The following is a 461,373-nucleotide window of genomic DNA, read 5'->3' as shown; positions in this document are numbered from 1 at the left end:
ACGGTCACCCTCGACGCCCGAAAGGCGAAGGAGATAACCGTCAAGACCCCGAAGCCGACCTCGGCCAACGGGCTCCGGTTGAGCTACTACCGCCAGATCGGCGAGGTCCACTTCGACAGCTCGTTCCTCCTGTCGGAGCCCTTCGGCGAGGCGTACGCCGCGCCGACCGAGGCGGTGACCGAGGGCATGTTCGAGTTCGCCAGCAAGTGGAGCCTGATCGCCCCACCGATCACGATGAGCGTCGTCGCACCGGAACGGATCCCGCTCGACCCGCTGTTCATGATCGCCTCGCCACGGGTGGACGGCAGATACCGGGTGCCGGTGGTCAACGCCGGTTTCGGGTCACCGGATGAGTACAGCGGGCTCGACGCGCGCGGCAAGCTCGCCCTCGTCCAGCGCGGCAACGGCATCAGCTTCGTCGACAAGGTCCGCAACGCGGCGAACGCCGGGGCGGCGGCGGTGATCGTGTTCAACAACGTGCCGGGGCTGCTCTACGCCTCGGCCGGCGAGCCGGGGCAGGTGGCGATCCCGGCGTTCACCCTCGACCAGGAGCCTGGTCTCGATCTGGTCGAGCGGCTCGCCGCCGGCTCGGTGACCATCGAGTACTCCGGCACCGCGCTCAGCGACTACGTCTACGACCTGATGCTGCCGAACAAGCAGCGGATCACGAGCAACCAGACCTACGTCATCAACGACCGGAACACGGCACGGATCGACGCGGAGTACCGGGCCAACGGTGACCCCGTTCTCGGCGCCGACCTCCAGCACGCGCTGCGCCCGTACAACAACTTCCTGATGGGCTTCATCCGTGAGCTGCCGCGCCCGCTGAAGCGGACCGAGTGGGTCAGTGCCGACCCGGACACCCGGTGGCAGCACCAAGCCTTCGCCAGCTCCCCGTTCGACGGGGAGTTCACCAGCATCCCGACCGCGTACCGGCCGGGCAGCCGGTCCAGCCAGACCTGGTTCGGGCAGGTGCTCCGGCCGGGCTTCCCGGCCGGGCTGACCGGGTGGGAGAACTTCGGTGCGCCCGCCTACCGGGAGGGCGACACGTTCAACATCCGGGTCTTCCCGTACGTCGATTCGGACCAGCACTACGCGTCGGCGTGGGCGGGTGACACCGTCAGCACCAAGCTCTACCGGGGCGACGAGTTGGTGGCCGAGAGCAGCCGCTACCCGGCGGGCACCTTCCCGGCCGCGCCGGGGTCGGCCACCTACCGGCTGACCCTGGAGCAGCAACGCTCCGCCGCGTGGTGGCAGTACTCCACCAACATCAACACCACGTGGACGTTCCGGTCGGCGACTCCCGCCTCGGGCCGGCAGTTACTCCCCCTGCTCCAGGTCGACTACGACGTGGATCTCGACCGTCGGAACCGGACGGCCAAACGGCAGCACAACTTCACCCTCACGGTCGGGCACCAGCCCGGCGTCGACGGCCCGAAGATCAAGACTGTGCAGGGTTGGGCGTCCTTCGACGACGGCGCCACCTGGCAGGCGGTCGACCTCGTCCAGCTCGGCAACGGCAAGCACCTGGCCAAGCTGCGGCACCCGGCGCCGGAGAACGCGGAAGCGGTCTCCCTGCGGATCAAGGCCAGCGACACCGCGGGCAACGGCATCGACCAGACGATCATCCGCGCCTACGGTCTCTGACCTGGGCTGACGCACGGAGGGAAAGGGTGGGCCCGGGTTGTCGACCCGGGCCCACCCTTGTCCTCGACAACAGCCTGCCTGCCACGGTGACGTTGTATGCGCGGTCGGCGGTCAGTTGAGTAACCGGGTGGGCGCCCTGGAGCAGGCGCGGAGTCTTTGAAGCCGCCAGGAAATGTCTCGGTGGGATGTCGAGAACGCGCGCGCGGCTCCGTCCCCGGTGCGAACTCGGCCAGAATGGGCCGCACCGCACCAGGGAGAACATGATGGCCAAGTACCTGCTGCTCAAGCACTACCGGGGCGCGCCGGCGTCGGTCAACGACGTGCCGATGGACCAGTGGACGCCGGAGGAGGTTTCGGCCCACGTGCAGTACATGCGTGACTTCGCCGCGCGGCTGGAGGGCACCGGAGAGTTCGTCGACGGTCAGGCGCTCTCCCCGGAGGGCACGTTCGTCCGCTATGACGGCGAGGGGCGGCCGCCGGTCACCGATGGTCCGTTCGCGGAGACCAAGGACCTGATCGCCGGCTGGATGGTGATCGACGTCGAGACCTACGAGCGCGCGCTCGAGCTGGCCGGCGAGCTGTCCGCGGCTCCGGGTGCGGGTGGGAAGCCGATCCACGAGTGGCTCGAGGTGCGCCCGTTCTACGCCGAGCGGCCCACGGCCACCGAGTGAACGAGTCGCTGCTCCGGGAGCTGGTGCCCGCGGTGATCGGTGTTCTCGTCCGTCGCGGAGCCGACTTCGCGGCGGCCGAGGACGCCGTGCAGGACGCCCTGGTCGAGGCCGTGCGCGGGCGGCCGGACGACTCGCCGCGGGACCCCAAGGGCTGGCTGGTCACGGTGGCCTGGCGCAAGTTCCTCGACGCCGTCCACGCCGATACCTCCCGGCGGCGGCGAGAGGAGCTGGTCGAGGCCGAGCCCATGCCCGACCCGGGCGAGGCGGTGGACGACACGCTTCAGCTGTACTTTCTGTGCGCGCACCCGTCCCTGACACCGGCCTCGGCCGTCGCGCTCACGCTGCGCGCGGTCGGCGGTCTGACCACGCGGCAGATCGCGCAGGCCTACCTTGTGCCGGAGGCGACCATGGCCCAGCGGATCAGCAGGGCCAAGCGGACCGTCTCCGGCGTCCGGTTCGACCAGCCCGGTGACGTCGCCACGGTGCTGCGCGTGCTCTACCTGGTCTTCAACGAAGGCTACTCCGGCGACGTCGACCTCGCCGCCGAGGCGATCCGGCTCACTCGCCAACTGGCGGCCAAGACCAACCATGAGGAGGTCGCGGGCCTGCTGGCGCTCATGCTGCTCCACCACGCACGGCGCCCGGCACGGACCGGCCCCGACAGCAGGCTCGTGCCGCTTGCCGAGCAGGACCGCAGCCTGTGGAACGCCCAACTGATCACCGAGGGCGTCGACATGCTCCAGACCGCCCTCGCCCGCGACCGCCTGGGCGAATTCCAGGCCCAGGCGGCCATCGCCGCGCTCCACGCCGACGCCCGGACGGCCGAGGAGACCGACTGGGTGCAGATCGTCGAGTGGTACGACGAACTGGTGCGCCTCACCGACAGCCCGGTGGCCCGCCTCAACCGGGCCGTCGCGGTAGGCGAGGCCGACGGCCCGCGGGCCGGCCTGGCCGCCCTGGCGGGGCTCGGCCCCTCCCTGCCACGGCACGCCGCCGTCGCGGCATACCTGCACGAGCGTGATGGTGATCCAGTGACCGCAGCACGGCTCTACGCCCAAGCCGCCCGATCAGCGCCCAACATCCCCGAACGCGACCACCTCACGCGACAGGCCGCCCGGCTCAACGCGCAGCTGCGCAGTTGAGCGGCGAACCCGCGCCGAGGAATAGCGCAGGGTTCGAATATCGACTCTGTTTCCGCCGCGGCGCAGGCCGACGGCGTCTTCGATCCACCCGTTCAGGTGGCCGACCAGCGGAGGGCCCGGATGCTCGGCGCGTCGGGCGATCAGCGTCTGGATGCGCCCGGCGTATCCAGACGGCATCCTTGACCCTGCCACGTGCTTCGACGGCAAGAGGATGGCCGGCTTGGCGGCACTCCGCCGGAAGGAGAGTTCGAGCCAGTCGGTCCGACGGGCAGACAAGAAGCGATACTGGAGCGGTGGACGCACAGGCACGCCGTACCGCCCGGCTCATGGTGGCTCTGGCCGAGCGGGGCGTTCCCGCCGTCCCCGTGATCGGACCGCACGCGTGAAAGTTCTCGTGCTCGGCGGGACGGGGGAGGCCCGCGCGCTGGCGGCCGCGCTCGTCGAGGACGGTGCCGAAGTGGTGACCTCGCTCGCGGGACGTGTCGCGCGTCCGCGGCTGCCGGTCGGACAGGTGCGTGTCGGTGGCTTCGGTGGGATCGAGGGGCTGACGACGTACCTGGCGGGGGCCGGGGTGGATGCCGTCGTCGACGCGACACACCCGTTCGCGGAACGGATCAGCGCCAACGCGGCTGCGGCGTGCCCGGCGGTCGGCGTTCCGCTGCTCCGCCTGGAACGGCCCGGCTGGGCTGGACGGCCTGAGGCGTCCGGCTGGCACTGGGTCGGCGACCACGATGAGGCCGCCCGCGTGGCGGCAGGGCTGGGGGAACGGCCGTTCCTCACCGTCGGCCGGCAGTCGCTCGGACGTTTCGTCGAGCCGCTGCGCCGCCACGCGTGCCTCGTGCGCGTGGTGGACGAGCCGGACATCCGTCTTCCGGCCTCCTGGATGCTGCTGCGCAGCCGTGGACCGTACACGATCGAACACGAGCGGCAGGTGATGGCAGACGCGGACGTCCTGGTGACGAAGGACTCCGGCGGTGACCACACCGTCGCGAAGCTCGAGGTCGCCGCCGAGCGGGCGATGCCGGTGGTCGTCGTCCGCCGAGCCGGCCCGCCGGGCGGTGTGCGGGTCGTCCGCGACGGCGACGCCGCGCTGGCCTGGGTGCAGGCGCTGCCGGCGCGCTGACCGCAGCCGCGCCGCGGGTGGTGCACGGCGGGTCCGTCACGGGCGGGCCGCCCCGTCCCCCGTCTCGGGCCCGGTGCCCGCCCCGGCCGGCGTCGTCCTCGTAGCAGCCAGGGCGACACCGGCCGGGCCCGCGAACGCGGCCTCTCAACCCCGTGGCCGACCCGAGCGCGCGGGGCGGCTCACAGCGTGGCGGCCAGCTCCTGGCGGCGCAGCCGCTCGGCGGCCCGGTCCGCGTCACGTCCGACCAGGCCGGTCAGCACGAAGCCGAGGACGGCCCACGTCGCGGCCAGGGTCATGACCGACGAGCGGCGGAAGTACCAGAGCGTGTCGGCCGGGAAGTCGCCAACTTCGTTGACCGTCGGCAGGACGGCGCCGGCGACCACGACCACCACGAGGTATGCGGCGGCACCGACCAGCACCGCGGCGTACGCGCCCAACTGGGGCAGGACCCGCCGGGCCAGGAGCACGGCGCCGATCGCCGCGACGAGGCTCAGCGCCCAGAAGCCGAAGTACAGGGCGGTCCGCTCGCCGATCGTGTCGCCCGAGCCCACCGCCGGCGGCGTGGCGGGATACTTGAAGAACGGCACCAGCGCCGTGGCGACGAAGCCGACGCCGACCACCACCGCGGTGGAGGCTCGTGCTGAGAGCGTGCCCAGGCGCCCGACGGCGAACGCGGCAGCGAGCGCCGTGGCGCCGCCGAGGACGGCGCCCAGCAGGATGGTGCCGGTTGCCAGGCCCCAGGTCGACTGCGTGTCGCGGGAGACCACGGCCTCCTCACCGTGGCTGTGGGATTGCTCGGCGGTCGCGTCGTCGTGCGGGTGTCCACTTTCGGCCGAGCCCGCCTCCTCCAGAGCGATGGCGGTGTTGACCTGGGGTTCAGCGACGACGTAGGCGACGAGGAAGGCCGCGAAGCCGGCGATCAGGCCGGCCAGTAGGCCGTGCACGAGGAAGGTACGAGGGGCCATCGAGGGTCCGTTCGAGAGCCGGCCACGGGCAGCACGAGCCGCCGGCAGGGCCGGGAGCGAGAGGAAGAAGAATCGGGCCGACCGGACGCGCGAGCGTCAGTGGCAGGGGTAGCCCAAGACGTGCCGTGCGTCGTGCACCAACTCGTGGACGACGGTGCCCTCGAAGACGGAGAATGCTCCCTGCTCGGCGCCCACGAAGTACAGGACGACGGCGGTGAGCAGCGCGAAGAACAGCGCCCAGGGGGCGAGCTCGCGCACGGGAATGGTGGGAACAGCGGCCGGAACGGCCGTGGTTGCCTGAGACATGACACTCCTTGGGAATTCTGCGTCCCATCGATGAATGTTCGCCTGGCTGGAGGGTCTGGCTTCGCCGCAAGCGGCGTCACAGTAGCGCGACTGCGCCGGGATCGCACCGGCTTCCTTCAGCAAGGTGGGACGACCATATCAGGTATTCAAGCGGGAAACGGTGCGGCGGCTGTCACGATCGCCTGCGCAGGACGCGGCTCTGTGGCCCGGTGAAGGCGCTGAAGGTGCTGCTCCCCTAGCGCGGCCACGTGACCGATGACCGCGACGGCCGGGGCACCGATGCCGGCCGCGGCGATGTCGTCGACGACGTGGGCGAGGGTGCTGCGGACGAACTGCTGGCTGGCCAGACTGGCGTCCGCCACGACCGCGCACGGCGTGCCCTTGTCCATACCGGCCGCGATGAGCGCTTCGACGATGGCAGGAAGGGTACGCACGCCCATGAGCACCACGATCGTGGTGCCGCAGCGTGCGAGGGCCGGGTAGTCGATCGACGAATCGGGGTGGCCCGGCGGGACGTGGCCGGAGACGACGGTGAAGCCCTGAACGAGTCCGCGGTGGGTGACCGGAATGCCGGCGAGCTCGGGGCCCGCGACGCTGGACGTCACGCCGGGCACGACGGTGGTGGCGACCCCGGCGTCGGCGCAGGCGGCAACCTCCTCGAAGCCGCGGCCGAACACATAGGAGTCGCCGCCCTTGAGCCGCACGACGTGACGCCCCGCACGTGCGTGACTCACGAGGAGCCGGTTGATCTCCTCCTGGCTCGTGCTTCGCCCGTAGGGGATCTTCGCGACGTCGACGACCTCGGCCTCCGGGCGGGCCCACGCCAGCGCCTCCCACGGCGCGAGCCGGTCGGCGACGATCACGTCGGCCTGCTCGATGGCTGCGCGTCCGGCGACGGTGACGAGACCGGGGTCCCCGGGGCCGGCACCGACCAGCGTGACGTGACCGGCCCGGTCCGTCCGGGCGGGTGCGTCAGTCGTCGGGGGCGCGACGGCCCGCAGCACGACATCGAAAACGGTCTCGTCCACCGGTGCCGTGACCCAGGTCAGGCGCCGACGGAGGGCGAGGTCCTCCAGCCCGGCGCACACGGTCGGCGCTGCGACAGTGACAGCTGCACCCTCACGCAGCAGCGCGGCGACCGTGGCAATGGCGCGCGGGCTCCCGTCGAGGACGAGCACGCTGCGACCGGTGACGTTCAGCTCCATGCGACGGTGAGTCCCAACGTGGTGAGCAGATGGCGGGTGGCGGCCGGCTCGCGGACGGCGATGCGCGCCCACGAGCCGTCGAGGCCGGGAAAGGTGTCGGTCCGGCGCACGGCCACGCCCGCATCCCGGAGGCGCGCGTGCGCCCCGGAACCCAGACGGGCGAGGACGAACGGGGCGCTGGACTCCGCGACCATGAGGCCGAGCTCGCTCAGCCCGTCCACGAGCGTCCGCCGCTGCTGCACGCACAGCGCGGCCCGGCGCCCCGCCTCGGCCTCGGCCTGCGGCCCGGTGGTCGCGACGACGGCATGCAGCGCCGGGGTGCCGACCGACCAGGGCGGTTGCTGGGTGCGGAGGTCGGCGACCACGGCGGCGTCGCCCACGACGTACCCGGCGCGGATGCCGGGAATCGACCACAGCTCGGTCAGGCTTCGCACCACGACCAGCCCGGGTAGCCGGTGCGAGGTGAGCGTCTGCGGCTCGCCCGGCACGAAGTCCATGAACGTCTCGTCCACGACGACGACGCGCCCGGGGCGGCACAGGGTGCGCAGGGTCGCGGCGGCGTGCAGGCGCCCGGTCGGGTCGGCGGGGTTGCCCACCACGACGAGGTCGGCGTCGTCGGGGACGGCGCCGGGGTCGAGGGCGAAGCCGTCCTCGGTCCGGCACAGGACATGGGTGATGGTGTGGCCAGCGGCGCGTAGCGCGACGTCGGGCTCGGTGAACTGAGGGTGCACGACGACCGGGCGCCGCCAAGGACGTGCTCGGGCGAGCAGGAAGAACGCCTCGGCGGCGCCGGCCGTGACGAGGACCTCCGACTCGTCACGACCGTGGCGACGGGCCACAGCGACGTGAGCGGCGGCGGCTTCGGGGTAGGTGTCGGAGGCCGCGATCCCGTCGCGCAGCGCCCGCTCGAGCCACTCCGGGCGGGGCAGCCGGCTGACGTCGGCCGCCAGGTCCAGCAGGCCGCCGGACAGCTCCACGTCGCCGTGGTGGCGCAACGGGGCCGCGGGCGGTTCGGGGACCGGTGGCGCGGCGACGGCATGCGTCCGTGGCGCACCAGGTGCCGCGATTGCGTCCGCCCGGTGCACAGCGTCCGCGAACGACTGGGCCAGGCGCGGGTGCCCGGCCCAGTGCACGTGCAGGTAGGACGCGCTGAGCGTCAGGCCCGCGAACCCGACGTCGCCGCCCTCCAGCGTCCACGCGGGACGCTCGCCGTGCACGGGAGTGACCGTGGTGCGGTGGAATTCGTGCGCCGTGGCACCGGTCCCGCGTGCGCCGAGGAGCTGGTCCGAGCCGAGTTCGGCCCGGCGGTACGCGAGGGTGAGCCGGGGCGTCATGACCGCGTCGGCGTCGAGTGCCCCGACCATGGGGTGCCCGTCGACGGAGCGGCACAGGTACAGCAGTCCGGCGCATTCGGCCACCGTCGGGACGCCGTCGAGGACGGCCTGACGCAGCTCGTCGCGCAGGGCCGTGTTGGTGCTCAGCGCGGCCGCGTGCACCTCGGGGAAACCTCCGCCCAGATACAGACCGCGCGTCCCGGCGGGAAGCCGCTCGTCCCGGGCCGGGTCGAACGGCACGACGGTGCAGCCCGCCGCCCGCAGCAGTTCGGTCGTCTCGGCGTACCGGAAGGTGAACGCCCGCCCGGCCGCGACCGCGATGATCGGGGACCCGGTGCCGGAGTGTCGGACGTGCGCGGCCGGGTCCCACGGCTCGGAGTCGAGGTCGGGCGCGGTCTGCGCCACCTTCAACACAGCGTCGAGGTCGATGTGGCGGGCGACCTGCTCGGCCAGCCTGTCCAGCGAGGCGGCGGCCTCGTCGCGCTCGGCTGCGGGGACGAGCCCGAGGTGGCGTGAAGGGGCGCTGACACCGTGGTCGCGCTGCAGGATCCCCAGCACGGGGACGCCGGCGGACTCCACCGCGCGGGCCGCCTCGGAAGCGTGGCGGGGGGAGCCGGCTTTGTTGAGCACGACACCCGCGATCGTGACGCCGGGCTGGAACGTCGCCATCCCGTGCACGACCGCCCCCACGCTGCGCGAGGCGTGCGAGATGTCCACGACCAGGACGACCGGCGTCCGGGTGAGCGTCGCGACGTGGGCGGTGGAGGCGAACCCGTCGCCGCCGATGCGGCCGTCGAACAGACCCATGACCCCCTCGACGACCGCGACGTCCGCGTCCCGGGCGCCGTGAAGCAGCAGCGGGACCACGAGCGAGGGGTCGGTCAGGTGCGGGTCGAGGTTGCGGCCCGGGCGTCCGGTGGCCAGCGCGTGGTAGCCGGGGTCGATGTAGTCGGGCCCGACCTTGTGCCCCGAGACGGCATGCCCGCGGGCGGCCAGCGCGGCCATGAGCCCGGTCGCGACCGTGGTCTTGCCGTGGCCGGAGGCCGGTGCCGCGAGCAGCACGCGCGGCAGCCTCACCACTCGATGCCTCGCTGACCCTTCTGGCCGACGTCCATCGGGTGCTTGACGTGCAGCATCTCGGTCACCAGGTCGGCCGCCGCGACGAGGCGGGGGTCGGCGCGGCGTCCGGTGACGACGACGTGCTGGCGGCCAGGACGGTTGGCGAGCGTCTCCACGACGTCGTCGACATCGACCCAGCCCCACTGCATCGGGTAGGTGAACTCGTCCAGGACGTACAGCTGGTGCCGCTCGGCCTGGATGCGCCGCTTCACCTCCGCCCAGCCCTCGGCGGCGTCAGCGGCATGGTCCGCCTCGGTGCCGCTCTTGCGGCTCCAGGACCACCCCGAGCCCATCTTGTGCCACTCGACGGGCCCGCCCTCGCCGGTCTCCTCGTGCAGGCGGCCGAGCCGTTCGAGCACCGTCTGCTCCCCGATGCGCCACTTGGCCGACTTGACGAACTGGAAAACCCCGATGTCCCAGCCCTGGTTCCAGGCGCGTATGGCCAGGCCGAAGGCGGCGGTCGACTTGCCCTTGCCGTTGCCGGTGTGGACCATCAGCAGCGGCCGGTTGCGCCGTGCACGGGTGCTGATGCCGTCGTCCGGGACGACCAGCGGCTTGCCCTGCGGCATCAGGCCACCCCCTCGCGCGGCGCGGTCGCCGCGTGGACGACGTTGGTGAGCCCGTCGGCGGTCACCTCACCGAGCGGCACGTGCTCGGCCTGCAGGTTTGCGGCCAGCTGCGCGGCAAGGCCGAGCCGGAACCGTCCGGTCTCGCAGTCGACCACGACGCTCTGCACGCCGGAAGCGGCCAGGTGCGCCGCGGCGCGGTGGGCACGACCGAGCGCGTCCGGCCCGAAGGTCGCACGGCCGTCGGTCACCACGACCAGCAGCGGCCGGCGGGACGGGTCGCGCAGCGCCTCGCGGCGCAGCACCTCCGCAGACCGTTCCAGGCCCTCGGCGAGTGGCGTCCGCCCGCCGGCCGGCAGGTCGGCCAGGCGCCGGGAGGCGACATCGACGGACCCGGTCGGCGGCAGGGCGACGTGGGCGGCGCGCTGGCGGAACGTCACCAGCGCGACCTTGTCACGACGTCGGTAGGCGTCCAGCAGCAGCGCGAGCACGGCGGTCTTGACCTGCTCCATGCGGCGTCGCGCGGCCATCGAGCCGGACGCGTCGACGCACAGCAGGACGAGGTTCGACTCCCGCCCGACGGTTTCTGCGCGACGCAGGTCGCCCGGGGCGAAGACGAGACCGCGGCCCTCGGCCAATCCGCCACGGGAACGCTGGTGCGGTGCCGCCGCGGTGATGGTGCCCGGCAGGTGCAGGCGGCTGGCAACGGGGGCTCCGCGCTGCTGCCCGACGACCCGGCCCTGAGGCGTGCGGGCCCGGGACCGGCGGCCGGCCTGGCCCTCGCCGGTGCCCCGTACGACGAGCAGGCGGGCGCGTGCCGGCTCGCCGGCGGACGCGACCGATCCGGCAACGGCAGGCTGCGGCGCGTTGTCCGGCGCGGGCGATCCTCCGGGGTGGGAGTCGTGGGCGTCCCGGGACTGGCCGTCCTGCGGGGCGTCGTCCGGCGGCCCGCCGCCGGGACCACCGGGGCCGTCGTCGGGCCCGTCCGGTCCAGGGTCGAGGTCGTCGTTGCCCAGCAGGTCGTCGAGCCGGTCCTCGTCCAGGCCGGGCTCGTCGAACGGGTTGCGACGCCGGCGGTGCGGCAACGCGAGACGGGCGGCGACGCGGACGTCCTCGCGGGTCACGTGCGTGCGTCCCTGCCAGGCGGCGTGCGCCGCGGCGGTGCGGGCGGTGACGAGGTCCGCGCGTAGGCCGTCGACGTCGAACGCGGCGCACACCTCGGCGATGGTCGTGAGCGTCTCGTCGTCGAGCACGACGTCCGGCACGAGCCGCCGCGCCGCGGCCAGCCGCGTACGCAGGGCGTCCTGTTCGCCGGCCCAGCGTGCGGCGAAGCCCTCCGGGTCGGCGTCGAACGCCAGCCGGCGACGCACGACCTCCACCCGCAGGGCGGGGTCGCGCGGTGCGGCGACCTCGACGGTCAAACCGAACCGGTCGAGCAGCTGCGGGCGCAGCTCGCCCTCCTCGGGGTTCATCGTGCCGATCAGCACGAACCGGGAGGCGTGCTCGACCGAGACGCCGTCGCGCTCCACGCTGACCCGGCCGGTCGCCGCCGCGTCGAGCAGCAGATCGACGAGGTGGTCGTGCAGCAGGTTGACCTCGTCGACGTAGAGCAGGCCGCGATGGGCTCGGGCGAGCAGGCCCGGCTCGAACGCCACTACGCCGTCGCGCAGCGCCGCGTCGAGCTTGAGGGAGCCCGTCACTCGGTCGTCGCTCGCACCGACGGGCAGCTCGACGAGCCGCACCGGCCGCTCGACGACGGGCGTGGACGCGTCGATGGGCCCGTCGGGGCAGACTGCCAGGGAATCGTCCGGGTCGACCGAGAACCGGTCGCCCGCATACGTCCGCACCAGCGGCAGCACCTCGGCGAGGCCGCGCACGGTGGTGGTCTTGGCGGTGCCCTTCTCCCCGCGGACCAGGACGCCGCCGATGAGCGGGTCGATCGCGACCAGGGTGAGGGCGAGAGTCATGTCGTCGGAGCCGACGACGGCACAAAAGGGGTACTGCGCTGGCATGTAGGGCTCCCGCTCGATCTGCCATGACCGTCCACGACGCGGACGCGTCGCGGCTCGGATCGAGGCCGGTCTTCGGACTTCCCAGGTCTGTGCCTGAGTCACCGCAGCGGGCCCTGTGCCGGATTCTCACCGGCTTCCCAGATTCTCCCCGTGGCCATATCGGCCGTGGGGCACCTCGAACCTTCGCATCACCCTAGACGCCGTCCTGACGGCCCCGGCAGCGGTCCGGCGGCCGGGCCGGGCCGGGCCGGGCAGGGCGGGGCGGGCTAGGGTGCACTGCCATGGAGGCGCACGTGACCGTTGTCGGGCTCGGGGCCGACGGCTGGGCGGGCTTGCCGGAGCCGTCTCGGACGCTGGTGCACGGGGCTGCGACGCTGCTCGGCGGGGCCCGGCACCTCGATGCGGTGCCGCCGGTCGATGGCCAGGAGCGCGTGGCGTGGCCGTCGCCGCTGCGTGAGAATCTGCCGGGCCTGCTGGGCGCCGCACGCAGGCCCGTTGTCGTGCTGGCGTCGGGCGACCCGCTCCTGTCGGGCGTCGGCACGACACTGCTGGACGTCCTGGGCCCGGAACGGGTGACGATCGTGCCCGCGGTCTCCTCCGTGGCGCTCGCCCGGGCACGTCTCGGGTGGCCGGCGGAGTCCGTCACAACGGTGAGCCTGGTCGGCCGCGACGTGCACCTCGTCGTCCCCGCGCTCGCACCCGGGCGGCGGCTGCTCGTGCTCTCCAGCGACGAGACGACGCCGGCCGCCGTCGCTGCGCTGCTCACCGGACTCGGCTGGGGAGAGTCCAGGCTGGTCGTGCTCGGCGACCTCGGCGCCGCGGGTGAGTCGCGTGCCGAGTCGACCGCGGCTTCGTGGAACGTCGTGGACGTGCCCCGGCTGAACGTCCTGGCCGTCGTAATCCGCGGCACCGGACCGGGCTGGGCCGCGGGCGGGGTGCTTCCCGACGACGCGTTCGAGCACGCCGGGCAGATCACCAAGCGCGACCTGCGTGCCAGCGCCCTGGCCCGGCTCGCGCCCGCTCCCGGTCAGCTGCTGTGGGACGTCGGCGCCGGCAGCGGCTCGATCGGCGTGGAGTGGATGCGCGCCTGGCCGACGGCGCGGACGATCGCGATCGAGTCCCGCGCCGACCGCGCCGCGCTCGTGCGCCGCAACGCCGCCTCGCTCGGCGTCCCCGGCCTGCGGCTCGTCGAGGGCTCGGCGCCCGACGCCCTGGCCGGTCTCGAGCGCCCTGACGCGGTGTTCGTCGGCGGGGGAGCGACCGTCCCCGGCGTGCTCGAAGCGTGCTGGGACGCGCTCGGCACCGGTGGCCGGCTCGTCGTCCACGGCGTCACGGCCGAGACCGAGGCCGTGCTGCTCGCGCAGTACCGTCGCCATGGCGGCGAGCTCGTCCGCCTGCACGTCGAGCGCGCCGAGCCGCTCGGCGGCTTCACCGGCTGGACGCCCGCGCGGGCCGTCAGCCAGTGGACCGTCACCAAGGGAGAGTCATGACCGTCCATTTCGTCGGGGCCGGACCCGGTGCCGCCGACCTGCTCACGCTGCGCGCGGTGCGCCTGCTCGAGGCCGCGGACGTGTGCCTGTACGCGGGCACCTACCTCGACGCCGACGTGCTCGGCCACTGCCGTGACGACGCCCGGCTGGTCGACACCCAGCACCTCGACCTGGACGAGATCACCGTCCACCTGGTGCAGGCGCACGCCGACGGGCTGGAGGTCGTGCGGCTGTGCTCGGGCGACCCGTCGCTGTACTCCGCAGTCCATGAGCAGGCACGCCGGCTCGACGCGGCGCAGGTCCCGTGGGACATCACGCCCGGTGTGCCGGCCTACGCGGCTGCCGCGGCGATCGTCGGCGCCGAGCTGACCGTCCCCGAGCTCGCCCAGTCGGTCGTGCTCACCCGCGCTCAGGCCCGTTCCACGGCCATGCCGCCGGGGGAGAAGCTCGCCGCGTTCGCCGCGACCGGCGCGACCCTGGCCCTGCACCTGGCCATCACTCGCAGCCGCGAGTTGGCCGCCGAGCTGGCCGAGCACTACGGCGACGGGTGCCCGGTCGTCGTCGTGTCCAAGGCGACGCAGCCGGATCAGCTCGTCCTGCGCGGCACGCTGGCCGACATCGGCGACCAGGTCGAGGCCGCGGGCCTGCGCCAGGCCGCGGTCATCCTGGTCGGCCCCGCGCTGGCTCCCGACGTCCGCGGCGGCGAGTCGTTCCTGTACGCCGCCAGCCGCGAACGTCGCTCCCGCGGCTGACTAGGCGACGAAGCGCGGGCTCCAGACACGTCCGGCCGCGGTGACGCGCGTTGACGAGGCGCCGACGAGCAGCAGGCACTTCATGTCGATGGTCTCGGGGTCGAGTTCGCCCAGCGTCGTCACGGTGAGGCTCTCCCCGGCGCGGCCGACGTCGCGACCCACGACTACGACGGTCTCGGGCGACTTGTGCTCCAGCAGCACTGCTCGGGCCTGCGCGACCTGCTCGGTGCGCGAGCGAGACCGCGGGTTGTAGAGGGCGAGCACGAGGTCCGCCTCGGCGACGGCGCGTAGCCGCTTCACCACGACGTCCCAGGGCTTGAGCCGGTCCGACAGACTCATCACCGCGAAGTCAGCGCCGATGGGGGCGCCGGCCCGCGCCGCGACCGCTTGGACGGCAGAGATTCCGGGCACGACACGCACGGCGACGTCCGCGTAGCGCGGGTCCTCCGCAGCCTCGAACACCGCCGACGCCATGCCGAAGATGCCCGCGTCGCCGCCGGAGACGACCGCGACGCGCTCACCGGCGAGCGCCAGCTCGAGCGCCTCGCGGGCTCGGTCCACCTCAACCGTGTTGCCGGACGCGTGACGCACCAGGCCCGGGCGCTGCGGGACGCGCTGGACATATGGTCCGTAGCCGATGACGTGGCCGACCTCGGCGAGCACCTGCGACGCCTCGGGGGAGAGCCACTGGTCGGGACCGGGACCGAGGCCCACGACGACGACTTCGGCACCGGCGATGGGCTCGGCGACCTCGCTCGCCGAGCGGTCGTAGCGCGCCACACCGGGACGGGTGTCGCCGGGGACCAGGACGATCGAGAAGTACGGCACCGTCTCGGGGTCCACGTCGACGACCGGGAGCACCCGCTCGGTGTCCATCGACGCCCGCTCGACGTACCAGGACCCCTCGACGCGTCCGGCCTGCTCGAGTGCCGAGCGGACCTTGGCGAACGTGCGGCCGAGCTTCATGATCACGGCGCCGTCGGTGTCGGCGAGGCGCCGGGCCAACTCCGGCTCGGGAAGCGTGCCGGGCAGCACGGTCAGCACGTCGGTCTGCCGGACCAGGGGCAGGGCGGTCGTGGCCGTGGCGGCCGCAAAAGCGGGCACACCTGCGACGACCTGCGTCTCGAACTCGTCCGCGAGCCGGTCGTGCAGGTACATGAACGAGCCGTAGAGCATCGGGTCGCCCTCGGCCAGTACGACGACGTCGCGGCCCGCCCTCAGGTGTGCGCGGAGCCGCTCGCCACACTCGGCGTAGAAGTCCGCCATCGCGCCGGCGTACCCGCCCGGGTGGTCGGTGGTCTCCGTCGTCACCGGGTAGACGAGCGCCTCCTCGATCACGTCGTCCGGGAGCAGACCGGCGGCGATGCGGCGCGCGTTGGACTGCTTGCCGACGCCCTGGTGGTAGGCGACGACGTCCGCCGCGCCGATCAGCCGGGCGGCCTTCAGCGTGACGAGCTCGGGATCCCCCGGGCCGACCCCGACGCCGAACAGCCGCCCGCTCACTCCGCCTCCTGCGCCAGGGCGTTGAGCGCCGAGGCGGCCATCGCCGAGCCGCCGCGACGCCCGGTCACCACGAGGTACGGCACGTCGAGCCCGGGTGCGTCGGCGGCGAGGTCGATGAGCGCCTGCTTGGACTCGGCCGCACCGATGAAACCCACCGGCGTGCCGATGATCGCGGCCGGACGCGGGGCACCGTCACGCAGCATCTCCAGCAGGTGGAACAGGGCCGTGGGGGCGTTGCCGAACGCGACGACGGCACCCTCGATGTGCTCGGCCCACAGAGACACCGCCACCGCGGACCGGGTCGTGCCCCACTCGCGGGCGAGCGCCGGGACCTCGGGCTCGCGCAGGAAGCAGCGGACCTCGTTGTCGCGGGGCAGCCGGGCGCGGGTGACGCCGGCGGCGACCATGTGCGCGTCCGTCAGGATCGGCGCCCCCGCATCGAGCGCCGCCCGGGCTGCCGTCACGAGACCGGGGTGGATCACCAGGTCCCGCGTCAGGTCGGTCTGCCCGCACGCGTGGATCATCCGCACCGCGACCTTCTCGGCGTCGGCCGGGACGCGCGACAGGTCGGCCTCGGCGCGGATGGTGGCGAACGAGTCGGCGTAGATCGCCGTGCCGTCGGTGACGTAGTCGTAGCGGCGTGTCGGTGGGGCGAGAGTCATGCATTCTCCAGATCGGGGACGAGCAGGGTGCGCCGTGGCGTGACGACGAGGTCGCCGGCACCGAGGGCGCGGACCTCGTCCATGAGGCGAGCATCCACCCGGCCGTCGGGCACCGCGAGGTGCAGTGCGACCCGGCCGTCGTCCTGCGCGATCCTGCCAAGCGGGGGCGGTGGCGTGCTCACCCGGGTCCCCGCAGCACGCTCGAGCACGGTGCCCAGCACTGCTGCGCCGGAGCCGGGCAGTTCGTCGACGTGCCAGGGGGAGCTCGGTTCGCTACCGGCGAGCTCGGCGAACCGCACGGCGAGTGTCGTCAGCGCCGCAGCGGCTTCGCCCAGCGGGACCACCGGACCCCACGCCGACGTCCCGGCGCGCAGCTGCGCGGTGCTCGCGTCGAGCGCCACGAGACCGAGGTCCAGGTCGCGCTCGACCAGGTCGCCGCGGCCGTCGTCGAGCACGAACAGGAACCGGCCGGCCAGCGCGGCGAGCAGGGGCTCCGCGCACAGCCGGGTGTCGAGGTCAGCGACGACCGGGCGCAGGTCGGCGCGGCCACCGCTGCGCCCGGTGAGCGGTGAGGCCAAGATGTTGCGCACCCGCTCGTGCGACGTCGACGGCACGAGCCCGGTCGCCATGATCACGTCCACGACCGCGTCCGGCAGGCACCCGTCGTCGTGTTCGATGCCGCGCACCTGGAGGTTGGCGCGGCTGGTCAGGTGGACCGTGCCGTCGCCGTGCCCACCCGCCACCTGGACGAGTGCGCCGAGCGCCTCGGTCGTCACGGCGCCACCGGGGACGCGCACCCGGACGAGCGCGCCGTCGTCGGCGATCCAGGGACGCAGCAGACCGGGACACAGGTCGCGGCGGGTCCTCTCGGTCACGGCGCCATCGTGCCAGAGCCCGTCTCGGGCACCGTCGGTCGGCGGTGCTACGTTCGTCCTGCCAGCCAAACTCAGCAATGAGCCAGGGAACCCGGTGAGAGTCCGGGACTGACGCGCAGCGGTGAGGGTGACGGGCGGAGCACGATGCCACTGGACCAACGGTCTGGGAAGGCGCTCCGTCCGGCTGAACCCGAGTCCGAAGACCTGCTGGCCGCAGACCCCGTCTGCGACACCTGCCCATCCAGGCCTCGCGCACAGGCCTCCGGACGAAGGAAGACCGTCGTGTCTCGTCATCCTCGCTCGCACCAGATCGGTTCCTCCCAGCACGTCCTGCCCACCTGGCTCGTCCGCTCCTGACGTCGTGAGCGTCCTCATCCACGTCGCGACCGCGCTGCCGGACGCCGCCCGACCAGCGGTGCTGCTCCGGGAGGCCGAGGCCGCCGGCGCCCGTCTGGCATTCCTGCAGGGCGGGGAGCCGACGCTCACCCACGTGCTCGACCTGCTGCACGCCGACGGCGTCCGAGAGGTTCGCCTCGAGCCGGTGAGCACCGACGACCTGACCTACGCCCGCTCGTGGGTGGGACGCGTCGCCGGCCACTGGCACCGCCAGCAGATCGACCCGCCGGTCATCCGGTTCGGAGAGCGGACCATCACCGGTCGCGAGGCACCGTTGTCGTCACCGGCTTGGGACGCGCCCCCGCCGCACCGGCACCATCTGCTGCTGTGCCGCGGCCCGCGCTGCAGCGCCCGAGGCGCGGACGAGACCTACCGCGCGATCGTCGGCGCGCTCGTCGAGCACCGGCTCACCGACTCCGACGTCCTCATGGCGCAGACCGGGTGTTTGTTCCCGTGCAATCACGGCCCTGTGGCCGTCGTCCACCCCGACGGCGCCTGGTACGGGCCGGTGCGATCCGGCGACGCGGCACGGCTGGTCCGCGAGCACCTCTGCGCCGGTCGCCCGGTCGACGACCTGCGCCTCGGCTCCCGGACCATCTCCACCGAAGGAGAAGCATGACCCGCATCGCCCTCATGTCCACGTCGGACACCGACCTGTTGTCGGCGCGTGCCAGCGGCTCGGGCTACACCTGGGCCAACCCTGCCCGGGTCACCGACGAGCGCCGCCATGCCCTGACCGCAGAGGCGGACCTGGTCGTGCTGCGCGTGCTCGGTTCGCCCGAGGACGTGCGGGATGTCGCCGCCCTTGTGCGGAACGCCGGACGTCCCCTGGTCGTCCTCGGCGGGGAGCGGACGCCGAACGCCGCACTCATGGAGCTGTCAACCGTGCCGATCGGCGTCTGCGCCGAGGCGCACCGCTACCTCGCCGAGGGCGGCGCGGAGAACCTGCGTCAGCTGCACGCCTTCCTCTCCGACACGGTGCTGCTGACCGGCGAGGGCTTCGAGCCGCCGGCCATCCTGCCCGAGTGGGGCGTGAGCCGGCAGGCAGCCGGGAGCGAGCTGCCCCGGATCGGCGTCCTGTACTACCGGGCACACGAGATGAGCGGCAACAACGCGTTTGCGCACGAGCTCGCCGACGCGATCGACGCGACCGGCAAGGCCGTCGGCGTGCCGATCTTCGTCTCCTCGCTGCGGGCGGCGCCCGACGAGCTGTTCACCGAGCTCGCCACGCTCGGCGCGATCGTCGTCACCGTACTCGCCGCCGGCGGCTCCAAGCCCGCCACCGCCAGCGCCGGCGGCGACGACGAGTCCTGGGACGTCGAGCGGCTGCGCGCCTTGGACATCCCCATGCTGCAGGCGCTGGCGCTCACGTCCAGCAAGGCCGAGTGGGAGGCATCCGACGACGGCGTCACCCCGCTCGACTCCGCGACCCAGATCGCCATCCCCGAGTTCGACGGCCGGCTCATCACCGTCCCGTTCTCGTTCAAGGAGGTCGACGCCGACGGTCTGCCGCGCTACGCGACCGACGCCGAGCGGTGCGCCCGCGTCGCGGGCATCGCAGTGAACCACGCGCGGCTCCGACACGTCCCACCGGCCGAGCGCAAGGTGGCCCTCGTCCTGTCGGCCTACCCGACCAAGCACAGCCGCATCGGCAACGCCGTCGGCCTCGACACGCCCGTGTCGGCGATCCGGTTGTTGCGCGCGATGCGCGACGCCGGCTACGACCTCGGCGCGCCCGGCGAGATCCCCGGGCTCGACCCGCTCCCGCCGGTCGAGGGGGAGGACCTCGACACGACGGCCGGCAACGCGCTCATCCACGCGCTGATCGAGGCCGGTGGCCAGGACGAGGAGTGGCTCACGCAGGCCCAGCTCAGCGAGTCGCACGTGCGCATCGGCCGCGACGACTACCTGCGCTGGACCGCCCACCTGCCGGACGAGCTTCGTGACGCCATGGTCGAGACCTGGGGCGAGGCCCCCGGCTCACTGTTCGTCGACGACGCCGGCGACATCGTGCTGGCCACGCTGCGCGCGGGCAACGTCGTCATCCTCATCCAGCCGCCACGCGGCTTCGGCGAGAAGCCGGTCGCTATCTACCACGACCCCGACCTGCCACCGTCGCACCACTACCTGGCGGCGTACCGCTGGCTCGAGCACGGCTTCGGCGCCGACGCGGTCGTGCACCTGGGCAAGCACGGCTCGATGGAGTGGCTGCCGGGCAAGAACGCCGCGCTCTCGGCCGCGTGCGCCACGGACGCGGCCATCGGCAGCATGCCGCTGATCTACCCGTTCCTCGTCAACGACCCAGGCGAGGGCGCCCAGGCCAAGCGCCGCGCGCACGCCACGATCGTCGACCACCTCGTGCCGCCGATGGCGCGCGCCGAGAGCTACGGCGACATCGCCGCGCTCGAGCAGCTGCTCGACGAGCACGCCAACGTCGCGGCCATGGATCCGGCGAAGCTGCCCGCGATCCGCCAGCAGATCTGGACACTCATGCAGTCCGCCCAGATGCACCGCGACCTCGGGCTGGAGGAGCGACCCGACGACGAGGAGTTCGACGACTTCCTGCTGCACGTCGACGGCTGGCTGTGCGAGATCAAGGACGTCCAGATCCGCGACGGGCTGCACGTGCTGGGCCAGGCGCCGACGGGGGAGGCACGGGTCAACCTCGTACTCGCCGTGCTCCGGGCCACGCAGGTGTGGGGCGGCCAGAACCGCGCGCTGCCCGGCCTGCGCGCCGCCCTGGGCCTAGCGGAGGACGCCCCTCTCCCCGCCGTCGACGCCGTGGAGAGACAGGCCCGTGCCTTGGTCGAGGCGATGGAGAAGGCCGGCTGGGTCGTCGATGCGATCGGCACGCTGCACGACGACCCGGTCGTGTGCGACGTCCTGCGGTTCGCCGCCGAGCAGGTGGTCCCGCGCCTGGCCGCCACCACCAACGAACTGACCAACGTCCTGCACGCGCTCGCCGGCGGCTTCGTCGAGGCCGGGCCGTCCGGCTCCCCACTGCGCGGACTGGTCAACGTCCTGCCGACCGGTCGCAACTTCTACACCGTCGACCCGCGTGCCGTCCCGTCGCGCCTCGCGTGGGAGACGGGACAGGCGATGGCCGAGTCGCTCGTCGCCCGGCACCTCGCCGAGACCGGCGAGCACCCGCGCTCGGTCGGCCTGTCCGTGTGGGGGACGTCCGCCATGCGCACGTCCGGTGACGACATCGCCGAGGTGCTCGCGCTGCTGGGCGTGCGCCCGACCTGGGATCCGGCCTCGCGACGCGTCAATGGCCTGGAGGTGATCGACCTCGACGAGCTGGGTCGTCCGCGCATCGACGTGACCGTGCGCATCTCGGGCTTCTTCCGCGACGCCTTCCCACACGTCATCGAAATCCTCGACGACGCCGTGCAGATCGTCGCCGGGCTGGACGAGCCCGACGAGCTCAACTTCGTCCGGGCGCACACCCGCGAGGACCTCGCCGAGCACCGTGACCTGCGGCGGGCCACCACCCGGATCTTCGGCTCGAAGCCGGGCTCGTACGGTGCCGGCATCCTCCAGGTCGTCGAGTCCGGCACGTGGCGCGACGACGCCGACCTGGCCGCGGTCTACACCGCGTGGGGCGGCTTCGCGTACGGCCGCGGCCTCGACGGTGTCGCGGCCACCGACGACATGCGCGCCAGCTACAAGCGCATCGCCGTCGCGGCGAAGAACATCGACTCGCGCGAGCACGACATCGCCGACTCCGACGACTACTTCCAGTACCACGGCGGCATGATCGCCACGGTCCGCGCGCTGACCGGCGCCGAGCCGAAGGCGTACGTCGGGGACTCGACCGCGCCGGACGCCGTACGCACCCGCACGCTGCAGGAGGAGACCAACCGCGTCTTTCGCTCACGCGTCGTCAACCCGCGCTGGATCGCGGCGATGCAGCGCCATGGGTACAAGGGCGCGTTCGAGCTCGCCGCGACTGTGGACTACCTGTTCGGCTTCGACGCGACCGCCGGTGTCGTCCACGACTGGATGTACGAGTCGCTGGCCCGCGAGTACGTCCTCGACGAGACGAACCAGGAGTTCATGCGCCGCGCGAACCCCTGGGCGCTGCGTGGCATCGTGGAACGGCTGAACGAGGCCGCTGACCGCGGGCTGTGGTCCGAGCCGGACACCGAGATCATGGCGGAGATGGCGCGGGTGTACCTGGAGGTCGAGGGCGACCTGGAGGACGACGCGTGACCCGACGCCTCGCGCTCGTCGGGCTGGGCCCGGGCGACCCCGAGCTGGTGACGGCCCAGGCCGCCCGGGTGCTCAACGAGGTCGCCTACTTCCTCGTCGCCGACAAGACCGGGCAGCACCCGGGCACGGCCGACCTGATCGCGATGCGCGAGGCGATTTGCGGGCGGCACGTCACAGGGGAGTGGCGGCTCGTGCACGTCCCCGACCCCGAGCGGGACCGTGCCGACCCGGTCGACTACGCCACCGCGGTGCGCGACTGGCACGAGGCGCGGGCGCAGGTCTACGAGCAGGCGCTGCTGGACAACCCGGGAGACGCGGCGGTGCTCGTGTGGGGCGACCCAGCCCTGTACGACTCGGCGATCCGGTTGGCGGACCGCATCGTCGAGCGTGGACGCGTCGATGTCGCGGTGGAGGTGGTGCCCGGTGTCAGCAGTGTCCAGCTGCTCGCGGCCCGCCACCGACTCGTGCTCAACGCGATCGGTGGCCCGATCACGGTCACGACCGGCCGGCGCCTGCTCGAGGACGCGGCAGACGGTGACAACCTCGTCGTCATGCTCGACGGGGCGTTGACCTGCCGTCGGCTGCCCGAGCCCTGGACCTGGCGGATCTGGTGGGGCGCGAACCTCGGCTCGTCCGACGAGCAGCTGGTGGCCGGCCGCCTGGACGAGGTCGCCGACGCGATCTGGTCACGACGAGCGGAGGTGAAGCAGGGTCGAGGCTGGGTGATGGACACCTACTTGTTGCGTCGACACTGAGCAGCGGGGAATTCGACCAACGCGACGCGGTACGCCGGCCCCGCACCCGTTACGCACCCGCGCGTTGATCCGGGCGCCCCGGGCCCGCCCTCGGCGGCCGTGTCGGTCCCTTGTCAGGGCCGTGTCAGGCGGCTCGCGCACGCTGTGTGACATGACAGCTGACCTGATGATCGAGGCCGAATGCCTCGTCAAGACCTTCGGGAAGACGAGGGCGTTGCAGGGCGTGGACCTCGCGGTGCCCCGGGGCACGGTGCTCGGGGTGCTCGGACCCAACGGCGCCGGCAAGACCACCGCCGTACGCATCCTCTCCACGCTCCTGACCCCGGACGGCGGCACCGCCCGGATCAGCGGGTTCGACGTCGTCCGCGACGCCGAGCGGGTCCGACAGAGCATCGGCCTCACCGGCCAGTACGCCTCGGTCGACGAGGACCTGACCGGGCGGCAGAACCTGGAGCTGTTCGGCACCCTGCTGGAACTGGGCCGCCAGGGCTCCCGGCGGCGGGCCGCCGAACTGCTCGAATGGTTCGACCTGACCACCGCCGCCGACCGGCAGGCCAAGACCTACTCCGGCGGGATGCGGCGACGGCTGGACCTGGCCGCCAGCCTCGTCGGCTCACCCAGCGTGATCTTCCTGGACGAGCCGACGACCGGGCTCGACCCGGCCAAACGCGAGGACATGTGGGACGTTGTCCGCTCGCTGGTCGCCAACGGCTCGACCGTCCTGCTCACCACGCAGTACCTGGAGGAGGCCGACGCGCTCGCGGACGCGATCACGGTGATCGACCACGGGCGGGTCATCGCGTACGACACACCCGAGGGTCTCAAGCGGGTGGTCGGCGGCCAGACTCTCGAGGTCCGGCCCGCCGACCCCGCGCAACTGCCCGGCACCGCGGCGATCCTGACCGAGGTCGGCTCCGGCGCCCAGGCAGACGAGATCCGCAAGGGTGTGCTCGCGGTGCCGGTCGCCGGCGACGCGGCCCTGACCGAGAGCGTCGCGCGGTTCGCCGCCGCCGGCATCGCGGTCACCGAACTCTCCCTGCACCTGCCGAGCCTGGATGAGGTGTTCTTCACCCTCACCGGGCGTACGGCAGCCGACGACGACACCACCAACCGCACGGAGGTCGCGGCATGAGCACCCTGGTCGAGGCACCGCCCGCGACGAACAGCCCGCTCTCGACGGTCACGGCGAGACCACGACCGTTCCGGCTCGTCCGACATTCGTTGGCGCTCGCCAAGCGCAGCCTCATCAAGACCTGGCGTACGCCCGAGGCGCTCATCGACGTCACGCTGCAACCGGTGCTCTTCCTCGTCATCTTCGTCTACATCTTCGGCGGCGCGGTCGCCGGGTCCACCCACGACTACCTGCAGTTCCTGTTGCCCGGAATCCTGGCGCAGACCATCGCCACCGGCGCCATCGCGATCGGTGTCAACCTCAACACCGACATCGCCAAGGGCATCTTCGACCGCTTCCGGTCGTTACCCGTCCCCCGCTCCGCGCCGCTGGTCGGCGCGGTCCTCGGTGACGTCGTACGGTATGTGATCGTCACGATCTCCACCCTCGCGATCGGCTATGTGCTCGGTTTCCGAATCGACTCCGACCCGCTGCGGGCGATCGCCGGTTGCCTGCTCGCGGTGCTGTTCGCCCTCTGCCTGAGCTGGCTGCCGGTCCTCGTGGCGATGAAGGTGCGTACCCCGGGCGCGGTGCAGGGCCTGATGTTCGCGCTGATCATGCCGCTGAGCTTCGCGTCCAACGTGTTCGTCAGCGCCGACACCCTGCCGGGCTGGATGCAGGCCTTCGTGGACGTCAACCCGATGACCCACCTCGTGGCGGCGGTGCGCGGGCTGTTCCTCGGCACCCCGGTCGGCTCGCACGTGTGGTGGACGCTCGCCTGGTGTGCCGGCTTCGTCGCGCTGTTCATGCCGCTGGCGCTGCGCGCGTACCGCAAGAAGATCTGATTCAGGCGAGCAGGTCTTCCATCAGTTCGCGGATCCGGGCGGTGGCCGCGGCGATCGGCCGCTCACGCCACGCGGCCAGCGACGGCTCACGCTGCTCCTCGTCACCGAGGGCGGCGTTGAGCCGCTCGCCGCCTTCGGGTGGGAAGAAGGTCCGGTCGTTGGCGCCGAGCCGGGTCCCGAGCGCGGCCAGTTCGCGGGCGGCCGCGACGTCGCCCCGGTGCGCCGCGAGTTCGGCACCGCCCACCACCAACGCCCCGATCACCGGCAGGTCCCTCGATGACAGCGCCTCGTCCCGGGCGAGCCTCAGCAACGCGACGGCGTGGGCGTGGGCGTGGGCGTCGGCGTCGCCTCCCGGCACCCGCCGGGCCTCGGCCACCCGCAGGTGAAGGACCGCCACCGCGACCCGGAGGAGGACGCGCGGCTGCGGCGGCGGCCCGGTCCACCCGGCGAGGCACCGGATCACCTCGTCGGCGTGGGCGAGTACCTCGTCGTACCGCTCGCGCTGCCAGGCGAGGTGGGCCAACCCGAGGCGCGCCTGCGCGATCTCCGACTCCTCGGCCTGACCCGCCGTCGCCCTCTCGCTCAGCCGCCGCTCCGCCTCCGGGTCACCGGCCAGTGCACGTTGCATGTCCAGCCGCACCCGGATCGAGCGGGCGTCCTGCGTGGCGCCGACCAGATCCATGTGGCGGACGCTGCGCGTCAGCCACTCGGCCGAACGCGCGTCCCCGCCGGGCCCGGAGAACTGCCCGATAGCGCCCGCCGCAATCGCCATGCCCCAGTGGTCACCGACGATCTCGAAGTGGCGGTACGCCTGCTCGGCGTCGGCGATCGACGCCTCGGGCGTGCCGCTGTTCTCCCGGATGGCGGCGCGGGCGAACAGGCCGAGCCCCCGCACGTACGGGTCCGGGTGCGCGATCATCTCGGCGGTGCCATTCGTGGTCTCGTCCAGGGCGGACGCGTCGAACGCGGGCGACGCCGACGCGAGCACGGTGCACCGGGGCGACACCTCGGCGGGCCGCTCGGCGATAAGCGCCCGTAGCGCCCGCCGGGCGAGCGCTGCGATCCGGAGTTCGCCGCTGATGCCGGCGTTGACGCCGATCACCAGGCACAACCAGGCGAGCCGGTCGGCGTCGGGCAGGGGCCGCCCGGCGGCCCGCCCGTGCAGGATCGCCGACACCCGCCGCCGGTGCGGGTCCTCGACGTGCAGCAGGCCCCGCGCCCAACCGGTGACCTCAAGGTGCAGGCCGCGCACCGTCCAGAGGTACACCAACGCGGTGGCGATGTCGACCGTGGCCGGCTCGTCGTCCTGCCCGAGCGCCCAGCGCAGTCCCGCGATCAGGTTGTCCTGCTCGGCGGCGCAGCGGGTGAGCGCCTCGATCTGGTCGGGGCCGATGAACCGGCCGGCGAGCGCGACGGCCTGCTCGCGGGCCCAACCGACCAGGCCGGCCATGGCCAGATCCCGGTGGCCGGCGGCGCCGAGGCGCGCTTCGCCGTACTCCCGGACGGTTTCGAGCATCCGGTAGCGGGGCGGGCCGTCCCCCTCGACCAGGGTCAGCAGGGACTGTTCGACGAGCGTCGCCAGGCCGCGTCGTACGTCGGGGGTCTGCGCCACCGCGGCGGCGAGGTCCGCGGTGAACGGCGCGGGGATGACCGCGACCCGCTGGAGCAACTCCTGATCGTCGGGCGCGAGCAGTTCCCGGCTCCAGTCGACCATCGCCCACAGGCTCGCGTGCCGGTCCGGCAGGCCGCGCAGCGCGTCGTCGAGCAACGCGAACCGGTCCGTCAGCCCGGCGAGCACGTCGTCGATCGGCATGTGCCGCAGTCGCGCGGCGGCCAGTTCGAGCGCCAGCGGCAGGCTGTCGAGCCGGTGACAGAGCGCGAGCGCGCGTACGGTGTCCCAGGTCGGCACCGCGCCGCCGGCCCGCGCCCGGGATTCGAGCAGCGCGAGCGCGTCGGCATCCGGCAACATGGTCAGCCGGTGGACCTGCTCGCCGGCCAGGCCCAGCGGGGCCCGGCTCGTGGCGAGCACGGTGACCTCCGGCGAGGCCACCGCGACCAGGTCCGCGACGACGGTGGCCACCGCGTCGAGAACGTGCTCGCAGTTGTCCAGCACGAGCAGCCCGTCGAGGTCGGGCGCCACGGCGCGTAACCGCTCCGCGGGGCTGAGGACCCGCCGTTCGAGGCCCAGGTTGCCGCCGGTGGCCGAGGTGTCCGCTCCGCCGAGCGCCCCGAGCACCGTGGGCAGCACCTCGTCGGGTGAGCGCAGGCCGGCGAGTTCGATCACGCGTACGGTCTGCCCGGCCGCCGCCGCGCGGCGGGCCACCTCGGCGGCGAGTCGGGTCTTGCCCGCGCCGCCGGTCGCCACGATCGTCACCACTGCCGCCTCGGCGAGCGCCTCGCCCACGCCCTCGACGTCCTGTTCCCGGCCGACGAGGGCGGTCATCGGTCGGTGCCATGCGGCGGGCAGGGCGATCCGCGTCGGCCGGCGGGGCTGCGTCACCACAGCCGGGGTGGTGAGCTCGCCGCGCAGCAGGGCCAGATGGGCCTGGGTGATCACGGATGACGGGTCGGTGCCGTACCGGTCGGCCAGTTCGGCGCGAAGTCCCTCGATCACCTCCAGTGCCTCGGCGTCCCGGCCCTGGGCGGCGAGCACGCGAACGAGCAGGGCGGCCGACGGCTCGTCCGGGGGCGTACGCGCGACGAGCCGGCGCAGGTCGGCCTCGTTGAACGGCCCCGCGCCGGTGAGGGCCGCCTCTGCGCGCAGCGCGGTGACGTCCGCGAACAGGCGCGCCTCCTCGGCGTCGACCACCTCGGGGACCTCGGGAAACAGGGCCCGTGCTTGGTCGGCCGTGCTGCGCGCGGCCGGGATGTCACCGGCGCGGAGTTCGACACGTGCCCGCTCGGCGAGCGCGCGTGCCTCGACCGCGTCGACGGTGACCTCCTCGGCGGGCAGGCGGTAGCCCCCCGGGCCGGCGACCACCGGCAGCCCGAGCCGGCGTACCCGGGACACGAGCGCCTGGACGGCCCCGGTCGCGTCGTCGGGCGGCGTGCCACCCCACACGGCCTCCACGAGCAACGGGGTGGAGACCGCCCGCCCGCGCGCGTCGACGAGGACGCGGATCACCGTCGCGAGCCGGTCGCCCCGGACCGGCCGGCCGTCGACGGCGAGCGGGCCGAGGATCGTGATCTGCACGGACCCAGCATCCCGCACCGCCGCACCGGGCCGCAGGTCGCCCACTCGATCACCGGAAGCCGGCGGTCCAGGAAGCGTTCCGTCGACCGGACGGGTTGGCCTCGCCCGCCGGGCGGGCGGGTCGCGAGCGGCGGATCACCGGCGGGTGCGGTACCTCCGAACGCAGGTGCGCGTGATCAGCCTCCATGTCGGAGTGCCGGGTGCTGCCGGATTCTTTGGTATTCGGAGCCGCGCGAGCGCACGCGCTGGTCACCAGGCGCAGGGCGCGTAGTCCTTCAGGAAGCAGTCGTACAGGTCTTCGCCCTGTTCGCCGCGGACGATCGGGTCGTAGACCCGCGCCGCGCCGTCGACCAGGTCCAGCGGGGCGTGGAAGCCTTCGTCCGCCAGCCGCATCTTCGTCGGGTGGGGCCGTTCGTCGGTGATCCAGCCGGTGTCGACGCTGGTCATCAGGATGCCGTCGGTCAGCATTTCCTGGGCGCTGGTCCGGGTCAGCATGTTCAGCGCGGCCTTGGCCATGTTGGTGTGGGGGTGCCCCGGCCCCTTGTAGCCGCGGCCGAACTGCCCCTCCATCGCCGACACGTTCACCACATACTTGCGGCGGGCCTTCGCTGCGGCCATCGCCGGTCGTAGCCGGCTGACCAGCATGAACGGCGCGGTCACGTTGCACAGCTGCACTTCGAGCAGCTCCACCGGGTCCACCTCGTGCACTCGCTGCACCCAGCTGTTGACCGGGTCGAGGTCCGGCACCAGACCGCCGGCGTCGATGGCGGTGGCTGCGGCGATCCGTTCCGGCGAGGCCGAGCCGCCGGTCAGCGCCAGCGCGGTGAGCGCCTGCGGGGTGATCGCGGCCGACTGCGGCGCGGCGGTCAGGCTGCCCGCCGGACCGCCCCGGCCGGCCGGTTTGGCAAAGGTGATGATCTCCGGCAGCGGACCGTCCGGCAGGGCCGCCGCCTCCGCAGCGACGAGCTGGGCGTACGCCCCGGCCGTGCGGCGGACCGTCTGCGCCGCGTTGTTGATCAGGATGTCGAGTGGTCCCTGGGCGCTGACCGAGTCGGCGAGCGCGATCACCTGGGCCGGGTCGCGCAGGTCGATCCCGACGATCCGCAGGCGGTGCAGCCAGTCCCCGCTGTCCGGCATCGCGGCGAACCGGCGGACCGCGTCGTGCGGAAACCGCGTGGTCACCGTGGTGTGCGCCCCGTCGCGCAGCAGCCGCAGCGCGATGTACATGCCGATCTTCGCCCGGCCGCCGGTGAGCAGCGCGCGCCGGTCGGTCAGGTCGGTGCGGGCGTTGCGGCGCTCCCGGTTGAGCGCGGCGCAGGACGGGCAGAGCTGGTGGTAGAACGCGTCCACCTCGCGGTAGCGCTGTTTGCAGACGTAGCAGCCGCGCGGATTTTGCAGGAAACCGGCCGTGCCGCCCTCGGTGGGGGAGGCGAGCGGGATGCCCTGGGTCTCGTCGTCGATCCGGCCCGGGGCGCCGGTGGCGGTGGCCGCCGTCACCAAGCGGTCGGCCGCCGCGATGGCGTCCCGCCGCTCCTCACGCCGCCGCTGCTTGATCACCTTGTAGAGCTTCGCGGTGGCCCGCTGCACCCGCACCACATCGGGATGATCGGGAGGCAGGTCCTCCAACGCCTCAAAGACGCTGAGACAGGTCTCCAGCTGGCCGCGGTCGATGCCGCTTTGACCGGTTTCTGTAATGTTGTCCGCTGTCATGCCGTCGCTGTCTCATCCCGTTGCCTGCACCGGATCTATCCGGCCCACCTCAAGTCCGACCCGAAACTGTACGCACCGCACGGCCTCCGACGCATCTCGCGTCAGTTCATCTGATTCCGTCCATCCCACCGCTCAGCTACCTGGGAATCGTCGCGGTGGCCGCGCTGCTCGGCTGGGCCGCCATCATGACCTCGACCTGGATCGCCATCCGGTCGCCGCCGGTCGACGCGATTGGCGTTCGCGAGTGACGCCGGCGGCGCTGCAGCCAGCCGTACCACGTATCCGGTGGTACGGGGTGTCGGTCCGCGTCGACGCGGAACCTGACGTCAGCGGCATGAGATCGAACAGCAGAGACCTGTCGAGGCGGCGGGACTCGTGGCCCTCAGCTGCCGAGTACGGCGGTGTCCCCGGCCGTCAGTCGGCCGGGGACACCTTCGTAGCTGAAGCTGCGCCGCGATCAGCAGATCGGATTCGACCTCACGGGCAGTCGAACCAGCGGGTTGCTGTTGCGCTCGAAGTTGTCGGCCGAGTTGTCGAGGTTGACGTAGCCGGGAGACTCGGCGAGCGTGCCGTACACCTTCATCCGCACGGTGGCGTCGGTGCCGGCCCCGTCGATGTTCGCGGTGTGTACGAAGATCGTGTACTTCTGAACAGCGTTGATGCCGATGCCGGCGGTCTTGGCGGCCGGGGCCGCGCTGGCGGCGGTACCGCCACCCAGCGCCATCGTCATCATGACGAGCGCGCCGCCGACCGCGATGGGGATCCGGAATCTCATGGTTACTTCCTCCTGCCGAAAAGCGTGGATGATTGCTGCTGTAGCAGTGAATGAACTCTGACAGCGGCCGCTGTCGCGGGGCTGACGTGGCGCTGAAATGCCGGCACCGTCCGGTGTCCGACTGTGCGGTCCAGGGCGCTTGTCGCAGGGCGATTGCGACGTCGGGTGGGAGCGCTTCGATCAGGAGGTCTGGGGGTTCCTGGTGTTGGGCGCCGCTCCACGGCAGGTGTGCCTCCCGGCGCCTTTGGAGCTGAGTCGGATACGACATCACCCGCGCTCGCCGTGCTCGGCGACCGTTGGCGACGACCCGACGGCGGTTGGGTAACGCGACGGCGGTGGCCCGACCGGCGTTGATGACGTAAACGACTCAGCTCCAAAGGCACCGCCCAACGGCATCGACCGCCCCGCCCACAGCTCCGCCCCGGGCCACGGTCCCCCGGGCCGACCAGGGACCGCACCCGCGACAACGCAATGACCCTGGGCCGGTGCGGTCTCCGGAATCCGGCGCAAAGGCGTACTCGCGGTTCGGCGTCGGCCAGCGCCGCGTACCCCTGGTGCGGGAGTGCGCAGACCCTCCAGCCTTGGTCACCCCGCGTTAGTGAGGTCGATCAGACGACCAGTAGGGGATTGACGTCCGGAGGCTGGCAGCCACTGGGCGCATAGCGGACGCATAGAAGGCGCAGATTGCCGTCGGCAATGCTTAGCCGCCATCGATGTAGTGCGGTTCGGGTGAGACCCCGACCGCACACATTCACTGTCACGGACCTGAGAGGTGAATATGACCAACAACATCAAGGCCGGTGCCCCGATGGTGGACCACGCGGAGAACTTCGTCGACCTCGACGACCTCGATCTCGCCGGGATCGACATCGAGGCCGGCGACGAGGTCGCCGGTGGTATCAACTGGACCTCGATCATCCCGACCACCGGCTGCACCAGCACCACCAACCGGTGCGGCGGCGGCGGGACGTACTGATCGTCCCGTAGCCAGGTAACGATCGATGCGACAGTTCGCCGCTACGCTGCTGTGGCTGCGCGACGGTCCGAACGAGGTCCAGAGCCTGGTGGCAGGCCTGGATCTCGTTCGCCGCGCCGCAGCCGAGGACGCCAGTGAGGCGTGGCTCTGCATGATTGCCAACGGCACCGCGCACTACCTTTCGACGTACGCGGCCGGTGACCTGCTGTCCCGGGCATACTCCGGAACCAACGAGGTTTACGGCGTGGTCGCCCAGGTCGGTCGGCTGGACAGGGGCCCGGACGGTGAGCTGGTGGTCGACGGGTGCTGGCGGTTCGGCTCCGGCGCGGACCGGGCCGCCTTCATGGCCATGGGGTGCGAGCCGGTTCAGGGCAACCGCACCACCGTGCTGATCAACCGCGCCCGACTGCACGTCGAGCACCCGTGGGAGGGCCCGGGCCTGCTCGGCACGACGAGTCACACCCTGAGTGCCCGGTGCCTGGGGGTGCGACCTGAGGACGTGGTCGAGATGTCGGCCATCCCGACGGATCGCCCGCTGGGGATCTACGCCGATGCGGAGCTGTTCCTGGCGAACATGCCCGGAGTGGCGATCGGGCTCGCCGAGCGGCTGCTGGAGCTGCTGGGTCCCAGCTTGTCGCCGGGATCGCCCTGGCAGGCCGTCTACTCCGAGGCCGAAAACCGCACCATCCTGGCCCGACGCGGTCTGACCGGGATGCTGCACGGCTTCGACGCGCTGGCCCGGGACGGGCGGCTGCGGCCGTTCGCGCCGGCCCTGCGGGCCGAGTACCGCGCGGTCCTCTCCGCCGCCTACCACGTCTGCCTCGACGCGGTTCTCGCCCTGGCCGAGGCTTGCGACTCGGCGGACCCCGGTGTGGAGCAGCGGCTGGCCGAGGCGCGTCTGGACGTCGCCACCATGAAGCCGCACGCGGCTATGCGGCCGCACAGATGACCGGAGCTGCTGGAATGACGCCATCCGCACGGACGCTGTCCACGCCGGGCTGGTGCCTGGTCCGGGTGCCGGTGCTGCCGGCCGTGCCCTGCGACGACTCGCCGTCCCGGGGCGGCGAGCTGTCGCGGCGGCTGCTGGAACTGGCCGTGGAGTACGCGACCACCTTCCAACGCTCCGGGGATGACGACCGCGACTGGCAGGACCAGCCGACACGAATGGCGATCTACGGCAACCGGGCCAGATTTCGGCCTACCCCGTTCGGAGTGTTCGGCTTCAGCATGCTCGCCGACCTTGTCGACGGTGATTCCACGACGCGCATCGACCTCGCGACCGAGATCCGGCTGGCGCGTCTCGACCTGCCCCGGCCGACCGGGAACTGGTTCGTCAATCCCACCCTCGTCGCCGATGCCGGCCGCTGGTCGTATGTGCGTCCGGACCGGGGCGGGACGACGTCGTTGTCGGACGATCCGGCGATCTGCCGGCTCGCCGAGCTGCTCGGTGAACTGCGTGCCGCCGCACCGCGCTCCGCTGCCGACTGGGCTGCCGACCTCGGCGATGACGGCACGGCACGGTTCGACCTCTGCGTACGCCGGCACCTGCTGTTGCCGGAGCACGCGCCGGAGATGCTGGTGGGGACCGCCGTGGCGGCCTCGCCCGCGGATCCGCTGAAGGCGGTGCTCGCCGAGGAGCGGCCCTTCCGCCCCGACCAGTTCGTGGACGCGTTCAGCGAGGTTCGGCCCCGCCTCGACCGCGGCCCGGTGGAGGCGCTGGTCGACGGCGTCGCCCAGGTCATGCGGGTGCCGTGGCCGTCCGACCGGCTCGAACGGGTCAGGGAGTACGTGGGCGGCATGTTCTCCGGTGGCGCGGTGCCGCTGACCTGGCTGCTGACCGCACCGGTGGACCACTCGCTCGGCAGTTGGCGGCGACCGCCGACGGCTTCGGAGACCCCCGACCTCCCGGATGCGCCGCGGCGGCTGTTCGTGCCCCCTGGCCGCCGCGACGGCAGCGCGGTGGAGTGGTGGAACGACGCGGTCACGCTGGACCAGTGGCGGGCGGGGCAACCCGAGCGGGCCGGTGCCGGGATGCCCGATCCCGGGGGCTCGACCCGACCCCGGTTCGGCATGGCCTGCGGGGCGCTCCTGGCCGAGCCGTGCTCCGGTGCCGATGCCTGGCTGAAGATGATCATGCCGGGGTTCTGGGGCGGGCCGGGGGCCAGGTTCGGCGAGCATCTGCACGTTCCGGATCTCTGCGACACGGCGGAGGACCCCGGCCGGCTCGCCGTCGAGCTCGGCTGGAGTCCGCTGGATCGACGGGCGCCGCTGGCCCGACGTCGGGTCGGCGATCTACCCCGACTCAACCTCAACCTGCCGCACCGTCCCGGCGACCTCCTCCTCACCGACCTGGCGGTCGTCGTCGTGGACGGGCGGCTCCAGCTGATCAACCGCGCCGACGGGCGCCTCGTGGAACTACGCTGGGACAGCCCACTGTCGTTGAGTCACGATCTCAACCCCTGGGCGGTCAGGTTGCTCGGGCTGCTCATGGACGAGGCCGCCGACACGATACCGGCCGCCGACCCGAGCCAGTGGCGGTCGCCGGGTGGGATGAATCCGCGCATAACCGCCGGTCGTTGCCTGCTTGCCCGCCGTGGCCTGGTGCTGAACGCCCAGCACCGGGCCGACCTGCTCGAGTTGGTGGCCGATCCCGTCGGGCTCTGCGACGTGCTGACCGAAGTCGGGCTGGGCTCCACGGTGGAGCTGACCGAGGGCGCGGACCTCACCATGCGGATCGACCTCACCGACGCTGTGCAACGGCGGTGGTTCACCCAGCGGCTGCGCCGCGAGGGCAGGCTCCAGCTGCACGAGGCGCTGCCGGTGAGAACGCCGGTGTGGTCCGATCTCGGCGGCCACGTGCACGACCTCTGGGTGCCCTGGTCGCACCGGGAGCCGACGGTGAGCCGGCCGCTGTCGCGGACCCGGCTCGTGGACCGGCTGCCTGCGGCGGACCCGGACTGGACCAGCTGGTACGTGTACGCCCCGGACCGGGCGGTGGAGACGTGGCTGGCCGGGGCTGACGTCATGGCGCTCATGCGCCGGGCCGAGCTGTTCTACATCCGGTACCGGGACGAACGGCCTCACCTGCGGGTACGCGTGCGTTCCTCGGCCGCGACCGAGATGCTGCTCGCCGACCTGCGCACCCATCTGGCCAGACTGGTGCCGCAGCAACCGTGGGAGGTCGACGTCCGTGCCTGGGTGCCGGAGGACTACCGGTACGGCGGCCCGGCATTCCGGGCGGATACCCTGCGTCATTTCTGCGGCGACTCGGCCTGGTGGGTGGGCCGGCTCACCGCCGGTCCGGACCAGGCGGGCCGGTACGCGCTGGCGGTGTCCCGGATCGCGGCCTGGTGCCGGCAACTCGGCGGGGACGACGGAGCCCTCGACCTGCTGTGCGAACTGCGTGGGCTGGATCCCCGGCTGCCCAGCTCCCTGGCCCAGCGGGACTGGATGGCGGCCTTCCGTTCGGCCCGGCCCGGTCTGGAGCGGGCCTTGGACTCCGCACTCGCCGAGCCTGATCCGACGCTCGACCATCTCGTGGGCATGAACGAGGACACCCGTTCTCTGGCGCTCAGCAGCATGATCCACATGACCATCAACCGAGGGCTTCCGCTCGGGCAGGCGGTGAGCCGCGAGCCGGAGATCGTGATGGCGGCGGCGCGGCTGCTGAAGGGCCGGATGGCCCGGGTGCCACGGGGCGGGACCGGGCATGCCTGAGGTCGACGCCGCGCGTCGGCTGCTCCGCCGGCTGATGGGGCATCTCCGTGAACGTGGCAACGCGACCGTGGATGCGCTGGCCACCCTGGCTCTGCTCGCGTCGCGGCTCGACCACCGGCCGTTGGCCGTGTCGCTGACCCAGCTCGCGTTGCGCGGCGAGCCTGTTTCCGACCACCGGGTCACCTGGCTGCTGCATCGTCTGGTGGACGACTGCCTCGCTTCGGCCGCCGGCCACCTGGATGTGCCGGCGTCGACCGGCCCGGCGGCTGCCGAGGTGCTGACCGCCCAGTACCGGCGCTTCGTCGATGCCGGCGAGCTGGATCCGATCAACGGCGCCGGGGGCATCGGGATCACGCTGTGGGACGTGGCCGGCCCGGCGGCGCGTGCCGAACTCGCTCCCGCGCTCACCCGGACCGCCCTCGGCATCCTGCGGGCGCCGTCGAACGGGCTCTACCACGGCCGCAGCGGGGGCATCCTGTTGCTACGAATGCTCGGTCGCCGGTATGGCCGGGACGGGGTGCTGACCGGCCCGGTCGACGCCCTGGTCCGCGACATCGAGCGGCTGGAGCCGGCGGTGCTCGACACCGGTGGCCTGGGTGTCGGCGGGGTCACCCTGTGCTCCGGCCTGCCAGGCATGCTGGCCGCGCTGGGCCCGGACGCCGACCCGGCCGCGCTGGAGCGGATAGTCCGAGCGCCGATCACCCAGGCGTCCCTGCGTCGGCTCGACGAGTTGCTCGTCGACGAGACCGCCGACGTCACCTTCTGCCACGGCCTCGCCGGGCTGAGCCTCGCCATCCGGCTCTCGCCGTGCTGGGCGGGGCTCGTCGGCGCCGATCGGGCGAGCGCGCTGGCGGCCCGGCTCTCGGCCCACCTCGACCGGGTCGACGGGCAGGCGGTGGCCGACGCGTTCGACACGCCGTACGTTCTCTCCGTGCTGAGCGGACCGGTCGGGGTGGCGCTGGCGCTGGCGGAGACCGTGACCAGCACCCCGCCGTGGTGGGGGAGCGGGGTGAGCCTGGGCGACGGCACGTCTGCCGTGGCCGGAACACGAGTGATCGGAGTCCCCGTATGACAGTCAGCCTGCAGACGCAGGACAACGACTGCGGGGTGCAGGCCCTGGTCGCCAGCCTGAAGCTGCTGGGCCACGACTTCCCTGAGCCGGCGTTGCGGGACGCGTTGGCCGTACGCGGAGCGCTCTCCATGCGGGACCTGCGGGACACCTCGGCCGAGGTGTGCGGCGTTCGCTATCGCGCCCGGCGGGACTGCCCTTTCGACGCGCTGACCCCCGGTGCCATCGTTCACCTGCGGGCTGACCACTTCGTCACCGTCGAGCGTCGGCGGCGACGCCAGGTGCGGATCTTCGATCCGTCGTTCGGCCGCGCGTGGCTCGACGAGCGCGGCTACCGCGAGCGGTCCTCCGGCTGGGTGCTGCTGCCGGGTTCCCGGCCGGTCACGCCAGGTGCCGGCGACCAGCCTGCGGCGCGGGTCACGTCGGCCGGGCGCGCCCGCCGGTCGGCCCGGGCCCCGTGGCTGTGGCCGTTGGTGCGTTCCGGAGAGCTCAGCTTCCGTCAGGTCGTGCCGCTGCTCGTGATGAGCCTCGTGCTCTACACCGGCTTGACCATGCTCAACCTGGTCCTGCTGCCGTACCTGAACCAGGTCGCGGCCGGTGGCCGGGTGGCCGCCGGCCCCCTGGCTGCCGCCCTCATCACCTTCTTCGTCGCGCTGAGCGTGCTGTTCTGGCTGCGGCACCGGCAGCTCACAGCGGTCGGGCTGGCGTTCGACCGGGCGATGCTCGGTAACCTCGTCGACCGGCTGACCCGCACGTCGGCGACGACCGAGATGACCTCGGGTGCGGTCCTGCACCGGGTGCAGAGCGCCCGGGAGGTGCGGGAGGCCGGCACCACCCTGGCCCTGTCGATGTTCACCGATGCCATCGCCGTGCTGATCCTGCTGGCATTCATGGCGTCGATGTCGCTGCCGCTCACCGGCGTGGTGGCGGCCCTCGGCGCCCTGCACATCGGGGTGACGCTGCTCGCCCGACGGCCGATCAGCCGGCACTACGACGAGCAACTGCGCCTGGACGGTGAGGTCCAGGATGTCCTGATCACCACGACCCGAGGACTGACCACCTTCCGTGGTCTCGGGGCCGTTTCGCACCTGAGGGCCGAACACGCCCGGCGGCTTGATCTGCTACACGGGTCGGTACGAGCGTTGCAGTACCGGCTCTCCTGGGTGTACGGGCCGAGTGAGGCCCTGCGCTTCTCCGGCCTGTACGTGATCCTCATCGTGGGGTCGGTGCTGGCCGCGGCGGGGCTGGTCAGCACGGGCGAGCTGTTCGGGTTTCTCACCCTCGGCGGGACGGTGCTGTTCTCGGTCATCTCCATCGCGCAGACCCTGCCGGCCGCCGCCCAACTGGAGCGGCAACTGCGTTACGTGGCGACGCTGCTGACGCTGCCGGTGATGCCGGCCGGCACGCGCACCCGGCCGGTGCCGGACGCGCCGGCGGTGGCGCTGGACGGTGTGCGTGTCTGCCGCCCCAGGGACGGCTTCGACCTGCGGCTCGACCTGCGTGTCGAGCGGGGTGAGACGGTCACCGTCGGCGGGGTGAGCGGCGTCGGCAAGTCCACGATGGCGCACATCGTCAGCGGGCTTGACCCGGCGCCGGCTGGCCGGGCCGTCATCTACGGCGTGCCGGCCGGGGACTGGGACCCGGACGCGTTGCGGCCGTTGGTCTGTTACGTACCGCCCCGCTCCGACTTCATGCACACCACGATTCGCGACAGCCTCTGCGCCGGCGCGAGCGAGGTGGACGACCGGGAAATCCGAAACATGCTCACGTTGATGGAGCTGGACGAGGTGGTGCGCCCGCTGCGGCTGGGGCTGCGCACGACGCTGCGGATCAACGGCGCCACCTTCAGCGCGGGCGAGGTGCAGCGGTTCGCGTTGGCCCGGGCGCTGCTGCGCCGACCATCGCTGTTGATCCTCGACGAGGCGACCAACTCCCTCGACCGCGAGATGGAACTGCGGCTGCTGAACGCCGTCCGGCAGCGGGTGGAAACGCTGATCGTGGTCAGCCACCGTCCGGTCGGCGAGCACCTGGGCAGCCGGCACCTGACCGTCGTACGCGATCAGGACGGTGTCTCCCGGGTGGTGGCCGGTGGCTGAGCCGTTGCGCGGGGTGCACGCCTATTGGCGGATTCCCAGCGGGCATCCGCGCCCCTACCGGCAGTTGTCCTGCGCCACCTGGCTGCTGAGCATCCTGTCCTGGCAGCGGCACGCCGGCCCGATCGACCTGTATGCGGACCCGCCGACGATCGACTGGCTCGATCAACTCGGCTGGCTCGGCTACTACGACCGGACGGAGGTCCTCGACGACGCCGGGCTGGACCGACACTACGAACGGGTCGCCTGCTTCGCGTTGCCGAAGCTGCTCGCCCTCGATCGCTTTCCCGAGGCGGTGCTCGTCGACACCGATGCCTACCTGCGCGTCGGCCTGCGCCCGCGAGGGCCCGGTTCGCTCTTCGCCCACCTGGAACGCGGCGACGTCGACTTCTACACCCGGCTGCGCGAACTCGCCAACCCAGCCGGTGTGGATCTGCCCGACTCGCTGGCGCTGGTCGGCAACACCTCGCTGTTTCGGGCCGCCGACCCCGACCTGGCCCGTCGGATCAGCCGCACCGGGCTGTCCTTCCTGGCCGACAACCCGTCCACCCCGGGACGCGACATCCACCTGCACATGACCGTCGCCGAACAGGTGCTCGCCACGCACCTCACGATCACCGCCGGGCATCTGGTGGTGAACGTCTTCGGCGCGATCTGGTCGCCGCAGACGCTCACCTGGATGACCGACCCCCCGAACTTCGGCCACCTGTGGAGCATCAAGCGCGGGCCACAGGTGGCGACGCTGGTCGCCGCGTACGCGTCGGTCACCCGCATTCTGCGCGACGAGTACGGGGTCGCACCGAGTCGGGTACGCACGGCGCTGGAGCGGGTGTGAGCCAGGCGGGCCTGTTCGACCGACTGGCGAACGCGGGCGCCGTTGTGACGTCGGCGGCATCGGCGGCGTCGACCGTGCCCGGTGGACATCCGCCGAAATGGGTGGTGGAGCCCACGTCGCTGACCCAGCTCGGCGCGGTGGTCCGGATCCTCAACGACAGCGCGGTCCCGTGGCGGGTCGACAGTCGCGGGCGCAACTGGGGTTACGACGATTCCCGCGTACGCACGCCCGGCGTGATCGTCCGGCTGGCCCGACTGGACCGGCTCAGCCTGGATGTCGAGATCGGTCTCGCCACGGTGCAGCCCGGGGTGACCTTCGCCAGGTTGAAGGCGGCACTGGCCGACGCCGGAGCGCGGTTCCACCTGCCGCCGCCGGGTTCCGGGCCGCACACCTCCGTCCTCGGCAACGCCCTCGACCGGGGGCTGCTCTCCGGGCTCGGCGAACGGGAGCGGCACTGCCGGGACTTCCTGGTGATGGAGCGCGACGGTTCGGTGCACCGGCTGGGCTGGACCGGTGCGGAGGACGCGCGGGTCCGGGGCGCCCTGCCCTACCCGCCCGGGCCACATGGCCAGGGGGCGCTGTTCCAGACCGCCGGGTACGGCCCGATCGTGGTGGAGCTGACCCATGTCCTCCAGGCGGCACCGGCGCAGTTGATGCGGCTGGTGGTGCTCTCCGGGCCGGCCCTGACCGAGGAACTGGTGCGTTGTTGGCGTGAGCTGCTCATGGAAGGGCTGGTGAGTAGTTCCATCCTGGCACCGCAGGCGCGTCGGCGGGCGCAGGGGATCGCCACCGCCCACGACGGGCTCGTCCTCGACCTGTCCGTCACCGCCGGCTCCGTGCCGACCCTGCGGGCCAAGTCCGCGGATGTCCAGCGGCTGGTCCGCGAGCACGGGCAGCGGCTGGCGCTGCGGGTCTCGGAGCACCCCGACGACCTGCGCATCGTCGGCGGTGATGGCGAGCAGCCGGAGGAGGTCGCCCAACTCGCCGAAGGGCTGGAGTGGCACACGGCGGCGCTGCCGTTCGCACCGTCGATGGTCGCCGCCTTCGCGCACGCCGTGCAGGCAGAGGCGGTACTGGCGGACACGCCGTGGTCCCTGCGCCCGCTCGACGACCGGGCAGTGGTCTGGCTGTCCCCGTTCGTCTACCGCAAGGACGATCCGGCCGGCGTCGAGCTGCTTCGCCGCCGGGCTGCCGCCTTCGACCGCATCCGTGGCGAATTCGGCCTGCCCTCGTACCGGTCCGGCGGGGTGCGTGGCGGGCGATGAAACACCTTCTCGTCGTCAGCGTGCACCGCATCTCCACCGGGCAGTCGGGCGAGGCGGTCCACCTCCGGCAGCTTGCCGGGGCACTGCGGACCGCCGGTGAGCGGGTGACGGTGCTGGACGGACCGATGGACCCGGGCGCGGCGGGCGGCGGGCATGGCGCGGCGCTGCGGTCCATGGCGCGATCGCTCGACCGGCTGCTCTGCCAGGACCGTCCGGATGCGGCCCTGCTCTGGGGGCATCTCGGTGAGGAGACCATGTTGGCGCAGCGGCTGCGGGCGGCGGGCGTGCCGACCGTGTTGGAGCATCCCGCGGCCGACCTTCGGCCCGTCGCGCAGACGCTTCGCCTCGTCGACGATGTCGTGGTCCCGTCCCGATTCGCCCGAGATCTCTTCTCCGGGCAGACCGGTCGGGATGCCCGGCCGATCGAGCCGCTGTTGCGCCCATGCTCCTGTTCACCCGGCGCGGGCCCCGGTGGCGCCGCCCGGTCCGGCCCGTACCGGCTCACCTTCGTCAACCCGGAGCCGGCCAAGGGTCTCGGTGTGGTGATGCACCTGGTCGTAGCCGCCATCCGGGCGAACCTGCCGTTCCGCTTCCGCTTCGTGGAGGGTCGTTGGACCGCCGCCGACCTGGCCGGTCAGGGCATCGTCGCGGCGGAACTGCCGTGCGTCGAGGTCGTCGGCTACCGCGCCGACGTCTGTTCGCTGTACGCCGAGACGGACCTGCTGCTGGCACCGAGCCTGTGGCGGGAGAGTTTCGGGATGATCGCCCGCGAGGCCGTGGTGCACGGTGTGCCCGTCGTCGCCACCCGGACCGGTGGGTTGCCCGAGGCCGTCGGCCACGGCGGGATCTGCCTCGATCCGCCGGAGTGCGGCGATGACTACCTGGTGCGGATGACCGGGGACGAGGTCCGGGCGTGGCTGTCCGCTGTCGTGGACGGGCTGCGCCGTGGGCGCCGGCCTCAGCCGGAGTTGCTGTCCCGGGCCACCGCCGAGAGCGTCGAGGCGTACCGCGAAGTGCTGTCGGGCCACGCGGCGGCGTGAGGACGCCGCTCGGCACGCCACCCCGGCGACGCCGTGCCCGCGACAGCGGCGACGGCGTCCGGCGCGGCCCCCTCGTCAAGATCGAGCTTGGGATCCTGCCGCAGGATGGCCACCTCCAGGTCGCGGAGCAGCGGGCCGGGGTCGAGCCCGTGCTGGTCGGCGAGCATATGGCAGCCCTGCCGGGCCACCCGCAGCGCCTCAAGCTGCCGGCCACAGCGATACAGCGCAACCATGAGCTGGGTGCGCAGGCGTTCGCGCAGCGGATACTCGGCAACGTACCGGGTCAGTTCGGCGATGAGCGCATGGTGTCTTCCGAGGGCCAGCTCGAGGCCGAAGAGCCATTCCAGGTCGGCGAGGCGTCTCTCCTCCAGATGCAACCGGCCGGGTTCGACGAAGTCGGCGGCCGCACCGGAGAGCGTCGTTCCCCGCCAGAGCGCCAATGCCTCGCGCATGAGCTTGGAGGCTCTCTCCAGGAGGCCCCGCTCGCCCTCGACCCGAGCCGTCGCGGTCAGGGTCGTGTACCTCGCCAGGTCGAGCTGGTTGGTCGCCAGCGCCAGCAGATATCCGCCGGGCTGGGTGACGATCGGCTCGGAGGCGTTGTCGGCCTGCTGGATGCTCCGGCGAAGCGCCCAGATCTCAGACTGGATCTGGGCTCTCGCCGTCGACGGCGGGCTGCCTCCCCAGATCGCCGCGGCCAGCTGGTCGACCGACACCACCTGGTTGGCGTGCAGCAGCAGGTAGGCCAGCACCGCCCGCCGGCGGGGCCGATCCACGTTGACCGGGGCGCCTTGAGCCGTGACACCCACCGGGCCCAGCAGTGTGAAGCTCAGGCTCATGATGCTCTCCCCGGGGACAGCGGCGCCGGGCTGCCGTCCTCGAAGCCGGTGATCGGATCGATCCTCTTCTTGAGTCGATGACAGTCCAACGGTCCGCTCATTGTGGACGTTCTCCCTCGCGAGGCTGGATGAGCCGTTCGGGAGCATCCTGGTGGGCAGGCGTCCACCTGCACCCCAGATCGATAACTACTCCCATCGCATGGAAGCTAACGACGGGCTGGTACGCGGGACCGACGGCCGGCTTCCCGTAGCTGTCCCGTACCGCCCCGCCTGGTCAAAATCGGGTGGCCGGTGGCCGAGCCACCGTCGGGTGAGGGCGTAGATAGAGGGCAGGCCTTGCGCCGTTCGGCTGCACGGCGCGTTCTCAGTCTGCGGACGCCGGTTCGGCGGGCCGGGCCGTGAAGAAGCGGACGATGCCTTCCGCCGCGGTTGGGGACAGCATCATCGCCTGGACTCGTGCGGACATTTCGGCGATCGGGTGGGTCCTGGTGAACATCGCCTCCTCGTACGTCCGGATTGCCGAGTCCGGGTCGGCGGGGTTGGCGGCGAGTCGGCCGGCGAGTTCGGCGGCGTCGAGCATGGCCTGGTTGGCGCCCTCGCCGACCGGCGGCATGAGGTGCGCGGCGTCGCCGATGAGGGTGACGCCCGGCTGGCTGGCCCAGCGCGTACCGGTGGGCATCGCTTCGATCCTGCGCAGCGTCGGCGCGCTGTCGCCCGCCTCGATGAGTGCGGTGAGGCGTGGGTCCCAGCCACCGAAGATGTCCAGCAGGGCGCGCTTACTACGGTATGTGTCGATGGGGTGATCGTCAGCGCGCAGCGAGATCCCGACGCGTAGGCTGCCGTCGCCGATGCGTTGCGCTGCCAGGATCTGATTCACGCCGACGCACCACAGGTTCCCGGGGCCGACGAGCTCGGCGAGATCCGGGTGGCGCCGGTCGACGTCGTTGATGTTCAGCTCTACAAAAGTGGCCACATAGGACAGTTCCGCGTCGGTCAGCAGCGACCGGACGACCGAGCGGGCGCCGTCCGCGCCGATGAGGATGTCGCAGTCGGTTCGGTGGCCGCCGTCGAACGTCAGTTCCCAGCCTCCGCCGGGTCGCGGGGTCGCCGCGACAAGCCGGTGCCGCCAGACAACCGCGTCGCCGGGAAGTGAATCGAGCAGAAGATCACGCAGTGCGCTCCGGTCGATCTCGGGACGTCCGGAGAATGAGCCGGGTTGTGGTTTGTGGTGCACGAGGGTGCGTCCGGTCGGGTCGAGGATGCGATGTTCCTCGCCCTCGGGCCGCGCCTTCGACCGGAACCGGCCGGCGAGACCCGCCTCGGCCAGGGCCTGTTGCCCGGACTCCGGGTGCAGGTCGAGCGTGCCGCCCTGCGATCGCGCGGATCGGCTTGCCTCGCGCTCGTACACCACCGCATCGATGCCGTGCCGATGCAGGATCCGTGCCAGGGTCAGCCCGCCAAGGCCGCCACCAGCGATCGCAATTCGCATTCCCACTCCGTTACCGTACACTGTATTCGTGGATACACCGTACGGTAGCGAAGCGTTGCCCGTTTGGGAACGGCCCGAGCCCCAGCCGCGGGCGGCGCCGGTGCCGTTGAGTCGCGAGAAGATCGCCGCTACGGCGATCCGGCTTGCCGACGCGCACGGCCTGGACGGCCTGTCGGTTCGCAGGATCGCCAAAGAGCTCGGTGTCGGTCCGATGCGGCTCTACGACTATGTGCTCAACAGATCCGAACTGCTCGATCTGATGGTCGACGTCGTCTATGCCCGGATCGCCGAGGTCGGCCTGCACTCCGAGTGGCGTGCCACGGTGCTGGCCGTCGCCCACGCGACCCGTGACGCCGCCCTTGATCATGAGTGGTTTTCCGACCTGCTCGGCGGAAGGCCGCACTTGGGACCTCACGCGCTCGCCGTGGGCGAAGCGACCGCGGCGGCGCTGAGCCAGGCCCCCGGCGTGCGCGGCATCGACGATCTCCAGCGGGCCCTGGGCGCCCTCAACGCCTTCATCATCGGAGCGGTCCGCAGGGAGGTCACCGAGCGACGCACCGCCCGTTCCACCGGCACCGATGAAGCCGCCTGGCAGGCCAGCCTCGGCCCCTACCTCACACGCATGTTGAAAACCGGCAGGTACCCCACCGTCGCCCGGCTCGTCATCGACGGTGCCCACCTCAATGCCGAGGAAACCTTCAACCACAACCTGATCACCGTCTTGGACGGCATCACCAGCCGTCCCCGCACGTGACCTACTGCTCTGAGGCCAGCGGCCGGCTGGAGGCGACGCCTCGTATGCACGCCGAACTGCTCGGCCAGCCGCCGGAGTCCGCGTCGACCGGCAGCAGGTGGGCCCCCTCTGCTGTGGCGGGCGCGGTCCCGGGAGGGTGTTCCAGCACCCTCCCAAGAGTCCGTCCAACTCCGGCGGCGCCTACTCGCAGAAGACCCGCACCTTGGCATCGGGCTGGTCCACCTCCACGGTCATCTCGTCGAGGTGCTCCACGAGCGCCTCGAGCTGTTCGGGCTTGAGCTGCGTCAGGTCGAACGGCACGCCCGACTTGTTCAGTTCGGTGTTGGCCTGGCCCAGTGCCTGCGGCGGGATCAGGGCCGCCAGCCGTACGCCGGCCCGCAGCAGTTGCAGCGGCACCCGCACGTTGACCCGTCCCGGCTCGCCGTTCTCGACGGTGTCCACCAACACCCGCAGGTACTTCGCCTTGCCCTTCGGCCGGGCGTCGAGGCTCGACGTCGCCTCCGGCTGGTCCCGTTCGAGCGCGGCGATGAGCTGCTCCGCCTCCTCTGCGGTGATCTTGCCCTCGGCCAGCATGTCGAGGATGTCCTTGCGCTGTTCGTTCATCGGAACCTCTCCTATCGGATGGTTACGAGCACGGCCGAACGGCCCTGCTCGATGTCGACCCGGGTGCCGGGTAACGCGGAGATGACGCGCCAACCGGTGCCGAGCGCACGCACCACACTGATGCGGTACACGAGGCAGGCCACGGCCGCCACGAGCACGACCAGGACCACGACCGGCGAGAACACGAGCACTACGGGAAGCACCGGCACCCAGATCCGGATGGGACGACCGTCCGGGCGTTTGACCCGTACGGTCAGCAACTGCGGCATCACCTGCGACCTTCCAATTCGGACAATGCCTGCTGTGTGGTGATCTCGCCGCGGCGCAACCGGTCGATGATGTCGGCCCGCGACGGCGCCGGATCGGTCTCGACGAAGTCGAGCATCTGCGTGATCCGGTTCAGTCGTGATTTGATCGTCGGGTAGCTCACCCCGAAGATCCGCTCCATCTCCTTGATGGAACCGTGGCACCGCACGAACGCCGTGACGAAGACCTGATCCTCGACGTTGAGCTGAGCCAGTTGCGGCAGCTCGAACTCGCCCTCGATTGCGACCCCGCTGCCTACCAGGCGCGCCCGTTCGACGACGAACGGCTGGCCCCGGGTCAGGTTCGTGAGTTCCTGCCAGTCCATCGCCTGCTCAGTCATATCTAAAGATATACCCGGACCAACCTCAACTTTCAAGAAGTCGACCTTAATTTTCTTAAGTTGGGGCTTCCTTCGGGCTTCGTGCCGGTCCGCCCGGCACCGGGAGCAGCAAGAGCCGTGGCTGCCTACACCGAAATGCGGCGTACGTGCCGGTGTGCTCCGCCCGGTCGATGCGGCTGGATGGATCTCGGGTCGGCCGTGTCGCCGGCCGATGAGGAATATGGGGGCGTTTCCCGTACCGGTCGCCGGGGCTGCGGTGACATTCTCCTTGCCGTCTGTCGGCGACGAGTTTCCTGGAGCGGTGTGCATGGACGAGCAGATACGTGTGCGAGTCATCGCCGTCGACCCCGCGGTACGGGTGGGCGTCGACGACATGGTGCGGGCATGCCCGGAACTGACCGTGGTGGTCGACCGTCCGGACGTGGTCGAGGCCGTGGAGGCGGGTGCCGGCGGGCTGCTGCGCCGTTCTGAGGTTCGCCCGGACCGGCTGCGCCCGGCGATCCGGGCGACGGCTGACGGCAGCTTCACCGTGCCGTCGGCCCTGCTGGGGGATCACGGCGCGCAGCGCGTCGACGTCGACCGGTCCGCGTAGCCGGTAGGACTCGGCCATCGTTTAGGTGGTCGACCCCGGATCGAGCTGATCGGCGAACCAGATCCGGTGCTGGGCGGTGCTGAGCGACCCGCCGTCTGGCCGGTCGGCGCCGACGTCCGGTGCACCCGGCGGCAGGGTCCCGCCGACTGCGGCATCCTCGCCGGTCGCCGGGCCACCCCCGATGCCCCACGCGATGAGTTCGGCCACGGTGGCGGTGAGCACGTCGGCGGGGGAGAGCGACCAGCCCCACAGGTGGCGGACGCGGGAGCAGACCTGGGTGGCCGCCAGCGAGTCGCCGCCCAGCTCGACGAAGGTGTCGTGCACCCCGACCGGCCCGGTGCCGAGCAACTCGGCCCAGATGCCGGCGAGCCGGCGCTCATCGTCGGTACGCGGGTCGACCCGCTCTCCGCCGGCGAGCCGGTGCCCGTCGGGAGCGGGCAGGGCCGCCCGGTCCAGTTTGCCGCTCGGGCTGACCGGCAACGCCGGTACGGCCATGAACACCGACGGGACCAGGTACCCGGGCAGTCGTTCGGCGAGGTGGGCCCGGAGTGCCCGGGCGCCGGGGACGGCGCTGACCACCACGTACCCGACGAGCTGCTCGGCGTGCACGGCCGTGGCAGCGGCCTGTATCCCCGGCACGGTACGCAGCGCGGCGTCGATCTCACCGAGCTCGACCCGGTGTCCCCGGATCTTGACCTGGTGGTCGATCCGGCCCAGGTAGTCCACCGCCCCGTCGGGCAGCGGAAGGCGCTGCGCGACAGCGTGGACGATCTGTTGCGGCACCGGCCGCACCCGTAGTCCGGCGACTTCGCGCGGTCCCGCACCCGCGCCTCGAAGAGCGCACCACACCGGCAGCGCCATGGGCACAGCCCGATCATCGGTCACGGCCGAGCGGCGTGTCGACGGATGTGCGGTGCCCGTCAGTCGGAGATCTGCCGATCTGCGCTCGGTGTGCCGTTGACGGCGGTGCCCAGCAGGTCGCGTGCTTCGACGGAACCGTCGAGCTGGCGGTTGATCCGGTGGGTGGCCTTCCAGCCTTCGGCGGTACGGATGAACTCCCAGCGGTTGACGCCGGTGCGCCAGATCCGGTAGCTGTCGCTGTCGCGGTTGCGCAGGACGAGCTGCGAGTACGCGGTGACGACGGCGGTGTCTCCGGTCACCTGGATGTGTGGGATGCCCTGGAGATGGGCGGACCCGTCCTCGATCAGTTGATGGTGCCGATCGCTGGTGACCATGTCGGCGATGGCCGTACGGCCTGCCATCGTCACCAGGTCGGTGTCGTAGGTGCCGTCCTCGGTCCACAGTTCGGCGGTGGCGGTGGCGGCTCCGCTGTCCACGCCCGGACCGTAGCTGGCGAGGATCTGTAGCAGGGCCAGCCGGTCCTCCAGCTCTCGAACCCGGCGTTCCAGAGCGGCAATCGGGTCGTTCTCGGTCATGGCTGCTCCTCGCTGACTCACAGGGGGGCCGGTCGGGTCCAGCCGGCGTCGGGAAACAGTTCGGTGAGTGCCGCCAGCTGTTCGATCAGGTGGTCGGCACTGTGATGGGCGAACTTGGTGTTGATGACGGTCGCGCCGGCCTCGATGACGCGTTCGATGTTCGACCGGGTGCCGGCGGGGTCGCCCAGCGGGTCGAGGTTGCGGGGTTGCAGGATCACCTCGAACCCGGCGGGCCGGTCAACGGCACGGAGCAGGGCGGCGATCTCGGTGAAGGTCAGTCCGAACGGCTTCCAACCGTCACCGAGTTCGCAGGCGCGCCGAAGCGATCGGCGGGTCCGGCCACCGACCCAGATCGGCAGGTGTGGCTGGCAACCGTGCGGATCGACCACCAGGTCACGGAAGCTGTAGTGGGTTCCGGCGTACTCGGGAACGGCCTTCGCCCACGCGGCCCGCAACGCCCGGATGGCGTCGTCGGCTCTCGGCCCCCGGTCGGCGAATGGCGCGCCCAGCAGGTTGAACTCCTCTTCGAGGCTGCCCACGCCGACGCCGAGTACGACCCGTCCGTCGCTGAGTTGGTCCAGCGTTCCGTAGGACTTCGCGATCGCTAGCGGGTGGTGGTAGCCGAGTACCAGGACGTTGGTGGCCAGTCGGATCTGCCGGGTGCGCCCGGCGAGATAACCCAGCGTGGCCAACGGATCCCAGTAGGTGCTGCCCCGGCTCTCGGCCCCTGCCGCGGGGATGGCGACATGCTCGCTACAGGTCAGATGGTGGTAGCCCAGTTGGTCCGCCGCCTGCGCGATTCGGGACAGCTCGGCAACGCCGGCCGTGGCCTCCCAGGGTGCGGCTTCCGTCGGCTGCCGTATGACGATAGGGGTGAGGATCCCGAAGCGCATCCGCTGTTTCCTCCGTGTCCAGGGCTCGTGCCGCCGCGTTGCGGGGGCTCGTGGCGCGATCTGCCGGAAAGACTCGCACGACTCCGATAACCTAGCAAGCATTTGCTTGTTTGTGCGGCTGGCGCTGCTGGTGGGGTCCGGTGCGACGAGGGGTGGGCCCGAATGGCGGGCGCCGGTAGAGGCAGTCTTGACACCCCTGGAGCCGGGTATATGCTCTCAACCAAGCGCTTGCTTGCCATGCGCTGAACTACGTACCGGACGTGCTGACGGCTCCGCGGGTTGGCAGGGCGGCCGGCAAGGTGCTCCGGAGGCCGAGGCGTCCGATGTGGATATCGGACCTGACCTTCACCCGTTTCTGCCTTCCAAAGGAGAAAGGCCGAGCATATGTTCTTGGACTACACCCCTGAGCAGCAGGAGCTGCGCAAGGACCTGCGGGCCTACTTCAACGCGCTGCTGACCCCGGAGGTTCGGGAAGCGATCGGCGGAACCAACGAGGACCGGCCGGCTTACCGCGAGGTGGTCCGGCAGATGGGCCGGGACGGGTGGCTCGGGCTGGGGTGGCCGACCGAGTACGGCGGTCAGGGCAGATCGGCTATCGACCAGTACATCCTGTTCGACGAGGTGCAGCGGGCCGGTGCTCCGTTCCCGTTCGTCACTATCAACAACATCGGGCCGATGATTCAGCGGTTCGGCACCGAGGAACAAAAACGTACCTACCTGCCCGGCATGCTGACCGGAGACATCCTGTTCGCGATCGGATACAGCGAACCGGAGGCCGGCACCGACCTGGCCGCTCTCAAGTCAAAGGCTGAACTGGTCGGTGACCAGTGGTTGATCAACGGCAACAAGGTGTTCACCAGCGGTGCCAGCCAGGCCGACTACGTCTGGTTCGCCTGCCGGACCGACCCGGACGCGCCCAAGCACCACGGAATCTCGATCATCATCGTGCCGACCTCGACGCCGGGGCTGAGCTGTACGCCGATCGCCACCTCCGGTCTGACGCACACCAACACCACCTACTACAACGATGTCCGGGTACCCCGCGAGAACCTGGTGGGTGAGATCAACAAGGGCTGGAAGTTGATCACGTCGCAGCTGGGGCACGAACGGGTCGGCCTCGCCGCCTTCGGCGGACGTACCGAACAGTTGTGGAGCGACACCGCCGACTGGTGCCGGCAGGCGCAGGTCGACGGCGAGCGGGCCATCGACCAGAGCTGGGTTCGCCAGGACCTCGCCCGCAGCTATGTCGAGGTCGAAGCCATGCGGCTGCTGAACTGGAAGCTCGCGGTGCTGGGCGAGGGGCAGAACCCGGCCCCGGCTGCGGCGGCAGTGGCGAAGGTCTTCGGCACGGAGACACATGACAGCGTGTGCCGCACGCTGCTCGGGGCGGTCGGACCGTTGGCCACCCGCCGGCCGGGCGCTCCCGACGCCCCGCTGGCGGGCCGACTGGAAGCGCTCGCCCGAGGCTCGTACATCAACACCTTCGGCGGCGGCACCAACGAGGTGCTGCGCGACATGATCGCCGTCAACGGCCTCGGAATGCCTCGGAAGGGTCGGTGATTCCGATGACGACCACGACAGCAACTGACGAACAGGTGTTCCTGGAGAACATCCGCGCCTTCATCGGTCAGGAAGCGACGCCGGTCCGGCGCGCACAGGAACCGGTCAACCGGCCGATGATCCGGCACTTCGTCGAGGCCATGGGCGACGAGAACCCGGTCTACCTGGACGACGAGGCGGCCGGTGCCACCGGCCGGGACGGCATCGTCGCTCCGCCGCCCATGCTCTCGACCTGGCTCATGGTCGGCTATCGGGCTCACCAGGCGGCTGCCTCCGGTGCCGCGCCGGACACCCCGATGGCCCGGCTGCTGGGCCTGCTGGCCGAGGCCGGGTTCACCGGAGTGGTCGCCACCAACGACGAGCAGACCTATCACCGGGAGCTGCGGCTCGGGGACGACCTGTCGATGACGACCGTCATCGAGGACGTTTCGGCCTGCAAGCGGACCGGCCTGGGCGCCGGGCACTTCATCACCACCCTGCGCACCTACCGCGACCAGCACGGGCAGGTCGTCGCCGAGCAGCGGTTCCGGATTCTGCGCTTCAACCCGCAGAGCACCACGTCCGCCGCAGCGCCGGCACCGGCGGCGGCGAAGGACACGGAAGCCGTCCCCGCCGGGGCGCCGGCAGCCGCGACCACCGGCGCAGATCCGGCCGTACGGCCGAAGCCGTTCATCCTTCGGGACAACGAGTTCTGGTTCAAGGCGGCCCGGGAGCGCCGGTTGGTGATCCAGTGCTGCGACGACTGCGGCGTGCTGCGCCACCCGCCGTCGCCGGCCTGCCCGCACTGCCGTTCGTTCGGCTGGCACGAGGCTCCGGCGTCCGGCCGGGGAACCGTACACAGCTACGTGACCAGCCACCACCCGAAGGCGCCGGGATTCGACTACCCGCTGCCGGTGGTGTTGGTGGATCTCGAAGAGGGCACGCGGCTGGTCGCGGACTACGCCGGCGACCCGGCGGACATCCACATCGGAATGCCCGTCGAGATCGAATGGCTCGACCGGGATGCCGAGCTGACCCTGCCCCGATTCCGCGCCGTGGGAGAAAAGGCCTGATGGACTTTCAGTTGACCGAGGGCCAGACCACCGTACGCGAACTGGCCGAGGGCCTTTTCGCCCGGCATGGCGACCCGCAGCACCTGGCCGAGATCGAGGCCGGGGACGAGCGGTTCGACCGCCGGTTGTGGCAGGACCTCGCCGACTCGGGGGTGCTCGGACTGGTCGTGCCGGCCGAGCACGACGGCGCCGGGCTCGGCCTGTCGGAGTTCGGCCTCGCCCTGATCGAGCAGGGGCGGCGGGTTCCACTCGTGCCGCTCTGGGAGACCGTCGTACTCGGCGCACTTCCGCTGATCCGGTACGGCACCGAGAAGCAGCAGAACACCTGGCTGCCGAGAATCGCCGAGGGCGGTGCGGTGCTGACCGCCGCGCTGGAGTCTCTCGGCACCGGCCGGCCCTTGACGACCGCCGGCCGGGCGGGCGGCACTGACGGCGCAAACAGCACCGACGGCTGGGAAATCTCCGGAACCTGCACATCTGTTCCCTTCGGGCACCTCGCCGACGCCGCGATCGTGCCCGCCAGCACGCAGTCCGGTGCCGTCGAACTGTTCCTGGTCGAGACCGACCAGCCCGGAGTTGCCCGGTCCGGCTACGAGCGGACCGACCGTGGCCGGTCCGCCGATCTGACCCTGGCCTCGGCGTACGCGCAGCGGCTCGGCACCGACGACCCCTCGGAAGACCCGGTGTCCTGGTTGCTCCAGCGAGCCTGGATCGGGCTGGCCGCGCTCCAACTCGGCGTGAGTCAGGAGTCGGTCCGGCAGACGGCCGACTACCTGTCGCACCGGCACCAGTTCGGTGTGCCGCTGGCAACGTTCCAGGCAGCCGCGCACCAGGCCGCCAACTGCCACATCGACACCGAGGCGATGGAGGTCACCTTCTGGAACGCCCTGTGGCGGCAGGAAACCGACCGGCCTGCCGTCGCTGCGGCCCACACCGCGAAGTGGTGGGCCGCGGACGCCGGCGACCGCGTCGCACGTACCGTCCAGCACCTGCACGGCGGGCTCGGCGCGGACGTCACCTACCCGATCCACCGCTACATGCTCTGGAGCAGTCAACTGGCCAACACGCTCGGCTCCGCGAGCTGGCACCTGCACCAGATCGGCACGCAGATCGCCGGAGGCACCGCATGACCACCAGAACGCGCCGGCTCGACGAGATTTCCGTGGGCGATGAGCTTCCTGAACTCCAGATCCCGGTCACTCGTACCGTGATCGTGGCGGGAGCCCTGGCCACCCGCGACTTCGAGGACGTGCACCACGACCCGCAGCGTGCGGAGGAACGGGGCACTCCGGACACCTACATGAGCATCAACAACACCAACGGCCTGGTGGGCCGCTACGTCACCGACTGGACCGGCCCGGGCGCCGTACTGACCCGGCTGTCCACCCGACTCGGCGTGCCGAACTTCTCCGGCGGCACTCTGGTCCTGACCGGTCAGGTCAAGGCCAAGCAGGCCGACACCGTCACGGTCGCGGTGACCGGCACCAACAGCAAGGGGGTGCACACCACCTCCGAGGTGACCCTGCGCCTGCCGACCGCAGAATCCTGCCAGCAGCCGGAGGTGGCGCAGTGACATCGGACTTCCTTTCCGGAAAAGCGGCGATCGTCGGGATCGGGGCCACCGACTTCTCCAAGAACTCGGGCCGCAGCGAGTTGCAACTCGCCGCCGAAGCCGTACTTGCCGCGTTGGCCGACGCGGGCCTGAGCCCGCAGGACGTCGACGGTATGTCCACGTTCACCATGGAGAGCAATTCGGAGAACATGGTGGCGCGGACCCTCGGGATTCCGCAGCTCACGTTCTTTTCCCGGATCTCGCAGGGCGGGGGTGCGGCCTGCGCTCCGGTCCAGCAGGCTGCCATGGCGGTGGCCACCGGCATCGCCGATGTCGTGGTCGTCTACCGAGCCTTCAACGAGCGCTCCGGGGTGCGGTTCGGGCTCGGCCCGCCGCCGACGAAGACCACCGCCACCACCGACAACGAGTACCGCAGCTGGATCAACCCGTACGGACTGCTGACTCCCGCTCAGCACATCGCGATGTTCGCCCGCCGGTACATGCACACCTACGGCGCCACCAGCGAGGACTTCGGGCGGGTCGCGGTCAGCCTGCGCCGGCACGCCTCGGTGAACCCTCGGGCCTGGTTCTACGGCAAGCCGATCAGCCTGGCGGACCACCAGGCGTCGCGGTGGATCGCCGAGCCGCTGCGCCTGCTGGACTGCTGCCAGGAGACCGACGGCGGTCAGGCCATGGTGATCGTGAGTAGGGAGCGGGCCCGGCAGTTGCGGCAGAAGCCGGCGGTCATCACGGCGGCCGCACAGGGCAGCGGCCCGGACCAGTACCCGATGGTCAGCTACTACCGCGATGACCTCACCCGGATTCCCGAGGTCGAACTCTGCGCGCAGCAACTGTGGGCGCAGTCGCACCTGGGACCACAGGACATCGACGCCGCGATCCTGTACGACCACTTCACCCCCCTGGTGCTCAACCAGTTGGAGGAGTACGGCTTCTGCGGTCGCGGTGAAGCCAAGGATTTCGTCGCTGACGGCCACCTAGAGCTGGACGGGTCACTGCCCACCAACACTCACGGCGGGCAGATCGGTGAGGCCTACCTGCATGGGACCAACGGCATCGCCGAGGGGGTCCGACTCATCCGGGGCACCTCCACGAGCCAGCCGGCCGATGTGTCCCATGTGCTGGTCACCGCCGGGGTGGGCGTACCCACGAGCGGCTTGATCCTGTCCACGGACAGCTGACCCGAGGCGAAGGGACTTAGCATGCTGCGCTACGCAGGCAGGCGACTGCTGGTGGCGATTCCACTGCTGTTCGTGGTGCCGCTCCTGGTCTTTCTGCTCATCGACCTGGTCCCGGGCGACCCGGCCGTCGTGCTGGCCGGCGAGCAGCCGACCCCCGACCGGATCGAGGCGATCCGTGAGCAGTTGAATCTGAACGGTTCGGTCCTGGAACGGTACGTCGACTGGGTGGTCGCGGCGGTGCAGAGCGACCTGGGCCGGTCGTTCGTGACCAACGAGGCGGTGACCGATCTGCTCGTCCGGCGGATGGGCGCCACGATGTCCCTGGTGCTGTTCGCGATGGTAATGGCCGTGTTGTTGGGGGTCAGCCTGGCGATCCTGGCCGCGCTACGGCCCGGTGGGCTGGTGGACCGTCTGGTGAACTCGATCGCCTCGATCGCCATCGCCATTCCAGCGTTCTGGTTCGGGTTGGTGCTGGCCTCGGTGTTCGCGGTGACCCTCCAGTTGCTGCCCACCTTCGGGTTCGAGCCACTGTCCGCCGGATTCTGGCCCTGGCTGTCGCATCTCATCCTGCCGGGCATCGCGTTGGGCCTGCTGCCGGCGGCCGAGGTGACCCTGCAACTGCGGTCGGCGTTGGGCCAGGTGCTCAAGTCGGACTACATCCTCAACGCGCAGGCGAAAGGGCTCAGCCGAAGCTCGATCCTGTTCAAGCATTCGCTGAAGAACGCTTCCGTGCCAGTGGTCACGGTGCTCGGCTTCCGGGTGGCCGAGGTGCTCGCCGGATCGGTCACGATCGAGGTCATCTACAACATGCCGGGGCTCGGGAGCCTGGCGGTCGACAGCGTGCTCAGCCGGGACGTCCCGGTGCTGCTCGGCTTCGTCCTGTTCTCCACCGCCGTCGTCGTGGTGGTGAACCTGCTGGTCGACATCTCCTACGGTTACTTCAACCCGAAGGTGCGGACATGACGAACGCCACCATGCCTGCGGACGGTCTCGTCGACGACTCCGACGACCAGCAGGGGGACGTCCGACCCGCCGGAATGCTGCGCGGGATCCTGCGGCGCAGGTCCACGATCGTGGCGGGCGGCTTCCTGTTTCTGCTCGTTGTCGGGGCTGTCGTGGCGCCGCTCATCGCGCCGTACGATCCGGACGCCCAGGACATCTACCAGCGGTTGCAGCCGCCCAACGCCGAGCACTGGCTCGGGACGGACGACTACGGCCGGGACGTGTTGAGCCGACTGATCTTCGGCGCCCGGGTGTCGTTGCAGGCAGCGGTCCAGGCCGTGGTCGTCGCCCTGGTGATCGGCCTGCCGCTCGGGGTCACCGCGGGTTACGTGGGCGGCCGGTTGGGTGCCGGGCTGACCTGGATCATGGATGCCCTGATGAGCGCGCCTTCCCTGGTGCTGGCCATCACCATCGTGGCGGTGCTCGGACCCGGGATCACCAACGCCATGCTGGCCATCGGTCTGATCATGGCGCCCCGGTTCTTCCGGGTCGCACGGGCCAGCACGATGGACGTACGACACGAGACGTACATCGAGGCTTCGATCGCGCTCGGTTGCAGCAGTCTGCGGACCGTCGTCCGGCATGTCCTGCCCAACGTGATGCCACCGATCATGCTGGTGATCTCGGTGTCCCTCGGTACCGCGGTCGCGGCGGAGGCGAGCCTGAGTTTCCTCGGGCTGGGAGTGGAGGCTCCCGCGTCGAGCTGGGGCTCCATGCTCTCCACCGCGTCGTCGAACATGGGCCTGGCGCCGTACCTGGTATGGCCACCCGGCGTGATGATCTTCCTGACCGTTCTGGCCTTCACCTACCTCGGTGACGGTGTGCGCAGGGGGATGCTGCGTAACCGGTCCACGAACAGCAACGGAGACTGATATGGCGGAGTTGGAGCGGGCACGGGACGCCGAGCGCCGACCGCTGCTCGAGGTCCGGGACCTGGCGGTGTCCTTCCCGACGGCCACCGGTGGGTGGCTGCCGGTGGTGGAGAACGTGTCGTTCACCCTCGGCCAGGGCGAGTCCGCCGCACTGGTCGGGGAGTCGGGCTCCGGAAAGACGGTCACCTCGCTGGCCGTCATGGGTCTGGCGGGCGTCTCCGGCGGGCGGATCACGTCCGGGTCGGTCACCTTTGACGGCCGTGAGCTGACCGCGCTCCCGGAGCGCGAATGGCAGCGACTGCGGGGGCCTGGGCTGGGGATGATCTTCCAGCAGCCGATCCGGAGTTTGAACCCCGCCTTCACCGTCGGAGACCAGATCGCGGAGTCCGCGCGCCGACATCTCGGCCTGGACCGACGCAAGGCCAGGGCCCGGGCGGTCGAGATGCTCGAACTGGTACAGATTCCCCGGGCGGCGGAACGGGTGAACGACTACCCGCACCAGTTCAGTGGCGGAATGTGCCAGCGGGTGATGATCGCGATGGTGATGGCTGCCAACCCACGGTTGCTGATCGCCGACGAACCGACCACCGCGCTCGATGTGACGGTGCAGAAGCGGATTCTGGACCTGCTGCGGGAGTTGCAGGAGCAGACCGGGGTGTCGTTGTTGTTCGTCAGCCATGACCTGGCGGTGGTGGCCGAACTCTGCCAGCGGGTCATGGTGATGTACGCCGGGCAGGTCGTGGAGAGCGGAACGGCCTCGGACGTCTTCTTCCGGCCGACGCATCCGTACACCGCAGGTCTGCTGGCCGCTATTCCCAGGCCGGGGCTGCGTACCGACCGCCGGCTGACGGCCATCGCCGGGAGTATTCCGGCTCCCGGCCACTGGCCGGTGGGCTGCCGATTCCATGACCGGTGTCAGTACAGTGCGCCCGGCGTCTGTGACGTCCGCGTTCCCGGGCTGCTCCCGGCCGGTCCGACGGCCGAGAGCCGGTGCCTACGGGTGGACGAAATCGAGCTGCGGGGAGTGACGGTCTGATGAGTCTGCTGGACGTATCGGGTGTGTCGAAGTCCTTCTCCACCGGCCGGGATTTCCTGGGCCGGCCGAAGCGGAGCCTGCCCGCGGTCCACGATGTCAGTTTCACCCTTGACAAGGGGGAGTGTCTGGCCGTCGTGGGCGAGTCCGGAGCCGGCAAGTCCACCCTGGGGCGGATGGTCCTGCGCCTGATCAAGCCGGATGCGGGACGAATCACGTTCGACGGTATCGATGTCCTCGGGGTTGGATCGGCCCAGATGCGCCGGCTGCGCCAGCGGATGCAGATGATCTTCCAGGATCCGCACAGCTCGCTGAACCCTCGGATGAGTGTGGCGGAGGCGGTCGCCGAGCCGCTGCTGGTGCACTCCGACCTCGGGCGCGTCGACCGACAGAAGCGGGCGGCAGAGCTGCTGGACCGGGTGGGGATCGGCCACAGGTACCTCGGTCGTTATCCGGCGGAACTGTCCGGCGGGCAACTCCAGCGGGTGGCGATCGCTCGGGCGCTGACCCTCAAGCCGAGCCTGATCGTGTGTGACGAGCCGGTGGCCGCGCTCGACGTCTCGGTCCGGGCGCAGGTGCTCAACCTGTTGCGGGACCTGCAGGAGGAGTTCGGGCTGGCGTATCTGTTCGTGAGCCATGACCTGGCGCTGGTGGAGGTGATCGCCGACCGGGTGCTGGTGATGGCGGAGGGCCGGACGGTCGAACAGGGAACCGTCCAGCAGATCTTCCAGGCACCCACCGAGGAGTACACCCAGCGGCTGCTGGCTGCCATCCCGGTGCCGGTTCCGCGGGACGCCAGCGGCCAGCGGATGATCGACGTTGCGCGTTCGTGATGACGAACGACGGGCCGGTGCCGGCCGGCCCTGGCGTCGACTGGGACCCGGCGGATCATCGCGACCGGGCCGACCTGGTCGAGGCGGCCCGTCGGCTCATGTCAGCGGTCGCATTGACCGATGTCCCACCCGACGAACTGCGTCGGGTCACGGAGCAACTGCACCGACTCACCGGCCGGCTCACCATCGCCACCCGACCGAGGTGCCTGCGGTTTCCGCTGCCCACCGCCGGGTTCCAGGGACGGGTCCGGGGCTCGGCCGACCCCGTGCTCGGCCTGTTCAATCCGATCGCGGTCCCGCTCGTCCCGACCATCGGCGCGGACGGCACGGCACGCGGCACGGTGACGTTGGGGCCGCTGTTCGAGGGCCCACCCGAGCTGGTGCACGGGGGCTGCAGCGCGCTGCTGATGGACGGGATCATGGGAACGCTGGTGCGTGCCCTGGGGATCAACGCCATGACCGGGACGCTGACTCTGCGCTATCTGGCTCCCACACCGCTGGACCGGCCGTTGGATCTGTCGGCGCGGGCAGTGTCCCGGGAGGGGCGCAAGACCACCATCGAAGGCCGGATCACCGCCGACGGCAGGCCGACAGTGCTGGGCACGGGCATCTTCGTGTCACCGGCCGGCGCGACCCCGGAACAACCGTCCCCGACTCGACCCTAGAACGGTTCCGGCCCGATCCCGACAACCGTCCGGTCTTCAGGCCGGAACGGTCCGAGATCGGGCCGGAGGCTCTTGTTCGTTATGGCGCCGGTGACGACTCTTCCGCCCCGGTGAGCACCACTCGGCCGAAGAAGTTGGACTCCTCCAGATAGCGGTGGGCGGCCGTCGCCTCGGCCAGCGGAAAGGTCCGATCCACGATCGGCCGTTGATCCGCCGCCACCATCAGGTCCAGGCAGCCCCGCAGGTGCGCGGCGATCTCCTCGCGACCGGGGCGACCGATGCCGTGGATGTGCCAACCCTTGGTCATCAGCCGGCCGAGGTGCAGGCTGCCCCGGGCGCCGGCGGTGACTCCGCAGGTGACGATCCGACCGCCCGGCGCGAGCACCGACAGCAGCCGTTCCCAGAGTTCGCCCCCGATCGGGTCGATGATGACGTCCATCTCGGCGCCGCCGGCGGCGGCACGGATCTCGTCAACGAGGTCGGCCGAGTAGTGGTTCAGGGCTGCCCGGGCACCGAGTGAGCAGGCGGTCTGCCGTTTCCAGTCCTGGCCGGCCGTCGCGTACACCTCGGCGCCGAGGTGTACGCCGAGTTGGAGCGCGAAGCTGCCCACGGCTCCGCTGGCGGCCACCACGAGGACGCGCTCACCGGACCGCAGCCCGGTGATGTTCGCGATCGCGTCGAACGCCGTACGGCCTGCCGTCGGCAACGCCGCGGCCTCGGCGAACGACCATCGGGGCGGCTTGGGCAGGGTGTGCCAGTACGGTGCCAGGGCGTACTGCGCGTGTGCGGCGGAGCCGAGGGCGAGCACCTCGTCACCGGCTCGGAACCTCCGGACGTTCGCCCCGACCGCCGTGACGACGCCGGCCATGTCCCGGCCGAGGGTCTGCGGCGTGGTGACCGCCATCCCGTGGCTGCCCTGACGGATGTAGTTGTCGACCCGGTCGAGACTGGCCGCGTACACCTGGATCAGTACCTCGTCCGGACCCGGTAGCGGTACGGCCACTCGCTGGTGGTGCAGCGGCTCGGTCGGACCCGACCGTTGCAGGACCGACGCGTACATCGAATCGTCACCTGATGGCCCGGGGGCGGTGGCCCTGGTACCTGTCGAATCGGGCATCACGTCAGCGGGAGATCCAGGGTGCACCGGGCTACCAGATGGTCACCCATCGAGTTGTAGCCCCGGACCGCCACGTCGACGAGCCCCGCCCCGTCCTGGAGCCGCTTGTCGCTGACGGTGCCCACCAGCGTCAGGGTGTCGCCGGGGAAGTTCTGCTTCTGCAACCGGACCTGGATGGCTTTCAGCACCGCCTCGGGCCCGGCCCAGTCGGTCAGGAAGCAGTTGACCAGGCCGGTTGACCCGAGAATGTTCATGTAGACGTCGCGGGCGCCTCGACGTAGCGCGGCGTCGCGGTCCAGGTGGACGTCGTTGAAGTCGAAGGTGGCCGTGGCCAGCGCCGCGATGGAGAGCTGGGTCAGCGGTACGGGCCACGGGGCGAGGACCATGCCGGGCTCGACGTCGGCGAAGGTGATCGTGTCGACCCGCCGGGCCGGCCGAGCGGGCTGGAAGACCGGGAGCAGTTCGCCGGTACGGGTTTCGCGGGTCAGGACGTCCACCCGCATCCCGACGTGCACGGCCTGTGGCTCGACGTTGAGCAGGTCGGACACGACGGTGGTGCCATCGGCCAGTTCGACGTCGGCGACGACGAACGGTCGCTCCTCGGTCGGCTCGACGGCGTAGACGGGTTGCAGGAACGACCGTACCGTCCCGATGCCGGAGCGGGTGGGAATCGCCTGCGCGCGAGGTCGGGAGATCGGTTGCAGACGGTCCACGGCGCTGCTGTCGTCCGTCGGTGTCCCTTGCCGGGTCGACGGGTTCCAGCGCAGCATCCTCAGCAGCACGCGTCCCACCAGCTCGCCGGTTTCGGTGACGTACTCGCTGACCAGATCGATGAAGTGTCCCTGTCCGAGAGCGGTTTGCTTCTCCTCGGACACCGCGCCGATGTGCTGGATCTGGGACAGGTGGTCACCGGGCCGCAGCGGACGGATGTACTCGTGATTGTTGTTGACCGCGGCGACGGAGGTGAAGCCCCGTTCCGCCAGGATCTCGGTGACGATGTCGAGCGGTTCGCCGTACCGGTGGGCCCGCCGGTTCCCGGGCAGGGTCCACATGTTCAGGGTGGTCGCGGGGGCGGTGATTCCGCCGAACCGGGACTGCTGGGCCCATGCCGGGTCCTGGTAGGCCGGGTTGTCGTCGCCCACCGCGTCGCACCAGATCCGGATGATCGGTTCGCTGACCGGATCCTTGGCCCGGCGTGGTTCACCCCGTTTTCCGATGACCGAGCGGAGTCTTTCCAGGTAGGCCAGTGAGTCCTCGGCTGGCGCCGCAGGGCTGACGGCGGGGTTGGCGGCGGCCAGGTCTCCGGGCGGGGCGACAGCCATCCGGCCCTCCTTTGGGATCGGTTCCGGGCGAACCGGACATTGTTGCCAAGCTAGCGCTTGCTACGAACCTAGGGTGGACGTCTGGCGGGGTCAAGGGTTCGGGCTTCGGGTGTTCCCGGATCGGGCCTTGGGGTCGACATTGCTGGCCGATTGGGCGGCTCAACTGTGTCTTGACCCACCTCGGGGCCGTTGCTACCTTGAACCAAGCGCTTGCTTGGTGGTGTGGCGCTGATGACTCGGAGCGCGGTCGCGTGAGCGTGACGCACCTGAGCGGGCTGCGACGGCGAGGCGACCGGTTGGTGCGCGGGGCCGGACTAAGAAGGAGGAACAATGACGGGCAGGCCGGTCAGCGATCAACTCAGCGGAACATCGATTCTTCACGGAATCGAATCCGGTCTGGCGAGGGGTTCCGACACAACGCTCTTCTTCAACCACGAGTCCTACCCCCTGGCCGAGTTGGACCGCGAGGCCAACCAACTGGCCGACTTCTTCTCCTCGCAGGTTTCGCCGGGTGACCGGATCGGTGTGATGGCCCGCAACGGGCGCATGGCGCTGCTGACCTGGTGGGCGGCGGCCAAGTGCGGCGGGATAGTGGTGCCCTACAACACCTCCAACGTGGGCGAGATCCTGCGGCACCAGGTGACCGACAGCGCGCCCCGCCTGCTGATCGCGCAGACGGAGTTCGCCGAGGAGTTGGTGCGCTGTTCGAGCGGCATCGCCGCCGATCTGGCCGCCGTCGTCGTCGACGGCAGCGACGCCGCCGTGGCTGGGTACTCCGGGACGACCTTCACCTTCGACGCGGTGCTCGCTCAGGGGGACAGCGGATTCCGCGCTCGTCCGTCCCGGCCACGCGACCCGAGTCATCTGATCTATACGGCGGGGACCACCGGCCCGTCCAAGGCCTGCGTCGTCAGTCACAGCTACATCTGCAACATGGCCCGGGACCTCATCACCAACGTCGAGCGCAAGTCTGAAGAGCGCCTCTGGACCCCGTTGCCGCTGTTCCACCTGGCGGCCGTCGCGCACGTCACGGCCAGTGTGCTGCTGGGCGGCTCGATCAGCCTGGCCAGCCGGTTCTCGGTCAGCCGGTTCTGGGACGACATCGAGAAGAGCGAGGCAACGATCGCCGCGCTGATGGGCTCCATGCTGCCCATGATCGCCCAGGCGCCCGAGACGGAAACGACTCGCCGGACCCGGGGCCAGTTGCGGGTGGTGAGCGGATCGCCGGTCTCCGCCGAGTTGGCCCGAGTGTGGCAGGAACGGTTCGGTGTGTCCCGGGTGGGCGCGGGGGCGTACGGCATGACCGAGGCCTCGCTCATCACCTCCACGCCGCCGGACCAGTACCGGGCCGGCAGTGCCGGTAAGGAGAACGACTCGTTCGAGGTACGCATCGTCGACGAAGACGGGAATCAGGTTCCGGCGGACGCCGTCGGGGAGATCGTCTGCCGGCCGAAGCGGCCGGGCGCCATGTTCAACGGCTACTGGCGCCGGCCGGAACAGACCGTGACCGCGTGGCGGGATCTCTGGTTCCACACCGGCGACCTCGGCCGCATCGACCCCGATGGGTTCCTCTATTTCGTGGATCGCAACAAGGACTACCTCCGCCGCGGCGGTGAGAACATCTCCAGCTTCGAGATGGAAGCGATCTTCGGAGCCCACCCCGACATCGTTGTGGTCGCGGTCCACGCCGTGCCGTCCGAGCTGAACGAGGACGAGGTCAAGGTGACCGCGGTCCGGGTCGAGGGCAGTTCACTGACCGCGTCCGAACTGCACGAGTGGTCGGTCGGTCGGGTGCCCCGGTACGCCATGCCCCGATACATCGAGTTCCGCACCGAGTTGCCCCGCAACCCGGTGGGCCGGGTGCTCAAGCATCAACTCCGTGCGGAGGGCATCACCGGGGACACCTGGGCCAGCGCACCATCGGGCCGGAAGAGCCGAGTCTAGGAAGAGTGGACAGAGCCGGATGACACACCTTCACCCCCACCCCCAAGGCCCCCTCGTCGGCGTCCGGGTGGTCGAACTGGCCGCGCTCGGCCCGGTCCCGTTCGCCGGGATGCTGCTGTCGGACATGGGTGCTGACGTGGTGCGGATCGACCGCGCGGGCCTGTCAGTGGAGCAGCGCGCCCGGGCCAGGAACAACGTGATGAACCGGGGGCGGCGCTCCGTGGCGCTGGACCTGAAGTCATCATCCGGGCAGGCTGCCGCCCATCGGATGATGGCCCAGGCCGATGTGCTGATGGAAGGCTTCCGGCCGGGCGTGGCGGAGCGGCTCGGGTTGGCTCCGCAGCAGTGTCTGGAGGCCAATCCCCGGCTGGTCTACGGCCGGATGTCGGGCTGGGGGCAGGCCGCGCCGAACCGGGGCGAGCCGGGGCACGACATCAACTTTCTCGCTGCCTCGGGGCTGCTGGACACCATCGGCACCGAGGACTCCGGTCCGGTCCCGCCCTTGATGTATCTCGGTGACTTCGCCGGTGGCGGCCTGACGTTGGCCCTCGCCATCGTCAGCGCACTGGTGGAGCGGGCCACGTCCGGGCGGGGGCAGGTGATCGACGCCTCGATCCTGGACGGCACCGCGCAACTGGGGATCGTCGTACAGGGGGCGACAGCCAGGGGAACCTGGCATCCGCAGCGGGGTACGAACGCCTTCGACACCGGTGCGCCCTACTACAACGTGTATGCCTGTCGCGATGGCCGGCATCTGGCGGTCGGAGCCGTCGAGCCGGAGTTCTACGCGAACCTTCTGCGGGTCCTGGGCTTGACGGACATTTCGGTCGAGGGCCAGAACGACCGTTCGTCCTGGCCCGCCCTGAAGCTACGGATCGCCGAGCTGATCCGTAGCCGTGACCTCGCCGACTGGGTGGCGGCCTTCCAGGGCGTGGAGGCATGCGTCACCCCGGTCCTGGATATCGACGAGGCGATGCGCGACCAACGGTTCCACACGCCGGACGCATACGTCGACTACGACGGCGTACGGCAGTCGGCCCCGACTCCCCGGTTCTCTCGGACGCCGAGCGGAGTGCATCGCCCGTCGCCGCTGCCCGGAGAGCACTCCGAGCAGGTGCTGCGTGAATACGGATTCGACGACGACGCCATCGGGCGGTTGCTCGACGACCGGATCGAGCAGTAACCGTGGCCGTTTCTTCCGTCCACAAGGCGGCGGCCAAAACTTCTGACTTGAAAGGAATTTAGCGTGCTCTTGCGGAGAAACAAACTCATTGCCCTATTTTGTGGCGTCGCTCTCACTGCCTCGGCCTGCACGGGCGGCGGTTCGAACAAGCCGTCCGGCTCCTCGGAGATCGACCGTGACGCGGTGTTGCGGGTGGCCTGGGCCCTGCCCATGCCCACGCTTGATCCCATGCTGCTGACCAGCGTGGCCAGCCAGGGGAACCTCTCGCCCGTCTATGACCGGCTGATCCAGGTGGACGGTAAGGACAAGTTGCTCCCGATGCTGGCCACGTCGTGGCAGTACTCGGGCGGCGGCGAATATCTTGAACTGAAGCTTCGTTCCGACGTCAAGTTCCACGACGGTACGACCTTCGACGCCGCAGCGGTAAAGGCCAACATCGAGCGCGGCAAGACCCACCCGAAGAGCACGGTGAAGGGGGCGCTGAAGTCGATCACCTCGGTCGAGGTGATCGATCCCACCACGGCCCGGGTGCACCTGGTCAAGGGACAGGGCGCCGAGCTGCCCAGCCTGTTCAGCTCGAACGCGGGAATGATGATCAGCCCGAAGGCGCTGGCGGACCCGTCCCGTGACCTGACGAACAACCCGGGGGACGCGGGCTCCGGCCCGTACGTAATCACCGCCTTCGTGCCCCAGGAAAAGATCACCATGAAGCGGGCGCCAAGCTACTGGGACCCCAAGGTGGGCCAGTTGGCCGGCTTGGAAGTCTCTCGGGTCGCGAACAACACCACGCGGTTGAACGGCGTTTCGGCGGGCGAGCTGGACATCACCGGGGTCAGCGCGCCGAACGATCTGACGCGGGCCGCCGACCTGGCCGGGCGCGGCACGTTCAACATCGACAAGGTTCAGTTCCGCAACGTGATGAGTCTCTTCCTCGATGCGAAGAAGGGAAACCTGGCCGACCTCAAGGTGCGGCAGGCGATCGCCCACGCCATCGATCCGGAAAAGATCGCGGCACTCTTCTCCGGCACCTGCACCCCGTACCGGCAGTTCTACCCCGAGGACTCCTGGCCGGCGCTGAAGGGTTACCAGTACCCGTACAAGCCGGACCTGGCAAAGGCCAAGCAGTTGATCTCCGAGGCGGGCGGCGCGAAATTTGAGTTGACCTTCTCCGCGCAGACGAACACCGAGCAGCCGGCGAACGTGATCCAGGCGGCGCTGAAGGACGCGGGAGCGGACGTCAAGCTCGTCCCGGTACCCAACAGCGAGCACGACGCCCGTTACCAGGCAGGCGACTTCGACTCGATGGTGTCGAACGGGTTCAACCCGAAGATCGATCCGGCTGAGACGATGGCGACGTACTTCCTCGGCAGCTACCGGATCGCCGCGGACCCAGCGGCCGTGAAGCCCCTGGCCGACCAAGCGGCCAACCCGACGCTGCCCGAGGCGGAGCGGGCCAAGATCTACCAGCAGATCTGGGAGAAGGTGCTGCAGGAGGCGTGGTTCATCCCGATCTGCCGGCAGACGCATGCCATCATCTCCAGCCCCAAGGTGATCAACGCGGAGGGCCTTCCGTGGGCCAACCTCGGCTACATGGACCTGCGGTCCGTGGCCATGGTGAAGTGAGCAAGTCTGATCATTAGCGGGAGCGGACAGCGCGTCGCGCGACGGCCGCCTTCGGTGGGTCGCCCGGGTCCGATTGGATGCGGCGTGTTGTACCAGCCGTCCTAGGCAAGCGAAGATCGCGTCTCGGCCTCGCATCGGGTCCGCGCCGTGGGTGTGGCTCAACGACCACGTCCAACCGATCCGCTCCGCGATCACCGTGGCCGGCATCGTCCAAGGTGATTGCGAAGTCGGGCGGGGGCGCTTCGATCAGGAGGTCTGGGGTTCCTGGCGTGGGCGCCGCTCCACGGCGGGTGCGCCTCCCGGTGCCTATGGAGCTGAGTCGGGTACGACATCAGCCACGCTCGCCGCGCTCGGCGACCGCAAGCGACGACCCGACGTAGCGGTGCGTAACGCGACGGCGGTGGGTAACGCGACGGCGGTGGCCGACCGGCGGTGAGGACGTAAACGACTCAGCTCCATAGGCGCCGCCCCACGGCATCGACCGCCGCGCCCACAACTCGGCCCCGGCCCTGGTGGTGCTGCCGCGGGGTGACCAGTCAGTGATGCACCGCAAGCCAGCAATGTGCCCTGCTTCCCGATCGGGTCGACCCGGATAGTCGCGGCCGGTGGGAGCACCCTGAGCCGGATCGATACCCGATTTTCCGCCATGCGGGGTTGGGGCTCTGGGCCGGATCAGCCTCTGGGCCGGATCAGCCTCTGGGCCGGATCAACCGAGCCGGGTCCGGCCCGGCCCGGTGCGAAAGGTCGAGGCCAGGCCCGCGACCGCGGTGACCCCGCCGAATATCGCGAATGACCAGCCCGGGTCCGTTGCCTGGCTCAGCACGCCCATGGCCAGTCCACCGAACGGCAGTAGACCGCCCCAGCAGAGGATGTAGAGACTCATCACTCGGCCACGCTGCGTGTCGTCGATCACCTGCTGGAGCAACGAGCTGATCGAAGTCATGATCGAGAGAGTGAGGCCGCCGGCGGCGATGATGAGCAGGGCGACCAGTGGCGCCGACGTGGTCATCCCGACCAGTGCCACCACGATTCCGAGAGCTGTCAACTGTTTCGCGGCGGCGGGCAGGGACATCCGGCCTCGGCGGCGCGCGACACTGAAAATTCCGAAGAGCGAGCCAATGCCGCCGAGCGTGGCCAGGACCAGAAAGGCGGTATTTCCGTCATCGGATATGCGGGCCCCGACGACAGGCAGTTGAGCCTGATAGGACGACCCGAAGATCGAGGTGATTGCCGTGATCGCCAGGGCCATCGCAGCCGGCGGCCGTTGCCGGACATGGGCAATCCCCGCGAGTACCTGTCGGTGCATTCTGGCCCGGACGGGTGGGAACGCCGGCCGGGGCGGTGCGGGCAGTCGCCACGCGAGCAGCACGGCTGCGATGGCCGCCAGGCAGCAGACCGTGAAGGCCAGCGTCGAGCCGGCGAGCATGAGCAACGGGCCAGCCACGGCCGGACCGAGGATACGGGCGAGATTGAGACCGGCGGCCTGCAGGGGGATCGCACTGGCCAGATCGGCGGTCGCCACCGTACCCGCGATGAGGGCCTGGTTGGTCGGCGAGACGACGGTGACCACACAACCGGCCAGGAAACCCAGCGCGGTGACCATGATGGTCGGCATCGCGTCGAGCCCGGCCAGCAGGATGCAGAGGCTGTCGAGCACCACCGCGCAACAGAGTACGGCGAGCAGTAGGCGTCGGCGGTCCCGCGTGTCGGCCAGCACCCCGGCCGGCAGAGAGAACAGCAGGAATGGCGCTGTCGTGAAGAAGTAGAGGATGCCCAGCAGCAATGCGTTGTTGTTCGTGCGGTTGGCGACCTCCCATTGGAAGGCGACGACCGCCAACCAGTGGGCCAGCTGGATCAGTAGCGCCGATGTCCACAGGAGCCGAAAAGGCCGGTGGCGCAGCGTGCGGAACATGTCCATCCGCCCACCTCCGCTCAAATGGGTGCTTCAGGCAATCACGCGAGCGAAGGCTACCAAGCGCTTGGTTGGCATGGCCAGGGTTGCCCTGGAGGGATGGATCACGTTCGCTGGCGGACCATGGCCGGTCAGACGGTGTATCCGCCGTCGACATCGAGTTGTTGGCCGGTGATGAAGCGGGCCCGGTCGCTGGCGAGGAAACAGACCGCCTCCGCTATGTCCTCGGCGGTGCCGAAGGTGCGCAGCGGGATGTTCGCCCGGGCGACGCCCAAGGCGCGTTCGTCAAGGTCGCCGGAGGCGATCAGCCGAGCTGCCATACCGTCGGTGAGCATGCCCGGTCCGACGCAGTTGGCGCGTACGCCGTATCGGCCCTCTTCGGCGGCGACGCCCCGGACCAGCGCTTCGACGGCACCCTTGGGGCCGGCGGACAGGCCGTCGCGGACCGGGAAGCGGCGGGTGGCGGCCGTGGTGACCGCGATCAGGCTGCCCCGGCTCTGGCGTAGCAACGGTAGCCCGGCCCGCATCAGGTGGAAGAAGCCGAGCGTGTCCTGTTCGAGTTGACTGCGGAAGGCGGCCGGGGTGATCTGGCTGAGGTGGACCATGGGCACATGCGGTCCGGCGGCATAGATCACGGTGTGCAGGCCGCCGAAGCGCTCGGCGGCTTCGGCGAGCACCGTCGAGCTGGCCTCGGCGTCGGTCAGGTCGAGCTGCCAGGTGGCGGCGTGTTCGACCGAGGTGGCCAGGGTGTCCGCCGCCTCGGCGTTGCGATGGTAGGTCAGGGCCAGCGCGCTGCCTCGGGCGGCGAGCATTCGGGCGATGGCGGTGCCGAGGCCGCCGGTTGCGCCGGCGACCAGTGCGGCGCCCGGCCGACCGGAAAAGTCGTCGATCATGACCGCTAGCCTACCAAGCAAGCGTTTGGTAGGCTAGCGGTCATGGGTGTCACATGGCGCGAGTGGTGATCCGGTCGGATCCGACGCGTCCGGCCGAGGCCGAAGCGACTGTGACCCGCCAGGGCGGGAAATCCTAGGAGAGTGATCATGGGCAGGACAGATGCGGGCCGGGTGGTCGTGGTGACCGGAGCCGGGCAGGGACTCGGCCGGGCCCATGCGTTGGCCTTCGCGGCGGCCGGTGCCAGGGTGGTGGTCAACGACGTGGGGGCCGGAGCAGCCGAGGTGGTCGGTGAGATCCAGCGGGCGGGCGGCACGGCGATCGCCAGCGTCGGCGACGTGGCTGACTGGGGCTATGCCGAGCAGTTGGTCAGTGTGGCCGTCGAGGCGTTCGGTCAGCTTGATGCCTTGGTCAACAACGCCGGCCTGGTCCGGGACCGGATGCTGGTGAACCTCTCCGAGGCGGAGTGGGACCTTGTGCTCCGGGTCGACCTGAAGGGGCACTTCGCGCCGCTGCGGCACGCCGCGGCGTACTGGCGGGACCGGGCCAAAGCCGGCGCGCCGGTCGCCGCCCGGGTGGTCAACACCAGCTCCGGGGCGGGGCTGATGGGCAGTGTCGGGCAGAGCAACTATGCGGCGGCCAAGGCCGGCGTGGCGGCACTCACCCAGGTCGCGGCGGTGGAGTTGGCCCGCTACGGGATCACCGTCAACGCGGTTGCGCCGTCGGCGCGTACCGCGATGACCGCCGCCGTCTTCGCCGACACGATGCGCGCGCCCGAGGACGGCTTCGACCAGATGGCCGCCGAGAACGTCTCCCCGCTGGTGGTCTGGCTGGCCAGCGCCGACGCCGGTGACGTCACCGGTCGGATCTTCGAGGTGGCCGGCGGCGAGGTCAGTGTCGCCGACGGCTGGCAGCACGGCGAGCCGGTCAACGCCGGCCGTCGCTGGCAGCCCGAGGAACTGGGGCCGGTGGTCCGCGACCTGATCGCCCGGGGGCCGGTCCCCGCACCGGTCTACGGGGCCTGAGATGCCCGCTGTCACGGCACTGTCCGACGCCGACTTCCGGGCCACCGTGCGGGACTGGCTCGCCACCCACCTGACCGGCGAGTTCGCCGCGTTGGCCGGCACCGGTGGTCCCGGCCGCGAACACGAGAACATCCCCTTGCGTACGGCGTGGGAGCGCGAGCTGGGCGACGCCGGCTGGATCGGGCTGGGCTGGCCACAGGCGAACGGCGGTGGCGGAGCCAGCATCGCCCAGCAGGTGATCTTCTTCGAGGAGTACGCCCGGGCCGGTGGCCCCGGCCGGCTCAGTCACATCGGGGAGTACCTGCTGGCGCCGACCCTGATCGCGTTCGGCACCGAGGAACAGCGCCGTCGTTTCCTACCACCCATCGCCGCCGCCACCGAGTTCTGGTGCCAGGGCTATTCCGAGCCCGACGCCGGTTCCGACCTGGCCGCCGTGCAGACCCGGGCGGTCCGCGACGGCGACGTCTGGCGGATCACCGGTCAGAAGGTGTGGACCTCGCTGGCGCACATCGCCGACTGGTGCTTCGTGCTGGCCCGCACCGACCCGCAGGCGCCCAAACACCGGGGCCTGTCCTACCTGCTGGTGCCGATGGACCAGCCGGGCGTGCAGGTACGCCCGATCACCCAGCTCACCGGCAGCTCCGAATTCAACGAGGTGTTCTTCGACGACGCGGTCACCGCGGCGGAGAACATCGTCGGCCAGCCCGGTGACGGGTGGCGGGTGGCCACCGGCACACTGGCCTTCGAGCGGGGCGTGGCCACGCTCGGCCAGCAGCTCGGCTTCGCCCGGGAACTGGACGACGTGATCGGGACCGCCCGGGCCGGCGGCGTCCACGACGACCCGGTCTGGCGGGACCGGATCACCGACGCGTGGATCGGGCTACAGGTGCTGCGGCACCACGCGCTGCGCACCCTGGGCACCCCCGAGGGCGACCTGCCGGGGGTGGAGGCGTCGGTCGCCAAGCTGCTCTGGGCACCCTGGCACCAGCAACTGGGCGAACTGGCCATGGCGGTCGCCGGACCGGCGGCGACGCTGACCGGCGATGAGCTCTCCGACATTCAGCGCCTGTTTCTCTTCACTCGGGCCGACACCATCTATGGCGGCTCCAACGAGATCCAGCGCAACATCATCGCGGACCGGCTGCTCGGCCGGGTGCCGCGCGGCTAGGGGGTACGGGTGGAGTTCGGTTTCACCGCCGAGCAGGCGGAACTACGCGACACGGTCCGGAGCTTCCTGAGCCGGCATGCCACCTCCGCACGGGTCCGCGCGGCCGAGGGCTTCGACGCCGGGCTGTGGCAACGGCTGACCGGCGAACTGGGCGTGGCGGCGCTGGCCATCAGTGAGGAGTACGGCGGGTTCGGCGCCTCCGAGGTGGAGGTGGGACTCGTCCTGGAGGAGGCGGGGCGGGTGCTGCTCCCGGCGCCGTACCTCGCCACGGTCACAGCGGCGGCGGCCGTCGACGGGGAACTGGCTGCCGACCTGCTGGCCGGGATCGCCGACGGCAGCACCATCGCCACCCTGGCGCTGGCCGAGCCGGGCGTGGGCTGGACGCCGGAAAGCTGGACCTGCACCGCCCGCCGGTCCGGCGACGGCTACCTGCTCGACGGCGTCAAGGAACATGTCCTGGACGGGCAGGTCGCCGACGTGGCCGTCGTCGCGGCGGTGTGCGACGCAGAACCGGGCCTGTACGCGGTGCGGACCGGCGACGCCCGGCGTACCGGGTACGCCACCCTGGATCCGACCCGTCGCCAGGCACGACTGGAGTTCACCGCGACGCCCGCCACCCTGGTCGGCCGGCGGGGCGTGGCTCATGCCCTGGACCTGCTGTGGGCGGCACTCGCGGTCGAGTCGGTCGGGGTGGCGCGGGCCAGCCTGGAGCTGACCATCGACTACCTCAAGACGCGTGAGCAGTTCGGCGTACCGCTGGCACACTTCCAGGCGCTGCGGCACCGGATCGCCGATCTGGCCGTGGCGGTCGAGGCGGCCACCTCCAGCGCCTGGTACGCACTGCGCGTGGCCGGTACGGCGGAGTTCGCCGTGGCCGCCCCGGTGGCCAAGCTGGTCGCCACCAGGGCCGCCTACGCGGTGACGGCGGAGAGCATCCAACTGCATGGCGGGATCGGCTTCACCTGGGAACACGACGCGCACCTCTACCTCAAGCGGGCCACCGCAAACCAGTTGCTGCTCGGTGACGAGGTGACCCTGCGCCGGCTGATCGCCACCCGGGCCGGTCTCTAGGGTTTCGAGCTGCTTGATCACCTCCGTCGGGGCCGGCCCATCAGGACGGCTTCGCTATGGGTGTGGGGTCGGGCGGGCGGTGTCGGCGTAGGCGGGCCGCTGGCCGCCACCGTCGACCACCAGATTGGCGCCGGTGACGTAGCCGGCCAGTGGTGAGGTGAGAAGCAGGCACGCGTCGGCGATGTCGTCCGGGGTCGCCATCCGGCCGAGCGGGACGGTGGCGGCGACGGCGGCCAGGGCTTCCTCGTCGCCGTAGTGGTCAGCGGTTTCCTCAGTGCGCACCATGCCGACGGTGATGCAGTTGACGCGTACCGCAGGGGCCCACTCCACGGCCAGGGCCTGGGTCAGCACCGCCAGGCCGGCTTTGGCGGCGGCGTAGACGGCGGTGCCCGGGGCCGGGCGGATGGCGGCGACGCTGCCGATGTTGAGGATGAGGCCGCCGGTCTCCTGCTGTTGCATGATCGCGTTCGCCGCCTGCGCGACGAAGAACGGGGCAAGCAGGTTGAGCCGGACCACCGAGGTCGCCAGGTTGGGGGAGGCGGTCGCGGCGGGTACGGAGGGGGAGCCGCCCGCGTTGTTCACCACGATGTCCAGCCGGCCGAAGCGGCGGACCGCCTCGTCGACCAGCTGGCCGGCCTGCGCCGGGTCGCGTACGTCGGCGGCGGTGAACTCGATCCCGTCCGGCAGGTCGGCGGGCTCGGATCGTCCGCAGACCAGCACTGAGGCGCCAGTGGACCGTAGTCGGGCGGCGATCGCGCGTCCAATGCCCCGGGTGCCGCCGGTCACCACCGCCACCTGTCCGGTCAACGGGGTGGCCAACCGGGCCAGCGCGGTCGCCGACCGGTTCAGGTCAGAGCCGCTCGATGATGGTGACATTGGCCGTCCCTCCGCCCTCGCACATGGTCTGGAGCCCGTACCGGCCACCGGTGCGCTCCAGCTCGTTGAGCAGTGTGGTCATCAACCGGACGCCGGTCGCGCCCAGTGGGTGGCCGAGCGCGATCGCCCCGCCGTTGACGTTGACCCGGTCCAGGTCGAAGCCGGTCTCCTGCTGCCAGGCGAGCACGACCGGGGCGAACGCCTCGTTGATCTCTACCAGGTCGATGTCCTCGACGCGCAGGCCGGCGCGGTTCAGGGCGTACTCGGTGGCCGGGATCGGTCCGGTGAGCATGTAGACCGGGTCGGCGGCGCGGACGCTGAGGTGGTGGATGCGGGCGCGGGGGCGTAGGCCGTGGGCGGCGACCGCGCGCGGCGAGGCGACCAGCAGCGCCGCGGCGGCGTCGGAGATCTGGCTGGCGAGCGCGGCGGTGACCCGGCCCGCCTCGGTCAGCGGCTCCAGGCCGGCCATCTTCGCCAGCGACGTGTCTCGGCGCGGGCACTCGTCAACCTCGACCCCGTCCAGCGGGACGATCTCGCGGACGAAGCGTCCCGAGTCGATGGCGGTGATGGCACGCCGGTGGCTCTCCAGCGCGAACTCCTCCATCTCGACCCGGCTGATGTTCCACCTGGCGGCGATCAGCTCGGCCGCCCGGAACTGGGAGATCTCCTGGTCGCCGTAGCGCTCGCGCCAGCCGGCTGAGCCGGAGAACGGGTCGGTGAAGCCGAGCGGTACGCCGGCGGTCATCGCCGAGGAGATCGGCACCTTGCTCATGTTCTGTACGCCGCCGGCCACGACCAGGTCGGCGGTGCCGGAGAGGACGGCCTGGGCAGCGAAGTGCACCGCCTGCTGCGAGGAGCCGCACTGCCGGTCCACGGTGACACCGGGCACCTCCTCGGGAAGCCCGGCGGCCAGCCAGGAGGTGCGGGCGATGTTGCCGGCCTGCGGGCCGATCGCATCGACGCAGCCGAAGATCACGTCGTCGACGGCGGCCGGGTCGATGCCGGTCCGGTCGACGAGGGCACGCAGAACGTGGGCCCCGAGGTCGGCCGGGTGGACCCCGGAGAGTCCGCCGTTGCGTCTGGTGACCGGGGTCCGAACGGCGTCAACAAGGTATGCCTCTGTGTCCGTCACGTCTCGGACCTTACCAACCAAGCGCTCGGTTGGTAACCTGCGACGGTGCTGACGGACGTGACCGACCCAACAACTGCCAGGACGATTCCCGACCTCGTGCGCCGATGTGCGTACGCCTATCCGGACCGTGACGCCGTGGTCGACGGCGCGGTGCGACTCGGCTTCCCGCAGCTCGCCGACGAGACGGAGCGATTCGCCCGTGGGCTGATCGGCCATGGCGTGACACCCGGGGACCGGGTGGCGATCTGGGCACCGAACGGCTGGCGCTGGGTGGTGGCCGCGCTCGGCGCGGTCAGCGCCGGGGCGGTGCTGGTGCCGCTCAACACGCGTTTCAAGGGGGCTGAGGCCGCGTACATCCTGGGCCGGACCCGGGCCCGGCTGCTGATCACCGACGACGGCTTCCTCGGCAACCACTACGTGGCGATGCTCGACGACCAGGAGTTGCCGCACCTGTCGACGGTGGTGGTGATGGCGGGTGACCCGCCCCGATCTGCCGCCGGCCGGTCCGTGCTGGCCTGGGACGACCTGCTGGCCGGGGGTGCGGCGGTCCCGGTGGCCGAGGCGCGGCGGCGGGCGGCGGCGGTCGCCCCGGACGACCTCTGCGACATCTTCTTCACCTCGGGCACGACCGGGCAGCCCAAGGGGGTGCTGCTTGCCCACGGACAGACCATCCAGCTCTATGTCTCGTGGTCCGAGCGGGCCACGCTCCGCCCCGGTGACCGCTGTCTGCTGGTCAACCCGTTCTTCCACACGTTCGGCTACAAGGCCGGGATAATCGCCTGCCTGTTGCGTGGTACGGCGATCGTGCCGCAGCCGGTGCTCGATGTGGCGGCCACCCTGGACCTTGTCGAGCGGGAACGGATCACCGTACTGCCTGGTCCGCCGACGTTGTACACCTCGATCCTCGATCATCCGGAGCGTGCCGGGCGAGACCTGTCCAGCCTCCGGGTCGCGATCACCGGCGCGACCACGGTCCCGGTGGCGCTGATCGAGCGACTGCGCACCGAGTTGGCCATGCCGACGGTGTTGACCGCCTACGGGCTGACCGAGTCGGGCGGCACCGCCACCATGTGCCGGCCGGAGGACACCCCGGTCACCGTCGCCACCACCTGTGGCGCGCCCGTGCCCGACGTGGACGTACGGGTGGTGGGGTTCGACGGCGTGCCGCTGCCGGCCGGCGAGCCGGGTGAGGTGCTGATTCGGGGCTACAACGTGACCCGGGGCTACTTCGAGGACGAGGCGGCCACCCTGGAGGCGATCGACTCGGACGGTTGGCTGCGTACCGGCGATGTCGGGGTACTCGACGAGCGGGGCTACCTGCGGATCACCGACCGGATCAAGGACATGTTCATCGTGGGCGGGTTCAACGCCTATCCCGCCGAGATCGAACAGACGCTGGCCCGGCATCCGGGGGTGGCCGAGGCGGCCGTTGTCGGGGTGCCGGACGACCGCCTCGGTGAAGTGGGTCGGGCCTTTGTGGTGCCGCATCCCGGCAGTGACATCGAGGCGGCGGAGGTCGTCGCCTTCTGCCGGGCGAACCTGGCCAACTACAAGGTGCCCCGGTCGGTGATCCTCGTCGAGGCCCTGCCGCGAAATGCCAGCGGCAAGGTGGTCAAGTCCTCCCTCCGGGAGGCGATGTGAGTCGGGCGCCACTGTCGGCGAGGGTGCGGGGGGCATTGCGAGACTGACCAAGCGCTTGTTAGGTTACTGGTGTGGAGTTGGGTCTGGTGGCCGGCGAAACCCGTCGCGGTGGCCGCCGGCGTCAGTTGGGTCGCTCCCCGATTCCCCGCAACCCGATGTGCCGTGCCGGAATGCTGGGCGACTTCGCCGGTCCGGTTCTCTTCCTGCTCTCCCCGCTCGCCGGTATCTCAACGGCGGGCTGCTGCCGGCGGACGGCGGCTGGATGGTCACTCAACAAAGGGGGCAAGCTATGCCAGAAGCCGTGATTGTGGCAGCCGCGCGTTCGCCGATCGGCCGGGCCTTCAAGGGCTCACTGACCGGGCTGCGCGGCGACGATCTTGCTGCCACCATCGCGCGTGCCGCACTGTCGCAGGTGCCCGCGTTCGACCCGCACGACCTCGACGATGTGTTGCTCGGGTGCGCGCAGCCGGCTGGTGAGCAGGGCTACAACCTCGGCCGGATGGTCGCGTTGCAACTCGGCCTCGACGACGTACCGGGCACGGTGGTGCAGCGATACTGCGCGTCCTCGGTGCAGACGACCCGGATGGCCTTCCACGCCATCAAGGCGGGCGAGGGGCACGCCTTCCTCTCCGCCGGTGTCGAGGTCGTCTCTCGGTACGACCGGGGCAAGTCGGACGGTGCGCCGGGTACCCACAATGCCCGGTACGCCGCCGCCGAGGAACGCACCGTCCGGCGGGCCGAGGCCGGGGCTGAGGTGTGGCGCGACCCGCGCGAGGACGGTGCGGAGCCGGATGTCTACATTGCCATGGGCCAGACCGCGGAGAACGTCGCGCAGCGGTCCGGCGTCACCCGCCGGGAACAGGACGAGTTCGCCGTACGAAGCCAGAACCTGGCCGAGCAGGCAGCCGCCGCCGGCTTCTGGGCCACCGACATCACCCCGGTTACGCTGTCCGACGGCACCGTGGTCAACCGCGACGACGGCCCCCGCGCCGGGGTGACCCTGGACAAGGTCAGCACCCTGAGCCCGGTGTTCCGTCCGGATGGGACGGTGACCGCAGCCAACTGCTGCCCGCTCAACGACGGTGCCGCCGCACTGGTGGTGATGAGCGACGTACGGGCTCGGGAACTGGGCCTGACGCCGCTCGCCCGGATCGTGGCCACCGGTGTGTCGGCGCTCAGCCCGGAGATCATGGGGCTCGGCCCGGTGGAGGCCAGCCGGCGGGCGCTCGCCAATGCCGGGATGTCCGTTGCCGACATCGACCTGGTGGAGATCAACGAGGCGTTCGCGGCCCAGGTGATCCCGTCCTACCGGATGCTCGGCATCGACCCGGACCGGGTCAACGTCCACGGTGGAGCGATCGCGCTCGGACACCCGTTCGGGATGACCGGCGCCCGGATCACCACCACCCTGATCAACTCGCTGCGGTTCCGGGACAAGCAGTTCGGCCTGGAGACCATGTGCACCGCCGGCGGGCAGGGGATGGCGCTGGTGATCGAGCGACTGTCCTGATCGGCGTCGACGGGCACGCGCCGCCCGGCACCGACTGCCTGGCCGGCAAGGCTGCTGGGTGGCCGGCGCCGGGCCGGTCAGGCCCGGGTGGTGGTGAGCCCGTCCAGGAACAGTGAGGTGCAGTCCTCGGCCAGGCTGGCGATGGGGTAGTCCTTGCTGGGTTTGAACCAGCGTACCGACAGCCACACGGCGTCCCGGATGAGCCGGTAGAGAATCTTCGGGTCGAGATCGGCCCGGAAGGCGCCCTCGGCGATGCCTTCCTCGATGACCTGCAGCCAGCTGTTCTGCACCTGCTTGCCAGCAGACTTCAGATAGCTGAACCGGTCGAGTTGAAGCAGGTAGTTGACGTTGTTCTGGTAGATCTCGGTGGCGTGCGGGTGGGCCTCGACCACTTCCAGGGAGGCCGCTACCAGGTCGTGCAACTTGTCACGGGGATTGGTCTCCCGCTTCAGCACATTCTCGTAACGAGTCCGGAGGTCCTCCAGGTAGGACGAGATGATCTCGTCGACCATGGCCTCCTTCGAATCGAAATGGTGGTAGAGGCTGCCGGAGAGGATGCCGACTTCATCGGCGATCTGGCGGACGGTGGTCGCGGCCACGCCCTTCTGGGCGAACAGGGAGGCGGCGCTGTCGAGGATCGCCTCGCGCCGGTCTACAGACTCTCGCGCCATTTTTTCTCGCAGACAGCTCGACGGAATGGAGGTATTGCTCGTTGGGGACTACGAGAGGTGCCCCGACTCAACGGCCCCCGGAGTGTACCGGCGCCGGTTGTGGTGTACCACTCGCCGCCGAGTGTAGCGCAACCAACCAAGCGCTTGCTATGTTGGCGCCAACCGAATCACCGGAGTCGAGATGCGCGGATGCTGGTCGATCTGACGGGCCCATCCGACGGTGAGTAGCCAGGCGGTACCAATGGCAAGAAGGCGGCGATGGCGAACAAGCGAATGACCGAGGACGAGGTCGTGGCGGAGCTGCGCTCCGGGATGACCGTCGGTATCGGAGGTTGGGGATCGCGGCGTAAGCCGATGTCTCTGGTTCGGGCGATTATGCGCTCCGACCTCACCGATCTGACCATCGTCGGTTATGGCGGTCCGGATGTCGGCCTGCTGCTCGCGGCGGGCAAGGTGCGTCGGCTGATCTACGGCTTCGTCTCGCTCGACTCGATCCCGTTGGAGCCGCACTTCCGGGCCGCCCGGCAGGCCGGCACCGTCGAGGTCACCGAGTACGACGAGGGCATGCTCCAGTTGGGTTTGTACGCGGCGGCCTCCCGGCTGCCCTTCCTGCCCACCCGGGCCGGGCTCGGCTCCGACGTGCTCCGGGTCAACCCCGACCTGCGGACCGTCGTGTCCCCGTACGAGGGCGCCGAGGAGTTGGTGGCCGTACCGGCGTTGCGGCTGGACGCCGCGCTGGTGCACCTGAACCGGGCTGACATGCACGGCAACGCCCAGTTCCTCGGCCCCGATCCGTACTTCGACGACCTTTTCTGCCAGGCCGCCGACCGGGCCTACGTCTCCTGTGAGCGGATCGTGTCCACCGAGGAGTTGACCGCCACCGCCTCCGTACACACCCTGCGGGTCCAGCGCTGGATGGTGCGGGGCGTGGTCGAGGCGCCCAACGGGGCGCACTTCACCTCCTGCGATCCGGACTACGGGCGGGACGAGGAGTTCCAGCGGGAATACGCAGCCGCAGCCGCCGATCCGGCTGCCTGGACCGAGTTCCGGGCGCGCTACCTGGACACGGACGAGGCCGGCTACCAGGCGGCGGTGCGGGACCGGCAGACAGCGCAGACAACCGGGGGTCCGGCGGTCGCCAGCGGCAGGGGAGAGGGCAAGTGAGCGACGTGGGCAGCGGAGGTACGGCGGTGCGGAGCGCGACCAGGGCAGAGGTCTGTGTGGTCGCCTGCGCCGAGGCGTGGCGCGGGGACGGCGAGATCCTGGCCAGTCCGATCGGGCTGATCCCGACGATCGGCGCCCGGCTGGCCCGTGCGACGTTCGATCCGGACCTGCTCCTCTCCGACGGGGAGGCGTACCTGACCCAGGGCACCTGGGCGATCGGCGAGGCGCCGCCGGTGATCGAGGGCTGGATCCCGTTCCGGCACATCTTCGATCTGATCTACGGCGGCCGGCGGCACGTGATGATGGGGCCGAGTCAGATCGACCGCTACGGCAACACCAACATCTCCGCCATCGGCGACTTCGACCGGCCCAAGGTGCAACTGCTCGGGGTCCGGGGGGCGCCGGGCAACACCGTGCACCACCCCACCAGCTACTGGGTGTCTCGGCACAGCCCTCGGATCTTCACCGCCACTGTCGACATGGTCTGCGGAGTCGGCTACGACCGGGCCGCCGCTGCCGGCGACGTGGTGACCCGCTTCCATGAACTGCGCCGGGTGGTCAGCAACCTCGGCGTCTTCGACTTCGCCACCCCGGACCACCGGATGCGACTGGTCTCGGTGCACCCCGGCGTCACCGTGCCCGAGGTGCTGGCCGCCACCGGGTTCGAGCTGGTCGTACCAGAGGACGTGCCGGAAACCCGGTTGCCGACGGCCGAGGAACTGCGTCTGATCCGTGAGGTCATCGACCCCCGGGACGCCCGATCGAAGGAAGTCCGTTGACGGCGGCGCTGCACACGCGGATCTGCGACCTCTTCGGAGTGCGCTACCCCGTCGTGCAGACCGGCATGGGCTGGGTCTCCGGAGCGCGGCTGACCTCGGCCACCGCCAACGCCGGCGGGTTGGGCATCCTGGCCAGTGCCACGATGAGTCTCGCCGAGCTGGAGTCGGCGATCCGCGAGACGAAGGAACTGACCGAGGCGCCGTTCGGCGTGAACCTGCGCGCCGACGCCCCGGACATCCTGGACCGGGTCGCGCTGCTGATCCGCGAGCGGGTGAAGGTGGCCTCCTTCGCGCTCGCGCCCAAGCCCGACCTGATCGCCCGGCTCAAGGACGCCGGTGTGGTGGTGGTGCCCTCGGTGGGCGCCCGCCGGCACGCGGAGAAGGTCGCCGGCTGGGGCGCGGACGCGGTGGTCGTACAGGGCGGTGAGGGCGGTGGTCACACCGGCCCGGTGCCGACGACCCTGCTGCTGCCCCAGGTGGTCGACGCGGTGGACATCCCGGTCATCGCGGCCGGCGGCTTCTTCGACGGTCGTGGTCTGGTGGCGGCGCTCGCCTACGGTGCTGCCGGGGTCGCGATGGGCACCCGCTTCCTGTTGACCAGTGACAGCGACGTGCCGGATGCGGTCAAGCAGCTCTATCTGGGTGCCTCAGTGACCGACACGGTGGTCACCGACGCGCTGGACGGCGTCCCGCAGCGCCTGCTGCGTACCCCGTTCGTGGACGGGCTGGCCGACGCGGGCCGGGCCCGGCGGCTGGGCCGGGCGCTGCGCAGCGCGATCGCCTTCCAGAAGCTGACCGGCACGCCGTGGCGGGACATGGTCCGGGAGGGGCTGGCCATGCGCAGCTCGCACGGTCTGGCGCTGAGTCAGGTCCTGTTGGCGGCGAACACCCCGATGCTGCTCAAGGCCGCGATGGTCGACGGTCGACCGGAGCTCGGGGTGATGTCCACCGGTCAGGTCAGCGGCCTGATCGACGATCTGCCGAGCTGCGCTGAGCTGATCGACCGGATCATGGACCAGGCTCGGACGGTGCTGGCGACGTTCGGTGCGGACGCCGATGCCGACGCATGAGATCGAGGGGGTCGTCCCGGTGGTCGACCCGGATCAGCCTGGGTGTCTGCCCGGATCAGCTTAGGCGTCCCGTACCCGTCGCATGGCACCTGCTCGCTGCCCGGACCAGCCGGGACGTGACCATTAAGGAGTACCAGTGTCCGCACCCACCAGTCATCAACTGCTCGCCGGCCGCACCGTGCTGGTGACCGCCGCCGCCGGCACCGGCATCGGCTACGCGACTGCCGAACGGTGCGCCCAGGAGGGCGCCCGGGTGGCGATCAGCGACCGGCACGAGCGCCGGCTCGCCGAGGCCGCCGAACGGCTGGCCGAGGTGATGGGCAGCGAGCCGGTCTCGGTTGTCTGCGACGTCACCGACGAGACGCAGGTACAGCGGATGTTCGACACGGTGATCGACCGTTACGGGCACCTCGACGTCCTGGTCAACAACGCCGGACTGGGCGGCACCGCCGAGGTGGTCGACATGACCGACGAGCAGTGGCACAGCGTCTTGGACGTCACCCTGACCGGCACGTTCCGCTGCACCCGGGCCGCGCTGCGGCACATGATGCCCCGGCGGACGGGCGCCATCGTCAACAACTCCTCGGTCATCGGCTGGCGTGCCCAGGAGGGCCAGGCGCACTACGCGGCGGCCAAGGCCGGCGTGATGGCGCTGACCCGCGCCTCCGCGCTGGAGGCAGCCAAGGCAGGGGTGCGGGTCAACGCGGTCGCCCCGTCCCTGGCGATGCACCCGCACCTGTCCAAGGTCACCACCGAGGAGCTGTTGGCCGAGCTGACCGGCCGGGAGGCGTTCGGGCGGGCGGCCGAGCCGTGGGAGGTCGCCAACGTGATCGTCTTCCTGGCCAGTGACTACGCCTCCTATCTGGTCGGCGAGGTCATCTCGGTCAGTAGCCAGCACCCCTGAGGTACCCAGCACCCTGAGACGGGAGAGCCTGATGGTAGATGTCGCGGCGAAGGGCCACACCGGAACCGAGTTCGGCATGGAGATCGAGCGCGGGAAGATCCGCGAGTTCGCGGCAGCGACCGGTTCGGACAATCCGGCCTACCTGGCGGACCCGGCACCGGTCAGCCCGGCCACCTTCCTCACCACGATGGTCTTCTGGCAGTCCGAGGACGCCGACCCCTGGCGGGAGGTGCGGATGGACCCGAGCCGGGGACTGCACGCCGAGCAGGAGTTCATCTTCCACGGCACGCCGCCCCGGGCCGGGGACAAGCTCACCTGCCGGTCGCGGATCGAGGACATCTACGACAAGGAGGGCCGGCGGGGCCGGCTCACCTTCGCCGTCATGGTGACCGAGTTCCGTGACGAAACCGGTCGGCTGGTCGCCGAGGCGCGGCTGACCGGGGTGGAGACCGCCGGGCTGGGGGAGCCGTCATGAGCACGAACACGAGTCCGAGTCCGAGCGCCAACACCAGTGCCGCTGTCGTTCCCGAGCCGCTGGTCTACGGGCCGCTGACCCGTACCGACCTGGTCCGCTACCAGGGCGCGTCCGGGGACTTCTACGCGATCCACCACGACGAGCCGTTCGCCCGTGCCGCCGGGCTGCCGGCGCCGCTGGCGCTGGGCATGCTCTCCGCCGGCCTGCTGGCCACCTGGGCCACCGACTGGCTCGGCGTCGACGCCGTACGCCGGTACCGGGTGCGCTTCGCCGCGCAGGTCTTCCCCGGCGACACCCTCACCTGCACCGGCCAGGTGGCGCGGGAGTACGAGCAGGACGGGGAAGCCCGTCTCGACCTGGAGCTGACCTGTAGCACCCAGAGCGGCGCGGTGGCCGTCCAGGGCTGGGCGACGTTCGTGGCCGGACGGTCACCGAAACCGGAGGAGCAAGCATGATCAATACGACGGTGGACGGCGACGGTGTCGCCGAGGTCGTGATGGACTACCCGCCGGTCAACGCCCTGCCGGTCGCCGGCTGGTTCGGTCTGGCCGAGGCGCTCACCCAGCTGGGTGCCGATTCCGCCGTACGGGCGGTGGTGCTGCGCGCCGAGGGCCGGGGCTTCAACGCCGGGGTGGACATCAAGGAGTTGCAGGCCGCCACCGACTTCGGTGCGTTGGTCGAGGTCAACCGGGGCTGCGCCGCCGCGTTCGCCGCCGTCTACGACTGCCCGGTGCCGGTCATCGCCGCCGTGCAGGGCTTCTGCCTGGGCGGTGGCATCGGTCTGGTCGGCAACTCGGACATCATCGTCGCCAGCGACGACGCCACCTTCGGCCTGCCCGAGGTGGACCGGGGCGCGCTCGGCGCGGCCACCCACCTGTCCCGGCTGGTGCCACAGCACCGGATGCGGGCGATGATGTACACCTCCGCCACGGTTACCGCCGCCGAGCTGCACGCCTACGGTTCGGTGCTCACCGTGGTGCCCCGCGCGGAGTTGCGTGCGGCGGCGCTGGCCGTGGCCGGGGAGATCGCAGCCAAGAACCCGACGGTGATGCGGGCGGCCAAGGCGTCGCTCAACGGCATCGACCCCTGGGACGTCAAGCGCAGCTACCGCTACGAGCAGGGGTTCACCTTCGAGCTCAACCTGTCCGGGGTGGCCGACCGGGTCCGTGACGAGTTCGGGCGGTCCTGAGTGGAGCTGACCGACACCCCGACCGAGGCGGCGTTCCGGGCCGAGGCCCAGGAGTGGCTGCGGGCCAATGTGCCCGCGACCCCGCTGCCTTCGGGCGACACCCGGGAGGGGTTCGCCCGGCACGTCGAGTGGGAGAAACAGCTCTTCGCCGCGCGGTGGGCGGCGGTTTCCTGGCCAGCCCGGTACGGGGGTCGCGACGCCTCCCTCTGGGAGTGGCTCATCTTCGAGGAGGAGTACTACGCCGCCGGTGCCCCGCAACGGGTCACCCAGAACGGGATCTTCCTGCTCGCCCCCACCCTCTTCGACTTCGGTACGCCGGCACAGCAGGACCTGTTGCTGCCCCGGATCGCCGCCGCCGAGGACCTGTGGTGCCAGGGCTGGTCCGAGCCGGAGGCCGGCAGTGACCTGGCCGGCATCACCAGCCGGGCGGTGCGTGACGAGGCGGCCGGTGGCTGGCGACTCACCGGGCAGAAGACCTGGACCACCCGGGGTGCGTTCTGCACCCACCTCTTCGGGCTGTTCCGCACCGACCCGACCGCGCAACGGCACCGAGGACTGACCTACTTCCTGGTCCCGCTGGACACACCCGGGGTGACAGTACGCGGCTTCGGCCGGCTCGACGGCGACGAGGGCTTCGCGGAGGTTTTCCTCAACGACGTCTTCGTGTCGGACAGCGCCGTCCTGGGCGGGGTCAACGAGGGCTGGCGGGTCGCGATGGCCACCACCGGCTCCGAGCGGGGGCTGACTCTGCGCTCGCCCGGCCGGTTCCTCTCCGCCGCCGACCGGCTCGTCGAACTGGCCCGGTCCCGCTGCCTGTCGTCCCGATCGCGGGACCGGGTGGTCCGGTCCTGGATCAACGCGCAGGCGTACCAGCTCTTCACCCTGCGCCAGGTCAGCGAGCTGCTGGCGGGCCGGCAGCCGGGGGCCAGGTCCAGCCTCAACAAGCTGTTCTGGTCGGAGCTGGACATCGACCTGCACGCCACCGCCCTGGACCTGCTCGGCCCCGCCGCCGAGCTGGACGGGCCGTGGAGTCGGGGTTTCCTCTTCGCGCTCTCCGGGCCGATCTACGCCGGCACCAACGAGATTCAGCGCAACATCGTCGCCGAGCGGGTGCTCGGTCTGCCCCGGGCCTGACGGTCCGGTTCCCCGTAGGGAGGGACATGCACTTCGCTCTCACCGAGGACCAGGTCGCGCTGCGCGACACGGTCCGGGAACTGCTCGCCGCCCAGTGCCCGCCCGACGTGGTACGGGCGGCCTGGCCCGCCGGGGAGCCCGCCGCGCTCGACGGGCTCTGGGACGCGTTGGCGACCATGGGCGTTTTCGGCGCGGCGGTGCCCGAGGAAGCCGGCGGGCTCGGCCTGGACGAGACCGATCTGGTGCCGTTGCTGGAGGAGTTCGGCTACGCGGCCGTGCCGCTGCCGGTCGCCGAGACCGCCACGGTGGTGGCGCCGTTGCTGGCCGCTGCCGGTGACCAGCGCCTGTCGGCTGTCCTGTCCGGGGCCACCCGGGTCGCCCTGGCCGGTGCCGACCGCCTCGTCCCGTACGGCGCCCGGGCCGATCTGGTGCTCGTGCTCACCGACACGCATGCCCGGCTCGTCGCGCCGGAACCCGATCCGGTGCTGCCCACGGTGGACGGCTCCCGGGCGCTGACCCGACTGTCCGACGCCACCGGGGAACTGGTCACCGATGATCCGGAGCTGGTGTCGTTGGCCCGCCACCGGGCCGAGTTGGCCACCTCGGCCCAACTGGTCGGGCTCGGCCGGCGGATGCTCGACCTGACCGTGGAGTACGTCGGCCAGCGCCGCCAGTTCGGGGTGCCGATCGGCAGCTTCCAGGCGGTCAAGCACCAGCTCGCCGACGCGCTGCTGCGCATCGAGTTCGCCGCTCCCGCCGTACACGCTGCGGGGTGGGCACTTGCCCGGCGGCGCCCTGGCCGCGCCACGGACGTCTCGATGGCAGCGGTGCTGGCGAGCGAAGCGGCCCAGGACGTGGCACGGGCGGCGATCCAGTGTCACGGGGCCATCGGCTACACCGTTGAGTACGACCTGCATCTCTATGCCAAGCGCACCTGGGCGTTGGCCGCTGGATGTGACGTGGACGCGCACCTGGACCGGCTGGCCGGCGCGCTCGACCTGAAGGAGGAACCGGCGTGAGCGACGAAATGGCGGGCGGAGTGCGCGACGAAGCTGCTGGGCGCGACGCGGTCGACGAGGTGGTGCGTTACACGGTCGACGGCGGGGTGGCGACGGTCACCATGAACCGGCCGAGGTACCGCAACGCCCAGAACTCGGCGATGACCTACGCCTTGGACGATGCCTTCTATCGGGCGGTCGCCGACGACGAGGTCAGGGTCATCGTTCTGGCCGGAGCGGGGGAACACTTCTCGGCGGGCCACGACATCGGTACGCCGGGTCGGGACATCGACACGTCCTTTCCGCGCCGTGCCGGTCTCTGGTGGGACCACGTCGGCAAGAGCGGCGCGGACAGCCGGTTTGCCCGGGAGTCCGAGGTCTACCTGGGGATGTGCCGGCGCTGGCGGGAGATCCCCAAGCCCACCATCGCCATGGTGCAGGGCGCCTGTGTCGCCGGTGGGCTGATGCTCGCCTGGTGCTGCGACCTGATCGTGGCCGCCGACGACGCGTTCTTCGCCGATCCGGTGGTTCGGATGGGCATTCCCGGCGTGGAGTACTTTGCCCACCCGTGGGTGATGGGGCCACGGTTCGCCAAGGAGTTCCTCTTCCTCGGCGAGCGGGTCCCGGCCGCGCGCGCCCTGGAACTGGGCATGGTCAACCGGGTGGTGCCCCGGGACGCGCTGGCTGAGTCGACCCGGGACATCGCCCGCCGGATCGCCGAGATGCCGAGGCTCGGGCTGGCGCTGACCAAGAAGGCCGTCAACCAGGCCGAGGACCTGATGGGCCTGCACGCCGGGATGGACTCGGTCTTCGGGCTGCACCACGTGGCGCACGCGCACAATGCCGAGGTCGGCGCCGACTCGCTGGCCGGTCACGACGCCCGCTCGATGCGGGATTCCGCGAGCCGCGCCGCCGGGTCCAGCGTGGCCGGTTCCAGCGCCGCCACCGGCGCTACCGGCTCTCAGGGGGGCGCGGCCGCCGGCCCGGAACGCGACGCATGATCGGTCGGTACGCGCTCACCGGCTTCGCCGCGGGCGCGGTGGGAGGAGTCACGACGGGCGTGTGGCGCCGCCGTGTATCGCCAGTGCGTCGAGGATCAGGTCGAGGCCGAACTCGAACTGCCCGCCGAAGTGGTAGCCAGGCTGCTGGACGTGCTGGGTGGCGAACTCGACCATATGTGGGTAGTCGCCCGCCGCGAAACCTTCCATGATCGAATCCGCGACCGCGTTGGCGGAGTCTGCACCGTCGAACGGCAGCGACGCCTCCTGCAGCACGAAGCCGTAGACGTACGCATCGATGATCGCGTACGCGTGGGCTGTCATCTGTAGCGAGAAGCCCCCGGCCCGCAGCACGCCCAGCATGGCGTCGTGATGGCGCAGGGTGGCCGGCCCGGGGCTGGTCCGGGTTTCCACCAGGGCCAGCGCCCAGGGATGTCGCGCGAGGACCGTACGGGTTGAGAGGGAACGCCGGCGCACCTCGGCGCGCCAGTCGCCGCCCACCTCTGGCAGTTCGATCTCCGCGAAAACCCCGTCGACGAGGGCGTCGAGGAGCTCGTCCTTGCTGCGGATGTAGTGGTACAGCGACATCGGCTTGGCGTTCAGCTCGGCGGCCAGCGACCGCATGGTCAGCGCCCCCAGGCCGTGCGCGTCGGCGATGCCGACCGCGGCCTGCAGCACCCGCTCGCGACTCAGCTGCCGTGCTGGCTCGCCCACCGACTGGTTCCCGTCTTCTTGGCATTGCGTTGACCGGCCTCGCCGCCAAGGCTATCGTACTTAGTACCCCTTACTTAGTACGAAAGCCTGAGAGGCAAAGATGTCACTCCGCGTGACCGGCAGATGCGCCGGTGCGTTCTTCCTGTTGGCATTCGTCTCCTACGGCATCGGCAGCGCTCTCGCCGGGCGGTACGCCGGGGCGGCGCTCGTGGTGCTCAACTCCGCCATGGTGGCGGCCATCGGCGTCCTGGCCTTCCGGGCGCTGCGCCGACCGCGTCCGGGGGCCGCCTGGGCGTACCTTGTCGCCCGCGGCGCGGAGGCCTTCCTGCTCACCGCCGGAATCGTCCTGCTGGACTCGGTCGGTGCCGGTGCCGCCGACATCGCATACCAGGCGGCCATGCTGTCGCTGGGGCTGGGCAGCCTGCCGTTCTGCCTGGCCCTCAACCGGCAGCGCTGGCTGCCGAGATGGCTGGCGATCTGGGGATTCGCCGGATACGCGCTGCTGGCGACGGGCGCGGCCGCCGAGCTGATGGGGGCCGGGATCGGGCTCGTCCTGGCGGTCCCGGGAGGTCTGTTCGAGATCGTCTTCGGTCTGCTGTTGCTCGCTCGCGGCTTCGCGCCGTCCGCCGCTGTGCAGCCGAGCGCGGCTCCCGCCGGGGCGTCGAGCGCGGCGGCCGTGGACGGCGACTCCCGAGTAGGTCGCGCGGCGCTGGCCGCCGGGCTCGGCCTGCTGCTGATGGCGGTTCTCGCCGGGCTGGCCAACTTCGGCGTCGTGGACCGGCTGGTCTCCACCGACGCCGCCGAGACCACCACCCAGCTGCTGTCGAATCAACGGGCCTTTGCCCTTGCCATCGTCGCCCTGTTCGCGGTGGTCTGCCTCGACGTGCTGGTCGCCTGGGCGCTGCGGGCGTTCTTCGACGACACCAACCGCACCGTCGCACTGCTCTCGGCCTGGTGCCGCACCGCGTACGCGGTCGTCTTCGCCGTCGCGATCACCCACCTGATCGCCGCCGCCGGTCTCCTGCACGACGGCGCGGCGGCCGACGAGATCAGCTCCAGCGTCTACGCCCAGATCACCGAATTCGAGGAGATCTGGAGCCTGGGTCTGATCCTGTTCGGCGTCCACCTGCTGATGATCGGGTGGCTGGCATGGCGGTCTCCCACTGTGCCGACCTGGGTGGCGGCGCTCGTAGCGATCGCCGGTGCGGGCTACCTCGCCGACTCGATCGGGGCGCAGGTCTCGGCCGCGTACCCGATTCAGCTCGCCGCAGTCACGTTCGTCGGTGAGGTCGTCCTCATGGTGTGGCTGCTCGTGTTCGCCGCGCGCTCGCGCAGCCACCGCCGGTCCAACGTGGACGGGACCCGTGCCCGCGAGGTGCGGCAGCCCGCTTGAGAGCGGCCACCGAGCCCGGTGTTGCTCCAGCGGGCCGGGGCTCGCTCGTCGTACCCGTCCTGCTACCCGCTGACATGATGGTGCGATGCTCACCGCCCGACGTTTCCGTCACGACCGCATTTCGGCCTCGCTCGCCGCCCGCAACGACGAGGAACTGGCGGCGTTCCTCCACGCCGCGCCCACCAGCGCGGTGGGCGTGGGCGGCGACTCCTCGGTGCTCGACGTTGACGGCGCGCCGGTGTTCGCCAAGCGGATCCCGATCACCGACCGGGAGCTGGCCCATCCGCACAGCACGGCGAACCTGTTCGACCTGCCGACCTACTGCCAGTACGGGATGTACCGCCTCGCCGGCCCGGGCTTCGGCGCTTGGCGCGAGCTGGCCGCGAACATGATCGTCACCGAGGGAGTCCTCGCCGGTGAGGCGGAGTCCTTCCCGTTGCTGTACCACTGGCGGGTGCTGCCCGGCCGTCCACCTGTCGCGTCCGAGCACCTTGACATCGATGCCGCTGTCGCCCAGTTCGGCGGTGCCCCGGCCGTGCGAATCCGCTTCGAGGAACTGGCCGGCGCGGCCTCCAGCCTCGTGCTGTTCTTCGAGTGCGTCCCCGATCCGCTGCTCGACTGGCTGAACGACCCGGTTGGTAAGGCCGAGACGTTCGAGCGGCAGTTGTTTGAGGTCGTGGCGTTCCTGCGCAGCCGCGAGCTGTTGCATATGGACGGACACTTCCGCAACATCCGGGCCGACGGTGATCGGATCTACCTCGTCGACTTCGGGCTGGCCACCTCGCCCCGGTTCGACCTGTCGAACGCCGAGCGCGACTTTGTCGCGCACCACGTCGGCCACGATGCCGACTACGCGGCGATGCGGCTGGTGAACTGGCTGGTCACCACGGTGTGCGGGGTGCCGGTGCCGGTGCCGGTCAGCGGTGGATTTGTTGCCCGCGACACGTACGTGCGCCGGTGCGCGAGCGGCGACATTCCGCAGGACGTGCCGGCGGCCGTGGCGGGAATCCTTGCCCGGCACGCCCCCGCTGCGGCGCGGATGACCGACTTTTGCTTGCGGCTGTTCGACGGCGACATCCACGCGGAGTATCCCGGCCCGTAGTTCGGTCCCGCGATCCTGCCGGCGGCGGTTCCCATGCACGCGTCGCCGCGAACCGGGCGACCTGGATGCCACCTTGGCGCACACACCGTGACGTCCGTCAGGCCACCGTCTCACCTGGGTGGACGCGCCGACGTCCAGCCCTGTCGGCGCAGCCGTTCGATGCCGTCCAGTAACAGGTCCAGAGCGAACTCGAACTCGAACTGGTCGTCGCAGCCCTGGCCGACGACCGAGGTGTCGTCGTGTGACGCCGCGGTGGCGATCGCCGCGAGGTGCGGGAACTGGGCGGCGGCCTCCGCCGGAAACGCCGCCGGCGGGTCGGGCTCGGCCATGCCGGACCGACCGGCGCGCCGGGATGCGTCGAACAACTCCTGGCTGAAGCCCAGCATGCGACTGCCCATCGCGTGCATCACGTGGTGGGCGAGGTCGGTGGAGAACCCGCCCTCCCGGAGCGTCCCGACCATCGAGTTGAGGTGGCCGAGGAGGGCCGGCGTCGCCTCGTTCCGCGACTCGATCGCGATCGCCGCCCAGGGGTGGCGCAGCAGGACCTCCCGCGCCGAGAGGATGCGTTCGCGGATTACGCGCTTCCAGTCGGCGTCGGGCACCGGCGGGTCGATCTCGCCGACGACCACGTCGATCATGCCGTCGAGCAGCTCGTCCTTGTTCGCCACGTGCTTGTAGAGGGCCATCGGCACGACGCCCAGATCCTGGGCGAGGTTGCGCATGCTGAGGGACTCGATCCCGGCCTCGTCGGCGAGCGTGACGGCGGCGCGCAGGACGCGATCTCTGCTCAGCGGCGTGCGGCGCAACGTCTCAGCCTGCTCAGCCATCACGGTCCTCAACTCTCTGCCGGCGATTGAACCCTAGCCACCTTGACAGGTGTACGGCGTACACCTATGTTGTTTCCTGTAAGGTGTACGCCGTACACCTGGGAAGGAAGAGATGAAGGCGATCGTCCAGGATCGATACGGCCCGCCGGAGGTGCTCACGCTCGCGGACGTCGACGCGCCGGTGCCGGCGGCCGACGAGGTGCTCGTGCGGGTCGAGGCCGCCGCGCTCAACGCGTACGACTGGCACGTCATGCGTGGCGATCCACGGCTGGCGCGGCTGTCGATGGGCCGGTCAGGGCCGCAGGCGCGAATCCGGGGCCGCGACTTCGCCGGCCGGGTCGAAGCCATCGGCCCCGACGTCCGGCAGGTGCGACCGGGCGACGCCGTCTTCGGCGACCTGGGCGACGCCAACGGCGCGTTCGCCGAGTACGCCTGCGTGCCCGAGACCCTGATCGCGCGCAAACCCGGGAACCTGACGCCACAGCAGGCGGCCGCACTGCCGCTGGCCGGCGTCACCGCACTCATGGGGCTGTGCGATGTCGGGCAGGTCGAGCCCGGCCACCGCGTCCTCGTCAACGGCGCGTCCGGCGGCGTCGGCACCCTGGCCGTCCAACTGGCCAAGGCGCTTGGCGCGACCGTGACGGGGGTGTGCAGCACCCGCAACGTCGACCTGGTGCGCTCCCTCGGCGCCGATCACGTCGTCGACTACACCCGCGACGACTTCACCCACGACGCCGGCCGCCACGACGTCGTGTTCGACCTGGTCGGCAACCGTTCCCTCACCGCGCTCCGGCGAGCGCTGACCCCGACCGGGACGCTCGTGCTCTCCGGCGGCGGCGTCTATCGCGGCGGCAGCCTCGTCGGACCGGTCTGGCTCATCGCGCGAGGGCGCTTGCTGGCGCCCTTCGTGCGGCACCGCATCGCCATTCTCACCACCGCACCCAGCCGGCAACACCTCGACACGCTCCGCACCCACGCCGAGGCCGGCCGCCTCACCCCCGTCATCGACCGGACGTATCGGCTGCCCGAGGTTCCCGAAGCCATCCGGTACGTGGAAGACGACCACGCGCGGGCGAAAGTGGTCATCACCATCTGACCTCCCCGCTGATGCCAGACGCCTTCTGCCGTTCCTGGTCCTACCGAAAGGCATCGCCATGATCAGGCTCGCCCGTTCGCCCTCGCGCACCGCGCCTACCGAATCCACGGCCCCGCTCGACGATCCGCACGGCCACGACGGCGGGTGTCGAATGACCCAGCACACCGTCCCGGTCACCCGACCGGCATCACGGCGCCCGCCGGGTGACCGGGACGGGTCGAGCTGGCACCTCCCCGTAGCGCTGGTGGTCCTCGGCCTCATCCCGGTCGTCGCCGGGTCACTGCGGCTTCTCGAGCTCGCCGGCGGCCCTCAGCTGCTACCCACCAACCCGCGCATCGATTCCTCCCCGGCGCCCGTCGTGGTGCACGTGCTTGCCGCGGCCCTCTACGCCTTCCTCGGCGCGTTCCAGTTCTCCGCCCGGCTGCGTTGTCGCCATCCAGGCTGGCACCGACGGTCCGGCCGGATACTGATCGTGGCCGGACTGATCGTTGCCGCCTCCGGGACCTGGATGACACTGTTCTACCCCGACGCACCGGGCGGTGACCTGCTGTGGGGCATCCGGCTCCTGGTCGGATCGGCGATGGCCGCCAGCATCGTGCTGGGGTTCACCGCGATTCGCCGTCGCCATATCGCCGCCCACCGCGCCTGGATGATCCGTGCCTACGCCCTCGCCGTCAGCGCCGGCACCCAGGCATTCACCCAACCCATCGGTGAGACCCTGTTCGGCACGAGCGACCTGAGCACCGCCCTCTCCGTAGGGGCCGGCTGGATCATCAACGCGGCCGTCGCCGAATGGGTCATCCGACGCCCACCTGGCCTCTGGGCCCGGTACCGCCGCACCCCCGCACCTTCGGTCCGACCGCTATGAGACCCGCCCGGGACGGGCCGGGTGGCGCGCAGCGCGGGTCGAGAACCCGGCGGCTGGCAGGTCAGCCCTGCGTCGGTATTGGGGCGCCGGTGTCCGGGATCAGGACGGCGGTGCTCCAGTCGCCGAGGAATGCGCTGGTTTCGAGGTCCAGGGCGATGTCCTGGTCGCCGCCGAAGCTGATGCCACCCAGTCTGCTGACCTCGATGTACCAGGGTGACAGACCATCGCGTACTCCGTCGGGGGACATGCAGGTGCCGCCGAGGTGCTCGGTGTGGAAGACGTCGTACATGTCCGGTACGTCGACATAGGCGTCGTGGTCGGACGGGAAGCTCACCGGTCGCACGCCTGCGTTGGGGTCGTCGCGGGGGACCAGCCACAGGGGACCGTACTGGCCGTGCCGCGCCCGCCACGAGACGTTGTCTCTCTCGCCGTCGGCGAGAGAGGGAGCCGTGGCGGGGCGAGTTGCTCGTGGTCCGTTCAACTCCGCCTCGGTCAGCCACACCATGGCCAGCAGCGACGCGACCCCGTCGTCAGCGATCTGGAGCCGAGGGTGGGCCTGGGCCTGGGCGAGTTCGGCCCAGAACGGGTGCTCGGGCTGGGCGACATCGGCGGGTTGTCCGGCGATGACCGCCGCGACCTCCGGCGACGGGCCCTTGAAGTAGAGCTCGTCCTCCCATTGGAATACCGCGACGGCCACCAGGTCGGGTCCGCGCCGCCGGTACAACTCGGGCAGCCGAAGCGTGAAGCAGTGCAGCATCGGTTGACCGGTACGCGGGGAGCGGGGCCAGGTCCGAACATCGATGCCGGGCCCGTCGTGGCCGGCCCACCCCGCCGGTAGCCTGGGCCGGTCTCCGGCCTCGTGGGCGACGTTGTCGTCGGTCCAGATGTCGAATGCCTCGGTGGCCATGGGCCGGACACTACCCGAGCAGGGATGACAGTGGCCTACGGGCGCGACGATCAATGAGCCGGCGGAGTAGATCGTGCCCTGATGCAGGATCGCAGCCGTCAAGGTAGGCAGGCCGGTCCGGTCGGCGCCGCGCTTGGTACTGGTTGCCGTCGTTGCGGCGGTACAGCCTCGCCCAACGCGTTACATGGGTCAGCAGGTCGAGTGGAACAGCCCGCCGACCCGCTGTGTCGCGGCCAGTTCGTTGTAGATCTCCACGGCTTGCGGTGTCTCGGCGACGTGAACGATCACGCCGCGCTCGTCGAGGAGCTTGAGCGTGCGCGGGTCCACCTGGAGCCGGAGCTGCATGCCTCGGGACAGGACGACCACCCTGGACGCCTCAGTGCTGCGGCCTCCATGGGCACCTGCCGCGCGCCGAGAGTCCACTCGTCACCGAGCGTTCCGATCACGAATTCGTCGACGTCATACCGGGGCACCATCGTCGTGCTCGCGCTCGCGCAGGTGGCTTGCGTACTCGGCGAAAGGTCCGAGCCCGACGCTTCGGCGTCGTTCGTTGAGGCGCTCGGGGTCCTCGATCGGCTGTGGCTGGAGCGGCCCCCTGCCGTCCGAACCGTACCAAAACTGCGTGCCGTACAACTGCGGCCTGCCCTCGGCCCGGCGGACCCGGTCGGTCAGGTACGCCAGGTGTGACGGTTGCGCCTCGCCGGCTCGCACCGCCTGTGCGAGCATGTTCAGGCAACGACGCTGGAAATCCGGGTTGAGGTCGGCGTGTTGCGCTATCAGCCAGGCAGCGGCAGAGGCATCGGGGCCCACCTCGCTGCGCCGGGGCCAACCGTACTGGTCGAGAACCTCCATAAACCACACCGTGTTGTCGATGTCGACATCGCGCACCCGGGCCCAGGCATCGTCACCGGCGACCCGGCCCGTCATCTCGGACCGTGCCCGCTGGTCTCGACCCATCCGCTCGATCAGCTCGACGGTGAGCTCGCCATGCTCCATCCGGCCAGGATCCCGGATCCACTACCCTTCGCACCAGCTCAGACGCTCTTGCTCGCCGCTCCGCTGCCCGACGCGGGCCCGTCAACCGTCGCGAGGGCCTACGGCAGCCAAGTCACAGTCCGTTCGCCGAGCCAGCTGAGCAGCTAAGGAACCGTCGCCACTCCTCCCGAGCTGCTCGGTGGACTTCGCGTCGCCGAGGACCTGGCGCGGCCGCGAGGCGTGCTTGGCCTCGCGGTCGCGCCAGGTCCCGTAAGGTACGGGCGCCACAGCGTCCTTCGTCAGACGGTCAGGTGACGCGCCTGGCAAGGCCGCCCATCTTCACCGCGGTGAACACCGCAGCGGCCAGCGCGACATCGGAGAGCAGCATCAGGCCGATGGCGTACGAGCCCTGCGACCCGTACACCCAGCCCATCACCAGCGGTGGGACGAAACCGCCGAGGCCGCCGGCGGCACCCACCAGGCCGGTGACCGCACCTACCTGGTCGGCAGGGGCGACCTTGCCGACGAGGGCGAACACCGCGCCGCTGGCCGAGCCCAGCAGCAGTGCCATCCCGAGCAGTGCGCCGGTCGCCACGGGCATCAGGGCGGGCTCGAAGGCCTGCACCACCGCGAAGACGGCCACCCCGCCGAAGCACCACACCAGCACCGGCACCGGGTGCAGCCGGTCGGAGAGCCAGCCGCCCACCGGGCGGGCGAGGACGGCGAGGACCACGAACCCGGCGGTACGCAACGCGCCGTCCCCGGCGCTGAGGCCGTACGCGGTGCGCAGGTAGGCGGGAAGGTACACGCTGAAGGCCACGAATCCGCCGAACCCGACGGCGTACAGGAAGCACAGTTGCCAGGTGACGGTCAGCCGGCCGACCGCGGAGAGTCGCCGCCAGGCCGACCCCGCGGGTCGGGCCCGGTCGGGGGCCTCGCGCAGCAGCAGGAACGACAGGACCGCGTACCCGGCCAGGATCGCGGCGACGAGCAGGAACGGTGTCCGTGCCCCGTAGGCGTCGGCGAGCCGGACGGTGGTGAAGTTCGCGATCGCGGTGCCGCCCATGCCGATGCCGAACACGCCGATGGCGAAGCCGCGCCGCCGGGGCGGGTACCAGCCGGAGACCAGGGGCACGCCGACGGCGAAGGCGGTGCCGCCGACGCCGAGGAAGAACCCGGTCACGATCAGCGCAGCGTAGGAGGAGACCACGCTCAGGGTCAGCACGGGCACGATCGTCGCTATCGTGACCAGCGGGAACACCACCCGCGCTCCGTACCGGTCGGTGAGGGCGCCGACGGGGATGCGGCCCAGCGACCCGACCACCACCGGCACGGCCACCAGCAGGGACTGCGCGGCGAAGCTGAGGTCGAGGCGCTCCTTGATGCCCGGGCCGAGCGGACCCAGCAGCGCCCACGCCCAGAAGTTGACCAGGAAGCCGAGAGTCGCCAGGGCGAGCTGGAAGGTGGCCCCAGATCTGTCGGACGTCGATGTGTTCCGGGCGCTGCCGGGGGCGTCGCCTGGTGTGGGGGTGGTGTCCATGGCCTGTCTGTCACGGGCGATGGTCATCGCTGCTCTCCGTCGGATCGTGGTGCCGAGGCCGGGTCGGCCTGAGGGAGTTGCGGATTCCGCTCTACCGGTATGAGCCTCGACCCGCCGATCCGGCCCGGGCAGGGCCGGAAGTCCCGCACCGGCAGAACGTCGGCCGGCCAGGTGCTGCCGGCCCGGGCGGGGGCTATGGCAGGGTGAGCAGGCTTACGTTGTCGCCGGGCTGCCACCCTGGGAGCACGACTGCGAAGGCGTCGGCGGTTGCGGCGGCACCCAGGTATCCGGGGTGGGCGCCCTCGACGGGCCGCAGTTGTCCGTCCCGGCGTCGTACGGGCACGATGCGGGTGTTCCGGTCGTCCGGACGCAGTGGACCGGCCAGCACCGCCGCGTCGAGCTCGGCCAGGGACCGACCGGCGAGAGCCGCGAGCATGGGGTCGACCAGAGTGAGCGCGGCGACCAGTGCGGCGTAGGGGTTGCCCGGCAGCCCGACGATCCATCTCGGCCCGACCTGCGCCAGGACCTGAGGGTGTCCCGGGCGGCACGCCACACCGTCGACGTGCACCACGGCGCGGAGGCGTCGCAACGAGGAGTGCAGTCCGTCCGCGGGGCCCACCGATGACGCCCCACAGACGATCGTCACGTCGGCGTCGGCCGTGCTGTCCGCGATCGCCCCGGCGAACCAGTCGGGGTGGTCGCCGACCATCCGGGAGTCCAGCAGCGCCGCTCCCCAGGCTGACAGGAGCGGGCCGAGCATCGGTCCGATGGCGTCCCGGACCCTGCCCCATCGGGGCAGACCGGTGTGAACCAGCTCGTCGCCGCTGATCACCAGCCGCACCCGGGGCTGGGCGTGGACAGTGAGCATGTCGAGTCCCACGCTGGCGGCCAGCCCCACCGTCGTCGGGGTGACCCGCGAGCCGGCCGGTGCGACTTCCTGTCCGGGCTGGGCGTACTCACCGGCGCGGCGGATGTGCCGGCGGTCGCCCGGGGTCGCGCGCACAACGTCACCGGTCCGGTCGGCGGCCTCGTAGGGCACGACACGGTCCGCACCGTCCGGCACCGGAGCGCCGGTGGCGACCTCGACGGCGGTGTGCGCGACCAGGGATGCGACGGTGTGGGTACGCCCGGCGAGAATACGGTCGACGACCCGCCACGGGCCGTCACCGCGGACCGCGTACCCGTCCATGGCGGAGTTGTCGAAGCCGGGCAGCGGAACCGCCGCACGCAGCGGAGCCGCCAGGGTACGTCCGGTCGCGGCCGCGAGCGGCACCGACTCCTCCGGCAGGGCAGCCGGCAGCGTTTGCGCCAGCATCCGGGCCGCCGCCCACTCCGCGGCCGGTCGCGCGGGATGGTCGTGGCGAGGGCGGCCAGGTGCGATCGTCACGGCGCCTCCCCGGCCGGCGCGTCCCGCGGAACCAGCGCGGCGACTGCGCCGCGGGCGGCGGTGGGGTCGGCGCCGCGGCCGACGGCCACCCCGATGAGGTACGCGGCCAGCGGCGCCGCCGGCCGATGGACCCCGTGTGCCACCTCTCGGACGACGTCCAGCACGGCGCGGGTGTCTTCGGCCGACGGCGCGTCGAGGTCGAGTGCCGCCGCGGCCCGAGCGAGCCACTCATCCAGCCGGAGATCCGGGGTCATCGGTTCTTCTCCTTCGTCAGTGATGAATTCACCCGCCGGCGAACGGCGGCAGCACGTCGGTGTTCACCGGCGCGAGCGGGTCCGACCGTCGCGGGGGGCGGGCAGCCGCGGCGGGCCCTCCCAGCCGGGCCGGGTCGGCCGCAGCCCAGGCCGGTCGTCCCGGCTGCGATACACCACGTACGGGCGGGTGGCGTAGCCGACCGGTGCGCTGAAGGCGTGGACGAGCCGGGTGAACGGCCAGAACGCGAAGAGGGCGAAGGCCGCCAGGATGTGGATCTGGAAGCCCACCGGGACGTCGGCCATGATCTCCGGGTCGGGGCTGAGGTAGAACAGCGACCGGAACCACGGGGAGACCGTCTCCCGGTAGTCGTAGCCGCCCCCGGCCACGTTGGCCCGCACGGTGGCCAGCAGCCCCAGCACGATCACCCCGGCGAGCACCACGTACATGGCCTTGTCGTTGCGGGTGGTGGCGGCGAAGACCGGCCCGGTCCGCCGGCGCCGGACGATCAGGATGCTCAGCCCGATCAGGGTGCACATGCCCGCCACGGTGCCGATGAACACGGCCATCAGGTGGTACGTGTGCTCCGTGACGCCCACCGCCTCGGTCCACGCCTTCGGCACCAGCAGACCGCCGATGTGACCGACCAGCACCATCAGCACCCCGAAGTGGAACAGCGGGCTGCCCCACCGCAGGATGGCGCTCTCGTAGAGCTGGGACGAGCGGGTGGTCCAGCCGAACTTGTCGTACCGGTGGCGCCAGATCAGACCCCCGACCAGGACCGCCAGGGTCAGGTACGGGTACACCGCCCACAGCAGCATGTTCATCGGTGCCACCCTTCGTTTGCGACTGCCGTACTCCGCCGCGCCGCGTTCCTCGCGCTCACCGACGGCCTCCTGTCGTGTCGACGAGCCCGAACGGTTCCAGGCCGACCTGCTCCACCGGTGGGCCGGTGCGGGCCAGGCGGGCCGCCGCGGCGAGGTCTCCGGGCTGGGCGGGCGGCAGCATCTCGCAGACCGCGGCCATCGCCTGCCGGTAGACCGACTTCTCTCGCCCCAGCGCCGCGACCAGCAGGTCGAGGCCGACCCGGTTCTCCCGCAGCAACCGCCACCCGCCGTCGTCGACGGCGGCCAGGTCGAGCACCGCGGGCAGGAAGTCGGGCAGCTCGCCGTCGACGACGGTCAGCCCGGCCTGCTTGTACGCTGCGGAGAATCCGACCAGCGCCTCCCCGCGGCGGCGGGTGTCACCGCAGGTGTAGTAGGTCAGGTGCAGGCAGCAGCGGCGCCGGAAGTCGAACAGCTGCACGTAGGCGGCCCGTAGCTCGACGGGCTCGGTCGCCTCCCGGTGGGCGACCACCTCGCGCAGCGCGGCGGCCACCTCGACCGGCAGGCCGTCGAGCGCGGCGCGCACGGTGGGCAGCGCCGCGAGCACCTCCTCGTCGGGGTAGCGCAGCAGCAGGGACGCCGCGCGGGCGGCCACCTTCCGCCAGGTCGGCTGGCTCACGGGTTGTTACCTCCGTCGACGTGTCCGGATTCGGGGCGAGGAGGCGGGAAGAGCCCTTTCGGGCTGCCCTTGCCGTCCCAGTTGAGCAGGTTGACCCGGCGCGGTTCGTCGCCCGGGTCGGTGAAGCCCTCGGCGGTCTGCCGGTCGCGCAGCATGTGGAAGGTCTCCACCTGCACCGGCACCGGCGTGCCGGACGATTCCCCGAAGGGGCCCTGCCCGTACGGGCCGCCGCCGCCCATCCCGGGGCCGCCCTCGTAGTCCAGGCTGCACTCGGTGGCGATCTTCTCCAGCCGGTGGGCGTCCTCGGCGTGCGCGGCGGGGATGACGTAGCGCCGCTCGTACTTGGCGATGGCGAGCAGCCGGTACATCTCGTCCACCTCCGCGCCGGTCATGCCGACCGCAGCGGCGATCGACTCGTCGGGCGCCTCACCCAGGTTGATCCGGCGTTGGTACGCGCGCATGGCGGCGAGCCGGTTCAGCACCCCGCGCACCGGCTCCGGGTCGCCGGCGGTGAAGAGTTCGGCGAGGTACTCCACCGGGATGCGCAGCGCGTCGATGGCGCCGAACAGGTTGCCGGCCTCCTCCGCGTCGTGGCCGGTCTCCCGCAGCACGTCGGCCACCGGCGACAGGGGCGGGATGTACCAGACCATCGGCATGGTCCGGTACTCCGGGTGCAATGGCAGCGCCACCTCGTACCGCATGATCAGGTCCCAGACCGGGGAGCGTTGCGCCGCCTCGATCCAGTCGTCCGGAATGCCCGCCTCCCCGGCGGCCGCGACCACCTGCGGGTCGTGCGGGTCGAGGAAGACCGAGCGCTGCGCGTCGTACAGGTCGTGCTCGTCGGAGATGGCGGCGGCCTCGGCGACCCGGTCGACGTCGTAGAGCATCAGCCCGAGGTAGCGCAGCCGCCCCACGCAGGTCTCGGAGCAGATGGTCGGCTGGCCGATCTCGATGCGCGGGAAGCAGAAGGTGCACTTCTCGGCCTTGCCGGTGCGGTGGTTGAAGTAGATCTTCTTGTACGGGCAGCCGGTGACGCACATCCGCCAGCCCCGGCAGCGGTCCTGGTCGACCAGGACGATGCCGTCCTCGGCCCGCTTGTAGATCGCCCCGGACGGGCAGGAGGCCGCACAGGACGGGTTGAGGCAGTGCTCGCAGATCCGCGGCAGGAAGAACATGAAGGTCTTCTCGAACTCCTGCCTCACCTGGCCGGAGATCTTCGCCAGCACCGGGTCACCGGCGGCGATCTCGTTGCCCCCGGCGAGCGAGTCGTCCCAGTTGGCGCTCCAGGTGATCTTCGTGTCCTCGCCGGTGAGCAGCGACTTCGGGCGGGCCACCGGAGTGTCCTCCCCGGCCGGCGCGTTGATCAGGTGCTCGTAGTCGTACGTCCACGGCTCGTAGTAGTCCCGCATGGACGGCAGCTTCGGGTTGGCGAAGATGCTGAACATCTTCTTCACCCGACCGCCGGAGCGGGGCTTGAGCTTGCCGGAGCGGGTCCGCACCCAGCCGCCCTGCCAGCGCTCCTGGTCCTCGTACGTGCGTGGGTAGCCCTGCCCGGGGCGGGTCTCCACGTTGTTGAACCAGACGTACTCGACCCCCGACCGGTTGGTCCACGCCTGCTTGCAGGTCACCGAGCAGGTGTGACACCCGATGCACTTGTCGAGGTTCATCACCATCGCCATCTGCGCCATCACCCGCATCAGTACTGCACCTCCTGGGAGCGGCGGCGGATCACGGTGACCTCGTCGCGTTGGTTGCCGGTGGGGCCGAGGTAGTTGAAGGCGAACGACAGTTGCGCGTACCCGCCGATCAGGTGGGTGGGCTTGACCAGCAGCCGGGTCAGCGAGTTGTGGATGCCACCGCGGCGGCCGTTGGTCTCCGACTTCGGCACGTCGATCACCCGCTCCTGGGCGTGGTACATGTAGACCGTGCCCTCGGGCATCTTGTGGCTCACCACGGCCCGGCAGACCACGACGCCGTTGCGGTTGACCGCCTCGATCCATTCGTTGTCCCGTACGCCGATCTTCTCCGCGTCTGCCTCGCTCATCCACATCGTCGGGCCGCCCCGGGAGAGGGTCAGCATGATCAGGTTGTCCTGGTACTCGGAGTGGATGGACCACTTCGAGTGCGGGGTGAGGTACCGGACGGTGATCTCCAGCTCCCCGTTTCGGCCGAGTCTCGGCTCGCCGAAGAGCTTGTGCATGTCCAGCGGCGGCCGGAAGATCGGCAGCGCCTCGCCGGCCTCGTGCATCCAGTCGTGGTCGAGGAAGAAGTGCTGCCGGCCGGTGAGTGTGTGCCAGGGCTTGAGCCGCTCGGTGTTGATGGTGAACGGGGAGTAGCGCCGGCCGCCGTGCTCGCTGCCCGACCACTCCGGGCTGGTGATCACCGGCACCGGACGGGACTGGGTGTCGGCGAAGGTGATCTGCTTGCCCTCGTGCTCGGCCGCCAGGTCCGCCAGGCGTACCCCGGTGCGCTTCTCCACGTCGTGGAAGCCGGCGGTGGCCACCCGGCCGTTGGTGGTGCCGGACAGCGCCAGGATCGCCTCGCAGGCGTGCACGTCCTTCGCCAGCGACGGCCGCCCGTCGGCGGCGCCGCCGCGCACCTCGCCGTTCTTGCGGCGCAGGTACTCCACCTCCGGGCGGACGTCGACCGAGAAGCCCTTCCCGGTGGTGCCGAGGGTGTCCATCAGCGGTCCGAGCGCGGCCATCTTGTCCGCGATCGCGCCGTAGTCCCGCTCGACCACGACGAGCTTCGGCATGGTCCGGCCCGGTACCGGGGTCTCGCCGGTGGCCGCCCAGTCGCGGACCCGGCCGTGCGGGGTCGCCATGGCGTCCGGAGTGTCGTGCAGCAGCGGCGCCGCGACCAGATCCCTGCGTACGCCCAGGCGGGTGGCCGCCATCGACGAGAACGCCTTCGCGATGCCGTGGAAGGCGTCGAAGTCCGTCCGGGTCTGCCACGGCGGGTTGATCGCCGGGGTGAAGGCGTGCACGAACGGGTGCATGTCCGTGCTGCTCAGGTCGTGCTTCTCATACCAGGTGGCGGCCGGCAGCACGATGTCGGAGAAGAGCGTCGTGGAGGTCATCCGGAAGTCCAGCGACAGCAGCAGGTCGAGCTTGCCCTCCGGCGCCTCCTCCCGCCAGGTCACGTCCTTCGGCCGCAGCTCCTCCGGCGCCTCCTCGGCGCGCAGGCTCGCGTCGGTGCCGAGCAGGTGGCGCAGGAAGTACTCGTTGCCCTTCGCCGACGAGCCGAGCAGGTTGGCCCGCCACACCGTCAGCACCCGCGGCCAGTTCTCCGGCGCGTCCGGGTCGGCGCAGGCGAACTTCACGTCTCCCTGACCGAGCCGCTCCGCCACCCAGCCCGCCGGGTCGTCCGGCCGGGCCGCGAGGGCCTCGTCGGCCAGGTCGAGCGGGCTGCGGTCGAAGGTCGGCATCGACGGCATCCAACCGGAGCGCGCCGACTGCGCCAGCAGGTCCATCGTGTGCTTGCCGGCGAACGCGCCGTTGCCGGTGGGGGAGGAGACCACGTCGGCGGAGTACGTGTCGTAGCGCCACTGGTCGGTGTGCACGTACCAGAAGGCGGTGCCGATCATCTGCCGGGGCGGGCGTACCCAGTCCAGGCCGAACGCGAGCTGTGCCCACCCGGTCGCCGGGCGGCACTTCTCCTGCCCGACGTAGTGCGCCCAGCCGCCGCCGTTGACGCCCTGGCAGCCGGTGAGGGTCACCAGCGCCAGGATCGCCCGGTAGGTGGCGTCGGAGTGGAACCAGTGGTTGGTGCCGGCGCCGAGCAGGATCATCGACCGGCCGCCGGAGCGTTCCGCGTTGTCGGCGAACTCCCATGCCACCCGGGCCACCTGTGCCGCCGGCACCCCGGTGATCGGCTCCTGCCACGCCGGCGTGTACGGCGCCTCGACGTCGCCGTACCCGGCCGGCCACTGGCCGGGCAGGCCGTCGCGGCCGACCCCGTACTGGGCCAGCAGCAGGTCGAAGACGCTCGTCACCAGCTGACCCTCAACCGTCCGGGTCGGCACGCCGCGGCGCAGCACCTGCGGGGTGTCGGTGTCGAACCGGGGCAGCTCCACCTCCACCGCGTCGCCCGCCCCGAGGCAGGTCAGCGCCGGCTCCAGGTCGCCCAGGTCCAGGTTCCACTGTCCCTGCTGTTCGCCCCAGCGGTGGCCGAGGCTGCCCCGCGGCACGGCGGGCGCGTCGGTGGTGGAGTCCCAGAGCACCGTCTTGAAGGCCGCCTCCTTCCCGGTCTCGCCCAGGTCCTCGGCGGTGAGGAACTTGCCCGGCCGGTACGCCCCGTCGGCGCCCGCCTCCAGGGTCACCAGGAACGGCAGGTCGGTGAAGCGGCGTACGTAGTCGACGAACCTGGGGGTGCGCCGGTCGACGAAGAACTCCTTGAGGATGACGTGTCCCATCGCCATCGCCAGGGCGCCGTCGGTGCCCGGCTGGGCGGGCATCCACTCGTCGGCGAACTTGACGTTGTCGGCGAAGTCCGGGCTGACCACCACGACCTTCTGCCCCCGGTAGCGCGCCTCGGCCATCCAGTGCGCGTCGGGGGTGCGGGTCACCGGGACGTTGGAGCCCCACATGACGAAGTAGGAGGCGTCCCACCAGTCCCCTGACTCGGGCACGTCGGTCTGGTCCCCGAAGACCTGCGGGGAAGCCACCGGCAGGTCGGCGTACCAGTCGTAGAACGACAGCATCGAGCCGCCGAGCAGCGACACGAAGCGGGCGCCCACGGCGTGCGACACCATCGACATCGCCGGGATCGGCGAGAAGCCGGCGACCCGGTCCGGGCCGTACTCGGCTATCGCGTGCACGTGCGCGGCGGCGATCATCTCCTGCGCCTCGTCCCAGGCGATCCGCACCAGGCCGCCCTTGCCGCGCGCCCTCTGGTACCGGCGGCGGCGCTCCGGGTCGGCCTGGATCTCCGCCCAGGCGGCCACCGGGTCACCGAGGCGACCCCTGGCCTCCCGGTACATCTCCACCAGCACGCCCCGGGCGTACGGGTAGCGCACCCGGGTGGGTGAGTAGGTGTACCAGGAGAAGGCGGCCCCTCGGGGGCAGCCGCGCGGCTCGTACTCCGGCCGGTCCGGTCCGACGCTCGGGTAGTCGGTCTGCTGCTGCTCCCAGGTGATGATGCCGTCCTTGACGTACACCTTCCAGGAGCACGAGCCGGTGCAGTTCACCCCGTGGGTGGAGCGGACCACCTTGTCGTAGGACCAGCGGTCCCGGTAGAAGGCGTCCGCCTCCCGGCCGCCGATCTGGTGCAGCGTCCGGCCGTCGGCGGAGACCTCGGCCCGGCGCACCAGGCCCCCTACCGCCAGCAGCGCCCGCCCCGCACTCTCGGTCGCTCGCGACATACGCCTCATTCCCTCGATAGGCAGCCGTAACGCCCCACGTCTCCTGCGGCCGCGCCTGAGCGCAACTCGCGATCGGGGGCGTCCCGGTCATCGTGCCGACGCGTTACCTCGCGCAACCAGGCCGAAGGTCCCGAGATCATCCGTCGCCGCCGTGGAACGGTCGCGGGATCTCGGTCCCGGTCCGACGGTGACCGTGGTCCCTGGTCCCGCTGGTTGTCATCGGCCAACGTCCCGTGACATGACACGGACAGCGGTGATCTGCGGCGGATCAGGGGCCCGGGCGTACGCCACCACGGGCGACATCCTCTGCGGCTACCTGCCCGGCTCTTTCCCGTACCCGGAGGCGGTGTCCTGAGCCGGCGGAGGGCCTAGCGGGCCGGGTCGGCCGTCGGGGTGATCCGGTCCCAGGCCGCGATCGGCAGCGTGATCACCGCGGCCGGGAAGAGCCCGTGCTCCTCGTTGTCGATGTGCCGGTGCAGCCGGTCGAGGGCGGCCAGCACCGCCGGCCAGTCCGGCGTGGCCCGGTCGACGCCGCCGAGCACGCCGTGGATGTCGTCGTGCTCGGCGCAGAGCTTCGCCACGGCCTCGGCCAGGCTGCCCTCGGCCCGCAGTTCCGCGAAGAGACCGTGCTCCTCGGCGGTGGTGTGCGGCAGCAGGAGGGCGAGCAGCGCGTCCAGCGCCGGCAGGGCGTCGTCACCGCCGGCCCGTGCCGCGACGCGGAGCCGACCCGCGGCGTTCGCGATCGTCTCGTGTTCAGCGGAGAGCCGGCCGATCAGCGGGAACTCCCGGCAGCCGCAGTAGTTGCACACGATCGTTCACCTCCTGGCGGATGTCATCGTGCATCCGGCGTCGGCGTCGCCGGCAGGGCCGAACGGCCCGGTTCGCCGGGACGGCGGGCCCTGACCCGACCGCCGCGGTGCCGGGCAGACTGTTCAGGCCGTGACCGGCTGGCGGGACGTGGAGTGTGAGGCGACATGAAACCCCACAGGGTTTTGCGGTTAAACGACGTTGTAACGTTGTCTAACGTGGAAACCCCGAGAACCGGGCCGACCGGCGAGACGATCGACTCCCACCGCCACCGGGCCCTCGGCACCGCCAGCCGGGCCTCGATCCTGGAGATGGTGCGCGCCGCCGGCGCCGGCATGACGATCGCCGAGGTGGGGGAGCGGACCGGCCTGCACCTCTCCACGGCCCGGGCCCACCTCGACCGCCTGGTCGACGCCGGGCTGCTGGTCAAGGCGCGGGCCAGCGGCGGCCAACCCGGACGGCCGGCGTGGCGCTACCGGGTGGCCATGGCCGAGGCGCCGGCGCCCGCGCCGTACCGGGCGCTCGCCGCCGCCCTGCTCGACCACCTGTCCCGCCGCGGTCACGGCGACGTCCGGGCCGAGGCCACCCGCGCCGGCCACGGCTGGGGGCGCCACCTCGCCGCCGCCACCGCCCCCGGCGGCGACCCGGTCAACACCCTGCTCGACGTCCTGCGCGGGCTGGGCTTCAGTCCCCGCCTGCACGAGACGGCCGACGGGACGACCGAGATCCATCTGCACACCTGCCCCTTCCTGGAACTGGTCAACCGCAACCCCGACGCGATCTGCGCGCTGCACGTCGGCGTCGTCCGCGGCACGCTCGAACATGCCGGCGCCTCACCGGCCGGCGCCGTGCTCGAGCCTTTCGGCGCCCCCGACGCCTGCGTGGTGCGGCTGACCCTGCCGCAGCTCCGGGAGGAGTCGGCATGAACCCCCGGCGGCTCGCCGTACGCTGGCGGCTCCCCGTCCTCGCCGCCGGCGGGCTCGCCCTGGCGACCGGGCCCAGGTGCTGCCCCTCGCCCCGGCCGGCGGCGGCTTCGTGGAGATGGTCCTCCCAGCGCCCGGCCACTACCCCTTTGTCAGCCACGCCATGGTCGACGCCGAACGCGGCGCCTGTGGCGTCTTCGAGGTGAGGTGAGGTCATGTCCACCGCTGTCAGCACCGCGCGACCGGTGACCAACCGTCGCCGGATCCGCCGCTTCCTGCCGCCGCAGCACGGCGCCTGGGCGATGCTTCTGCTGCCGTACGTCGTCGGTGTCGTGCTGGTCGGCCCGAGCTGGCCGCAGGTGCCGCTGCTCGGCGCCTGGCTGGCCGGCTACCTGCTTTCCTACTACGCCTTCCAGGCGATCAAGAGCCGTCGACCGCGCCGCTTCGCCGACCAGTTGCTGGCCTACGGCCTGGTGACGGCGCCGCTCGCGCTGACCGTGCTGTTCGCTCGGCCGGCGGTGCTCTGGTACGCCCCCGTCTACGCCGTGCTGCTGACGGTCAACGCCGGGTACGCCTGGCGGCGGCGGGAGCGCGCCCTGCTCAACGACCTCGCCTCCGTGGCGCAGAGCTGTCTGCTGGTCTTCGTGCTGGCCACCCTGTCCGGGGTGCCTCTCGCCGAGGTCGTCCCCGCGTTCCTGGCCGTGATGCTGTACCTGGTCGGCACCGTCCTGTACGTCAAGACCATGATCCGGGAACGTGGAGATGCCGGCTACCTCCGCCTCTCCATCGGCTTCCACGTGGTCGCTCTGATCGCGGCGGCCTGGCTCGACATGCTGCTCGCACCGGTCTTTGTGCTGCTCCTGGCCCGGGCCGGGATCCTGCCGGCGCGGCGGCTGTCGCCGGCGCGGGTAGGGGTGATCGAGACCGTCTGCTGCCTGCTCGTCCTTGCCGTGGTGCTGGTCGCACTCTAGAGGTGCCAGGATCCCCAGCCACGCGGTGCACTGCAGCACGCAGGATCGGATCGCCGGCTGGAGTACGCACTCCCGGTCCTGGTCGTCCTAGTCGACGTCGATAACAAGGCCGCCTACTGGCGACACGTCGACGTTGCAAACATCGGGCGGACCCCCAAGCGGTTGGAAGACCGTCATCCGGCCACCCGCCCACGCCCCGGACCTGAACCCGACCGAGGGCGTCTGGTCCAACGTCGAACGCGGCAGGACCAACATCGCGCCGAAAGGCGTCGATCACCCGGCCATCGTGATCGGACAACGCCTATGCGCCGTCCTACGCCAACCCGACCTACTCGCCGGCTTCCTCGCCCAGTCCGGCATGACTCTCGCCCCAGAACCACCATGGTCAGACAGACGTCAGCCTTTCAACCTCTGTAGCATCGCTGCGACGACGAAGGGGCGCCGAGTGAACGACATCATCCCGACCCTGCCCGAACTGGGGCTGGAGTTCCTCCCCCTCGACCCGGGCGATCCCTGTGCGGTGGGCGATATCCGGCTGCTCGGCCGGATCGGCGAAGGTGGCATGGGCCGTGTCTACCTTGGAGTGACCCAGGCCGGCCGGGCTATGGCGGTGAAGGTCGTCAAGGACCCCTACTCGACCGACCCCTCCTTCCGCGCCCGCTTCGCGCGCGAGGCCGCGATCGCCGGGCGGGTCGGCGGCGTCTTCACCGCCCCCGTGCTCAGCCACGACTCCGAAGCCGTCCGTCCGTGGCTGGCGACCGCCTTCGTGCCGGGCCCCAATCTCGCCGTCGCCGTCGCGCGCCACGGAACACTGCCGCTGAACGGCGTGTGGCGACTCGCCGCCGGGGTGGCCGAAGCCCTCAAAGCCATCCACGCCGCCGGCATCACCCACCGCGACCTCAAGCCCGGCAACGTGCTGCTCGCCGCCGACGGACCCCGCGTCATCGACTTCGGCATCTCCCGGGCCGACGGCGAGCTCGACCTCACCCAGACCGGCGTCCGGATGGGCACCCCGTCCTACATGTCGCCGGAACAGCTGCGGGGGGAGCGATCCACCCCTGCCACGGACGTCTTCGCCCTCGGCTCTGTCGTCGCCTTCGCCGCCACCGGGAAGGCTCCCTTCCGCGCCGGCAACGACGCGGAGCTCGTCTACCGCGTCACGCAGGGCGAACCCACTCTTGACGGCATCACAGATCCCGAACTGCGGGAGCTGATCAGCCGGTGCCTGGCCAAGGAGCCGCATTCGCGCCCCACGCCACAGGACGTTATCGCCGCCTACGTCGACCGCAGTGCGGCAGCCGCCGGGCAGGGCTGGCTGCCCGAGGGCCTTGAGGAGACCCTCACCCAGCTTCCCGAGGGCCTCGAAAAGACCCTCATCCAGGCCGAGCCCGCTTCGACCCTTCCTGTTGGACTCCCCGGCGTCACACTGGCTTCGACCGCCATGCTGACCGCCACCGCACCGATCGGCCCAGACCGGCCTGCTACCGTCGCTGACGGACGAGACACCGTTCCCGAGCTTCCCGAGCACGTCGCCGCGAAGCTGACCAAGCTGCCGGATCTGACGACCCATGCCGGGTCGCCGACCGACGCCCGGCGCCGGAGATGGCGTCGACCGGCCATCGCCGGGGTGGTCGGCGTGCTTGTGGTGATACTGGCCGGGGCTTATCTCGCCAATGACGGCGCGACACCCCGTGAGCCTTCGGCCGGCAGCTCTCCGACCGATGCTGCGGCCGCGGCCACCTCCGCCCCGCCTGCCACCGGGGCCTCCCGCCCTTCCAATGCTCCCAGCGCTACCGGTACGGCCGGCGCATCCGATGGCGGCCCAGACGCGGCTACCAGCCCTCCGGTTGGTCGGACGCCGACCAAGGCCGATCCGGGAACCTCGGTGCCGGCCAAGGCCGATCCGGGAACCTCGGTGCCGGCGAAGGCCGATCCGGGCACCCCGGTGTTGCCCTCAGGACCGTTCAGCTCCGACAACATGGTGATCGTGAGCTCCGACGGCAACGTGCTCAGCACCACCGGCACGAACGACGGCTCGAAGGTGGTGACCACCGCTTGGCGGAACCGTCCCGGCCAGAGGTGGAAGCTCGAGTCGGCCAGCAAGATCATGGCCGTGAAGTCCTCGCCGTCCAAGCAGCTCACCACCGGCTATGACGGGCTCGGCGTGCTGTCGCCGGCCAGCAGCGGAAATGTCTTCGGGTGGGTCTACGACTCGGCGAAACTTCAGCTCCACAACGGGAACTCGGGTGGGTGCCTGACCTCCCACGGCCCCGGCCGGCAGGTTACCTATGGCATGTGCGACGGCAGCCAGAACCAGCGTTGGCGAATAGTGTCGTGATCGCTCCACCCGGCGATCCTGACTGGCTGTCCTCGGCCGCATGCGGGTCGTTCGCGGTCGGCGCCCTGCGTCGGTCGGCCTCGATCGAGCGGTTCCTTGGCCCGGCCTGGAAGTGTCAAGTCAACGGCTGATCTTGGTTGTTGAGGTGGTCGTTGTTTGCCGGGTCGGCCGGCCCTCGACGGCGATCTGGAACGCGTTGAGGTGTGCTTTCCAGCGCATGGTCCATCGCCGGCGGCCGGCACCGGTCGGGTCGAACCTCATCAACGCATGTGCATTCCTCCGCTCAGCGGGCCTTCTTCGTCGCCCGCTTGCGGGGCGGCGTCAACAGGTCGGCGATCGCCGCGATCGCGGACGGCACCAGGCGGTAGTACGCCCAGACGCCGCGCTTGTCGCGTTCGAGCAGGCCGGCCTCGGTGAGGATCCGAAGGTGATGACTCACAGTCGGCTGGGAGAGCCCAAGCGGCGCGGTGAGGTCACTGACGGATGCCTCGCCCTCCGGAGACGACTGGATCAGACTGAGCAGTCGCAGCCGGGCCGGGTCGGCGAAGGCCTTCAGCACTCCCGCGAGCCGCTGGGCATCGGCACGCTTGATCGGCTCGGCAGCAAACGGCGAGATGGCAGGTGTAGCAGTTTTCGCAGTTCCCACATCTTGCATCGTTCCACCAGCACCGTCGATAGTCCGGTGGAACCGGAAACGGGTGACCGTCAGTTTGGTCCATCGCCCGGTCGACGCCGACGGCTGGCTGGACGGCGTCACGCCGCTGCGCCGCGACGACGTCACCGGCACCAACATCCACGCCCATCTCCGGCAGTCCGCCCCCGAAGGCGTTCACTTGCTCTTGACCGCGCATTACGACGGCGTCGGCGACCATCCCGGGCTGCGCCTGCCCGGCGCCTCGGACAACGCGACCGGCGTCGCCGTGGTCCTCGAAGCCGCCCGCATCCTCGCAGTCGGTCTCCCCGCCGGTCTTGTCTGAGGAGAGAGCGCCGTTGATCAGGTGGGTTGAGTTGTGTGGTCGTAGACGTCGCGGGCGGCCAGGAGGGTGGGCATGTGCTTGCGTGACCAGTGTCGGCAGGCTGCGATGAGGTCGAGCAGGGTACGTCCCAGTGGTGTCAGCTCGTATTCCACTCGTGGCGGCACCTCGGCGTAGACGGTGCGGGTGATCATGCCGTCGCGTTCGAGTGCGCGCAGGGTCTGGGTGAGCACCTTGGGGGTGACGCGGTGGATGGGGACGCGAAGTTCGGAGAACCGGCGTGGGCCTTGTTCAAGGCAGGCGATGATCATTGCTGACCATTTGTCGCCGATGCGGATCGGCATGACGCTGCTGGGGCACCCGGGGTGGAACATATCGGGGTCGAGCGGGTCCATCAGTACCCTCACGGTAGTTAGATACCTTTGAAGTAACCAGTATCTCATGGATACCTTCGCAGTCGGCGACCCGCGCTTCGGGCCGCTGGCTTCTTACGATCGTTGAGAGCGAGGGCAGAGAGAATGCGTGCTGTTCGATTCCATGAGTACGGTCCGCCTGACGTGTTACGTGTCGACGAGGTGCCCGATGTGCGACCGGGGCCCGGGCAGATGCTGGTCCGGGTCACGGCCGCAGGCATCGGGTTTGCTGACGTTCAGATCAGGGCCGGCCTGATGCGCACAGTAATGCCGGATCTTCCGCTGCCGTTCGCGCTGGGATTCGAGATCGCGGGCACCGTTGTCGCGGTCGGATCCGGGGTGGATGCCAAGGCGGTCGGCGGCCAGGTGGTCGGCGCGACGTCCGGCGGCGGCTACGCGGAACTGGCGATCCTGCCAGCATCGGCGGCGGTGCCTTTGCCCGAGGGACTCGATGACCGGACGGCTGTGGCATTGCTGGGCCAAGGGGCGACCGCGGTCGGCGTGGCCGAGGCGGCTGGCCTCACGTCGACAGACACGGTCCTGGTCGAAGCAGCCGCCGGAGGTGTGGGCAGCCTTCTGGTGCAGTTGGCCAAACGCGCCGGCGCCACGGTGATCGCCACTGCCCGAGGCGAGACGAAACTCGCGGTGGCCAAGCAACTCGGCGCCGACATCGTGGTCGATTACAGCTCCCCCGACTGGCCCCAACTTGTCCGAGACGCGGTGGGCGGCAGCGTTTCGGTGGTCCTGGAGAGCACCGGCGGTGCGGTGTCCGAGGCCGCCTTCGACCTGCTGACCCCCACGATCGGCCGAATGGTGGTCTACGGGACGACCAGCGGACAGCCGCCGCGCTTCGACCCGCTCGCCGTCTACCACCGGGCCGTGTCGGTCACCGGCTTCGCGTCCGTGGCCCTACCCGCGCACCATCTGGCTCGGCTGCGCGACCACGCGTTCGCGCTGGCTGACTCCGGTGAACTGCGGCCCATCATCGGCGCGGTCATGCCGCTGACTCAAGCCGCCGCAGCCCACCAGGCGTTCGAAGAACGGGTGACGGTCGGCAAGACAATCCTCACGCCCTGATCGCCCTGCACGACAGGGCGGGCCAGCGGCTCGCATGGAACAGTTCGTGAAGACCGTATTAATCACAAGCCCAGTCGGCGCCGCGTACGAATGGACGCGGCGCCGGCTTCTTTCTCAACAGACCCCGTAGCGGGTTGCGGCGATCAGGCCTCCGGAATGGGCCTGCCGAAGTTCGCGAGGGTGATGTCGCTGGGCTCCGGGCCGCCGCGTCGGCCGGTGTCGAGGTTGTCGATCGCGGTGAGCTGTTCGTCGGTGAGTTCGAAGTCGAAGACGTCGATGTTTTCCGCGATGCGCTGCGGGCGCGTCGACTTCGGGATCGCCGAGCGGCCCTGCTGCAGGTGCCAGCGCAGCATCACCTGCGCGGGGGTCTTGCCGTGCGCCTTTGCGATCTCGCCGATCACGGGGTCCTGCAGGGTGCTGCCGTGGCTGCCGTCACGGTAGAAGGTGATGCCACCGATGGGCGACCACGCCTGGGTGAGGATGCCGTGCTCGGCGCCGAACGTCTGCACTTCGCGCTGGGCGAAGTAGGGGTGCACCTCGATCTGGTTCACCGCAGGCACGACCCTCGCTTTGTCGAGCAGCGCGGTGAGGTGCTCGACCATGAAGTTGCTGACTCCGATGGCGCGCACCTTGCCGTCGGCGAGCAGCGTCTCCAGGGCGCGGTACGCCTCCAGGGTCTTGTCGAACTCCGACGGCAGAGCCTGATGCAGGATGAGCAGGTCGATCTGGTCGACGCCGAGCTTTCGGGCACTCTTGTCGAAGCCGTGCAGGGTCTGGTCGTAGCCGTAGTCGCTGATCCAGATCTTGGTTTCCAGGAAGACGTCGGCCCGGTCGATGCCCGACGTGAGGACGGCCTCTCCGACCTGGTGTTCGTTGCCATAGGCCGCCGCGGTGTCGATGTGCCGGTAGCCGGCCGCGAGCGCCGCCGCGACGGCAGAGCGGGTCTCCTCCGGCGGGGTCTGGAAGACACCGAGACCGAGCGCGGGCATCTCAACGCCGTTGTTGAGCGTCAGGTGCGTGGTGGTGGACATGAGCGGCTTCCTTTGCCTCATCGGACGGTAGGCGTACGAGGTCAAGCTGGTCGTGGGCAGCTCGATGCGGTGCGCGCGACCGCCATGAACAGGTCATTTCCGCTGTGCTGAAGATCTTCGCGGTCCCGCACGGCGCTCTTCATCGCTGCGGTCTGGCACTTCCGATCAAACTCCGGCCGGAGCAGAAACGGGAGGTATCGCTGATACTGGTGCCGACAGAACCCCCTGCGGCGTCAGAAGGTGTGGCGATGGTGCGTACGGCGATCCACGCGCCGTAGGTAGCTGGTCCACCTTCAGCGCGCTGTGGGCCACGCACAGACGTGCGCTGGAAACCGTCTCCCCGATTACCGGCGACCGATTACCGGCGAGGTCTGAGCCGCGAAGCTCAGGTGGCCGGATTCCTGCGACGCTGCACCGGATCGCGGCACAACCCGGTGTCCACATCCCGGGGAACCTCACCCTGATCGCCGGCTGCGCCGGCTCGGGGAGGCGCTGACCGGACGGCAGTGCCCATCGAACGGTTCGCTGGTCTCCGCCGGTAGTTCGGTTCGGTCGGGACTGCCGGTGGCCCACCGGGTGTCCATCCGGCCGGCTGGCCGTCAATCCCGTAGTCGCCGGTCCGGGTTTGGTCACCGCTTGAGTGTGCGCTGGTCACGCCTGGTGTCGGCGGTACGTCCTCGGGTGTCTGGTTCGGTGCCGGGGCCGGCGGATCCCGCCTGGTCGTGGGCTAGATGATCTCTTGACGGTCCAGCTCACATGAAATATAAAGTACATGCTACGCCCTTACTCGGGAGGTCTTGTGTTCGTTCGAAGAGGGCGATTCGCCGTTGCCCTGGTCGTCGCAGCGCTCGCGCTGACGGCTTGCGGCAGTGACTCATCGTCGCCAACTACAGAAGGAGCGGGTGGGAAGCAGGCGCTGACAGTCGCCACTCAACCCGACTTCTTTGGAATTCCGCTGTACTTCGCGGTACAGAAGGGCTTTCTTGCAAAGCAGGGTATCGAAGCCAAGTTGCAGGAGTTCCCGACCGGCGTGGAGGGGACGGAGGCCGTGGTCACCGGCCAGGCCGACCTGACCTCCGTCGCCGGCTACCCGGTCGCGAGTCTCGCGGCGAAGGGTGCCAAGGTGAAGATCATCGGGCACAACGCGACGTCGTACGGTTGGTGGGGCATCGTCGTCGACAGCAGTATCGCCACCCCGCAGGACCTGTACGGCAAGACGATCGCTCTCCAGTCCAACTCGACGGCCAGCTACTGGTTCGACCGCTTCGTGGCGTTCCACAAGCTGGACAAGTCCAAGATCAAGGTCAAGGACGCGAAGTACGCCCAGCTCGTACCGACCTTTGCCAAGGGCGACGTGAACGCGATCATTCACTTCGAGCCGAACGTCACCAAAGCCATCAGCGCGCGGCCCGGCGCACGTCTCGGCTGGGCCGGGGGCGATGACGACCTGCTGCCCTTCATCGGCTATGTAGTGGCCGGACCGAAGATCTTCGAAAACCAGGAGGTGGGTGTCAAGGTCCTGCGCGCGCTGCGGGAGACGTCCGCCTACATGAAGAGCAACCAGGGCGAGGTCATCGAGTTCATCAAGTCCAAGACCGGAATCACCGACGACGCCGAGGCCAAGAAGATCCTGGCGAAGATTGATTTCAGCCTGGCCTTCGACCCGGCGAGTGTCGACCAGATCCAGCAGGTGGCTGACTACCAACTGGAGATGGGCAACATCAAGAACAAGGTCGACGCGAAGAGCTACGTCATAACCGACTGGGTCAACGCCATCTGACGATCGCCATCCGGGTCTTCGATTCCGACCCGGCGATTATCGGTGGTGTCCCGAACACCCGATCGACCGGTGCCTTCGGGTTGATCCGGACGGTACGGGAAGGCCGACCCGGGCCACGGTCTCCGTGGCCCGGGGAAGCCGGTCGAACACCGGACAGTGGCCGCCCGACTTCGAGCCCCGGGTCCGCTGGCATCGGCCCGCCACCGGCCGGCCTGTTCCACCGTACCGAGGAGTCATCAGTGCCCCCCACACCCATGCCGATCGAGTGCCGCACGCACCCGCCGGCCGGCCTTCGGACTCAGTGAGATAGATGGAAATCGCCGTTTCGCACCTCCCGACCGATCCCGCCCGTGCGCTGGAGATTGCCCGGCTCGCCGAGGAGGTCGGCATCGGGACGTTCGGTGTCGCCGACTCGTCCCACCTCTACGGGGCGATGTATCCCGTGGCGCAGCACATCCTCGCGCACACCCGCACCATCCGGGTCGGGCCGTGCGTGACGAATCCGGTCACCCGCCACCCGTCGGTACACGCCGCCGATGTGGCCGCGCTCAACGGACTGTTCCCCGACCGGGTTTTCGTCGCGATGGGCACCGGTGACTCGGCCGTACACAGCGTGGGGTTGCGCCCGGCGGACCCGGGACAGGTGGGCGAGGCGCTCGACACCATCCGGGCGGCGGCCGGCCCGGGTCCTCAGCTCTTTCTGACCGCCAGCGGGCCACGGGCGGCGGCGGCGACCCCGGGCAGCGCCGACGGTGTCCTGCTCGGCGGCGGATTCGAACCCGGCTGGCTGGGCAGGCTCGCCACGACCGCGGCTGAGGCGGCGGGGCGGCGCCAGCGCGGATGGATGATCGCGGTGGCCCACCTGGTCGAGCGGGACAGCGAGGTCGCCGCCGCCCGGCAGGCCGTCCGCGCTTCGGTCATCGCCGTGGCCCGGCACGGGCTGGGGGTCAATCTCGCCGGGCGTGGGGTCCCGGCAGACCTGGTACCCGGCCTGCGGGAGTTGTTCTCGCGATACGTGTTCGCCGAGCACGCACGTCCGGACGGCGCCAACGCCCGGACGCTCGCGGACTACCCCCGGGAAGAGGCGTACCTGTTGGATCGCTTCGCGCTGGTGGGGACCCCTGGTGAGGCCGCCGAGCGGCTGCGGGTCGTAGAGGAGAAGACCGATATCGAGGGGATCGTCCTTACCACGACGGTTCCCGATCCGATGACGCACGTCGCATTGATCGGGCGGCTCGTTCAGGGAGGCAGGGCATGACGACAACGGACGCTACGACGCGACACCCGGCGGTGAACGGGGACGGCTACGTAACGATCGAGGACATCTCGTTCGCATACGCGGCCGGTGCGCCGCGGATCCTCGCGGACGTCTCCCTGTCGCTGTCCCGAGGCGAGTTCTTCGTGCTGCTGGGCCCCAGCGGTTGCGGAAAGACCACCGTCCTCAACCAGGTGGCGGGATTCGAGTTCCCGACCGAGGGGCGGATGACCGTTGCCGGCCGGCCCGTCACCGGTCCCGGGCCGGACCGGGCGGTGATCTTCCAGGGGGACGACTCACTGCTCGGTTGGCTCAACGTGTACGGCAACGTCGAGTTCGGCCTGCGCGTGCTCGGGGTCAAGAACCCCGAACGCCAGCAGCGGGTGCGGGCCGCGCTGGAGATGGTCGAACTCGGTGGTCAGGCGAAGAAGTACCCGCATGAACTCTCCGGCGGGATGAAGCAGCGGGTGCAGATCGCCCGGGCCCTGGTCACCGACGCGCCGATCCTGTTGATGGACGAGCCGTTCGGTGCCCTGGATGCCCAGACCCGGACCACGTTGCAGGATGAACTCGCCCGGATCTGGGCCGCCACCGACCGCACCGTCCTGTTCATCACCCACGACATCTCCGAGGCGATGATCCTCGGCGACCGGATCGGGATCATGACGTCCGGGCCGGAGGCGAGGCTGCACGACGTCATCGAGAATCCGCTACCGCGTCCGCGTGAGCGGGGCGGGCCGGACTTCGGCGCGCTCTACCAGGACCTGGAGCGGACCGTGACCGCGGCGAAGGCCCGACGTCCCGGTCTGGACGGCGAGGTGGGTACGCGATGACCCCCGCCCCCGCCACCGACTTCGGTGGGCGACCCGGCGCCGCCCCCACCGGGGGCGCCGATCCCACGAGAACGACCGGCGGCCCGGCCGGCCCCCGGCCCCGACGGCGCGGACCACGGTCGGCGGCATCCTGGTCACGGCGCCGGATCGGGCTGAACCTGCTGGCGGTCGCGGCCGCGATCGTGGTGTGGCACGTCGCCGCGTTGGCGAAGAACAACCCGCTGGTCTTCCCGACCCCGATCGAAAGTGCCCGCGCGCTGGTGGAACTGGTCCAGGACGCGGACTCGCGCAGCGAGGTGCTGATCACCCTGTGGCGGGTGGTGGTCGGGTTCGCGCTGGGCAGCACGCTGGGAATCGCCGCCGCGAGCCTGCTCGGCTCGTCGCGGGTGGCGGCCGACGCGCTGGAACCCGTCGTGCACTTCCTGCGTTCCATCACGCCGGTGGCCTGGATCGTGCCGGCCACGATCTGGTTCGGGGTCGGGGACGCGTCGATGCGGTTCATCGTCATCTACGCCACCGTCTTCCCGGTCATCCTCAACACCCTGACCGGGATGGCCCAGGCCGCCCGGAACAAGACCCGGATGGCCCGGGTCTTCGGCGCCGGGCGGTTGCGGACCTACCGGTCGGTGGTCATCCCGAGTGCGGTGCCCTACGTGCTGACCGGGATGCGGCTGTCCCTCGGCTACTCCTTCATGAGCGTGATCGGGGCCGAGATGGTGGCGGGCAGCGACGGCATCGGCCACCTCATCTACGAGTCCCGACTCTTCTTCGACACCCCGACCATGTTCGCCGGGATCCTCCTGGTCGGTGCCGCCGGCCTGGCCTTCGACCGGGTGTTCGTCCTGGCCAGTGCCCGGGTCTTCCGCCGATTCTACTGTGGGCAGGTGGCGCGATGAGCGTGTCGACCCGGACGGCCCGACCCGCCGCCGCCGTCCGTCGGCCGGGCGGTGTCCTGCGGTTGCGGCGGGCCCTCACCATCGTCGGCGGCTTCGTCGCCGTGGTGGGGCTGTGGTGGCTGGCCGCCGGCTTCTACGGGATGCCGATGCTGTTCCCCGGTCCTCCCGACGTGGTCACCCAGTTCCGGTCGGTGCTTGCCGACGGCAGTCTCGCGCAGGCGGTGTCAGCGAGCCTGGGACGGGTCGCCGCGGGCCTCGTACTGGGCAGCCTGCTCGGTACGCTGCTCGGCCTGCTGAGCGGTTCGAGTCGGGTGCTTGAGGCGTTGCTCGAGCCGTTCATCAGCTTCTTCCGGTTCATTCCGCCACTGGCCTGGTTCGCTCCCATCCTGCTCTGGTTCGGTGCCGGTGAGCCGGCGAAACTGACCCTGATCCTCTACACGACGGTGTTCGTCGTCGCGGTGAACACGGCGGCGGGGGTGCGGGCGGTCCCGGGGAACAAGCTGCGCATGGCGGCGACCTTCGGTGCCCGGCCGTGGCAGACCTTCCTGCTGGTGCGGTTGCCCGCCAGCGCGGCGTACATTCTCGCCGGAATCCGGATCGCGCTGGGCAACGCGTTCATGACGGTGGTGACCGCGGAGATGCTCGGCGCGCCATCCGGTCTCGGCGTGATCGTCACCAACGGCATGGCGACCACCAACATCCGAGGCGTGTTCGTCGCCCTGATCACCCTCGGCGCGCTCGGCCTGATCGCCGATCGCCTCTTCGTCGCCCTGCTCCGCCGGTTCGGTGCCCGGTTCGGGGCCAGCCCCGACGTGGCGCGGTAGCCGTCGGAACCTCTCGTCTTTTCCCATCAGTTCGAGCCGTGATTAAGGAGCACCACGTGGCGTACGCGACGATCAACAACACATCTCTGTGGTACGAGGTGGCGGGACAGGGACCGCACCTGCTGCAACTGCACGGCCTCGGCCTCGGCCACGCCAACTTCGCCCCGGTGACCCCGTTGCTGCGTCCGGACTTCACCGTGATCGACTACGACATGCGCGGGTTCGGCGACAGCGACAAGCCGCCGGCACCGTACTCGATCGAGGGGTGGGCCGACGAGGCGGTCGGGCTGCTCGACCACCTCGGCCTGGACGCCGTCGACGTGCACGGCACCTCGTTCGGGGGCATGGTGGGCATCGTGATGGCGGCCAAGTACCCGGACCGGGTCAAGCGGCTGGTCATCGGCTGCTGCATGGCCCGGTACGACACCCTCGCGATCCTCAACAAGAAGGTGTGGAAGGCGATGGCGACCGCGACGGGGATGGGCGAGGAGGTCGCCAACCTCATCGCCTCGCAGGCGTTCAGCCGGGCGTTCCACGACACCGACCGCGCACCGGCCCAGGTGGCGGCGATGGGGGCCGCGTTCAAGAAGAACGACCCCGAGCTGTGGAAGCACTTCTGCGATCTGCTCTGCGAGGCGGATCTCACCGGTTACCTGCCGCAGATCACGGCGCCGGTGTTGGTGACCAGCGGTGACCAGGACATCATGACCCCGGTGGACTCCGGTCCGGCGGGGGTCGGCACCCGGGAGATGGTCCGGCGGCTGCCGAACGCCTGGCTGACGCTGCTGGAGGGCTGCGGCCACCTGCACCTGGTCGAACAGCCGGAGGAGAGCGCGAAGCTCGTGCGGGACTTCATTCTCGACGGGACGATCAACGGGGAGACCGTGCTCGGGGAGACCGACGGGCGATGACGACACTAGTCACCGGCGGCACCGGTTTCGTCGGCCAGCACGCCACGGCGATCCTCGCCGGGCAGGACGAGCGGGTCCTCGCCCTGGACCCGCTTCCAATCCGGGAGGAGCTGCGGCAGGCCGGGGTCGAGTACGTCCGGGGTGACGTCTCCGATCTGCGGTCGCTGCTGGCCATACTGGCCGAGCACGGCGTGGACCGCGTCATCCACCTGGGTTCCCTGCTGGCCCCGGCCTCGGCGGAGGATCCGTACCGGGCGCTGGAGGTCAACTGCGCCGGTACCCAGAACGTCTTCGAGGCGGCTCGGATCCTTCGACTGGCCAATGTGACCTGGGCCAGTTCGATGGCGGTGTTCGGGCACAGCGCCGCGGCGTTGGCCGAGGGCGAGGGCGAGTTGCTCACCGAGCACACCCCGCACTCACCCGACAACGCGTACGGGGCGACGAAGTCGTACTGCGAGCACATCAGCCGCGCGTACCGGCAGCGGTACGGGGTGAACTGCGTGGGGCTGCGGATCGGGCTGGTCTACGGCGCCGGGAAGGAACGCGGCGAGGGCCTGTTCACCGAGCAGTTGTTCCAGCGGCCGGCGCTCGGGCAGCCCGGGGTGGTCCCCTACGGCGACGATGTCTATTGCTGGCAGTACGTCCGGGACGTGGCGGAGGCGTTCACGCTGGTGTCCTGCCTGGACAGCACCGACAACGCCGTCTACAACCTGCCCGGGACGGTACTGACCATGGTCGGCGCGGTCGAGACGGTACGTGCGCTGGTGCCCTCGGCCGAACTGACGGTCGAGCCGGGGGTGCTCGGTTTCCCGTACCGGATCGACGCCTCACCGCTTACCGCCCTGCTGGGCGACTCCCTCCGGCTGACGTCCATCCGCGACGGTTTCGCCGCCACGATCGAGGGAATCGCCGCCCGGGCCGGCCGGTGACGACCGGGGGTCGACATCAAGGACCGAGCCGACCGGGGTAGCCGCCGATGCCGGTCCGGCCACCGGGGCGGTCGAAGGATTGACCCTGGAGGGATGAATGTTGCCGATCGGGTGGCGGTGCGTCCGCCACCCGATCGTCTTCCCGGTCTGGTGACCGACTCGGCCCGGCGGGTGTGGCCGGGCCGGCCTGTTCGGAGGGGTCAGCTCCTTGGGACAGCTCCGTCCGGGGCGCTCGCCGCGGCGGCGTCCAGGTTGTTCGACGCGAAGTGATCGGCGAGCAGATCCCCGGCGTGCCGGAGGTGGTCGGTGACGGCTCGTCTGGCTGCTTCCGGGTCGTGGCTGGCCAGCGCTCGTACGATCGCGGAATGGTCGTGCAGGGACGCGTCCGGCCAGCCACCGATCGTGGCGTAGAAGCGGCGGGGCACGTACTTGGCGATGAAGCCGAGAAACCAGAGCAGCTTTCCTGAACCGCCACTGGTGTTGACCATTCGGTGGAACAGGTGGTTCAGGCGTTCCATCTCGTCGGTGTTGCCGTTGCTCGCCGCCTCGTCGATCCCGCCCTGAAGGGCCTGCAGCTCGGCGATCTGTTCCTCGGTGAGGGTCGTGGCCGCGCGAGCGGCCAGTTCCCCGGCGATCAGTGCCTGGGCGATGAACAGGTCGCGGATGTCTGCCGGGGCCAGCGGGGCGACCACGAAACCACGCCGGGGCTGGAGTTGGAGGAAGCCCTCGGCGCGCAGCGAGAGCAGTCCTTCCCGGACCGGGGTGACGCTGATCTCCAGCGCGGCGGCGACCTGTTCCTGACGAAGGTGCTGTCCCGGCCGGAGCTGTCCGGACATGATCAATCCTCGGACGTAGCTGGCCGCCTCGTCACTGAGCTGCATCCGCTTGTTCTGGGACTGAGCGCCGTTGACGGGTAGGTTCATCCAGAGTCCTCAAATATGAAATATGACCGACGCAGCATACCGAATCGGTCCTTGGATACGGGAGGCGGCCCGGCCTCCGCGTGTGTCGGTCGGGCCGCCCCTCTCACCAACGGCTGAGGCCGAACAGGTTAGCAATACCGTCGCATTCGTCGATATGCCAGGCCGTGTGCCACAACGCCGCCGCGCGATCCCCGAGCCGGGGACGGACGAGCAGGTCGAACTTCGCCCGTAGCCGCTCATCGGACATCGGCCGGTCGACGCTGCCGGTGGCATGTGCGACCGAGACCCGGTGGGTCGTGCCCCCGGTCGTGCGTACGGTGACCTCGCAGGCGTCCTTGGGCATCGTCGGTTCGGTGCTGGCCCGCACCTTGCGGCGTAGGGCGATCACCGACTCGTCCCGCGCCCGGGCGTCGCTGTACTGGGCCGGTCCGGCGCCGCCGTCGAGGAATCCCACCGCGAAGCAGTGGTAGACGGAGAACTTGCTGCGCAGCCCGTCTTCCGGTTCCTCGACTCCCATCACCTGCAAGACCACTGGGCGGACCACCACGTCGACCGACTCGATGACCTCCGGTCCGGGCAGGATGTCGCGTAGCTCGATGGCGGCGTCGATGACCGGATGGCTGACGATTCCGCAACTGTAGGGCTTGAACGCGTTCGCCTCGATCTCCCAGGCCCGGCCCAGCCCTCGGGTGGCCTCGGCCAGGTCGGGTTCGGGCGCCAACAGGGCCGCGAGGCCCCGCCGGCCCTCCAGCGGCGCGTCGGGCCCGGTGAACCCGGCGGCGGCCAGCAGCGCGGCCTCCACCCCGTCAGCGGCGGCCTTGCCGGGATGCATGGACTTGCTCATCGTGCCCAACTGCTCGGTGGTGCCGGCAGCCTGGGTCGCCGCCAGCGAGACCGCGTGCCGCATCCGGGTGGCGTCGAGCCCGAGCAGCCGGCCCGCCGCCACAGCGGCACCGAGGTGTCCCATCGTGCCGGTGAGGTGCCAGCCCCGGTCGAAGTGTCCCGGACCGAGCGCGTTGCCGACCCGACAGGCCACCTCGACGCCGGCGGTGACGGCGGTGAGGAGGTCACGCCCTGACGCGTTGGTGAGCTCGGCCACGGCGAGAGCGGCCGGCACCACCGGCGAGCCGGGATGGATCACGGTACGCAGGTGGGTGTCGTCGAAGTCCTCGACGTGCATCGCCATGCCGTTCACGAACGCCGCCCAGGCTGCGGTGAGCGTGTCCGGGCGGCCGAGCACCGAGGAGCGCCCGCGCAGGCCCAGGTCGCCCAGGGTGGCGACGGCGATCTCGACGGCGTCGTGGCGGCATGCGTCCACGGCCAGTCCGACGACGTTGACGAACGTAGGCCGGGCGGCGTGCCGGGCGGATTCCGGGATCTGGTCCCAGCTCAGGCCGCTGGCGAACTCGGCAAGCTCGGCGGTGAGCCGGACCGGGCCCGGCTGCGCTGTTCCCGTCATGCTGGCTCTCCCACGATCGTCGTCAACAGGTCGCCGCAGGAGGTGGCCGAGGGCAGGCCGCGTACCGCCGCGATGACCTCGGGGCCTTGACCGGGTCGGGTCCGTTCGACCAGGGCGGTGACCTTCAGGTCGAGTTCGGTGTCGGTCATCGGTCGCGCGGCGCTGCCCCGGGCATGCGTGACGGATTCGGTGAGTACCGGCCCGTCCGACACCACGACCTCGACGGTCGCCGCGTCGCGTGCCATCGACTCGTCGATGATCAGGGTGGTGACCGCGCGGAGGGCGGTCACGTCCGGGGCGACCACCCGGGCGTCCTCGTACTGGGCCAGCCCCACCACACCGTCGGCCAACGCCGCGGCGACGCCGTGCATGGTGCTGAACCGGGCGGCGAGTCCGGTGTCCGGTGCCGGGTTCCCGGTCAGTTCGGCGACCAGGGGGTGGCAGTGGACCCGTACGGCCACCGGTGTGCGGCCGGCGAGCCGGGCGTGCAGCCGCTCGGCGGCCTCGATCGCGGGATGCGCGACGATCCCGCACGGATACGGCTTGACGGTGTTGTCCAGGAACTCCCAGCGTGTCCCCAGCTCGGTGGTCAGCCGGGCGAGATCCGTCGTGGGGGACAGCGCCCGGAAGTAGCCGCGGGGGCCCTCCAGCGCCGTCGGGGAGCCGGTGAAGTCCCGCCGGGCCAGGGCAGCCGCCAGTACGCCGTTGGCCGCGGCCTTACCGGGGTGGAACGGCTTGACCATCGTGCCGAACCCCTCCCGATGCCCCAGCGTCATGCTGGACGCGATCGCGATCGCGTTGCCGAGTTGCCCAGGCGACAGCTCCAGGAGCAGGCCGGCGGTGACCGCGGCACCCAGCGCGCCCACGGTTCCCGTGATGTGCCAGCCGTCGTCGTAGTGCCACGGTGTCATCGCCCGGGCGAGCCGAAGCTGGGTCTCCAGCCCGAGGGCGACCGCGTCGAGGAGCCGGGGCCCGGTGGTCTCGTGGTCCGGCAGGACCGCCACCACGGCGCCGAGTACGGCCGCGCCCGGGTGTACGACGGTGTCGAGATGGGTGTCGTCGAAGTCGTCGAGGTGGGCGGCGAGCCCGGTCGCCAGCGCGGCGCTCAGCGGATCGAGGCGCTCCATGCGGCCGGGTACCGGACAGCGACGCTCACCCCCGTTGTCCAGCGCGGTTGCGATGACGATCTCGACGGCCCGATCACGGCAGGCGCCGATCGCGGTTGCGACGACGTTCAACAGACTGCGGGCCGCGTGCGCGCGGAGTTCGCTGGTCAGGCCGGTGCGGGACAGGTCGACCAGGCCTCGGGCCAGCTCGTGGGCGGCCGGATCGGTCGTGGTCACGCGACCGGCTCCCGGACGTATTCCACCAGGATCCGGTCGGCCCGCCGGGGGTCGACGAAACCGATCGTCGTTCCCCGTGAGCCGGGGCGGGGCACGGTGTCCATCAGACACATGCCGCGCGCCTCGGCGCCGGCCAGCGCGGTGGCGACGTCGTCGACCAGGTACGCGCAGTGGTGGATGCCCTCGCCCCGTTCCCGGAGGAACTGGGCTACATCGTCCTCGTCGGACTTCGGCTCCAGTAGCTCGATCAGGGTGGCACCGGCCCGGAAGAAGGCGACCGTCAGCGTCGGAAACTCCTCGGCGCCTTCGTACGGCAGGCCGAGTTGGGTCTCGAAGTGCTCCCGGGACGCCTCGATCGAATGCACGGCCCAGCCGAGGTGGTGTAGCTGCATCGTTCCTCCTGCTCGCGGCTGAACTCCGGACGCCCAGCGGTGCACGGATACTGTGTATCATATTTTTCGAGATAAACTCGCGCCGGCCGACGTCGGTATATGGGCTCGGAGACCTTCGCATGCGCGGGGAAGTAGTAGCGAACCAGGACAAGGAGGACGTGTGCTCCCTCTGGATGGCCTCGTCGTCGTCTCACTCGAACAGGCCGTTGCCGCGCCGTTCGCCACCCGGCAACTCGCCGACCTCGGCGCACGCGTGATCAAAATCGAACGACCTGAGGGCGACTTCGCCCGGGGCTACGACCGTACTGTGCACGGCCAGTCGAGCTACTTCGTCTGGCTCAACCGCTCGAAGGAGTCGGTGGTCCTGGATCTCAAGTCACCGGGCGGCCGAACCGCGCTGCGTCGACTGCTCGCCCGGGCGGACGTGTTCGTGCAGAACCTCGCCCCAGGGGCGGTGGACCGGCTCGGCTTCGCGGTCGAGGAGTTGCGCGCCGACCGGCCGGAGCTGATCACCTGCTCGATCAGCGGCTACGGCAACGGTGGCCCGTGGCGTGACCGCAAGGCGTACGACGCGCTCATCCAGTGCGAGACCGGCCTGCTGTCCGTCACCGGGACCCCGGACACGCCGGTGAAGGTGGGGATCTCGGTGGCCGACATCGCCGGTGGCGTCTACGCCTACAGCGGCATCCTGACCGCGCTCTACCGTCGGGAACGCACCGGCGAGGGGTGCGCGCTGGAGGTCTCGCTGTTCGACGCCCTCGCCGAGTGGATGTCGCAACCCGCGCTGATGGCCCGATACACCGGAACGGACCCACGCCGGTTCGGCGCCCACCACACGGTCATCGCGCCGTACGGCCCGTACCCGGTCGCCGACGGCACCGTTCAGCTTGCCGTCCAGAACGAGCGTGAGTGGCGTCGCTTCGCCTTCGAGGTCCTCGAAGCGCCGGCGCTGGCGGATGACCCACGGTTCGACAGCAACTCCGACCGGGTGGCCCACCGGGCGGACCTCGATCAGGAGCTGGCCAGGTGGATGAATCGGTTCAGCGTCGCCGAGATCACGGTCCGACTCGACAAGGCCGGGATCGCCAACGCGACGGTCAACACCGTGACGAACTTCCTCGACCACGTACAGCTCACCGCGCGGAACCGGTGGACGGACGTGGCGACCCCGGCCGGTGAGGTGCGGACCCTGCTGCCCCCGGTCACCTCGGAGCAGCTCGCCGTGCGGGTCGATCCGGTGCCCGCCCTCGGCCAGCACACCCGCACCGTGCTGGCCGAGCTCGAGTTCACCGATGAGGAGATTTCGCGAATGAGTGCCGATGGGGCTGCCCGATGACTGTCAAGCCTGGCTGGACCGGCCGGTTCCTGGAGGACTTCGAGGTCGGCGACATCTACGAGCACCCGTTGGGACGCACCATCACCTCGACGGACAACACCTGGTTCACCCTGCTCACCCAGAACACTGCCCCCCTGCACTTCGACCACCACTACGCCAAACAGACCGCGTTCGGCCGTCCGCTGGTGAACTCGTGCCTGACCCTGTCGATCGTCACCGGACAATCCGTCACCGACGTGTCGCAGAACGTCTTCGCCAACCTGGAGTGGGCCGAGGTCCGGATGCCACATCCGGTGTTCGAGGGGGACACCCTCTACTCCCGCTCCGAGGTGCTCGGCGTCCGACCGTCGAGTTCGCGCGCTGACGTGGGCATCGTCGAGGTTCGCACAGCCGGCTACAACCAGGACGGGGCGGTCGTGTTGACCTTCCGTCGGACCCTGCTGGTCTACCGGCGGGGGCACAGCCCGCAGCGTCCCGTACCGGCGGTCGACGCGTGAACGCAACCACCGCGCGGCGATCGGTGGAGACCGCTCGGACGCTGCTGTTCGTGCCCGGGTCCCGTCCCGACCGCTTCGGCAAGGCCGTCGCGGCTGGGGCTGACGAGGTCATTCTCGACCTGGAGGACGCGGTCAGCGGGCCGGACAAGCCGGCCGCGCGGCAGTGGGTCCGGGGCTGGCTCCACGGCACCGGTGCCGCCGCGGTGCGGATCAACGCCGGTCCGGAGCAGGCCGATGACCTGGCCGCCCTTGCTGGCGTACCCGGGCTCACCGCCGTGGTGGTCGCGAAGGCTGAGGATCCGGACGTGCTCCAGATGGTTGGCGACCGGCTCGGGGTCCCGGTGCTCGCGCTGATCGAGAGCGCCCGGGGGGTGGCCCGGGCCCGCGAGGTCGCGGCTGCCCCGGCGGTGGCCCGGCTGGCGATCGGCACGGTCGACCTGGCCCTGGACCTCGACGCCGAGGAGGCGTGGGAGCCGTTGCTGTCGGCCCGCGCCGAGTTGGTCGTCGCCTCCCGACTGGCTGGCCTGCCCGGTCCCGTGGACGGGGTCAGCGCCGGGCTCGACGACGAGCGGGAGGTGTTCACCGCCACCGAGCGCGCCAGGGCATTGGGATTCACCGGCAAGCTCTGTGTCCATCCCCGGCAGATTCCCCCGGCGCACCGCGCGTTGCGGCCATCGGCGGACCGGGTTGCCTGGGCTACCCAGGTGCTGGGCGCGACCGACGCGGGGTCGTCGGCCGGCCGGGTCGGCACGGAGATGGTGGACCTGCCCGTCCGGCTCCGGGCCGAGCGGATCCTGGCCGCGCATCGCGCTGCCCTGGGCGGGGCCGACGGTGACTGAGATCGGTGAGCTGGACGAGCCGTCGCTGACGGAGGCGCTGGTCGCCGAGGTACGCCGTCCGGTCGACGCGGATGCGCGCAGGGTCGCCGCGCTGCATGTGCTCGACTGGATCGCGACCGCGACGGCTGGTCTCGGCACCGAGGAGGGCGGCATCCTCACCGCGTTCGCCGCCTCCGCCGACGACGGTCCGGCGTGGACCATCGGGTACGGCGAACGGGCCGAGTCGACCGCCGCGTTCGTCAACGCGGGGCTGGCTCTGGTGCTGGAGATGGACGCCACACATCGACGGGCCAGGCTGCATCCCGGGCCGGTGGTGATCGCGGCGGCCCTGGCGATGGCCCAACGACAGGGGACGAACGGGACGCGGTTCCTCGACGCCGTGGTTCGGGGGTATGAGGTGATGATCCGGATCGGTGAGGCGACCGGGCCCACCCATTACCGGTACTTCCACCCGACGAGCACCTGTGGCGCGTTCGGGGCCGCGGCGGCCGGCGCGAGCCTGCTGGAGCTTACCAACCGTCAGTGGGTCGACGCCCTTGGTAACGCGGGGAGCCGTACCGGCGGTCTGTGGCGTTGCCGCCTCGAACGGACGATGTCCAAGCTGGTCCACGTCGGGGAGTCGGCCAGCGCCGGACTGCGCGCGGCGCGGCTGGCGCACCTGGGGCTGACCGGTCCACGGCACGTTCTTGAGGGGGAGCTGGGCCTGTTTGCGGCAAGCTGTCCGGATGCCGAGCCCGAGGCCGTCAACCGGCCCGGCGGTGCCGAGTGGAAGATCACCGAGACCTCCCTCAAACCGTGGCCGGGCTGCCGGCATGCGCACCCCGCCGTGGACGCCGCGCTTCGGCTGCGGCGGCACCTGGTGGCGGACGGGGTGCCCGCCGGGCGGATCGAGGAGATCGAGGTCGTCACCTACCCGGAGGCGTTGGGCTTCACCGATCAGCCCCGACCGGCGTCGACCCCGGAGGCGTTGTTCTCGGTTCAGCACCTGGTGGCTGTCGCGCTGGCGCGTGGGGAGCCATCCCTGGACGATGTGGCCCCGCCGGCCCTGCGCGATCCCGAGCTGGCGGCGATCCGGGCCCGGGTGCGGGTGGCCAGCGGGGAACCGTACACGTCGGCGTATCCGTCGAGTTGGGGGGCGCAGGTGTCGGTGGCATTCCAGGGACGGTGGTACCGCGAGCAGGTCCGGGACGCCAAGGGTGACCCGGAGTCACCCATGACCGCCGGCGAGATCGAGGCCAAGGCCGGCCGGCTGCTCGATCGGGCGGGCCTGACGGGGCCCGAGATCGCCGCCGGGCTGGCGGCCGTGGCGAACCTGCCCACCGCGGGTGGGCTGGGGCAGCTCGTCGCAGTGCTGCCCGGGAGAAGTGGGCCGGGTCGCGCCGGACCAGCCCGGCGATGATCGTCGGGGCGGCCCGGGAACCGGCTGCTGCCACGCGTCGTCGGGTCCGGCCCGGGTCGCCCGGGCCAGGTTGTTGCAGGTCCGGTCCGGTGTGCTCTTGCTCTAGCCCGCCATCAAATATATTATTTTCTGGATAATCGAACTTGACGAAGGAGATCAAGTTGTTCCTACTTTCCGCCGAGGAACGGGCGATCGTGGACTTGGTTCGGGACTTCGTCGACAGAGAAGTCAAGCCGGTCGTCCGAGACCTCGAACACGACAACGTCTACCCCGAAGACCTCATCAAACAGATGGCGGCCATGGGGATGTTCGGCCTGACCATCCCCGAGCCGTACGGCGAGGTCCGTGTCTCCACCGTCTGTTACGCGATGGTCACCGAGGAGCTCGCCCGGGGCTGGATGTCGCTGGCCGGCGTGATCGGCGGGCACACCGTGGTGGCCAAGCTGATCCTTCTCTACGGCACGGAGGAGCAACGACAGCGCTACCTGCCCCGAATGGCCACCGGTGAACTGCGTGCGGCGATGGCGCTCACCGAGCCCGGGGGTGGATCAGATCTCCAGGCGCTCCGCACCGTGGCTCGCCTGGACGGTGACGAGTACGTCGTCAACGGGTCCAAGACCTGGATCACCAACGCGCGCCGGTCCGGCCTGGTCGCGCTGCTGTGCAAGACCGACCCGACGGCCACGCCGCCGCACGCCGGGATCAGCGTTCTGCTGGCGGAGAAGGGGACCGGCTTCGAAGTCTCCCGCGATCTGCCCAAGCTCGGCTACAAGGGTGTGGAGAGCTGTGAACTCAGCTTCGACGACTACCGGGTGCCGGCCGACGCGGTGCTCGGTGGCGTGCCCGGACGCGGGTTCGCCCAGATGATGCGTGGCTTGGAGATCGGCCGGATCCAGGTTGCCGGGCGGGCCGTCGGGGTCGGCCGGGCCGCTTTCGAGGACTCGTTGCGCTACGCCCAGGAGCGGGAGAGCTTCGGCGTCCAGATCTGGAAGCACCAGTCGATCTCGAACTACCTCGCGGACATGGCGACCAAACTCACCGCGGCTCGGTTGATGCTGCACGACTCGGCGGAACGCCTGGACCGGGGCGAGCGCTGCGACCTGGAAGCGGGGATGGCGAAACTGTTCGCCTCGGAGACCGCCATGCAGATCGCCCTGGACGCGTTGCGAATCCACGGCGGCTACGGATACTCGACGGAATTCGACATCGAACGGTACTTCCGGGACGCGCCGCTGATGATCGTGGGCGAGGGCACCAACGAGATCCAACGCAACGTCATCACCCGCCAGCTCATCAGCCGGCAGCGGAGCCAGAGCTGAAGCGTGCCCGGTTGGCGGCTCCGCCCGCCCTGGGGCACCCTTTCGGCAGCGTCCTTGAGGTCACGGCGGGTCAGCGCCACCGCGAGGACACGGACCAGGAGACGATCACATGACCGACCCCAATCCGGCACCCACGCCCGACCCGACCCTCGGAAACCGGCGCCGGCCGACCGTACTGGGCACGCTGCCGGAGAAGGTACGCCCCGACCGTGCCGCGCTGCTGATCATCGACATGAGTAACGACTTCCTGCACCCTGCGGGCAAGACGATCGTCCGGGGCGGCCGGGACGCCAGCGCGGCCCGGGCCGTGGTCCCGGTGCAACGCCAGCTCATCGACGCGGCCCACACCGTCGGGGTGCCCGTCATCTACGTGTCACACACCACCCTGCCGGACCACGCCAGTGACTCCGGGCCGTGGCTGGACGCGCGCAGCCGGGCGAGCTTCTCCGTCGTGGACATCTGCGTCGACGGATCCTGGGGGCAGCAGGTGATCGACGAACTCACACCGACCGAGGACGACATCCTGGTGAAGAAGTACCGCTACAGCGGGTTCGCCGGAACCAACCTCGACCTGGTGCTGCGGAGCCTCGCCCGGTCGACCGTCATCTGCGCCGGTGTGTCCACCAACGCCTGCGTCGAGGCGACCGCGCGGGAGGCGTTCAGCCACGACTACTACGTGGTCATCCCCGAAGACGCCTGCGCGTCGTGGGACATGGAACTGCACCAGGCCACCCTGGACACCGCCCGACACCGGTACGCCACAGTCGGACCGGCCGCCGACATCATCGAGATCTGGTCGAGCACAGAGGAACGGCGATGACCCCCACGACACCACGTATCGCCTACTCGTACGGCGAGAGCGGCGCCGGGCTGGAACCACCCGCCCCGGGCAAGGGACTGATCGTGCACGTGGTGCTCAACGTCGAGCACTGGCCGCTGGATGCCCCGATGCCCCGCAAACTCCTGGGTAGCCCGCACGGTGCGGACCACATCCCGGACGTGCCGAACTACAGCTGGGCCGAGTACGGCATGCGCCGGGGACTACCCCGGGTGGTGTCCGCGCTCACCGATCGCGGGCTGCCGGCCAGCGTCAGTTTCAACGCCGCCGTCATCGACGCCTATCCGGAGGCGGCCGGGCGACTGCGGGACACCGGCTGGGAGTTCATCGCACACGGTCTGCACCAGCAGGCGCTGCCGTCGGCACCGGACGAGAGCGTGGTGATCGACGAGTGTCTGCGCAAGATCGAGGAGTTCACCGGCCGGCGACCCAGGGGATGGCTCGGTCCCGGCCTCCAGGAGACCTTCACGACTCCCGACCTGCTGGCCGCGGCGGGCGTCGACTACACCTGTGACTGGGTGGTCGACGACGTTCCGGTCTGGCTGGCGGCCCAGCCGAGACCAATGGTCGCGCTGCCGTACTCGCTGGAGTTGAACGACAGCATCATCTACGCCACCGAGAAACACTCCTCCGACGAGATGTACCGGCGATTCACCGAGACCGTCGAGGTGCTCGCCGCCGAGGCGGCACTCGAACCGAGGGTGCTCACCCTGCCGATCCATCCCCACATGGTCGGGGTACCACACCGGATCCGGTACTTCGACCGCATCCTGGACGAGTTGTCGAATCGGGGGGACACCATCTTCCTCACCGGCAGCGAGATCTGCGACTGGTTCACCGCCCAGCGTCCGGCGACCGAGCACTGACGGCAGGGCCGGCCACCACCGGACGGCGGGCGAGACGACCAACGCTCCCGCGCTCGCGTTCAATGTGGCCGGCACGCCGCTCGATATGTGCGTCCCCGGCCGGCTTCTGTCCGGCCGGGGACGGTGGTCACCGGGTCGAGCGAGGCGCGGCCAGGGCGTGCGCCCTGGGAGGCCTGAGTCGACCGGCGGTGACCGACGGACGACAGCGGACGTGGACACGTGACACCGGTCTCTACAGTGCCGCTCATGAGAAGGATCGCGCGAGTCGTGAGCGGGGTCGCCGTCCTGGCGGCTGCCCTGGTGGCGTGGCCCATGGCGGCCCACGCCGCGCCGGCCGACGGAGGCCTCGGTCTTGACCTGCGCACCACCCAGTCGTCGTATCGGCCGGGCGACCCGGTCCGGTTGACGTTCGTGGTGACCAACTCCACCGACGCGGCCTGCGGGCTGGCGAAGGCCGCCGACGGGGCCGTGCGGGTGACCTCCGTACGCCGGGACGGGCAGGACCTGGTCCCGGTTGTCGGCCGCAGCTTCTACGACGACGGCATCAACGCCGCCGCGATTTCCGGCATGGCGACGGTGGAACCCGGCACGACCGTGACCGTGTCCCTGGCCAGTGTCCGGGTGCACGCCGGCGCTGACCCCGGCGACGTCGTGCTGCGGTCGGTGGCCGCGACCCCCGACGGCGGTGGGCTGGACACCCTGTGGCCGGTCGGTGCACCCGGGCGCTACGAGGTCACGGCGAGTTATGCGGCGCTGCCGGTGACCGGTGCCGTCACCCCCTGCCCAGGTGCGACGGCCCTGCGGACCACCACCTTCACCGTCGGCGACGACGCCCAGGGCTACGCCCGGTGGCTCCGGCTCGGCGGGGTGCTACTGGTGCTCGCCCTCGGCGCGCTGGTGGTCGTACTCCTGCTTCTGCTCCTGATGCGCCGTCGCCGTCGTCGCCGCCGTTACCGGAGCGCGGCCGCCGCCGTCGCCCTGGTGCTCGTCGGCGTCGGCGTCCTCGTCGGCGGGGGAGGCCGGGCCGCCTGGGCCGACTACGAGGTCGACCCGAACGCCGGCGTCCCCGTGAGCGGCGTCGACTTCCAGAGCGAGGTCGACGGCTGCCTCCAGGCGTTCGCCGCGCCCGGCGGCGATCCGGCGGGCATCCTGCCCCGGCTCAAGGACAAGAGCAAGCCCCGGGTGCGGATCATCCCCACCGGCGGCGGGTCGGGCTCGTTCGAGACCCCGCGCAGCAAGAGTGGCAAGGGCTCGTCCACCGTGACCTGGAACCCCACCTCCGTCGACCCGTATGGCGACGGCGTCGCGCGAAACCCCTGCGCGGCGCTCTACCACGAGCTCGTCCACTCCGACGACATCTCCCGCGGCGCCGTCCCGCAGGGCGACTGCGGCTCCACCGGGATCAAGACCGCCGAGGTCAAGGCGACGCTGGCGGAGAACAGGTACCGGGCGGCCAAGGGCCTGCCACTGCGAACCGAGTACGAGGGCAAGACCCTGCCGAAGAGCCTCGACGAGTGCAGGAAGCCCAAGAAGAAGACCCCGCCGACCAAGGGCCCGGTCAAGCTGTGCGAGGACGGCGGCCGCAGCTGCGGCGGCACCAACGGCGACCCCCACCTGGTGACCTTCGACCGGTTCTACTACGACTTCCAGGCTGTCGGCGAGTTCGTGCTGGTCGCCTCGACTGCGGGCGACCCGCTCGCGGTGCAGGTCCGGCAGACGCCGATGGGCACCTTGCGAACCGTGTCGGTCAACTCCGCGATCGCCTTCCGGGTCGGTGACCACCGGGTCGCCCTCACCCTGGTCGACGGCGGCACCCAGGTACGCGTCGACGGCGAACCGGTCGTCGTGGCGCCCGGGGAGACGGCCCTGCCCGACGGCGGCACCCTCACCCGCCGGGCCTCCGACATCGGCGCCGCGGACGGGTACGACCTGAGCTGGCCCGATGGCTCCGCCGCCGCGGTCGACCAGATCGGCTCCTACGGCTACCGGCTGCTGATGAAGCTGGCGCCCAGCCGGGCCGGGCAGGTGCGTGGCCTGCTCGGCAACTTCGACGGTGACCCGGCCAACGACATCGCCCCACCGTCCGGCGCCGCGCTGACCCAGCCCGTGCCGTTCGAGAAGCTCTACCCGTCGTACGCGGACAGCTGGCGGATCACCCAGGACGGCTCCATGTTCAGCTACGCCGACGGCCAGAACACCCAGTCCTTCACCGACGGCACCTTCCCCGACCGGTCGATGACCGTCACCGACCTCGACCCGGACCAACGGGCCCAGGCGGAGGAGGCGTGCCGGTGGGCCGGCGTCACCGACCCCGGGCAACTCGCCGAATGCGTGTTCGACGTCGCCGTGACCGGCCGCCCCGAGTTCGCCGTCAGCGCCGCCGCCACCGAGCAGGTCGCCCCACCCGCCGCCGCACCGGTCGCCGCGCCACCGATCGCCACGGCCACGCTGAAGCCCGGCGGCGACGGGCTGACCTTCCCCGCACACGCCGGCGACGCCGTGTTCGTCGACATCACCGCTCCCGGCCTGGCCGACCGGTGCTCCCCGTACCGGCTCGTCGATCCGACCGGGAGCAACGTCGCCAGCGGCTGCAACATCAACGGCGTCGGCTACATCGATCGCGCCGACCTCACCATCGACGGCACGTACACGGTGGTGGTCGACGCCGCCGGCGGCGACACCGGCCGGGCCACCGTGCGGGTCTACGCCGCCCGGGACATCACCGGCACCATCCGACCGAACGGCCCGGCGGTGTTCGCGACGATCGAACAGCCCGGCGCGCTGGCCCGTTTCCGGTTCACCGGCAGCGCCGGCCAGCGGGTGTTCATCGAGGTGCCCGAGAGCACCCTGCGCGACCAGTGCTCCCCGCTCGAACTACGCGACCCGGCCGGCCGGACGCTGAAAACCGGCTGCGTCATCAACGGCGCAGGCGACGTCGAGGGCACGGTACTGCCCGCCGACGGCACCTACACCGTGCTGGTGGACCCGTCGGACCGCAGCGTCGGCACCGTCGCGCTGAAACTGTTCGCCACCCGGGACCAGGCCGGTGCCATCAGCGTCGACGGGCCGCCGGTCGTGGCCACCGTCGACCAACCCGGCGCCGTCATCCGCTATCAGTTCACCGGCGCCGCCGGTGCGTCGGTAACCCTGACCGCCACCGCCGCCACCCTGCCCGACCAGTGCTCTCCCCTGGAGTTGCGCGACGCGGACGGCGCGAGGCTGAGCAGCGGCTGCGTCGTCAACGGCGCTGGCGGCATCGAACCGACCGTCCTGCCGGACACCGGCACCTACACCATCGTCGTCGACCCGTCCGGTTCCGCGACCGGCTCAGTCACCCTCGCCCTGCGCCGGTGAACCGACACCGTCCGGGCGGTCTCCGGGGTTCACGTCCCTGACCGCCGTGCTGTGCTCGCCGACCGGGCCAGCCTGCTGACCGACCGCAACCGCCACGCTGTCGGCATGGCCTACGGAGTGGTGCGCCGACTGGCTCAGCGCCGACTGGCACGTACCGGCGACGCCGGCCACCCGCATCGACCCGCGTGGCCCTCCGCCGGTGAGCATCGGGTGATGCGCGGCGGCTCCTGTCTGTGCCACGAGAGCTACTGCAACCGCTACCGGGTCGCCGCCCGCCCGCAACGCGGAGATCATTGGCTGTCTGGTCGCCGGGAGGATGAGTAGGCAGGTGATGGTTCAGCGATTTTGGGAGGGTTGTCCCACTTCGAAGGATGTGGAACAGCTAATCGCGGGCGGCGAGTTTGAGGGCGGCCACGATGTCGGCGCCGGTCGGTGCGTTCTGCGGATCGACGAGCCACTGCATGACCAGGCCCCCCAGGATCGCCTGGTAGAGCCCACCCAGCAGGCGTCGCTCCTCGTCACCGGCCGCACTCTCCGTATGTGAGGCGAAGAGCCCAGCCAGCTCGCTTCGCGCGTACCGCTGGGAATCCGTGAGAAACGTGTGGAGCTGATCCGCGCGGTCAATCTGCCCGACCAGCTCGTATTGGACCGTCCACATCGCACGGTCGGACCGCACCGAGGCGATGACGCCGTCCCAGATCGCCGCCGGGTCGCCGCCAGCCCCCATGGCCTCACCCAGCCGCGCGCCCCACTCTCCCACGGCCTCGAACAGCGCCTGGTTGAGCAGCGCCTCGGTGGACCCGAAGTGGTATCCGATCGCGGCCAGGCTCACCCCTGCCGCCGTGGCGATGTCGCGCGCCGTCGTACGCGTGACGCCCTTCTCGAACAAGCACTGCTTGGCGCCCTGGAGCAGGGCTTCCCGGTTTCCCACGCCCTCCATCATACAGAACTCTCATACACTCGTCTTACACAGACGTCTGAGACGAGTGTACGGTTCCGGCGTGACGATCAACGAAGAGCACTACGTCCGCATCGGCGGCGTCGAGCAGTGGATCCAGATCCGCGGCGAGAGCGCCAACAACCCCGTGCTCCTGGTCTTGCACGGCGGCCCGGGCTCCCCCTACGCCGTGTTCACCCCCCTGATCCGGTCCTGGGAGCGCCACTTCACCGTCGTCCAGTGGGACCGGCGCGGCTGCGGCAAGACCCGCGCACGCGGCACCAAGCAGGCGGCTCCCTTCGACCGGCACCTTGAGGACGCAATCGAGGTCACCGAGTTCCTGCGTGCCCACCTCAACAAGGACAAGATCGTCCTGATGGCCGGCTCGATGGGCGCGATCATCGGCCTGCCGCTGGTCCAGCGCCGCCCCGACCTCTACTCCGCGCTGGTCACCACGGACCTTTACGCGGACATGCACCGCAACGAGGCCCTCGGCTACGCCCGTTGTCTGGAGCGCGTGACGGCGGCCGGCAACACCAAGGCCGCCCGCGACCTGGAAAAGATCGGCGGCGACCCGGCCGCGTGGGATCTCAAGGCGTGGCAGATCAAGATGAAGTGGACGATGGCCACCGACCCGGTCACCCCCAACGCCGTGACCAAGCTGCTGTTCTCGCTGGCGCTCAAGGGTGGCGTCTACAGCAAGCGGGAGGCGTGGCACCTGCTCGCAGGCTTCCTGGCCACGCAGAAGGCCATGTTCAGTGAGTACATGTCCTTCAATGCCTACGACATGTCTGTCCGCTACGAGCTGCCGATCTTCGTCTTCCAGGGCGCCAGCGACGTGCTCACTCTGACCGACCTTGCGCAGGAGTATTTTGCGCATATCGACGCGCCGCACAAGGAGATGGCGCTCATCAAGGGCGCCAGCCACTTCGCCGCCTTCACCCAGCCCGAGCGTTTCCGCGAGGAGCTGGTCAACCGGGTGCTGCCGGTGATTCAGCCCCGCAGCGGCGGCACTGCGGCCGAGGCGATCCCATCCGGTTGTAGGCGTTGATGACCGAGTTGGTCAGCCCCAGCGCCGCGACCTGCTCCAGCGGGAGGTTCCCGAGCTTCCCTCGTGGGCGCGGCGTCGTCTGGTCCGTCGCGGTCGGCCATGAGCAGGACCGACCGGTGGCGGCGCCGTTGCGTTGTGAGGTCGGCGGACGTGTCCAACCCTTCTCGGGTCGGAGGTCAGATCGCCTGGGCGAGTTCGGTAAACGCCGCGGCGACCCGGGTAGCCGGCGGAGCGTCGATGGCGAGTTCGTAGTGGCCGTGTCGGACGTCTGCATGAATGCGTGCCCGGCGATGATCACCTGCGCTGTCTTGTCCGTTCGTAGTCCGCGCATCGGTCTCAAACGGTGTTTCAGCTGGCTGTGATCAGCCTCGATCGGATTGTTGGCGTATTGGGCTCCTGAGCTGCGGGCTCTGATCGCCGACGCCGACGGCGACATCGAGGCCGCCCTGGCAGCGTACGAGTAGGCCCTATTCCCGTGCAGCGCGGACGCCGCGTCGGGGGCCGCCACCAACCTCGAGATCTGTTTCAATGACAACGCCCCGCAGAGCCTCGTCGACCAGTTCGCGGAGTACGCACATGCCCAGTGACCGTTGACCTCCGGCATTCCAGAGAGGAGACCCGCGCGTATGAACGCTTCCCCCACCTCAACGTTTCTGCGACCCCGGCCCGGCCTGGACCTCACCGACGCCGTGCCCAACGCGCGGTTCGTGCTGATCCCCGACGCCGGGCACCTGCCCAAGCCCCCGACGAGACATTTTCCGTCATCGACGCGTTCCTCACCGACGAAACCCTCACGAAGGACTGAGCACACACCATGATCAAAATCGGGATCATCCTGGGCAGCACGCGCCCCGGCCGCAACGGCGAGGCCGTCGCCCGCTGGGTCCTCGAACAGGCCAGCCGGCGAACCGACGCCACCTTCGACCTGATCGACCTGGCCGAGCACCACCTGCCAGCGATCGACGAACCGGTGCCGCCCGCCCGTGGGCAGTACACCAATGAACACACCAAGGCGTGGGCGCGGATCGTCGCGCAGTACGACGGGTACGTCATCGTCACGCCCGAATACAATCACTCCGCTCCCGGCGTCCTGAAGAACGCCCTCGACCGGGTGTACGGCGAATGGAACAACAAAGCCGCCGCGTTCGTCTCCTACGGCGCTCAGGGCGGTGTACGCGCGGTGGAACAACTGCGGCTGACTCTCAGCGCTCTGCAGATCGCCCACGTCAGCGCTCAGGTGTCGCTGGGCCTGGCGACCGACTTTGTCAGGTTCCGCGAATTCAAACCCAGCGACCACCAACACGGCGTGCTGGCCGGCACCCTCGACCAGCTCATCACCTGGAGCACCGCAATGGCCACCATCCGTCAGTCTGCGGAGACCACAAGCTGACCGCCCTGCAGGGGCCACCAGCCCAATGCAACCGAGCGGCGGCTCACCCACCGGCCGGCGTACCAGGGTCCCACCCAAAGAGGACGCGCAGGTGCGACGCTCGTTGGAGCTGGAGAACGAGGGCGCCGACACCGTCGTCGACAGGGGTCACCGGATCCACCAGAAACCGACGAAGCAGGAGATCGCCGAGGCGCGGCTCGACACCGGTGACGCCGGGGGCGAGGGCAAGGGCCCGGACTGCCTAAGGGCTCTGCAGAGAATCAACCTGTTGCTTCCGGTGGTTCGGCGAGTTGGTGTGGTATATGCGTATCCGGTCCGATCTGTCACCAGCTTGCCGTGAAGTTTGAGGTGTTGTTCCCGCATTTGGACGAGAGGCAGCGGCGGCTATTGATGGGGCCGAGGCCCGGGTCCTGGGACATGGCGGGATCCGGGCGGTCGCGCGAGCTGCTGGGGTCAGTGAGACAACGGTGCGTAAGGGTGTGGACGAGCTGGAGGCCGGCGAGGAACCGCTGGGGCGGGTGCGCCGGCCCGGCGGCGGTCGGAAGAACGCCGCGCTGCTGGCACTTTGTCGAGCCGGATGTGCGCGGGGATCCGATGTCGCCGCTGGGCTGGACGACGAAGTCGAGCTCGATCCGCCGCTGGTGGCAGGCAGTCGGTCGCCACGACTACCCGCGTGCCGCCCGGCTGCTGATCACCGCCGACGCGGGCGACTCCAACGGCTACCACACCCGCGCCTGGAAGAGCGAACTCGCGGCCCCGGCCGCCCAGACCGATCTGGACATCCGTCTGTCACCTGCCCCTCGGCACATCGAAGTGGAACAAGGTGGAGCAGAGCGCCGGCTGTTCTCCCACATCAGCATGAACTGGCGCGGCAGGCCGCTGACCAGCCACGAAGTGATCGTGAACAGCATCGCGGCGACCACCACCCGCACCGGGCTGAGAGTCCACACCGAACTCGACCCGGGCACCTACGACGCCGGGGTCAAGGTCACCGACGACGAGATCGATGCGCTGCCGATGACCCGCCACCGTTTCCACGGCGACTGGAACTACACGCTCCAGCCCGCCGGGTCCCCCCGGCCGACGACCGAGAGGCCGGACCACACGCCGCCGCCGCGAACAGCGCCGAGCAGCCCGGATGCCCGGACGGACTCAGCACCTCCCTGCTGGTTGGTTGCGTGTTGCGGCTGGCAACGGCAAGTACCCGGCATAGCCGGCGTACTGGACGATAATCGCGCGATTCGCGGTTATGGCTACAGCGGCGGCGACGGAGCGTGGCACCGGCAGGCGCTCGGCGACACCCGCATGGCGCGAGGTGCTGTTCGCGATGACCGCAGGGAGCTGCCTCTTGCGGGCTGCTGCGCTGTGACATCACAGGTCCCCACTCCGGCCGGCCACGGTGTGCCATGTGTCTGACCACGTCGCTTCAGCCCGCCCGACCGCCTCCATGCAGGCAGCGGCCAGCTCGGCGGACGTCTGTGGGTCGGCTGCGCCGTCGGTGGTCAGGGTCATTGCGTTGTCGCGGGTGCGGTCTCTGGTTTGCCCGGGGACCGTGGCCCGGGGCGGAGCTGTGAGGGGGGCGGTCGATGCAGTGGGGCGGCGCCTTTGGAATTGAGTCGTCCACGTCATCACCGCCGTCGCGTCACCCACCGCCGTCGCGTCACCCACCGCCCGTCGGGTCGTCGCTTACGGTCGCCGAGCACGGCGAGCGCGGCTGATGTCGTATCCGACTCAGCTCCATAGGCACCGGGAGGCACACCCGCCGTGGAGCGGCACCCACGCCAGGGCCGCGCCGGGAGGCACACCTGCCGTGGAGCGGCGCCCACGCCAGCACCCCCGAGACATCCTGATCGAAGCGCTCCCGCCCGACTTCGCAATCGCCCTGCGTCGGTGGTGTCGACGATCGCGAGCGGGCAGGCACGAGATGGTTCCGAGCTGAATGGTCAGACGCCACCTGCTCCGGTGAACGCCGGTTGGACGACGCGCCCCGGTCGCCCGACGCCATTGGTCGACATCGGGGGCGAAGGGGAAGCTCGGCGCCTTTTGCCCCCGGTGTCACCCAACCGCATTCGTCAGCTGATCGGCGGTGGCGGCACATCTCCGCACGGTGACTTGGTGAAGACCAGGTGCCCGGACTGCGTGCCGAGCCGAAGCACCACCGCGTCGCAGTTGATGCTGTAGCTGCCATTCCAGATCGTGTGGGCCGAGTCGGCGTACCAGGTGTGCAGGCACATGTTGCCGGCTGGGCAGGCGTACAGGGCCTGGGCCGGTGCGCTGGGGATCACGGCGGTGGCGCCGATGGCGAGCACCACCGCGACGAAGACACGACGCAACATGTTGTGTTGTCCCTCCCTATCTCAGCCGCGCTGGCGATGTGGATCCGTATCGGACACATGGGCGTGGCGACTTCGCTGGATTGTTTACCAGCAATCGACGATTGACAATCGATTGCCCGCCTCCGTGCAGGTAGTTCTCGTGATCACTCAGATCACCTCGTGACACACCAGACCCGACAAATGACCTCACTAAGGGCTTGCAGGGAATCAACCTGCTCGTTTGGTCTTCCTCGGGGGCTGGTTGCCGTACCTGTCGAGGTGGGCGGCCACGTCCGTCGGGGTGGGGAATCTGGCGGTTGAGGGCGGGATCGTGTGTTCGGCCAGGAGGGGCCGTATTCTTGGACGGCCCGCGTGAGCGTGTTTCCGGCGATGCCGAGGAGCCGGGCGGGTAGGTCGTGGGCGCCGATCTTGCGCAGGTAGAGGGTGGCGGCCAGGATCCGGTCCGGATCGGAGAGCTTGTCCTTGGCGCCCGCGCCGGCCCAGTTCCCCGCCGGTCAGAGCAGGGTGCGCCAGTAGTTCCAGAACTGCACGCCGATCAGTGCGGTCAGGCCCAGCAGCCATAGGGTCGGGATGGCGCTGTGCACGCGCAGGGCGGCGTCGGTGAGCCGGCGCGGGGCAGGGAGCCGACCGTCTTGCAGGTTGTAGAGGGTGGTGTAGCTGAACAGCACGATCGTGACGACCCAGACGATCATGCAGTAGGGGCAGAGCGCGCCGATGCGGTACAGGCTCTGGAAGAACAGCCAGTGCACGAACACGACGCCGAACAGGGTGCCGGCGTGCAGGGCGAGCCACCACCAGCGGGGCAGCCGGGCTCGGGCGAGCACGGCGACGCCGGTGGTGGCGACAACGGGGAAGGTGGCCAGTCCGATCAGCGGGTTGGCGAAGCCGAATACTTCGGCCTGGGCGGTGGTCATGATCGATCCGCAGGACAGGATCGGGTTGATGGAGCAGCTGGGCACGTAGGCGGGGTTTTTCAGCAGGGCGATCTTCTCGACGGTGAGCACGAACGCGGCGAGGGCGCCGGTCAGGCCGCCGATGGTGAGGATCCAGCCGATCAGCCGGTCGCTGAGGACGCGATGCTGCGCGTCGTCGGACACGGCGACCGTGTGGTTGTCGTCGCCGGGATCGGTGCTGGGAGCCTGGACCTGGGTCATGAGGTAAGGGATGCGTTGATCGCGGCCTTGAGGCCGTCGTAGGTGGGCGAGTCTGTGTACTTCTCGCCGTTGATGAAGAACGTCGGGGTGCCCTGCACGCCGGCGTTCTCGCCGTCGGTGGCGTCGGCCTTCACCCGGTTGGCGACCTCGGGGCTGGCCACGTCGGAGTTGTACCGGGTCATGTCGAGGCCGATTTCACGGGCGTAGCCGGCGAAGACGTCGGCCTGTGACTGCGGGTTGTGTCCCCAGGCATTCTGGTTGTCGAACAGCTTCTTGTACATGGGCTCGAACTTGCCCTGCCGAGCGGCGGCCTCGGCGGCGTGCGCGGCGTTGTAGGCGTTGGGGTGGCTGGCGATCGGGAAGTAACGCACCACATAGGTGATCCGGTCGCCGTACTCGGCGCGCAGCTTCTCCACACCGGGGTAGGCAGCCAGGCACGACTCGCACTCGAAGTCCAGGAACTCCACCACGGTGGTCTTGCCGTCCGCAGCGGTCGACAGGCGGTGGCTGTCCGGGCGTACGAGCGCCTCGGACACCGCCGTGGTGCCGGGCGTGCCGTCCCGGTTGACCACGACGACTCCGATGAGCACCGCCAGGGCGACCGCGAGCACGCCGAGGGTGACCTTCAGGTTGGTGCTCATACCCGTCTTGCGGATCTGGCGTGTGGCCTTGCCGGCGTTGGTCTTGGCGCTGACGCTCGCGGCGCCCTTGGCGCTCGACTTGGCCTGCGCCGTGGCAGCTGTGTTGCCCTTGGCGGTGCGCTTACGCGCCTTGGCGTTGTTCGCCGGCATGCCACCCTCACCTGGTGTTGAGCGCGCATCCGCAGCGCTTCGTCATGACCGCGCGATAATACAGTTCCTGGTTTATTCATTGCTGAGTGAATCCTGAGGCTTCGCTGTGAGCCGGCCGGCGAGTGGATTGGACTCCCAGAGCGGGCGACAACTTCTGTTGGTACATCATCCGATGTACTGTCGGTGGGGTGGAGACGTTGACGCACGGGCAGGTCCTGGCCCGCTTCGGCCATGCCCTGTCGGATCCGACCCGAGCCAGACTGCTACTGGCACTGCGCGAGCAGCCGGGGTACCCGGCGGAGCTGGCCGAGTTGCTGGGCACCACCCGACAGAACCTGTCCAACCACCTCGCCTGCCTGCGCGGCTGCGGCCTGGTGGTGGCGGTACCGGAAGGCCGGCGCACCCGCTACGAACTGGCCGACGCCCGGTTGGCCCACGCCCTCGGTGACCTGCTCGGCCTGGTCCTGGCCGTCGACCCGGCCGCGTGCCCGGACTCCGAGAAGAAGGGCTGCTGCTGATGAGCCTGCCGCTGATCCAGCTGACACCGTCCGGCCCCAGCCCCGCGCGCCGCGCCGTCCTCGCCAAACGCGTGCAGCTGCTGGTCGCCGCCACCATCACCTACAACGTCATCGAGGCGGTCGTGGCGATCACCGCCGGCACGATGGCGTCGTCGACGGCACTGATCGGCTTCGGCCTGGACTCGGTCATCGAGGTGTCATCCGCAGCGGCGGTCGCATGGCAGTTCGCCGGCCGTGACCCCGAAGCACGGGAGAAGAAGGCGCTACGGATCATCGCCGTGTCGTTCTTCGCCCTCGCCGCCTACGTCACCGTCGAATCGGTCCGCGCGCTGGTCGGCGGCGCTGAGGCCGAACACTCCAGCATCGGACTGATCCTGGCTGCGGTGTCGCTCGCGGTGATGCCCTGGTTGTCGTACGCGCAACGCCGCGCCGGGCGTGAACTCGGCTCCCGCACGGCCGTGGCCGACTCGAAGCAAACGCTGCTGTGCACCTATCTATCCGCCGTGCTCTTGGTGGGCCTGGCGGTCAACAGCCTGTTCGGCTGGTCCTGGGCCGACCCGATCGCCGCGCTGGTCATCGCCGCCGTCGCGGTCAAGGAAGGCCGCGAAGCGTGGAAGGGTGACAGCTGCTGCGCACCGAACGCCGCCCTGCACACCGTCTCGACCAACACCGCGCCGTCCGACGCCTGCACCGATGGCTGCTGCGGCCCAGCCGAGGCCCACGGGCCGCGTTGATGGCCGCCGCGCCCTGGCGATCTACCTTGTAGCGGTGCGTGGCGGTGATGATCTCGGGCGTCGCCCCGATGGGCTGTTCGGTGCTGCTGCCGGACCGGTAGTGGTAGGTCACCAACGTGCGGCGATGCCGGAGGAAGACGGGTAATTGGTGCGGTTCGAGCTGGATGATGGACGGGACGCGGATCCCGTGTCTGGCCGCGCAGTAGGAGCAGGGACGTAGCAGGGTGGGATCGCTGCTGCCTAAGGAGAGCATCGGGCCTGTACAGATAACGGACCAGCTTCCCTGACCATCGTGAAGTCGATGTCCTAGGACGCTCAAGGGAGTGTGCCAGCCATCTCCGGTCTGTGCCGGCCTCAGCCGGCTGTTGTGACGCTGGGTAGGCGGCACTCCCATGTCCGCCGTGTCCGGCAGTGGCGCCGAAACCGGATGGCCATGTCGGCCCGGCCGGTGCGATGATCGACATCTGGGTCGCTAGCTCAACTGGCTAGAGCATTCGACTGAGTAGCGCGTCCGCTCTCCGCCTGTGCGGTCACGGGAGCGCTTCCTTCTCCTAGTTGGATCGAAGGGTTCGGGGTTCGAGTCCCCGGCGACCCACTGTGCCGTGGCTGCAGGCCGGCAACTGCCGGAGTCGACCGGAAGGGAGGACCACGTGCTCGAGAAGCTGATCATCCAGAAGACACTGCGGGTGCCGGCCAGCACTGGCGCGGCTGGCGACGGCACGCCGGTGGCCCGGCAGCTGGACGCGGCGCTGCTCGATGCCGGGTTCTCGGCGTCGCGGGCTCTGCTGGAGCACATCGGCACCCTGGCCCCCGCGCCGGCGATGGACCTCGCCGCCACGGTCGTCTCGGCGGTGCGCGAGCTGGTAGGCGACCATGTCCAGCACAACGCCTATTTCATCGGCTTCCCGGACGGCGTGCCGGACACCCTCGAGTTCTGGACGGACCGGCTACGGGCGGCCGTGTTCACCGGCGGGGGCACGGCGACCGACGCGCAGCTGCGGGACGCCATCGCCTCCGGTGGGGTGAACCTGCTCGCCCTGCCGACTTACGGGACCTACCAGCACACCTATGCCGAGCTGTTGGCCGCGCACGACGACCTGATCACCGCAGCCGGTGACCGGGTGACCTTGCTGCATCTCGGCGACGCTGTCGAGGTGGAGGCGACGCGGCTGTATCTGGGCCTGGCCGGTAGCGCAACGCCACATGGTGAGGCGGAACTCGCGATCCTCAGCGAGCTCGCAGTCGCCTGTGTGGACGGCGCGCAGCCGGCCAAGATCCCGGTACGGGAGAACCGTGCCGTGCTCAACGGGATCCGGCTCGTCCTCGGCCGGCCGCTGGTCGGCGTGGACACGACGACCGACGTGCTGCGCCTTGCCTGCCACGTCTCCGGCGGGGACGCCTCGCTCGCGACACCCACGCGATTCCGTGCCTTCCGGCGTCCGGAGCGGCGGATGCTGCTGGCCGCGCTGAACGAGGTCGTCGAGGCGTGCCCGGACAAGCTCGGTGACGTCGTGCGCTACGCGGAGCGGTGGAAGCGGCTCGGGGAGCGGCTGCACCCGCACGAGTACGACCAGTGGCCGTACGCGCGGGAGGTGTTCGCGGTCGCGCGCGGCGAGCGGCGGGTACCCAACCTCGCCGGCCGTGCGGAGGCGGCGATCCGCGCCGGAGCCATCGGCCCGGCCGCGTCGGTGTTGTCGGCCGCGCCGGGCCTGCTCCTGCGATCCGCCGACCGGCTGCTGCGGCTGGCGTCGCAATCGGAGCGAACCGCTGTCGTCGAAGCAGTCACCGGTGCGCTCGGCTCGGCGTCGGGCCGGGTGCTCCTCTCGCTGCGGGAGCATGTCGACAACCGGCTGACTCCCGCTTCCGCCCGGATGTACGCGAGCCGCTCGCGCACCGCGTGGGTCGGTCCCGATGAGCGGCCACCGCTGCCGGCCGAGCTGGTGGCCGAGCTGTCGTCGCTGCTCGACGCGGAGATCAGCGCCCGGCTCCCGGAGCCGGAACGACCGCTGATGGTGGACCCGGAGGTGCTCGACGTCGCACTGCCGCTGTCCGGCAAGGCGGCCGAAGGCGGTTTCGCGGTCCTGCCGAGGGGCTCGCGGGCGTCGGTTTCCGGTGAGCTGCTGCGCTTGTTCACCTACTGGCGCCAGACCAGTCGTCGCACCGACTACGACCTGTCGGTGCTGCTGCTCGATGACGAGTTCCACGGTGCAGGCCAGGTGTCGTGGACGAACTACCACCACGACGGTGTGGTGCATTCCGGCGACGTCACCGACGCGACGAACGGTGCGACCGAGTTCATCGACGTGCCCCTGACCGTTCGCGGGCACTATGTGGTTCCGCAGGTCAACATCTATGCGGGAGAGTCGTTCGACGAGGTCGCCGAGTCGATGTTCGGGTACCAGACCCGGACACGGGACCAGTTCGGCGCCCCGTTCGACGCACGGACCGTGCGGGCGCGTTCGCACCTGCGCGGCCAGGGCCGGGTCGCGCTGCCGATGGTGTTCGCCAAGGGTGAGCGTGGCTGGCAGGCCGTGTGGCTGCACCTGTACCTGCGGGGTACGCCGTCATTCAACCGGGTGGAGGAGAACACGTTCACCACGTCCCACCGGGTACGAGCACTGATGGAGCGGCGTTACCTCACCGTCTCCTACCTTGTCGACCGTTGGCGCGCGCGGGCGGAGGTGATGACGTGGAACGGCCGGTTGCCAGACGAGCCGATCACGTTCATCGGCATCGAGGCGCCTCAGGACCTACCGGATGGGTCGGAGGCATATACTCTCGATCGACTCAGTGAGCTGATCCCCGCGTAAGCGGCGACGGCCGAGGCCATGCGGGCGCTTCCTGCTATTCCGTTCGATTCGGGAACTCCGCGCAAGCGGAGGATCTGGTATTCAGCGCCCGTGCTCTCCTCGGCCCTCGCCGGCGGGCCACAGAAGTGTTCCGACTACCTTCCGAATTGACCGGGGACGCGGCCCAGCCCACGATCCTGTCGCGCTGAACGTATCCGTTTTCGTCGTCGATCTCGCGCAGACTTGAACGCGGTTCCGCGAGCGGGCTGTGGTTCCCTGGGCGCCGCCCGAGCTGCTCCGTGACGTCCCGCGTGCGTTGGCGTCCACCGAAGGGGGGCTTCGACGGTGGACGCCGACGCGGCGTGGTGTCAGGCGACGACGATGACCGTTTTGCCGAGCAGCTTGCCGTTGCTCGCATCCTGGTGGACTGCCGGTAGTTCCTCCAGTGGCCGGCGGTCGGCGATGTGCAGCTTGAGTACGCCGTTGTCGACACGGGAGACGAGGTCGGCCAGGTGGGAGGCGTCGGGGCCGACCCACACGCCCGCCGTGCGTACCGAGCGTGCCTTGTCGGCCGGCACGGGGCCGGCGGAGCTGACGACGATGCCGCCGTCGGCCACGTAGGGGGTCAGCTTCGCGAGGTCCTCGGGAGTCAGGCGTACGTGGTTCACCACCACGTCGAAGGGGCCACCGACGGTGGCCGGGCCTGCGTCGAGGACCAGCGGGCCGACGACCTTCTCCACGCCGTAGCCGTTCAGGCGGTTGGTGTGTTGGGGGCCGTCGACGGCGGTTACCTTCGCGCCGGCTTCGACGGCGAGTTGGACCACGATGCTTCCCACCGCACCGCCTGCTCCGTTGACGAGAACGGTTTGGCCGGCCGTGATCCCGGCGAGCTCGATGGCCGCCTGGCGAGCGGCCAGCCCGGTCAGGGGTAGTGATGCGGCGTCGGTCAGAGTGATGGTGCGGGGAGCGGCGGTCACCAGGTCGGCCGCCACGACCGCGTACTCGGCGGCTCCGCCGTGCTCGTCGAGCGGGAGCATGGCGATGATCGGGTCGCCGATCTGCAGTCCGGTGACTGCGTCGCCGAGCTTGGCGACGGTGCCGGCGACGTCGAGGCCGGGGGTGATCGGCAGCGGGGTGGGGATCATTTCGGCGAGGACGCCCAGCCGGATGTGGTCGTCGACGGGGTTGAACGAGGTGGCAGCCACCTTCACCAGCACCTGGCCGGCGCCGGGGACCGGACGCTCCACCTCCTCTTGGCGCAGGACTTCGGTGCTGCCGAACTCGTGGTAGCGGATTGCCTTCACGGCACTCTCCTCATGGTTTTCGTGGTGTCGGATCTGTGGCGAACGGGGGGAATCTTCGGACCGGTGGTCGCCACCTCCACCTGTCTGTGTTTTGAGCGGTGCGCGGGCCGCTCAGCTCATCTGCGCCGACCGGGTCGAGTTGCCCAGCACCATCCGGTCGATGGCGCTGACCGCGCTGCTGGGTTCGGCGGCGGCACCGACGGTGAACAGCAGGGGGACGTAGTGGTCAGCGGTCGGGTGGGCGACGTCAGCGCCGGGAGCTTTGCCAGGGAAGTCGGTGAGGGCGTCGATATCGCCTCGGGTGAGCGCGTCGGTGGCCCATGCGTCGAACGTCGCGGTGTGCGCGACGAGAGCGGGGTTCTGGAAGGCGGCGAAGCTGTGCGTCATGAATCCGGAGCCGAGTACCAGGATGCCTTCCTCGCGTAGGGACCGCAGGCGTGCGCCGAGGTTGAGCAGTGTGCCAGGGTCGAGGCTGGGCATCGACAGTTGCACGATCGGGATGTCGGCCGTCGGATACATTGCCATCAGCGGAATGAAGGCGCCGTGGTCGAGGCCGCGCCCGGTGAACTCGTGCACCGTCGTCCGGTGGGGAAGCGCCTTCAACAAGCGCTGGGCCAGGGTGGTGGCGTCCGGGGTGGCGTAGGGCAGGGTCTTGTAGCGGGGATGGAAACCGTTGAAATCGTAGTAGAGCGGCGTGCGGGCAGCGGTCCCGGAGATCGCCTTCGGCGCTTTCTCCCAGTGCGCCGAGACGACCACGACGGCTCGGGGTTTCGGGATCGACTGCGCCCACTGGAAGAGATCGGCGATCCACTGCGGGTCGTCGAGGGTGAACGGGGCTCCGTGGCTGACGAAGAGGCTGGGTAGGGGCCCGTTGGACGGGGTCCATACCGGCTGCTTCCTCGCCAGCGGCAACACCTGTTCCAGATGGTTGTCGTAGGCCCCGGCGGGCCGGCTTGGCCGGGGAAAGGGTATCGGGTTATTCGTCATGGTCATCGGGTGTCGATCTCTTCAGGGCGAGACGCCGGAACGCCTCCGCACTTGCCTGGGCAACTGTAAACGAGTGTGCCTGACTTGCCTAGGCAAGTCAAGGTGCACGGCATCACAGAGCCCGGCCGGGTCAGTACCGCTCCTGAGCAGGAAGACATCTCTGGGTGCCAGGTTGCCCAGCCAAGTAAGCTGCGCGCCATGACCGGCGACCCCCATTGGCTCGACGACGAGCAGCAGAAGCTGTGGCAGGACCTGCTCACCGTGGTCATCGCGCTGCCCACGCTGCTGGACCGTCAGTTGCAGCGGGACGAGGGCATCTCGAACTTCGAGTACAGCGTGATGGCCCGGCTGTCCATGACCGAGACGCGCACGATGCGGCTCAGCGACCTGGCCGCGCAGTGCAACAGCACGCAACCACGGCTGTCCAAGCTGATGGTCCGTTTCGAGCAGCAGGGGTGGGTCACCCGATGCCCTGACCCGGACAACGGCCGGTACACCCTCGCGGCCCTGACCGACGCCGGTCTGCAGAAGGTTGAGGACAGCGCCCCGGCTCATGTCGAGCGGGTCAGGCAACTGGTGTTTGACCCGCTCAGCGCCGCACAGCAACGCCATCTCGGCGCCGCGCTCGCCCGCATCGCCGCTCCGGTACGCGAGCAACTCGACGGCCGGTGAGCGACGCCTACCCAGCTGAGCTCGAACACCTCAGCCGGGTCTCCGGGGTTTCGTCCCAGTGACGGTGACAGAAGCGGTCCGGCACGGCGGAATGGCACGACCACTCGGCATCCTCGTCTGCCGCCGACAACGCGCGCCCGGCTCCCTCGGTTTGTCACCATGGGTGAGCGGCAGCCCCGTCGGCCGGTGAGGGACGCCGCAGGACTGCTCTCACCGCGGGCCTCGCATGCGTCGCCACCCGGCCCGGCAGCAGGGCAGCGCGGTGCGGGAGGCGTACTCTGACCAGGCGTTCACCGCGCCTGGTCGCCACCCCCTGGCCTACGCCGGTGAGCGCGGTGCGGCGCAGGCGCTGAGCTGTGCCGGATTCAGAACTCGGGAAATGGTGACGGGAGCAGATGGGCTACCTCCGGATCGGCGATGTCGACCTGTATTCGGAAGTCGCCGGCGAGGGCGATCCCGTCCTTCTGCTGCACGGTGGCTTCTGCTCCCTCGAGTCGATGCGGGCGCAGTCCGACGCGCTCGTGCCGGATCACCGGGTGTTCGCCTTCGAGCGTCCCGGGCACGGCCGGTCGGCTGACATCGACGGGGAGTACGGGTACGCGCGCGGGGTCGCCGACACCCTGACCTACCTCGATGCCGTCGACCTCGAATCGGCGCACATCGTCGGCTACAGCGACGGCGCGATCATCGGGCTGTTGCTCGCCCTCGACCACCCGGCGCGGGTGCGCTCGCTGACCGCCATCAGCGCGAACCTCGATCCGTCGGCGTTCACGGATTCAGCCGCCCCCGTACTCGAGGCGCTCGGGGAGGAGCAGAAACCGGACGTCGAGCGGATGCACTATGAACGCCTGTCGCCGGATGGGCCGGAGCATGCGGACGTCGTACTCGCCAAGCTGTTGCGCCTCTGGACGAGCGAACCGCACATCGACCCGGACGAACTCGCCCGGATCGCGGCGCCGGTGCTCGTGATGTCGGGCGACCGTGACACGATCCCGCCCGGTCACAGCCTGCTCATCGCCGCGTCGATTCCCGGCGCGCAGTTGTGCATCGTGCCGGGTACCACGCATCACCTCGTCGCCGAGCGTCCTGAGTTGGTCGGCGCGCTCATCCGTACCTTTGTGAAGCAGGCCGCCGATCAGCCGCGTGAGCGACGCAGCAGCCAGACGAAATAGGGTGCTCCGACAAGAGCCATCATGAGCCCGGCGGGGATCTGCGAGGGGGCGATGAGCGTACGGCCGAGGGCGTCGGCAACGCAGACGAGCAGGCCGCCGAGCAGCATGGCGACCGGGATGATGCGCCCATGCCGAACGCCGACGAGGCCGCGGGCGATGTGGGGAGCGACGAGCCCGACGAAGCCGACCACGCCGACCGCGATCACGCTCACCGCCGCCACGACCGCCGCGATCGTCAGCAGTGCGAGTCGCGCGCCTTCCCGGCGGACGCCGAAGATCCGCGGGGTGTCCTCGTCGATCGCCAGGAGGTCGAGTTGGCGGCGCATTCCCAGCACCGCGGGGGTCGCGAGGAGAAGCACGAGCGCGACCGGCAGCACGTCGGCGAAGGACCGGCCGTAGGTCGTGCCCGAGAGCCAGGTGAGGATCCGCGGCGTGTCCCACGGATCGGCACGCAGGAGTAGGAAGGTGCTGATGTCGCTGAGCGCGTAGCCGCAGCCGATGCCGATGAGCAGGAAACGGTCGGGGAGGAGCCCTCCGCGCCACGCCAGCAGGGCGATGAGCGCGAAGGTGCCGAGTCCCATCGCGACGGCCGTGACGATGAGCGCGGGACGTCCGCCGGCCGCGCCCGAGGTCACCACGATCACCGCGCCGAGGCCGGCACCGGCGGTGATACCGAGCACGCCCGGCTCGGCCAGCGGATTGCGTACCGTTCCCTGCACGACGGTTCCGGCCAGAGCGAGCGCCGCACCGGCGACGACGGCCGCCGCGACCCGCGGGGCGCGGTCGTCGAGTGCCCGGCCGATCAGGTCCGGCGCGGAGCTCTGGAGCCAGAGCGCGATATCGCCGATGCGTAGCCACAGGCTGCCGGCCAGCAGGCCGGCCAGCACCGCCGCGACGAGCAGACTGGCCGCGACGACCACAACGGTGAGGAAGCGGCGGCGCGAGCGGGTGGCGACCCGGGCCCGGGGCGCATCTCGCGCCGCTCCCGAATCGCGAAGCCGGAGCGCGAGGATCACGATGACTATGGCACCGAGCAACGAGGTCGGGATTCCGGTGGGAATCGAGGCGGCCGCCTGGGCGCCGAGAACCGCCCGGAGCACGTCGTCCGCGAGGAGCACCAGAAGTGCCCCGACCAGTCCGCAGGCCGGGATCAGGAAACCGTGCCGGCTCAGCACGCCGATGCGGTTGGCCACGAGGCGCACCACGACCGGCGCGGCGAGGCCGACGAAGGCGATGGGACCGGCCAGCGTCACCGAGATGCTCGTCAGCAGGACGGCACAGAACACCGCGATGACCCGGGTCGAGCGGATCGGCACGCCGAGCGAGGCGGCCGTGTCGTCGCCGAGGCCGAGCACGTCGAGTCGCCGGGCCAGCAGCACGGCGATGGCGAGCACGACGACGATGACCGGGGCGGCGCGCATGGCGGCGTCTATGTTCAGCTGTGCGAGAGAGCCGCTGCCCCAGGCGTACAGCCCGGTGGTGCTCTCCTTGAACAGGATCAGCAGCATGGCGCTGGCCGCGTCGAGAGCCATCGCGACCGCCGAGCCGGCCAGGATCAGCCGCGTCGACCCGGCGCCCGAAGCGGTGCCGACGAGGCCGAGCACGAGTCCCGCGGCGAGCAGACCACCGCCGAAGGCCACGGCGCCCGAGGCCCACAACGGCACCGCGAGACCGAACGCGGCGACCGCGCACAGCGCGAAGTAGGACCCGGCGGTGACGGCGAGCGTGTCCGGAGCGGCCAGCGCGTTCCGGGTGACCGACTGGAGCAGCGCCCCGCCCACGCCGAGCGCCACGCCGACCGCGATCCCGGCGAGCATGCGAGGCAGGCGGGACCCGGTCAGCACGTCGGTGACCGGTACGCCGCCGACATCCTCGCGCGCCCCGAAGAGATGGCGCAGCAGGTCCCAGAAGCCCACCCCGGAGGTGCCCTGCGTCACGTGCCACAGCCCGGTCACGACGACTGCGACGAGCAGGACGGCCAGGGCGGCCGCCCCGCTCGCGCCGCGACCGAGCCCGACGCCGGGCAGCGGCCGCGGCGCGGCGGTGTCGTTCACTTCCCGGTCAGGATCTTCACGTAGGCGTCGATCGCTTCCTCGTTCGACTTCGGGCCGCCGGCTCCCCAGACGCCCGCGGGGAAGGGGTACGCCCGGCCCTCCTTGACGGCCGGCAGCGCGGTCCAGATCGAGCTCTTGCGCAGTTCCTTGACGTAGCTGTCCGGGGTCTCGTCGTCGGAGTAGAACAGGTTCGCGCTCCCGACGGCGATGAGTCCCTCGATGTCGGTCTGCGCGAGGCCGTACGAGGGGTCGACGCCGCCGCTGCCGTAGGCCGCGTTGATCTTGTCGGTCCAGGCCGGAGTCAGGCCGAGCTGCTCGCCGAGCTCGGTGAACAGGGCGCCCTTGCCATAGGGGCGGATGACGACGTTGCCGCCTTCGATCCAGCCGTCGAAGAACAGGAAGTCCTTGGACTTGACGTTCGCGGCCTCGGCCGTCTGCTTGGCTGCGGCGAGGTGTTCGTCGAACTGCCGCAACACCAGATCGGCGCGCTCGGTGCGGCCGGTGGCCTGACCGATCATCGAGAACACCTTCTTCATGTTCTCGATCTGGCCTGAGGCGTCGGCCCCGACCGTGGCGAGCACGGGGACACCGCGCTTCTCGAGCTTGGCGATCTGCTCATCGTCGGCCTTGAACGCCTCCACGATGATGAGATCGGGGTTCGTGGCGTACAGCGCGTCGAGGTCGGGCTCGCCGCGCTCGCCGGTGTTGACGACACTCGCCGGAAGCGGCTCCGCCTTCACATAGGTGGCGTATCCCTTCGTGTCGGCGGCCGCGACCGGAGTGAGGCACAGCGTGAGCAGGTCCTCGGTCTGCTGCCATTCCAGCACCGCGACTCGCTGGGCGGGCTTGGCGAGCTCGACCTTGCGGCCGACGCCGTCGGTCATCGACACCGGGCCGGTCGATGTTGTCGTCTTGTCGTCGGCGCAGGTCTGCGACGAGGGGGCGGTCGAGTTGCCGGCGGCGGGTTCGTCGACCTTCGTGGTGCCGCAAGCCGTGACCGTCACGGCGATCGCGGTGAGCGTCGCGGCGGTGGCCGCGAGGCGGGTGACAAAGATCATGCGAGTTCTTCTCCTGAATTGACGTTCCGGTTCCTTGCGGGATGCCGCCCGACCGGGTCGATGCGAAGGCGGCCGGTGCGTGGGTCGACCTCGACCTCCACGCGCAGGTCGTAGACCTCGCCGATGTGCTCGGCGGTGAGCACATCGAGCGGGTCGCCCGCGGCGTGAATGCGCCCGGCGTGCATGAGGAGCAGCGTGTCCGCGACGCGAGCGGCGTGGTCGAGATCATGCAGCACGACGCCGACGGCGACGCCGTGCTCGTCGACGAGATCCCGGACCAGGTCGAGCGTCTCGATCTGGTAGCGCAGGTCCAGATGGTTCGTCGGCTCGTCGAGGAGCACGACGCCGGTCTCCTGAGCCAGGCAGGAGGCCAGCCACACGCGCTGCATCTCGCCACCGGAGAGCTCGCCGACCGGCCGCTCGGCCATGTCCTGCACGCCGGTGACTTCCATCGCGCGCCCGACCGCCTTCCGGTCCGCCGCGGATGGGCCGGCGAAGCGGCGCCGGTGCGGATGGCGCCCGAACGAGACGACCTCGTGCACCGTGAGCCCGTGGGGGGCCTGACGCGACTGTGCGAACAGCGTGACCTCCCGCGCGAACTGACGCACGCTGAGCAGCGACACCGCGCGCTCCGGCTGCCCGTCACGGTGGCCGAGCATCACCTCGCCGCCATCCACCCGATGCAACCGGGCAAGGGCTCGCAGCAGCGTCGACTTCCCGCTGCCGTTCGGCCCGACCAACGCCGTCACGCGACCGGGCGCCAGCACCACCGAGACGCCGTGGACCACCGCCGTCTTTCCGTAGCGCAGCACCAGCTGTTCACCACGCAAGACGGCCGCCGCTGCCGAGCCGGCGGCCCCTCGCCGATCGGCGAGGGGCTCAATGATCACGGGCATCGATCGGCTCCGAATCACGGGGGTGGCAGGCGCAGCACGCCCGGTCGAGGCAGGCAAGTAAGGGTTGCCTTGCCTTACGGAGGCTAGGTGATGTTCAGGCTGTCGACAATCCTGCACCCAGGACAGGCGTTACGGATTCTGGACATCAAGCACGATAGGAGGGCAAATTGGCGAGCAGTCCGGGAGTCACCTTGATCACTCGCCGGAAATCGGCGATGAACGTGCTCGGCTGGGAGTAGCCGAGTAGCCGAGCAGCCGGGAGTCCGCCGCCATGGCCGCCAACGTGCTCGCTCCGCCGGCCGAGTGACCCGCCATCGCGATCAGGGACGGATCGGCTGGCGGATCCGGGCCGACAACGGCACCCGCACGCCGACGGACCAGGTGCGGCTGATCGCCCCGCCGGACGCGGCCCGCGTCACGGTCACGGTCGGCGGCGCACCCCCGGCCACGGTCACCCTCGACGCGTCGAACGCCGGCACCACCCGGATACCGCCGGACCAGCCGGCCACCCTCACCGCGTACTCCACGGACGGCAGCGTCCTCGGAATCACTCCGTTGCCGCCGGTCGAGGCCGACATGTCGGGCCTGCCGGGCGACAGCCCGGCTACCCGGGTGACCCCCTGACGAACCGAAAGCGGGGCCGAGTCGTCCGAAGACGGTTCGGCCCCGCCGAGCAGGTTCAGAACCGGGGCGGCCCGCTCCCAACCGCCCCACCTGGTCTGAAATGGACGCCGCCCGGCGTGTCTTCAAGGGCACGTACGCGGCCCGGGTGCGCTTCGCCGACGCGCGGGTCTCTACTTGGAGGGCCGGTATGACCCGGCCGCCGACAAGGGCAAGCGGATCGCGCCCTGAGGTGATCTGGCACGACAGCCGTCGGGAGGCCGGGGACGGCAGAACTGCAAACGAATCGAAGCCTCAGCACCCTCGCTGTCCACACCGGTAAAGCCCGTCGTCGGTCAGGCCCCGGCCGAACGCACCGGACCCCGGCCGGGCCATCGATCAGTACAGGCCCTCGGGTGCGGTGGAGGTGAGCTGCAGCGGACGGACATTGGCGACGCCGTCGCAGGGCCAGCCCGGGCCGGTGTCATGGCGCAGGGCCTGGTCGCGTTCGAGCACGTTGGGCAGGAACAGGTCCTCGTGCAGCACGGTCAGCCGCACCTGGCCGGTCGCTCCGTACGGCACCGGTGCTGACCAGTCGGTGCGGTTGACGACCGCCATGGTGACCTGTGGATAGTTGGGGGCGTAGGGGAGTAGTTCGCCGTTCTGCTCCGGCGGCAGGCCCGCGGCATTGCCGAAGGTGTTGCCGTAACTGCGCCCGACGATGCCGCCGTCCAGCGCCGCCACGAAGTCGCGGTACATGTCCGGGCTGATCTGGGTGCCGCTCAGCCGTATCCCGTTCAGGCCGGCCACCAGGTCCGGATGGCGGCGCATCAGCACCTGCAACAGCGCCGGGGTGGTGTTCACGTAGTCGACGTCCCCCTGCCGCAGCACGTCTGCGATCTGCTCCACCAGGTGGGCGCTGTACTCGTTCGCCTCTGCCAGGCGGCGTTCTCGGATCAGCCGCTTCACCCAGCGCGGATCCATGTCGATGGCATAGACCAGGCCCGCGTGAAGATGGCTCGCTTCCCACGTGCCGTTGCCGATCAGGTGCGGTCCCGTCGGGGTCGCCTGGAGCCACGTACGGTTCGCCTCGAACCCCTCGGTCACGAACGACCAGCGGCGCCACGCGCCCCGGTGCATCAGCATGTCCGGGGTGTAGTGGACCCGGCAGGGGGTACCCGTCGTGCCGCCGCTGTCCCAGATGCATCCGGTCAGCGGGCGTGGCACCGCGAGGGGTACCAGCCGGGCCGGGTCCAGTGTGCGGAGGGTGTCGAGGGGAAACGGCTCGAACGCCGTCAGTTCGTCGTAGCGGGTGATGTCACGCGGGTCGAAGTCGAGCCCCGCGGCACGCTGGAGCCAGTACGGCGAGCCCGTGCCCGGCTGGAAGTGCCGCCGGATCACCCGACGGGTCCACTCGTCCAGATCGGTGTCGAGCCACGTCTTGATCAGGGCGTCGCATTCGGCGGCCACCGTGCCGCTCGACGTGTTCACCGCGGCGCCTTTCCCGCGGACAGGTCGATGCCGAGTTCGAACACCGTGGTCATCACCTGGTCCAGGTGCTCCGGGCGGTCGACGTGCACCACCGGGAAGGGGAACCGCAGGATGCCGTCCGGAATGGATCCCCCCATCACCAGGCCGAGCCGTACGCCCTCGTCCTTCATGGCCTCGCAGATGTGCACGAGATTGATCGGGTCCGTGGAGTTGCGGTGGAACGTGTCACGCACGTCCTCGGCGGTGACCAACACCCTGCGGTCCAGGCAGGAGATGAGCGGCAGACCGGGATCCCGGAACGGCATGGCGTCGATGTGTGACGCCATGAACGTGCGGAAGTGGGCGCGCAGCGGCGAATGGATGGCTATCGGGCGGCCGGGCATGGGGACCACGGAACCCTGCGGCAGCTCCGCGGCGAGCTCGTCCAGGGCCTGCTTCTCGCCGGAGAGCATGAGGATGCGGGTCGCGCCGTCGGTGGTCAGCCCGAACTGCCCGGCCAGGTACACCCCCGGGCGTGCTGCCCTGCGATAGCGGACGGTGTCGTCGGCGGCCGGCTCGAACGCCAGCGCCAGCCCCTGCTCCGGGGCGCCGGCCGGCTGGCCGGGGGCGTTGCGGGCGTACGCGAGCATCTCGAACAGGGCACGGCGGCTGATCGCCCCGGCCAGGCAGGCCGCCGACATCCCCCCGAGGCTCAGCCCGCCCAGCACCGCCGGCCGTAGCCCGTGCTCGGCGAGCACGTCGTGCACCGCGATGGCGTGCACCGACTCCCGGACCGTACCCACGCTCTGCCGCGTTTCGATTTCCTCGGGAAGGTCCTCCTCCAGAATCTGCCCGACGGTCAGCCCGGTCCATTCCGCGACCTGCTGATACAGATTTCGCACGCTGGCGAATCCGCGGTACAGGCCAACGCCGTGCGGCTCGCTCCCGACACCGCCACCGAACAGATAACCCAGGGACATCGACTGCCCTTCCCGCTGGCGCTCGCCTGACGAATTGTTGCACCGTACCCACCGGCGGATCGGCCGGGCAAGCTCGCGACATGGTGTCTAGCCGGACGCTATCGAGACGATATCCGGTGGTGGAACCATTCTGGACGGAACGTTGGCACAAGCGATCCGCATCCGATTTCCCGGTGAGGGAGCGCTACGCGTTGAGAATGGAATCCCGGCGAGGGTGGGCGCTATGAAATCGGTCGATCCTGTCGCTGTCGTCGGGTATTCCTGTCGATTCCCCGGAGCTGGTGACCCGGCGGCTTTCTGGGAACTGCTGAGGACCGGCCGGGATGCGACGACCGACGCGCCCGCGGATCGCTGGGACCCGGCCGCTACCGCGGGAACGGCGGCGCGGCGGGGAGGCTTCATCGACGATCCCGCGATGTTCGACGCCGACTTCTTCGGCATCTCCCCGCGCGAGGCGGCGGCGATGGACCCGCAGCAGCGCCTCACGCTGGAACTCGGCTGGGAGGCCCTGGAGCACGCCGGCATGCTGCCCGCCGCGCTGGCCGGCAGCCGCACCGGTGTGTTCGTCGGGGCCGCGCTGGACGACTATGCCCTGCTGCGGTGCCGGCTCGGCGTCGCCGGTATCACCGCGCACACCGCGACCGGAACGCTGCGCAGCATGATCGCCAACCGGCTGTCGTACCTGCTGGGCCTGCGAGGACCCAGCCTTGTCGTCGACACCGGACAGTCCTCGTCCCTGGTCGCGGTCCATCAGGCCTGCGAAAGCCTGCGGACCGGCGAGAGCACCATCGCCCTGGCCGGCGGGGTCAACCTGAACCTCGCGACGGACACCGCACTGGCCATGGACGCGGCGGGTGTGCTCTCCCCGGACGGGCGCTGCTACAGCTTCGACGCGCGGGCCAACGGATACGTCCGCGGCGAGGGTGGCGCGTTGGTCGTTCTCAAGACGCTCGACCGGGCCCGCGCGGACGGCGACCGGGTGCGCTGCGTGATCCTCGGCGGTTCGGTCAACAACGGCGCGGCCGAAACGGGGCTCACGGTGCCCGGTGCGGACGTCCAGCGCGAGGTCATCGAGCTCGCGCACCGGCGCGCCGGCATCACCGCGCAGGACGTGCAGTACGTCGAGTTGCACGGCACGGGAACCGCGGTCGGCGACCCGGTGGAGGCGGCCGCGCTCGGGGCCGCCGTCGGTGCGCACCTCCCGGCCGGGCGGCCACTGCGAGTGGGCTCCGTCAAGACCAACATCGGTCACCTCGAGTCAGCCGCCGGGGTGGCCGGCCTGCTCAAGGTGATCCTGGCACTGGAGCACGACGCCCTGCCGGCGAGTCTCAACTTCGTCCATCCGCATCCGGGCATCGCGTTGGACCGGCTGAACCTGAGCGTGCAGCGGGAACTCGGCCCGTGGCCGGCACCGGGCGACGTGCGGCGTGCGGGAGTGAGCGCCTTCGGCCTCGGCGGCACCAACGCGCACCTCATCGTGGAGCAGTCGCCTCAGCGGCCGGGCAGCGTCCCCGCTGACCCGGCCCGGCCGGTGCTGCTGGCGCTCTCGGGTCGCGACCGCGGCGCACTGCGCGGCCAAGCGGAACGCCTGTACGCGTACCTGCGGGATCGTCCCGGCACCTCGCCCACCGACGTCGGATATTCGTTGCTGACCTCGCGGACGGCGTTCGAGCACCGAGCGGTGGTGAGCGGCGCCGACCGGGACACGCTGCTTCGCGGGCTGGGGGCACTGGCTGGCGACGACACCGACACGTCCCTGGCGCGGGAGGGCGTCGGCACGGTCTTCGTGTTTCCGGGCCAGGGGGCGCAATGGTTCGGGATGGCGCGGCAACTGTGGGACGAGTCCCCGGTCTTCGCGGCCCGGATGGCCGAGTGCGAGGTGGCGCTGGCGCCGTTCGTGGGCTGGTCCCTGGCGGAGATGGTGCGGGGCGGCGATGGATGGGATCGCGTCGACGTGGCGCAGCCGGCGCTGTTCGCCGTGATGGTGTCGCTGGCGGAGGTGTGGCGTTCGGGTGGCGTGGTGCCGGCCGCGGTGGTGGGTCATTCGCAGGGCGAGATCGCGGCGGCCGTGGTCGCGGGCGCTCTGTCGCTGGCGGACGGGGCGCGGGTGGTGGCGCTGCAGAGCCGTGCGTTGGGCGCCTTGTCGGGTGGCGGCGGGATGGTGTCCCTGGCGGTGGGCCGGGACCGCGCCGAGGACCTGGTGCGCGGATCGGGTCTGAGCGTGGCGATGGTGAACGGCCCGTCGGCGGTGGTGATCGCGGGGGACGTGGCCGCTCTGGAGCGGTTGCTGGCGGCGTGCGAACGGGCGGGCGTGCCGGCGAAGCGGATCCTGGTGGACCACGCGGCGCATTCGACGCAGGTGTCGGCTCTGCGGGAGCGGTTGGTCCGGGAGATCGCCGCAGTGCGGCCGGCAGCGACCCGGGTGGAGCTGTTCTCCAGCCTGGTGGGTGGGGTCGTCGCCGGTGAGGCGTTGACCGCCGACTACTGGTACTCGAATCTCCGGGAGCCGGTGGAGTTCGCGGGCGCCACCCGGGCCCTGCTGGCGGCGGGATTCTCGCGCTTCGTCGAGGTGTCCCCGCACCCGGTGCTGCTGGCGGGGATCGCGGAGACGGCGGAGCAGGCGGGCCGGGCGATCACGGCGATCGGGACGTTGCGTCGTGGCGACGGTGGCTGGACGCGATTCTTGAGCGCCCTGGGCGAGGCCTGGAGCGACGGCGCTCCGGTGGATCCCGAGGCCCTGTTCCCCGGTGCCCGACGGACCGACCTGCCGACGTACGCGTTCCAGCGCACCCGGCACTGGCTCACGGACGCCCCCGCCGCGCCCGCCGAGCCGGAGCCTCGGCCGGACCGGGACCTCAATCAGCTCGTCCACGTCCAGGTCGCGAAGGTGCTGGGCCGGGAGAGCAGCGACGGGCTCCCCGCCGGGCGTACCTTCAAGGAACTCGGTCTCGACTCCCAGACCGGCGTCGAGCTGAGTGATCTGTTGCGGCGGGGCACCGGCCTGGAACTGCCGAACACGCTCGTCTACGACCATCCCACCCCGGACCGGCTGGTCGCCCACCTGCGGCAGCGGCTGCACGGCGGCGCCGAACCCCAGCCCTCCGAGGCGTACCGGGTCCGCCCGGCCACCGACGACGACCCCGTCGTGATCGTCGGCATGGCGTGCCGGCTGCCGGCCGGCATCGCCTCGCCGCAGCAGCTGTGGCAGGCCGTGGCCGATGGCCTCGACGCCACCGGCGACTTCCCGACCGACCGCGGCTGGGACCTCACCACGCTGGAGGCCGGCGACCAGCTCGGCGCCACGTACGTGCGGCGCGGCGGGTTCCTCGACGGCGCGGCCGACTTCGACGCCGGGTTCTTCGGCATCAGCCCCCGGGAGGCGCTCGCCATGGACCCCCAGCAGCGACTGCTGCTGGAGACCTCGTGGGAAGCCCTCGAACGCGGCGGCATCCGTCCGGAGAGCCTGCGCGGCGACCGGGTCGGCGTGTACGTCGGCGCGACCGCCATGGAGTACGGACCGCGGTTGCACGAGCCGGTCGAGGGCACCGACGGACTGCGCCTGACCGGCACGTCCGCCAGCGTCAACTCCGGCCGGATCGCCTACACGCTGGGACTGCGGGGTCCTGCGGTCACCGTCGACACGGCATGCTCGTCGTCGCTGGTCGCGCTGCACCTGGCGGCGCAGGCCGTGCGCGCGGGGGAGTGCTCTCTCGCGCTGGCCGGCGGCGTGACGGTGATGGCGACGCCGGGAATCTTCGTCGAGTTCTCCCGGCAGGGCGCGCTCGCCCCGGACGGGCGCTGCAAGGCGTTCTCGGCGGACGCCGACGGCACCGGCTGGGCCGAGGGAGCCGGGTTGCTGGTGCTCGAGCGGCAGTCGGACGCGCAGGCGTTTGGGCACACCGTGCTGGCCGTGGTCCGCGGTTCCGCGGTCAACTCCGACGGCGCGTCGAACGGGCTCACGGCGCCGAACGGGTCGGCGCAGCAGGAGGTCATCCGGCAGGCGCTCGCCGACGCGGACCTGTCGCCGGCCGACGTCGACCTGATGGAGGCGCACGGCACGGGCACCCGGCTGGGCGATCCCATCGAGGCGCAGGCGCTGCTGGCGACGTACGGGAAGGACCGTGACCCGGCCCTGCCGCTGTGGCTGGGATCGATCAAGTCCAACGTCGGGCACACCCAGGCCGCAGCCGGGGTGATCGGCGTCATCAAGACCGTGCTGGCGATGCGGCACGGGGTGCTGCCCCGCACGCTGCACGTCACCGAGCCGTCGCCGGAGGTCGCCTGGGCCTCCGGAGCGGTCGAGCTACTGGTGGAACCGCGTCCCTGGCCGCGGACCGGCCGCCCCCGGCGGTCCGCGGTGTCCTCCTTCGGCATCAGCGGCACCAACGCCCATGTCATCCTGGAGCACGTCGAACCCGTCGGCGACGCGCCGCCGCCCCCGGCCGGAGCCGAACTCATCCCGTGGGTGTTGTCCGGCCGCGACGAGAATGCTCTGGCCGACCAGGGCCGGCGGCTCGCGGAGGCGGCGGCCGATCTGCACCCGGCGGACATCGGCTGGACGCTGGCGTCGACAAGAACCCGCTTCGCCCACAGCGCCGTCATCCTCGGGCAGACCCGGGACGACCTGCTCGAAGGCCTGAACGCGGTGGTCGATGGACACGCCTCGGCCACGGTCGTCCGGGGCTGGCAGGCCGCTGCCGCTCCCACGTTCGTCTTCTCCGGTGAGGGATCGCAGTGGCCCATGATGGCCGCGCGACTGCTGGACACCTCCCCCGCGTTCGCCGCCCGGATGGCCGAGTGTGAGGCTGCGCTGGCGCCGCATACGGGCTGGTCGCTGATCGCCGCGATCAGAGGCGGGGACGGCGCCCCGCCACTCGACCGGGTCGACGTCGGGCAACCCGCGCTGTTCGCGGTGAGCGTGTCGCTGGCCGCGATGTGGGAGTCGTTCGGCGTACGCCCCGCCGCGGTGATCGGGCACTCCCGGGGCGAGATCGCGGCCGCCTGCGTGGCCGGGGTGCTGTCGCTGCCCGACGCCGCCCGGCTCGTCGCCGCCCGAGGCCGCCTGCTGCACGACTCGGGGACGGCCGGCAAGGGCGCGATGGCGTGGGTCGCGCTCACCCCCGACCGGGTACGCGACCGGCTCACCACCCGTCTGGAGATCGCCGCGGTCAACGGCCCGGCGTCGGTGGTCGTCGCCGGTGACCCGGACGAGCTCGCCGCGTTCACGGCGGCCTGCGCCTCCGACGGGATCCGCTACCGCGGGGGGAGCACCAGCTTCGCGTTCCACACCGCGCAGATGGAGATGACCGCCGACGCGCTCGCCGACGCGGTCGCGCCGATCGTCTGCCGGCCGGCGACCGTGCCGTTCTACTCCACCGTCACCGGGGGACTGCTGGCGGACGGGACCGCGGACGCGGCGTACTGGGGGCGCAACCTGCGGGACACCGTGCGGTTCGAAACGGCCGTACGGGCGATGCTCAGCGCCGGCCTCGACCTGTTCATCGAGGTCAGCCCGCATCCGGTGCTGATCCCCGCGATCCAGCAGACCGCCGAGGCGCTCGACGTGCCGGTAGCCGCTCTCGGCACCCTGCGCCGTGGGGAGGACGACCGGGCCCGACTGCTCACCAGCCTCGCCACCGCCTGCGTGTACGGCGCCCCGGTGGACTGGTCGTCGCTGTTCACCGGGGCGGGTGCGCGTCTCGTCGAGCTGCCCACGTATCCCTTCCAGCGCAGCCGTCACTGGCTCGCACCCACCCGCACCACGGATCCCGGCGGCGCCGGGCATCCGCTGGTGAACACCGTGGTCGAGGTCGCCGAGCCGGGAGGTGCCACCATCCTGACCGGACACCTGTCGCGGCACGCCCAGCCGTGGTTCGCCGACCACACCATCGGCGACGCCGTGCTGGTGCCCGGCACCGCGTTCGTGGAGCTGGCCCTGCTCGCCGGTGACCGGGTGGGCTACGGCCTCGTCGAGGAACTCACCCTGCTGGCACCGCTGATCGTCCCCGACGAGGGCAGCACCGACCTGCAGGTCATCGTGGGCGAGGCGGTCGACCGCCAGCGTCCGATCGGCATCTTCGCCCGATCCGCCGCCGATGCCGGCTGGACCCGGCACGCCAGCGGGACGCTGGCGGTGGACGACGGCACAGTTCCCGGCACCGACCTGACGACCTGGCCTCCTCCCGGTGCCGAAAGCGTTCCCCTGGACGGCTTCTACGACCGGCTGGGCGAACGCGGATACCACTACGGACCCGCATTCCAGGGGCTACGCGCCGCCTGGCGCCGGGGCGAGGAACGGTACACGGAGGTCGTCCTGCCCTCCGACGAGCGCTGGCGCGTGGACCCGGCCGTGCTCGACGCCGCGCTGCACGCGATGTTCCTGCCCGGCGTCATCGAGGAGAAAATGCTGCTGCCGTTCGCGTGGAGCGGCGTCCGCCGGTACGCGACCAGCGGCGCGTCGGTGCGCGTCCGGACCGCACCCGTCGGCCCCGACGCGGTGTCGCTGGACATCACCGACACCGCGGGACGTCCGGTGCTGTCGGTGGCCTCGTTGACGCTGCGGGAGGCCACCGCCGAGCGGCCGGGCGCCCTGTTCGAGGTGGGCTGGACGGCTGTCCCGGCCGGTCCCGCCAATCCCGGCTCCTCCTGGGCGGTGCTCGGCGACGGGCAGCAACTCGCCCGGGCGCTGACCGACGCGGGGCAGAAGGTCGGCCGCTACCCCGACCTGGACGCGCTGGCCGCCGCCGGCACCCCCGTACCGGACGCGGTGCTGCTGGTCCTCGGCGAGGTGCGGCCCGGCGCGGGCGCCGACCTCACCGCCGGCGTCCACGCCGCATGCCACCACGCACTCGCGCAGGCGCAGGCCTGGATCGCCGACGAACGGTTCGGCGACACCCCGATGATCGTCGTCACGCACGGCGCGACCACCGGCGAAAATCTGCCCGTGGCCGCTGCCCGTGGCCTGATGCTGTCGGCCGCGACCGAGAACCCCGGCCGGTTCGTACTCGTGGACCTCGACCCGGCCCCGGCCTCCGCCCAGGCGCTGCCCCGGGTGCTCGGCCTCGACGAACCACAGCTCGCCCTGCGCGACGGGACACTGCTGGCCGCCCGGCTGGTCCCGACTGCCGCCGGCACCGCCGAACCGGCGCCCTGGCCGGAACACGGCACGGTGCTCGTCACCGGCGCGACCGGTGCGCTCGGGCGTCTCGTCGCCCGCCACCTCGTCACCGCGCGCGGCGTGCGGCGCCTGCTCCTCCTCAGCTGGCGCGGGCCGGACGCGCCCGGCGCCGACGACCTGCGTGCCGAGCTGACCGGGCTCGGTGCCGAGGTCACCATCGCCGCCTGCGACGCCGCCGACCGCGACGCGCTCGCCGCGCTGCTCGCCACGATCCCCGCCGGGCATCCGCTGACGGCCGCGGTGCACGCCGCAGGCGTCCTCGACGACGGCGTTCTCGGCGCGCTCACCGCTGCCCGCGTCGACGCGGTGCTGCGGCCCAAGGTCGACGCCGCGTGGAACCTGCACGACCTCACCCGTGACGCCGGCCTGGCCGCATTCGTGGTGTTCTCCTCCGTCGCCGGGACCCTGGGCACCGCCGGCCAGGCCGGCTACGCGGCGGCGAACGCGTTCCTGGACGCGCTCGCGCGGCACCGGCGCGCACAGGGCAGCACCGCCCTCTCGCTCGGCTGGGGTGCCTGGGCCGGCAGTGGCATGGCCGCCACGCTCGGCGCGGCGGACCTCGCGCGGTTCGCCCGCAGCGGCGTCGGCGTGCTCGCCGCAGACGACGGGCTGAGGTTGCTGGAGGCTGCCCTCGCCGGCGACTCGGCCCACGTCGTACCCCTTCGGCTCGACACCGCAGCGCTCGGGGTGGACGCGCCGGCCCTGCTGCGCGGCCTGGCCCGCACCCGCCGCGCGCCCCGGCACCGCACCTCCGACGTGGACGCCCTGAAGCGACGACTCTCCACGCTGAGCCCGCCCAAGCGGCGCAGGGCGCTGACGGACCTGGTCCGCGCCGAGACCGCCACCGTGCTCAACTACCCCGGCGCCGCCAGGATCCCCGCGGAGCGCAGCTTCACCGCCCTCGGCGCCGACTCGCTCACCGCGGTGGAACTGCGTAACGCGCTCATCCGGGCGACCGGGGTACGCCTGGCCCAGACCGTGGTGTTCGACCATCCCACACCGGCCGCCCTGGCGCGGCTGCTGTACGACGAACTGGTCGTGGAACCCGCACCGGGTGGTCCCGGCGACTTCGACGAGACCCGCTTTCGCCGGGAGTTCGCCGCGCTGCCGGTCGAACGGCTGCGCGAGGCCGGACTGCTGGCCGGGCTGCTCGCCCTGCTGGAGTCCGGCGATCCGGGCGCCCCCGTCGTCGCGGCCGACGACGACAGCGTGATCGATGGGTTGGACGTCGCGGAGCTGATCCGTCTGGCGACTGAGGTTGTTGATTCCTGATGGTTTCGGGTGGGGAGTCGTCGGTGGATCTGTCTCGTGAGGCGTTGGTGGGTGCTTTGCGGGAGTCGGTGAAGGAGATGTCGCGCCTTCGCCGGGTGAACCGTGACCTGGTGGCGGCGGCCGGTGAGCCGGTCGCGGTGGTGGGGGCGGCCTGTCGTTTCCCGGGCGGGGTGGTGTCGCCGGAGGGTCTGTGGGATCTGGTGTCGGCCGGTGGCGACGGGATCTCTGGTTTTCCGGTCGATCGGGGTTGGGACCTGGAGAACCTGTTCGATCCGGATCCGGACCGGGTGGGGACGTCGTACGCGCGTGAGGGTGGATTCCTTCACGACGCGGCGGATTTCGACGCGGAGTTCTTCGGGATATCTCCGCGTGAGGCGTTGGCGATGGATCCGCAGCAGCGTCTGGTGCTGGAGGTGGCGTGGGAGGCGTTCGAGCGGGCGGGCTGTGATCCGTCGTCGCTGCGGGGCTCGGCGACAGGCGTTTTCGCGGGTGCGTTCTATCGGGACTACGAGTGGGCGTTGCTGGAGCACGGCGCCGAGGTCGACGGTCATCAGATGGTCGGCAACCTCGCCTCGGTCATCTCGGGGCGGGTGTCGTTCCTGCTGGGTCTGCAGGGGCCGGCGCTGACGGTGGACACGGCGTGTTCGTCGTCGTTGGTGGCTTTGCATCTGGCGGCGCAGGCGTTGCGGCGGGGTGAGTGTTCGCTGGCGCTGGCCGGTGGCGTGACGGTGATGGCGCGACCGACGGCCTTCGTGGAGTTCTCCCGGCAGCGGGGGCTGGCCGCTGACGGGCGGTGCAAGTCGTTCGCGGCGGCAGCGGACGGAACGAGTTGGTCGGAGGGTGTCGGGCTGCTGGTCGTGCAGCGGTTGTCGGACGCGGTCGCGCAGGGACGTCGGGTGCTGGCGGTGGTGCGGGGTTCGGCGGTCAATCAGGACGGCGCGTCGAACGGTCTGACGGCGCCGAACGGAATGGCACAGCAGCGGGTGATCAGAGCGGCGTTGCGGGATGCCGGGTTGAGCGCGGCTGACGTCGACGTGGTGGAGGCGCACGGGACGGGGACCCGGCTGGGTGACCCGATCGAGGCGCAGGCTCTGCTGGCCACGTACGGGCAGGAACGTGCCGCGGAGACACCGCTGTGGCTGGGGTCGGTGAAGTCGAACATCGGTCACACCCAGGCCGCCTCGGGTGCGGCCGGGATCATCAAGGTGATCGGTGCGCTACGACACGAGGTGTTACCGCGCACGGTGCACGTCGACGAGCCGTCGCCGTTGATCGACTGGTCCTCGGGCGCAGTGTCGTTGTTGACTGATCCGGTCGCCTGGCCGCGTGGGTCCCGACCCCGCCGTGCCGCGGTGTCGTCGTTCGGCATCAGCGGCACCAACGCCCACGTCATCATCGAGGAACCACCACCGACCGAAGCGGGCGAACGGACCCGGCCGCCGGCCGGACCCCTTCCCCTGCCCCTGTCCGCGCACACCGCCCAGGCGCTGCTCGACCAGGCCCGGCAGATCCTGCCGCTGCTCCGGGACGGTGTGGAACCGTTCGATCTCGCCCACTCCCTCGTCGCCACGCGGGCCACGTTCGACCACCGGGCCGTGCTCGTCGGTGAGCTCCCGGCCCTCGTCGACGGGCTCACCGAGCTGGCCGCCGGCTCGCCGGACGCGGGCATCCAGGGCACGGTCGCCGAGACCGGCTCCGTGGTGTTCGTCTTTCCCGGCCAGGGCTCCCAGTGGGCCGGGATGGCGAAGGACCTCCTGGACCACTCGTCGGTCTTCGCCGACCGGATGGCGGCGTGCGAGGCGGCGTTGAAGCCGTTCGTGACCTGGTCGCTGACCGGTCTCATCCGGGCCGGTGACCCGTGGGACCGCGTCGAGGTCGTGCAGCCGGCGCTGTTCTCGGTGATGGTGTCGCTGGCCGCCGTGTGGCGATCGTACGGCGTGGAGCCCGACGCGGTCCTCGGCCACAGCCAGGGCGAGATCGCCGCCGCGGTGGTGGCCGGCGGCCTGTCGCTCGCGGACGGCGCGAAGACCGTCGCGCTGCGCAGCCGGGCCCTCGCGGGCCTGGCCGGCCGGGGCGGCATGGCCTCGATCGCCCGATCGCCCGAGCAGACCGCCGACCTCATCACCGGCTGGTCCGGCCGGATCTCCGTCGCCGCCGTCAACGGACCGGCGGCGACCGTCGTGGCCGGTCCCCCCGACGCCCTGGTCGAGCTGCTCGCGCGCTGCGCCGCCGCCGACATCCGGGCCCGACGTGTCGACGTCGACTACGCCTCCCACTCCGCACAGGTCGAGGAGATCCGCGACGACCTGCTCGCCGCGCTCACCGGCCTCGCCCCGCAGACGGGCGACATCCCGTTCTACTCCACCGTCGACGGCGACTGGCTCGACACCGCCGCCCTCGACGGCGGTTACTGGTACCGGAATCTGCGCCGAACGGTGGCGTTCGCCCCAGCCGTGCGAGCCCTTGTCGCCTCCGGACACACGGCGTTCCTCGAGATGAGTCCGCATCCGGTGCTCACCGCCGGCATCGACGACACCGCACAGGAAGCCGGCATCCCGGTCATCGCGTTGGGCACGTTGCGCCGCGACGAGGGCACGCTGCACCGGCTGCTCGGTGCACTCGGCGAAGCCTGGGTACGCGGCCTGCCCGTCACCTGGGGCGTCGCGCTCCCCGGCGCCGGCTACCGGCCGGTCGCACTGCCCACGTATCCGTTCCAGCGCCGGCACTACTGGCCCGACCCGACGCGACACCCGGCCCACCTGGCCACCCAGGGCGACGACCTCCTGCGCGAGCTGGAGAGCCATGCCCTGCCCGAGCTGGCCGCCGCGCTGAACGTCGACGCCGACGCCCTGGGCACGGTTCTGCCCGCCCTGTCGGCGTGGCGCGCTGCCCGTGCGGACGCCGGCCGCGCCGACGCCTGGCGATACCGGGTGGGCTGGCAGCCGCTGTCCCTGGCTCCGGCGCCGCCCCCGGCCGGCCGCTGGCTGGTCCTGACACCGGAACTCGTCGGCGTGCCCGACGGCCTCGACCTGGAGCACGCGCACGTCACCGTCCCCTTGGCCGCCGACCGGGCATCCCTCACCATGCTGCTGCGCGCCGCGTCGGCCGACCAGCCCGTCGCCGGAGTGCTCTCGCTGCTGGCCGACGAGCAGCGCCCGTACCCGGGGGAGCCGGACCTGCCCGGCGGCCTGGCTCTCACGCTGGCCGCGGTGCAGGCCCTCGGCGACGCGGACATCGACGCCCCGCTGTGGTGCACCACCCGTGGCGTCGCCGCGATCGGCTTCGGCGAGCAGCCCGGACCGCCCGCCCACGCCGCGGTCGCCGGCCTCTGCCGGACGGTCGCCCTCGAACACCCCGACCGCTGGGGCGGGCTCATCGACCTGCCCCCGGTGCTCGACGAACGTTCCACCGCCCGGCTCCGGACGGTGCTCGCCGGCGCGGGGGACGAAGACCACGTCGCCGTGCGTCCGTCCGGCGTGTACGGCCGCCGCCTGCTTCCGGCCCCCGCCCCTGGCCGGCTCGACGAGCGCTGGCCCACGACGGGCACCGTACTGATCACCGGTGGCACCGGTGGTCTCGGCGCGCACCTCGCCCGTCGCCTCGCCGCAGCCGGCACCCCGCACCTGCTGCTGCTCAGCCGGCGCGGCACCGACGCCCCCGGCACCGCCGAGCTGCACGAGGAGCTGACCGGCCTCGGCGCTGCCGTCACCATCACCGCCACCGACATCACCAACCGTGACCAGCTCGCCGCAGCCCTGGACGGCATTCCGGCCCGCTGGCCCCTGACCGCGGTGTTCCACGCCGCCGGAGTACTCGACGACGGCCTGCTCGGCACGCTGACGCCGGACCGGCTCACCTCGGTGCTGCGGGGCAAGCTCACCGGCGCGGTGAACCTGCAGGAGGCCACCGCCGGCTGCGACATCGAGGCGTTCGTGCTCTTCTCCTCGCTCAACGGCGTCGTCGGCAGCGCCGGGCAGGCCAACTACGCCGCGGCCAACGCCGCTCTCGACGCGTTCGCCGCCACCCGGCACGCCGCCGGACTGCCGGTGACCTCCGTGTCCTGGGGAGTCTGGGCGGGGCCGGGCATGGTGGATCAGCCGAGTATCGACCGGCTCGGCGACGCCGGTGTCCGGGCGATGGACCCGGTCAGCGCGATCCGCGCGCTCGGGCGGATCCTCGCCGCCGGGGTGCAGCACGCGGTCGTCGCCGATGTGGAGTGGCCTCGCTTCGTCGCCTCCGGCCGAGCGCGCGCCTCCGCGCTGATCGGCGACCTGCCCGGGATGGACACCGCCACCACCCCCGGCGCGGCCGACACGTCGCTGCGGGCCCGGCTCGCCACGCTGCCCGCGCCCGAACAGCGGCGCGTGCTCACCAGCCTGGTCCAGGACCTCACCGCCCGGGTGCTCGGGCACGCCGGCGCCACCGAGGTGAACCCCTCCCGGGCCTTCGCCGAGATCGGCTTCGACTCGCTCAACGCCGTCGCCCTGCGCAACCGGCTCGCCGCCGCAACCGGTCTGCGGCTGCCCACCACCCTGGTCTTCGACCACGCCACCCCGAACGCGCTCGCCGGTCACCTGGCCACCGAACTCGCCGGGGCCGAGCCCGTACCGGCCCCGGCGACACCTCCGGCGGTCATCGCCGCACCCGCCGCCGACGAGCCGATCGCGATCGTCGGGATCGGTTGCCGCTACCCCGGTGACGCGCACGGACCCGACGCGTTCTGGCAGCTGCTCGCCGAGGGGCGCGACGCCGTCGCCGACTGGCCCGCCGACCGTGGCTGGGACACCGAGCGGCTGTACGACCCGGACCGGTCACGGCCGGGCACCACGTACAGCCGCCGCGGCGGTTTCCTGGCGGGCGCCGGTGACTTCGACGCGGAGTTCTTCGGCATCTCCCCCCGGGAGGCGCTGGCCATGGACCCCCAGCAACGTCTGCTGCTGGAGACGTCGTGGGAGGCCATCGAGCACGCCGCCATCGACCCCACTTCGCTGCGCGGCAGCCCCGTCGGCGTCTTCATCGGCACCAACGGCCAGGACTACGCCGCCCGGCTCGCGGAGGTCGACGCAGCCGAGGGCCACGTCCTCACCGGGACGAGCGCGAGCGTGCTGTCCGGCCGGGTCTCGTACACGCTCGGCCTGGCCGGACCGGCCGTCACCCTCGACACCGCCTGCTCGTCGTCGCTGGTCACGCTGCACCTCGCCGCGCAGGCCCTGCGCCGTGGGGAGTGCGCGCAGGCGCTTGCCGGTGGCGTCACGGTGATGAGCAGCCCGACGGTGTTCGTCGAGTTCAGCCGCCAGCGCGGCCTCGCCCCGGACGGCCGGTGCAAGGCGTTCTCCGCCGACGCCGACGGCACCGCGTGGGCCGAGGGTGCCGGGGTTCTGCTGCTGGAACGGCTCTCCGACGCCCGCCGGCACGGCCACCGGGTGCTGGCCCTGCTCACCGGCACCGCCGTCAACTCCGACGGCGCCAGCAACGGCCTCACCGCCCCCAACGGCGCCGCCCAGCAGCAGGTCATCCGGGCGGCCCTCGCCGCCGCCGGCATCTCCGCCGCCGACGTCGGGGTGGTCGAGGCGCATGGCACCGGCACCGAGCTCGGGGACCCGATCGAGGCACAAGCCCTGCAGGCGGTGTACGGCACCGAGCACGACACCGACCGGCCCCTGTGGCTCGGCTCGGTCAAGTCCAACATCGGGCACACCCAGGCCGCCGCCGGGGTCGCCGGGGTCATCAAGATGGTGCTCGCCCTGCGCCACCGCACCCTGCCGCCGACCCTGCACGCCGACGAGCCCACCCCGCACCTCGACTGGTCCGAGTCCGGGCTGCGCCTGCTGACCGGCCGGACCGCCTGGCCGGTCGGCGCCCAGCCCCGGCGCGCCGGCGTCTCGTCGTTCGGCATCAGCGGCACCAACGCTCACGTGATCGTCGAGGAGGCGCCGCCCGCCGACGAGCCCGCCGCCACGCCCGCCGAGACGCTCCCGACGCCGCTGCTGCTCTCCGGAGCCACCCCGGACGCCCTGCGCGCCCAGGCCGCGCGGCTCGGGGAACACCTCGACGCCGGGCAGACCGAGCTGGCCGAGGTCGCGCACACGCTCGCGACCGGGCGCGCCGCCCTGCGGCACCGCGCCGCGATCCTGCGCCACGACGACGCCAAGGCCCGGGAGGCGCTCGCCGCGCTCGCCGCGGGCGACCGAGCCGCCGCGTTGCTCACCGGTGTCGCCACCGGCACCGGCCGGACCGCCTTCCTCTTCCCGGGCCAGGGCAGCCAGTTCGCCGCCGCCGGCGCCGAGCTGTACCGGGCGGAACCGGTGTTCGCCGACGCCCTCGACGACGTCTTCGCCCACCTCGCACCGCACCTCGACGCGTCGCTGCCCGACATCATGTTCGCCGCCGAGGGCACCAGCCCGGCCGAGCTGCTGCACCGCACCCGCTACACCCAACCGGCGCTGTTCGCCGTCGAGGTGGCGCTGCACCGCCTCCTGGCGTCGCGCGGGGTGCACCCGGACCTGATGATCGGGCACTCCGTCGGCGAGCTCGCCGCCGCGCATGCCGCCGGGATGCTGAGCCTCGCCGACGCCGCCCTGCTGGTCGCCGCGCGCGGCCGGCTCACGGACGAGCTCCCGAGCGGCGGCGTCATGGTAGCGGTGGAGGCCACCGAGGCCGAGGTCCGCGACGCGCTCACCGGCACCCCGGTGGCGATCGCCGCGGTCAACGGGCCCACCGCGATCGTCCTCAGCGGTGACGCCGACGCCGTGCACGCCGTTGCCGGGCGGTTCGCCCGGAGCGGCCGGCGCACCCGCGCACTGGCGGTCAGCCACGCGTTCCACTCCGCCCACCTGGATCCGATGCTCGACGAGTTCCGGCGCATCGCGGAGTCCGTCACATACTCCCCGCCGCGGGTGCCGGTGATCTCGAACGTGACCGGCGAACCGGTCGCGGCGGACGCCGGCCACTGGGTGCGGCACGTCCGGGCGACCGTACGGTTCCTCGACGGCGCCCGACGCCTGCACGCCGAGGGCGCGACCACGTTCCTGGAGGTCGGCCCCGGCGGCGTCCTGACCGCCATGCTGGCCGCCTGCCTGCCCGCCGAGAGCGGGCCGGTGGCCCTCACCCTGCTGCCCAGGGGCCGCCCGGAAACGCAGTCGGTCACCACCGCCCTGGCCGCACTGTCCGTACGGGGCCTGCCCGTCGCCTGGCACTCGACCGGACGGCGGATCGACCTGCCGACGTACCCGTTCCAGCATCGCCGGTTCTGGCCCACCCCCGCACCGGCCGAGCCGATCGACGAGGTCTCCGCCCTGCGCTACCGGATCTCCTGGGCACCGCTCGCCGCCCCGGCCAGGCCGCGCCTGACCGGCAGTTGGGCGCTGATCGTGCCGTCCGGTGGCGCCGCGACGGTCGAGGACGCGCTCGTGTCGTACGGGGCCGACGTGACCGTCATCCCGGCCGGTCCGGACCTCGCCGAGCGGCTCGACGAAACCGCCTGGGCGGGTGTGGTGTCGCTGCTCGGCAGCACGGACGACACCCTCCGGCTGGTGCGTGTCGTCACCCGCGCCGGAGGCATCGCGCGGCTGTGGTGCGTGACGTCCGGCGTCGCCCAGGACACGCCGCCCGACCCGGAGCTGGCCCAGATCTGGGGGCTCGGCCGGGTCGCGGCCCTGGAACACCCCGATCGCTGGGGCGGCCTCGCCGACCTGCCCGCCACCCCGGATGCCGGCGCGCTGCGGCTGCTCGCCGCCTGCCTGTCCGGCGGGTTCGGCGACGAGGACCAGATCGCGATCCGCCCGGCCGGTGCGTTCGGCCGCCGCCTCGTGCGCGCCGCCCCACCGGCGGCACCGGCCCGGCCGGGCTGGACCCCGGCCGGGACCATCCTGATCACCGGCGGCACCGGGGGGATCGGTGCCGCCCTCGCCCGCGAGCTGGCGGCGGACGGCGCCGGCCATCTCGTGCTCGTCGGCCGCCGGGGCACCGCCGCGCCCGGGGTGAGCGAGCTCGCCGCCGACCTCGAACGCTCCGGCACCCGCGTCACCGTGGCGGCCTGCGACGTGACCGACTCCGACGCGCTCGCCGGACTGCTGGACGGGCTACGCACGGCCGGCGATCCGCCCCGCGCCGTCTTCCACGCCGCAGGCGTCGTCTCGGTCGAGCGCATCGAGGCCCGGACCGGCAACGCTGACGGGACCGCCGCCGAACTGGCCGCGAAGGCCACCGCCGCGTCCCACCTCGACAGGCTGCTGGACGGGCAACCGCTGGACGCGTTCGTCCTGTTCTCCTCGATCGCCGGCACCTGGGGCAGTGGCGGGCAGAGCGGTTACGCGGCCGCCAACGCCCACCTGGACGCGCTCGCCGCCCGCCGCCGCGCGCGTGGCCTTCCCGCCACCTGCGTGGCGTGGGGACCCTGGGCCGGCACCGGAATGGCCCGGGGCGACGCCGGGACGAGCCTGCGCCGGCACGGCCTGATCGGGCTGCGGCCGGCCGTCGCACTGGCCGCCCTGCGCCAGGCGATCGACCTCGGCGAGCCCGACCTGGTCGTCGCCGACGTGGACTGGCCACGGTTCCTGCCCACCTTCACCGTCGCCCGGCCGAGCGCCCTGATGAGCGGGCTGCCCGTGCCGACGGAGCCTCGGCCCGCCGACGACGGGCCCGGCGCCGGGCCCGGGCCCGAGACCGGGTGGCAGCGCAGGTTCGCCCGGCTGACGGCCGCCGAGCGGCACGATGCGCTGCGCGAGCTGGTCGGCACGGAAGCGGCGACGGCTCTGGGCCACGACGCCGGCTATCCGATCGATCCTGAGCGCCCGCTGCGTGACCTCGGCTTCGACTCGCTCACCACGGTCGAACTGCGTGACCGGCTCGGCGCGGCCACCGGGCTCACGCTGCCCGTCACGCTGATGTTCGACCATCCCACGACCGCCGCGCTCAGTGCGCATCTGCATGCCCTGCTGACCGGTGGCACGCAGGCGCCGGAGCCCGCCACCGCCGCCGCCACGGGGCCGGCCGAGCCCCTGGCCATCGTCGCCATGGCCTGCCGGTTCGCGGGCGGCGTACGCACGCCCGAGGACCTCTGGGCTCTCGTCACCGACGAGGCCGACGCGATCGGGCCCATGCCCGCCGACCGTGGCTGGGACCTCGCCGCGCTCTACGACCCCGACCCGCAACACCCCGGGACGTTCTACCCGGCCGGGGGCGGGTTCCTCACCGGCGCGGGGGACTTCGACGCGGCGTTCTTCGGCGTCTCGCCCCGCGAGGCGCTCGCCATGGACCCGCAGCAGCGGCTGCTGCTGGAAACCGCGTGGGAGGCACTGGAACGCGCCGGGATGGACCCGGCGCGGCTCGGGGGCAGCGCCGGCGGCGTGTTCGTCGGCCTCGCCGGGCAGGGCTACGGCACCGGCCCGAACGTCGGGGACGTCGAGGGCCACCTGCTCGCCGGCACCGTCACCAGCGTCGCCTCCGGCCGCATCTCGTACCAGCTCGGCCTTGAGGGACCGGCCATCACGCTCGACACCGCCTGCTCGTCCTCGCTGGTGGCGCTGCACCTGGCCGGGCAGGCGCTGCGGGCCGGGGAGTGCTCGTTCGCGCTCGTCGGCGGTGCCGCCGTGATGGCCGCGCCGGACGTCCTCGTCGAGTTCAGCCGGCAGGGCGGGCTCTCCAAGGACGGGCGCTGCCGCTCGTTCGCCGAGACCGCCGACGGCACCGGCTGGGGCGAGGGCGCCGGCATGCTGGTGGTCGAACGCCTCGTCGACGCCCGCCGCAACGGCCACCCGGTCCTCGCGGTCGTCCGTGGCACCGCCGTCAACTCCGACGGCGCGTCGAACGGGCTCACCGCCCCCAACGGCCTGGCCCAGCGGCGGGTCATCCGGCAGGCGCTCGCCAACGCCGGGCTGGCCGCCGCCGACATCGACGCCGTCGAGGCGCACGGCACCGGCACCGTGCTCGGCGACCCGGTCGAGGCGCAGGCGCTGCTCACCACGTACGGGCAGGACCGGAACGGCCGGGGACCGCTGCGGCTCGGCTCGCTGAAATCCAACATCGGGCACACCCAGGCGGCTGCCGGCGTGGCCGGCGTCATCAAGATGGTGCAGGCGCTGCGGCACCGGCTGCTGCCCCGCACCCTGCACGTGGACGAGGCCACCACGCGCGTCGACTGGTCGGCGGGCGAGCTGGAACTGCTGACCGAGGCGCAGCCGTGGACCACCGACGCCCGCCCGCGCCGCGCCGGGGTCTCGGCGTTCGGCATGAGCGGCACCAACGCGCACGTCATCCTTGAGGAGGCGCCCGCCGCGGATCCGCCCACCGCCGCGCGACCGCAGGTGGGGCCGGTGTCGTTGCCGCTCTCCGCGCGTACCGGGACCGCGCTGCGCGCGCAGGCCGCGCGGCTCGCCGCCCACCTGACCGCGGAACCCGGGCTCCCGCTCGCCGACGTCGCCCGTGCGCTGGTGACCACCCGGTCGGCGTTCGGCGTCCGGGCCGTCGTCACCGGCACGGACCGTGCTGCGCTGCTGCGCTCCCTGACCGAACTCGCCGGGGACCGGCCTGCGGCCGGCGTGGTTCGGGGTGAGGCGACGCGGGGCCGCACGGTCTTCGTGTTTCCGGGGCAGGGTTCGCAGTGGGTCGGCATGGCCCGGGAGCTGCTCGACGAGTCTCCGGTCTTCGCCGGGCGGATGGCCGAGTGCGCGGTGGCTCTGGCGCCGTTCGTGGACTGGTCGTTGGTCGATCTGGTTCGTGCCGAGGATTCGTGGGATCGCGTCGACGTGGTGCAGCCGGTGCTGTTTGCGGTGATGGTGTCGTTGGCTGCGGTGTGGCGTGCGTACGGGGTGGAGCCGGATGCGGTCGTCGGTCATTCGCAGGGTGAGATCGCGGCAGCGGTGGTGGCGGGCGGCCTGTCCCTGGCCGACGGGGCCATGGTCGTCGCGTTGCGCAGCCGGGCGTTGCGCGCGCTGTCCGGGCGCGGCGCGATGGTGTCGCTGGCGGTGAGCCGCGCCCGTGCCGAGCAGCTGCTGGATCCCGTGAACGCCAGCGTCGCCGCGGTCAACGGCCCGGCAGCGGTGATCGTCGCCGGCGAGCCCGCGGCCCTCGACCGGCTGCTCACCACGTGCGAGCGCGACGGCGTGCGGGCCCGACGCCTCCCCGTGGACTACGCGGCCCACTCGCTCCAGGTCGAGCAGGTGCGTGACGAGTTGCTCGCCGCGTTCGCCGCCGTGCGGCCGGCCCCCACGAGGGTCGCGCTCTACTCCACGGTGACCGGTGAGCAGATCGACGGGGAGTCGCTCACCGCGGAGTACTGGTACCGCAACCTGCGCGAGCCGGTGGAGTTCGCCGCCGGCACGCAGCGCCTGCTGGAGGCCGGGTTCTCGCGGTTCGTCGAGGTCTCCACGCACCCCGTGCTGGTCGCCGGCATCCTGGACACGGCCGAGGAAACCGGACGGGCCGTCACCGCGCTCGGCACGCTGCGCCGCGACGACGGCGACGGGTACCGCCTGCTGGCGGCCCTCGGCGAAGCCTGGTGCGACGGCGCGCCGGTGTCCTGGAGCGCGGTCCCGGAGCCGGCGGGTACCGGCCGTGCCACGGTGCCGCTGCCGACGTACCCGTTCGACCACCAGCGCTACTGGTTGCCCACCCCCGGCCGGCACGCGGCACCCGCCGGAGCGGAGGTCGACCGGACCCAGTCCTACCGCATCCGGTGGCAGCCGATGCCGGACCCCGCCGCCGGCCGGCTCACCGGGGAATGGCTGCTGGTCGTCCCCGCCGGCCAGACCGGCCACCCCGTCGCCGTCAGCTGCCGGGACGCGCTGCGGCAGGCCGGTGCTCGACCCCGCGTCGTCACGCCGGACGAGGTGGAGCACGCCGAACCGGGGGAGCCGGCGGGCATCCTGTCGTTGCTCGCCCTCGACGATGCCCCGGCACCCGGCACGACGGCACCCACCGGGCTGGTGGCAACCGTCCAGTTGCTGCAGACCCTGGACCGCCGTGGACTCGCCGCCCCGCTCTGGTGCGTCACCACCGGGGCGGTCGCCGTCGACGGCGAGCCGCTCGCGCACCCCGACCAGGCCGGCGTGTGGGGCCTCGGCCAGGTGATGCTGCTGGAGCAGGAGCCGCGCTGGGGCGGCCTGCTCGATCTGCCCGGCACCGGTGAGGCCGGCTCCACCGGCCGGTTGGCCGGGATCCTCGCCGGCGGTCACGGCGAGGATCAGATCGTGCTGCGCCCGGACGGCGCGTACGTCCGCCGGCTGGTCGGTGCGGCGCTTCCTGCCGGAGCGGCGCACCGGGACTGGACGCCCGGCGGCGGGCACGCCCTGATCGCGGGCAGCCTGAACGGCCTGACCGCGGAGCTGGCCCGCTGGCTCGCCCGACGCGGCGCCTCGCACGTGGTGTTCGGCGCCGCCGGGCGACCCGACGCGACGGTCGTGGCGGACCTGCACGCGGAACTGTCCGGCCTGGGAGCCGAGCTGACCGTCACCGACGGCGACCCGGCCGATCCGGATCTGGTGCCCGGCACCCCCTCCGTCGTGCTGTACCTCGCCGAACCGGACGAGCCGGGAGCCACCCTGACCGCGCTCACCCCCGAGGAGCTCGACGACGCCCTGCGGGCGACGGTGTCCCGCGTACGGGATCTGCCTGGCGGCCCGACGACATCCCTCGTGCTGGTAACCCCGCTCGGCGGAATCTGGGGCTCCGCCCGGCGCGGAGCGTCCACGGCCGCGTACGCGACCCTGCAGGCGCTCGCCCAGCAACGCCGCGACGGTGGCGCGCACGCCCTGGTGGTGGCGCTGGGCGGCCAGAACCCACGGTCGGCCGGGATCGACCGGCCGATGGCTCCCGCCACGGTCACCGCCCTGCTGGAGCGGCTCCTCGACCGAGACGAGACGTCGGGGGTGATCGCCGACCTCGACGTGGACCGGATGATGGCCTCGGTGCCCGGCCCACGCGCCCTCGGCCTGCTGCGGGAACTGCCGGAGGTGGCGGAGGCGCTGCGGACGCCCCGTGGGGCGGAGACCACTCTCGCCGCTGCCCTCACCGCACGACTGCGACCCCTGGACGCGCCGACCCGGCGCAAGGTCCTGCTCGACCTCGTGACCGAGTACGCCGCCGCGGTCCTCGGCCACCCCGACCGCCGGGCGATCCGGCCGGATGAGGCGTTCTCCGCCAGCGGCTTCGACTCCATGCTCGCGGTGCAGTTCCGCAACCAGCTGAGGACCGCGACCGGCGTACCCCTCGCGGCCACCGTGGTCTTCGACCATCCGACCCCGAACGCACTGGTGGACCTCCTGGTCGACGAACTCTGCTCGGAGACCGCGGAGAGCGGGCAGGTGCTCGGCGAACTCGCCCGGCTGGAGACGGTGCTGGCGGCCCTCTCCCCGGACATCGCAGGCGGGAAGGAGATCACCGCCCGGCTGAACAGCCTCGTCCGCCGGTGGGCGGGCAGCGCCGCGCCGGCCGAGGACGTCGACGACATCGGGTCGGCCACCGCGGACGAGCTCTTCGATCTTCTTGACAACGACTACGGCGTGGCCTGAGGAGCGGACGACACATGCCGAACGACGAAAAGCTCCTCGGATACCTGCGGCGCGCGACCGCCGACCTCGGCCAGGCCCGCCGCCAGCTGCGCGAGGAACGGGACGCGCGGCACGAGCCCATCGCGATCGTCGCGATGAGCTGCCGGTTCCCGGGCGGCGCCAACTCCCCGGAGGAACTCTGGGATTTGGTCGCCGCCGGCACCGACGCCATCACCGAATGGCCGGACCGGCGCGGCTGGGACACCGACCGGCTCTACGACCCCGACCCCGACCGGCCGGGTACGTCCTACACCCGCAACGGCGGCTTCCTGCCCGACGCCGGCGAGTTCGACCCGGGCTTCTTCGGCATCTCGCCGCGCGAGGCACTGGCCATGGACCCGCAGCAGCGGCTGATCCTGGAGACCGCGTGGGAGGCGCTGGAACGGGCCGGCATCGTGCCCGCGACCCTGCGCAACACCGACACCGGCGTCTTCGTCGGCGCCATGACGAGCGGCTACGGCTTCGGCTCCGCCCGCGTTCCCGAGGTCGAGGGGCTGCTGCACACCGGGATGGCCAGCAGCGTCATGTCGGGCCGGCTCTCCTACCTGCTCGGGCTGACCGGCCCCGCGCTCACCGTCGACACGGCGTGCTCGTCGTCGCTGGTCGCCCTGCACCTGGCCGTGCGTTCGCTGCGCGCGGGCGAGTGCTCGATGGCGATCACCGGCGGCGCCACCGTCGTCGCCGACCCGGACCCGTACGTGTCGTTCAGCCGGCAGCGCGCGCTCGCCCCGGACGGCCGCTGCAAGGCGTTCGCCGGCGCGGCGGACGGCACCATCTGGTCCGACGGCGTCGGCATGCTCCTGCTCGAGCGGCTGTCGGACGCGGTGGCGAACGGGCATCCGGTGCTGGCGGTCGTGCGTGGTTCGGCGGTCAATCAGGATGGCGCGTCGAACGGTCTGACGGCTCCCAACGGGCCGGCGCAGCAGCGCGTCATCCGGGCCGCGCTGGCGGACGCGCGGCTGAGCGCAGCCGAGGTGGACGTGGTCGAGGCGCACGGCACCGGAACGCGGCTGGGCGACCCGATCGAGGCGCAGGCGCTGCTCGCGACGTACGGCAGGGACCGCCCCCGGGACCGCCCCCTGTGGCTGGGCTCCTTCAAGTCGAACGTCGGTCACACCTCCGCCGCCGCCGGCGTGGGCGGCGTCATCAAGATGGTGCAGGCGATGCGGGCCGGGGTGCTGCCGCAGACGCTGCACATCGACGAACCCACGCCCCAGGTGGACTGGTCGTCCGGGGCCGTGCGGCTGCTCTCGGAGGCCCGGGAGTGGAGCTCGACGGACCTCCGCCGGGCGGGGGTGTCGGCGTTCGGGGTCAGCGGCACCAACGTGCACGTCGTGCTCGAACAGGCCCCCGCGCCCGCATCCGAGCCCGGGGAGACCCCCGACCTGCTTCCCGTCCTGCCCTACGTCGTCTCCGGGCGTACCGATCAGGCGCTGGCCGCCCAGGTACGCAACCTGATCGCCCACCTCGACCGCGAACCCGACATGGTACCCGCCGCCGTCGCCCGCGCGCTGGCCACCACCCGGACCGCGTTCGAGCACCGGGCCGTCGTGGTCGCCGGGGACCGGGACCGGCTGCTCGACGGCCTGCGGGCGCTGGCCACCGGCGAGGAAGCCGCCCACCTCAGCCGCGGCACCGCCGGGCAACCCGGCCGCACCGTCTTCGTGTTCCCGGGGCAGGGTTCGCAGTGGGCCGGGATGGCCAGGGAACTGCTCGACCAGTCTCCGGTCTTCGCCGGGCGGATGGCTGAGTGCGAGGCGGCTCTGGCACCGTTCGTGGACTGGTCGCTGACCGACCTCGTGCGTGACAAGGACCCGTGGGACCGCGTCGATGTCGTGCAGCCGGCCCTGTTCGCCGTCATGGTGTCGCTGGCCGCGGTGTGGCGCTCGCTCGGCGTGGAGCCGGACGCGGTCGTCGGTCACTCGCAGGGTGAGATCGCGGCCGCGGTGGTGGCCGGTGGCCTGTCCCTGGCCGACGGCGCCAAGATCGTCGCCCTCCGCAGCCGCGCGATCGCGGCCCTGGCCGGCAGCGGCGGCATGGCCTCGGTGCCGCTGCCCGCCGCCGACCTGGCCGACCGCCTCCAGGCATGGTCCGGCAGGCTCTCCGTCGCCGCCGTCAACGCCCCGTCCTCGACGGTCCTCGCCGGGGACGCCGCCGCCGTCGAGCAGATCGTCGGCGAGCTCGTCGCGGACGGCATCCGCGCCCGCGTGCTCCCGGTGGACTACGCCTCCCACACCGCACAGGTCGAGGAGCTCCGGGGCCGGCTGCTCGCGGAACTCGCCGACCTGACCCCGACCACCTCCACCGTGCCGTTCTTCTCCACCCTCGAGGCGGCCTGGCAGGACACCAGCACCCTGGACGCCGACTACTGGTACCGCAACCTGCGCCGGACGGTCCGCTTCGCAGAGGCCGTCCGCGCACTCCTGGCAGAGGGCTACACCGTCTTCATCGAGTCCAGCGCGCACCCGATCCTCACCGTCGGCATCACCCAGACCGCCGACGACGCCGGCCTCGACGCCACCGCCGTCGGCACCCTCCGGCGCGACCAGGACGGCCTCGGCACCGTCCTGCGCTCGCTCGGCGAGGCCCACGTGCGCGGCCTGGCACCCGACTGGTCCGCGCTGTTCCCCGCCATCCCCGGCGGCGCTGCCGGGCTGCCCACGTACGCGTTCCAGCGGCGCTGGTTCTGGCTCGAACGTCCCGCCGAGGTCACCGGCGCGGCACCGGCCCCGCCCGCCGCGGAGGCCGCGTTCTGGCAGGCCGTCGATGACGGCGACCTGCCCGCCTTCACCGCCACGCTCGGCATCGACCCGGGCGACACCGCGGGCGCCGTGCTGCCCGCCCTGGCCGCGTGGCGCCGGCAGCACGAGGACCGGGTCACAGCGGACTCCTGGCGCTACCGCGTCACCTGGCACCGCCTCGCCGAGGCCCCGGCCCCGGCCCTGACCGGCACGTGGCTGCTGGTCACGTCCGCCGCCGGCGACGACACCCTGCCCGACGAGTGCGACTCGGCCCTCACCGCCGCCGGCGCCACCGTCGTACGGCTGGTCCTCACCCCGGCCGACGATGACCGCGCCCGACTCACCGAACGCCTCACCGCCGTCCTCACCAGCCCGGTCGGCGGGGTCCTGTCGCTGCTCGGCACCGACGCCACCCCGCACCGCCGGCACCCGCAGCTGACCGATGGCACCGCGCTGAGCCTGGTTCTCGTGCAGGCGCTCGGCGACAGCGGCTGCGGCGCGCGGCTGTGGTGGGCCACCCGGGGTGCCGTCGCCACCGGCTCCGACGACGTCCTGACCAGCCCCGCGCAGAGCCTGATCTGGGGCCTCGGCCGGGTCGCCGCGCTCGAACACCCGGACCGCTGGGGCGGCCTGATCGACCTGCCCGCCGTGCTCGGCGAGCGCGCCGCCGACCGGCTGCGCCACGCCCTCGGCAACCCGGACGGTGAGGACCAGATCGCCGTGCGGGCCACCGGTGCGTACGGCCGGCGGCTCGCCCGCGCGGCGCTCGGGGACGCCCGGGTCCGCACCTGGCGGCCCCGCGGCACCACGCTCATCACCGGCGGCACCGGGGGAGTCGGCGGGCAACTCGCACGCTGGGCCGCCGCTCGCGGCGCCGAGCACCTCGTGCTGGTCAGCCGCAGTGGCGAAGCTGCCGAGCTGGCCGCGGAACTCACCGCCGCCGGCACCCGGGTGACCGTCGCCGCCTGCGACGTCGCCGACCGGGACGCGCTGGGCGCGCTCGTCGCCACGCTGCGCGCCGAGGGCGCCGACATCCGTACCGTCATCCACGCGGCCGGCAGCGGCGCGCTGGTGCCGCTCGACGACACGAATCCCGACGACTTCGCGCCGATCCTGAACGCGAAGGTCCGAGGTGCCGACAACCTCGACGCGGTGTTCGGCGACGCCGAGCTGGACGCGTTCCTGCTGTTCTCGTCGATCTCCGCGGTCTGGGGCAGCGCCGAGCACGGCGCGTACGCCGCCGCCAACGCGTACCTCGACGGGCTCGCCGAGAACCGCCGGTCCCGGGGCCTGGCGGCCACGTCCGTCGTTTGGGGCATCTGGGACCCGGCCGACGGTGGCGGCATGGCCGCGAACCTGATCGAGGACCAGCTGCGCGGCCGGGGCGTCCCGTTCATGTCCCCTGCGGTGGCGCTCACCGCCCTGCAGCAGGTGCTCGACAACGACGACACCGTCATCGTCGTCTCCGCGGTCGACTGGGACCGGTTCGCGCCGGTGTTCACGTCGGTGCGCCCGAGCCGGCTCATCGGCGACCTGCCCGAGGTCCGCCGGGTTCTGGCCGCCGCCGAGGAGCCGGCCCCGGAGGACGACGGCGCCGGGAGTGGGCTGCGTCGCCGGCTGCGCGAGACCGCAGCCGCCGACCGCGGCCGGCTCCTCACCGACCTCGTCCGCACGCACGCTTCGGGAGTCCTCGGTTATGACGCCGGCGCGGCGGTGGACCCGGACCGCGCGTTCCGTGACCTCGGCTTCGACTCGCTCACCGCGGTCGAGATGCGCAACCGCCTCAACACCGCCACCGGGCTGCGGCTGCCCGTCACGGTCATCTTCGACTATCCGTCGGCCACCGCCCTGGCCCGCCACATCGGTGCGCTGCTGCTCGGCACGCGTACCGACGATCGCGAGGAGATCCCCGCCGCCGTGGCGAGCGACGCGGACCCCGTCGTCATCGTCGCCATGGCGTGTCGGTACCCGGGCGGCGTCCGTACCCCGGACGAGCTCTGGGACCTGATCGCCGACGGCGGCGAGGCCGTCACCGGGATCCCCGACGACCGCGGCTGGGACCTCACGAGCCTCTACGACGCCGATCCCGACCGACCCGGCACCACGTACTCCGTCGCGGGCGGCTTCCTCCAGGACGCCGGCGCGTTCGACGCGGCGTTCTTCGGCATCTCCCCCCGCGAGGCCCTGGCCATGGACCCGCAGCAGCGGCTGCTGCTGGAGACGTCGTGGGAGGCGCTCGAGGCCGCCGGCATCGACCCGGCCGGCCTGCGCGGCAGCCGGACCAGCGTCTTCACCGGAGCCGCCTACCAGGGGTACGGCAGCCACGACGTCGCGGAGGAGATCGAGGGCCACCTCATCGCGGGGGTGTCGACCAGCGTCCTGTCCGGGCGGGTCGCCTACAGCCTGGGCCTCGAAGGCCCCGCGGTCACCGTGGACACCGCCTGTTCCTCCTCGCTGGTCGCGCTGCACCTGGCCGTCCAGTCGCTGCGCGCCGGGGAATGCACGCTGGCGCTGGTCGGGGGCGTCACCGTGATGGGCACCCCCATGTCGCTCACCGGGTTCAGCCGTCAGCGTGGCCTCGCCCCGGACGGGCGCTGCAAGTCCTTCGGCGCCGGGGCGGACGGCTTCGGCATCGCCGAGGGCGCCGGTGTCGTGCTGATCGAGCGCCTGTCGGACGCCCGGCGCCACGGCCACCCCGTGCTCGCCGTCGTGCGCGGCTCCGCGATCAATCAGGACGGAGCCAGCAACGGCCTCACCGCCCCTAGCGGGCTGGCGCAGCAGCGCGTCATCCGCAGCGCGCTCGCCAACGCCGGCCTCGCCCCGGCCGACGTGGACGTCGTCGAGGCGCACGGCACCGGCACCCGGCTGGGCGACCCGATCGAGGCGCACGCGCTGCTGGCCACGTACGGCCAGGACCGGCCCGCCGACCGGCCCCTGCTGCTCGGCTCGATCAAGTCGAACATCGGCCACACCCAGGCCGCCTCCGGCATCGCCGGCATCATCAAGGTGGTCCAGGCGCTCCGGCACGGACAGCTGCCCCGGACCCTGCACGCCGCCGAGCCGACCCCGGCCGTCGACTGGTCCGCCGGTAGGGTCGCCCTCCTCACCGAGCCCCGGCCGTGGCTGCCCGGTTCCCGGCCCCGCCGCGCGGGGATCTCCTCGTTCGGCCTGAGCGGCACCAACGCCCACGTCATCATCGAGCAGCCGCCCACCGTCGAGCCCGGGGCCGGCGCTGCCCCGGCCGCCGGCCGGCCCGTGCTGTGGCCGCTGTCGGCCCGCACCGATCAGGCACTGCGGGACCAGGCCACCCGGCTCGTCGATCTCCTCGCCCGGAACCCCGGCGCGCACCTCGCCGACCTCGGCCACTCGCTGGCCCATGACCGCACCGCGTTCGAGCACCGCGCCACGGTCACCGGCGCCGACTCCGACACCCTGCTGCGCGCGCTGGCCGCCCTGGCCGAGGGCCGCGCCGACGACCGGCTCGCCCGGGGCGTCGCGGACCGGCCCGGCCGCACGGTCTTCGTGTTTCCGGGTCAGGGTTCGCAGTGGGTGGGGATGGCCAGGGAGTTGCTGGAGGAGTCTCCGGCCTTCGCGGGGCGGATGGCCGAGTGTGCGGTGGCGCTGGCGCCGTACGTGGACTGGTCGTTGGTCGATCTGGTCCGGGGAGAGGACTCGTGGGATCGCATCGACGTGGTGCAGCCGGTGCTGTTTGCGGTGATGGTGTCGTTGGCTGCGGTGTGGCGTGCGTACGGGGTGGAGCCGGATGCGGTTGTCGGTCATTCGCAGGGTGAGATCGCGGCAGCGGTGGTGACGGGCGGCCTGTCCCTGGCCGACGGGGCGCGCATCGTGGCCCTGCGGAGCAAGGCCCTGCTTCCGCTCGTGGGCAACGGCGGCATGCTGTTCGCCGCGACCCCGCCGGACCGGATCACCGGCCACCTCGCGCCCTGGGTCGACAAGATCTCGGTCGCCGCGGTCAACGGCCCCGGCTCGGTCACCGTCTCCGGCGACCTCGCGTCGCTGCGGGAACTGGGCGACCGCCTCGCCGACGCCGGCATCATGTCCTGGACGCTGCCCGGCGTCACGTTCGCCGGACACTCGCCCCAGGTCGAGGCCCTGCACGGCGAACTGATGACCGCGTTCGCCGGCGTCGACCCGCAGCCGTCGGACATCGCGTTCTACTCCACCGTCGCCGGCGACCGCACCGACACCACGGCCCTGTCCGCCGACTACTGGTACCGGAACCTGCGCGAACCGGTCGCGTTCGCCGCCGCCGTCGCGGCGCTGCTGCGCACCGAGCACACCACCTTCATCGAGGTCAGCCCCGACCCGGTGCTGTCGGTGTGGCTCCAGCAGGCGCTCGAACCGGCCGGCGGCGGCTGCGTCACCGGCACCCTGGTCAGCGGTGACGGCGGTCTCGGCCGGTTCCTCACCTCCCTCGGTGCGGTGTACGCCCACGGCATGCGCATCGGCTGGAACGCCGTGTACGCCGGAACCGGCGCCCGCCGCACCGAGCTGCCCACGTACCCGTTCCAGCACACCCGGTACTGGCTCGAAGCGCCGGCCGCCGCGACCGCCGTCACCGCCGGATCCGAGCCCGCCGACGCCGGATTCTGGACGGCCGTCGAGGACAACGACCTGGCCACCGTCGCCGACACCCTGAGCCTTGCCGACGAGCAGGCCCGCTCCTCGCTGCGTGCGGTGCTCCCGGCGCTCTCCTCGTGGCGTCGCGACCGCCGGGACCGCTCCATCGTCGACACCTGGCGCTACCGGGTGACCTGGAAACCCGTCCCGGCCACCCCGGCGGCCCCGATCCTCGGCGGCACCTGGTGGCTGATCGTGCCCGAGGCCGTCGCCGTGGACCCGGCCGTCGAGCGTTCCCTGATCCGGCACGGCGCCACCGTCGTCACGGTGACCGTCGACGCCGGCGACCGCGCCGGGATCGCCGACGCCCTGCGCGGACACCTTGCCGGCAGCCCGCCCGACGGGGTGTTGTCGCTGCTGGCGCTCGCCCCCGGTGACCACCCCGCCGGACCGGCGCTGCCGGCCGGAACCGCGCTGACGGCCGCACTCGTGCAGGCACTCGGCGACAGCGGGGTGACCGCGCCGCTCTGGGTCGCCACCACCGGCGCCGTCTCGGTGGGACGCGCCGACGCCATCAGCGCACCGCACCAGGCCATGATCTGGGGCCTCGGTGCCGTCGCCGGCATGGAGTACCCGCAACGCTGGGCCGGCCTCGTCGACCTGCCCGCCCGTCTCGACGACCGGGCCCTCGGACGCCTCGCGGCCGTCCTCGCCGGCCTCGACGGCGAGGACCAGATCGCGGTCCGTGCCTCGGGCATCTTCGCCCGCCGACTGACCCGGGCCGCCCCGGTCGGCACCGCCATCGGTGACGGCTGGAACACGTCCGGCACCGCGCTGATCACCGGCGGCACCGGCGCCCTCGGCGCCCACGTCGCCCGCCGGCTGGCCGGCCGGGGCGCCCAGCACCTGCTGCTGCTCAGCCGCACCGGCCCGGACGCGCCCGGCGCCGAGGCCCTCGTCGGTGAGCTGACCGGCCTCGGCGTCACCGCCGCCGCCGTCGCCTGCGACGTCACCGATCGCGACGCGCTCGCCGCGGTCCTCGCCGCGATCCCGGCCGACCGCCCGCTGCGGACCGTGGTGCACGCGGCCGGTGTCCTGGACGACGGACTGCTCGACCGCCTCACCCCGGAACGGGCCGCCGTCGTGCTGGGTCCCAAGGCCGAGGCGGCGAGGCACCTCGACGAGCTGACCCGCGACCTCGGCCTCGACGCGTTCGTCCTGTTCTCCTCGCTCGCCTCCACGTTTCCCGGCAGCGGCCAGGCCAGCTACGCCGCCGCGAACGCGTACCTCGACGCGGTCGCGGAGCGCCGCCGCGACCTCGGGCTGCCGGCCACCTCGATCGGCTGGGGCCTGTGGGCGGGGGAGAGCGCGGCCACCGCGTCCGGTGACCGGCTCGTCCGCGCCGGCCTGCAACCGATGGAACCCGCGCTCGCGCTGGTCGCCCTGGAAGAGGCCCTGGCGACCGGCGAGACCCGGCTCATCGTCTCCGGCTTCGACTGGGCCCGCTTCACCCGTGCGACGGTCACCCTGCGGGCCGCCACCGCGCTGCGTGACCTGCCCGATGCCGTGCCGTTCCTCGACGACGCCCCGGGCGGCGGCGAGGGCGGCGACTCGCTGGCCGGGCGCCTCGCTCGGATGGCCCCGGCGGACCGTGACGAGGAACTGCTCACCCTGGTCCGTACGGAGGTCGCCGGGACGCTCGGCTACGCCGACCCGGTCGCGATCGAGCCCGGTCGCGTCTTCAAGGACCTCGGCTTCGACTCGTTGACCGCCGTCGACCTGCGCAACCGGCTGGCCGCCGCCACCGGGCTGCGGCTGTCGGTCACCCTGGCGTTCGACCACCCCACGGTGACGGCGCTCGTGCGGCACCTGACCGACCTGCTGGGCATCGCCGGCGATCCCGCCGGCACGCCCGCCGAGCCCGCCGTGGCGGTGCCGCCGCCCGACGACCCGATCGCCATCGTCGCGATGAGCTGCCGTTTCCCGGGCGACGTCAGCTCACCCGAGGACCTCTGGCAGCTCGTGGTCGACGGCACCGACGCGATCACCCCGTTCCCGGACAGCCGCGGCTGGGACCTCGACGAGTTGTATTCCGAGGACCCCGGGCAACTCGGCACGTCGTACACGCGCGAGGGCGGCTTCCTGCACCGCGCCGCCGAGTTCGACCCGGCCTTCTTCGGCATCGCACCGCGCGAGGCGTTCGCCATCGACCCCCAGCAGCGGCTGCTGCTCGAGGTCACCTGGGAGGCGTTCGAGCGGGCCGGCATCGATCCACTGTCGCTCAAGGGCAGCCGCTGCGGCGTGTTCGTCGGATCCAGCTACCACGACTACGGGTCCCGGGTGCGGAAGCCGTCCGAGGAGCTTGAGGGCTACCTGGGCCTCGGCAGCGCGGGCAGCGTCGCCTCCGGCCGCATCTCCTACACCCTCGGGCTGGAGGGCCCGGCGGTCACCGTGGACACCGCCTGCTCCTCCTCGCTCGTCGCGATCCACCTCGCCGCCCAGGCGCTGCGCGGCGGCGAATGTACGCTCGCCGTGGCCGGCGGCGTCGCGGTGATGGCCACTCCCGCCTCGTTCGTCGAGTTCAGCCGCCAGCGGGGACTCGCCGAGAACGGCCGCTGCAAGCCGTTCGCCGCCGCGGCAGACGGCACCGCGTGGGCCGAGGGAGCGGGCGTCGTCGTCCTCGAACGCCTCTCCGCCGCGCGTCGCAACGGACACCCGGTGCTGGCCCTGGTACGCGGTTCGGCGGTGAACTCCGACGGCGCGAGCAACGGGCTCACCGCCCCGAACGGCCCGTCCCAGCAGCGCGTCATCGCGCAGGCGCTCGCCAACGCCGGCGTCAGTGCCGCCGAGATCGACGCGGTGGAGGCGCACGGCACCGGCACCCGGCTGGGTGACCCCATCGAGGCACAGGCGCTGCTGGCCACGTACGGCCAGAACCGCCCTGCGGACCGTCCCCTTCTCGTCGGATCCCTCAAGTCCAACATCGGCCACGCCCAGGCTGCCGCCGGCATCGGCGGCGTCATCAAGATGGTGCAGGCGATGCGGCACGGCCTGCTGCCCGGCACGCTGCACGTGGACCGGCCGACGCCGCTGGTCGACTGGTCGTCGGGCGCGGTGTCGCTGCTGACCGCGAACACCCGGTGGCCCGACAACGGCCACCCGCGCCGCGCCGCGGTGTCGTCCTTCGGCGTCAGCGGCACCAACGCACACACCGTGCTGGAGCATGTGCCGGACGACGACGCACCCGTGCCGGCACCGCAGGACGCCGGGATCGCACCGTGGCTGGTCTCCGGGCGCAGTGCCTCGGCACTGCGGGACCAGGCCCAGCGGCTGCTGGCGTACGCCGAAGCCCGCCCCGCCCTCGACCTGAGCCGCACCGCCCGCGCGCTCGCCACCGGGCGCAGCGCGTTCGAGCACCGCGGGGCCGTCGTCGCCGGCGACCGGGACGCCCTGCTCGCGGGCCTCCGGGCGCTGGCCGCCGGCGGCACCGCCCCCGGTGTCGTCCGGGGCACGTCCGCCGCCGGCAAGACGGCGTTCCTCTTCTCCGGGCAGGGCAGCCAGCGTGCCGGTATGGGCGCCGAGCTGTACCGCGTGTACCCGGTGTTCGCCGACGCGCTCGACGCGGTGTGCGCGGAGTTCGACGCCGTACTGGACCGGCCGCTGCGGGACGTGATGTTCGCTCCGGCCGGCTCGCCCGGGGCTGCCCTGCTGGACGCCACCGCGTACACCCAGCCCGCGCTGTTCGCGCTGGAGGTGGCGCTGGCCCGGCTGGTGCAGCACTGGGGTGTGCAGCCGGCGCTGCTGCTGGGCCACTCCGTCGGGGAGATCGCCGCCGCGCACGTCGCCGGCGTCTTCTCGCTCGCGGACGCCACCCGGCTCGTCGCGGCCCGCGGACGGCTCATGCAGGCGCTGCCCGCGGGCGGCACCATGATCGCGTTGACCGCCTCGGCGGCGGAGGCCCGCGTGCTGATCGAGGGCCACCAGGGCCGGGCTGCCGTCGCGGCGGTCAACGGCCCCGCCGCCACCGTTGTCTCCGGCGACGAGGACGCCCTGCTCGACGTCGCCGCCCGCTGGCAGGCGCTGGGCGGCAAAGCGCGGCGGCTGCCGGTGAGCCACGCGTTCCACTCGCCACACATGGACGCGATACTCGACGACTTCCGCCGGGTCGCCGGGACCGTAGCCTTCCAGCCGTCCCGGATCCCGGTGGTCTCCAACCTGACCGGCCGACCGGCGACCGCCGAGGAGATCGGCACCGCCGACTACTGGGTCGCGCACGTCCGCGAAGCCGTCCGCTTCCACGACGGAATGCAGCTGCTGGCCGACGAGGGCGTCACCCGCTTCGTCGAACTCGGCCCCGACCAGTCGCTGACCGCGATGGGCCGCGACTGCCTTGCCGGTCGGGACATCGAACCGGAGGCCCTGGTGCCGCTCCTGCGCAAGGAGCGCGCCGAGAGCTGGTCGGTGCCGACGGCGCTGGCCCAGCTGCACAGCCTGGGCGGTGAGGTCGCGTGGAGCGGGTTCTTCGCCGGCGCCGGCACGCACCACGTGGACCTGCCGACGTACGCGTTCCAGCGGGACCGCTACTGGCTCGAGGCGAACGCCGATGCGGGTGACGTCGCCTCGGCCGGCCTGCAGCCGACCGGGCACCCGCTGCTCGGCGCGGCGGTGGAGCTGGCCGACTCCGACGGGTACCTGTTCACGACGCGGTTGTCCACGCGGACGCACCCGTGGCTGGCCGACCACAGCGTCCTCGGCGCGGCGCTGTTCCCCGCCACGGCGTTCCTGGAACTCGCCGTCCGCGCCGCTGACCAGGCCGGGTGCGACCAGGTCGAGGAGCTGCTGCTGGAGGCCCCGCTGGCGATCATGTCGCCGGGCGCCGTCCTGCTGCAGATCGCGGTCGGTGCTCCCGACGAGGGCGGCAGCCGCACCCTGGCCATCCACTCCCGCCCCGAGCACGCGTCCCCGGAACAGCCGTGGACCCGGCACGGCAGCGGCCTGCTCACCGCCGGAGCCCCGGCGCCCGCCCCGGACGGGCTCGCCGAGTGGCCGCCCCCGGGAGCCGAGCCGATCGACACCGTCGGGCTCTACGAGCGGTTCGAGCAGGGCGGCTTCTCCTACGGCCCGGCATTCCAGGGCCTGCGCGCGGCCTGGCGGCTCGGCGACGAGGTGTACGCCGAGGCGAGCCTGCCGCAGCAGCACCGGTCCGACGCCGGCCGGTTCGGATTGCATCCCGCGCTGCTGGACAGTTCGCTGCATGCCCTGACGTTCGGCGTCCTGCGCGGATCGACCCGGAGCTGGCTGCCGTTCTCGTGGAACGGGGTGCGGCTGCACGCCTCCGGTAGCCCGGCGCTGCGGATCCGGCTGCGCCCCGCCGGCCAGGACGCGGTGGAGGTGCTGGCCACCGACGCGGCCGGCGACCCGGTCGTCGAGATCCGCGCGCTGGCGCTGCGGCCGGTCTCCGCCGACCAGGTCCGCGCCGCCCGCCCGCTGGGTCGGCACGACGACCTGTACCGCGTCGAATGGCCGGTCCTGCCCGCACACCCGGCACCGTCCGACGGCGACTGGGTGGTCCTCGGCGAGGACGCGACGGCGTGGACCGCCGCGGGCGTCACCCGTGCCGTCGCGGATCTGGCCGCGCTGGCCGCCGCCGCGACCCTGCCCGCCGTGGTGGTGGCCCCGATCCCGGTCGGAACGGATCCGGAGCGCGACGAGGCGGGTGCGGCCCGGGTCGCAGCCGTGCACGCGTTGACCCTGATCCAGGGCTGGCTCGCCTCGGAACGGTTCCGCGCGGCCACCCTGCTGGTGGTCACCCGCGGTGGGGTGGCGGTGAGCCCGGACGCCGACGTGCCAGTTCTGGCCCACGCCGCGGTGTGGGGGCTCGTGCGGACCGCACAGACCGAGAACCCCGGCCAGTTCGTGCTCGCCGACCTGGACGACAGCACCGCCTCGCTGAGCGCCCTGCGAGCCGCCGCCGGCTCCGGCGAGCCGCAGCTCGCGCTGCGCGGCGGCGTGGCCCACCGGACGCGGCTCGCCCAGGTGTCCCGCACCGGCGCGGAAGCCGCGCCGGGCTGGGGCGGCGACGGCACGGTCCTGATCACCGGTGGCACCGGCGCGATCGGGCGGCACATCGCCCGGCACCTGGTCGTCGAGCACGGCGTACGCCGCCTGCTGCTCGCCGGCCGCCGTGGCCCCGCCGCCGAGGGCGCCGCCGAACTGCACACCGAGCTGACCGCGCTGGGCGTCCAGGTGGACATCGTCGCGTGCGACGTCGCAGACCGCGGTCAGCTCACCGCGCTGCTGGCCGGCGTTCCCACCGCTCACCCGCTCACCGCCGTGGTGCACGCGGCCGGCGTACTGGCGGACGGCGTCGTCGACGCGCTGACGCCGCAGCGGCTGCACGAGGTGATGCGGCCCAAGGCGGACGCCGCCCTGCTGCTGGACGAGCTCACCCGCGACCGGGACCTGGCGGCGTTCGTGCTGTTCTCCTCGATCGCCGGTGTCTTCGGCGGCATGGGCCAGGGCAACTACGCCGCCGCGAACGCGCTGCTCGACGCGCTCGCCCACCGCCGCCGCGCCAGGGGTCTGCCCGCCACGTCGCTCGACTGGGGACTGTGGGCCACGGAGGGCGGCATGAGCGGCTCCCTCGACGAGGGGGATCTGCGGCGCATCGCCCGCAGCGGCATCATCGCGTTCACCCCGGCCGACGGCGTCCGGCTGTTCGACGTCGCTGTCGCCGTCGACGAACCCGCCGTGCTGCCGCTGCGGATGGATCTGGAGGCGATGGCCGTCGGCGGTTACCCCGTCCTGCTTAGCGGCCTGATCCGCCCGCCGGCGCGGCGCACAGCGGGCCTCGCCGCCGGCCCGGATGCCGTCGAGGTGCTCACCCAGCGGCTCGCCGGTCAGACCGAGGCCCAGCGCGGGCGAACGCTGCTGGAACTCGTCCGGCTGCACGCCGCCACGGTCCTCGGCTTCGGCGATCCCAGCGTCGTCGACGGCGACCGGGGGCTGCTCGAACTCGGCTTCGACTCGCTGACCGCGGTGGAGTTGCGCAACCGGCTCAACGCGGCGACCGGTCTGCGACTGCCCGCGACTCTGCTGTTCGACCACCCGACGTCGTCGGCGGTCGCCCGGCACCTCGCTGCGGAACTCGTGCCCGCGCAGACCACACCGTCCGTGGCGGGCCTCGCCGAACTGGACCTGCTGGAGAGCGCACTGGACGGCGACCGGACCGACCCGGAGGTCGTCGACCGGCTACAGGTCCTGCTCACCAAGCTGCATGCCGGTGCCGGTGCCGACGCCGACGCCGCCTCGGTGCAGGAGCGGATGGACCGGGCCACCGACGACGAGATCTTCGACTTCATCGACAACGAGCTCGGGATGTCATGACCGTCCGCCGTTCCCGTCCCGGCCCGCTACCCGCCCGCAGAAGGTGACGATCACTGATGAACGATGGCAAGCTCCGTGATTACCTGAAGCGGGTCGCGGCGGACCTGCACCACACCCGCAAGCGGCTCGCCGAGGCCGAATCCCGGGACCAGGAACCCGTGGCCATCATCGGCATGGGCTGCCGCTACCCGGGCGGCGTCCGGACGCCCGAGGACCTGTGGCGGATGGTCCTCGGCGGCACCGACGCCGTGGGCGCGTTTCCCGGCGACCGTGGGTGGGACCTGGGGAAGCTGTACGACCCGGATCGGCGGCGCCCGGGCACCACGTACTCCGCCGAGGGCGGTTTCCTGGATGCGGTCGCCGACTTCGACCCCGGCTTCTTCGGCATCTCCCCACGCGAGGCTCTCGCGATGGACCCGCAGCAACGGCTGCTGCTGGAGACCACGTGGGAGGCGTTCGAGCGGGCCGGCATCGACCCGGCCACCCTGCGCGGCAGCGACACCGGCGTCTTCGCGGGCGTCATGTACCAGGACTACGCGCTGCGCCTGAACGAGGTGCCGGACGACGTCCGGGGCTACCTCGGCAACGGCACGTCCGACAGCGTCGCCTCCGGCCGGATCTCCTACACGTTCGGCCTCGAGGGCCCGGCGATCACCGTGGACACCGCGTGCTCCTCGTCCCTGATCGCCATCCATCTGGCCGCGCACGCGCTGCGCCGCCAGGAGTGTTCGCTGGCGCTCGCCGGTGGCGCCATGGTCATGTCGACCCCGGTGCCGTTCGTCGAGATGAGCCGGCAGGGTGGCCTCGCCGGCGACGGCCGGTGCAAGTCGTTCGCCGACGAGGCGGACGGCACCGGCTGGGGCGAGGGCGTCGGCATGATACTGCTGGAGCGTCTTTCCGACGCCCGGCGCCATGGCCACCCGGTGCTCGCCGTGGTCCGCGGCAGCGCCGTCAACTCCGATGGCGCGAGCAGCCGGCTCACCGCGCCCAACGGCCCCGCCCAGCAGCGCGTGATCCGGCGGGCGCTGGCCGACGCCCGGCTGACCGCCGACGCGGTCGACGTCGTCGAGGCGCATGGCACCGGCACGGCGCTCGGCGACCCGATCGAGGCGCAGGCGCTGCTGGCGACGTACGGGAAGGGCCGTCCGCGCGACCGTCCGTTGCTGCTGGGTTCGCTGAAGTCCAACATCGGTCACACGCAGGCCGGCGCCGGCGTCGGCGGCGTCATCAAGATGGTCATGGCCATGCGGCACGGCACGGTGCCGCCCACCCTGCACGCCGAGCACCCCACCTCCCAGGTGGACTGGTCGGCCGGCACGGTACGGCTGGTGACCGACGCCGTGCCGTGGCCCGAGACTGCTCGCCCGCGCCGCGCGGCGGTCTCCTCGTTCGGCATCAGCGGCACCAACGGACACGTCATCGTGGAACAGGCCGAGCCGTTCGAGCCCGAGCCGGTCGAGCCCGCTGAGCCGGTCGAGCCCGCCGGCCGTCCCGTGCCGTGGTTGTTGTCCGCCCGAGACCGCGCAGGGCTGCGCGATCGCGCCCGTGATCTGCGGGACCGGCTCACCGGGGACCCGGGCCTCGACCTCGCCTCGACCGGCCGCGCGCTGGCCACCACCCGCACCGCGTTCGCACACCGCGCGGTCCTGCTCGCCGCCGACCACGCCGGACTGGTCGCCGACCTGAACGCGCTCGCCGGTGACCTGCCGTCGGCGACCCTCGTTCGCGGTGGCGACGTGCGCACCGGCCAGGTCGTCTTCGTGTTTCCCGGGCAGGGTTCGCAGTGGGTGGGGATGGCCAGGGAGTTGCTGGAGGAGTCTCCGGTTTTCGCGGGGCGGATGGCCGAGTGTGGGGTGGCTCTGGCGCCGTTCGTGGACTGGTCGTTGGTTGATGTGGTTCGTGGGAAGGATTTGTGGGATCGGGTTGATGTGGTGCAGCCGGTGCTGTTTGCGGTGATGGTGTCGTTGGCTGCGGTGTGGCGTGCGTACGGGGTGGAGCCGGATGCGGTTGTCGGTCATTCGCAGGGTGAGATCGCGGCTGCGGTGGTGGCGGGCGGCCTGTCCCTGGCCGACGGGGCCATGGTCGTCGCGTTGCGCAGCCGGGCGTTGCGCGCCCTCGCGGGTGCGGGAGCGATGGCCTCGGTGCAGCTCCCTGCGGCGCGGGTCCGCGAGGAGATCGCCTCCTGGGGCGACCGGCTCTCCGTGGCGGCCGTCAACGGCCCGGCAGCCGTCGTCATCTCCGGTGAGCCCACCGCCGTGGACGAGTTCCTCCACCACGCCGACCGGAGCGACCTACGGGCCCGCCGGATCGACGTCGACTACGCCTCGCACAGCGCCCACGTCGAGCGGATCCGCGACGAGCTGTGCACCGTGCTCGACGGCATCACCCCCCTCGCGGGCGACGTGCCGTTCTACTCCACGGTGACCGGGGCGGTGCTCGACACGAGGACCCTCGACGCCGACTACTGGTACCGCAACCTGCGCGGCACCGTTGAGCTGCAGCCGGCCGTCACCGCCGCCCTGACCGCCGGGCTACGCGCGTTCGTCGAGGTCAGCCCGCATCCGGTGCTCACCGTCGCGGTCGAGGACACCGCCCGCGACGCCGGCCTCGATGCGCTGGTGACCGGCACGCTGCGCCGCGACGACGGCGGGCTCACCCGCTTCCACGGCGCGCTCGGCGAGCTGTGGGCCGCGGGCGTCGGCGTGACGTGGGAACCGGCGTACGCGCACGCCCCGGCCCAGCACGTGGACCTGCCCACCTATCCGTTCCAGCGGCAGCGGTACTGGCTCGAGGACTCCGGCCCGGTGGCGGGGGACGTCGGCTCGGCCGGCCTCACCGCCGTGGGGCACCCGCTGCTCGGGGCGGTCATCATGCTGGCCGACGGGGATTCGCTCGTGCTGACCGGGCGGCTGTCGGCGCGTACCTCACCGTGGCTCGCCGAGCACGACGTCCTCGGGGCCGCGCTGCTGCCCGGCACCGCGTTCCTCGAACTCGCCACCCGCGCCGCCGGGCCGGCCGGCTGCCGCCGGGTGGAGGAACTCACCCTGGAGGCACCGCTGGCGCTGCCCGGATCCGGCGCGGTCGACCTGCAGGTGACCGTCGGCGCGCCCGATGCTGCGGGACACCGCCCGATCGGCGTGTACGCCCGGCCCGCCGACGCCCCGGACGAGCCCTGGACCAGGCACGCCAGCGGCACGCTGTCCCCGGCGGCGTCCACCGCCCCGGACGCCCTGGCCGCGTGGCCGCCCCCCGGCGCGGAACCGATCGACCTCACCGGCCTGTACGAGCGCTTCGCGTCGGGAGGCTTCGTCTACGGCCCGGCGTTCCAGGGACTGCGCGCGGCCTGGCGACTCGGCGACGACGTCTACGCCGAGGCCGTCCTGCCCGCGGACCGGCACGCCGAGGCGGTGCTGCACGGCATGCACCCCGCCCTGCTCGACGCCGCCCTGCACGTCACCGGACTGTCGGGTGACGACACCGGCCGGATGCCGTTCGCCTGGACCGGTGCGACCCTGTACGCCGGCGGCGCGACGACGCTGCGGGCCCGGGTGGCACCCGCCGGCGAGAACGCCGTGTCGGTGCAGGCCTGGGACGCCGCCGGCCAGCCGGTCGCCGCCATCGACGCCCTGCTGCTACGCCCGTCGCCCGCCACCGGGCAGTCCCCGCCCGGACCGGGACGGTCGCTGTTCCGGTTGGACTGGACGCCCGTACCGGTTGTTGGTGTCCCGGCCGGCGGGGACGAGCCCGTCGTGCTCGGCAGCGAACGCCATCCCGGCCTCACCGCGTTGCGCGCCTCCCTCGACTCCGGTGCTGCCGCACCCCGCCTGGTCGTCCTGCCGATGCCGACCTCCGAGGAGGGCGGCCCGGCCGCTGTCCACCGGGCCGTGCACCGCGCCGCCGCGCTGCTGCGCGAGTGGCTCGCCGACGAGCGGCTCGCCGGCTCCCGACTGGTGCTCGGCACCCGGGGCGCGGTCGCCGTGACGCCCGGCGAGGACATCACCGATCTCCCGCAGAGCGCCGTCTGGGGGCTGGTCCGCTCGGCCCAGTCCGAGCACCCCGGCCGGTTCGTGCTGGCCGACGCGGACGACCCGGCCAGCCTCACCGCGCTCACCGCGGTCCTGACCGCCACGGAGGAGGACCAGCTTGCCGTACGCGGCGGTCGCGTCAGCGCCGCCCGCCTGGCGCGGGCGACCGGCTCCCCGACCACGGACCCGTTCGCCGACCCCGGCGGCACGGTACTGATCACCGGCGGTACCGGCGTGATCGGCTCCCGCGTCGCGCGGCACCTCGCCGCCCGGGGCGCCCGCCACCTGCTGCTCACGAGCCGCAGCGGCCCCGGCGCGCCCGGCGCCGCGACCCTCGCCGAGGAACTCGCCGCCCTCGGCGCCCACTGCAGGGTCGTCGCCTGCGACGTCGCCGACCGGGAGGCGCTGCGGCAGCTCCTCGACACGGTCCCGGCCGAACATCCGCTGACCGCCGTCGTGCACGCCGCCGGCACCCTCGACGACGGCGTCATCACCTCGCTCACCGACGAGCGGATCGACGCCGTGCTGCGGCCCAAGGTGGCTGCCGCGCTGCACCTGCACGAGCTCACGGCCAGCCAGGACCTGCGCGCGTTCGTGCTGTTCTCCTCGGCGGCGGGCGTGTTCGGCGGCCCGGGCCAGGGCAACTACGCCGCGGCGAACGCCTTCCTGGACGCGCTCGCCCAGCACCGCCGGGCCCGGGGCCTGGCCGGGCAGTCGATCGCCTGGACGCTGTGGGAGCAGCGCAGCGCGATGACCGGTCACCTCGACGCCGACGACGCGCGCCGCATCGCGCGCTCCGGCATGCCGGCGCTCACCGACCAGCAGGGCCTTGAGCTGTTCGACGCCGCCACGGCCATCCGCGAGCCGTCGCTGGTCGCGATGCTGCTCGACGTCGCGGCGCTGCGGGCGCGCCCAGACACCGAACCGGTTCCGAGGCTGCTGCACGGGCTGGTCCGTCCGGCCGCGCGGCGCGCCGCGGCGGGGCCGCTCGCCGGTGAACCCAACGGAACCCCGGCCGGCCGGTTCGCCGGCCTGCCCCCGGCCGACCGGCGCCGGGCACTGCGGGAACTGGTACGTACCCAGGTCGCGGCGGTCCTCGGGCACGCCTCGGCGGACGCGGTCGAACCCACCCGCGCGTTCCGCGACCTTGGTTTCGACTCCCTCGCGGCCGTGGACCTGCGCAACCGCCTCAACGTCGCCACCGGCCTGCGGCTGCCCGCCACGCTGGTCTTCGACCACCCGACCCCGGAGGCGCTGGCCGCCCTGCTCGACACCCGGCTGACCGGCGACCCGGACCGGAGCACCGCCGTCCCCGCCCTCCCCGCCGGCGCTCCGACCAGGGCAGACGAGCCGATCGCCATCGTGGCGATGGGCTGCCGGTTCCCCGGCGGCGCCGACTCGCCGGAACAGTTGTGGGACCTGGTCGCCAGCGGCACCGACGCGATCTCCGAGTTCCCCACCGACCGTGGGTGGGACGTCGGGTCGCTGTACGACCCCGACAACGGGGGCCCCGGCACCTCGTACGTCAGGGAGGGCGGCTTCCTCCACGACGCCGCCGAGTTCGACGCCGGCTTCTTCGGCATCTCGCCGCGGGAGGCCCTGGCCATGGACCCGCAGCAGCGGCTGCTGCTGGAGACCACCTGGGAGGTCTTCGAACGCGCCGGAATCGACCCGGACACGCTGCGCGGCAGCCGCACCGGCGTGTTCACCGGCGTCATGCACCACGACTACGCCGTACGCCTGCTCGGCGACGTGCCGGAGGAGATCGAGGGCTTTCTCGGCTCGGGCAACTCCGCGAGCGTCGCCTCCGGGCGCCTGTCCTACGTCTTCGGGCTGGAAGGCCCTGCGGTCACCGTGGACACCGCCTGCTCGTCGTCGCTGGTCGCGCTGCACCTGGCGGTCAGGTCCCTGCGCTCCGGGGAGTGCGACCTGGCGTTCGCGGGCGGCGTGACGGTGATGAACAGTCCGGAACTGTTCGTGGTGTTCAGCCGCCAGCGGGGGCTCGCCGCCGATGGCCGCTGCAAGCCGTTCGCGGGCGCCGCCGACGGCACCGGCTTCGGCGAGGGCGTCGGCATGCTCCTGGTCGAGCGGCTGTCCGACGCGGTGGCGAACGGGCACCCGGTCCTGGCGGTGGTACGGGGCTCGGCGGTGAACTCCGACGGCGCGTCGAACGGCCTGACGGCGCCCAACGGGCCCGCGCAGCAGCGGGTGATCCGGGCGGCACTGGCGGACGCGGGGCTGAGTGCCGCCGAGGTGGATGTGGTCGAGGCGCACGGCACCGGGACGCGGCTGGGCGATCCGATCGAGGCGCAGGCGCTGATCGCGACGTACGGGCAGGATCGCCCGGCGGACCGGCCGCTGTGGATCGGATCGTTGAAGTCGAACGTCGGCCACACGTCCGCCGCCGCAGGGGTCGGTGGCGTCATCAAGATGGTGCAGGCGTTGCGCGCCGGGGTGATGCCGCGGACGCTGCACGTCGACGAGCCGTCGCCGCAGGTGGACTGGTCGTCGGGCCAGGTTCGGCTGCTCACGCGGGCCCGGGAGTGGGCGTCGGCCGGTCCGCGTCGGGCGGGCGTCTCGGCGTTCGGGATGAGCGGCACCAACGCGCACGTCGTGCTGGAGCAGGCCGCCGAACCGGCCGCGTCGCCGCCGAATGCCGGCGAGCATCCCGTCGCGTGGGTGCTGTCCGCCCGTACGCCCGAAGCCCTGTGCGCCCAGGCCGAGCGACTCGCCCGGCACCTCGGCGCCGACCCGGCACCGCACATCGCCGACGTCGGCCTGTCGCTCGCCCTGCACCGGGCCCGGCACCCGCACCGCGCCGTCCTCGCCGGTGACCGCGAGGAGCTGATGGAGGGACTGCGGGCGCTCGCCGCCGGAAACCCCTCGGCGGCGAGGGCGCAGGGCGTCGCCGGACCCGTGGGCCGTACCGTGTTCGTCTTCCCCGGGCAGGGCGCGCAGTGGGCCGGCATGGGACTGGACCTGCTTGACACGAACGCCGTCTTCGCGGACACGATGGCGGCCTGCGAACGCGCCTTCGCGCCGTACGGAGACTGGTCCGTCCTGGAGGTGCTGAAGGACGCCGCGGCCCTGGAACGGGTGGATCGGGTCCAGCCCGCCCTCTTCGCCGTCATGGTCTCGCTCGCCGCGACCTGGCGCTCGTACGGGGTGGAACCCGACGCCGTCGTCGGCCACTCGCAGGGCGAGATCGCCGCTGCGGTGGTGGCCGGCGCGCTCTCGCTGGCCGACGGCGCGAAGGTCGTGGCGCTGCGCAGCCGGCTGGTGCGTACCCTCGCCGGTACGGGCGCCATGGCCTCGGTCGCGCTGCCCGCCGACGACGTCCGGACCCTGTTGGAGAACCGGCCCGGCGGGATCGCGATCGCCGCGATCAACGGCCCGCGCGCCACCGTCGTGGCCGGTGCCCCCGACGCCGTGGCGGACCTGGTCGACCGCTGTGAACGCGACGGCATCCGCGCCCGCCGCATCGAGGTGGACTACGCCTCGCACTCCGCGCAGGTCGACGCGCTGCGCGACGAACTGATCGAGGCCCTCGCCACCGTCACCCCGGGCACCGCCCGGGTGCCGATGTACTCCACGCTCGACGCGACGTGGCTGGACGGGCCCGAGCTGACCGCCGGGTACTGGTTCCGCAACCTGCGCGGTACGGTCGGCTTCGATCCCGCCGTCCGGGCGCTCGCGGACGCCGGCCACACGACGTTCATCGAGGTCAGCCCCCATCCGGTGCTGACCTCCGGGGTCAGCGGGACGCTGGAGGACGCCACCGGTGCGGTCCTGGTGACCGGGTCCCTGCGCCGTGGCGAGGGCGGTCTCGCCCGGCTGCTGCTGTCACTGGGCGAGGCCCACGTGGGTGGAGTCGAGCCTGACTGGGCCGCCGTGTTCGCCGGCACCGGCGCCCGGCGGGTGGACCTCCCCGGGTACCCGTTCGAGCGCACCCGCTACTGGCTGGACGCGACCACCGGCCGGGCGGACGTGGGCTCCGCGGGCCTCGGCGCCACCGGCCACCCGCTCGTGGGTGCCGCGGTGGACCTCGCCGACCCGGGCGGTCATCTGCTGACCGGCCGGCTGTCCCGCGCGGCGACGCCGTGGCTGGCCGAGCACTCCATCTTCGGCGTGACGCTGCTGCCCGGCACCGCGTTCCTCGAGCTGGCCCTGCGCGCCGCCGACGAGGTGGGCTGCGGGCTGGTCGAGGAACTCACCCTCCAGGCCCCGCTGGTGCTGCCCGACAGCGGCACGGTGCGGCTGCAGGTCCGGGTCGACCCCGCCGGCCCGGACGAAGGCCGCACGCTCGGCGTGTACGCCCGCCCGGAGGAGGACCCGGCCGCCGAGTGGACGGCCTACGCCACCGGTACGCTCGCCCCCGCCGCCGGCCCCGACGACAGCACGGTGGCCTGGCCCCCGGCCGGCGCGGAACCGCTCGACATCTCCGCCCTGTACGACCGCTTCGCCGACGCCGGATACGGGTACGGTCCGACGTTCCGAGGTGTCCGGGCAGTCTGGCGCCACGGTGAGGAGATCGTCGCCGAGATCGCCCTGCCGCGGCAGGGCGACGGTGCCGACTACCTGCTGCATCCGGCCCTGCTCGACAGCGCCCTGCAGGTGAGCGCCCTGCTGCCGGGCCGCGACGACCTGGCCCGGCTGCCGTTCTCCTGGGCCGGCGTCACCGCGTACGCGGCCGGTGCCGCCGCCCTGCGGGTCCGCGTCCGGGCGGCCGGCGCCGACGAGGTGTCGCTGGAGGCCCGGGACCTCACCGGCGGCCTCGTCCTCAGGGCGGAGGCCCTGGCGCTGCGCCCCGTCCCGGCGGGTGGTCTGCGCGCGGTCACCGCCGGTGGGGTTCGCCCCCACCGTCTGCTGTGGGCGCCCGAGCCGGCGCCCGGGGGCACGACGGCGGGCGCCGTGGTGCCCGCCGAGCCCGGCTGGCCCGACCTTGCCGCGCTGGGCGCGGGGGAGGCACCCGCCTTCGTGTTCGCCGGCCTCGCCGCCGGTGCCGGTGACGAGCCGCAGGACCGGCTGCGCGCCGCCACGGTCCGGGCCCTCGCCCTGATCCAGGAGTGGCTCGCGGACGAGCGGTTCGCCGGCTCGACGCTCGTGTTCGTGACCCGTGGTGCGATCCGCACCGGGCCCGGTGACCGCGGTCCGGATTGGGCCGACTCCGGCGTCTGGGGCCTCGTCCGGAGTGCCCAGGCCGAACACCCCGACCGGTTCGTGCTCGCCGACGTCGACGACCACCCCGCCTCGCTGAGCGCCCTCGCGGCCGCGCTGCCCACCGGCGGAACCCAGTGGGCCGTCCGGGCGGGTGAGCTGTTCGTGCCCCGGCTGACCGCCGGCGACCCGGACCTGCTCACCGAGCCCGGAGCTGCGGCGTGGCGGGTGGAGGTCGGCGACGGGGACGCGGCCGGCGGGCTCGCGCTGCGATCCGCGCCCGACGCGCTCGCTCCGCTGGGCGAGGGTCAGCTGCGCGTCGCCGTCCGTGCCGCCGGCCTCAACTTCCACGACGTCGTCGTCTCGCTCGGACTCGACCCGGACCAGCCGACCGTGGGCAGCGAGGGCGCCGGCGTCGTGCTGGAGGTCGGCCCGGGTGTCACCGGCCTGGCCCCCGGTGACCGCGTGATGGGCGTCTTCGGCGGCGCGTTCGGCCCCGTCGTCGTCGCCGATCGGGCCACCGTCGCCCGCATCCCGGCGGGCTGGTCGTTCGCCCAGGCCGCCGCCGTGCCGGTCGCCTTCCTCACGGCGTACTACGGGCTGTTCGACCTCGGCGGCCTCCGGCCCGGCCAGGCGGTGCTCGTGCACGCCGCGACCGGCGGCGTCGGGACCGCCGCGGTGCAGCTCGCCCGGCACGCCGGCGCGGAGGTGTTCGGCACCGCGAGCCCCGCGAAACAGGCTGTGCTGCGGGCCATGGGACTCGACGACGCGCACCTCGCCTCGACCCGGACGCTCGAGTTCGCGGAGCACTTCCGCGCGACCACCGGGGGGCGCGGCGTGGATGTCGTGCTCGACTGCCTGGCCCGCGAGTTCGTCGACGCCTCCCTGGGGCTGCTGCCGCGCGGCGGCGCTTTCGTGGAGATGGGCAAGACGGACGTACGCTCCGCCGACGACGTGGCCCGGGACCACCCCGGCGTGCGCTACCGGGCGTTCGACCTGGTCCAGGCCGGCCCGGAGCGCATCGGTCAGCTGCTCACCGAGGTGCTGTCGCTGTTCGAGCGCGGCGTGCTGACGCCGCTGCCGCTGACCTGCTGGGACGTCCGGCAGGCTCCGGAGGCGTTCCGGCATCTCGCGAAGGCCCGGCACATCGGCAAGAACGTGCTGCTCGTGCCGGCCACGGCCGACCCGGGCGGGACGGTCCTGCTGACCGGCGGCACCGGTACCCTCGGCCGCCTCGTCGCCCGGCATCTGGCCGGCGCCCACGGCATGCGGAACCTGCTGCTGCTCAGCCGCCGTGGCCCGCAGGCGCCGGGCGTGGCCGAGCTGGTCGACGAGCTGGCCGGGCTGGGGGCCCGCGCCGACGCGGTCGCCTGCGACGTGACCGATCGCCGCGCCCTGGCCGGGGTGCTGGACAGGATCCCGCCCGACCGCCCGCTCACGGCCGTCGTGCACGCCGCGGGCGCCCTCGACGACGGTGTCGTGGCCTCGCTCACCGCCGACCAGGTGGACCAGGTGTGGGGGCCCAAGGTGGACGCGGCCGTCACCCTGCACGACCTCACCCGGCACCTCGATCTGGCCGCGTTCGTCCTGTTCTCGTCCGGAGCTGCCCTGCTCGGCGGTGCCGGACAGGCCAACTACGCCGCCGCGAACGCCGCGCTCGACGCCCTGGCCGCCGAGCGTCGTGCCCAGGGACTGCCCGCGGTCGCCGTCGGCTGGGGCCTGTGGGAGCAACGCAGCGAGCTGACGGCGCGGGTGACCGGCACCGGGACGAACCGGATGTCGCGTACGGGCCTCGGCGCGCTCAGCACCGCCGAGGGGCTCGCGCTGTTCGACGCTGCCTGGCGCTCGGCCCGGCCGTACGTCTTCGCCGCCCGGCTCGATCCCGCCGCCCTGTCCGGCGCCCGCATCCCGGCCGTGCTCAGCGGCCTGGCCCGGGTGCCGAGGCAGGCCCTGCGCCGGGCGCAGGCCCCGTCCGGCGACGGGGGAGCGTCGCTTGCCGGGCGGCTTGCCGGGCTTGCGCCGGCCGAGGCGCACCGGATCCTGCTGGATCTCGTCCGCGGCAACGCCGCCACGGTCCTCGGACACGCGTCGCCCGACCAGATCCGCCCCGGCCGGCCGTTCAAGGAACTCGGCTTCGACTCGCTGACCGGCGTCGAACTGCGCAACCGGCTCGCGAGCGCGGTGGGCGTGCGGCTGCCGGCCGCTCTGATCTTCGATCACCCCACGCCGGACGCGCTGACCCGCAACATCCTCGGCCGGATCGACGGGGCGGCCCCCACGCCCGCCGCACCGGTGCCGCCGGTGCTCACCGAGCTGAGCCGGCTCGAAGCCAGCATCGATGCCCTGGGGGCCGGGTCAGGCCCGGAACCGGCCCTGCCGCCGGAGCTGGCGGCGCAGCTGCGCCGCCTGCTGTCCAAGGTGGAGTCCCGCGGTGGTGATCCCGGCGCGGACCCGGAACAGGGGATCGAGGCCGCCAGCAACGACGAGCTGTTCGACCTCATCGACAAGGAGCTGGGCATCTCATGAGCCCCGTGACAGCCCGGTGGACCGGCCCGGTCCTCGACGAAAGCGGGGGAGCCCGGTGAGCGAACAGAAGCTCCGCGACTACCTCAACCGCGTCATGATCGATCTGCAGCGCACCCGCCGGCAGCTCGCCGAGGCCGAGGCCGCCGGCCACGGGCCGGTGGCGATCGTGTCCATGAGCTGCCGCTTCCCGGGTGGCGTACGCACCCCGGAGCAGCTGTGGGACCTGGTCGCCGACGGCCGCGACGCGGTGACGGCGGTGCCCGGCGACCGAGGCTGGGACGTCGTCGGGCTCAGCGCGGGCAACGTGCCCTGCCAGGGCGCCTTCGTCGACGGGATCGCGGACTTCGACCCCGGGTTCTTCGCGGTCTCCCCGTACGAGGCGATCGCGATGGACCCGCAGCAGCGGCTGCTGCTGACCACGGCGTGGGAGGCGATCGAGCGGGCCGGCATCGATCCGGCCTCGCTGCGCGGCAGCTCCACCGGGGTGTACGCCGCGGCCGTCGACCAGGGGTACGCCCAGCTCGGCGTATCCGCGGTGCCCGCCGTGCGGAACTTCGTCGTGACCGGCAACTCGATGAGCGTGCTGTCCGGGCGCGTGTCGTACGCGCTTGGGCTGGAAGGCCCCGCGCTCACCGTGGACACCGCGTGCTCCTCCTCGCTCGTCGCCCTGCACCTGGCCGTCCAGGCGCTGCGCCGGCGGGAGTGCTCCCTGGCGCTGGCCGCCGGCGTGACGCTGATGTCCCTGCCGCTGGTGTACGCGGAGTTCAGCCGCCAGGGCGCGATGTCCCCCGACGGCCGCTGCAAGGCGTTCTCGGCGACCGCCGACGGTACCGGCTGGGGCGAGGGTGTCGGCGTCCTGCTGCTCGAGCGGCTCTCCGACGCGCGTCGCCACGGGCATCCGGTACTGGCCGTCATCCGTGGCTCCGCCACCAACTCCGACGGTGCCAGCAACGGGCTCACCGCCCCGAACGGCCCGTCGCAGCAGCGCCTCATCCAGGCGGCGCTCGCCGATGCCGGCCTCACCGCCGCCGAGGTCGACGCGGTCGAGGCGCACGGCACCGGCACCACGCTCGGTGACCCGATCGAGGCCGACGCGGTGCTCGCCACGTACGGGCAGGACCGGCCTGCGGACCGGCCGCTCCGGCTGGGCTCGCTGAAGTCGAACATCGGGCACACCCAGGCGGCGGCCGGGGTGGCCGGGGTCATCAAGACCGTGCTCGCGCTCGGTCACGGCGTGCTGCCCCGCACGCTGCACGTCACCGAGCCCACGCCGCACGTCGACTGGTCCACCGGCCGCGTCGAGCTGCTGACGGAGAACCAGCCGTGGCCCGAGTCCGGCCGGCCGCGCCGCGCGGGTGTCTCGGCGTTCGGCATGAGCGGGACGAACGCCCACGTCATCCTCGAACAGGCGCCAGCACCCGAACCGGTGGGCACCGGGGAGCGCCGGCCAGCGGCCCCGGTCGCGCCGTACGTCGTCTCCGGGCGTACCAGCGCAGCCCTGCGCGACCAGGCGGTGCGGCTCAGCGGGCAGCTGGCCGCCGACCCGGGCGCGGACCTGGCCGACCTCGGCTTCTCGCTGGCCACCACGCGCACGGCGTTCGAGCACCGGGCGGTGGTGGTGGCGGGGGACCACACCGAGCTGCTTGCCGGGCTCGGCGCCCTCGCCGCCGGCCCGGCTCCCGCGCCCGGCGTGGTCACCGGAGGCACCGCCGCCGGTGCCGGCCGGACCGTGCTCGTCTTCCCGGGACAGGGCGCGCAGTGGGACGGCATGGCCCGCGAGCTGCTCGCCGAGTCCCCCGTCTTCGCCGCCGCGATCGCCGAGTGCGGCCAGGCCCTGGCCGAGTTCGTGACCTGGTCGCTGACCGACGTGCTGCGCGGCGTGGCCGGGGCACCCTCGCTCGACCGGGTCGACGTCGTGCAGCCGGCGCTGTTCGCGATGATGGTGTCCCTCGCCGCGCTGTGGCGTTCCTGGGGCGTCGAACCCGCCGCCGTCGTCGGACACAGCCAGGGCGAGATCGCCGCGGCCGTGGTCGCGGGCGCGCTGTCGCTGGCCGACGGCGCAAAGGTCGTGGCGCTGCGCAGCCAGGCGATCGGCGTGCTCGCCGGGCTCGGCGGCATGGTCTCCCTGGCCGTCGGGCACGACCGCGCCCACGCCGAGATCGCGCCCTGGGGGGACCGCATCTCCGTGGCGGCCGTCAACGGCCCCGGCACCGTGGTGGTCTCGGGCGACCCGGACGCGCTCGCCGAACTGGTGGCCCACTGCACCGCCAAGGGTGTGCGCGCCACGCTGCTGCCAGTCGACTACGCCTCCCACTCGGCGCACGTCGAGCGGATCCGCGAGGACCTGGCGAAGGCCCTCGCCGGGCTCACCCCTCGCGCGGGCGACGTCCCGCTGTTCTCCACGCTCACCGGTGAACGGCTCGACACCAGCGGCATGGACGCCGGTTACTGGTACCGCAATCTGCGCGGCACCGTACGGTTCGACGACGCGATCCGCGAGCTGGCGCGGCAGGGCCACGACGTGTTCGTCGAGGTCTCGCCGCACCCGGTGCTGACCGTGCCGGTGCAGGACACCGTCGAGAGCGTCGGCCTGACCGGCGCCGTGGTCACGGGCACGCTCCGGCGTGACGAGGGCGGCCTGCGGCGCGCGCTGACGTCGGCGGCCGAGCTCTGGGTCCACGGCGTCACCGTCGACTGGACCACCGCGTTCCCGAACGCCCGCGCGGTGGGGCTGCCCACGTACCCGTTCCAGGAACGCCGCTTCTGGACGGAGGCCGCTCCCGCCTCGGACGCGTCCACCGACGACGGCGAGTTCTGGGAGCTCCTCGCCCGCGCGGACCCGGAGGAGCTCGCCGGCGTGTTCGCTGTCGACGCCGAGCCCCTCGGCCGGGTGCTGCCCGCACTGCGCTCCTGGCACCAGCGCCGCCGCGAGAGCGCCACACTCGACGCCCTCCGCTATCGCGTGACGTGGCAACGGCTCTCCGACCCCGCGGTTGCCACGCTCGCCGGCCGGTGGCTGCTGGTGCTGCCACCGGGGCACGCCGACCTCCCGTATGCCGCCTGGGCCGCTGAAACCCTGGCAGCCCTCGGCGCCGCCGTCACCACCGTCGAGCTGACCGACGACGACGTGGACCGGACCCGACTGGCCAGGCGCCTCGGCGCCACCGACGCCGGGGAGCCGCCGGCCGGGGTGCTCTCCCTGCTGGCGCTGGCGGAACGGCCGTACCCGGACCACCCGGCCCTGCCGGTGGGTGCCGCGCTCACCGTCGCGCTCGTGCAGGCGCTCGGCGACACCGGCTCGACCGCGCCGCTGTGGTGCCTGACCGCCGGCGCGGTCTCGACCGGCGCCACCGATCCCCTCACGGCACCCCGCCAGGCGCTGGTCTGGGGCACCGGCATGGTGGCCGCGCTCGAACAGCCGCAGCGCTGGGGCGGCCTGATCGACCTGCCCGCCACCGGGGACGACGGCGTCAGGCAGCGGCTCGGCGCCGCGCTCGGTGCTGGTGGCATCGGGGAGGACCAACTCGCGCTCCGCCCGGGCGGCCTCTTCGCCCGCCGTCTCGTGCCCGCCCCGCGCCCCCTGGACGCACCCTCCCGTTCGTGGCGCCCCCGAGGCACCGTGCTGCTCACCGGAGGAACCGGCGCGATCGGCCCGCACCTGGCCCGGTGGCTGGCCCGTGGCGGCGCCGAGCACCTGGTGCTGCCGGGACGCCGGGGCGAGGACGCCCCCGGCGTGGCCCAGCTGCGCGAAGACCTGGCCGGGCACGGCACCCGGCTGACCCTGCCGGTCTGCGACCTCAGCGACCGTGACCAGGTCGAGCGGATGCTCACGGAGCTCGACGAGCAGGGCACCCCGGTACGCGCGGTGCTGCACGCCGCCGCGTCCATCGCGCTCGGCCCGCTCGGCACCACGCCGCTCGGCGCGTTCGCCGACGTGGTCGCGGCCAAGGCGGCCGGCGCGGAACACCTCGACGCGCTCCTCGACCGGGAACTCGACGCGTTCGTGCTCTTCTCCTCGATCGCGGGGGTCTGGGGCAGCGGCGACCACGGTGCCTACGCCGCCGGCAACGCCTACCTGAACGCGCTCGCCCAGCACCGCCGCGCCCGGGGACTGACCGCGACGACCGTCGACTGGGGCGTCTGGCGGTCCGGCGTCCCCGGTCGCCCGATCGGGACGGGCGACGGCGCCGACCTGTTCAACCTGGACGAGCACGGCCTGCGCCGTCTCGACCCCGGCACCGCCGTCGCCGCGCTGCAGCAGGTCCTCGACGACGACGAGACCGTCATCGCGGTCGCCGACGTCGACTGGGAACGGTTCGCGCCGGTGTTCACGTCGGCCCGGCCCAGCCCGCTGCTGCGTACGATTCCCGGGGCGAGCGAGGTCGGGGCGAACGACGCCGCCGCGGCCGCCTCCCCGCTGGGCGGCCGGTTGTCCCGGATGACGCCCGCCGAGCGCGCTCGTGCCGTGCTGGATCTGGTCCGGGCGCAGGCCGCGGCGGTTCTCGGCCACGACTCGCCGCAGTCGGTCCCGGTCGGAAAGGCGTTCCAGGAGCTGGGATTCGCGTCGCTGACCGCCGTCGAGCTGCGCAACCGCCTCAACGACGCCACCGGGCTGCGGCTGCCGTCCTCGCTCGTGTTCGACCACCCCAACGCCGGGGCGCTCGCCGCGCACATCACCGAGGAGTTGCTCGGCGGGCCGGCCGCCGTACCCGGCACCGACGCCGTAGCGACGGCGCCCGTGGCCACGGACGACGACCGGATCGCCATCGTCGCGATGAGCTGCCGCCTGCCCGGCGGAATCGACACCCCGGGCAAGCTCTGGCAGCTGCTGGTGACCGGCGGTGACGCCGTCACCGGCTTCCCGTCCGATCGCGGCTGGCCGGGCGACGAGCTCTACCACCCGGACCCCGACAACCCCGGCACCGCGACGACCCGGCACGGCGGCTTCCTGCACGACGCCGGTCAGTTCGACGCCGCGTTCTTCGGCATCTCGCCGCGCGAGGCGATCGCGATGGACCCGCAGCAACGGCTGCTGCTCGAGACGTCGTGGGAGGCGCTGGAACGGGCCGGGCTGGATCCGGAGAAGCTGCGCGGCTCCCGAACCGGCGTCTACGTCGGCGTCAACTACGGCGACTACGCGTCCGCGGTGGCCCGGTCCGGAGACGGCGAGGGGCACCTGCTCACCGGCAGCGCGGCCAGCGTCGTGTCGGGCAGGGTCGCGTACACGTTCGGGCTCGAGGGCCCGGCCGTCACGGTGGACACCGCCTGCTCGTCCTCGCTGGTCGCGCTGCACACCGCCGCCCGGGCGCTGCGCGACGGGGACTGCTCGCTGGCACTGGTCGGCGGTGTGGCGGTGATGGCGACGCCCGGCGCGATAGTCAGCTTCTCCCGGCAGCGCGGGCTCGCCGCCGACGGCCGGTGCAAGGCGTTCGCCGATACCGCCGACGGCATGGGCATGGGCGAGGGGATCGGCGTCCTGGTCGTCGAGAGGCTCGCCGACGCCCGCCGCAACGGGCACCCGGTGCTGGCCGTGCTGCGTGGGTCCGCGGTCAACCAGGACGGTGCCAGCAACGGCCTCTCCGCCCCGAACGGCCCGTCCCAGCAGCGGGTCATCCGGGCCGCGCTGGCCGACGCGGGACTCACTTCGGGTGACGTGGACGTCGTGGAGGCGCACGGTACCGGCACCACGCTCGGCGACCCGATCGAGGCGCAGGCGCTGCTGGCCACGTACGGGCAGGACCGGCCCGCCGGCCGGCCGGTGCTGATCGGCTCGCTCAAGTCGAACATCGGCCACGCCCAGGCCGCCTCGGGCGTGGCCGGGGTGATGAAGACCGTGCTGGCGCTGAATCACGGCATGGTCCCGCCGACGCTGCACGTGGACCGGCCGACCGGCCACGTCGACTGGGACCGGGGCGCCGGCGAACTCGTGACCGGCCTCGTGCCCTGGCCGGAGACCGGGCGCGAGCGCCGGGCCGGGGTCTCCTCGTTCGGGCTGAGCGGCACGAACGTCCACGTCATCCTGGAACAGGCACCGGAACCGGACCCACCGCACTCCCCGACCGTCGCCGGAGCGCGGGCGGACACCGCCGCGCGCCGCGGATCCGGGCCCGGGCCGGACCACGGATCCGGGCCCGGGCCGCTGCCGTGGGTGCTGTCAGCACGCACTCCGGCCGCGCTGGCCGACCAGGCCGCCCGGCTGCGGGAGCACCTGGACGGCGTCGACGGAGCCGGGCCGGCGGACGTGGGGCTCTCCCTCGCCGGCCGGACGGCGTCGACGCATCGCCTCGTGGTCGTCGGCGAGGGTGACGAGCTGGACTCAGCTCTGCGCGCGGTCGTCGAGGGCACCGGCGGTAACGCGGCGGTCTCCGGCGTGCCGGACCCCGAGAGCCGGGCCGTGTTCGTCTTCCCCGGCCAGGGTTCCCAGTGGGCCGGGATGGCCCGGGCACTGCTCACGGACTCGCCGGCCTTCGCGGACCGGATGGCCGAGTGCGACGCGGCCCTCGCCCCGCACGTGGACTGGTCCCTGCTCGACGTGGTGCGCTCCGCGGCGCCGCTCGACCGGGTCGACGTGGTCCAGCCGGTGCTGTTCGCGGTGCTGGTGTCGCTCGCCGCCGTCTGGCGCTCGTACGGTGTGGAACCTGACGCGGTCGTGGGCCACTCGCAGGGTGAGATCGCCGCGGCCGTGGTCGCCGGCGGACTGTCGCTCGACGACGGCGCCCGCGTCGTCGCGCTGCGCTCGCGGGCCATCGCCGAGCTGGCCGGCACCGGCGGGATGGTGTCGGTCACCCTGACCCGGGAGCGGGTCGAGAAGCTGCTGGCACCGTGGCACGGACGGCTGTCCGTGGCCGCGGTCAACGGGCCGTCCACCGTGGTCGTCGCCGGGGAGACCGGCGCGGTCGCCGAGCTTCTCGCCGTCTGCGACCGCGAGGCCGTCCGAGCCCGCCGCATCGACGTCGACTACGCGTCGCATTCGGCGCAGGTCGAGCGCGTCGAGGCGGGGCTGCTGCGGGCCTTGGCGCCGATCGCGCCGCGTACCGCCACCGTGCCGCTGTTCTCCACCGTCACGGGCGGCTGGCTCGACACCGCCAACATGGGCAACGCCTACTGGTACGCCAACCTGCGCGGTACGGTCGGCTTCGAACCCGCCGTCCGCGACCTGGCCGAGCAGGGCTTTACCACGTTCATCGAGGTCAGCCCGCACCCCCTCCTCACCGCGGCGATCGAGGAGACGATCGAGGCCGCCGGCCGCGACGGCGTGGTGCTCGGCACCCTGCGCCGCGACGAGGGGGACCGGCGCCGTGTCCTGCTCTCCCTCGGCGCGGCCTGGGTCGCCGGGCGGCCCGTGGACTGGCCGGCCGTGTTCGCCGGCACCGGAGCCCGGCGCGTCGAGCTGCCCACCTACGCGTTCCAGCGCCAGCACTACTGGGCGAGCCCGGCGGCCGGGTCCGGTGCCGAGGACGTCGCCGCTGCGGGCCTCGACCCGGCCAGGCATCCGCTGCTCAGCGCGGTCACCGAGGTCGCCGGCACCGGCGAGATCCTGCTCAGCGGGCGGCTGTCGGTGCGGACCAACCCGTGGCTCGCGGATCACGCCGTGGCGGGGGTCGTGCTGCTGCCCGGCGCGGCGTTTGTCGACGTGGCGCTGCGGGCCGCCGCCGAGGCCGGCTGTGCGCTGATCGAGGAACTCACGCTGGAGGCGCCGCTGGTGCTGCCGCCCGGCGCGGCGGTCCGCCTTCAGGTCGCAGTGGGCCCGCCGGGCCCGGACGGCGGCCGCACGCTCGCGGTCCACTCGCGGGCGGAGGACGTAGCGGGTTCCTCCTGGACCCGGCACGCGACCGGCAGCGTGGCCGAGCACGCCCGCCCGGCCACGGCCGGCCCGGAGAGCTGGCCGCCGCCGGGCGCCACCGCGGTGGCGGTCGGCGACCTGTACGACGGCTTCGCCGGCTCCGGCTACGAGTACGGCCCGGCGTTCCGCGGGGTCCGGGCCGCCTGGCGCTGCGGCGACGAGATCCTCACCGAGGTGGCTCTGCCCTCGGGCGACGACCTGGGCGCTGCCGCCTACGGGGTGCATCCCGCACTGCTCGACGCCGCCCTGCACGGGATGTGGATCGGGCCCGGCGGCGACGCCGGGGTGCCTGAGCCGGGCACCGCGCGGCTGCCGTTCTCCTGGACTGGTGTCACGCTGCACGCGGTCGGCGCGACGCGGCTGCGCGTCAGGCTGCGGTTCGACGCCGGTGGCCAGGTGACGATCGATGCGGCGGACGCCCACGGACAGCCCGTGCTTTCGATCGACGGGCTGGTGACCCGGCCGGTCCGGACGGACTCGCTGACCCCGTCGGCGGCGTCCGGCGTACCCGAATCGTTGTTCCGGGTGGAGTGGATCCCGCTGCCCGGCGTCGCGGCGCAGCCGCCGCCGTCCGGGCGCTGGGTCGCGATCGGACCGGCCGGCCTGCTCCCCGACACGTACGCCGGCCTGGCGGAGCTCGGCTCCGCGCTCGACCGGGGCGCACCCGTGCCGGATGTCGTCTGCGTCGCGAGCCGGTTCGCCGGGGACGACGCCGGAACTGTCCGGACGGCGACGACCGTCGCGCTGATCCTGATCCAGCAGTGGCTCGCCGACGACCGGTACGCGGACAGCGCGCTCGTGTTCGTCACGGTCGGGGCCGTCGAGGCGATCCCCGGTGAGGGCGTCGCGGACCTGGCCGGCGCGGCGGTGCGGGGGCTCGTCCGCTCGGCTCAGTCGGAGCACCCGGGCCGGTTCACGCTGGTCGACACCACCGACCCGGACGAACTGTCCACGCTGCTGCCCGCAGGTCTCGCGGCGGCCGAACCCCAGCTCGCGATCCGGGGCACCGCGCTGCTCGGCGCCCGCCTGGTCCGCGTCCCGGCGGTCGCCGACCCGGCCCCGCCGCCGTTCGACCCGGGCGGCACGGTACTCGTCACGGGCGCCGCCGGGGTGCTCGGCGGCCTGGTGGCCCGGCACCTCGTGGCCCGGTACGGGACACGTCACCTGCTGCTGCTCAGCCGGCGGGGAGCGGACGCGCCACGGGCTGCGGGGCTGCTCGCCGACCTGCGGGACCTGGGCGCCGAGGCGACGTTCCGCGCCTGCGACGTCGCCGACTCCGACCAGCTCGCGGCGGCGCTGGCCGGCGTCCCCGCCGATCGTCCGCTGACCGCGGTGATACACGCGGCCGGGGTGCTCTACGACGGCGTCGTGGCGTCGCTGGACCCGCAGCGCCTCGACACCGTGCTGCGGCCCAAGGTCGACGGCGCTCTCCACCTGCACGAGCTGACCCGGGATCTGCCGCTCGCGGCGTTCGTGCTGTTCTCCTCGGCCGCCGGGGTGATCGGCACCGCCGGGCAGGCCAACTACGCCGCAGCGAACGCCTTTCTGGATGCGCTTGCCGCCCAGCGGCACGCGCGGGGCATGCGCGGCCAGTCTCTCGCGTGGGGGCTCTGGGAGCAGCGCAGCGAGATGACGGGCAGCCTCGGCGACACCGCGCGGCAGCGGTTGACCCGGGGCGGCGTGGTGGCGTTCTCGGATGCCGAGGGTCTCGCGCTGCTCGACGCGGCGCTGGGGGTGGACGAGGCGGTGCTGGTGCCCGTACGCCTGGAACCGGGCCGGCTGCGGGGGGCGACGACCGCGGCCGACCTGCCCCCGCTGCTGCGCGGGCTGATCCGGGGCGTGGTCCGGCGCGCGGCCGGAACCGGCGCCGCCGACGTCACCGGGGCGACCGCACTGCGCCAACGCCTGTCCACGCTGTCGGCCGCCGAGCGCGGGGCGTTGCTCGAGGACATCGTCCGGGACCGGGTCGCGCAGGTGCTGCGCCACCAGGGCGCCGACGCCGTCGACCCCGCGCTGGCGTTCAAGGACCTCGGGTTCGACTCGCTGACCTCGGTCGAGCTGCGCAACCAGCTCAACGCCGTCACCGGGCTGCGGCTGCCCGCGACGCTCGTGTTCGACCACCCGACACCCGAGGCCGTGGCGGCGTACATAGCCGGGCGGGTGGTGCCGGTGGCCGCCCCCGAGGCCCCGGCCGCGACCGTCGACGACGAGACGGTCCGCCGCCTGCTGACCACGATCCCGCCGCAGCGCCTGCGCACCGCCGGCCTGCTCGACGCCCTGCTGCGGCTGCGCGAACCGGAACCCGCGGCGACAGCCGGTGCTCCGGACGAGCCCGCATCGATCAGGGACATGAACGTGGACGACCTGGTTCGGATGGCACTCGGTGACGGCCGTGCCTGACCAGTCCGACAAGGAGAGGACCACCATGCCGGCAGATCAGGTTGTCGAGGCCCTTCGCGCCTCCCTGCTGGACAACCAGCGGTTGCGGGGGGAGATCGACCGAGCCCGGGAACCGGTGGCGATCGTCGGGATGGCTTGCCGGTTCCCCGGCGGGGTGAGCACTCCCGAGGAGCTGTGGGACCTGCTGATCGCCGAGCGCGACGGCGTCACCGGCGTCCCCGCCGACCGCGGTTGGGACCTGCCGCCTGTCGACCCGGCCCAGGCCGGCGACCCCGCCGGCTCGTCCGGCCTCCGGGGCGGCTTCCTGCCCGACGCCCTCGACTTCGACGCCGGTTTCTTCGGCATCTCGCCGCGCGAGGCACTCGCCATGGACCCGCAACAGCGTCTGCTGCTCGAGGTCTGCTGGGAGGCGATCGAGCGCGCCGGCATCGACCCGTACCGCCTGCGTGGCGGCGACACCGCCGTCTACGCGGGCGTCATCAACAGCGACTACGGCACCCGGCTCGGCCGGATCCCGGAGGACCTGGCCGGCTTCCTCGGCACCGGCACCATCCCCAGCGTCGTCTCCGGGCGCGTCTCGTACCTGCTCGGGCTTGAGGGCCCCGCGGTCAGCCTCGACACCGCCTGCTCCTCCTCACTGGTCGCCATCCACCTGGCCTGCCAGGCGCTGCGGGCGGGGGACACGTCACTCGCGCTCGCCGGTGGCGTGACGGTGATGCACACGCCGGCGGTGCTCAGCGGCGCGCGGCGGCAGGGCGGCCTCGCCCCGGACGGCCGGTGCAAGTCGTTCTCGGCGAACGCGGACGGGGCCGCGTTCGGTGAGGGCGTCGGCGTGGTCCTGCTGGAGCGCCTCGGCGACGCCCGGCGCCAGGGGCACCCGGTGCTGGCCGTCATCCGTGGCTCGGCCGTCAACTCCGACGGCGCGAGCAACGGGCTGACCGCCCCCAACGGCCCGGCCCAGCGCCGGGTGATCCGCAAGGCGCTCGAGAACGCGGGACTGTCCCCGGCCGACGTCGACGCACTGGAGGCGCACGGCACCGGAACCGTCCTCGGCGATCCGATCGAGGCGCAGGCGGTGCTGGACGTCTACGGCCGGAACCGGCCCGCAGGGCGATCGCTGCTGATGGGTTCGCTGAAGTCGAACCTCACCCACACCCAGGCGGCGGCCGGCGTGGGCGGCGTCATCAAGATGGTGCTGGCGATGCGGCACGGCGTCCTGCCCCGCTCGCTGCACATCGACGAGCCGAGCGCCCAGGTCGACTGGAGCGAGGGCGACGTCGCGCTGCTGCGGGCCGCGACACCGTGGCCGCAGGGCGGCACTGCGCGCCGCGCCGCCGTGTCGTCGTTCGGGGCCAGCGGCACCAACGCGCACCTCGTCCTCGAGTCCGCTGCCGACGATCCGGTCGCGGAGCCGGTACGGCCCGGCGGCCCGGTCGCCTGGGCCCTGTCCGGCCGCACCCCCGCCGCGCTCCGCGACCAGGCAGCCCGGCTGCACTCCCGCCTGACCGCCGAGCCGGACCTGCACCCGGCCGACGTCGGCCTGTCGCTGGCGCTCGGCCGATCCCGCTTCGCCGAGCGGGCGGTCGTCGTCGGCACCGGCCGCGCGGAGCTGCTCGCCGCGCTCGCCGCTGTGTCCCTGGGGCAGAACGCGAACGGGGCCGTGCTCGGCACCGCCCCGGCCAAGCCCGGCAGGGCGGTGTTCGTCTTCCCCGGCCTCGGTGCCGAGTGGCCCGGGATGGCCCGCGAACTCCTCGACAGCTCACCCGCCTTCGCCGCACGGATGGCGGACTGCGAGCGGGTCTTCGCCGCCCACCTCGACTGGTCGCCGGTCGCGGTGGTGCGGGACGAGCCCGGTGCGCCCTCGATCGAGGACGTGCGGGTGCTTCAGCCGGTGCTGTTCTCCGTCCTGGTGTCGCTGGCCGCCGTCTGGCAGGCGTACGGGATCGAGCCGGCCGCCGTCGTCGGGCACAGCCAGGGCGAGGTCGCCGCGGCCTGCGTCGCCGGCATCCTCTCGCTGGAGGACGCCGCCATGATCGCCGTACGCCGTAGCCGCGCGCTCGCCGCTGTGAGCGGCGGCGGGGGCATGGCCACCCTGCTGCTCACCGCCGCCGAGACCGAGAAGCTGATCGCCAGGTACGACGGCCGGCTCTCCCTCGCCGCCGTCAACGGCCCGCGGGTCGTCGTGGTCGCGGGCGCCGCACCGGCCCTGGACGACCTGCTCGCCGAGACCGGGGCCGACGGCGTGCTGGCCTTCCGGACCCCCGTCGACTACGCCCCGCACTCCGCCGACGTCGACCCCGTCCGGGACTCCCTCCTCGCGGGGCTCGGCGGTCTGCGTCCCCGCCGGGGCGTCGTGCCGATGCTGTCGACCGTGGACGCCGGGTGGGTCGAGCCATCGGCGCTCGACGCCGGCTACTGGTTCCGCAACCTGCGGCAGACCGTCCGGTTCCACGACGCCGCGCAGCTGCTCTTCGACGCCGGCCACCGGACCTTCGTGGAGGTCAGCCCGCACCCCACGCTCACCTTCAACCTGCAGGACGCGGCGGCCGACGCGGGGCTGGCCGACCTCGTCGTGGTCGAGACGCTGCGCCGCGACGACGGTGGCAGCACGCGGCTGCTGACCTCGCTCGGCCAGGCCCACGTCGCCGGGCTGCCGGTCGACTGGCGGCCGGCGTACGAGGGCACCGCCGCCCGCCGCGTCGACCTGCCCACGTACGCCTTCCAGCGTCAGCGCTACTGGCTGGACCCGACCCCGGCCGGGGGTGACCCCGTGTCGATGGGGCAGAGCGATCCCGGGCACCCGCTGCTGAGCGCCGCGGTCGAGCTGCCCGGAACCGGCGGCACGGTGTTCACCGGGCGGCTGTCGCTCGCGGAGCAGCCCTGGCTCGCCGACCACGCGGTCCGGGGTGCGGTCCTGCTGCCCGGAGTGGCCTACGTCGAGATGGCCGCGTACGCGGGCGGACAGCTCGGCTGTGCCCTCGTCGAGGAGCTCACCCTCGCCGCGCCGCTCCTGCTGCCGGCCGGCGACGACGGCGGCCCCGGCGTGCAACTGCGGCTGACCGCGGGGACGCGGGACCACTCCGGGCGCCGGGTGATCGAGTTCCACTCCCGGTCCGAACAGGCCGGCCCCGATGCCGAGTGGACCAGCCACGGCAGCGGCGTACTCGCACCCTCCGGACCGCTGCCGGGCGCCGTCGCGGGCGCCGCGTGGCCACCGACCGGCGCGCAGCAGATGCGCATCGGCGAGCTGTACCGGTTCCTTCGGGACCGTGGCGTCGAGTACGGTCCCGCCTTCCGCGGCCTGCGCGCGGCCTGGTCTCGCGGCGACGAGATCTTCGCCGAGGCGGCGCTGCCCGAGGTGGGCGCGAACGGCTTCGCGATGCATCCGGCGTTGCTCGACGCGTTCCTGCAGACCGTCAGCCTGCGCGACGCGGGAGTCGGCCGCGACGCCGCGCGGCAACCCGAGGCGACCGGCGTCCCGCTGCCGTTCGCCTGGCAGCAGGTGCGCCTCTGGGCCGGTGCCCGTCCGGGCCACGCCCTGCGCGTCGCGCTGCGCCCGGCCGGCCCGGACGCGGTCTCGCTGCAGGTCACCGACGAGGACGGCCACGCGATCGTCGCCGTCGGCACGCTCACCATGCGGGCCGCCTCGTTCGACTCGCTGCGTCCCGCCACCGATTCGCTGTACCGGGTCGAGTGGCGCACCCTGGACGGTCCCACCGGGATCGCTCCGGCCGGGCTCTGGGCCCGGCTCGGTGCGGACGACGAGCGGCTGCTGCCCGCCGGTACGCCCGCCGTCACCGGCGACGTCGCCGGCCTGGACGCGGTGCTGCTGGCGTGCCCACCGGCCGCCGGCGGCCCGCCCGCATCGGTGCACGAGACCACCGCCGCCGTCCTGGAGCAGCTGAACGCCTGGCTGCGGCGCCCGGCCGTCGGCAGCCCGCCGCTGGTGGTGCTCACCCGGGGCGCCACCGACGCCGGCGACGAGCCGCTCGACGTGGCGGGAGCAGCGGTCCACGGCCTGGTCCGCTCCGCGCAACAGGAATACCCGGGCCGGCTCGTCCTGGTCGACTCCGACGACCCGCGCAGCACCGCGGAGCTGCTGCCCGCCCTGCTCGCCGGCGGTGAGCCCGAGGTGGCGCTGCGGGCCGGGCGGATCCACGTGCCCCGGCTGCGGCCGGCACGGCCCACCGCCGCGCGGACCGGCGCGTTCGACGGCACCGGCACCGTGCTGCTGGCCGGTGGCGGGGTCCTCGGCGGCATCCTCGCCAGGCACCTCGTGACCCGGCACGGCGTACGCCGCCTGCTGCTGCTCAGCCGACGCGGAACGGCCGCGTCCGGGGTGCTCGAGCTGATCGCCGAGCTCACCGCAGCCGGCGCGCGGGTGACGGCCGAGCGGTGTGACGTGACCGACCGGGCCGCGCTCGACGCGGCACTGGCCGGAGTTCCGGCGGAGCACCCCGTGACGGCGGTCGTGCACACGGCTGCGGTGATCGACGACGCCCTGCTCGCCGACGTCACCCCCGAACGGCTCAGCCGTGTGCTGCGGCCCAAGGTCGATGGGATGTGGCACCTGCACGAGGCGACCCGGGGCCTCCCACTGCGGGCGTTCGTGGCCTACACCTCGGTGGCCGGGCTGTTCGGTGGGCCCGGTCAGGCGGCGTACGGCGCCGCGAACGGTGCCACCGACGCGCTGATGGTGGCCCGGCACCGGGACGGGCTGCCCGCCACCTCGCTCGCCTGGGGGCTGTGGGAGCAGCGCAGCGGCCTGACCGGGGCGCTGTCGGACACCGACGTCAGCCGGATGGCCCGCAGCGGCGTGCTGGGCCTGACCGCCGAGGCCGGGACGGCGCTGTTCGACGCGGCGCTGACCCTGCCCGATCCGGTCCTGGCGCCGGTCGCCCTCGACCTCGCCGCGTTCCGGGCCGGGCCGGTGCCGCACCTGCTCCGCTCCCTGGTGCGCACCTCCGGCACGGAGACCGCCACCGTGGACTTGGGGCTGCGCGACCGGCTGGCCGGGGCGGACGCCGACGAACAGTTGGTGATCCTGCTGGACGCGGTGCGCGTGCACTCCGCCCAGGTGCTCGGGCACGCCGACGCCGGCGCGGTCGGCGCGGAGGAGGCCTTCCTGTCGGTCGGCTTCGACTCGCTCACCGCGCTGGAGCTGCGCAACCGCCTGGCCGCGGCCACCGGGCTGAACCTGCTGCCGACCGTCGTGTTCTCCAGCGGCACGCCCGCCAAGCTAGCCGATCTGGTGCGCGTGGAATGGACGGCGGCCACGGCTGCCGAGCGACCGGTCACCAGCGAGCTGCCGGGCGGCCGGCCGGCGGTCCCGGTCGCGGCCCGCTCCGACGACGACGCGGTCAGCACGCTGTTCCGCCAGCTGTGCCGCCGGGGCAGGTCCGACGAGGCGATCGACCTGCTCAAGAACGCTTCGGCGCTGCGCCCGGAGTTCCACACCGCGGCCCAGCTGCGCGACTCGGCGGATCCGCCGACGCTGCTGCGGATCAACACCCACGACGAGGCGCCCCAGCTGGTCTGCTTCGGCTCCGTCGTCGCGCTCGGCGGTGGCCACCAGTACGCCCGGTTCGTCAACCGCTTCCGCGGCACGTACGGCTCCAGCGTCCTGTCCGCCCCCGGCTTCCTCCCAGGCCAGCGGGTCCCGTCGGCGATGGGCCCGTTGCTGGAATACCACGCCGAGGAGGTCCTCGAACGGCTCGGCGGCGACCGGCCCCTGGTCCTGCTCGGCTCGTCCTCCGGCGGCACGGTCGCCCACGGGGTCGCCGCCGAGTTGGAGAAGCGCGGCGTGCGACCGGCGGCGGTGGTGCTGCTCGACACGTACCTGTCGGACAACCGGGCGATGACCCAGTTCAACGATGTGCTGCTGGGCGGCATGTTCGACCGCGAGGACCAGGCGGTCCCGATGGACGGCACCCGGCTCACCGCGATGGGCAAGTACTTCCGGATCCTCGACGGCTACCAGGCCCCCCAGGTGGCGGCCCGGGTTCTGCTCGTCCGGGCCTCCAGCCCGCTCGGTGCCGCCGCGCCCGCCATCGGTGACTGGCGGGCGAGCTGGCCAGGGGCGCACGCCGTGATCGATGTCGACGGCGACCACTTCTCGATGATGGAACAGCACGTGGCCACCACGGCCACCGCCGTGTCCGACTGGCTCGCATCGATCCTCTCCTGACCCGACCCCCGCAGCAGTCACGGAAAGGCTCTCTCCACGATGAACACGGCAATTTGGGCCGACGCCCCGGGTGCGCACCGGCTCGCCGTGGTGGGTGGCGGCGTCATGGGCGTCGGCATCACCACCCTGGCTCTCATCCGGGGCCTACCGGTCCTGCTCGTCGATGTCGGCGAGCAGGTGCTGGACCGCGCCCGTGCCCGCATCGACGGTGAACTGCGGATGGCGCAGCTGATGGGACGGCTCACCGGCGAGGTGCCGACGGGGACGCTCACGACGACGAGCACCCTCGCGGACGCGGCCGGGGCGAGCACGGTCATCGAGGCCACCACCGAGGACATCGCGATCAAGGCGAGCGTCCTGGCGGAGGTGTCGGCGCTGGTGCGGCCGGGGACCCCACTGGTCTCCAACACCTCCTCGATCCCGATCGACGAGCTTGCCGGCTTTGCCGAGCGCCCCGACGAGGTGGTGGGCACGCACTTCATGAACCCGCCGTACCTCATCCGCACGGTGGAGGTCATCCGCGGCGTCCGGACCGGCGAGGCGGTCATGGCCTCGCTCGGGAGTGCGCTGGCCGCCCTGGGCCAGGAGCCGATCGTGGTCAGGGACGCCCCGGGCTTCGTCACCAGCCGGGTCCTGCATCCCATGATCAACGATGCGGCCCGGATCGTGCAGGCGGGCACCGCGAGCGTCGAGGCCGTCGACTCCCTCATGGAGAACTGCCTGGGGCACCGGACCGGCCCGCTGCGTACCGCCGACCTGATCGGCATCGACAACCTCGTCGACTCGCTCCAGGTGCTTGTCGAGCGCACCGGCGACGAGGGTTGCCGCCCCTGCGACCTGCTCCTGGAGAAGGTCCGCCTGGGCCACCACGGCCGCAAGTCCGGCCGCGGCTTCTACGAGTACGGCTGAACAACAGCGTCACGACAACCCTCTGGAGACACTGATGGACACGACGAACACCGACCCGGACGCGACCGTCGACGGCGGCGCGGTGGAGAAGGATCTCCTCGCGTTCCTGGCGGCCCAGACCAAGCGAACCTGGGAGCCGGATGTGGACCTGTTCGCCGGGGGCGGGCTCTCCTCGCTGTTCGCCATGCAGCTGGTGGTCCATCTGGAGACGGCCTTCGGAATCTCCATCCGCGGCGCGGACCTGCGCCTCGACAACTTCCGGACCGTCGGCAACATGGTCGCGCTGGTGCGGCGCCTGCGTGGCGGGAGCGCCGGTGAGTGACCCGCTCGCCGCGGCCCGTTCCCTGCTCACCGGCCTCGTCGGGGACCAAGCGGAGGCCTGGGACCGGGCCGGCCGGCTGCCCCGGGAGCTGCTGACCAAGCTGGGTGCCGGCGGCTACCTCAGTCCCGGCGTTCCCGCCGCCTACGGCGGCCTGGGCTGGACCAGCGCCCGGGACGGCGAGTTCACCGCGCATGTCGGCAGCCTCTGCTCGTCGCTGCGCAGCGTCATGACCTCCCAGGGCATGGCGGCCTGGACGATCGAGCGGCTGGGTGACGAGGACCAGCGGGCGGACCTGCTGGGGCGGCTCACGGGTGGGGAACTGGCCGCGGTCGCGTTCAGCGAGCCCCAGGCCGGTAGTGACCTGTCCGCCATCGCCACCCGGATCCACCGGGACGGCGACTCGGTCGTGGTCGACGGTCGCAAGACCTGGTCGACGGCGGCCGTCTACGCCGACTTCGTCGTCGTGTTCGGGATGCTGGACGACGGCGGTGCCGGCGCCGTCGTGGTGCCGGCCGACGCCCCCGGCGTCGAGATCGAGCGGATCGCCGACCCGCTGGGCTGCCGGGCCGCCGGGCACGGGGACCTGCGGATGACCGGGGTACGCCTGCCAGCCGCGTGCCTGCTCGGCGGCGGCGGCCAGTTCCTGCCGCTGCTGGTCACCACCGCGCTCGCGTATGGCCGGATGTCGGTGGCCTGGGGCTGCGTCGGCATCCTCCGCGCGTGCCTGCACGCCGCAGGGAAGCACGCGCGCACCCGGGAGCAGTTCGGCCGGACGCTCGGCGGGCACCAGCTCGTCGCACGGCACCTGGCCGAGCTACTGGTCGCCGAGCAGGCGGCCACCCGGGCCTGTGAGCACGCCAGCCGCTGCTGGGACGAGGGCTCGCCGGACCAGGTGGTCGCCACCGTCCTGGCCAAGCACACGAGCGCCACGAACGCGGCGCGGGGGGCCGCCGTCGCGGTGCAGGTCCTGGCATCGGCCGGCGCCCGGGACGGGCACGCGGTGGCGCGGGCGTACCGGGACGCCAAGTGCATGGAGATCATCGAGGGCAGCAACGAGATGTGCCAGCTGCTGCTGGCCGATCACGTGCTGACCGGCGAGGGAGGGGGAGGACGTTGAGCGAGGACACGGCGCCGGGGGCGCCGACCATCGTGAAGTGCCTGGTGTGGGACCTCGACAACACGCTGTGGCAGGGCATCCTGCTGGAGTCCGGTGAGGTGACGCTCGCCGACGAGCTGCGGGCGGTCATCGTCGAGCTGGACGCGCGGGGCATCCTGCAGTCGGTCAGCAGCCGAAACGACCACGACCTGGCGTGGGCGCGGCTGGAAGCGCTCGGCGTCGCGGAGTACTTCGTGCTGCCCGAGATCGGCTGGGGCCGCAAGTCCGACGCGGTACGCCGGATCGCGGAAACGCTGAACTTCGCGCTTGACACGGTCGCGTTCATCGACGACCAGCCGGCCGAGCGCGCCGAGGTCGCGTACCACCTGCCGCAGGTGCGGTGCTATCCGGCCGAGACGGCGCTGACGCTGACCGGGCTGGCGGAGTTCTCCCCGCCGGTGCGCACGGTCGACTCGCGTCGGCGCAGGGAGATGTACCAGGCCGGGTTTCAGCGGGACGCCGAGCGGGCCGGATTCTTCGGCCCCGACGAGGACTTCCTGCGCTCACTGGAGCTGGTGATGCGAATCGGGCGGGCGACCGCGCAGGAGCTGTCGCGCGTCGAGGAGCTGACGCTGCGGACCAGCCAGATGAACGCGACGGGCGTGCACTACTCGGACGAGACGCTGCGCGGGCTGCTCCGGGACCCGGGCCACGAGGTGCTGGTGGCCTCGCTCACCGACCGGTTCGGACCGCACGGCGCCGTCGGCGTCATCCTCGTCCAGAAGCACCCGGACGTCTGGCACCTGCGGCTGCTCGCGACGTCATGCCGGGTGGTCTCGTTCGGCGCCGGTTCCACCCTGATCGCCTGGCTGGCGGGCCAGGCGGCGCGGGCGGGCGTCCATTTCCTCGCCGACTTCCGGCCCACGGACCGGAACCGGATGATGGAGGTCGCCTACCGGTTCGCCGGCTTCGACGAGGAAGCCTGTGACTGCCGGGACGTGCTCGCCGCCCCCGGCGCCGACGGGGTCCAGCGTCTGCATCTCGTGCCCGCCGAGTGGGCCGGTTCGTCCACCGTGCGGCTCGACGCGCCCGACCTCGCCGGGGTGGCCCCGGCTCGCTGAGCAATACCGAGATCCTCGGCAAGCCGGCGCGGTGGGCGCCGGTGCAATGAGTATTCGATGTTTTCGCACGTCAATGCGTTATCCGGCGCCGCCGCGCCGGCCGGCCGTGTACCGGGCGCTCGATATTGCCAATGGAATTTAACTTCATCGTTGCATGTGTAGCCGTACTAACGTGTAAAACGGAGGAGAACACGGGGGTGGGTTGTCGCTGTCGGGGAAACGCTCGGCTGAAGTGAGCAGATAGTGGAGTTTCTCTTTCTCGGCCCGTTGGTAGTCCGCTCCGACGACAGCGAGGTGACGATTTCGGCCCCCCGGCAGCGGGTGGTGTTGACGACACTGTTGCTGTCTCCGAACAAGGTGGTGCCGGTCGACCGCATAGCGAGGTTCGTGTGGGAAAACCCGCTGCCGCCCAGCGCGGCGGCCACCGTCCGGACCTATGTCATGCGGCTGCGGCAGGTCCTCGGTAAGGCCGGGGCGGAGCGGATCCTCACCCGCGCCCCCGGCTACCTCCTCCAGGCCGCCGAGGACGAGACGGATCTCGGCCGGTTCCACGCGCACCGGCGGGCGGCGAAGCGGCTCGTGGAGCGGGACGACCTGCCCGGTGCCGTGGCGGAGCTCGACCAGGGTCTCGGTCTGTGGCGCAACGACCCCTTCCTGGACGTGCCGTCGCCGCGCCTGAGGGATTCCGAGGGTGTCCAACTGCGGGAGTTGCGGTTGCAGGCGCTGGGCTGGCGGATGGACATGCAGCTGTCCCTGCAGCGGCATGCCGAGCTGCTGCCCGAGCTGCGGCAGATCGTCTGCGAGCAACCGTTCAACGAGGCGTTCGTCGGGCGGCTCATGCTGGCTCTCGCCCGTGCGGGCCAGCAGCCCGAGGCTCTCGAGCTGTACCGGCGCACCCGCGCGGATCTGATCGGAGAATTCGGCATGGAGCCCGGCAGCGACCTGCGGGAGATCCAGGGTCGGATCCTGCGCGCGGAGGCCGGGTCGGCCCCTGTGGTGGCCGTGCGGGGCGGACCGTATCCCGTCCGCGACGAGCCCGCCGTGCCGGAGGAGGTGGAAATGCCGCTGCCGGCGCAGCTTCCGCCCGCGGTGCACGACTTCACCGGCCGGGACCCGGAGACCCGGGAACTCGCGGCACTGCTCACCTCGCCCGCCTCGCCCGCGCCGGTCGCCGTCATCACCGGCGGGCCCGGCGTCGGCAAGACCAGTCTGCTGCTGCGCGCCGCGCACGCCGCGCGTGGTGACTTCCCGGACGGGCAGCTCTACGCCAGCCTCAAGGACAACCACGGCCGCCCGGCCGACCCCGCCGACGTCGCCGGCAGGTTCCTCGTCGGGCTCGGGGTGCCGGAACACTCCGTCCCGATCGGGGGCGCCGACCGGCTCGCCTTCTACCGCTCCGCCATCGCGCGGCGTCGGGTGCTGGTCGTACTCGACGACGTCACGTCCGGATCCCAGGTGGGTCCGCTGATGCCCGGCAGCGGCGACAGCAGGGTCCTGGTCAGCAGCCGGTCCCACCTCGTCGACGCGGACTGGTTCCGCACGATCCAGCTGGCCGTCCTCGACGACGACGAGTCGCTCGGGCTGCTCGCCGGCATCATCGGGCGGGAACAGACCGACGCGGCACCCGAGGCTGTCCGCTGGATCGTGCGCGCGTGCTCCGGGATGCCCCTGGCCCTGCGCGTCGCGGGGCTGCGGCTGCGGCTGGCGCACCGTACGCGGCGCAAACTCGACGCCCTCGCGCGCCGGCTGGCGGACCCGCAGCGGATTCTCGACGAGCTCCAGTTCGGCGAGCTGGCCGTGCGGACGGCCCTGGACCGGGCGTACGACGACCTGGCCGCCCACGGCCGGAACGGCATGGATCTGCGCCTGGTCCTGCGCCGGCTCGGCATGATCCCCCCTCGTTGCATCCGGCCACCGGTGGTGGGCGCCCTGCTGGAATGCACCCCGGAGCGTGCCGAGGAGCTGCTGGACGATCTCGTGGACGCGCACCTCCTGCGGGCTGAGGACGGTGGTTGCTACCAGATGCCGTGGCTGTTCTGGGTGCACGCCCGTGAGCGGATGTACCGGGAAGAGCTGTCGGGGTACTACATCGCGGCGGTGGAGAGGCTCACCCAGTACCGCCGGACCATCCCCAAGCCCAGCTGCTATTCCTGCCAGCCGCAGCGATGGATCGCGGGAGCCGTGGCGCTCGCCGAGTACCGCATCTGATGCGACCTGACGCGACCTGACCGGCGCCCACCTGCGGCCGCCGGTCAGGCCCGCCGACGCAGGAGCGTGATGCCGTCGGCCACGGCGAGCATGCTGACGTCCACCCGTTCGTCGTTGTGCAGCCGGGCGTTGAGTTCGCGGATGGCCTCGGTGTCAGGGTCCCGGGCCGCGGGATCGACGACCCGGCCGAAGAACAGCGTGTTGTCCACGACGATCAGCCCGCCCGGCCGCACCAGCTGGAGGCTCAGCTCGTAGTACTCCGGGTAGCCGGTCTTGTCCGCGTCGATGAAGGCCAGGTCGAAGCCGTCCGGCCCCTCCTCGGTCCGCAGCTTCGCGAGAGTTTCCCGCGCGTCACCGACCCGCAGGTCGATGCGGTCCAGTATCCCGGCCCGGGCCCAGTAGCCGGCGCCGATCGACGACCACCGGTCGGTGATGTCGCAGGTGACCAGGCGGCCGTCCGTGGGCAGCGCCCGGGCCAGGCAGAGCGTGCTGTAGCCGGTGAACGTCCCGATCTCCAGGACCGAGCGTGCGCCGACGAGGGCGGCGAGCAGGGCGAGGAACTGGCCCTCCTCGGCGGGCACCTGCATGGCGACGCCACCGGGCAGCATCGCGGTCTCCTCGCGGAGCTCGCGCAGGATGTCATCCTCGCGCAGGGACACCTCCCGGACGTACTCGGCGAGGCGGGGGTTGACGTCGATCCGATCAGCCACGATCGTCCTTCCGGTCGGGTCGGGTCGGGTCGTGCCGGCGTCGTGCCGGGTCAGGGCGTCGCCGAGGCCGTGGCCCGGGACGCGGGGGAGCGCCGCTGGTCCAGCTCCCGCCAGATCGAGTCGAGCGCCTCGACGAAGCCGTGCACACCGTCGGTGGAGTGCACGGCACCGGGTGCGACCCGCAGGATCTCCCGGCCCTGCGGCACGCTGGGCGCGTTGATGGCCTGGACGTAGATGCCGTGCCGCTCCAGCAGGAGGTCCGAGATCCGGCGGCTGGCGGCGTCGTCACCGACCAGGACCGAGATGATGTGCGACTGGTCGGAGAGGAACGGGATCCGACGCGCGTGGAGCAGCCGGTGCATCAGGGTCGCGTTCGCGCGCAGCCTGGTGCGTTCCTCGTCCGAGCCGCGCAGGTGCCGGACCGCGGCGAGGGCGCCGGCAGCCAGCGCGGGCGGCAGGGCGGTGGTGAAGATGAACGAGCGGGCGAGCCCGCGGACCACGTCGATGAGGTCGGCCGGCCCGGCGATGTAGCCGCCCGTAGTGCCGAAGGCCTTGGCCAGGGTGCCCATGACGACGGTGAACTCGTCGGCGATGCCCAGGTCCGCCGCGATGCCGGCGCCCTGTGGTCCGTACATGCCGACCGCGTGGACCTCGTCGAGGAAGGTCATGGCGCCGTAGCGCCTCGCGATGGCGGCGATCTGGGCGAGCGGCGCGATGTCACCGTCCATGGAGTACACCGACTCCGTGACGATCATTTTCGGCCGGGCCGGATCGGCGGCCACGATCAGCTCCTCGAGGTGCGCCGCGTCGTTGTGCCGGAAGATCCGCTTCTCGGCGCCGCTGTGCCGCAGCCCGTCGATGATCGAGGCGTGGTTCCTCTCGTCGGAGAAGACGACACAGCCCTCGATCCGTCCGGCCAGTACGGACAGCGAGCCCTCGTTGGCGGCGTAGCCCGAGCTGAACAGCAGGGCGTCGGCCTTGCCGTGCAACTCGGCGAGCTCCCGCTCCAGCCGGACGTGCCAGGCGTTCGTCCCGGCGATGTTGCGCGAGCCGCCAGCGCCCGCACCGGATTCGGTCAGGGTGTCCCGCATCGCGGCCAGGACCCCAGGGTGCTGCCCCATGCCCAGGTAGTCGTTGCTGCACCACACGCTGATGTCGGCGGGCACACCGTCGCAGTTGCTCAGGGCAGCCGGGAATCTCCCCGCCAACCGCCCGACCTCGAGGAACTCGCGTCTGTTTCCGGCGGTCTCAAGGTCGTCGCGCAGCTGTCGCAGGGCGTCGAAGTAATGCGGCAAGGCGTCGACCCACTTCCTCTGAATTCGCGACGACACGCCGCGAGCCCGTTCCCGCGGCGCTTTTCTGATGTTGCCGTGGCTCGTCAAGCGGGCACTCCGAACGCGCTCCGTGGAGGGGTCAGGGCGTTCCGGAGAGCCCATTGTGGCAGGATCGGATCTCGTATCGATAGCGCCTCGATGGCTGCTCTTGATTGATCGCGATATGTGCGCCTCGATGCTTTGCCGCACATTGTCGGCACGCTATGCTCGCCGCAATTCCGCCACCCGAGGGGACGAACCCGCCATGCCCGCGAACGACACGTATGTCAGCCGCATCCTTCAGGTCCTCGGCACGGAACCCGGGAAGGTCGTGCTCACCCGGCGGGACGTCACGCTCACCGCAGAGCAGTTCACCGATGCGGTCCGCTCGGCCGCCGCGGTGCTGCGACGGCGGCTGGGCGTGGGCTCGGGGGTGACGCCGGTGGTCGGCATCCTCACCGAAACCAACACCCCGGAGACGCTGATCCTGCGTTACGCGGCGAACCTCGTCGGCGCCACCGTGGTGCATCTGCACACCACCAACGCCGTCGACCCGAACGACCGGCTCACCGCCGACGCGACCCGCCGCATCGTCGAGGAGACCCGCATGACGGTGCTCGCGATCGACGCGGTGAACCTCGCCCGGGCCCGTGGGATCCGCGACGATGTCCCCCGCCCGGTGCAGTTGACCGCGCTCGGCCGGCTCGGCCTCGACGTCGTCGACCTGACCCGGGGCGACCCGGCCTTCGACGAGTCCACCGTGCCGGTCTCCCCGGACGCCGACGCCGTGATCACGTACACCAGCGGCACCACCGGCAAGCCGAAGGGCATCGCGGTCAGCTTCCGCACCCGCCGCGGCTTCATCACGGCAGGGCTCCAGCAGGCCTGGCGCGCGACCTACCTCGCGACCCTGCCGATGAGCCACTCCAGCGGACAGGCGGCCGACGACTCGCTCGCCTCGGGCGGCTCGGTGATCCTGCACGACGGCTTCGACGCGGGGGCCGTGCTCGATGCCGTGCAGCAGCACCAGGTGACCCGCCTGCTCGTCTCGCCGTCGCAGCTCTACCTGCTGCTGGACCACCCGGCGGCGGACAACGCCGACCTGTCGAGCATCACGATGCTCTGCTACACCGGGGCGCCGTCCTCGCCGGACCGACTGGCCCTGGCCGCAGAGCGGTTCGGGCCGGTGCTCATGCAGGTGTACGGCACCAGCGAGGCCGCGGCCATCAGCATGCTGACCCCGTTCGAGCACTTCGACCCGGCGCTGCTGGGCACGGCCGGGCGGCCGCTGTTCGCCGAGGTACGCATCCGTGCTGAGGCCGACGGGCGCGATCTGCCGGTCGGCGTGGTCGGGGAGATCGTCGTGCGATCCCCGTTCATGATGACCCGGTACGTGTCCGATCCGGAGCTGACCGCCCGGACCATGCGCGACGGCTGGCTGTACACCGGCGACCTGGGCTTCCTCGACGAACGCGGCTACCTCACCATCTGCGGCCGACGGGCCGAGGTGATCAAGGCCAACGGCATCAAGATCTACCCGGCCGCGGTCGAGCAGGCCCTGATGACGCACCCGGGCGTCGCCCAGGCCGCTGTCTTCGCGGTCGTGGACCGCGACCGCCTGGAGCACCTGCACGCCGCCGTGGCACCGCACGACGGGCACCCGAGGCTTAGCGAGGACGAACTGCGCGAGCACATCGGAACACGGCTCTCCGGCAAGCACATGCCCGAGCGGATCCACCTCCGGGCCGCCCTTCCCCTGACGGGGATCGGCAAGCCCGACAAGGCCCGGCTGGTTGCGGAAGCGAGCGTCTGAGCAACCATGTCCCTCTCCCTCGCCGCCGTCCTCGCCGAATCGGCCCTGCGACGACCGGACCATCCCGCACTCGTGACCACCTCGACCACGCTGACCTACCGCGAGCTGTGGGCCGGCGCCCGCCACCACGCCGCCGTGCTACGCCGACACGGCATCGGGCCCGGCGACCGGGTGGCGCTGCTGCTGCCGAACTCCCCGCACTTCCCGAAGGCGTACTTCGGGGCGCTCGCGCTGGGCGCGACGGTCGTGCCGATGCCGACGACGCTGCGTACCGGCGAGATCGCGTACATCCTGGAGGACTCCGCGGCGGCCGCGCTGATCTGCACCGCGGAGCTGCGCGACGCCGGCGGCGGTACGGCCGCCGCGTCCACCGGTACGCCGGTCCTCACGGTCACCGGCGAGCTGGCGGCCGGGGCCGAGCCGATCGACGACCTGGTGCCCCGCTCGCCGTCCGACATCGCGCTGATCCTCTACACCTCGGGGACCACCGGACAACCCAAGGGCGCGATGCTCACTCACCTCAATGTCTTCCTGAACGTCGAGCTGGGCATGGAGTCGCCGTTCGCGATGGATGGTGACGACGTGCTGCTCGGCTGCCTCCCGCTGTTTCACACGTTCGGACAGATCTGCGGCATGAACACGACCTTCCGGGCCGGCGCGACGATGGTGCTGATGGAGCGCTTCGAGGCGGCGCGGGCGGTGGAGCTGATGGCCCGGCACGGCTGCACGGTGCTGATGGGTGTGCCCACCATGTATCTCGCCCTGCTCGCCGCCACCGAGCACGACGCGCCGCGGCGGCGGCTGGACCGGGCCTACTCCGGCGGCGCGGCGCTGCCCGTCGCGGTGCTGGAGAGCTTCGAGGAGCGGTTCGGCTGCCCGATCTACGAGGGCTACGGGCTCACCGAGACGTCTCCCGTGGTCGCGTACAACCAGAAGGCATGGCCGCGACGGCCCGGCACCGTCGGCCGGCCGATCTGGGGCGTCGAGGTCGCGATCGCCCGGGCCGACCTGGACGACCGCGTCGAGCTGCTGCCCGCCGGCGAGGTCGGCGAGATCGTCATTCGTGGTCACAACGTGATGGCCGGCTACCTCAACCGACCCGAGGCTACGGTTGAGGCCATCGTGGACGGCTGGTTTCGATCCGGCGATCTGGGCGTCCGGGACGACGACGGCTACCTGCGCATCGTGGACCGCAAGAAGGACATGGTGATCCGCGGCGGCTACAACGTCTACCCCCGCGAGCTGGAGGAGACTCTGGCGCGGCACCCCGCCGTGGCCCAGGTCGCGGTGATCGGCGTCCCGCACGACACCCTCGGCGAGGAGGTCTGCGCGGTGATCGTGCCGCGCCCCGGAACCGAGCAGGACGAGACGCTGCCCGGCGCGATCGTGGCCTGGTGCCGCGAGCGGATGGCCGGCTACAAGTACCCCCGGCTCGTGGTGCTCACCGACGCCATGCCGCTCGGGCCCAGCGGCAAGGTCCTCAAGCGGGAGCTGACCGCCCGGTTCGCGGTTCCTGTCGCTCCGATGAGCCGTGGGGGCAATGCGGAACGATAGCTGCGACACGGCGGGTTGCCCGGTCGAGCACCGTCGGACGTTGAGGGATCCGGACCGCGCGTGGTCAACGGCGCTGGCGACTCAGGACCTCGCCGAGAGAGTCCCACTCACACCGGTGCGGCAGAGGCTGCGCACTTTGTAGAAGAAGCTCAGGTAGCTGGCGTGGTACGAGGCGCTGGTGATGCGCAGCAGCGCCTGGTCCGACGAGCGCAGCGACGAGCCGTCCAGGTTCGGGCTGCCGGTGTACACGCGCGGGGTGATGTCGCCGTTGTAGTCGCCGTCGATCAGCATGAACTTGTTGTGCGGACGGATGTCGATGCCCGGCGCCACGTTGACCATGCAATGCAGCCGTTGGATGCCGGCACCGTCCAGCATGCCCTCGATGGTCGTGTCGCTCTCCGCGTAGATGACATCGATCCAGCACCCCTCGGCGCGCAGCGCGGCGAGCTTGGTCGCGACCTGCTTGCGTGACTTGAGGAAGTCCAGCACCAGGATGCGGATGTCGGTCTGGTGCCTCTTTCCGTCGGCACCGGTGTAGGCGCACGTGACTTCGTCCAGCGCGTTGACGACGGTGTCGCTGGTGGGGTCGTTGTACGAGGAGTCGGCACGCGGGAAGAAGTAGGCGCGGTATGTGGTGCCGGTCGGGGTGCTGCGGTAGTAGCCGTTGTCGCCGGTGCTGGAGTACCGCAGCCGCCGCTGGTCCTCGTGGTATTTCGCGTACGCGTCGTAGACCGTCGCGTCGGTGAAGGTCACTGCGTCGTTGAACGTCTCCACCTTGTACCAGTCGGTGAGGTTGGACGAGGTCTGGAGCACCACCTTCTGGTACGTGGTGCCGTCGCCGAACGGGCCGACCTTGGAAAACAGGAAGAACTTGTTGTGGTTGTACGCCGGGCCAGGCGGCGCGGTGGCGATGCAGCCGCGACTGACGTCGTCGACGCCGTCGTTGTCCTCGAACTGGTCGTCGCAGACCACCACCCACGACGGCTTCGTGTCATTTGTGCCGAGCCCGGTAGTCGGATTGCTCAGCGTGTTCCAGGCGGGGCTGTCCTTGGGCTTGCCGTTGTCGTCGAGATACGACGAGTCGTCGAGGATCACCTTCACCCGCACGCCGCGGTGCGCGGCAGCGTTGAGCGCGTCGGCCACGGCCGCATCGCTGAAGCCGAACACGGACACCCGGATCTCCTCGCCGGAGGGCGTCGCGTTCACCAGCGCGATGATCTGCGTGAAGATGGCGCTCTGCTGCTCCGGCGTACCGACCGGGTCGTTGAACACAGCGCCGTTGATCACCGGCTTGGTCGCCGCGGTCGCCGGGGTGGCGCGGCTGGGGCCGGCGACCATCAGTGCGGCGAGGATGAGCATCGTGGCGAGACAGGCTGACGATTTGCGCATCATGCGGTGATCCTCTCGGTGGTGGGAACGGCCGAACCGGCTGCGGCGGCAACGTAGGCGCGAGTGCCGTGGCCTCGCGACGCCGAGCCATCCGTCCTCGCCCGGTGTCCGTTCATCATGTGGTGGGAGCCCTCTCTGCGACGGTGTCGACAACGTCGCGAGCCCGGCCGTACCGACTCGCTGGCGCAAGGGCCACAACGGATTCGGACGGATTGGGCGACCGCGACCGCGACGATCGCGCCGGCGAGCCCGGGCAGTGTCCGGCTGACGTCCGTCGGGTGGGCTGCCGACGTCCACAGTGTTCCCGATGTCTCGCTACCGCGCTACCTTCCGGAGGCGTCCGCGTGCGGGCTGTGTGCGCTGACCCGCAAGCATTGATCCCGACGCCCGCCCGAACCGCGGGGCCGGGCACCACGCGAGTGAGGGGCAATATGCGTCGGTTCAGCCGGATGCCGGTGTTCGACGGTCATCAGCTCCTACACCCGGCGGCGGCGACGCCGAGGTGACAACAGCTCGCCCTCAAGATGGTCTGATCAGGACGGGAGGCCGAGGGCGCCCGCGGTCAGGCCGTCGCCGATCTCGCGGGCCAGCACGGCCCCGTTCGCTGCCGCCCGGTCAAGTCCGATGCGAAACTCGACGAGCCGGCAGAAGGCCTGTCCATACGCTTGCTGCTGGTCCAGCGGCAGCACGGGGATAGCGAGTCGCCTGATGTCGATGCGCAGGGCGCCGCTGCCGGTGCTGGAGGCTCGGCCGGCGACACGCAGGTTGTCCGTGCGGGAGATGACACCGGCGACGAACCACGGATCGAAACGGGTCGGGTCGACGCGTAGCAACTGGACGCCGGTTCCCAGTTCGGCTCCGACCTGCTCCGAGGTGGCCACGCGGGCGCTGATCTTGCGGCCGATGACCGGGATGAGGATGTCGCCGGCTTGTACTTGCGGCCCAGGGCTGTCCTCGGGGGCGCGGGCCGCGGAGCCGGTTGCCGGGGCGCCGGCCAGGATGTCGGCGGCAGTCAGCACCAGGCCGCTGGCGAGGGCGTGGGTTGATCGGCTGCGGGAAACCGCGCGCCGTACGGACATGCCGCCCGACCGGATCAGGTCGGCAATGTCAGCCTGGGGGGCTGCTCCTAGCGCTGCTGTCTGCATCTGTCGAACTGCGGGCAGGCTGCGTCGTACCTGGTCGAGGAGTTGATCGAAGTCGCTGATCCTGGCGATGATCTGTGCCGGGTTGGTGGCGAGTTCGTCGGCTTGTGGCAGGTAGCGCTGCGGCGTCAGGTCGACCTGGTCATCGAGCACTTCGATTGCGGGTACGGCGCGGTGGACGCCGGGCACGTCGGCGTAGTGATCGGACAGGTAGGCGCGCCATGCGGTTCCAGCGACGTCGGCGATGGTCCGGCCGGTCGATGCGGTACTGGTATCGACCAGGAGCAGATCTCCGGCGTGCGGCTGGTGTGGGTCGGGCAGGGTGAGCACCCAGACGTGCAGCCCGATGCCGGTCGGCGGCATCAGGCCGGCGGGGAGGGCGATGACCGCGCGCAGCGCTCCGTGGCGGACCAGCTCGGCGCGGACGCGGCGGCCGGCCGGACGCAACGCGGCAGCCGGGGGCATGAGTACAACGGCGGTGCCGCCGGGGGAGAGGTGGGCCAAGGCGTGCTGCACCCAGGCGAGTTCGGGCTCGGTGCGCGGGGGTAGGCCGTAGGTCCAGCGGGGGTCGTAGGCGAGGCGATCGTGACCCCAGTCGTGAATGCCGAACGGGAAGTTCGCCACGACGACGTCGGCCCGCAGATCGGGCGTGGCATCGGCGAGCAGACTGTCGCCGACGTGTACGACGGGCGGCTCCGCCGCGTGCCCGGTGCGTCGGGCACGCAGGTGCACGAACCAGAGCCGCAGCAGCGTGATCAGGGCGTACTGCGGCTTGATCTCCTGTGCGTAGCACCGTGTGACTGCGGCACCCTGTAGTGCCCGGTCTGCGGCCATCCGCAGGATTGATCCGGTGCCGCTGGTGAAGTCGAACGTGCGGGCCCCGGAACCGGCGAGGGTCAGCAGCACTTCGGCGACGCTGTCCGGCGTGCCGGCGAGGCCGGACAGCGAGTGGGCCGAGGCGACGTACTGGCTGTGCAGGTACTCGAAGGCGGCTTCCGGGTCCCGTTCCCGGCTGAGTTGGTCGACCGCGCCCAGCATGGTGGTGAGCTGCGGCGTCCAGTGCTTCGGCAGCACGTCGTCGACCAGTTCGGCCAGGTCAGGGTCGATTGTTCGCAGGTGCGTGAGGAGCCTTCGTGGAGTGGGCGGGCTGTCGGCCGCGCCCTCGGCCCGATCGGAGCGGATGAGCAGGTAGGCACCGGCGATGCTGAGCGCGTCACTGATCTGCGCGGCGGGCTGGTAGCTCTCGATGTGTCGCCAGGCCCACTGCTCAGCGCCGGCCTCGTGCAGCCGGCCGTGGCGACGGAGCCAACTCTCCACCTCGCGTGCGCCAAAGGACGGGCTTGTCGCAGTGCCGCCGACGGGTGTCGGGAAGTCGGCGTAGCGGCGCCGCCAGTTACTCACCGCGGCCCTGCCGACGTTGGCCAGCCGCGCGATGCCGCTGGCAGTCAGAGTGGCGTCGCTGGGGGCTGTGCTCGGCTCTTGTTTCACGCGTGAACGCTATCATGCCGAAACCTATTGTGCATCGTGTTCACAGGCGCTAACTTGTCGATGGCTCGATTCACGACTTACCCCTGGAGGGCCCCATGCCGCGTCGTGGGCACAGCACCATCGTCGGAAAAATCGCAAAGCTGCACCAGGACCGTCGAGCGTCCGAGATCCGCGTGCTCGGCGAGACGCTGCGCCGCGAGCAGCAGACGATGCCCAGCCACGGCCCGGAGGCGGGTGGCATGCGAGAGGGCGCCGTCGCCCGCTGACCGGACCCTCTCATCCCGACAATCGAAGGAGGACCATGAACATCCTTGTTCGCATCCGCGCTGCCCACCACCCCGTCCCCGACCTTTCCGCCGGTCACGTACGTGCACGACGGTGCGCGGCAGTATGGCGCCGGCTCCACGGGCATCACCCTTGCGGAGGCGTACGAGCGAGTGCGCCTTGACCCCGTCGTCGGTGCTGCCATCGCGGACGCGTACATGGCCGCGCCGCTCCGGGACGAGCGGGCCTATGCCGCGTACGCCGCGTTCTGTCGGGAGACCGTGCGGCAGTACCACTTCCTGGTGGGCCGGGCTGAGTTCGGTGGCCTCGGTGTGGCAGTGCGGATCGTCGACGAGGACCCGTACGCGGACGTCGGGTCCATGGTCGACGACGTGCGGCGACGTCGGCTGAAGGTGTGGGCCAGTGCAGCCAATGGCAACCCGCACCCGTATCTCGGTGACGGCGAGAACGACATGTTCCGTGCGGTCCACGACGTGTTCGGGCATGCGGCAAGCGGCCGCGGCTTCGACCGGCACGGCGAGGAGGCGGCGTGGTTGAAACACAGTGCCATGTACTCGTCACTGGCCCGGCGCGCCTTGACGACCGAGACGCGTGGGCAGAACTGTGCCCTGATCTTCCACTATCGCGGTGCCCGCTTTCCCGAGCAGAAGGCGGCGCTCTTACCTCGGCGGTTCAGCGATCCGAGTTTGGCTCGTATCGAACGGACTGCCGTGGGGCGGGTCGCTCCTTGCTGAGTTGCTCGATCTCCCGCTGTAGGTCCAGCACAGCAGCATGCTCGGGCCCGTCCGTTCGGACCCGGTCCTGAAGCAGCGCGTTGAGCTGGCGCAACGCACGATCGTGCTCGGGGGGCACTGTCACCAGGAGGTGCGACCGTTGTGGTACCCGCCCGACGATTGCGGCGTACGCCCGCACAGCCCCGGCGGGGTCGTCAAGCACCCCCGGGATCGGTGCCAGGTCCTGGGCGAGCGGAGCCAGTACGGCGTAGACCTCGGCCGCAGTGGCTGGCCGGTCCTGCGGGCGGATCGCCAACAGCGCGTGGACCAGGTCATCGAGCACAGCCGGGGTCTCCGGTCGCATATGGGTAGGGCGCGGAGGGGGATCGTCCAACTGGTGCCGCAAGGTGGTCATGGTGGTGACACCGTCGAACGGCGGATGGGCGGTGAGCAGATCGAAAAGCGTGGCCCCCAGGCCGTACAGGTCGGTGTGATGGTCGACGGGCCCGCCGAGGATCTGTTCGGGTGCCATGTAACCCACCGTGCCGAGGGTCTGTCCGGTCTGGGTGATCCGCGAGTAGCGGTCGTCGTCAGGCATGTCAGCCAGACCGAAGTCGAGCACCTTCACTGCGCCGCACGTGTCCAGCATGACGTTGCTCGGTTTGATGTCCCGGTGCACCAGGCCGATCTGTCGAGCGGCGAGCAGGACACAGCTGATCTGTGCCCCGATGGCGGCCACCCAGCCGATCGGGAGTGGACCTTGCTCGGCCACCAGGTCGGTGAGAGAGATTCCATTGATCTTCTGGAGGACGGCGTAGGGGCGGCCGTCATGCTCACCGAGGTCGTAGATGGCGGGCACACCGGGGTGATCGAGCCGGGCGGTCAGCAGCGCCTCACGTCGGAATCGCCGCACCAGGTCGACGTTCAGCATGACGGCGTCGACGAACTTCACGATGACAGGTCGGTCGAGCAGGGTGTCCTGTGCTGTCCAGACCTCACCCATTCCCTTGTGTGCCAGCGGGAACCGACCCAACCTGTACCGGTCCCTGAGGATCGTGCCCGCCACCACAAGGCTCAGCATAACGGGCCTGCCGTCCCGACCTCGGATACTCGACGACCACGTGTCGCTGGCCCACCTCGGCATCGCTGGGCGAAGCCCACATCCCGTCGCCGACGACCAGCGAGGCGCCGACGGGGTGCGTGTCGCCGAGGGTGAAACACGGAAGTCAGAACACTTCCGGGGCCAGTTCCCGTCGGCGGTCAACCTTTTTCGCCAGCTCAGGGTCATCTTCTCGTCGAAGATGCCCACGTGGGGCTGGAGGGTGTACGTGACGGATGATGGCTTCCGCGAGTTCGTCGAGATCCGGTATGCGGATCTGCTGCGGACCGCGTACCTGCTGACGGGTTCACGGCACGCGGCCGAAGATCTGGTGCAGAACGCGCTGATGCAGGCGATGCGCCGGTGGCGGCAGGTGGACGAACCGATGGCATACATCCGCCGGATCATGGTGAACGAGCGGGTCAGCCTGTGGCACCGGTTCGGTTCCCGGGAATTCCTGGCCGGCGTGACCGGTGCCTGGCGGCTGCATGCCGATCGGGGCCGGAGCCGGGACGTGGCGGAGGACGTCGTGGTACGCGAAGAGGTGCGTGAAGCCTTGCGCGGTCTGCCGACCCGGACGCGGGCCGTCCTGGTGCTGCGCTACTGGGATGACCTCACCGAGGCGCAGACCGCCCAGACGCTCGGTTGCTCGGTCGGCACGGTGAAGAGTCTCGCGTCCCGCGGGATCGGCCGGCTACGCGCGGCGCTGCTGACCTCCTCGGCGGGGTCATCGCGGCCGGGCGAGCCGGTGCCACTACCGGACGAGCGAGCGCCACTGCCGGACGAGCCGGTGCCGCTGCCGGGCGACCGGTCACCGATGGTCGTGTTGCCCGCCGTGACTAGCTGGAGAGGTGCAAACGATGGCGGATGAGATCAAGGAAGCGTTGACCCGGCTCGCCGAGCCGGTGGTGCCGCGCCCCGACCCGTATCACCGGCTGCTGGTCCGCGTCCGGCGGCGCCGACAGCGACGCATGACGGTGGCTGGCGTGGTCGGCCTGGCGGCAGTGGCGGCGCTGCCGGTGTTCGGTGCGGCCGGCCCGCCGGCAGCCACCGACGCGGCGGCGTCACCCCCACCCGCGATCGGGACCTACCAGCCGGCGAGCCGGATCGACAAGCCGATGGTGCGGCGGTTGTTGGACTCGCCGACCCGGGGCAACCTCGCCGGCGACGAGGCGCTGATCGCGGACATCAAGCGGCAATACCGTGCGGCCCGCGCCCAACTGCTGGTCGACCCGGCGCTGGACGAGGTGAAGGTACTGCTCGCACACGACGTACCGGGTGCCCGGACGGTGGTGGTGGCATTTCTGAACGACTCGTACGCGTCGCTCCGACATGGGCTCGGTGATGCCGGAGCGTCCGTGCCGGAACTGCTGAAGAAGACCGGCACCCCGGACGAACCGCAGCCCTTGGAACCGTACGTCTTCCTCGGCCGGCAATCTCCGATCGCCGGCCACTACGTCGCCAACCTCGCGGTCGGGCTGGCACCGGCCGGCTGTCGCGTCGAGACCTCCGCCGATGGCCGGATCCGGCCGGACGGAACGGTCACCCGGACCTGGCAAGCGGTCAACGGCGACGGTTTCGTGGTCCGGGGGGCGGGCCAGGTGGCCGAACGGTGGCGGTTCACCTGCGATGGCGTCGTGCGGTACGCCGGGCCGGAGGGCGGTGGGCTGGGACGGGGGGTGGTGGAGAACGCGCCGTCGGTTTCCACCACCGGTGCTCTTGGCCAGGTGGACGCCGCTTTCGCCGCCACCGCTGTGTACGAACTTCAAGGCATGCTCGAGAACCACGGGCTCACCGGGCCGGTGCCCCAGGTGGTCTGGGGCGGACGGTTGCCCGACTGGGTACCCGGCGCGCCGGCGGCCGTGCTGGTGAGATCCTGTTCCACTGCCGGCGGCTGCGCCGCCCTACTCGCGACCGATGCCGATCCGCCGCGGCAGCCAGAGTCCGCGTCATCGGTTGACTACATTTCCGTCGCCATGGGGCAGCCTGACCTGGTAGCCGTCCAGGTGGTAGGTGCGACGCGTGGCGTGCTGGTCGTCGGGCCGGAGTCGGCGGTTCGCGCCGAGTTGCTCGACGGCGAGGGGCGGACGATCGCCAGCGGCCGACTGGAAGCTGGTGCGGGCGCGATCCGCGCCGATCCCCGCCAGGTCACCAAAATCAAGATCCTCGACAGGGACGGTCGGATCCTGCGGACCGAAGCCACGCCGAGCCTCAGCGCCGGCTTCGATCAGCTCGGTGAACCGACTGTCTGGGCCTGGTGACGATGCCACGTTGACCGCGTGCCCGGTCCGACCCGGCTGGGGACGGCCGGGCACGCGGTCCCCGACGTCGGAACTGCTGTCGCCCACCCGCTGGCCATGTTCTGGCGGGAGTCGCCGGCTCTCTCGGCGCCGGCGCGGCTCGGGTGGGGGTCGCTGAGCCCGTGGCCGCCAGCGCGTCCGTGGTCGTCGGCGAGTCCGGGTCGAGGACCCAGGCCCGCCACGCCGGCAACGCCGGTCCGTCCGGCGACGAGGGGAGTGGGTCGTCGACCGGGGCGAGCAGGCCGGCGGCCACCCCCGGCCCGCCGGCCAAGGCGCGGGCGGCCCGTTCGCCCGGCCGGCGGGCGTGGTCAGTGACGCACGACGGTGACTCGGGGCCGTGGCGACCAGGCACGCGACGAACCGACCTTGTCGAATATTTACAGATACGTATATCGTGCCGGTGATTAGTTTCGGATCCGGACGAAGGGCGGTCGCATGGCAGCCAGAGGGGCGCCGGTGACACATCGGGCAGTCGACGAAGGTCGGTTCCTGCTCGATGGGTCACTCGATCTCAGCGCACCGTTCACGTCCGTGGCCGATGTGACGATCGGCGGCCGACTGCACGAGTTCACGGCTGGCTCGATCGGGCTCGCAGACGACGTGGCCCGGGCGCTCGGCGTCGAGAAGTTCGACGAGGAACTCACCTACCAGGGCGGCACGCTGCTGACCGCGCGCACCCGATCCTACGACCCGCAGATCCAGCTGACCGAGGATCGGCTCGTGGCGGTCTGGCGGGGGCGGCGACACTGCTTCTTCACCGAGATGTACGGCGCGAAGACCATCGATCTGCTCGGGGCGCTGCGGACCCTGCGCGTCGCGGAGCACGACGACGGCCTGACCCTGCGCCCGACCTCGAAGACCGGTGCCGAGTTCGCCGCACCGGCCACCGTGCTCAAGGAGGTCCCCGGGCTCGGTCTGCTGGAGATCGCACCGCTCACCAAGCAGCGTGCTGGGCAACTGCCCTCCTGGCGGGGCCTGCAGACGCAGGCGGGCGAGCTCTTCCGGGACGTCCTCCCCGACGGGCAGACCTACTTCGTACTGGCCGCGGCGGACGTCTGGCTCAGCCTGGTGCCGTTCGCCAACACGGACGTGGAGCAGGTGCCCGCCCTGGTGAACCAGCTCCGCGTCCGGACGGCCGGGTAGGTCGGGATGTCCGGACTGCTGGGCAGCGTGGCCGCGTACACCGTCCTGTTCACCCTGCTCGTCAGCACCGCCGAGCACCTGTCGCGACCGGCGGCGCTCGCCGAGGCACTGGCCGCACACCGGGTGCTACTGGCTCCGGTCGTGGTCGCCGCTCTCGCCATCGCGAGTGAAGGTCTGCTCGCCGGCACCGGCATCGTGGCGCTGCTCCACGACAGCGGTGCAGGCCTGCTCATCGCGGTCCTCGTCGGCGGCGTCGCGCTGCTCGGCCTGTACGCCGGCTACGGCCTGCACCTGATGTCGACCGGGCGCACCGGGTCGTGCGGGTGCTCCCGGGTGGAACTGCCGATGACCGGTTGGGTGGTGGCACGAGCGGCGACCCTCGCCGGGCTGGCACTGGTCGCACTGTTCCTGTCCGGCTCGATCATTCCGGCGGATCGAGCCGACGCCGCACTCGCCGTCGTGCTGCTGGCCTCCGCCACGTTCACCGCGCTGCTGTGGCATCTGCCCGCCGCGATGTACGAGCCGGCCACGGCGCGAGCCGCGCGGCCCACGAACGCCCGGTCCATCGGCACGACAGAGGGAGGCCTGCCCGGATGAGCTTCCAGACCAGCGCACTGATCCTGAGCTGGATCGCGATCCTCCTGCTGGCTCTCACGGTCTCGGGCCTGGTACGCCAGGTGCACGCGCTGTCGAGCGGGACAGTCCAGCGTCGTCGTGAGTCGGTCGGCCTGCGGCCGGGAGCAGCAGCCCCCGGATTCGCCCGGTTGGCGCCGGTGGCACCGGAGGTTCCGTTGGTGCTGCTCTTCCTGGAGCCCGACTGCGGGACCTGCACCGAGGTGCTCGCCGAGGCCAACGGCTGCGTCGACCGCCCCGGCCTGGAGTTCCGGGTCCTCTACCGGGACGCCCCCTCGGCGCAGGCAGCGGGACTGCCGATCACCGTGCTCGACGGGCAGGCGGAGCTGTTCGAGCGGTACGACGTCCTCGCCACCCCGTTCGCCACCGTTGTCGACCGGACCGGGCGGGTGCTCCGCGCCGAGCCGCTCGGCTCCCGCGCGGCGCTGCGCCGCCTGCTCGACGAAATCGACAGCCCACCCGGCGGCTCCGGACCGGCGGTCGCCACGAATCAGGGAGGTCGGGCATGACTGATCTCGATACCGTGCCCTGGCTGCGTGGAGACGACCCGGGGACCGGGCCCGCCGTCCGGCGGGTGCCGGTTCATCCGGGCGGGCGCAAGCGCGGGGGCTGGGAGCTGTCGCGACGCACCCTGCTCCGGGCGGGCACCGCGGTGGGGATGGCCGCGCTCAGCGTGTTTCCGGCAGCCCGCCGCGCATACGCCGACGGTTACACGATCTATGCCGGGTGCCCGACGTACGCCAGCGATCACAACTGCTCGCCGGGGTGCGGCCCGAGCACGATCTTCGCCGACTCCTGCAACACCAGCGGGACGAACATCGGATTCCACAAGAACGACGGCGTCACCTGGATGCTGCGACCGAACCAGTGCTACGGCGGGACGTACGACGGCTGGTTGTGGCTCTACCAGGGGGCATGCGGCGCCTGCGCCTGCTCGGTCGAACGCCGATGCCACGACGGATACAAGAAGACCAGCTCGGGCTGGGTGAAGTCGATCTGCCGTTGGAACACCAAGTGCGGATGCCTGGGCACGGTCAGCTGGCCCACCACCCAGCGGACCAACACCGGAGTGAATGTCTACACCGTGCAGCACCTGCTGACCGCTCGGGGCCACGCGACCGAAATCGACGGGATCTTCGGTAGCGACACCGAGGCGAAGGTGAAGAGCTTCCAGGCGGCGGCCGGCATCGGGGCCACCGGTGTCGTCAACGCGACCACCTGGCCGGCGCTCGTGACCACGGTCCGCTCCGGGGTAACCAGCCACGCCGTGCGCGCCGCGCAGCGCCAGCTGAACAGGCGCGGCTACGTGTTGGTGGTCGACGGGGTCTTCGGCGCGGGGACCGACGGCGCGACGCGCGACTTCCAGCGGCAGAACGGGCTGACGGTCGACGGTGTGATCGGGGTCAACTCCTGGCGGACTCTGACCGGTGCCGCCGTATGACCCGAACGCTGCCAGAACCTGTGCGGGCAGCACGCCGCTGGGGCGGTGATCCTCTCACACCCTTCCTGCTGCTCACCGTGGGTGCGCTCGCCGTCGCCGCGTACGGGCACGTGCTCACCTGGGCGATGGTCGGAGGGCTCGCCGGTTACACCCTCTCCGGCTCGGTTTGAACGCACAACAGCGCGCACGCGCTGGCCTCGCCCGGGTGGCGAGATCGAGATCGGCAGGGCGTAGTCCTCGCGCTGTTCGTCACAGGGTTGATCGTCGGCGGCACGCTCAGCGGGTTGGTGCTGGGGTTGCTCTCCGGGCTGTCGGCTCCCCTGCCCGGCCCGTGGCGGTACGCGGGCATCGTGGCGGTCGCGGTGCTGGGGCTGCTCCGCGAGCTGGGCCTGGTGCCGATCCGGCTGCCGCAGAATGCCCGGCAGGTGCCGCAGGACGTGCTTCAGCGCAGCCTGCGGCGCGGGGCGCTGCAGTTCGGCTTCGAACTCGGCACCGGGGTCCGCACCTACGTCTCGGCGAGTGCTCCGTACGTGCTGGCCGCCGCTCTTCTCCTCGGCGGTCAGCGCCTGCACGTCGCGCTGCTCGCCGGGGTCGGATTCGGTGTCGGGCGCGCGTTGACCCCGCTGGCCCGCCGTACCGCCGGCACGGGCGACAGGTGGGACGCCGATCTCCGGGTCCGGATTCGGACGATCACCGTCGGGGCGGGCTTCGTGCTGGTGGCCGCCCTCAGCCTGCTGGCCGTGCGACAGATCTGAGGGCGGCGTCGGCGTTTGAACGGGGTTCAGCCGGCGCCCGGGTAAGCCCTGTCCGCGAAGGCCAAACGTTTGTACTCAGATCCCGTCGAGGACTACGTACGCCAATCTCTCGTCGGCTCAGGATGGCGGTTCAGTGAGACCAGGCGGGACTGCCGGCGATGGATCGGCGGGCGAGCTGCTGAGGGCGTCCGCGCAGATCGCCAGGCCGTCGCGGAGCCGTTGTTGCTCAGCGGCGGGGAGTGCGTCGGTCATGCGTCGCTCGATCCGGGCGACGATCTCGCTGGCCCGGGCGAGGATGTGTCGTCCGGTGTCGGTGAGTTCGGTGGGCAGGGCCCGGCCCCGTGCGGGGGTCGCGGCCCGGGCCAGGAGTCCGCGCTCTTCCAGGCCGAGCAGGAGCGCGTGCATCGACTGGCGGGTGACGAACGCGCCGCGGGCGAGTTCGGCCGCTGACAGGCCGGGCCGCTGGCCGAGCAGTTCCAGGCACGCGTACTGCGGCACCGACAGCCCCAGCGGGCGAAGTCCGGCATCCATCGCGGTTCGCAGCGCCGCCGCGGCCTGCTTCAGTGCGTAACCCACGGACAGTTCGAGATCACCCACGCCTGGCGCCATGTCAGGACACTGACATAGCTGAGGAGTGATCATGACTGTCACCGGACCCGACTTCATCGCCCTGCAGGTGCGCGACCTCGACGCCGCCGCCGCCTTCTACGAGACCCGGCTCGGGCTCCGCCGGGCCCCGGTCAGCCCGCCGGACGCGGTGGTGTTCGCCACCAGTCCCGTCCCGTTCGCTGTGCGGACCCCGCTACCCGGCCTCGACCTTGACGCCGTGACGCCACGGCCGGGAGCCGGGGTGGCGCTGTGGCTGCGGGCCGACGACGCGCAGGCCCTGCACGACGACCTCGCCGCTGCCGGCGTGCCGATCGTCGCCGCACCGGTCGACGGCCCGTTCGGGCGCACCTTCACCTTCCGCGACCTCGACGGCTACGCCGTCACCATCCACGACCAGGGCTGAGGCGAGGCCGATCATGAGCGAGCACACGATCCCACGGGAGGTGGCCGGCCCGTGGTCGCCGGCCACCAGCCGAGCCTTCTGGGAGGGCTTTACGCCCGCGGCCTGCGGAACCAAGGCGACGCGCGCTCGCCGCCGGCCTCAGCGCGCGGCGCCGTCCGGTCGATCTGGACCGGTCCCGGAGCGCCGGTGACCGATGCGTGGGGCCCGTATCACCGGGGAACTGCCGGACGCCGGGCGGGAATCCCGCGCCGCGTCGGCCACCATCCCGTCGGGATCGCGGCCGAGGGCCTGCCGAATGTGCGGCGGGATGAACTCGGATGTCGCCATCGCCAGTCGGACCTGCACCGAACGGTCGTTGACCAGGCGTTCCAGATCCGCCTCGGCCAGCTCGACCGAGCGGACCAGCGCGGCACGGACGTCGACCACGGGGTCCTGGGCAAGCGCGCTGCGCTGCTCGGCGGTGGTGCGCGGATTGCGGGCGACCCCTTTGCGCACACGTGCGGTGCGGTCGGCCATCAGGGCGATGATCACGTCGGGGTCGTGGGTGTGGGTGGCGAGGCGTTCCCGTACCTCGGGTGAGACGTCCTCGGTCAGCCTGGCGGCCAGCTCAGGCTCCAACTCCCGCGTCTCCGCGAGGAGACCACGAAGCTCCTTGTCGGATGCCTCCGACATCACCCGGCGAACCGACTCGTCGCAAGCCGGGTTGCCGGCGACCGCCCAACGGACCCACCGATCGGCGTCCTTGACGAGACGCAGGAGATTGCCGACCGAGGCCGAAGGGTTTCTCGCGACGGCCTCCCGAACCTGACGATCATGGTCCCGGGCCAGCGGTCGCAGTGCCTGCGCGGGTGCGTCGGCCCGGGCCGCGACCGCCTTGCGGACCACGGCCGACGGGTCGGACGCCAAGTCGAAGAGGGTCATCTGTGGCGTGGCGGGGTCCTGCGCGAGGGCGAGCCGCGCGTCGGCGCTGTCACCGGTGGTGGTGTCTGACCCGCTGTGACTGTCGGGCCCGCCGACATCCTGCTGCTTCCCCATGGTGGCAATCATGTCACGGGCTCACCGGGCAGCTGCCACGGCTGGCAGTAACCGTCAGTAGTGCTGGTTGACCTCGCCCTAAGGGCGGGGGACAGACTCCAGATATGCCACGGTGGTTGATGAGCGGTGAGTTCCTGATTCAGTCACGACTGAGCCCGAAGGCGTTGCGCCTCTACGACGGGCGGAAACTTCTGACCCGGCTCACATCGACGCCCGTACCGGATACCGGTACTACGGCCCTGACGAGCTCGACCGCGCTCGCCGTATCACCCTGCTCCGCGCGATCGGCATGCCTCTCGCGGACATCGCCGACGTGCTCGGCCTCTCCGGCCCACAAGCGGTCAGCAGGGTGGAGTCCTACTGGCGTGACGCCGAGACCAGACACTCCGCCCGCCGGCCGCTGGTGAGCCACCTGTTGGAACTCCTCAACGATCAAGGAACTCCCATGGCCTACAAGGTGCATCATCGCGACGTGCCCGCCCAAAAGGTGATCTTCATCCAGCGGCACGTGACCGCCGATCGGCTACCCCGTCTCCTGCCCGAGGTCACGCAGTTGCTGTTCGACCACCTCACCGCTGCCCGCGGCGTGCTGTCCGGCCCGGTGTTCGTCGCCTACCACGGGCTGGTCAGCGAGGACTCCGACGGGCCCGTCGAGGTGTGTGTCCCGACGAGCGACCCGGTGGAGCCCGAAGGGCCGGTCGCGGTCCGGATCGAGCGAGCACACCGGCAGGCGTACGTGTCGCTCACGAAAGCGCAGGCGGCGTACCCGGCGATCCTGCAGGCCTACGACGCCATCGGCGCGTGGCTTCGCGATCATGACCAGGTGCTGAGTGCGTCGGCACGGGAGATATACCTTCCGAACTGGGTCGCCGCCGCCGACGATGAGCACTGCGTCGACATCGGATTCCCCTGCCAACCGGCAGAGCCGGTAGGGGGACCGTAGAACGGCGCGTACGACTCCTGCGCGAGGGCCGGTAGCGGGTTAGCCTCCTGATGGAAATCACTAAGGAGTTGACCATGCTGAACCTGTCGTTCCGCCCTGCGTCTGTCCTTCGTGCTGCCGCCGCGGCGGTGCTGACCGCCGGTGTCGCCGCGTCCATGCAGGCCTGCGCCACGCCGGCCCCCGAGGCCGGGGATTCCGCCGCCTCGTCGGCGACATCGGCACCCGCCACCGACAGCGGTGCGACCGCGGACGCGCCCTCGCCCACCGCTTCAGGATCGAAAGACGGGTCGCAGGCGGGCGGCGCGGACCCGATCCTGCGGGGTGAACGGCAGGTCGTGTTGCGGCCGGTCGGTTCGTTCGAGTCGATCCTGGCGGTGGACGCCAAGGGCCGGCTGAACCTGACCGACGGCGAGACGGACAAGAGTCTGTTCGTGTTGCTGCCCGCCGGTGGGAACAGGTACCAGATCAGGACCGCGAAGGCGCACGACAGCGGTGAGCCCGACTGCATGGGCCTGCGCGACAACGGCAGTGCCCCGGCGACGGTCGTGGCGGCTGCCTGCGACTCCCGCCGGGCCGGTCAGTTGTTCGCCATCGAGAAGACGCAGCAGAAGGATCAGGGTCGCCCGACGTACACCATCGGCGGTGAGGGCAAGGTCTACCTGCGCGCGGTGGACGGGCAGGGCCTGACTGCCCAACGGGTGGGCGAGGGCGACGCGGGCGAGGGCCTGACCTTCGACTTCGTCGACAACGGCGCCGCCCCGGCAGGCCCGGGCGACTGAGCCCTGGACCGGCCGTCGCGTCGCGGGAAAAGCGCGGAAGTACCATCCCGGGCGGCCGGCTCGTCCCGAGGAGCCGGCCGCGTCCTCTGGCGGCCGATCAGCGCCGGAACAGCATGCTGGCCGGCCACTTGTTGCCCGATGGGCACGGCAGGGTCCGGAGCGTCTTGTCGGACGCGGACAGGCTGATGCACCGATCGGTGGCCATGTTGCGATAGGCCACCACAGTGCCGGACGGCATCGCCCCGGTGGCCGGGCGCGGCTTGGACACCCGCTGCCAGAGCTGGTAACCGTTCCCGTTCGCACACGGCAGGGTGTAGATGGCGCCGTCGTGATTGCTGTCGAGGCAGAAGCCGGTCAGCTGGTCGAGCAGCCGGTACCAGTCCGGGCCAGGAGCGGTGTCCCTGGAGAGCGGCGGCCCCTCACGCCACTTCTGGCTGGTCTCGCCGTGGCAGCCGCTGGCGAAGGCGTGCCCGCCCAGGGGCATGCCGTTCAGCGCCATCGCCGGGTCGTCGTTGCTGTCCACACAGAGCCCGGTGGCCACGCTCCGGATCACGCTGGTGCTGCCAGGGGGGACCGTCTTGGATGGGGTCGGGCTCGATTTGGCCGGGACTTGTGCCTTCTGGCTCGATTCGATCCTGCCGGGTGCGGGTGGGGTGGGTGTGTGGGGGGCGCGTTCGGTGGGGGCCGGTCCGGTCGGGCTCACACTGACCGGGTTGGCGGTGCCGGGCAGCGCGACGTTCGTGGCGGCCGAGCCGCTGGTGTGGACGTCGACATCCCAGATCGAGTAGCCGTAGCCGCTCGCCCGGGCGGTGCCGTGTACGCGCACGTACCGGCCGGTGCCGGACACGGTGAGGTTCTGCGCGCCACCCCCGCCGGTCGTGGTGGAGTAGACGCTGGCCCAGTTCACGCCGTCGGTGGACAGTTGGATCTGGAACGCCGTCGCGTAAGCGCTCTCCCACTGAATCGAGACGCCGCACACGTCGACCGAGCTACCCAGGTCGATCTGGAGCCACTGCGGATCACCGACGGTGCTGCTCCAGCGGCTGTTGGTGTCGCCGTCGACCGCGTTGGCCGCCACGAAGCCCGCGCCCTCTGTCGAGGAGGCGGTCACCGGCCGGTTCAGGGCCGCGTCGGCGGTGCCGCAGACGGGCGTGCCGCCGGTCCACAGTTTGGGCGCGACCAGGAACGACACACCCAGCAGCGCGGCGAGCACCACGATCGCGGGCAGCAGGACGTGCAGCGATCTCGATCGACGTCGTACCGGAACGAGCGCGGTCGGTGCCTGTTCGCGCTTGTCGGGCACAGCGCCGGCGTCTTCCGGCGCACGGGGTGGCAGCGCCGTCGCGGCCGTCGCGGCTTCGACCCCGGCCGACCCGGCTTCGGGCGGGCCGGCCGGGAGCGCGGCGCCGACGATGGTGCGCCGTTCCGGTCGGGGGGCGGCTGAGATGGTTCGCGATGCGAGGGCGTCCGCGCTGAGCATGGCGGCGCCCAGCGCGACCGCGTGCTTCGGATGGGTATTGATCAGGATGGGCCGCCGGAGCGTGTCACGCAGCACCTCGGTGACCCGCGGTATCTGCGACGAGCCGCCGACGAGAAGGACCGCGGTGAGGTCCTGCGGGACGATGCCGGCGGTCGTCAGAGTCCGCCGGAACGCCTCGACCGTGGCGTCCAGGGACGGTGTGATCGTCTTCTCGAAGGTGTCCCGGGTGATGGTCACGTGCCGTACGCCGTCGGGCAGGGGCACCGAGACATCCGCCTGCAGGCGCGTGGACAGGGCCTCCTTCGCCAGAACGCACTCGCGCTGGACTACGGCCAGCAGCGCCGCGGTGCCTGGGTCCGCCGGATCCAGCTTGTTGATGGCGCCGCCCAACTGGCGGTTGACGTGGTCCAGGATCGCCTGGTCGAAGTCGGCGCCTCCGAGCCATTCGATGCCCTCCGGGGTACCGACGATCTCGATGCCGCCGTCGCCGTTGCGCACGACCGCGCTGTCGAAGGTTCCCCCACCCAGGTCGTAGACGGCGAGCAGACCGTCCGGGGGCAGGGGGTGGGTGGAGCAGTAGTAGGTCGCCGCGGCCACCGGCTCGGTGACCGTGTGGACCGTCGGGCCACCGGACTCCGGCGTCGCCGGGCCCGCGTGCGGGCTGCTCGGTCGGGGCAGGCCCGCCAGGGGCGGGATGGCGGCGAACTGCTCCCGCCGGTACGGGCCCCACACGGCCGGGTGGGTCAGCACGATGTGATCGGGCTGCCCGCCCCGGGCCTGGCTCACGCTGTCCATGATCGAGCGGAGCAGGGCTGCCATCAGCGCGGTGGGGGAGTGCGGTGCGCCGGCGAGGATCACCGGGGTGGGGTCGCCGAGGCGACGCTTGAACTCCCGCGCGACCCGGCTGGAATCCTGGAGCCCGAGGCGGTCGGCCACCTCACCGGTCAGCAACTTCCCGTTCTCGTCGAGGTACGCGGCCGACGGGGTGACCACCGCCTGCCCGCCGAGTCGCACCATGTCCAGGGCTCCGGCGTGCGCCACCGCCGCGGCGGCGAAGCTCGTGCCCAAGTCGACGCCGACGCCGTACATCCAGCCGCCCTCGTCCAAGATCGTCACCGTCATCCATAATCGGCCGAACGCCAGAAGCAGTCAAGGCGCAACAAGCACGATACGTCGGAACGGCGGTTCCGAAGCCAGGGCGTTGATCAGGAGGCTGGCCATGGACGTCGCGGTGGCCGACGACGGCGCACTGTTCCGGGAAGGGCTGCAACTGCTGCTGTCCGCCGCCGGCCACGAGGTCGTCGGCTGCGTGGAGGACGGCGACCAACTGCTCGAACTGCTGGCCAGCACGCCCGTCGACGTGGCCATCATGGACATCCGGATGCCACCGGGCCTGGACGGCGGGTTGGACACCGCCCAGCGGGTCCGGGCGCGGCACCCCGACGTGGGACTGCTGCTGCTCTCCCAGCACGCCGAGGCCCACTACCTCTACCGCCTGCTCGAGATCGGGACCGAGCGGATCGGGTACCGCCTCAAGGACCAGGTGGCCGGGGTCGCCGTGCTCGCCGACACGCTCGTCCGCATCGCCGCCGGGGAACTCGTGATCGAGCCGGCCCTGGCGGTGAAGCTGGTGGACCGGCCGAGCCCTCAGGCCCGGGGCCCGTTGGCGGACCTCACGGACCGGGAGCGCGCCGTGCTGCGAGTCATGGCCGAGGGACGGTCCAACGCGGGAATCGCCACGGAGCTGTTCCTGTCGGTCAAGTCGGTGGAGAAACACATCGCCGGCATCTTCACCAAACTGAAGCTGTCCATGGAGCCCACGGCGCACCACCGGCGAGTCCTGGCCGTGCTGGCGTACCTGCGGTCGGACCGGACGGCAGGCTAGTGGCGTGCCCGGGACCACCGCCTCCGTGAGCGGGCCGGCGCGCACTCCCGAGCCGGCCGGGCCGTTCACCGTCCTGGCCCGGCTGACCGCGTCGGGTGCGCTGCCCACCGCAGACCGGCCGGACGACGGCCTGGGCGGATACCGGCCGGTCCTGCGGACGCTGCTGCGCGATCTCGGCCGTGCCTACGGGACGCGGTACGCGGCGTTGTGGCTGCCGGCGGCCGACGGTGCCGCCTGCCAGCAGTGGACCCCCGCCGTCGCCTGGCAGCCCCGGCGCCGGGCGCAGGGGGCGGCGTTGCCGGGCCGGGCCGACGACCCCGATGTGCTGTTGAACTGGGCCGGAGTCGCCGCGACGGTGGACGTGACCGCCGGCGGGGTGCGGTACGGCACCCTGGTGCTGGCCCACCGGGAGCAGCCCGAGCCCTGGCCCGCGCCGGCGGCCCTGCTGGGCGAGACGGCGGTCTGCGTCGGGCTGCTGCTGCGGCTGGCGCGACACCGCGCGGCGGGCACGGCCGCGCGGAACCGGGCCGAGAGAGCGGTCCGGCAGGCCGACGTCGTCCGGCTGGAGCTGTCCGCGGTGCAGGCCGTGGAGCGCGACCGGCTCGCCACGGCCGTGACCGCGACGCCGGACCGGCAGCTACAGGCGATCCTGATCCGTACCTGTGCCCTGGAGGGTGCGCTGGCCGCCGGCTCACCCGGGGCCGAGGCGATCGCCGCCACGATCCGCGCCGGCCTGCACGAGATGATCGAGGGGTTCCGGACCGTGGTCCGCGGCGTCTACCCGCAGGTCCTGCGCGGCAGCGGGGTCGCCGCGGCGTTGGAGGAGGTCGCCGCGGCGCTGTCCGTACCGGTGGTCTTCCACGGGGAACTCGGCCGGCGTCAGAGCTGGGAGATCGAGTCCAGCCTGTACCAGGCGGCAGCCTCGGCGGTGGCGGCGCTGAGCGTCCACGGCGGCGACGGTCCGGTGTCCGTCGAGCTGTCCCGGGACGGCGACGTGCTGGTGATCCGGGCGCAGCGGGCCGAGGCCGAGCGGACCCGCGTCGCCGCGGTCCTGCGGGACGACTCCCGGCGCCTGGCCGCGCTCGGCGGGCGGCTCTCGGTCGACCGGGCATCGGGACGCGCGGCGACCGTGGTGGACATCCGGCTGCCGGCGCGGCTCGGCGGGAACCGGCCGGAGGCGGCGCGCACCGTCGCGCTGGTGCCGGCCGCGAACGCCGGGGCACCGGAGGATATCGCCGGGGACTACACCGCTGCCAGCGCCCCCGTGCGCCGACTGCTCGGCCGGCTCGTGGACCGCCGGGAAGCGTCCGCGGACAGCGTGCCGGTGCGGGTCGCCCTCGGGCGGCAGGACCGCCGCGCCCGCGTAATGGTGGTCGGGGCGCAGGCGGAGCATTTGTTGCGGGTGCTGTGCGGCCTTCCCGGGGACCCCGGCTGGGCGCCACCGGCTGGGACGTGCGGAGCCCTCATCTGCTACGAGTACGGGCCGTACCGGCGGATCACGCTGGACCCGGTGCGCGGTGCGCCACCGTGGCGACCGGTCCGGATTCCCGACTGGTCCGGCGTCGCGTGGCCGGATGCGGCGGCCGGCCTCGACCGGCTCCTGGTCGAGACTCCCACGGACGCGCTGCGCGGCCTACGGCTGCTGCACTCTCGCGACCGCGTCGACGTCGACCTCGCGGTGCGGCTGCGCCGCTGGTCGGACGGGATGCACGGGCTGCCGGACATGGTTCTGCTCGCGCTGGGTGGTCCGGCCAGCGCCGCCGAGTCGGAGTTCCTCACGATGCTGCGGGCTCCGGGCAGGGACGGGTTCTCTCCGATGGTGATCTGCGCGATGCGCGAGGGTGCCGCCGCCAGTTCCGGGTCGCGACAGTGGCTGCGGACGATGAGTGACGCGGTCGTCGACTGGCATCCGGCAGCCGGAGGCGGTCGCGCCGTCGACGAGGCGTTGCGGGCCCGGCTACCGGTACCGAGCGGGGCCCTGGCCGCCCGGTGGGCGCTGCGCGCCCTGGTGGCCTGCCACGCCGCCGGGCAGTTGGACGACGAGTTCGCCCACGCGGTGGAGGCGGCCGTGGCGGGCGCCTACCAGGTGGCGGAGATGGACCTGTTGCAGACGTTGCAGGGCCGGCGGATCAGGCTGCCGCGTGGGCACGACGACGCCCTGCGGCTGCTCGGCGCGCACGGACCGGATTCCCGGTCCCGGGTCGGTCTGCCCGGTGACGCCGACGCGGAGCAGCTGACCCGGGCCGCGAGTCGGGCGCTCGCGTTCTGGCGGGCCCAGTCCATGGCACCCGATTCGGGACCGGAGGTTCGCGGTACGTGCGCCTTGTTGGTCCGCGCGTGCGAGCGGCTGCTCACCGACGGCGGTGGATGAACGACCGCCGGCCCGTCGCGTGCAGCGGACACCCGGCCGGGCCAGCTCAGATCGTGACGTACCCGGTGACCCGGGTGCCCTCGGCCGGGCTCGACCGGACTCTCAGCGAGCCGCCGACCGACTCCAGGCGGGCGGCGAGGTGGTGCAGCGGCATCCGCCCGCCGGTGTCGAATCCCGGCCCGGTGTCGGCCACCTCGAAGCTCAGACCCCGCGCGGAGGTACACAGCATCAGGGTGACCGCGGCCCCCGGGGCGTGCTTGTGCGCGTTGCTGATCGCCTCCAGGCAGGCCAGGTAGACGGTGGACTCCACCTCCGACGGGTATCGCCGGCCGATCAGCAGCGGGTCGACGTCGAGGGTGACCGTGTCCAGCGGGCCCAGCCGGGCCGTCAGCGCGGCTACCAGGCCATGATCGGCCAAGGGCAGGGACAGCAACCCGGTCGCCGTGGTGTGCAGGACCTCCTCGGTGCTGGCGAGCAACTGTCGCAGGCGGTCGAGGTGGTGGGCGGCCTCGGTCGGCTTCCCTGTGGTGAGCTGGTGCTCGACCATGGCCAGCGACATCTGGAGCGCGACCATGTGATGTTGGGCCCCGTCGTGCAGGTCGCGCTCCAACTGGTAGCGCTGCCGCTCGATCTCGCCCGCGGCCCGCGAGCGGGCGTCGGCGAGCAGGGCGTTGTTTCGACCGATCAGCTTCCCGGCCTCGTTGGCGGTGAGCTGGCCCTGGATGTCCGACAGCAGTAGCCGGGTCACCGTCTGCAGCTCGGGCCACCGGCGTAGCCGCTCGCCGGCAGCCGCCGGACGGACGGAGACGTCGGCGAGGAACCGCTGGCCGTCGTCGAGCCGGATCGGGGCCAGGTCCCGGTGTGCGGTCGCCGCCGGTTCCCGGCCGTCGAGAGGCTGATCCGCGGTGCCCCGGCCGGCGCGGCTCCAGTGGTATTCCCGTAACCGGTCCTGGGCCGGTGCCGCGCCCGGGTCGTCGGCCAGGTCGTCGCCCGGGTCGTCGGCAGCCAGGAGGGGAAGCCGCAGGCAGAGGGTGACCGACTCGGCGCCGAGGCACTCACCGAGCGCCCGGGCCAGGGCCGCGGCCTGGACACCCGGCAGCGGCGATCCCGACAGGCCGTGCACCGCCTCGACCACCCGCGCCACATCCTCCGGCGGGCCCGGCACGGGGGGAGGTTCTCCGACTCGTTCTGTCGAGCGGGCCATCGGAACACTATAGGTGTCGGGCAGTTTCAGGGGGTCACGCGGCGCGTAGCGCGTGGTCGCCCAGATCGGGCGGGTCAGCCAGGGCTGCCCGGACCGCGCGCATCGCGTAGTGCACCCGGCTCTTGATCGTCCCCACCGGAACGCCGAGCGCCACGCTGACCTCGGCGGCGGTCCGGCCCTTCAGGTACGTCTCCACCAGAGCGGCCCGGTGCTGTGGCCACAGCCCGCCCAGGACCTGCTCGACGTACAGGGAGTTCACCACGTCGGCCGTCACGTCCGGCGCGGCCACCGCCCCGGCGTTCTCGATCTCGACCTCGGCCGGCCGTGACCGCTGCGCGCGGTACCCGTCCATCACCAGGTTGTGGACCACCCGGCGCAGCCAGCCCAGCACGGATCCGCGGTCTTCGGTGAGCCGATCGATGTGCGTCCAGGCCCGCAGGAACGCCTCCTGCACGACGTCCTCGGCGCGTGCGGTGTCGCCGCCGGTGAGCTGCTGCGCGTACTTCAGCAGCGGTTGCTGATATGTACTCATCAGGTTGTGGAGGCGGCGGTCGCCGTCCACGGCGCTCAACGGTCGTCGATCGGTCATGCCTTGAGGGTGCCGCTGAGCGCCGGTTTTCCGATACAGGGTGGTCCCTGCTGCTGTGGGGGTTGTCCCGCCGGTGGGGGAGGGTTATCCCTACCCCTGCAGGCATTGGGCGGATCCACCGCCCGGACGGTGAACCCGGCGACGCCGCGACAGCGTGCCCCATGTGGACGACCCGCACACCGCCGCGCACTCGACCGGTACCGCGCCCGGGGGCACGGCCTCGCGTGACGGCGCTGCGGCGCCCTGACTGAAGAGGTGGGCATGCAGGGCACTGACTTCCCGGCCGTGGGCATCGGGATCACGACGCACAACCGGGGCGACGTGCTCCGGACAGCGCTGGAGGCGATCCGCAAGTACGCGCCCAGCGGCGCCGCGATCGTCGTGGTGGACGACGCCAGCGACGAACCGGTGGAGGAGGCGACCTTCCGCTTCGACGCCAACGTCGGCATCGCGCGGGCCAAGAACAAGTGCCTGGAACTGCTGGTCGAGCAGGGCTGCACCCACCTGTTCCTGTTCGACGACGACTGCTGGCCGACCGTGGACGGGTGGGAGAGGCCGTACCTGGAGAGCCCCGAGCCGCACCTGATGTACATCTTCACCGACACCCCGATGGGCCGGCTGACCGACTCGACCGAGATCCATCGGGACGAGCAGCTCAAGGCGTACACGCATCCCCGGGGCTGCATGCTCTACTTCGAGCGGCGGGTGCTGGACCGCGTGGGCGGGTACGACACGCGGTACGGCCGGTGGGGGTACGAACATGTGGACATCTCCAACCGGATCTACAACGCCGGCCTGACCTCGTTCCGGTTCGCGGACGTGGTGGGCAGCGAAGACCTCATTTTCAGCTGCGACGAGCGCAGCAACGTGGGCTCCAGCGTTTCCGCCGTCGAGCGCTTCCAGCTGGTACGCGACCTCAGGACGCGGTCCGAGGCGAGCTACCGGTCGGCGGAGTACCGAGAGTTCCGCACCCGCGCCGTGGGCGGTGCGGCGAGCCACGGCGTGGTCCTGACCACGTACCTGACCGCGCAGCCCGACCCGCAGCGCGGCACGGCCTGGACGCCGGACTACGGCCATTTGGACGAGTTGCGGATCTCCGTCGAGCGGCACGGCCGCCGGCTCGTCGTCCTGCACGACTGCCTCGACGTCGCGGACACCGACCTGGTGACGCACGTGCGGGTGCCGGCCGGTGCCGCCGGAACCTCGCCGTACTTCCACCGGTGGCTCTGCTACTGGCGCTACCTGCGCGAACACCCTGAGATCGACCAGGTGTGGTGCGTCGACGGCACCGACGTCGAAATGCTGCGCGACCCCTTCCCGGAGATGGACGACCGGCTGTACCTGGGCGACGAGCAGCAGCCGCTGTGCATGCCGTGGATGATCTACCAGCATGGCGGCAGCACCATGCTGTTGGAGTTTCTGTCGACCAACCGCGGCATCCAACTGCTCAACGCCGGAATCGCCGGCGGGCGGCGGGAGACCGTCCTGGAATTCTCCCGGGACCTGTTCGAGTTCTGCGTCTCCAACGCCCGCGAGGCCGGCGCGGTCGACATGGGCCCGTTCAACTACGTGGCCCGCACCTGGTACGCGGGGATGATCGTGCACGGGCGCCAGGTCAACACTGTTTTCCAGCAGTACGACCGCACCAGCACCGAGTCGTGGTGGCGGCACAAGTAGGTAGCGACGTCCGCCACCCGGTGAACCCGGTCGACCCCCGGGGACGTGCCACAGATGAATCCGGGCGCGGAAGGGAGGGACGGTGAGCGTGAACGTGGAAATGTCACTGGACACGCAGGCCGACGGCCGCGACGAGGTGGCGGAGGCGAACCTGCACGTGCTGCTGCTGCGGCTGGCGGGAACGCTGCAGGACGGGCTGCTGACCGACGTCCGTGGCTGGCTGGCCGACGGCCGCCGCCGAGAGGTGGCGCAGGCGCTGGCCTTCGAGGCGGTCTCGCAGCCACTGCAACTCGCCGGCGACGAGATCGAGCTGCTGCGGGTGGAGCTGATCCGTGGTGGTGCGGGCAGCGACCTCGCTCTGGCGTTGGAGGAGCTGCGCGGGGAGCGTCCGCCGGCCCCGTGGCTGTTCCTGTCCGCCCTGTCGACCGGTACGGACGATGCGCTGGTGGCACGGCCGTTGGACCGCACCGGCGAGCCGCAGGAGGACCTCGACGCGGTGGAGCGGGCGCTCGTCGCCGAGGCGTCGGACGTCCCGGGCGTGCGCGCGATCTGGCGGTCGTGGCGGATGCCGCAGCACGCGCGGCCGTGGCAGGAGCCGGTACGCGTCGCGGTGGTCAGCGTCGAGGACACCGTGGAATCGCTGCCTTCGCTGACTGTCCGGCTGCGTCGGGTCATGGTCGAGGCCGGTGACGCCAACGCCCAGGTGGAGGTCTGCTGGGCCGGGCTCGACGTGCCGTTCTACCAGACCCTGGCCCGTTCCTGCGGCGCCCTGCTGTGGTCGTCGAGGCCGGCGGCGCCGATCACGACCGCCCGGGTCTTCGACGGGGTGGACCCGGTCCGTGGCCCGTGGTTCACCACCAACCGCCCGGTGGTCGCCGACGGCGCCGAGCGCGACCGTCTGATCGCCGCCCTGCGCTCGGCCGTGGTCATCACGTGGAGCAGCGCCCAGATGGCCGACGTGCTCGCGCCCGAGCGCGGCGACGTCGTGCCGCTGCACCTGCGCACCGACGGTAGCTGGGTCTGGAGCGACGCGGTGGCCTACTACCTGGAGAACTACGGCCTGGCGCCCGACCCGGACCTGGCCTCGCACCTGAACGGGTCGGGCCCCGCCGAGCCGCTGGACGAGATCTCCGTCCACCGGGCGCTCGTGCACCTGTTCGACGGTCAGTCGGGTGAGGCCGTGTGGCAGCCGCCCGACCCCGGTGACGACCCGCTGCACCCGGACGTGCCGGTGCCGCCGAACCCCTGGCGGTCGGACGGGCCGGACGGAGCTGACCCGGAGGCCGGAGCGGAACGCCCGGTGCAGCCGTGAGTCAGTTGCCTGCCGGCCTGGCCGTGCGACCGTCGGTCCGCTGGCCCCTGCCGTCGTCCTGGGGTCGTCCGCCGACGGCCACGGCGGGCGCCGCACCGGACCCGCCCGGGGAAGCCCGGGGCGTGGGACGGTATCTGCGCCACGCGTCGCAGGTGATGGGGGCCGCGATGGAACGTTTCCGGGCGGGGGACGACTGCTCGCGGGTCCCGGTGATCGCCCCGGGGCCGTGGGAAGCGCTGGGGTCGATCACGCCCGGGCCGGCCGGCTGGTTCACCATCGCGGTCGAGGCCGGCGCGGCCGGTTTCCGGCTGGAGGGCCGGTCGCTCACCGCCGCCGAGCTGGCCGGCGTGGTCTGGCGCTGTCCCCGCTGGCGGGGCCGGCCCGTGCTGCTGGTCACCCAGCCGTCCGCGCCGGCCGACGGAGCCGGGCCGGTGCTGCGCCAGTTCTCCGTGGACCTGGGCGCGCCGGTCTACGCCTCGGACGCCGGTATCCGCTTCACCTTCGGCCGGGCCCTCGCCGACGGTCTGTTCTGGTGCTGGAAACCCGGGGCAGCCGGCGACGCGCCGGAGCCGGCGGGCCGCGTCCTGCCGCCGCCAGGATCGGTCCGCGCGCACCAGGGCCCCGCGCTCGGGGTACGTCGACGAAGCGAACCTCAACGCCCTGGTCGGGCGACGGCGGGCGCCGTGGCGCCGCCGGCTCCCGATCCCGACCCGGCCCCGCCCGGGTTGCAGCGGCTGGCGGTGCCGCTGGTCGAGATTCCCCGCCTGGACCTCGGCGTCCGGCCGGTGACCCTGCCAACGGTCGAGACGCCCCGGCCGGACCTGGGCATCCAGCGGCCGTCGATCACCGTTGCGACGGCCGACACCGACACCGACACCGCCGTTCCGCTGATCGCCCCGGTCGCCCCGGTCGCCCCGACCGGCCCGGTCGCCCCGACCGGCCTCGAACTGGGCGGGCCGCGGCCGGCGGAGTCGCCCCGACCGGTGGTGGCGACCAGGTTCGATCCGCCTGCGCCGCGTCCGGCGGAGCCGCCCCGTCCGGCGGAGCCGTTCCTTTCGATGACGGCGCCCGGCCTCGGCCCGTCCGGTCCGGTGGCGCCGATCCGCCTCGACCCGGCCACGATGCGGCTGCTCCGACCGGTCGGCGCGGCCAGGGCCGAACCGAACGAGCGTGGGCCGGTCGCCGTGACCAGGGTCGAGCGTGGGCCGGTCGGCGCGGCCAGGGCCGAACCGAACGAGCGCCGGCCGATCGGCGCGACCAGGTTCGAACCGGATGGGCATCGGCCCGCGGAGTCGCCCTGGTCGCCCGTGCGGGCCCGGACCGAGGACGGCGACCGCGAGCGGATGCGGACCACGCTGGGATGGAAGTTCCAGGCGCACTCCCGGACAGTGGCGCGGGCGCTGTCAATGCACCCCGGGCTGCGCAGCGCGACCGGGTCACACGACGTCGTGGCGGGGCTCGTCGCGGTCCTGGCCCTGCTCGACGGGGTCGGCGAGCGGGTCAACAGCGTGCTGCGCGGCGCGGGTATGCCCGACGAGGACGTCCGGATGCTGGCCCGGTGCGCCTGTGCGGGGCTGGTACAACTACCCGCCGTCGGCGCACCGGTCTACGGCGCGGCACCGGCCGGGCTGGACGTCGCGGCCCTGTACCGTCCCGGCGAGGTGGTGGTGGAGCCCGCGTTCACCGAGTTCTCGATGACCGGCGGCGGCGCCGCCGACGCCGGACCGCTCTACGCGATCTGGTCGGCCACCGCGCGGCGCCTCGATCAGCTGCGCTCCCCCCAGGAATCGGCCTCCCGTAGGGGACAGGCGATGTTCGCCGCGGGTTCCCGGTTCGCGGTGCTCGGCGTCGAAGCGGCCGGACCGGCCGGTGCGCCGTGCGTGCTGCTGCGCGAGATGGTCCTCGACCGTCCCGACAGCGCGCTCGACGAGCGGGTGGCCCGGAAGCTGCGCGACGCTCTCGCCGCCCGACCGGAGCGGGTGCAAACCTCGACGCCATTGCCGTGGCCCTTGGGTTTCGACGCCGGAAATCGCCGGTTCGCGACCCGGCCCGGTCCCACCGGCACGGACCGCCCCATGTCGGGGCGTACCGCGGGCGACGACGGCCATGACGGCGCGTGAAGGAGTGAATCGGTGACCACCAGCGTGCTGTCGGTGTCGGCCAGGGACACCGGGTGCCTGAGCGACATCTCCCGGGCCCTGGCCTCGGCGACGCCCGGCGACACCGTGGCGGTGCGTCCCGGGGTGTATCGCGAGGCGCCGGTGTTCCAGCGGGACGTCGTCCTGGTCGCCGAGGACGGCCCCGGCACCGTGACGATCGAGGTGCCGCCCGGCGGGGCGGTACTGGCCGCCGGTGGGGAGATCCTGATCCGCGACATCGTCATTCGCGGCGGCGACGGGCAGATGCCGCTGCTACAGGTCGCCGCCGGCCGGGTGCGGCTGGAGGGATGCAGGGTCGACGCCGCCGGGCCGGCCGCCATTCACGTCCGCGGTGGCACGGTGGAGATGGCCGGGGGTGCGATCAGCAACACCGGCGGCGCCGGCATCGTCCACGAGTCCGGCTCAGGCGGTTACACCGGTGTGCGCCTGCACGACATCGCTCGCTGCGGTGTCATGGTGACCGGCACCTGTGACCCGGTCTTCCGGGACTGCACCTTCACCGGGATCGGGGAGGTGGCGCTGCTGGCCGCCGGTTCGAGCACCCCCCGGCTGGAGGGGTGCCGCATCGACGAGGTGGGGCAGTACGCGGTCGTCGCGCAGCAGACCAGCCGGCCGCACCTGATCCGCACGGCCGTGGTGGGCGGCGAGGTGGGGTTGCTCGTCTGCGACGAGGCGACCCCGGTGGTGGACGGGTGCGAGATCCTGGACGTCCGGGCGCACGCCGTCGTGACGATGGCGGAGGCGGCGCCCACGCTGTCCGGGTCGCTGATCGCCCGCGCCCGCGGCCACGGCCTGCACTGTATGGGCAACTCCGCGCCGCGGCTGAGCCGCTGCGAGATCCGCGAGTCCGGTGCGCCCGGGGTGCTGGTCACCGACGAGGCGGCACCGCAACTGGCCGGTGGCGCGGTGGTGGGGTGTGCCGACGCGGGGGTGTTCCTGACCGGTCACTCCCGGGCGCGGTTGGACGGCGTCAGCGTGCGGGACAGCACGATCGGCGTCGCGGTCGAGGGGGAGGCCGCCCCGCACCTGATCGGCCTGTCCATCGAGGGGGTCCGGTACGGTCTGCACGCCACCGGCGGCGGCGGTCGATTCGAGGACGGTCACGTCACCGGTGCCAGCGCCGCGGGCGCCCGGGTCGCGGGCACCGCGGCCACGGCGCTGTTCAACTCCCGGTTCACCGGTTGCCGGATCGGCGTGGAGGTGGCCGGCAGCGCCCGCGCCGAGCTGTCCTCGCTGTCGGTGGAGGACTCCGGCGGCGCGGGTGTGCTGACCGGCGGGCCCTGCGCGGTGACCGTGTCCCGCAGCCGTATCAGCGGCAATCGGGGTCCGGGCGTGCGGGCCGGAGCCGGCAGCACGGTCGACGCGACCGACTGCGAGATCGTCGGCAACCAGGGGCCGGGGGTCGTCGTCGAGACCGACCTGCCGGTCCGGCTGCGCGGCGGGGTGATTCGTGGCAACGGCGGCGTCGGGGTGGACGCGCCCAGCCCGAGGGCCGCCATCGAGGTGATCGACGTCGACACCGGTCACAACGCCCTGCCGGTCCAGCTGCCGGCGAGGACCGCCGGTCGCCCGCCGGCTGCGGGACCCGGCTCCCCGGCCGCGAACCGCGCAGATCCGGGGGACACCGGCGCGGACGCGTGGCGGGAGCCGCCGGTGTCCGACGACTCCACGGAGTCGGCGCCGCCCGCCCGGACCGGCGGCGCCGACCCGAGGCCGGCCCCGTCGCGGGATCCGGCCGGCACCCGCCCGCCCGACGGCGAGGCGGTCGCCGACGGGGCGCCCGGTGGCGGACCGGCCGGCGACGGGGGCGGGGGTGACGCCGTGGCGGCTCTCCTGGCTGAGCTGGATGCCCTGGTCGGGCTGGCCGGGGTCAAGCGCGAGGTCGCCACCCTGGTCGGGCTGAACCAGATCGCCAAGCGTCGTCGGGAGGCCCGGCTGCACGTGCCGCCCATGTCCCGCCACCTGGTGTTCGCCGGGCCTCCCGGCACCGGCAAGACCACCGTGGCCCGGATCTTCGCCCGGGTCCTGGCCACGCTCGGGGTGCTCTCCGGCGGGCAGATGGTGGAGGTGTCCCGCTCCGACCTGGTCGCCGAGCACGTCGGGGGTACGGCGGTCAAGACCACGGCCAAGTTCGAAGAGGCGCTGGGCGGCGTCCTGTTCATCGACGAGGCGTACACCCTCACACCGGCCGGCGGCCACGACTTCGGCCGCGAGGCGATCGACACGCTGGTGAAGCTGATGGAGGACCACCGGGACGAGGTCGTCGTGGTGGTCGCGGGATACACGCCGAACATGCGGACGTTCCTGGCGGCCAACCCCGGCCTGGAGTCCCGCTTCTCCCGGACCATCCAGTTCGACAGCTACTCCGACGACGAGCTGGCCACCATCGTCGACCGGCTGTGCCGCGCCCATCACTACGTGCTGGAGTACGAGACGCGGCAGGCCCTGGTGCGGCACTTCTCCGAGCAGCCCCGGAGCGAGACGTTCGGCAACGCGAGGCTGGCCCGGCAGGTCTTCGAGGACATGTTGGGGCGCCAGGCGTACCGGCTGTCGCACAACCCGCAGGCCCCGGACATCGAGCTGGCCCGGCTGCTGCCGGAGGACCTGGGCGAGTCGGCGGCCGAGCAGCCGGAGTCGGACGACCGGCGGCAGGTCGTCGACGACCTGCTCGGGCGCCTGGACGCGATGGTCGGCCTGGACGCCGTCAAGCGGGAGGTGACCGACGTCATCGACCTGATCACTTCCACCGAGGCCCGGAACCGGGCCGGGCTGCCCACCCCGACCATCTCCCGGCATCTGGTCTTCGCCGGTGCGCCCGGCACCGGCAAGACGAGTGTGGCCCGGTTGTACGGACAGCTGCTCAACGCGGTGGGCGTGCTGCGGACCGGTCAGCTCGTCGAGGTCTCCCGTGCCGACCTGGTCGGGCAGTACGTGGGGCACACCGCGGTGAAGACCACGGATGTCTTCAACCGGGCGCGTGGGGGAGTGCTCTTTATCGACGAGGCGTACGCGCTGGCCGGTGAGGGCAATGACTTCGGCCGTGAGGCCATCGACACGCTGGTGAAGCTGATGGAGGACCACCGGGACGACGTGGTGGTGATCGCGGCCGGGTACACCGGTGACATGCGGCGCTTCCTGGCCAACAACGTCGGCCTGGCCTCGCGGTTCAGCCGTCAGATCACGTTCGCCTCCTACACCGCGTCCGAGCTCGTGTCCGTCGTGCAGATGCTGGCCCGGGAGGGCGGCTTCGAGTTCGGCAACGACAGCATCCCGCTGTTGTACCAGCACTTCGACGGCCTGACCCGGGACGAGGCCTTCGGCAACGGCCGGTACGCCCGCCAGTTGCTGGAGCGGGCCATCACCAAGCAGGCCAACCGGCTGCGTGGCGGCGGCGCGCTGACGGTCGATGACATGCGACAGCTGTGCGCGGCGGACGTGCGGGCGGCCGTGGCAGCCTGACCGTGCCCGTCGGGGCGGCGCCGGCCCGTGGCCGGCGCCGCCCTACCCGTGTCGGGCGGGGCACGGGTGGCGGGCCGGTGGATTTCGACGAACATGCCGGGGCGGCAAACTCTTTGCGTCCCGGATCCGTGTTCTGAGTGTGAGCACCAAACCTTACCGGCGGCCGGCCCGCCGCAACGGACCCGAGCTCCCGCACGGCGAGATCTCCCTGCAGGAGCCGCCGGCCGTCCCGGAGGCCCAGGGGGGCGGGTTCCGCTCGTTCGGGATGATCCTGCCGACCCTGCTGATGAGCGGCGGGATGATGTTCATGTTCTTCGGGCGGAGCACGCTCGACAGCCCGATGGGCATGGTCATGATCGTGATGATGGGCGGCGGCATGCTGGGCATGGTCGCGGTGCAGATGACGACCGCCTCCGGCAACCGCAAGGACCAGGTCAACGGTGATCGCCGCGACTACTTCCGCTACCTGTCGCAGACCCGCCTACAGGTCCGGGAGTACGCCGAGAAGCAGCGGGGCGCGCTGGCCTGGCGCCACCCGCACCCGGAGTCGCTGTGGTCGCTGGCGATGACCAGCCGGCTGTGGGAGCGCCGGCCGACCCACCCGGATTTCAGTGAGATTCGGATCGGGACCGGCTCCCAGCGCCTGGCGGTGCGCATCACCCCGGTGGAGAGCAAGCCGGTGGAGGACCTGGAGCCGGTCTGCGCCAAGGCCCTGCGCCGGTTCATCAAGGCGTACGCGACCCTGCCCGACCAGCCGGTGGCGCTGTGCCTGTCGGGGTTCTCGCACGTGCGGATCGGCGGCGATCGGGACGTGGCGCTGGGCCTGGTGCGCGCAATGCTCGCCCAGTTGGTCACCTTCCACGCCCCCGATGAGCTGCGGCTGGCGATGTGCACCGGCGCCGAGCAGGCCGCGCAGTGGGAGTGGGCCAAGTGGCTGCCGCACGCCAAGCACTCCTCCGACGTCGACGCGGCCGGTGCGGTCCGGCTGTGCGGAAGCACGCTGGAGGAGGTGGAGCGGCTACTCGGCGCCGACTTCGCGGCCCGCTCCCGGTACGACGGCGAAGCCCAGCCCTCGCGGGAGGAGCCGTTCGTCGTCGTGGTCTGCGACGGCGGCGTCATCCCGCCGGGCGCCCGGCTCGTCGTCTCCGGATACCGCAACGCGGTCCTGATCGACTTCGACGGGCGCGGCACGGCGGGAGACGAACAGGTGCTCAACCTGGACGTGTCCGAGGCGGACGTGGACATGGTGGAGCGGGACCACGTGGGCCGGGAGGTGCGCACCCGGCTCGCCGCACCGGACGGCCTGGACCCGGTGCGCCTGCGGGCCCTGGCGCGCATCATGGCCAGGCACGGCACGAAGGTCACCGGCGAGCAGCCCGCCAACGGGCTCAGCGCGGTCCTCGACCTGCCCGACCTGCTGGACATCGCCGATCTGGACGACTTCGATCCCACCGAGCTGTGGCACGGGCGGCCCCCGGCGGACCGGTTGCGGGTGCCGATCGGGGTGGCGGCGGACGGCTCCGCGATCGACCTGGACATCAAGGAGTCCGCCGAGGGCGGGATGGGCCCGCACGGCATGCTGATCGGCGCGACCGGGTCGGGCAAGAGTGAACTGCTGCGGACCCTCGTGCTGGCCCTGGCCGCCACCCACTCCTCCGAGACGCTCAACTTCGTGCTCGTGGACTTCAAGGGCGGCGCCACGTTCGTGGGCCTCGACCGCCTGCCGCACGTGTCCGCGCTGATCACCAACCTGGCCGACGAGGCCGCGCTGGTGGACCGGATGCAGGCCGTCGTGCACGGGGAGCTGGTCCGCCGGCAGGAGCTGCTGCGCCGGGCCGGGAACTTCAGCTCGGTGCGCGACTACGAGAAGGCGCGCGCGGACGGAACGGATCTCGACCCGCTGCCCACGCTGTTCGTCATCGTGGACGAGTTCAGCGAGCTGATCGCCGCGAATCCCGACTTCATCCAGCTGTTCGTCATGATCGGCCGACTCGGTCGGTCGCTCGCGGTCCACCTGCTGCTGGCCTCTCAGCGGCTGGAGGACGGCCGCATCCATCAGTTGGAGGGGCACCTGTCGTACCGCATCGGGTTGCGCACCTTCTCCGCGATGGAATCGCGGGCGGTCATCGGCGTGCCGGACGCCTACGAACTGCCGGCCGAGCCGGGTAACGGATACCTGCGCTCCAGCGTCACCAGCATCACCCGGTTCAAGGCCGCGTACGTGTCCGGCCCGCACCGGATACGCGGCGCCAAGCTGCACCACGAGGTGATCGCCAGCCAGGTCGTCCCGTTCACCGCCCAGCACCTGTCGTTCTCGACGCCGCCGCCGGACCGGGCACCGGACCAGCCGGTCGACACCGGCACCACCGTGCTGCACGCGCTGGTGGACCGCCTCGTCGACCAGGGGCCGCCCGCTCACCAGGTCTGGTTGCCGCCCATGGAGCACCCGCCGACCCTGGACGACGTGCTCCCGCCGCTGCTGCCCGACCCCGAACACGGGCTGCGCCCCGTCGACGCGGGCCGGCAGACGTACCTGCGGGTGCCGCTCGGTCTCATCGACAAGCCGTTCGAGCAGATGCGCGACCTGCTCGTGGTGGATCTGGCCGGCGTCGGCGGCCATGTCGGCGTCGCCGGGGGGCCACAGAGCGGCAAGAGCACCCTGCTGCGGTCGCTGGTGTGCGGGCTGGCGCTGACGCACTCACCGCACCAGCTGCAGTTCTACTGCCTCGACTTCGGTGGTGGGTCCCTGGCCGGGCTCGCCGGCCTGCCCCACATCGGCGGTGTGACCGGCCGGCACCAGCCGGAACGGGTGCTGCGGACGGTGGCCGAGGTCCGCTCGATCCTGGTCGACCGGGAGCGCCGGTACGCGGAGCTCGGCATCCACGGTCGGGACATGTACCGGCAGGCCCAGGCGGCCGGCCAGATCCCGCAGGACCGCTTCGGCGATGTGTTCCTGGTGGTGGACGGATGGTTCACGCTGCGCCAGGAGTTCGAGGCGGCCGAGGAGATGGCCCGCGAGATCGCGGGGCGGGGCCTGAACTACGGCATTCACGTGATGTGCACCATGGGCCGGTGGTCCGAGCTGCACATGTCCATGCGGGACAAGATCGGCACCCGCCTGGAACTGCGCCTGGGTGACCCGGTCGAGTCCGGGATCGACCTTCGCGCGGCGGCGCAGGTGCCCCGCCGGCCCGGTCACGGCCTGACCGAGGCGAAGCTGCACTTCCTCGGCGCGCTGCCCCGCATCGACGGCGTCCAGTCGGCCGAGGGACTCGACGCCGCCACCGATGAGCTGGTGTCGGCGATCGTGGACAACTGGCCCGGGGAGCGGGCCGCCGCGGTCCGGACGCTGCCGACGGCGCTGCCGATGGACGAACTGCCGACGCCGGAGCCTGCGCGCATCGCGCTGGGGGTCGACGAGGATCGGCTCGCGCCGGTGTGGCACGACTTCCGGACGATGCCCCACCTGACCGTGCTGGGGGACACCGAGAGCGGCAAGACCAACATGCTGCGACTGGTGGCCCGGGCGGTCGCGGCGAGCTACACGCCGGCGCAGGCCCGCATCATGGCGGTCGACTACCGACGACAGCTCTTCGACGACATTCCGGAGGCCTACCGGTTGGGCTACTCGGTCTCCCCGGACAGCACCCGGGCGACGGCGGCGGAGGCGCTCGCCGGGCTCGGGCAGCGCGTGCCCGGTCCGGATGTCACTCCGGAGCAGTTGCGGGCCCGCGACTGGTGGAGCGGCCCCGAGCTGTTCGTCCTGGTGGACGACTACGAGCTGCTGGCCGGGCACGACAACCCGCTGGCCGGGTTGATTCCGCTGCTTCCCCAGGGCGGCGACATCGGCCTGCACGTGGTCGTCGCCCGGGCCGCCGCCGGGGCGATGCGTCTGTCGATGGACCCGCTGCTGCGGCGGATCCAGGAGCTGAACACCCCGGACGTCGCGCTGTCCTGCCCACCGACCGAGGGCCCGCTGCTGGGCAGCACCAAGCCGCGTTCCCTGCCGCCGGGCCGAGCCCTGTTGTGCACCCGGCGCGGCAGCCGGCTGATCCAGACAGCCCTGGTCCCGGCACCAGCCGCCCAGTCCAGCTCCGACCGATGACGCGCACCGAAACCCGCCCGCGTCCGCCGGGCGTGCCGTCGGCCCCGGAGCCGGACCGGGCGGCTGACGCCCCGCCGCCGCCCCGTCCGGATCCCGGGGCGGCGGAGGAGTTGGCGCGGCGACTGCGGGCCGTGGCCTGCCTGCCCGGGCCGTCGGCCGTGCCGACCGCGTGGCCGTGCGACCGGGCACTGCTGGGCTGGCTGCGCCAGTTGACCTACCCCGGCCTGTACACCTGGCCGGTCGAGGAGAACCTGGCACGACGCTGGATCGGTGGCGACATCTTCCACACCCGACGCGTGCCCGACGCGCCGGACTTCCTCACCGGCGTCGACCTGCGCCGCCTGCCGCCGCATTTGGTCGCGCCGCTGTTGGGGCGGATCAGCATGACCCGTACGGCACCGCGCGCCGCCGACCTGGCGCCCGACGCCCTGGCCGCGGACGCCGGCCGGGTCAGCACGTACGCGCGGACCGGCCCCGCCCGGCGCTGGGGGCAGCCGGAGCAGGCTCCACCGCTGCCGGAGACCACCGTCATCCCGCACGTGGTGCACGGCATCTGGCTCGGCCGGGCGCTGCCCGCGGGGAACAGCTTCTGGGCCAACTACGGCACGGCGGCCGCCCACTACGCCGGTGAGGTCGACTTCGTGCTGTGGACCGACATCCCCCGCGCCCGGTTCGACGCGGCCCGCGTGACCCCGCCCGCCCGGCCCGACCCGCTGGCCCCCGTGCGCGACCTGCTCGCGTGGGCCGCCACCCACGGCATTCACCTGGTCAACGTGTCCGAGGTGTTCCACACGAGCGCGCCGATGACCCTGCACACCCCGTTCGCCCTGGAGATGGGCCAGCGGGTGCCGCAGGCCTTCGCGGCCGCCAGCGACCACCTGCGGGTCGAGGTGGTCCACCGCTTCGGCGGCCTGTACGCCGACGGGGACCTGCACTTCCTGCCCGACACCGGGGCTCCGTCGGAGGAGGCGACCGGCGGCCCCGACCGAGAAGACGCGGCGTCGGGTAACGACGCCGCGCCGGGCGACGCGGCCGGCTACCGGCTGTTCCGTGGCCGGTGGCGGGGCCGGCCGGACGCCGACGGGCCGACCCGGCTGCCGGAGTTGTTCGACCGGGTCGCCGCGTCACCGCACGGGTTCACCCTCAACGCGCTCACCGACGAGATCGTCCTCAACGACGCCATCCTGGCGCCGTCGGGGCATCCCGCGCTGGCCCTGTGGCTGGAGGGCGCGCGGTACAACTACCTGCGCGACCAGCGGGCGCTGTTCGCCGGCGGAGAGCCGACGCAGCACGCGCCCCGCTCCGGCGAGGAGCCGGCGACGTGGACCTGGGCGGTCACCCCGGTCCGGACCGGCCGGCTGCACCACTGGCTGCTGGCGAGGCTGGGCATCACCGGCGCCGAACTGGTCAAGCCGGCGCCCGCCGTGCGCGGGCACAGCGAGCTGAGCTGGCTGCCGCCGGTGGCCGGCGAGCCGCCGGTCGCCTGCCCGGACCCGGATCCACTTCCGACGCTGATCGGCTGCGTGAACCTGCTGCGCTGGCAGTACCTGTCGCGCGGCGGGGACCTGGCCCTCACCGCCGTCGCCCCGCTGATCCGTGGGCTGCCGGATCCGGACACGGCGTGGACCGCGCTGCTGCTCGCCTTCGGGGACCTCAGCACCGACCTCGGGGCGGTCACGTCGGTCACCGACCGCCGGCGCAACCAGGACCAGACCCTGGACGTCGTCGTGCTGCCGCCCGAGGCGGAGGCACTGCTGGACCGCACCGCCGACCCCGAGACCTGGTTCGGCTCCGACGCCGGCACCGGTCGGGAGTTCTGGTTCCTGGGCGAGCGCACCGTCCCGGCCCGCCTGCGGATCGCGACGGCGCGGTGACCTGCCACCGCCGCCCGTCGCGACGGTGAACTCCGGACGAAAACCAGGCGTGCTAGAGATATGAGCCAGGATCGTGGGGAACTCTGTCGGCTGCTGGTCGTGGGACCGACCAGCCAGGTCGACGTGAGCCTACCCACCCACATCCCGCTGGCCGACATGATGCCGGCCCTGCTGAGCGCACTCGGCCCCGACCTCGCCGACCGAGGGCTCGAGCACAGCGGCTGGATCGCGCGTCGGCTCGGCGGGCCGGCGCTGGACGAGTCACGCACCGTCGCCGACCTGGAGCTGCTCGACGGGGAGATGGTCTACATGCGTCCCCGCACGGACCAGATCCCACCGTTGGCCTACGACGACCTCATCGACGGCGTCTCGGCCGGCATCCGGGAGCGGTCCGGGTTGTGGCGTCCGAGAACAACGCGGATGGCCGCGTTGCTCCTGTTCGCCGCCTGGCTGGGCGCCGGTCTGGCCGCCATGCAGGTGTGGCGGGACCACGGGAGTCGCACGGTGCTGTTCGCGATGTCGGCGGTGCTCTGCTGCGCCGCCGGGTACGCCGTGGCCCGCAAGCTGGCCGACCGCGCGATGGCCGGCATCCTGGGCGGCGCCTGCGTGACCGCGACGGTGCTCGTCACCCTCGACGTGGCCTCGCAGCGGATCCCGAGCACCGACGCCGGGTCGAACCTGCCTCTGCTGATCTTCGCGGGGGCCACCGCCGGTACGGTCGCCGCGCTGCTGGTGTGCCTGTTGGTCGCTCCGCATACCAGCAGGCGGCCGGTCACCGCCGGGCTGGCGTGCCTGTGGCTGCTCGTCACGGCTGCGGTCGTGCTGCGCGAGCAGGCCGGGCTGGGCTGGACCGGGGTCGCCGCGGCCCTGGTCACGGTCACCACGGTGCTGCGGCTGGCCGTGCCGGCGGTCACGTTCAAGCTCGCCGGGTTCACCCTGCCGGAGATGCCGGTCGAACCGGCGGAGCTGCAGAAGGACATCGAGCCGCATCCGGCGGCGGACTTGCTCGCCGGGGCCGTCTCCGCGGACCAGTTCATGACCGCCCTGTACACGGCGCTGGGACTGGTCTCCGGGGTCGCGATGGTGTGGCTGGTGACCGCACCGGGCTGGACCGCCCCGTTGGCCGGGTGGCTGGCCGCCGCCGCCCAGATCCTCGTCACCCGCGCGATGACCAGCACCTGGCACCGGCTGGCGCTGGCCGGGCCGGCGCTTGTCGCCATGGCGGTCTGGTGCCTGACCGCGGCCGCCGGCCGGGGTTCGTCGACGGCGACGCTGGCCGTCGCCTTCTGCCTCGTCCTGGCGCTCGTCTGCGGGACGGCCGCACGTGTGGCGAGCCGTCGACGGTACAACCCGATCTGGGGCCGGCTGGGCGACTGGACGCACACCGCCGCGGTCGCCGCGCTGCTGCCGACGGCCGTGGTGATCATGGGTGTGATCGCGTTGATCCGGGCACAGGTGGGGTGACATGGCCTCCCGTCGAGACCAGGTGGATGCGCAGCGGCACATGATGGCCCGGGTGACCGGTGCGCTGGTGCGGGCCGAACCGGAGACCTCCGAGTCGCCGACCCGGCGGGACCGGACCGGGTCCCTCGCCGGTCTGCTGCTCGGGGCCCTGCTGTTGGGCGTCGTCGCGATCTGGGCCCTGTTCCCGGGGGCGTCGGGCTCGACCCGGTGGCAGCAGGCGGGCACGCTGGTCGTGGACGACTCGACCGGCGCGCGGTACGTGCTGGTCTCCGGCCAACTGCGGCCGGTGATCGACATCGCCACGGCCACACTGCTCGCCGGCGGCCGGCTCACCCCGGTCACGGTGGCCTCGTCCCAGCTTGCCAAGGTCTCCCGGGGCGAGCCCGTGGGAACGCCGGACGGCCCGCAGGTCCTGCCGTCGAAGCAGATCAACCGGGGTGTGTGGCGCGTCTGCGACCAGGGCGCCGCGCGGATCGCGGTGGACATCGACGTACCCGCGTCCCCCGCGCCCCTCGATCCGGGTGAGGCCCTGACGGTAACCGCGGCCGGCCGGACGTACCTGCTGTGGGACGGGCGGCGACTGCTGCTCGGCCAGACCTGGGTCGCCGACGTGCTGGGGCTGGGGCTGTCGGCCCCGGTGCCGGTCACCCCGTCCTGGATCGATTTGATCCCGCTCGCCGGCACCGCCGGCCCGGTGGTCGTTCCCGGCGCCGGCAAACCCGGGCGGACCGTAGCCGGCCGGCGGACATCGGTCGGTGACCTGTTCAGCGTCGACCTGGGCAACGACACGGTCGGCCAGTACCTGATGACCATCGACGGGCTGGCGCCGCTGACCGCCACGGAGTACATGCTGGAGAGGGCCCGCCCGGGTTCCACCGAGGAGACCACCATCACCGCGGCGGAACTGGCCGCCACCGCCCGGCGCACCCCGGCCCGTCCGCTGACCACGTTGCCGCCCAAGCCGCCGAGGCCACGGTCCACCCCGGACGGCGCCTCGGTCTGCCTGGAGTACACGGGACGGTCCGATCGTGGGCCGACGGTCGTGCTGACGACCGGCGGCACCGCGCCGTCGGCCGCCGACGGGGGAGCCACGGCTGGCGGCAAGTTCAAGCCCCGGGTGACGGTGCGGGTCGCGCCGGGCGGAGGAGCTTTGCTGCGGCCCCCGGGCGAGACCCCCGCCTGGCCGGCGCAGCCGCCGCCGAACACCCTCGTCGACGAGCGGGGCGTCGCGTACCCGGTCGCCGTGGCCGACCTCACCACCCTGGGATACGCGCCCGAGCAGGCCGTCGTGATGCCACCGGCGCTGGTCGGCCTGCTGCCGGCCGGCCCGGCCCTGGCCCGCCCGGGAGGGGGGTGACGCCGCCGGGCCCACGAACCGATCCCCCGGCGCCTCCGGGGGCACCGCACGACATCAGACACACCCGACCGGCGATGGCGACATCGCCGGAGCACAGACAGGGAGAGCAGCATGGCAGCAGGGGGAATTGTCGCTGATCAGGCGACTACCACCGCCATGGTCAACGCGTTCAACAGCGCCCAGGCCGAGTGCCGGAGCATCGCGGCGGCCGTCGAGAGCGCGCGCGGTCAGCTCGGCATGCAGTGGCAGAGCGACGCGGCCGCGCCGAGGTTCCTGCAGGCCGTCGACCAGTGGATGACCGGTTTCCAGCGGGTCCGGCAGGGCCTCGACCTGCTCAACGAGAACATGCAGAGCTATTCGAACCTGACGTCCTCGACCGAGGACGCCAACACCTCGCACGCCGGCGGATGGGCCACCCCCTGACGCCGGACCAGCCGACCAGCCAAGCCCATCTGATAGCGAAACGTGAAGGAGGCCGAGGATGGCCAACTACAGCATCAATCCCGCCGCGGCGGCGGATGTCGTACAGGAGCTCGTCGCGGTGACCCGCAGGCTGGAGGGTTCGCTGAACACCCTGATGGACTCGGTACAGCGGTTCACGGCGGCGAACGACGGCCAGGCGCCCACCACCTACGCCGCAGCCCAGGGGCAGTGGAACCAGGGCCAGGGCGAGATGCAGGCGGCCCTGCTCGTCGGCCAGGATCGCCTCCAGGAGATCATCCACGCCTACGTCAGCGGGGATAACAGGGGCGCAGCCGTCTTCGGTGGCTAGGCCCGGACGTCCGGACGCGTCGCGGCCTGATGCGCCGATCGGCACCGGCACACCAGGCCGCGATTTCCGCTGGGAGGAAATGCGATGAAGAACAATCCGATCGTCATCAACGAGGAATACCTGAGGACGCTGCAGACCGCCTACGCCACGCAGGTGGACAGCATCGACGCGGTGTACGGCAAGGTCTACGCGTACGGCAACCTTCCGGGGTCGAACGTCGACATGACCAAGCCGCTCCCGATGAGGCTCGGAGGGGCGGCCTTCACCGAGGCGGTGGAGGCGGTGGCCGCGCTCGACGGCGTCCGGTCGGGGCTGGCCGGGCGCTTCGCGAGCGCGCGTGGGGAGATCTACGCGCTGGAGTACGGCGTCAAGTTCCTGCTGGCCGACTCCGACGCCGTCGAGCAGTTGACCACGCTCAGCTCGGAGCAGTTCGAGTACTTCATGCCGAAGTCGGGCTCGTAATGACCAACACCAAGACGATCGAGGATGTGCTGGAGAGCATCCTCGGTCTCGTGCTCGGCGGCGCGCCGGGGCAGCACAGCCTGGCCACCTCCTCCGGAAGCGGGGGTGGCCAGGCTGGGGCGGGCAAGAGTGCGATCAACGAGGGCTTCCGGCCGGCCACCATCAGAGGAGCCGGCTCCTGGCTGATCGCGCAGCAGTCCACGCTCACCCACACCGGCGGCTGGGCGCCGGAGTACAACAAGGACGCGGTCACCTTCTACCGGTGGTACGACGAAATCGGCGCCACGAAGAAGATCACCCGCGTGACGGTGTGGGTGGGCCTGACCAACAGGGACAACGCCCAGGGGCAGGAACGCAACACCACCGATCCGAACGCGACGGTCAACGGCTCGGCCAACCCGGTCATCGCGCTGGGCTCCGCCTGGGAGCGGATCCGCAACGAGATTCCCCAGGTGGCCGGGAACGGCACCTCGTTCGACCCGAACTCGCTGGAGGCCGCCCGGCAGGTGTTGACCTCCCTGACCAATCGGGCCACGGGCATCTCCAACGTCCTGTCGACCCAGGTCAAACAGGTGAACATCAAGAGCCCCGAGTTCAAGGGTTCCGCGGAGTCGGCCTGGTACCAACGTGTGCTCACCGCGAACCGTTACCTTGGCGACATCCAGGCCCAGAACCAGCGGTGGGACGGCGCGCTGAAGTCGATGGCCGATACGTCCAACGCCTTCGTCAAGGCCCTGCTGGCCGCCGCCAACACGTGGTCCCAGATCACCCCGGCCGGCACCTGGCAGCATCCTTACCGGGTCATCGCGGCCATGTTCAACGGCAGCACCCTCCAGTACGGGAACACCGGGAGCGATCCTTCGAGGGCGTGGGACATCGGCACCCAGTACTCGGACGCCGCGAGCAGTTACGTTCACGCGGAGAACGGCGACGTGACCGAGCCAACGGTGCTCTGGACCCCGCCGGGCTGGCTGGGCTGGCAACCGTTCGACGCGTTCAACATCGGCGAGTGGAACAGGCTGGAAGTGCACCTGCGCCAGAAGTGGGTCGACAACCTGATCAATTCCTTCGCGCCCGTGCTCGTCGAGGCGGCGAAACTGGTGACGGCGTTCGCGGGCGCGCGCAACCAGCTGATCATCACGGATCCGGCTCCGGTGCCGCCTCTGCCGATGCCCAACCAGCCCGGGCTGCCCAACGGTCCGTACGACCCGTTCGTGAACATCGGCAACCCTTTCGCGAACATCGGTAACCCGTTTGCGAACATCGGCAATCCGTTCGCCAATGTTGGTAACCCTTTCGCCAACGTCGGCAATCCGTTCGCGAATGTCGGCAATCCGTTCGCCAACGTTGGTAACCCTTTCGCGAACATGAACAACACGTTCCCCAACGCTGGCGGCGCGGTAAGTCTGGCGTCGGTGGATCCGTTCGCGAACGGTCCGGGCGGTGGGGGTGGCGGGTCGAGCTTTGGCTTGCCGGATCAGTTCGCGAACGGTCCGGGCGGCGGCGGGTCGAGCTTCGGGTTGGGAGGCCAGTTCGCGAACCAGCCGAGCCTCGGTGGTGGGTTCCAGGCGTCCAGCCCGTTCCCCAACGGCAGTGGTGTCGGGTCTTTCCCGCAGACGTTGGGCGGGCTGACGCCGGAGCAACTGCGACAGCTGGACTCGGCGGGGCTGCTCGACAAGGTGCCGCTGACCCCCGAGCAGGCGGACTTCCTGCGTCGCAATGGTCTCGGGGTCCCGGACGGCGAGAACCCGACGCTGGGCCAGCTCACCCCGGCGCAGCTCAGCGCGCTACAGCGGGCCGGGCTGCTGGACCAGATTCCGTTGACCGCCGCGCAGCGGGCCAACCTCAACCTGCCCGACACGGCGGGGCGCCTGCCGCAGCTGGCGACCTGGCCGACGTCTTCGGTGGACACCAGCAAGTTCCCGACGAAGGTCGATGGTCTGGACGTGTCGACGCTCCCGCGCCAGACCGGTTCGAGCATGGTCATCGGCGACGTGAGCCGGCCCGGCGCGGGGGCACACCCGACCATCCCCGGTCTGGTGGTCGGCACCGGCGGCCTGTCCTCGGTGGCTGGTGTGTCCGGCACGCCGGGCGGGCTGAGCCAGGCCGGTCTGGGCCTGACCCCCGGCGGACCAGGGACCGCAGGGGCCACGGCTGGGACGGCCGGCGTCGGGACGGGGGTGGGTGGCGGTCCGGGCGCGGTCGGGAACACCGGCCTGCCCGGCGGATCGAACGCCGCCTCGCAGGCGGGCGGCGGTGGCATGCCCTTCATGCCGGGAATGATGGGTGGCCCCGGCATGGGGGGCAACCAGGACCGGGAGCGTCAGCGCAACACCTGGCTCAAGGAGGACGAGAAGGTCTGGGGGACCGACCCGGAGTGCGCGCCCGCGGTGATCGGCCGGCGGGGAAGAAAGGGCCGGGTCGAGGATGACGAGTACCCGACGACCGGCGACGAGCGGACCTCCACGCAGGACGAGCGCCGCCCGTACCGGGGACGGTGATCGGCCGGGGCGCCGGGTGAACCCGGCGCCCCGGCCGGGGCGTGAGGCTTACAGAGGAGGTGCCCGATGGGATCACTGGGGGATGAGGAGCTGCTGGCCGAGATGAGGTCGGCGCTGGAGCAGGTGCAGGCCGCGTCCGATCGCGTACGCCAGCAGGTGCGGGAGGCGAAGACCACCGTCCGGGACAAGGAGCGGCTGCTGTCGGTGACGGTGGGCGGGCAGGGTGAGCTTCGGCAGCTCACCTTCCATGGCGACGCGTATCGGCAGCTCGCCCCGGCCGAGCTGGCGGACCTGATCGTGAAGACCACGGAGAAGGCGCGCGACGACGCCCTGCGCAAGCTGATGGCCGGCGCCGCCGCGCTCACCGATGACCTGCCCCGACTGCACGACACCGCGCGCCGGGCTTCCTCGGTCGACGAGCTGGTCGAAGGCATCGTGGGCATGGTCAGCGCAGCGGGCCACGGGCGGCAGGGTGGAGGCAGGACCGCATGAGCGCGTCGTCGATCGAGTTCTCCGGGGACGCCCTCGCCCAGCGGGTGCCGCTGCTGGCCGATTTTCAGGGGGAGCTGGGGCGCTTCCTCGGACCGCTGGCGGACATCGCGATGTGCCGGTGGGCCGACGGCGCGCCCGGCGACGACGAATTCACGATGGAGGCCCGCGCGGCCGTGCGCAAGATGCTGGCCGAGTACGTGTTCCCGGCCTACGCACAGCTCGGCGAGTCGGTGGGTCTGCAGGGCGAAAAGCTGGACATGGTGCGGCGCATCGGCGAGAACACCGAGGCCAGCAACACCGAGGTCGCCGGCGGGTGGGGCGGCGGCCGGCACGGCTGAGGTCCGTCGGAGCTTCCCCGGCGTCCGGGAGAGAGGGTACGTGCCACGATGATCGCCGCCAGCGGTCCCATCGTCGAGGTCGACGAAGGGACGATACGTGCCCTCGAGGTGTTCACCGGTAGCCGGCTGCCCCGCGCGAACGTGGGGATGTTGCTGCGCGACGCGGTTACCCTGAGTTCGCTGGCGGATCGGGTCCGCGACCTGTTGGGGCCGAATCTGGTCCAGACGATCCGGGCGGTCGGCGCCTCGGTGGACGGGAACACCGCCGCCCGGTTCGTCGCCCAGACCGCGCCGTTCGTGGTGACGAGCCCGGCCATCCTGCTCCAGGTGGCCAGCATCCAGGACCAGACCGCCGAGGCGATGCGCGGTTACGCGGTCGAGATGGACTACCTCAAACGCCAGACCGTGATCATGTTCAGCTTCATGATGGCGGAGCTCGCGATCGCCGCCGTCGAGGCGTTCTTCTCCCCGGCGTCAGCGGCGGCGCGGGTGGTGACGACGCGGTCGATCATCCAGACGGTGCTGCGTTCCTCGCTGGTGCGGATCGCGGCGCGCAGCACGGCGATGCAGATGCTGTTCATGCCTGGCTCCGCGCTGCTGGCCCAGCTCTCGCAGATGGCCGATGGTCTCCGGTCCGGTCTCGACTGGGCGGTGATCGGCAAGCAGGCCCTGTACGGGCTGTCGGTGGCCGCCCTGAGCACGGCCGCCATGCCGCTGTTCGCCAGGGGGACTGGTGCGTTCGGCGACGGACTGTCGAGGCTGGGCGTCAAGAAATCGTGGAATGCGCCGATCGTCGGGCTGACGACGCGGCCCGCCTTCGAGATCAGCCTTGAGGTGGGTGGCGGCATTGGCGCCAGCCTCATGGTCGACCACAAGTTCGACACCCGCAACGCCGGAGGCGACGCCGTCTCCGGGGCGGTCGAGTCCGGCACCGGAATGGCCGCGACCGGGCTCGGCAAGGGCGGGCGTCGGGGTGCCCAGGGTCTCGGGTTCACGCCGACCCTGCCCCGGCTGCGGCTGCCCGGCGGCACCGCCTTCTCCTCGACGGGCCAGCCGGTGCTGCCGGTGGATCTGAGCACGCCCGCGCGGTCGACGGCTTCGGATCCAACGGCCCACCTGTCCCGCAGATCGCCCCTGCCATCGGGGGCCGAGGGACCCGGTCCGGTGCCGATCACAATGGGTCCTGCAACGACCACGCTGGATCCGGTGCCGCTCGTGCCGGTGCCGAGCTGGGTCGCCGCCACCGACCCCCGCGTCGACGGGTGGCAGCGGTTCCAGCAGGACCTCGTCGACCGGTACGGCATCCTGACGGCGCAGTTCGCGCAGGCGGCGCAGGCCATCGCGGCGCTCCCGGTGCCGGTCGAGCGCATGTTCGCCCGGTGGGTCGACTCCCGGCTCGACGCCCCGGCCGTCGCCACGCTGCTGACCGACCTCGGCCTGCCCCGGAGCCTGCTCACCGAGCAGTACCTGGCCGGTGTCCGCAACCTGGCAGTGGAGCGGATGACGGAGGCGGTGGCCCGCTGGGGCGCGTCCCCGCAGCAGATCATGGCCGCCCTGCCGGCGGAGTTCGACCGGCAGGCACTGCGGTCGGCGGGGCAGCTCGCCGCGCAGTACCAGATGGACAGGTACTTCGACGCCGCCACACCCTTACCGCCTGCCGTGCGGGAGGCGGTGGCCCAACAGGTACGGCTCCAGATCGATCGCGGCCTCGACGCGATCCTGGGTACGGCCCCGCTGCTGACCCCGGGCGGTCCGGTCGCCCCACACGTGCCGACGGTGGTGAACGTGGTCCAGCAGGCGACCGGCGACCTGCCGGCCCGGGTCGCCTCGGTCACCCACACGCCCGGCGGCCTGCCGGCCCGGGTCGACTCCGTTCCCCACGCTCCCGCGGCAGGGGCCACGGGGACTCCGTTCGGCCCGGTGACGTTCGAGCAGCACGCGGTCCAGGCGGCCGAGGCCGCGCGTACCCAGTTCACCGCGTTGGCTGAGCGCCACGACGCCGACCCGGTCGGCGGCGGGAGGCTCGCCGAGGCGTTCCAGCGGGAGTGGCTGGACGGGTACCGCGCCACCTTCGCCCCGGACGCCGGTACGGCGTCGCACCCGGGTCCCGCCGGTGCTGCGGGCACGATCGAGATCGACACCGAGCGGTGGCGGCCGACCGGCGAGGCGTTCGACGTCGGCGGCTCCACCGTGACCCGCCCGCCCGATGGCGGCGAGCGGGTCGCGGTGCGGTACGCGCTGACGCCGGGGCCCGGCGAATGGGTGTTCGAGGTCCGGCTGCACCTGACCGGCCAGCCGGACGCCACCCTCGACGCGGTCAAGCAGGCCACCCTCGATGGCGTGCGGCGGCTCGTGAACGATCCGGGGAACCGGCTGCCGTCGGTGGACCTGCCGATGCGGGTCGACGTGCGGTTCGTCGACGATCCCGGGCAGGCGTTCGCCACGGTCGTGGTCGGGGCGCCGGAGAGCCGCACCGACCAGGTGCACTGGGCGCAGGGGCAGCCGCCGGCGTCGTACGCGCACGAGGTCCTGCACTTCCTCGGCGCCCTCGACCATCGCGCCCCGCGATCCCGCCGGGGCGGCCCTGCGGTGGCGGACGTCGATCCGTCGCTGATGGGCCACCACCACGCGGACGCGGAGCTGCTGGTCACCGAGGCCGACCTGCGGCAGATCATGGAGACGTTGGCCCCGCACTACGCCGGTGTGGCCGGCAGCCACGGCCCGGCCCACCGCCCGGCCGGCGCCGCCAGCGCCGCGCAGGGCCCGAGCAGCGTGATCGCGTTCTGGGACAGCGGCGTGGACACCCCGCCGGGGATGTCCGGCCAGGAGGCGGTGTCGGAGAGCGGCCCGGAGCCGATGTTCACGGTGCCGGGCGGCGGATCCTCCCTGCTGTACGCACTCATCGCCACCGATCCGGTCCTGGTCCGCGACGTGCTGGGCCCGCGCCTCGACCCGGACCTGCGGGTGTTCCTGTCCGACCCGGCCCGGGTGCGTGCCACCGTGATCGGGCTGGTCGGTTCGGGCGTACCCCCGACATCCCGGTTCGGGCGGGTGACCCGGCTGCTGCAGGCCCATGTCCGCCACTACCTCGACACCAACGCCGGTCAGCTCCCGACAGAGGTGACCGGCCAACGGTTCAACCTCCGCGAGCAGGTCGAACAGGACGTGGCGGGCTACAGCCGCGAGCAGCTGCTGGGGCGGCTCCGGGAACTGGGCCAGGGCGTGAGCGGCCGGGGGCTTCCGGTGGGCGAGTTGGGCCTGGAGGACGCCCGTGCCCTCCTGACCACCGCGCTGCTCGACTCCGATCGCCCGCTCGACCCCGACGAACTCTTCCAGGTGGGCTCGGCCGTGGACGACTGGTCGGCCAACTGGAACGCTCCGGCCGGGGGGTTCCTGGCCCCCCTGCTGGCACACGCGACCGGTAGCCGGTTCACCATCCTGCAGAACGTCCCGTCCTCGCAGACCGGCGCGGCGGAGGTGCGACCGGTGACCGGTGAGGGGCACGGCCCGGCCGCCGGCAGACCGGTCACGCTCTACCGCGTGGCGCTCGACCCGGAAAGCCCGGGCGTCTACAACCGCTACCACTTCAACGCCGCCCTGCCCGCGGTGACGAGCCAACCGCCGGAGCTCACCCCGCCATCCGCCGCGCCGCCGCCGGCCGCCGACGCGCGGCTGGTCGCCATGGCCACCGGGCTGCCGGCGGACCTGCGGCTGCAGCGGGCGGTCGGCGCGACCCTGCTGCACGACAGCGGAACCACGCCCGACTCGATCAGCTCCCGGGTGCCGGCCCCGACCGGGTCCGGCCCGGCCATCCTGCTGGACCCGTCGGTGCTCGACCCGGCCACGCTCGACGCGGCGCTGGCCGGCCTGCGCGCGGAGGATGCCACCACGGCCGTCCTGCACTGGCCGGAGGGACGGCAGGTCAGCGTGGCCCGCGCACTGGAGTTCACCGGGCAGGCGCTGGGGGAGAAGCACTCCGCCGTGTTCTCGGTCCCCCGGGCGTCGCTGTCGGACCTGCCGAGGCCCCACCCACGGATCATCCCGCTGGACGCCGACGGTGCGGTGACCTTCTTCGGCGGGCGCCCCGACCGCTATCTGTTCCTGTCGGACGCCGCTGCCGTCCCGCCGGTGCGGCCCAGGCCGTACGGGCTGCCCGAGCAGTCCCCGGGCGTCTACGAGTTGGGTGACGGCTGGGTAGCCTGGGAGGGGGACAGCCACCTGTGGATCGGCCCCGAGACCACGCTGGAGGCTGCCCGGAATGCGCTGCCCGGCGGTGGTCTGCTGCCGGGCGACAGTGGCGTCCGGCAGGAGCCGTCCGTGTTCCTGGGGTGGCGCGGAGCCGAGCTGCCCGCCGGCGTACGCGATCAGGTGGGCCGGATCTTCGGGGCGATGCCGGCGGGTGCGGTGTCCCGCCTCGTCACCTCGGGCATCGGGCTGGACCGGCGCGCGATCGACCTGATCACCGTGCACGGTCTGCCCGGCGGGGTCCGGTTGTCCGCCGTTCCGGGCGGGGTGCTGGCTCATACCGGGCCACGGCCGGCGGCCGGCGCGGCGGCGGTGCACTGGTCCGATCTGACCGATGTGGGCCGGCCGCGACTGGTCCTGGACGATTCGGTCGCCGATCCGGCCGCCGTGGTCGAGGCGGTGCGGCAGGCGCTCGGGCCGGAGCGCGCCGAGACACTGCAGGTGTTCCTGGCGCCCGCACACGTTCCGACCGGTGTCAGCGCGGACGCCTTGGCCGACCGGTTGCGGCAATGGCTCGGCGGAACCGGAGAGCTGGTGCTGCCGGCTTCCGCGCTGGGTCGGCCGCCGGCCGGCGTAGCCGGGCTGATCCCGGTCGACGCCCGGGGCCGGCAGACGTTCCCGGCCGCCGCGCACACCTACCGGGTACCGCCCGGTGCGGCTTCGTACCCGCAGCTCTCATCGCTGGGCCTCCCGCCGACCTCCACCGGCGCTCTCGCAGTGGGCCGTGGCTGGACGGTCGAGCCGCGCGACGGGGTGATCCTGTTCGCCGAGACCGGCACGAACCCCGGGACGCTGCCGGCGGGCGCCCTGGCGACGCCGCCGAGCAAGGTCGCGGTCGTGGTCCAGTCCGGTGGTGGGCCCGTCCCGCGTGAGGTCGCCGCCGCGCTCGCGGAGGTGCTGTCGGGCGTGCCCGTCGCCGACCAGCACGTGCGGGTGTACGGCAACCCGGAGAGCGTCGGTCGGGACACCCCGGCCGTGCCCGCCGTGCCCGCCGAACCGGTGCCGATGGCGTTCCCCGACCCGCGGACCCTTCCTCTCGCCGGGCTCAAGGCCGACCTGCCGGACGTCGCGCGGATCGAGGCGGCGCTGCGGGCCGAGGCGGAGCGCCGGGGGATCGAGGTGCCACCGCACGAGTGGGAGCTGATCCGGGAGAACCTGTTCGAGAACTACCAGTTCATGGTCGGCCGGGACGGCTACCTGTTCGCGCTGGGTGGCATGGAGGTGCGGATCCACCTGAACCCGGAGGACCCGCAGTTGGTGTCCAATCCCGCGGGTTCGCACGACACCGTCGCACCAGGATCGTCGGTGGACGACACCGAGGGGCACGCCACCACGGACGATGGCCGCTTCCACGCCAACCAGTTCACCCAGGGCAACTTCCAGGTCGGCGCGCGCAGCCAGACGGAGGGCAGCACGATGCGTGCCACCCGCCTGCGCCTCGACGGGACCTTCGACGTGCCGCTTAGCCCGGCTGCGCAGTTCGGGCTCAAGGGCACCGCGACCATCAACCGGTCCGACCAGAAGACCACGCACATCATCGACGCGGAGAAGGGCCGGGTGGTCGACAACCGCGAGGACTCGACGCTCTACTCGTACCTTCCCGGGTGGTCGGTGGAGGCACGCGCGGACGGGTGGGACTGGGAGGCGGTGGACCTGCCGGTGTCGACGACAGGACAGGAGCCCGCCCGGTTGGTCGTCGCAGTCCCCGAGAGTCTGCTGACCGCGCCCGGCACGCAGGTGACCGCAGCCCTGCCGGAGGACCTGTCGGCCAACGGGACCAAACTGCCGGCAACTTTCTCCGCCAGCAACATGACCGGACTGGCGCAGCTCTACGATCACATTCTGCGGCGGCTGGAAGCGGACGGGTTCACCGGCGTGCGGTCCGTCGGCGATCCGATGCGTCGGGAACTCCACCGGAAGCTGTGGAACCTCGACTCCCATCTCGACGAGGCGATGAACAACAGGCCCGGGACCGACCCCCGGCAGCAACCCGTGGACACCCTGGGCTACCGGTTCACCCTCCATCACGCCGGGGCGGCGGCGGCCATCATCCAGGTGTACGCCGACCGCGGCGGGTCCGCGCGAGTGGGCTCCACGACCGACAAGGCGCACATCGAGAAGGTCCGTACCGCGATCGTGGGCCACGGCGGGGAGTTCACCCTCCAGCAGTCCACCGGGCTGAGCTTCGGCGCCAGCGGCAGCCTGCCGCTGGGCGACCTGACGAAGCCGGAGACGTACAAGGAGAAGGCCGCGATCGGCCTGAGCGGTCGGCTGGCAGCGAGCGTGACCAGCAATGACGGCGGCGGCTTCGCCCAGCCGTCCCTGAACGTGATGGTGTCCCGATACACCGGCATGACCGGCGGCCATGAGGTCCAGTTCACGCTGGCCGCGGACGTGGCGACCTCGCTCAGGCCGCTGGTGGGACCGCAGAGCACCCCCCCGGTCGACGGATCGGCCGTGGTGCGGCTGCCCGAGCCGGACGCGTTCGACCACGGGTACGAAACCGACGCCGACGCCTTCCGCCCGGCCACCGACACCACGGCCGCGCCGGCCGCCTCCGCCCAGCCCGAGATGGTGCCGTACCAGGAGTGGCGGGATCGCCTGCGCAACATCGGGCGGCATCCGGAGGACCCCGGCGGCAACCTGGTGCCACGGCACGTGCTGGAGGGGCGCGGCCTGGGACAGAGCCTGGTCGACGTGGACCGGGGGGTGGTGGCCCGACTCAGGGCGGACCTGCAGGGGGAGCTGACCGAGAACGGGTTCCTGGTGCCGGACGGGAACCGGCCGTGGTCGCGCCTGGCGGAGGAGGATCCGCCGTCCCCGGCCGACAGCGAGCGGCAGCCCCTGCTCAGCGAGCGAGCGCGCCAGAACGTACTGGTCGTCACCGGCCACGACCGTACCGCCGAGGTCGACAATTTCGACCTGCTCCGCAAGATGGTCTCCAACGAGGGACTGGAGTCGCATTTCGACACCCTCACCCAGGGCGGGATGACTTTCACCCTGCACACCTGGCTGAACGGGAAGATGTGGACCGCGAAGGTGACCGTCCGGGCGGAGCTGGATGTCCCGGACTCCTCCGAGGGCACGCCCGAGACCGATCCGGATGGCAATTCGCCGTACTACGACCGGATGACCGACGAGTACCACGTGGTCAACCTGAGCATGGGCATCGGCGTCGCCGGTCAGGGCGCGAACGGTAACCAGGGAATTTCGGCGGAGTTCGGTCTCAAGACCAACACGCCACCGCCGGTGAAGACGGTCCGTGCGATCGACATCACCGGCATCTCGGCGAGCCGCAACATCGGCGCCTCCGAACGGGTCAGCCGCATCGTGAACCGTCCCGAGCTGTTGGAGTACCCGGGCCGGGTGAGTTTGTTCAAGCTGCCGTACAAATTCAGCTACGACGTCAGCTACAGCGGCGCCGACACCGTCACCGGCGCCCTCGCCAGCGCCGCCCGCTCCCTCATTGCCGCCGGCGACTCCGCCCCTGCCGTCCGGGTGATCCGGTCGGACCCGATAACCGGCGACGTGCGCGCCGTGCTGCTGAGCCTCAACAGCGACCCGTCCACGTTCAGCCAGGTCGATCCCAACGATACGGACGCGGCCGTGCTCAACCAGAGTGTGCTGTACTTCCTCGACGCCAGCGGGCTGCACACCGCGGCCCAGCACCAGTTCCCCGGCCTGGCCGGGGTCGGCCAGACGATGGCCGAGCCGCTGGCGAGCCTGACCAACCTGATCGCCGTCCAGTCACACTTCAAGGAGGCGCTGCGCGGCGAATACAGCACCGACAGCCTCTTCGATTCCGGCCTCCTCACGCAAACCAGAGCGGCCTTGTCGATCAATGTGGACCGCATCCACGACACGCGGTTCGTCGGGGCGACCGTGGACAAGTACGTCACCGGTTTGATCGAGCTGTACCAGGCGGAGATCGTGAACGCCGCCAACTGGTCGTTCTCGTTCTCCGGCAAGCTGCCCGGTATCAGCTTGAGTCAGAAGTTCGGCAAATGGAGCGTCAGCTACGGCGAGTCGGCGTCCGTGAGGGCGGGCTGGAACGCCAGCGCGGAGACCAAGCGCGCAGGTGGCCTGGAGATGATCAAGCTGGCCTTCGGTCGCGCGTACGCCTTCGAGGCGCAGGTCGACTACGGCATTCGCAGCGGGCGCAAGAAGGAGCTGGGGTTCGTCTGGGAGCGGTCTCAGGTGCCGGCTGCCGACCGGGTCGCCGGGCGCACGATGATCTTTCTGCTGCCCGAACCCGAGGCGCTGGCGCAGCACGCAGCAGACCGACTGCCGATCAGCGACGTCCAGCTGACGGATGCGATGGGTCGGTGGTCCCGCGGGGAGTTGGTGCTCAGCGGCAACACGGTGGCCGGGCTGCTGAGCCGGTGGCGGCAGGACGCGACCGGTCGTGTCGCCTCCGATCCCCTCGACCTCGAAACCCATCTGGCCCTGCACAGGATCCAGAGGTGGGCGCAGGCGCTCGTCACCCGGCACGCCGACCCGGAACAGCGGGGCGCCGTGCTCGACGCGCAGCGCCGGGCGCGGTTCACGACGGACTTCGGGTTCAGCCTGGCCGCTGACGTCAACCCGTTCGCCAAGTTGACACTGCCCCCGTACATGACCCGCACCGGAGACCGGACCCTGGGTCATGTGGGCATCGACGAGATGACCCTGTTCACCGACGCGGCCGCGGTGGACGGCCAGCCGAGATCGACCACGACGCTGCTCGACGCGGTCCGCACACAGGTCGACGCGGCCGCTCCGGGAATGCTCAGTCCCAGCCACCGGAACTGGCCCGAGGAGGGGGCCGACCAGGGCATCCTGATGCTCTCATCCGACCGGAAGGCCATCGGAATCCTGCCGGGTGGCGCCGACACGCTCCAGGCCACCATGGCGGGGCAGCGCGCCAACGCCCTCGTGAACGACATGCTGCACCGGCACAACGGCGTGACGTTCTACCTGGTCCGCCGCCGGGACGCCCTCACCGCCGAGATCGTCAGGGTGAAGCTGTCGGCCACCCTGACAGGTCGGCCGCGCTACACCGACTGGGTGGCCGAGTACGGCATCGAGAACTACAAGATGGCCATCAGAGCCTTCGCGACCATCCTCGGCAGGTCCCTGGGTCTGAGCGCCGTGTTGGCCGACGTCGGGTACACGGGCGACGGCAAGCCGGTCCCGGGCCACGCCTCGCTCTCGTTCGCCCCGCAGCGATCGCGCGGCGTCAAGGGCGCCACGCAGAGCACCGACTACCAGGCCATCTACGACTGGAGCGGCCACTACCGCGCGACCACCGACGCCTCGATCACGGTCGAGGCCAGGCGGCTGAAGATGGATGGCCGGCCCATCAACAACCTCCTTGTCGCCGGGTGGGACACGCTGAGCGCCCAGTTCACCGGAGAGTCCGTCCCGATCCAGTCGCGGACCGAGTACCAGGCACAGATTGATTTCCAGGTGCCGAAAGGGCTGGCGGAGGCCGTCGCGGCGCCCCGCTCGACGACGCTGGACCTGCGTGCCTTGCCGCCCCTGCCCAGTGACGTCTACGTCAGCGGGGTGCTGGCCGACGACCTCTTCCCGGCCGCCCGCGCGCTCATGGCCCGCCTGCTCAACGCGAACGCCAACGACCCGGCCTACCGGGGCAGCATGGCCCTGTCCGGGTTGCTGTCCCGGATCAACGTCGACAGCCACCTGCCGAACGCGTTGCCCGAGGGTGGATACCTGCTCGGTTCCCACCTCTTCACCGCCGGCAGGTCGAACAGCCGGGTCGCCATGCGGCTGTACGCGTCGCTGCACTCCCTGGAGATCATCAGCAAGATCTTCAACAGCACCGGCACCGGGCGGTACGCGAAGTTCCAGGTCACCACGGCCGCCATCCAGTCGCGCGACCGCTGGCGGCCCAACATCGATGCGGAGTTGTCGGCCGGCCGTAAGATCGCCGACCCCAGCACCGGCCCGCAGGGGGACCGGACCGCCAAGGTCAAGTTCACCACCGGCGGCAACCGGTCCGCGCCGATGAACCTCGGCGCCGGCTACGAGGACAGCAGGCGCGGCGAGAACCACCTGAAGATGCAGGGCCCGGTCTACCTGGTCCGGGTGCGCGGCCGGTTCAGGCTCGGCGGGGTTCCGCACCGTCACAGCGCGTTTCTTCCGGACCGGGGGCTGGCCTCGATGGCACCGGAACAGTTCGGCGCCAGCGCCGCCAGCACCGGCTGGGTCCCCGGTGACGCGTACGTGGAGATGTTCGCCGACGAGGTCCACGAGGTTCAGCGCCGGCTGACGGCCTCGGATCAGTGGGACGGCGAACCGCCGTCCGCCTGGCCCGCGCCAAGGCCGAACGCCCAATCGTTCGGTCTGGAGGGGCTACTGGTCCGGACCACGCCCGCGGAGATGGCCAAGGCCCCGGTAGCCGGCCAGACGATCCAGGCCGGCGACTTCGACGCCGGCCAGGCGGCCGCGCACACGGCCCTGCTCATCCGCCACGAGCTGGGCAACCACCATCAGGCGGTCGACCCGATCCGGCTCACCGCCAGCACCGCCGAACAGGCCCGGCAAAGCCTCGCGACCGTGCTGGACTGGGCGATCGGCCACCTCAGGACACTGTCCGACGCGCAGCGGGCCGCCGCCGAATTCGACGGGTTGGTCGCCCTGCGAGACCAACTGCCCGCAGCGGGTTCCCGGCGGTCCGCCGCAGAAGTGCGGGCGGAAGAGGCCGCAGCCACCGTGATCCTCGACCAGGTCGCCCGGGTGTACCCGCCCGGCTCGGCGCCGCCCGGGCCGAACGAGGAGTTGGAGATGCTCGGCCAGGACCCGGTCACCGTGGCCCGGGGCGTGGCGTTCGAGCTGAACACCCACCTCGACCTGGAGGTCACCGACGGCTCCACGGTCAACCGCTATCGGATCGACCCGCTGGGGCGGGTGGTGGAGCTGCGGCAGGATGAAGGGTCCGCCACCCCGGTGCCCCCTGATCAGGTGGTCCAGGGGCTCGACCCCGAGCTGGTACGGCGTGCCGACGCGGCCACGATCGACATGGCGCAGCGGGTGCTGATCTACGAGGAACTGCTGGCGCGCACGCCGCTGCAGCCGGAGGCGGCTGCGGTGCTGCCCCCCGAGCTGGAGGAGCGGATCCGCCAGGCGCGCGACAGGGCTGACGACAGCGCCCGCCAGTGGCTCGCCCAGAGCCTGCCCGACGGGGCGGGTACGGCCCCGCGCGCCGCGCGGCACGACAGCGATACGGCCGACGGCCGGGCCGGCCGGGCGCGGAGACTCCTGGCCGCGGGCCTGCCGCCCGGCTGGACCACCGTGGGGCCGCTGCCCCGGGTGCCCACCGCACTGCGACCCGGGACCAGCATCTGGATCGCCCGTGAGCAGGGCGCTGTCGCGGCGCGGCTCGACATCGACGGCAGCTACCGGCTGCACGATCCCTTGTCCCCCGGGACGCCGGAGGCGTCCCTGCCCGCCGACCAGTTCCGCAGCGAACTTGCCGGAGCGGGGGCCGTCACCCTCGTCGAGCCCGACGTGCTGACGAGTTGGCTGCTGCACGACGGCGCCTGGGCGGCGTCGCGTCAGTTCGCCATCGGCAATATGGACGTCCTGCGCGCCGACGAGACCGCGTCGAATCTGGCGCAGGCTCTGGCGCGGGCCCAGCCGGCACCGTCCCAGGGCCAGCCGGCGCGGTCCGGCCCCGACGCCCCGGTGCTGAACCTGCACCATGTGCTGCTCGACGCGATCCGCACCGGCCGGCCGGAGGCGGCCTACCGGTACCTCCAGGAGGGCGATCCGGGGAACCAGCATGACGTCCTCGTCGCGGCGGTGAGCGGGTCGCCGCCGTCCCCACTCGCCCTGCGCGCGCTGGCCAATCTCGCCGAGGCAGCCTCGCACGCGGCCCCGACCGCCGCCCAGCAGGCCGCCTCCCGCGACGCGGGCATGCTCCGAGCCGTGGCGGACATCCTCGACCCGACGATCGGCCCCGTGGCGACGTTCCGGGCCGTCGCGGCCGCCGCGTACCTCGTCGACGGGCAAGGCTGGAGGCAGGCCCTGGACAGCCTCGCCGACCAGCTGCCCGAACAGCAGGCCAGGGATGTGACGCTGCTGCGCGGCGCACTGGACATTGTCGCCCGGATGGAGTACCGCCAGATCGACGGTCTGATCGGTGACGTCTCGCGTCGCGACGCGGGTGCCGCGGCCGAGCTGGATGCGGCCGCAGCCGGGCTGACCGCCGCCGACCTGGCCAAGCGCTGGCGAGACGCCTCCGACGGTGCGGACCTGCTCGCGGCCCTGCGGTCCCGGCCGGCGGAGACCAGTGCCGGGATCGCGGAGGGCCAGCCACCCGCCGCCCCACACCATCCGATGCCCCCGATGTTCGGCGCGCTCGATGGCTGGAGGCAGATCCCCGACTGGGGACGGTCCCGTGACCACCTGAACGCCAACCGGCGTGAGCTGCTGTCCGACCGTACCCACCGGGAACTGCAGAGGATGCGCGTGCAGCGGCCCGACGGTGCCGGCTTGGCCGCCTTGGACGCGGTGCTCACCCTGGCCCGCTACGGTCGTGTCGACGACGCGTACCGGTATCTTCTCGGCCCCGCCCAGCCCGACGCGCCCGCCACGGCCGAGGACGGGCCGACCGAGCGGGATCGACTGCTGACGGACCTGCTCGCCGATCCGGACCTGAGCGAACCCGCCGTCGTGGCGGCGCTGGCGAACCTGGCGGGCTCCCTGCCCGGCCCGCTCGCCGCCGTCAACCAGAGGATCCTGCACCTGACCGGCGACATGTTGGCCGGCCTGACCGTCGACGACGTCGCCCTCACGAACCTGGTGCGCGACGCGCGCGGGAACCACTCCACGGCCCAGCGGCAGCGGTGGGCCGGGGTGATCAGGCAGGTCGGCGACGGCGCGACCCCCGCCCGTGGGGCTGCTCTCCGCCACTTCGCCGATCGGCTCCATCCGGCGGCATCGGTGCCGGCGATTCCCGATCCGGGTGTGGACAACAAGGTTCGGCAGGATGCGCGGCAGCGGCAGCAGCAGGCCGCCCACGAACTCCAGCGGGCTCAGGATGCCCTCGGCCAGGCACGCCAGCGCCACGGGGACGTCGAGCAGGCACACAGGGATGTGGTGGGCCGGCTCGCCGACACGGAGGCCGAACTCCGCGAGGCCGAGGCCCGGTTCAGCGAAGCCAAGGCGACGCGCGCCAGACGCGAGAATGAGCTGCCAGGGCTGCGGGAGAGCGTGAAGGCCGCCGAACAGTGGGTTCGGGACGTCGAGCAGGCCGGGACCGGGGACCAGCAGAAGCCGGCGGCCGCCCCGACTGTCCTCGACCAGGCGCGGCAGAAACTCGACGATGCCCAAACGGCGCTCGGCGAGGCGAACGGCGACATCGAGCGGGCCGACAGCACCCTCCGCGATCTCAAGCAGAAGATGCCGGACCTGCACGCGCAGGTGCAGGACGCCCGGGAGGACCTGCAGGCCCGGGATACCTCGCTCGAGACGCACGACCAGGCCGTCGAGGTGTTCAGCGCGGCTCTTGAGAAGGCCCGGCAGGCGGCAGAGACCGAGGCCGCCCAGGCGCTGTCGCTGCCGGACCCTCCGACCCTGTCCGCCGCGCCCGCCACGAATGTGGACGCGGCGCTGGCCGACATCGCCCGGTCTGGCTACGCCCCGTCCACCGCCGTCGCCGAGCTGGCCCGCCGACTGCTCGCGCAGCACGGCGGCACGCCTCCCACACGCCTGGTGCTGACCGCCGACCCGGCGCGGCCGGAGCGCGACGCGGCCACCGCCGCCGCGGACGAGGCGGCCGTGCTCACCCTGGACCGGGTCCGGCTCGCGCGCGACCTCGCCCGGAGCCTCGACGTCATGGTCGAGTTGCGCGTCGGTGACGCCACGAGACCGCAGCTGCGACCGTACCTGGCCTATCCCGGTGGGGAGGTGGTGCGGCTGAACGCCATCGGCCGTCCGGAGACCGCGGACGACGCCGTCAGGCAGCTACCGCCGCCCATCCAAGGCGACTTGGGCGTACACGTCGGCCGGCCGGAGGTGCGGGACCGGCTGGAGGTCCTGCACGAGGCGCAGATCGAGTCGCTGCACGACTTCGGCGACGGCGTGGCCACGCTGCTGGAGAACGTGAACCGCTACCAGGGGTACCTGGCGCACCAGTGGGCGACCCGGCCCGATCCGCCGGCGGACGCGGCCGGCGTCCGACAACTCGCCAACGGTCTGAGTACTGAGGTCTGGCCCGTGCCCACCGGCACCCCGCCCAGCCGGGCGTTGGACGCCAGCCGCCCCGAGGACGTGGCCGCCGCCTGGTTGGCGGCAACAACGCCGCAGCAACGCGCGGATCTCATGGCTGACCTGCTGAACGCGGACCCCGGCTCCGGGTTCGCCGCGCGGCGACCGACCCCACGACCGCCGAACGCCCCGCCCCCGGGCACCCGGGTCGTGGCCGTCGCCGCAGGCGCGGTCGCCGTCGGCGTGGTGCTTCCCGAGACAGGGTTGCGGTGGTACGTACCGGCCCGCGGTCAGCTGGGCGAGGGCAGCATGCAGGCTCTCGCTGCCTGGGCCGCCAACCGGGTCGGCGACAACGCGCGGCCGGACGACATCTGGTACGTCGAGGTGACGCCGCCCTCGGAACCAGCACCAGCACCAGCCGACCAGCCTGATCAAACGCTCGCTGGCGCTTGAGCTGGACCAGGTGGCTGAGGTCGCCGCTCCTGAGGCCACCGAGAAGCCGGCGCTTCCTGGGCACTCACGGCTTCTCGGCCGACCTCTATGAGCAGCGCGGGTACGCGGTCAGCATCACCGGGGGCAGCCACGGCTACTACGACGCCGAGGACGCCGCGCTCGTGCAGGACGGCAACTGGCTGCTGATCACATGCGTCGGCGGAACAGTCCGCAAGCACAACCTGGCCCTGTGGGGCACCACGAGGACTTCGACGACATCCTTCACCGGTGAGTGGCAGAGCCCCAGAGCGCCGGGGTGAACGAGCCGATCTCATGGCTGACCTGCTGAACGGGGGAGCCCGCGTCGGCCCTTACCCGTGCAGTTCCGGCCATGCCGCAGGGGCGGGACTCGTCCGAGTCCCGCCCCTGCGCCTTCGGTTGTCGGTTACCTGGTCAGGTTGCGGTGGTTGGTGGTGCGGAGCGTGAACGCCCCCAGGGTGGTCTGCTCGAGGCGGTTACCCGCGGTGTCCCAGGCTTCGACCTTCAGGCTTACCTTCTTGCCGGTGGCGTGGCCGTAGGAGGTGGTGGCGAGGTAGCTGCCGGCCCGGTCCCGCTTGACGTTCACGGCTTCCCAGGTCTTTCCCCCGTTGGTGCTCTTCCACAGCTTCAGTCCGGCGATCGCCGGCATCGCCTCGCCGGACCGCTCGTGGAACGCGTTGACGCGGAAGTGTGCCTGCCCCGGGCCGACACGGTGTTCTTCAGGTCGATGGTGGCACCGAGGTCGTAGCTGGCGTACACCAGTGGCTCCGGTCGGCAGTGCCCCGGGCTGAAGCCTTCGGGCAGGCAGGTGTGACCCGGTGGAATCGCGGCCTTCGTCGGTGGCGCCGAGGTGAACGTCCACGCCGAGGAGTTGTTGGCATCCTGCGAGGTGAGGCGGTACTTCCCCGGCCCGTCCGACAGCGGGAACACCCGGATGATCCCGAGTTGGGCCGGGGTGATGTCCACGCCGTCCTTGGACAGCCGCATCTCCCGGTCGGCCGACCCGACGTGCATCTGCCGGTCGCCCCGGTTGGCCGAGGCGTCGACGGGACGCACGACCAGACCGTTGCCCTGGCGACAGGTCATGCAGAAGCTCACTGCCGTTGTGGTGCTCAGTCCGTAGCGGTCGACAACGTCGTAGACGTCGTCACCGGTGGTGTAGGGACCGGGCGTGTGCGGACCGGCGAACCAGTGCTGGTCGGTGGTGGTCGGCCGATCGTGGACGGAGGTGAAGAATCGCGTCATATCTCAACTTGCATAGCTACTCTGTTATGGCTGGCCGTTGACCTGGCATTTCGCTGGTGCGGGGGTTGGCCGCCGGCACCTGCGCCACGGCGAGCTATGGCGGCTGGACAACGGATTGCGCAGGATATCGGCACACACCCCCGTCTCTGCCGATTGTCGAGGCGCTCATGTTGCCTGTACGTAGAACTGTGTCGCTTGCGGTGGCCTTGGCTGCTGGGCTGGTCGCGACCTGGTCGGCGGCGATTCCGGCCGGCGAGCCGGCCTACGCGGCGTCGCCGACCGGGGGTGTCCCACACGAGATGTTCGCGCCGGACGGGACCATCTCTCGGGTCGATGTGCCGTCGGGGGCACAACCCACCGCCCGGTCCGCCGCGCGGGCCTCCGCCGCATCCGTCACGGTGACTCCGGTGGAGGTGCACGGCCCGAGCGGGAACCGCCTCGACATCGTCTTTGTCGGTGACGGATACACCCAGCCCGAGCTCGGCACCTACGCCGCGCAGGCGAGCCGGACCTGGGAGCTGTTGGCCAATCGCGAGCCGTTTCGCAGTTACCGCACCTTGTTCAACGTCTGGCGGGTGGACCTGGTCTCGCCGGTGTCCGGAGTCAGCGGCGACCCGACCGCTGACGTGAGCCGCGATACTCCTCTGGCGGCGAGTTACTGGTGTGACGGGTTGCAGCGGCTGCTGTGCGCCGACATCGAGCAGGTCAAGCACTACGCGGGCTTCGCACCCGACGCCGACCAGGTGGCGGTGCTGGCCAACAGCGGGATGTACGGCGGGGCCGGCTACACCGAGGAGGAGGTGGCGACCTTCGCCGGCGGACACCCGCTGGCTGCGGAGATCCTGCCGCACGAGCTCGGGCACTCCATCGGCGACCTCGCCGACGAGTATGACTACTACGCCTTTCCCGACGACGGCAGCCGTTACCGGGGGCCGGAACCGGCCGAGGCCAACATCTCCAAGAAGAACGCCGACCAGCTGCTGCACCCGCGCAAGAAGTGGTGGTACTGGCTGGGCGCGGACACACCCGACGGCGGCGTGATCGACGCCTACGAGGGCGGCTACTACACCCAGTTCGGCATCTACCGACCCAGCCAGAACTCGCTGATGAAGGCGTTGCGGCGGGAGTTCAACGTGGTCAGCCGGGAGAAGATGATCCAGTCCTTCTACGCGACGACCCGTCCGATCGACGCGGCCGTCCCGTCCGGAGCCGCCGTGGCGCGCGGCGGCACACTCGCGATCGAGGTGCTGGCGGTGCCGTTGCAGATCCGGTGGTTCGTCGACGGCAGCGAGGTCCCGGCGTGGCGCGGGCGCACCTCGGTCAGCCTCGCCGATGGCCCGCCCGGTGCGGGCAGCGTGAGCGTCGAGGTGTCCGACCAGACCTCGTGGGTGCGCAGCACCGAGTACCGGGCGCAATACCTGACGCAGCGCCACTCCTGGCGGGTGAGCGGTGGCTAGTGCGCTCTCCACCCGCCGCCCGTACCGGCTGCTTCCACGACTGTCATCGCTTGCTGCCGACCAGCGGAGTCCTGCCCGCGTAGCCACGCCTGGTACTGCGGGCGGCGCGCGGCGTAGGCCCAGTACGCCTCGCGGGCCAGCCGCAACAGCAGGTCGAAGGCCGCCGCCAGCGGGCCGTCCCGGCGGCAGGCCAGCAGGTGCCGCATCTGGATCGGATCGCCGGCCAGCGGTTTGACCAGCACCCCGTCTCCGGCCGCGAATACGGCCTGGCACGGTGAGACGGCCCGCCGCGTGGCCACCATCTCGCGGATCGGGCCCGCGTCGGACACGGTGTGCAGCACCCGAGGAGTGAACCCGGCCTGCTCGCAGGCGGTGAGAAAACAATCCGGCCAGCCGGCGCCGTCGGGCGGGGTCAGCGCCCACGGTTCGTCGGCGAGATCCGCCAATTCGATCTCATCCCGATCGGCCAGCCGGTGTTGTTCGCACATTGCCACGAACACCGGCTCCACCGCGATCGTTTCGGCCATGAGCGTGGCGGGCATCCGCAGCGAGAAGCCGGGATAGTCGACGATGGCCGCGGCGTCGAGCCGATCGGCCAGCATCAGGTCCCACAGCAGCCGGGGAGAGTACTCGGTCTGCAACCGGACCTCGGCGTTGGGCAGTTCGTCACTGAGCCGGTCGGCGAGACCGACGGACACCGGGCCGGCAATTCCACCCACTCGGATGATCGTCTTTTCGGAGGGTAGCTGGCGGGCCGCACTGCGGCGCAGCTCCTCCATCGCCAGTAGTATTCCGTGAGCCCTGGTGAGGATGTACTGGCCCAGCGGTGTCGGGCTCATCCCGCTGCGGTCCCGGACGAACACCCGCCCGCCGAGTTCACGCTCCACCCGTTGGAGCTGGGCGGTCAACGCCGGCTGGGACACCCCAAGGATCGTGGCCGCCTTCGTGACGCTGCCGGCGTCGGCGATCACGCACAGCGTGCGCAGGTGCCTGAGCTCCAGATCCATCACCCAGAGGCTATGACAGCGGCTGGACTTCTGGAAGCTGCAGGACATCGATCAACGCGGCGGTATGCCGCAGGGGTGAGGTATCCGGTGGTTCATGCTTGGGCGGTGGAGGGCGAGCCGGCTGCGGCCGGGCGGAACAGCGCGGCGGCCCCGCGCGCCTGCGCCTGGTACGCGGGCAACTCGTCGCCCGGCGCGTACGCCTCGACCAGCGTCTCCGCCGCGCCCGCCGGTCAGGTCCAGCAGCGGCGGAGCCGCCTCCGGGGCGAGTTCTCGCAGAAGGTGAGCGTGGTTCATCATGTGCCGACCACCGAGGAGGTCGCCATGTCCGTCCCGCACCAGGTGCCGCCCCCGGCCCCGCCGAGCGCCGGCGACCGCAGCGCCAATCACGCGCCCACCGATGATTCCGCGCGGCTGCGGTCGGGTACCTGGGTCGTGGTGGTGCTGCTCGGCCTGGTGGGCCAGATGGCGTGGACGGTCGAGAACATCTATCTGAATCTCTTCGTCTACGACACGGTCACCGACGACCCGAACGTGATCGCCACGATGGTCGCCGCCAGCGCCGTCACCGCGACGCTCGCCACCCTGCTGCTGGGCGCGCTCTCCGACCGCCTCGGGCGGCGCCGGGCGTTCGTCGCGGGCGGCTACCTGCTCTGGGGCGTCTGCACCGCCGCGTTCGGCTTCCTCACCGTGGGCGCGACGGGTGACATCGCGCCGGTGGCGAACGTCGTTCTGCTCACCGTGATCGCGGTGATCATGCTGGACTGCCTGATGTCGTTCCTCGGCTCGGGCGCCAACGACGCGGCGTTCCAGGCATGGGTGACCGACGTGACCCGGCCGGCCAACCGTGGCCGGGTCGAGGCGGTGCTGGCGATCATGCCGCTGCTCGCCATGCTGGTGATCTTCGGTGGCTTCGACGGGCTGGCCCGCGCCGGTGACTGGCGCACCTTCTTCCTGATCATCGGGGCGGTGATGGCCGTGGCCGGCGTCGCCGCCTGGTTCCTGGTCGAGGACAGCCCCACCCTGGTACGCAACGACGCCGGCTACCTCCGCTCGGTGGTCCACGGCCTGCGGCCGTCCGCGATGCGCGCCAACCCGGGCCTCTACCTGGCCCTGACCGCCTGGTCGGTCTGGGGCATCTCGACGCAGGTCTTCCTGCCGTACCTGGTCATCTACCTGCAGCGCTACCTGAAGGTCGAGGGGTACGCCGTGGTGCTCGCCGCAGTGCTGGTGACGGCGTCGGTGGTCAGCGTGCTCGCCGGCCGGGTGATCGACCGGGTCGGCAAGGTCCGGTTCGTGCTGCCGGCAGCGGCCGTCTACGGCGCCGGCCTGCTGCTGATGTTCCTGGCCCGGGGCACGCTGCCGGTGATCGGCGCCGGGATCGTGATGATGTCCGGCTTCATGCTGGTGCTGGCGCCGCTGGGCGCGCTGGTGCGGGACTACTCACCGCCGGAGCGGGCCGGTCACGTACAGGGGCTGCGGATGGTCTTCGCCATCCTGATCCCGATGCTGGTCGGCCCGTACCTGGGTGCGGCGGTGATCAGCAACGCCGACGAGACGTACCAGGACCTGGGGGTGGTCAGGCAGGTGCCGACGCCGGGCATCTTCCTGATGGCGCTGGCCGTGCTGACGCTCATCGTCGTGCCGGTGCTGGCACTGCGCCGCCACCGGATCGGGAGGGAAGACGCGTGACGCTGACGACCGAGTGGGGCGAGGCGCTCGACCCCGACCAGGTGCTGCCCGAGTACCCGCGCCCGCAGCTGGTCCGGGACAGCTATCTCAACCTCAACGGCCGGTGGGCGTACGCGATCACCGACGACGCCCGGGAGCCGGCGCGCTACGACGGTGAGATCCTGGTGCCCTTTTCCCCGGAGGCGCCGCTGTCCGGGGTGGGGCGGCAGTTGCTGCCCGGCCAGACCCTCTGGTACCGCCGCACGCTGCGGCTGCCCGACGGCTTCCACCGACCCGGCCACCGGGTGCTGCTGCACTTCGGCGCGGTGGACCAGACCTGCTCCGTCCTGCTCAACGGGGTGCCCGTCGGCGGGCGCACCGGCGGCTACCTGCCGGTGCGCTGCGACGTCACCGACGCGCTGCGCGACGGCGAGAACGTGCTGGTCGTCGCGGTGCGCGACGACAGCGACACGAGCTACCACGCGCGCGGCAAGCAGAAGCTACGCCGGGGCGGCATCTGGTACACCGCCCAGTCCGGGATCTGGCAGACCGTCTGGGCCGAGTGCGTCCCCGAGGCCCACGTCGAGCGGCTCACCCTCACGCCCCACCTGGCCCAGGGCTGTGTCGAGGTGACCGTGCACGCCAGCGCGGCCGTGGGTGACGCGGAGATCCGGATCCTGGCCGGCGGCGTCGTGGTCGCCGAGGCGAGTGCCGCCGCCGGGACCGCCGTGCGCCTGCCGCTGCCCGAGGTGCGCCCCTGGACACCCGAGGACCCGTTCCTGTACGACGTGACCGTCGGCTACGGCGACGACCGGGTCAGCGGCTACGTGGGCATGCGCTCCTTCGGTGTCGGGCCGGACGCGGACGGGGTGCCGCGGCTGCTGCTCAACGGGGAGCCGTACTTCCACGCCGGGGTGCTCGACCAGGGCTATTGGCCGGACGGCCTCTACACCGCTCCGTCGGACGCGGCGATGGTCGCCGACATCGCCGCGATGAAGCGGCTCGGCTTCACCATGCTGCGCAAACACATCAAGATCGAGTCGCTGCGCTGGTACTACCACTGCGACCGGCTCGGCATCCTGGTCTGGCAGGACATGGTCAACGGCGGCGGCCCGTACCGCCCGCTGGTGATCACCGCGCCGGTGCTGACACCGCTGCGGCTGCCCGACCGGGGCCGGTGGCGGCGCTGGTTCGGCCGCGCCGACGCGGCCGGGCGCGACGAGTTCCGCGCCGAGGTGCGCGAGACCGTCGAGCACCTGCGCAACGTGGTGAGCATCGCCGTCTGGGTGCCGTTCAACGAGGGGTGGGGGCAGTTCGACGCCGCCGAGGTCGCCCGGGAGGTGACCGCCCTCGACCCGACCCGCACCGTCGACCACGCCAGCGGCTGGCACGATCAGGGCGGCGGCGACCTGCGCAGCCTGCACGTCTACTTCCGCCGTTTCCGCGCGTCGCGGCGTCGACCACGACGCGACGCCGCGCCGGGCGGGGGAGCGGTCCGTGACCGCCGGGCCCTGGTGCTCTCCGAGTACGGCGGTTACCACCTGCGCGTCGACGGGCACACCTTCGGGCCGGCCGAGTTCGGGTACAAGCGCTACCGCACCGGCGCCGAGCTGGCCGGGGCGTTCACCCGGCTGCACGAGGAGCAGATCGTGCCAGCGATCCCGGCCGGTCTCGCGGCCACCGTCTACACCCAGCTGTCCGACGTGGAGGACGAACTGAACGGCCTGTTCAGCTACGACCGGCGGGTGCTCAAGCTTCCCGAGGAGGTGGTCCGGCAGGTCAACGACCGGCTGCGTCACCAGCGGTTCTGAGCCTCCTCGGCCCAGCCGACCAGGCCGTCCAGGTCGACCCGCTCGCCGTCGTCGGTCGCCGCCCAGCCGGTGAAGTGCCCGAAGCACTGGTGCGTCTCGTTGGCGAGCACGCCGAAGTTGGTCCGGGCGATCTTCTCGTGGAACGGGTGGAACTCCACCGCCGCCCGTTCACCGCTGATCCGCCACGGCCGCAGCCAGTCGGCGCGGTCGTACTCCCAGCGCAGCTCGTCGCCGATCTTGTGCAGCCGGCCGTCGACGAAGAGGCCGTTCTCGGTCGAGCCGGTGCCGTCGGTCCACTTACCACCGAGCTGGATCGCCCGACCCGGGCCGCTGCCGGCGGCCCAGTTCCAGCGGATCGAGTACGGCCACCTGCCGCGACCGTGGTCGAGGACGGCGAAGGAGTCCGCCTCGGCGACCGGATGGTCCACCCCGTTCACCCGCAGGGTGCCGCGAACCGGGCGGCCGACGTCCTTGACGGTGTACTGGAACCGGCGGGTGCTCCAGGGCACCACCACACCGAGCGACTCGTGACCCGCCGGCAGCGGCACCACGAGATCGACCTCCAGACCGGGGGCGCTGGCGCGGATCGTGGTCTCCGACGCCGTCTGGTCGATGTCGATCGAGAGCCCGCCGCCGCGGGCGCGCACGGCGCCTGCCCCGCTGACCGGCGGGAAGACCGTGCCCCGGGCGAAGGGGACCACCGCACCCCTGTCGATCTCGACCTTCGTCGCCCGGTCGAGCACGTAGAGGCCGTGCACGCCCGCGTAGTCCAGCGACGAGGCGACCAGGCCGATGATGTGGGTCGGGGTGACGATGCCCCAGTACTCCCAGCGCTTGTTGCGGCCCCAGCCGCGCAGGTTCGCCCGGTGCACGGGGTGGCGGCTCCAGCCCACCGCGGCGGGCTGGAGCCGTCCGCCGGGAAGGCACAGGTCGGTCGGCTCGGTGATCTCCTTCTCGTGCGTCACGACGGCGAGGGTATCCGGTCGGGCGGGACCGCGTCGGCGATGACGTCGCGGGGCCCGCTGTCCACCGGCTCACACCCGTCGTGCCGGCCGGTGCGGTCGTGCGGGGCGGTCGGTCTGCCACATGTCCTGGATCTGCTCGAGCGTCTTGCCCTTCGTCTCGGGCAGGTACCGCCAGATGAACAGGAAGCCGAGGACGCAGAGCCCGGCGAAGAGCGCGAACACGCCGGCTCTGCCGAGCACCCCGAGTAGGCTCAGGAAGAACTGGGTGATCAGGTACTCGGTGCCCCAGTGGGTCGCGGTTGCGATGGCCACGCACCGACCGCGGATCGGCCCGGGGTAGATCTCGTTGATGACGGTCCAGGCGGTCGGGCCGATCGACATGGCGTAGAAGGCGACGAAGAGGATCACGCCGACCAGGAGGAAGATCCCCGCGTCGGAGGGGCCCGCCGTTCCGTTCCCCTGTGTTCCCGATCCCAGCTTCAGGAAGCTGAGGCTCACCACGACGAGCGCGGCGGCCATGCCCAACAGTCCCACCAGCAACAGCGGTCGCCGGCCGACCCGGTCCAGAAAGGCCACCGCGACCAGGGTGAAGACCGTGTCGACGGCTCCGATCGCCCAGGTGGTGGCGGACAACTGCGCCTCAGGCGTGCGGAAGCCCGCCGCCGAGAAGATCGAGTCCGCGTAGTAGATGATGCCGTTGATGCCGGTCGTCTGCTGGAACAACGCCAGTCCGACCCCCAGCGCGAGGGGGCGCCGCCACCTCGGGGAGAGGATCTCCCGCCAGCCCGCCCTCCTGCCGTGCAGGCTTTTCTGGATGTCCTGCAGCCTGGTCTGTACCTTCGCCTGTGGCACCGTCCGGCTCAGCGACTGTTCGGCGCGGTGCCGATCGCCCCGTTTGAGGTACCAGACGGCGGAATCCGGTATCACGACGGTGATCAGCGTGAGGGCCACTCCGAGCAGGGCGGCAGTGCCCAGCAGGTAGCGCCACGACCCGGCCCGGGTGAAGATCTCGTCGGCGAGATAGCCGATGAAGATCGCGAATGTGATGGAGAGCTGGTAGACCGCAAGCAGAGCACCGCGGATACGCTCCGGCGCGGCCTCGGCCGCGAACATCGGGCCCGCGACCGACGCCACCCCGATGCCCAGCCCGAGGACCAGCCGCGCGCCGAACAGCACGCCGATCGTGGGCGCCACCGCCTGGACGATCGCGGCTGTGACGAATGTGCCGGCGGCGACCCACAGCGACCCCCGCCGCCCTATCCGGTCCGCGAGGTGTCCGCCCACCAGAGCCCCCACCAGCGCGCCAAGGGTCACCCAGCTCGCCGCCGCCTCCACCGCGAAGGTGTCCGCGTCGAACGTCCGGCGGATCTCGCGGAGCGCTCCGCTGATGACCCCCTGGTCGTAGCCGAAGAACGCGCCGGAGAGGACGACGATCGAAACCACCGCCACGAGGTAGCGCCTGGGTGGCCTCCCTCGATCGGCTGCGCTTCTGTCCGCCGTCACAGCACCTCTCCCGCAACCGCCGAGTCGCCGAAATCTGCCCTTAAGGCACCATTTGCAGCAAATCATAGGCAAAGAGGGGCGGCGGGGTCTTCGGATCGCGCGTTCTCCCGGGTGCGTGGCACAGCGACCGCCACGGCTTCTTGCACCGGTCCGGCAACGCCTCGAAAAAAGTGGTTAACAGTCGCTTTGTGGCGGTTCATCGGCTCGGCTTCGCTGATTCGCGTCCGCCGCCCGAGGGTGGGGCGCCCACGGGCGGCCCCGCAGTCGTAGACGAAATGGACGTGTCCACCGAAGGGGGCAGGGAGTTTCTTTTCCGACAGATCGTTTCCGTCGCCGTTCCCTGAGATATAGGTTGCTGCCACTGTCTGACTACGGGGAGGCGTTGACCATGGCCGCGATGCGGGAATCTCAAGTGATCCCAGGACCTCGCCAAGCTGCCGCCGGGCCCACCGCGGGGCGGGATGGAACTCCCTGGAGGGGCTTCCTCCGACTGGCCCGACTGCGCTTCCTGCTGTACAACCTCCTGCCGGTGGGCCTCGCCGTGGCGGTGTCGGTACACCAGGGCTACCCGCTGGATCTCACGTGGTACGTCGTGGCGCAACTGTTCGCGTGGACGGTCCACGTCATGACCCACTACTGCAACGAGTACTTCGACCTGGAGGCCGACCGGGCGAACGTCTACTTCACCCCGTGGACGGGCGGCAGCCGGGCGCTCGTGGACGGGTCGGTCGCACCCATGGTGTCGCTCGGCGCCGGGTTCGTACTGTTCAGCGCTTCGACGCTGATGGTGGCTGTCATGCCGTCCTGGCAGGCGCGCGTGCTCGCCACCGCGGCCGTGGTGCTGGCCTGGTTCTACACCGCGCCGCCGTTGCGGCTGAACTATCGGGGCGCGGGAGAGATGACGGTCGCCGCGATCCTCAACGGCCTGTGGCCCGCCGTCGCGGTAGTGCTCCAGGCCGGTGCCGTACCGATGCTGCTGCTGGCCGTCCTGGCGCCCACCGCGGTGCTGCAGGTGGTACGGATGATGGTGATGAACCTGGGTGACCGCCGGTCGGATGCGATGGTCGGCAAGCGCACGCTGCCTGTGATCATCGGCTACCAGCCGGCGGTGCACCTGATCGTCGGCGCGCAGCTGGTCGCGTACGCGATGCTCACTGTCCTCGCGCTGCTCGGCTGGTTGCCGTGGCTGGTCTGGGCCGCGATGGCCGCCACCGCGCCGCTGTCGGTCTGGCTCGTCAGGCAGCTCCGTGGCGGCGCGATGGGTGACCTCGACCCCCGGCGCATGACGCCGGTGGTGTTCTGGGCCTCGAACCACGTGTCCCTGATCGTCGCGGCGGCGATGCTCGGCGTGATCCTGGATGCGGCGCGCCGCTCCGCCGACACCGGTGCGCTGGCGGTGCTCGGCGTGGTCCTCGCCGGCTACGGGGTGCTGTTCGCCCACCGCCTGTGGTTGGCGCGCCGACCCGCCGGGCAGGGACAGTCCCGGGCCTGAGACGCCCTGGCCGGAGCGGAAAACGGTGGAGGGCTGTTGCTGGCCAGCCCTCCACCGGGATGTCAGGTTCCCGTGATGGCTATCCGCCGTACTTGACCGTCCAGTTCTTGCCGTCGAAGGTGGCGATGGCCTTGGTCGTGCCGTCCGGGAACTGCAGTTGGTAGGGCTTGGTCAGAATGTCCTCGCTGACGACCGTTCCGGCCGTGTAACTGCCGAATGCCAGCCAGTAGGTCGGAGTGATCTCGAATTGGACGCCGGTGTCCGGCTGCGTCGCGACCACGAACGTTCCCGCCCCCGACATCCCGATGCCGACACTTCCCTGATCCGACGAATCCGGGCCGGGGACCGTGTCGTCCTGATTGATGATGAGCGACCCGCTGGCGGCCCCTGACGTCGGTGCGCCAAATTTGAAGCCGCCATCGATGTACGAGAGGGGAACCGTGTTCGCGGTATCGAGGTCGGCTGGAATGATCTGCCCCGCATCGTAGTTGACGCCGGGCTTGAGTGTTCCGGTCTGACCCCAGACGAAGTTGTAGTCCACCGTCCACGAGAACGTGACGCTGGTGCCCGCGTGGCACATCTTCGACAGCCAGGCCAGCGAGTGGACGTCCGACGGCTGGGTCGGCTGCTGCTGGAACACGATGGCGTTCTCGTCGTCGATCGCGGAGTTGTTGACGATCGTGACGCTGTACGACGTTGCGGCGAGATCGGTGGTGCTCCGACTTCCTGACGCCGCACTCGCCGTGGCTTGCGCCGAAGGCGCCACCGCTGCGCCCAGCAGGGTCACGCCCAGGGCCAGGCCCAGGGCGGCAAGCCCTTTCCGTCGGCTCACCGACGTTTTCTCCGTCATGCGTTTCTCCTGGAAATTCCGGGCACCAAAAGGTGCGTTGGGAACGCAATCACTATCGCCGTGAGCGACTACTTGGATGTTCCAAGGGGTGCTGGCTTGGATCCTAGGGGCGGCTCATCGATGATCGCAAGGGTGCGCAACGCGTGAATCAAATGGCAGGACAGTCATCGCGAGATTGACGACAGTAAATTAATCGAAATGGGGAAGGTGTTGCCGTGCGCAACTTGCAGACAGCACCTCGCTCCGTGCAACGGCCAGGGCGATTGCGAAGTCGGGTGGGAGCGCTTCGATCAGGAGGTCTGGGGGGTTCTGGCGTGGGCGCCGCGCCACGACGGGTGTGCCTCCCGGCGCCTATGGAGCTGAGTCGGATACGACATCGGCCACACTCGGCGTGCTCGGCGACCGCAAGCGACGACCCGACGGGGCGGTGGGTAACGCGACGGCGGTGGCCCGACCGGCGGTGATGACGTGGACGACTCAGCTCCATAGGCGCCGCCCCACGGCATCGACCGCCTCGCGCACAGCTCCGCCCCGGGCCACGGTCCCCAGGCCGACGAGGGACCGCACCCGCGACAACGCAACGACCCTGGGGCAACGGTAGGTGCCGAGGCTTCGATCTCACCGGCGGGATCGAGCGCCGAAGGGAGGGCGTATGGCCGAGCACGCCGGTCACATCGTCCTCGGCGTCTCGTCGTCACCGTGTCGCCACGGATCCGCCCCGGGTGACCAGCACGTACCGCCCGGAGTCCCGCCGCAGGACGCCGCAGTCGACGAGGAGGCGCCGCAGGTGGACGGCGTCGAACGCGCCACCCGCGCACCAGGGCCGCAGGCGATCGGTGACGTGGCGTTCGTCGTACTCGTCACCGGGGACGAAGGCCGTCTCCGCGACGTGCCGCAGCACGGTTCGGCGGGCGTCGGCGTCCTCCTCCGGCAGGTGCACGAGGACGCCCCCGCGGACGAAACCGCGCAGCTGTGGATCGGGTTGCTCGGCGACGGCCTGCTCCTCCTGCCGGTGGGTGGCCATCGCCGCCACCGCGGCGAAGGTTTCCTCGTTCAGCGCGAGGCGACCTGGCCCGTCGGACCTGAACAACCCGGTCCGGAGGAGCTTCCCGATGGCCGGGGCGGCCTTCGACGCTTCAAGACCGGAGGAGGCGAGGATCTCCGTCGGGGTCGCCCCGCCCAGGTCGACCGCGCAGAACACCCGACGCAGGGTGGGTTCGGAGAGCAGGAGGGTGAATTCTTCAGGGGTCATGAGACGGCTCGCGTCCTTTCAACGGGTGCCCGACGGCCTGCTGCGCCGGGGCGCGTACCGACAGGGTCAGCGTCCCCACCGTCGGAGCATGTCCTCAAGATCGCTGGAGACCGAGTGCAGGTCGGTGCTGTCCGCGCCGAGCTTGCGGACAGCGGCCGTTGCCGCCTCCTCCGCCTTCCCGAAGACGACTGCCTCGCTGTCGTCGGGGGTGACGGGAACGAGGCAGCGGAAGGTGAAGATGCGCAGGGGTCGTTCGTAGGTCACCGTGCCCTCGTCGGTGAACCTGGCCGCGAAGAGGTCGTGCTCGTCGGCCTGGGCGAGCAGCGAGGCGCGTTGCTCCTCGGTGAGCGGGGCGAACTTGCCACGGACGATGACCTTGTAGGTGTTGCTGCTCATGGCTGCGGGATCTCCACATCGGGGTGTAGGCGGTGGTGGCCCGGTCGCCCGGGGCGGCCGGCGTCAGACGTCGGGAGTCGTCGGACGGGTCGGGGCGGCACGTCTGCTCCCGGCGCTGCTGCCGGGTCAGCCGTGGCCGCGATGGCGGCCTCCTCGAACGCGCTCAAATACAGCACCATATTCTAATACACTTCTGTATCTGAAGCGCCGGCCCCGGTCCGCGTGGGCACCGGTTTCCGGACGGGAGCGGCCGTGGGTGGCTGCTACTTTGTGCAAGTGGACGAACCCGGAGGTGGTCGATGCCGGCCAGTGATCCCGAGGTGAGGTGACCGGTGCCCCCTGTGGACCCTGAACCGGCCGGCTCCGACGAGCGCCCGCCGTCCTGCGGTGACATCGTCGGGCTGCTCGCCGAGCCGGCGCGCCGTGCCGCGTTCGCCGCGCTCGTGCTCGGCGCGCGCACCGTGGGGTCGGTGGCGGAGCAGGCGGGCCTGACCCAGAAGGCCGCGGCGAGCGCGCTGTGCAAGCTGGTGGACGGCGGAATCGCAGCCGAGGACCGCGCTACCCACTCGTACGCCCCGGTGGAGGACGCCTTCCGCCGCGCGGTCCAGGCCGAGGTCCGGGTCGCCGGTCGGAGCGGCGGGCCCGGGGCGGGCGCGTACTTCCGCCGTGGCCGGATCACCGCCATCCCCGGCGACGCCGAGATCCGCTCCCGGGTGCTGGCCGTGGTGGTCGATACCTTCACCCCCGGCGAGGTGTACCCCGAGACCCGGGTCAACGCCCTCTGCGGCGAGTGGTTCGACGACTGGGTGACCCTGCGCCGCGCCCTGGTGGACGAGGGCCTGCTCAAGCGCAACCACGCCGGCACCGCCTACGAGCGCGCCTGAGCCGAGCGGTCCTCGCGGCGGCGGTCGCCGGTGCCGGGCCTGCCGCCGCGACCGGCGTCTCCGCTCGGGGAGCGACGACGACAGGTGGTTCGGCGGCGTGGGCCGGCCGGGCCGTCCGCACATCGTCGCTCGTCGCCTGCACTCCAGTTCTCCGGTTGGTCGTGGCGGCCGGCCACGGTTCATGGGCGAGGGGTGTCGTTTCCCGGGCCGGGCGGGTCGGTGGGGTCGTTCGCGCCGGTCCGGGCCAGGGCGGTCCAGGACCTGATCAGGAGATCCACCGCGTCCATGACGTTTCTGGCGGTGTCGTCGTCGGGCGCGAGCGCGCGTTGGATGGACAGTCCGTCGTCCAGTGCGTGCACGATCAGGGCCAACTGCTCCACCGGTGCGGGTGGTGTGACCGAGCGGGCGGCGAAGCCCTGCGCGAGCGCCTGGGTCATCGCTTCGCGGGAACGCCGCTCTCGATCGGCCAGCAGCGGCAGCATCTTCGGATCGCGCAGTCCGTAGAGCCAGAGCTCGGTACGCAGCGCCAGCCAGCTCACGAAATTCTTGTCCCGCTCGCGGTGCCAGCCCCGCAGGTGCTCGATCATCTCCTCGAATGAGCCCGCTCGCCGGCTGAGCGTCTGGACCTCCTTGAGCTCGTGCTCGGTCCGCTGTTCCAGCAGGGCCAGGACCAGCTCGTGCTTGCCGTCGAAGTTGCCGTAGAACGCGCCCCTGGTGTAGCCGGCGCGCTCGACGATCTGCTCGACCGAGGTGCCGTTGACGCCGCACTCGGCGAACAGCTCGGCTGCTGCCTGCAGCAGCTCCTTACGTGTGATCTCGCGGCTTTCCTGCCGAGTCAGCCTTTTACTGATGATGATCGACCCCTTTCGTGAACTCAGATACACTATCGTATGCTGATACGGCTCAGTATCTGAACACCGGCAAGTACGGCTCGAAACGCACGTCGCCGCACGTGAGCCGGTAGCCGCACGGGGTCAGACGCCACGAGCGATCGAAGGGGATGGCGGTGGCCGGAACGTTCGACTGGACGGATGTCGAACTCGACCTGTCCGACGAGAACTCCGTGACCGACCGTCAGTGATCAGTAGGGTGGATTCTGTTGCAGAGAGTAATGGGAACGCAGTATCTGACTCCCTTGCGGGAGGGCGGTTCCCTGCCCGGGGTGGTGGAGGCGGACAACGACGGGACCTACGTCGTGAAGTTCCGCGGAGCGGGGCAGGGCAGCGCGGCCCTGGTGGCGGAGGTCGTCGTCGGTGAACTCGGCCGCCGGCTCGGCATCCGGGTGCCCGAGCTCGCCGTCATCGGCGTCGACCCGGAGGTGGCGCGCCGTGAGCCGGACCAGGAGGTTCAGGAGCTGTTGCGGGCCAGCGCGGGGGAGAACCTCGGCATGGACTTCCTGCCGGGGTCGGTGGGCTACGACGGTGTCGGGTGGGAGCCGCCGCCCGAGGAAGCCGCCCGGATCTACTGGCTGGACGCACTGACCGCCAACGTGGACCGCACCTGGTCCAACCCCAACCTGCTCATCTGGCATCGCCAGTTGTGGGCGATCGACCACGGTGCCGCGCTGCTGTTCCAGCACTCCTGGCCATCGGTCGCGGCCTGGGCCGCCCGCCGGTACGACCTGTCCCAGCACGTGCTCGCGGATCTTGTGACGAAGCTGGGCCCCGCGGTCCTCGCGAAGCTGGACGCCGAGCTGGCGGCGATCGTGACCGCCGAGCTCCTGGAGGAGGTCGTCGCCCTGGTGCCCGACAGCTTCCTGGTGAGCCTGAACTCCGTGACGGAGGACGCCGACCCGGCGGAGCTGCGGCGGCGGTACGTCGAGTACCTGCTGGCCCGGCGGATGGGCGACCGCGGCTGGTGGCCGACGGAGGCGATCGCGTGACCGGCGGCCCGATCCCCGCCCTGGGCTTCGACTACGCGTTGCTGCGGGCGGTCCCGCGGGTCGACCGCGGCGAGCAGGTGAATGTCGGCGCGCTGCTCTACTGCCCGGGTGCGGACTTCCTCGGCGCAGCCGTGCATGTGGACGTTGAGCGGCTGCGCGCGCTGGATCCCGACGTCGACGTCGACATGGTCTCCGCGGCCCTCGACGCGATCCGCGCCGTGTGCGCGGGTGATTCCGGTGCGGGCCGCATCGCTGCCGGCACCCGGCGAGCACGGTTCGGCTGGCTCACCGCGCCGCGCAGCACGGTGATCCAGACCAGTCCGGTGCATGGTGGCCTCACCACGGATCCGGCCGCTGAGCTCAAGCGCCTGATGGGCCGGCTGGTGCACTGACGGTGCCGGTGGGCAGGTCGGTCACCCCGAGTGGCCGATCCGGGTCGTCGCGCCGGATGTTCCCAGGGTGACGGGCCAGCCATTCCGGTGGCACCCCTGCCGGCACCGCCACCTGCGGCACCCCCGCCGACGACCGCGCCAGCACGGCCGGCAGCTCACCGGCCACACACCGGTACACCGTCGCCACATCGTCGGTGGCGGTGCCCGCAACGAGCTGCTGTGCCAGCTCACCGCCGACGCCTGCGGCCTGCCCGTCGAGGCCGGGCCGGTGGAGGCCGGGGCGCTGGGCAACGTACTCGTTCAGGGGCGGGCGCTCGGGGTCACCGGCACCGATCTGACCGCGATGCGGTCGCTGTTGCGGGCCACCCAGCAGATCCGCCGGTACGAGTCGAGCGGCGACGCCAGGGCCTGGGCGGCTGCCGCTACGAGGCTCGCGTCCGCAACCACCTGAAGGGTTCCCCGTTTCGGCGTGGACCTGATGTTTCGCGGGCGGCTGTCGTTGATTCGACAGATACCCGGCACCGATCCGATGGTCGATCTTTGGCATACTCGGCCCATATAGGTGCTCTTCGAGTCATTGGTTCTCGATGTAGTCGTTCGAGTCCGATCGTTGACCAACCTGATCGGAGCGATCTCCGGTCAGCATCGCCGTTTCTCCGCAGCCAGGCGATCGGTGATCACCCGCACGAGGCGCCTGATCCGGAGTGCCGTGCGGGAGCGAGGCAAACGCACCGAAGGGAGCAGGTCTTGCGTCACGTCCGCAGAGTTTCTGCACTTCTACTGGCCATGGTGACCATGAGCGGCGTGTTCGTCGTCGCCACCGGGTCACCCTCGCAGGCCGCCGTCTCGTGCTCCGGGACCGTCACCTACAGCGCGACCTACGGTCCAGGCGAGTTGACGATCTTCTACAACACCTCCAACGGCGGTACGAACAGCGCGTGCTTCTACCACAAGGGTGCCGCGTACGGCGTTGCCGCACCGACCTACGTACGCGCGTACCGATGCACGGAACGGTCCGGCGAGGGGCAGCCGTGCACGGTGGCGGCCAGTTCCAGCGAGGACCTCGGCAACTACGCCTACTACGCCGGACCGCGAGGTGTCACCGGCACCGCGAACAACTGCGTCGCCGCAGTCGGCTACATCGACTGGCAGGGATCCCGGTACCTGATCAGCAGCGGGCGACAAGGCTGCTGACCAGGCTCAGTCCCGCTGGCTGGCCTCCGTTTCCCCCGGCAAGGGCGTGCACGGCTGGCCGAGCCGGACGTCATTCACGCCACCGCCCGCTCCACCGGGATGTGGCTCTACCGCCGGTCCGCGCGGCCCACAGGCCCGCCCCTTAGGGGACTTATGCCCGAAATGCGGTAAGGTGGGGGAGGTTTGCGGTCCGGTCGAGGCGACGCCCCGACGTGCGCGCCCGGAGGTGCCGACGACGATGAGTAGCTCTCAACCCGCGCCGTCGTCGTCGGACGACCCGGCCCGTCCCGCTCCGGAAGAGTCGTACCGCGAGTTTCGTCGCCCGGTCCTGGCGCTGGCGCTCTGCACCGGCACCGCGGGCTTCCTGGACGCCTTCGCGTTTCTGCGCTACGGCACGTTCGTCGCCAACCAGTCCGGCAACCTCATCTTCCTCGGTATCGGTCCGGTGGGATGGCACCCGGACTGGCCGGCCTCGGGCGCTTCGCTGCTCGCGTTCGCCGCCGCGGCCGGCGTGGTCTCCTGGATCCGCTCCTTGCCGGGTCGCTGGTCGCCGGCCCTGCGAGGTCTGGGTGCCACGGCGCTCACCCTGTCGCTCTGGGCGTTCCTCAACGTCCTGCTCCACCACGGCCAGCACAGTCCGGTGTCCCGGGCCGTGCTGGCCGCCGCCGGCGGACTCGCCACGGGCGCCTTCACGACGCTGTTCGTCCGCACGGCGGGGGTGACCACCACCATCACGTACCAGTCGGGCACGGTCGTCAAGACCGGTGGGCACATCGTCCGGTGGGTCGCCCCCGGCACCGACCGGGACCGGGCCAGGCGGGCATCGCTGCTCGGACTCCTCACGCTCGTCTGCTACTCCATCGGGGGCAGCATCGGGGCCGTGGCGCAGCAGCAGCAGCCCTACTGGGTGCCGGCCTGGGGACTGCTCGCGCTGGTGCCGGTGGCGTTGCTGGTCCGCCGGGTCCGGGCCGGGACGTGAGGGCGGTGGACACCGGCCCCCGCGTCCGCCCGCCCAGCGTCCCGGGCGCCGCCCTGTCGGCCCGGCAACCCGAACCGGTCAGCGGATGTCCGTTGCGGGCTGGACGTCCTGCACATAGCTCTCCGACCGGTCGGCGCCGTACCGGCCGAGCACGTCCAGCACCGCAGTTGTGGCTTCCTGACCCACCAGCACCTCCACCCGTACCCGGTCGAGGAGATCCTGCTCCTGCCAGTATCCCCGGGGCAGCGACTGGGCGGCCGGCGTGGCGGTGGAGACCGTGGCGTCGGAGACCACGATCGAGCTGGCTCCCGCGCCGATCAGGGTGTCTCGCAGCTCCCGGGTGTCGGGCAGCAGAACCGGATCCAGCATCGCGATGACCAGCCTGTCCCGCTGGGCCGCCCCTCCGGCGGGCCGATCGTCGGACCGGCCCTGCCCGCGCCGCTGCGCGCGCTGGGCTGCCCCAGTTCCACTCAGTCCCGCGACGCTCCCGAGGTGATACGCGTCGGTGTCCTGCTGGGTCCGGTCGAGGCTGTCCTGCGTGTCGGCCGGGGCGCGGAGCCCGATGACCGCCTGCACGGCGGCGGCGATCGCCCAGCTGAGCACGAAGGAGAAGACCACCACGGTGACCACGCCGACGATCTGGTGCCAGAGCAGGGACCCGCCGCCGCCGAAGAAGAGGCCGTCCACGCCCAGCGGGTTGATGCCGTTGTCGCCGAAGAAGCCGAGCAGCAGTGAGCCGAGCATGCCGCCGACGAAGTGGACCGCGAGGACGTCCAGCGCGTCGTCGAGCCGGAACAGGTACTTCAGCCGGAGCGCGGTGTGGCAGACGATGCCGGCGATGGCGCCGATGGCGATGGCGGAGAGCGTGTTGACGTAACCAGCGGTGGGGGTGACCGTGGCGAGCCCCGCGACCGCACCGGTGACGCTGCCCACGACCGTGCAGTGGCCGTCCTTGAGCCGCTCCGCCACCAGCCAGACGAGCATGCCGGCCGCAGCCGCGACGTGGGTGTTGATCAGTGCCTGGGCGGCCACCCCGTTGGCCTGGAGCCCATCGCCGGCGTTGAACCCGAACCAGCCGAACCAGAGGATGCCCGCACCGATGATGGTCAACGGAATCGAGTTGGGCGGGGCGGCGGTGTGTGGCCAGTTACGGCGGCGGCCGACGACCAGCAGCAGCGCCAGGACCGCGGCCCCCGCCGAGGAGTGGACCACCATCCCGCCGGCCCAGTCCTGGGTGCCGAACTTGGCCAACCATCCGTCGGGGTGCCAGAGCCAGTGCGCGACGGGCGCGTAGACCACGATGGACCAGACCGCCAGGAACAACGCCCAGCCGGCGAGCCTCAGCCGGCCGGCCGTGGCTCCGGTGGCGAGCGCGGGAGTGATCACCGCGAACATCATCTGGAAGGCGATGAACGCCAGGGTCGGAATGGTCACCTGGCCGGCGGCCACGTGCAGGTTGGGCGCGGGCGGAACCTTGAGGTCGGTCAGTCCGAGCAGCTCCAGGTTGCCGAAGAGGCCGGTGCCGGCGTCGTCACCGAAGGCGACCGTGTACCCCACCAGCACCCAGGTCAGGCTGACGACCCCCAGCGCGATGATGTTCTGTTGCAGCATCGCGAGCACGTTGCGGGCGGGGACCATGCCACCGTAGAAGACAGCCAGGCCGGGGGTCATGAACAGCACCAGGCCGGCGCAGACCAGCACCCAGGCGGTATCGCCCGCGTTCACCGTGTTCTGAGCGAGCACGGAACCTCACCTCTCTTTGTGCAAGGGCTGGATGGTGCGTTTTGCCGCGGAGACGATGGTCTCCTTGACGCGTTCGTGATTGGGCACCGGCGCGAAGTGCCGCTGGGGCAGCAACAGCAGCCAGGTGGCGATGTTGAACGGCCCGGTCAGCACGGGGATGGCCAGCGGGGTGAGCACCGTCGCGAGAGCCACGTGGACGAAGAGCGTCAATGCGATTCCGAAGAGGGTGTAGATCGTCACGAAGACGCCGGGACGGTGCAGCACCGCTCCCACCGCGATCGCCGTCAACACCGCGTTGAAGCCGTACAGGCCCTTGTCCAGAGAGAGCCCGTCGGCCCCGAACCAGAGCGCCAGCAGGGTCGCGCCGGCGCTGCCGACCACCGCGAAGAGCGCCGACCAGCGAGAATTGATCAGCAGGGCGACCAGGATGATCAGCCCGCTGACCCAGCTGTTGATCAAATACACCTGGGAGACCCCACGGAACAGGATCGGGATGAGGTCCCAGTCGAAACGGCCGCCGGCCAGCGCGCCCTCGCCGGGGAACTTCGGCTTCAGGCCGGTCAGGACGGTGAACCGGTTGAACTGGTAGGCGCCCATCAACAGCACCCAGGTGGTCAGCACGAACGGAAAGGTGAACGCGGTCAGCCCCCAGGTCTTGAAGACCGCGTTCAGGGCCAGGGTGATCACGGTAGTGGCCGCGGCGCCGAGCACCAGGTAGAGCCACATCAACGGCCGGTCGTCGAGGAACGTCGGGACGGCGATCCCGGTCAGCACCGGGCTGAAGCCGAACAGTCCCTTCCGCAACGAGGGCCGGTCCACCTGGAGCACGATGGCGGTCGCCGTGCCCACGACGAGACCGAGGACCGCCCCGCCGAAGACCCGGGGCTGCCCGTTCTCGAACGCACCCCAGGCGACCGCGACGAGGATGAGCAGGCCGGAGAGCGGATTGTTCTGGAAGACGACCTGCGCGGGGCCGCGCAGACACGCGTCGACGAACTCGATCAGCGGATTGCGGTCGCTCAGACCGTCCCATCCCCGCACGACCTGCGTCATGTCCCTCTCCTTCACCTCGTTATCGCCAGCTGAATGCCGGCGGGAAGGTCCGGCCCGTCACCTCTTCGCGGGCGGCCACGCAGAAGGCGCGTACCGCGGCGCGGACCGGCTCCGTTTCCTGCCCCAGGACCTTGAAGATGAGCCCGGCGTCGTTCGGCAGCCGGCTGACCGCGCTGGCCAGCGGCGTCTCCTCGTCCCAGACCGGCGTCGAGGTTCGGTCGAAGACCCGCGCGGCCCGCTCGGGGCTGGTGAGCAGCACGACGTTGCCGAAGATGTGGAAGTGGTCCATGACCCCGGTCCGGGCCACCTCGAACCGTCCGGGGCTGACCACGAACTTCTCGACGAACAACTGCCCACCGTCGGGCCGCTCCGCGCGCAGCGTGGAGGAGAAGAGGTCGTAGGCGAAGAGCTCGCCGTCGCGGTAGTACTTCCGGCCCGGTTGCAGCACCTCGGCGTAGAGCATGGTGGCGCTCTCGGGGAGCCGCACCTGGCTGTCGGTGACGAACCGGCTGCCCCGATAGGGGATCACGGGCTCCGGGAGGAATTCGAGGTACGCGTCGTCGGCGAGGGTGAAGGTCTGGATCTGGGTGCCGTAGTTCGCGTCCATCTCCTGGATCTTGGTGGCGGCCTGGGTGACCAGGTGTGCCTGGCTGCCCGGCGCCATGTCGACGTCGATCCGCAGGCGGTCGCCCTGGAGCACGCCCCCGGAGGTGGTGAGGATCATGACGCAGGGGAGCCCTGGCATCTCCTCGTCCCAGTAGAGCGCCCGCTGCACCAGCAGCGGCGACTGCCGGTAGAGGCCGTCCAGGATCGTCCGGTCGCCGCGCCGCTCGAAACCCATCCGCAGCACGCCGACCTTGCCGTTGGCCGCGGCGGGCAACTGGGCGGGCTGGTCCTGGTACGGCTCCAGTTCCCGGGCGGTGTCCAGTGAGATCATGCGACCACTTCGGCGTCGAACAGCGCGTTCCGGCGGACCAGTGAGACCAGCTCGTCGATGCCGTCACCCGTCTTGCAGTTGGTGAAGACGACCGGCTTTCCGTTGCGCATCAGATCCGCGTCGTGCGCCATGACGTCGAGGTCGGCGTCCACGTACGGTGCGAGATCGGTCTTGTTGATCACGAGAATGTCGGACTTGGAGATCCCCGGGCCGTTCTTGCGCGGGATCTTGTCGCCGGCGGCGACGTCGATCACGTAGATGAAGTAGTCCACCAGGGCCGGGCTGAAGGTCAGCGTGAGATTGTCCCCGCCGCTCTCGATCAGCACCACGTCGCTGTCCGGGAAGCGGGCCTCCATGTCCTCCACGGCGGCCAGGTTCATGCTGGGGTCCTCGCGGACGGCGGTGTGCGGGCACGCCCCGGTCTCCACCCCGATGATCCGCTCCTCGACCAGGACCCCGGTCAGCGCGCGCCGCACGTGCTTCGCGTCCTCCGTGGTGACCACGTCGTTGGTGATGACCAGTACCCGCAGTCCGTTCTCCACGAGGCGGGGCACGACGGCTTCGATGATCGCGGTCTTGCCGCTGCCCACCGGGCCGCCCACTCCGATACGACTTGCCGACTTCATGACGTGACCTCTGCTTCTGGAAGGTTTCACCAAATTCGGGACCTGCTGATGCCGGAATCCCTCCGGGGCGACCCGGAGGCCCGCCGGGTCGGGCCAGGGGCGCTCAACTCATGAACATCCGTACGTGCGCGTGCTGGTGCGCGGCCGCCAGAACGTCGATGTGGGGAGCGAAGTTCTGCATGTCGTCGAGGTTCGCCGTACACACCTCGCGGTAGTCGTCAGGGACCCTCTCGTTGACCGCGTAGAGGATCGACTGCGCGTCGAGGTGGTCGACCCGCATCAGCCGGACCGCCGCGCCGAGCACCATCGAGGCCGCGCCGTACTGGTGGGCCGCGAAGGCGTCCTCCTCGCTCACCCCGAGCTCGGCGAAGAGCACGCCGAGCGCGACCGGGTAGGTCACCGGCACCCCGTTGGCCGACTCGCTGATCCGCTTCTTGAGCAGCGACTCCCCGACGATCCGGGTCGAGGCCTCGGCAAGCTTCCGTCCCATGCGTACGGACATGGTTCGCATCTCTTCGTTGATCTTGCGCAGGCAGACGGCCTCGTCCGCGTGCCGGATCCGGTCGAGGTCGCCGGCGGTGGCAGCGCGGTGCCCGGCGAGCAAGGCGACGCCGTCCCCCGTGGCGGCGAGCCGGGTGACCGTCCGGACGAAGTCCTGCAGGGTCTTCCGGTCATGGACGACGCCGTGCTGGATGGCCATCTCCAGCCCGTTGGAGAAGGAGAAGGCGCCGACCGGGAAGACCGAGTCGCCGAACTGCAACAGCTTCAGTGTCTCGACCATCGCGCGCACCGGCCGGCCCCCTCAGTTGAGGTTGGCGGGGAGGTGGGTGTGCGGCGTGGAGTCCGCGCCGCCGAACAACCGCCGCGACTCGTGCGGCGCGAGATAGGCGATGACCTCGGTGCCGGGGACGAACTCGTGGGTGATCCCGGTGAAGGCGTGGGTCCGCATCACGGAGTCCATGACCTTGCGGTCCACGGTGAGCGGGACGTACATCTTCGCGCCCTTGACCACTGCCGGCCAGTGCTGGTTGCCGATCGCGTGGCCGAGTTCCACGGCCGAGCGGATCAGCAGGTCCGGTGACTCCCCGTGCAGCCCGTCGAGGTGCACCACCATCACGTCGCCGAGCCTGACCCGGGCCACCACCGCGGTGGCGGTCAGATCGTCCCAGGCCAGGATGTCCCCGTCCCGCAGCCTGACGCCACGGCTGAGCGAGACCGCCAGCTCGGCGCCGGAACTGGTCATCTTGCGCAGGCGGCTCTTCTGGGCGTCCCACTGGTCGAGCACGAGATCGTCGATCCGTGCCTGGCTCAGCCGGGCGATCCAGCTCGGCTCGCTCACATTGCCCAGCACCGTTTCGATGAGCACTGGATTCTCCTTTCACGCGCGTGTGCCGGAACCCGGCACGACCGCGAAGACGTCCTGTGGGGGTCAGCTGAAGAAATAGAGCTGGCTCAGCGGGAGGTTCCTGGCCGCCGGCACGGTCGCGTGAACGCCGTCCATCTTCACCGCGAAGGTCTCCGGATCGACCTCGAGCTTCGGCGTCCTGTCGTTGCGGACCATGTCCCGCTTGGTCAGGCCCCGCGTCCGGTAGACCGGGAGGATCTGCCGTTGCAGGCCGAGCTCCTCGCCGATCCCGCACTCGTGGGCGGCGCGGGACACGAAGGTCACGCAGCTCTTGGCGAGTTGGCTGCCGAAGGCGCCGAACATCGGGCGGTAGTAGACGGGCTGCGGCGTCGGCAGCGAGGCGTTCGGGTCGCCCATGATCGACCAGGCGATCAGCCCGCCCTTGAGGACCAACTTCGGCTTCGTGCCGAAGAAGGCCGGCTCCCAGAGCACCAGGTCGGCCATCTTGCCCGGGGTCACCGACCCGAGGATGTGCGAGATGCCCTGGGTGATGGCCGGGTTGATGGTCATCTTGGCCACGTAACGCAGCACCCGGAAGTTGTCGTTGGAGGACGAGTCCTCGGCGAGCTTGCCGCGGGCGATCTTCATCTGCCCGGCGAGCTGGATGGTCCGCAGCCAGGTCTCGCCGACCCGTCCCATGGCCTGCGAGTCGCTCTGCATCATCGAGATGACGCCCTCGTCCAGCAGCACGTCCTCGGCCGCGATGGTCTCCGTGCGGATCCGGCTCTCCACGAAGGCGACGTCCGAGGGGACCGACGGGTTGAAGTTGTGACAGACCATGATCATGTCGTAGAGCTCGGACTGGCTGTTGATCCCGTAGGGGACCGTCGGCGTGGTCGAGCTCGGCAACACGTTCATCTCGCCGGCGATCTTGATGATGTCCGGCGCGTGCCCACCGCCGGCACCCTCGGTGTGGAAGGTGTGGACGGTCCGGCCCTCGAGCGCGGCGATGCTGTCCTCGATGTAGCCGCTCTCGTTGAGGGTGTCGGTGTGGATGCTGACCTGCACGTCGTATTCGTCGGCGACGGCCAGGCAGGCCCGGATCACCGCGGGCGGCGCACCCCAGTCCTCGTGGATCTTGAAGCTGGGCGCGCCGGCCAGGATCTGCTCCACGAGGGGCGCGCGGCCGCTGCTGTTGCCCTTGGCCATGATGCCGAAGTTGACCGGGATGTTCTCGAAGGACCGCATCATCGCGTGGATGTTCCACGGGCCGGGGGTGATGGTCACGCCGTTGCTGCTGTCGGTGGGCCCGGTGCCGCCGCCCCACAGCGTCGTGACGCCGTTGCTGAGCGCCGCGTACGCCTGTTGCGGCGCCACCAGGTGCACGTGCGCGTCGATGCCGCCGGCGGTCAGGATGAGGTGCTCGCCGGAGATGGCGTCGGTGCCCGGCCCCACCACCAGTTCGGGGGTGACCCCCTGCATCACGCGCGGGTTGCCCGCCTTGCCGATGCCGGCGATCTTGCCGTTCTTGACGCCGACGTCCGCCTTGACCACGCCGAGCGTCGCGTCGACGATGGTCACGTTCGTGATGACGAGGTCGAGGGCGCCGGCGGCGTTGGTGTACTGATTGTCGACGCCCATGCCGTCGCGCAGCGTCTTGCCGCCGCCGTACATGACCTCGTCGCCGAGGACGCGGAGGTCCTTCTCGATCTCGATGTGGAGGTCGGTGTCTCCCAGTCTGATCTGGTCGCCCGTGGTGGGGCCGTACATTCCGGCATATTCTTTGCGTGAAATCTGGCTCATCGAAGTCTCTCCCGTGCCCAAGGTCGGCAGCCCGCGAAATGGTGGACCTACTGCTTCTTGCTCTTGGTGTCTTCCTGCTTCTCCGGACTGGTCTTGAAACCCCGGGTCTTGGCGACGTGGATCGCCCTGATCCGGTCGGGCCGGTAGCCGGGGGTGGGCCCGTCGCCGGTCCAGCCCTGAACCAGGCCGTTGAACCCGTAGACCCTCTGAGTACCGGCGAAGGGAACGAGCTGCACCGTCTTCTTGTCGCCCGGCTCGAAGCGGATCGACGTCGTCGCCGGAATGTTCAACCGCTTGCCGAAGGCCGCTTCGCGATCGAACGCCAGCAGGCGGTTGACCTCGAAGAAGTGGAAGTGCGAGCCGATCTGGATCGGTCGGTCGCCGGTGTTCTGCACGACCACCTCAGTGACCGGTCGACCGGCGTTGAGTTCCAGCGGCTGGTCGCTGAGCAGGTAGCCGCCGATGGGTCGAAGGTGCTTCGAATTAGGGCCGGGATGTTGCTTGGCCATTTCGCCCCCGCTTTCCTGGAGACCGCGTCTCCGCTTGTACCCCTATCGGATGGGTGAGTGGACGGTGACCAGCCGCGAGCCATCGGTGAAGACCGCCTCCACCTGGATCATGGGCAACATGTCCCCAACGCCCGGCATCACGTCGTCCGCGCTGAGGACGCTGCGCGCCTCGTTCATGACCTCTTCGACGGTCTTGCCGTCGCGTGCCCCCTCCAGCGTGGCGGCGCAAATCACCGCGACGGCCTCGGGGTGATTCAGCTTCACTCCTCTGGCCCGTCGGGCGTTGGCCACCACGGCCATCGAGAGAATCGTGAGCTTGTCGAATTCCTTCGGTGTCAGATGCACTGTCCTGATCCTTCGCGACTGTCGATCGAGAGAGCCGCCAGTCAGTCCGGGTAGGCGCGGCGGCCGGCCTGGTGCGGCTGTGGGCACCTTTGGGCGAGACTGGAGTATTTGCCCGTTGCGACGTGGTTTGTCCCTGTCGCTTTTCCGGAGGTTATCAGTCACCCTCGGCGATTGGGGTCGGAACCGAAACCTCGCAGCGGCTGCGTCCCGCCACTGTCGATGCTGGGCGTACAACCCTGCGGTAAGGGCGGACGGGGTGGATCTGGCGCCTACCGCTCGCGTTGCGCGGAGTGGGGCCGGGACGCCCTGGTCGCGGGCGGCTCACCCGTCCGTTCGTGCACCACCGCGCCAGGGGCTCTGGGTTCAGGTGCAGGGGCGAACAGCCCGGCTCGTCCAAGGCCGGCCCGGCCCCTTCAGAATCACCGCCGGCGTCACGGTCCCGCCCGGTCAGGTCGGCCAGGTCAGCACCGAACTGAACGAGCCCCTGTCCGCCGGCAGATGGCATGTCCGACTGGAACTGGCCAGTGGGACGGTGCGACGCACAGCAGAAGCACGATCACCCTTCCCGTACCGGTCAGGTCGGACACGGGTGAACACGTCGCAGCGGTGGGCCGCAGTCAGGGCGTGGCGTCCTGTCCGGCCGGGGTCAGGAAAGCGGAGGTGGTCTCCGGCCCGCAGGCCGGAGACCACCTCGCGTTCGAGGTCGCCGAGCGGGGGTCAGCCGCCGGTGATGGAGAAGGTCGAGCCTGGTTCCTTCACGATGTTGCCGTCGGCCGAGTTGGTGATGGTGACGTTGGTCAGGTTGGCGTTGCCGCGAGCGCCGCTCATCGCGAGGATGCCGGCGCCGTTGTTCGATTTGTCGATCCTCACGTTGGTGATCGCGACGTTCGGCATGTTGCCTCCGCCGTTCTTGAACTGGATCCCGTCGTAGGTCGAGTCGTGGACCTCGGTGTCCCGGATGGTGACACCGGTGATGTCCGTCGTCGACGGGAACAACGTGATCGCCCCGAACTCCTGGTCCTCGTTCCAGAAGACGCCGCCGCACCGGTGGAGCGCGTTGTTGGCGATCAGCGTCGTGCCGGAGAACGGCAGTGGGCTGTGATCGGTCGCCAACATGATGCCGGGATAGTTCATCGTGTCGTAGATCAGGTTGTTCTCGATCGTGTTGCCGTAACCGCCGTAGATCGCGATTCCGTTAGCCCGCCAGGGCAGCTGGATGGTGTTGTTGACGAAGTGGTTGTCGTGTCCGACGTCCACCGTGGTGTCCTTGACGCGGGGGTTGGCCCAGACGGCCAGGGAGTCGTCGCCGGTGGTGCGGAACGACGAGTTGAACACCCGCGAGTTGCGTGTGCCGTTGGAGAAGTTGATGCCGTCGGCGTAGGTGTCGCGGATCCGCATGCCGGTGAACTCGAGTCCGTCACCAGGGTTCCAGTAGGCGGGGGTGTCGGAGTAGTCGCGCCCGACCCAGGCGCCGACGTTGACGTGTTCGATCCACACGTTGCTGATCTTCGTGTTCCTGCCGAGTCGCCCGTTCAGCCCGTGCCCCCGGTTGGCGCGGTTGGTCGTCATGCCGAAGATGGCGAGGTCGGAGATCTGGGTGTTGTCGTCGATGTCGAAGCCGACGTTGCCCTCGTGCGGGTGGTTGATGTTGCCCACCACGTTCTGCGGCTCGGTGGACGTGTAGAGCTGGGAGTGCCACATGCCCGCCCCGCGGATCGTGACGTTTCGGATCCCCTGCTGGTTGTACTGCCCGCGCGTCGGATCCGGCGAGAGGATCTTCTGCTCCTGTCGCCACTGGCCGGCCGGGATCCAGACGCAGCTGATGACGCCGTTCTGGTCGTCCGTCACGGCCCGCTGAATGGCGGCCGTGTCGTCGCCTCCGTCGTCGGGTACCGCGCCGTAGGCCGTGATCGAGGTGCACTCGGCCGGCTTGGTGGCCGGGGGCGCCACCTGTTCCAGGTCGATGAGGTCGATGATGTAGAACGACGCGGTGTCGGTCGCATCCCGTTGCAGCTTGAAGCGGGTGCCGGCCGGGTAGGACTGCGGCAGCAGGGCGTGCGACTCGTCGAACAGCCGCCGGGCGTTGGCCTGGGGCGTGTTCGACAGCGATTCGGTGTCGTCAGTGGTGCCGTACAGCCAGCTGTTGCGCGACGAGAGCGTCAGCTTCTGGGCGAACGCGTCGTTGACGTAGAGGCTGATGCTGGCGTTGATGCCGCCGCCGTTGGGCGCGTCGGGGATGGAGTTGCGCACCACGATCGAGTTGGACGGGTTGGTCGAGGTGAACTCGACGAACTGCCCGGTGCTGTTCAACCGCACCGACTTGCGCCCCGAGGATTCGGTGCCGAAGTTGGTGTGCCCGAACGTGCGTAGGGCGTCGGCTTCGAGCAGGGTTCCCTGGTAGCGGGCGGCCTCGGCCTCGTACTCGACCCAGGGCACCGATGCTCCACGGCCGACCACGATCGCCTGGGAGAACGAGTTGTTCGACTCGTTGGTCTCGGCGATGACGTTGGTGGCATCGGCGGTGGCGGTGATGGTGGCCCCGCCGGCGGTGGCGGTCCAGCTGCCGCTCATCGCGACGTTGACCGTCGCACCGGCGGTCACTGCGGCGGTGGTGGTGTTCAACGTCGTGCCGCCCACCGCGAGCCGGGTCACCGAGGCGGCGGTGGTGCCGGTGATTCCGCGGTTCTTGACCGCGACGGTGAAGGTGACCGGCGCTCCGACGGCCGGGTTCGGCGGAGTGGAGGTGATGCCGACGACCTGGAGGTCGGGGCCGGGGGCCTGGGTGACGACCAGCTGCGCGGGCACGGTGAAGCTGTTGTTGTCGTTGTTCTGCTCGGCGACCGTGTTGGCCGGGTCCACCGTCGCGGAGACGCTGTAGCTGCCCATCGCCTGAGCCCCGACGTTCGCCGAGACAGTGGTCGAGGCGCCGACGGCGAGCGCGCCGACGGGAGTGCTGCCCACCACGGTGCCGCCGAGCTTGAAGTCCACCCTGGTCGCACCGGCGGCTGCGGTGCCCGTGTTCCTGACCGTGGCCGACAGGGTGATCGGGGTGGCCTCGCTCGGCGTCGCGGGGGTCCAGCTCGCCGTGGTCACGACGAGGTCGGGGTTCGGGGCCCAACCGCCCAGCACCTGGAGGTCGGCGACCTGCCCGCCCGGCGCGCCGGTGTTGCTGAAGAACTTCAGCTGCACATCGGCCGCCCGGCCCGTGACCGGGATCGTCACGGAGTTCTGGTTGCCCGACGGGTTGAAGGAATAGTTCGCCGGGGCGTTCAGTGAGGTGAAGCCGGTGGCTGTCTGCGCGCGGCCCAGGACCTGGAGGTTCTGCGTGCGGGCACCCCAGACCGGGTCCGGGTTGAGCTTCACCACGACCGCCGTGACGTCGGCGTCGGCACCGAGCTTCACCGTTAGGGTCGACGGGAATCCGGCCGACTCCCAGTACGAGGTGGGGCTGCTGTCGTTGGCGTTGGCTGCGACGAAGGTGAAGGTCGACGAGGATGCCTCGATCGGCTTGCCTCCGGCCAGGTTGGTGCCGCCGGGCTCACCGGGGCCGCCGGGGTCGCCGCCGTCCACGCCGTAGATCTCGAACTCGGAGATCTGGGCGGCGGGCCAGCCGGTGTTGCCGGTGATGGCCAGCCGTACGTAGCGGACGGCCGCCGCGGCGAAGTCGACGGTGACGGTGTTGGCCGATGCCGGGTCGAACACCCGACCGGCCGACCCGGAGAGCGTGCTGAAGCTGCTCCCGTTGGTGCTGCCCTGCACGGCGAGGGTCTGCGTACGGGTGCCCCACGCGGTCGAAGGGGGGAGTTTCAGCTTCACCTGGTCGATGTTGACGCTGCCGCCGAGGTCGATCTGGACCCACTGGGGAAACGCGTTGGACGGGCTCTCCCAGTACGTCTGCTGGTTGCCGTCGTTCACATTGGCCGCGACGTAGCTGCCGGTGGATCCGCTCGCCGAGACCGACTTGCCGGATGACAGGTTGGGGCCGCCGGCCGCGAGCGCGGGGGTGGATGAGATCGCCGGAACGCCGATCAGACCGGCGGCGAGCAGGCCGCTGATCAGCCGTCGGCTGAGCTTCCTTCGTTTCATGGCGTCCTTGTTTCCGTGAGATCGGTGGTGGACCTTGCAGCGGAGATCGCGACGGCGAGGGCAGGGCGGTGCGGCCCCGCGACGTCGGCGGGCCGGGGCGGGACAGGGAGGTGAGGAGGCCGGCGGAACGCCGGAGGACCCTACTGTCAGGATCTTCCAGACGGCCACAGAGAAATTTCGGCCTTACTGTCGACTTCTTTCTACGATGCCTGTCAATGTTTCAGACATGTCGCTGGTTCGTCAACGGCTGGTACGCGGGAACCGGCTCCCCCGGGCAGCGCTCGCCGGCCTCGGAGACGCGAGGACCGAAGACGTGGGTCTCCCCGCTCTGCGGGTTGCGGGCATGCCGGACAGCCGGGTCTGACCCGGCCGTCGGTGGAGCGGACAGTCAGGCTGCGGCGGTCGGCCGCACGACGATCTGGCATCCGGCACCTGAGCGTGACCGGTGCCACGACCTGCGTCCCGGGCAGCCCGCAGGGTGGCCAGGTGGCGGCCACCGGTCGCCGGCTGCGGTGTGTTCGGCGGGAGTCAAGGGCGCGCGGACGAGGCCGGCGCGACGCCCGGCGGGGTGTCGAGCCAAGCCCCGATCAGCCTCCCGCCCGCGCTCCCACCATGCGGCACCGGGACGGCGACCAGCACACCTGGACGATCGACACCGAGAAAGCCTCTTTCACGCCTAGCCAGCCGACCCCGCGCAGCCCGTCGAGCCGCGCCGGCCGTCGAGCCGCGCAGCAGCCGACCCCGCGCAGCCAGCTGACCCCGCGCAGCCCGTCGAGCCGGACAGGCCGCCGACCCGCACCGGCCGACGAGCCTGTGGCGCCTGATGGGCGGCCCGGATTCACGGGCCGCAGTAGAGCAGACGGTTCGGGGTACCGGCGACGACGCCGGTGACGACTCCGGTGGTCGACCGGCCGACCAGGTAGCTGGCGACCTGGGCCGGGGTCCAGCCCGGGTTGGCCGACAGGGCCAGCGCGGCGCAGCCGGCCACGTGGGCCGAGGCCGCCGAGCCGCCGCTGATCGTGGCGGTCGCGGAGTCGCCGGTGTACCACGTGGACGAGATGTTCGCCCCCGGGGCGAACATGTCGATGCAGCTGCCGTAGTTGCCGTTCGGCATCCGGGCATCGGTGGACGAGGTGCCCACCACGGTCAATGCGCCCGGTACCCGGCCGGGCGAGTTGTTGCAGGCGTTCCCGCCCGAGCTGCCCCCGGCGGTGACGTAGGTGATCCCTCGATTGATGGAGTTGGTCACCGCCGCGTCCAGGGCGGTGGTGACCGGCCCGCCGATGGCCAGCTCCACGACCGCCGGCCGGAGGGCGTTCGCCGTGATCCAGTCGATCCCGGCGATCACCGTGGCGGTGGTGCCGCTGCCGGTGCAGTTGAGCACCCGGACCGGGTGGATCTGGACCTCCTTGGCCACCCCGTAGCGGGTGCCGCCGATCGTGCCGGCCAGGTGGGTGCCGTGGCCGTTGCAGTCGTCCGCGGGAAGGGCGCCGTCGACGAGGTCGATCCCGCCGCTGACCCGGCCGGCGAAGTCCGTGTGGGTGGCCCGGACGCCGGTGTCGGCGACGTACACGTGCACGTTGTGCGCGGTGTTCGGGTAGGCGTACCGGCCGTCGAGCGGCAGGTTCCGCTGGTCGATCCGGTCCAGTCCCCACGACGGCGGATTGATCTGCACGCCGGGGCCGATCAGCGGCGTGACCCGGTTCTGTTCCACGTATGACACCGCCGGGTCGGCCGCGAGGCGGCGGGCGGCCCGCTCCGTGAGCCGTACCTCGAATCCGGCCACGGCGCTGCCGTAGACGTGGCCGACGGTGCCCCCGTAGCGGGCCCGCAGCCGGTCGGCGGCCTCGGTGACCTCGGCGGCGGCGTCCGCCCCCACCGACGCGCGGACCGGGGCCTCCCGGAGCACGACGAGGTAGCTGCCCGGTACGGCGTCGGCGGTGCCGGCGTGGCGGATGGTTCCCTCGGTGGCAGTCCCGGCGGCTGCCTGTCCGCCCGGGAGCACTGCGGCGCTCAGGGCGGTCGCCAGGGCGAAGGCGAGCACCCGACCCCGCACGCGTGAACTGGTCATTCTTCTCCTCACCGGATGGGACCGGCCCCGGGGTGGGATCGCCTCGGAGCCGGTGGGACGACGGTGCTGATCAGAAGGTGGGAGCCAGGTGCGGCAGGCGCTTCGGCGAACCCGTTCCCGGGCTGGCGATCACGCCGGTCGTGGCTCGGCTGACCAGGTACGAGTGTACTGATCGAAATGAATCTATGGTAGGCGTTGAGTGGTCGGGCGACTGCGCGTTTCGGCAGTCGGTGATCATGGATCGGAACCAGGTCCGCGAAGACCCTGTGGCCGTTCTGCCGTCCTGATCATCAAACCGCGACCGGGCGGCGCCTCCAGGTGTTCCTTGACGGCTCACACCCCGCCGCGTCCCGCTGAGGACGTCGACCAAAGCCCTGGACGCTCGACAACCCGAGGCGCGGACGCTGCGCCACTCGACGAGCGAGATCCTGGTCACATCGTCCACCGCACCTGCTCGTCTCCACCCCGAACGACGCGCGCAACCGGGAAGGAAACGGACCAAGGACGCCCTCCTGCCGGATGAGGCGTACGGTTGCCATGTCGCCCGGGTCCCCGGTGGCCCCGCCAGTTCCGCCGCCGCCAACCCCTGACGGGCAGTGAGCAACGCCCAGCTCCGTCGCGACAGCGACCACCCTGACCGGTGGCCCCTCGGTCAACCTGGAGATTCGTGGGCCCACCGAGACGGGGCCCACCGCCTTCCACACCGCTGCCCCCTCCGAGCCGGGAGGGGGCCACGGCCGTACCCACGGTTCAACAAAGGGAGCAGACGATGAGGATCGCACGGCACCGGATTGTCGACGCCCTTCGCGGGCGGGACCAGCACGCCAGAGCCGACTGGGTCGAGCATGAGCTGCCGGAATGGGTGGACCCCGCCAAGCACACCGGGCTGCTCGTGACGCTGCGTCTCGATCCGGCCGAGCTCGCCGAGGCGTCATCCCCGTGAGGGTCGCTCTGCTCGGGCCGGTGGCGTGGCGGACACCGCCGCACCACTACGGCCCCTGGGAGCAGGTGACGGGCCTGCTGGCCGAAGGGCTGACCACCCGCGGGGTGGACGTGACACTATTCGCGACGCTGGACTCGGTCACCTCCGCCACCCTCGACGGCGTCTGCCCGCGGGGGTACGCCGACGAGCCGTCGATGGACGGGCGGGTGTGGGAGGCGATGCACGTCTCGCACGCGTTCGCCCGCTCGGCGGAGTTCGACCTGGTGCACAACCACCTCGACTGGCTGCCGCTGGCCTTCGCCGAGCACTGCCGCGCCCCGCTGCTCACCACCGTCCACGGCTTCTCCGGCGCCGGCATCCTGCCCGCGTACGCCAAGGCCCGGTCGTCCTACGTGTCGATCTCCGACGCCGACCGGGTCGCCGGGCTCGACTACGTCGCCACGGTGCACCACGGCGTGGACATGACCGGGCTGCCGTTCACCCCGGAGGCCGGCCCCGGCCTGGTCGCCTTCGGGCGGATCCACCCCGACAAGGGCACCCACACCGCCATCGAGATCGCCCGGCTCGCCGGCCGGCCCCTGACGATCTGCGGCATCGTGCAGGACGAGCGGTACTTCACCGAACTGGTGGCACCGCACATCGACGGCGAACGGGTCATCTTCCTCGGCTCGGTGGGCCCCCGACGGCGCGCGGAGATCCTGGGCGCCAGCGCCGCCCTGTTGCACCCGATCGCCTTCGACGAGCCGTTCGGCCTGTCGGTGGTGGAGTCGATGGCGTGCGGCACGCCGGTCGTCGCGTACGCGCGCGGGTCCATGCCGGAAGTCGTCGACGAGGGGGTGACCGGCCTGCTCGTGAACACCGTCGAGCAGGCCGTCGACGCCGTCGCCACGGTCGCGAAGATCGACCGGGCCGGGTGCTGGGAGCGGGCGCGCCAGCGCTTCGACGCGGACCGGATGGTCGACGACTACCTCGCGGTCTACAACGACCTCATCGGCCGTCCACAGCGCTGAACCCGCTGAACGACTGACGAGCCCTGACGAACCGGACCCCGCACCCGCGGCGGCCCGGACCCGGGCCCCTTCCGCCGGCCACCCACGCCGTCCGCGTGCGCTGTCACCGGCGCGGGGCACGCCTCCTGTTCCTCGGGCGGCGGCCCACAACCGAAAGGCCCAAGCCATGCCCAGCTACGGTTTCCTCAGCACCCACCCACCGACCCGGTGCGGACTGGCCAGCTTCAACTCCCTCCTGGCCGCACACCTGACCGCCGGCGGCACCCGCGGGGGAGTCGTACGGCTCACCGGCAGGGGCGACGACCAGCGTGCCCTGCCCGACGTCGTGCACACCTGGGCGGCGGACGCCCCGGCGGGCTGGCGGGAGGCCGCCGCCGCCCTGAACGCCTTCGACGTGGCGATCGTCCAGCACGAGTACGGGATCTACCCCGGCGCCGACGGCCGGGAGGTTCTGCCGCTGCTGCGCCAGCTCGCCGTGCCGAGCATCGTGGTCCTGCACACCGTGCTCAGCAACCCCACCGCCGGGCAGAAGTCCCTGCTGGAGCAGGTCGTCGCCGAGGCCGGGGCAGTCGTCACGATGACCGAAACGGCCCGCGACCGGCTTCTCGTCGGTTACCGCGTGGAACCGGCGAAGGTCACGGTCATCCCGCACGGCGCCGACGACCACGCCGGCCTTTCCGCCCCACGCCGTACCCGTCCGCACCTGCTCACCTGGGGGCTGCTCGGCCCCGGCAAGGGCATCGAGTGGTCGTTGCGGGCCCTCGCCCGGTTGCAGGACCTCGACCCGACCCCCACCTTCACCGTCGCCGGCCGGACCCACCCGAAGGTGATCGAACACCATGGGGAGGCGTACCGGGCGGGACTGCACCAGCTCGGTGCGCAGCTGGGTGTCGCGCACACCGTGGACTACCAGTCGGAGTACCACGACCCGGCCGCGCTCGGCGCGCTGATCCGCTCCGCCGACGTGGTCCTGCTGCCGTACGACTCCCGTGAGCAGGTCACCTCCGGGGTCCTCGTCGAAGCGGTGGCCGCCGGGGTTCCCGTCGTGGCCACGCCGTTCCCGCACGCCGTCGAGTTGCTCACCCAGGGGCCCGGCCTGCTCGTACCCCATGGCAATCCGGTGGCGCTGGCCAAGGCGATCCGGCGGATCCTGACCGAGCCCGGCCTGGCCGCCCGGCTGGCCGGCCGCGTCCGGCCGGCGGCCGCGGAGCTGCGCTGGCCGGCCGTGGCGGCCCGGTACGACGCCCTCGCGGAACGGCTCACCACCGCCCGCCCGCCGGTGGTCAGCGCGGCGGCGGCGTGACCCTGACCGGAGGCCGTCCCGCCACGAGGGCCGGCAGCCCGCCGCCCGACCGCCGCCTGAGCGCGCCCGCGCCGAGCTTCGCTCATCTGGCCCGGTTGAGCGACGACACCGGCCTGTTCGAACACGCCCGGCACGCCATCGTCCGCCGGGAACACGGCTACTGCACCGACGACGTCGCCCGGGGTCTGCTCGTCACGAGCCGGGAGCCGGAGCCGACCGGCGCGGTGCTCCGGCTCGCGGAGTGCTACCTCGCCTTCCTGACCCACGCGCAGGACGCCCGCGGCGCCTTCCACAACCGGCTCGGTTACGACCGGCGCTGGGCCGACCGGCCCGGGCTCGGCGACTGGTGGGGACGGGCCCTGTGGGGCCTGGGTACCGCCGCCGCCCGCAGCCCCGCGGCCTGGATCCGGGAGGAGGCGCTCGTCGCCTTCAGCGCGGGTGCCGTGCGGCGCAGCCCCGCCCCGCACGCGATGGCCTTCGCCGGGCTCGGCGCCGCCGAGGTGCTGCGCCGTCACCCCACCCACGCCGCCGCGGCCGCGCTGCTGGCCGACGCGGCCGCCACGGTCGGCACCCCGTCGGCGGAGCCGGGATGGCCCTGGCCCCAGCCGCGCCTGACCTACGCCAGCGCGGCCCTCGCGGAGGTCGTCATCGCCGCCAGCCAACTACGCCACGACGGCCCCCTGCTCGACGGCGGCCTCCGGATGCTGGCCTGGCTGCGCGACGTCCAACTGCGCGACGGGCGGCTGTCGGTCGTACCGGCTGCCGGCTGGGGGCGTGGTGCGGCGCGGCTCCGCCACGACCAGCAGCCGATCGAGGTCGCCGCCTTCGCCGACGCCTGCGCCACGGCCGGCTCGGTCACCGGCGACCCGGTCTGGGACGTCGGGGTGCGGCAGGCCGTCGGCTGGTTCCTCGGCGACAACGACGTCGGCACGCCGATGTGGGATCCGGCCACCGGCGGCGGATACGACGGGTTGACCCCGCACGGACCCAACCTCAACCAGGGTGCCGAGTCCACCCTCGCGCTGATCTCCACCCTGCAGCACGCGCGGCGGTGGTCGTGACCCCGAACCTGGCCGTCCGGCAGAACCTCACCCTGAGTCCGGACCCGAGCCGGGTCGTCGTCAAGCTCTTCGTGCCCGGCGAGGACGCCGCCGTGGCCCGTACCCGCGCGCAGGCGCTCATCGACCGCGTCGCCCGCCTCGACGACGAGGAGACCGGCCGGCTGCTGCGGGACACCCTCCACCGATTCGGTGGCCGGCACCGTGACCTGGCCGGCACGTTCCAGCACCACTACGACCTCGTCCGGCACCGGGCGCCCCGGGCCCGGGACCTTTCCCCCACCACCCGTCTCCTGGTCGGCGCCTACTTCAGCCACGAGTACGCGGTGGAGTCCGCCGCGCTGTGCAACCCGTCGATGGTGGTCCACCCCGACCAGGACGGCCTGGAACCGGGACAGCTGCGGGTCGCGATCAGCCTGCGCCAGATCGGCGAGGGACACCTGTCCTCGATCGGGTTCGCCAGCGCCGTGCTCGGACCCGACGACCGGCTCGTCGTCGCCGGTCGCCCCGGCCCGCTCGTCGTCGGGCAGCAGGTCGCCGTACGGCGCCGCCGGGACCTGCTCGCCGCCGGACTGGCCGAGGACGACTGTGACAACGAGGTCTCCGCCACCGTGCTGGACTCCCTGCCCGAACGCTACGACGAGGCCACCTTCGAGCGGACCCTCGCCGGCCTCCCGCCCGACCTGCTCTCCCGCGGCAGCGCGCCCGGCATCGTCGAACAACTGCGACGCACCAACGCCGCCAGCTACGCCGTGGCCTTCCCCGCCGACACCAGCCTGCATCAACGGGTGCTCTGGCCGGCCACCCCGGCGGAGAGCAACGGCATGGAGGACGCCCGGTTCGTCAGGTTCGTCGACGAGTCCGGGCCGGTGTACCGGGCCACCTACACCGCCTACGACGGCCGGCGCATCGCCACCAGGGCACTGGCCAGCCGCGACCTGCGTCGCTTCGAGATCACCCCGATGCGCGGCCCGGGCGCCCGCAACAAGGGTGTCGCGCTGTTCCCCCGTACCGTCGGCGGCCGACACCTCGCCCTGTGCCGCGCCGACGGCGAGACCATCGGGCTGACCTGCCTGGACGGCGACAACCGGTGGCAGGCGCCGGTGCAGCTGCACGCCCCCGGCCGCAGCTGGGAACTGATCCAGGTCGGCAACTGCGGATCACCCATCGAGACCGACGCCGGGTGGCTCGTGCTCACCCACGGCGTCGGCCCGATGCGCCGGTACGCCATCGGCGCCCTCCTGCTCGACCTGGACCGACCGGAACGGGTCCTCGCCGAGCTCCCCGGCGCGCTCCTGGCGCCGGACGAGGCCGAACGCGACGGGTATGTGCCCAACGTCGTCTACTCCTGCGGTGGGCTCGTCCACTCCGGCCTGCTGTGGCTGCCGTACGGGGCCAGCGACGCCCGGGTCGGTTTCGCCACCGTGCCGGTGGACGCGCTCATCGCGGCGATGGTCGAACTCCCACCACCGCCCGACGGCCGGCGGGGGAGTCCCGCTCAGCGGCCGCCCGGAGACGGCTCCCGCGTGTAGTGGCGCAGCGGCTGCGACATCGGTCTAGTGGCCGCAGCCGCTGCGACGTCCGGCTACGGGGCATCCGATCCGACGTCGCGCAGGTGGCGCAGTGCCTCCGCCCAGGAGCGGCCCAGGGTGGTTTCGTGGTAGGCGATGTCGTGTTCGGCGCAGAACCGCATGATCAACGGCCGGGCTTGGCGGAGGTTGGGGCGCGGCATGCTCGGGAACAGGTGATGCTCGATCTGGTAGTTCAGGCCGCCGAGCACGGTGTCGAGGAACGCCCCGCCGCGGACGTTGCGGGAGGTGAGGACCTGCCGCCGCAGGTAGTCGAGGTCGTCCTCGGCGCTGAGGATCGGCATGCCCTTGTGGTTCGGGGCGAAGGAGGAGCCGAGGTAGAGGCCGAGAACGCCCTGGTTGACGAGGACGAACACGATCGCCTGTGCCGGGCTCAGGACCAGGAACACGGCGGCGAGGTAGCCGCCGAAGTGCAGGGCCAGCAGCCCGGCCTCGGCGGGTCGACGCGCGGTGCGGCGCTGGCCGAAGACCGCCCGGACGCTGGCGGCGTGCAGGTGCAGGCCCTCCAGCAGGAGCATCGGGAAGAACAGGTACGCCTGGTGACGGACGAGCAGTGCGCCGAGGCCGCGTCGTCGCCGGGCCTGGCCGGTGGTGAAGGACAAGGCCGCCATGGTGATGTCGGGGTCTCTGCCCTCGGTGTTGGGGTGGGCGTGGTGCCGGTTGTGCTTGTCCACCCACCAGCCGAAGCTGATCCCGGTCAGGAGGTTGCCGTGCACGATGCCGATCAGGTCGTTCACCCGGCGCGAGTGGGCTATCTGCCGGTGCCCGGCGTCGTGGCCGATGAACGCGGCCTGCGCGAACACCACCGCGAGGGCCACCGCTACGCCCAGCTGCCACCACGATTCACCCAACCGGCCGAACAGGGCCCACAGCCCGGCGTAGCAACCGACGACGAGACCGATGCGTACCGCGTAGTAGCCCCGCCGTCGGCCGAGTAGACCCTCCGCGCGGACCTGTCGGGACAGGTCGGCGTAGTCGCTGCCTCGCTGACGGTTGGTGCCAAGGCTGGTGTCGCTCATAGTGGCTGCTCCCGCTGGTCCCTGTCCGCCGGCTGACTCAGCGGCGCCGGCCCGACCGGCCGGTCAGGCGGGCCACCAACTGTTGAAGCTTCTGCTGAGTGCCGGGTTTGGCCGCCTGGTGGCGGCCACGCCGCATCAGATCACGCCCTCTGGGGCTGTTGAGTAGTTCCTTGATCCGTTGGCTCATCGATCCGGATGTCACGGCGTGCTCCCTCCCGGCCGTTCACCAGCTGATTCTCGTGCCTCTGCACCTCCAGTCTCGTCCGATCGGCGAGCAGGCCAGGGCGGTTTGGGTTTTATTGCGCGAGCGGGACGGGTTCAGCGCGCGACGGCCGCCACGCTGGCGGCCACCAGGTCCGCGACGCGGTCGAACTCGCCGGCCGCGATCGCCGCACGGGGCACCATCCAGCTACCGCCCACGGCGAGGACCGACGGCAGCGCGAGGTAGTCGGCAGCCGAGTCGGCGTCGATGCCGCCGGTCGGCACGAAGGAGACCTGACGGAACGGCGCGGACAGGGCGGACACCGCCGCGGCCCCGCCGGAGCTGCCGGCGGGGAAGAACTTGAGCACCGTGACCCCCGCTTCGAGGGCCGTCATGACCTCCGTCGCGGTGCTCGCGCCCGGCAGCACGAAGATCCCGTGCTCCTGGCACCGGCGGACGACGGCCGCGCTGAACCCGGGCGACACGACGAACCGCGCACCGGCCCGCACCGCCGCGTCCACCTGGTCGGGGGTGGTGACCGTGCCCGCGCCGACCGTGACGCCGCCGTGGGCGGCCATCCGGGCGATCGCCTCGGCCGCCGCCGGGGTGCGGAAGGTGACCTCGGCGATCGGCAGGCCCCCGGTCGCCAGCGCGTCGGCCAGCGGTTCGGCCGACGCGGCGTCGTCGAGGACGACGACCGGAACCAGGCGGTGCGTGCGCAGCAACTCAGGCGTGTTCATGGTTTCCCCCTGGGGTTTCGGCGGTGGTCAGGTGCACCGGGACGTCGGCCCGGCCGGTGACACCGAACTGGGCGAGGACGGCGACGCCGAGAACGGTCGCCTCGGGCTCGTCCACGAATCTCAGTCGGCGGCGGGTGGCCTCCTGGCGCAGCCGGCGCCACGTCTGCCAGCCGGCGGCCACCCCTCCGACGGTGACGTCGGCGATCTCGACGGCGCCGAGACGGCCCAGCCGCGCGGTCGTCGCCTCGGCCTCCACCGCGAGTCCCTTCAGCAGGCTGGCCATCGCGTGAGCGCGGGTGACCTCCATCGGCATGGCGGCCAGTCGGGCGCGGCGCACGTCGGCCTCGACCACCGCCGGGGCGACCTCATCGACGACGTGGGCCAGCTCCACCCACAACGTCGCGTCGGGGACGCCGGAATAGAGCATGTCGTGCCAGGCCTGGTAGTACCGGCCGGACGGGGTGGCGCGGTGCACGAAACGCAGGCCGCCCGCCACGAAGATCCCCGTGTCGAGGCCCGGTCCGACCACGTCGGGCAGTTCGTCGACCAGCAGCACCTGCGCCTCTGAGGTGCCGACCGACACGTACACGTCGCCGGCGGTGCGGACGCCGGTGCCGAAGGCGCCGCACATGTGGTCGTGGCCGCCGGCGACCACGGGGACCCCCGCCGGCAGCACGCCGCCGCCCGAGGTACGGCCCACCACGGTGGCGCTGTCGATCAGGTCGGGCAGCGCCAGCGTGGCCAGGCCGAGGTCCGGCAGCACGTCCGTACGCAGCAGGCCCGCGCGGATGTCGAGCAGCCCGGTACGCGAGGCGTGCGAGACGTTGAGGAACACCGGGGCCGTACGGTCGGCGAGCAGGTCCCGGGCGACGAAGTCGGCGAGCGAGGTGAAGGTGCGCGCCGCCGCCAACTCGTCGGGCAGGTGCTCGGCCAGCCAGCGCAGCTTGAACACCGAGAAGGTCTCGTCCGTGCCGGCCCAGTCGCTGTCGGCGCCCAGGGCCGTCTTGGCCTGCTGGCCGTGCCCGGCGAACCAGGCGAGCACCGGCGCGGTGACGGTGCCGTCGGCGGCGAGCAGCACGACCTCCTCACCGACCGATCCGACGCTGATCCCGGCGAGGTCGTCGGGCCGTACCGCCGGGTCGGCCAGCAGTTGGGCCAGCAGGTCGCCGACCGCCGCCGCGAGTCGGTTGGCGTCCCGCCGGCCGCCCCACGGGTCGGGGTGAACGACGGTGGGTGCGTGCCGGAGCGCGACCAGCCGGCCGGCGTCTGTGTCGTAGCAACCGACCTTCGTCCGCGTGGTGCCGATGTCGACGCCGATGAACTGGCTCATCCGTGGGCCGCCCGTCCGGTCGCCCCCCGGGTCACCGTCACCCTCTCCCGCAGCCGCCCGACCAGCACCGGGTCGACGTCGGGTGCGAGTGAGGCGGCGTTCGCGGCCCCCATGGCCGAGGCCAGGGTCAGGGCCGCCGCCGGGCTCTCGCCCTGGCCCAGGGCGACCGCGAGGCCGGCCAGGAAGGAGTCACCGGAGCCGGTCGCGTTGACCGTCTCGACCGTCGGGGTGTCCACCGCCAGGTCGTCGGCGCCGTCGGTCCAGACCGCCCCGTCGGTGCCGAGGGTCACCACGAAGGTGGCGCCGGTCTGGCCGTGCAGGGCGCGTACGGCGGCCGTGGTGGCGGCCCGGTCCGGCAGCGGCCGGCCCAGTACGCCGGCCAGCTCCTCGGCGTTGGGTTTGACCACGAGCCGACCCACGGGTCGGCTGGCCCGGGCGTCGTCGACGACCCGGGCCAGGGGCTCGCCGTGCGCGTCGACGAGCGCCGTCGCGCCCCGGGCGAGCGCCAGCCGGGCGACCCGGGCGTGCAGGTCGGCGGCGCAGCCCGGCGGCAGGCTGCCCGTGGAGACCACGACGTCACCCGGGCGCACCGTCGCGTCGAGTCCGGCGAGCAGTTGTTCCTGTTCACCGGCGCTGACCTGCGGGCCCCGTTCGTTGAGCACCGTCGAACGACCGGTGCTCCGGTCGATCACGACCGGCGTCACCCTGGTCTCACCGGCGATCCCGACGTGCCGGTCGAGCACGCCGAGCTCGCCGCAGCCGTCACGGATCACCTGGCCGACGGGACCGCCGACGAAGCCGTGCGCCGTGACGGTGGCGCCGAGGCGACGGGCGCCCCGACAGACGATCAGGCCCTTGCCGCCGGGCAGACTGCGTACCTCGACCACCCGGTTGACCTCGAACGGCCGGAACCGCTCCACCACCTGAAGCCGGTCGAGGGCCGGGTTGGGACACACGACGTGCAGCGTGAACGCCGGCATCGGACTACTCGGAGTCGATCTGGTAGAGGGCGTAGAGCTCCTCGTCGCTCGCGCCCAGCACCTCGTCCTCGCGCTCGCGGAAGGTCCGCACGGTGTCGCGCACCATCTCGTCGAGCCGCTCGGGCTGCGGCGGCAGGTTCATCGCGGCGTAGGGGTTGCCGCCGGCGCCGAGAGGCTCCGCCGAGCAGTAGTTGTCGCCCCGCTGGTAGCCGATGGCGTACAGCGCCATCAGCACCACGTCGAGGTCGAGCAGGCCGTGGCCGAGGGCGTGGCGGTTGCTGTCCGCCAGGTGCAGGTTGATCATGCGGTCGCCGTGGTCGAGGATCGTGGCGCCGATGTGCCGCTCGCCGCTGAGCATGTGGTAGAGATCGCCGTTGATGTGCGCGATCGCCGGGTGGTCCACCAGGTCGAGCAGCCGCAGCGCCTGCGCGAAGGTGTGCACCACGCTGGTCTCCTCGGGCCGGATGGGCTCGACCGCGCCCCGGATGCCGGCGGCGGCGAAGTCGTCGGCCACGAGCCGCATGGTCTGCGCGGAACGCTCCAGCTCGTAGGAGTCCTGGACCGTGGGCCGGCCGACCGAACCGGCACCGAAGAGCAGGTACGAGCCGCCGACCGCCTGGGTGAACGTCGCCTGGCGGCGGAAGTACTCGATGGCGCGGGCCCGCACGTGCGGCAGGTTGTGGGCGAACTCCTGGTCGGGGGTGACCATGCCGCAGACCCCGGAGACGGTGATGCCGTGCTCGCCGAGCACCCGCAGCGTCTCGTCGGGCCGGTATCCGAGGTCGGGGGAGTAGAGGTTGCCGTGCAGCTCGATGTACCGCACGTCGTTCTTCTCCAGCCGCGCCGCAGTCGCGGCCAGCTCCTCGGTGCCGAACCCCCAGTTGCTCCAGCCGAACTTCAGCCTCGGCTCCGTCGGGGTGTGGCCCCGACGGGCCCCGACGAACGCCCGGACGACCCGCTGGTCGTGGAGGCGGAAGGGTTGAGGTTTCATGGTGCGGGTCCTTTCGCGGAAGCGGAGGTCAGGCCTTGCGGCGGACGAACTTCTGGCGGAGGTTGCGCGGGTGCAGGTGCCCCAGGTTCCCCTGACGCCACTGGTCGAACACCGCCGCCAGGACGATCACCAGACCGATGCTGAGCTGCTGCAGGAACGGCGACAGGGCCAGCAGGATGAACGCGTTGCGCAGGACGCCCAGCAGGCAGGCGCCCAGGAAGGCGCCGATGATCGATCCCCGGCCGCCGGAGAGGCTGGCGCCGCCGATGACGGCCGCCGCGATGACGTCCAGTTCGTAGCCCATGCCGGCCTGGGCCTCGGCCACGCCGACCTGGGTGGAGAAGACGATCCCGGCGATGCCGGCGAGCGTGCCGATCAGGACGAAGGTGAGCACCCGGGTCCACGCCACCGGGATGCCACCGGTACGGGCGGCGGCGTCGTTGTCACCGATGGCGGTGACCCGCAGGCCGAAGACGGTGCGGGTGAGCAGGAGCTGGCCGAGCAGGACCAGTACCAGGAAGATGATGACGCTCACCGGGATGCCGCCGAAGACCCGGCCCTGGCCGATGAAGGACAGCTCGCTCGGCATCGCCTGCGGCAGGCCGCCGGTGATGAGCTGGGTCAGTCCACGCGCGATGGAGAGCATGCCGAGGGTCACGATGAACGAGCTGACCCGGCCGAGCACGACCACGGATCCGATGGCGAGACCGCACAGCGCGCCGACGCCGATGCCCACGGCCGCGGCCACCCACGGGTTGGCCCCGCTGCCGTAGACCGAGCCGGCGGTTACCGCCGAGAGGGCCAGCACCGAGCCGACCGAGAGGTCGATCTCCTTGGCGATCAGGACGAACGTCTGCCCGACGGCGATGATGCCGACCACGACCACCGTCTGCAGGACGTTGTACAGGTTGTCCTTGCGGAGGAAGTTCTCGTTCGCCACGCTGACGATCAGGGCCAGCACGATGATCACGCCAAGCAGCCCGGTCTCCTGGCGCTTGACGAGTGACAGGACGCCCTCCTTCCAGGAGCGCTCCTGCCTCTGGGGGGCGAGAGTGGCACTCATGTTGATCCTTCGGTCGCGCCCATGGCCGCGGCGACGATGGGCTGGGGTCCGGCGTTGTTCGGGGCATCGAGGGTCACGCGTCCACCACGGACGACGACCACGCGGTCGGCCAGCTCGACGACCTCCTCGAGTTCGGACGAGATGAACCACACCGCCAGGCCCTCGTCGTGGGCCAGTGCGCGCAGCGTCGCGTAGATCTCGGCCTTGGTGCCGACGTCGACGCCACGCGTCGGCTCGTCGAGGATCAGCACCTTCGGCCGGGCCGCGAGGGCCCGCGCGAGCAGCACCTTCTGCTGGTTTCCGCCGGACAGCGAGGTGATGGGCGCCTCGCTGGAGGCGGCCTTGACGCCGAAGCGCCCGGTCAGTTCGCGCGCCTTCGCGTTGGTCCGGCGGGGGGAGACCCAGCCGAGCCGACCCAGGGTCGACAGCACCCGGACGGTGAGGTTGTAGCCGACGCTCTGGGCGTGGAAGACCTCGGTACGGCGTTCCTCCGCGACGTAGGCGAGGCCGAGCCGCTGGGCCGCGCCGGGTCCGGGGATCCGCACGGGCCGGCCGGCGACGCTGATGCCACCGCCGGTGAGGCGGCGCAGCCCGATCACGGCCTCGGCGATCTCGGAACGGCCCGCGCCGACGAGCCCGGACATCCCGACGATCTCACCGCGGCGCACCGCGAAGCTGACGTCGGTGAAGCCGTCGCCGGTCAGGCCGCGCAGTTCGAGTGCCAGCTCGGCCTGTTCGATCGCCCCGCTCCGGTCGGCCATGACCTCCGCCACGACCGCCCGCTTCCGTTCGCCGGCCATCAACGCGACGGCGCGCTGCTGGTGGAGGTCGCCGGGCGGACCGGCGGCGATGAACGCGCCGTCGCGCAGCACGATCACGTTGTCGACGATCGAGTAGACCTCGGCCAGCCGGTGGCTGACGAGGACGACCGCGACGCCCTCGTCGCGCAGCCGGGCCATCACCGCGAAGAGCCGCTCGGACTCCTCGTGCGTCAGGCTGGAGTTGGGCTCGTCGAGGAAGAGGACCTTGGGCTGGCGGGAGAGCGCCCGGACGATGTCGACCATCTGCCGGGACGCCGCCGACAGGTTGCGGCACAGCGTCGACGGGTCGGGCAGGTAGTCGGCCATCTCCAGTCGGTCGAGCAGCTCGCGGGCCCGCTGGACGTTCGCCCCGCGCCGGGCCAGGCCGAACCCGGAGCGCTCACCGAGGTCGTAGAGGAACAGGTTGTCGGCAATGGTCAGTTCGCCGATGAGTAGCGGCTCCTGGTTCACGACCACCACTCCGGCGGCGATCGCCTCCAGCGGGCTCGCGAAGGAGACGTCCTCGCCGTTGAGGGTGAGCCGGCCGGCGTCGGGCTGCATCTGACCGGAGCACAGGCGGATGAGGGTGGACTTGCCGGCGCCGTTCTCCCCGAGCAGGCCGGTGACCTGACCGGCCGGGAACTCCAGCGACACGTCGCGTAGCGCCCTGACCGCGCCGAACGACTTTGTCAGGCCGGCGGCCGCGAGGGCCGCCGGCCTGACGTCGTCCACATGGTTAGTCGGTTCCATGAGGTGGTGGCTTCTCCGATCAGGAGGCGCCCGGGGCGCCGAGCGGCTTCACCGAGGGGTCGTGCTCTGCCAGGTTGTCCTTCGTGACGAAGGGGGCGGTGGCCTCCTGCTTCACCTCGGCGGGCTGCTTGCCGGTCACTGCGGCGTTGAACAGTTCGACCGCGACGTTGTAGCCCTGACCGAACGCGTCCTGACCGATCACGCCGTGCATCGAGCCGTCCTTGAGGGCCGCGATGTTCTCGGTCGTGATGTCGTAACCGATGACCTTGACGGTGTCCTGCTTCTTGGCGGCGGCGACGGCCTGGGCCGCGCCGAACGGGCCGCCGGCGGTGGCGTAGATGCCGACGAGGTCGGTGGTGGACTGCAGGTAGTTCTGCGCCGCCGCGAAGGTGTTGGACGCGGAGTCCTTGGCCTCGACGCCCTGGCTGACCGGGGTCAGCTTCGAGCCCTTGAGCCCGTCGACGAAGCCCTGTCGGCGCTGCTCCGAGCCGGGGGCGGTGAACTGGCTGACGATGATGCCGACCTTGCCGGACTTGTCACCGGAGGCCTTGATCATCTCCTGGGCCGCGGTCTGACCGGCCTTGTACTGCTCCTGGGCGTAGTTGATGGTGCCGCCGGAGGTGCCCACGCAGTCGAAGAGCGTGTTGTAGACGCCCATCTTGATGCCCTTGGCCGACAGGTTCTTGATGTCGGCGCAGTTGCCCTCGCCGGCGATGAAGAACCCGACGCCCTTGTAGCCCTGGGCGTCGGCGGCGCGGATGGCGCTGGAGACCGTCTGCACGTCGATGTTCTCGCCCGCGACGATCCAGTCCACCTTGCCCTTGCGGGAGCCCAGGACCCGGTCGGCGTAGTCGGCGCCGGCCTTCACCGAGACCCAGTACGGGTTGTTGGCGAACCCGATCATGGCGATCTTGACCTCGGAGTCCGGAGCCTGGTCGGTGGGCACGGGACGCCCGGCGATCGGGTCGGCCGGCTCGCCGCTGCCCGAGTCGTCGGCGCCGCAGGCCGTGGTGGCCAGGGTGACGGCCAGCAGTGCGGCGACGCCCCGGGCGAGCGTCTTGCCGCGTGTCCGGTTGGACATCTTTCCTCCAGGGATGGTGGGGGTGGGACGTTCCCCGTGCGTTCTTCGAGGAATCAGTGGCCCGCCGGAGGGACGTCGCCCGGTTGACCCGGGACGCGTCCCTTCATCGTTCGCTGTGGTCCCTGCACGTGTGCCGTGTGCGCAGGCCCACACTTACGGAGCAACACTACATTTGACCGTCCGGATGTCAACGGTGCGTTTCCCGAATGTTAGCCGGAGGCGGCGGGAGCCGGTAGCCGTGCTACCTCCCCAAGTCCGGTTTATCCGTGAAGTTCAGTTATTGCACCCCCGACCATTCCGCCAACTGAGCGAAATCAGGTCTGTTTCGCTACAAACAACCCCTCGGAGCCAGGCGGGTGGGTGACATCCCGTTGTAAGTTTGCTACAAAGTGAGCTGAGGGGCGTGCCGTACGGGTTCGGCGCCCGGAGCAGGAGGAGCACGGTGACCACACCGCAACAGGGACCGGGACTGGTCATCACCCCGAGGGAGATGGTCGGACGCACCGGTCGCTACGAGAAGAGGCTGGCCGACCTCGGCGGGCTCTTCGCCGACGAGGCGGCGTTCACCGCGCGCCTGGCGACCGAGGCCGACCGGGTCATCTACCACGTCGACGAGTTCCGCCCGTCGACCGAGGCGGGCGACCTGATCACCGGGATCTCCACCCTGTCGCCCGGCCGGGTCGGCGCCGAGTTCCACATGACCCGCGGCCACATCCACGCCCAACAGGACCGCACCGAGATCTACCACTGCCTGGCCGGTCACGGACTGATGCTGATGGAGACCCTCGACGGCCGCACCGTCGTGACCGAGCTGCGCCCCGGCGTCGTCGCGTACGTGCCGCCGGTGCACATCCACCGCAGCGTGAACCTGGGCGACACCGACCTGGTCACGCTCTTCTGCTACCCGGCCGACGCCGGCCAGGACTACGGCATCATCGCCCGCTCCGGCGGCATGCGGCACCGGGCCGTCGCCGACGGCGACGGATGGCGCCTCGAGGAGAACCGGACCTATGTCGCCCGTTGAGATCACCGGCCCCGCGCTGGCCCGCATGATCGACATCAGCGCCGTGCAGGCCCAGCACGGCCGCGTGGACGTCGAGGAACTCGCCGGCCACGCCCTGGCCGGAGACTTCGTCGCCGCTCACGTGCTGCCCTCCTGGCTGCCCGTGCTGCGCCCGCTGCTCGACGGATCGAACACCAACGCCGGCTCCCCGGTCGGCTTCCCGTCCGGCGGCTCGGCCACCCCGGTCAAGGTGACCGAGGCGCGCTGGCTGCTCGACGCGGGGGTGCAGGAGATGGACGTCGTGATGAACGTCGGGCTGGTCCGCTCCGGCGAACTGGCCGCGGCCACCCGCGACGTCGCCGCCGTGCTGGAGGCCATCGACGGACGGGTACCCGTCAAGGTCATCCTTGAGGTCGGCCTGCTCGACGAGAGCCAGCTGCGCGACGCGGCACGGGCCGCGGTCGACGCCGGGGCCGCGTCGCTGAAGACCGGCACCGGCTGGCAGCCCCGGCCGACCACGCCCGAGCACGTCCGCGTGATCCGCGAGATCGCCGGAGCGGACCGGGAGATCAAGGCCTCCGGCGGCATCCGCTCGTTGGCCCAGCTCCACGCCCTGCTCGACGCCGGGGCGACCCGGTTCGGCATCAACACCGCGTACGCCGTGCGGCTGGTCGGGCAGGCCGGGGAGGCGACGCCGTGACCCCCGACGACCTGCGGCCGGCCACCCGGCCCACCATGTACTTCATCGGCGTCAGCACCGCGTCGTCGGCGATCCACCGCGTCTTCGCGGCGTGGCGTCCCCTCCTCGACCTGGACGGGGTCAACCTCGTCGGCATCGACGTGCCGGTCGGCGCGGAGCCGGCGGTCTACCGCCGGGTCGTCGAGCACCTGCGCGACGACGAACTCTCACGCGGCGCCCTGGTGACCACCCACAAGCTCGACCTCTACGCGTCCAGCCACGACCTGCTGCGGCAGGTCAACGACGACGCCGCCCGGCTGCGCGAGACCAGCGCGCTGGTGGCCCGGGACGGCTGGATCGACGGCCTGGCCCTGGACACCGTCACGAGCCAGATGGCCCTGCGGTCGATCGTCGCGGAGACGGCGGGCCGGGACGTGCTGGTCATGGGGGCCGGCGGGGCCGCCCTCGCCCTCTGCGACTACTTCGCCCACCGGGCCGGCGACGACGCACCCGGGCGGGTCGTCGTCACCGACATCGCCGACCAGCGACTCGCCGACCTCATCGCCGACGTCGCCACCGGCGACCCGGCGATCACCTGGCGGACCCGGCGCCTCGACCGCGGCGAGGTGCACGACGAGCTGCTGGCGGGCCTGGCCCCGGGCGCGCTCGTGGTCAACGCCACCGGCATGGGCAAGGACCGGCCCGGCTCACCGCTCAGCGACGACGCCACCTTCCCGCACGGCGGTTACGCCTGGGAGTTCAACTACCGCGGGGAGCTCGGCTTCCTGCGCCAGGCGCGGGCTCGGGCCGAGGCCGACGCGCTCACCGTCGCCGACGGCTGGCGGTACTTCGTCCACGGCTGGACCAGGGCGATCGACGCCGTGTTCGACCTCGGGATCCCCACCAGCGGCCCGGACTTCGAGCGGCTGTACGACGCGGCCCAGGAGGTGCGATGACGGTACGCGCACAGTGGCTCGGACAGGCCGGCTTCTGGCTCACCGCCGCCGGCCCCGACGGCGAGGCTCACCTGCTCGTCGACCCCTACCTGTCGGACTCCCTGGCCCGCAAGTACGCCGGCACGACGTTCCCGCACGTCCGGATGCTCCCGCTGCCGGTGACCGCGGCCGGCCTGCCGCCGCTGCGCGCGGTGCTCTGCTCGCACGCCCACACCGACCACATGGACCCGGACACCCTCGTACCGCTGATGGCCGCCCAGCCGGAGCTCCGGCTGGCCTGCCCCCGCGCGGTCGTCGACGAGGCGCTGCGCCGCTCCCGCGCCCCCCGGTCCCGGCTGGACGCCCTCGCCGACGGCGACCGGGTCGACTACGGGCCCTTCACGGTCACGGCGCTGCCCGCCGCCCACGAGGAACGCCTCCTGGACAGCCACGGTGACGACCACTTCCTCGGCTACGTCGTCGAGGCCGCCGGCACCCGGATCTACCACTCCGGCGACTGCGTGCCGTGGGACGGGCAGGCCGAACGGCTCGGCGAGCTGAACATCGACGTGGCGCTGCTGCCGGTCAACGGACGCGACGCACACCGGCTCGCCCACGGCGTACCCGGCAACTTCGACTTCGCCGAGGCCGTCGAGCTCTGCGCGGCTGCCGGCATCCCCACCCTGGTGCCACATCATTGGGGAATGTTTGACTTCAACACCGTCGATCCGGCCACCTTCGACCTCGACGCCGCTGTGCGCCGCGGCGTCACGGTGCGCGTACCCCGCCACGGCGACACCCTCGACCTGAGGGCTGCCCGATGAACGCCGGGACCGTGCTGGAGCGCATCAACAAGGGCCTGGAGACACTGCGCCGTTCCGAGCGCAAGGTCGCCGACGTCGTCCTCGCCGATCCCCACGGGGTCGTCCGGATGACGCTGGCCGAACTCGCCGAGACGGTCGGGGTCAGCCAGCCGACCATCGTCCGGTTCGCCAACGCGATCGGCTGCGACGGGTTCCACGACTTCCGCATCCAGCTCGCGCAGAGCGTCGCGCTCGGCATCCCCGCGACCCAGTCGGTGATCGAGGCCGAGGACGGCACGGCCACCCTGGTCAGCAAGATCTTCGACTTCTCGATCACCTCGCTCGACCACGTACGACGGCACCTGGACCCACAGGCCCTCGACCGGGCGGTGGGAGCCATCACCGCCGCCAGCCGGGTCGTCTTCATCGGACTCGGCGCCTCGGGCATCGTGGCCATGGACGCGGAACAGAAGTTCCCGCTGCTCGGGGTGCCGTGCTCGGCGCCGATCGACACGCACCAGCAGTTCCTCGCCGCGTCCACCAGCACACCGTCGACGGTCCTGGTGGCCATCTCGAACACCGGTCGCACCGCCTCGATCCTGGACACCGTACGCGTCGCCCGGGACCGGGGGGCGACCGTCGTCGGCATCACCGGCGGCCTGTCGCCGCTGGCCGAGCTGAGCGACATTGCGCTGATCGTCGAGTCTCTCGACAACACCGACGTCTACACGCCGACGATCTCGCGGCTGGCCCAGCTCGTCGTCATCGACACCATCGCCACCATGACCCTGCTGCGCCGGGGCGAGTCGGCGCTCGACGACGTCCGCGAGATGAAGACCAGACTGGCGCAGATGCGTACCGGGTTGCCGCACCAGGGCGGCGCGGACCGGCGGGGGGCGACATGAGTGACGTCGCGCTCGCCTTCGACCTGGGCACCGGCGGCTGCAAGGCGGCCCTCGTCGACCTGGCCGCACAGGTCGTCGGCACCGCGTTCGCCCCCTACCCCACGGCCTATCCGGCGCCGGGACGGCACGAACAGCGCCCGACGGACTGGTGGGAGGCGGTCGTCAGCTCGTCGCGGGAGCTGCTGGCCGCCGACGCCGGCCGGCACCGCGTCGTCGCGGTGGGGCTGTCCGGCCACAGCCTGGCGATGGTGCCGGTCGACGCGGACGGCAAGTCCCTGCTGGACTCGGTGCCGATCTGGTCCGACACCCGCGGGGAGGACGCGGCGGCGGCGTACTTCGCCGACGCCGACGAGACCGACTGGTACGCGCGCACCGGCAACGGATTCCCGCGCGGCATGTACACGGTGTTCAAGGCCGCGTGGCTGCGCTCCGCGCACCCGGACGTCGCCGCCCGTACGACGCGGATCCTCGGCAGCAAGGACTGGGTCAACGCCCGGCTCACCGGTGTCCAGCGCACCGACCCGAGCTACGCCTCGGGCAGCGGCGCCTACGACCTCGGTACCCGGCGGATGCTGCCCGACGTGCTGGCCGCCCTCGGGCTGCCGGCCGACTGGTGGCCGCCCATCGTGCCGTCCACCGAGGTCGTCGGCCGGCTCACCGCGGCAGCCGCGGCGGCCACCGGCCTACCGGTCGGGATACCCGTCGTGGCCGGCGGGGTCGACAACTCGTGCATGGCGCTCGGCGCGGGCCTGGACCACGCCGGTGAGGCGTACGTGTCGCTGGGATCCTCCAACTGGGTCACGGTGGCCGCGGTCGACCCGGTGCTCGACCAGGTCGACCGGCCGTTCGTGTTCGACCACGTCCTGCCGGGCCTGTACATCTCGGCTCTGTCGACCTTCGGCGGCGGCAGCAGCCTGAGCTGGCTGGCCGCCGTGCTCGGCCGCGACGACGACCTCGACGCCCTGCTCGACGAGGCCGCCGCCGTGCCGGTCGGCGCGGACGGGCTGACCTGCGTGCCGACCCTCGCCGGCGGCACCGTCGCCGAGGGCGGCGTGGGCGTGCGCGGCGCCTACCTGGGCCTGGATCTCGGGCACACACACGGCCACCTGGCCCGCGCCCTGGTCGAGGGCATCGGCTTCAGCCTGGCCGACGCCGCGCACCCGATGCTCGCTGCGGTGCCCGCCGCCCCGGAGATCACCGCGACCGGCGGCGGCGCCCGCGGGCGACTGATGCTCCAGGTCCTCGCCGACCTCGTCGGCCGGCCGATCAGCCGCCCGGACGCCGCGCAGCACGGCGCCGCGCTCGGCGCCGCGACCCTCGCGCTGCTCGGCACGGGCGCCTGGACGGACACCTCGACCCTGCGGGCGGCCCGGCGCGCGGCGCTGCGCGTCGAACCGCGCCCGGACCTCGCCGCCGCCTACACGCTGCCCCGCGCCCGGTTCGACGTCGCCCGCGCGGCGACCCGGGCCCACGCCGTTCCGGCGGCGACCGACCACCACCGCACCACGACATAGGAGAAGCCGCCATGCCCCTCGCCGATCCACGCCCCCTCCTCGCAGCCGCCCGCAGCGCGGGACACGGAGTCGGGGCGTTCAACGCGACCCTGCTGGAGCACGCCGAGGCGCTGGTAGCCGGCGCCGAGGCGGCCCGCGCGCCGCTGGTGTTGCAGATCAGCGAGAACGCGGTCCGCTACCACGGTGGCCTGTGCCCCATCGCGCTGGCCGCGCGTGCGCTCGCCGAGGCGGCGGACGTCCCCGTCGTGCTGCACCTCGACCACGCCGAGGACGTCGACCTCGTCCACCAGGCGGTGGACCTCGGCTTCACCTCCGTCATGTTCGACGGCTCCCGGCTGCCCGACGACGAGAACCGCGCCACCACCCGCCGGGTCGTCGCGCACTGCCACGCCCGCGACGTCGCGGTCGAGGCGGAACTGGGTGAGGTCGGTGGCAAGGACGGCGTGCACGCCCCGGGTGTGCGCACCGACCCCGGCCAGGCCCGCCGGTTCTGGGAGGAGACCGGCGTCGACTCGCTCGCCGTCGCGGTCGGCACCTCCCACGCGATGGCGTCCCGCGACGCGGTGGTCGACCTGGAGCTGGTCGCCGCGATCTCCGAGCTGGTGCCGGTGCCCCTGGTGCTGCACGGTTCCTCCGGCGTCGACGACGCGACCCTGCGGGCCGTGGTGACCCGGGGGATGACGAAGGTCAACATCGCCACCCATCTCAACAAGGTGTTCACCCGGGTGGTGCGCGAGCGGCTCGACTCGGACCCCGAGCTGCTGGACGCGCGCAAGTACGTCGCGCCGGCACGCGACGCCATGGCGGCGGAGGTCGAGCGCCTGATCACGCTGCTCGGCCCGGAGACACCGCGGGTGCGGTCGTGACCGGGCCCCGGATCCTCGTCACCCCCCGGTCGATGTCGGCCCCGGGCTCGGCCGCCGTCGACCGGCTCAGGGCCGCCGGCTTCACCGTCGTCACACCCGCTCCGGGACGTCAGCCCACCAGCGCGGAACTCGCCGCCGCGGTGCCGGGTGCCGTGGGCTGGATCGCCGGCGTCGAGACGATCGACGCGGGTGTCCTGGCCCACGCCGACGCACTCCGGGTGATCAGCCGCAACGGTGCCGGCCGCGACGCCATCGACGGTACGGCCGCCGACGCTGCCGGCGTCCAGGTGCTCACCGCCCGGGGCGCCAACGCCCAGGGCGTCGCCGAACTCGCCCTCGCGCTCGCCCTCATGGGCCTGCGCGGCCTGCCCGAGGCCAGCGCCGCCCTGCGCGCCGGCCACTGGTTGCGCGGCACCGGGCGGGAGGCCGCCGGGCGTACCCTCGGGGTCGTCGGTCTCGGCGCGATCGGGCGCCGGCTCGCCCACCTGGCGCACGGCCTCGGCATGCGGGTCGTGGCGCACGATCCGTTCGTCACCGACGGCGGCGACGTGGCGCTGCTGCCGCTGGAGGCACTGCTGCGCACCAGTGAGGTCGTGTCGCTGCACGTCCCGCCGTCACCGGCCGGGCCGCTGCTCGGGGCCGCCGAACTCGCCCTGCTTCGCGACGACGCCGTCCTGCTCAACACCGCACGGTCGACCCTGGTCGACGAGGTGGCCCTGCTGGCGGAGCTGGAGTCCGGCCGGATCGCGCTGTACTCGGTCGACGCCTTCGACCGCGAACCGCCGGAGCCGTCGGCCCTGCTCGCCCACCCCCGGGTGGTGCCGACGCCGCACCTGGGCGCCGCGACGACCGAGAGCGTTCGCCGGGCGTCGGACGCCGCGGTGGACAACCTGCTCGCCGCCCTCGGCGTCGAGGGCGCGGGTCGCTGATCCGCCGTCCGGACGTACCTCACCGCACCCGCACCCGCGCCGGCCGGCGCGGGTGCGGGTGCGGTGAGCGGCGGGGTGGTCGCGGGACGTCGGTGCTCCGGGACCGGAGGTTCAGGCGTAGTCCTCGGAGAGCTGGCCGCGCAGCTGGGCGAGCGCTCGGGTGATGAGCCGGGAGACGTGCATCTGGGAGACGCCGATCCGGTCGGCGATCTGGGCCTGGGTCAGGTTGCCGTGGAAACGCATGCTCAGGATCCTGCGTTCGCGTTCCGGCAGCGTGGCGAGCGCCGGGCCGAGGGCGACGCGGATCTCGGCCAGGTCGAGGCCGTGGTCGTCGGCGCCGAGGGTGTCGCCGAGTTCCATGCTGCCGTCGGCACCGGTCGGGGTGGACAGCGAGGTGGCCCGGTAGGCCCGGGCCCCTTCCAGTCCTTCCAGGACCGCCTCCTCGGTCAGGTCGAGGTAGGTCGCGATGTCGGCCACGGTCGGCGAGCGCCCCAACGTCTGGGTGAGGGTGCTGTTCGCCTCGCTGATCGACAGGCGTAGTTCCTGCAGGCGGCGGGGCACCCGCACGGCCCAGGTGCGGTCACGGAAGTACCGCTTGATCTCGCCGATGATGGTGGGGATGGCGTACCCGGTGAAGTCGACGCCCCGGGTGGGGTCGAACCTGTCGACGGCCTTGATGAGCCCGACCGCGGCGGTCTGGGCCAGGTCCTCGTCGTGTGCGCCGCGTCCGGCGTAGCGGCGTGCCAGGTGGCGGGCGAGTGGCAACCACGCCTCGATGGCGCGTTCCCGCAGTGCCGGTCGGCGGGGGTCGTCGGCCGGGGTGGCGGCCATCACGGCCAGGAGGTCGTCGGCGCTGTCGGCGTTGTGCGCGCTGCTTCGTTCGCCGAAGCGGGCGCTGGTCGCCGGTTCGAGGGTGGTGGTTGCCATGGGGTGGTCCTTCCCGCACGTGCCCGTGGATCGGATCGACCGGAAGATCTCCGAACCGGCTGTCGCCGGAGCACACGTACGGGCGGGTGCGCTGTCGCAAGGCCACGATCACGGGCCTAGCCACCGCGTCATGTCGTCCAGATGATGTTGTGAACACTACCCGAATGATTGGCTAATTACTAGCTGAACGGATGATGCGATGTGCTGTGTCTTTCGCAACGCGCTGAAGCGGATTTCGGGGGTGCGAGGGTTGGCGGGGCCTGCGCCGGCTCGGCCGCCGATCGGTGCCGCCTCGTGCCCACCGGCGGCCCTGCCGGGGTGTACGAGGCCGTGCCAGGATGTGCTGGTGTCGTACCCTCCTCATCCGTCGTACCCGCCCATGCCGGGCGCCGTCACGCCGCTGATCGCCTACCCCCACCCGATTTCGCCGCCCCCGGGCCACGCGGTGCTGGCCGTCTCGGTCAACCGCGGGCCCTACATCGTGCCCGCGCCGACCACCAGCAGGTTCAAAGTCGACCGCCAGGTGGTGCCGATCCCCGGCGAGGGCACCTGGTACGTGGCCGTCCCGGCGGGGCCACACGACGTCCGCTACACCGACTTCATGGGCATCCCCGTCATGACCACCGCGCTCGTCGCCCACCCCGGGGCCCTGCACGCCCTGTCGTTCCGCTTCGGCGGCTGGCGCAACCGCGTCCACGACGGGCACGGCACCGACGTGACGAAGTTCGGCATGTGGTCGAACTACAGCATCCTGCTAGTCACGCTGCTCGTGGTCGGGCTGCTCTGCTGCGGTGGCACCGGGCTCCTCGCCTCGCTCTCCACCTCGCCCTGACCGCCTCGCCCTGACCCCCTCGGCCGCCGGCCACTGAGGACAGCGTCCGTCCGACCTGGGCGCCGTCCTCAGTGGCCGGCGGCGGATCCCCCGTGGATCAGCCTCGGCGGTACGTCGACCAACCGTGCGGAGCCCGGGCCGTCGCGCCGGTTGCGCAATCTCGAAGAGGACCGGCACGCCTCGATCGCCTACCGTCTCGACCATGGTCCGCGCAGGCAACGCCGTGGTACTGGGTGCCAGCATGGGCGGGCTGATCGCCGCCCGGGTGCTCAGCGACGCGTACGACACCGTCACGATCGTCGACCGCGACATCCTTCCCGAGGTGGCGGCGCCACGGCGCGGGGTGCCCCAGTCGCGTCAGCTGCACGTTCTGCTGGCCCGGGGGCGGCAGGCGCTCGACGAACTGTTCGACGGTCTCAGCGACGAGCTCCACCGGGCCGGCGCACCCCTCGTCGACCTCAATGGCCAGGTGCACTGGTGCAACGACGGCTATCCGATGCGCCGCTCCCCGTCCCAGCTCATCGGCGTGGGGGTCAGCCGCCCCCTGCTGGAGCGCACGGTGCGGGCCCGGGTGGAGCGGCTGGGGAACGTCCGCTTCCGGCCGCCCGCGGAGGCGACCGGTCTGCTGAGCACCGACGACCGCCGCCGGATCACCGGTGTCCTGGTGACGCCGCGAGACGGGGCGGCCTACCGGCTCGACGCCGACCTGGTGGTCGACGCCTGCGGCCGGGCGTCGCGTACCCCGGGGTGGCTGACCGCGCTCGGCTGTCCGGCCCCGGCCGAACAGCGGGTCGCGGTCGACGTCACCTATGTCACCCGCAACTACGAGCGCGACCCCCGCCACCTCGACGGCCTCCTCGGCGCGCTGACCAATGCCGTCCCGGGGCGTCCGCGCACCGGCATCGTCGCAGCCCAGGAGGATGGCCGCTTCGGGGTGGCCCTCGCCGGGGTGCTCGGCGAGCAGCCACCGCTGGACGACGAGGGCTACGCGCGGTTCGCCGAGTCGCTGGGCCTGCCGCTGATCAGCCGGTTGGTGCGCGAGGCCACCCCCGTCGGCGAACCGGCGCTGATGCGGTATCCGGCGAGCGTCCGGCGGCGCTACGAGCGGCTGCGCCGCTTTCCGCTCGGCTACCTGGTGTTCGGGGACGCCCTGTGCAGCTTCAACCCCGTCTACGGTCAGGGCATGACGGTCGCGGCCACCGAGGGCCTGCTGCTGCGGACCCTGCTGGCGGGCGACCGGGACCGGCTGTGGCGGCGGTTCTTCCGCGGGGCCGGCAAGCTGATCGACGGCCCGTGGTCCATCGCGGTCGGCACGGATCTGCGATTCCCCGAGGTGACCGGGCGCCGGACGGTGCGGGTGCGGCTCGTCAACGCGTACGTGCACCGGCTCCACGCCGCCGCCCGCACCGACGCGGTGCTCGGCACCGCCTTCCTGCGGGTCCTCAACCTTGTCGACCCGCCGCACCGGCTGCTGCGTCCGGCGATCGTGCGTCGGGTGCTGCGGGGCGGCGCCTCGCGGTCCGCGCGGGGTGCCCGGCCCGGAGCCGTCCCGGGGACCTGATCCCGGCCGCGACCGAGGTGACCGTGCCGCCCCGGCGGCGGCCGGCGACGTCCGTAGGGTGCCCGGCCCGTCGGCCGGGATGACCCCGGCCGGCGGTGTGGGGCCCTACGGGCTGGTCGCGGAGGCCGCCGCCCGGACGAGCGTGACCTCGCCGCGGCGCGCGACCGGGACGATCAGCGCTGACGCGGCCAACGCGGCCACCGCGATGCCGAGCCAGCCCCAGAAACCGAAGGCGATGACCAGGCCGGACAGCACGGCCGGGCCGATGATGTTCTGCGTGATCACGTGTAGGTCGAACGCGCCGAGGTACTCGCCCTGGGCGTGCTCCGGGGCGAGGCCGAAGGCGAGGCCCCACCCCGAGGCGGCCTGCATCACCTCGGCCACCGACAGGATCAGCACCGCGGCGACGATCGCGACGGACACCAGCACGATGTCGTCGTTGAGGGCGGTCACCGCGATGACGGCGCAGCCGCCGGCCAGCCAGTAGCCGGAGCGCCGGGCGAGTCTGCCGGCACCGTCCACGGTGTCCGCGCCGCGGCTGGCCCGCACCTGGAACAGGATGACGAACACCGTGTTGAAGATGAGCAGCAGCGGGATCAGGAAGTGCGGCAGCGAGGTGCGGTTGAGCGCCCACAGCGGCATCGTGACCAGGATGACGGTGACGTGGGAGGCGAGCACCGTCGAGACGCCGACGACGGAGAGGAAGCGCGGGTCGCGTACGGCGGCGAAGCGCTTGAAGCCCACCGGAACGGGACGCGACGGCGTGTCGGGCAGGCGGGTGACCAGCAGCGCGGCGCTGGCCATCAGCGCGGCGGTGGTGAGCGGGATCAGCACGAGCAGCCGCTGGCTGAGCGCGGCGACGGCAGCCACGCCGATGCCGATGCTGAAACCGATGTTGAACACCGACCGCATCATGGCCTTGAGCTTGACCCGTTCCTCGGCGGGCACGAGGTTGCCGACGAGAGCCCCGTTGGTCGGGCCGGTGCCGTACTCGATGAAGCCGACGACGACCACCAGGGCGAAGAAGTGGATCGCGTTGTCCACCAGGGCGTAGAGCCCGAATCCCACCGCCAGCGCGGCGAACAGCATGACGAGCAGCCGGCGCGCGCCCACCCGGTCGGCGATCACGCCGAACAGGACCGATGAGATGAAGGCGGACATGCCCGCCGCGGACAGGCCCAGGCCGACCTGCTTGGGGTCGAGGCCGACGCGGAGCGTGAAGTAGACGACACTGCCGCTGAGAAAGACTCCCTTGCCGATCGATTCGGCCAGCCGGATCGCGATCAGTTTCCTGCGTAGCGGATCGGTCGGTACCAAACGGGTTCCGGAATCAATCAATCGCGAAAAGGGCATATTCGCACATCCTGGTGTGGGGGAGCGGTCGGCGTCAATCATCGCGGTGGCGGCGCCGGGCGGGCCAGGGCGTTCGGTGGGCCGGGGGGTGGGACGAATTCCTGGGTCGATCGGGACGGTTGCCCGTGGACGCCCGGAGCGCGGTGGGCTAGTCGTGCGGCCCGACCAGGGCGGGCGTCCCGGGTCGGGCGAGGCGTTGAGCAGGCGGGCCGTGGGTTTCATCCCGGCATTCTGGTCCGATGTGGGCCGTTTCGTCGTCGAGAAGCTTCCTTCGATCGTCAATATTGATTTGATCGCTGCAATTGCGTCAGAAGATGGACATGGATACCGTACGGCTAAGTACGTATGTTCTTCTGTTGGTGGTCATGAGATGTTCACGCCGATGTGGAGTCGGCTATTCCGCGACGCCTCCACGGAAGGGAGGCGTCGCGGGCCAGTTAGGACGGGTGAGGTGTGTGATGGTCAGCGTGGGCTCGACCACCGAACTGGCTCATACGGTGAGGCGGGAGCCAGGAGGTGTCGCGTACGAGGCAGGATCCCGTGTCGTGACAGTTGTGCTGGCTGACGCCCAGCCGGTGGTGCGCAAGGGCCTGCGTGCCTTGCTGTCCTCCTCGGCCGAGGTCACCGTGGTCGCCGAGGCGGGGACCGCGCGGGAGGCGATGAAAGGGGCGGCGTCGCTGCGCCCCGACGTGCTCGTGCTCGACATCGAGCTGCCGGACTTCCAGGCGGGGGTGACGCTGCAGGAGATCGCCCGGGTCTCGCCCTCGACCGCGGTGCTGGTCTTCACCGCGGTCGAGGACGAGGGGTCGGTCTTCGCGTCCATGCGCGCCGGCGCGCGGGGCTACGTGCTCAAGAGCTGCCCGGGCGACGGCATTGTGCGGACGATCCGGGGCGTCGCGACGGGCGAGATGATCCTTGGACCCAGGGTGGCCGATCAACTCATCGCGCAGCTCGGCCGGGAGCCCCGCAACCAGCAGCTCTTCCCGGAGCTGACGGCGCGCGAGCGGCAGGTGCTGGAGCTGATCGCATCGGGCATGCGCAACGGGGCGATCGCCACGCAGCTGCACCTGTCGCCCAAGACGGTCAGCAACCACATCTCGACCATCTTCAACAAGTTGAACGTGTCGGACCGGTACGAGGCGATCGAGGTCGCCCGAAAGGCCAGGCTGGAGCGCCCCGCGCCGAGTCCCGACCGGGTGTCCGGTGGCAGCGTCCGGCTGGCCCACAGGCGGGGCGCCACGCCCTTGCCGGAGGTGGGCGACTCCGCAGCGTACGCCGACGCGCGATCGACGGAGAGGTGAATGGAATGGCCCTTGATCTGGAAGCGATCACGAATCGGCTGGAGCCGAGGTTCGGCAAGGCGGCGCACCGCTGGGTCGGCACGTTGACCCAGCGGCTGGACGAACTCGTCGAGCAGTGGGGGCTCGACCTCGGCGACCAGCTCAAGTCCGGCAACTCCTCGGTGGTGTTCCGGTGCCGGGGCCCGCAGGGCGACGCGGTGCTGAAGCTGTCACCCGACAGCTACGCCGTGCGGGAGGAGGTCGACATGCTGCGCCAGTTCGCGGCCAGCGGGCGGGTGCCGGCGGTGCTGGCGACGGCCAAGGGCGCGGTGCTGCTCGAATCGATCCACCCGGGCACGTTGGTGGAGAAGATGCCGCAGCCGCCCTCGCCGTCGGAGTACGCCGCGTTCCTCAACGACCTGCACGGCGTCGGGGACCCGGCGGCCGCGCCGCGGCGGCTGGAGGACTGGATCGACGTGCTGTTCAACTCGGCGGTGCGGCGGGGCGCCGACCTCGCCGGGTCGAAGCGGCTGCGCGACGACCTGTTCGCGGCACCCACCGACACCGTGCTGCTGCACGGCGACCTGCACCTGGGCAACGTGCTCAGCGGCGGTGTGAAGGGCCTGGTGGCCATCGACCCGATGGCCTGCGCCGGTGACCCCTGCTTCGACGCGGTCGACTACGTGCTGGAGGGCCTGGACCGTGCGGAGATGCTGCGCCGGCGTGACGAGTTGGCAGCGGCAGCCGGCATCGACGTGGAGCGGCTCGACATGTGGTGCCGGGTGACCGCCCCGATCGGGGCGACGTACGTCAGCAACCCGGGGCACTCAGCGGAGCTGGCCGCCTTCGGTCGCGGCGAGTACTAGCGACGTTCCACGGCGGCGCGCGCATCCCGACCGGCCCCCGGTCCGACGGCTGACCCCGTCGGGCCGGGGGCCGGGCCGCGTCCGGCGGAGGCATCGAGGTGCCGGGAACGCGACCCGGGAGGATTTCCCCAGGGAGCGGGGAACGATGCTCTGTCGGGTGGGACGTCCGGCGGACCACGCTCGATCCATGGTTCGTACCGGTCCTGCTTCCTTCGCTCAGGAACGACTCTATTTCCTCAACCAGCTCCAGCCCGGCAACCCGGCGTACGTGGTGGCCCTCGCGGTCCACCTGCACGGCGCGCTGCGGCCCGAGGTGCTGCGCGGTGCGCTGACGCGCGTCGTCGCCCGGCACGACGCGCTGCGCACCACGTTCGCGCTGGTCGACGGTGTGCTCACCCAGCGGGTGTCGCCCACCCCGCATGCGGACATCGACATCCAGGTGGGCGGGTGGGCCGACCGGGACACCCAGGAGACCTTCCTGCACACCCTGGTCGCCGAGCAGGTCCGGCGTCCCTTCGGGCTCGGCGACGGGCCGGTGCTGCGCGCCTTCCTGCGTTCCTGGGGCCCGGACGAGCACACGCTCGCGGTGTTGGTGCACCACATCGCCTGCGACGGCTGGTCGGTGGGCCTGCTGCTGCAGGACCTCGCCGCCGAGTACAACGCCGCGCTGTCCGGACCCGGTGCCGCCGCGTACGCCGAACCGCCGCAGTCCCACCTGACGTACGCGCTACGGCAACGCGAGTCCTGGGAGCGCGACAGCTCCGGGCTGGACTTCTGGCGAGCCCGGCTGCGTGACGCCCCGCAGCTCGCGCTGCCTACCGACTTTCCCCGGCCGAGCGTGCTCAGCGCCCACGGCGCGGTGCTCCGCCGCCCCGTCGAGCCCGCGCTGGTCGAGCGGCTCACCGGATGGGCCAGGGAGCGGCGCGCAACGCTGTTCGCGGTGACGCTGGCCGCGTACGCCTCGGTGCTGTCGCGGTACGCGCGCCAGGACGAGGTGGTGATCGGCGTGCCGGTGGCCAACCGGATGGACGAGGCCGAGGAGCGTGTCGTCGGCTGCCTGGTCAACACGCTGCCGATCCGCCTCGACGTGTCCGGCCGGCCGAGCTTCGCCGAACTGGTCGACCGGGCCCGCCGGGCCAGCATGGCCGCGTTCGCCAACCAGGACGTGCCGTTCGAGCAAATCGTGCGGGCCACCGTGGGGGAGCGGCAGCTCAGCCACGCCCCGCTGTTCCAGACCTCCCTGACGGTGCAGAACTTCCCGTTCGAGTTCCCCGAGTTCGACGGGGTGAAGCTGACCGAGGTCGACGTCGAGGTCGACGTCACCAAGTTCGACCTGGGCCTGACCCTCGACGTCTCCACCGCCACGCCGTTCCTGCGCGCCGAGTACAGCACCGAACTGTTCACCCCGGCGACCGTCGAGACGCTGCTCAACCACTACCTGACCTTCCTGAGGTCGGTCGTCGACGAGCCGGACGACGAGCCGTCCATGGTGGCGGAGGCCGAGCGGCTGCTGCTGACCGAGGGGATGAACCCGCCGGTCCCGCAGCGGCCGGTCGAGCACCCGTCGGTGCTGCGCCGGTTCGCCGAGCACGTGGCGCGTACCCCGGACGCGGTGGCGGTGCGCCACCGGGACGTGGAGGTCACCTACGCCGAGCTGGACCGGTGGGCCGGGCGGATCGCGGCGGGCCTGGCCGATCGGGGCGTACGGCGCGGCGACCGGGTCGGGCTGCTGCTGCGCCGCTCGCCCGCGATCGTCGCGGCGATCCTGGGCGTGTGGAAGCTCGGCGGCGTCTACGTGCCACTGGACCCCGAGTACCCGCAGCAGCGCCTCGAACTGATCACGGCCAGCGCCGCGATGCCGTTCATGCTGGTGGAGGCCAGCACCGCCGACACCGCCGGGGCGCTGGCGCAGGACCGCGACATCCGACTGGCCGACGCGCACACCGTCAACGGGACGTCCGTGGTCGCGGAGACGTTCCCCGGGCCGGATGACCAGGCGTACATCATCTACACCTCGGGCTCCACCGGTGTGCCCAAGGGCGTCATGGTCGGACACGGCGGCCTGGACGCCCTGCACAGCCCGACCCCGGCCGGCCTCGACGTCACCGCCGCCGATGTGTGGCTGGCGGCGAGCTCGTTCTCGTTCGACGCCTCGGTGTGGGAGATGTGGGGCGCGCTGACCACCGGCGGCCGGCTGGTCGTCGCCGACCAGGCCGACCTGGTGGACCGGCAGCGGCTGGCCGCGCTGGTACGCCGCGAGGCCGTCACGGTGGTCTTCCAGACCCCGGGTGCGCTCTACCGGCTACTGCCCCCCTACCTGCGGCTGCTGGGCGCCCAGGAGGTCTCCAGCATCCGCTACGTCATCCTCGGCGGCGAGGCGCTGAGCTGGTCGCGGGTCACGTCGCTGGTCGCCGGCACGCCGGGCATGCGCGCGGTGTTCGTCAACATGTACGGCATCACCGAGGGCACCATCCACGTCACGATCTTCGCGGCGCCCGCCGCGGACCTGGCCCGGGTCAGGGAGGGCAACGTCGGTGTGCCGTTGCCGTCGGGGCGCTGCTACGTCCTCGACGAAGACCTGCGGCCGACCGGTCTCAACGTGCCCGGCGAGCTGTACTGCGGCGGCGTGCTCGTCGCGCACGGCTACGTGGACAACCCGGAGCTGACCGAGGCGCGCTTCCTCCCCGACCCGTACGGCAGGGGCGTGATGTACCGGACCGGCGACGTGGTCAAGTGGGGCGTCGACGGGAACCTGGTGTACCTGGGCCGCAACGACACCCAGGTGCAGCTGCGCGGCTACCGCGTCGAGCTGGCCGAGGTCGAGGGCGCGTTCCTGACCCACCCGGCGGTGCGTTCGTGCGCCGTGGCGGCGGAGAACGATGAGCTGGCCGCCTTCGTCGTCGGCGAGTTCGGCCCGGACGCCGAACGCGAGCTGCGTGCCTACGTGCGGGGGACGCTGCCGGCGTACATGGTGCCGTCGCGGATCCTGACCGTCGCGGCGATCCCGCTGACCGCGCACGGCAAGGTGGACACCGCACGACTGCTGGCCGACAGCCGCGCCGCGCGCACGGCCGCCGCCCCCGCGGCGCGGCGCGACCTCACCGCCGGCACCGGGCTGGAGGAGCGCATCCGGGCCTGCTGGGGCGAGGTGCTGGACCGGGTCGACATCGGGCTGCACGACAACTTCTTCGACCTGGGCGGGCACAGCTTCACGCTGATCGCGCTGCAACAGCGGCTCTCCGAGGAGGGCTTGGACGTCTCCGTGACGGATCTGTTCCGCTCCGGCACGGTCGCCGGCTGCGCCGCGCACCTGCAACAGGAGGCCCCGGTGCTCGCCGACGCGAAGGCGGCGCAGCGCCGTCAGGGCCGCGCCCTGCTCGCCGACCGGCGCCGCACCGGAGGCGGCCGTGGCTGAACTCGACGACAGCGCGGCGGTGGCGGTGGTCGGCATGGCCGTACGGGCCCCGGGCGCCGAACGTGACCTGGACCTGTTCTGGCACCACGTGGTCAACGGAGTCGACGCGGTCACCTTCTTCACACCCGAGCAGCTCATCGGCTGGGGCGTGCCCAAGGACGTGGTGGAGCGGCCCGACTTCGTGCCCGCCCGGGCGGTGCTGGGCGGCGCGGACCGCTTCGACCACCGGCTGTTCAGCTACTCGCCGTCGGACAGCGCGCTGATGGACCCACAGCAGCGGATCCTGCTGGAGTGCGCCTGGACCGCGCTGGAGCACGCCGGCTACCCGCCCGTCGCCGCCGACGGCAACCGGATCGGCGTGTACGTCGGCACCGGCCTGAACGTCTACCTGCTCGACAACGTGTGGCCAAACGAACGCGCGGTCGAGGCGGCCGGCGGCCTGGGGCTGATCATCGGCAGCGACAAGGACTTCGCGGCTACCCGGATCGCGTACAAGCTCAACCTGCAGGGCCCGGCGCTGGCCGTGCAGACCGCCTGCTCGACGTCGCTGGTCGCGGTGCACCAGGCGGCGCAGGCGTTGCTGACCTACGACGTCGACGTGGCGCTGGCCGGGGGCGCCACGGTTGCCCCGCCGACGCGGCGCGGGCACCTGTACGAGCCCGGCGGGATCTTCTCCGCCGACGGCCGGTGCCGGGCCTTCGACGCTGCGGCCGACGGCACCGTGCCCGGCGACGGCGCGGGAGTGGTGGTGCTCAAGCGGCTCGGGGACGCGCTGCGCGACGGCGACACCGTGCACGCCGTGATCCGCGGCACCGCGGTCAACAACGACGGCTCCCGCAAGGCGGGCTTCACCGCCCCCGGCCCCACCGGCCAGACCGGCGTGATCTCGGCGGCGCTGAGCGTGGCCGACGTTGACCCGGAGACCGTCGGCCTGATCGAGACCCACGGCACCGGCACCGCGCTCGGCGACCCGATCGAGGTGGCGGCGCTGCGGCAGGTCTTCGACAGCGTCCGGCCCGACCGGCTGCCCTGCGCACTCGGCGCGGCCAAGTCGATCGTCGGGCACCTGGACACCGCCGCCGGGGTGGTCGGCCTGATCAAGACGGTGCTGGCGCTGAAGCACCGGGTGATCCCGCCGATCGCCCACCTGCTCACGCCCAACCCGGCGGTCGAACTGGACGGTTCGGTGTTCGAGCTGCCGACGACGGCCCGGCCCTGGGAGCCGATCGACGGCGTACGCCGGGCCGGGGTGAGCGCCTTCGGCATCGGCGGCACCAACGCCCACGTCGTGCTGGAAGAGGCCCCGGCCGTCCGGCCCCGGCCGCGCCGCCACGTCACCGAGCTGGTCCTGGTCTCCGCCAAGACCGCCGCCGTGGCGCAGGACAGCCTGGACCGCGCCGTCGCCAGCGTGGCCGGGACGACGCCCGGTGAACTGGCCGACCTCGCGTACACGCTGCGGACCGGCCGGGCCGAGCTGCCGTGGCGGGCCGCGTTCCTGACCGGAGCACACGGCTCGCCGGCGACGGTCCGGCAGGCCGACGCGAAGGCGCGGGCGCGCGGGGTGGCGCTGTACCTCACCGGGGCCGGCGAGCTGACCGGCAACCGGCCCAACTACGACGCCGACCCGGTGTACCGCCGGGTCGTCGACGAGGGCGTGGCGCTGCTGCGCGATCAGGACCTCGACGAGGCCGTCCGGGAGCGCTGCGACCGGCTGCTGGCCTGCGTCGGCCTGGCGCGGTCGCTACGCAGCCGGGGCCTGGCCCCGCGCACCGTGGCCGGCGCCGGCATCGGCGCGGTGGCCTGCGCGGTCGTGGCCGGGATCATGTCCGTCGCGGACGCGCTGGGGCTGATCCGCGGCACCAACGTCGACGGCATCCGGCTCGGCCCGGCCGACCTGCCCGTCCACGCCTCGGACGGGCAGCCGCTGACCGGCGGCGGCGACCTCGCGTACTGGCGGGCGCGGGCGGCCGAACCGCCTGCGCCGGCGACGCTGCCCGTCGACCTCGACCCGGTGTTCTGGATCGAGGTCGGTACGAGCGTCACCCCACACCTGGGCCCGGACCAGCCCGTGCTGCCCGCCGACCGGCACGCCCGGCTGCTGGCGACCGTCGGCGCGCTGTGGCAGCTGGGTGTCATCGGCGCCTGGGACGGCGTGCAGGACACCGGCCGGCGTCGGCTGCCCGCCCCCACCTACCCCTTCGCGGCCACCCGGCACTACCTGGACGCCCCCGCGACCCGCCTGGACACAGAGAGGCACCACTGATGCGCGACGTACATGACCGGACCTGGGTGGCCGAGTTCGAGGAGCTGTGGATGGAGGTGCTCGGCGTCGACACGGTCGACGACGACGACGACTTCTTCGACCTCGGCGGCCACTCGCTCAGCGCGCTGCGGCTGAGCACGCTGATCCGTCAGGAGCTCAACCTCGCGGTGATGTTCGGCCACGTCCTGGAGAACCCCCGCCTCGCCGACCTGCGTGACGTCGCGAGCCAGGTGTCGCCGGACAAGCCCGTGGCGGAGAGCGTGTGATGGCCGCCCGCGACCTCACCACCTGGACGCCGCTCGCCGCGCGGGTGCTCGGCCTCACGCCCGAGCACCTGTGCGACGCGGCCGGCACGGAGTCGTTCGTCGCCCTCGGCGGCACCTCGCTACAGGCCATCGCGTTGGTCTCGCTGGGTCAGCGTGAGCTGCGGGCGCACGTGGACAGCGCTCGGCTGCTGTCGGCGCTGCCGCTGGCGCGGGCGCTGGCCGGCGCGGTGGACTACGTGGACACCGCGCCGCCGGTGGCCGCGCGGCGGCCCGCCGAGCTGGAACTGCTGCCCGGCCAGCGGTCCATGCTGGCCGCGCACCTGCTCGACCAGGACGCGCCCTACCACCTGATGTTCACGCTGGAGGCGGACGGGCCGCTCGACGAGGCCCGGACCCGCTCGGCGCTGCGGCAACTGGCGACCCGGCACGAGGCGCTGCGGACCCGCTTCGTCCGCGATCCGCGCCAGGCCCGGATCGTGCTGCCCGCGCCGTACGAGCCGCGGCTGTTGCACCAGACGCTGCCCGACGACGACCCGGTGCGCGCCGTGCACGAGCTCTACGGCCGGTCGGCCGCGCGGTTGCTGCGCCCCTTCGAGCAGCCGCCGGTCGTCTTCGTGCTGACCCGCGCCGGGCAGCGCGACCTGCTGACCATGCTGGTGCACCACACGATCGCCGACGGCTGGAGCATCGGGGTGTTGTGGCGCGAGTTCGCCGAGTTCTACGCCGGCAACGGTCCGGCGGGCGCGGCGCCGGCGCCCGACTGGGTCGGCTCGCGGCTGGCCGCGCAGGAGGCCTCCGGGGCGTTGGACGGCGCGCTGACCCGGATCGCGGCCCGGCTGGACGGCGCGCCGTGGACGGTGGCGCTGCCCACCGACCTGCCACCGGTCGTCGAGGCCGACGGCCGGGGCGCACGCCTGCACTTCCACCTCGACGCGGCGGCGACGCGGGCCGCGACCGAGCTGGCCCGGCACTGCCGGGTGACGGTGACGTCGGTGGCCATGGCGGCGTGGGCACTGGCCGTGTCCCGCCGCGCGGGCCTGACCGACCTGGTGCTCGGGGTGCCGGCGGCGGGCCGGTTCGAGGCGGGCATGGCCGCCATCGTGGGCCTGTGCACCCGGGCCGTCCCGGTGCGCTGCGTCTCGGCCGACGACGTCGACGTGCGGGACTACGTACGCGGCGTGGCGGCGGCGCTGGCCGAGGCGGCGGCCGACGCCGACGTGCCGTTCGAGCGGGTCGTCTCCGGGCTCGGCGTCGACACCGACCCGGGCCGCAACCCGCTGGCGCAGTTCGGCTTCGCCGCCCACCACGAGCTGGTGCCCGACGAGCTCGTCGTGGGCGGGCGCGGCTGGCGGGTGCACGAGGGGCACTGCCACGGCGCGGTGTTCGACGCGCTGCTCTACCTGCAGTCGTGGTCGGAGAGTCCCCGCTTCGCCCTGGAGTACGCGACCTCGGCGCTCACCGCCGCCGACGCCGGGGAGCTGGCCGAGTCGTTCCGGGCGGCGCTTCGGGAGCTGGCCGCCGCGCCGGACGTGGCCCTGCGCGACGTCACGGCCCTGTCGGCGGGGCAGCACGCCCGGCTGCGGGAGCTGGGCGCGGGCGGGTCGCACGACAGCTCCGGCGACGTGTGGAGCCGGTTCGCGGCGTACGCGGCGTCCGCGGGCGAGCGGATCGCGCTGGTCGACGCGCACGCCGGGCTCACGCTGACCTACCGCGAGCTGCACGACCACGCCGTCGAGCAGTCGCGGCTGCTGCACGCGCACGGCGTGCGCGCCGGGGACGCGGTGATCCTGGAGCTGCCGCGCTCGGCCGCCGAGGCCATCGCGGTGCTGGGTGTGCTGCGGCTGGGTGCGTACTACGTCGCCGTCGACCAGCACGCCACCGGCGAGTGGCGGGCACACGTCGCCGCCGCCGTCGCGCCCCGGGCCCGACTCGGCGTGGACGCGCCCGACCCGGAGTGGTCGGGCGTCGCCGAATGCGCCCTGGCCTGCGCGGCGACGCCGCCGCGGGCCGGGGCCGCCTACGTCGCCCACCACGGCGACGGGCCGATCGAGGCGGCCCCGACCGACCCGGCGCGGACCGCGTACGTCTCCTTCACGTCGGGCTCCACCGGGGTGCCCAAGGGCGTGGTCGTGCCGCACCGGGCGGTGCTGCGGCTGGCCGACGATCCCAACCTGTTCGCCGACCCGGCGGGCATGCGGATCACGCGGCTGTCCCCGCTGGCGTTCGACGCGTCCACGTTGGAGCTGCTGGTGCCGTTGGCCAGCGGCGACACGGTGGTGGTGTTCCCGCCCGGGGAACCGACGCCGAGCGGGCTGGCCGAGTTCCTGCGCACCGCCGGGATCACCCACGTCTGGCTCACCTCGGGCGTGTTCCACCTGGTCGCCGACCACCGCCCGGACGCGTTCGCGGGGCTGCGGCAGCTGTTCACCGGCGGCGGCGTGGTCTCACCGGCGCACGTACGCCGGGTGTTGCGGGCCTGCCCGGGGCTGCGCGTCACCAACGCCTACGGCCCCACCGAGAACACCACGTTCACCACGACGTACCCGGTCGACCACGCCGACGCGACGCCGGACCCGCTGCCGATCGGCACGCCGGTGCACGGCACCGACCTGTACGTCGTCGACCCGTCGGGGCGCCTCGTCGCGCCGGGCGCGGTCGGCGAGCTGTGCACGGCGGGCACCGGGCTCGCCGACGGCTACCTCAACGACCCCGTACGCACCGACGCGTCGTTCGTCCGGCACCGGGACCCCGGGGTGCGCCTGTACCGCACCGGGGACCTGGTGCGCTGGGGCGCGGACGGGCAGCTGCGCTTCCTTGGCCGCAACGACCGCCAGGTGAAGATCGCCGGGCACCGGGTGGAGCTGGTCGACGTCGAGCGCAGGCTGCGGGCGCGACCCGGGGTACGCGACGCGGTGGTGTTCACCACCGGCGACCCGGTGACGGGCATCCGCCTGTGCGCCGCGCTCAAGCCGGGGCCCGACGGCCTGGACGTGGCCGGCGTGCGTCGGGCGGTGGAGGCCGAACTGGCCCCGTACGCCCGGCCGCAGCAGTGGGTGACGGTGGCCGAGTTCCCGCTCGACCGCAACGGCAAGGTCGACCTGCGGGCCCTGGGCACGCTGGCCAACGTGCCGCAGCCGGCCGACCCGACCCGGGCCGACACGGCGGTGGCCGACCCGACCCGGGCCGACGCGGCGGTGGCCGACCCGGCGGTGGGGCGGTCGGCGCGGATCCCCGCCCAGCGCTCGGCGTCGCTGGCCGAGTTCGAGGAGCTGGTGACGGTGGCCTGGGTGGAGGCGCTGGGCACCGACGACTTCGACGTCGACGAGGCGTTCTTCGACGTCGGCGGGGAATCGCTGCGGCTGGCGATCGTGCGCCGGCTGCTGCAGGAGCGGCTGGCCGGGCGGGTCATCCCGCTGACCGACCTCTACCGCTTCCCGACCGTCCAGACGCTGGCCAGACATCTGCACACACAGACCGAAGGAGTAGGCGCATCCTCATGAACGGCGACATCGCGATCGTAGGCATGGCGGGCCGGTTCCCCGGCGCTGCCGACGTCTGGGAGTACTGGTCCAACGTGGTCGCCGGGACGATCACGATCAGCGAGCTGACCCGCGGCGAGCTGCTGGCTGCAGGCGTGTCCGCCGACCGGCTCGACGACCCGGCGTACGTGCCGGCGCGGGGTGTGCTGGCCGACCCGGACCTGTTCGACGCCGCCTTCTTCGGCATCACGCCACGGGAGGCGGAGACCATGGATCCGCAGCACCGGCTGCTGATGCAAACGGCGTGGGCCGCGTTGGAGTCCGCCGGGCTGGCCGGCCAGCAACCGTTCGGGCGGGTCGGCGTGTTCGCCGGGGCCGGCTTCAACTACTACGCGCTGCACCACGTGTTCACGCAGCCCGGCCTGGTCGAGACCCAGGGGCTGCTGTCGGTCGTGCTGGGCAACGAGAAGGACCACCTGGCCGCGAAGATCGCGTACCGGCTGGACCTGGGCGGCCCGGCGGTCTCCGTGCAGACCGCCTGCTCGACGTCGCTGGTGGCGGTGCACCTGGCCTGCCAGAGCCTGCGCTCCGGCGACTCGGATGTCGCGCTCGCCGGCGGAGTCTGTGTGGCCGTGCCGCAGCAGGCCGGCTACCTCTACGAGACGAAAGGCATCATGTCGCCCGACGGCACGTGCCGGCCCTTCGACGCCTCGGCCGACGGGACCGTCCCCGGCAACGGCGTCGCAATGGTGGCGCTCAAACGTGCCGAGGACGCCCGCCGCGACGGGGACACCGTGTACGCCCTGATCAAGGGGTCGGCGGTGAACAACGACGGGGGCCTGAAGGTCGGCTACACCGCGCCCGGCGTCGCCGGGCAGATCGACGTGCTGACGCGCGCGTACGCCGCCGCCGGCGTCGACCCCGCGAGCGTCGGTTACCTTGAGGCGCACGGCACCGCCACCGAGGTCGGCGACGCGATCGAGCTGGCGGCGTTGACCGAGGTGTTCCGTCGGGGCGAGCGGCCGTGCTCCATCGGCTCGGTCAAGGCCAACGTCGGCCACCTCGACGCGGCGGCCGGTGTCGCGGGCCTCATCAAGGCCACGCTGGCGCTGCACTTCCGGCAGATCCCGCCGCTGGCCGGCCTCAAGCAGGCCCGGCCCGAGCTGCTCGACGGGTCGACCCCGTTCACCGTGGACAGCGTGGCCCGACAGTGGGACACCGCCGGCGGGCCGCGTCGGGCGGCGGTCAGCTCCTTCGGCCTGGGCGGCACCAACGCCCACGTGGTGCTGGAGGAGGCCGACGGGCCGGCCGTGCCCGGTTCCGCCACGGCCGACGGCGACGTCGAGCTGATCGTGCTGTCCGGGCGCAGCCCGGAGGCGGTCCGTGCGGGCGCCGAGCAGCTGAGCGAACACCTGCGGCAGCGCCCCGACCTGGCCGTCGGCGATGTCGCGCTGACGTCGCAGACGTACCGCAGGCACTTCCCGCACCGGCTCGCGGTCGCCGCGCGGGACGTCCCGGCGGCGCTGACCCGGCTGCGCAGGGCGCCGGTCCGTGAGGCGGCCCGCCGGCCCAGCGTGGTGTTCCTGTTCCCGGGCCAGGGCGCGGAGTTCCCCGCCATGTCGCGGGGCCTCTACGACCGTTACCCGTCCTTCCGCGCCGACCTCGACCACGGGGCGGGGCTGCTGGCCCCGGACCTGGGGCTGGACCTGCGCGACGTGCTGGTCGGCGTCGACCCGCACGGCGTCGTGCACCGCACCGACATCACCCAGCCCGCGCTGGCGCTGCACGAGCTCGCGCTCGGCAGGCTGCTGGTGTCGTGGGGCGTACGCCCGGCGGCGCTGATCGGCCACTCGATCGGCGAGTTCGCGGCTGCGGCGCTGGCCGGCGAGATGGCCGCCGAGGACATGCTGCGCCTGGTCGTGACCCGCGGCAGGCTGATGCAGGACGCGCCCGAGGGCGGCATGCTGGCCGTGCTCGCGCCGGTGCCCGCCCTGGAGGAGCACCTGGCGGGCCTGGACGACCTCGACGTGGCCGTGCGCAACGGCCCCGAGGTCACCGTGGTGGCCGGGCCGGTGGCGCAGCTCGCCGAGTTGCGGGAGCGCCTGGAGGCGGCCGAGATCCGCTGCCGGACGTTGCCCGCGCAGCGTGCCTTCCACTCGCGGATGATGGCCGGCGCCGCCCGGCTGCTCGGCGTCGAAGCGGATCGCATCGCCCAGCGACCCCGCACCATCCCGGTGGTCAGCAGCATCGACGGCGGGTTGCTCGGCAAGGGGCTGCCGCGCGCCGAGGGCTACTGGGCCGCGCAACTGCGCAGCCCGGTGCGCTACCACGACGCGCTGCTGACCGGGCTGGGCCTGCCCGATCCGGTCCTGGTCGAGGTCGGGCCGGGCACCGCGCTGACCGGCACGGCCCGGCAGACGGCGCAGGACGGGCGGCGGGTACCCGGGTTCGCCCTGCAGCCCCGGCCGACGGAGCGGGCCGACGCCGGTGACGTGCTCGCCGGACTCGGCGGGCTGTGGACCGCCGGAGCGGCCGTGGACTGGGCTGCGGTGCGCGGCGACAGCAGGGCGCGGCGGGTCGCGCTGCCCACGTACCCGTTCGCCCGTACCCGGCACTGGCTCGACGCCGCACCGGCGCGACCGGCCGAGGATCCTCCGCAACCGGCGGCGCACCCCGCGGGTGCCGGCGGGGACGAGGTGCTGAAGGAGATCATGGAGCTGTGGGGCAGGATGCTCGGCTCTCCCGAGATCGGGCCGGACGCGAACTTCTTCGCCCTCGGCGGTGAGTCGCTGCTGTTCATCCGCATGATCAGCCAGGTGCAGCGCAGGTTCGGGGTGCGTTTGCAGACGGAGGCGCTGTCCGCCGACCCCACCCCGCGCGTGCTGGCCGGGCTGGTGACGGCATGACCGGCCGTGCCGATCCGACCCTGGCTGCGGCGGTGGCGGCCGTGCTCTGCCACCGCCTGTCGTCCGCGACCTCGGTCGCCGTGCACGGCCCGTGGGGCGACAGCCTGGTGCGGGTCCTCCCGGACAGCACCCTGACCCAGGTACGCGAGCAGACGCGCGGCCCGCAGCCGGGTCCCGCCGTCGTGGTTCCCGCGTCGGACGAGCCCTCGGCGTCCGTCGCGGTGGACGTCGGGCCGGCGGCGCCCACGACGGGCGGCGCCGGGGCGTCGGCGGCGCTGGGCGGAACACCGGTGTGGTTCGCCCGCGGCCACGGCGATCCCGCGTACCTGCAGGAGCGCCTGGACACCCTGCACGCCTGGCTCGCCGCCCACCCGGACCGGCCGGTGCGGGAAGCCGCGCTGGTCGGCCCGGGGGAGCGCAGGACGTTGCTCGGCTTCAACGCCGCGCCGACCCCCGCGCCGCGTACGCCCGTGCACGAGACGATCTGCCGCCAGGCGCAGCTCACCCCCGATGCCGTCGCGCTGCGCGGCGGCGGACGCGACCGCACCTATCGCGAGTTCCTGGACGAGGCGGCGGCGCTGGCGGGGCGGCTGCGCGCCGAGGGCGTGGGACCCGGGTCGGTGGTCGGCCTGTGCACCGAGCGAAGCCCCGAGATGGTGGTCGCGGTGCTCGGCGTCCTGCTGGCCGGCGGGGCGTACCTGCCGCTGGATCCGTCCCATCCGCGCCCCCGGCTGGACCTCATGCTCCGCACGGCCGACGCAGTGCTGGTGCTGGCCGACGACGCGGGGCGGGCCGCGCTGGGCTCCGGCGGGGAGCCGTCCGTGCCCGTACGGCCGCTGGCGGGCGGTGACCTGCCCGCCGCGCCGGTCGACTGGCGCGGCTACCGGGCGCCGGAGGAGGTGGTGCGGGGGCTGTCGTACGTCATCTTCACCTCCGGCTCCACCGGAGCGCCCAAGGGCGTCCAGATGACGCACCTGTCACTGGCCAACCGGCTGGTGTGGATGCGGGACGAGTACCCCATCGGCCCGGGCGACCTGGTGCTGCAGAAGACGCCGTACACCTTCGACGTGTCGGTGTGGGAGCTGTTGTGGGCGTTCATGACCGGCGCGACCCTGGTCACGGCCGAGGCGCAGGCGCACCGCGACCCGCAGGAGATGGTCGAGGTCGTCGCCCGCGAGTCGGTGACCACGGTGCACTTCGTGCCGTCCATGCTCGCCCTGTTCGTCGAGGAGCGCGGACTGGGCCGGTGCACCGGCCTGCGCCGCGTGATCTGTAGCGGGGAGGCGCTGCCGCCGAAGCTGGTCAACAAGCTCACCACCGTTCTGCCGCAGGTCGAGGTGCACAACCTGTACGGGCCGACCGAGGCGGCGATCGACGTCACCGCCTGGCCGTGCCGGCGACCCGAACCGGGCGACACGGTCCCCATCGGCCGGCCGATCACGAACGTCGCCGCGTACGTCCTCGACGGGCGCGGCGAACTCGCGCCGCTGGGTGTGCCCGGGGAACTGGTCCTCGGCGGGGACTGCCTGGCCCGAGGGTACGCCGGGCGGCCCGACCTGACCGCGGAGCGGTTCGTCGAGGTCGACGTCGCCGGGTGGCCGCAGCGGGTGTACCGCACCGGCGACCTGGCCTGGTGGTCGCCGAGCGGGCACCTCAACTACGGCGGGCGCATCGACACGCAGGTGAAGATCCGCGGGCAGCGGGTGGAACTCGGCGAGATCGAGTCGGTGCTCAACCGGCACCCGCTCGTCGCCAACAGTGTCGTGCTGCTCCGCGACGACCTGGGCGTCGCGGCGACCCTGGTGGCGTACCTGGTGGCCGAGCGCGACGCCGACCCGCGGCGCCTGGCCGAACCCACGCTGCGCGCCCTCATGGCGCAGCAGTTGCCCGACTACATGGTGCCCCTGCGGTACGTGGTCCTCCCGGAGCTGCCGGCGACCGCGAACGGCAAGGTCGACCGGGGTGCCCTGCCCGCCCCGCCGGCCCGGGTTCGCCGACCGGTCGTGACCGTCGACGCCGCTGTCGGCCTGCCGTAGGAGGGACGGCCTGCACCCCGACTGCATCCCCGACCGCAACGCTCCGTGACACGATGCCGGGCCGCTGGCGGGCGTACGCTGCCGCGATGAGCGCACCGTCCCGCATCCTGATCTACGGGGTGTACGGCGCTGGCAAGTCCACTCTCGCGGCGCGGCTGGCCGAGCGCCTCGGGGTGCCGTGGTACCCGGTCGACGACCTGCTCTGGCAGCCCGGCTGGGTCGAGGTGCCGGTCGCGCAGCAGCGCAGCCGGATAGAGGAGATCTGCCGACGGGACCGCTGGATCCTCGACGGGGCGTACCACGGGTGGCGGGATGTGCCGCTGGCTCGCGCCGACCTGGTGGTCGGCCTGGACTACCCGCGTTGGTGCTCCCTGTGGCGGCTGCTGCGCCGTACCGGGCGCCGGCTGGTGACGGGGGAGGAGATCTGCAACGGCAACCGCGAGTCGCTGGGCAGCGTGCTGTCCCGGGACTCGATCCTGGTGTGGCACGTCACCGGGTTCGGCCGGGCTCGCCGGCGGATGCGGGCCTGGCAGACGGATCCGTCCGGGCCACCGGTGTTGCTGTTTCGCTCCCCGGCGGCCCTGGACCGCTGGCTGGCCGGCCTACCAGGCCGCTGAGAGGTTCGCCGGCGATGCCATCGGCGGCGGTTGAAGACGGTTTTCGCCGAGCCAGATTGGCGTCTTTCAAGCAGCTCATCGACCGGTGACCGTATGCTCACGGACCAGGAGCTTGCGTGCCCGACGCGTGCCCGTCCGGTTGGTCAACAGGGGCCAACTAAAGACACACCGACAGGGTGGCCTGCTACGGCGTACCACTAACCCACCAGGTCGGCCGTCCCTGCCAGGGGCACTGCGTGCAATTCAAGGCACCTTCCAAGCTGACGGTTCGGAGCCCCCAGGCTGGGCCGGGTGGAGGTACGGTCCACCGCCATGAGCTATGACCTGATCTTCGTACCCCGCAGCGACGACCACTCCTGGGATGACGCGTTGGACGCGGCAGAGGAGGCCGAGAGCGACGGGCGTCCAAGCGGCGAGGCTTGGGCCCGACTGGTGACGGCGGCGCGGCAGGCGCTCGGTGAGGTTTCCGTCTTCGAGGGGGCCCACAACTACGAGCTGACCCACGACTCGACTGGCATCCAGGTCAGCTATTTCGCAGAAGAGGCTGGGATCACGGTTCCGTACTGGTACAGCGGCGGAGATGCTCGGGCGGTCGTAACGGCGATGTATCAACTCGGCGAAGCCGTCCAGGCGGTCACGGGCCTATCCGGGTACGACCCCCAGCTGGCGCTGCCGTTGTCGGATGCCGGCGCGCAGCCGGAGCTTGCCGTGAGGGTCTTCGACGAGGTCGCGGCGTCCTTCGCAGCACGAGGGATTTCCAGCCCCAGCAATGGCTGAGTGACTATCTGGGTGACGACGGGTACGAGTAGCGGCGGACGTCTACGGACGATCGTGGACGGTTGCCGCAGGTAGATGCCCAGGCAGCGCAGGCCGGCGAGTCGCGTTGGTTGCCTGGGGTCAAGGAGTCACCGGGGTGCGAACCGGGTGGGCCCTGTTGCTGTCGACAGCAACGGTGACAGCAACAGGGCTGGACATCGGGGCCAGCGACGGGGGCTGCCGATTAGCGCCCGGTGTCAGAGACGTGCCCGGACGGAACGCCCAGAACTTACAAGCGAGGGGTCAGCTCGCCGGTTGCGGCGGTGGTGTGAGCCAGGCGAGGGGTTGGCCGGTCAGTGCCGCGTCGGCGAGGTGGTGTGCGGAGGTGGTGGTGAGTGCGGCGCGGCTGCTGTCGATCCAGCGTTGGACGTTGTCGATGCCTTGGTGGCGGTATTCGACGGCTTGGACGAGACATTCGAGTTTGTCGGCGTCGCGGGCGACGACGGCTTCGAGAGTTTCGCCGGCTTCGTACTCGGTGACGGCGGCGGTAATGGTGTCGGTGACGGCGGGTGGGCAGTCGGCGACCTGGTCTGCGGTGATGGCGGTGTTGGATGCGGCGGTGAGGTAGCGCTTGGCTATGTGGGGCAGGTCGGTGGTGCGGGTTTCCTGGGTGTCGTGCAAGACGCAGAGCATGGTGACGCGGGCGGGGTCGGCTCCTTCCATGGCGGCGAGGATCATGCCGATCAGGGCGGTGCGGTGGGAGTGCTCGGCGATGGATTCGGGGTGCTTGACCCCGGCGAACCACCAGCCGGTACGAGCGGCGCGTTTCAGGACGCCGGCCTCGAAGATGAACCTCATCGCGGCGGCGTGCTGATCGTCGCTCATCTGCCCGTCCCTGTGCCGGTGATGCCCTCTGTCCGCAGGCTGTAGACGATAGAGGTTAGTTCCTGGCGGGACTGCACGGAGATCTGGTCGCTGTCCAGGACGGCGACGGCACGGTTGGCGAGCGCTTGTCCGGTGGCGGGGTGGTCGTGGACGAGTCCTCGTCGGGCGGTGAGCAGTGCCCACAGGTTGTGGATGTTGAGGTCGATGAACGGGTGGTCGGCGTCGAGGCGTTCGACCAGGTGCCGCAGAAGGCGGGTTCCGCGCCAATCGTCGATGGTGGCGGGCATGAAGGAGTCGTCGGGTTGGCGGTAGGCGATCTCGCCGACCCAGTACGCGGAGTAGTTGAGGGCCGCGCGCTGGCAGGCGTCGTCGGGGTGTGCGCGGGCTATGAAGTCCCGGAGTGGTTCGGGGTCTCCCTGGTTGGCCAGGGAGGTGACGACGGAGCGGGCGTCGGGCCACAGCGGTGACCAGGTGTGGAAGGCGGCCATCCGGGGGGTCTTGCGGGCGTTGTTCTGGGAAAGCCAGGCGGCGGATGAGCCCGTGGGGTCCATGCCGGCGAGGAAGCATGCCTGCCGGTGCAGCAGCACGTTAGGGCGGCGCTGGTCGGCGGCGCGTTCGGCCAGGACATGCAGGCTCGCGAAGAGGACGCGCTGTTCCTCAGCACGCAGGGTCGGACCGGTGGCGACTGGGCCGCGTCGACGATGGGGAGTCGGCAGGCTTCTGATGAAGGTGGGTGTCTGGCCGAGGACTGCCCAGAGGATCAGGTCGGCCAGCCGGTGAGTGAGCACCGTACAGCCGAGGGGTTGCTCGGTGATGTCCGCCCGCTCGATCTTCGGGCCGAGTAGGGCGGCGAGGACGGTATCGGCCTCGACGGCATCCGCGACGGCGTCGAGCATTACCGGATTCGCGCCGAGGCTGCCGAGCCGGTGCCGGATCCTGACGGCCTGGCCGAACGGGACGGCGAGGAACGGTCGCCGTCCTGACTCCCAACTCTGGACGGTCGCGCGGTCGACGCCGAGTTCCACGCCGAGCTGTTCCTGGGTCAGGGGGATGGATTCCCGAATCAGCTTCAGCAGGTAGCCGGTCACGTCGCCACGAGCCGGGGTGGATCGTTCGAATGGTGCCATCGCCATCCCTACGGTGACCGGCAGTCGACGTTTCCCGTCGCGGACAGCGACGTGGGGTGACTCCTGACCAGCTCATTCGTACTGCGGGTGAGTTCAACGCGCGTCGCCGTGATCGTAGCGTCATGGTTACCGAATGTGCCAGGTCTGATCCGGGTGAGTAAGGGCCGGGCCTTTGCCGAGGAAAGGGTGATGTTCGGTGACCACGCACGAACCCGTCCCGCCGTCATGGGCACCCGCCGGAACGCTCTACCACCGGTTCCTTGGGTGGGCCAGATGACCTCCACCCCACCAGAGGTTCTGCCGGTCGGGCGGCGGGTGGCGTACTGGCGGGGGCGGCGGAAGCTGTCGCAGCAGGTGTTCGCCGACCGGTTGGGCAAGTCGAAGAGCTGGGTGGACAAGGTCGAGCGCGGTGTCCGCTCTCTGGACAAGGTGTCGACCCTCCAGGAGGTCGCCACCGTCCTGCGCATCGACACTGCGGTGCTGCTCGGTCGGGACGTCCAGCCCGCCGCGGTGATCGAGCGGACCGCAGAGGTCGAGCGGATCCGGGCGGCGCTGTCCCGGTACGAGATTCCCCTCGGCAGACCCGCAGGCAGCCGGCCAGTGCTGCCGGCAGTCCAGATGGCCCGCCAGGTCGCGCACGCCTGGACGACCTTTCAGCACGCACGCTACCCACGCCTGGTCGACCTGCTGCCGGATCTGCTGGCCGACGTGGAGCGCACCCACGCCACTGACCCGGCGGCGGGTCGGATGCCGCTGGTGGAGGCGTACCGGATCACCGCCTCGCTGTTGGTCAAGCTGGGTGCCCCGGACCTGGCGTGGCTTGCTGTCGACCGGGCGATGATCGCAGCCACGGGTGACCGAGTGCTGGTGGCCGCCGCAGCGGCGCAGCTCGGCCAGGTGCTGCGCGCGTCGGGGCAGGTGCGGGTGGCGAAGTCGGCGATGCTGGCCGCCGCCTACCGGATCGCCCCACCGGTGATCGAGTTCGGCCTACCCCCGGAGTTGTCCCTGTGCGGGACACTGCTCCTCCAGGCGGCGTTGGCCGCCGCCCGTCACGGCGACGACGCGGCGGTGGCCGAGCTGCTCGACGAGGCCGCCGCCCTGGCCGCCCGAGTCGGCGACGGGCATGACCACCACCGCACCGGGTTCGGGCCGACGGCGGTGGAGTTGGCCCGGGTCGCCGCAGCGGTAGAGCTGGGCTACGGCGGGGACGCCGTGGCCTGGCACGAGAAAGCGACCACCCGGGACGGCTGGCGGTGGCTGCCCGCCGAACATCGCGCCGCGCACCTGATCGACGCCGCCCGCGCGTACCTCCAGACCGACGACCCGATCAGTGCCGGCCGGGCACTGATGGAGGCCGACCGCGTTGCGCCGGCCGAGATCCGCCACCGACCAGCCGTCCGGGACGTGCTCGCCCAGGTAACCCGGGACCCGCGCGCCCCGACGACGCTCATCCACCTCGCCGCCACCCTCGGGATCGGCTGAGGATGACCGCGCCGTTCCTCTCCCTGGCCCAGATCCGCAACCGGCTGATCCTCACCGCCCGCTGGGTCCTCCGCGACCACCAACCCCGACCCGACGGCCGCTGCCCGATCTGCCGGACGGCAAACTGCCCGGTGGCCGCCGCCGCCCATGACGTCCTGCACGCAGCCAAGCAAGTACAGCTGTGGAGTACAGCAACCCAGCCGACCACACCCGACCCGAACGACCCCCAGCAGACCGGATGACCTCGCACGACACCCGATCCGACCCGCCCGCCGCCAGTTCGGGACGAAGAGGCCGTCGGAAGGGGCGGCCGAGGAAGCGGGGTCGCACCGGGCGATGACGCAGATCCTTTTCTCGGGTCTGTTCATCGGTCCGTCTCGGTGCGCCCTCGCACCCGTTTTGGGCCGGTGCGTCGAACCCCCGATCGTTGAAGGCGTGGATCACACCCTACCCACCAGACACCACCTCCCACGCCGACAACGGCGGGGAGGCGGCCTGCCCGACACGTCCTCAGAACCGACGGATTACACGGTTAACGGCGGCACTAGATGCTGGCGTTCCACCGCGTGAAGATGGGGTACGGGGCGCTGCCGCCACCGCAGACCTCCTGGTGCGCCTTTGACTTGTACACCAAGGCGTACACGGCTGCGCACCCGCCGCTGTGCATGGCCATCAGGTATCCGCTGGACGAGTCGTAGAGCCACTGCTGGTTCGGCACGTTCATGCAGATGTACTGCTGGACGACCGCGCCGGCGGCACTGCTCGTGTCGCGGACATCCAGGCACTTCTGGCTGGCGACGTTGCGTAGCTGGCCGTAACCGGCGGTCGAGCCCGGGATGTACTCCCACTGTTGGTTGGTGCCGCCATTGCAGTTGTACTGCTGGACCTGCAACTGGTTCGAGGTGGAACCGCCGGGCACGTCCAGGCACATCGGAGTGTTGCCGACCACGATCGTCGCGCGGTTGACGATGGTCGTGGTGGAGAACATCGGCCCGATCGTGGACGCCGGTGCCGCGGACGTCGGCGCCGATCCGGCGACCACGCCGGTGGCCGCGGCGAGGACGGCCATAAGGGTGGCGGACAGGCTCTGTCTGAAGTTGAACATGATGCTCCTCTAGAGGCATGCCTAGGATGTGGCGCGAGGCCACTGACGAACAGGAATGGTTGCGTTTCCGTGTGTTTCGCCGGCGCGGTCAGCATTCGGGTCGCAGGTGCGGTGGAGTCGATGAAACCTCCGGCGAGGTGGCGGCCGAGGGGAATGATGGCAATGGAAACCCGGCCGTGCCGGATTAGATATGCGCATCCCGGAACACGTAGCCCCAGGCGCAAGATCCCCGGTCGATGCCTGCGTAGTCTGCCTGGCTCACTGGGCGCGCACCCGCCGCTGGTCAGTCTCTTTCATCGCGGACGTCGAGGCATTCATGGCTGTGCCTGACGAGGTTCCGTGGTCGGCCGTATCCGGCGTACGGGCCGGGGATCTGCTCCCACTGCCGGATGGTCCGTCGTCGGGGAGCAGCCGCGAGCACTGTTTGTTCACCTCGGTCTCATAAGATCCTTTCGGAGGTTCGAGACGTTTTTGCCTACCGATTGATAATCACCAACTTCTCGGTAGGCGAAAAGTAACATGACCATAACGCTCGCCGCAAGTGTTCGTCATATCCACCCTGCGTAAGGTTGATCGTGTCTGAGTGTGTGGCCAGTGAATCCACAGCGACTCCTCGCAAGCGGTAGACCAAGTTCTCTTGCCATGCCATTTGCCGTCGACCCGCCCATTTAGGATGCGGCCCGGCGTGATCTTCAACCCTGAGTGTCGTGGCCTCGGGCTATTCGAGGTCTTCGTTCTCTCGGTGCTGTTGTTCGGCTGGTGGCCGGTGGCGCGGCGACGCTGTCACCCCGCAGCGGGTTGAACAGATCGAGCTAGTGCGATGGCGTAGAAGGTGGTTGAGGTGAGGCCGTCGAGCAGCAGCAGGTGGTTCAGTTCGTCGTCGTAGAAGCCGCCGACCGGGGCGGCGGAGAGCCCTGCGGCGGTCGCGGCGAGCAGCAGGTTCTGCGCGAGGTGGCCGGTCTCGATGGCGGCGAAACGGTAGCCGCGCAGTCCGTACCGGGTCCGCACCCGGTCCAGGTCGGCCACCACGAACAGCCAGAGCGCCACCGCCTCGACGTCGAGCCCGCCGGGTCCGCCGGTGCCGGCCGGCCCGCCGGGCTCGCCATTTCCACCGGTGTCGCCGGTTCCAGGTGGCGTGCCGGGCGGGGCGAACTGGGGCGCGATCCGGGCCAGCCGCGCGGCACCCGGATCGGCCGCCACCCGCTGGAGGCCGTGCCGCTCCGGCAGGTACCGGTAGAGCGCGGCCGGCACGCCCGTGACCCGGCGGGGCAGCACCACCAGCCGGGTGGTCACCAGGCCGCCCGGACTCGGGTACGCCAGCAGTCGCGAACCGCCGCCCTCCGGTGGGTCGTCCCCGTCCGACGGCGCGTCCCCGTCCGACGGCGCGTCCCCGTCCGACGGCGCGTCCCCGTCCGACGGCGCGTCCCGGTCCGGCGCGGTCTCGCCGGCCGCGTAGCGCAGCAACCGGCCCAGCTCCGCCGCGTCCAGCCCATCCGGGCCGAAGTCGTACCGGGTCCGCCGGGCGAGCAGCACCTCGGCCAGCGAGGCGTCGCCGAGCGCGCCCGGAGTCGGCTCGGGCAAAGCCAGCGTTGCCGCCCCGACCGGCGCGCCCGGGTCGGCCCGGACCGGCTCGACCGGTCGCGGATGCTGCTCCGGCCACCGGGCCCGGACGAACTTCGACCGCTCGTGGTAGCCCCGGTCCGCCGCGTCGAGGGTGTCGGGGTGGAAGTCCGGCGGCTGGGCCGGCCCGGCGTACGCGGACGGCTCGGCGTACGCGAACGACACCAGCCAGGCCAGGTGGCATTCGGCCGGGATGCTCAGCCCGAGGCGGTTGTGCAGCATGTGCAGCTGCGACGCCAGAATGCCGGCGACCGTGCCGCGCAACCGGCCCTGTCCCTGGAGCGCCCGCAGCGTCGCGGCGTACCCGGTGACCGCGTCGGCCCAGAAGTTGACCGAGGTGGTGGCGCCGCGTCGGCCGGTGACGATGTCGTCGATCAGCCGGCGCCGCTCGGCGTACGCGGCTGGGTTGGCGTGGTAGTCGCGTTCCGCCGCGATCAGGGCCAGGCCGAGGTCCTGGCCGTGTGACTCCGGCACCAGGGTCCACCCGTTGGCGTAGCCCCGCAGGAAGCGCACCACCTCGGGCGCGGTGAGACCGCTGGCGGCGAGGAAGCCGAAGAGCAGGTCCACCGTGGTCGAGCGGCGTCGGGCGGGCGTCGCGTCGAGCAGAGTGGCGGCGACCCGGCTGGACGCGGCGAACAACTCCTCGGCCGCCCCGATCGCCTCCGGCCCGCCGTACCGGTCCACCTCCGGGTGGTACGGCTGGTCGAGCACAGTGCCGTGCGGGTGCCAGCCGAGGTCCGGCCCACCCGCCCCGCCGGCCGTCCCGGCCGTCCCGAACCGGGCGTACCAGTCGGCCGGCCGCAGTTCCCCGGCCGGTGGTGGCAGCGCGGCCACCGCCTCGGTGAGCCCGTCGCGCAGCCGCCGCATCGTCGCCGTGGTGGCATCGGCGACCCGCCAGCGCAGGTGCGGGCCGCCCTCCCAGTAGCGGACGAAGAACCAGGAGGAGATCTCGCCCCGGTCGAGCAGTTCGCCGGTGGTCGGCACGACGTACTCCCGCAGCACCGTCTCGGTGTGTGCGGAGCCGCCGTGCAGGTAGGCGTGCAGCGCGGACCAGCGACTCATCGTGGTGACTCCTCTGACCGTACGGATCACGTACCGGGACGGGTGTGTGGCTGCCGGGCGGGCGGCTACGGGAACGGATGGGGCAGCGTCGGGCGACCGGGATCGGTGCCGGATCGTCGCCGCAACCGGGGCAGGTCCACCCGCCGGTTGCGGTGCCCGAAGGTCATCGGCAGGGCGCCGGGGGCGAGCACCTTCACGGCGGCGAGCCCCAAACGGCGTTCCGCCGCGCCGGTCTGCTCCACCACCAGCGGCGGCGTCCCGGCGGCGACCATCGCGGCGACCAACCGGCGCAGCACCTGGGTCAGGTCCGGATGGTGCCAACGATCCCGCCAGCCCGCGAAATGCTCCTCGAACGGTCGCGGGCCACCGTCCGCCGGCCGGGTTGCGAAGTCGAAGCGGGGCAGGGTCTCGGGGAGCAGGTGCAGGGCGGCGTGGTCCGCCAGGTCCCGCACCTCGTCGGGATCGTCGAGCATGGCGAGCAGCCGGTGCCGGGGCGGGCGGGGCATCCTGGGCGCGACCGCCATGTTGACGCCGGCCTCCAGGACCGCCGCCGCGACGGCCCGTCGCGGATCGGGGTGCGCGCCGGCCGCCGAGAAGGTCGCGCCCCGGGCGGTGTCGTCGGCCCGGTCCGCGGTCAGCAGCGCCCAGATCACCGGTACGCCGATGTCGCTGGTGATGTCGAACAGGCGCAGGGTGTACCCCTCGGCCGCGATCCGGTCAACGAGGTGCCGGGTGACCGGGTCGACGTCCGGCGGCATCGTCAGGGCGGCCGGCGGCGCTCCGGTGTACCAGGTGAGCAGGAAGGCATCCCGCTCGATCGTCTCCAGGCAGGCGTGCAGGACCGCTTCCTCCAGGCAGCTCCCGACCGCGCAGCCGCTCGAACTCTCGAACAGGAACCGGCCCGCCCCAGGCCTGTGTACCCCGTGGTACGCGGCGTGCTCGGGCACCAGGACCTGCCGGTCACCGCCCAGGTCGTGGGCCCACACCCAGGAGGTGACCGTCTCCGGCGTGTACGGGTCCAGCGGGTAGTCCGGGTGCCGCACGGCGTCCGGCTCCGGCAGGCCCAGCCGAGCCGGGTCGACGGCGTCGGCGGCCACCTCCCGGTAGCTGCCCAGCACCGTGGTCCGGCGGCCCTGTGGATACCGGCCGGCCTCCCGCTCCACCGCCTCGATCAGCGCCAGCGCCTGTGCGGTCGGGTGGTCGGCGGCGCGGCCGTAGCCGCCGAGCCGGCCGGAGCGGCCCGGCACCGGCAACTCGGCCGCCGCGAGCGCCACCGGACCCTCCTGCTCGGAGTGGACCCGGGTGACCGGCCCGTACCGGAAGTCGACCAGTTCGGTGCGCAGGTCGGCGAGGTCCGGTGTCCCACGGCGGATCCGGAGCCGGTGCGGTGCCTGTTGCGGGCGTGGACGCAGGACGACCCGGGCGGCGGCGGCGGAGTCGGGCGGCAGCGCCGCGCAGGCCGGGCAGTCCGGCACCGGCCGGACCAGGTGGCGGGTGACCGAGCCGTCTCGCACGGCCAGCACGCTGACCGTTCGCGGATCGATGTCGTTGGTGAGCTGCCCGGCGGCCAGTGCTCCGACGAGTCGCTGCCAGTACGGCGGCAGCGGCAGCGGCCGGCCGTCCGCGACCAGCGCGGCGGCGGTGCCACTGCCGCGTAGGTCCCCCGTGTCGAGGGTGGCCCGGTGCCGGCCGTCGGCGCACTGGAAACAGGCGTCGTCGGCGGTGTCGGGTCGGCTCAGCGGGCCGATCTCGATCGAGGTCCCGCGCGCCCGCACCGGAAGGTACGCAGCCCCGGTCGCGTGGGCGGCGCGCTGCTCGGCGAGGTGCCGGGCCACCGGCCAGTCCGGTGCCGCGCCGACGACCACGCCCCGGGCCGGCCGGCGGTGTGGCGGGCTGGTGGACCGGGTCGGAACAGCCGCCCGGACCGCCTCGACCAGCGGGCCGTCGTCCCCCCGGACCAGCACCGAGACGTCGACCGGGTGCGACCGGTCGGGCAGGTGGCGGTCGACGCCGCTCCGGCCGTCGGCTCCGTCGGCACCGTCCGCCGGCGTTCCGACGCGACGGACAGCACCGTCGCGCAGGAGCAGCGCCGTGCCGTCGGCGAGCCCGCCGAGGGTGCGCACCACCTCGTGCGCCACCAGGTACGGCAGCAGCCGGTCCTCCGGTCCCGGCGGCACCGGCACGCGCTCCGCAGGTACGCGGTCCACCCGGATGCGCTCCGCCGGTAGGCCGGGGCCGGGGCCGGTGGGAGTGCGCCGTCCCGGCGGGCCGATCAGTGCACCGTCCGTCCGGACGGTCACCGGCAGCACCTCGTGGCCGCCGTTCGGTGGATCGTCCCCGGTCCCGGTGCGGATCAGCACCGTCAGATCGGCGTCGGGACCGGCGACGCCGGTGACCGCCACGCCGGACGCGGAGAGCGCCGCGCGTACCGCCGGCACCCGAGCGGGGTCGCCGGTGACCGCCACGGTGGCCTGCCGTACTGCCGCCAGCGCGCCGGCCGGATCCCCGGCCACCCCGGCCAGGTACGCGGCCAGCGGATGCCCGTCCAACGGCAGCCGGGCATCGACCAGCAGGTCGTGTTCGGCGAGCAGGCCGAACAGCCAGCGCACCGCCGCGGCGGTCCGGGGGGACCTGCCGGCGGTGGCGGCCTCCGGATCGATGCCCTCGCGTACCAGCGGCTCCAGCCGCCGCCACAGCTCACCGGCGACCGGCGGAGCGGTGACCAGCGCGCTGGACCGCCAGCCGCCCAGGAACAGCCCGCCCTCGACCGGCCGGACCGTGCTGCCCGGCCGCAGGGTCACCACACCCGTTCCACCCACCGGCGTCACCCGTCGCGGGCCACGAGCGCGTCCTGCCACGGGACGCCGTGGATCTGCTGGGTCGCCTCGGCGAGCAGGTGGGCCCCGAGGTACCGCTCCAGCGGCGCGACATCGCAGAGCGCCAGCAACTGGTAGAGCATGTTCGTGCAGAACCGGTACACCTGGAAGTCCCGGGTCGCCGCGATCCGCTGGAAGCCCGACTCCTCCAGCGCCCGGTGGTACGCGCTCGCCCCGCGTTGGCCGAGGTCCCACCGGATCGCGGTGGCCTCGTCGAACGAGGTGGACCGGCGCCGGAACTCGGTGGAGAGCATCCCGCTGAGCGCACCGGCGTCGTACGCCCGTTCGGCGATCCGCCACGACGCCGCGCTCCAGGCCCGCCACGCCACCGCCACCGGATCGTCGGTGTCCGGGGTGGCCGCCTGGCGGACCAGGCGCTGGTAGCGGTCGCCGGCCCGGCTCGCGAAGGCGGCGAAGCGCGGGCGCAGCACGGCGTCCCGCTCGCCGAAGAGGAAGTCCTCCAGGTGGGACAGGAAGGTGTGGTACCCCGACAGCAGCCGGCCCGGCCAGGTGTCCGCGTGCGCGGCCATCGCGGTGACCACGACCCCCACCCGGGCGGCCGGGGCGTCGCCGACCCGGGCCAGCTCGTCGAGGGATACCCGGATCGGGTGCAGCCCTTCGGCGAGGACATCGGCGCGGCACCCGACCGCGCCGGGCGTGCCGAGCAGCGCGGCGAGCGAACTCCGGTCGCCCTCGGTCACCAGCACCGTGTTGTCCGGATGGATCGGGTCGTACGGCGGTGGCACGAGCTCGGCCCGGCCGGCCGCCTCGGAGCGGCGCAGCAACTGCGCCACGTCCAGGCCGGTCCGGGAGGGGACCGTCACCAGATGACCGCGCAGCCGCTCGGCGGCGTCGGCTGCGGCCTCGGCCCGCAGCGCGTCCGCGCCGCGCAGGCTCAGCCGTACGTGTGGGCCGTGCAGCCAGTGCCGTTCCAGGTGGACGGTGAGCCCGGCGTCGCGCAGCCGGTCGGCGACCGGCAGGATCGCGGCGCGCAGCAGCGGGGCCTTGACGTCGTCGTGGTAGTAGCAGGTGACATCGGTGCTCGACGTCGGCCCGGTGGGAGCGGCGTCCGGCACCGTTGAGGTGTTCGGCTCAGCCATGGTGTGACTCGACTCGGTTCGTCGGTGCGGTGGGGGGCACGGCCGGATCGTCCCGGCCGGGTCGCGGATCGACCGGCCCGGCACCGGCTCCCGCCCCGGCACCGGAGAGCGCCGGGAGGTACGTCTCGATGACCAGCTCGGCGACCCGGTGCGGGCGGTCGTGGCCGGCCGGGCCGGGCAGCGCCTCCTCGACCACCAGCGGGCCGGTGATCCGGCCGAGCCAGCGCGGCAGGCAGCGCAGGTGCAGCGGGCTGGCCAGGTCGGCGAACTGTGGCTTGGGCCGGGTCATCGCCTGGCGCAGCCCGGCCACCGTCCGGTTCACCGGTTCCCGGCCGGGCCGCGGTCCCGAGGTGGGCTGTGGTGGCTGGCCGCCCGGACGAGGAACGCCCTGGTTCAGGAACACCTGATCCGGCAGGCCCCAGGCGGCCCGCAGCTCGGCGGCGGCGACGACCTGGTCACCCGGGGCGGACCCGGTGCCCGGCGGGTGGCCGGCCCGCAACAGCTCCTCGGCACCGGCGTCGAACCGCCAGCTCCGGCGGGCGACGACGACCCGGCCGCAGCGCAGCCGGTTGCGGATCGTCGCCTCGCCGCCCGGGCCCGACACCGTTGCGGTCGCGGCCAGGTGGCCGAGGTCGACCTCACCGGTGCCGAGGTCCCCGAGCAGCGCGGCCACCCGGGCCGGTAGCGCCGGCGGGGCGAGGAAGCCGAGGTACAGCACGTCGAGCAGCTCGCCGGTGGCCGGGTCGAGCAGCCGGACCTGGTCGCTGGCCAGGTCGTGGACCAGCTCGATCGCGGCGAGGTCGAGCCCGCCCAGCCGGGGGTCGTCACTGATCTCCGCACCGATCAGCAGCGGATGCAGGTTGGCGTTGAAGCCGTGCACGGGCCGGAACTGGGCCACCCGGCCAGGCAGCATCCGGCGTAGCTGCGTGGCGACCGCCGTACGCATCCCGGGGTCGGCGAAGAGGTCGAGGAAACGGCTGGTGAACCGGCCCCAGCCGCCGTAGATGTGGTTCAGGTGCAGCGTTCCGTCGGGGTCGGGCTGCCCGAAGAAGGCGTACGAGACGGGCCTGGCGCGCAACCAGCCGGGCAGCGCGGCGAACGCGTCGGCGGCCAGCGCGGCGGGGATGACGGTCTCCGCGCCGGCACCGTCGTCGCCGGCCCGTACTGCCCGGGTCACCTCCTGCCGGAGCCGGGCCAGCCCGGCCAGCTCGGGGACCAGGCCCACCGGCCCACCGGTCAGGGACCCGTCGGCGGCCACCGCCGGCAGCTCGCCCAGGCCGGCACTGACCTCGGCGAAGAACTCGCCGAGGTCCACGCAGCGCGCGCCGGGGCCGTACCGTTCGACGTACCGGTGCCGCAACAGCCGGCGCAGCACCTGGTCGGTGTCGAAGAGCAGCGCCAGGCCGGTCAGCGCGGTCAGGTCGGCGCGGTCCGCCGGCCGCCGGGTCAGCCGTACCGGACCGGGCAGCACGACGTCCTCGGTGGCCGGTGCCTGGGGCGGCGCTGCGGCGTCCAGGTCGCGGAGCGCCTCCTGCCAGCCGGCGCTGATCCGCCGCAGCAGCGGGCCGCGCGGGGCGGCGGCCACGTCCGCCAACGACCGGATGTCCCGGTCGAGCTGCCGTACCCGGTCGGCGACGGCGGGTGTGCCGGTGTCGCCGAGCCAGCCGGCGACTGCGGCCAACGCCCCCGGATCGTGTTCGGTGGTCGGCGGCACCGGGATGAGCAGCCGCTCGGCGCAGAGCTGGCCGATCAGGCGTCGGGCGAGCTGATCAGCCGCCGGGGCCCGGCCGGGGTCCGGCGCGGGCGGCCCGTCGCGGGTGGGCTGGCCGGAGCGCCGAGTGAGCGCCGCGACGAGCTGCTCCGGCGGGTAGCCGCCGGGGGCCGCGCGCAGTACCCGGACGACGGCGGCCAGGCCGGGCCGCAGCGGTATCCGGACCCGCTCCTCCCGGATCACCGGCGTGCCGTCCACGCCGGTGGCCGGATGCTCGCGGTAGAACACGACGTGCCCGTCGTGCAGTCGGGTGCCCGGCGCCAGCCGGTGCGGGGTGCGCCACGCCCGCTCCGGGCGGGTGTTCCCGGCGAGGAAGAGGCTGGCGGTCAGGCCGGCCGGTGGGCGGGTCACCGCCACCGGCGTCCCCGCCGCCGAGAGGTCCAGACCCGGCACCGGTTCCGCCCCGGCCGGGAGGGCCACCCCGCCGACGGGTGTCGGGTCGCCGGTCGGGGGTGCCAGCGGGTCGGCCGGCCAGCGGCCCCAGCCCACGATGGTGAACCAGGACAGCGGGCTGGTCCTGGTGGTCGCCCGCAGCGCGTACCGCAGCACGGTCGGCTCGGACTTACGGCCGCGGGCATCCGGTGCGCCGCCGTGCTCGGCGGTCCGGCGCATCGCCGCCAGCAGATCGGGGCTGGTCAGCGCCACCGCGCGGCCGATCGGCTCGGTGCCGCAGAGCGCGGCGAGCGCGGCGCGGTCCACGGCCAGCGCCGGTTCCGATCCCGCGTGGACGGCGTCGGTCAACCGGTCGATCTCGGCGCGGCCGGCCAGCCACCGGTCCAGCGCCGGCAACCGGTCGGGCAGATCGTCGAGCCGGGCGAGGACATCGGCCTCGGGCGACCGCCCGTTGTGGACGTCGCGGCGCAGCGGCAGCAGGACGGAGCGACGGTACGCCGCCGGGGACTGCCCGCCGATCCGGTACAGCTCGTCGGTCAGCCCGGGGGCGAGGGCGCGGCACTCGGTCAGCCGGTCGACGAGCCGGTCCTGAAGGTGGCGTAGTCGCCGGCCGGCTGCCCCGGCCGCCGGCTGCCCGACGGCGGCCAGCCGGACCAGCACGTACGGCGCGATCTCGACCTCCCCCGCGACCTGGCCGGACGGGGCGGGTCGCAGTGGTGTGTCGCGGCGCTGGCTGGTGATTGTCACGGTTCCCTTCCCGGCGGGAGGTCGGCGGTCGGCACGGGACGCGCCGCGCCGGTCGCGGCCGAGCGCGGCGGTGGCGCCGGTGAGGGCCGGCGGCACGGGTGGTGTCCGGTGCCGCCGGCCCCCACCGGTCAGTGCTGGCCCGATCCGACTACTGGAGGACCTGGGCGGCGCACGACGAGTAGCCCAACCACTCCCAGACGACCGAGGTGCTCGCCGAGGCGCCGGTCTCCGGCAGGGCAACCGCGTCGCGCACGGCGTGCACCTCCAGGTCGGACATCTCGAGGTCGGCCAGGTTCAGGTCTTCGAGATCGGCCAGGGTGGCTGCCTTCTCCGACATGGCGCTCCTTTCCACGCAAGAGGATCTTGTCGAAAAGCAGTGTCCTGATTAGCAGCACAGCCGACAGTGGGGAAAACCCTGAGATACCCTGACTGCGCCCGGCCGTCCGACCGATCGATGGCCGTCCGGCGGATGCCGGCTGCCGATCGAAGAAGAGCGGCGTCGCGGCGGCCGACGCGCGGGAGGTGCAGCGGTGCAGGCGCTCGTCGCGAGATCCGGGCCGGCCGATTTCCCGCCGACCCCGCTCGGCCGGGACGCCCAGTCCCAGGGCTGGACGGATGCCCTTGCCGGGGCCCGGCGCGGAGCCAGCATCCTGCTGGAGTTCGCGGGCGAGCCGGGTAGCGGCAAGACCCGCCTGCTCACGTACCTCAACGGACGGGCCCGGGCCGACGGCGTGCCCGCGATCGCCTGTGCCGGAGCCGAGACGCAGCGGGCCCAGCCGTACGGCCTGTTCCGTCCGATCCTGCGCCGGGTCGGAATACCAGAGGGCACGCTGACCGACGTCGGAGCGGGGGAGCCGAACCACCTCCACCGGCTGGTGCTGGCAGGGCTCGACCGGCTCCACCCCGTCGGCGGCGGCCCACGCGCGTTGCTCTTCGACGACACCCACTGGGCCGACCCGCAGTCCCTCGCCCTGCTCGGTCGGTTGCTGCGCGATCCGCCGTCGGCCACCGTCGTGGTGCTGGCCTACCGGCCCCGACAGTGCACCCCCCAGCTCGCCGCCTGCCTCGACAGCGTCGCCGTCGGGCACGAGCGCCTGGAACTCGGCCCGCTGTCGGTCGGTGAGATCCAGGCGCTGACCGGGCTCGCCGCAGGACCGGACGCCGAGCGGCTGCACGAGCGGAGCCAGGGCAATCCGGGCTACGCACTCGCCCTCCGCACGTCGCTGCGTCCGGACGCGGACGGGTACCCGTCCGAGACCGCACCGACCGGCCCGGCGGTGCCCTACGTCGCGGAACTGGCCCACCTGACCGCCGAGGAACGTGCGGTCATCGACGTCGCCGCCGTCTCCGGCGCGGAGTTCGACGAGACGCTCGCCGCCAGCATCGCCGGTATCGAGCCGTCGCGTTGCGCCGACGTGCTGGACCGGCTGGTGCGGCGGGACCTGCTCCGCAGCGGACCGGTCGACGACGTACGGCTGCGGTTCCGGCATCCCGTGGCGCGCGCGGCCGTCTACCAGGCGGTCCCGCCGGGCCGGCGGCGGCGCCTGCACGCGGCCGTCGCCGACGAGTTGAGCCGCCGCCAGCACCCGCCCGTGGTCTACGCCGGACACGTCGCCCGCAGCGCCCAGCCCGGCGACACCTCGGCGGTGCGGGTGCTGCTGGGCGCGGCAGAGCCGATCATGGCGACCGCCCCGGTCCGGGCGATGAACTGGCTCGTCGCGGCCAGCCGGCTGATTCCGGAGAGCGATCCGCTGCGCCTGGACGTCGACCTGGCCCTCGCCCGCACCTACATCATGGACGGCAGGCTCGCCGAAGGCCGCCACCTGTTGCAGCGGCTGGCGCTGCGTCCGGCCGGCGACGGGTACCGGGCCCGGCTGGCGCTCACCCGCGTCGAACTGGACCGCGTCCTCGGTCACCCCGACGAGGCGTCGGCGCTGGCCGACCTGGAACTGTCCCGGCTGAGTACCGGCGTCGCGGCCGAGGTCGCCGTTCCGCTGGCGGTGGAGGCGGTCGTCTGCGGGGTGCTGCGCGCCGCGCCCGACGTACGGCTGCCTTCCGAGCGGGCTCGGGCACTGGTCGACCGCGCCGCGCCGGATCCGCAGCTGACCCTCGCGGTACGCGTCGCCGAGGCGTTCGGCGCCGCGTACGCGGGCGGGATTCCGGCGGTGCTGCCCGGGCTAAGTGAGATCACGGTGCGGTTGGACGCGCTGCCGGACGGTGCGCTGGCCGCCCAGCTCAACCTGCTCGGGCTGTTCGCCTGGACGGAACTGCTGCTGGAACGGGACCGGGACGCGGCACGTCACTTCGACCGGGCGCTGCGGATCGCCGGCCAGGCGGGAAACGCGCCGATCGTGCCGTACCTGCTCGCCGGCCGCTGCCAACTGCTCAGCCGCCAGGGGAGATTCGACCAGGCGGAGGCGGCGGCGGTCGAGGCGGCCCGTGGGGGCACCGCACTCGGCATGCCGACACTGGCCCTGTTCGCGGAGAGCCTCCGGGCGGTCGCCGTCGCGGAACGTGACGGGCCGCAGGCCGCCCGTGCGGTTGTGGAGGGGGCCCGGCGACTGGCCCGGGAACCCGCCGGCGACCTGTTCAGCCGGATCGCCCGGCGCCTCGCGCTGCGCCTGCGGTACGAGTCCGGGGACCTGAACTCGCTGGAGGCGTCGCTCGTCAAGGCCTACGGTGGGCCCGATCTCGGGCAGGTCGGGGCGGGCGCGAGACCGTACTGGGCGAGCCTGCTCGCCGACGTCGCCGCCGCCGACGGCCGGCCCGACGCCGCGGCCCGCTGGCTCGCGAAGGCCGCCCGGCTCGCCGCGGAGCAGGGCCTGGCCGGACAGTTGGCGTACGTCCGGTTGGCTCAGGCCCGCCACCTGCTGGCCGGGCAGGAGTCGGCGCCGGCGCAGGACCGGCCGCGAGCCGGCCGGGCGGTGCCCGACCAGCGCGCCGTGGATCCGGCCGGGCCGCCCGAGGGGGGCCAGCGGCTGACGCGGACGGCGGGGTTCTGCCCGGCGGGAGCCGCCGATCCGGAGGCCGGTGCCGGCGTCGCGTCGCGGCTGGCCGGCGCGGCGGTCGACACCTTCGCCGGGCTCGGCTGGCGGCCGGCGGAGGCGGCGGCCCGGCTGGTGCTGGCCCGGGCGCTCGGCGACGGCCGGGCGTGGAAGCCGGCCGAGGTGCAGATCGCCGAGGCCCGTCGGATCGCCGAGACGACCGGTTCGCGGCCACTGCTGCGGGCCGCCGTCGACGCGCAACGGCGGATCGGTGGCCTGGCCGGACGGCTCGCCGACAACGAACCGCACCTACGGCTCGGGCTGACCCGGCGTGAGTGGGAGATCGTCACGCTGATTTCCTCCGGTGCGGGCAACGCGGAGGTCGCGGACCGCTTGTTCGTGACCGTCAAGACCGTCGAGTCGCACCTGACCCGGGTGTTCCGCAAGACCGGGGTCACCTCCCGGGCGGGGCTGGTCGCCCGGTTCGCGGCGGGCGCTGTCGGCGGCGGCGGGGATCAGGCACATGCCGGAGCTGCCCTGTCGCGGTGCGGAAGGCGTGAAGCCGGCCCAGGTGAGCAGCGCGCGGTACTCGGCGGGCGTGCGGTCCTGGCTGGCGAAGAGCACCATCATCGTCAGATCCCGTAGCGCCGCCTGCGGGTCGGCGCTGTCGTGGGCCTTCTCGACCAGGAGTAGTTGGCTGCCGGCCGGCATGGCGTCCCGGACGGTGCGCAGGATGTCCACGGCGGCGGCGTCCGGCCGGTTGTGGATGACCGACTTGAGGATGTAGACGTCACCACCGCTCGGCACCGCCCGACGGATGTCGCCGGTCTGCACGGCACACCGCTGGTCCAGGCCGGCCTCCCGCACGGTCGCTGCGGCGTGGGCCGCCATCGAGCCCTGTTCGACGGCGAGCCCTCGGGCCTTCGGGTAGCGGGCCAGGACACCGCACAGCAACGTGGCGTCGCCCGCCCCCAGGTCCACCACGAGCCGCGCGGCGGTGAAGTCGTAGAGCGCGAGGACCTCGGACAGAGCCCGGGTGGAGTTCCACCGCATGGTGCGGGCGAAACCGGCGGCGAGATCCGGCTTCCCCGCCGCCATCTCCCACAGCCCGCATCCGTGTCGGGCGTGGAACGCCGACTCGCCGGTGAGCAGGCAGTGGTCCAGTTCCTGCCAGGCGCCGTAGTACTCGTCGCCCGCCATCAGGGCCTGACCGTGCAGCGAACCGGTGTCGCGCCGCAGCAGCCGTCCGAGTGGCGTGACGCGGTACGTGCCGTCGGGCTCGCGCTGGACGATGCCGAGCCCCTCCGGGGCCGGCAGATACCGGTTCAGCGCGGGCACCGGTATTCCGGTCCGCGCGCTGATGCCGGCGACCGGGAGGGCGTCGTCAGCCAACAGGTCGGGTATCCGGAAGCGGGCCGCTGCTGCGAGCAGTTGCGTGACGGCGTGTCCCTGCAGCAGCGTGGCGAGACGTTCGACCTGGGCAGGATCGGGTAGCACTTCCAATGTCGGGCCCCTTCTCACGTGTGGAATCGGTGCCGCCCGCCCTGCGATCAGCCGGAGATTGCTGCCCCGCTCAGCCCTGGACCGGCGGGTGCGCAGCCTGCTGGTTCGACCCCGGAGCGGTCGCCGCCCGGACGTCCCGGACGTCGTCGGCCAGCCGCCCGAGCACCCACGCCACGGCGGGAACGTTGGCGTCCAGGGCCTGCCGGTTGAGGGTGTCGAGCCGGTCACAGCTCTGGTGGTAGCAGTGGTCGAACATCTGCCCGGCCTGGCCCCCGAAGCGGGCCTGCTGCGCCGGCGTCTTGACCCCGAGGTTGCCGCCGTCGATCCCGCCGGTCGGAATGCCCACGGCCTCGAACGCCAAGTGGTCGGACCCGACGGACTCCGGGCTGGTCCGCTCGTAGGGCAGCCCCCGACGGTCGAAGTACCGGGCGAACAGGTCGGCGAGCACGTGTCCGCCGCCGGCCCCCGGGTCCCAGACGAAGCGACCGTGGTTGGGCGAGGCGATCAGCTCCCCGTTGAGCACGGCCGCGATGCGCCGCCGCTCGTCGCCGGAGAGGGCGGCCACGTAGTGCCCGGAGCCGACGTTGACCATCTCCTCCGCGCCCCACCAGGCGAACCGCACCTTGTTGTTCACGGCGTGCTGACGGTTGGCCAGCGCCAGGGCCACCTGGAGGACCGTGGCGGCCATCGCCGCGTTGTCGTTCATCCCGGGTGCCTCGGGGACGCTGTCGAGGTGGGCGCCGAGCAGCACGACGTTGTCCGGGTCTCCGCCGGCGGTCTCGGCGAGCACGTTCACCGTGGTCCGGGCGACGGCCCGGGCCCGCAGCGTCAGGTGTACGCGGGCGCCGTCGCCGCGCGCGGCGCGTGCCAGTGCCTCCCCGTCCCGCTGGGCGACCGAGGCGGTCGGGATCGTGAACATCTCCGGGGTGAAGGCGTGGAACCGGTAGCTGTTCTCCGGGGACGGGGTGACGTAGTACAGCAGCACCCCCCGTGCCCCCACGCCGGCGGCAATCTGCTGCTGGCGGGCGTAGCCGCAGGCGGCCCGCGCGAGCACCACGACCGCTCCGGCGGCGTCGACGCCGGAGTAGTCGGCCGGGTCGCAGCCGGTGCGCCCGTCGACCGGGGCCGCCACGGGCGCCTCGATGCCCTCGGCCGGCGTCGACGGGGTGAACCGGGTCATCAGCACCGGCACGTCTCCGCCGCCGGCCCCGTCGACCCGCAGCCGCTCGGTGGTGATGTCGAAGTCGGTGTAGGGGACGGTCTGCTCCACGACCTGGTATCCCGCGGCCCGCAGCACGGTGCTGACGTACCGGGCGGAGCGGGTGAACCCGACGCGGTTGTAGCTGCGGTCGCCGCCGCTGGCGTCGGCGATGCGCTGGAGCGCCGCCAGGTGACGGTGGACCCCGGCGCCGGTGACGGTCGCCGCCAGCCGGTCGGCCAGGGACCCGGGGGCGCCCGGCGCGGCCAGGGCGGCGCCGCCCGGGGGCAGGGCGACGCCGGCCAGCAACAGCGCGCCGGCCAGCCCAGCCAGTCTGTGGTACACCCTCACGTTACGCACGACACCTCCGGTCGTTGTCGGGCCCGGTCAGTCAGCCTGGTGCGGCTGGCGCACCGATACGGGAAGCTCGGCCAGCCCACGCTGGGTGGCCGTGGGCTCGTACGTCGCGGGGCCGGCCGGCGCGATCCGCAGCCCGCCGGCGCGCAGCGCCCCCAGCACCTCGCGCAGTTGGCGAACCGGCTCACCATGTCGACGGTCCCGGGGTGCGCGGACAGTTCGGAGAGTTGCCGCGCGGCGATCGTCGCGAACTGCTGTCCCACGGCGGCCAGCGGCTGCTCGTGCAATGCCGAAACGAGCAGGTGTCGAATGGTGCCGTGCTCGGGAGGGTCGAGCGACCGCACGCTCAACTGGGTGTCCGGTATTTCGACACCGATCCGTCGGAAGTCGGAGCTGAAGTTCGGGGTGTCGCCGAGCACCTGTCGGCACTCCGCATACCCCGTGACGACCCAGGAATCCAGGAACTCGTGCCAGTGGACCGAATTCGTTTCCCGGAGTTTCCGGTAGAACGGGTACGGGTCCGGGATCACGGACGGGGCCAGTGGATCGTAGCTCGGGTCACGCACCGCAGCAGTCGCCTCGTCCGCCACAGGAGACGTCCCTTCCGAGGTGCTGAGCTCTTCGCGGGCACGTGGCGCCGCGGCCGCCCGGACGCGCCGGACGGCCGCGGCAGCGCGACGTGTCAGTGGAGGTAACGCATTTTGGGCCCCCCTTCCGCTCGGCTCTCGGATCGTCGATGAAGCTGACGGCGATCCGGCAGTGATCCGTGATACGGGTAGGACGAGGCCAGGAGTGCCGCCCCGAAACGGCGAAAACGCCGAAATAAAGTTTCAGAGGTGGCGCCCCCGTGCCATTCGTCAACCTGCCACAGGAGCTTCGGGGTGTCAACGTTCGACGTCGAACAATGCGCCGACCTTCATATGGTGAACCTTGTGAGATACGTCCGACGCATAGCCGGGCGCCTTTTGCTAGCCGTCGATCCTGGTGATGTTCCGGATCTTGTTGGACGCGTCCAGGGCGGCCACCTTGTACGCCTCGGCCAGGGTCGGATAGTTGAAGACCATGTCGACCAGGTAGTCGACCGTCCCGCCGCAGCCCATGACCGCCTGCCCGATGTGGACGATCTCGGTGGCGCCGGTCCCGAACACGTGCACGCCGAGCAGGCGGCCGTCGTCCGGCGAGACGAGCAGTTTCAGCATGCCGTACGAGTCGCCGACGATCTGGCCGCGTGCCAGCTCGCGGTAGCGCGCGACGCCGACCTCGAACGGCGTCGAGCTGTCGGTGAGCTGCTCCTCGGTCTTCCCGACGAAGCTGATCTCGGGGATCGTGTAGATGCCGATCGGCTGCAACTCGTGCAGCTCGCGGACCGGCTCGCCGCAGGCGTGCTGCGCGGCCAGCCGGCCCTGCTCCATCGACGTGGACGCCAGCGCGGGGAAGCCGATCACGTCACCGACCGCGTAGATGTGGTCCACCGTGGTGCGGTAGTTCGCGTCGACCGCGATCCGGCCGCGCCGGTCGGCCGCCAGCCCGGCAGCCGCCAGCGCCAGGTCGTCGGTCTGGCCCTGCCGGCCGGCCGAGTACATGACGGTGTCCGCGACGATCTTCTTGCCGCTCTTCAGGACGCACAGCGCCGCGGTCTGGTGCTTCTCCACGGCGGCGACCTCCTCGCCGAAGCGGAACGTCACGGACAGGTCGCGCAGGTGGTACTTGAGCGACTCGACGATCTCCTCGTCACAGAACTCGAGCATCCGGTCGCGGCGTTCCACCACGGTCACCTTGGTGCCGAGCGCGGCGAACATGGACGCGTACTCCATGCCGATCACGCCCGCGCCGACCACGACCATGCTGCGGGGCACGGCCTCAAGGTTGATGACGCCGTCGGAGTCGACGATCGTGCGGTCGTCGAAGTCGACGCTGTCCGGGCGGGCCGGGCGGGTGCCCGCGGCGATGACGGCCCGGTCGAAGGTGATCCGGGACTCGTGCCCGGAGTCGCCGTCCACCCAGATCGCGTGCGGGTCGGCGAACCGCCCGGTGCCGGTGATCAGCGCGACCCGGTTGCGGGCCAACTGGTTGCGGATGACGTCGGTCTGCCGGCTGATCACATGTTGGGTCCGGGCGGCCAGGTCGCTGACCGTGATGTCCTCCTTGACCCGGTAGCTGCTGCCGTACAGGTCCCGCTGGCTCATGCCGCTCAGGTACAGCACGGCCTCGCGCAGCGTCTTGGAGGGGACGGTGCCGGTGTTGATGCACACCCCACCGATCATGTCGCGGCGGTCCACGATGGCGACCCGCCTGCCGAGCTTGGCGGCGGCGATCGCGGCCTTCTGACCGCTGGGCCCGGAGCCCAGCACCAACAGGTCGTAGTCATACACGGCGTAAGCCTCGCAAGCCGGCGCAACCCCCGCCACCGGGTCCACCCACGGTTCCCGGGCCGCGTCGCCCCGAAGGTCACCCGGCGACGGATGCCGCAGCGTGGCGGGGCGGCTGGTCGTCAGGGGCGGCAGGCAAGGCAGGCAAGGCAGCCGCCCATTCTGCACCGCGGCGGCGTCGCCCGAACGGGCCGGGGGTCCGCTGACCGTACGGCCGAGCGACGGGTGTCCCGACCACCTGGGACACCCGTCTCTGGTGGACGGGCGCGAACGACGGACAGACTGCCGTGCGCCGCTACCGCAGCGGCCGTGGCGCGTTCACCGTGCCGCGAATCAGCGGCCGCCGGCAGCGACGGGTGAGACTCCCCGCCGGCCCGCGCGGTGCACCGACCCACGCGGCCGATCCGGTCCGTGGAACTGCGAAAGGAACCTCGACGATGGACGCTCCGGGCGGACCACCCCACGTTGTCTGTGGGCCGATCGTGCGCCGGGTCGACCCGGGCAGCGTGGCGGTCTTCGTCGCCGTCCGGTCCGCCTGCACCGTCGCCCTCACCGTGTTCGAGGTGGGCCCCGGTCCGGACTTCGCCCCGGGCGCCACGGTGGCGACGGGCAGCCGGGCCGCGGTCCGGCTCGGCGGCAACCTGTACGTGGCCACCGTCCAGGCCGTCGGGGGCCTCCGGCAGGGCCGGCTCTACGGCTACGACCTGTCCTTCCCGGGCTCCACCGGCGCCTGGCCGAGCCTGCTGGCCGCGGGGGCGGTGGCCGCCGACAGGACCGCGGCCCGATCGCTGCTCAGCTACGCCGGTGACCCGCTGAACAAGGGCGGTGCGCCCGAGTACCCCAGCTTCGTGACGCCCCCGGCGGACCCCGGCAAGCTGCGGATCTTCCACGGGTCGTGCCGCAAGCCGCACGGCGAGGGCCACGACGCGCTGGCCGTGCTGGACCCGATCATCGCGGCGGCCGGCGCGGACCCGACGGTCCGCCCGCACCAGCTGGTGCTCGGCGGTGACCAGATCTACGCCGACGACGTCGCCGACGTCCTGCTGGCCATGGTGCACGGGCACGACGCGGTCCCCGCCCGCGACGGGCTGCCGGCCGTCCCGGCGCTGCCCGGCATCGGGGCCGGCCTGGGCCTGCCGCCGGAGCTGCTCCCCGACGGCTCCGCCAGTCCGCCCGCCGACCGGTTGTTCACCCCCGGCAACCGGGCGGTGACCCTGGCCCGGGACGCGAAGTTCACCTCCGGCGAGGCCGACAGCCACCTGATGTCGCTGCGCGAGTACGCCTGCATGTACCTGCTCGCCTGGTCGGACCAGCTCTGGCCGGCGACGTACCCGAGGTTCGAGCACGTCTTCCCGGCCGACACCCGGATCCTGCGCGACCCGCAGGGCGGCGGGCCCGGCGACACCGTCTACGACCGGCTGCTGGCCGGCCGCGCCTACGACGCCAGCAGCCAGCAGCAGAAGATCATCCACCGTTACCTGCGGTGGCGGGAACAGACCCTGCGGCTGATGAACTTCCAGCGCGGGCTGGCCGCCGTGCGCCGGCTGCTGGCCAACGTGCCCACCTACATGGTCGCCGACGACCACGAGGTCACCGACGACTGGAACATGACCCGGGAGTTCGTCACCGGCGCCGTGATCACCTCGGAGCTGGGCCGGCGCGTCGTGCGCAACGCGATGGCCGCGTACGCGGTCTTCCAGGCCTGGGGAAACACGCCGGACCGGTTCGCCGAGCAGGGGGCGGCCGGCGAGCCGGGCCGGGAGCTGCTGGCCGCGCTGAGCGGCTGGCTGGCCGCCCCGGGGGCGGTGGACGACCTGCGGCTGCGGGAACGCCTCGGCCTGCCCACCGCGGTCGGAACCGACGGCCGGCCGGTCCGCCCGGCCGGCGCGCTCACCTACCACTTCACGGTCACCTGGCCCCGCTACCAGCTCATCGCCCTGGACACCCGCACCTGGCGGGAGTTCCCGGCCGGCGCCGAGCACCCCGGCGGGCTGCTGCTCGCCGACCACCCGCTCAACGAGATGATCAGCGGCGGCGGGGTGCTGGACGACGAGGCGGTCACCGTACTGGCGCAACCGGTGGCCGTGTTCGGCATGCCGCTGCTCGAACAGTTGGCCCAGCCCGCCATGAAGGCCCTCGCCGGCCGGTACGAGGCTGACGCCGAGGACGCCTGGATCACCAGCGACGCGGCCACCCACAAGTTCCTCGGCCGGCTGCTCTCCGCCGCCCCGCCCGGCCCCGATGGGGTCCGGCGTCGGCGGATCGTCATGCTCGGCGGCGACATCCACTTCGGCTCGGCCGAGCGGATCCGCTACTCCGCGACGCTGCCGTACGCCTGCGGCCCCGACCCGGCCCACCCCTTCCAGGGGGTCAACCACACCGAGGGCGTGATCGCCGGCTTCGTCTCCAGCGCGTTGCGCAACGAGGTGTTCCTGACCCGCATGCTGCACGACGTCGGCTACGTGCCGCTGCTGGACGCCCTCGGCCGGATCGACCTGGTCGGTTGGGCCAACGAGGACGAACAGCGGCAGGGCCGGCCCTTCCAGGCCGGGGTCCAGGCCACCGTGGCCGGCGACGCCGTCTCCGGATGGTGGGTCTCCGGCCGGCCCGCGGTCAGCGACTACGACCGGCTGAAGCTGCTCAGCCGCCCGCCGGAGTGGAGCATCCAGGTGCAGTTCGCCCACCACGACGAGGCCGACCCGACGGCCCGGGACGGGGCCCCGGAAGGCGTCCTCGACCCGACCGGGCTGCCCCGCGACCAGGCGCTGGCGCAGTACCTGGCCGCCGCCCGCAACCTCGACGGGTATCTCGGCAAGTGGGGCAACGGCAAGGAGATCGTCGGCCACAACAACCTCGGCGAGATCACCTTCCGCTGGCCGGCGGGCGAGGGCAAGTCGGCCACCCAGCACCTCTGGTGGCACCTGCCCTCGGAGAACCGGGCCGCCGCGCTGACCAAATACACCATCGACCTGTCGTACGGCTGCTCGCTGCTGGCCGACCCGCCGTACGGCTACGTGCTGCGCGCCGACGACCACGACGCCCGCTCCGGGGGGAAGGCGCACTACGACGGCGCCGACCGGCTGCCCGCCCTGGTCACCGACCGGTGGGTAACCCGGTTGCAGGCCGACCTGGCCACGCTGGGGTTCGGCCCGGCGCGCAACCCCGGTGAGTTCGACTCGACGACCTACTGGGCGGTGCGCGAGTTCCAGACGTACGCCCGCGCGGCCCGGGTCGCCCACGAACCCGCCGGGGCGACCGCCGCCCGGTACTCCGACCGGTTGACGCCCGTCGACGTGCCGGAGGCCGAGCGCTACCTCGGACCGGTCAGCGGGGTGGCCGACCTGGCCACCCAGCTCGCCGTCCGGCACTGGCTGGACAAGCGCTGGCGCTGCCCGGTGGTGGTCGAGGCGTGGCAGGTCGCCGGCGGCAGTCCACAACAACTCGCCGCCGGAAACGTCTGGCACGCCGACACCGCCCACCCGGCCGACCAGCGGCTCTACTCGCGGGTGGTGACCGGCCGCCCGGCCGACGCCGGGCCGACGCCGGCCAACCACCCCGAGCTGATCCCGCTGGGCGGCTGGAGCAGCCGGCCCGCCGCACCGCAGTGGGCCGGCCCGCTGGTCGAGCCGGCGGTCGAACTGCTCCCCGAGGCGCTGATCCCGCCGGGGGAGGGGCAGACCGGCGGGCCGTCGCTGGCCGCGCTGGTCGCCGCCGCAGGCAGCGCCGACCCCGCGGTGGCCGACCCGGCCCGCCGCCGGCTGTCCACCTTCAAGGTGCTGCGGGCGGTCGCCGAGAACACCCGGCCCGGCTCCACCGGTGGCTGGTTCGACGTGGTGGACGGCACCGACGCGGGGGTGCTGCGGATCGGCCCGTTCGGCTGGCCCGCGGACGGGCCCCGCACGACGCCGGTGACCCTGCCGCCCCGGCCGGACTGGCGCACCGAACCCGGCCAGCTCTGGGCCTGGCTGGCCGCGCTGCGCGCCACCGACCGCGACGCGTACGAGGCCATGGGCGGGCTGGCCGGGCTGTCCGCGACGCCCGGCTGGGGCGTCGACGGCGGTGCCCTGCTCCACCCCGAGCTGCGGGTCAGCCGGGCCCGATCCGCGATGAGCGACCACACCGGCGGCGCGGGCCAGCCGATCGAGAGCGTCGTCGAGCTGCTCGACCTGCGCGGCTGGCACTGGGTGCACCGCTTCACGACGGGCCTGCGAACCCAACCGGGAGTCCGGCACAGCATCTGGCGCTTCGCCCGCCAGGGCCTGCACGACCTGCTCAGCACCGCGTGGGATCCGCCCGGCGCGGCCCCGGTGACGGTGCCGGACGTGCCCGGCCCGGACGGGCCGCGTCGGGTCCGGGTCAGCGACCTGTTCACCTCGGAACGGGCGGTGGCCCAGCTCGCCTGCTGGCAGGCGTACCGCGCCGGCCACCTCGTCGCCCTCGGGCCGCCGGTCGCCGGCGAGCCGCCCGAGCAGCGGACCGTGCCCCGCGCCGCCACCGAGCTGCGCACCGTGCTGACCGTGGCCCGGACCCTCGGGCCGGACTTCACCGGCCCGCCCACCGGCTGGACCGACGCCCACGAGACCGCCCTGATCACCGCGATCGGCCAGGTCGCCGGGGCCACGGCCGACGCCGAGCTGCCAGCCGCGCTGGCCGCGGTGCGGGCCTGGCCGACCTGGCCGGGCGGCACCACGTACCAGCTCCCGGTCGCCGCGCTGCCGGCGGCCGACCGGACGCTGTCACCGCGGCGTGGCTCGCTGCGGCTGGACACCGGCGAACTGTCCCGGGTGACCGGATGAACCCCCGCCGAAGCCGACGCGACGACCACCACCGCAGTGAAGGAGACCCGGACGCATGAGCGACGACGTCGAGCGGAACCGGAATGTCCTCGCCCTGCTCTGGGGCGAACTCCGCACCCTGGCCGAGCCGCTGCTCGGCGCGTACGACCCGTGGCGGCGGGCCCGGCTGATGCGGGCGCTGGGCTGGGACCTGGAGGGGGCCAGCGGGGTCGACGCGCACACGTTCGAGCAGTGGGTCAGATCCGTCGGGACGGCGGTCGACACGCTGGACGCGGCCATCGCCGACGGACTGCCCGACTCGCTGGCCGAGCTCAAGAAGATCGCCACCGCGGCCGGCACCGCGTTCGGGCAGGTCGGCCCGCTGCCCCCGACGGTGCGCGGGAAGCTGCCCGAGGTGGCCGGCCTGCCCGAGGCGCTGGGCGACGACCTGGCCGACCACCTGATCCTGACCTACCTGCTGCGCCGGGCACCCTGGACGGTGCCGCTGTTGACCCTGCTCGGCCTGGTCACCCCCGGCGTCGAGCTGCCGCCGAGCCCGCCGATGCCGGCCGGTGACGCGCCGATCCGGCTGCCCCGCCACCGCGACGAACTGCACCTGGAACGGCTCGTCGAGTTGGTCGCCGACCCCGGCGGGTACCTCAAGGACCTCTACGCGCGCGCCGGCTGGGACACCCCGGAGGCCGTCGAAGAACTGGCCGCGCGGCTGCTGCCCCGGCTCGCCGCGACGCTGCGCGCGTTCGGGGTGGACGCCGCGCACGGGGTGCGGCCGGGCGTCGGCCCCGACCAGGGCGAGGCCGGGCTGCGGCTGGCCGACGGGCTGCTCCGGGTCCGGTTCGCCGTCGCGGGGCCGCCCGGAGGCGGGGAGCCGGCCGCGCTCGCCGGCCGGCCGGGACCGTGCCCCGTCCGGTCCGACATCCACGGCGCGCTGCACGCCGACGCAGGCGCGGACACCGACGCGGACGCGGACGCCGACGTCGACGCGGACGCCCAGCTCCACCTCGGCGTCACCCTCGCCCTGGCCTGCTGGGACGGCCTGCTCACCGGGATCGTCGCCCCCACCGGCGAGACGCACCTCGAAGGCGCGCTCGGTCGCTGGAACGTCGCCGCCGACCTGGCCGGGGCCGGCCCGGCCATCGCGATCAACTCGGCCGGCGTGACGGTCGCCGGCGGCGGACCGGAGGTGAAGTTCTCCGCCGAGGTCGCCCGGATCGCGCCCAAGGGCGAGCCCGGCTGGGTCATCGGCGCGCCCGACGGCACCCACCTGGCCGTCGGGCAGCTCGTGCTGCGCGGCCGGGCGGCGCTCGGCACCGGCCGCGACGACATCGAGCTGATGCTCGCCGCCGGCCGCGCCGAACTGGTGGTCAAGGCCGGCGACGGCGACGGGCTGCTGGCCCGGCTGCTGCCGGCCGACGGCCTGCGGTTCGGCTTCGACCTCGGCCTCGGCTGGTCGCTGCGGACCGGCCTGCACCTGTCCGGGGCCGCCGCGCTGACCGCCGAGTACCCGATGCACCTCTCGCTGGGCGGCGTACACCTGGAAGGGCTGCGGGTCGCGCTCGCGGCCAGCACGCACACCGCCAGCGTCGGCCTGACCGTCACCACCACGGTCCGGGCCGAGATCGGCCCGCTGCACGCGGTCGTGGAGAACATCGGCATCCGCGCCGACCTGACCTTCCCGCCCGCGTTGCCGGCCGGCACCGGCAACCTCGGCGGCGCCGACCTGGTGCCCCGCTTCAAGGCCCCGGACGGGGTGGGCCTGCGGATCGACAACGGCTTCGTCAGCGGCGGCGGATACCTCTTCGTCGACGAGCCGCGCGGCATGTACGCCGGGGCGCTCCAGTTGGGCATCGCCGCCAAGGACGGGCTGTCGCCGATGCGGGGCTTCGTGCTCCAGGCCACCGCGATCCTCAACACCCGAAACCCGGACGGCAGCCGACTGGTCGAGGCCGACGGCGAGCACACCTTCTCGATGCTGGTCGTCGGCACCTTCCAGTGGTACCCGGGGCTGATGCTGTTCTGGGGCATCTCGATCACCGGCCTGGGCCTGGTGGTCGGGCACAACCGGCGCAGCAACCCCGAGGAGGTCCGCAACGCCGCCCGCGCCGGAACCCTGGATTCGCTGCTGTTCCCCGAGGACCCGGTGGGCCGCGCCCCGGCGGTGATCGCCACGCTGAGCCGGATCTTCCCGGTCGACCCCACCGGCACCGTGCTCGGCGCGATGGTCCGGCTGAACTTCCTCTCCGGGCAGATCGTCGCGGACCTGGCCGTGCTGGTCGAGTTCCCCGACCCGGTCCGGGTGCTGCTGCTCGGCAAGCTGGTCATCGACTTCCGGCCGGCCGGAAGGCTCCGGATGGACTCGGCCGGCATCGTCGACGTCGCCCGCAAGGAGATCAGCCTCGACGCGGCCCTGATCGACTCCAACCTGTTCGGCCAGCCGGTCTCCGGCGAGATGGCCCTGCGGGCCCGATGGGGCGGGGACAAGTCGTTCGCCATGTCGATCGGCGGGTTCCACCCGAGGTTCTGCCCACCGGCCGGCTTCCCGGCACTCAAGCGGTTCGAGATCAAGCTGCTGAAGCTGGGCAAGGGGATCAAGCTCAACGCGTACCTGGCGGTCACCAGCAACACCGCCCAGTTCGGCGCCGAACTGCTGATGCACTTCGAGGCGGCCGGTTTCGTCCTCGACGGCCGGGCCTGGCTGGACGTGTTGTTCCAGTTCAAGCCGTTCTGGTTCACCGCCGAGATCGGCGCGTACGTCGCCCTGACCTACGACGGCACCGAGCTGCTGGTCGTCCGGCTGTTCATCGGGGTGAGCGGCCCCGGCCCCTGGCGGGCCTGGGGCGAGGCGCGCATCAAGTTCCTGTGGTGGGAGGTGTCGGCCAAGCTCGACTGGACCGACGGGAAGAAGTTTGACCAGCCCGAACCCAGCTACGTGAACGCCGCCGAACTGCTTGAGGCGGCCCTGTCCACCCCGGACGCCTGGGAGATCCGGGCCGCCGCCATCGGGGCGGAACCGGTGGCCCTGTGGGCGGTCGAGGACAACGGGGGAGCGCTGCTGCTCTCCCCGGGGGCCGTCCTCGGCGTACGCCAGAACGTCCTTCCCCTCGGCGTCGAGTTGCAGCGGATCGGCACCTCCCGCCTCCGTGGCCCGAACCGGTTCACCCTCACCGAGGTCAGCGTCGGCACCGGCGACGCCACGGTACGCGGCACCCTCGGCGCGCCGATCCTCGACGACTTCGCCCCCGGCCAGTTCCGCGACCTGACCCCCGAGCAGCGGGTGCTCACCCCCGGCTTCGAACGGCTGGAGGCCGGCCGCGAGGTGGCCCTGCCGGACGGCACCGCCCTGCCGGTGGACGGCAGCACCGTGTTCGCCGGGCTCGACGGCGACGGCGCCTACGACCGGGTGATCATCGACGACCCCGACGACGCCGGCCGGGAGATGCCGGCGGCGGCGCACCCGCTGTCGGCCGCCGACGCCGTACCGGGCGGGCTGCTGGCCCTGTTCGCCGCCACCGGCCCGGCCGCCAACGCCCGCGCCCGCACCAGCGGGTCGGCCCGGTTCACCGGCGCCGGTCTCGGCCTGCGCGACGCCGGACCGTCCTGGCTGGCCGGCCGGGGCGCCCCGCACCCCGCCGGCCGGCGAGGACGCCAGGCCGCCGCCCGGGTACGCCCACCGGCGACCGCCCTGCCCACCGCGACCCAGGCCGCCGAGGTGGCCCCCGGGGGCGACCGGGGCCGGCTGATCCGCCGGGCCGGCGTCCACGTGCCCGAACCGACCATCGTCCTGCCCGAACCCGAGAAGGTGTCCTGACATGGGTGGCCTCCGCTTCCTGCCCTGGGTACGCGACGGCGTCGCCCGGCTCGTCTCCGAATCCGACCCGCTCGCCGGGCCGCTGCCCGCAGCCCGGTCCGAGGTGACGCTCTCGGTGACCGCGCACGGCACCGGCCCCGCCGGGGTCGACCCGGTGGACGTCGTCGGCACCACCACCGCGCTGCTGCACGGACCCGGTGACGTGACCGGCCTCGACGGCCAGCAGATCATCCGCAGCCACCCGGCGGCGGGCGCGGACAACGTCGACGTGACGCTGTTCGCGGCGGTCGAGTTCGACCGGCCCGACCTGCCCTGGCTGTACACCCCGGCGAAGCCCGACCCGCAGGGCCGGCTGCGGCCCTGGCTGGTGCTCGTCGTCGTCCCGGTGGGCCCGCAGGGCCGGCTGGAGACGTCGGCGGGGCAACCGCTGGCCCGGCTGGGCACCACCGTCGGGCAGCTGCCCGACCTCGTCGAGTCCTGGGCCTGGGCGCACGCCCAGGTGCTGGTCGTCACGGAGAACGAGGACGTCGCAGAGGTCATCGCCGACGTACCGGAGCGCACCCTGTCCCGGCTGGTCTGCCCCCGGCGGCTGGACCCGGACACCGACTACCTGGCCGCCGTCGTGCCGGCCTTCGACGCCGGCGTGCGCGCCGGGCTGGGCCTGCCGCTCGACGACGGCCCACTGGTGCCGGCCTGGGGCCCCGGCTCGCCGGCGGCCGATCCGCAGGCCCCGATCGTCCTGCCGGTCTACCACCACTGGAGCTTCCGCACCGGCCCGGACGGCGACTTCGAGTCGCTGGCCCGGCGGCTGCGCGGCCGGGCCCTGCCGGCGGACGTCGGCCGGCAGCCGGTGGACGTCGGCGCCGCCGGCGGCGGGCTGCCGGACCTTGAGCCCGCCGGCGTGGAGGGTCGCTCCGTGCTGGCCTTCGAGGGCGCGCTCGCCTCGCCCGCGATGACCCCCACCGTCTGGCAGCCGGCCGCCGCCGGGCCCTGGCAGGCCCGGATGACCGAGCTGCTGGCGCACGTCGAGGACTGGTTCACCCCACCGCTGTACGGCGAGATCCACAGCCGGCAGGGGCAGGTGCCACCGCCGGGGAGCGAGCCACGGTGGCTGGCCGGGCTGAACCTCGACCCGCGCTACCGGGCGGCGGCGGCGCTGGGCACCCGGGTGATCCAGAAACACCAGGAGGACCTGGCCGCCGCCGCCTGGCAGCGGGCCGCCGAGCTGCGCGAGATCAACGAGCAGCTGCTGCGCGGGCAGGCCGCCCGGGACAGCGCCGCCGCCCTGTTCGCCAAGCGGGTGGACCCGGCCGCGCCGGGGACCGCCCTCGGTGACGACCAGCTCGTCGCGCTGGCCCGGCCGGTGCACGACCTGGTCCCGGCCCCGGCCGCCACCGGGCTGACCGGCTCCGGCGCCGCCCCGGTCGAGTCGTTGGACGAGCTGCTCGACGGCAACGCCGGCGCCCGGGCGGCCACCAGCGCGCCGTTCCGCCGGTTGGCCCGCCCGCGCGGCCCGCTGGCCCGCCGGCTGCGCCCCGCCGCGCCGTCGTCGTCGGCGCTGCTGCGGCTGGCCGGCGGCGCGAGCCCGGTGCCGCCGGCCCGGATCCCGGCCGGCGGCGTCGTCTTCGACACCCTGGTCCCGCCCGGGCAGGGCATCGCCCGGCTGACCCGGGCCGCCATCGAGGCGGCCGGCCGAAACCCGTGGTGGCACACCGCCGCCACCCTGGCCCCGGCGGCCTGGGCACCGGCCGCGGCAGACGATCCGGTCACCACACTGGCCAGCAACGGTGGCGACCTGCTCGGCCCGGACCGGTTCTTCGTCGCCGCCGCCGACGGCCGGTTGTTCGAACGCCGCCGGCTCGACGGCTCCTGGGCCTGGCGTGACCACGGCGCCCCGGCCGGCACCCAGGTCGTCACCTCCGGCGCCACCGTGGCCCCCGACCGGGTGTACGTGCGTACCCGCGACAGCCGGCTCTACGAGCGCCGGTACGACGGCGACCGGTGGGTGTGGACGGACTGCGGCAGCCCGCCCGGGGGCACGGCAAGCCGGCCCACCGCCGGCGGCACCGACGTCTTCATGCTCGGCCCGACCGGTGACCTGTACCGCTTCGGCACCGTGGCCCGGACCTGGGCGTCGCTGGGCCGCCCGCAGCTCGCCACCGGGGAGCGGTTGTGGGGCTCGCCGCGCCCGACCCCGGCCGGCGTGTTCGTGGCCACCACCGCCCAGCGGCTGTTCGTCCACAACGGCCAGTGGAGCCTCGTCGCCGACGGCCCCGGCCAACCGCCGCCGATCTGGGGCTCCCCGGCGGCCTACCACACCTTCAGCCATCCCCGGGCCGACGGCTTCGGCTACCTCACCCCGACCGGTGAACTGATCACCCGGGTGCCCGGCTGGGGCGGGTTCCTCAACCACGGCCGGGTCTCCTTCCGCGCGCCGCTGCCGCAGAACCTGCGGATCGTCTCGCTCGGCCAGCAGACCGTGGCCAGCGGCCACGACGAGGAGCCGGAGCTGCTCGTCCTGGCCCACCCCGAGGCCGACCCGGCCGACCTGCGGCTGTACGGCCGCTACCAGTGGCGCAACGACGAGACCGGGGTCTACTCCTGGTCCTGGGAGGAGATCGGCCGGCCGGCCAACGGGATCGCGGCGCACCGGCCCGGGCCGGTCACCGGTGACGACCGCGACGGCGAGGTCTTCGTCCGGGCCGCCGACGGGCGACTGGCCGCGTACTCCTGGGGCGACCGGGGCGGCGGTTGGGTCGACCACGGCACCCCGGCCGATCCCCGGGGCGCCGGCCCGGACACCGCCCCGGCCCCGGCCCACGTCCGCTTCGCGCCCCGCGTCGGCCTGCTCTCCTCGCTGCTGGTGTCGTACACGGTCGACGAGGGGGCCGGCAGCCGGATCCGCTCGCAGGCCGCCCACCACCTCCGTGAGGACGGCGCGCTGCGGGAGAACACCCTCACCGCGGCGGCGGCGGGACCGTTCACCGGCGTGCCCGCGGTGGCCACCGCGGTCACCGCCGCGCCGCTCACCGGCGGCCGGCCGGCGCAGCTGTTCGCGGTCGCGGTTTTGGCCGGCAACGCGCCCGGCACCCGGCGACTGGCCTACTGGGTGGGCAGCGGGATCGACGCCGACGGCACCGCCACCGGCGGCTGGGCCGGCCCGTACGACCTGCCCGACCCGGTCGGCGGGTACGCCGGCGCGCTCGACGTCACCATCGCCGACCTGGACGGCGACGGGTCACCCGAACTCGTCGTCGGCTACGCCCTCGACGGCCCCGACGCCGCCGCGAACCGGGTGTACTACCGGGTCGGCTGGGGGCTGGACGCGGCCGGCCGGGTCACCCGGGGCTGGACCGACTCGCTGCCCACCCCGTACACCTTCAAGGCGATCCGCTCGGTCAGCGTCGACGTGGTCGACATGACCGGCGACCAGGTTCCGGACCTGCTGGTCTTCGTGGCCGGCGAGAACACCGCCGGGCAGAAGGTGGCCCGGTACTTCACCGGCCGGGGCATCAACCGGCGCGGCCGGATCGCCGACGCCGGGTGGACCAGCCCGCTGCCGGTCGGCGGCGAGGCGGAGGTGGCCTCCGGTGTCGCCGCGGGGGTCGCGGTCGTCGACGTCAGCGGCACCCGCCGGCCCGACCTGGTGGTGGCGCACCGTTCCCGGGTCGGCGTGCTCACCACCAGGGTCGGCTTCGACCTGGACCCCGCCGGGGTGCCGGTGATCTGGAGCGCGCCGCAGGACATCCCCGGGGCGGCGGACGCGGCGGCCGGGCGCGGGTGCGGCCTGCTCGTCGCCGACCTGCGCGCCGACCTGGTGGCCGCCCGCGCCACGATGGGCGACCGGTTCATGGCCGCCGCCGCGAACCACCAGGACCGGCTGGCCCCGGCCCAGGCGTTGGCCGTCGACCCGAAGCCGAAGCCGCTGCCGCTCGGCCCGGCGGCCGGCGCGGTGCGCGCCACGCTCCGCCCGGAGACCGCGGTCGCCGGCGAGGTGCTGGCCGGCCTGCGTGTCGGCGGTGAACTCCTGGCTGACGCGCTGCCGGACACGGGGGACCCGCTGCGCCGGCTGCTCGCCGGGATCACCTTCGACGTGCCCAGCTACGAACTGCTGCGCGGGCTGTCCCAGGAGCACGTGGTGCCGAACCTGCCGGCGGTGGCGCCGGAGACGATGACCGCGCTGGCCGCCAATCCCCGGTTCATCGAGGCGTTCCTGGTCGGGCTCAACCACGAGATGAGCCGGGAGATGCTGTGGCGGGGATTCCCGGCCGACCCCCGGCAGACCTGGTTCCGGCAGTTCTGGGACGTCCGGGGCGCGGTGTCGGCCGGCGCACCGCTGACCGACATACCACCGCTGACCGACCAGGCCTGGCTCACCGGCCCGCTCGGCAGCCACCTGACCGCGGTCGGCGCCCCCGGCGAGCAGTCCCTGGTCCTGGTCATCCGGGGCGAGGTGCTGCGCCGTTTCCCGTCCACCGTGGTCACCATGCGCCGCGCCCGGTGGACCGGGCCGCAGCGGCGGGAGCCGACCGGGGTGGACCTGCCGCCGATCTTCAACGCCTGGCTCTCCCCGGACCTGCTGCTGTTCGGCTTCCCGTACACCGCCGACGAGGCCCGCGGCGCGACCGACCAGGCGCTCGGCGATCCCGGCTACTTCTTCGTCCTGCGGGAGCAGCCCACCGCGCCCCGGTTCGGCCTGGACGCCGAGCCGGACGGCTGGCCGGCGGCGGACCCGCCCGGCACCCCGGTCTGGGCCGGCCAGCACTGGGACGACCTGCACTGGGGTGACCTGCCTCCGGGAGCGCGGTTCCTCTCCCCGTACGCGCCGGGCTTCCCGGCCACGCCGGTGGACGGTGCGGTGTTCGGCCGCAACGCCGCCGACATGGCCCGGGTGGCGCTGCAACGGCCCGTCATGCTCGCCCGCCACGCCAGTGACCTGCTGCTCACGCCGGAGACCCAACCATGACCGTCACCCCCCGCCGCTCAGCCGGCACCACCTCCGCCGCCCCGGCGGGCCCACCGCCGCTGTCCGACGCGCTCACCGGCACCCCGTGGACGCTGTCCACCGGGTACCCGGTGGCGCTGCTGCCGGTCCGGCTGGAGACCCGGTTCGCCGGCGCCACCCTGCGGATCAGGGTCTACCCCGACCAGATCCACATCGACGGCCACGAGCCGCGGCTGACCGACGACGAGGTGGCGGCCGGCCGGGCGTACTGGCTCGGCCCGACCGCCGACGGCGACCCGGCCTCGGCCGCCGCCGACCCGGCCGACGGCGGCCCGGCCTCGGCCGACGGCGGCCCGGCCGACGGTCCGCTGCCGGCCCCGCCCGGCGCGGAGGCCTGGACCGAACTGGTCCGGCGGTTCGGGGCGACCCGGGCCGGCTGGATCGCCCGGGTGATGGAGCCCGACCCGGCCACCGGTGAGCTGCCCGACCCGCTGCGCCGGCCGGCGCCGTGGTGCGAACCGGCCCGGGTCCGGCTGCTGCCGACCCGCTGGTACGCGGTGGGCCGCACGACCGGCAACACGTTGTTCACCGGCGTCTCCGGGCCGGTCACCCGCGACCTGGCGGCCGGGCCGGCCCCGGTGCCGCCCGGCGCCCCGGTGACCGGGACCCCGGTCGGGGCGGGCGCAGCCGAGTCACCCCCGGTCGACGAGGGCATGCGCTGGATGGTCGACTACCCGGCCGCGGTGGCCGCCGGAATGGCCTTCGCCGTCGACGTACCCACCGACGGTGCCGGCCGGCCCCAACCGGTGGACCGCCTGCTGGTCTTCGGCGTCGACGCCGACACCGCGCCGGACGTCTCCGCGGCGCGGCTGAACCGGCTGCTGGAGGCGCACGCCGCCACCGACGGGCTGGCCTTCCTGCCGCCGGGCACCCCGACCAACAACACCGAGACGGTCACCGTGGCCGAGCGACCCCCGGTCGCCCCGGTCACCGGCACGGACGCGGTGCCCGGCGGCACCGGGCCGCAGGTCGAGAACGCCGCCGCCCTGGCCGGCCGGGCCCTGGCCGTGCCGCTCAGCGCCGTATCGCTCAGCGCCGTGCCGGCCGGGTCGACCCCGACCGCAGGCGCACCGCCCCAGCCGGACGCCGAGGACCTGGCGACCGTCCGCCGCCGGGCGGTACGCCCCCACGCGCCGACCGCGCTGGCCCGCGCCGCCGCGGCCGACCGGGACGAACGCCGGCTGGCCCGGCTGGTCCGCCGGGCCCTCTGGCCGGCCGGACCGGGCAGCATGCTGCGGCACCTGCTGCCGGTGGCCACCCCGGCCGAGCAGCGGAAGCTGCGCGCCCACTTCGTCGAGCACCTGCACCCGGAGGGGCCGTTGCCCACCCTGCGGATCGGCGCGCAGCCCTACGGACTGCTGCCGGTGGCGGCGCTGCGCGGCTGGCAGCCGGCCAGCCCCGCCGAGGCACGCGCGGTCACCGTGCTGCGCAACCTCTGGCAGCAGGTCTGGCTGGCCGCCCCGGCGCCCCGGATCCGGCCCGGGCTGGCAGACCCCGAGCAGACCATGGTGGAGATCCTGGCCACCGACGCCCGGGTGCTGGAGGTCCGTGCCCGCAGCACGCTCGGCAACGAGTACGTGAGCTGGCTGTGGCGGTTCGCCCGGCTCGACCTCGGCCCGGGCTGGCGGCAGCAGGTCGTCGAACCCGGCCGGGCGCTGCTGGCCGCGCTCGGCCTGGGCGGGCCGGTCGACCCCCGGCTGTCCCTGGCGGTCTTCGCGAAGGACGCCTTCGCGCTGGGCACCCCGCTGGTGGCCGCACCCGGTCAGGACCGCGCCGACCGGGTCCGCGCCTACCTCGACGCGCTCGCCGCCGTGGGCCTGCGCGGCGACCAGATCCCGGCGGCACCCGACTCGGCGGGGCCGGTGCCGCTGTTCCACCGGCTGCTGCGGGCAGCGCTGATCGCCGAACACTCGGCCGCCGCCGACCTGCTCGCCGAGACAGCCGGGCTGCCGGCCGCCGCCGAGATCCCCGAGCCGGAACTGATCGACATCCGGCCGGGCGAGGTCACCCCGACGCTGCGCCGACGGCTGGCGGTCACCGTGCCGGGCACCGGCGGCCAGAGTGTGGGCGAGTACCTCGCCGCCGCGGCCGGGGACGACGACACCCGGCACCGGCTGGCCACCGCCGACCTGCGCGAGCTGCGCGACGCGCTGGCCGACCTGGCGACCGGGCTGGCCCCCACCGGGGGCGACCCGGCAGCCCTCGACCCGCCGGCAGCCCTCGACCCGGATGACCTGGACCGGTACGTCGCCGGGACGCTCGGGCTCACCGCACACCGGCTGGACGCCTGGATCACCTCGCTGGCCACCACCCGGCTGGACCGGCTGGCCGCCACCCGGCCGGCCGGTACGCCCGACGGGGTGCACGTCGGCGCGTACGGCTGGCTCACCGACCTGCGCCCGGCGCCGCCGCCCACGCTGGTCGACCGGCCCGCACACGTACCGGACACCGCCGCGCCCCCGCAACTCGTGGCGGCCCCGGCCGGCGCCGGCCACGTACACGCCCCGTCGCCGGCGCAGGCGGTCACCGCCGCGGTGCTGCGCAGCGCGTGGCGCTCGCACGGCGGCGGCGACGACAACCCCGTCGCGGTCGACCTCTCCTCGCGCCGGGTCCGGCTGGCCGGGCAGCTCCTCGCCGGCATGCGCGACGGGCAGGCGCTGGGCGAACTGCTCGGCTACCGCTTCGAGCGCGGCCTGCACGATCACCCGGGCGGCCCGCTCGACCAGTACATCCCGCTGTTCCGCCGGCTGGCCCCGGTCCGCGCGCACCGGGTCGACCCGAACGGGGACGGCCCGCCGGACATCGTCGGCGCCGTCGCGTCCACTGCCGTCGCCGACGGGCTGGAGCTGCACCGGCTGCACCGGGCCGGCGCGCTCGCCACCGAGCTGGCGAAGCTGCCCGGCGGCGCCCGGATCGCCGTCGGTGAGGTGCTCACCGAGCTGGCCGACCACGCCGACGCGGTGGCCGACGCCCTGCTCGCCGAGGGCGTGCACCAGCTCGCCGTGGGCGACATGGACCGCGCCGCCGCGGCGGTGGACGTCGCCTCCGGCGCGGCCGGCAGCCCGCCCGAGCTGCACTTCACCCGCACCCCGGCCGGCGGGGTGAGCGTCACCCACCGGGTCGCCGTGCTGTTCAACCTCGACGCCCGGTTCGCCGACCGGCGCTCCGACTGGCCGGCCGGCCGCTCCGAGCAGCCCCGGGTCATCGGCGCCGCGGCCGACGCGCTGACCGCCGCGCTGCTGCCGCCCGCAAACCGGGTGTGCTGGCGGATGCGCTGGCACGCGCCGGACGGCGGCGTCACCGACCACGTCGAGGGCAGCCTGGACCGCCTCCAGATGGCGGCGGTGGACCACCTCGCCGCGCCGCCGCATCCGGGGGCCCCGGCCGGCACCGACCTGGACCGACGGATCGAAATGGTCGCCTGGAGCCGCCTCGCGCCGTCCCAGGTGACCCCCGAATGGCGGTTGGAGCTGGACTACGACCGGGCGCCCCGCTGGCCGGCCTCCCGGATCAGCCTGACGGAGTTCCTCGCCGCGGTCGCGGCGCTGCGCGACCTGTTCGGCCGGGGCCGGCAACTGCTCGCCGCCGACCTGGGCACCGACTCCGACGCGCCGGCGCAGGTCGACGACGTCACCCGGCACCAGGCCACCGAGCTGTGGCAGCTCGCCCTCGACACCGCCACCGGGCTGCTCGCCGCCGGCAGCCCGGACGACCCGGGCTGGAACGAGACCACCGTGCACACCCTGCTGCGGACGGCCGCCGGCTTCGGGGTCGTCGGGGTGTTCCCGCCGCTGCCGGGGGCCGGTGCCGCCACCGCGGCGGAGGCCGCCCGGTCCGCCGGGGACGAGCTGGCCCGCCGGGTCGCCGCGCACTGCCGGCTGGTGGCCGAGGCGCGCCGACGCACCCCGTGCCCGGTGGGCGGCTGCGGCTGCGACCCGGAGACCGACTTCGACGACCCGACCGCGCCGCCGGCGGACCGGCGGGAGCTGCACGTCGCCCGGATCCGGGCGCTGCTCGGCACCGACATGCCGGTGCTGTCGGCCAGCCGGGCCCCCGACCCGGTCGCGCTGACCACCGCGCTCGCCGCCAGCGACGCCCTGCAGGGCGGCTCGCCCCACCCGGTACGGCGCTGGCTGGCCCGCTACGGGCGGGTCCGCCCGGCGGTGGGCCGGTTGCAGGAGGTGCTGACCTACGCCGACGCGCTCGGCGCGGGCGGGGTGGTGCGGGTGCCGACGCGGGTCCGGGTCGCCCAGCTGCCGTACCAGGCCGGCGACCGGTGGGCGGGTGAGGCCGCGCCGCCGCCGGACAGCCAGCCGACCTCGCTGGTCCTGGTCGGCCTCGGCGACCTCGACCTCACCCGGCCGGTGCACGGCCTGCTCGTCGACGAGTGGACCGAGGTGGTGCCGGCGGCCACGACGCGGACCGGGCTGACCTTCGAGTACGACGCGCCGGCCGCCGCCGCCGGCCAGGCGGTGCTGCTGGCGGTCAGCGCCGACGGCGCCGCGACCTGGCAGCCGGCGGGGCTCGCCCAGGCCGTCGAGGAGACCCTCGACCTGGCTGTCGCCCGGGTCACCGACCTCGACTCGCTCGGTGCCGGCGGGCAGTACCTGCCCGCGTTCTACCTGCCGACCAACGTCGCCGAGGCGGCGACCACCACCGACTTCGTACCGGACGCGGCACCCGCCGCGCCGGGTGAGCAGGAGGGCCGATGAGCCACCTCGTGCACGACAACCAGGTGGCGCCGGGCGGGCCGCCGGCCGCCGGCCCGGACGCGCCGCAGGACCCGCCGGCCTCGGTGACCACCTGGACCCGGCTGGAGCCGCGTACCCGGCGCGGCGACCTGAGCCCGGCGCTGGAGGCGCGCACCGCCGACCCGCTGTGGCTGCTCGCCCGCCAGTGGCAGCTCGGCGAGTTCACCGGCGAGGACGCCGGCTCGCCGGTGGTCGCCCGGGTGCACGCCGAGGTGACCCCGTTCACCCGGTACCGCCCGGGAGCCGCCTCGGGCAGCACCATCGGGCTGCCGGTCGGCATCCCGCTGGAGGCGCTCGTCGAGCGGGAGGGCGCGGTCACCGCCGACGACCTGCGCCTCTCGGCGGAGACCGGCCAGCAGTTCCTGCGGCTGCTGGCCGAGGCCGGTGCCGGCGAGCTGGGCCCGGCGGTCGCCGGCCGCTACCGGATCCCCGCGGTGCCCCCGGACGCCCCGTCGGCGGCCGACGCGGGCACGGTCGGCTACCTGCGGGTGGTCGCCGGCCGGGTGCCGCACGGCGACCTGCTGCTGCGCGCCTGCGCGGCCGGGACGGTCGAGGACGACCTGCCGGTGCCGCCGGCGCTGGCCGGCGCGCTGCGTACCGCGATCACCGGCTGGTTGGCCTGGCTCGGGGTGCCGCCCCGCCCGCCCGGCCCGCCCGGGGGGTACCTGTTGCAGCTACCGACGGTCATCGCGCCGGGGGTCGACCCCCGGCCGGAGACGCCACCGTGGCCGCCGGCCGACTTCCACCCGCTGATCAGCACGGCCGGGCTGGAGGGCACCGCCTGGCAGCGGGAGCGGATGGAGTACGAGTTCGCCGTCGGCGCCGCCGGATCGGCCGGTGAGCTGGTGCTCACCGCCCGGGAGTACGACGGTGACCGGCTGGACTGGTACCACTTCGACCACGCGCCGGTCGACACCATGCAGGCACAACCGGCCAGCCAGGAACTGGTCCGGATCACCCTGCCCACCCCGGTCGGCTACGCCGGGATGCCGGCCACCCGGTTCTGGGAGATGGAGGACTCCCGGATCAACCTTGGCCAGGTCGGGGCGGGCGCCGGCGACCTGGCCAGGATGTTCCTGCTCGAGTACGGCCTGGCCTACGCCAACGACCACTTCATCGTCCCGCTGGAGCTGCCGGTCGGCTCGGCCACCCGGATCCGGTCGCTGATCGTCACGGACACGTTCGGCACCCGGACCCTGGTGCCGGTCGCGCCCGGCGGGCGGGGCTGGGCGTTGTTCCGGCCGTCCGGCGCCGTCACCGACGGGCCCGCCGACGTGCTCGTCCTGCCCGCGACGGCAGCCGCCACCCTGGACTCCGAGCCGGTCGAGGAGGTCCGGTTCGGCCGGGACGAGATGGCGAACCTGGTCTGGGCGATCGAGCGTACGGTGACCGGCGCGACCGGCCGGGCGATCGACCGGAGCGCGCAGGTCGCCCGGTCCGCCGTACCGGCCCGCCCGCCGGTGCCCGACCCGCCGCCGGTCGACCCGGCGACCGGACGCCCGGTGGTCGTGCCCGAGCTGTCCTACGCCTTCGCCACCACCGTGCCGGAGAACTGGGTGCCGCTCGTGCCCACCCCGCCGGCCGGCGACCCGACGGCGGTGCGGTTGCGGCGGGTGCCGATCCAGCAGCCGACCCGCGACGGGCCGCCGGTCCCGGTGCTCGGGCACAGCCGGGTGCTCGACTGGCGGCCCGGCCCCGGCGGCACCGGGGTGGTCGAACTGGCCGTCCCCGAGGAGGAGATCGGCCGAGCCGGGGTCCGGGTGCTGCGCCGGTGGCAGTTGGCCCGTGGCGTGGACGGCTCGGTGCACCTGTGGCTCGGCCGCTCCCGGCACCCCACCGGCGGTGCCGTCTCCAGCGGCCTGCGCTACGACGCCGTGGAGCCCCGATGAGCCCTGCCGCCCCGCCCGTATCCACCGATCTCGAAACCGCGCGGAGAAACCGATGACGATCAACTGGAAGAACGACGTGCCGCTGCCGATGGCCCGGCCCCGGTACTACGACCACCAGTACCTGCGGGCCGCCGACCTGGCCCAGGCGGTGGACTACCTGCTGTCCCGCCAGCACCTCACCGCCCGGCTGCGGCAGCCGGTCGGGGTGGTCAGCGGGCTGGAGCTCAGCGCGACCGGGGGCGACGTCACGGTCGCCGAGGGCGCGGCCGTCGACGCCGACGGGCTGCTCATCGTGGTGCCCGCCGCCCGCCGGGTGAGCCCGCCCGGCGACGGCACGTTCCATGTCACCCTGCGCTACTCCGAGACGCTGACCGACCGGCGCGACGAGGGCGGGGTGGCCGCCGAGACCCGGTGGACCGAGGAGGGCCGGGTGGAGCTGACCAGCGCACCGCCGGCCGACCCGGAGCGCGCGATCGTGCTCGGCCGGGTGGTCCGCAGCCAGGGCGTGGTGACCGTGCAGAGCACCGGCCGGCTGGTCGCCGGCCTGCGGGTGCCGGTCGGGGCGCTCGTGCCGTCCGTCGGCAACTCGCCGCAGGCCGGCATCCAGTTCCCCGCCAACGCCGGGGGTGGGGCCGGCGACGAGGCGTTCATCCGCTACTGGGCGGCGGCCGGCGAGAACACCGTCCTGCGGATCGGCAACAACAACGACCCCGACGACGCGATCACCTTCCACCAGGCCGGCGCGGACCGGCTGCGGATCAGCCAGAGCATGCTGCACCTGGGCAGCCTCGACGGCACCGCCGTGCCGGCCGACCAGGTGGCCGCCGGCCTCGGCTTCTGGGGGCCCGGCGTCCAGCACGGGCAGTTCTCCTTCCGGGCCGGCCGAGGCTTCGAACTGGTCGACCGCAGCACGGACACCCCCTCGTTGGGCTACCCCCTGCACAGCCGCCCGTACGCGGACCTGGAGGTGCAGGAACTGCGGGCCGCCCGGGTGCGCGGACGCGGCGGGCTGAACCTGCTCAGCGACGGCCAGGTGGCGGTCCGGGCCGGTGCCGGGCTTTTCGTGGTCAAGGAGGCCGGCGCCAGCGGGGACCTGACCGTGCAGGGGGCGCTCGGGGTGGGCGGGAACGTCCACCTCCCCGCCTCGGGATATCTCCTCGGGGCCGGCCGGCTGCACCTGACCGGCCCGGAGCGGCTGTACCTGCTCAACACCCAGGGCGTGTACGTCGGGCACGGCGGCAGCTCCGAGCCGGACGCGGGCTGCCTGTGGGTGGAGAAGCGGGGCCTGATCGGCGGTGACCTGCAGGTCAACGGCCGACTCGGGGTGAAGACGAGCCCGAACTCGATTCCCGACTGGAGCGGCGGGGGCGTCAGCACCTTCGACCTGTTCGTCTCCGGGGCGATGTACGCCGGGCCGGCCGGCGGCCCGTACCCGATCTCGTTGGAGGCCGCCACCGGCAAGATCGTGGGCCGGACCAAGCAGTTCGTCATCGACCACCCGCTCGACGACCCGGCCGATCCGGACCGCCGGCTGCTGGTGCACGCCGCGTTGGAGGGCCCCGAGAACGGCGTCTACTACCGGGGTGAGGGGCGGCTCGTCGACGGGACCGCCACCGTCGACCTGCCCGAGTACTTCGAGGCGCTGACCCGGCTGGAGGGCCGCACCGTCCAGCTCACCCCGGTCTTCGACGACGACGAGCCGGTGTCGCCGCTGGCGGCGTCCCGGGTCGTGGCCGGCGAGTTCCGGGTCCGCACCGTCGACGGGTCCAAGGCGTCGCACGCCTTCTACTGGCAGGTCTCGGCGATCCGCGCGGACCTTGACCCGTTGGTGGCCGAGATTCCCGCCGCGGCGCCGCACACCGTCCGGCCTGTCCCGGCGGGCACCGATCCGACGCCCGATCCGGCGCCGGCGACCCCCACCGCCGCGTGACACCCCACCGGCGATCAGCAGACAGGAGCACGAGGTGGACGCGGTGATCGATCAGGTCGACGTCGACCGGACCCCGGAGGACGACGATCCGGGAGGCCGGATCGGGGAGGCGGTCGAGTACGACCTCTTCGCTGCCGAGGAGGAGCCGTCGCCGGAGCCAGCCGGGCTCGTGGCGTTCCACCTGGCGCCGACGCTGCGGCTGTTGCGCGACGAGATCGACCGGCGCTGGCCGCACCGGGACCGCGCCTCGGACGGCTGGATCGGTGACGCCGCCCACCAGGCCGGCACCTCCGACCACAACCCGGACGCGGACGACCGCTCGGTCAACGCGCTCGACGTCGACCGGGACGGCATCGACCCGCCGCTGGTGATCCGCAAGTGCATCGCGCACCCGTCCACCCAGTACGTGATCTTCGACCGGACGATCTGGAGCCGGACGCGGGGCTTCGCCCCGGCCCGGTACACCGGCAGCAACCCGCACGACAAGCACCTGCACGTCAGCGTCAGCCACACCCCGTCGGCGGAGCGGAGCGACCGGAGCTGGGGGATCGTCACCGCGCCGGTGCCGAAGCTCGGTGACCGGGTGCTGCGGCGCGGCAGCCGGGGCAGCGACGTACGCGAGTTGCAGACCGTCGCGGGTCGGCTGGGTGCCAGGCTGGCCGTCGACGGGGACTTCGGGGCCGCCACCGAGGCATGGGTGCGTACCTTCCAGCAGTCCCGGAAGCTGGCGGTGGACGGCGTCGTCGGTCCGTGGACGGTCGCCGCCCTGCGCGAGGCGACCAGGCCGCCCGCGCCGACGCCGGCCGGGCGGGCACCCGGCTCGCGCACCCTGCGCCGGGGGACGAACGGCGACGACGTGGCCTTCGTCCAGCGGTTCGTGGGGGAGCGGCGGTGCGGCCGGGCGACCGGCGCCTTCGACGCGCGGACGGAGGCCGGCGTGCGCTGGTACCAGGGGATGCGCGGGATCACGGTCGACGGGGTCGTCGGCCCGCAGACCTGGCGGCAGATGCAGGTCAAGGTCGCCTACTGACCCTCGGAACGGGTACGGCGGTCACCCGGGACCGCCGTACCCGTTCCCGCTGTCCCGGGAACGGTCACTTCGCCGCGGTCTCGTCGTTTGCCAGAACGGCAAATTTACTTGTCGGATTGGCGGGGCCCGCGGAACGGTTGTCCCTAACGAGCGGAGGGACGCACATGACGGACGAGACGTACGACGTGGTGGTGGTCGGTGGGGGCGCAGCCGGGCTGAGTGGGGCGCTGGCGCTGGCGCGGGCGCGACGGTCGGTGCTGGTGGTGGACGCCGGACAGCCGCGCAACGCGCCGGCTGGCCACGTGCACAACTACCTGACCAGGGAAGGCACGCCGCCGGCCGAACTGGTGGCGGCCGGGCGTGCCGAGGTGACCCGGTACGGCGGCGAGGTCGTCGCCGGTCGGGCCGAGACCGCGTCGCGGGACGGTGACGGGTTCGTCGTGACGCTGGACGGCGGGCGCGGCGTGCGGGCGCGGCGGCTGCTGGTGACGACCGGGCTCGTGGACGAACTGCCCGACGTGCCGGGGGTGGCCGAGCGGTGGGGGCGCGACGTGCTGCACTGCCCGTACTGCCACGGGTGGGAGGTCCGGGACCGGCGCCTCGGCGTCCTGGCCACCGGCCCGATGGCCGCGCACCAGGCGGACCTGTGGCGGCAGTGGAGCCCGCACGTGATGCTGCTGCTGCACGGCACGACGCCCGGCGCCGAGGAGACCGAGCGGCTCGCGGCGCGCGGGATCACCGTCGTGGACGGCCCGGTCGCGGGGCTGGAGGTGGCCGGCGACACGCTGACCGGGGTACGGCTGGCCTCGGGCGAGGTGGTCGCGCTCGACGCGCTGGTCGTCGCGCCGCGGTTCACCGCCCGCGCGGAGGTGCTGGAGTCGCTCGGCCTGAAGCCGGTCGACGTGGAGTTCGGCGGGCAGGTGATCGGCAGCCAGGTCTCCGCCGACCCGACCGGGGCCACCGCCGTGCCCGGCGTGTGGGTGGCGGGCAACGTGGCCGACGTACGCGCCCAGGTGATCACGGCCGCCGCGGCCGGACTGGCCGCCGGCGCGGCGATCAACGCCGACCTCGTCGCCGAGGAGACCCGTGACGCTGTGGCCGCCTACCGGCACCAGGCGGAGACGATGTTCGAGGAGGCAGCCTGGGAGGAGCGTTACCGGGCCCGAGCGACGGTGTGGAGCGGTCGCCCGAACCCGCAGCTCGTCGCGGACGTCACCGGGCTGCCCCCGGGCCGGGCGCTCGACGTCGGCTGCGGCGAGGGCGCCGACGCTGTCTGGCTGGCCGAACGGGGCTGGCGGGTCACGGCGGTCGACATCTCCACCACCGCCCTGGAGCGGGCCGCCGCCCACGCCGCGGCCGCTGGTCCGCAGGTCGCCGGCCGCATCGAGTGGACGCACGCGGACCTGCGCGACCAGCCGCCCGCCGAGGGCGCGTACGACCTGGTGTCGTCGCAGTTCATGCACCTGCCGGGCGAGGCGCGGCGGGAGCTGTTCGCCCGGCTGGCCGCCGCGGTGGCCCCCGGCGGCACCCTGCTGATCGTCGGGCACCACCCGCTCGACCTGCGAACCACCGCCCGCCGGATGCACTTCCCGGAAATGATGTTCACCGGCGAGGAGGTCGCGTCCTCGCTCGACCCGACCACGTGGCAGGTGCTGGCCGCCGAGGCCCGGCCACGCGTGGCGGTCGACCCCGAGGGACGCGACATCTCCATCCACGACGCCGTCCTGGTCGCGCGCCGCCGAGCCTGACCGGCCCCGGCGGTCGCTGTTCGAGCCGGTGAACCGGGGTGCCGGTCGGTGCCCGCAGCGGCCGTCCGGCGAGGACTTCCGGCCCGGCGGGTTCCTCGCCACGGGCGCGGGGAGGAGAATCGGTCCCGGTCCATCGGGAAGGACCTCCACGCACGTGGGGTGGGCCGGGTAGTGCGTGCCGGCTCTACGGCTCGACCCCGCGCGTGGGGTCGAGCCGTGGAGCCGTAGGGAGGCGATCGGTATGTCGGGTGGAATGGTCGCGGCGGTGGCAGTCGGCATACCCGTGCTCTTCGCCGCGGTGCTGCTGTCGATCATCAAGGTGCTCGGACGCCGCGCCAGGGCGGGGCTGAGGGCGGGCCGGTACACGTCACGGCGGGGCAACTCGTCGGACAACAGCTAGTCGACCATGGGCGGTGGCTGAGCACGAGCGTGGCCATCGGATGGTCGGCGAACGCCCCTTCGGCCGGGCCGCACGGACGCTTCATCCCGTCTTGACCGGCTGAAATAGGATCGAAGCTCGTCATGCGCGAGGAGGGGTTTCGATGGGGCGGACGCTGCGGGTGGGTATCCCGATTCTCCTGCTGGGCGCAGTCGGCTGGTACGCCTCGTACGTCACCACCATCCTCGTGTGGGAGGTGCGCAAACTGGTGCCCTGGCTGGTGGCGCCGGCCCTGGTGGCCCTGCTCGCCGGGGCGCCGTTCCTGGTGCGACTGCTCACCCACCGGCTCCGCCGGCGCGGGACCACGCCCGCGGCGGCCGGCGGGATCGTCGCCCTCGGCTGGCTGGGCGCCGCCGTCGGGCTGGCCCTGGGGGCGTTCTGGCTGGCCTACGGCGAGTACCTCCAGGACCGGGCGTACGTGACCACCATGCGGGTCGTGAACGATCCGGTCCCGGAGTTGACCGCCCGCGCGCCGTACGTGGTCGGCGAGGCGCAGGCCGCGCCCAACCTGGGTGACGTCACCGGCGAGATCACCGACGTCAGCTACCTGCCCGACCACGACCGGTTCGCCGTCCTGGTCGAGCGGCGGGGCTGGTTGACCGGCTACGAGGTCGGCCTGGTGCAGGAGGTGCCGCTCGGCGGCAACAGCCGGGCGCAGCAGCGGTGCCAGTTCGACGTGTCGACCGCCGACGCGCGGATCGGCGGCTGGTTCACCCACAACCTGGGCCGGAAGATCTCCGCCGAGCGGCGCTGGGTCCGGTTCTCCGCCGACGACGCATACGTCCACTGCCGGGGCGACACCCCGGTCGTGGTGGTGCCGCTGAAGCGGCAGACCGGAGTCCTGGTGGTGACCGAGCGGCCGGCCGGTGTGGCGCTGTACGACGGCCGGACCGGGAAGGTCACGATCACCGACGACACGACGAAGGTGCCCGGGCCGTCCTATCCGATCAGCCTGGCCGCCGAGCAGCGGGAGGGCACCGCCGCCGTCGGGGGCTTCGCCGACTGGTGGTTCGAGCGCAGCGGCTGGGACGCCTCCGAGGACGGCGCGAACGAGGGCAACGAGTCGGAGTTCACCCTGCGCCACCGCGACGGCAGCGGGGGCAGCGCGTACGTCACCCCGCTCACCCCGCAGGGCGAGGCCAGTTCGGTGGTGGCCGTGTCCACGGTGCCGACCCGGCACTCCGGCGGTGGGCTCGCCCCGCTGACCGTGCACCGGCTCAGCCCGACCTGGTCGTCGCCCCAGGCGATCGTCGCCCTGATCAAGGCGGAGTACCGGGACGTCTGCTGCTGGAACGACGACCAGGTGTTCGAGGTCGTGCCGACCGGCGGCAGCACCTGGACCGCCACGCTCGGCACCGCGCAGAGCATCCGGTACCGGGTGGAGGGGCGGGGTCAGGTCAACGGACGGGAGGCGACCTGCCTGAAGAACGCCGACGGCGCCCTGGTCCGGTGCGCGTACGCCGCCCCGGGATCGCCGGAGGAGCAGGAACTGCAACGCCGGGAGCAGCAGAAGCAGCAGGAGGAGGCGGCGAACGGTGGCCCCGGCCCGAAGGACCTGGCCACGTACACCGACGAGCGGCTGGCCGAGCTGAACCGACGGATCTCCGAGGAGGTCAACCGCCGCCTCAAGGAGCGTTGACATCCTCTCCGCCTTGAAGGACGGAGATTCCCTCTACGCTGCGTGTGGAACACGCGGCGTCCGGGTGGGTTACCGCTTCGCCGCGCGGTGCCAGCATCGCTGCTGGTCTTACCTGCGCTCCACGGTCGTTGAAGTCCGCCCGTCCGGCGGCCTTGATGTTAATGGCGGCGTTGACGTCCCGGTCGTGGTGGCTGCCGCACGGGCAGTCCCACGCTCGGACGTCCAGGGCCGTCTTCGAATTGATCCGGCCGCAGTCGGAGCACATCCGGGTGGACGGGAAAACCGATCCACCCGGCCGAAGGTGCGCCCGTATCGGGCGGCCTTGTACTCCAACATCCTCGTGAACGAAGCCCATCCGGCGTCGTGGACGGACTTCGCGAGCCGGGTCCGGCCGAGACCGATCACGCACAGGTCCTCGACGTACACCGCTTGGTTGTCGCGGATGATCGCCGTGGACAGTTTGTGCTGCCAGTCTCGCCGGGTGTCGACCACTCGCGCATGAGCACGGGCGACCTTCACGACGGCCTTCTTGCGGTTTTGGCTGCCCCGCTGCTTGCGGGACAGATCCTGTTGCAGCCGGCGCAGCTTGCGGGCCGCGCGGCGCAGAAACTTCGGTGCCGTCACCTTCGTGCCGTCCGAGAGGACCGCGAAGTGGGTCAGACCCAGGTCGATACCGACCTCCGAGTCCGTCTCGGGCAGTACCTCGTCCTCGCACGTCTGGACGACGAACGAGGCGAAGTACCTGCCGCCCGCGTCCCGGATCACCGTGACCGAGCTGGGCTCGGACGGCAGGGTCCGCGACCAACGGACCGGCACGTCGCCGATCTTCGGCAGGCGCAGGCGACCGTTGTCCAGGACCTTGAACCGGCTGTTCTTGGTGAACCGGATGGCCTGCCGGTTGTCCTTGCGGGAACGGAACCTCGGCGGTGCCACCTTGCGGCCCTTGCGTTTGCCGCTGATCGAGGCGAAGAAGTTGCGGTACGCCGTGTTCAGGTCGGCCAAGGCCTGCTGCAACACGACCGACGACACCTCGGAAAGCCACGCCCGTTCCGGTGTCGCCTTGGCCTCGGTGATCCGCTTCGAGCGGCGACCCAGGGCGGGCATTGATATTTTCATGTGTGTACATGTAGGAATACCTCTGCCGTGGTTGATCAGCTCTGCCCGGGAGAGGGAGCACATGGGAGTCGCGAGGAGAAGTCTCATCCGTGGTGCGGCGGCCCTCGCCGGTCTGTCCGCCGGTGGGATCCTGTTGCCCGGCCGGGCCTACGCCGGCCCGGCGATCCACAACCCCTTCGCGGGCTACCCGATCACCAACGGGTGGCAGGACCACCTGAACCGGGGCTCCCGGGGCGGCATCGACTTCGGGATGCGCGTGGGCACACCACTGCCCGCCTGTGGGGCGGGCACGGTCACCAACACGCCGTTCAACGGCGGCGGCGGACACACGGTCACCATCAGCCACTCCGAGGGCTATCGCAGTCAGTACCTCCACCTGTCCCAGTTCGCGCTGGCCAACGGGACGTACGTTTCGGCCGGCGCGGTCGTCGGGCTGTCCGGCGGCGCCGCGGGCGCACCCGGATCGGGCAGCTCGACCGGGCCGCACCTGCACTGGCACATGATCAGCCCCGCCGGGGCCTATCTCAATCCGCTGGCCTACATCGCGCAGAACCCGCCGGTGGGCGCCGGCGGCCCGATGTTCCACCAGATCCGCGTCGCCAGCGGGGCCTGGACCGGATTCCAGCCGCTCAACGGTTACCAGACCCCCGCGCACGGCAGCGCCAAGGACATGGCGGTGGCCGGCCTCCCCGACGGCACGGCGCAGATGCTGATCGTCGGCCTGGACGACGGCGTCTACCACCGCATCCGCAACACCAACGGCACCTGGAGCGAGTTCCAGCCGCTCAACGGCGTCGGCACCACCGGCACCGCGCGGGGAAAGCGGGTGGCCATCGCCGGCCTGCCCGACGGCTCGGCCCAGGTCGTGATCATCGGCGCCGACGACACGGTCTACCACCGCATCCGCAACGCCGACGGGAACTGGACCGCATTCGGCAGGCTCAACGGCTTCGGCACCCCGAGCCCGGCCGGTGCCAGGGACGTCGCCATCTCGGGGCAGCCCGACGGCACCGCGCAGGTGGTCATCGTCGGCATGGACAGCGGCATCTACCACCGGATCCGCAACACCAACGGCACCTGGAGCGAGTTCCAGCCGCTCACCGGCAACGGCACCAGCACCACGGCGATCGGCAGCGCCGTGGCTGTCGCCGGCCTGCCCGACGGTTCGTCGCAGGTCGTCATCGCGGGCGTCAACGGCTACCTGCATCACCGCATCCGGTCCGCCAACGGCGCCTGGAGCCAGTTCCAGCCGCTCAACGGCGTCGGCACCAGCAGCCCGGCGGTGGCCAAGGACGTCACCGTCGCTGGGCTGCCCGACGGCACCTCGCAGGTGGTCATCGTCGGCTCGGACGACGCCGTCTACCACCGGGTGCGGGGCGCCGGCGGTTCCTGGACGGAGTTCAACAGCCTGCCGGGCTCCGGAACCCCGACACCGGCCAGGGGCAGCAGGGTCTCGCTCGCCGGCCTCCCCGACAACTCCACCCAGTTGGCGCTCGTGGGTCGATGACCATGGGTCGGTGCCGGACGCGTTCGCCAGAACCGGACAACGGGCGGACCGCGCCCGGAGCTGGTGGGGCCGCTTCATCCTCGACACCTCGGAGCCGAGCCTAGGACTTCGGGCCGGTCGAACGGCCGCCATCCGTCGCCGGCTCCCCGACGGCCGAGGCGGGGCTTTCCGTCGCCGCCCGGCTGCCACCGGCGGTGCCCGGCCCTCGGGGCGCGGGACGCCGGCGCGGCCGGGCCAGCGCCAGCACGACCGGCGCGGCGGCCAGTGCCAGCAGGCCCCAGGGGTAGCGGGCCGCCTCGACGGTGAAGGCGAGCGGCCGGTCGGGCAGTTCGATCCGGCCGTGCAGCTCGCGCCGGCCGACGGCGGTGACATCCATCGGGACCCGGATCCGGTACTGCCGGGTCTGTCCGGCCGCGATCGTGCCGAGCGCCGGGGCGTCGACCACCCCGTGCACCCGCCCGGGGCGGCCGAACAGCAACGTGAACGGGGGGTCGACCACGTCGACGGGGCCGGCGTTGCGCAGGGTGAGGTCCACGGTCAGGTCCCCGGGGATACCGAACCAACCGGCGACCCCGGAGCGGTCGGCGGCACGCAGGCCGACGACGGCCAGCTCCGGCGTGCCGGCCGGGGCCGGGGCGGGACGTGCGGTCACGCCGGTCAGCGGCAGGGCGACGGTGGCGCGCGCGGAGCCGGTGGGTGTGCGGGCCCTCAGCACGCAGGGGCAGGCGACCGGTGGGGCGGCGAGCACCACCGGCAGGGTCGCCGCCCCCGAGGGCGGTACGTGCCCGTCGCTTGCGCCGCTGGCCGCGCAGTCGAGTGCGCCGCGCCGGCCGTCATTGCCGCAGACCTCGATCTGCACGGTGCCGGCCGGCCAGCCGCGCAGGGCCACCAGGATCTGCTGACCGGCCCGGAGCGTGCCGGCCGGCACGGCGATTCCCGGCACCGCCGACGGCGTGCCGGCCGGTGCGGGCGCGGGGGCGGGCACCGCGGCGGCCAGCGCCAGCAGCGCGACGCCGATCGGCGGGAGCGGGGTCACGGCGTGTCGGTCGCGGGGCCGGCGGTGGGCCGGTCCGCCGGTGGCGGTCCGGCGGCCGGACGGCCCGGGTCCGCCCCCGTGGCCACGGCCGGTTCGCCGGAGGCGGCCCGCGCGGCGGCGACGCGGCGGCGCCAGCGGGCGGCGAGCCAGCCGGCCAGCACGGCCGGCACGGGGAGCAGCAGCCACGGCGGCGCCCAGGTGGCCGCGGTGCGGAGCACCGGCGGCAGCGCCGTGTCCACGGTGGTCGGTGCGAGGTCCACCTTGGCGGTCAGCCGCAGCGCCGGCGGCACGCCGGTGACCCGCTCGGTGACGGTGAAGACCGCGCCGGGCAGCAGTTCGGGCAGGTCGACCGGGTCGGTGCGGGTCAGGCGCCAGCCGAACGGCCCGTCGAGGGTCACCGTGCCGGTCCCGCCGAGGCGTACGTTGCCGGTGTTGCGCAGCCGGTAGCTGACGACGACGTCGCCCCCGCCGACCGGGTTGACCGGGTTGTCGTAGCTGACGCGGACCGACTCGATCGTGGCGGCGGGGCGGAGTTCGCCGGCGACCCGGAGGTAGACCCGCGCGGCCAGCCGCTGGTCCACCCGGACCTGCTGCCCATCGGCCGTGGTGCCGGCCTGCGCGATGGCGGCGATCACCCCGCCCGAGTGGTCGCCGGGGGTGGCGTTGGCGGGCACGCTCAGCCGGAACGGGAGGTCGGCCCGCTTGCCGGGCTGCACCGTCCAGCTCCGTCGCTCGAAGCTGATCCAGGAGCCGACGTCGGTGGCCGCCCGGTCCGCCGGCAGCAGGGCGAACGCGCCGTCGGCGGTGGTGTACGCGTCGGTGCCGTACACCTGGAAGGTGAGCGGCCTGTTGCTGAGGTTGCTGACGCCGACGTGGTCGGTGAGGGTGCTGCCGGGGGCCAGGTCGTAGACGAAGTAGTTGCGTCCGGTCGGGCCCTTCGGCCCGGACGGCTGCACCGCCCACCGGGTGGCTGCGGCGTCGGGAGCCGGCGACGCCGGCCCGGCGCGGCCCGGCGCGGGCGGGGTGCCGGCCGGCGACGGCGTGGACGCGATGGCCGGCGCCGGCGTGGGGGCGGCGGCCAACGGCGTGGCGGCGGTGGCCGGCGGCGCGAGTGCCGCCGTGAGCAGCGCGGCGGCAAGTGCGGCGCCGGTCCGGGACGGGAGGGTGACGAGGGACATGCCGGGCTCCGGAAGGGGTGGACGCGGTGGGCCGGACGGCCGGTGGGGCGGGACGGGGAACATCCCGCCCCACCGGTGACCCGGTGCCGACCTAGGAGAGGGTCAGGGTGAGGGTCGCCGTGTAGTCGCCCGCCGCAGCGGACGCCGGCACCCCGAGGTTGAGCTGTGCGCCGCAGGTGAAGGCGCCGCCGCTGGCCCCGGTGGGTGAGGTGCACAGCGCCCGGGCCGCGCCGAGCCCGGCGCCGGGTGCCGCGACTGCGCCCGGGGCGACGGTGCCGACGGTGCCGCCGAGCGGGTCGTCGACCGCGACCGCGCTCGGCGCCCAGCCGAGGTTGTCCGCAGCGATGACCCCGCCGGTGGCGGAGGTGAAGTCGGAGACCTCACCGACCAGGCTCCATCCGGCGTTGGTGCCCCGCAGGTCCGCCACGGTGGCGCCGTGGAGGTCCCCGCTGGCGACCTGGCCGTTGGTCACGGCCGGCAGCGCGACGGCGGAACCGGCCACGCTGAGGGTCAGCGGGCCGCCCGTCACGGTGGCGGTGATCCGCTGCTGGGCGTCGCCGCCGCCGGTACCGGCCCGGGTGAAGCTGACCGGGGCGAAGGTGTCCTGGCTGCGGTCGGTCGAGCCGTGTGCGGCGAAGGTGACCACGTAGCACTGCACCGCCAGGCAGTCGACCTGCTTGCCGCTGCTGTCGGTGTAGGCCGCGCTGATCGGCAGCGTGGTGCGGAAGGTTCCGTCGGCGTTGAGCTTGTCCCGCGACGCGGTCGGCTCGTTCGCCGCGCTCACCCACTTGGTCACCTGGAGCACACCGGCGTTCAGCCAGTGCTGGTCGACCTTCGGGCCGAACGAGACGTAGAAGCCGGCCCCCCGGTTGGCCGCCGGGTCGAAGCCGGAGCCCTCGACCGTGATCGTCGCCCCGGCCGGGTCGAGCCCGGTGGACGGGGTGACCGACACCGCCGGACCAGCCGGCCCGGTGCCACCGGTGGTGGCGGTGAACGACACCGGGTCGAGCGCGTCGCCGGCGGCGTAGAAGCCGTTGAACGCCGAGGCGCCCGCGGTGGTCAGCGTCGCCGCGAGGCCGGTGCCGGTCACCGTGCCCGCGCCGCCGCCGGGGTTGCCGGCGCCCACGGCGAGGGTGGCGATGGTCGCCTGCCGCACCGAGACCGGTTCGGCCGCCGTCGTGACCAGGTCCACGTCCGCCTTCAGGGAGGCGGTGCCGCCGGAGACGTCGACGGTCGGGTTGGCCAGGGTGATGGTGAAGAAATGCCCGGGGTACGAGAAGACCACGGTGCCGCCGTATCGGGCGCTGGTGGCGCCGGTGGCGGAGTCGTGGTTGTCCCCCGTCGACGGGAAGGTGAACGTCCCGTCGGTGTTGATGGTGGCCCCGTTGCTCACCGCGATCGGCGGGCTGCCGTTGCCGCCGGAGACGTAGGTGCGGAACGTCTGCTTGAAGCCCCAGGTCAGGCTGCCACCGGTGATGTCGGCCTCGGCTGCCGAGGCGGGGCCGGCGCCCGCGAGTGCGGCCGACAGGCCCAGGGCGGCGACCGCCGCCCAACGCATCGACCGCCGCCAGGCGTGACCGGCTCTGGATCGGACCATGCTGATTTCCTCTCTCGATTCGTTACGGACAGTGATTGAAGTTAGGCAAACCTAACTAATGCCGCTATCCGCGATCGAGCCAAGATCCGAAACCGAACAACCCCTTGTGAGCAGCGGATTCGTGACTTAGGTTAGGCAAGCCTAATTTTGGGTCGGCCGGTTGATGCCGTCCCCTGTCGCGTGAGGAGTCCGATGCGAGCACGGCGACACGCCCTCCTGGCCGCCACCCTGATCACTCTGGGTGTCGTCGCTGCTCCGCCCCCCGCGCACGCGGGCACCGGCCGTGGTGTGGGCGGTCAGACGCTCACCGTCACCCCGAGCACCGGGCTGGGCAGCTCGGGCGCGACCGTCACCGTCTCCGGCCGCGGGTACGACATCACCAAGGGCATCTACGTGGCGTTCTGTGTGGACAACGGGGCCGGCGCGGTGCCCAGCCCGTGCGGCGGGGGCGCCGACACCACCGGCGAGCTCGGGGCGTCCCACTGGATCTCGTCGAACCCGCCCTCCTACGGTGAGGGGTTGGCCGTGCCCTACGGCGCGGGCGGAACGTTCCGGGCCACCCTCCGGGTCACCCCCACCATCGGCGCCGTCGACTGCGTCACCCGCCGGTGCGCGGTCGTCACCCGCGCCGACCACACCCGCGCCGCCGACCGGTCCCAGGACGTCCGGGTGCCGGTGACCTTCGCCCGCGCGGCCGCCTCCACGCTGGCCACCCCGCGCGCGACGTCGACCGGTGCTGCCGCCCCGGGCCGGACCGCGTCGGGCGCCACCGGTGCTTCCACCGCCCCGCCCGCCACCGCGGCCACCCGGGCCGGTCCCGCCACCCCAGCCGGCACCCCGGTGGCCGGCACCCCCGCCGCCGACGGCGCCCCCGGGGCCGGGGCCGGCGCGACCGAGTTGGCGGTCAGCCGGGTCAGCGCCGCCTCGGGCGTCGGCCGAGGGTGGGCCCTCGCTCTGCTGATCCTCGCGGTGGCGGCCACGGTGCTGCTGGTCCTGCGCCGGCGTCGCCGTCGGGGAGTGGCCCGGTGACCGGCCCCGTCGGGCGGCACCGGACCGCCCCGACAGCCGCCCGCCGCCCCTGCCTGCCCGCTGTGCTGGCACTGCTCGTCGGGGCCGTCGCCGCCTGCTCCACGCCCAGCACCGGCACCGCCCCGGCGGACCCGGCCGCCTGCGGGCCGGTCACCGCCACCATCGGCAGCACCGACGTCACCGCGCTGCGGCCCGCGCCGACACCCGTCCTCCCGGCCACCGTCACCTCCGCCGACGGCGTCACCGTCACCGTCGCCGATGCCGGCCGGATCCTGCCGGTGAACCTCTCCGGGTCGATCGCCGAGACCGTGTTCGCCCTCGGCCTCGGCGGCAACGTCATCGGGCGCGACACCTCGACCACCTTCCCGTCCGCCGCGCAACTGCCGGTGGTGACCCCGGCCGGGCACGACCTGTCCGCCGAGGCGGTGCTCGCCCTCAACCCGAGCGTGGTGCTCGCCGACGACACCATCGGGCCGCCGGAGGCGCTGCGCCAGCTCCGCGCCTCCGGCATCCCCGTCGTCATGGTCGAGGCCGAGCAGACCCTCGCCGCCGTACCGGGGCACATCCGCGCGGTGGCGACGGCCCTCGGCGTCGCGGCGGCCGGCGAACGGCTCGTGGCCCGCGTCGAGGGCGAGATCGCCGCCGCCCGCCGCGCCGCGCCGCAGGGGAGTGCCCCCCGGATCGCCTTCCTCTACCTGCGGGGCACCGCCGGTGTCTACCTGATCGGCGGCCGGGGAGCAGGCTCGGACGCGATGATCGAGGCGATCGGCGGGGTGGACGCCGGCAGCGCCGCCGGCCTGACCAAGTTCCGCCCGCTGACCAGCGAGGGCCTGATCAACGCGGCACCCGACGTGATCCTGGTGATGAGCGCCGGACTCGCCTCCGTCGGCGGCGTCGAGGGCCTGCTGAAGCTCCCCGGGGTCGCGCAGACCCCGGCCGGTGCGGCCCGCCGGATCGTCGACATGGACGACGGCGTCCTGCTCACCTTCGGCACCCGGTCCGGACCGGCCGTGCAGGCACTGGCCTCGGCCGTGTACTCCTGCGGGAAGCCGTCGTGACCGGCGTCGACACCTCCACCCGAAGCCAGGCGGGACCCACCGCTGGCCGTCGGGTCGGACGAGGGCCGGCGCTCCTCGCCGGGCTCGGCGCCGTCCTGGTGCTGGTCGCCCTCGTCGCGGCGGGCCGGGGGCAGGTCCAGGTCTCCCCGGCCGAGGTGCTCGGCTCCGTCCTGCACCGGCTCGGCCTGGACGTCGGCACCCCGCCGGCCAACCCCCAGGGCGAGAACGCGCTGTGGATCGTCCGCTTCCCCCGGGTGGTGCTGGCCGCCGTGGTCGGCGCCGCGCTCGGCTGCGCGGGCGCCGTCATGCAGGGCGTGTTCGGAAACCCGCTGGCCGAACCCGGCGTGATCGGGGTGTCCGCCGGGGCGGCGGTCGGGGCGGCCCTGGCCATCGTCACCGGCGTTACCGTCCTGGGCGGCTGGACGGTGCCCGCCGCCGCCTTCGCCGGTGGGCTGGCCACCACGTACGCCGTCTACCTGCTGGCCCGCTCCGACGGCCGGACCGAGGTGGTGACCCTGGTGCTGACCGGCGTGGCGGTCAACGCGGTGGCCGGCGCGGTGATCGGCCTGCTCATGTTCGTCGGCGACGAGGCCGGGGTGCAGGCCATCGCCTTCTGGAACCTGGGCAGCCTCGCCCCGGCGAACTGGTCCGCGGTCGCGCTGGCCACGCCCTGCCTGGTGGTCGGGCTCGGCGTCGCGTACGCCGACGCCCGCAGGCTCGACCTGCTCGCCCTCGGCGAGTCCGCCGCCCGGCACCTCGGGGTCGACGTCGAACGGCTGCGAATCCGGATGATCGTGGTGACCGCGCTGCTCGGCGCGGCGGCCGTGGCCTTCACCGGCATCATCAGCTTCATCGGCCTGGTGGTGCCGCACCTGGTCCGCATGGTCGCCGGCCCGGGGCACCGGGTGCTGCTGCCGGCCAGCGCGCTCGGCGGGGCGATCGTGGTGATCGCGGCCGACCTCGCCGCCCGCACCCTGGTCGAGCACCAGGAACTCCCGCTCGGGGTGCTCACCGCGGTCGTCGGCGGGCCGGCGTTCTTCTGGCTGCTGCGCCGCACCCGAGGCCGGGCCGGAGGCTGGGGATGAGCCCGCTCGCAGGCGGGGCGGCGCGCGGCCGGCCGCGGGGCCCGCTCCGCTGGTCGGGGCCCCGCGTGCCGGTCCCGGTGCCGGCAGGCGCCCCCCGCGTCCAGGTAGCCGGCCTGCGCGTAACCCGCGCCGGGCGGCCGGTGCTCGACGGGGTCGATTTGCGGGTCCGTGCCGGCGAGGTGCACGCCCTGGTCGGGCCGAACGGCGCGGGCAAGTCCACTCTGCTGGCCGCCGTCAGTGGCGATCTGCCGGCCGGAGCGGGCACGATCGAGATCGACAGGCTGCCGCTGGCCGGCTGGTCCCCGGTGGAGCTGGCGATGCGCCGGGCCGTGCTACCCCAGCGCAGCACGCTGAGCTTTCCGTTCACGGTCGACGAGGTGGTGCGGATGGGACGGGCGCCCTGGGCGGGCAGGCCGGAACAGCGGCGGGACGACGAGATCGTCGCCGAAGCCCTGCGGCGGTGTGACGTTGCCGGGTTCGCCGCCCGGCCGTACCCGTCGCTGTCCGGCGGCGAGCAGGCGCGCGTCGCGCTGGCCCGGGCGCTGGCGCAGCAGGCCGTCGTGCTGCTGCTCGACGAACCGACCGCCGCCCTCGACCTGCGCCACCAGGAACTGGTCATGCGGATCGCCCGCGACCGGGCGCGAGCCGGCGACGCCGTGGTGGCCGTGCTGCACGACCTGGCCCTGGCCGGCGCGTACGCGGATACCGTGACCCTGCTCGCCGACGGCCGGGTGCGGGCCGTGGGCCCGCCGGCCGAGGTGTTCACCGCCCCGCTGCTCTCCGAGGTCTACCGGCACGACATCGAGGTCGTGCCGCACCCGCGTACCCGACTGCCGCTGGTCGTCCCCCGACGTCGACCACCGGTGCGAACCCCCGTCACCCTGGAGGAGAGATGAGTACGACCAGCATCCCGTTCTCGGCGCAACTGCGCGCCACCGGCCGGGAGGCCCACCAGGCCGCCGAGTCCCAGCGGTACGTCACCGCCCTGGTGGCCGGCGACCTGGACCGGGCCGGCTACACCGCGATGGTGGTCCAGCACCACGTGATCTACGAGGCGCTGGAGCACGCCGCCGAGGCGATGCGCCCCGACCCGCTCGCCGGACCGTTCGTCGACGACGCGCTGACCCGGCTGCCCGCCCTCGCCGCGGACCTGGAGTTCCTGCTCGGGCCCGACTGGCGCGGACGGGTCGACCCGGACCCGGCGACCGTCTCCTACGCCGAGCGCATCGGCGAGGCCTGCGCCGGCTCACCGGAACGATTCGTCGCCCACCACTACACCCGCTACCTCGGCGACCTCTCCGGCGGGCTGCACATCGGCCGGTCGCTCGACCGGCACCACGGCCTGACGGGGGAGGCCGGCGCGGCGTTCTACCGGTTCGACCGGATCCCCGACCCCAGGGCGTACAAGGACGCCTACCGGGCCAGGCTGGACGCCCTCCCGCTCGACGAGGCGGGGCGGGCCACGCTGCTGGCCGAGGTGCTCGTGGCGTACCGGCACAACACCGCGGTCCTCGCCGGCCTGTCCCGGCTCGTGCCGGGCGGCGCGGAGGCGGCGGCGTGAGCGCCTCGTTCCCCCCGGAGGTGGTCGCCGCCGTCAGCCGGCACATGAACGACGACCACGCCGGGGACTCGCTGCTCATCTGCCGGGCCCTCGGCGCGCAGCCGGCCGCCACCAGGGCCCGGGTCACCGGGCTGGACGTCGACGGGATGGAGTTCGCCGTCACCGTGCACGACATCGAGGTTCCGGTGCGCGTCCCGTTCGCCTACCGGCTGACCGAACGCGTCCAGATCCGGCAGGAGGTGGTGCGGATGTATCAGGAGGCGTGCCAGCGGCTCGGGCTCCCGCCTCGTCCGGCCGGCTGACCCCGCCGTGGCGGGCCACCTGGTCCGCCGGGTGGTTCCGCTGCCCGCGACGGTGCCCAGGGTGTCGCCGGCGAGATCGGTGTCGGTGACGGTGACGCCGACCACCACGGCGGTGCCGCCGTGGTGGTCGCGGCGACCGGTGGGACGTTGGCCGGGGTCACGGTGCGGGCGCCCGTGGCACGGCCGTGCCGTCATGGCACCGACAGGGCCGGCGCCTCGGTCAACGGATTCGTGCTCCCCGCCTGGCTGATCGGGGCGAGCATCATCCCGGCGATGGCGTCGGACAGGAAGTCGCCCACCGAGTGCCAGCGCGGGTCCTGCCCGTCCCGCTCGGCGCGTGCCTCGACCTCGGCGCAGGCCGTGGCGACGATCCGGGTGATCAGGCTCGCCCGCCCGGCCACCACCCCCGGGTGCAGGTGGTTGAGGCGGGACACCGCCGAACGGGCGATGAGCGTCGCGGTCGGGGCGGACTCCGCGCTCTCCCGCATCAGCGTCGCGGTCACCGGGTCGTGGATGGCCTGGCTGAGGAAGCGGGCCCGCCAGCTCGGCTGCGGCAGTCGGGCCATGGCGTCCATGAACGGCACCACGAGGCTCCGCACGTCGTCGAGAACCGAGTCGGAGCGTTCGAACATCCTCCGACGTGGCTCCTCCAGTTCGACCGCGTGTCGGATGATCAGCGCCCGGAGCAGGCCCTCGCGACCGCCGAAGTAGTAGTGCACGGCCGAGTGGTTGGTGTTCCCGGCAGCCTCGGCCACCTTGCGGTCGGAGACCTGCGCGATGCCCGCCTCGGCGAACAGGCGTTCCGCCGCGTCGAGCAGCGCCGTCCGGGCCGCCTCTGACCGGGCCATCGGCGAGCACCTCCTCGTGGGGCGGGGCGGGTGTGGCGAATCTCAAGCTACCCCACTGCCGACTTTGTAAGCCACGTGACTTACATTTGGTCGTCGGTGGTCAACCGGCACCCGTGACAGACCTCGCGCCCTCGGGCGCTCGCTCGACAGACACCCAGGAGCTACGCCTATGGAGTCCCCGACCGTTCCCTCACCCGCTGATTCCCCGGCGGCGGGTCCGCCGGAGGAGGACCGGAAGACCCGGATCGCGCGCTACGTCGCCCTCTTCGTGATGCCGTTCGCCATGGTCACGATGATGTTCGCCACCTACATGGGCACCATGCACTCGCCGCACCCGCGGGAGATGCCGGTGGCCGTGGTGGGGACGGGGCCCGGGGCGGAGGCGATCGTCGACGCGCTGAACTCCGCACCGGAACGGGCCATGGACGCGCGGCTGGTCCCGTCCGGCGGCGACGCGGTGGAACTGTTGAAGGACCGTGAGATCGCGGGCGCGCTGGAGATCCCGGTCGAGGGGTCGGCCACCGCGACGATCTACACCGCGATGGCAGCCGGGGCCTCCCAGGCCACCACCGTCCAGCAGATGCTCGCCCCAGTCGCCGTCGGGCAGAACTGGACGATAGCCACCGAGAACGTCGTTCCCCTGCCGGAAGGTGACGGATCGGGCACTGCGGTCCTGTTCGCCGCCATGGGCATGATGCTGGCCGGGTACGTGCCGCTGAGCCTGCTGCTGATGGCGGTTCCCCACCTGCTGTCCCTGCGGCGGTTCCTGCCGCTGCTGGCCGGCTGGTCGGCGCTCACCAGCAGCATAATCTGGTTGATCCTCGGGCCGATCGTGGGTGCCGTCGACGGCCACTACCTCCAGTTCCTCGGCGTCGGGATGCTGGCGACCGGAGCTGTCGGTCTCGGCCAGTTGCTGTTCAGCAAGCTGATGGGGCCGCTCGCGGTCCTCATCGGCATGCTGCTGTACGTCGTGCTCGGCATGCCGGCGTCGAACCTGGCGCTGTCGGTCGACGTGATGCCCGGCTTCTTCTCGTTCCTGCACGGGGTGCTCCCGCTCCCGGCGGCGGGCGAGACGCTCCGCGCCATCCTCTACTTCGACGGCCGTGGCGCCGGCGGGCACCTGCTGGCGCTGGCCCTCTGGGCGGCCGTCGCCCTGCTGCTGTGCCTGCTCAAGGAGCGCACCGGCGGACACACGATCCCCGGGGCCCCGGTGGTCACCGACCCCAACACGCGGCTGCCGGCGCTCGCGGGCGGCCCGCCGAGGTCCAAGCGGTTTCGTTACCTGGCGGTGGCGGCCTTCCCGCTGTCCATCCTGGTGATGGTGGTGGGCCTGATGAGCTTCTCAATGCACAAGCCGGAGCCCCGTGACCTCCCGGTCCTCGTGGTCGGCAGCACGACCGGGCAGGCCGAGCAGGTGGCCGCCGGCCTGGAGTCGAGCCTGGGCGGCATACTCGACGTCGAGGCGGTCGCGTCGGTGGACGAGGCCACCGAGCGCATCCTCGGCCAGGACGTCGTCGCGGCCTACGTCCTGCCGCAGGCGCAGGGCGCCGAGGCGACGCTCTACACCTCCTCGGGCGCCGGGGTCAGCCAGCAGAGCGTCGTGAAGGCGGTGTTCCAGCAGGTCTCCGCCCAGCAGCAGACCCCCTTGACGGTGAACGACGTGGCGCCGCTCACCGACACCGACACGATGGGCAGCAACAGCCTGTACGTCGGCATGTCGTGGATCATGGCCGGGTTCCTGATGCTGGCCGTGCTTCGTGGCGGGGCACCGGAGCTGAAGAAGCTGCGCCAGTTCCTCCCTCTGCTCGGCGGCTGGTCGATCGGGATGGCCGTGTGGTTGTGGCTGCTCTTCGACGTCATCGTCGGCGCGGTCAACGGGCACGCCTGGGAGATGATCGGCTTCGGCGCCGTCACCATCTTCGCCGTGTCCCTGGTGACCGGGGTGTTCACCCGAACCGTCGGCCTGGCCGCGATCGTCCCGGTGATGGTCGTGATGATGCTGGCGGGTGTGCCCGCCTCCGGTGGTGGACTCTCGGTGTACATGGTGCCCGAGTTGTTCCGTGTCCTGCAGGACATCCTGCCGCTGCCGGCCGCGGTCGACACAGCCCGATCGATGATCTACTTCGGCGGCGACGGAATCGGCAGGAACCTCCTGGTCATCGGGATCTGGGGGGCGGTCGGCCTCGTGCTGAACCTCGTCGTCGACCAGTGGCAGCGGCGCAAGGACAGCCGGGCCGGAACCGGCGGCCCGGACGGTCCTCCGCCGACCGCCGGAACGGCCGACGTCGGTGCCCGCTTCGGCGGCATCGGTGAGCTTGAGCAGGCCGCAACGCGCTGAGCCCGCGTCGGCCGGGCCGGTGCCGCGCCTCGATCCGTCGAGGCAGCGGCGCCGGCCCGGCCGTGTTCCTGGCTCACCGGAACCCGGGCCAGGAGCCCGAGGGCTCCACGTGCCCCGAACGTCCGCCACGTCGGCGCTATCATCACCCCTCCGGATGGAGGGTTGATGTTTGCTCCGCTGCGGTACGCCGCGTTCCGTCACCTGGCTGCCGGTCGGCTGATCAACATGCTGGGCAACGCGATCGCTCCCGTTGCGCTGGCCTTCGCCGTGCTCGACCTGACCGGCTCGGTGCGCGACCTGGGCCTGGTGGTCGGCGCAAGGTCGCTGATGAACGTGCTGTTCGTGCTCTTCGGCGGGGTGCTGGCCGACCGGATTCCGCGCCGGCTGGTGCTGGTCGGCTCCAATGTGCTCGGTGCGCTCACCCAGGCGGTGGTGGCCGCCCTGGTGCTGACCGGTACGGCGACGATCCCGTTGCTGCTGGTGCTCGGCGCGGCCAACGGCGTGGTGAGCGCGCTGGCTCAGCCGGCGTCGGCCGCCGCGACGCCGCAGACCGTGCCGCCGGAGCTGATCCAGCCCGCGAACGCGATCCTCCGGCTCGGCATGAACGCCGGCATGATCGGCGGGGCGGCCCTCGGTGGCCTGCTGGTCGCCGCTGCCGGGCCCGGCTGGGGCCTCGCCGTCGACGCGCTCACCTTCGCCCTCGCGGCGGCCGCCTTCGCCGGTGTCCGGGTGGCTTCCACACGATCGGCGAGCACCGGTACGGGCATCCTGGCCGACCTGCGGGAGGGCTGGAGCGAGTTCACCGCGCGGACCTGGGTCTGGGTGGTGGTGCTCGGCTTCATGGTCCTCAACGCGGCGCTGGCCGGCGGCGTGAACGTGCTCGGCCCGGCCGTCGCCGACGAGACGATCGGGCGCGGTGCCTGGGGTGTGGTGTTGGCGGCGCAGACCGTCGGGATGGTTGTCGGTGGGCTGATCGCCCTGCGGATCCGGGTGCGCCGGCTGCTGCTGCTCGGGGTGGCCTGCATGTTCGCCGAGTCGTTCTTGCTGTTGGGGCTGGCCCTGGCGCCGACCGTCGCCGTGCTGGTGGTGGCCGGGGTGGCGGTCGGGATCGCCGTCGAGCAGTTCGCGGTGGCCTGGGAGACCTCGATCGCGCAGCACATTCCCGCCGAGCGGCTGGCCCGGGTCTACTCGTACGACATGTTGGGGTCCTTCGTCGCCATTCCGCTGGGTCAGGTGGCGGTGGGGCCGGTCGCCGGGGCGATCGGCACCCGCGAGACGCTGCTGATCCTCGCGGCGCTGGTGGTGGCTTCCGTCGTCGGCATGTTGGCCAGCCGGGACGTCCGCCGGCTGCGGACGGCGGCCCCCGCCCCCGCCCCCGCTGCGGTACCGGCCGGGCAGGCCGACGGCGGACCGGGGGACAGCCCTGTCACCGCGCCCGCCGAACCGGCCGGCCGCGCCTGACCCGGCTCCGGTGGCGCCGGCAACGACGCCGGGAGAGGTGCCCTGTCCCGCGTCCGGCGGGCGTCAGTCAGCCGACCGCCGCCATGCAGGCCGGCTCACGGCAGGCGGCGGGGGAGTTGACCGGGTGCACGACGATCCTCCGTCACGACTGACTGCACCCGGCGGATGGTCGCGCCTGGTGCCATGATCACTTCCCGCCACCGTTCCAGCGTCCTGGTCAGGTCCCACACCGTGCTCCGCAGTTCCTGCAGTTCACGCTGGGATGCGGTCAGCTGCTCCCGGACGGTCAGCGCCTCGGCCTCCAGTTCGGCGACCCGCGCCCGCAGCGGCTGCACCAGGGCCAGCGCCGCATCGGTCAGTGCTCCGGCCGTCTCGGCCTTCAGCTTTCGCCGTTGCACGGTCACCGTGGCCAGCACGGCGAGCCCGCCGGCGCCTCCGAGCATCCCGAGCATGGAGATCATCAGCTGCGCCCAGTACGGGGCGTCCGGGTTCGATGCGGCGATCATGTCTGCACCTTCGAGCACGGATTATCTTGCGGATGGTGCATCCGGATCAGCCAGCGCAGTGATCCCAGGATCTCGGCCGAACGCAGCCACGACCCGAGGGCCACCGCCCCGACGAACGACGCGGCCACCACCGCCTGGTCTCCGGCGAACACCAGGACGGCGATCACGTACATCGCGGCGAGCGCACCCAGCGCCAGCACCGCGGCGAGCTCGATGCCGAGCCCGGTGCTGAGCTGCCCCGGCCAGAACATGCCGAGCAGGCCCGCGGCGCCGACCACGATCAGGCCGAACTCCCACAGGACCCTGATCGGGTCGGGCATCGCCACCTCCAGCGAATGCGGCCGGATGCCACCCACGGCCAGCAGGAGGCCGCACACGGGCGTGGTGGCGAGGACCGCGAACTCGTACACCCGGTTGCTTGTCCGATCCCGCAAGCTCCCCATTGCACACTCCCTTCCCCAGGTGCGGCCTCGTCGACGCACGGACGACCGATGATCTTCGAACGTGGCGCCGCGTGACGACGCTGCCGCCGCGGTGTCGGGACATGACGCCGGGCAATCCTCCGCCGGCCCGCCGGGTGCGCACGTGCTCGCATCACTCCCCGTGCCGCGGGCCACGTCGCGCGGCCTGCCTGCGGTCCCAAACCACATGAATCAACCATATGCGCAGGTCAGGTGCCTTTCGGCGCCTGGAGGGGTGACTGGATCACCGCAGCGCTCAGGGGAACGAGTGTCAGAATATCGACAGTTGTTTGCGTTGTCCGCAGTGTCCTATCTTCGCCCGGTCCCCGCCGGCGGGTAGCCGGCGGGGCCGGCTGCCGCCGGGGACGCCGGCCCTGCGCTCGCCCGGCGGCGGCCCACCGGGTCGCACACCGGCGCCCGGTGGGCCGCCGCCACCGCAGGACCGGTCGGGGGACCCGGGATATCTACCTCTGTGGATATAGTGTCGGCCCGGGACGATCTACCAACGAGGTACTCGAAGGACACGCGCACCCGGGACCAGGAGGGACGGCAGTCATGGCGAACGAGCCCCAGCCTCACCGCGGTGACGGCGGCGAGCTGCCGGCCGTGGGCCGCAGGGAGCTGCTGCGGGGTACGGCGGCGGTGGCGGGCGGTGTGGTGCTCGGCGGACTGTTCCAGTCGGCGCCCGCGCTGGCGGCACCGGTGATCTACAACCCGTTCAGCGGCTACCGGATCACCGACGGATGGCAGGAGCACCTCGACCGTGGCTCCGCCGGGGGCGTCGACTTCGCGATGTCGGTCGGCACGAACCTTCCTGCGTGTGGCGCCGGGACGATCTCGAACATCCCGAACAACGGCACGGGCGGTCACACCGTGACCATCAACCACTCCGACGGGTACCGCAGCCAGTACCTGCACCTGTCCCAGTTTCTGCTGGCGAACGGGACCTCAGTGGCGTCGGGAGCCATCGTCGGCAGGTCCGGCGGCGCGGCCGGCGCTCCCGGCTCCGGCTCCTCGACGGGGCCGCACCTGCACTGGCACATGATCGACCCCGCGGGTCGCCGGATCAATCCGTTGGCCTACGTCAATCCGACCCCGCCGCTCGACCTGTGGAAGGACGACATGAAGCTGATCCAGTCCACCAACCGGGGTATCGCGCTGGTCGGCCCCGGCTACTTCCGCCAGCTCAGCAACAACGAGGAGGTGACGGCCGCCGTCGCGCTGGTCGGCAACCCCCTGATCGGCAACGACCGCCAGTTCGACCTGTGGCGCAGCATCGCCTTCGACGGCCAGGTCAAGGCCCCGTCCTGACGGTCGACCCGGCGGACCGCCCCGGCTTGGCGCCCGGGCGGTCCCGGCGAGATCTTCGCTGCGTGCTCGGCGGAGCCGGCCCGGTCGCGGCCGGGATCACGCAGCTGTTCGTCCTGGTTGGTCTGCTGGCGGTGGAGGCCGTCGCGGTCGTCCGCACCGTCGAGCTGGTGGCCCGAGGTCGCCTGCGACCGAACTCGGCGTGAACTGCCTGCCCGCCATCGGCGTGAACGGGCTGCCCGCCACTGCGCCGCGTTACACGTCGTTGCGCGTTGCTGCCCGTTGCTGCCCGTTGCTGCCCGCCGCCTAGGTGCCGGAATCGGTGCCGGAATCCTTGTTTGGGCTAATCGCCTGGGCGCAGTGGTCGGACCACTAGGTCACGTGGCGTGCCATGAGGGCACCGACGATCCGCCGAACGGCGGATCGAAGGGTCGGGTGTCCGGAGTGCGGGGGTGGCCTCCGGCAACCACCGCAGCGCACCGCTCCCGTCCTGACCTGCGGGAATCTCGGCGGATTGCGGTAACGGTCAGGTCACGAGGCATTCCGGAGGTGTTGTTGCTCGGCTAGCCTCCCGGTGAGGCACGAGGTCAGACCTCATGCCTCATACCTCTAACCCGACGAGGTGAGTTGACGAGTGCAGGAACCCGCCCCCAGCTATACCGGATACCGGTCCTTCGACTACTTGACGCCGCACGCCGACTACAAGGTCTTCGAGCTCGCGCCGCAGCTCGGCCGGGTGCCCGAACACGACCTCGGCCTGAGTGACGACCAGCGCGGCCGGGTCGCCCGGCTGCTCGGCGAGCACCTGGCCATCTCGCTGCACGAGCACCCGAAGATCCTGCCGGCCGACGTGTCGCAGCTGCGTGACTACAACCGCACCGGCCGCAACTCGTTCGGCTTCGAGGGCCTGGCCCGGTCGGGCCTGGCCGCGGTCTTCGACAACTTCATGAACGGCACCGGCTGCGTGACCAGCGAGCACGCCTGGAAGTGGGACGACGTCATCTACGACATCGGCCTGCGCTTCGCCGATGTCGCCAAGCAGGACCACGTGGTCCTGGCGACGACGTTGGACCAGATCTTCGAGGCCAGGCGCAACGGCCGGATCGCCCTGGTGGCCGGTCTGGAAGCGGCCACGATGATCGAGAACGAGCTGGACCGGATCGACATCCTCTACGGCTTCGGCGTACGTCAGATGGGCATCGCCTACAGCCAGGCCAACATGCTCGGATCCGGTCTCTCCGAGGACCGCGACGGTGGGCTGACCCACTTCGGTCGGCGCGCGGTGGACCGGATGAACAAGCTCGGTATCGCCATCGACATCTCGCACTCCGGTGACCAGACCTCGCTGGACGTTGTCGAGGCGAGCCGGGTGCCGGTGTTCATCACCCACGCCGGCGCCCGCTCGGTCTGGGACACCCCCCGGATGAAGCCGGACGAGGTGATCCGGGCCTGCGCCGAGCGCGGTGGCGTGATCGGCATCGAGGCCGCTCCGCACACCACCCTGTCGGCCGAGCACCCGCACCACTCGATCGAGTCGGTGATGGACCACTTCACGTACTGCGTGGAGCTGGTCGGCATCGACCACGTGGCGTTCGGCCCGGACACCAACTTCGGTGACCACGTCGGGCTGCACGACAGCTTCACCCAGCACCTGGCGATCGGGAAGGCCCACGGGGCGGTGGACCACCCCCGGGTCCCGTACGTGAGCGGCATGGAGAACCCGGCGGAGTGCTTCAGCAACATCGTCGGGTGGCTGGTCACGCACGGCTACTCCGACGACGAAATCGCCAAGGTCATCGGCGGCAACATCATCCGGGTTCTTGAGGAGGTTTGGTGAAAAGCACAGTCAAGGGTCGGTGGCGGCTTGCCGTCGCGCTCGGCGTGGTGGCCACGCTCGGCGTCTCCGGCTGCGGTCTCAACGAGGACAACGCATCCTCCAGCAGCTCGTCGGGCGATTCGGTGCTGCGGATCGGCACCACCACCGACGTGAGCAACTTCAATCCGCTGCAGTCGCTGAGCAAGACCGACTCGTGGATCCTCAACGCGATGTACCCGCACCTGCTGCGGATCGACGAGAACGCGAAGAAGGCGCCGGAGCTGGCCAAGGAGTACCGCTACGAGGACGACGGCAAGACCGCCGTGTTCGTGCTGCGGGACGACTTCAAGTGGACCGACGGCAAGCCGGTGGTCGCGGACGATGTCAAGTTCAGCGCCGAGATGACCATGAAGTACAAGCTCGGCAACGTCGCCGCGAAGCTGACCTGGGTCGAGTCGATCGAGGCGCCGGACGCGACCACGGTCAAGTTCAAGCTCTCCCAGCCGTACGCGCCGTTCGCCGAGGGCGTCGGGTTCTGGATGTCGATCGTGCCGAAGCACGTCTTCGAGCCGGCCGGGGACCTGTCCAAGTTCCCCAACGACTCGAACTGGGTCGGCGCCGGGCCGTTCGTGCTGGACAGCATGACCAAGGGCCAGCGCTACGTCATGAAGCGCAACGAGAGCTACCCGCTCGCCCCGGGTGGCAAGGCCGCGGTCAGCCAGGTCGAGTACCGGGTCTACCCGGACGTGAACACGATGATGTTGGCGCTGCGCAACGGCGACATCGACCTGATGGGCACCCCGGTGCCGGTGTCGGCGGCGAAGACCTTCGAGGGTGACTCGAAGATCAAGATGGAGAAGGTCGGCGCGCTGGGCTTCGCGCACCTGACCTACAACATGAAGAACAAGTTCCTGGCCGACCAGGAGGTCCGGCAGGCGTTGTCGATGTCGGTCGACACCAAGTCGATCATCTCGGCCGTGCTCCAGGGCGACGCCCAGGAGATGGCCGGCCCGATCTCGCCGACCTTCTCGGACTACGACAACTCCGAGGTCAAGCCGTACGCGTTCGACCCCGCCGGGGCGAAGGCCAAGCTGACCGCGGCCGGCTACAAGGACGCCAACAACGACGGGTTCTTCGACGAGTTGGCCTTCGGCGTGGCGTGCGACCAGTCCAACGCGAACATGACCCGCGTGGTGCAGCTCTTCCGGGAGAGCGCGGCCAAGGCAGGCATCAAGCTGAAGAACGAGTGCGTCGAGCGGAACACCTTCCTGTCCCGCACCAAGAGCGGCGAGTACGACATCGACGCCTCGCAGTGGGGTGTGTTCGACAACCCGATGGACCAGCTGCGCAGCACCTACCTGTCCAGCAACCCGGGTGGCATCAACTACAACCTGCTCGAGTCGGCCGAGATCGACAAGCTGATCAACGACGCGGCCGGCACCACCGACCCCGAGGCGTTCAAGGCCAAGATCAAGAACCTCGACAAGGTCGTGCACGACCAGGCGTACCTGACCCCGCTGTACGTGGAGAACTTCCGGTTCGCCTACAACGCCAGCAAGTTCACCGGCTTCTCCCCGTCGCCGTCGGACCTGCTCGGCATGGTCACCGCGTACTCGCTCGCCCAGGTCACCCCGGTCAAGTAACCAGAAACCAGAGGGAAAGGAGGGGTCCCCCGTGGCGCGTTTCATGCTCAGCCGGGCACTGAAGGCCGTCCTGACCGTGTGGATTGCGATCACCTCGACGTTCTTCCTGCTCCGGATGCTGCCGGGGGACCCCACGGCCCTGATGGTCGAGGGGGACATGACTCCGGAGATGCAGGCGGCGCTGCTCAAGACGTACGGCCTGGACCGTCCGTTGTGGGAGCAGTACGTGTCGTACCTGCGTGAGCTGCTCCAGGGCAACCTGGGCATCTCGTTCCGGCAGATCCAGCCGGTCGCCGACATCATCGTCGACCGGCTGCCCTGGACGCTGCTGCTCGCCGGCAGCGCGTTCGTGATCACCATCGCCGTCGGCATCCCGATCGGCGTCTCCGCCGCCGTGCACCGGGGCCGGTGGCTGGACCGTATGCTGCAGGCGCTCGGGATCGGCGGGCACGCGCTCTTCGTGCCCAGCGTCGCCATGCTGCTGCTGGTCTTCCTCGGTGCCCGGCTCGGCTGGTTCCCGATCGGTGGGGCGGTCGACCCGGACACCCGGGGCGCGGCGGCCTACCTGAGCCTGGCCCACCACCTGGTGCTGCCGGTGCTGTCGCTGGTGCTGGTGCAGCTCGGCCCGTACGCGCTGACCCTGCGTACCAACATGATCGAGGTCCTCGGCGAGGACTACATCCGGGCCGCCCAGGCCCGGGGACTGTCGGCCCGGCGCCGGGTCTGGAAGCACGGCCTGCGCAACGCGATCCTGCCGGCGCTGACCCTGATGGGCCTGCAACTGGGCACTCTGGTCGGCGGCGCGGTGCTCACCGAGACGGTCTTCGCCTACCCCGGAGTCGGCCGGTTGATCTTCGAGGCCGTCGGGCAGCAGGACTACCCGGTGCTCCAGGGGGCGTTCATCATGCTCGCCGTCACGGTGGTGGCCGCCAACGCGCTGACCGACATGCTCTACGCCGTTCTCAACCCCCGGATCCGACTGTGAGCGCGAGCAGCGCAGCGCAGCGGAGCCCCGCAGTCGCGAACGAAGTCACCTCCGTGAGCGCGCCGAGGGCGGCGGTTCGCCCGGACCCGTCCGCCGCCACATCTGAAGGGAGAATGCCGTGAGCGCCCCCGTCCTGACCGAGCAGACGGTGCCGCCGGTCGCCCCGGCCCCTGTCAAGCGGTCCTGGCACGGCTACCTGCGCCAGCCCTCCGCGGCGCTGTCGGTGCTGGTGCTGCTCGTGATGGTGGTGATGGCGGTCTTCGCGCCGCTGATCGCCGACGAGCCGGTCGGTGCCGGCTCGGACGTGCTGCATTCGCCGTCCGGTGCGCACTGGTTCGGCACCGACGACCTCGGGCAGGACATCTTCGCCCAGGTGGTCTGGGGCACCCGGACCAGCCTGGTGATCGGCCTGGCCGCCTCGGTGATCGCGATCGTGCTGGGTACCGCGATCGGGCTGGCCTCGGCCTACTTCCGCCCGATCGACGCGGTCGCCACGGTGGTCACCGACGTGATGCTGGCGCTGCCGACCCTGCCGTTGATGATCATGCTGGCCGCGGTGGTCAGCCCCAGCGTCTGGACGCTGACCATGATCATTGGTTTCTTCGCCTGGCCCGAGGTGGCCCGGCTGATCCGGTCGCAGGGCCTGGTGGTCAGCGCGATGCCCTACATCGACGGGGCCCGGGTGCTCGGCGCCACCGGCTGGCGGATCGTCACCCGGGAGATCCTGCCCGCGGTCGTCTCGCTGGTGATCGTCAGCGTCCTGCTCACCGCCTCCCGGGCGGTGATCTCCGAGGCCGGGCTGAGCTTCCTCGGCCTCGGCGACCCGGACGCCTGGTCCTGGGGCCGGATCCTGCTCAACGCCCAGCGCAGCGGCGTGATCGCCATCGCCTGGTGGCAGACGCTCTTCCCGTCCCTGGCGATCCTGCTGCTGGTGCTCTCGGCGACCGTCGCCGGCATGAGGTTCAACGACACCCGCGACCCCCGCCGCAACGGAGGCTGACCATGCGACTGCCCGACAGCTTCTACACCAGCGTCCGGACCCGGCTCACCGAGGCGCTCGACGAGCGTGGCCTGGACGGCTTCCTGGCCACCTCACCGGCCGACGTCGCCTTCCTCAGCGGCTTCTTCTACATCGCCACCGAACGCCCCGTCTACCTCTGGATGCCGCAGGAAGGGGATCCGCTGCTGGTCATCCCCCGACTCGACGAGGAGTACGCCGCCCAGCAGGGCGTCCAGGTGGCCACGGCCAGCTACTTCGAGTACCCGGGCGTGGTCACCGCCGAGCAGACCCTCGCCGCGGCGCTGTCCCGCCCCGGTGGCCCGATCCGCCGGATCGGGGTGAGTGCCGGCATCCCGGTCGGCGCGTTCCGGGCACTGTCCCTGGCCATCGCGGGGGCCACCCTGGAGACCACCGACGCGGTGGCCCGGCTGCGGCTGCGCAAGTTCCCCGAGGAGATCCCGTTCCACGAGGCCGCCGCGCGGATCTGCGACGAGATGCTCGGCGCGGGCCGGTCGCTGATCGAGGAGGCGCTGGTCGGCGGGGGACCACTGCCCCGCGAGGACGAGATCGCCCGGCACGTGATCGGGTACGGCACCGACCGGATGTACGCCCAGTACGACCTGGTCGTCTACACCACCAAGCTGGCCGGCGGGCTGGTCTACGCCGGCCCGAACTCCGCCCTGCCGCACGGCCTGCCGACCCGCCGGCGGCTCCAGCCGGGGGACACGCTGATCCTCTCCCTCGGCGCGGCGGTCGCCAGCCGGTTCGTGGAGAGCGAACGCACCTTCGTCATCGGTGAACCCACCGCCGAGCAGGTGCGCTACTACGAGGCCGACCGGGAGGCGCAGGAGGTCGGCACCGAGGCGATGATCGCCGGTCGGACCTGTGCCGAGGTCAACCGGATCTGCCTGGACGTGCTGCGCGGGCACGGGCTGGGTGACTACATCCGGCACCGGCAGGGGCACGGCATCGGGTTGCAGAACCACGAGGCGCCGTGGGTCGAGGACGGCGACGACACCGTGCTCGCCCCCGGCATGCTGCTCTCCAGCGAGCCGGGCGTCTACGTCCCCGGCCACGCCGGCTACCGCATCTCCGACACGGTCCTGGTGCGGGAGGCCGGCCCGCGCCGGCTCACCAGCTACCCGCGCGACCTGGCATCCAACGTCATCGAGGGGGTCCGATGAGAATCAACGGCGCGGAACTGGTCGTCGAGGCGTTCGGCCCGACCGACGCACCGGCGATGATCGTGCACCACGGTGCGCCCGGCCTGGGCTCGCGCAACGAGCCGAAGCGCTCCTTCGGCCCGTTCGCCGACCGGATGCGGGTCATCGTCTTCGACGCCCGTGGGTCCGGCGAGTCCAGCGACGACGAGCCGTTCACCCACGAGCAGTGGGTGGCCGACGTGGACGCCATCCGGGAGCACTTCGGCTACGAGAAGATCGTGATGGCCGGCGGCTCGTACGGCGGGTTCATCGCCCTGGAGTACGCCGTCGCCCATCCGGACCGGGTCTCCGCCTTGGTGCTGCGGGACACCGCCGCGGACACCGCCCACGACCATCTCGCGGTCGAGCGGGCCCGCAACACCGACCGATCCGTGATCCCGGAGTGGGTCATCGAGCGGATCGGCACCGGGCGGTTCGCCAGCAACGATCAGTTGCGGGAGTACTGGCGGGCGATCCTGCCGTTGTACGACCACCAGCACGACCCGGCCAAGGACGAGGCGAAGCTGGCCGCCACCCGGTTCCACTACCGGACCCACAACGCGGCCTTCGGGCAGAACATGCCCAACTACGACCTCAAGCCGAAGCTGCCGTCGATCACCTGCCCGACCCTGGTCACCGTGGGCCGGCACGACTGGCGTACCCCGGTGGCGGCCTCGCAGGTCATCGCGGACCTGGTCCCCGACGGCCGGCTGGTGGTCTTCGAGAAGTCCGGGCACTCGCCGCAGCTGGAGGAGCCCGAGCTGTTCCAGCAGGTGGTGCGCGACTTCCTCGCCGAAGCCGGGGTGCTGCGATGACCCTGTTGGAGATCGATGACCTGCGGGTCGCGTTCCCCGGCCCGACCGGGCCGATCAACGCGGTGAACGGGGTGTCGCTCAAGGTCGACGCCGGGCAGACCCTGGCGATCCTCGGCGAGTCCGGCTCCGGCAAGAGCGTCACCGCGCAGGCGGTGATGGGCATCCTCGACACGCCTCCGGCCCGGATCAGCGGCGCGGTGCGGCTGCACGGGCGGGAGCTGCTGACCCTGCCGCGCAAGCAGCGCGACCGGATCAGCGGCGAAGAGATCGGCATGGTCTTCCAGGACGCGATGGCCGCGCTCAACCCGGTCTTCACGGTCGGGCACCAGATCATGGAGGTGCTGCGGGTCCGCCGCGGCATGTCCAGGGCCGACGCCCGCCGCCGGGCCGTCGAACTGGTCGACCGGGTCCGGATCCCGGCCGCCAAGGACCGGGTCCGGGACTATCCGCACCAGTTCTCCGGCGGGATGCGGCAGCGCATCATGATCGCGCTGGCCATCTCCCTGGAACCGGACCTGCTGATCGCCGACGAGCCCACCACCGCCCTGGACGTGACCGTGCAGGCCCAGGTGATGGAGCTGCTCGCGGAGATCCAGCGGGACAGCGGGATGGGCCTGCTGCTGATCACCCACGACCTCGGGGTGGTGGCCGAGGTCGCCGACGACGTGGCGGTGATGTACGCCGGCCGGCTCGTCGAGCAGGGCACCGTCGAACAGATCTTCGACGGCCCCGCGCACCCGTACACCGAAGGGCTGCTCGCCTCGATGCCCCGGGTGGACCGGCGCGACGACGTCCTCTACGCGATTCCGGGCGCCCCGCCCAATCCGGCCCGGCTGCCCGCCGGCTGCCCGTTCCACCTGCGCTGTCCCCGGGCCACCGACGAGTGTCGGACGGCCCTGCCGCTGCTGGAGGTGCTGCCCGCCAACCGGGCCAGCGCCTGCCACCACCATGAGGAGGTGCTCGGTGCCACCCGGCGATGATGTGGTGCTGCGGGTCGAGAACCTGGTCAAGCACTTCCCGCTCAAGGGGCGGATACCTTTCACCTCCGGCGGCGTGGTCAAAGCCGTCGACGGGGTTTCCTTCGACCTGCGCCGGGGCGAGACGCTCGGCGTGGTGGGCGAGTCCGGCTGCGGCAAGACCACCCTGGCCCGGATGCTGGTCGGGCTGGAAAAGCCCACCTCCGGCGCGGTGCGCTTCGGCGAGTCGGTGGTGCACGAGGCCAAGGGGCGGGAACTGCGCGCCCTGCGTCGGCGGATCCAGATCGTGCTACAGGACCCGTACACGTCGCTGAACCCCCGGCGCACCATCCGGGAGATCCTGTTCCAGCCCTTCGAGATCCATCCCGATGTGCTGGACCGGCGGCGCCGGCTCGACCGGATCCGGGACCTGCTCGACCTGGTCGGCCTCGACGCCGACCTGCACCTCGACCGCTACCCGCACCAGTTCTCCGGCGGGCAGCGCCAGCGCATCGGCATCGCCCGGGCGCTGGCCCTTCAGCCCGACGTGATCGTCTGCGACGAGCCGGTCTCCGCGCTGGACGTGTCGGTCCAGGCCCAGGTGGTCAACCTGCTGGAACGGCTCCAGGAGGAGCTGGGAGTGGCCTACGTCTTCATCGCCCACGACCTGTCCGTGGTGCGGCACATCTCCGACCGGGTGGCGGTGATGTACCTCGGCAAGCTGGTGGAGACCGGCCCCGAGGCGAGCCTGTACGACACGCCCCGGCACCCGTACACCAAGGCTCTGCTCTCGGCCGTGCCGGTGCCCGAGCCGGCCGGACGCGGGCAACGGCAGCGGATCCTGCTGACCGGTGACCCGCCCAGCCCGGTCAACCCGCCCTCGGGTTGCCGGTTCCGGACCCGCTGCTGGCAGGCGACCGAGACCTGCGCCACCACCGAACCGCCGCTGGCCGCCGGAGTGCACCCGGTTGCCTGCCACTTCCCGCTGGCCGCGTAACCGGCCGGCGACCGTCCCGAAGGAGAAGGTGTCTTGCTGCAAGAACCCGCCCCCCGCTACCAGGGGCACAGGTCCTACTCGTACCTGGAGCCGCACGCGGACTACCGGGTGTTCGAGTTGGCGCGGGAAGTCGGCCGGGTGCCCGAGCACGACCTCGGCCTGACCGACGCCCAGCGTGAGCGGGTGACCCGGCTGCTGACCGAGCACGTCGCGATCTCCCTGCACGAGCACCCGGTGGTCCTGCCCGAGGACGTCCGCGAGCTGCGCACGTACAACCGCACCGCGCGCCAGAGCACCGGCTACGAGGGGCTGGCCCGTTCCGGCCTGACCGCGGTGTTCGACAACTTCATGGCCGGGGCCTCCTGCGTGACCAGCGAGAACGGCTGGAAGTGGAACGACCTCATCTACGCCCTCGGGATGCGGATGAGTGACCTCTACAAGCAGGACCACGTCTTCCTGGCCACCTCGCTGGCCGACATCCACGCCGCCAAGCGGGACGGCCGGTTGGCGCTCGTCGCGGGCCTGGAGTGCGCCAGTCCGATCGAGAACGAGCTGGACCGGATCGACATCCTCTACGGCTTCGGCGTGCGCCAGCTCGGCATCGCCTACAGCCAGGCCAACATGCTCGGCGGCGGCCTCTCCGAGCGGCACGACGGCGGGCTGACCCACTTCGGTCGGCGCGCGGTGGACCGGATGAACAAGCTCGGTATCGCCATCGACATCTCGCACTCCGGTGACCAGACCTCGCTGGACGTTGTCGAGGCGAGCCGGGTGCCGGTGTTCATCACCCACGCCGGCGCCCGAGCGGTGTGGGACACCTCGCGGATGAAGCCGGACGAGGTGATCCGGGCCTGCGCCGAGCGCGGTGGCGTGATCGGTATCGAGGCCGCTCCGCACACCACCCTGTCGGCGGACCATCCGCATCACTCGATCGATTCGGTGATGGACCACTTCACGTACTGCGTGGAACTGGTCGGCATCGACCACGTCACGTTCGGGCCGGACACCATGTTCGGTGACCACGTCGGGGTGCACAACACCTACGCCGGCAACTACGCGCACGACGCCGGCAACCGGCCGGAGCACCCCCGGGTGGAGTACGTGTCCGGGGTGGAGAACCCGGGCGAGGCGTTCGGCAGCATCGTCGGGTGGCTGGTCACCCACGGTTACTCCGACGACGAGATCGCCAAGGTGGTCGGCGGTAACACCGTCCGGGTGCTCGAACAGGTCTGGTAGCGCCCCGCCGGCCGATTAACCGGGCGGGCGCAGACGAACTAAACTCCGTAGGCCGCGGCCGGCGGCGGGGAGCGAAGAGGTGGAGCGGATGGTTCGGCGCGAGACCGCGCTACAGGCCGCGCACGGTCGGCTACGGCAGCTGATCGGCAGCGAGTTCCGGTCGGGCGACAAGCTGCCCAACGAGCGGGAACTGGCCGACCGGTTGGAGGTCAGCCGGGCCACCGTGCGTGAGGCACTGGGCCAACTAGCCGGCGAGGGGGTGGTGACCCGCACCTGGGGGATCGGCACCTTCGTGCACGACGGCGTCGAGCGGGTGCCCGTGTCGATCGGTGACGTGACCGCGCTGCGGGACCGGATCACCGCCTCGGGCCACCGGCCGACGCTTCAGGACGCGGCAGTCAGCCGGGCGAAGTGCCCGGCTGACTGCGCCAGGGTGCTCGGGTTGGAGCCGGGCTCGCCGGTGTGGCGGGTCGACCGGCTCTTCGCCGTGGACGGGGTCGCGGCGGCCTGGATCCGGGATCATCTGCCGCTGCGCTTCGCCGGCCGGGACCTCGACCCGTCCGGGCTGGTCAGCATCGACCTGGACATGTTCGAGTTCCTGGCCAGCGCGACCGGCATGCCGGTGCGGCGGGCGGAGATCGAACTCGCCGCCGTGCTCGCCGACGAGGAATCCACCGCCCGGCTCGGCGTGGCGCTCGGGCATCCGCTGGTCACTGCGACCCAGATCGGCTACGGGGTGGACGACGCGGCGCTCTTTCACGGACACATCACGGTCCGCACCGACGTGCTGACCCTGCGCATCAGTCGGGGAGGGGAGCCCCAGCCTGCGGCGTGAGGGCCGGGTGCCGTCGGGTGCCGCCTGCTCCCGTGCGTCGTCCGCCGGGCTTCGGCCGCAGCGCGGCTCACGTCAGTGTCCCCATCGGTCTACCCTGGCCGGATGCGGATGCGGATGCGGATGCGGATGCGGATGCGGATGCGGATCGCGTTGGGTCTGGCCGTGCTCGGCGTCCTCGCCGGCCCGGTCGCCGTACTCGGCGTCCATGCCCTCCATCCCCGGGACGAGGACGGGTACCTGGCCTACCTCAAGCAGTACGGCGACCCGCACAGCTACGACCCGGTGCCGGTGCTGCCGCCCGCGGGCGACCTGATCGCCGAGGGCGACGCCGCCTGCTCCTGGATGCGTGAGCAACCGTACGCGCTCTGGCGGGCCGATTCGCAGTACCACTTCCAAGCCGTCTACGGACGCTATCTGCGGCACGCCGCCGACCGCCCGCTGAGCTGGGGCGGCGCCATCCCCAAGCAGGAGCAGGTGACGGCCGCCGCCTGGGCGTACCTCTGTCCGGCCGACTGGGAGCTACGCCAGCCCCGCCGCCGCCCCTTCGCGCCACCGTCGGACTGACCGGTCCGACCGTCGTCCCCGTACGGATGGATGCGGGGCGCCCCCGCGGGGGCGGCCCCGCATCCATCCGTACTTCCGATGCTGGTCCGAGTGCTGGCGTCGGCTCTCTTCGGCCGCGGTCAGCCCTCGATGTCCCGCGGGTCGCAGCTGCGCGGGTAAGTGTTCTTCTCCCCGATCGTGCCGTTCTGCTTCTTGATCACGTGCTCGACGCCACGGTCCGCCGCCATCTCGCGCCCCCGGGCCTGCGCCTCGTCCTTGGTGTCATGGGTGCTGCTGGCCTGCTGGTTGCCCTCCGCGCGGGTCTTCCACTGGCCGTCCTCTTGGTAAGTGTCGATGTCGCCCTTGACCATTGCTGACTCCCGTCTGTCCCTCGCGTGCACCTGCGCTGCCACCAACTACTTGCCGGAAACACTTCCGGCCAAACAACCGGGCAGACATCTCCCTGTGTTGCCGGCCGATGTCCATCCGGCGTCGGCATGAATGCTGACTGTCCGGACCGGACGGAGCGCCGCAGCGCCCGACCAGGCCCGCATTGGCGCACCCTCCTCGCGCGACGGCCGGCCTGCGCAACCCCGCCATCGCGTTTCCCGCGCCTAACGGCCGCGCCATCAGGTCTTGGCCGAAAAATGAATGTATCTGAATACGACGATGTTATGGTTTCGAGGGCCGCTGGGTGGAGATGTCTGAACCGCAGTCACGCTGACATTTGGCGCAGCGGCGCACCTCGACAGACGGATGGGACGGTGTTTATGACCGGGGACGAGTGCGGCAGAGCGGTGCTGGTATTCACGTACAACAGCGCCGGTCTGTTCAATCCGTTGCTCAGTATCGTGGGTGAGCTGAAGGCCCGAGGCATCGGGAATGTGTGGTTCGCGTCGACCGAGGACCGCCGGGCGGACGTCGAGGCGCTCTCCGGCCCGGGTGAGGTCTCCTTCGTCTCGCTCGGCCCGGCCCTCCCGCAGTCGTCACCGGACACCTGGGACGACGCGAAATACCAGGCCCTGACCAGCGGCGACCGTGCCGTCAGGTTCGCCCGGTACCTCGACGTCTGCACCGACTACGACCACATGCAGCAGCTCTACCAGCGCTGCCTGGAAGTCATCGACGACGTCGGGCCGGCGGTGACCGTGGTGGACAGCCAGGCCAGTTGGGCGATGGACGCGTCGCAGACCCGGCAGGTGCCCTTCATGGTCAGCATCTCGACGCCGCCGTCCAATTTCCTCCAGGAACTGTTGCCGCCCCGCTATCCCGCCCCGTTCTCCGGGCTGCCGCTGCGGATGACGCCGCAGCAGCAGGCGGCCAACGCCGGCTTCCGGAGCAGGCTGGTGCGGGCGTTGATGGAGCCGGAACGGCTACGGCGGAACCTCGTCGCCATCGCCCGCCGCAAGGAAGCCGGCCTTCGTAATCCCGAGATGCGACCGGGGCTCTACGTCGAGGATGCCGTGGCGCTCATGTCGTACACGGTCTTCGGCTTCGAGTATCCGTTCGCGACCGCTCCGGCGACCTTGCGGATGGTCGGTCCGGTGGTGCCCAGGGAATTGCCGCCGGTCGAGCAGGACGAGCTGACCCGCTGGCTGGACGACCATCCCTCGGTGATCTACGTCGGGTTCGGCACCATCATGCGACCGTCCGAGGCGCAGGTGAGGGCGATCGTCGAGGTCGCGGAGCGGCTCGGGCCGGAGCACGCCGTGCTCTGGAAGCTGTCCGCGGAGCACCAGCGCCTCCTCCCGCCCGCGGCGCAGTTGCCGGGCAACCTTCGGGTGGAGGAATGGCTGCCCTCCCAGCTTCGGGTGCTGGCCCACCCGCACGTGCGGGTCTTCTTCAACCACGGTGCCGCGAACGCCATCCACGAGGCCGTCTACTTCGCCACACCACAGTTGATGATGCCGTTCTGGCTGGACTGCCCCGATGGCGTGGTGCGCGCGGTCGACAGCGGGGTGGCGCTGGCCGTCGAGCTTACCGACCCCCTGGACGTCGAGGACATCCTTGCCAAGATCAAGAGACTGCTGAGCGAGGACTCGTTCCGGGAACGGGCGGGGCTGTTCGGCCAGCGGATGCGGCAGGCTGGCGGGGTCACCGTCGCCGCCGACCTCGTGCTGCGGCACCGCGACGAGGCGGCGGCCCACCGTACCGCCTCGGCGGTCGGCTGAGCCTCGGCTCGTACCCGCACCGGAGTCGCCGCTCGGCTGCACACCACCCGCCCGGCGGGCCGCGCCGACCAGCCGGGCGGGTGACGCGCGGCCCGGGGCGGGTCAGGCACGCCTCTGCGGCAGCGTGAACCGCCAGCGCTGCGCCTTCAGCGCGGTAGCGACACGGTCGACCGCGTCGACGGTCTGGCCGCGGTCCCCGCCGCCGTCGTGCAGCAGCACCACGGCGCCGGGCGTGACGCCGTCGCGCAGCCGGCGGACGAGCTCGTCGGTGCCCGGTGGCTCCCAGTCGCCGACGGCCAGCCGCCACCCGAGTGGCCGCATGCCCAGTGCGGCGGCCACGGCGGCGGTCCGCCCCCAGGCGCCGTAGGGCGCGCGGAAGTACCGGATCCGGGCGTGCGGCACGGCCCGGCGGATCGCCTCGTTGGTCTCCCGCAGGTCCGCCGCGATCCGTTCGGGCGGCCAGGAGGACATGTCGTCGTGGCGCATGCCGTGATTGGCCAGGGTGTGCCCGTCGGCCGCGATCCGGCGCACCACTGCGGGGTGCGCGTCGACGTGCTCGCCCCACAGGCAGAACACGGCCGTGATCCGGTGCCGGCGCAGGACGCCGAGCAGGCGCAGCGTGTCGGCGGGGTTCGGCCCGTCGTCGAAGGTGAGGCTGACCACCCGACCGCCGCCCTGGGCCGTGTCGACGATGTCGGCGCTGACGCCGGGGCGAGCCCGGGCGCGGCCGGTGGCCGCCAGGGCCAGGCCGAGGGCGACCGCCAGGTACGGCACCGGGCGGGTCACTCGGGAAAGTGGCATCGGGACGTCCTCTCTGCGGTCGGCGACCCGCGGCGGTCGCCGGTCAGTCCTCCCGGTAGGTGGCCAGGTCGAAGTCGGCGTAGCCGCCGTCGCCGCCGAGATCCTGCACCCACAGGCCGAGGAACGCCCCGGTGAAGCCCCAGGCCGCCGGCTCCCCGTCGATGATCAGCGCGGCGTGCTCGTCGGACAGGATCGTCGCGTCGAGGTCCACCGGAAGCTGCCGCCAGCCGGCGCCGAGGTCGTAGCAGAAGCGCACGACAGGCCCGTCGAACACCGCCCGCAGCCCCACCCGGGCGACGCCGGTGGCGTCGACGGTCAGCCCGGGGTACGGGGTGCGCCGCCCGCTGTCGGAGCTGAGCAACTCCAGCACGGTCCGGCCGTCGTCGGCGCGGGTCAGGTAGAGGTGGTGCCAGTTGAGGGTGTTGTAGTAGGCGGTGATCCCGGCCAACTGGCGGTGGTCGAGCGGGTCGAACTCGACCACGGTCTCCAGGGAACACCGCGCCGCGCCGACGCGCCGCGCGACCATGCTGGGGGTCTGCCGGCCCACCGGCGACTGCCCGCCGTGGATCCGCAGGTGGGACCGGCGGGTCCGCAGGTCCACCCAGTCCGCGGTGGCGGGCCGGCGCAACGTCGACCACCCCGGGCAGAGCTGGTCCGCGTCGAAGTGGTCGGTGGCGGGATCGGCCGGCCACGGGTGCGCGGGCAGGTCGGGCGCCGGGACCTCGTCCGCCGGCACGCCCCCGGGTACGCGGGGCCAGCCCCCGGACCGCCACTCGACCCGCTGGATCGCGGTCTCCCGGCCCAGCACACAGTTGCCCAGCGGGGTGTAGGGGCGACCGACCAGGTGGGCCAGGTACCAGTCGCCGTGCGGGGTGCGGACCAGGCTGCCGTGGCCGGCCTTCTGCAACCGCAGGTCGGGCCGGCCCACCGAGGTCAGCAGCGGCCCGGCCGGGTCCACCTCGTACGGCCCGAACAGCTCGCGGGACCGGGCCACCGTGACCTGGTGCTCCCAGCTCGTGCCCCCCTCGGCGGTGACCAGCCAGTACCAGCCGTCGTGGCGGTACAGGTGCGGGCCCTCGGTGAGCCCGACCGAGGTGCCGGTGAACAGCAGCCGGGGCCGGCCGGCGAGGCGCCGGGCGGCCCGGTCGTAGCGCTGGATCTCGATGCCGGCGAAGCGGTCCCGCCCGGGTCGCCAGTCCGCGCTCATGCTCAGCAGCCAGCTGGAGCCGTCGTCGTCGTGGAACAGCGAGGCGTCGAAACCGCGCCCGTGCAGTGCCACCGGATCCGACCAGGGGCCGGCGATGTCGGGCGCGGTGACCAGGTAGTTCTGTGGATCCCAGTAGCCGCTGGCGAAGCTGGCCACGTCGCTGTAGACGAGGAGGAACTCGCCGTCGTGGTGGGACAGGTCGGGCGCCCACACCCCGTTGGAGTCGCCGCAGCCGCGCAGGTCGAGCAGGCGGCGCTCGGTGATGATCCCGCCCAGTGCCCGCCAGTGCACGAGGTCGCGGGAGTGGTGCAGGCGGACCCCCGGATACCACTCGAACGTCGAGGTGGCCAGGTAGTAGTCGTCGTCGACCCGCAGGATCGACGGATCCGGGTGGAACCCGGCGAGGACGGGGTTGCGGATCGACCGGGCAGCGGTCGCCACGTCAGCGGTCTCGGTCGACACGTCGGCTCCTCTGGTGCAGCTCTCGGCAAACTTCCGGATGTTCCACCCGGATTTTCGGTAGATGCCGAACACGGTAGCCGTTCGTGTCGCGATAGGACAGACCCCTTGACCCAGGTAGATGCTACGTCGTAGCGTGCCGGCCATCGATTGGTATTACCGGTCGAAGCACCGAAAGTTCCGGAGATCCACGTTCGAGTCCTGCCGGCTCGATCGGCATCCGAGCACCTCGTGAGTCCCCGAAGGGATGGACCATGACCGCGCACCTCTCCCGCAGAACGCTGCTCGGCCTCGTCGGCGCCGGTGCCGGCGCCTACCTGCTCACCGGCTGCGGCGACGGGGAGTCCGGCGACCCGGACGCTCCGCAGGCCGTCAACTGGTGGCACATCCAGAACACCGAGCCGATGCTGCCGGTGTGGGCGGCGATGGCCCAGGAGTACCAGGGCGCACACCCCAACGTCACCGTCGAGATCCAGCCGCTGGAGAACGAGGCGTTCAAGGCCAAGCTGACCACCGCCACCCAGGCCGGGTCCCCACCCGACCTGTTCCAGTCCTGGGGCGGGGGCGTGCTCAAACAGCAGGTGGACGCGGGCCTGGTCAAGGACCTCACCGACGACGTGCGGCCCTGGATCGGCGGCCTGCTGCCCGCCGCCGTGCAGCCGTTCACCGTCGACGGCAAGATCTATGGCGTCCCGTTCGACGTCGGCATGGTCGGCTTCTGGTACAACAAGGACCTCTTCGCCTCCGCCGGCGTCACCGCCGCACCCACCAGCTGGGCCGGAGTGCTCGACGCGGTCCGCAGGCTCAAGGCCGCCGGAACCGTCCCGATCGCGCTGGCCGGCAAGGAAAAGTGGCCGGCTCACTACTACTGGGCGTACCTGGCGATGCGCATCGGCGGGCTCGGCGCCCTGCAACAGGCGGCCAAGGACAACAACTTCGACACCCCCGACTTCGTCGCCGCCGGCGACCGGCTCAAGGAACTGGTCGACCTGCAACCCTTCCAGAAGGGCTTCCTCGGCGCGGACTACAGCTCACCGGACGGGCAGGCCGCCACCATGGGCAACGGTCGCGCGGCCATGGAACTGATGGGTCAGTGGGCCCCGTCGGTGCAGGCCTCGGCCTCCACCGGCAAGAAGGGCCTCGGCGACAAGCTCGGCTTCTTCCCGTTCCCCGCCGTCGACGGCGGCAAGGGCTCCGCCTCGGAGGCGTTCGGCGGCGGCAACGGCTTCGCCGTCGGCAAGGACGCCCCCGCCGCGACCGTCGACTTCCTCAAGGCCCTGCTCACCGCCGACAACCAGCGCAGGGCCGCCAGGACCGGCGCGGTGCTGCCGACGGTCAGGGACGCCACCGACGCCATCTCCGACCCCAACAACAAGATCGTCGCGGCGAGCCTGGCCAGCGCCACCGGCTTCCAGCTCTACCTCGACCAGGCGTACCCGCCCGCCGTCGGCCAGCAGGTCAACGACAGCGTCGCCGAGCTGATCGCCGGCTCCAAGACGCCCGCGCGGATCGTCAAGGACATCACCACGGTGGCGAAGAGCCAGTAGGCATGGCCACCTCCCACCGACCCGTTGCCGGTTGCGAGAACCGAGTGGAGCAGGCATGACCAGGCCCTCGACCGTGCCGCACACGTCGCACGGCGACGAGGCGACCGACCCGTCGGCGCCGGCGCCGGGCGCCACGCGGCGGCGCGGTCGCCCGTCCCGGCCGGGCCGCCGCGGCGTCCTCGCCGCCTTCCTGGCCCCGTCCCTGGTGCTCTTCCTGCTGCTGGTCATCGCCCCGATCGTGGTGGCCGGCTACGCCAGCCTGTACAAGTGGAACGGCTTCGGCCTGCCGGAGAACCACGTCGGGCTGGACAACTACACCCGCGCCTTCCGCGACCCGACCTTCCGCGGCGACCTGTGGCGCGGACTCGTGCTGATCGTGCTGTCGCTGGCGGTCCAGCTGCCCGCCGCGCTGGGCCTGGCCATGCTCCTCAACCAGCCGTTGCGGGGTCGCGGCGTCTACCGGCTGGTCTTCTTCGCCCCGTACGTGCTCTCCGAGGTCACCACCGCGGTCCTGTTCACCCTGGTCCTCTCGCCCAACCGAGGGCTGGGCGAGGCGATCTCGCGGTGGCTGGGCGCCGACGCCGGGGCGATCTTCGCCGACCCGGACACCGTGCTGGTCGCCGTCTTCCTGGTCGTCTCCTGGAAGTACTTCGGCCTGTACATGATGCTCTTCCTGGCCGCCCGGCAGGGCATCCCCAAGGAACTGTCCGAGGCGGCCACCACCGACGGCGCCAGCTCCTGGCAGGCCTTCCGGCACGTCACCCTGCCGCTACTCGGACCGACGATCCGGATCAGCGTGTTCCTGTCGGTCATCGGCACCATCCAGCTGTTCGACATGGTCTGGGTGCTCACCGGCGGCGGCCCGATCCACTCCTCGGAGACCATGGCCGTGACGATGTACCAGTACGGCTTCCGCCGCTTCGAGGTCGGCTACGCCAGCGCGATCAGCATCGTCATGTTCGTCCTGAGCCTCGTCTTCGCCCTCTTCTACCAGCGCGTCGTCATGCGCCGCGATACCGAGGGCGCGATCACCACACAAGGAGTCCAGCGATGACCGGCACGGCGAACCCCGCCCTGCGGGCCCGACGCCTCGTGCTGCACCTCGTCTGCATCGCCGTCGGCGCGCTCATCGTCGTGCCGGTCTGGTTCGGGGTGCTCGGCGGGTTCAAGGACAACGGGCAGCTCTCCACCAACCCCCTCGGCTGGCCCGACCCCTGGGTGACCGGGAACTACACCGGCATCCTCACCTCCGGCGTGTTCTGGCGACAGCTCGGCAACAGCGTCCTCATCGCCGTTGCCAGCACCGTCGTCGTCGTCGGCGCGGCGGCGATGGCCTCGTTCGTCTTCGCGCGCTTCGCCTTCCGGGGCCGGGAACTCCTGTTCACCCTGTTCGCGGTCGGGCTGATGTTCCCGTTCGCGGTGGCCATCCTGCCGCTGTTCGTCCTGCTGCGCGGCCTGGGCCTGCTGGACAACCCGCTCGGGGTGATCCTGCCCCAGGCCGCGTTCGGGCTGCCGGTGACCATCATCATCCTGCGCCAGTTCTTCCGCACCATTCCCGGCGAGGTCGAGGAGGCCGCGATCCTCGACGGGTGCACCCCCTTCGGGTTCTTCTGGCGGATCCTGCTGCCGATGGCCCGCCCCGCCCTGGCCACCGTGTCGGTGCTGGCCGTCGTGACAAGTTGGAACAACTTCATGCTCCCGCTGGTCGTGTTCACCGACCAGAGCTGGTGGACGCTTCCCGTCGGGGTCCAGGCATTCCAGGGCCAGTACGCCGACGACACCGCCCGGGTGCTCGCGTACGTGGTGCTGTCCATGCTGCCGGCGCTGGGTTTCTATGCCGTGGCCGAACGCCAGCTCATCGGCGGCCTGGCCGGCAGCGTGAAGGGGTGAGGCACACCCGCTGGGGTAGCCTTCTGCGACCGTAGGCTCCAGCCAAGAGGAAAGGGCGGACCGTGGGCCCCGACAGCAGCCGGAACGTCACCATCGCGATGATCGCGCGCCTGGCCGGCGTCTCCGTGCCCACTGTCTCCCGGGTCATCAACGGCCGCTCCGACGTCGCCCCCCAGACCCGGGAACGCGTTGAGGAACTGCTCACCCGGCACGGCTACCGCCGCCGCTCGCCGAGCAGGCGGCCCAGCGCCGCCCTGATCGACCTGGTCTTCAACGACCTCGACAGCCCCTGGGCGGTGGAGATCATCCGCGGGGTGGAGGACGTCGCGCACAGCAGCGGAGCCGGCACCGTCGTCTCGGCCATCCACCGGCGCACCTCCTCGGCCAAGCAGTGGCTCGACAACATGCGTACCCGCTCCACCGAGGGGGTCATCTTCGTGACCTCGATGGTCGCGCCGCCGTTGCAGGCCGAGCTGCGCCGGCTCAACGTTCCGGTGGTCATCGTCGACCCCGCCGGGGTGGCCCCGCAGGAGGCGCCCACCATCGGCGCCACCAACTGGGCGGGCAGCCTCGGCGCCAACCAGTACCTGCTCGGCCTCGGCCACCGCCGCATCGGCTTCATCGCCGGCCCGCCGCAGCTGATGTGCAGCCGTGCGCGGATGGACGGCTACCGGGCGGCGCTCGACGCGGCCGGCGTCGCCGTCGACGACGCCCTGATCCGC

319 protein-coding genes, 1 tRNA gene, 11 pseudogenes and 3 riboswitches (2 of these 334 cut by a window edge) are annotated in these 461,373 nt (G+C 72.1%); of the genes and pseudogenes, 207 read left to right on the top strand and 124 right to left on the bottom strand.

The window, feature by feature from the left end:
• The 4 genes from OG617_RS34640 to OG617_RS34625 all read left to right on the top strand — a co-directional run.
• On the top strand, nt 1–1,647 hold the 3' portion of the coding sequence (locus OG617_RS34640; RefSeq protein WP_405097501.1) for a S8 family peptidase. It extends 2,151 nt beyond the left edge of the window; 1,647 of the gene's 3,798 nt are visible here — the last part of the coding sequence; the start codon falls outside the window, past its left edge; its stop codon occupies nt 1,645–1,647.
• A 263-nt stretch (nt 1,648–1,910) separates the two neighbouring features.
• Nucleotides 1,911–2,318 (top strand): YciI family protein, encoded by a 408-nt coding sequence (locus OG617_RS34635; RefSeq protein ID WP_405097499.1) that lies wholly within the window; start codon nt 1,911–1,913, stop codon nt 2,316–2,318.
• Nucleotides 2,315–3,460, top strand: a complete 1,146-nt coding sequence (locus tag OG617_RS34630; RefSeq protein ID WP_405097497.1) for an RNA polymerase sigma factor — start codon at nt 2,315–2,317, stop codon at nt 3,458–3,460. The genes OG617_RS34635 and OG617_RS34630 overlap by 4 nt, the downstream gene beginning before the upstream one ends.
• 382 nt (nt 3,461–3,842) lie before the next feature.
• Nucleotides 3,843–4,583 carry a cobalt-precorrin-6A reductase gene (locus OG617_RS34625; protein WP_405097495.1) on the top strand — a complete coding sequence of 247 codons (741 nt, stop codon included), beginning with the start codon at nt 3,843–3,845 and terminating at the stop codon, nt 4,581–4,583.
• Nucleotides 4,584–4,762: 179 nt separating this feature from the next.
• Here OG617_RS34625 and OG617_RS34620 read toward each other — a convergent pair whose 3' ends face one another.
• From OG617_RS34620 to OG617_RS34590, 7 genes and pseudogenes are all read right to left on the bottom strand, one after another.
• Nucleotides 4,763–5,548, bottom strand: coding sequence for a CbtA family protein (locus tag OG617_RS34620; RefSeq protein WP_405097493.1), 786 nt, complete (start codon nt 5,546–5,548; stop codon nt 4,763–4,765).
• A 96-nt stretch (nt 5,549–5,644) separates the two neighbouring features.
• The gene (locus tag OG617_RS34615; protein ID WP_405097491.1) at nt 5,645–5,854 is read right to left on the bottom strand and encodes a CbtB-domain containing protein; all 210 of its coding nucleotides are present in this window, start codon (nt 5,852–5,854) and stop codon (nt 5,645–5,647) included.
• Between the two features lie 26 nt (nt 5,855–5,880).
• A riboswitch (cobalamin riboswitch) is annotated at nt 5,881–6,007 on the bottom strand.
• Nucleotides 6,001–7,059, bottom strand: coding sequence for a uroporphyrinogen-III C-methyltransferase (gene cobA, locus OG617_RS34610; RefSeq protein ID WP_405097489.1), 1,059 nt, complete (start codon nt 7,057–7,059; stop codon nt 6,001–6,003). Its footprint overlaps the riboswitch before it by 7 nt.
• A complete protein-coding gene (gene cobC / locus OG617_RS34605; protein WP_405104050.1) occupies nt 7,050–8,144 on the bottom strand; it encodes an Rv2231c family pyridoxal phosphate-dependent protein CobC in 1,095 nt (364 codons plus the stop codon). The genes cobA and cobC overlap by 10 nt, the downstream gene beginning before the upstream one ends.
• Nucleotides 8,136–9,473: pseudogene (locus tag OG617_RS34600) on the bottom strand (cobyrinate a,c-diamide synthase); the annotation flags it as partial. The gene cobC and the pseudogene OG617_RS34600, both read right to left, overlap by 9 nt.
• The gene (gene cobO / locus OG617_RS34595; protein WP_405097487.1) at nt 9,467–10,081 is read right to left on the bottom strand and encodes a cob(I)yrinic acid a,c-diamide adenosyltransferase; all 615 of its coding nucleotides are present in this window, start codon (nt 10,079–10,081) and stop codon (nt 9,467–9,469) included. The gene cobO and the pseudogene OG617_RS34600, both read right to left, overlap by 7 nt.
• A complete protein-coding gene (locus OG617_RS34590; protein WP_405097485.1) occupies nt 10,081–12,090 on the bottom strand; it encodes a VWA domain-containing protein in 2,010 nt (669 codons plus the stop codon). Before OG617_RS34590 ends, cobO begins: the two co-directional genes overlap by 1 nt.
• A gap of 45 nt (nt 12,091–12,135) precedes the next feature.
• Nucleotides 12,136–12,283: riboswitch (cobalamin riboswitch) on the bottom strand.
• Nucleotides 12,284–12,383: 100 nt separating this feature from the next.
• Here OG617_RS34590 and cbiE point away from each other — a divergent pair.
• Together cbiE and cobM are read left to right on the top strand one after the other, a co-directional pair.
• The gene (gene cbiE, locus OG617_RS34585) at nt 12,384–13,580 is read left to right on the top strand and encodes a precorrin-6y C5,15-methyltransferase (decarboxylating) subunit CbiE (RefSeq protein ID WP_405097483.1); all 1,197 of its coding nucleotides are present in this window, start codon (nt 12,384–12,386) and stop codon (nt 13,578–13,580) included.
• Complete coding sequence (gene cobM / locus OG617_RS34580) at nt 13,577–14,332, top strand: precorrin-4 C(11)-methyltransferase (protein WP_405097481.1); 756 nt, start codon at nt 13,577–13,579, stop codon at nt 14,330–14,332. Before cbiE ends, cobM begins: the two co-directional genes overlap by 4 nt.
• Here cobM and OG617_RS34575 read toward each other — a convergent pair whose 3' ends face one another.
• From OG617_RS34575 to OG617_RS34565, 3 genes are read right to left on the bottom strand one after another with little or no spacing between them, the layout of a single operon-like run.
• A complete protein-coding gene (locus OG617_RS34575; RefSeq protein WP_405097479.1) occupies nt 14,333–15,835 on the bottom strand; it encodes a precorrin-2 C(20)-methyltransferase in 1,503 nt (500 codons plus the stop codon).
• Entirely contained in the window at nt 15,832–16,497 is a 666-nt protein-coding gene (locus OG617_RS34570) for a precorrin-8X methylmutase (RefSeq protein WP_405097477.1), read from the bottom strand. Before OG617_RS34570 ends, OG617_RS34575 begins: the two co-directional genes overlap by 4 nt.
• The gene (locus tag OG617_RS34565) at nt 16,494–17,372 is read right to left on the bottom strand and encodes a sulfite reductase subunit beta (protein ID WP_405097475.1); all 879 of its coding nucleotides are present in this window, start codon (nt 17,370–17,372) and stop codon (nt 16,494–16,496) included. Before OG617_RS34565 ends, OG617_RS34570 begins: the two co-directional genes overlap by 4 nt.
• A gap of 45 nt (nt 17,373–17,417) precedes the next feature.
• A riboswitch (cobalamin riboswitch) is annotated at nt 17,418–17,599 on the top strand.
• Between the two features lie 134 nt (nt 17,600–17,733).
• Here OG617_RS34565 and OG617_RS34560 point away from each other — a divergent pair.
• The 5 genes from OG617_RS34560 to OG617_RS34540 all read left to right on the top strand — a co-directional run bounded on the left by OG617_RS34560 (nt 17,734) and on the right by OG617_RS34540 (nt 24,694).
• A complete protein-coding gene (locus tag OG617_RS34560) occupies nt 17,734–18,387 on the top strand; it encodes a (2Fe-2S) ferredoxin domain-containing protein (RefSeq protein WP_405097473.1) in 654 nt (217 codons plus the stop codon).
• Nucleotides 18,384–21,983 carry a cobaltochelatase subunit CobN gene (cobN, locus tag OG617_RS34555; protein ID WP_405097471.1) on the top strand — a complete coding sequence of 1,200 codons (3,600 nt, stop codon included), beginning with the start codon at nt 18,384–18,386 and terminating at the stop codon, nt 21,981–21,983. The genes OG617_RS34560 and cobN overlap by 4 nt, the downstream gene beginning before the upstream one ends.
• Nucleotides 21,980–22,738 (top strand): precorrin-6A synthase (deacetylating), encoded by a 759-nt coding sequence (gene cobF / locus OG617_RS34550; protein ID WP_405097469.1) that lies wholly within the window; start codon nt 21,980–21,982, stop codon nt 22,736–22,738. Before cobN ends, cobF begins: the two co-directional genes overlap by 4 nt.
• Before the next feature lie 151 nt (nt 22,739–22,889).
• Complete coding sequence (locus tag OG617_RS34545) at nt 22,890–23,870, top strand: ATP-binding cassette domain-containing protein (RefSeq protein ID WP_405097467.1); 981 nt, start codon at nt 22,890–22,892, stop codon at nt 23,868–23,870.
• Entirely contained in the window at nt 23,867–24,694 is an 828-nt protein-coding gene (locus OG617_RS34540) for an ABC transporter permease (protein ID WP_405097465.1), read from the top strand. The genes OG617_RS34545 and OG617_RS34540 overlap by 4 nt, the downstream gene beginning before the upstream one ends.
• 1 nt (nt 24,695) lies before the next feature.
• On the opposite strand, the gene OG617_RS34535 is transcribed toward OG617_RS34540, so the two are convergent.
• The 3 genes from OG617_RS34535 to OG617_RS34525 all read right to left on the bottom strand — a co-directional run bounded on the left by OG617_RS34535 (nt 24,696) and on the right by OG617_RS34525 (nt 30,372).
• Nucleotides 24,696–27,887: a BTAD domain-containing putative transcriptional regulator gene (locus OG617_RS34535; protein WP_405097463.1), complete on the bottom strand. Its 3,192-nt coding sequence runs from the start codon at nt 27,885–27,887 to the stop codon at nt 24,696–24,698.
• A 249-nt stretch (nt 27,888–28,136) separates the two neighbouring features.
• The gene (locus tag OG617_RS34530) at nt 28,137–29,597 is read right to left on the bottom strand and encodes an SDR family NAD(P)-dependent oxidoreductase (RefSeq protein WP_405097461.1); all 1,461 of its coding nucleotides are present in this window, start codon (nt 29,595–29,597) and stop codon (nt 28,137–28,139) included.
• Nucleotides 29,598–30,054: 457 nt separating this feature from the next.
• A complete protein-coding gene (locus OG617_RS34525) occupies nt 30,055–30,372 on the bottom strand; it encodes a PLAT/LH2 domain-containing protein (RefSeq protein WP_405097459.1) in 318 nt (105 codons plus the stop codon).
• A gap of 778 nt (nt 30,373–31,150) precedes the next feature.
• Here OG617_RS34525 and OG617_RS34520 point away from each other — a divergent pair.
• The 8 genes from OG617_RS34520 to OG617_RS34485 are packed head-to-tail and all read left to right on the top strand — an operon-like array spanning nt 31,151 to nt 41,367.
• Nucleotides 31,151–31,348 (top strand): hypothetical protein, encoded by a 198-nt coding sequence (locus tag OG617_RS34520; RefSeq protein WP_405097457.1) that lies wholly within the window; start codon nt 31,151–31,153, stop codon nt 31,346–31,348.
• 25 nt (nt 31,349–31,373) lie between these two features.
• Nucleotides 31,374–32,297, top strand: a complete 924-nt coding sequence (locus OG617_RS34515; protein ID WP_405097455.1) for a hypothetical protein — start codon at nt 31,374–31,376, stop codon at nt 32,295–32,297.
• Between the two features lie 14 nt (nt 32,298–32,311).
• Entirely contained in the window at nt 32,312–35,065 is a 2,754-nt protein-coding gene (locus tag OG617_RS34510; protein WP_405097453.1) for a thiopeptide-type bacteriocin biosynthesis protein, read from the top strand.
• Complete coding sequence (locus OG617_RS34505; protein WP_405097451.1) at nt 35,058–36,137, top strand: hypothetical protein; 1,080 nt, start codon at nt 35,058–35,060, stop codon at nt 36,135–36,137. Before OG617_RS34510 ends, OG617_RS34505 begins: the two co-directional genes overlap by 8 nt.
• Nucleotides 36,134–38,230 (top strand): ATP-binding cassette domain-containing protein, encoded by a 2,097-nt coding sequence (locus OG617_RS34500; RefSeq protein ID WP_405097449.1) that lies wholly within the window; start codon nt 36,134–36,136, stop codon nt 38,228–38,230. Before OG617_RS34505 ends, OG617_RS34500 begins: the two co-directional genes overlap by 4 nt.
• Nucleotides 38,223–39,062, top strand: coding sequence for a hypothetical protein (locus OG617_RS34495; protein ID WP_405097447.1), 840 nt, complete (start codon nt 38,223–38,225; stop codon nt 39,060–39,062). The genes OG617_RS34500 and OG617_RS34495 overlap by 8 nt, the downstream gene beginning before the upstream one ends.
• Nucleotides 39,059–40,327, top strand: a complete 1,269-nt coding sequence (locus tag OG617_RS34490) for an FAD-binding protein (protein WP_405097445.1) — start codon at nt 39,059–39,061, stop codon at nt 40,325–40,327. Before OG617_RS34495 ends, OG617_RS34490 begins: the two co-directional genes overlap by 4 nt.
• Complete coding sequence (locus OG617_RS34485; RefSeq protein ID WP_405097443.1) at nt 40,324–41,367, top strand: glycosyltransferase; 1,044 nt, start codon at nt 40,324–40,326, stop codon at nt 41,365–41,367. Before OG617_RS34490 ends, OG617_RS34485 begins: the two co-directional genes overlap by 4 nt.
• Here the strand turns inward: OG617_RS34485 and OG617_RS34480 are convergent.
• Nucleotides 41,286–42,203, bottom strand: a complete 918-nt coding sequence (locus OG617_RS34480) for a BTAD domain-containing putative transcriptional regulator (RefSeq protein WP_405097441.1) — start codon at nt 42,201–42,203, stop codon at nt 41,286–41,288. The genes OG617_RS34485 and OG617_RS34480 overlap by 82 nt on opposite strands.
• 364 nt (nt 42,204–42,567) lie before the next feature.
• Nucleotides 42,568–43,692: an FAD-dependent oxidoreductase gene (locus tag OG617_RS34475; RefSeq protein ID WP_405097439.1), complete on the bottom strand. Its 1,125-nt coding sequence runs from the start codon at nt 43,690–43,692 to the stop codon at nt 42,568–42,570.
• On the opposite strand from OG617_RS34475, the pseudogene OG617_RS34470 reads away from it, so the two are divergent.
• Both OG617_RS34470 and OG617_RS34465 read left to right on the top strand, forming a co-directional pair.
• Nucleotides 43,622–43,882: pseudogene (locus OG617_RS34470) on the top strand (hypothetical protein); the annotation flags it as partial. The gene OG617_RS34475 and the pseudogene OG617_RS34470 sit on opposite strands and share 71 nt — an antisense overlap.
• Before the next feature lie 21 nt (nt 43,883–43,903).
• Nucleotides 43,904–44,446 (top strand): TetR/AcrR family transcriptional regulator C-terminal domain-containing protein, encoded by a 543-nt coding sequence (locus tag OG617_RS34465; protein ID WP_405104049.1) that lies wholly within the window; start codon nt 43,904–43,906, stop codon nt 44,444–44,446.
• A gap of 180 nt (nt 44,447–44,626) precedes the next feature.
• Here the strand turns inward: OG617_RS34465 and OG617_RS34460 are convergent, their stop codons facing one another.
• The 3 genes from OG617_RS34460 to OG617_RS34450 are packed head-to-tail and all read right to left on the bottom strand — an operon-like array spanning nt 44,627 to nt 45,695.
• Nucleotides 44,627–45,049 (bottom strand): SHOCT-like domain-containing protein, encoded by a 423-nt coding sequence (locus tag OG617_RS34460; protein ID WP_405097437.1) that lies wholly within the window; start codon nt 45,047–45,049, stop codon nt 44,627–44,629.
• 11 nt (nt 45,050–45,060) lie between these two features.
• The gene (locus OG617_RS34455) at nt 45,061–45,318 is read right to left on the bottom strand and encodes a hypothetical protein (protein WP_350888335.1); all 258 of its coding nucleotides are present in this window, start codon (nt 45,316–45,318) and stop codon (nt 45,061–45,063) included.
• Entirely contained in the window at nt 45,318–45,695 is a 378-nt protein-coding gene (locus tag OG617_RS34450) for a DUF2089 domain-containing protein (RefSeq protein ID WP_405097435.1), read from the bottom strand. The genes OG617_RS34455 and OG617_RS34450 overlap by 1 nt, the downstream gene beginning before the upstream one ends.
• A gap of 307 nt (nt 45,696–46,002) precedes the next feature.
• Between OG617_RS34450 and OG617_RS34445 the strand changes: the two genes are divergently transcribed.
• Nucleotides 46,003–46,287: a hypothetical protein gene (locus OG617_RS34445; RefSeq protein ID WP_405097433.1), complete on the top strand. Its 285-nt coding sequence runs from the start codon at nt 46,003–46,005 to the stop codon at nt 46,285–46,287.
• 21 nt (nt 46,288–46,308) lie between these two features.
• Here the strand turns inward: OG617_RS34445 and OG617_RS34440 are convergent, their stop codons facing one another.
• The 3 genes from OG617_RS34440 to OG617_RS34430 all read right to left on the bottom strand — a co-directional run bounded on the left by OG617_RS34440 (nt 46,309) and on the right by OG617_RS34430 (nt 48,616).
• Complete coding sequence (locus OG617_RS34440; protein WP_405097431.1) at nt 46,309–47,070, bottom strand: phosphopantetheine-binding protein; 762 nt, start codon at nt 47,068–47,070, stop codon at nt 46,309–46,311.
• 137 nt (nt 47,071–47,207) lie between these two features.
• Nucleotides 47,208–47,723, bottom strand: a complete 516-nt coding sequence (locus tag OG617_RS34435; RefSeq protein WP_405097429.1) for a nuclear transport factor 2 family protein — start codon at nt 47,721–47,723, stop codon at nt 47,208–47,210.
• Between the two features lie 17 nt (nt 47,724–47,740).
• A complete protein-coding gene (locus tag OG617_RS34430) occupies nt 47,741–48,616 on the bottom strand; it encodes a TIGR03619 family F420-dependent LLM class oxidoreductase (protein WP_405097427.1) in 876 nt (291 codons plus the stop codon).
• A gap of 384 nt (nt 48,617–49,000) precedes the next feature.
• Here OG617_RS34430 and OG617_RS34425 point away from each other — a divergent pair, with 384 nt between their 5' ends.
• The 10 genes from OG617_RS34425 to OG617_RS34380 are packed head-to-tail and all read left to right on the top strand — an operon-like array spanning nt 49,001 to nt 58,384.
• Nucleotides 49,001–50,176 carry an acyl-CoA dehydrogenase family protein gene (locus OG617_RS34425; protein WP_405097425.1) on the top strand — a complete coding sequence of 392 codons (1,176 nt, stop codon included), beginning with the start codon at nt 49,001–49,003 and terminating at the stop codon, nt 50,174–50,176.
• A gap of 5 nt (nt 50,177–50,181) precedes the next feature.
• A complete protein-coding gene (locus OG617_RS34420; protein WP_405097423.1) occupies nt 50,182–51,228 on the top strand; it encodes a bifunctional MaoC family dehydratase N-terminal/OB-fold nucleic acid binding domain-containing protein in 1,047 nt (348 codons plus the stop codon).
• Nucleotides 51,228–52,358, top strand: a complete 1,131-nt coding sequence (locus tag OG617_RS34415) for an acyl-CoA dehydrogenase family protein (RefSeq protein ID WP_405097421.1) — start codon at nt 51,228–51,230, stop codon at nt 52,356–52,358. The genes OG617_RS34420 and OG617_RS34415 overlap by 1 nt, the downstream gene beginning before the upstream one ends.
• Entirely contained in the window at nt 52,355–52,801 is a 447-nt protein-coding gene (locus OG617_RS34410; protein WP_405097419.1) for an acyl dehydratase, read from the top strand. Before OG617_RS34415 ends, OG617_RS34410 begins: the two co-directional genes overlap by 4 nt.
• Nucleotides 52,798–53,979 carry a lipid-transfer protein gene (locus OG617_RS34405; protein ID WP_405097417.1) on the top strand — a complete coding sequence of 394 codons (1,182 nt, stop codon included), beginning with the start codon at nt 52,798–52,800 and terminating at the stop codon, nt 53,977–53,979. Before OG617_RS34410 ends, OG617_RS34405 begins: the two co-directional genes overlap by 4 nt.
• A gap of 21 nt (nt 53,980–54,000) precedes the next feature.
• A complete protein-coding gene (locus tag OG617_RS34400) occupies nt 54,001–54,942 on the top strand; it encodes an ABC transporter permease (RefSeq protein WP_405097414.1) in 942 nt (313 codons plus the stop codon).
• A complete protein-coding gene (locus OG617_RS34395) occupies nt 54,939–55,853 on the top strand; it encodes an ABC transporter permease (RefSeq protein ID WP_405097412.1) in 915 nt (304 codons plus the stop codon). The genes OG617_RS34400 and OG617_RS34395 overlap by 4 nt, the downstream gene beginning before the upstream one ends.
• Before the next feature lies 1 nt (nt 55,854).
• Nucleotides 55,855–56,889, top strand: a complete 1,035-nt coding sequence (locus tag OG617_RS34390) for an ABC transporter ATP-binding protein (RefSeq protein ID WP_405097410.1) — start codon at nt 55,855–55,857, stop codon at nt 56,887–56,889.
• Complete coding sequence (locus OG617_RS34385; RefSeq protein WP_405097408.1) at nt 56,889–57,719, top strand: ATP-binding cassette domain-containing protein; 831 nt, start codon at nt 56,889–56,891, stop codon at nt 57,717–57,719. The genes OG617_RS34390 and OG617_RS34385 overlap by 1 nt, the downstream gene beginning before the upstream one ends.
• Nucleotides 57,719–58,384 (top strand): PaaI family thioesterase, encoded by a 666-nt coding sequence (locus OG617_RS34380; RefSeq protein WP_405097406.1) that lies wholly within the window; start codon nt 57,719–57,721, stop codon nt 58,382–58,384. Before OG617_RS34385 ends, OG617_RS34380 begins: the two co-directional genes overlap by 1 nt.
• 79 nt (nt 58,385–58,463) lie before the next feature.
• Here OG617_RS34380 and OG617_RS34375 read toward each other — a convergent pair whose 3' ends face one another.
• Together OG617_RS34375 and OG617_RS34370 are read right to left on the bottom strand one after the other, a co-directional pair.
• Nucleotides 58,464–59,444, bottom strand: coding sequence for a zinc-binding alcohol dehydrogenase family protein (locus OG617_RS34375; protein WP_405097403.1), 981 nt, complete (start codon nt 59,442–59,444; stop codon nt 58,464–58,466).
• A gap of 56 nt (nt 59,445–59,500) precedes the next feature.
• The gene (locus tag OG617_RS34370) at nt 59,501–60,823 is read right to left on the bottom strand and encodes a MaoC family dehydratase N-terminal domain-containing protein (protein ID WP_405097401.1); all 1,323 of its coding nucleotides are present in this window, start codon (nt 60,821–60,823) and stop codon (nt 59,501–59,503) included.
• Nucleotides 60,824–61,153: 330 nt separating this feature from the next.
• Between OG617_RS34370 and OG617_RS34365 the strand changes: the two genes are divergently transcribed.
• The 3 genes from OG617_RS34365 (at nt 61,154) to OG617_RS34355 (ending at nt 65,573) form a co-directional block, all read left to right on the top strand.
• On the top strand, nt 61,154–62,767 hold the full coding sequence (locus OG617_RS34365) for an AMP-binding protein (RefSeq protein ID WP_405097399.1): 1,614 nt from the start codon (nt 61,154–61,156) through the stop codon (nt 62,765–62,767).
• Between the two features lie 19 nt (nt 62,768–62,786).
• Nucleotides 62,787–63,950, top strand: coding sequence for a CaiB/BaiF CoA transferase family protein (locus tag OG617_RS34360; RefSeq protein WP_405097397.1), 1,164 nt, complete (start codon nt 62,787–62,789; stop codon nt 63,948–63,950).
• A gap of 63 nt (nt 63,951–64,013) precedes the next feature.
• Complete coding sequence (locus OG617_RS34355) at nt 64,014–65,573, top strand: ABC transporter substrate-binding protein (protein WP_405097394.1); 1,560 nt, start codon at nt 64,014–64,016, stop codon at nt 65,571–65,573.
• A 706-nt stretch (nt 65,574–66,279) separates the two neighbouring features.
• Here the strand turns inward: OG617_RS34355 and OG617_RS34350 are convergent.
• Entirely contained in the window at nt 66,280–67,491 is a 1,212-nt protein-coding gene (locus OG617_RS34350) for an MFS transporter (RefSeq protein ID WP_405097392.1), read from the bottom strand.
• 125 nt (nt 67,492–67,616) lie between these two features.
• The gene (locus tag OG617_RS34345; RefSeq protein ID WP_405097390.1) at nt 67,617–68,378 is read right to left on the bottom strand and encodes an SDR family NAD(P)-dependent oxidoreductase; all 762 of its coding nucleotides are present in this window, start codon (nt 68,376–68,378) and stop codon (nt 67,617–67,619) included.
• Nucleotides 68,379–68,525: 147 nt separating this feature from the next.
• Here OG617_RS34345 and OG617_RS34340 point away from each other — a divergent pair, with 147 nt between their 5' ends.
• The 3 genes from OG617_RS34340 to OG617_RS34330 are packed head-to-tail and all read left to right on the top strand — an operon-like array spanning nt 68,526 to nt 71,640.
• Nucleotides 68,526–69,401 (top strand): SDR family oxidoreductase, encoded by an 876-nt coding sequence (locus OG617_RS34340; protein WP_405097388.1) that lies wholly within the window; start codon nt 68,526–68,528, stop codon nt 69,399–69,401.
• A gap of 19 nt (nt 69,402–69,420) precedes the next feature.
• Nucleotides 69,421–70,569 carry an acyl-CoA dehydrogenase family protein gene (locus OG617_RS34335; RefSeq protein ID WP_405104048.1) on the top strand — a complete coding sequence of 383 codons (1,149 nt, stop codon included), beginning with the start codon at nt 69,421–69,423 and terminating at the stop codon, nt 70,567–70,569.
• 9 nt (nt 70,570–70,578) lie between these two features.
• Complete coding sequence (locus OG617_RS34330) at nt 70,579–71,640, top strand: acyl-CoA dehydrogenase family protein (RefSeq protein WP_396679705.1); 1,062 nt, start codon at nt 70,579–70,581, stop codon at nt 71,638–71,640.
• A gap of 54 nt (nt 71,641–71,694) precedes the next feature.
• Here the strand turns inward: OG617_RS34330 and OG617_RS34325 are convergent, their stop codons facing one another.
• The gene (locus tag OG617_RS34325) at nt 71,695–72,516 is read right to left on the bottom strand and encodes an SDR family oxidoreductase (RefSeq protein WP_405097386.1); all 822 of its coding nucleotides are present in this window, start codon (nt 72,514–72,516) and stop codon (nt 71,695–71,697) included.
• Nucleotides 72,491–73,648, bottom strand: a complete 1,158-nt coding sequence (locus OG617_RS34320; RefSeq protein ID WP_405097384.1) for an acetyl-CoA C-acetyltransferase — start codon at nt 73,646–73,648, stop codon at nt 72,491–72,493. Before OG617_RS34320 ends, OG617_RS34325 begins: the two co-directional genes overlap by 26 nt.
• Before the next feature lie 45 nt (nt 73,649–73,693).
• Here OG617_RS34320 and OG617_RS34315 point away from each other — a divergent pair, with 45 nt between their 5' ends.
• Together OG617_RS34315 and OG617_RS34310 are read left to right on the top strand one after the other, a co-directional pair.
• Entirely contained in the window at nt 73,694–75,289 is a 1,596-nt protein-coding gene (locus tag OG617_RS34315) for a FadD3 family acyl-CoA ligase (protein WP_405097382.1), read from the top strand.
• A gap of 289 nt (nt 75,290–75,578) precedes the next feature.
• The gene (locus OG617_RS34310; RefSeq protein ID WP_405097380.1) at nt 75,579–76,799 is read left to right on the top strand and encodes an acetyl-CoA C-acetyltransferase; all 1,221 of its coding nucleotides are present in this window, start codon (nt 75,579–75,581) and stop codon (nt 76,797–76,799) included.
• Between the two features lie 77 nt (nt 76,800–76,876).
• Here the strand turns inward: OG617_RS34310 and OG617_RS34305 are convergent, their stop codons facing one another.
• A complete protein-coding gene (locus OG617_RS34305) occupies nt 76,877–77,470 on the bottom strand; it encodes a TetR/AcrR family transcriptional regulator (protein WP_405097378.1) in 594 nt (197 codons plus the stop codon).
• A gap of 258 nt (nt 77,471–77,728) precedes the next feature.
• On the opposite strand from OG617_RS34305, the pseudogene OG617_RS34300 reads away from it, so the two are divergent.
• From OG617_RS34300 to OG617_RS34255, 10 genes and pseudogenes are all read left to right on the top strand, one after another.
• A pseudogene (locus tag OG617_RS34300) lies at nt 77,729–78,565 on the top strand (CoA transferase subunit A); the annotation flags it as partial.
• 95 nt (nt 78,566–78,660) lie between these two features.
• Nucleotides 78,661–79,413 carry a CoA-transferase subunit beta gene (locus tag OG617_RS34295; protein WP_396679859.1) on the top strand — a complete coding sequence of 251 codons (753 nt, stop codon included), beginning with the start codon at nt 78,661–78,663 and terminating at the stop codon, nt 79,411–79,413.
• On the top strand, nt 79,410–80,483 hold the full coding sequence (locus tag OG617_RS34290; RefSeq protein WP_405097376.1) for an NAD(P)H-dependent flavin oxidoreductase: 1,074 nt from the start codon (nt 79,410–79,412) through the stop codon (nt 80,481–80,483). Before OG617_RS34295 ends, OG617_RS34290 begins: the two co-directional genes overlap by 4 nt.
• Nucleotides 80,484–80,619: 136 nt before the next feature.
• Complete coding sequence (locus OG617_RS34285; protein ID WP_396673482.1) at nt 80,620–81,387, top strand: SDR family oxidoreductase; 768 nt, start codon at nt 80,620–80,622, stop codon at nt 81,385–81,387.
• 31 nt (nt 81,388–81,418) lie between these two features.
• Nucleotides 81,419–81,862, top strand: a complete 444-nt coding sequence (locus OG617_RS34280) for a MaoC family dehydratase N-terminal domain-containing protein (RefSeq protein ID WP_405097374.1) — start codon at nt 81,419–81,421, stop codon at nt 81,860–81,862.
• Nucleotides 81,859–82,317 carry a MaoC/PaaZ C-terminal domain-containing protein gene (locus OG617_RS34275; protein WP_405097372.1) on the top strand — a complete coding sequence of 153 codons (459 nt, stop codon included), beginning with the start codon at nt 81,859–81,861 and terminating at the stop codon, nt 82,315–82,317. Before OG617_RS34280 ends, OG617_RS34275 begins: the two co-directional genes overlap by 4 nt.
• Nucleotides 82,314–83,051, top strand: a complete 738-nt coding sequence (locus OG617_RS34270) for an enoyl-CoA hydratase family protein (protein ID WP_405097370.1) — start codon at nt 82,314–82,316, stop codon at nt 83,049–83,051. Before OG617_RS34275 ends, OG617_RS34270 begins: the two co-directional genes overlap by 4 nt.
• Nucleotides 83,052–84,185 (top strand): acyl-CoA dehydrogenase family protein, encoded by a 1,134-nt coding sequence (locus tag OG617_RS34265; protein WP_405097368.1) that lies wholly within the window; start codon nt 83,052–83,054, stop codon nt 84,183–84,185.
• A gap of 26 nt (nt 84,186–84,211) precedes the next feature.
• Nucleotides 84,212–85,204, top strand: coding sequence for an acyl-CoA dehydrogenase family protein (locus tag OG617_RS34260; RefSeq protein WP_405097366.1), 993 nt, complete (start codon nt 84,212–84,214; stop codon nt 85,202–85,204).
• Nucleotides 85,205–85,212: 8 nt separating this feature from the next.
• Nucleotides 85,213–86,085: pseudogene (locus OG617_RS34255) on the top strand (enoyl-CoA hydratase); the annotation flags it as partial.
• A 147-nt stretch (nt 86,086–86,232) separates the two neighbouring features.
• Here the strand turns inward: OG617_RS34255 and OG617_RS34250 are convergent.
• Nucleotides 86,233–86,895: a TetR/AcrR family transcriptional regulator gene (locus OG617_RS34250; protein ID WP_405097364.1), complete on the bottom strand. Its 663-nt coding sequence runs from the start codon at nt 86,893–86,895 to the stop codon at nt 86,233–86,235.
• 112 nt (nt 86,896–87,007) lie between these two features.
• Here OG617_RS34250 and OG617_RS34245 point away from each other — a divergent pair, with 112 nt between their 5' ends.
• On the top strand, nt 87,008–88,288 hold the full coding sequence (locus OG617_RS34245) for a DUF4386 domain-containing protein (RefSeq protein WP_405097362.1): 1,281 nt from the start codon (nt 87,008–87,010) through the stop codon (nt 88,286–88,288).
• An 85-nt stretch (nt 88,289–88,373) separates the two neighbouring features.
• The gene (locus OG617_RS34240) at nt 88,374–89,390 is read left to right on the top strand and encodes a serine/threonine protein phosphatase (RefSeq protein ID WP_405097360.1); all 1,017 of its coding nucleotides are present in this window, start codon (nt 88,374–88,376) and stop codon (nt 89,388–89,390) included.
• 110 nt (nt 89,391–89,500) lie between these two features.
• Here the strand turns inward: OG617_RS34240 and OG617_RS34235 are convergent, their stop codons facing one another.
• Nucleotides 89,501–90,217, bottom strand: coding sequence for a TetR/AcrR family transcriptional regulator (locus OG617_RS34235; RefSeq protein WP_405097357.1), 717 nt, complete (start codon nt 90,215–90,217; stop codon nt 89,501–89,503).
• Nucleotides 90,218–90,329: 112 nt separating this feature from the next.
• Here OG617_RS34235 and OG617_RS34230 point away from each other — a divergent pair, with 112 nt between their 5' ends.
• Together OG617_RS34230 and OG617_RS34225 are read left to right on the top strand one after the other, a co-directional pair.
• On the top strand, nt 90,330–91,313 hold the full coding sequence (locus OG617_RS34230; protein ID WP_405097355.1) for an NAD(P)-dependent alcohol dehydrogenase: 984 nt from the start codon (nt 90,330–90,332) through the stop codon (nt 91,311–91,313).
• 151 nt (nt 91,314–91,464) lie between these two features.
• Nucleotides 91,465–92,181, top strand: a complete 717-nt coding sequence (locus tag OG617_RS34225) for a DUF2306 domain-containing protein (protein WP_405097353.1) — start codon at nt 91,465–91,467, stop codon at nt 92,179–92,181.
• A 61-nt stretch (nt 92,182–92,242) separates the two neighbouring features.
• Here OG617_RS34225 and OG617_RS34220 read toward each other — a convergent pair whose 3' ends face one another.
• From OG617_RS34220 to OG617_RS34170, 11 genes are all read right to left on the bottom strand, one after another.
• Nucleotides 92,243–93,088, bottom strand: a complete 846-nt coding sequence (locus tag OG617_RS34220) for a hypothetical protein (protein ID WP_405097351.1) — start codon at nt 93,086–93,088, stop codon at nt 92,243–92,245.
• Nucleotides 93,089–93,277: 189 nt separating this feature from the next.
• On the bottom strand, nt 93,278–93,454 hold the full coding sequence (locus OG617_RS34215; RefSeq protein WP_405097349.1) for an MTH938/NDUFAF3 family protein: 177 nt from the start codon (nt 93,452–93,454) through the stop codon (nt 93,278–93,280).
• Between the two features lie 93 nt (nt 93,455–93,547).
• The gene (locus OG617_RS34210; RefSeq protein WP_405097347.1) at nt 93,548–94,084 is read right to left on the bottom strand and encodes a DUF6624 domain-containing protein; all 537 of its coding nucleotides are present in this window, start codon (nt 94,082–94,084) and stop codon (nt 93,548–93,550) included.
• A 286-nt stretch (nt 94,085–94,370) separates the two neighbouring features.
• Nucleotides 94,371–95,630, bottom strand: a complete 1,260-nt coding sequence (locus OG617_RS34205) for a nitrate/nitrite transporter (protein ID WP_405097345.1) — start codon at nt 95,628–95,630, stop codon at nt 94,371–94,373.
• A 166-nt stretch (nt 95,631–95,796) separates the two neighbouring features.
• Nucleotides 95,797–96,990 (bottom strand): molybdopterin molybdotransferase MoeA, encoded by a 1,194-nt coding sequence (locus OG617_RS34200; RefSeq protein ID WP_405097343.1) that lies wholly within the window; start codon nt 96,988–96,990, stop codon nt 95,797–95,799.
• On the bottom strand, nt 96,987–97,244 hold the full coding sequence (locus OG617_RS34195) for a DUF6457 domain-containing protein (RefSeq protein ID WP_405097342.1): 258 nt from the start codon (nt 97,242–97,244) through the stop codon (nt 96,987–96,989). The genes OG617_RS34200 and OG617_RS34195 overlap by 4 nt, the downstream gene beginning before the upstream one ends.
• A gap of 63 nt (nt 97,245–97,307) precedes the next feature.
• Entirely contained in the window at nt 97,308–98,069 is a 762-nt protein-coding gene (gene narI / locus OG617_RS34190) for a respiratory nitrate reductase subunit gamma (protein ID WP_405097340.1), read from the bottom strand.
• 55 nt (nt 98,070–98,124) lie between these two features.
• A complete protein-coding gene (gene narJ, locus OG617_RS34185; RefSeq protein WP_405097338.1) occupies nt 98,125–98,745 on the bottom strand; it encodes a nitrate reductase molybdenum cofactor assembly chaperone in 621 nt (206 codons plus the stop codon).
• On the bottom strand, nt 98,742–100,442 hold the full coding sequence (narH, locus tag OG617_RS34180) for a nitrate reductase subunit beta (RefSeq protein ID WP_405097336.1): 1,701 nt from the start codon (nt 100,440–100,442) through the stop codon (nt 98,742–98,744). Before narH ends, narJ begins: the two co-directional genes overlap by 4 nt.
• Entirely contained in the window at nt 100,442–104,107 is a 3,666-nt protein-coding gene (locus tag OG617_RS34175; RefSeq protein ID WP_405097334.1) for a nitrate reductase subunit alpha, read from the bottom strand. Before OG617_RS34175 ends, narH begins: the two co-directional genes overlap by 1 nt.
• 368 nt (nt 104,108–104,475) lie before the next feature.
• Nucleotides 104,476–104,916 (bottom strand): hemerythrin domain-containing protein, encoded by a 441-nt coding sequence (locus OG617_RS34170; RefSeq protein ID WP_405097332.1) that lies wholly within the window; start codon nt 104,914–104,916, stop codon nt 104,476–104,478.
• Between the two features lie 165 nt (nt 104,917–105,081).
• Here OG617_RS34170 and OG617_RS34165 point away from each other — a divergent pair, with 165 nt between their 5' ends.
• From OG617_RS34165 to OG617_RS34155, 3 genes are all read left to right on the top strand, one after another.
• Entirely contained in the window at nt 105,082–105,840 is a 759-nt protein-coding gene (locus OG617_RS34165; protein ID WP_405097330.1) for a helix-turn-helix transcriptional regulator, read from the top strand.
• A gap of 212 nt (nt 105,841–106,052) precedes the next feature.
• Nucleotides 106,053–106,808 (top strand): YwiC-like family protein, encoded by a 756-nt coding sequence (locus tag OG617_RS34160; RefSeq protein ID WP_405097328.1) that lies wholly within the window; start codon nt 106,053–106,055, stop codon nt 106,806–106,808.
• Between the two features lie 445 nt (nt 106,809–107,253).
• The gene (locus OG617_RS34155; protein ID WP_405097326.1) at nt 107,254–109,146 is read left to right on the top strand and encodes a protein kinase domain-containing protein; all 1,893 of its coding nucleotides are present in this window, start codon (nt 107,254–107,256) and stop codon (nt 109,144–109,146) included.
• A 283-nt stretch (nt 109,147–109,429) separates the two neighbouring features.
• Here the strand turns inward: OG617_RS34155 and OG617_RS34150 are convergent, their stop codons facing one another.
• Nucleotides 109,430–109,801 (bottom strand): ArsR/SmtB family transcription factor, encoded by a 372-nt coding sequence (locus OG617_RS34150; RefSeq protein ID WP_405097324.1) that lies wholly within the window; start codon nt 109,799–109,801, stop codon nt 109,430–109,432.
• Between the two features lie 43 nt (nt 109,802–109,844).
• Here OG617_RS34150 and OG617_RS34145 point away from each other — a divergent pair, with 43 nt between their 5' ends.
• A complete protein-coding gene (locus OG617_RS34145; RefSeq protein ID WP_405097322.1) occupies nt 109,845–110,123 on the top strand; it encodes a M28 family peptidase in 279 nt (92 codons plus the stop codon).
• Nucleotides 110,124–110,140: 17 nt separating this feature from the next.
• Here OG617_RS34145 and OG617_RS34140 read toward each other — a convergent pair whose 3' ends face one another.
• Nucleotides 110,141–110,515 (bottom strand): winged helix-turn-helix transcriptional regulator, encoded by a 375-nt coding sequence (locus tag OG617_RS34140; RefSeq protein ID WP_405097320.1) that lies wholly within the window; start codon nt 110,513–110,515, stop codon nt 110,141–110,143.
• A gap of 162 nt (nt 110,516–110,677) precedes the next feature.
• Between OG617_RS34140 and OG617_RS34135 the strand changes: the two genes are divergently transcribed.
• Nucleotides 110,678–111,610, top strand: a complete 933-nt coding sequence (locus OG617_RS34135) for a zinc-binding alcohol dehydrogenase family protein (protein ID WP_405097318.1) — start codon at nt 110,678–110,680, stop codon at nt 111,608–111,610.
• A 143-nt stretch (nt 111,611–111,753) separates the two neighbouring features.
• Here OG617_RS34135 and OG617_RS34130 read toward each other — a convergent pair whose 3' ends face one another.
• Nucleotides 111,754–112,641, bottom strand: a complete 888-nt coding sequence (locus OG617_RS34130; RefSeq protein ID WP_405097316.1) for an aldo/keto reductase — start codon at nt 112,639–112,641, stop codon at nt 111,754–111,756.
• A 799-nt stretch (nt 112,642–113,440) separates the two neighbouring features.
• Here OG617_RS34130 and OG617_RS34125 point away from each other — a divergent pair.
• The 7 genes from OG617_RS34125 (at nt 113,441) to OG617_RS34095 (ending at nt 120,069) form a co-directional block, all read left to right on the top strand.
• On the top strand, nt 113,441–114,421 hold the full coding sequence (locus OG617_RS34125; protein WP_405097314.1) for an ABC transporter substrate-binding protein: 981 nt from the start codon (nt 113,441–113,443) through the stop codon (nt 114,419–114,421).
• Nucleotides 114,422–114,731: 310 nt separating this feature from the next.
• The gene (locus OG617_RS34120; RefSeq protein WP_405097312.1) at nt 114,732–115,679 is read left to right on the top strand and encodes an LLM class flavin-dependent oxidoreductase; all 948 of its coding nucleotides are present in this window, start codon (nt 114,732–114,734) and stop codon (nt 115,677–115,679) included.
• A complete protein-coding gene (locus tag OG617_RS34115) occupies nt 115,676–116,509 on the top strand; it encodes an ABC transporter ATP-binding protein (RefSeq protein ID WP_405097310.1) in 834 nt (277 codons plus the stop codon). The genes OG617_RS34120 and OG617_RS34115 overlap by 4 nt, the downstream gene beginning before the upstream one ends.
• The gene (locus OG617_RS34110; protein WP_405097308.1) at nt 116,506–117,405 is read left to right on the top strand and encodes an ABC transporter permease; all 900 of its coding nucleotides are present in this window, start codon (nt 116,506–116,508) and stop codon (nt 117,403–117,405) included. Before OG617_RS34115 ends, OG617_RS34110 begins: the two co-directional genes overlap by 4 nt.
• Nucleotides 117,402–118,229 (top strand): ABC transporter permease, encoded by an 828-nt coding sequence (locus tag OG617_RS34105; RefSeq protein ID WP_405097306.1) that lies wholly within the window; start codon nt 117,402–117,404, stop codon nt 118,227–118,229. The genes OG617_RS34110 and OG617_RS34105 overlap by 4 nt, the downstream gene beginning before the upstream one ends.
• Before the next feature lie 56 nt (nt 118,230–118,285).
• A complete protein-coding gene (locus OG617_RS34100) occupies nt 118,286–119,140 on the top strand; it encodes an alpha/beta fold hydrolase (protein WP_405097304.1) in 855 nt (284 codons plus the stop codon).
• Nucleotides 119,137–120,069: an NAD-dependent epimerase/dehydratase family protein gene (locus OG617_RS34095; protein WP_405097302.1), complete on the top strand. Its 933-nt coding sequence runs from the start codon at nt 119,137–119,139 to the stop codon at nt 120,067–120,069. The genes OG617_RS34100 and OG617_RS34095 overlap by 4 nt, the downstream gene beginning before the upstream one ends.
• 200 nt (nt 120,070–120,269) lie before the next feature.
• On the opposite strand, the gene OG617_RS34090 is transcribed toward OG617_RS34095, so the two are convergent.
• The 4 genes from OG617_RS34090 to OG617_RS34075 all read right to left on the bottom strand — a co-directional run bounded on the left by OG617_RS34090 (nt 120,270) and on the right by OG617_RS34075 (nt 124,186).
• Entirely contained in the window at nt 120,270–120,992 is a 723-nt protein-coding gene (locus OG617_RS34090; RefSeq protein WP_405097300.1) for a GntR family transcriptional regulator, read from the bottom strand.
• Between the two features lie 103 nt (nt 120,993–121,095).
• Nucleotides 121,096–122,451 (bottom strand): MmgE/PrpD family protein, encoded by a 1,356-nt coding sequence (locus OG617_RS34085; protein WP_405097298.1) that lies wholly within the window; start codon nt 122,449–122,451, stop codon nt 121,096–121,098.
• Nucleotides 122,448–123,794, bottom strand: a complete 1,347-nt coding sequence (locus OG617_RS34080) for an MmgE/PrpD family protein (RefSeq protein ID WP_405097296.1) — start codon at nt 123,792–123,794, stop codon at nt 122,448–122,450. Before OG617_RS34080 ends, OG617_RS34085 begins: the two co-directional genes overlap by 4 nt.
• Entirely contained in the window at nt 123,791–124,186 is a 396-nt protein-coding gene (locus OG617_RS34075) for a VOC family protein (protein WP_396679622.1), read from the bottom strand. Before OG617_RS34075 ends, OG617_RS34080 begins: the two co-directional genes overlap by 4 nt.
• Before the next feature lie 160 nt (nt 124,187–124,346).
• On the opposite strand from OG617_RS34075, the gene OG617_RS34070 reads away from it, so the two are divergent.
• The 8 genes from OG617_RS34070 to OG617_RS34035 all read left to right on the top strand — a co-directional run bounded on the left by OG617_RS34070 (nt 124,347) and on the right by OG617_RS34035 (nt 134,634).
• Nucleotides 124,347–125,522 carry a CaiB/BaiF CoA transferase family protein gene (locus tag OG617_RS34070; RefSeq protein WP_405097294.1) on the top strand — a complete coding sequence of 392 codons (1,176 nt, stop codon included), beginning with the start codon at nt 124,347–124,349 and terminating at the stop codon, nt 125,520–125,522.
• Nucleotides 125,519–126,019 (top strand): MaoC family dehydratase, encoded by a 501-nt coding sequence (locus OG617_RS34065; RefSeq protein WP_396679618.1) that lies wholly within the window; start codon nt 125,519–125,521, stop codon nt 126,017–126,019. The genes OG617_RS34070 and OG617_RS34065 overlap by 4 nt, the downstream gene beginning before the upstream one ends.
• Nucleotides 126,016–126,858, top strand: a complete 843-nt coding sequence (locus OG617_RS34060; RefSeq protein ID WP_405097292.1) for an HpcH/HpaI aldolase/citrate lyase family protein — start codon at nt 126,016–126,018, stop codon at nt 126,856–126,858. The genes OG617_RS34065 and OG617_RS34060 overlap by 4 nt, the downstream gene beginning before the upstream one ends.
• Entirely contained in the window at nt 126,851–128,257 is a 1,407-nt protein-coding gene (locus OG617_RS34055) for an MmgE/PrpD family protein (RefSeq protein WP_405097290.1), read from the top strand. Before OG617_RS34060 ends, OG617_RS34055 begins: the two co-directional genes overlap by 8 nt.
• 161 nt (nt 128,258–128,418) lie before the next feature.
• Nucleotides 128,419–129,576 carry an acyl-CoA dehydrogenase family protein gene (locus tag OG617_RS34050; RefSeq protein WP_405097288.1) on the top strand — a complete coding sequence of 386 codons (1,158 nt, stop codon included), beginning with the start codon at nt 128,419–128,421 and terminating at the stop codon, nt 129,574–129,576.
• 109 nt (nt 129,577–129,685) lie between these two features.
• Entirely contained in the window at nt 129,686–130,396 is a 711-nt protein-coding gene (locus OG617_RS34045) for a cysteine hydrolase family protein (RefSeq protein WP_405097286.1), read from the top strand.
• Nucleotides 130,393–131,280, top strand: a complete 888-nt coding sequence (locus tag OG617_RS34040; protein ID WP_405097284.1) for a polysaccharide deacetylase family protein — start codon at nt 130,393–130,395, stop codon at nt 131,278–131,280. Before OG617_RS34045 ends, OG617_RS34040 begins: the two co-directional genes overlap by 4 nt.
• A 267-nt stretch (nt 131,281–131,547) precedes the next feature.
• The gene (locus OG617_RS34035) at nt 131,548–134,634 is read left to right on the top strand and encodes a VWD domain-containing protein (RefSeq protein ID WP_405097282.1); all 3,087 of its coding nucleotides are present in this window, start codon (nt 131,548–131,550) and stop codon (nt 134,632–134,634) included.
• Between the two features lie 382 nt (nt 134,635–135,016).
• Here the strand turns inward: OG617_RS34035 and OG617_RS34030 are convergent, their stop codons facing one another.
• Complete coding sequence (locus OG617_RS34030) at nt 135,017–135,565, bottom strand: TetR/AcrR family transcriptional regulator (RefSeq protein WP_405097280.1); 549 nt, start codon at nt 135,563–135,565, stop codon at nt 135,017–135,019.
• Nucleotides 135,566–135,635: 70 nt separating this feature from the next.
• Between OG617_RS34030 and OG617_RS34025 the strand changes: the two genes are divergently transcribed.
• The gene (locus tag OG617_RS34025) at nt 135,636–136,622 is read left to right on the top strand and encodes an alpha/beta fold hydrolase (protein ID WP_405097277.1); all 987 of its coding nucleotides are present in this window, start codon (nt 135,636–135,638) and stop codon (nt 136,620–136,622) included.
• Here OG617_RS34025 and OG617_RS34020 read toward each other — a convergent pair.
• Entirely contained in the window at nt 136,543–137,058 is a 516-nt protein-coding gene (locus tag OG617_RS34020; RefSeq protein WP_405097275.1) for a DDE-type integrase/transposase/recombinase, read from the bottom strand. The genes OG617_RS34025 and OG617_RS34020 overlap by 80 nt on opposite strands.
• A gap of 378 nt (nt 137,059–137,436) precedes the next feature.
• On the opposite strand from OG617_RS34020, the gene OG617_RS34015 reads away from it, so the two are divergent.
• The 3 genes from OG617_RS34015 (at nt 137,437) to OG617_RS34005 (ending at nt 139,428) form a co-directional block, all read left to right on the top strand.
• Nucleotides 137,437–138,012 (top strand): NADPH-dependent FMN reductase, encoded by a 576-nt coding sequence (locus OG617_RS34015; RefSeq protein ID WP_405097273.1) that lies wholly within the window; start codon nt 137,437–137,439, stop codon nt 138,010–138,012.
• 103 nt (nt 138,013–138,115) lie between these two features.
• The gene (locus OG617_RS34010) at nt 138,116–138,352 is read left to right on the top strand and encodes a hypothetical protein (protein ID WP_405097271.1); all 237 of its coding nucleotides are present in this window, start codon (nt 138,116–138,118) and stop codon (nt 138,350–138,352) included.
• 254 nt (nt 138,353–138,606) lie between these two features.
• A complete protein-coding gene (locus OG617_RS34005; protein WP_405097269.1) occupies nt 138,607–139,428 on the top strand; it encodes an ISAzo13-like element transposase-related protein in 822 nt (273 codons plus the stop codon).
• A 656-nt stretch (nt 139,429–140,084) separates the two neighbouring features.
• On the opposite strand, the gene OG617_RS34000 is transcribed toward OG617_RS34005, so the two are convergent.
• The 4 genes and pseudogenes from OG617_RS34000 to OG617_RS33985 form a co-directional block, all read right to left on the bottom strand.
• Nucleotides 140,085–140,348 carry a hypothetical protein gene (locus OG617_RS34000; protein ID WP_405097267.1) on the bottom strand — a complete coding sequence of 88 codons (264 nt, stop codon included), beginning with the start codon at nt 140,346–140,348 and terminating at the stop codon, nt 140,085–140,087.
• Nucleotides 140,349–140,555: 207 nt separating this feature from the next.
• Nucleotides 140,556–140,824 (bottom strand): annotated as a pseudogene (locus tag OG617_RS33995) (hypothetical protein); the annotation flags it as partial.
• 18 nt (nt 140,825–140,842) lie between these two features.
• Nucleotides 140,843–141,502 (bottom strand): vitamin K epoxide reductase family protein, encoded by a 660-nt coding sequence (locus OG617_RS33990; protein ID WP_405097265.1) that lies wholly within the window; start codon nt 141,500–141,502, stop codon nt 140,843–140,845.
• On the bottom strand, nt 141,499–142,143 hold the full coding sequence (locus tag OG617_RS33985; protein WP_405104047.1) for a DsbA family protein: 645 nt from the start codon (nt 142,141–142,143) through the stop codon (nt 141,499–141,501). The genes OG617_RS33990 and OG617_RS33985 overlap by 4 nt, the downstream gene beginning before the upstream one ends.
• A 338-nt stretch (nt 142,144–142,481) precedes the next feature.
• Between OG617_RS33985 and OG617_RS33980 the strand changes: the two genes are divergently transcribed.
• The 4 genes from OG617_RS33980 (at nt 142,482) to OG617_RS33965 (ending at nt 146,355) form a co-directional block, all read left to right on the top strand.
• Entirely contained in the window at nt 142,482–142,811 is a 330-nt protein-coding gene (locus OG617_RS33980) for an ArsR/SmtB family transcription factor (protein WP_405097263.1), read from the top strand.
• On the top strand, nt 142,811–143,545 hold the full coding sequence (locus tag OG617_RS33975) for a cation transporter (RefSeq protein ID WP_405097261.1): 735 nt from the start codon (nt 142,811–142,813) through the stop codon (nt 143,543–143,545). Before OG617_RS33980 ends, OG617_RS33975 begins: the two co-directional genes overlap by 1 nt.
• Before the next feature lie 466 nt (nt 143,546–144,011).
• Nucleotides 144,012–144,140 (top strand) — tRNA-OTHER (locus tag OG617_RS33970).
• Between the two features lie 55 nt (nt 144,141–144,195).
• The gene (locus tag OG617_RS33965) at nt 144,196–146,355 is read left to right on the top strand and encodes a hypothetical protein (RefSeq protein WP_405097259.1); all 2,160 of its coding nucleotides are present in this window, start codon (nt 144,196–144,198) and stop codon (nt 146,353–146,355) included.
• 347 nt (nt 146,356–146,702) lie between these two features.
• On the opposite strand, the gene OG617_RS33960 is transcribed toward OG617_RS33965, so the two are convergent.
• Both OG617_RS33960 and OG617_RS33955 read right to left on the bottom strand, forming a co-directional pair.
• Nucleotides 146,703–147,638 (bottom strand): NADP-dependent oxidoreductase, encoded by a 936-nt coding sequence (locus OG617_RS33960; RefSeq protein ID WP_405097257.1) that lies wholly within the window; start codon nt 147,636–147,638, stop codon nt 146,703–146,705.
• A gap of 111 nt (nt 147,639–147,749) precedes the next feature.
• Nucleotides 147,750–148,553: a dioxygenase gene (locus OG617_RS33955; protein ID WP_405097255.1), complete on the bottom strand. Its 804-nt coding sequence runs from the start codon at nt 148,551–148,553 to the stop codon at nt 147,750–147,752.
• 270 nt (nt 148,554–148,823) lie between these two features.
• Between OG617_RS33955 and OG617_RS33950 the strand changes: the two genes are divergently transcribed.
• Complete coding sequence (locus tag OG617_RS33950; RefSeq protein WP_405097253.1) at nt 148,824–149,297, top strand: MarR family winged helix-turn-helix transcriptional regulator; 474 nt, start codon at nt 148,824–148,826, stop codon at nt 149,295–149,297.
• Nucleotides 149,298–149,692: 395 nt separating this feature from the next.
• Nucleotides 149,693–150,469 (top strand): alpha/beta fold hydrolase, encoded by a 777-nt coding sequence (locus OG617_RS33945; protein WP_405097251.1) that lies wholly within the window; start codon nt 149,693–149,695, stop codon nt 150,467–150,469.
• Here OG617_RS33945 and OG617_RS33940 read toward each other — a convergent pair.
• Nucleotides 150,433–152,523, bottom strand: coding sequence for an iron ABC transporter permease (locus OG617_RS33940; RefSeq protein WP_405097249.1), 2,091 nt, complete (start codon nt 152,521–152,523; stop codon nt 150,433–150,435). The genes OG617_RS33945 and OG617_RS33940 overlap by 37 nt on opposite strands.
• Entirely contained in the window at nt 152,520–153,407 is an 888-nt protein-coding gene (locus tag OG617_RS33935) for an ABC transporter substrate-binding protein (protein WP_405104046.1), read from the bottom strand. Before OG617_RS33935 ends, OG617_RS33940 begins: the two co-directional genes overlap by 4 nt.
• Nucleotides 153,408–153,435: 28 nt before the next feature.
• Here OG617_RS33935 and OG617_RS33930 point away from each other — a divergent pair, with 28 nt between their 5' ends.
• Entirely contained in the window at nt 153,436–153,603 is a 168-nt protein-coding gene (locus OG617_RS33930) for a hypothetical protein (protein WP_405097247.1), read from the top strand.
• Here the strand turns inward: OG617_RS33930 and OG617_RS33925 are convergent.
• Complete coding sequence (locus OG617_RS33925) at nt 153,578–154,477, bottom strand: ABC transporter ATP-binding protein (protein ID WP_405097245.1); 900 nt, start codon at nt 154,475–154,477, stop codon at nt 153,578–153,580. The two genes, OG617_RS33930 and OG617_RS33925, sit on opposite strands and share 26 nt — an antisense overlap.
• Before the next feature lie 303 nt (nt 154,478–154,780).
• Between OG617_RS33925 and OG617_RS33920 the strand changes: the two genes are divergently transcribed.
• Nucleotides 154,781–155,101 carry a hypothetical protein gene (locus OG617_RS33920; RefSeq protein ID WP_405097243.1) on the top strand — a complete coding sequence of 107 codons (321 nt, stop codon included), beginning with the start codon at nt 154,781–154,783 and terminating at the stop codon, nt 155,099–155,101.
• 375 nt (nt 155,102–155,476) lie between these two features.
• Here the strand turns inward: OG617_RS33920 and OG617_RS33915 are convergent, their stop codons facing one another.
• Nucleotides 155,477–156,568, bottom strand: a complete 1,092-nt coding sequence (locus tag OG617_RS33915) for a hypothetical protein (RefSeq protein WP_405097241.1) — start codon at nt 156,566–156,568, stop codon at nt 155,477–155,479.
• Entirely contained in the window at nt 156,565–157,449 is an 885-nt protein-coding gene (locus OG617_RS33910; RefSeq protein WP_405097239.1) for a hypothetical protein, read from the bottom strand. Before OG617_RS33910 ends, OG617_RS33915 begins: the two co-directional genes overlap by 4 nt.
• Before the next feature lie 301 nt (nt 157,450–157,750).
• Here OG617_RS33910 and OG617_RS33905 point away from each other — a divergent pair, with 301 nt between their 5' ends.
• The 12 genes and pseudogenes from OG617_RS33905 to OG617_RS33850 all read left to right on the top strand — a co-directional run bounded on the left by OG617_RS33905 (nt 157,751) and on the right by OG617_RS33850 (nt 228,025).
• The gene (locus OG617_RS33905; RefSeq protein ID WP_405097237.1) at nt 157,751–165,976 is read left to right on the top strand and encodes a type I polyketide synthase; all 8,226 of its coding nucleotides are present in this window, start codon (nt 157,751–157,753) and stop codon (nt 165,974–165,976) included.
• A gap of 23 nt (nt 165,977–165,999) precedes the next feature.
• Nucleotides 166,000–179,484, top strand: coding sequence for a type I polyketide synthase (locus OG617_RS33900; protein ID WP_405097235.1), 13,485 nt, complete (start codon nt 166,000–166,002; stop codon nt 179,482–179,484).
• A pseudogene (locus OG617_RS33895) lies at nt 179,481–193,628 on the top strand (type I polyketide synthase); the annotation flags it as partial. The gene OG617_RS33900 and the pseudogene OG617_RS33895, both read left to right, overlap by 4 nt.
• A complete protein-coding gene (locus OG617_RS33890; RefSeq protein WP_405104045.1) occupies nt 193,611–194,231 on the top strand; it encodes a phosphopantetheine-binding protein in 621 nt (206 codons plus the stop codon). The pseudogene OG617_RS33895 and the gene OG617_RS33890, both read left to right, overlap by 18 nt.
• Nucleotides 194,232–194,299: 68 nt before the next feature.
• Nucleotides 194,300–205,939, top strand: a pseudogene (locus OG617_RS33885) (SDR family NAD(P)-dependent oxidoreductase); the annotation flags it as partial.
• Between the two features lie 55 nt (nt 205,940–205,994).
• The gene (locus OG617_RS33880) at nt 205,995–216,182 is read left to right on the top strand and encodes a type I polyketide synthase (protein WP_405097233.1); all 10,188 of its coding nucleotides are present in this window, start codon (nt 205,995–205,997) and stop codon (nt 216,180–216,182) included.
• A 25-nt stretch (nt 216,183–216,207) separates the two neighbouring features.
• Nucleotides 216,208–222,369 (top strand): type I polyketide synthase, encoded by a 6,162-nt coding sequence (locus OG617_RS33875; protein ID WP_405097231.1) that lies wholly within the window; start codon nt 216,208–216,210, stop codon nt 222,367–222,369.
• A 39-nt stretch (nt 222,370–222,408) separates the two neighbouring features.
• Nucleotides 222,409–223,278 (top strand): 3-hydroxyacyl-CoA dehydrogenase family protein, encoded by an 870-nt coding sequence (locus tag OG617_RS33870; RefSeq protein WP_405097229.1) that lies wholly within the window; start codon nt 222,409–222,411, stop codon nt 223,276–223,278.
• 34 nt (nt 223,279–223,312) lie between these two features.
• Complete coding sequence (locus OG617_RS33865) at nt 223,313–223,600, top strand: acyl carrier protein (protein ID WP_405097227.1); 288 nt, start codon at nt 223,313–223,315, stop codon at nt 223,598–223,600.
• Nucleotides 223,593–224,717 carry an acyl-CoA dehydrogenase family protein gene (locus tag OG617_RS33860; protein ID WP_405097225.1) on the top strand — a complete coding sequence of 375 codons (1,125 nt, stop codon included), beginning with the start codon at nt 223,593–223,595 and terminating at the stop codon, nt 224,715–224,717. The genes OG617_RS33865 and OG617_RS33860 overlap by 8 nt, the downstream gene beginning before the upstream one ends.
• Nucleotides 224,714–225,817, top strand: coding sequence for an HAD-IIIC family phosphatase (locus tag OG617_RS33855; protein WP_405097223.1), 1,104 nt, complete (start codon nt 224,714–224,716; stop codon nt 225,815–225,817). Before OG617_RS33860 ends, OG617_RS33855 begins: the two co-directional genes overlap by 4 nt.
• A gap of 243 nt (nt 225,818–226,060) precedes the next feature.
• A complete protein-coding gene (locus OG617_RS33850; protein ID WP_405097221.1) occupies nt 226,061–228,025 on the top strand; it encodes a BTAD domain-containing putative transcriptional regulator in 1,965 nt (654 codons plus the stop codon).
• Nucleotides 228,026–228,069: 44 nt separating this feature from the next.
• Here OG617_RS33850 and OG617_RS33845 read toward each other — a convergent pair whose 3' ends face one another.
• A complete protein-coding gene (locus OG617_RS33845; RefSeq protein WP_405097219.1) occupies nt 228,070–228,735 on the bottom strand; it encodes an O-methyltransferase in 666 nt (221 codons plus the stop codon).
• Between the two features lie 50 nt (nt 228,736–228,785).
• On the bottom strand, nt 228,786–230,030 hold the full coding sequence (gene hemA, locus OG617_RS33840; RefSeq protein ID WP_405097217.1) for a 5-aminolevulinate synthase: 1,245 nt from the start codon (nt 230,028–230,030) through the stop codon (nt 228,786–228,788).
• A 283-nt stretch (nt 230,031–230,313) separates the two neighbouring features.
• On the opposite strand from hemA, the gene OG617_RS33835 reads away from it, so the two are divergent.
• Nucleotides 230,314–231,861: a class I adenylate-forming enzyme family protein gene (locus OG617_RS33835; RefSeq protein ID WP_405097215.1), complete on the top strand. Its 1,548-nt coding sequence runs from the start codon at nt 230,314–230,316 to the stop codon at nt 231,859–231,861.
• 6 nt (nt 231,862–231,867) lie between these two features.
• Nucleotides 231,868–233,415, top strand: a complete 1,548-nt coding sequence (locus tag OG617_RS33830) for a long-chain-fatty-acid--CoA ligase (RefSeq protein WP_405097213.1) — start codon at nt 231,868–231,870, stop codon at nt 233,413–233,415.
• 81 nt (nt 233,416–233,496) lie between these two features.
• Here the strand turns inward: OG617_RS33830 and OG617_RS33825 are convergent, their stop codons facing one another.
• On the bottom strand, nt 233,497–234,804 hold the full coding sequence (locus tag OG617_RS33825; protein ID WP_405097211.1) for a phospholipase D-like domain-containing protein: 1,308 nt from the start codon (nt 234,802–234,804) through the stop codon (nt 233,497–233,499).
• Nucleotides 234,805–235,337: 533 nt separating this feature from the next.
• Nucleotides 235,338–237,434 (bottom strand): class I SAM-dependent DNA methyltransferase, encoded by a 2,097-nt coding sequence (locus OG617_RS33820; protein ID WP_405097209.1) that lies wholly within the window; start codon nt 237,432–237,434, stop codon nt 235,338–235,340.
• 95 nt (nt 237,435–237,529) lie between these two features.
• Between OG617_RS33820 and OG617_RS33815 the strand changes: the two genes are divergently transcribed.
• Both OG617_RS33815 and OG617_RS33810 read left to right on the top strand, forming a co-directional pair.
• On the top strand, nt 237,530–237,700 hold the full coding sequence (locus OG617_RS33815) for a hypothetical protein (RefSeq protein ID WP_405097207.1): 171 nt from the start codon (nt 237,530–237,532) through the stop codon (nt 237,698–237,700).
• A gap of 45 nt (nt 237,701–237,745) precedes the next feature.
• Nucleotides 237,746–238,453, top strand: a complete 708-nt coding sequence (locus OG617_RS33810; protein WP_405097205.1) for a hypothetical protein — start codon at nt 237,746–237,748, stop codon at nt 238,451–238,453.
• Here the strand turns inward: OG617_RS33810 and OG617_RS33805 are convergent.
• Nucleotides 238,392–239,498: a serine/threonine-protein kinase gene (locus OG617_RS33805; protein WP_405097203.1), complete on the bottom strand. Its 1,107-nt coding sequence runs from the start codon at nt 239,496–239,498 to the stop codon at nt 238,392–238,394. The genes OG617_RS33810 and OG617_RS33805 overlap by 62 nt on opposite strands.
• Before the next feature lie 55 nt (nt 239,499–239,553).
• Here OG617_RS33805 and OG617_RS33800 point away from each other — a divergent pair, with 55 nt between their 5' ends.
• The 8 genes from OG617_RS33800 to OG617_RS33765 all read left to right on the top strand — a co-directional run bounded on the left by OG617_RS33800 (nt 239,554) and on the right by OG617_RS33765 (nt 245,803).
• On the top strand, nt 239,554–240,402 hold the full coding sequence (locus OG617_RS33800; protein WP_405097201.1) for a SigE family RNA polymerase sigma factor: 849 nt from the start codon (nt 239,554–239,556) through the stop codon (nt 240,400–240,402).
• Nucleotides 240,392–241,792, top strand: a complete 1,401-nt coding sequence (locus tag OG617_RS33795; protein ID WP_405097199.1) for a hypothetical protein — start codon at nt 240,392–240,394, stop codon at nt 241,790–241,792. Before OG617_RS33800 ends, OG617_RS33795 begins: the two co-directional genes overlap by 11 nt.
• Nucleotides 241,793–242,362: 570 nt before the next feature.
• On the top strand, nt 242,363–242,974 hold the full coding sequence (locus tag OG617_RS33790) for a hypothetical protein (RefSeq protein ID WP_405097197.1): 612 nt from the start codon (nt 242,363–242,365) through the stop codon (nt 242,972–242,974).
• A 6-nt stretch (nt 242,975–242,980) separates the two neighbouring features.
• Nucleotides 242,981–243,571, top strand: a complete 591-nt coding sequence (locus tag OG617_RS33785) for a MauE/DoxX family redox-associated membrane protein (RefSeq protein ID WP_405097195.1) — start codon at nt 242,981–242,983, stop codon at nt 243,569–243,571.
• Nucleotides 243,568–244,116 carry a hypothetical protein gene (locus OG617_RS33780; RefSeq protein WP_405097193.1) on the top strand — a complete coding sequence of 183 codons (549 nt, stop codon included), beginning with the start codon at nt 243,568–243,570 and terminating at the stop codon, nt 244,114–244,116. Before OG617_RS33785 ends, OG617_RS33780 begins: the two co-directional genes overlap by 4 nt.
• Complete coding sequence (locus OG617_RS33775; protein ID WP_405097191.1) at nt 244,113–245,048, top strand: peptidoglycan-binding protein; 936 nt, start codon at nt 244,113–244,115, stop codon at nt 245,046–245,048. Before OG617_RS33780 ends, OG617_RS33775 begins: the two co-directional genes overlap by 4 nt.
• 20 nt (nt 245,049–245,068) lie before the next feature.
• Nucleotides 245,069–245,218 carry a hypothetical protein gene (locus OG617_RS33770; RefSeq protein ID WP_405097189.1) on the top strand — a complete coding sequence of 50 codons (150 nt, stop codon included), beginning with the start codon at nt 245,069–245,071 and terminating at the stop codon, nt 245,216–245,218.
• Between the two features lie 114 nt (nt 245,219–245,332).
• Nucleotides 245,333–245,803 (top strand): hypothetical protein, encoded by a 471-nt coding sequence (locus tag OG617_RS33765; RefSeq protein ID WP_405097187.1) that lies wholly within the window; start codon nt 245,333–245,335, stop codon nt 245,801–245,803.
• Nucleotides 245,804–245,920: 117 nt separating this feature from the next.
• Here OG617_RS33765 and OG617_RS33760 read toward each other — a convergent pair whose 3' ends face one another.
• Nucleotides 245,921–246,445, bottom strand: a complete 525-nt coding sequence (locus tag OG617_RS33760; RefSeq protein WP_405097185.1) for a MarR family winged helix-turn-helix transcriptional regulator — start codon at nt 246,443–246,445, stop codon at nt 245,921–245,923.
• Here OG617_RS33760 and OG617_RS33755 point away from each other — a divergent pair.
• Nucleotides 246,444–246,815 carry a VOC family protein gene (locus tag OG617_RS33755; protein ID WP_405097183.1) on the top strand — a complete coding sequence of 124 codons (372 nt, stop codon included), beginning with the start codon at nt 246,444–246,446 and terminating at the stop codon, nt 246,813–246,815. The genes OG617_RS33760 and OG617_RS33755 overlap by 2 nt on opposite strands.
• Before the next feature lie 138 nt (nt 246,816–246,953).
• Here OG617_RS33755 and OG617_RS33750 read toward each other — a convergent pair whose 3' ends face one another.
• Nucleotides 246,954–247,850 (bottom strand): hypothetical protein, encoded by an 897-nt coding sequence (locus tag OG617_RS33750; protein WP_405097181.1) that lies wholly within the window; start codon nt 247,848–247,850, stop codon nt 246,954–246,956.
• A 205-nt stretch (nt 247,851–248,055) separates the two neighbouring features.
• Here OG617_RS33750 and OG617_RS33745 point away from each other — a divergent pair.
• From OG617_RS33745 to OG617_RS33735, 3 genes and pseudogenes are all read left to right on the top strand, one after another.
• A pseudogene (locus OG617_RS33745) lies at nt 248,056–248,157 on the top strand (MerR family transcriptional regulator); the annotation flags it as partial.
• A 138-nt stretch (nt 248,158–248,295) separates the two neighbouring features.
• The gene (locus tag OG617_RS33740; RefSeq protein ID WP_405097179.1) at nt 248,296–248,793 is read left to right on the top strand and encodes a GyrI-like domain-containing protein; all 498 of its coding nucleotides are present in this window, start codon (nt 248,296–248,298) and stop codon (nt 248,791–248,793) included.
• A gap of 74 nt (nt 248,794–248,867) precedes the next feature.
• Nucleotides 248,868–249,572 (top strand): hypothetical protein, encoded by a 705-nt coding sequence (locus OG617_RS33735; protein ID WP_405097177.1) that lies wholly within the window; start codon nt 248,868–248,870, stop codon nt 249,570–249,572.
• Between the two features lie 97 nt (nt 249,573–249,669).
• On the opposite strand, the gene OG617_RS33730 is transcribed toward OG617_RS33735, so the two are convergent.
• Nucleotides 249,670–252,168 carry an Hsp70 family protein gene (locus OG617_RS33730; protein ID WP_405097175.1) on the bottom strand — a complete coding sequence of 833 codons (2,499 nt, stop codon included), beginning with the start codon at nt 252,166–252,168 and terminating at the stop codon, nt 249,670–249,672.
• A gap of 103 nt (nt 252,169–252,271) precedes the next feature.
• Between OG617_RS33730 and OG617_RS33725 the strand changes: the two genes are divergently transcribed.
• Nucleotides 252,272–252,937 (top strand): response regulator, encoded by a 666-nt coding sequence (locus OG617_RS33725; RefSeq protein WP_405097173.1) that lies wholly within the window; start codon nt 252,272–252,274, stop codon nt 252,935–252,937.
• Between the two features lie 4 nt (nt 252,938–252,941).
• A complete protein-coding gene (locus OG617_RS33720; protein WP_405097171.1) occupies nt 252,942–255,308 on the top strand; it encodes a hypothetical protein in 2,367 nt (788 codons plus the stop codon).
• A gap of 46 nt (nt 255,309–255,354) precedes the next feature.
• Here the strand turns inward: OG617_RS33720 and OG617_RS33715 are convergent, their stop codons facing one another.
• Together OG617_RS33715 and OG617_RS33710 are read right to left on the bottom strand one after the other, a co-directional pair.
• Nucleotides 255,355–256,473, bottom strand: a complete 1,119-nt coding sequence (locus OG617_RS33715; RefSeq protein WP_405097169.1) for a sensor histidine kinase — start codon at nt 256,471–256,473, stop codon at nt 255,355–255,357.
• Nucleotides 256,474–256,546: 73 nt separating this feature from the next.
• Nucleotides 256,547–257,101 carry a sigma-70 family RNA polymerase sigma factor gene (locus OG617_RS33710; protein WP_405097167.1) on the bottom strand — a complete coding sequence of 185 codons (555 nt, stop codon included), beginning with the start codon at nt 257,099–257,101 and terminating at the stop codon, nt 256,547–256,549.
• Nucleotides 257,102–257,362: 261 nt separating this feature from the next.
• On the opposite strand from OG617_RS33710, the gene OG617_RS33705 reads away from it, so the two are divergent.
• The 16 genes from OG617_RS33705 (at nt 257,363) to OG617_RS33630 (ending at nt 294,282) form a co-directional block, all read left to right on the top strand.
• Nucleotides 257,363–258,778: a glycosyltransferase family 2 protein gene (locus tag OG617_RS33705; protein ID WP_405097165.1), complete on the top strand. Its 1,416-nt coding sequence runs from the start codon at nt 257,363–257,365 to the stop codon at nt 258,776–258,778.
• An 82-nt stretch (nt 258,779–258,860) separates the two neighbouring features.
• Nucleotides 258,861–260,090 carry a hypothetical protein gene (locus OG617_RS33700; RefSeq protein ID WP_405097163.1) on the top strand — a complete coding sequence of 410 codons (1,230 nt, stop codon included), beginning with the start codon at nt 258,861–258,863 and terminating at the stop codon, nt 260,088–260,090.
• A gap of 167 nt (nt 260,091–260,257) precedes the next feature.
• Nucleotides 260,258–262,210, top strand: coding sequence for a hypothetical protein (locus OG617_RS33695; protein WP_405097161.1), 1,953 nt, complete (start codon nt 260,258–260,260; stop codon nt 262,208–262,210).
• A 12-nt stretch (nt 262,211–262,222) separates the two neighbouring features.
• The gene (locus OG617_RS33690; RefSeq protein WP_405097159.1) at nt 262,223–265,708 is read left to right on the top strand and encodes an AAA family ATPase; all 3,486 of its coding nucleotides are present in this window, start codon (nt 262,223–262,225) and stop codon (nt 265,706–265,708) included.
• Between the two features lie 139 nt (nt 265,709–265,847).
• Nucleotides 265,848–269,813, top strand: a complete 3,966-nt coding sequence (gene eccCa / locus OG617_RS33685) for a type VII secretion protein EccCa (protein WP_405097157.1) — start codon at nt 265,848–265,850, stop codon at nt 269,811–269,813.
• The gene (locus OG617_RS33680) at nt 269,810–271,687 is read left to right on the top strand and encodes a hypothetical protein (RefSeq protein ID WP_405097155.1); all 1,878 of its coding nucleotides are present in this window, start codon (nt 269,810–269,812) and stop codon (nt 271,685–271,687) included. The genes eccCa and OG617_RS33680 overlap by 4 nt, the downstream gene beginning before the upstream one ends.
• A 60-nt stretch (nt 271,688–271,747) precedes the next feature.
• Entirely contained in the window at nt 271,748–273,151 is a 1,404-nt protein-coding gene (gene eccD, locus OG617_RS33675; protein ID WP_405097153.1) for a type VII secretion integral membrane protein EccD, read from the top strand.
• A 1-nt stretch (nt 273,152) separates the two neighbouring features.
• Nucleotides 273,153–274,508, top strand: coding sequence for a type VII secretion protein EccB (gene eccB / locus OG617_RS33670; protein WP_405097151.1), 1,356 nt, complete (start codon nt 273,153–273,155; stop codon nt 274,506–274,508).
• A 111-nt stretch (nt 274,509–274,619) separates the two neighbouring features.
• Entirely contained in the window at nt 274,620–274,931 is a 312-nt protein-coding gene (locus OG617_RS33665; RefSeq protein WP_405097149.1) for a WXG100 family type VII secretion target, read from the top strand.
• Between the two features lie 58 nt (nt 274,932–274,989).
• Nucleotides 274,990–275,280, top strand: a complete 291-nt coding sequence (locus OG617_RS33660; protein WP_405097147.1) for a WXG100 family type VII secretion target — start codon at nt 274,990–274,992, stop codon at nt 275,278–275,280.
• An 84-nt stretch (nt 275,281–275,364) separates the two neighbouring features.
• A complete protein-coding gene (locus OG617_RS33655) occupies nt 275,365–275,742 on the top strand; it encodes a hypothetical protein (RefSeq protein WP_405097145.1) in 378 nt (125 codons plus the stop codon).
• A gap of 50 nt (nt 275,743–275,792) precedes the next feature.
• On the top strand, nt 275,793–278,243 hold the full coding sequence (locus OG617_RS33650; protein ID WP_405097143.1) for a hypothetical protein: 2,451 nt from the start codon (nt 275,793–275,795) through the stop codon (nt 278,241–278,243).
• A 66-nt stretch (nt 278,244–278,309) separates the two neighbouring features.
• Complete coding sequence (locus tag OG617_RS33645) at nt 278,310–278,735, top strand: YbaB/EbfC family nucleoid-associated protein (protein ID WP_405097141.1); 426 nt, start codon at nt 278,310–278,312, stop codon at nt 278,733–278,735.
• The gene (locus tag OG617_RS33640; protein WP_396679522.1) at nt 278,732–279,073 is read left to right on the top strand and encodes a hypothetical protein; all 342 of its coding nucleotides are present in this window, start codon (nt 278,732–278,734) and stop codon (nt 279,071–279,073) included. The genes OG617_RS33645 and OG617_RS33640 overlap by 4 nt, the downstream gene beginning before the upstream one ends.
• A gap of 48 nt (nt 279,074–279,121) precedes the next feature.
• A complete protein-coding gene (locus tag OG617_RS33635) occupies nt 279,122–293,983 on the top strand; it encodes a hypothetical protein (protein ID WP_405097139.1) in 14,862 nt (4,953 codons plus the stop codon).
• Nucleotides 293,980–294,282, top strand: a complete 303-nt coding sequence (locus OG617_RS33630) for a hypothetical protein (RefSeq protein WP_405097137.1) — start codon at nt 293,980–293,982, stop codon at nt 294,280–294,282. Before OG617_RS33635 ends, OG617_RS33630 begins: the two co-directional genes overlap by 4 nt.
• Before the next feature lie 125 nt (nt 294,283–294,407).
• On the opposite strand, the gene OG617_RS33625 is transcribed toward OG617_RS33630, so the two are convergent.
• Together OG617_RS33625 and OG617_RS33620 are read right to left on the bottom strand one after the other, a co-directional pair.
• Nucleotides 294,408–294,650, bottom strand: a complete 243-nt coding sequence (locus tag OG617_RS33625) for a hypothetical protein (RefSeq protein WP_405097135.1) — start codon at nt 294,648–294,650, stop codon at nt 294,408–294,410.
• Nucleotides 294,629–295,246, bottom strand: a complete 618-nt coding sequence (locus OG617_RS33620) for a hypothetical protein (RefSeq protein WP_405097133.1) — start codon at nt 295,244–295,246, stop codon at nt 294,629–294,631. The genes OG617_RS33625 and OG617_RS33620 overlap by 22 nt, the downstream gene beginning before the upstream one ends.
• A 200-nt stretch (nt 295,247–295,446) precedes the next feature.
• Here OG617_RS33620 and OG617_RS33615 point away from each other — a divergent pair, with 200 nt between their 5' ends.
• Complete coding sequence (locus tag OG617_RS33615; RefSeq protein WP_405097131.1) at nt 295,447–296,703, top strand: M64 family metallopeptidase; 1,257 nt, start codon at nt 295,447–295,449, stop codon at nt 296,701–296,703.
• Here the strand turns inward: OG617_RS33615 and OG617_RS33610 are convergent.
• The gene (locus tag OG617_RS33610) at nt 296,700–297,710 is read right to left on the bottom strand and encodes a LysR family transcriptional regulator (protein WP_405097129.1); all 1,011 of its coding nucleotides are present in this window, start codon (nt 297,708–297,710) and stop codon (nt 296,700–296,702) included. The genes OG617_RS33615 and OG617_RS33610 overlap by 4 nt on opposite strands.
• A gap of 321 nt (nt 297,711–298,031) precedes the next feature.
• Between OG617_RS33610 and OG617_RS33605 the strand changes: the two genes are divergently transcribed.
• Both OG617_RS33605 and OG617_RS33600 read left to right on the top strand, forming a co-directional pair.
• Nucleotides 298,032–299,399: an MFS transporter gene (locus OG617_RS33605; RefSeq protein ID WP_405104044.1), complete on the top strand. Its 1,368-nt coding sequence runs from the start codon at nt 298,032–298,034 to the stop codon at nt 299,397–299,399.
• The gene (locus tag OG617_RS33600) at nt 299,396–301,189 is read left to right on the top strand and encodes a glycoside hydrolase family 2 protein (RefSeq protein WP_405097127.1); all 1,794 of its coding nucleotides are present in this window, start codon (nt 299,396–299,398) and stop codon (nt 301,187–301,189) included. The genes OG617_RS33605 and OG617_RS33600 overlap by 4 nt, the downstream gene beginning before the upstream one ends.
• On the opposite strand, the gene OG617_RS33595 is transcribed toward OG617_RS33600, so the two are convergent.
• Both OG617_RS33595 and OG617_RS33590 read right to left on the bottom strand, forming a co-directional pair.
• The gene (locus OG617_RS33595) at nt 301,174–302,154 is read right to left on the bottom strand and encodes a DUF2804 domain-containing protein (RefSeq protein ID WP_405097125.1); all 981 of its coding nucleotides are present in this window, start codon (nt 302,152–302,154) and stop codon (nt 301,174–301,176) included. The genes OG617_RS33600 and OG617_RS33595 overlap by 16 nt on opposite strands.
• A 69-nt stretch (nt 302,155–302,223) precedes the next feature.
• Complete coding sequence (locus tag OG617_RS33590; protein WP_405097123.1) at nt 302,224–303,597, bottom strand: sugar porter family MFS transporter; 1,374 nt, start codon at nt 303,595–303,597, stop codon at nt 302,224–302,226.
• A 448-nt stretch (nt 303,598–304,045) separates the two neighbouring features.
• On the opposite strand from OG617_RS33590, the gene OG617_RS33585 reads away from it, so the two are divergent.
• Nucleotides 304,046–305,149 carry a prenyltransferase gene (locus OG617_RS33585; RefSeq protein WP_405097121.1) on the top strand — a complete coding sequence of 368 codons (1,104 nt, stop codon included), beginning with the start codon at nt 304,046–304,048 and terminating at the stop codon, nt 305,147–305,149.
• Nucleotides 305,150–305,228: 79 nt separating this feature from the next.
• Here OG617_RS33585 and OG617_RS33580 read toward each other — a convergent pair whose 3' ends face one another.
• The 3 genes from OG617_RS33580 to OG617_RS33570 form a co-directional block, all read right to left on the bottom strand.
• Nucleotides 305,229–305,999, bottom strand: coding sequence for a hypothetical protein (locus tag OG617_RS33580; protein ID WP_405097119.1), 771 nt, complete (start codon nt 305,997–305,999; stop codon nt 305,229–305,231).
• Nucleotides 306,000–306,693: 694 nt separating this feature from the next.
• Nucleotides 306,694–307,251 carry a DUF2087 domain-containing protein gene (locus OG617_RS33575; protein ID WP_405097117.1) on the bottom strand — a complete coding sequence of 186 codons (558 nt, stop codon included), beginning with the start codon at nt 307,249–307,251 and terminating at the stop codon, nt 306,694–306,696.
• Nucleotides 307,252–307,317: 66 nt separating this feature from the next.
• On the bottom strand, nt 307,318–307,647 hold the full coding sequence (locus OG617_RS33570; RefSeq protein ID WP_405097115.1) for a DUF6204 family protein: 330 nt from the start codon (nt 307,645–307,647) through the stop codon (nt 307,318–307,320).
• Nucleotides 307,648–307,988: 341 nt separating this feature from the next.
• Between OG617_RS33570 and OG617_RS33565 the strand changes: the two genes are divergently transcribed.
• Complete coding sequence (locus OG617_RS33565; protein ID WP_405097113.1) at nt 307,989–308,531, top strand: DUF2087 domain-containing protein; 543 nt, start codon at nt 307,989–307,991, stop codon at nt 308,529–308,531.
• A gap of 179 nt (nt 308,532–308,710) precedes the next feature.
• On the opposite strand, the gene OG617_RS33560 is transcribed toward OG617_RS33565, so the two are convergent.
• Complete coding sequence (locus tag OG617_RS33560; RefSeq protein WP_405097111.1) at nt 308,711–309,415, bottom strand: TetR/AcrR family transcriptional regulator; 705 nt, start codon at nt 309,413–309,415, stop codon at nt 308,711–308,713.
• A 227-nt stretch (nt 309,416–309,642) separates the two neighbouring features.
• Between OG617_RS33560 and OG617_RS33555 the strand changes: the two genes are divergently transcribed.
• The 5 genes from OG617_RS33555 to OG617_RS33535 all read left to right on the top strand — a co-directional run bounded on the left by OG617_RS33555 (nt 309,643) and on the right by OG617_RS33535 (nt 312,978).
• Nucleotides 309,643–310,413: a HipA family kinase gene (locus OG617_RS33555; protein ID WP_405097109.1), complete on the top strand. Its 771-nt coding sequence runs from the start codon at nt 309,643–309,645 to the stop codon at nt 310,411–310,413.
• On the top strand, nt 310,410–310,805 hold the full coding sequence (locus OG617_RS33550) for a DUF3037 domain-containing protein (RefSeq protein ID WP_405097107.1): 396 nt from the start codon (nt 310,410–310,412) through the stop codon (nt 310,803–310,805). Before OG617_RS33555 ends, OG617_RS33550 begins: the two co-directional genes overlap by 4 nt.
• Nucleotides 310,806–310,872: 67 nt before the next feature.
• Nucleotides 310,873–311,256 carry an FGGY-family carbohydrate kinase gene (locus OG617_RS33545; RefSeq protein ID WP_405097105.1) on the top strand — a complete coding sequence of 128 codons (384 nt, stop codon included), beginning with the start codon at nt 310,873–310,875 and terminating at the stop codon, nt 311,254–311,256.
• A gap of 344 nt (nt 311,257–311,600) precedes the next feature.
• Nucleotides 311,601–311,999, top strand: a complete 399-nt coding sequence (locus OG617_RS33540; RefSeq protein WP_405097103.1) for a hypothetical protein — start codon at nt 311,601–311,603, stop codon at nt 311,997–311,999.
• Between the two features lie 238 nt (nt 312,000–312,237).
• Entirely contained in the window at nt 312,238–312,978 is a 741-nt protein-coding gene (locus OG617_RS33535) for a DUF1275 family protein (RefSeq protein ID WP_405097101.1), read from the top strand.
• 78 nt (nt 312,979–313,056) lie between these two features.
• Here OG617_RS33535 and OG617_RS33530 read toward each other — a convergent pair whose 3' ends face one another.
• From OG617_RS33530 to OG617_RS33480, 11 genes and pseudogenes are all read right to left on the bottom strand, one after another.
• Nucleotides 313,057–314,721: an ammonium transporter gene (locus tag OG617_RS33530; protein WP_405097099.1), complete on the bottom strand. Its 1,665-nt coding sequence runs from the start codon at nt 314,719–314,721 to the stop codon at nt 313,057–313,059.
• 6 nt (nt 314,722–314,727) lie between these two features.
• Nucleotides 314,728–315,774 carry an urea transporter gene (yut, locus tag OG617_RS33525; protein ID WP_405097097.1) on the bottom strand — a complete coding sequence of 349 codons (1,047 nt, stop codon included), beginning with the start codon at nt 315,772–315,774 and terminating at the stop codon, nt 314,728–314,730.
• Between the two features lie 19 nt (nt 315,775–315,793).
• Nucleotides 315,794–316,711, bottom strand: a complete 918-nt coding sequence (locus tag OG617_RS33520; protein WP_405097095.1) for an urease accessory protein UreD — start codon at nt 316,709–316,711, stop codon at nt 315,794–315,796.
• On the bottom strand, nt 316,708–317,337 hold the full coding sequence (ureG, locus tag OG617_RS33515) for an urease accessory protein UreG (RefSeq protein ID WP_396684290.1): 630 nt from the start codon (nt 317,335–317,337) through the stop codon (nt 316,708–316,710). The genes OG617_RS33520 and ureG overlap by 4 nt, the downstream gene beginning before the upstream one ends.
• Before the next feature lie 103 nt (nt 317,338–317,440).
• A complete protein-coding gene (locus OG617_RS33510; protein ID WP_405097093.1) occupies nt 317,441–318,118 on the bottom strand; it encodes an urease accessory protein UreF in 678 nt (225 codons plus the stop codon).
• 21 nt (nt 318,119–318,139) lie between these two features.
• Nucleotides 318,140–318,703, bottom strand: coding sequence for an urease accessory protein UreE (ureE, locus tag OG617_RS33505; protein WP_405097091.1), 564 nt, complete (start codon nt 318,701–318,703; stop codon nt 318,140–318,142).
• 63 nt (nt 318,704–318,766) lie between these two features.
• On the bottom strand, nt 318,767–320,485 hold the full coding sequence (locus tag OG617_RS33500) for an urease subunit alpha (RefSeq protein ID WP_405097089.1): 1,719 nt from the start codon (nt 320,483–320,485) through the stop codon (nt 318,767–318,769).
• Between the two features lie 173 nt (nt 320,486–320,658).
• A pseudogene (locus tag OG617_RS33495) lies at nt 320,659–320,994 on the bottom strand (urease subunit beta); the annotation flags it as partial.
• A 42-nt stretch (nt 320,995–321,036) separates the two neighbouring features.
• Nucleotides 321,037–321,339, bottom strand: coding sequence for an urease subunit gamma (locus OG617_RS33490; protein ID WP_405097087.1), 303 nt, complete (start codon nt 321,337–321,339; stop codon nt 321,037–321,039).
• Between the two features lie 717 nt (nt 321,340–322,056).
• On the bottom strand, nt 322,057–325,425 hold the full coding sequence (locus tag OG617_RS33485; RefSeq protein ID WP_405097085.1) for a CARDB domain-containing protein: 3,369 nt from the start codon (nt 325,423–325,425) through the stop codon (nt 322,057–322,059).
• An 838-nt stretch (nt 325,426–326,263) separates the two neighbouring features.
• Nucleotides 326,264–327,496, bottom strand: a complete 1,233-nt coding sequence (locus tag OG617_RS33480; RefSeq protein WP_405097083.1) for a S8 family peptidase — start codon at nt 327,494–327,496, stop codon at nt 326,264–326,266.
• 769 nt (nt 327,497–328,265) lie between these two features.
• Between OG617_RS33480 and OG617_RS33475 the strand changes: the two genes are divergently transcribed.
• From OG617_RS33475 to OG617_RS33455, 5 genes are all read left to right on the top strand, one after another.
• Nucleotides 328,266–328,439: a hypothetical protein gene (locus tag OG617_RS33475; RefSeq protein WP_396684305.1), complete on the top strand. Its 174-nt coding sequence runs from the start codon at nt 328,266–328,268 to the stop codon at nt 328,437–328,439.
• A complete protein-coding gene (locus tag OG617_RS33470; protein WP_405097081.1) occupies nt 328,436–329,449 on the top strand; it encodes a glycosyltransferase family 4 protein in 1,014 nt (337 codons plus the stop codon). Before OG617_RS33475 ends, OG617_RS33470 begins: the two co-directional genes overlap by 4 nt.
• 166 nt (nt 329,450–329,615) lie before the next feature.
• Complete coding sequence (locus OG617_RS33465; protein WP_405097079.1) at nt 329,616–330,752, top strand: glycosyltransferase; 1,137 nt, start codon at nt 329,616–329,618, stop codon at nt 330,750–330,752.
• Nucleotides 330,749–331,813, top strand: a complete 1,065-nt coding sequence (locus OG617_RS33460; RefSeq protein WP_405097077.1) for a glycosyltransferase — start codon at nt 330,749–330,751, stop codon at nt 331,811–331,813. The genes OG617_RS33465 and OG617_RS33460 overlap by 4 nt, the downstream gene beginning before the upstream one ends.
• Nucleotides 331,810–333,342: a glycoside hydrolase family 130 protein gene (locus OG617_RS33455; protein WP_405097075.1), complete on the top strand. Its 1,533-nt coding sequence runs from the start codon at nt 331,810–331,812 to the stop codon at nt 333,340–333,342. The genes OG617_RS33460 and OG617_RS33455 overlap by 4 nt, the downstream gene beginning before the upstream one ends.
• Before the next feature lie 53 nt (nt 333,343–333,395).
• Here the strand turns inward: OG617_RS33455 and OG617_RS33450 are convergent, their stop codons facing one another.
• The 8 genes from OG617_RS33450 to OG617_RS33415 all read right to left on the bottom strand — a co-directional run bounded on the left by OG617_RS33450 (nt 333,396) and on the right by OG617_RS33415 (nt 342,355).
• Nucleotides 333,396–334,418 carry a fatty acid desaturase family protein gene (locus OG617_RS33450; protein WP_405097073.1) on the bottom strand — a complete coding sequence of 341 codons (1,023 nt, stop codon included), beginning with the start codon at nt 334,416–334,418 and terminating at the stop codon, nt 333,396–333,398.
• Nucleotides 334,419–334,736: 318 nt separating this feature from the next.
• Nucleotides 334,737–335,360: a bifunctional 4-hydroxy-2-oxoglutarate aldolase/2-dehydro-3-deoxy-phosphogluconate aldolase gene (eda, locus tag OG617_RS33445; RefSeq protein WP_350885478.1), complete on the bottom strand. Its 624-nt coding sequence runs from the start codon at nt 335,358–335,360 to the stop codon at nt 334,737–334,739.
• The gene (locus tag OG617_RS33440; protein ID WP_405097071.1) at nt 335,347–336,690 is read right to left on the bottom strand and encodes an L-fuculokinase; all 1,344 of its coding nucleotides are present in this window, start codon (nt 336,688–336,690) and stop codon (nt 335,347–335,349) included. Before OG617_RS33440 ends, eda begins: the two co-directional genes overlap by 14 nt.
• Nucleotides 336,687–337,670: a 1-phosphofructokinase family hexose kinase gene (locus OG617_RS33435; protein WP_396684318.1), complete on the bottom strand. Its 984-nt coding sequence runs from the start codon at nt 337,668–337,670 to the stop codon at nt 336,687–336,689. Before OG617_RS33435 ends, OG617_RS33440 begins: the two co-directional genes overlap by 4 nt.
• Before the next feature lie 4 nt (nt 337,671–337,674).
• Nucleotides 337,675–338,661 carry a sugar phosphate isomerase/epimerase family protein gene (locus tag OG617_RS33430; RefSeq protein WP_405097069.1) on the bottom strand — a complete coding sequence of 329 codons (987 nt, stop codon included), beginning with the start codon at nt 338,659–338,661 and terminating at the stop codon, nt 337,675–337,677.
• Nucleotides 338,662–338,689: 28 nt separating this feature from the next.
• Complete coding sequence (locus OG617_RS33425) at nt 338,690–339,724, bottom strand: ABC transporter permease (protein ID WP_405097067.1); 1,035 nt, start codon at nt 339,722–339,724, stop codon at nt 338,690–338,692.
• Entirely contained in the window at nt 339,721–341,274 is a 1,554-nt protein-coding gene (locus OG617_RS33420) for a sugar ABC transporter ATP-binding protein (RefSeq protein WP_405097065.1), read from the bottom strand. Before OG617_RS33420 ends, OG617_RS33425 begins: the two co-directional genes overlap by 4 nt.
• 19 nt (nt 341,275–341,293) lie before the next feature.
• A complete protein-coding gene (locus OG617_RS33415) occupies nt 341,294–342,355 on the bottom strand; it encodes a sugar ABC transporter substrate-binding protein (protein ID WP_405097063.1) in 1,062 nt (353 codons plus the stop codon).
• A gap of 442 nt (nt 342,356–342,797) precedes the next feature.
• Between OG617_RS33415 and OG617_RS33410 the strand changes: the two genes are divergently transcribed.
• The 8 genes from OG617_RS33410 to OG617_RS33375 are packed head-to-tail and all read left to right on the top strand — an operon-like array spanning nt 342,798 to nt 349,989.
• Entirely contained in the window at nt 342,798–343,379 is a 582-nt protein-coding gene (locus OG617_RS33410) for a glucose-6-phosphate isomerase family protein (RefSeq protein ID WP_405097061.1), read from the top strand.
• Nucleotides 343,366–344,058, top strand: a complete 693-nt coding sequence (gene deoC, locus OG617_RS33405) for a deoxyribose-phosphate aldolase (RefSeq protein WP_405097059.1) — start codon at nt 343,366–343,368, stop codon at nt 344,056–344,058. Before OG617_RS33410 ends, deoC begins: the two co-directional genes overlap by 14 nt.
• A complete protein-coding gene (locus tag OG617_RS33400; protein ID WP_405097057.1) occupies nt 344,055–344,993 on the top strand; it encodes a hypothetical protein in 939 nt (312 codons plus the stop codon). Before deoC ends, OG617_RS33400 begins: the two co-directional genes overlap by 4 nt.
• Complete coding sequence (locus OG617_RS33395) at nt 344,990–345,796, top strand: MBL fold metallo-hydrolase (protein ID WP_405097055.1); 807 nt, start codon at nt 344,990–344,992, stop codon at nt 345,794–345,796. Before OG617_RS33400 ends, OG617_RS33395 begins: the two co-directional genes overlap by 4 nt.
• Nucleotides 345,793–346,680: a MurR/RpiR family transcriptional regulator gene (locus tag OG617_RS33390; RefSeq protein ID WP_405097053.1), complete on the top strand. Its 888-nt coding sequence runs from the start codon at nt 345,793–345,795 to the stop codon at nt 346,678–346,680. The genes OG617_RS33395 and OG617_RS33390 overlap by 4 nt, the downstream gene beginning before the upstream one ends.
• Complete coding sequence (locus OG617_RS33385; protein WP_405097051.1) at nt 346,677–348,194, top strand: FGGY-family carbohydrate kinase; 1,518 nt, start codon at nt 346,677–346,679, stop codon at nt 348,192–348,194. The genes OG617_RS33390 and OG617_RS33385 overlap by 4 nt, the downstream gene beginning before the upstream one ends.
• Before the next feature lie 11 nt (nt 348,195–348,205).
• Nucleotides 348,206–349,060 (top strand): ketose-bisphosphate aldolase, encoded by an 855-nt coding sequence (locus tag OG617_RS33380; RefSeq protein ID WP_405097049.1) that lies wholly within the window; start codon nt 348,206–348,208, stop codon nt 349,058–349,060.
• Nucleotides 349,057–349,989: an NAD(P)-dependent oxidoreductase gene (locus OG617_RS33375; protein ID WP_405097047.1), complete on the top strand. Its 933-nt coding sequence runs from the start codon at nt 349,057–349,059 to the stop codon at nt 349,987–349,989. Before OG617_RS33380 ends, OG617_RS33375 begins: the two co-directional genes overlap by 4 nt.
• 111 nt (nt 349,990–350,100) lie before the next feature.
• On the opposite strand, the gene OG617_RS33370 is transcribed toward OG617_RS33375, so the two are convergent.
• Nucleotides 350,101–350,916 (bottom strand): RNA polymerase sigma factor SigF, encoded by an 816-nt coding sequence (locus tag OG617_RS33370; protein ID WP_405097045.1) that lies wholly within the window; start codon nt 350,914–350,916, stop codon nt 350,101–350,103.
• 346 nt (nt 350,917–351,262) lie between these two features.
• On the opposite strand from OG617_RS33370, the gene OG617_RS33365 reads away from it, so the two are divergent.
• Both OG617_RS33365 and OG617_RS33360 read left to right on the top strand, forming a co-directional pair.
• Nucleotides 351,263–351,748 carry a hypothetical protein gene (locus OG617_RS33365; protein ID WP_405097043.1) on the top strand — a complete coding sequence of 162 codons (486 nt, stop codon included), beginning with the start codon at nt 351,263–351,265 and terminating at the stop codon, nt 351,746–351,748.
• 202 nt (nt 351,749–351,950) lie between these two features.
• Nucleotides 351,951–353,309 (top strand): FAD-dependent oxidoreductase, encoded by a 1,359-nt coding sequence (locus OG617_RS33360; RefSeq protein ID WP_405097041.1) that lies wholly within the window; start codon nt 351,951–351,953, stop codon nt 353,307–353,309.
• 105 nt (nt 353,310–353,414) lie between these two features.
• Here OG617_RS33360 and OG617_RS33355 read toward each other — a convergent pair whose 3' ends face one another.
• Nucleotides 353,415–354,626 carry an MFS transporter gene (locus OG617_RS33355; protein ID WP_405097039.1) on the bottom strand — a complete coding sequence of 404 codons (1,212 nt, stop codon included), beginning with the start codon at nt 354,624–354,626 and terminating at the stop codon, nt 353,415–353,417.
• Nucleotides 354,627–355,207: 581 nt separating this feature from the next.
• On the opposite strand from OG617_RS33355, the gene OG617_RS33350 reads away from it, so the two are divergent.
• From OG617_RS33350 to OG617_RS33305, 10 genes are all read left to right on the top strand, one after another.
• Nucleotides 355,208–355,963 carry a LuxR C-terminal-related transcriptional regulator gene (locus tag OG617_RS33350; RefSeq protein WP_405097037.1) on the top strand — a complete coding sequence of 252 codons (756 nt, stop codon included), beginning with the start codon at nt 355,208–355,210 and terminating at the stop codon, nt 355,961–355,963.
• Between the two features lie 5 nt (nt 355,964–355,968).
• Nucleotides 355,969–356,808 carry an aminoglycoside phosphotransferase family protein gene (locus OG617_RS33345; protein WP_405097035.1) on the top strand — a complete coding sequence of 280 codons (840 nt, stop codon included), beginning with the start codon at nt 355,969–355,971 and terminating at the stop codon, nt 356,806–356,808.
• A gap of 187 nt (nt 356,809–356,995) precedes the next feature.
• Complete coding sequence (locus OG617_RS33340) at nt 356,996–360,223, top strand: non-ribosomal peptide synthetase (protein WP_405097033.1); 3,228 nt, start codon at nt 356,996–356,998, stop codon at nt 360,221–360,223.
• Nucleotides 360,216–362,486, top strand: coding sequence for a beta-ketoacyl synthase N-terminal-like domain-containing protein (locus tag OG617_RS33335; RefSeq protein WP_405097031.1), 2,271 nt, complete (start codon nt 360,216–360,218; stop codon nt 362,484–362,486). The genes OG617_RS33340 and OG617_RS33335 overlap by 8 nt, the downstream gene beginning before the upstream one ends.
• Nucleotides 362,486–362,752 (top strand): phosphopantetheine-binding protein, encoded by a 267-nt coding sequence (locus tag OG617_RS33330; protein WP_396672296.1) that lies wholly within the window; start codon nt 362,486–362,488, stop codon nt 362,750–362,752. Before OG617_RS33335 ends, OG617_RS33330 begins: the two co-directional genes overlap by 1 nt.
• The gene (locus OG617_RS33325; protein WP_405097029.1) at nt 362,752–366,252 is read left to right on the top strand and encodes a non-ribosomal peptide synthetase; all 3,501 of its coding nucleotides are present in this window, start codon (nt 362,752–362,754) and stop codon (nt 366,250–366,252) included. The genes OG617_RS33330 and OG617_RS33325 overlap by 1 nt, the downstream gene beginning before the upstream one ends.
• Nucleotides 366,249–369,137 carry a beta-ketoacyl synthase N-terminal-like domain-containing protein gene (locus tag OG617_RS33320; protein WP_405097027.1) on the top strand — a complete coding sequence of 963 codons (2,889 nt, stop codon included), beginning with the start codon at nt 366,249–366,251 and terminating at the stop codon, nt 369,135–369,137. Before OG617_RS33325 ends, OG617_RS33320 begins: the two co-directional genes overlap by 4 nt.
• Nucleotides 369,134–371,173, top strand: a complete 2,040-nt coding sequence (locus OG617_RS33315) for a non-ribosomal peptide synthetase (protein WP_405097025.1) — start codon at nt 369,134–369,136, stop codon at nt 371,171–371,173. The genes OG617_RS33320 and OG617_RS33315 overlap by 4 nt, the downstream gene beginning before the upstream one ends.
• An 86-nt stretch (nt 371,174–371,259) precedes the next feature.
• Nucleotides 371,260–371,790 (top strand): AAA family ATPase, encoded by a 531-nt coding sequence (locus OG617_RS33310; RefSeq protein WP_405097023.1) that lies wholly within the window; start codon nt 371,260–371,262, stop codon nt 371,788–371,790.
• Between the two features lie 312 nt (nt 371,791–372,102).
• Entirely contained in the window at nt 372,103–372,567 is a 465-nt protein-coding gene (locus OG617_RS33305) for a hypothetical protein (protein WP_405097021.1), read from the top strand.
• Nucleotides 372,568–372,849: 282 nt separating this feature from the next.
• Here the strand turns inward: OG617_RS33305 and OG617_RS33300 are convergent, their stop codons facing one another.
• A complete protein-coding gene (locus OG617_RS33300; protein WP_405097019.1) occupies nt 372,850–373,431 on the bottom strand; it encodes an HD family hydrolase in 582 nt (193 codons plus the stop codon).
• Nucleotides 373,428–374,558, bottom strand: a complete 1,131-nt coding sequence (locus OG617_RS33295; protein ID WP_405097017.1) for a helix-turn-helix domain-containing protein — start codon at nt 374,556–374,558, stop codon at nt 373,428–373,430. Before OG617_RS33295 ends, OG617_RS33300 begins: the two co-directional genes overlap by 4 nt.
• Nucleotides 374,559–374,831: 273 nt before the next feature.
• Between OG617_RS33295 and OG617_RS33290 the strand changes: the two genes are divergently transcribed.
• On the top strand, nt 374,832–376,040 hold the full coding sequence (locus tag OG617_RS33290; protein ID WP_405097015.1) for a helix-turn-helix domain-containing protein: 1,209 nt from the start codon (nt 374,832–374,834) through the stop codon (nt 376,038–376,040).
• 2 nt (nt 376,041–376,042) lie between these two features.
• The gene (locus OG617_RS33285; RefSeq protein ID WP_405097013.1) at nt 376,043–376,282 is read left to right on the top strand and encodes a hypothetical protein; all 240 of its coding nucleotides are present in this window, start codon (nt 376,043–376,045) and stop codon (nt 376,280–376,282) included.
• A 302-nt stretch (nt 376,283–376,584) separates the two neighbouring features.
• Here OG617_RS33285 and OG617_RS33280 read toward each other — a convergent pair whose 3' ends face one another.
• The 6 genes from OG617_RS33280 to OG617_RS33255 form a co-directional block, all read right to left on the bottom strand.
• Nucleotides 376,585–377,145 (bottom strand): RICIN domain-containing protein, encoded by a 561-nt coding sequence (locus tag OG617_RS33280; protein ID WP_405097011.1) that lies wholly within the window; start codon nt 377,143–377,145, stop codon nt 376,585–376,587.
• Between the two features lie 783 nt (nt 377,146–377,928).
• On the bottom strand, nt 377,929–379,827 hold the full coding sequence (locus OG617_RS33275) for a thiopeptide-type bacteriocin biosynthesis protein (protein ID WP_405097009.1): 1,899 nt from the start codon (nt 379,825–379,827) through the stop codon (nt 377,929–377,931).
• Nucleotides 379,828–379,892: 65 nt separating this feature from the next.
• Nucleotides 379,893–382,646 (bottom strand): TOMM precursor leader peptide-binding protein, encoded by a 2,754-nt coding sequence (locus OG617_RS33270; protein WP_405097007.1) that lies wholly within the window; start codon nt 382,644–382,646, stop codon nt 379,893–379,895.
• Nucleotides 382,647–382,651: 5 nt separating this feature from the next.
• The gene (locus OG617_RS33265; RefSeq protein WP_405097005.1) at nt 382,652–383,803 is read right to left on the bottom strand and encodes a hypothetical protein; all 1,152 of its coding nucleotides are present in this window, start codon (nt 383,801–383,803) and stop codon (nt 382,652–382,654) included.
• Nucleotides 383,796–386,714, bottom strand: a complete 2,919-nt coding sequence (locus OG617_RS33260) for a lantibiotic dehydratase (protein WP_405097003.1) — start codon at nt 386,712–386,714, stop codon at nt 383,796–383,798. The genes OG617_RS33265 and OG617_RS33260 overlap by 8 nt, the downstream gene beginning before the upstream one ends.
• A gap of 148 nt (nt 386,715–386,862) precedes the next feature.
• Nucleotides 386,863–387,051, bottom strand: a complete 189-nt coding sequence (locus tag OG617_RS33255; protein WP_405097001.1) for a thiazolylpeptide-type bacteriocin — start codon at nt 387,049–387,051, stop codon at nt 386,863–386,865.
• A gap of 193 nt (nt 387,052–387,244) precedes the next feature.
• Here OG617_RS33255 and OG617_RS33250 point away from each other — a divergent pair.
• Nucleotides 387,245–390,115, top strand: a pseudogene (locus tag OG617_RS33250) (AAA family ATPase); the annotation flags it as partial.
• On the opposite strand, the gene OG617_RS33245 reads toward OG617_RS33250, so the two are convergent.
• From OG617_RS33245 to sthA, 4 genes are all read right to left on the bottom strand, one after another.
• Nucleotides 390,008–390,898: a methyltransferase gene (locus tag OG617_RS33245; protein WP_405104043.1), complete on the bottom strand. Its 891-nt coding sequence runs from the start codon at nt 390,896–390,898 to the stop codon at nt 390,008–390,010. The pseudogene OG617_RS33250 and the gene OG617_RS33245 sit on opposite strands and share 108 nt — an antisense overlap.
• A 373-nt stretch (nt 390,899–391,271) precedes the next feature.
• Nucleotides 391,272–392,750: a M28 family peptidase gene (locus tag OG617_RS33240; protein ID WP_405096999.1), complete on the bottom strand. Its 1,479-nt coding sequence runs from the start codon at nt 392,748–392,750 to the stop codon at nt 391,272–391,274.
• A gap of 36 nt (nt 392,751–392,786) precedes the next feature.
• Nucleotides 392,787–392,918 carry a hypothetical protein gene (locus OG617_RS33235; protein WP_405096997.1) on the bottom strand — a complete coding sequence of 44 codons (132 nt, stop codon included), beginning with the start codon at nt 392,916–392,918 and terminating at the stop codon, nt 392,787–392,789.
• Nucleotides 392,919–393,724: 806 nt separating this feature from the next.
• Entirely contained in the window at nt 393,725–395,128 is a 1,404-nt protein-coding gene (gene sthA, locus OG617_RS33230) for a Si-specific NAD(P)(+) transhydrogenase (RefSeq protein WP_405096995.1), read from the bottom strand.
• A gap of 434 nt (nt 395,129–395,562) precedes the next feature.
• On the opposite strand from sthA, the gene OG617_RS33225 reads away from it, so the two are divergent.
• The 10 genes from OG617_RS33225 to OG617_RS33180 all read left to right on the top strand — a co-directional run bounded on the left by OG617_RS33225 (nt 395,563) and on the right by OG617_RS33180 (nt 422,157).
• Nucleotides 395,563–399,921 (top strand): hypothetical protein, encoded by a 4,359-nt coding sequence (locus OG617_RS33225; protein WP_405096993.1) that lies wholly within the window; start codon nt 395,563–395,565, stop codon nt 399,919–399,921.
• 55 nt (nt 399,922–399,976) lie between these two features.
• Nucleotides 399,977–403,726 (top strand): DUF6603 domain-containing protein, encoded by a 3,750-nt coding sequence (locus OG617_RS33220; protein ID WP_405096991.1) that lies wholly within the window; start codon nt 399,977–399,979, stop codon nt 403,724–403,726.
• Between the two features lies 1 nt (nt 403,727).
• Nucleotides 403,728–408,692: a hypothetical protein gene (locus OG617_RS33215; protein ID WP_405096989.1), complete on the top strand. Its 4,965-nt coding sequence runs from the start codon at nt 403,728–403,730 to the stop codon at nt 408,690–408,692.
• The gene (locus tag OG617_RS33210; RefSeq protein ID WP_405096987.1) at nt 408,689–413,443 is read left to right on the top strand and encodes a hypothetical protein; all 4,755 of its coding nucleotides are present in this window, start codon (nt 408,689–408,691) and stop codon (nt 413,441–413,443) included. The genes OG617_RS33215 and OG617_RS33210 overlap by 4 nt, the downstream gene beginning before the upstream one ends.
• Nucleotides 413,440–415,371, top strand: a complete 1,932-nt coding sequence (locus OG617_RS33205) for a hypothetical protein (protein WP_405096985.1) — start codon at nt 413,440–413,442, stop codon at nt 415,369–415,371. Before OG617_RS33210 ends, OG617_RS33205 begins: the two co-directional genes overlap by 4 nt.
• A 52-nt stretch (nt 415,372–415,423) precedes the next feature.
• The gene (locus tag OG617_RS33200; protein WP_405096983.1) at nt 415,424–417,301 is read left to right on the top strand and encodes a hypothetical protein; all 1,878 of its coding nucleotides are present in this window, start codon (nt 415,424–415,426) and stop codon (nt 417,299–417,301) included.
• Between the two features lie 34 nt (nt 417,302–417,335).
• Nucleotides 417,336–418,331 (top strand): peptidoglycan-binding protein, encoded by a 996-nt coding sequence (locus OG617_RS33195; RefSeq protein WP_405096981.1) that lies wholly within the window; start codon nt 417,336–417,338, stop codon nt 418,329–418,331.
• A gap of 164 nt (nt 418,332–418,495) precedes the next feature.
• Nucleotides 418,496–420,079, top strand: coding sequence for a methyltransferase domain-containing protein (locus OG617_RS33190; RefSeq protein ID WP_405096979.1), 1,584 nt, complete (start codon nt 418,496–418,498; stop codon nt 420,077–420,079).
• A 241-nt stretch (nt 420,080–420,320) separates the two neighbouring features.
• Nucleotides 420,321–420,479: a hypothetical protein gene (locus OG617_RS33185; protein WP_405096977.1), complete on the top strand. Its 159-nt coding sequence runs from the start codon at nt 420,321–420,323 to the stop codon at nt 420,477–420,479.
• 142 nt (nt 420,480–420,621) lie between these two features.
• The gene (locus tag OG617_RS33180; RefSeq protein WP_405096975.1) at nt 420,622–422,157 is read left to right on the top strand and encodes a hypothetical protein; all 1,536 of its coding nucleotides are present in this window, start codon (nt 420,622–420,624) and stop codon (nt 422,155–422,157) included.
• On the opposite strand, the gene OG617_RS33175 is transcribed toward OG617_RS33180, so the two are convergent.
• Nucleotides 422,144–422,422, bottom strand: a complete 279-nt coding sequence (locus OG617_RS33175; RefSeq protein WP_405096973.1) for a zinc ribbon domain-containing protein — start codon at nt 422,420–422,422, stop codon at nt 422,144–422,146. The genes OG617_RS33180 and OG617_RS33175 overlap by 14 nt on opposite strands.
• 26 nt (nt 422,423–422,448) lie before the next feature.
• Nucleotides 422,449–423,261 (bottom strand): annotated as a pseudogene (locus OG617_RS33170) (RNA-guided endonuclease InsQ/TnpB family protein); the annotation flags it as partial.
• Between the two features lie 73 nt (nt 423,262–423,334).
• Between OG617_RS33170 and OG617_RS33165 the strand changes: the two are divergent.
• A complete protein-coding gene (locus tag OG617_RS33165) occupies nt 423,335–424,780 on the top strand; it encodes a peptidoglycan DD-metalloendopeptidase family protein (protein ID WP_405096971.1) in 1,446 nt (481 codons plus the stop codon).
• Nucleotides 424,781–424,880: 100 nt separating this feature from the next.
• On the opposite strand, the gene OG617_RS33160 is transcribed toward OG617_RS33165, so the two are convergent.
• From OG617_RS33160 to OG617_RS33150, 3 genes are all read right to left on the bottom strand, one after another.
• On the bottom strand, nt 424,881–425,816 hold the full coding sequence (locus OG617_RS33160) for a hypothetical protein (protein WP_405096969.1): 936 nt from the start codon (nt 425,814–425,816) through the stop codon (nt 424,881–424,883).
• Entirely contained in the window at nt 425,813–426,994 is a 1,182-nt protein-coding gene (locus OG617_RS33155; protein ID WP_405096967.1) for a WxL protein peptidoglycan domain-containing protein, read from the bottom strand. Before OG617_RS33155 ends, OG617_RS33160 begins: the two co-directional genes overlap by 4 nt.
• 91 nt (nt 426,995–427,085) lie before the next feature.
• A complete protein-coding gene (locus tag OG617_RS33150; RefSeq protein WP_405096965.1) occupies nt 427,086–428,591 on the bottom strand; it encodes an HtaA domain-containing protein in 1,506 nt (501 codons plus the stop codon).
• Nucleotides 428,592–428,783: 192 nt separating this feature from the next.
• Here OG617_RS33150 and OG617_RS33145 point away from each other — a divergent pair, with 192 nt between their 5' ends.
• Genes OG617_RS33145 through OG617_RS33120 form a run of 6 tightly spaced genes read left to right on the top strand, consistent with a single transcriptional unit; the run spans nt 428,784 to nt 433,626 of the window.
• Complete coding sequence (locus tag OG617_RS33145; protein WP_405096963.1) at nt 428,784–429,620, top strand: hypothetical protein; 837 nt, start codon at nt 428,784–428,786, stop codon at nt 429,618–429,620.
• Nucleotides 429,617–430,678 (top strand): hemin ABC transporter substrate-binding protein, encoded by a 1,062-nt coding sequence (locus tag OG617_RS33140; RefSeq protein ID WP_405096961.1) that lies wholly within the window; start codon nt 429,617–429,619, stop codon nt 430,676–430,678. Before OG617_RS33145 ends, OG617_RS33140 begins: the two co-directional genes overlap by 4 nt.
• Nucleotides 430,675–431,763 carry a FecCD family ABC transporter permease gene (locus OG617_RS33135; protein WP_405096959.1) on the top strand — a complete coding sequence of 363 codons (1,089 nt, stop codon included), beginning with the start codon at nt 430,675–430,677 and terminating at the stop codon, nt 431,761–431,763. The genes OG617_RS33140 and OG617_RS33135 overlap by 4 nt, the downstream gene beginning before the upstream one ends.
• A complete protein-coding gene (locus tag OG617_RS33130) occupies nt 431,760–432,659 on the top strand; it encodes a heme ABC transporter ATP-binding protein (RefSeq protein ID WP_405096957.1) in 900 nt (299 codons plus the stop codon). The genes OG617_RS33135 and OG617_RS33130 overlap by 4 nt, the downstream gene beginning before the upstream one ends.
• The gene (locus tag OG617_RS33125) at nt 432,656–433,324 is read left to right on the top strand and encodes a heme oxygenase (biliverdin-producing) (protein ID WP_405096955.1); all 669 of its coding nucleotides are present in this window, start codon (nt 432,656–432,658) and stop codon (nt 433,322–433,324) included. The genes OG617_RS33130 and OG617_RS33125 overlap by 4 nt, the downstream gene beginning before the upstream one ends.
• Nucleotides 433,321–433,626 (top strand): DUF2470 domain-containing protein, encoded by a 306-nt coding sequence (locus OG617_RS33120; RefSeq protein WP_405096953.1) that lies wholly within the window; start codon nt 433,321–433,323, stop codon nt 433,624–433,626. The genes OG617_RS33125 and OG617_RS33120 overlap by 4 nt, the downstream gene beginning before the upstream one ends.
• Before the next feature lie 191 nt (nt 433,627–433,817).
• Here the strand turns inward: OG617_RS33120 and OG617_RS33115 are convergent, their stop codons facing one another.
• Nucleotides 433,818–434,474, bottom strand: coding sequence for a TetR/AcrR family transcriptional regulator (locus OG617_RS33115; protein WP_405096951.1), 657 nt, complete (start codon nt 434,472–434,474; stop codon nt 433,818–433,820).
• A gap of 169 nt (nt 434,475–434,643) precedes the next feature.
• Between OG617_RS33115 and OG617_RS33110 the strand changes: the two genes are divergently transcribed.
• Nucleotides 434,644–436,812 carry an ABC transporter permease gene (locus OG617_RS33110; protein ID WP_405096949.1) on the top strand — a complete coding sequence of 723 codons (2,169 nt, stop codon included), beginning with the start codon at nt 434,644–434,646 and terminating at the stop codon, nt 436,810–436,812.
• A 165-nt stretch (nt 436,813–436,977) separates the two neighbouring features.
• Nucleotides 436,978–438,273, top strand: a complete 1,296-nt coding sequence (locus OG617_RS33105; RefSeq protein WP_405096947.1) for an MFS transporter — start codon at nt 436,978–436,980, stop codon at nt 438,271–438,273.
• A 95-nt stretch (nt 438,274–438,368) separates the two neighbouring features.
• Here OG617_RS33105 and OG617_RS33100 read toward each other — a convergent pair whose 3' ends face one another.
• Nucleotides 438,369–438,734: a hypothetical protein gene (locus OG617_RS33100; RefSeq protein WP_405104042.1), complete on the bottom strand. Its 366-nt coding sequence runs from the start codon at nt 438,732–438,734 to the stop codon at nt 438,369–438,371.
• A gap of 41 nt (nt 438,735–438,775) precedes the next feature.
• The gene (locus tag OG617_RS33095; RefSeq protein WP_405096945.1) at nt 438,776–439,213 is read right to left on the bottom strand and encodes a hypothetical protein; all 438 of its coding nucleotides are present in this window, start codon (nt 439,211–439,213) and stop codon (nt 438,776–438,778) included.
• Nucleotides 439,214–439,795: 582 nt separating this feature from the next.
• Here OG617_RS33095 and OG617_RS33090 point away from each other — a divergent pair.
• From OG617_RS33090 to OG617_RS33030, 13 genes are all read left to right on the top strand, one after another.
• Complete coding sequence (locus tag OG617_RS33090) at nt 439,796–440,551, top strand: M23 family metallopeptidase (protein ID WP_161684179.1); 756 nt, start codon at nt 439,796–439,798, stop codon at nt 440,549–440,551.
• A 62-nt stretch (nt 440,552–440,613) separates the two neighbouring features.
• Nucleotides 440,614–440,754 (top strand): hypothetical protein, encoded by a 141-nt coding sequence (locus tag OG617_RS33085; RefSeq protein ID WP_405096943.1) that lies wholly within the window; start codon nt 440,614–440,616, stop codon nt 440,752–440,754.
• 428 nt (nt 440,755–441,182) lie between these two features.
• The gene (locus OG617_RS33080; protein ID WP_161684178.1) at nt 441,183–442,385 is read left to right on the top strand and encodes a membrane dipeptidase; all 1,203 of its coding nucleotides are present in this window, start codon (nt 441,183–441,185) and stop codon (nt 442,383–442,385) included.
• On the top strand, nt 442,382–444,007 hold the full coding sequence (locus tag OG617_RS33075; protein ID WP_405096940.1) for an ABC transporter substrate-binding protein: 1,626 nt from the start codon (nt 442,382–442,384) through the stop codon (nt 444,005–444,007). The genes OG617_RS33080 and OG617_RS33075 overlap by 4 nt, the downstream gene beginning before the upstream one ends.
• 31 nt (nt 444,008–444,038) lie before the next feature.
• Nucleotides 444,039–444,992, top strand: coding sequence for an ABC transporter permease (locus tag OG617_RS33070; RefSeq protein WP_405096938.1), 954 nt, complete (start codon nt 444,039–444,041; stop codon nt 444,990–444,992).
• Between the two features lie 118 nt (nt 444,993–445,110).
• Nucleotides 445,111–445,992 (top strand): ABC transporter permease, encoded by an 882-nt coding sequence (locus OG617_RS33065; protein WP_161684175.1) that lies wholly within the window; start codon nt 445,111–445,113, stop codon nt 445,990–445,992.
• Nucleotides 445,993–445,994: 2 nt separating this feature from the next.
• The gene (locus OG617_RS33060; RefSeq protein WP_405096935.1) at nt 445,995–447,176 is read left to right on the top strand and encodes a M24 family metallopeptidase; all 1,182 of its coding nucleotides are present in this window, start codon (nt 445,995–445,997) and stop codon (nt 447,174–447,176) included.
• A complete protein-coding gene (locus OG617_RS33055) occupies nt 447,173–448,009 on the top strand; it encodes an alpha/beta fold hydrolase (RefSeq protein WP_161684173.1) in 837 nt (278 codons plus the stop codon). The genes OG617_RS33060 and OG617_RS33055 overlap by 4 nt, the downstream gene beginning before the upstream one ends.
• Nucleotides 448,006–448,989 (top strand): ABC transporter ATP-binding protein, encoded by a 984-nt coding sequence (locus OG617_RS33050; RefSeq protein WP_405096933.1) that lies wholly within the window; start codon nt 448,006–448,008, stop codon nt 448,987–448,989. The genes OG617_RS33055 and OG617_RS33050 overlap by 4 nt, the downstream gene beginning before the upstream one ends.
• The gene (locus OG617_RS33045) at nt 448,958–449,962 is read left to right on the top strand and encodes an ABC transporter ATP-binding protein (RefSeq protein ID WP_405096931.1); all 1,005 of its coding nucleotides are present in this window, start codon (nt 448,958–448,960) and stop codon (nt 449,960–449,962) included. Before OG617_RS33050 ends, OG617_RS33045 begins: the two co-directional genes overlap by 32 nt.
• Nucleotides 449,963–449,995: 33 nt before the next feature.
• Nucleotides 449,996–451,198 (top strand): dipeptidase, encoded by a 1,203-nt coding sequence (locus tag OG617_RS33040; RefSeq protein ID WP_405096929.1) that lies wholly within the window; start codon nt 449,996–449,998, stop codon nt 451,196–451,198.
• Between the two features lie 88 nt (nt 451,199–451,286).
• The gene (locus OG617_RS33035) at nt 451,287–452,033 is read left to right on the top strand and encodes a GntR family transcriptional regulator (RefSeq protein ID WP_405096927.1); all 747 of its coding nucleotides are present in this window, start codon (nt 451,287–451,289) and stop codon (nt 452,031–452,033) included.
• A 102-nt stretch (nt 452,034–452,135) separates the two neighbouring features.
• On the top strand, nt 452,136–452,597 hold the full coding sequence (locus OG617_RS33030; protein WP_405096925.1) for a hypothetical protein: 462 nt from the start codon (nt 452,136–452,138) through the stop codon (nt 452,595–452,597).
• Between the two features lie 119 nt (nt 452,598–452,716).
• On the opposite strand, the gene OG617_RS33025 is transcribed toward OG617_RS33030, so the two are convergent.
• Nucleotides 452,717–452,947, bottom strand: coding sequence for a DUF2188 domain-containing protein (locus OG617_RS33025; RefSeq protein WP_405096923.1), 231 nt, complete (start codon nt 452,945–452,947; stop codon nt 452,717–452,719).
• A gap of 399 nt (nt 452,948–453,346) precedes the next feature.
• Between OG617_RS33025 and OG617_RS33020 the strand changes: the two genes are divergently transcribed.
• Complete coding sequence (locus OG617_RS33020) at nt 453,347–454,747, top strand: glycosyltransferase (protein ID WP_405096921.1); 1,401 nt, start codon at nt 453,347–453,349, stop codon at nt 454,745–454,747.
• 102 nt (nt 454,748–454,849) lie between these two features.
• On the opposite strand, the gene OG617_RS33015 is transcribed toward OG617_RS33020, so the two are convergent.
• Together OG617_RS33015 and OG617_RS33010 are read right to left on the bottom strand one after the other, a co-directional pair.
• The gene (locus tag OG617_RS33015; RefSeq protein WP_405096919.1) at nt 454,850–455,548 is read right to left on the bottom strand and encodes a polysaccharide deacetylase family protein; all 699 of its coding nucleotides are present in this window, start codon (nt 455,546–455,548) and stop codon (nt 454,850–454,852) included.
• Between the two features lie 43 nt (nt 455,549–455,591).
• Complete coding sequence (locus OG617_RS33010) at nt 455,592–457,217, bottom strand: glycoside hydrolase family 43 protein (RefSeq protein WP_405096917.1); 1,626 nt, start codon at nt 457,215–457,217, stop codon at nt 455,592–455,594.
• A gap of 251 nt (nt 457,218–457,468) precedes the next feature.
• Here OG617_RS33010 and OG617_RS33005 point away from each other — a divergent pair, with 251 nt between their 5' ends.
• From OG617_RS33005 to OG617_RS32990, 4 genes are all read left to right on the top strand, one after another.
• Nucleotides 457,469–458,761, top strand: coding sequence for an extracellular solute-binding protein (locus tag OG617_RS33005; RefSeq protein ID WP_405096915.1), 1,293 nt, complete (start codon nt 457,469–457,471; stop codon nt 458,759–458,761).
• A 55-nt stretch (nt 458,762–458,816) separates the two neighbouring features.
• Entirely contained in the window at nt 458,817–459,815 is a 999-nt protein-coding gene (locus tag OG617_RS33000; protein WP_405096913.1) for a carbohydrate ABC transporter permease, read from the top strand.
• Entirely contained in the window at nt 459,812–460,651 is an 840-nt protein-coding gene (locus OG617_RS32995; protein ID WP_405096911.1) for a carbohydrate ABC transporter permease, read from the top strand. The genes OG617_RS33000 and OG617_RS32995 overlap by 4 nt, the downstream gene beginning before the upstream one ends.
• Nucleotides 460,652–460,749: 98 nt before the next feature.
• Nucleotides 460,750–461,373, top strand: partial view of a LacI family DNA-binding transcriptional regulator gene (locus tag OG617_RS32990; protein WP_405104041.1) — the 5' portion only. It continues 363 nt past the right edge of the window; the window shows 624 of its 987 coding nt (coding positions 1–624); the start codon lies at nt 460,750–460,752; its stop codon lies beyond the right edge, outside the window.

The organism is Micromonospora sp. NBC_01412, assembly GCF_045040215.1.
Lineage (GTDB): Bacteria > Actinomycetota > Actinomycetes > Mycobacteriales > Micromonosporaceae > Micromonospora > Micromonospora rubida.
This window is presented reverse-complemented; position numbering and strand designations above follow the sequence as displayed.

Coding starts and splice junctions, on each gene's coding strand:
- OG617_RS34115 (WP_405097310.1), top strand. CDS start 115,676: ATGACGACAACGGACGCTACGACGCGACACCCGGCGGTGAACGGGGAC.
- OG617_RS34045 (WP_405097286.1), top strand. CDS start 129,686: ATGACCGACCCCAATCCGGCACCCACGCCCGACCCGACCCTCGGAAAC.
- OG617_RS33145 (WP_405096963.1), top strand. CDS start 428,784: ATGCGAGCACGGCGACACGCCCTCCTGGCCGCCACCCTGATCACTCTG.
- OG617_RS34370 (WP_405097401.1), bottom strand. CDS start 60,823: ATGGCTGTCGCCCCGCCCGGAGACCTGGCCGCCGCCAACCCCGCCGTC.
- OG617_RS34485 (WP_405097443.1), top strand. CDS start 40,324: ATGAAACACCTTCTCGTCGTCAGCGTGCACCGCATCTCCACCGGGCAG.
- OG617_RS33465 (WP_405097079.1), top strand. CDS start 329,616: ATGCCCAGCTACGGTTTCCTCAGCACCCACCCACCGACCCGGTGCGGA.
- OG617_RS33125 (WP_405096955.1), top strand. CDS start 432,656: ATGAGTACGACCAGCATCCCGTTCTCGGCGCAACTGCGCGCCACCGGC.
- OG617_RS33290 (WP_405097015.1), top strand. CDS start 374,832: ATGACCTCCACCCCACCAGAGGTTCTGCCGGTCGGGCGGCGGGTGGCG.
- OG617_RS34425 (WP_405097425.1), top strand. CDS start 49,001: ATGTTCTTGGACTACACCCCTGAGCAGCAGGAGCTGCGCAAGGACCTG.
- OG617_RS33060 (WP_405096935.1), top strand. CDS start 445,995: ATGCGACTGCCCGACAGCTTCTACACCAGCGTCCGGACCCGGCTCACC.
- OG617_RS34465 (WP_405104049.1), top strand. CDS start 43,904: ATGCGGCTCTACGACTATGTGCTCAACAGATCCGAACTGCTCGATCTG.
- OG617_RS33005 (WP_405096915.1), top strand. CDS start 457,469: ATGACCGCGCACCTCTCCCGCAGAACGCTGCTCGGCCTCGTCGGCGCC.
- eccB (WP_405097151.1), top strand. CDS start 273,153: ATGGCCTCCCGTCGAGACCAGGTGGATGCGCAGCGGCACATGATGGCC.
- narI (WP_405097340.1), bottom strand. CDS start 98,069: ATGAACATGCTGCTGTGGGCGGTGTACCCGTACCTGACCCTGGCGGTC.
- cobM (WP_405097481.1), top strand. CDS start 13,577: ATGACCGTCCATTTCGTCGGGGCCGGACCCGGTGCCGCCGACCTGCTC.
- OG617_RS34615 (WP_405097491.1), bottom strand. CDS start 5,854: ATGTCTCAGGCAACCACGGCCGTTCCGGCCGCTGTTCCCACCATTCCC.
- OG617_RS33695 (WP_405097161.1), top strand. CDS start 260,258: ATGGAACGTTTCCGGGCGGGGGACGACTGCTCGCGGGTCCCGGTGATC.
- OG617_RS33330 (WP_396672296.1), top strand. CDS start 362,486: ATGCGCGACGTACATGACCGGACCTGGGTGGCCGAGTTCGAGGAGCTG.
- OG617_RS33865 (WP_405097227.1), top strand. CDS start 223,313: ATGGACACGACGAACACCGACCCGGACGCGACCGTCGACGGCGGCGCG.
- OG617_RS33035 (WP_405096927.1), top strand. CDS start 451,287: ATGGTTCGGCGCGAGACCGCGCTACAGGCCGCGCACGGTCGGCTACGG.
- OG617_RS33415 (WP_405097063.1), bottom strand. CDS start 342,355: ATGTCCAACCGGACACGCGGCAAGACGCTCGCCCGGGGCGTCGCCGCA.
- OG617_RS33535 (WP_405097101.1), top strand. CDS start 312,238: ATGAGTAGCTCTCAACCCGCGCCGTCGTCGTCGGACGACCCGGCCCGT.
- OG617_RS34620 (WP_405097493.1), bottom strand. CDS start 5,548: ATGGCCCCTCGTACCTTCCTCGTGCACGGCCTACTGGCCGGCCTGATC.
- yut (WP_405097097.1), bottom strand. CDS start 315,774: ATGACGCAGGTCGTGCGGGGATGGGACGGTCTGAGCGACCGCAATCCG.
- OG617_RS34310 (WP_405097380.1), top strand. CDS start 75,579: ATGCCAGAAGCCGTGATTGTGGCAGCCGCGCGTTCGCCGATCGGCCGG.
- OG617_RS34510 (WP_405097453.1), top strand. CDS start 32,312: ATGACGCCATCCGCACGGACGCTGTCCACGCCGGGCTGGTGCCTGGTC.
- OG617_RS33475 (WP_396684305.1), top strand. CDS start 328,266: ATGAGGATCGCACGGCACCGGATTGTCGACGCCCTTCGCGGGCGGGAC.
- OG617_RS34195 (WP_405097342.1), bottom strand. CDS start 97,244: ATGACCCCGGATCTCCGGCTGGATGAGTGGCTCGCTCGGGCCGCGGCG.
- OG617_RS33370 (WP_405097045.1), bottom strand. CDS start 350,916: ATGGCAACCACCACCCTCGAACCGGCGACCAGCGCCCGCTTCGGCGAA.
- OG617_RS33620 (WP_405097133.1), bottom strand. CDS start 295,246: ATGACGCGATTCTTCACCTCCGTCCACGATCGGCCGACCACCACCGAC.
- OG617_RS33975 (WP_405097261.1), top strand. CDS start 142,811: ATGAGCCTGCCGCTGATCCAGCTGACACCGTCCGGCCCCAGCCCCGCG.
- OG617_RS33205 (WP_405096985.1), top strand. CDS start 413,440: ATGAGCCACCTCGTGCACGACAACCAGGTGGCGCCGGGCGGGCCGCCG.
- OG617_RS33325 (WP_405097029.1), top strand. CDS start 362,752: ATGGCCGCCCGCGACCTCACCACCTGGACGCCGCTCGCCGCGCGGGTG.
- OG617_RS33990 (WP_405097265.1), bottom strand. CDS start 141,502: ATGACCCAGGTCCAGGCTCCCAGCACCGATCCCGGCGACGACAACCAC.
- OG617_RS34375 (WP_405097403.1), bottom strand. CDS start 59,444: ATGTACGCGTCGGTCCTGCAACGGTCGGGTCCGACCGAGCCGCTGCAC.
- OG617_RS33150 (WP_405096965.1), bottom strand. CDS start 428,591: ATGGTCCGATCCAGAGCCGGTCACGCCTGGCGGCGGTCGATGCGTTGG.
- OG617_RS33320 (WP_405097027.1), top strand. CDS start 366,249: ATGAACGGCGACATCGCGATCGTAGGCATGGCGGGCCGGTTCCCCGGC.
- OG617_RS34505 (WP_405097451.1), top strand. CDS start 35,058: ATGCCTGAGGTCGACGCCGCGCGTCGGCTGCTCCGCCGGCTGATGGGG.
- OG617_RS34420 (WP_405097423.1), top strand. CDS start 50,182: ATGACGACCACGACAGCAACTGACGAACAGGTGTTCCTGGAGAACATC.
- OG617_RS33275 (WP_405097009.1), bottom strand. CDS start 379,827: ATGAGTCGCTGGTCCGCGCTGCACGCCTACCTGCACGGCGGCTCCGCA.
- OG617_RS33165 (WP_405096971.1), top strand. CDS start 423,335: ATGGGAGTCGCGAGGAGAAGTCTCATCCGTGGTGCGGCGGCCCTCGCC.
- OG617_RS34165 (WP_405097330.1), top strand. CDS start 105,082: ATGAAACCCCACAGGGTTTTGCGGTTAAACGACGTTGTAACGTTGTCT.
- OG617_RS33780 (WP_405097193.1), top strand. CDS start 243,568: ATGAGCTTCCAGACCAGCGCACTGATCCTGAGCTGGATCGCGATCCTC.
- OG617_RS33815 (WP_405097207.1), top strand. CDS start 237,530: ATGCCGCGTCGTGGGCACAGCACCATCGTCGGAAAAATCGCAAAGCTG.
- OG617_RS33100 (WP_405104042.1), bottom strand. CDS start 438,734: ATGATCTCCATGCTCGGGATGCTCGGAGGCGCCGGCGGGCTCGCCGTG.
- OG617_RS34160 (WP_405097328.1), top strand. CDS start 106,053: ATGTCCACCGCTGTCAGCACCGCGCGACCGGTGACCAACCGTCGCCGG.
- cobA (WP_405097489.1), bottom strand. CDS start 7,059: ATGGAGCTGAACGTCACCGGTCGCAGCGTGCTCGTCCTCGACGGGAGC.
- OG617_RS33210 (WP_405096987.1), top strand. CDS start 408,689: ATGACCGTCACCCCCCGCCGCTCAGCCGGCACCACCTCCGCCGCCCCG.
- OG617_RS34075 (WP_396679622.1), bottom strand. CDS start 124,186: ATGCAGCTACACCACCTCGGCTGGGCCGTGCATTCGATCGAGGCGTCC.
- OG617_RS33315 (WP_405097025.1), top strand. CDS start 369,134: ATGACCGGCCGTGCCGATCCGACCCTGGCTGCGGCGGTGGCGGCCGTG.
- OG617_RS34105 (WP_405097306.1), top strand. CDS start 117,402: ATGAGCGTGTCGACCCGGACGGCCCGACCCGCCGCCGCCGTCCGTCGG.
- OG617_RS33285 (WP_405097013.1), top strand. CDS start 376,043: ATGACCGCGCCGTTCCTCTCCCTGGCCCAGATCCGCAACCGGCTGATC.
- OG617_RS33435 (WP_396684318.1), bottom strand. CDS start 337,670: ATGCCGGCGTTCACGCTGCACGTCGTGTGTCCCAACCCGGCCCTCGAC.
- OG617_RS34540 (WP_405097465.1), top strand. CDS start 23,867: ATGAGCACCCTGGTCGAGGCACCGCCCGCGACGAACAGCCCGCTCTCG.
- OG617_RS33605 (WP_405104044.1), top strand. CDS start 298,032: ATGTCCGTCCCGCACCAGGTGCCGCCCCCGGCCCCGCCGAGCGCCGGC.
- OG617_RS34065 (WP_396679618.1), top strand. CDS start 125,519: ATGACTGTCAAGCCTGGCTGGACCGGCCGGTTCCTGGAGGACTTCGAG.
- OG617_RS33740 (WP_405097179.1), top strand. CDS start 248,296: ATGGCCTACAAGGTGCATCATCGCGACGTGCCCGCCCAAAAGGTGATC.
- OG617_RS33280 (WP_405097011.1), bottom strand. CDS start 377,145: ATGTTCAACTTCAGACAGAGCCTGTCCGCCACCCTTATGGCCGTCCTC.
- OG617_RS34240 (WP_405097360.1), top strand. CDS start 88,374: ATGCTCACCGCCCGACGTTTCCGTCACGACCGCATTTCGGCCTCGCTC.
- OG617_RS33105 (WP_405096947.1), top strand. CDS start 436,978: ATGTTTGCTCCGCTGCGGTACGCCGCGTTCCGTCACCTGGCTGCCGGT.
- OG617_RS34570 (WP_405097477.1), bottom strand. CDS start 16,497: ATGACTCTCGCCCCACCGACACGCCGCTACGACTACGTCACCGACGGC.
- OG617_RS34400 (WP_405097414.1), top strand. CDS start 54,001: ATGCTGCGCTACGCAGGCAGGCGACTGCTGGTGGCGATTCCACTGCTG.
- OG617_RS33925 (WP_405097245.1), bottom strand. CDS start 154,477: ATGCCCGTGATCATTGAGCCCCTCGCCGATCGGCGAGGGGCCGCCGGC.
- OG617_RS34280 (WP_405097374.1), top strand. CDS start 81,419: ATGGTAGATGTCGCGGCGAAGGGCCACACCGGAACCGAGTTCGGCATG.
- OG617_RS33905 (WP_405097237.1), top strand. CDS start 157,751: ATGAAATCGGTCGATCCTGTCGCTGTCGTCGGGTATTCCTGTCGATTC.
- OG617_RS34380 (WP_405097406.1), top strand. CDS start 57,719: ATGACGAACGACGGGCCGGTGCCGGCCGGCCCTGGCGTCGACTGGGAC.
- OG617_RS33310 (WP_405097023.1), top strand. CDS start 371,260: ATGAGCGCACCGTCCCGCATCCTGATCTACGGGGTGTACGGCGCTGGC.
- OG617_RS33225 (WP_405096993.1), top strand. CDS start 395,563: ATGGACGCTCCGGGCGGACCACCCCACGTTGTCTGTGGGCCGATCGTG.
- OG617_RS33215 (WP_405096989.1), top strand. CDS start 403,728: ATGGGTGGCCTCCGCTTCCTGCCCTGGGTACGCGACGGCGTCGCCCGG.
- OG617_RS34210 (WP_405097347.1), bottom strand. CDS start 94,084: ATGGAGCATGGCGAGCTCACCGTCGAGCTGATCGAGCGGATGGGTCGA.
- OG617_RS34340 (WP_405097388.1), top strand. CDS start 68,526: ATGGGCAGGACAGATGCGGGCCGGGTGGTCGTGGTGACCGGAGCCGGG.
- OG617_RS34390 (WP_405097410.1), top strand. CDS start 55,855: ATGGCGGAGTTGGAGCGGGCACGGGACGCCGAGCGCCGACCGCTGCTC.
- OG617_RS33500 (WP_405097089.1), bottom strand. CDS start 320,485: ATGAGCCAGATTTCACGCAAAGAATATGCCGGAATGTACGGCCCCACC.
- OG617_RS33360 (WP_405097041.1), top strand. CDS start 351,951: ATGGTCCGCGCAGGCAACGCCGTGGTACTGGGTGCCAGCATGGGCGGG.
- OG617_RS34635 (WP_405097499.1), top strand. CDS start 1,911: ATGGCCAAGTACCTGCTGCTCAAGCACTACCGGGGCGCGCCGGCGTCG.
- OG617_RS33760 (WP_405097185.1), bottom strand. CDS start 246,445: ATGATCACTCCTCAGCTATGTCAGTGTCCTGACATGGCGCCAGGCGTG.
- OG617_RS33540 (WP_405097103.1), top strand. CDS start 311,601: ATGAGCGGCGTGTTCGTCGTCGCCACCGGGTCACCCTCGCAGGCCGCC.
- OG617_RS34515 (WP_405097455.1), top strand. CDS start 31,374: ATGCGACAGTTCGCCGCTACGCTGCTGTGGCTGCGCGACGGTCCGAAC.
- OG617_RS33190 (WP_405096979.1), top strand. CDS start 418,496: ATGACGGACGAGACGTACGACGTGGTGGTGGTCGGTGGGGGCGCAGCC.
- OG617_RS34110 (WP_405097308.1), top strand. CDS start 116,506: ATGACCCCCGCCCCCGCCACCGACTTCGGTGGGCGACCCGGCGCCGCC.
- OG617_RS34460 (WP_405097437.1), bottom strand. CDS start 45,049: ATGAACGAACAGCGCAAGGACATCCTCGACATGCTGGCCGAGGGCAAG.
- OG617_RS34590 (WP_405097485.1), bottom strand. CDS start 12,090: ATGCCAGCGCAGTACCCCTTTTGTGCCGTCGTCGGCTCCGACGACATG.
- OG617_RS33265 (WP_405097005.1), bottom strand. CDS start 383,803: ATGGCTGAGCCGAACACCTCAACGGTGCCGGACGCCGCTCCCACCGGG.
- OG617_RS33775 (WP_405097191.1), top strand. CDS start 244,113: ATGACTGATCTCGATACCGTGCCCTGGCTGCGTGGAGACGACCCGGGG.
- OG617_RS34120 (WP_405097312.1), top strand. CDS start 114,732: ATGGAAATCGCCGTTTCGCACCTCCCGACCGATCCCGCCCGTGCGCTG.
- OG617_RS33255 (WP_405097001.1), bottom strand. CDS start 387,051: ATGTCGGAGAAGGCAGCCACCCTGGCCGATCTCGAAGACCTGAACCTG.
- OG617_RS34230 (WP_405097355.1), top strand. CDS start 90,330: ATGAAGGCGATCGTCCAGGATCGATACGGCCCGCCGGAGGTGCTCACG.
- OG617_RS34020 (WP_405097275.1), bottom strand. CDS start 137,058: ATGTCGCCGTCGGCGTCGGCGATCAGAGCCCGCAGCTCAGGAGCCCAA.
- OG617_RS34325 (WP_405097386.1), bottom strand. CDS start 72,516: ATGTCACCATCATCGAGCGGCTCTGACCTGAACCGGTCGGCGACCGCG.
- OG617_RS33480 (WP_405097083.1), bottom strand. CDS start 327,496: ATGACCAGTTCACGCGTGCGGGGTCGGGTGCTCGCCTTCGCCCTGGCG.
- OG617_RS34275 (WP_405097372.1), top strand. CDS start 81,859: ATGAGCACGAACACGAGTCCGAGTCCGAGCGCCAACACCAGTGCCGCT.
- OG617_RS34345 (WP_405097390.1), bottom strand. CDS start 68,378: ATGATCGACGACTTTTCCGGTCGGCCGGGCGCCGCACTGGTCGCCGGC.
- OG617_RS34140 (WP_405097320.1), bottom strand. CDS start 110,515: ATGGACCCGCTCGACCCCGATATGTTCCACCCCGGGTGCCCCAGCAGC.
- OG617_RS33130 (WP_405096957.1), top strand. CDS start 431,760: ATGAGCCCGCTCGCAGGCGGGGCGGCGCGCGGCCGGCCGCGGGGCCCG.
- OG617_RS33985 (WP_405104047.1), bottom strand. CDS start 142,143: ATGAGCACCAACCTGAAGGTCACCCTCGGCGTGCTCGCGGTCGCCCTG.
- OG617_RS33420 (WP_405097065.1), bottom strand. CDS start 341,274: ATGGAACCGACTAACCATGTGGACGACGTCAGGCCGGCGGCCCTCGCG.
- OG617_RS33510 (WP_405097093.1), bottom strand. CDS start 318,118: ATGGTCGAGACACTGAAGCTGTTGCAGTTCGGCGACTCGGTCTTCCCG.
- OG617_RS33425 (WP_405097067.1), bottom strand. CDS start 339,724: ATGAGTGCCACTCTCGCCCCCCAGAGGCAGGAGCGCTCCTGGAAGGAG.
- OG617_RS34500 (WP_405097449.1), top strand. CDS start 36,134: ATGACAGTCAGCCTGCAGACGCAGGACAACGACTGCGGGGTGCAGGCC.
- OG617_RS33785 (WP_405097195.1), top strand. CDS start 242,981: ATGTCCGGACTGCTGGGCAGCGTGGCCGCGTACACCGTCCTGTTCACC.
- OG617_RS33610 (WP_405097129.1), bottom strand. CDS start 297,710: ATGGATCTGGAGCTCAGGCACCTGCGCACGCTGTGCGTGATCGCCGAC.
- OG617_RS34430 (WP_405097427.1), bottom strand. CDS start 48,616: ATGCGCTTCGGGATCCTCACCCCTATCGTCATACGGCAGCCGACGGAA.
- OG617_RS34435 (WP_405097429.1), bottom strand. CDS start 47,723: ATGACCGAGAACGACCCGATTGCCGCTCTGGAACGCCGGGTTCGAGAG.
- OG617_RS33835 (WP_405097215.1), top strand. CDS start 230,314: ATGCCCGCGAACGACACGTATGTCAGCCGCATCCTTCAGGTCCTCGGC.
- OG617_RS34235 (WP_405097357.1), bottom strand. CDS start 90,217: ATGGCTGAGCAGGCTGAGACGTTGCGCCGCACGCCGCTGAGCAGAGAT.
- OG617_RS33030 (WP_405096925.1), top strand. CDS start 452,136: ATGCGGATGCGGATGCGGATGCGGATGCGGATGCGGATGCGGATCGCG.
- OG617_RS34475 (WP_405097439.1), bottom strand. CDS start 43,692: ATGCGAATTGCGATCGCTGGTGGCGGCCTTGGCGGGCTGACCCTGGCA.
- OG617_RS33390 (WP_405097053.1), top strand. CDS start 345,793: ATGAACGCCGGGACCGTGCTGGAGCGCATCAACAAGGGCCTGGAGACA.
- OG617_RS32995 (WP_405096911.1), top strand. CDS start 459,812: ATGACCGGCACGGCGAACCCCGCCCTGCGGGCCCGACGCCTCGTGCTG.
- OG617_RS33200 (WP_405096983.1), top strand. CDS start 415,424: ATGACGATCAACTGGAAGAACGACGTGCCGCTGCCGATGGCCCGGCCC.
- OG617_RS33220 (WP_405096991.1), top strand. CDS start 399,977: ATGAGCGACGACGTCGAGCGGAACCGGAATGTCCTCGCCCTGCTCTGG.
- OG617_RS33115 (WP_405096951.1), bottom strand. CDS start 434,474: ATGGCCCGGTCAGAGGCGGCCCGGACGGCGCTGCTCGACGCGGCGGAA.
- OG617_RS33705 (WP_405097165.1), top strand. CDS start 257,363: ATGCAGGGCACTGACTTCCCGGCCGTGGGCATCGGGATCACGACGCAC.
- OG617_RS34205 (WP_405097345.1), bottom strand. CDS start 95,630: ATGACCATCGCCCGTGACAGACAGGCCATGGACACCACCCCCACACCA.
- OG617_RS34545 (WP_405097467.1), top strand. CDS start 22,890: ATGACAGCTGACCTGATGATCGAGGCCGAATGCCTCGTCAAGACCTTC.
- cobO (WP_405097487.1), bottom strand. CDS start 10,081: ATGCCGCAGGGCAAGCCGCTGGTCGTCCCGGACGACGGCATCAGCACC.
- OG617_RS33000 (WP_405096913.1), top strand. CDS start 458,817: ATGACCAGGCCCTCGACCGTGCCGCACACGTCGCACGGCGACGAGGCG.
- OG617_RS33345 (WP_405097035.1), top strand. CDS start 355,969: ATGGCCCTTGATCTGGAAGCGATCACGAATCGGCTGGAGCCGAGGTTC.
- OG617_RS33055 (WP_161684173.1), top strand. CDS start 447,173: ATGAGAATCAACGGCGCGGAACTGGTCGTCGAGGCGTTCGGCCCGACC.
- OG617_RS34175 (WP_405097334.1), bottom strand. CDS start 104,107: ATGTCGCGAGCGACCGAGAGTGCGGGGCGGGCGCTGCTGGCGGTAGGG.
- OG617_RS34225 (WP_405097353.1), top strand. CDS start 91,465: ATGACCCAGCACACCGTCCCGGTCACCCGACCGGCATCACGGCGCCCG.
- OG617_RS34095 (WP_405097302.1), top strand. CDS start 119,137: ATGACGACACTAGTCACCGGCGGCACCGGTTTCGTCGGCCAGCACGCC.
- OG617_RS33180 (WP_405096975.1), top strand. CDS start 420,622: ATGGGGCGGACGCTGCGGGTGGGTATCCCGATTCTCCTGCTGGGCGCA.
- OG617_RS33660 (WP_405097147.1), top strand. CDS start 274,990: ATGGCCAACTACAGCATCAATCCCGCCGCGGCGGCGGATGTCGTACAG.
- OG617_RS34365 (WP_405097399.1), top strand. CDS start 61,154: ATGACGGGCAGGCCGGTCAGCGATCAACTCAGCGGAACATCGATTCTT.
- OG617_RS33245 (WP_405104043.1), bottom strand. CDS start 390,898: ATGGCGGGCGACGAGTACTACGGCGCCTGGCAGGAACTGGACCACTGC.
- OG617_RS33725 (WP_405097173.1), top strand. CDS start 252,272: ATGGACGTCGCGGTGGCCGACGACGGCGCACTGTTCCGGGAAGGGCTG.
- OG617_RS33485 (WP_405097085.1), bottom strand. CDS start 325,425: ATGAAACGAAGGAAGCTCAGCCGACGGCTGATCAGCGGCCTGCTCGCC.
- OG617_RS33890 (WP_405104045.1), top strand. CDS start 193,611: ATGGATCTGGAGGCGATGGCCGTCGGCGGTTACCCCGTCCTGCTTAGC.
- ureG (WP_396684290.1), bottom strand. CDS start 317,337: ATGAAGTCGGCAAGTCGTATCGGAGTGGGCGGCCCGGTGGGCAGCGGC.
- OG617_RS33950 (WP_405097253.1), top strand. CDS start 148,824: ATGACCGGCGACCCCCATTGGCTCGACGACGAGCAGCAGAAGCTGTGG.
- OG617_RS33625 (WP_405097135.1), bottom strand. CDS start 294,650: ATGCCGGCGATCGCCGGACTGAAGCTGTGGAAGAGCACCAACGGGGGA.
- OG617_RS34385 (WP_405097408.1), top strand. CDS start 56,889: ATGAGTCTGCTGGACGTATCGGGTGTGTCGAAGTCCTTCTCCACCGGC.
- OG617_RS34530 (WP_405097461.1), bottom strand. CDS start 29,597: ATGACAGCGGACAACATTACAGAAACCGGTCAAAGCGGCATCGACCGC.
- OG617_RS34360 (WP_405097397.1), top strand. CDS start 62,787: ATGACACACCTTCACCCCCACCCCCAAGGCCCCCTCGTCGGCGTCCGG.
- OG617_RS34040 (WP_405097284.1), top strand. CDS start 130,393: ATGACCCCCACGACACCACGTATCGCCTACTCGTACGGCGAGAGCGGC.
- OG617_RS33635 (WP_405097139.1), top strand. CDS start 279,122: ATGATCGCCGCCAGCGGTCCCATCGTCGAGGTCGACGAAGGGACGATA.
- OG617_RS33450 (WP_405097073.1), bottom strand. CDS start 334,418: ATGAGCGACACCAGCCTTGGCACCAACCGTCAGCGAGGCAGCGACTAC.
- OG617_RS33440 (WP_405097071.1), bottom strand. CDS start 336,690: ATGAGCCAGTTCATCGGCGTCGACATCGGCACCACGCGGACGAAGGTC.
- OG617_RS33090 (WP_161684179.1), top strand. CDS start 439,796: ATGGCGAACGAGCCCCAGCCTCACCGCGGTGACGGCGGCGAGCTGCCG.
- OG617_RS33020 (WP_405096921.1), top strand. CDS start 453,347: ATGACCGGGGACGAGTGCGGCAGAGCGGTGCTGGTATTCACGTACAAC.
- OG617_RS33395 (WP_405097055.1), top strand. CDS start 344,990: ATGACGGTACGCGCACAGTGGCTCGGACAGGCCGGCTTCTGGCTCACC.
- OG617_RS33185 (WP_405096977.1), top strand. CDS start 420,321: ATGTCGGGTGGAATGGTCGCGGCGGTGGCAGTCGGCATACCCGTGCTC.
- OG617_RS34150 (WP_405097324.1), bottom strand. CDS start 109,801: ATGCAAGATGTGGGAACTGCGAAAACTGCTACACCTGCCATCTCGCCG.
- OG617_RS33945 (WP_405097251.1), top strand. CDS start 149,693: ATGGGCTACCTCCGGATCGGCGATGTCGACCTGTATTCGGAAGTCGCC.
- narH (WP_405097336.1), bottom strand. CDS start 100,442: ATGCGGGTGATGGCGCAGATGGCGATGGTGATGAACCTCGACAAGTGC.
- OG617_RS33935 (WP_405104046.1), bottom strand. CDS start 153,407: ATGACCGACGGCGTCGGCCGCAAGGTCGAGCTCGCCAAGCCCGCCCAG.
- OG617_RS33175 (WP_405096973.1), bottom strand. CDS start 422,422: ATGTGCTCCGACTGCGGCCGGATCAATTCGAAGACGGCCCTGGACGTC.
- OG617_RS33380 (WP_405097049.1), top strand. CDS start 348,206: ATGCCCCTCGCCGATCCACGCCCCCTCCTCGCAGCCGCCCGCAGCGCG.
- OG617_RS34480 (WP_405097441.1), bottom strand. CDS start 42,203: ATGAGCCTGAGCTTCACACTGCTGGGCCCGGTGGGTGTCACGGCTCAA.
- OG617_RS34260 (WP_405097366.1), top strand. CDS start 84,212: ATGCACTTCGCTCTCACCGAGGACCAGGTCGCGCTGCGCGACACGGTC.
- OG617_RS34090 (WP_405097300.1), bottom strand. CDS start 120,992: ATGAACCTACCCGTCAACGGCGCTCAGTCCCAGAACAAGCGGATGCAG.
- OG617_RS33875 (WP_405097231.1), top strand. CDS start 216,208: ATGCCGGCAGATCAGGTTGTCGAGGCCCTTCGCGCCTCCCTGCTGGAC.
- OG617_RS33430 (WP_405097069.1), bottom strand. CDS start 338,661: ATGAAACCTCAACCCTTCCGCCTCCACGACCAGCGGGTCGTCCGGGCG.
- cobN (WP_405097471.1), top strand. CDS start 18,384: ATGACCCGCATCGCCCTCATGTCCACGTCGGACACCGACCTGTTGTCG.
- OG617_RS34005 (WP_405097269.1), top strand. CDS start 138,607: ATGTCGCCGCTGGGCTGGACGACGAAGTCGAGCTCGATCCGCCGCTGG.
- eda (WP_350885478.1), bottom strand. CDS start 335,360: ATGAACACGCCTGAGTTGCTGCGCACGCACCGCCTGGTTCCGGTCGTC.
- OG617_RS34410 (WP_405097419.1), top strand. CDS start 52,355: ATGACCACCAGAACGCGCCGGCTCGACGAGATTTCCGTGGGCGATGAG.
- OG617_RS33050 (WP_405096933.1), top strand. CDS start 448,006: ATGACCCTGTTGGAGATCGATGACCTGCGGGTCGCGTTCCCCGGCCCG.
- OG617_RS33300 (WP_405097019.1), bottom strand. CDS start 373,431: ATGAGCGACGATCAGCACGCCGCCGCGATGAGGTTCATCTTCGAGGCC.
- OG617_RS33045 (WP_405096931.1), top strand. CDS start 448,958: ATGAGGAGGTGCTCGGTGCCACCCGGCGATGATGTGGTGCTGCGGGTC.
- OG617_RS33305 (WP_405097021.1), top strand. CDS start 372,103: ATGAGCTATGACCTGATCTTCGTACCCCGCAGCGACGACCACTCCTGG.
- OG617_RS33655 (WP_405097145.1), top strand. CDS start 275,365: ATGAAGAACAATCCGATCGTCATCAACGAGGAATACCTGAGGACGCTG.
- OG617_RS34445 (WP_405097433.1), top strand. CDS start 46,003: ATGGACGAGCAGATACGTGTGCGAGTCATCGCCGTCGACCCCGCGGTA.
- OG617_RS34085 (WP_405097298.1), bottom strand. CDS start 122,451: ATGACGGGAACAGCGCAGCCGGGCCCGGTCCGGCTCACCGCCGAGCTT.
- OG617_RS33825 (WP_405097211.1), bottom strand. CDS start 234,804: ATGCGCAAATCGTCAGCCTGTCTCGCCACGATGCTCATCCTCGCCGCA.
- OG617_RS34525 (WP_405097459.1), bottom strand. CDS start 30,372: ATGAGATTCCGGATCCCCATCGCGGTCGGCGGCGCGCTCGTCATGATG.
- OG617_RS34305 (WP_405097378.1), bottom strand. CDS start 77,470: ATGGCGCGAGAGTCTGTAGACCGGCGCGAGGCGATCCTCGACAGCGCC.
- OG617_RS34450 (WP_405097435.1), bottom strand. CDS start 45,695: ATGACTGAGCAGGCGATGGACTGGCAGGAACTCACGAACCTGACCCGG.
- OG617_RS33710 (WP_405097167.1), bottom strand. CDS start 257,101: ATGACCGATCGACGACCGTTGAGCGCCGTGGACGGCGACCGCCGCCTC.
- OG617_RS33110 (WP_405096949.1), top strand. CDS start 434,644: ATGGAGTCCCCGACCGTTCCCTCACCCGCTGATTCCCCGGCGGCGGGT.
- OG617_RS34395 (WP_405097412.1), top strand. CDS start 54,939: ATGACGAACGCCACCATGCCTGCGGACGGTCTCGTCGACGACTCCGAC.
- OG617_RS33665 (WP_405097149.1), top strand. CDS start 274,620: ATGGCAGCAGGGGGAATTGTCGCTGATCAGGCGACTACCACCGCCATG.
- OG617_RS33735 (WP_405097177.1), top strand. CDS start 248,868: ATGCTGAACCTGTCGTTCCGCCCTGCGTCTGTCCTTCGTGCTGCCGCC.
- OG617_RS33155 (WP_405096967.1), bottom strand. CDS start 426,994: ATGTCCCTCGTCACCCTCCCGTCCCGGACCGGCGCCGCACTTGCCGCC.
- OG617_RS33340 (WP_405097033.1), top strand. CDS start 356,996: ATGGTTCGTACCGGTCCTGCTTCCTTCGCTCAGGAACGACTCTATTTC.
- deoC (WP_405097059.1), top strand. CDS start 343,366: ATGTCGCCCGTTGAGATCACCGGCCCCGCGCTGGCCCGCATGATCGAC.
- OG617_RS34415 (WP_405097421.1), top strand. CDS start 51,228: ATGGACTTTCAGTTGACCGAGGGCCAGACCACCGTACGCGAACTGGCC.
- OG617_RS33870 (WP_405097229.1), top strand. CDS start 222,409: ATGAACACGGCAATTTGGGCCGACGCCCCGGGTGCGCACCGGCTCGCC.
- OG617_RS34350 (WP_405097392.1), bottom strand. CDS start 67,491: ATGGACATGTTCCGCACGCTGCGCCACCGGCCTTTTCGGCTCCTGTGG.
- OG617_RS33795 (WP_405097199.1), top strand. CDS start 240,392: ATGGCGGATGAGATCAAGGAAGCGTTGACCCGGCTCGCCGAGCCGGTG.
- OG617_RS33755 (WP_405097183.1), top strand. CDS start 246,444: ATGACTGTCACCGGACCCGACTTCATCGCCCTGCAGGTGCGCGACCTC.
- OG617_RS33025 (WP_405096923.1), bottom strand. CDS start 452,947: ATGGTCAAGGGCGACATCGACACTTACCAAGAGGACGGCCAGTGGAAG.
- eccD (WP_405097153.1), top strand. CDS start 271,748: ATGAGCCAGGATCGTGGGGAACTCTGTCGGCTGCTGGTCGTGGGACCG.
- OG617_RS33570 (WP_405097115.1), bottom strand. CDS start 307,647: ATGAGCAGCAACACCTACAAGGTCATCGTCCGTGGCAAGTTCGCCCCG.
- OG617_RS33645 (WP_405097141.1), top strand. CDS start 278,310: ATGGGATCACTGGGGGATGAGGAGCTGCTGGCCGAGATGAGGTCGGCG.
- OG617_RS34015 (WP_405097273.1), top strand. CDS start 137,437: ATGATCAAAATCGGGATCATCCTGGGCAGCACGCGCCCCGGCCGCAAC.
- OG617_RS33385 (WP_405097051.1), top strand. CDS start 346,677: ATGAGTGACGTCGCGCTCGCCTTCGACCTGGGCACCGGCGGCTGCAAG.
- OG617_RS33295 (WP_405097017.1), bottom strand. CDS start 374,558: ATGGCACCATTCGAACGATCCACCCCGGCTCGTGGCGACGTGACCGGC.
- OG617_RS33585 (WP_405097121.1), top strand. CDS start 304,046: ATGGCCGCGATGCGGGAATCTCAAGTGATCCCAGGACCTCGCCAAGCT.
- OG617_RS34455 (WP_350888335.1), bottom strand. CDS start 45,318: ATGCCGCAGTTGCTGACCGTACGGGTCAAACGCCCGGACGGTCGTCCC.
- OG617_RS33555 (WP_405097109.1), top strand. CDS start 309,643: ATGGGAACGCAGTATCTGACTCCCTTGCGGGAGGGCGGTTCCCTGCCC.
- OG617_RS33830 (WP_405097213.1), top strand. CDS start 231,868: ATGTCCCTCTCCCTCGCCGCCGTCCTCGCCGAATCGGCCCTGCGACGA.
- OG617_RS34520 (WP_405097457.1), top strand. CDS start 31,151: ATGACCAACAACATCAAGGCCGGTGCCCCGATGGTGGACCACGCGGAG.
- OG617_RS33015 (WP_405096919.1), bottom strand. CDS start 455,548: ATGCCACTTTCCCGAGTGACCCGCCCGGTGCCGTACCTGGCGGTCGCC.
- OG617_RS34270 (WP_405097370.1), top strand. CDS start 82,314: ATGATCAATACGACGGTGGACGGCGACGGTGTCGCCGAGGTCGTGATG.
- OG617_RS33640 (WP_396679522.1), top strand. CDS start 278,732: ATGAGCGCGTCGTCGATCGAGTTCTCCGGGGACGCCCTCGCCCAGCGG.
- OG617_RS33575 (WP_405097117.1), bottom strand. CDS start 307,251: ATGACCCCTGAAGAATTCACCCTCCTGCTCTCCGAACCCACCCTGCGT.
- OG617_RS33580 (WP_405097119.1), bottom strand. CDS start 305,999: ATGACGGAGAAAACGTCGGTGAGCCGACGGAAAGGGCTTGCCGCCCTG.
- OG617_RS34130 (WP_405097316.1), bottom strand. CDS start 112,641: ATGTCCACCACCACGCACCTGACGCTCAACAACGGCGTTGAGATGCCC.
- OG617_RS34220 (WP_405097351.1), bottom strand. CDS start 93,088: ATGGCCACCGAGGCATTCGACATCTGGACCGACGACAACGTCGCCCAC.
- OG617_RS33680 (WP_405097155.1), top strand. CDS start 269,810: ATGACGCGCACCGAAACCCGCCCGCGTCCGCCGGGCGTGCCGTCGGCC.
- OG617_RS33520 (WP_405097095.1), bottom strand. CDS start 316,711: ATGATCTCACTGGACACCGCCCGGGAACTGGAGCCGTACCAGGACCAG.
- OG617_RS34000 (WP_405097267.1), bottom strand. CDS start 140,348: ATGTTGCGTCGTGTCTTCGTCGCGGTGGTGCTCGCCATCGGCGCCACC.
- OG617_RS33750 (WP_405097181.1), bottom strand. CDS start 247,850: ATGGGGAAGCAGCAGGATGTCGGCGGGCCCGACAGTCACAGCGGGTCA.